This is a genomic window from Neorhizobium sp. CSC1952 (assembly GCF_030378245.1).
Taxonomy (GTDB): Bacteria; Pseudomonadota; Alphaproteobacteria; order Rhizobiales; family Rhizobiaceae; genus Neorhizobium; species Neorhizobium oryzae_A.
This window is the reverse complement of sequence record NZ_CP128416.1, coordinates 1,330,417-1,765,000: the sequence shown is the minus strand read 5'-3', so window position 1 is coordinate 1,765,000 and position 434,584 is coordinate 1,330,417. Positions and strand designations below refer to the sequence as shown.

General features: G+C 63.0%; 404 protein-coding genes, 3 tRNA genes, 2 rRNA genes, 1 other RNA gene and 2 pseudogenes (2 of these 412 running past the window's edge). 205 read left to right on the top strand and 207 right to left on the bottom strand.

The window, feature by feature from the left end; all coding sequences use genetic code 11:
- From QTA58_RS08910 to QTA58_RS08900, 3 genes are all read left to right on the top strand, one after another.
- Positions 1-1,483: ribosomal RNA gene (locus tag QTA58_RS08910) — 23S ribosomal RNA — on the top strand (it extends 1,397 nt beyond the left edge of the window).
- A gap of 190 nt (positions 1,484-1,673) precedes the next feature.
- A 5S ribosomal RNA gene (gene rrf, locus QTA58_RS08905) occupies positions 1,674-1,788 on the top strand.
- A gap of 299 nt (positions 1,789-2,087) precedes the next feature.
- Positions 2,088-2,164: transfer RNA gene (locus QTA58_RS08900), tRNA-Met, on the top strand.
- Between the two features lie 52 nt (positions 2,165-2,216).
- On the opposite strand, the gene QTA58_RS08895 is transcribed toward QTA58_RS08900, so the two are convergent.
- The 20 genes from QTA58_RS08895 to urtA all read right to left on the bottom strand — a co-directional run bounded on the left by QTA58_RS08895 (position 2,217) and on the right by urtA (position 20,776).
- Entirely contained in the window at positions 2,217-3,209 is a 993-nt protein-coding gene (locus QTA58_RS08895) for a dihydroxyacetone kinase subunit DhaK (protein WP_289672497.1), read from the bottom strand.
- A gap of 60 nt (positions 3,210-3,269) precedes the next feature.
- Entirely contained in the window at positions 3,270-3,680 is a 411-nt protein-coding gene (locus tag QTA58_RS08890) for a hypothetical protein (RefSeq protein ID WP_289672496.1), read from the bottom strand.
- Between the two features lies 1 nt (position 3,681).
- Positions 3,682-5,262 carry a putative PEP-binding protein gene (locus tag QTA58_RS08885; protein WP_289672495.1) on the bottom strand — a complete coding sequence of 527 codons (1,581 nt, stop codon included), beginning with the start codon at positions 5,260-5,262 and terminating at the stop codon, positions 3,682-3,684.
- On the bottom strand, positions 5,246-5,590 hold the full coding sequence (locus tag QTA58_RS08880) for an HPr family phosphocarrier protein (RefSeq protein ID WP_289672494.1): 345 nt from the start codon (positions 5,588-5,590) through the stop codon (positions 5,246-5,248). Before QTA58_RS08880 ends, QTA58_RS08885 begins: the two co-directional genes overlap by 17 nt.
- Positions 5,587-5,988 carry a dihydroxyacetone kinase phosphoryl donor subunit DhaM gene (gene dhaM, locus QTA58_RS08875; protein ID WP_085419909.1) on the bottom strand — a complete coding sequence of 134 codons (402 nt, stop codon included), beginning with the start codon at positions 5,986-5,988 and terminating at the stop codon, positions 5,587-5,589. Before dhaM ends, QTA58_RS08880 begins: the two co-directional genes overlap by 4 nt.
- Positions 5,985-6,599, bottom strand: coding sequence for a dihydroxyacetone kinase subunit DhaL (gene dhaL / locus QTA58_RS08870; RefSeq protein ID WP_289672493.1), 615 nt, complete (start codon positions 6,597-6,599; stop codon positions 5,985-5,987). Before dhaL ends, dhaM begins: the two co-directional genes overlap by 4 nt.
- A gap of 22 nt (positions 6,600-6,621) precedes the next feature.
- The gene (locus QTA58_RS08865; protein WP_289672492.1) at positions 6,622-8,262 is read right to left on the bottom strand and encodes a dihydroxyacetone kinase subunit DhaK; all 1,641 of its coding nucleotides are present in this window, start codon (positions 8,260-8,262) and stop codon (positions 6,622-6,624) included.
- 47 nt (positions 8,263-8,309) lie between these two features.
- The gene (locus tag QTA58_RS08860) at positions 8,310-9,317 is read right to left on the bottom strand and encodes an ABC transporter ATP-binding protein (protein ID WP_085419906.1); all 1,008 of its coding nucleotides are present in this window, start codon (positions 9,315-9,317) and stop codon (positions 8,310-8,312) included.
- A complete protein-coding gene (locus QTA58_RS08855; RefSeq protein WP_289672491.1) occupies positions 9,310-10,407 on the bottom strand; it encodes an ABC transporter ATP-binding protein in 1,098 nt (365 codons plus the stop codon). The genes QTA58_RS08860 and QTA58_RS08855 overlap by 8 nt, the downstream gene beginning before the upstream one ends.
- A 3-nt stretch (positions 10,408-10,410) precedes the next feature.
- Positions 10,411-10,623 (bottom strand): hypothetical protein, encoded by a 213-nt coding sequence (locus tag QTA58_RS08850; protein ID WP_085419904.1) that lies wholly within the window; start codon positions 10,621-10,623, stop codon positions 10,411-10,413.
- Positions 10,620-11,573: a carbohydrate ABC transporter permease gene (locus QTA58_RS08845; protein ID WP_289672490.1), complete on the bottom strand. Its 954-nt coding sequence runs from the start codon at positions 11,571-11,573 to the stop codon at positions 10,620-10,622. Before QTA58_RS08845 ends, QTA58_RS08850 begins: the two co-directional genes overlap by 4 nt.
- Positions 11,570-12,538 (bottom strand): sugar ABC transporter permease, encoded by a 969-nt coding sequence (locus tag QTA58_RS08840; protein ID WP_085419902.1) that lies wholly within the window; start codon positions 12,536-12,538, stop codon positions 11,570-11,572. Before QTA58_RS08840 ends, QTA58_RS08845 begins: the two co-directional genes overlap by 4 nt.
- A 101-nt stretch (positions 12,539-12,639) precedes the next feature.
- The gene (locus QTA58_RS08835; protein ID WP_289672489.1) at positions 12,640-13,965 is read right to left on the bottom strand and encodes an ABC transporter substrate-binding protein; all 1,326 of its coding nucleotides are present in this window, start codon (positions 13,963-13,965) and stop codon (positions 12,640-12,642) included.
- A gap of 246 nt (positions 13,966-14,211) precedes the next feature.
- Positions 14,212-14,544 (bottom strand): zinc ribbon domain-containing protein, encoded by a 333-nt coding sequence (locus QTA58_RS08830; protein WP_085419900.1) that lies wholly within the window; start codon positions 14,542-14,544, stop codon positions 14,212-14,214.
- 69 nt (positions 14,545-14,613) lie between these two features.
- Positions 14,614-15,846, bottom strand: a complete 1,233-nt coding sequence (gene fmdA / locus QTA58_RS08825) for a formamidase (protein WP_289672488.1) — start codon at positions 15,844-15,846, stop codon at positions 14,614-14,616.
- 48 nt (positions 15,847-15,894) lie between these two features.
- Positions 15,895-16,584 carry an urea ABC transporter ATP-binding subunit UrtE gene (urtE, locus tag QTA58_RS08820; protein WP_085419898.1) on the bottom strand — a complete coding sequence of 230 codons (690 nt, stop codon included), beginning with the start codon at positions 16,582-16,584 and terminating at the stop codon, positions 15,895-15,897.
- A gap of 9 nt (positions 16,585-16,593) precedes the next feature.
- A complete protein-coding gene (gene urtD, locus QTA58_RS08815; RefSeq protein ID WP_289672487.1) occupies positions 16,594-17,346 on the bottom strand; it encodes an urea ABC transporter ATP-binding protein UrtD in 753 nt (250 codons plus the stop codon).
- Positions 17,347-17,358: 12 nt separating this feature from the next.
- Complete coding sequence (gene urtC, locus QTA58_RS08810; RefSeq protein WP_289672486.1) at positions 17,359-18,492, bottom strand: urea ABC transporter permease subunit UrtC; 1,134 nt, start codon at positions 18,490-18,492, stop codon at positions 17,359-17,361.
- Between the two features lie 13 nt (positions 18,493-18,505).
- A complete protein-coding gene (urtB, locus tag QTA58_RS08805; RefSeq protein WP_289672485.1) occupies positions 18,506-19,432 on the bottom strand; it encodes an urea ABC transporter permease subunit UrtB in 927 nt (308 codons plus the stop codon).
- A gap of 81 nt (positions 19,433-19,513) precedes the next feature.
- Positions 19,514-20,776, bottom strand: a complete 1,263-nt coding sequence (gene urtA, locus QTA58_RS08800; protein ID WP_289672484.1) for an urea ABC transporter substrate-binding protein — start codon at positions 20,774-20,776, stop codon at positions 19,514-19,516.
- Between the two features lie 346 nt (positions 20,777-21,122).
- Between urtA and QTA58_RS08795 the strand changes: the two genes are divergently transcribed.
- From QTA58_RS08795 to QTA58_RS08765, 7 genes are all read left to right on the top strand, one after another.
- A complete protein-coding gene (locus QTA58_RS08795) occupies positions 21,123-24,500 on the top strand; it encodes an ATP-binding protein (protein ID WP_289672483.1) in 3,378 nt (1,125 codons plus the stop codon).
- Positions 24,493-25,413 (top strand): DNA-binding response regulator, encoded by a 921-nt coding sequence (locus QTA58_RS08790; protein ID WP_289672482.1) that lies wholly within the window; start codon positions 24,493-24,495, stop codon positions 25,411-25,413. The genes QTA58_RS08795 and QTA58_RS08790 overlap by 8 nt, the downstream gene beginning before the upstream one ends.
- A 257-nt stretch (positions 25,414-25,670) precedes the next feature.
- Positions 25,671-26,519, top strand: coding sequence for a transporter substrate-binding domain-containing protein (locus tag QTA58_RS08785; RefSeq protein ID WP_085421653.1), 849 nt, complete (start codon positions 25,671-25,673; stop codon positions 26,517-26,519).
- Between the two features lie 76 nt (positions 26,520-26,595).
- Positions 26,596-27,297: an amino acid ABC transporter permease gene (locus tag QTA58_RS08780; protein WP_289672481.1), complete on the top strand. Its 702-nt coding sequence runs from the start codon at positions 26,596-26,598 to the stop codon at positions 27,295-27,297.
- Positions 27,281-28,039, top strand: coding sequence for an amino acid ABC transporter ATP-binding protein (locus QTA58_RS08775; protein WP_289672480.1), 759 nt, complete (start codon positions 27,281-27,283; stop codon positions 28,037-28,039). The genes QTA58_RS08780 and QTA58_RS08775 overlap by 17 nt, the downstream gene beginning before the upstream one ends.
- Before the next feature lie 14 nt (positions 28,040-28,053).
- Entirely contained in the window at positions 28,054-28,404 is a 351-nt protein-coding gene (locus QTA58_RS08770) for a hypothetical protein (protein ID WP_289672479.1), read from the top strand.
- Between the two features lie 137 nt (positions 28,405-28,541).
- A complete protein-coding gene (locus tag QTA58_RS08765) occupies positions 28,542-29,636 on the top strand; it encodes a M14 family metallopeptidase (protein WP_289672478.1) in 1,095 nt (364 codons plus the stop codon).
- On the opposite strand, the gene QTA58_RS08760 is transcribed toward QTA58_RS08765, so the two are convergent.
- The 10 genes from QTA58_RS08760 to QTA58_RS08715 all read right to left on the bottom strand — a co-directional run bounded on the left by QTA58_RS08760 (position 29,637) and on the right by QTA58_RS08715 (position 41,111).
- Entirely contained in the window at positions 29,637-30,611 is a 975-nt protein-coding gene (locus QTA58_RS08760) for a hypothetical protein (RefSeq protein WP_289672477.1), read from the bottom strand.
- A gap of 59 nt (positions 30,612-30,670) precedes the next feature.
- Complete coding sequence (locus QTA58_RS08755) at positions 30,671-32,617, bottom strand: FAD-dependent oxidoreductase (RefSeq protein ID WP_289672476.1); 1,947 nt, start codon at positions 32,615-32,617, stop codon at positions 30,671-30,673.
- A gap of 13 nt (positions 32,618-32,630) precedes the next feature.
- On the bottom strand, positions 32,631-33,785 hold the full coding sequence (locus tag QTA58_RS08750) for an FAD-dependent oxidoreductase (RefSeq protein ID WP_289672475.1): 1,155 nt from the start codon (positions 33,783-33,785) through the stop codon (positions 32,631-32,633).
- On the bottom strand, positions 33,782-36,028 hold the full coding sequence (locus tag QTA58_RS08745) for a GMC family oxidoreductase (protein WP_289672474.1): 2,247 nt from the start codon (positions 36,026-36,028) through the stop codon (positions 33,782-33,784). The genes QTA58_RS08750 and QTA58_RS08745 overlap by 4 nt, the downstream gene beginning before the upstream one ends.
- On the bottom strand, positions 36,025-36,888 hold the full coding sequence (locus QTA58_RS08740; RefSeq protein WP_289672473.1) for an amino acid ABC transporter ATP-binding protein: 864 nt from the start codon (positions 36,886-36,888) through the stop codon (positions 36,025-36,027). Before QTA58_RS08740 ends, QTA58_RS08745 begins: the two co-directional genes overlap by 4 nt.
- Positions 36,840-37,508, bottom strand: coding sequence for an amino acid ABC transporter permease (locus QTA58_RS08735; protein ID WP_289672472.1), 669 nt, complete (start codon positions 37,506-37,508; stop codon positions 36,840-36,842). Before QTA58_RS08735 ends, QTA58_RS08740 begins: the two co-directional genes overlap by 49 nt.
- 2 nt (positions 37,509-37,510) lie before the next feature.
- A complete protein-coding gene (locus tag QTA58_RS08730; protein WP_085421663.1) occupies positions 37,511-38,176 on the bottom strand; it encodes an amino acid ABC transporter permease in 666 nt (221 codons plus the stop codon).
- 24 nt (positions 38,177-38,200) lie between these two features.
- Positions 38,201-39,085: a transporter substrate-binding domain-containing protein gene (locus tag QTA58_RS08725; protein WP_289672471.1), complete on the bottom strand. Its 885-nt coding sequence runs from the start codon at positions 39,083-39,085 to the stop codon at positions 38,201-38,203.
- Between the two features lie 60 nt (positions 39,086-39,145).
- Positions 39,146-40,045, bottom strand: a complete 900-nt coding sequence (locus QTA58_RS08720) for a tripartite tricarboxylate transporter substrate binding protein (RefSeq protein WP_289672470.1) — start codon at positions 40,043-40,045, stop codon at positions 39,146-39,148.
- Between the two features lie 319 nt (positions 40,046-40,364).
- Positions 40,365-41,111: a GntR family transcriptional regulator gene (locus QTA58_RS08715; protein ID WP_085421666.1), complete on the bottom strand. Its 747-nt coding sequence runs from the start codon at positions 41,109-41,111 to the stop codon at positions 40,365-40,367.
- Between the two features lie 357 nt (positions 41,112-41,468).
- On the opposite strand from QTA58_RS08715, the gene QTA58_RS08710 reads away from it, so the two are divergent.
- From QTA58_RS08710 to QTA58_RS08685, 6 genes are all read left to right on the top strand, one after another.
- Positions 41,469-42,131, top strand: a complete 663-nt coding sequence (locus tag QTA58_RS08710) for an aspartate/glutamate racemase family protein (protein ID WP_289672469.1) — start codon at positions 41,469-41,471, stop codon at positions 42,129-42,131.
- Between the two features lie 509 nt (positions 42,132-42,640).
- Entirely contained in the window at positions 42,641-43,657 is a 1,017-nt protein-coding gene (locus QTA58_RS08705; protein WP_289672468.1) for an ABC transporter ATP-binding protein, read from the top strand.
- Between the two features lie 23 nt (positions 43,658-43,680).
- Positions 43,681-44,718, top strand: coding sequence for an oligopeptide/dipeptide ABC transporter ATP-binding protein (locus QTA58_RS08700; protein ID WP_289673072.1), 1,038 nt, complete (start codon positions 43,681-43,683; stop codon positions 44,716-44,718).
- A 141-nt stretch (positions 44,719-44,859) separates the two neighbouring features.
- Positions 44,860-46,425 carry an ABC transporter substrate-binding protein gene (locus QTA58_RS08695; RefSeq protein WP_289672467.1) on the top strand — a complete coding sequence of 522 codons (1,566 nt, stop codon included), beginning with the start codon at positions 44,860-44,862 and terminating at the stop codon, positions 46,423-46,425.
- 211 nt (positions 46,426-46,636) lie between these two features.
- A complete protein-coding gene (locus QTA58_RS08690) occupies positions 46,637-47,557 on the top strand; it encodes an ABC transporter permease (protein WP_289672466.1) in 921 nt (306 codons plus the stop codon).
- Positions 47,554-48,465 carry an ABC transporter permease gene (locus QTA58_RS08685; RefSeq protein WP_085421672.1) on the top strand — a complete coding sequence of 304 codons (912 nt, stop codon included), beginning with the start codon at positions 47,554-47,556 and terminating at the stop codon, positions 48,463-48,465. The genes QTA58_RS08690 and QTA58_RS08685 overlap by 4 nt, the downstream gene beginning before the upstream one ends.
- Positions 48,466-48,556: 91 nt before the next feature.
- Here the strand turns inward: QTA58_RS08685 and QTA58_RS08680 are convergent, their stop codons facing one another.
- On the bottom strand, positions 48,557-50,140 hold the full coding sequence (locus QTA58_RS08680) for an ABC transporter substrate-binding protein (RefSeq protein ID WP_289672465.1): 1,584 nt from the start codon (positions 50,138-50,140) through the stop codon (positions 48,557-48,559).
- 317 nt (positions 50,141-50,457) lie between these two features.
- Between QTA58_RS08680 and QTA58_RS08675 the strand changes: the two genes are divergently transcribed.
- From QTA58_RS08675 to chrA, 4 genes are all read left to right on the top strand, one after another.
- Positions 50,458-52,086: a GMC family oxidoreductase N-terminal domain-containing protein gene (locus QTA58_RS08675; RefSeq protein WP_289672464.1), complete on the top strand. Its 1,629-nt coding sequence runs from the start codon at positions 50,458-50,460 to the stop codon at positions 52,084-52,086.
- A gap of 67 nt (positions 52,087-52,153) precedes the next feature.
- Complete coding sequence (locus QTA58_RS08670; protein WP_289672463.1) at positions 52,154-53,206, top strand: amidohydrolase family protein; 1,053 nt, start codon at positions 52,154-52,156, stop codon at positions 53,204-53,206.
- A gap of 1 nt (position 53,207) precedes the next feature.
- Positions 53,208-54,311, top strand: a complete 1,104-nt coding sequence (locus tag QTA58_RS08665; protein ID WP_289672462.1) for an amidohydrolase family protein — start codon at positions 53,208-53,210, stop codon at positions 54,309-54,311.
- Positions 54,312-54,418: 107 nt separating this feature from the next.
- Entirely contained in the window at positions 54,419-55,636 is a 1,218-nt protein-coding gene (gene chrA / locus QTA58_RS08660) for a chromate efflux transporter (protein WP_289672461.1), read from the top strand.
- A 33-nt stretch (positions 55,637-55,669) separates the two neighbouring features.
- On the opposite strand, the gene QTA58_RS08655 is transcribed toward chrA, so the two are convergent.
- The 5 genes from QTA58_RS08655 to QTA58_RS08635 all read right to left on the bottom strand — a co-directional run bounded on the left by QTA58_RS08655 (position 55,670) and on the right by QTA58_RS08635 (position 61,617).
- Positions 55,670-56,551 (bottom strand): dihydrodipicolinate synthase family protein, encoded by an 882-nt coding sequence (locus QTA58_RS08655; RefSeq protein ID WP_289672460.1) that lies wholly within the window; start codon positions 56,549-56,551, stop codon positions 55,670-55,672.
- Positions 56,552-56,581: 30 nt separating this feature from the next.
- The gene (locus QTA58_RS08650) at positions 56,582-58,201 is read right to left on the bottom strand and encodes an ABC transporter ATP-binding protein (protein ID WP_289672459.1); all 1,620 of its coding nucleotides are present in this window, start codon (positions 58,199-58,201) and stop codon (positions 56,582-56,584) included.
- Positions 58,194-59,117 carry an ABC transporter permease gene (locus tag QTA58_RS08645; RefSeq protein ID WP_289672458.1) on the bottom strand — a complete coding sequence of 308 codons (924 nt, stop codon included), beginning with the start codon at positions 59,115-59,117 and terminating at the stop codon, positions 58,194-58,196. Before QTA58_RS08645 ends, QTA58_RS08650 begins: the two co-directional genes overlap by 8 nt.
- 10 nt (positions 59,118-59,127) lie before the next feature.
- On the bottom strand, positions 59,128-60,042 hold the full coding sequence (locus QTA58_RS08640) for an ABC transporter permease (RefSeq protein ID WP_085421680.1): 915 nt from the start codon (positions 60,040-60,042) through the stop codon (positions 59,128-59,130).
- A 75-nt stretch (positions 60,043-60,117) separates the two neighbouring features.
- Positions 60,118-61,617: an ABC transporter substrate-binding protein gene (locus tag QTA58_RS08635; protein ID WP_289672457.1), complete on the bottom strand. Its 1,500-nt coding sequence runs from the start codon at positions 61,615-61,617 to the stop codon at positions 60,118-60,120.
- Between the two features lie 417 nt (positions 61,618-62,034).
- Between QTA58_RS08635 and QTA58_RS08630 the strand changes: the two genes are divergently transcribed.
- The 3 genes from QTA58_RS08630 to QTA58_RS08620 are packed head-to-tail and all read left to right on the top strand — an operon-like array spanning position 62,035 to position 65,308.
- On the top strand, positions 62,035-63,228 hold the full coding sequence (locus QTA58_RS08630; RefSeq protein WP_289672456.1) for an exo-alpha-sialidase: 1,194 nt from the start codon (positions 62,035-62,037) through the stop codon (positions 63,226-63,228).
- Entirely contained in the window at positions 63,228-64,187 is a 960-nt protein-coding gene (gene pdxA, locus QTA58_RS08625; RefSeq protein WP_289672455.1) for a 4-hydroxythreonine-4-phosphate dehydrogenase PdxA, read from the top strand. Before QTA58_RS08630 ends, pdxA begins: the two co-directional genes overlap by 1 nt.
- A 2-nt stretch (positions 64,188-64,189) precedes the next feature.
- Positions 64,190-65,308 carry an iron-containing alcohol dehydrogenase gene (locus QTA58_RS08620; RefSeq protein ID WP_289672454.1) on the top strand — a complete coding sequence of 373 codons (1,119 nt, stop codon included), beginning with the start codon at positions 64,190-64,192 and terminating at the stop codon, positions 65,306-65,308.
- Between the two features lie 57 nt (positions 65,309-65,365).
- Here QTA58_RS08620 and QTA58_RS08615 read toward each other — a convergent pair whose 3' ends face one another.
- Complete coding sequence (locus QTA58_RS08615; RefSeq protein WP_085421685.1) at positions 65,366-66,070, bottom strand: FadR/GntR family transcriptional regulator; 705 nt, start codon at positions 66,068-66,070, stop codon at positions 65,366-65,368.
- 2 nt (positions 66,071-66,072) lie between these two features.
- Positions 66,073-67,101, bottom strand: coding sequence for a four-carbon acid sugar kinase family protein (locus QTA58_RS08610; protein ID WP_289672453.1), 1,029 nt, complete (start codon positions 67,099-67,101; stop codon positions 66,073-66,075).
- 227 nt (positions 67,102-67,328) lie between these two features.
- Between QTA58_RS08610 and QTA58_RS08605 the strand changes: the two genes are divergently transcribed.
- From QTA58_RS08605 to QTA58_RS08595, 3 genes and pseudogenes are all read left to right on the top strand, one after another.
- The gene (locus QTA58_RS08605; RefSeq protein WP_085421687.1) at positions 67,329-67,886 is read left to right on the top strand and encodes a TetR/AcrR family transcriptional regulator; all 558 of its coding nucleotides are present in this window, start codon (positions 67,329-67,331) and stop codon (positions 67,884-67,886) included.
- 102 nt (positions 67,887-67,988) lie between these two features.
- Positions 67,989-69,137 carry an efflux RND transporter periplasmic adaptor subunit gene (locus QTA58_RS08600; RefSeq protein ID WP_289673070.1) on the top strand — a complete coding sequence of 383 codons (1,149 nt, stop codon included), beginning with the start codon at positions 67,989-67,991 and terminating at the stop codon, positions 69,135-69,137.
- A pseudogene (locus QTA58_RS08595) lies at positions 69,137-72,291 on the top strand (efflux RND transporter permease subunit). Before QTA58_RS08600 ends, QTA58_RS08595 begins: the two are co-directional and overlap by 1 nt.
- A 54-nt stretch (positions 72,292-72,345) precedes the next feature.
- On the opposite strand, the gene QTA58_RS08590 reads toward QTA58_RS08595, so the two are convergent.
- A complete protein-coding gene (locus tag QTA58_RS08590; RefSeq protein WP_085421690.1) occupies positions 72,346-73,224 on the bottom strand; it encodes a LysR substrate-binding domain-containing protein in 879 nt (292 codons plus the stop codon).
- A 132-nt stretch (positions 73,225-73,356) separates the two neighbouring features.
- Here QTA58_RS08590 and QTA58_RS08585 point away from each other — a divergent pair, with 132 nt between their 5' ends.
- Genes QTA58_RS08585 through QTA58_RS08550 form a run of 8 tightly spaced genes read left to right on the top strand, consistent with a single transcriptional unit; the run spans position 73,357 to position 82,459 of the window.
- A complete protein-coding gene (locus QTA58_RS08585) occupies positions 73,357-74,907 on the top strand; it encodes an ABC transporter substrate-binding protein (RefSeq protein WP_289672452.1) in 1,551 nt (516 codons plus the stop codon).
- Between the two features lie 21 nt (positions 74,908-74,928).
- Complete coding sequence (locus QTA58_RS08580) at positions 74,929-75,810, top strand: dihydrodipicolinate synthase family protein (RefSeq protein ID WP_085421692.1); 882 nt, start codon at positions 74,929-74,931, stop codon at positions 75,808-75,810.
- 41 nt (positions 75,811-75,851) lie between these two features.
- Positions 75,852-76,811: a nucleoside hydrolase gene (locus QTA58_RS08575; protein WP_289672451.1), complete on the top strand. Its 960-nt coding sequence runs from the start codon at positions 75,852-75,854 to the stop codon at positions 76,809-76,811.
- Positions 76,808-77,785 (top strand): nucleoside hydrolase, encoded by a 978-nt coding sequence (locus QTA58_RS08570; RefSeq protein ID WP_289672450.1) that lies wholly within the window; start codon positions 76,808-76,810, stop codon positions 77,783-77,785. The genes QTA58_RS08575 and QTA58_RS08570 overlap by 4 nt, the downstream gene beginning before the upstream one ends.
- A 5-nt stretch (positions 77,786-77,790) precedes the next feature.
- A complete protein-coding gene (locus QTA58_RS08565) occupies positions 77,791-78,765 on the top strand; it encodes an ABC transporter permease (protein WP_085421695.1) in 975 nt (324 codons plus the stop codon).
- A complete protein-coding gene (locus QTA58_RS08560; protein WP_289672449.1) occupies positions 78,765-79,703 on the top strand; it encodes an ABC transporter permease in 939 nt (312 codons plus the stop codon). The genes QTA58_RS08565 and QTA58_RS08560 overlap by 1 nt, the downstream gene beginning before the upstream one ends.
- A gap of 3 nt (positions 79,704-79,706) precedes the next feature.
- Positions 79,707-81,512, top strand: coding sequence for an ABC transporter ATP-binding protein (locus tag QTA58_RS08555; RefSeq protein WP_289672448.1), 1,806 nt, complete (start codon positions 79,707-79,709; stop codon positions 81,510-81,512).
- Positions 81,513-81,526: 14 nt separating this feature from the next.
- Positions 81,527-82,459, top strand: a complete 933-nt coding sequence (locus QTA58_RS08550; RefSeq protein ID WP_289672447.1) for a ribokinase — start codon at positions 81,527-81,529, stop codon at positions 82,457-82,459.
- Here the strand turns inward: QTA58_RS08550 and QTA58_RS08545 are convergent.
- From QTA58_RS08545 to QTA58_RS08525, 5 genes are all read right to left on the bottom strand, one after another.
- On the bottom strand, positions 82,443-84,302 hold the full coding sequence (locus QTA58_RS08545; protein ID WP_289672446.1) for an ABC transporter ATP-binding protein: 1,860 nt from the start codon (positions 84,300-84,302) through the stop codon (positions 82,443-82,445). The two genes, QTA58_RS08550 and QTA58_RS08545, sit on opposite strands and share 17 nt — an antisense overlap.
- A gap of 159 nt (positions 84,303-84,461) precedes the next feature.
- Positions 84,462-85,538 (bottom strand): alcohol dehydrogenase family protein, encoded by a 1,077-nt coding sequence (locus QTA58_RS08540; protein ID WP_289672445.1) that lies wholly within the window; start codon positions 85,536-85,538, stop codon positions 84,462-84,464.
- A gap of 12 nt (positions 85,539-85,550) precedes the next feature.
- Positions 85,551-86,930: an aspartate aminotransferase family protein gene (locus tag QTA58_RS08535; RefSeq protein ID WP_289672444.1), complete on the bottom strand. Its 1,380-nt coding sequence runs from the start codon at positions 86,928-86,930 to the stop codon at positions 85,551-85,553.
- A 29-nt stretch (positions 86,931-86,959) separates the two neighbouring features.
- The gene (locus QTA58_RS08530) at positions 86,960-88,456 is read right to left on the bottom strand and encodes an NAD-dependent succinate-semialdehyde dehydrogenase (RefSeq protein ID WP_289672443.1); all 1,497 of its coding nucleotides are present in this window, start codon (positions 88,454-88,456) and stop codon (positions 86,960-86,962) included.
- Positions 88,457-88,576: 120 nt separating this feature from the next.
- Complete coding sequence (locus QTA58_RS08525; RefSeq protein WP_085421701.1) at positions 88,577-89,071, bottom strand: Lrp/AsnC family transcriptional regulator; 495 nt, start codon at positions 89,069-89,071, stop codon at positions 88,577-88,579.
- 87 nt (positions 89,072-89,158) lie between these two features.
- On the opposite strand from QTA58_RS08525, the gene QTA58_RS08520 reads away from it, so the two are divergent.
- From QTA58_RS08520 to QTA58_RS08470, 11 genes are all read left to right on the top strand, one after another.
- Positions 89,159-90,544, top strand: coding sequence for a PLP-dependent aminotransferase family protein (locus tag QTA58_RS08520; RefSeq protein ID WP_289672442.1), 1,386 nt, complete (start codon positions 89,159-89,161; stop codon positions 90,542-90,544).
- Positions 90,545-90,666: 122 nt separating this feature from the next.
- Complete coding sequence (gene ehuA / locus QTA58_RS08515; RefSeq protein WP_289672441.1) at positions 90,667-91,452, top strand: ectoine/hydroxyectoine ABC transporter ATP-binding protein EhuA; 786 nt, start codon at positions 90,667-90,669, stop codon at positions 91,450-91,452.
- Between the two features lie 60 nt (positions 91,453-91,512).
- A complete protein-coding gene (gene ehuB / locus QTA58_RS08510) occupies positions 91,513-92,358 on the top strand; it encodes an ectoine/hydroxyectoine ABC transporter substrate-binding protein EhuB (protein ID WP_085421704.1) in 846 nt (281 codons plus the stop codon).
- A gap of 116 nt (positions 92,359-92,474) precedes the next feature.
- Positions 92,475-93,134 carry an ectoine/hydroxyectoine ABC transporter permease subunit EhuC gene (gene ehuC / locus QTA58_RS08505; protein ID WP_289672440.1) on the top strand — a complete coding sequence of 220 codons (660 nt, stop codon included), beginning with the start codon at positions 92,475-92,477 and terminating at the stop codon, positions 93,132-93,134.
- Positions 93,135-93,136: 2 nt separating this feature from the next.
- Positions 93,137-93,796: an ectoine/hydroxyectoine ABC transporter permease subunit EhuD gene (gene ehuD, locus QTA58_RS08500; RefSeq protein ID WP_289672439.1), complete on the top strand. Its 660-nt coding sequence runs from the start codon at positions 93,137-93,139 to the stop codon at positions 93,794-93,796.
- Between the two features lies 1 nt (position 93,797).
- Positions 93,798-94,574 (top strand): ectoine utilization protein EutA, encoded by a 777-nt coding sequence (gene eutA, locus QTA58_RS08495; RefSeq protein ID WP_289672438.1) that lies wholly within the window; start codon positions 93,798-93,800, stop codon positions 94,572-94,574.
- A gap of 4 nt (positions 94,575-94,578) precedes the next feature.
- Positions 94,579-95,580 (top strand): hydroxyectoine utilization dehydratase EutB, encoded by a 1,002-nt coding sequence (gene eutB, locus QTA58_RS08490; protein WP_289672437.1) that lies wholly within the window; start codon positions 94,579-94,581, stop codon positions 95,578-95,580.
- Positions 95,577-96,569, top strand: coding sequence for an ectoine utilization protein EutC (gene eutC, locus QTA58_RS08485; RefSeq protein WP_289672436.1), 993 nt, complete (start codon positions 95,577-95,579; stop codon positions 96,567-96,569). Before eutB ends, eutC begins: the two co-directional genes overlap by 4 nt.
- 33 nt (positions 96,570-96,602) lie before the next feature.
- The gene (gene doeA, locus QTA58_RS08480) at positions 96,603-97,784 is read left to right on the top strand and encodes an ectoine hydrolase DoeA (protein WP_289672435.1); all 1,182 of its coding nucleotides are present in this window, start codon (positions 96,603-96,605) and stop codon (positions 97,782-97,784) included.
- 5 nt (positions 97,785-97,789) lie between these two features.
- Positions 97,790-98,797 (top strand): N(2)-acetyl-L-2,4-diaminobutanoate deacetylase DoeB, encoded by a 1,008-nt coding sequence (doeB, locus tag QTA58_RS08475; RefSeq protein ID WP_289672434.1) that lies wholly within the window; start codon positions 97,790-97,792, stop codon positions 98,795-98,797.
- A 45-nt stretch (positions 98,798-98,842) separates the two neighbouring features.
- Complete coding sequence (locus QTA58_RS08470) at positions 98,843-99,739, top strand: DMT family transporter (RefSeq protein ID WP_289672433.1); 897 nt, start codon at positions 98,843-98,845, stop codon at positions 99,737-99,739.
- 41 nt (positions 99,740-99,780) lie between these two features.
- Here the strand turns inward: QTA58_RS08470 and QTA58_RS08465 are convergent, their stop codons facing one another.
- Positions 99,781-100,803, bottom strand: coding sequence for an LLM class flavin-dependent oxidoreductase (locus tag QTA58_RS08465; protein ID WP_085421712.1), 1,023 nt, complete (start codon positions 100,801-100,803; stop codon positions 99,781-99,783).
- 238 nt (positions 100,804-101,041) lie between these two features.
- Here QTA58_RS08465 and QTA58_RS08460 point away from each other — a divergent pair, with 238 nt between their 5' ends.
- Genes QTA58_RS08460 through QTA58_RS08445 form a run of 4 tightly spaced genes read left to right on the top strand, consistent with a single transcriptional unit; the run spans position 101,042 to position 104,842 of the window.
- Entirely contained in the window at positions 101,042-102,220 is a 1,179-nt protein-coding gene (locus QTA58_RS08460) for a cell surface protein (RefSeq protein ID WP_289672432.1), read from the top strand.
- A 22-nt stretch (positions 102,221-102,242) separates the two neighbouring features.
- A complete protein-coding gene (locus QTA58_RS08455) occupies positions 102,243-103,202 on the top strand; it encodes a DUF6384 family protein (RefSeq protein WP_289672431.1) in 960 nt (319 codons plus the stop codon).
- 7 nt (positions 103,203-103,209) lie between these two features.
- Positions 103,210-104,613: a hypothetical protein gene (locus QTA58_RS08450; RefSeq protein WP_289672430.1), complete on the top strand. Its 1,404-nt coding sequence runs from the start codon at positions 103,210-103,212 to the stop codon at positions 104,611-104,613.
- A 40-nt stretch (positions 104,614-104,653) separates the two neighbouring features.
- A complete protein-coding gene (locus QTA58_RS08445; RefSeq protein ID WP_085421716.1) occupies positions 104,654-104,842 on the top strand; it encodes a YegP family protein in 189 nt (62 codons plus the stop codon).
- Positions 104,843-104,889: 47 nt separating this feature from the next.
- Here the strand turns inward: QTA58_RS08445 and phnE (QTA58_RS08440) are convergent, their stop codons facing one another.
- The 14 genes from phnE (QTA58_RS08440) to QTA58_RS08375 all read right to left on the bottom strand — a co-directional run bounded on the left by phnE (QTA58_RS08440) (position 104,890) and on the right by QTA58_RS08375 (position 116,611).
- On the bottom strand, positions 104,890-105,741 hold the full coding sequence (gene phnE, locus QTA58_RS08440) for a phosphonate ABC transporter, permease protein PhnE (protein ID WP_289672429.1): 852 nt from the start codon (positions 105,739-105,741) through the stop codon (positions 104,890-104,892).
- Positions 105,738-106,652 carry a phosphonate ABC transporter, permease protein PhnE gene (gene phnE, locus QTA58_RS08435; RefSeq protein WP_289672428.1) on the bottom strand — a complete coding sequence of 305 codons (915 nt, stop codon included), beginning with the start codon at positions 106,650-106,652 and terminating at the stop codon, positions 105,738-105,740. The genes phnE (QTA58_RS08440) and phnE (QTA58_RS08435) overlap by 4 nt, the downstream gene beginning before the upstream one ends.
- 63 nt (positions 106,653-106,715) lie before the next feature.
- Complete coding sequence (gene phnD / locus QTA58_RS08430) at positions 106,716-107,624, bottom strand: phosphonate ABC transporter substrate-binding protein (RefSeq protein ID WP_289672427.1); 909 nt, start codon at positions 107,622-107,624, stop codon at positions 106,716-106,718.
- A gap of 51 nt (positions 107,625-107,675) precedes the next feature.
- Positions 107,676-108,497, bottom strand: coding sequence for a phosphonate ABC transporter ATP-binding protein (gene phnC / locus QTA58_RS08425; protein ID WP_289672426.1), 822 nt, complete (start codon positions 108,495-108,497; stop codon positions 107,676-107,678).
- Positions 108,498-108,720: 223 nt separating this feature from the next.
- The gene (locus QTA58_RS08420; protein WP_289673068.1) at positions 108,721-109,890 is read right to left on the bottom strand and encodes an alpha-D-ribose 1-methylphosphonate 5-triphosphate diphosphatase; all 1,170 of its coding nucleotides are present in this window, start codon (positions 109,888-109,890) and stop codon (positions 108,721-108,723) included.
- Entirely contained in the window at positions 109,877-110,623 is a 747-nt protein-coding gene (locus tag QTA58_RS08415) for an ATP-binding cassette domain-containing protein (protein WP_289672425.1), read from the bottom strand. The genes QTA58_RS08420 and QTA58_RS08415 overlap by 14 nt, the downstream gene beginning before the upstream one ends.
- A gap of 14 nt (positions 110,624-110,637) precedes the next feature.
- Positions 110,638-111,468 carry an ATP-binding cassette domain-containing protein gene (locus QTA58_RS08410; RefSeq protein WP_289672424.1) on the bottom strand — a complete coding sequence of 277 codons (831 nt, stop codon included), beginning with the start codon at positions 111,466-111,468 and terminating at the stop codon, positions 110,638-110,640.
- Positions 111,468-112,379, bottom strand: a complete 912-nt coding sequence (locus QTA58_RS08405; protein WP_289672423.1) for an alpha-D-ribose 1-methylphosphonate 5-phosphate C-P-lyase PhnJ — start codon at positions 112,377-112,379, stop codon at positions 111,468-111,470. The genes QTA58_RS08410 and QTA58_RS08405 overlap by 1 nt, the downstream gene beginning before the upstream one ends.
- Entirely contained in the window at positions 112,376-113,473 is a 1,098-nt protein-coding gene (locus QTA58_RS08400; protein WP_289672422.1) for a carbon-phosphorus lyase complex subunit PhnI, read from the bottom strand. The genes QTA58_RS08405 and QTA58_RS08400 overlap by 4 nt, the downstream gene beginning before the upstream one ends.
- Positions 113,473-114,018 (bottom strand): phosphonate C-P lyase system protein PhnH, encoded by a 546-nt coding sequence (gene phnH / locus QTA58_RS08395; protein WP_289672421.1) that lies wholly within the window; start codon positions 114,016-114,018, stop codon positions 113,473-113,475. The genes QTA58_RS08400 and phnH (QTA58_RS08395) overlap by 1 nt, the downstream gene beginning before the upstream one ends.
- Before the next feature lie 2 nt (positions 114,019-114,020).
- Positions 114,021-114,479: a phosphonate C-P lyase system protein PhnG gene (phnG, locus tag QTA58_RS08390; protein ID WP_289672420.1), complete on the bottom strand. Its 459-nt coding sequence runs from the start codon at positions 114,477-114,479 to the stop codon at positions 114,021-114,023.
- On the bottom strand, positions 114,472-115,275 hold the full coding sequence (phnF, locus tag QTA58_RS08385; RefSeq protein WP_289672419.1) for a phosphonate metabolism transcriptional regulator PhnF: 804 nt from the start codon (positions 115,273-115,275) through the stop codon (positions 114,472-114,474). Before phnF (QTA58_RS08385) ends, phnG (QTA58_RS08390) begins: the two co-directional genes overlap by 8 nt.
- 150 nt (positions 115,276-115,425) lie before the next feature.
- Entirely contained in the window at positions 115,426-116,232 is an 807-nt protein-coding gene (locus tag QTA58_RS08380; protein WP_289672418.1) for a PfkB family carbohydrate kinase, read from the bottom strand.
- Positions 116,233-116,242: 10 nt separating this feature from the next.
- Positions 116,243-116,611 (bottom strand): hypothetical protein, encoded by a 369-nt coding sequence (locus QTA58_RS08375; RefSeq protein ID WP_289672417.1) that lies wholly within the window; start codon positions 116,609-116,611, stop codon positions 116,243-116,245.
- A 227-nt stretch (positions 116,612-116,838) separates the two neighbouring features.
- Between QTA58_RS08375 and phnF (QTA58_RS08370) the strand changes: the two genes are divergently transcribed.
- Positions 116,839-117,597 carry a phosphonate metabolism transcriptional regulator PhnF gene (gene phnF / locus QTA58_RS08370; RefSeq protein ID WP_289672416.1) on the top strand — a complete coding sequence of 253 codons (759 nt, stop codon included), beginning with the start codon at positions 116,839-116,841 and terminating at the stop codon, positions 117,595-117,597.
- Between the two features lie 78 nt (positions 117,598-117,675).
- Here phnF (QTA58_RS08370) and aqpZ read toward each other — a convergent pair whose 3' ends face one another.
- The 13 genes and pseudogenes from aqpZ to QTA58_RS08305 all read right to left on the bottom strand — a co-directional run bounded on the left by aqpZ (position 117,676) and on the right by QTA58_RS08305 (position 131,527).
- Complete coding sequence (aqpZ, locus tag QTA58_RS08365) at positions 117,676-118,398, bottom strand: aquaporin Z (RefSeq protein WP_085421732.1); 723 nt, start codon at positions 118,396-118,398, stop codon at positions 117,676-117,678.
- 102 nt (positions 118,399-118,500) lie between these two features.
- On the bottom strand, positions 118,501-119,361 hold the full coding sequence (gene nadC / locus QTA58_RS08360; protein WP_289672415.1) for a carboxylating nicotinate-nucleotide diphosphorylase: 861 nt from the start codon (positions 119,359-119,361) through the stop codon (positions 118,501-118,503).
- Between the two features lie 12 nt (positions 119,362-119,373).
- The gene (locus QTA58_RS08355; protein ID WP_289672414.1) at positions 119,374-120,915 is read right to left on the bottom strand and encodes an L-aspartate oxidase; all 1,542 of its coding nucleotides are present in this window, start codon (positions 120,913-120,915) and stop codon (positions 119,374-119,376) included.
- Entirely contained in the window at positions 120,912-121,883 is a 972-nt protein-coding gene (gene nadA / locus QTA58_RS08350) for a quinolinate synthase NadA (protein WP_085421735.1), read from the bottom strand. Before nadA ends, QTA58_RS08355 begins: the two co-directional genes overlap by 4 nt.
- A 67-nt stretch (positions 121,884-121,950) precedes the next feature.
- Positions 121,951-122,853 carry a hypothetical protein gene (locus QTA58_RS08345; protein WP_085421736.1) on the bottom strand — a complete coding sequence of 301 codons (903 nt, stop codon included), beginning with the start codon at positions 122,851-122,853 and terminating at the stop codon, positions 121,951-121,953.
- A 127-nt stretch (positions 122,854-122,980) separates the two neighbouring features.
- Positions 122,981-123,753 (bottom strand): annotated as a pseudogene (locus tag QTA58_RS08340) (siderophore-interacting protein).
- A 224-nt stretch (positions 123,754-123,977) separates the two neighbouring features.
- A complete protein-coding gene (ugpC, locus tag QTA58_RS08335) occupies positions 123,978-125,060 on the bottom strand; it encodes a sn-glycerol-3-phosphate ABC transporter ATP-binding protein UgpC (RefSeq protein WP_289672413.1) in 1,083 nt (360 codons plus the stop codon).
- Between the two features lie 30 nt (positions 125,061-125,090).
- The gene (locus tag QTA58_RS08330; RefSeq protein ID WP_289672412.1) at positions 125,091-125,918 is read right to left on the bottom strand and encodes a carbohydrate ABC transporter permease; all 828 of its coding nucleotides are present in this window, start codon (positions 125,916-125,918) and stop codon (positions 125,091-125,093) included.
- A 3-nt stretch (positions 125,919-125,921) separates the two neighbouring features.
- A complete protein-coding gene (locus QTA58_RS08325; protein WP_085421740.1) occupies positions 125,922-126,782 on the bottom strand; it encodes a sugar ABC transporter permease in 861 nt (286 codons plus the stop codon).
- 79 nt (positions 126,783-126,861) lie between these two features.
- Complete coding sequence (locus tag QTA58_RS08320; RefSeq protein ID WP_289672411.1) at positions 126,862-128,112, bottom strand: ABC transporter substrate-binding protein; 1,251 nt, start codon at positions 128,110-128,112, stop codon at positions 126,862-126,864.
- Positions 128,113-128,151: 39 nt separating this feature from the next.
- Positions 128,152-129,285, bottom strand: coding sequence for a mannonate dehydratase (locus tag QTA58_RS08315; protein WP_289672410.1), 1,134 nt, complete (start codon positions 129,283-129,285; stop codon positions 128,152-128,154).
- A 222-nt stretch (positions 129,286-129,507) separates the two neighbouring features.
- Entirely contained in the window at positions 129,508-130,704 is a 1,197-nt protein-coding gene (locus tag QTA58_RS08310; protein WP_289672409.1) for a mandelate racemase/muconate lactonizing enzyme family protein, read from the bottom strand.
- Between the two features lie 34 nt (positions 130,705-130,738).
- Positions 130,739-131,527, bottom strand: coding sequence for an IclR family transcriptional regulator (locus tag QTA58_RS08305; protein WP_289672408.1), 789 nt, complete (start codon positions 131,525-131,527; stop codon positions 130,739-130,741).
- Between the two features lie 346 nt (positions 131,528-131,873).
- On the opposite strand from QTA58_RS08305, the gene QTA58_RS08300 reads away from it, so the two are divergent.
- Positions 131,874-132,614, top strand: a complete 741-nt coding sequence (locus tag QTA58_RS08300; protein ID WP_289672407.1) for a ribonuclease activity regulator RraA — start codon at positions 131,874-131,876, stop codon at positions 132,612-132,614.
- A gap of 11 nt (positions 132,615-132,625) precedes the next feature.
- Positions 132,626-133,522: an SMP-30/gluconolactonase/LRE family protein gene (locus tag QTA58_RS08295; RefSeq protein WP_289672406.1), complete on the top strand. Its 897-nt coding sequence runs from the start codon at positions 132,626-132,628 to the stop codon at positions 133,520-133,522.
- Positions 133,523-133,600: 78 nt separating this feature from the next.
- On the opposite strand, the gene QTA58_RS08290 is transcribed toward QTA58_RS08295, so the two are convergent.
- The 3 genes from QTA58_RS08290 to QTA58_RS08280 form a co-directional block, all read right to left on the bottom strand.
- Positions 133,601-134,581 (bottom strand): aldo/keto reductase, encoded by a 981-nt coding sequence (locus tag QTA58_RS08290; protein ID WP_085421745.1) that lies wholly within the window; start codon positions 134,579-134,581, stop codon positions 133,601-133,603.
- Between the two features lie 15 nt (positions 134,582-134,596).
- Positions 134,597-135,013: a lactoylglutathione lyase gene (gene gloA, locus QTA58_RS08285; protein WP_289672405.1), complete on the bottom strand. Its 417-nt coding sequence runs from the start codon at positions 135,011-135,013 to the stop codon at positions 134,597-134,599.
- A gap of 77 nt (positions 135,014-135,090) precedes the next feature.
- Positions 135,091-135,258: a hypothetical protein gene (locus QTA58_RS08280; protein ID WP_289673361.1), complete on the bottom strand. Its 168-nt coding sequence runs from the start codon at positions 135,256-135,258 to the stop codon at positions 135,091-135,093.
- Here QTA58_RS08280 and QTA58_RS08275 point away from each other — a divergent pair.
- Positions 135,188-135,970: an SDR family NAD(P)-dependent oxidoreductase gene (locus QTA58_RS08275; protein ID WP_289672404.1), complete on the top strand. Its 783-nt coding sequence runs from the start codon at positions 135,188-135,190 to the stop codon at positions 135,968-135,970. The two genes, QTA58_RS08280 and QTA58_RS08275, sit on opposite strands and share 71 nt — an antisense overlap.
- A 38-nt stretch (positions 135,971-136,008) precedes the next feature.
- Here QTA58_RS08275 and ugpC (QTA58_RS08270) read toward each other — a convergent pair whose 3' ends face one another.
- The 5 genes from ugpC (QTA58_RS08270) to QTA58_RS08250 form a co-directional block, all read right to left on the bottom strand.
- Positions 136,009-137,097 carry a sn-glycerol-3-phosphate ABC transporter ATP-binding protein UgpC gene (ugpC, locus tag QTA58_RS08270; protein ID WP_289672403.1) on the bottom strand — a complete coding sequence of 363 codons (1,089 nt, stop codon included), beginning with the start codon at positions 137,095-137,097 and terminating at the stop codon, positions 136,009-136,011.
- A gap of 6 nt (positions 137,098-137,103) precedes the next feature.
- A complete protein-coding gene (locus QTA58_RS08265; protein WP_289673066.1) occupies positions 137,104-137,985 on the bottom strand; it encodes a carbohydrate ABC transporter permease in 882 nt (293 codons plus the stop codon).
- Positions 137,986-138,025: 40 nt separating this feature from the next.
- Complete coding sequence (locus tag QTA58_RS08260) at positions 138,026-138,907, bottom strand: sugar ABC transporter permease (RefSeq protein WP_289672402.1); 882 nt, start codon at positions 138,905-138,907, stop codon at positions 138,026-138,028.
- 71 nt (positions 138,908-138,978) lie between these two features.
- Entirely contained in the window at positions 138,979-140,220 is a 1,242-nt protein-coding gene (locus tag QTA58_RS08255; protein WP_289672401.1) for an ABC transporter substrate-binding protein, read from the bottom strand.
- Between the two features lie 390 nt (positions 140,221-140,610).
- The gene (locus QTA58_RS08250; protein ID WP_289672400.1) at positions 140,611-141,639 is read right to left on the bottom strand and encodes a LacI family DNA-binding transcriptional regulator; all 1,029 of its coding nucleotides are present in this window, start codon (positions 141,637-141,639) and stop codon (positions 140,611-140,613) included.
- A 182-nt stretch (positions 141,640-141,821) separates the two neighbouring features.
- Between QTA58_RS08250 and QTA58_RS08245 the strand changes: the two genes are divergently transcribed.
- The 11 genes from QTA58_RS08245 (at position 141,822) to QTA58_RS08195 (ending at position 153,062) form a co-directional block, all read left to right on the top strand.
- Positions 141,822-142,235, top strand: coding sequence for a Rieske (2Fe-2S) protein (locus tag QTA58_RS08245; protein ID WP_289672399.1), 414 nt, complete (start codon positions 141,822-141,824; stop codon positions 142,233-142,235).
- Between the two features lie 34 nt (positions 142,236-142,269).
- Positions 142,270-143,334, top strand: a complete 1,065-nt coding sequence (locus QTA58_RS08240; protein ID WP_289672398.1) for an amidohydrolase family protein — start codon at positions 142,270-142,272, stop codon at positions 143,332-143,334.
- Entirely contained in the window at positions 143,331-144,443 is a 1,113-nt protein-coding gene (locus QTA58_RS08235; RefSeq protein WP_289672397.1) for an amidohydrolase family protein, read from the top strand. Before QTA58_RS08240 ends, QTA58_RS08235 begins: the two co-directional genes overlap by 4 nt.
- A 13-nt stretch (positions 144,444-144,456) precedes the next feature.
- Entirely contained in the window at positions 144,457-145,455 is a 999-nt protein-coding gene (locus QTA58_RS08230) for a dihydroxyacetone kinase subunit DhaK (RefSeq protein ID WP_085421756.1), read from the top strand.
- Positions 145,455-146,087 carry a dihydroxyacetone kinase subunit L gene (locus QTA58_RS08225; protein ID WP_085421757.1) on the top strand — a complete coding sequence of 211 codons (633 nt, stop codon included), beginning with the start codon at positions 145,455-145,457 and terminating at the stop codon, positions 146,085-146,087. The genes QTA58_RS08230 and QTA58_RS08225 overlap by 1 nt, the downstream gene beginning before the upstream one ends.
- A gap of 225 nt (positions 146,088-146,312) precedes the next feature.
- Positions 146,313-147,260, top strand: coding sequence for a sugar ABC transporter permease (locus tag QTA58_RS08220; protein WP_289672396.1), 948 nt, complete (start codon positions 146,313-146,315; stop codon positions 147,258-147,260).
- The gene (locus QTA58_RS08215) at positions 147,260-148,105 is read left to right on the top strand and encodes a carbohydrate ABC transporter permease (protein ID WP_289672395.1); all 846 of its coding nucleotides are present in this window, start codon (positions 147,260-147,262) and stop codon (positions 148,103-148,105) included. The genes QTA58_RS08220 and QTA58_RS08215 overlap by 1 nt, the downstream gene beginning before the upstream one ends.
- A gap of 32 nt (positions 148,106-148,137) precedes the next feature.
- Positions 148,138-149,484 (top strand): ABC transporter substrate-binding protein, encoded by a 1,347-nt coding sequence (locus tag QTA58_RS08210; RefSeq protein WP_289672394.1) that lies wholly within the window; start codon positions 148,138-148,140, stop codon positions 149,482-149,484.
- Positions 149,485-149,540: 56 nt separating this feature from the next.
- A complete protein-coding gene (gene ugpC, locus QTA58_RS08205; protein WP_289672393.1) occupies positions 149,541-150,617 on the top strand; it encodes a sn-glycerol-3-phosphate ABC transporter ATP-binding protein UgpC in 1,077 nt (358 codons plus the stop codon).
- 62 nt (positions 150,618-150,679) lie between these two features.
- Positions 150,680-152,038: a mandelate racemase/muconate lactonizing enzyme family protein gene (locus QTA58_RS08200; protein WP_289672392.1), complete on the top strand. Its 1,359-nt coding sequence runs from the start codon at positions 150,680-150,682 to the stop codon at positions 152,036-152,038.
- A gap of 352 nt (positions 152,039-152,390) precedes the next feature.
- Positions 152,391-153,062 (top strand): response regulator transcription factor, encoded by a 672-nt coding sequence (locus QTA58_RS08195; protein WP_289672391.1) that lies wholly within the window; start codon positions 152,391-152,393, stop codon positions 153,060-153,062.
- Positions 153,063-153,106: 44 nt separating this feature from the next.
- Here QTA58_RS08195 and QTA58_RS08190 read toward each other — a convergent pair whose 3' ends face one another.
- On the bottom strand, positions 153,107-153,787 hold the full coding sequence (locus QTA58_RS08190) for a response regulator transcription factor (RefSeq protein ID WP_289672390.1): 681 nt from the start codon (positions 153,785-153,787) through the stop codon (positions 153,107-153,109).
- Positions 153,756-155,219 carry an ATP-binding protein gene (locus QTA58_RS08185; RefSeq protein WP_289672389.1) on the bottom strand — a complete coding sequence of 488 codons (1,464 nt, stop codon included), beginning with the start codon at positions 155,217-155,219 and terminating at the stop codon, positions 153,756-153,758. The genes QTA58_RS08190 and QTA58_RS08185 overlap by 32 nt, the downstream gene beginning before the upstream one ends.
- Positions 155,220-155,602: 383 nt before the next feature.
- Between QTA58_RS08185 and QTA58_RS08180 the strand changes: the two genes are divergently transcribed.
- From QTA58_RS08180 to QTA58_RS08165, 4 genes are all read left to right on the top strand, one after another.
- The gene (locus tag QTA58_RS08180; RefSeq protein ID WP_289672388.1) at positions 155,603-163,549 is read left to right on the top strand and encodes a peroxidase family protein; all 7,947 of its coding nucleotides are present in this window, start codon (positions 155,603-155,605) and stop codon (positions 163,547-163,549) included.
- 72 nt (positions 163,550-163,621) lie between these two features.
- Positions 163,622-165,358 carry a type I secretion system permease/ATPase gene (locus tag QTA58_RS08175; protein WP_289672387.1) on the top strand — a complete coding sequence of 579 codons (1,737 nt, stop codon included), beginning with the start codon at positions 163,622-163,624 and terminating at the stop codon, positions 165,356-165,358.
- Between the two features lie 24 nt (positions 165,359-165,382).
- Complete coding sequence (locus QTA58_RS08170; protein WP_289672386.1) at positions 165,383-168,070, top strand: cadherin-like domain-containing protein; 2,688 nt, start codon at positions 165,383-165,385, stop codon at positions 168,068-168,070.
- A gap of 40 nt (positions 168,071-168,110) precedes the next feature.
- On the top strand, positions 168,111-169,403 hold the full coding sequence (locus tag QTA58_RS08165) for an HlyD family type I secretion periplasmic adaptor subunit (RefSeq protein WP_289672385.1): 1,293 nt from the start codon (positions 168,111-168,113) through the stop codon (positions 169,401-169,403).
- Between the two features lie 319 nt (positions 169,404-169,722).
- Here the strand turns inward: QTA58_RS08165 and QTA58_RS08160 are convergent, their stop codons facing one another.
- Entirely contained in the window at positions 169,723-170,136 is a 414-nt protein-coding gene (locus QTA58_RS08160) for a LuxR C-terminal-related transcriptional regulator (RefSeq protein ID WP_289672384.1), read from the bottom strand.
- A gap of 417 nt (positions 170,137-170,553) precedes the next feature.
- Here QTA58_RS08160 and QTA58_RS08155 point away from each other — a divergent pair, with 417 nt between their 5' ends.
- The 12 genes from QTA58_RS08155 to QTA58_RS08100 all read left to right on the top strand — a co-directional run bounded on the left by QTA58_RS08155 (position 170,554) and on the right by QTA58_RS08100 (position 183,797).
- Complete coding sequence (locus QTA58_RS08155; RefSeq protein WP_085421769.1) at positions 170,554-171,525, top strand: LysR family transcriptional regulator; 972 nt, start codon at positions 170,554-170,556, stop codon at positions 171,523-171,525.
- Positions 171,526-171,533: 8 nt separating this feature from the next.
- The gene (locus QTA58_RS08150) at positions 171,534-173,012 is read left to right on the top strand and encodes an NAD(P)/FAD-dependent oxidoreductase (RefSeq protein WP_289673065.1); all 1,479 of its coding nucleotides are present in this window, start codon (positions 171,534-171,536) and stop codon (positions 173,010-173,012) included.
- A 34-nt stretch (positions 173,013-173,046) separates the two neighbouring features.
- Entirely contained in the window at positions 173,047-173,964 is a 918-nt protein-coding gene (locus tag QTA58_RS08145) for an ABC transporter permease (RefSeq protein ID WP_289672383.1), read from the top strand.
- A 9-nt stretch (positions 173,965-173,973) separates the two neighbouring features.
- Positions 173,974-174,831 (top strand): ABC transporter permease, encoded by an 858-nt coding sequence (locus QTA58_RS08140; RefSeq protein ID WP_085421772.1) that lies wholly within the window; start codon positions 173,974-173,976, stop codon positions 174,829-174,831.
- Positions 174,828-176,018 carry a Xaa-Pro peptidase family protein gene (locus QTA58_RS08135; RefSeq protein ID WP_289672382.1) on the top strand — a complete coding sequence of 397 codons (1,191 nt, stop codon included), beginning with the start codon at positions 174,828-174,830 and terminating at the stop codon, positions 176,016-176,018. Before QTA58_RS08140 ends, QTA58_RS08135 begins: the two co-directional genes overlap by 4 nt.
- A gap of 7 nt (positions 176,019-176,025) precedes the next feature.
- A complete protein-coding gene (locus QTA58_RS08130) occupies positions 176,026-177,036 on the top strand; it encodes an ABC transporter ATP-binding protein (protein ID WP_289672381.1) in 1,011 nt (336 codons plus the stop codon).
- A complete protein-coding gene (locus QTA58_RS08125; RefSeq protein WP_289672380.1) occupies positions 177,033-177,965 on the top strand; it encodes an ATP-binding cassette domain-containing protein in 933 nt (310 codons plus the stop codon). The genes QTA58_RS08130 and QTA58_RS08125 overlap by 4 nt, the downstream gene beginning before the upstream one ends.
- A 5-nt stretch (positions 177,966-177,970) precedes the next feature.
- The gene (locus QTA58_RS08120) at positions 177,971-180,238 is read left to right on the top strand and encodes a molybdopterin-dependent oxidoreductase (protein WP_289672379.1); all 2,268 of its coding nucleotides are present in this window, start codon (positions 177,971-177,973) and stop codon (positions 180,236-180,238) included.
- A gap of 1 nt (position 180,239) precedes the next feature.
- Positions 180,240-180,746, top strand: a complete 507-nt coding sequence (locus QTA58_RS08115) for a hypothetical protein (protein WP_289672378.1) — start codon at positions 180,240-180,242, stop codon at positions 180,744-180,746.
- On the top strand, positions 180,743-181,321 hold the full coding sequence (locus QTA58_RS08110; RefSeq protein ID WP_289672376.1) for a peroxidase-related enzyme: 579 nt from the start codon (positions 180,743-180,745) through the stop codon (positions 181,319-181,321). Before QTA58_RS08115 ends, QTA58_RS08110 begins: the two co-directional genes overlap by 4 nt.
- A gap of 61 nt (positions 181,322-181,382) precedes the next feature.
- Complete coding sequence (locus tag QTA58_RS08105) at positions 181,383-182,885, top strand: ABC transporter substrate-binding protein (protein WP_289672375.1); 1,503 nt, start codon at positions 181,383-181,385, stop codon at positions 182,883-182,885.
- Between the two features lie 63 nt (positions 182,886-182,948).
- The gene (locus QTA58_RS08100; protein WP_085421779.1) at positions 182,949-183,797 is read left to right on the top strand and encodes an alpha/beta hydrolase; all 849 of its coding nucleotides are present in this window, start codon (positions 182,949-182,951) and stop codon (positions 183,795-183,797) included.
- A gap of 48 nt (positions 183,798-183,845) precedes the next feature.
- Here QTA58_RS08100 and QTA58_RS08095 read toward each other — a convergent pair whose 3' ends face one another.
- The 5 genes from QTA58_RS08095 to QTA58_RS08075 form a co-directional block, all read right to left on the bottom strand.
- Positions 183,846-184,916, bottom strand: coding sequence for an LLM class flavin-dependent oxidoreductase (locus QTA58_RS08095; protein ID WP_289672374.1), 1,071 nt, complete (start codon positions 184,914-184,916; stop codon positions 183,846-183,848).
- A gap of 139 nt (positions 184,917-185,055) precedes the next feature.
- The gene (locus QTA58_RS08090) at positions 185,056-186,432 is read right to left on the bottom strand and encodes an LLM class flavin-dependent oxidoreductase (protein ID WP_289672373.1); all 1,377 of its coding nucleotides are present in this window, start codon (positions 186,430-186,432) and stop codon (positions 185,056-185,058) included.
- Positions 186,433-186,452: 20 nt separating this feature from the next.
- A complete protein-coding gene (locus QTA58_RS08085) occupies positions 186,453-187,202 on the bottom strand; it encodes an ABC transporter ATP-binding protein (protein WP_289672372.1) in 750 nt (249 codons plus the stop codon).
- Positions 187,178-188,059, bottom strand: a complete 882-nt coding sequence (locus tag QTA58_RS08080) for an ABC transporter permease (RefSeq protein WP_289672371.1) — start codon at positions 188,057-188,059, stop codon at positions 187,178-187,180. Before QTA58_RS08080 ends, QTA58_RS08085 begins: the two co-directional genes overlap by 25 nt.
- 30 nt (positions 188,060-188,089) lie before the next feature.
- Complete coding sequence (locus tag QTA58_RS08075) at positions 188,090-189,115, bottom strand: ABC transporter substrate-binding protein (RefSeq protein WP_289672370.1); 1,026 nt, start codon at positions 189,113-189,115, stop codon at positions 188,090-188,092.
- Positions 189,116-189,316: 201 nt separating this feature from the next.
- On the opposite strand from QTA58_RS08075, the gene QTA58_RS08070 reads away from it, so the two are divergent.
- The 3 genes from QTA58_RS08070 to QTA58_RS08060 all read left to right on the top strand — a co-directional run bounded on the left by QTA58_RS08070 (position 189,317) and on the right by QTA58_RS08060 (position 192,236).
- A complete protein-coding gene (locus QTA58_RS08070) occupies positions 189,317-190,849 on the top strand; it encodes an acyl-CoA carboxylase subunit beta (protein ID WP_289672368.1) in 1,533 nt (510 codons plus the stop codon).
- A gap of 88 nt (positions 190,850-190,937) precedes the next feature.
- Positions 190,938-191,849, top strand: coding sequence for a glutathione-dependent disulfide-bond oxidoreductase (gene yghU / locus QTA58_RS08065; protein ID WP_289672366.1), 912 nt, complete (start codon positions 190,938-190,940; stop codon positions 191,847-191,849).
- Positions 191,850-191,858: 9 nt separating this feature from the next.
- On the top strand, positions 191,859-192,236 hold the full coding sequence (locus QTA58_RS08060; protein WP_289672365.1) for a hypothetical protein: 378 nt from the start codon (positions 191,859-191,861) through the stop codon (positions 192,234-192,236).
- Positions 192,237-192,391: 155 nt separating this feature from the next.
- On the opposite strand, the gene QTA58_RS08055 is transcribed toward QTA58_RS08060, so the two are convergent.
- A complete protein-coding gene (locus QTA58_RS08055; RefSeq protein ID WP_085421788.1) occupies positions 192,392-193,330 on the bottom strand; it encodes a sugar-binding transcriptional regulator in 939 nt (312 codons plus the stop codon).
- 150 nt (positions 193,331-193,480) lie between these two features.
- On the opposite strand from QTA58_RS08055, the gene QTA58_RS08050 reads away from it, so the two are divergent.
- From QTA58_RS08050 to QTA58_RS08000, 11 genes are all read left to right on the top strand, one after another.
- Positions 193,481-194,806, top strand: coding sequence for an extracellular solute-binding protein (locus QTA58_RS08050; RefSeq protein WP_289672364.1), 1,326 nt, complete (start codon positions 193,481-193,483; stop codon positions 194,804-194,806).
- A gap of 10 nt (positions 194,807-194,816) precedes the next feature.
- Positions 194,817-195,782 carry an ABC transporter permease subunit gene (locus tag QTA58_RS08045; protein WP_289673063.1) on the top strand — a complete coding sequence of 322 codons (966 nt, stop codon included), beginning with the start codon at positions 194,817-194,819 and terminating at the stop codon, positions 195,780-195,782.
- A 2-nt stretch (positions 195,783-195,784) separates the two neighbouring features.
- Entirely contained in the window at positions 195,785-196,705 is a 921-nt protein-coding gene (locus QTA58_RS08040) for an ABC transporter permease subunit (protein ID WP_289672362.1), read from the top strand.
- Between the two features lie 26 nt (positions 196,706-196,731).
- Positions 196,732-197,484, top strand: a complete 753-nt coding sequence (locus QTA58_RS08035) for a glycerophosphodiester phosphodiesterase family protein (protein WP_289672361.1) — start codon at positions 196,732-196,734, stop codon at positions 197,482-197,484.
- Positions 197,471-198,994: an alkaline phosphatase D family protein gene (locus QTA58_RS08030; RefSeq protein WP_289672360.1), complete on the top strand. Its 1,524-nt coding sequence runs from the start codon at positions 197,471-197,473 to the stop codon at positions 198,992-198,994. Before QTA58_RS08035 ends, QTA58_RS08030 begins: the two co-directional genes overlap by 14 nt.
- Before the next feature lie 23 nt (positions 198,995-199,017).
- Positions 199,018-199,701, top strand: a complete 684-nt coding sequence (locus tag QTA58_RS08025; RefSeq protein WP_289672359.1) for an HAD-IA family hydrolase — start codon at positions 199,018-199,020, stop codon at positions 199,699-199,701.
- A gap of 118 nt (positions 199,702-199,819) precedes the next feature.
- Positions 199,820-200,953 (top strand): ABC transporter ATP-binding protein, encoded by a 1,134-nt coding sequence (locus QTA58_RS08020; RefSeq protein WP_289672358.1) that lies wholly within the window; start codon positions 199,820-199,822, stop codon positions 200,951-200,953.
- Between the two features lie 40 nt (positions 200,954-200,993).
- Positions 200,994-202,127 carry an extracellular solute-binding protein gene (locus QTA58_RS08015; protein WP_289672357.1) on the top strand — a complete coding sequence of 378 codons (1,134 nt, stop codon included), beginning with the start codon at positions 200,994-200,996 and terminating at the stop codon, positions 202,125-202,127.
- A gap of 179 nt (positions 202,128-202,306) precedes the next feature.
- Positions 202,307-203,128: a sugar ABC transporter permease gene (locus tag QTA58_RS08010; protein ID WP_289672356.1), complete on the top strand. Its 822-nt coding sequence runs from the start codon at positions 202,307-202,309 to the stop codon at positions 203,126-203,128.
- Complete coding sequence (locus tag QTA58_RS08005) at positions 203,125-203,964, top strand: ABC transporter permease subunit (RefSeq protein WP_289672355.1); 840 nt, start codon at positions 203,125-203,127, stop codon at positions 203,962-203,964. The genes QTA58_RS08010 and QTA58_RS08005 overlap by 4 nt, the downstream gene beginning before the upstream one ends.
- 5 nt (positions 203,965-203,969) lie before the next feature.
- Entirely contained in the window at positions 203,970-204,983 is a 1,014-nt protein-coding gene (locus QTA58_RS08000) for a LacI family DNA-binding transcriptional regulator (protein WP_289673061.1), read from the top strand.
- A gap of 156 nt (positions 204,984-205,139) precedes the next feature.
- Here QTA58_RS08000 and QTA58_RS07995 read toward each other — a convergent pair whose 3' ends face one another.
- From QTA58_RS07995 to QTA58_RS07985, 3 genes are read right to left on the bottom strand one after another with little or no spacing between them, the layout of a single operon-like run.
- The gene (locus QTA58_RS07995; RefSeq protein ID WP_289672354.1) at positions 205,140-206,015 is read right to left on the bottom strand and encodes an amidohydrolase family protein; all 876 of its coding nucleotides are present in this window, start codon (positions 206,013-206,015) and stop codon (positions 205,140-205,142) included.
- A 24-nt stretch (positions 206,016-206,039) separates the two neighbouring features.
- On the bottom strand, positions 206,040-206,495 hold the full coding sequence (locus QTA58_RS07990) for a MarR family transcriptional regulator (protein WP_289672353.1): 456 nt from the start codon (positions 206,493-206,495) through the stop codon (positions 206,040-206,042).
- Between the two features lie 13 nt (positions 206,496-206,508).
- On the bottom strand, positions 206,509-207,303 hold the full coding sequence (locus QTA58_RS07985) for a crotonase/enoyl-CoA hydratase family protein (RefSeq protein WP_085421800.1): 795 nt from the start codon (positions 207,301-207,303) through the stop codon (positions 206,509-206,511).
- A 186-nt stretch (positions 207,304-207,489) separates the two neighbouring features.
- Between QTA58_RS07985 and QTA58_RS07980 the strand changes: the two genes are divergently transcribed.
- From QTA58_RS07980 to QTA58_RS07945, 8 genes are all read left to right on the top strand, one after another.
- The gene (locus QTA58_RS07980) at positions 207,490-209,346 is read left to right on the top strand and encodes a feruloyl-CoA synthase (RefSeq protein WP_289672352.1); all 1,857 of its coding nucleotides are present in this window, start codon (positions 207,490-207,492) and stop codon (positions 209,344-209,346) included.
- On the top strand, positions 209,343-210,104 hold the full coding sequence (locus tag QTA58_RS07975) for an SDR family NAD(P)-dependent oxidoreductase (RefSeq protein WP_289672351.1): 762 nt from the start codon (positions 209,343-209,345) through the stop codon (positions 210,102-210,104). Before QTA58_RS07980 ends, QTA58_RS07975 begins: the two co-directional genes overlap by 4 nt.
- 4 nt (positions 210,105-210,108) lie before the next feature.
- Positions 210,109-211,716 (top strand): acyl-CoA dehydrogenase family protein, encoded by a 1,608-nt coding sequence (locus tag QTA58_RS07970; protein WP_289672350.1) that lies wholly within the window; start codon positions 210,109-210,111, stop codon positions 211,714-211,716.
- 103 nt (positions 211,717-211,819) lie between these two features.
- Positions 211,820-213,502 carry a dihydroxy-acid dehydratase gene (gene ilvD, locus QTA58_RS07965; protein ID WP_289672349.1) on the top strand — a complete coding sequence of 561 codons (1,683 nt, stop codon included), beginning with the start codon at positions 211,820-211,822 and terminating at the stop codon, positions 213,500-213,502.
- A 91-nt stretch (positions 213,503-213,593) separates the two neighbouring features.
- Positions 213,594-214,502 (top strand): LysR family transcriptional regulator, encoded by a 909-nt coding sequence (locus tag QTA58_RS07960; protein ID WP_085421805.1) that lies wholly within the window; start codon positions 213,594-213,596, stop codon positions 214,500-214,502.
- A 140-nt stretch (positions 214,503-214,642) separates the two neighbouring features.
- Complete coding sequence (locus tag QTA58_RS07955) at positions 214,643-215,980, top strand: FAD-dependent oxidoreductase (RefSeq protein WP_289672348.1); 1,338 nt, start codon at positions 214,643-214,645, stop codon at positions 215,978-215,980.
- A gap of 10 nt (positions 215,981-215,990) precedes the next feature.
- Positions 215,991-217,262 carry an aconitase X catalytic domain-containing protein gene (locus tag QTA58_RS07950; RefSeq protein ID WP_289672346.1) on the top strand — a complete coding sequence of 424 codons (1,272 nt, stop codon included), beginning with the start codon at positions 215,991-215,993 and terminating at the stop codon, positions 217,260-217,262.
- Positions 217,262-217,708 (top strand): DUF126 domain-containing protein, encoded by a 447-nt coding sequence (locus QTA58_RS07945; RefSeq protein ID WP_085421808.1) that lies wholly within the window; start codon positions 217,262-217,264, stop codon positions 217,706-217,708. Before QTA58_RS07950 ends, QTA58_RS07945 begins: the two co-directional genes overlap by 1 nt.
- Before the next feature lie 2 nt (positions 217,709-217,710).
- Here QTA58_RS07945 and QTA58_RS07940 read toward each other — a convergent pair whose 3' ends face one another.
- Positions 217,711-218,523 (bottom strand): NAD(P)H-binding protein, encoded by an 813-nt coding sequence (locus tag QTA58_RS07940; RefSeq protein WP_289672344.1) that lies wholly within the window; start codon positions 218,521-218,523, stop codon positions 217,711-217,713.
- A 120-nt stretch (positions 218,524-218,643) separates the two neighbouring features.
- Between QTA58_RS07940 and QTA58_RS07935 the strand changes: the two genes are divergently transcribed.
- A complete protein-coding gene (locus QTA58_RS07935; protein ID WP_289672343.1) occupies positions 218,644-219,258 on the top strand; it encodes a TetR/AcrR family transcriptional regulator in 615 nt (204 codons plus the stop codon).
- A 145-nt stretch (positions 219,259-219,403) separates the two neighbouring features.
- Positions 219,404-220,444 (top strand): NAD(P)-dependent alcohol dehydrogenase, encoded by a 1,041-nt coding sequence (locus QTA58_RS07930; protein WP_289672341.1) that lies wholly within the window; start codon positions 219,404-219,406, stop codon positions 220,442-220,444.
- 3 nt (positions 220,445-220,447) lie between these two features.
- Here QTA58_RS07930 and QTA58_RS07925 read toward each other — a convergent pair whose 3' ends face one another.
- The 11 genes from QTA58_RS07925 to QTA58_RS07875 all read right to left on the bottom strand — a co-directional run bounded on the left by QTA58_RS07925 (position 220,448) and on the right by QTA58_RS07875 (position 232,696).
- Positions 220,448-221,152: a ParA family protein gene (locus QTA58_RS07925; RefSeq protein WP_085423316.1), complete on the bottom strand. Its 705-nt coding sequence runs from the start codon at positions 221,150-221,152 to the stop codon at positions 220,448-220,450.
- Positions 221,153-221,267: 115 nt separating this feature from the next.
- Positions 221,268-222,350, bottom strand: coding sequence for a chemotaxis response regulator protein-glutamate methylesterase (locus QTA58_RS07920; RefSeq protein WP_085421811.1), 1,083 nt, complete (start codon positions 222,348-222,350; stop codon positions 221,268-221,270).
- A gap of 6 nt (positions 222,351-222,356) precedes the next feature.
- Positions 222,357-223,214, bottom strand: coding sequence for a protein-glutamate O-methyltransferase CheR (locus QTA58_RS07915; protein WP_085421812.1), 858 nt, complete (start codon positions 223,212-223,214; stop codon positions 222,357-222,359).
- Positions 223,215-223,234: 20 nt separating this feature from the next.
- On the bottom strand, positions 223,235-223,726 hold the full coding sequence (locus QTA58_RS07910) for a chemotaxis protein CheW (protein WP_085421813.1): 492 nt from the start codon (positions 223,724-223,726) through the stop codon (positions 223,235-223,237).
- Positions 223,726-225,663 (bottom strand): methyl-accepting chemotaxis protein, encoded by a 1,938-nt coding sequence (locus QTA58_RS07905; protein WP_289672340.1) that lies wholly within the window; start codon positions 225,661-225,663, stop codon positions 223,726-223,728. The genes QTA58_RS07910 and QTA58_RS07905 overlap by 1 nt, the downstream gene beginning before the upstream one ends.
- A gap of 85 nt (positions 225,664-225,748) precedes the next feature.
- Positions 225,749-227,575 carry a methyl-accepting chemotaxis protein gene (locus tag QTA58_RS07900; RefSeq protein ID WP_289672339.1) on the bottom strand — a complete coding sequence of 609 codons (1,827 nt, stop codon included), beginning with the start codon at positions 227,573-227,575 and terminating at the stop codon, positions 225,749-225,751.
- Between the two features lie 180 nt (positions 227,576-227,755).
- The gene (locus tag QTA58_RS07895; protein WP_289672337.1) at positions 227,756-229,456 is read right to left on the bottom strand and encodes a methyl-accepting chemotaxis protein; all 1,701 of its coding nucleotides are present in this window, start codon (positions 229,454-229,456) and stop codon (positions 227,756-227,758) included.
- A gap of 24 nt (positions 229,457-229,480) precedes the next feature.
- Positions 229,481-229,996 (bottom strand): chemotaxis protein CheW, encoded by a 516-nt coding sequence (locus tag QTA58_RS07890; protein ID WP_085421817.1) that lies wholly within the window; start codon positions 229,994-229,996, stop codon positions 229,481-229,483.
- The gene (locus QTA58_RS07885) at positions 229,993-232,005 is read right to left on the bottom strand and encodes a chemotaxis protein CheA (RefSeq protein ID WP_289672336.1); all 2,013 of its coding nucleotides are present in this window, start codon (positions 232,003-232,005) and stop codon (positions 229,993-229,995) included. The genes QTA58_RS07890 and QTA58_RS07885 overlap by 4 nt, the downstream gene beginning before the upstream one ends.
- Positions 232,002-232,370: a response regulator gene (locus tag QTA58_RS07880; RefSeq protein ID WP_085421819.1), complete on the bottom strand. Its 369-nt coding sequence runs from the start codon at positions 232,368-232,370 to the stop codon at positions 232,002-232,004. The genes QTA58_RS07885 and QTA58_RS07880 overlap by 4 nt, the downstream gene beginning before the upstream one ends.
- A complete protein-coding gene (locus QTA58_RS07875; protein ID WP_289672335.1) occupies positions 232,367-232,696 on the bottom strand; it encodes a hypothetical protein in 330 nt (109 codons plus the stop codon). Before QTA58_RS07875 ends, QTA58_RS07880 begins: the two co-directional genes overlap by 4 nt.
- Positions 232,697-233,032: 336 nt before the next feature.
- Here QTA58_RS07875 and QTA58_RS07870 point away from each other — a divergent pair, with 336 nt between their 5' ends.
- Positions 233,033-234,766, top strand: a complete 1,734-nt coding sequence (locus QTA58_RS07870; RefSeq protein WP_289672333.1) for a chemotaxis protein — start codon at positions 233,033-233,035, stop codon at positions 234,764-234,766.
- Between the two features lie 14 nt (positions 234,767-234,780).
- Here QTA58_RS07870 and QTA58_RS07865 read toward each other — a convergent pair whose 3' ends face one another.
- The 5 genes from QTA58_RS07865 to QTA58_RS07845 are packed head-to-tail and all read right to left on the bottom strand — an operon-like array spanning position 234,781 to position 239,493.
- The gene (locus QTA58_RS07865) at positions 234,781-236,064 is read right to left on the bottom strand and encodes a TRAP transporter large permease (RefSeq protein WP_289672332.1); all 1,284 of its coding nucleotides are present in this window, start codon (positions 236,062-236,064) and stop codon (positions 234,781-234,783) included.
- 9 nt (positions 236,065-236,073) lie between these two features.
- Positions 236,074-236,568: a TRAP transporter small permease gene (locus QTA58_RS07860; RefSeq protein WP_289672331.1), complete on the bottom strand. Its 495-nt coding sequence runs from the start codon at positions 236,566-236,568 to the stop codon at positions 236,074-236,076.
- A gap of 43 nt (positions 236,569-236,611) precedes the next feature.
- Entirely contained in the window at positions 236,612-237,607 is a 996-nt protein-coding gene (locus tag QTA58_RS07855; RefSeq protein WP_085421824.1) for a C4-dicarboxylate TRAP transporter substrate-binding protein, read from the bottom strand.
- A 60-nt stretch (positions 237,608-237,667) separates the two neighbouring features.
- Complete coding sequence (locus tag QTA58_RS07850) at positions 237,668-238,753, bottom strand: Ldh family oxidoreductase (RefSeq protein WP_289672330.1); 1,086 nt, start codon at positions 238,751-238,753, stop codon at positions 237,668-237,670.
- Positions 238,750-239,493, bottom strand: coding sequence for an SDR family oxidoreductase (locus tag QTA58_RS07845; RefSeq protein WP_289672329.1), 744 nt, complete (start codon positions 239,491-239,493; stop codon positions 238,750-238,752). The genes QTA58_RS07850 and QTA58_RS07845 overlap by 4 nt, the downstream gene beginning before the upstream one ends.
- Positions 239,494-239,729: 236 nt before the next feature.
- Between QTA58_RS07845 and QTA58_RS07840 the strand changes: the two genes are divergently transcribed.
- The 6 genes from QTA58_RS07840 to QTA58_RS07815 all read left to right on the top strand — a co-directional run bounded on the left by QTA58_RS07840 (position 239,730) and on the right by QTA58_RS07815 (position 246,252).
- On the top strand, positions 239,730-240,752 hold the full coding sequence (locus QTA58_RS07840) for a GntR family transcriptional regulator (RefSeq protein ID WP_289672328.1): 1,023 nt from the start codon (positions 239,730-239,732) through the stop codon (positions 240,750-240,752).
- 144 nt (positions 240,753-240,896) lie between these two features.
- Positions 240,897-241,304: a 30S ribosome-binding factor RbfA gene (gene rbfA, locus QTA58_RS07835; protein ID WP_085421828.1), complete on the top strand. Its 408-nt coding sequence runs from the start codon at positions 240,897-240,899 to the stop codon at positions 241,302-241,304.
- A 12-nt stretch (positions 241,305-241,316) separates the two neighbouring features.
- Complete coding sequence (truB, locus tag QTA58_RS07830; protein ID WP_289672327.1) at positions 241,317-242,246, top strand: tRNA pseudouridine(55) synthase TruB; 930 nt, start codon at positions 241,317-241,319, stop codon at positions 242,244-242,246.
- A gap of 156 nt (positions 242,247-242,402) precedes the next feature.
- Positions 242,403-242,672 (top strand): 30S ribosomal protein S15, encoded by a 270-nt coding sequence (gene rpsO / locus QTA58_RS07825; protein WP_085421830.1) that lies wholly within the window; start codon positions 242,403-242,405, stop codon positions 242,670-242,672.
- Positions 242,673-243,020: 348 nt separating this feature from the next.
- Entirely contained in the window at positions 243,021-245,165 is a 2,145-nt protein-coding gene (gene pnp / locus QTA58_RS07820; protein WP_289672326.1) for a polyribonucleotide nucleotidyltransferase, read from the top strand.
- A 79-nt stretch (positions 245,166-245,244) separates the two neighbouring features.
- Entirely contained in the window at positions 245,245-246,252 is a 1,008-nt protein-coding gene (locus QTA58_RS07815) for a class I SAM-dependent methyltransferase (RefSeq protein WP_289672325.1), read from the top strand.
- 55 nt (positions 246,253-246,307) lie between these two features.
- On the opposite strand, the gene fabI is transcribed toward QTA58_RS07815, so the two are convergent.
- The 3 genes from fabI to fabA are packed head-to-tail and all read right to left on the bottom strand — an operon-like array spanning position 246,308 to position 248,905.
- A complete protein-coding gene (fabI, locus tag QTA58_RS07810) occupies positions 246,308-247,114 on the bottom strand; it encodes an enoyl-ACP reductase FabI (protein ID WP_085421833.1) in 807 nt (268 codons plus the stop codon).
- A gap of 4 nt (positions 247,115-247,118) precedes the next feature.
- Positions 247,119-248,342: a beta-ketoacyl-ACP synthase I gene (fabB, locus tag QTA58_RS07805; protein ID WP_085421834.1), complete on the bottom strand. Its 1,224-nt coding sequence runs from the start codon at positions 248,340-248,342 to the stop codon at positions 247,119-247,121.
- 47 nt (positions 248,343-248,389) lie between these two features.
- Positions 248,390-248,905 (bottom strand): 3-hydroxyacyl-[acyl-carrier-protein] dehydratase FabA, encoded by a 516-nt coding sequence (gene fabA / locus QTA58_RS07800; RefSeq protein WP_085421835.1) that lies wholly within the window; start codon positions 248,903-248,905, stop codon positions 248,390-248,392.
- A gap of 313 nt (positions 248,906-249,218) precedes the next feature.
- On the opposite strand from fabA, the gene irrA reads away from it, so the two are divergent.
- Both irrA and QTA58_RS07790 read left to right on the top strand, forming a co-directional pair.
- Positions 249,219-249,635: an iron response transcriptional regulator IrrA gene (gene irrA, locus QTA58_RS07795; RefSeq protein ID WP_085421836.1), complete on the top strand. Its 417-nt coding sequence runs from the start codon at positions 249,219-249,221 to the stop codon at positions 249,633-249,635.
- A gap of 159 nt (positions 249,636-249,794) precedes the next feature.
- On the top strand, positions 249,795-250,268 hold the full coding sequence (locus tag QTA58_RS07790; protein ID WP_289672323.1) for a hypothetical protein: 474 nt from the start codon (positions 249,795-249,797) through the stop codon (positions 250,266-250,268).
- On the opposite strand, the gene QTA58_RS07785 is transcribed toward QTA58_RS07790, so the two are convergent.
- The 4 genes from QTA58_RS07785 to QTA58_RS07770 form a co-directional block, all read right to left on the bottom strand.
- Positions 250,269-251,057: a YdcF family protein gene (locus QTA58_RS07785; protein WP_289672322.1), complete on the bottom strand. Its 789-nt coding sequence runs from the start codon at positions 251,055-251,057 to the stop codon at positions 250,269-250,271.
- 17 nt (positions 251,058-251,074) lie between these two features.
- Entirely contained in the window at positions 251,075-251,791 is a 717-nt protein-coding gene (locus tag QTA58_RS07780; protein WP_289672321.1) for a YoaK family protein, read from the bottom strand.
- A gap of 108 nt (positions 251,792-251,899) precedes the next feature.
- Positions 251,900-253,111 carry a TIGR03862 family flavoprotein gene (locus tag QTA58_RS07775; protein ID WP_289673059.1) on the bottom strand — a complete coding sequence of 404 codons (1,212 nt, stop codon included), beginning with the start codon at positions 253,109-253,111 and terminating at the stop codon, positions 251,900-251,902.
- 16 nt (positions 253,112-253,127) lie between these two features.
- Positions 253,128-256,742: a hydantoinase B/oxoprolinase family protein gene (locus QTA58_RS07770; RefSeq protein ID WP_289672320.1), complete on the bottom strand. Its 3,615-nt coding sequence runs from the start codon at positions 256,740-256,742 to the stop codon at positions 253,128-253,130.
- Between the two features lie 204 nt (positions 256,743-256,946).
- On the opposite strand from QTA58_RS07770, the gene QTA58_RS07765 reads away from it, so the two are divergent.
- Genes QTA58_RS07765 through QTA58_RS07750 form a run of 4 tightly spaced genes read left to right on the top strand, consistent with a single transcriptional unit; the run spans position 256,947 to position 260,441 of the window.
- Complete coding sequence (locus tag QTA58_RS07765) at positions 256,947-257,531, top strand: TRAP transporter small permease (protein WP_085421842.1); 585 nt, start codon at positions 256,947-256,949, stop codon at positions 257,529-257,531.
- A gap of 3 nt (positions 257,532-257,534) precedes the next feature.
- Positions 257,535-258,848, top strand: coding sequence for a TRAP transporter large permease subunit (locus tag QTA58_RS07760; RefSeq protein WP_085421843.1), 1,314 nt, complete (start codon positions 257,535-257,537; stop codon positions 258,846-258,848).
- 24 nt (positions 258,849-258,872) lie between these two features.
- Complete coding sequence (locus QTA58_RS07755) at positions 258,873-259,862, top strand: TRAP transporter substrate-binding protein (RefSeq protein WP_289672318.1); 990 nt, start codon at positions 258,873-258,875, stop codon at positions 259,860-259,862.
- A gap of 57 nt (positions 259,863-259,919) precedes the next feature.
- A complete protein-coding gene (locus tag QTA58_RS07750) occupies positions 259,920-260,441 on the top strand; it encodes a winged helix DNA-binding protein (protein WP_085421845.1) in 522 nt (173 codons plus the stop codon).
- A 2-nt stretch (positions 260,442-260,443) separates the two neighbouring features.
- On the opposite strand, the gene QTA58_RS07745 is transcribed toward QTA58_RS07750, so the two are convergent.
- Positions 260,444-261,268 (bottom strand): alpha/beta hydrolase, encoded by an 825-nt coding sequence (locus tag QTA58_RS07745; RefSeq protein WP_289672317.1) that lies wholly within the window; start codon positions 261,266-261,268, stop codon positions 260,444-260,446.
- A gap of 208 nt (positions 261,269-261,476) precedes the next feature.
- On the opposite strand from QTA58_RS07745, the gene QTA58_RS07740 reads away from it, so the two are divergent.
- The 8 genes from QTA58_RS07740 (at position 261,477) to QTA58_RS07705 (ending at position 269,217) form a co-directional block, all read left to right on the top strand.
- Positions 261,477-263,102 carry an AMP-binding protein gene (locus QTA58_RS07740; RefSeq protein ID WP_289672316.1) on the top strand — a complete coding sequence of 542 codons (1,626 nt, stop codon included), beginning with the start codon at positions 261,477-261,479 and terminating at the stop codon, positions 263,100-263,102.
- A 153-nt stretch (positions 263,103-263,255) separates the two neighbouring features.
- Entirely contained in the window at positions 263,256-264,392 is a 1,137-nt protein-coding gene (locus tag QTA58_RS07735) for an ABC transporter substrate-binding protein (protein WP_289672315.1), read from the top strand.
- 9 nt (positions 264,393-264,401) lie between these two features.
- Complete coding sequence (locus QTA58_RS07730) at positions 264,402-265,325, top strand: branched-chain amino acid ABC transporter permease (protein WP_289672314.1); 924 nt, start codon at positions 264,402-264,404, stop codon at positions 265,323-265,325.
- A gap of 7 nt (positions 265,326-265,332) precedes the next feature.
- On the top strand, positions 265,333-266,307 hold the full coding sequence (locus QTA58_RS07725; protein WP_289672313.1) for a branched-chain amino acid ABC transporter permease: 975 nt from the start codon (positions 265,333-265,335) through the stop codon (positions 266,305-266,307).
- The gene (locus tag QTA58_RS07720) at positions 266,300-267,049 is read left to right on the top strand and encodes an ABC transporter ATP-binding protein (RefSeq protein WP_289672312.1); all 750 of its coding nucleotides are present in this window, start codon (positions 266,300-266,302) and stop codon (positions 267,047-267,049) included. The genes QTA58_RS07725 and QTA58_RS07720 overlap by 8 nt, the downstream gene beginning before the upstream one ends.
- Complete coding sequence (locus tag QTA58_RS07715) at positions 267,046-267,732, top strand: ABC transporter ATP-binding protein (RefSeq protein WP_289673056.1); 687 nt, start codon at positions 267,046-267,048, stop codon at positions 267,730-267,732. Before QTA58_RS07720 ends, QTA58_RS07715 begins: the two co-directional genes overlap by 4 nt.
- Before the next feature lie 3 nt (positions 267,733-267,735).
- Positions 267,736-268,248, top strand: coding sequence for a MarR family transcriptional regulator (locus QTA58_RS07710; RefSeq protein ID WP_289672311.1), 513 nt, complete (start codon positions 267,736-267,738; stop codon positions 268,246-268,248).
- 39 nt (positions 268,249-268,287) lie between these two features.
- On the top strand, positions 268,288-269,217 hold the full coding sequence (locus QTA58_RS07705; protein WP_085421854.1) for a glutaminase: 930 nt from the start codon (positions 268,288-268,290) through the stop codon (positions 269,215-269,217).
- 57 nt (positions 269,218-269,274) lie between these two features.
- Here QTA58_RS07705 and QTA58_RS07700 read toward each other — a convergent pair whose 3' ends face one another.
- The 5 genes from QTA58_RS07700 to QTA58_RS07680 form a co-directional block, all read right to left on the bottom strand.
- Positions 269,275-271,773, bottom strand: a complete 2,499-nt coding sequence (locus tag QTA58_RS07700) for a membrane-bound PQQ-dependent dehydrogenase, glucose/quinate/shikimate family (protein WP_289672310.1) — start codon at positions 271,771-271,773, stop codon at positions 269,275-269,277.
- 465 nt (positions 271,774-272,238) lie between these two features.
- Entirely contained in the window at positions 272,239-273,756 is a 1,518-nt protein-coding gene (locus QTA58_RS07695; RefSeq protein WP_085421856.1) for a tripartite tricarboxylate transporter permease, read from the bottom strand.
- Between the two features lie 21 nt (positions 273,757-273,777).
- Complete coding sequence (locus tag QTA58_RS07690) at positions 273,778-274,272, bottom strand: tripartite tricarboxylate transporter TctB family protein (protein WP_289672309.1); 495 nt, start codon at positions 274,270-274,272, stop codon at positions 273,778-273,780.
- Positions 274,269-275,213: a tripartite tricarboxylate transporter substrate binding protein gene (locus QTA58_RS07685; RefSeq protein WP_289672308.1), complete on the bottom strand. Its 945-nt coding sequence runs from the start codon at positions 275,211-275,213 to the stop codon at positions 274,269-274,271. Before QTA58_RS07685 ends, QTA58_RS07690 begins: the two co-directional genes overlap by 4 nt.
- 234 nt (positions 275,214-275,447) lie before the next feature.
- Positions 275,448-276,470, bottom strand: a complete 1,023-nt coding sequence (locus QTA58_RS07680) for an ABC transporter substrate-binding protein (RefSeq protein WP_289673054.1) — start codon at positions 276,468-276,470, stop codon at positions 275,448-275,450.
- A 229-nt stretch (positions 276,471-276,699) separates the two neighbouring features.
- Here QTA58_RS07680 and QTA58_RS07675 point away from each other — a divergent pair, with 229 nt between their 5' ends.
- The 3 genes from QTA58_RS07675 to QTA58_RS07665 all read left to right on the top strand — a co-directional run bounded on the left by QTA58_RS07675 (position 276,700) and on the right by QTA58_RS07665 (position 279,335).
- Positions 276,700-277,209, top strand: coding sequence for a DUF1993 domain-containing protein (locus QTA58_RS07675; RefSeq protein ID WP_289672307.1), 510 nt, complete (start codon positions 276,700-276,702; stop codon positions 277,207-277,209).
- Between the two features lie 69 nt (positions 277,210-277,278).
- Positions 277,279-277,956 carry a response regulator transcription factor gene (locus QTA58_RS07670; protein ID WP_085421861.1) on the top strand — a complete coding sequence of 226 codons (678 nt, stop codon included), beginning with the start codon at positions 277,279-277,281 and terminating at the stop codon, positions 277,954-277,956.
- On the top strand, positions 277,953-279,335 hold the full coding sequence (locus QTA58_RS07665; RefSeq protein WP_289672306.1) for a sensor histidine kinase: 1,383 nt from the start codon (positions 277,953-277,955) through the stop codon (positions 279,333-279,335). Before QTA58_RS07670 ends, QTA58_RS07665 begins: the two co-directional genes overlap by 4 nt.
- 2 nt (positions 279,336-279,337) lie before the next feature.
- Here QTA58_RS07665 and nagA read toward each other — a convergent pair whose 3' ends face one another.
- The 4 genes from nagA to QTA58_RS07645 are packed head-to-tail and all read right to left on the bottom strand — an operon-like array spanning position 279,338 to position 283,185.
- Positions 279,338-280,498 (bottom strand): N-acetylglucosamine-6-phosphate deacetylase, encoded by a 1,161-nt coding sequence (gene nagA, locus QTA58_RS07660; RefSeq protein ID WP_289672305.1) that lies wholly within the window; start codon positions 280,496-280,498, stop codon positions 279,338-279,340.
- Positions 280,495-281,517, bottom strand: a complete 1,023-nt coding sequence (locus QTA58_RS07655) for an SIS domain-containing protein (protein WP_289672304.1) — start codon at positions 281,515-281,517, stop codon at positions 280,495-280,497. The genes nagA and QTA58_RS07655 overlap by 4 nt, the downstream gene beginning before the upstream one ends.
- 19 nt (positions 281,518-281,536) lie before the next feature.
- Positions 281,537-282,301: a GntR family transcriptional regulator gene (locus QTA58_RS07650; RefSeq protein WP_289672303.1), complete on the bottom strand. Its 765-nt coding sequence runs from the start codon at positions 282,299-282,301 to the stop codon at positions 281,537-281,539.
- A complete protein-coding gene (locus tag QTA58_RS07645) occupies positions 282,298-283,185 on the bottom strand; it encodes an N-acetylglucosamine kinase (RefSeq protein WP_289672302.1) in 888 nt (295 codons plus the stop codon). Before QTA58_RS07645 ends, QTA58_RS07650 begins: the two co-directional genes overlap by 4 nt.
- A gap of 205 nt (positions 283,186-283,390) precedes the next feature.
- Here QTA58_RS07645 and QTA58_RS07640 point away from each other — a divergent pair, with 205 nt between their 5' ends.
- The 6 genes from QTA58_RS07640 (at position 283,391) to QTA58_RS07615 (ending at position 289,907) form a co-directional block, all read left to right on the top strand.
- Entirely contained in the window at positions 283,391-284,305 is a 915-nt protein-coding gene (locus QTA58_RS07640; protein WP_289672301.1) for an N-acetylmuramic acid 6-phosphate etherase, read from the top strand.
- Positions 284,306-284,328: 23 nt separating this feature from the next.
- Positions 284,329-285,585, top strand: coding sequence for an ABC transporter substrate-binding protein (locus QTA58_RS07635; protein ID WP_289672300.1), 1,257 nt, complete (start codon positions 284,329-284,331; stop codon positions 285,583-285,585).
- Positions 285,586-285,787: 202 nt separating this feature from the next.
- Complete coding sequence (locus QTA58_RS07630; protein ID WP_085421869.1) at positions 285,788-286,738, top strand: sugar ABC transporter permease; 951 nt, start codon at positions 285,788-285,790, stop codon at positions 286,736-286,738.
- 10 nt (positions 286,739-286,748) lie between these two features.
- Positions 286,749-287,588, top strand: coding sequence for a carbohydrate ABC transporter permease (locus QTA58_RS07625; RefSeq protein ID WP_289672299.1), 840 nt, complete (start codon positions 286,749-286,751; stop codon positions 287,586-287,588).
- Between the two features lie 229 nt (positions 287,589-287,817).
- Positions 287,818-288,882: a Gfo/Idh/MocA family oxidoreductase gene (locus QTA58_RS07620; RefSeq protein ID WP_289672298.1), complete on the top strand. Its 1,065-nt coding sequence runs from the start codon at positions 287,818-287,820 to the stop codon at positions 288,880-288,882.
- Between the two features lie 23 nt (positions 288,883-288,905).
- Positions 288,906-289,907, top strand: a complete 1,002-nt coding sequence (locus QTA58_RS07615) for an ABC transporter ATP-binding protein (protein WP_289672297.1) — start codon at positions 288,906-288,908, stop codon at positions 289,905-289,907.
- A gap of 262 nt (positions 289,908-290,169) precedes the next feature.
- Here the strand turns inward: QTA58_RS07615 and QTA58_RS07610 are convergent, their stop codons facing one another.
- Genes QTA58_RS07610 through QTA58_RS07585 form a run of 6 tightly spaced genes read right to left on the bottom strand, consistent with a single transcriptional unit; the run spans position 290,170 to position 296,705 of the window.
- Complete coding sequence (locus QTA58_RS07610; RefSeq protein ID WP_289673053.1) at positions 290,170-291,066, bottom strand: PfkB family carbohydrate kinase; 897 nt, start codon at positions 291,064-291,066, stop codon at positions 290,170-290,172.
- Positions 291,066-292,106, bottom strand: a complete 1,041-nt coding sequence (ugpC, locus tag QTA58_RS07605) for a sn-glycerol-3-phosphate ABC transporter ATP-binding protein UgpC (RefSeq protein WP_289672296.1) — start codon at positions 292,104-292,106, stop codon at positions 291,066-291,068. Before ugpC (QTA58_RS07605) ends, QTA58_RS07610 begins: the two co-directional genes overlap by 1 nt.
- Positions 292,106-293,614: an argininosuccinate lyase gene (gene argH, locus QTA58_RS07600; protein ID WP_289672295.1), complete on the bottom strand. Its 1,509-nt coding sequence runs from the start codon at positions 293,612-293,614 to the stop codon at positions 292,106-292,108. The genes ugpC (QTA58_RS07605) and argH overlap by 1 nt, the downstream gene beginning before the upstream one ends.
- A 4-nt stretch (positions 293,615-293,618) precedes the next feature.
- Entirely contained in the window at positions 293,619-294,473 is an 855-nt protein-coding gene (locus tag QTA58_RS07595) for a carbohydrate ABC transporter permease (protein WP_289672294.1), read from the bottom strand.
- The gene (locus QTA58_RS07590) at positions 294,470-295,411 is read right to left on the bottom strand and encodes a sugar ABC transporter permease (protein ID WP_085421877.1); all 942 of its coding nucleotides are present in this window, start codon (positions 295,409-295,411) and stop codon (positions 294,470-294,472) included. The genes QTA58_RS07595 and QTA58_RS07590 overlap by 4 nt, the downstream gene beginning before the upstream one ends.
- A 28-nt stretch (positions 295,412-295,439) precedes the next feature.
- Positions 295,440-296,705: an extracellular solute-binding protein gene (locus QTA58_RS07585; RefSeq protein WP_289672293.1), complete on the bottom strand. Its 1,266-nt coding sequence runs from the start codon at positions 296,703-296,705 to the stop codon at positions 295,440-295,442.
- A 250-nt stretch (positions 296,706-296,955) separates the two neighbouring features.
- Here QTA58_RS07585 and QTA58_RS07580 point away from each other — a divergent pair, with 250 nt between their 5' ends.
- The 4 genes from QTA58_RS07580 (at position 296,956) to QTA58_RS07565 (ending at position 301,854) form a co-directional block, all read left to right on the top strand.
- Positions 296,956-298,182: an ROK family protein gene (locus QTA58_RS07580; protein WP_289672292.1), complete on the top strand. Its 1,227-nt coding sequence runs from the start codon at positions 296,956-296,958 to the stop codon at positions 298,180-298,182.
- Positions 298,183-298,201: 19 nt separating this feature from the next.
- Complete coding sequence (locus QTA58_RS07575) at positions 298,202-300,604, top strand: PIG-L family deacetylase (RefSeq protein ID WP_289672291.1); 2,403 nt, start codon at positions 298,202-298,204, stop codon at positions 300,602-300,604.
- On the top strand, positions 300,601-301,512 hold the full coding sequence (locus tag QTA58_RS07570) for a DMT family transporter (RefSeq protein WP_289672290.1): 912 nt from the start codon (positions 300,601-300,603) through the stop codon (positions 301,510-301,512). Before QTA58_RS07575 ends, QTA58_RS07570 begins: the two co-directional genes overlap by 4 nt.
- Positions 301,513-301,590: 78 nt before the next feature.
- Positions 301,591-301,854, top strand: a complete 264-nt coding sequence (locus tag QTA58_RS07565; RefSeq protein WP_289672289.1) for a hypothetical protein — start codon at positions 301,591-301,593, stop codon at positions 301,852-301,854.
- Positions 301,855-301,903: 49 nt separating this feature from the next.
- On the opposite strand, the gene QTA58_RS07560 is transcribed toward QTA58_RS07565, so the two are convergent.
- Positions 301,904-301,979, bottom strand: a tRNA-Ala gene (locus QTA58_RS07560).
- Positions 301,980-302,134: 155 nt separating this feature from the next.
- Positions 302,135-302,521, bottom strand: coding sequence for a TIGR02300 family protein (locus QTA58_RS07555; RefSeq protein ID WP_085421881.1), 387 nt, complete (start codon positions 302,519-302,521; stop codon positions 302,135-302,137).
- Between the two features lie 204 nt (positions 302,522-302,725).
- On the opposite strand from QTA58_RS07555, the gene QTA58_RS07550 reads away from it, so the two are divergent.
- The 3 genes from QTA58_RS07550 (at position 302,726) to rpsA (ending at position 305,891) form a co-directional block, all read left to right on the top strand.
- The gene (locus QTA58_RS07550; RefSeq protein WP_289672288.1) at positions 302,726-303,367 is read left to right on the top strand and encodes an FMN-binding negative transcriptional regulator; all 642 of its coding nucleotides are present in this window, start codon (positions 302,726-302,728) and stop codon (positions 303,365-303,367) included.
- Positions 303,368-303,389: 22 nt separating this feature from the next.
- On the top strand, positions 303,390-304,019 hold the full coding sequence (cmk, locus tag QTA58_RS07545) for a (d)CMP kinase (protein ID WP_289673052.1): 630 nt from the start codon (positions 303,390-303,392) through the stop codon (positions 304,017-304,019).
- 165 nt (positions 304,020-304,184) lie between these two features.
- Positions 304,185-305,891 (top strand): 30S ribosomal protein S1, encoded by a 1,707-nt coding sequence (gene rpsA, locus QTA58_RS07540; RefSeq protein WP_085421884.1) that lies wholly within the window; start codon positions 304,185-304,187, stop codon positions 305,889-305,891.
- Positions 305,892-305,968: 77 nt separating this feature from the next.
- Here rpsA and QTA58_RS07535 read toward each other — a convergent pair whose 3' ends face one another.
- The 13 genes from QTA58_RS07535 to rimP form a co-directional block, all read right to left on the bottom strand.
- Complete coding sequence (locus QTA58_RS07535) at positions 305,969-307,645, bottom strand: hypothetical protein (protein ID WP_289672287.1); 1,677 nt, start codon at positions 307,643-307,645, stop codon at positions 305,969-305,971.
- Between the two features lie 216 nt (positions 307,646-307,861).
- Positions 307,862-308,914 (bottom strand): hypothetical protein, encoded by a 1,053-nt coding sequence (locus QTA58_RS07530; protein ID WP_289672286.1) that lies wholly within the window; start codon positions 308,912-308,914, stop codon positions 307,862-307,864.
- Between the two features lie 79 nt (positions 308,915-308,993).
- On the bottom strand, positions 308,994-309,872 hold the full coding sequence (locus QTA58_RS07525; RefSeq protein ID WP_289672284.1) for a DUF817 domain-containing protein: 879 nt from the start codon (positions 309,870-309,872) through the stop codon (positions 308,994-308,996).
- Entirely contained in the window at positions 309,872-310,495 is a 624-nt protein-coding gene (locus QTA58_RS07520) for a ribonuclease D (protein ID WP_085423320.1), read from the bottom strand. Before QTA58_RS07520 ends, QTA58_RS07525 begins: the two co-directional genes overlap by 1 nt.
- Before the next feature lie 474 nt (positions 310,496-310,969).
- Positions 310,970-311,959, bottom strand: a complete 990-nt coding sequence (locus QTA58_RS07515; RefSeq protein WP_289672283.1) for an Ldh family oxidoreductase — start codon at positions 311,957-311,959, stop codon at positions 310,970-310,972.
- Between the two features lie 52 nt (positions 311,960-312,011).
- Positions 312,012-312,989 (bottom strand): TonB family protein, encoded by a 978-nt coding sequence (locus QTA58_RS07510; RefSeq protein WP_289672282.1) that lies wholly within the window; start codon positions 312,987-312,989, stop codon positions 312,012-312,014.
- Positions 312,986-313,492, bottom strand: a complete 507-nt coding sequence (exbD, locus tag QTA58_RS07505; RefSeq protein WP_289672281.1) for a TonB system transport protein ExbD — start codon at positions 313,490-313,492, stop codon at positions 312,986-312,988. The genes QTA58_RS07510 and exbD overlap by 4 nt, the downstream gene beginning before the upstream one ends.
- Before the next feature lie 6 nt (positions 313,493-313,498).
- Positions 313,499-314,680: a tonB-system energizer ExbB gene (exbB, locus tag QTA58_RS07500; protein WP_289672280.1), complete on the bottom strand. Its 1,182-nt coding sequence runs from the start codon at positions 314,678-314,680 to the stop codon at positions 313,499-313,501.
- Positions 314,681-314,933: 253 nt separating this feature from the next.
- The gene (gene kduD / locus QTA58_RS07495; RefSeq protein WP_289672279.1) at positions 314,934-315,692 is read right to left on the bottom strand and encodes a 2-dehydro-3-deoxy-D-gluconate 5-dehydrogenase KduD; all 759 of its coding nucleotides are present in this window, start codon (positions 315,690-315,692) and stop codon (positions 314,934-314,936) included.
- Positions 315,693-315,815: 123 nt separating this feature from the next.
- Positions 315,816-318,557 carry a translation initiation factor IF-2 gene (infB, locus tag QTA58_RS07490; RefSeq protein WP_289672278.1) on the bottom strand — a complete coding sequence of 914 codons (2,742 nt, stop codon included), beginning with the start codon at positions 318,555-318,557 and terminating at the stop codon, positions 315,816-315,818.
- Positions 318,558-318,658: 101 nt separating this feature from the next.
- Positions 318,659-319,345, bottom strand: coding sequence for an RNA-binding protein (locus tag QTA58_RS07485; RefSeq protein ID WP_289672277.1), 687 nt, complete (start codon positions 319,343-319,345; stop codon positions 318,659-318,661).
- Complete coding sequence (gene nusA, locus QTA58_RS07480) at positions 319,342-320,940, bottom strand: transcription termination factor NusA (protein WP_289672276.1); 1,599 nt, start codon at positions 320,938-320,940, stop codon at positions 319,342-319,344. The genes QTA58_RS07485 and nusA overlap by 4 nt, the downstream gene beginning before the upstream one ends.
- Before the next feature lie 66 nt (positions 320,941-321,006).
- Positions 321,007-321,594: a ribosome maturation factor RimP gene (gene rimP, locus QTA58_RS07475; RefSeq protein ID WP_289672275.1), complete on the bottom strand. Its 588-nt coding sequence runs from the start codon at positions 321,592-321,594 to the stop codon at positions 321,007-321,009.
- A 243-nt stretch (positions 321,595-321,837) separates the two neighbouring features.
- Here rimP and QTA58_RS07470 point away from each other — a divergent pair, with 243 nt between their 5' ends.
- Positions 321,838-323,469, top strand: coding sequence for an MFS transporter (locus QTA58_RS07470; protein WP_085421895.1), 1,632 nt, complete (start codon positions 321,838-321,840; stop codon positions 323,467-323,469).
- Positions 323,470-323,489: 20 nt separating this feature from the next.
- On the opposite strand, the gene QTA58_RS07465 is transcribed toward QTA58_RS07470, so the two are convergent.
- Complete coding sequence (locus tag QTA58_RS07465) at positions 323,490-324,758, bottom strand: lytic murein transglycosylase (RefSeq protein WP_289672274.1); 1,269 nt, start codon at positions 324,756-324,758, stop codon at positions 323,490-323,492.
- A gap of 225 nt (positions 324,759-324,983) precedes the next feature.
- A complete protein-coding gene (gene recR, locus QTA58_RS07460; protein WP_085421897.1) occupies positions 324,984-325,589 on the bottom strand; it encodes a recombination mediator RecR in 606 nt (201 codons plus the stop codon).
- Between the two features lie 222 nt (positions 325,590-325,811).
- Here recR and QTA58_RS07455 point away from each other — a divergent pair, with 222 nt between their 5' ends.
- The gene (locus QTA58_RS07455; RefSeq protein ID WP_289672272.1) at positions 325,812-326,429 is read left to right on the top strand and encodes a hypothetical protein; all 618 of its coding nucleotides are present in this window, start codon (positions 325,812-325,814) and stop codon (positions 326,427-326,429) included.
- Here the strand turns inward: QTA58_RS07455 and QTA58_RS07450 are convergent.
- The 4 genes from QTA58_RS07450 to ffs form a co-directional block, all read right to left on the bottom strand.
- Positions 326,426-327,037, bottom strand: a complete 612-nt coding sequence (locus QTA58_RS07450) for a LysE family translocator (RefSeq protein ID WP_085421899.1) — start codon at positions 327,035-327,037, stop codon at positions 326,426-326,428. The genes QTA58_RS07455 and QTA58_RS07450 overlap by 4 nt on opposite strands.
- 31 nt (positions 327,038-327,068) lie before the next feature.
- Positions 327,069-327,392, bottom strand: coding sequence for a YbaB/EbfC family nucleoid-associated protein (locus QTA58_RS07445; RefSeq protein WP_085421900.1), 324 nt, complete (start codon positions 327,390-327,392; stop codon positions 327,069-327,071).
- A 17-nt stretch (positions 327,393-327,409) separates the two neighbouring features.
- Entirely contained in the window at positions 327,410-329,296 is a 1,887-nt protein-coding gene (locus tag QTA58_RS07440; RefSeq protein ID WP_289672271.1) for a DNA polymerase III subunit gamma/tau, read from the bottom strand.
- Between the two features lie 79 nt (positions 329,297-329,375).
- Positions 329,376-329,472, bottom strand: an RNA gene (gene ffs / locus QTA58_RS07435) — signal recognition particle sRNA small type.
- Positions 329,473-329,559: 87 nt separating this feature from the next.
- On the opposite strand from ffs, the gene QTA58_RS07430 reads away from it, so the two are divergent.
- The 4 genes from QTA58_RS07430 (at position 329,560) to QTA58_RS07415 (ending at position 332,267) form a co-directional block, all read left to right on the top strand.
- The gene (locus QTA58_RS07430) at positions 329,560-329,964 is read left to right on the top strand and encodes an HIT family protein (protein WP_289672270.1); all 405 of its coding nucleotides are present in this window, start codon (positions 329,560-329,562) and stop codon (positions 329,962-329,964) included.
- A complete protein-coding gene (gene nudC, locus QTA58_RS07425; protein ID WP_289673050.1) occupies positions 329,964-330,944 on the top strand; it encodes an NAD(+) diphosphatase in 981 nt (326 codons plus the stop codon). The genes QTA58_RS07430 and nudC overlap by 1 nt, the downstream gene beginning before the upstream one ends.
- A 189-nt stretch (positions 330,945-331,133) precedes the next feature.
- The gene (locus tag QTA58_RS07420; RefSeq protein ID WP_289672269.1) at positions 331,134-331,829 is read left to right on the top strand and encodes a YafY family protein; all 696 of its coding nucleotides are present in this window, start codon (positions 331,134-331,136) and stop codon (positions 331,827-331,829) included.
- Between the two features lie 69 nt (positions 331,830-331,898).
- Positions 331,899-332,267, top strand: a complete 369-nt coding sequence (locus QTA58_RS07415) for a VOC family protein (RefSeq protein ID WP_289672268.1) — start codon at positions 331,899-331,901, stop codon at positions 332,265-332,267.
- Between the two features lie 203 nt (positions 332,268-332,470).
- Here QTA58_RS07415 and QTA58_RS07410 read toward each other — a convergent pair whose 3' ends face one another.
- Positions 332,471-333,334: a prephenate dehydratase gene (locus tag QTA58_RS07410; protein ID WP_085421906.1), complete on the bottom strand. Its 864-nt coding sequence runs from the start codon at positions 333,332-333,334 to the stop codon at positions 332,471-332,473.
- A gap of 12 nt (positions 333,335-333,346) precedes the next feature.
- Positions 333,347-334,102, bottom strand: coding sequence for a 3-deoxy-manno-octulosonate cytidylyltransferase (locus QTA58_RS07405; RefSeq protein ID WP_289672267.1), 756 nt, complete (start codon positions 334,100-334,102; stop codon positions 333,347-333,349).
- Between the two features lie 164 nt (positions 334,103-334,266).
- Between QTA58_RS07405 and QTA58_RS07400 the strand changes: the two genes are divergently transcribed.
- Entirely contained in the window at positions 334,267-334,851 is a 585-nt protein-coding gene (locus QTA58_RS07400; protein ID WP_085421908.1) for a cytochrome c family protein, read from the top strand.
- An 82-nt stretch (positions 334,852-334,933) separates the two neighbouring features.
- On the opposite strand, the gene QTA58_RS07395 is transcribed toward QTA58_RS07400, so the two are convergent.
- Positions 334,934-335,878 carry an AEC family transporter gene (locus QTA58_RS07395; protein ID WP_085421909.1) on the bottom strand — a complete coding sequence of 315 codons (945 nt, stop codon included), beginning with the start codon at positions 335,876-335,878 and terminating at the stop codon, positions 334,934-334,936.
- A 468-nt stretch (positions 335,879-336,346) separates the two neighbouring features.
- Between QTA58_RS07395 and QTA58_RS07390 the strand changes: the two genes are divergently transcribed.
- Positions 336,347-337,339, top strand: coding sequence for an adenosine kinase (locus QTA58_RS07390; protein WP_289672266.1), 993 nt, complete (start codon positions 336,347-336,349; stop codon positions 337,337-337,339).
- A gap of 17 nt (positions 337,340-337,356) precedes the next feature.
- Here QTA58_RS07390 and QTA58_RS07385 read toward each other — a convergent pair whose 3' ends face one another.
- Entirely contained in the window at positions 337,357-337,896 is a 540-nt protein-coding gene (locus QTA58_RS07385; protein WP_289672265.1) for an SH3 domain-containing protein, read from the bottom strand.
- 154 nt (positions 337,897-338,050) lie between these two features.
- On the opposite strand from QTA58_RS07385, the gene QTA58_RS07380 reads away from it, so the two are divergent.
- On the top strand, positions 338,051-339,055 hold the full coding sequence (locus QTA58_RS07380; RefSeq protein ID WP_289672264.1) for a D-glycerate dehydrogenase: 1,005 nt from the start codon (positions 338,051-338,053) through the stop codon (positions 339,053-339,055).
- A gap of 2 nt (positions 339,056-339,057) precedes the next feature.
- On the opposite strand, the gene QTA58_RS07375 is transcribed toward QTA58_RS07380, so the two are convergent.
- The 3 genes from QTA58_RS07375 to recF are packed head-to-tail and all read right to left on the bottom strand — an operon-like array spanning position 339,058 to position 341,511.
- Entirely contained in the window at positions 339,058-339,528 is a 471-nt protein-coding gene (locus tag QTA58_RS07375; protein ID WP_289673048.1) for a GNAT family N-acetyltransferase, read from the bottom strand.
- Positions 339,528-340,328, bottom strand: a complete 801-nt coding sequence (gene moeB, locus QTA58_RS07370) for a molybdopterin-synthase adenylyltransferase MoeB (RefSeq protein WP_289672263.1) — start codon at positions 340,326-340,328, stop codon at positions 339,528-339,530. The genes QTA58_RS07375 and moeB overlap by 1 nt, the downstream gene beginning before the upstream one ends.
- A gap of 43 nt (positions 340,329-340,371) precedes the next feature.
- Positions 340,372-341,511, bottom strand: a complete 1,140-nt coding sequence (recF, locus tag QTA58_RS07365; RefSeq protein WP_289672262.1) for a DNA replication/repair protein RecF — start codon at positions 341,509-341,511, stop codon at positions 340,372-340,374.
- A gap of 953 nt (positions 341,512-342,464) precedes the next feature.
- Between recF and QTA58_RS07360 the strand changes: the two genes are divergently transcribed.
- Positions 342,465-343,010, top strand: a complete 546-nt coding sequence (locus tag QTA58_RS07360; protein WP_289672261.1) for a cupin domain-containing protein — start codon at positions 342,465-342,467, stop codon at positions 343,008-343,010.
- A complete protein-coding gene (locus tag QTA58_RS07355; protein WP_289672260.1) occupies positions 343,003-343,209 on the top strand; it encodes a SlyX family protein in 207 nt (68 codons plus the stop codon). Before QTA58_RS07360 ends, QTA58_RS07355 begins: the two co-directional genes overlap by 8 nt.
- Before the next feature lie 67 nt (positions 343,210-343,276).
- On the opposite strand, the gene dnaJ is transcribed toward QTA58_RS07355, so the two are convergent.
- The 3 genes from dnaJ to QTA58_RS07340 form a co-directional block, all read right to left on the bottom strand.
- Positions 343,277-344,413 (bottom strand): molecular chaperone DnaJ, encoded by a 1,137-nt coding sequence (dnaJ, locus tag QTA58_RS07350; protein WP_289672259.1) that lies wholly within the window; start codon positions 344,411-344,413, stop codon positions 343,277-343,279.
- Positions 344,414-344,509: 96 nt separating this feature from the next.
- The gene (gene dnaK, locus QTA58_RS07345) at positions 344,510-346,414 is read right to left on the bottom strand and encodes a molecular chaperone DnaK (protein ID WP_085421918.1); all 1,905 of its coding nucleotides are present in this window, start codon (positions 346,412-346,414) and stop codon (positions 344,510-344,512) included.
- Positions 346,415-346,609: 195 nt separating this feature from the next.
- Positions 346,610-349,042 carry a transglycosylase domain-containing protein gene (locus QTA58_RS07340; RefSeq protein WP_289672258.1) on the bottom strand — a complete coding sequence of 811 codons (2,433 nt, stop codon included), beginning with the start codon at positions 349,040-349,042 and terminating at the stop codon, positions 346,610-346,612.
- Between the two features lie 199 nt (positions 349,043-349,241).
- Here QTA58_RS07340 and QTA58_RS07335 point away from each other — a divergent pair, with 199 nt between their 5' ends.
- From QTA58_RS07335 to QTA58_RS07305, 7 genes are all read left to right on the top strand, one after another.
- Positions 349,242-349,415 (top strand): hypothetical protein, encoded by a 174-nt coding sequence (locus tag QTA58_RS07335; protein WP_200814070.1) that lies wholly within the window; start codon positions 349,242-349,244, stop codon positions 349,413-349,415.
- 161 nt (positions 349,416-349,576) lie between these two features.
- Positions 349,577-349,759, top strand: coding sequence for a hypothetical protein (locus QTA58_RS07330; RefSeq protein WP_085421921.1), 183 nt, complete (start codon positions 349,577-349,579; stop codon positions 349,757-349,759).
- A gap of 118 nt (positions 349,760-349,877) precedes the next feature.
- On the top strand, positions 349,878-350,084 hold the full coding sequence (locus QTA58_RS07325) for a hypothetical protein (protein WP_085421922.1): 207 nt from the start codon (positions 349,878-349,880) through the stop codon (positions 350,082-350,084).
- 108 nt (positions 350,085-350,192) lie between these two features.
- A complete protein-coding gene (locus QTA58_RS07320; protein ID WP_085421923.1) occupies positions 350,193-350,435 on the top strand; it encodes a hypothetical protein in 243 nt (80 codons plus the stop codon).
- Between the two features lie 178 nt (positions 350,436-350,613).
- Positions 350,614-350,811 (top strand): hypothetical protein, encoded by a 198-nt coding sequence (locus QTA58_RS07315; protein ID WP_085421924.1) that lies wholly within the window; start codon positions 350,614-350,616, stop codon positions 350,809-350,811.
- Between the two features lie 258 nt (positions 350,812-351,069).
- On the top strand, positions 351,070-351,282 hold the full coding sequence (locus QTA58_RS07310; protein ID WP_143531589.1) for a hypothetical protein: 213 nt from the start codon (positions 351,070-351,072) through the stop codon (positions 351,280-351,282).
- Between the two features lie 80 nt (positions 351,283-351,362).
- Entirely contained in the window at positions 351,363-351,734 is a 372-nt protein-coding gene (locus QTA58_RS07305) for a hypothetical protein (protein ID WP_085421926.1), read from the top strand.
- A 77-nt stretch (positions 351,735-351,811) separates the two neighbouring features.
- Here QTA58_RS07305 and QTA58_RS07300 read toward each other — a convergent pair whose 3' ends face one another.
- Positions 351,812-352,321, bottom strand: a complete 510-nt coding sequence (locus tag QTA58_RS07300) for a YbaK/EbsC family protein (RefSeq protein WP_289672256.1) — start codon at positions 352,319-352,321, stop codon at positions 351,812-351,814.
- Between the two features lie 475 nt (positions 352,322-352,796).
- Here QTA58_RS07300 and QTA58_RS07295 point away from each other — a divergent pair, with 475 nt between their 5' ends.
- A complete protein-coding gene (locus QTA58_RS07295; protein WP_085421927.1) occupies positions 352,797-353,006 on the top strand; it encodes a cold-shock protein in 210 nt (69 codons plus the stop codon).
- A gap of 460 nt (positions 353,007-353,466) precedes the next feature.
- On the opposite strand, the gene QTA58_RS07290 is transcribed toward QTA58_RS07295, so the two are convergent.
- The 5 genes from QTA58_RS07290 to QTA58_RS07270 all read right to left on the bottom strand — a co-directional run bounded on the left by QTA58_RS07290 (position 353,467) and on the right by QTA58_RS07270 (position 357,683).
- Positions 353,467-354,855, bottom strand: a complete 1,389-nt coding sequence (locus QTA58_RS07290; protein ID WP_289672255.1) for a dipeptidase — start codon at positions 354,853-354,855, stop codon at positions 353,467-353,469.
- Positions 354,856-355,017: 162 nt separating this feature from the next.
- Entirely contained in the window at positions 355,018-356,214 is a 1,197-nt protein-coding gene (gene arsK / locus QTA58_RS07285) for an arsenite efflux MFS transporter ArsK (RefSeq protein WP_289672254.1), read from the bottom strand.
- Positions 356,207-356,635, bottom strand: coding sequence for an arsenate reductase (glutaredoxin) (arsC, locus tag QTA58_RS07280; protein ID WP_085421930.1), 429 nt, complete (start codon positions 356,633-356,635; stop codon positions 356,207-356,209). The genes arsK and arsC overlap by 8 nt, the downstream gene beginning before the upstream one ends.
- Positions 356,632-357,330 (bottom strand): MIP/aquaporin family protein, encoded by a 699-nt coding sequence (locus QTA58_RS07275; protein ID WP_289672253.1) that lies wholly within the window; start codon positions 357,328-357,330, stop codon positions 356,632-356,634. The genes arsC and QTA58_RS07275 overlap by 4 nt, the downstream gene beginning before the upstream one ends.
- Positions 357,331-357,335: 5 nt before the next feature.
- Positions 357,336-357,683 carry a metalloregulator ArsR/SmtB family transcription factor gene (locus QTA58_RS07270; protein ID WP_289672252.1) on the bottom strand — a complete coding sequence of 116 codons (348 nt, stop codon included), beginning with the start codon at positions 357,681-357,683 and terminating at the stop codon, positions 357,336-357,338.
- A 42-nt stretch (positions 357,684-357,725) separates the two neighbouring features.
- On the opposite strand from QTA58_RS07270, the gene QTA58_RS07265 reads away from it, so the two are divergent.
- Positions 357,726-358,247, top strand: coding sequence for a DUF6428 family protein (locus QTA58_RS07265; protein ID WP_289672251.1), 522 nt, complete (start codon positions 357,726-357,728; stop codon positions 358,245-358,247).
- A 52-nt stretch (positions 358,248-358,299) separates the two neighbouring features.
- On the opposite strand, the gene QTA58_RS07260 is transcribed toward QTA58_RS07265, so the two are convergent.
- Complete coding sequence (locus QTA58_RS07260) at positions 358,300-358,731, bottom strand: MarR family transcriptional regulator (protein ID WP_085421934.1); 432 nt, start codon at positions 358,729-358,731, stop codon at positions 358,300-358,302.
- 416 nt (positions 358,732-359,147) lie between these two features.
- On the opposite strand from QTA58_RS07260, the gene polA reads away from it, so the two are divergent.
- Positions 359,148-362,132 carry a DNA polymerase I gene (polA, locus tag QTA58_RS07255; protein ID WP_289672250.1) on the top strand — a complete coding sequence of 995 codons (2,985 nt, stop codon included), beginning with the start codon at positions 359,148-359,150 and terminating at the stop codon, positions 362,130-362,132.
- A gap of 37 nt (positions 362,133-362,169) precedes the next feature.
- Here polA and phnN read toward each other — a convergent pair whose 3' ends face one another.
- The 14 genes from phnN to phnG (QTA58_RS07185) all read right to left on the bottom strand — a co-directional run bounded on the left by phnN (position 362,170) and on the right by phnG (QTA58_RS07185) (position 374,574).
- On the bottom strand, positions 362,170-362,763 hold the full coding sequence (gene phnN / locus QTA58_RS07250) for a phosphonate metabolism protein/1,5-bisphosphokinase (PRPP-forming) PhnN (protein ID WP_289672249.1): 594 nt from the start codon (positions 362,761-362,763) through the stop codon (positions 362,170-362,172).
- Complete coding sequence (locus QTA58_RS07245; RefSeq protein WP_289672248.1) at positions 362,763-363,902, bottom strand: alpha-D-ribose 1-methylphosphonate 5-triphosphate diphosphatase; 1,140 nt, start codon at positions 363,900-363,902, stop codon at positions 362,763-362,765. Before QTA58_RS07245 ends, phnN begins: the two co-directional genes overlap by 1 nt.
- A complete protein-coding gene (locus tag QTA58_RS07240; protein ID WP_289672247.1) occupies positions 363,899-364,612 on the bottom strand; it encodes a DUF1045 domain-containing protein in 714 nt (237 codons plus the stop codon). Before QTA58_RS07240 ends, QTA58_RS07245 begins: the two co-directional genes overlap by 4 nt.
- A gap of 113 nt (positions 364,613-364,725) precedes the next feature.
- Positions 364,726-366,072, bottom strand: a complete 1,347-nt coding sequence (gene phnE / locus QTA58_RS07235; protein ID WP_289672246.1) for a phosphonate ABC transporter, permease protein PhnE — start codon at positions 366,070-366,072, stop codon at positions 364,726-364,728.
- A complete protein-coding gene (phnE, locus tag QTA58_RS07230) occupies positions 366,072-367,052 on the bottom strand; it encodes a phosphonate ABC transporter, permease protein PhnE (RefSeq protein ID WP_085421940.1) in 981 nt (326 codons plus the stop codon). The genes phnE (QTA58_RS07235) and phnE (QTA58_RS07230) overlap by 1 nt, the downstream gene beginning before the upstream one ends.
- Positions 367,053-367,127: 75 nt before the next feature.
- Positions 367,128-368,039 (bottom strand): phosphonate ABC transporter substrate-binding protein, encoded by a 912-nt coding sequence (phnD, locus tag QTA58_RS07225; protein WP_289672245.1) that lies wholly within the window; start codon positions 368,037-368,039, stop codon positions 367,128-367,130.
- A gap of 67 nt (positions 368,040-368,106) precedes the next feature.
- Complete coding sequence (gene phnC, locus QTA58_RS07220; protein WP_289672244.1) at positions 368,107-368,952, bottom strand: phosphonate ABC transporter ATP-binding protein; 846 nt, start codon at positions 368,950-368,952, stop codon at positions 368,107-368,109.
- Positions 368,953-369,067: 115 nt separating this feature from the next.
- The gene (locus tag QTA58_RS07215; protein ID WP_085421943.1) at positions 369,068-369,685 is read right to left on the bottom strand and encodes a DapH/DapD/GlmU-related protein; all 618 of its coding nucleotides are present in this window, start codon (positions 369,683-369,685) and stop codon (positions 369,068-369,070) included.
- Positions 369,682-370,392 carry a phosphonate C-P lyase system protein PhnL gene (gene phnL, locus QTA58_RS07210; protein WP_289672243.1) on the bottom strand — a complete coding sequence of 237 codons (711 nt, stop codon included), beginning with the start codon at positions 370,390-370,392 and terminating at the stop codon, positions 369,682-369,684. Before phnL ends, QTA58_RS07215 begins: the two co-directional genes overlap by 4 nt.
- A 13-nt stretch (positions 370,393-370,405) precedes the next feature.
- Positions 370,406-371,182: a phosphonate C-P lyase system protein PhnK gene (gene phnK, locus QTA58_RS07205; protein ID WP_085423325.1), complete on the bottom strand. Its 777-nt coding sequence runs from the start codon at positions 371,180-371,182 to the stop codon at positions 370,406-370,408.
- A 229-nt stretch (positions 371,183-371,411) separates the two neighbouring features.
- Positions 371,412-372,293 carry an alpha-D-ribose 1-methylphosphonate 5-phosphate C-P-lyase PhnJ gene (locus QTA58_RS07200; RefSeq protein WP_289672242.1) on the bottom strand — a complete coding sequence of 294 codons (882 nt, stop codon included), beginning with the start codon at positions 372,291-372,293 and terminating at the stop codon, positions 371,412-371,414.
- Positions 372,290-373,396: a carbon-phosphorus lyase complex subunit PhnI gene (locus tag QTA58_RS07195; protein ID WP_289672241.1), complete on the bottom strand. Its 1,107-nt coding sequence runs from the start codon at positions 373,394-373,396 to the stop codon at positions 372,290-372,292. The genes QTA58_RS07200 and QTA58_RS07195 overlap by 4 nt, the downstream gene beginning before the upstream one ends.
- Positions 373,397-373,498: 102 nt before the next feature.
- Positions 373,499-374,101, bottom strand: coding sequence for a phosphonate C-P lyase system protein PhnH (gene phnH / locus QTA58_RS07190; RefSeq protein WP_289672240.1), 603 nt, complete (start codon positions 374,099-374,101; stop codon positions 373,499-373,501).
- Entirely contained in the window at positions 374,101-374,574 is a 474-nt protein-coding gene (gene phnG, locus QTA58_RS07185; RefSeq protein ID WP_289672239.1) for a phosphonate C-P lyase system protein PhnG, read from the bottom strand. Before phnG (QTA58_RS07185) ends, phnH (QTA58_RS07190) begins: the two co-directional genes overlap by 1 nt.
- A gap of 83 nt (positions 374,575-374,657) precedes the next feature.
- Between phnG (QTA58_RS07185) and phnF (QTA58_RS07180) the strand changes: the two genes are divergently transcribed.
- Positions 374,658-375,398 (top strand): phosphonate metabolism transcriptional regulator PhnF, encoded by a 741-nt coding sequence (gene phnF / locus QTA58_RS07180; protein WP_289672238.1) that lies wholly within the window; start codon positions 374,658-374,660, stop codon positions 375,396-375,398.
- Here phnF (QTA58_RS07180) and QTA58_RS07175 read toward each other — a convergent pair whose 3' ends face one another.
- The 8 genes from QTA58_RS07175 to mepA form a co-directional block, all read right to left on the bottom strand.
- A complete protein-coding gene (locus QTA58_RS07175; RefSeq protein ID WP_085421950.1) occupies positions 375,399-375,680 on the bottom strand; it encodes a type II toxin-antitoxin system mRNA interferase toxin, RelE/StbE family in 282 nt (93 codons plus the stop codon).
- The gene (locus QTA58_RS07170) at positions 375,677-375,958 is read right to left on the bottom strand and encodes a hypothetical protein (protein ID WP_085421951.1); all 282 of its coding nucleotides are present in this window, start codon (positions 375,956-375,958) and stop codon (positions 375,677-375,679) included. Before QTA58_RS07170 ends, QTA58_RS07175 begins: the two co-directional genes overlap by 4 nt.
- 64 nt (positions 375,959-376,022) lie before the next feature.
- On the bottom strand, positions 376,023-376,658 hold the full coding sequence (locus tag QTA58_RS07165; RefSeq protein ID WP_085421952.1) for a 2,3-bisphosphoglycerate-dependent phosphoglycerate mutase: 636 nt from the start codon (positions 376,656-376,658) through the stop codon (positions 376,023-376,025).
- 22 nt (positions 376,659-376,680) lie between these two features.
- Positions 376,681-377,499, bottom strand: a complete 819-nt coding sequence (dapB, locus tag QTA58_RS07160; RefSeq protein WP_289672237.1) for a 4-hydroxy-tetrahydrodipicolinate reductase — start codon at positions 377,497-377,499, stop codon at positions 376,681-376,683.
- 21 nt (positions 377,500-377,520) lie between these two features.
- Complete coding sequence (locus QTA58_RS07155) at positions 377,521-379,305, bottom strand: ABC transporter ATP-binding protein (RefSeq protein ID WP_289672236.1); 1,785 nt, start codon at positions 379,303-379,305, stop codon at positions 377,521-377,523.
- Between the two features lie 139 nt (positions 379,306-379,444).
- On the bottom strand, positions 379,445-380,467 hold the full coding sequence (locus QTA58_RS07150; protein WP_289672235.1) for a glucokinase: 1,023 nt from the start codon (positions 380,465-380,467) through the stop codon (positions 379,445-379,447).
- A gap of 8 nt (positions 380,468-380,475) precedes the next feature.
- Positions 380,476-380,856, bottom strand: coding sequence for a methylglyoxal synthase (locus tag QTA58_RS07145; protein ID WP_085421956.1), 381 nt, complete (start codon positions 380,854-380,856; stop codon positions 380,476-380,478).
- Positions 380,857-380,975: 119 nt separating this feature from the next.
- A complete protein-coding gene (gene mepA / locus QTA58_RS07140; protein ID WP_289672234.1) occupies positions 380,976-382,028 on the bottom strand; it encodes a penicillin-insensitive murein endopeptidase in 1,053 nt (350 codons plus the stop codon).
- A gap of 196 nt (positions 382,029-382,224) precedes the next feature.
- Between mepA and QTA58_RS07135 the strand changes: the two genes are divergently transcribed.
- The 9 genes from QTA58_RS07135 to pncB all read left to right on the top strand — a co-directional run bounded on the left by QTA58_RS07135 (position 382,225) and on the right by pncB (position 391,785).
- Positions 382,225-384,060: an extracellular solute-binding protein gene (locus tag QTA58_RS07135; RefSeq protein ID WP_289672233.1), complete on the top strand. Its 1,836-nt coding sequence runs from the start codon at positions 382,225-382,227 to the stop codon at positions 384,058-384,060.
- Positions 384,061-384,209: 149 nt separating this feature from the next.
- Positions 384,210-385,292 (top strand): microcin C ABC transporter permease YejB, encoded by a 1,083-nt coding sequence (locus QTA58_RS07130; RefSeq protein ID WP_289672232.1) that lies wholly within the window; start codon positions 384,210-384,212, stop codon positions 385,290-385,292.
- Entirely contained in the window at positions 385,292-386,440 is a 1,149-nt protein-coding gene (locus QTA58_RS07125) for an ABC transporter permease (RefSeq protein WP_289672231.1), read from the top strand. The genes QTA58_RS07130 and QTA58_RS07125 overlap by 1 nt, the downstream gene beginning before the upstream one ends.
- A gap of 64 nt (positions 386,441-386,504) precedes the next feature.
- Positions 386,505-386,798, top strand: a complete 294-nt coding sequence (locus QTA58_RS07120) for a hypothetical protein (RefSeq protein WP_289672230.1) — start codon at positions 386,505-386,507, stop codon at positions 386,796-386,798.
- Positions 386,798-387,274, top strand: a complete 477-nt coding sequence (locus QTA58_RS07115; RefSeq protein WP_289672229.1) for a PIN domain-containing protein — start codon at positions 386,798-386,800, stop codon at positions 387,272-387,274. The genes QTA58_RS07120 and QTA58_RS07115 overlap by 1 nt, the downstream gene beginning before the upstream one ends.
- On the top strand, positions 387,271-388,899 hold the full coding sequence (locus QTA58_RS07110) for an ABC transporter ATP-binding protein (RefSeq protein ID WP_289672228.1): 1,629 nt from the start codon (positions 387,271-387,273) through the stop codon (positions 388,897-388,899). The genes QTA58_RS07115 and QTA58_RS07110 overlap by 4 nt, the downstream gene beginning before the upstream one ends.
- Positions 388,900-388,945: 46 nt before the next feature.
- The gene (locus QTA58_RS07105) at positions 388,946-389,896 is read left to right on the top strand and encodes a glyoxylate/hydroxypyruvate reductase A (protein WP_289672227.1); all 951 of its coding nucleotides are present in this window, start codon (positions 388,946-388,948) and stop codon (positions 389,894-389,896) included.
- Positions 389,897-390,051: 155 nt separating this feature from the next.
- Complete coding sequence (locus tag QTA58_RS07100) at positions 390,052-390,315, top strand: hypothetical protein (RefSeq protein WP_234811210.1); 264 nt, start codon at positions 390,052-390,054, stop codon at positions 390,313-390,315.
- A gap of 165 nt (positions 390,316-390,480) precedes the next feature.
- Entirely contained in the window at positions 390,481-391,785 is a 1,305-nt protein-coding gene (gene pncB, locus QTA58_RS07095) for a nicotinate phosphoribosyltransferase (protein WP_289672226.1), read from the top strand.
- Positions 391,786-391,853: 68 nt separating this feature from the next.
- On the opposite strand, the gene QTA58_RS07090 is transcribed toward pncB, so the two are convergent.
- Positions 391,854-392,249, bottom strand: coding sequence for a DUF1236 domain-containing protein (locus QTA58_RS07090; protein WP_085421965.1), 396 nt, complete (start codon positions 392,247-392,249; stop codon positions 391,854-391,856).
- A 163-nt stretch (positions 392,250-392,412) separates the two neighbouring features.
- Entirely contained in the window at positions 392,413-392,967 is a 555-nt protein-coding gene (locus tag QTA58_RS07085; protein ID WP_085421966.1) for an isoprenylcysteine carboxylmethyltransferase family protein, read from the bottom strand.
- 156 nt (positions 392,968-393,123) lie between these two features.
- Here QTA58_RS07085 and QTA58_RS07080 point away from each other — a divergent pair, with 156 nt between their 5' ends.
- From QTA58_RS07080 to QTA58_RS07070, 3 genes are all read left to right on the top strand, one after another.
- Positions 393,124-393,972: an alpha/beta hydrolase gene (locus QTA58_RS07080; protein ID WP_289672225.1), complete on the top strand. Its 849-nt coding sequence runs from the start codon at positions 393,124-393,126 to the stop codon at positions 393,970-393,972.
- 98 nt (positions 393,973-394,070) lie between these two features.
- Positions 394,071-394,466, top strand: a complete 396-nt coding sequence (locus QTA58_RS07075) for a response regulator (RefSeq protein WP_085421968.1) — start codon at positions 394,071-394,073, stop codon at positions 394,464-394,466.
- Positions 394,467-394,553: 87 nt separating this feature from the next.
- Positions 394,554-395,561, top strand: a complete 1,008-nt coding sequence (locus QTA58_RS07070) for an NAD-dependent epimerase/dehydratase family protein (protein WP_289672224.1) — start codon at positions 394,554-394,556, stop codon at positions 395,559-395,561.
- Between the two features lie 41 nt (positions 395,562-395,602).
- On the opposite strand, the gene QTA58_RS07065 is transcribed toward QTA58_RS07070, so the two are convergent.
- Entirely contained in the window at positions 395,603-397,030 is a 1,428-nt protein-coding gene (locus tag QTA58_RS07065) for a mannose-1-phosphate guanylyltransferase/mannose-6-phosphate isomerase (RefSeq protein WP_289672223.1), read from the bottom strand.
- 3 nt (positions 397,031-397,033) lie between these two features.
- Positions 397,034-398,479: a phosphomannomutase gene (locus QTA58_RS07060; RefSeq protein WP_289672222.1), complete on the bottom strand. Its 1,446-nt coding sequence runs from the start codon at positions 398,477-398,479 to the stop codon at positions 397,034-397,036.
- A 145-nt stretch (positions 398,480-398,624) separates the two neighbouring features.
- On the opposite strand from QTA58_RS07060, the gene QTA58_RS07055 reads away from it, so the two are divergent.
- From QTA58_RS07055 to QTA58_RS07040, 4 genes are all read left to right on the top strand, one after another.
- Positions 398,625-399,113: a hypothetical protein gene (locus tag QTA58_RS07055; RefSeq protein WP_289672221.1), complete on the top strand. Its 489-nt coding sequence runs from the start codon at positions 398,625-398,627 to the stop codon at positions 399,111-399,113.
- A gap of 145 nt (positions 399,114-399,258) precedes the next feature.
- Complete coding sequence (locus tag QTA58_RS07050) at positions 399,259-399,720, top strand: hypothetical protein (protein WP_085421971.1); 462 nt, start codon at positions 399,259-399,261, stop codon at positions 399,718-399,720.
- Positions 399,721-399,819: 99 nt separating this feature from the next.
- Entirely contained in the window at positions 399,820-400,197 is a 378-nt protein-coding gene (locus QTA58_RS07045) for a VOC family protein (protein WP_085421972.1), read from the top strand.
- An 18-nt stretch (positions 400,198-400,215) separates the two neighbouring features.
- A complete protein-coding gene (locus tag QTA58_RS07040) occupies positions 400,216-401,109 on the top strand; it encodes an arginase family protein (RefSeq protein WP_289672220.1) in 894 nt (297 codons plus the stop codon).
- A 161-nt stretch (positions 401,110-401,270) separates the two neighbouring features.
- Here the strand turns inward: QTA58_RS07040 and QTA58_RS07035 are convergent, their stop codons facing one another.
- On the bottom strand, positions 401,271-402,014 hold the full coding sequence (locus QTA58_RS07035; RefSeq protein ID WP_289672219.1) for a glucose 1-dehydrogenase: 744 nt from the start codon (positions 402,012-402,014) through the stop codon (positions 401,271-401,273).
- A gap of 82 nt (positions 402,015-402,096) precedes the next feature.
- Here QTA58_RS07035 and QTA58_RS07030 point away from each other — a divergent pair, with 82 nt between their 5' ends.
- Both QTA58_RS07030 and QTA58_RS07025 read left to right on the top strand, forming a co-directional pair.
- On the top strand, positions 402,097-402,651 hold the full coding sequence (locus QTA58_RS07030) for a TetR/AcrR family transcriptional regulator (RefSeq protein ID WP_289672218.1): 555 nt from the start codon (positions 402,097-402,099) through the stop codon (positions 402,649-402,651).
- Between the two features lie 464 nt (positions 402,652-403,115).
- Positions 403,116-403,841, top strand: coding sequence for a DUF899 domain-containing protein (locus tag QTA58_RS07025; protein WP_085421974.1), 726 nt, complete (start codon positions 403,116-403,118; stop codon positions 403,839-403,841).
- Between the two features lie 130 nt (positions 403,842-403,971).
- Here QTA58_RS07025 and QTA58_RS07020 read toward each other — a convergent pair whose 3' ends face one another.
- The gene (locus QTA58_RS07020) at positions 403,972-404,634 is read right to left on the bottom strand and encodes an alpha/beta hydrolase (protein ID WP_289672217.1); all 663 of its coding nucleotides are present in this window, start codon (positions 404,632-404,634) and stop codon (positions 403,972-403,974) included.
- Positions 404,635-404,850: 216 nt separating this feature from the next.
- Between QTA58_RS07020 and QTA58_RS07015 the strand changes: the two genes are divergently transcribed.
- Positions 404,851-405,438: a chloramphenicol phosphotransferase gene (locus QTA58_RS07015; protein ID WP_289672216.1), complete on the top strand. Its 588-nt coding sequence runs from the start codon at positions 404,851-404,853 to the stop codon at positions 405,436-405,438.
- Positions 405,439-405,636: 198 nt separating this feature from the next.
- Here QTA58_RS07015 and QTA58_RS07010 read toward each other — a convergent pair.
- Positions 405,637-405,726: transfer RNA gene (locus QTA58_RS07010), tRNA-Ser, on the bottom strand.
- 235 nt (positions 405,727-405,961) lie between these two features.
- On the opposite strand from QTA58_RS07010, the gene QTA58_RS07005 reads away from it, so the two are divergent.
- The 9 genes from QTA58_RS07005 (at position 405,962) to deoA (ending at position 414,704) form a co-directional block, all read left to right on the top strand.
- Entirely contained in the window at positions 405,962-406,288 is a 327-nt protein-coding gene (locus QTA58_RS07005) for a hypothetical protein (RefSeq protein WP_085421977.1), read from the top strand.
- A 280-nt stretch (positions 406,289-406,568) separates the two neighbouring features.
- A complete protein-coding gene (locus tag QTA58_RS07000; RefSeq protein WP_289672215.1) occupies positions 406,569-407,561 on the top strand; it encodes a BMP family ABC transporter substrate-binding protein in 993 nt (330 codons plus the stop codon).
- 75 nt (positions 407,562-407,636) lie between these two features.
- Complete coding sequence (locus tag QTA58_RS06995; RefSeq protein WP_085421979.1) at positions 407,637-409,160, top strand: ABC transporter ATP-binding protein; 1,524 nt, start codon at positions 407,637-407,639, stop codon at positions 409,158-409,160.
- 76 nt (positions 409,161-409,236) lie between these two features.
- The gene (locus QTA58_RS06990) at positions 409,237-410,340 is read left to right on the top strand and encodes an ABC transporter permease (RefSeq protein ID WP_289672214.1); all 1,104 of its coding nucleotides are present in this window, start codon (positions 409,237-409,239) and stop codon (positions 410,338-410,340) included.
- Between the two features lie 4 nt (positions 410,341-410,344).
- A complete protein-coding gene (locus tag QTA58_RS06985; RefSeq protein WP_085421981.1) occupies positions 410,345-411,316 on the top strand; it encodes an ABC transporter permease in 972 nt (323 codons plus the stop codon).
- Positions 411,317-411,319: 3 nt separating this feature from the next.
- On the top strand, positions 411,320-411,712 hold the full coding sequence (locus QTA58_RS06980) for a cytidine deaminase (protein WP_085421982.1): 393 nt from the start codon (positions 411,320-411,322) through the stop codon (positions 411,710-411,712).
- Positions 411,709-412,497 carry a purine-nucleoside phosphorylase gene (locus QTA58_RS06975; RefSeq protein WP_289672213.1) on the top strand — a complete coding sequence of 263 codons (789 nt, stop codon included), beginning with the start codon at positions 411,709-411,711 and terminating at the stop codon, positions 412,495-412,497. The genes QTA58_RS06980 and QTA58_RS06975 overlap by 4 nt, the downstream gene beginning before the upstream one ends.
- Before the next feature lie 121 nt (positions 412,498-412,618).
- A complete protein-coding gene (gene deoC, locus QTA58_RS06970; RefSeq protein ID WP_289672212.1) occupies positions 412,619-413,389 on the top strand; it encodes a deoxyribose-phosphate aldolase in 771 nt (256 codons plus the stop codon).
- A gap of 4 nt (positions 413,390-413,393) precedes the next feature.
- A complete protein-coding gene (deoA, locus tag QTA58_RS06965) occupies positions 413,394-414,704 on the top strand; it encodes a thymidine phosphorylase (protein ID WP_289672211.1) in 1,311 nt (436 codons plus the stop codon).
- A 49-nt stretch (positions 414,705-414,753) separates the two neighbouring features.
- Here deoA and upp read toward each other — a convergent pair whose 3' ends face one another.
- From upp to QTA58_RS06935, 6 genes are all read right to left on the bottom strand, one after another.
- Positions 414,754-415,383 (bottom strand): uracil phosphoribosyltransferase, encoded by a 630-nt coding sequence (gene upp, locus QTA58_RS06960; protein ID WP_289672210.1) that lies wholly within the window; start codon positions 415,381-415,383, stop codon positions 414,754-414,756.
- A gap of 104 nt (positions 415,384-415,487) precedes the next feature.
- On the bottom strand, positions 415,488-416,498 hold the full coding sequence (locus tag QTA58_RS06955; protein WP_289672209.1) for an adenosine deaminase: 1,011 nt from the start codon (positions 416,496-416,498) through the stop codon (positions 415,488-415,490).
- Positions 416,495-417,715: a phosphopentomutase gene (locus tag QTA58_RS06950; RefSeq protein WP_289672208.1), complete on the bottom strand. Its 1,221-nt coding sequence runs from the start codon at positions 417,713-417,715 to the stop codon at positions 416,495-416,497. Before QTA58_RS06950 ends, QTA58_RS06955 begins: the two co-directional genes overlap by 4 nt.
- A 109-nt stretch (positions 417,716-417,824) precedes the next feature.
- Entirely contained in the window at positions 417,825-418,388 is a 564-nt protein-coding gene (locus QTA58_RS06945; RefSeq protein ID WP_289673046.1) for a TadE/TadG family type IV pilus assembly protein, read from the bottom strand.
- Between the two features lie 44 nt (positions 418,389-418,432).
- A complete protein-coding gene (locus QTA58_RS06940; protein WP_289672207.1) occupies positions 418,433-419,041 on the bottom strand; it encodes a TadE/TadG family type IV pilus assembly protein in 609 nt (202 codons plus the stop codon).
- Positions 419,042-419,139: 98 nt separating this feature from the next.
- Positions 419,140-419,553: a pilus assembly protein N-terminal domain-containing protein gene (locus tag QTA58_RS06935; protein ID WP_289672206.1), complete on the bottom strand. Its 414-nt coding sequence runs from the start codon at positions 419,551-419,553 to the stop codon at positions 419,140-419,142.
- 401 nt (positions 419,554-419,954) lie between these two features.
- On the opposite strand from QTA58_RS06935, the gene QTA58_RS06930 reads away from it, so the two are divergent.
- The 9 genes from QTA58_RS06930 (at position 419,955) to QTA58_RS06890 (ending at position 428,851) form a co-directional block, all read left to right on the top strand.
- Complete coding sequence (locus QTA58_RS06930; RefSeq protein ID WP_289672205.1) at positions 419,955-420,152, top strand: Flp family type IVb pilin; 198 nt, start codon at positions 419,955-419,957, stop codon at positions 420,150-420,152.
- Between the two features lie 123 nt (positions 420,153-420,275).
- Positions 420,276-420,791 (top strand): prepilin peptidase, encoded by a 516-nt coding sequence (locus QTA58_RS06925; protein WP_289673045.1) that lies wholly within the window; start codon positions 420,276-420,278, stop codon positions 420,789-420,791.
- 112 nt (positions 420,792-420,903) lie between these two features.
- The gene (gene cpaB, locus QTA58_RS06920; protein WP_289672204.1) at positions 420,904-421,710 is read left to right on the top strand and encodes a Flp pilus assembly protein CpaB; all 807 of its coding nucleotides are present in this window, start codon (positions 420,904-420,906) and stop codon (positions 421,708-421,710) included.
- A gap of 14 nt (positions 421,711-421,724) precedes the next feature.
- Positions 421,725-423,278 (top strand): type II and III secretion system protein family protein, encoded by a 1,554-nt coding sequence (locus QTA58_RS06915; protein ID WP_289672203.1) that lies wholly within the window; start codon positions 421,725-421,727, stop codon positions 423,276-423,278.
- Positions 423,279-423,328: 50 nt separating this feature from the next.
- On the top strand, positions 423,329-424,006 hold the full coding sequence (locus QTA58_RS06910; protein WP_289672202.1) for a CpaD family pilus assembly protein: 678 nt from the start codon (positions 423,329-423,331) through the stop codon (positions 424,004-424,006).
- Between the two features lie 20 nt (positions 424,007-424,026).
- The gene (locus tag QTA58_RS06905; RefSeq protein WP_085421994.1) at positions 424,027-425,322 is read left to right on the top strand and encodes a CpaE family protein; all 1,296 of its coding nucleotides are present in this window, start codon (positions 424,027-424,029) and stop codon (positions 425,320-425,322) included.
- Positions 425,323-425,337: 15 nt separating this feature from the next.
- Positions 425,338-426,837 (top strand): CpaF family protein, encoded by a 1,500-nt coding sequence (locus QTA58_RS06900; RefSeq protein WP_289672201.1) that lies wholly within the window; start codon positions 425,338-425,340, stop codon positions 426,835-426,837.
- Positions 426,838-426,849: 12 nt separating this feature from the next.
- Positions 426,850-427,863 carry a type II secretion system F family protein gene (locus QTA58_RS06895; RefSeq protein WP_085421996.1) on the top strand — a complete coding sequence of 338 codons (1,014 nt, stop codon included), beginning with the start codon at positions 426,850-426,852 and terminating at the stop codon, positions 427,861-427,863.
- Between the two features lie 10 nt (positions 427,864-427,873).
- Positions 427,874-428,851, top strand: coding sequence for a type II secretion system F family protein (locus tag QTA58_RS06890; protein WP_289672200.1), 978 nt, complete (start codon positions 427,874-427,876; stop codon positions 428,849-428,851).
- A gap of 40 nt (positions 428,852-428,891) precedes the next feature.
- Here QTA58_RS06890 and QTA58_RS06885 read toward each other — a convergent pair whose 3' ends face one another.
- Entirely contained in the window at positions 428,892-429,449 is a 558-nt protein-coding gene (locus QTA58_RS06885) for a dual specificity protein phosphatase family protein (protein WP_289672199.1), read from the bottom strand.
- 529 nt (positions 429,450-429,978) lie between these two features.
- Positions 429,979-430,815, bottom strand: coding sequence for a tetratricopeptide repeat protein (locus QTA58_RS06880; protein ID WP_289672198.1), 837 nt, complete (start codon positions 430,813-430,815; stop codon positions 429,979-429,981).
- A 135-nt stretch (positions 430,816-430,950) separates the two neighbouring features.
- Between QTA58_RS06880 and QTA58_RS06875 the strand changes: the two genes are divergently transcribed.
- The 5 genes from QTA58_RS06875 to QTA58_RS06855 form a co-directional block, all read left to right on the top strand.
- Positions 430,951-432,345 carry a leucyl aminopeptidase family protein gene (locus QTA58_RS06875; protein WP_289672197.1) on the top strand — a complete coding sequence of 465 codons (1,395 nt, stop codon included), beginning with the start codon at positions 430,951-430,953 and terminating at the stop codon, positions 432,343-432,345.
- A 67-nt stretch (positions 432,346-432,412) separates the two neighbouring features.
- A complete protein-coding gene (locus QTA58_RS06870) occupies positions 432,413-432,763 on the top strand; it encodes a MarR family winged helix-turn-helix transcriptional regulator (RefSeq protein ID WP_085423331.1) in 351 nt (116 codons plus the stop codon).
- A 15-nt stretch (positions 432,764-432,778) separates the two neighbouring features.
- On the top strand, positions 432,779-433,630 hold the full coding sequence (locus QTA58_RS06865; RefSeq protein ID WP_289672196.1) for an NlpC/P60 family protein: 852 nt from the start codon (positions 432,779-432,781) through the stop codon (positions 433,628-433,630).
- A 102-nt stretch (positions 433,631-433,732) separates the two neighbouring features.
- Positions 433,733-434,095, top strand: a complete 363-nt coding sequence (locus tag QTA58_RS06860; protein WP_289672195.1) for a hypothetical protein — start codon at positions 433,733-433,735, stop codon at positions 434,093-434,095.
- A gap of 154 nt (positions 434,096-434,249) precedes the next feature.
- Positions 434,250-434,584, top strand: the start of a protein-coding gene (locus QTA58_RS06855) for an isovaleryl-CoA dehydrogenase (RefSeq protein WP_289673044.1). It continues 814 nt past the right edge of the window; only the first 335 of its 1,149 coding nucleotides appear in the window; its start codon is at positions 434,250-434,252; the stop codon falls past the right edge of the window.

The following is a 434,584-nucleotide window of genomic DNA, read 5'->3' as shown; positions in this document are numbered from 1 at the left end:
GAGGGTGAGAGACCCTCTCGCCGAAAGACCAAGGGTTCCTGCTTAAAGTTAATCTGAGCAGGGTTAGCCGGCCCCTAAGACGAGGCAGACATGCGTAGTCGATGGGAACCACGTTAATATTCGTGGGCCTGGTGGTAGTGACGGATCGCAAAAATTGTTCATCCTTATTGGATTGGGTGGGCAGTGGGGCGGTTCCAGGAAATAGCTCCACCTTATAGACCGTACCCGAAACCGACACAGGTGGTCAGGTAGAGTATACCAAGGCGCTTGAGAGAACTATGTTGAAGGAACTCGGCAAATTGCACGCGTAACTTCGGAAGAAGCGTGACCCCAATTTGGGCAACCATTTTGGGGTGGCACAGACCAGGGGGTAGCGACTGTTTATCAAAAACACAGGGCTCTGCGAAGTCTAAAGACGACGTATAGGGTCTGACGCCTGCCCGGTGCTGGAAGGTTAAGAGGAGGGGTGCAAGCTCTGAATCGAAGCCCCAGTAAACGGCGGCCGTAACTATAACGGTCCTAAGGTAGCGAAATTCCTTGTCGGGTAAGTTCCGACCTGCACGAATGGCGTAACGACTTCCCCGCTGTCTCCAACATAGACTCAGTGAAATTGAATTCCCCGTGAAGATGCGGGGTTCCTGCGGTCAGACGGAAAGACCCCGTGCACCTTTACTATAGCTTTACACTGGCATTCGTGTCGGCATGTGTAGGATAGGTGGTAGGCTTTGAAGCGGGGACGCCAGTCTTCGTGGAGCCATCCTTGAAATACCACCCTTATCGTCATGGATGTCTAACCGCGGCCCGTCATCCGGGTCCGGGACAGTGTATGGTGGGTAGTTTGACTGGGGCGGTCGCCTCCGAAAGAGTAACGGAGGCGCGCGATGGTGGGCTCAGAGCGGTCGGAAATCGCTCGTCGAGTGCAATGGCATAAGCCCGCCTGACTGCGAGACTGACAAGTCGAGCAGAGACGAAAGTCGGTCATAGTGATCCGGTGGTCCCGCGTGGAAGGGCCATCGCTCAACGGATAAAAGGTACGCCGGGGATAACAGGCTGATGACCCCCAAGAGTCCATATCGACGGGGTTGTTTGGCACCTCGATGTCGGCTCATCGCATCCTGGGGCTGGAGCAGGTCCCAAGGGTTTGGCTGTTCGCCAATTAAAGCGGTACGTGAGCTGGGTTCAGAACGTCGTGAGACAGTTCGGTCCCTATCTGCCGTGGGTGTAGGAATATTGACAGGATCTGTCCCTAGTACGAGAGGACCGGGATGGACATATCTCTGGTGGACCTGTTGTCCTGCCAAGGGCATAGCAGGGTAGCTATATATGGACGGGATAACCGCTGAAGGCATCTAAGCGGGAAACCCCCCTGAAAACGAGTATTCCCTATCAGAGCCGTGGAAGACGACCACGTTGATAGGCCGGGTGTGGACGTGCAGCAATGCATGAAGCTTACCGGTACTAATCGCTCGATCGGCTTGATCGTTCTCATTGTTCATGCTCATCTCGCGGCGAACGCAAAGCGTTCGTCCGCTCATGAGCAGCCAGTAGGAGTTAGGCAGTAGGCAGTAGCCTCGGTCCGCTCCAGGACGTGTTCAAAAAAGACTATTGCCTAATGCCTATTGACTAAGGCCTGACAGTCTCCAGCTTCTCAAACAAACATTGCCCTTAATCGACCTGGTGGTCATTGCGGGGTGGCTGCACCCGTTCCCATTCCGAACACGGCCGTGAAACACCCCTGCGCCAATGGTACTTCGTCTCAAGACGCGGGAGAGTAGGTCGCTGCCAGGTCTGTTAAAGGCAATGCCACATGGAAATGTGGATCAAATAATCTTCTCGCACGAAAACAACGGCCCCTGGCCGATCCCAAGGGCCGCCCCAAAGGCGGCTTTTGTCGTTTTGGGGCACATGGCAGACAAACTGAAATGCGAGGAAGCGCACAGGATCTTGCCGGTGCCCTCCTTACAGGAGACAAGTTGCTCCGCAACTTGCTCCGGCAGTAGATGTAAGTGCGTCGCACTCACATCGCCGCGATAAATCCCGCACGGATTTACCGCACCGGTATTTTGCCCAGGGCAAAAACCTTATAACGCGGGGTGGAGCAGCCCGGTAGCTCGTCAGGCTCATAACCTGAAGGCCGCAGGTTCAAATCCTGCCCCCGCAACCAAACAAAATGCCCGCCCCGCGCGGGCTTTTTCTTTGGTAACAGGGCCGAGGATCTAGCAGCCCCAGCGCAATGCAGCGGTTGAAACGGGCGAATCCCACAGAGAAAACTCCTCGTCGCTGAGGAAGGCGAGCGTGACGGAAAGGCCCTGCATGTCGAGCGACGTGGCATAAGTGCCGACAAGCGAGCGCTGGATCCGCAGGCCGTGCGCGACCATGAACTCGTGAGCAATATTGTAGGCGAGATAGAGTTCGGCCGGTGGCGTGCCGCCAAGTCCGTTGACGAGTAACAATCCTTTATCCGTGGCCTGCCTGATGTCGTTGACGATTGTTTCGCTCAGATGTCTGACGATCGCGTCGGCTTTGGCGAAGGGCTCTCTTGAATGGCCCGGCTCCCCGTGTATGCCGACGCCCATTTCCATCTCGTTCGATCCGAGCGTGAACGTTGTGCGTTGCGTGTGCGGCACTGCTACACCCGTCAGAGCAACGCCCATCGATCGAATGCGCGGCGAGAGGCTGTCGCCGATGGCCTTCAGCTCGGAGAGCGGCGCACCCTGCTCTGCTGCGGCGCCAAGCAGCCTTTCGGTGATAAGAGTACCGGCAACGCCGCGCCGTCCGCGACCCTCGCCGGCTCTCACCGTTTCAATGTCGTCGCAGGCAAGAACGATTTCAATGCTGTGCCGGTCGGCCGCCATCTCTGCCGCCATTTCGAAGTTCATCACGTCGCCGTCATAATTCTTCACGACCAGCAGGCACCCGGCGCCCGTGTCTGTTTCCTCTATCGCGCTGAGGATCTGGCTTGGCGTCGGAGATGTAAAAATATGCCCGATACAGGCGGCATCGAGCATGCCGTGACCGACAAAGCCGATGTGCATTGGCTCGTGGCCTGCGCCGCCGCCCGAGATGATCGCGACCTTTCCGGGAACCAGGTGGCGACGGCGTATGCATTTGCGGTCGATGCCGAACGCAACGAATTTCTCATGGGCGCGCACAAAGCCTTCCATGCTTTCAGCGACCATGGTCTCCGCCGTGTTCATGAATTTCTTCATCAAGCCCCTCCCAAGGCGATGATCATCTCAGTCCTGTTGCCCTATGTGCAATGCCCATGTTCACTCCGGCGGCCGGGAAAGTGTAGCAATCTTCAGCACAAGATCCGCGATTGCTTCCTCCAGCAGCCGGTTGCGTCGCTCGTCGCCGAAATCGGGGACCATCAGCGAAAGGTGCCGCAGTTTGTCCGAGGTGCCAAGCTCCGGCAGCTTACCTGGGTGGGCGGCCTGGTAAGCGTGCAGAAAACGCTCCTGTTCGGCGCCGCTGAAATGGCATACCCGGAAGATCGTCGCGAGGTGCCGGGCAGGAAGCGGCGTCGCATAGGTCGGGCTTGTTATCTGTGTCACGAAGCTGCGGTGCTTGCCCAGTTCCATGGCCAGCCGTTGACGTGTTCCGGACGGCCGGTTGTCGATGATTTGCGCCAGAATGGACTTGTAGGCGATAATGGCGTCTTCGGTGTCTTCGCGCGCCATCTTATTCTCCGGCTGCCTTTGTCCCATCGGCATTCAGACCGACGATTGCCGATCTTATCGCGGGAAGCCGAGCTGCCGCCACGGAAAAATGACGTATGCCCGCGGCAAGAAGATCTGCGGTCCGGGATGGATCGCTGGCCATGTCGCCGCAGATGCTGACCGGCTTGCTGCCGGCAAGCTTCACGGCCTGCGACAGCAGGCGCAGCACGGCCGGCACCGTGCGGCCCTGATGAGGAGCGAAGCCGGCATCCTCGCGTGCCGAAGCGAAAAGATATTGCGTAAGGTCGTTTGTACCGAACGAGAAGAAGTCTGCGCTTTCGAACCGGTCGAGCATGAGAGCTGCAGCCGGAACCTCCACCATCATTCCGATCGGTGGGATGCCGTGCGGTACGCCGCGGCGCGTAAGCTCACTGGCTTCTTCACGATAGATTTGCCGCAGATCGTCGATCTCGGATGGAAAGGTCACCATCGGCAGCAGGACGCGGAGATTGCTGAAGATTCCTGCGCGCAGGAGCGCGCGGGCCTGGACACGCGCAATTTCCGGCCGTGCGAGGAGAAGGCGGACGCCACGCAAGGAAGACGCTCCGGTGAGGCCGGCGAGCGGCTTGTCGCCACCGATGTCCAGCATACGGACCGTTACCGTTCGGCCATCCGCCCAATCCAGGAGCCGGCGGTAGATCGCGAATTGCTTTTCCTCGTTTGCGGCATCACTGAGGGACGTCACCGCGAATTCCGAGCGCATCAGCCCGATGCCAGCGGTTGTTGCGGCAGGGATCGAATCGACTTCACCGGGAGCGTTGACGTTGATGGACAACAGTACCTGCTCACCGTCGGCCGTATGCAGACTACCGTTATCGGCTATTGGTGCCGTGCTTGTCGCCGGATGGCCGAACTGGGCCGGCGTTGCGTTCTCCCTGGCTGTCTGAAGGACGACGACACCTGAATCGCCATCAACCTCTATGTGCTGGCGTCCCTCCGTCGTGAACTGGCCGACGCCGACTACCATCGGAACAGACCGGGATCTGGCAAGCAGGGCGACATGGCCGACGGCGCTGCCGGCATAAAGGGCGATGCCGCCGCCTGCCGACCAGTCATGAGCGAGGAAGCGACTCGGTTCCATGTCCCTTCCGACATAGATGGACCCGGCCGGAAAGTCGTCGAGCGACGTCCCCGTGAGAACCGACAGGACGCGATTCTTGATGTCGAGAATGTCGACGGCGCGCGCCCGCAATCGCTCCTCTTCCGAGCATTCCAGTTCACGGATGTAGCTGTCCAGCGTTCCGGCCCATGCGAATGCGACGTTCTCGCCTGTGTCGATCCGCGCGCCAGCCATTTCCGTCAAAGTCGGATCCTGCAGGACTTCTATCTGAAACTCGATGATATCCATGCCCTCGAGATCTGGTCCGGCCGCAAGGTTCTGTAGTTCGCGGATGGCTGTTTTGATCGCATTGCCGAGCTCGGCATGTCCGGAAAGGTTTGATGGCGGTGACGCGGCGGCAGCCAGCGGCTCCGCTATATAGGCAGGCCCGGTTGCAACGCCTGGCGATGCGCTTGTGGCTTTCAATCTAAGCGGTGCGGCCATGCTTCTTTTCCTCGTCGAAGTTGCGCTCGACGAGGTCCTTCAGCGCACGGATCGCTTCTTCGGCGAGGATTCCATCGGCGCGGATCTTGATGACCGAACCCTTTCGGATTCTCGCACCCATGATCTTGATGATGCTCTTGCCGTTCAGCCAGATGTCGCTGCCATTGACCGCGACTTCTATAGAGCAAGGAAACGATTTTGCCAGCCGCGTGAACGTGACGGAAGGCCGGGCATGCAGTCCCACGCCGTGCTTGACCTCGACCTCAGTCTGACAACTGGCATGCACCTGCTCGGCCTCCCGGCTTCCTATGCGCAACCCGCCACTCATCGGGGTGACAGTTCCTCTGCCGTTGCAACCACCCTGCTTAGCGGTGCGCCACCAGAGGCCTCGGCCGCTGCGATGACGGCTCCTTCCACGACAGGGGCGTTGCAGATCGATACCTTTTTCGATCGCGGCGGGCCGAGCATCTCGATTGCCATCTCGCTGTTTGTCTCAGCCCCACCCAGATCGACGAAGACGGCGACGCCCGCTTCCGACCAGGCCTCCTCGATGGCCTTGAGAATGCCGCCGGCATCCGTGCCAAGCTCGCCATGGCGGTTGCCGCCGGACCAGGCAAGCGGTACGCTGTCGCCGGCCATCTGCCGCACCATGTCGGCAGTCCCACGCGCGATCAGCGGCGAGTGGGAAACGATTACAATCCCAACGTTTGGCGTCTTCCCATTCATACCGGGCGGTACTCCTCAAGGTAGCGGCAGATCGCGGCTGTCAGGAGCGCACAACTTGAGGCGCCCGGATCAACATGGCCGATCGACCTGTCTCCGAGATAGGCGGCGCGCCCGCGCATAGCCTTCATTGCAGCGGTCAACTCGGCGGAAAGTGCGGCCTGACGTGCAATATCCGTCAAAGGTAAGCGGTGTGCGAGTGCGTCTTGGACCGGATACAGGACATCGAGAAGGGTCTTGTCCCCGGCATGTGAGCGGCCGCGACGCGCGACCGCGTCAATTGCCTGCTTCAGTGCCGAGGGGAAATCCTGTTTGCCGTCGAGCGCGCGGAGCTCGCGACCTATCTCCATGAGCAGCGTTCCGTAAAGCGGGCCTGCCGCTCCGCCGATGTTCATCACGAGCGTCAGCCCAATTTTCTCAAGCGCGTCCGGCAAGGGGAGCAGCGAAACGAAAGCTTCCTCCGCACTGACTGCCTCGCAGCCGCGGCGCATGTTCGTTCCGTGATCGCCGTCACCGATCGCGCGATCGAGCCCACAGAGATGGTCGCTGTTTGCCGCGATCGTTGCGCGGCAGGCTTCGATCAATCCCGCGACAAGAACCGGTTCTGCCTGCACCCAAAATCCTCCCGGCGCTCGCTCATACCAGCGATGCCACCATTTCGAATACACCTGCAACGGCTACGGCGCCCGGATCAGGCACTCCTTCCAGATCCCTCTCGCCGACATAGGAGGCCCGTCCTGCCTTTGCCTTCCGCATCGCCTTTGTCGACTCTGCCCCCGCTGCTGCTGCCCTTGCCGCGGCCGCGACGCCCCCTGCTGCCAGAGCGGCAAGCGCCGGAGCGAGCGCATCGACCATTGTGCGGTCGCCGACACCCGCCCCTCCATAGAACGTCATCCGATCAAGCCCTGCAAGCAGGGCAGCAGCGATATCTTTCTTTTCGGCCATCGCCTTGGATGCGGCGGTGAAGAAGATAGAGAGAAGCACGCCGCTGGAGCCGCCCATGCTCGTGCTCAGGATCTCGCCGATCGAGGCCATCGTGGCGGCGGGGTCCTCCAGCGGCAGAGTGTCCATGCGCAAAAGAATGCTGCGGGCGCCCGTCGCGACCGTAGAACCGGTATCGCCGTCACCGACGCGGCTATCCAAGCGATTCAGTTCTTCTTCGAGGGAAATCAGATGCTCGCAAAGTGTCGTCAGGAGACGACGGTTCTGCCGGTTGTCGCTGGCCAGGGTCGCCTCTTTCTGTGCAAGCGCTCTTTGAGGGGCGGGAATGACGGCGATCTCATGCCGCTCGATCGCGGGCGGCCAGGCATGTGGTCCAACGGCAGCCGTCAGCGCGGCTTCACGGCTAGCGTCCAGGCGGATCAGCGACAGCGAGAAGCCGTTCATGTTAAGCGCGGTCATCATCGGCGCCGGCCCGATGACAAGCCGCACGCAGCGGCTGAGGGGAGACGACAGCACGGCATTGGCTATCACACTCATCTCAAGTGGCGGTACGGCGCCGAGGTTGTTGATCAGCAACGCATGGTCGTGCGAACTATCCAGTTTGGCGGCCAGCCGCTCGGCCATGGTGGCGACAAAATCGGCAACCGGCTGCAGGACGATGCGCTCGACCCCTGGCTCGCCGTGGATCCCGAGACCGAGTTCTCCCTCGTTGGTGCCAAGCCGATCCTCATGCACCAGACCCGGCACACTGCAGGTCGACAGTGACATGCCAAGCGAGGCGATGTCGCCTGCGGCGGCGGCGGCCTGCGCAGCGACTGTCTTGAGATCGGCGCCGGCCTCGGCGTGGTAGCCGGCGATCTTGTGCACGAAGAGCGTACCGGCAACGCCGCGAGGCTGGTTGATTCCGGGGATGGCGATGTCGTCGGCGACAATCGCCATTTCGACGTGGAAGCCTTCGGCACGCGCCTTCTCGGCGGCAAGGCCGAAGTTCAGACGGTCGCCCGTGTAGTTCTTGACGATGAGCAATGCACCCTTGGGCCCTGTTACGGCGCGGATTGCCGTCAGCACCGCATCGACACTGGGCGAGGCAAAGATTTCGCCGGACACCGCTGCTGTGAGCATGCCCTTGCCGACGAAGCCTGCATGCGAGGGCTCGTGTCCGGCACCACCGCCGGAGATGAGTGCAACCCTGGACTTGTCCCAGTCCGCACGGAGGATCACCTTGATGTCGGGAAAGGTATCCAGACGGGCCAGTCGGGAAGGGCCGCTCGTCAGGAGCAGGCCATCCAAGGCTTCGGTGACGATGGTTTCCCGGCGATTGAAGAAGTGTTTCATGGAGTGAGGCCCGTCGTTTATGCCACTGTTGTCCGTGTCGTTCCGTTTTATCCGAGGCGCTGGCCGCTGGCATCGAAATAGAGCGGATCGCGCAGCGTCAGGCTGATTCGATCACCCGGCCGGATCGCAAAATATGGATCGGCAAGCGTGACCAGCTTGTGGTCGCGTACCCTGATGTGCAGGTGGTTCTGGTCCCCCAGGTGCTCGATCCAGTCTATTTGGGCATTGGCGTTCTGATCGAGCACGATATCGAGATGCTCGGTTCGCGCCCCGATCGTCTTGGTTCCAGGCGGCGGATTGGCGCCGGGAAGAAGATCGGTCGGCAAGAGGTTGATGTGCGGCTGGCCAAGGCGTGCCGCGACATGAAGACTGGCCGGATCGCCATAGATTTCGCGGGGCGTTCCGACTTGCAGCAACCGTCCTTCAGCAACGATGCCGATCCGATCCGCCATCGTCATGGCTTCGACCTGGTCATGGGTTACGTAGAGCAGGGTCGAACCGAGTTCCTTCTGGATACGCTTCAGTTCCAGACGAAGCTCCGCACGCAGCTTGGCGTCGAGCGAAGAGAGCGGCTCGTCCATAAGATAGATAGCGGGACGGCGCACCAGCGCCCTGCCGATCGCAACGCGCTGCATTTCGCCACCCGACAGACGTGTCGAACGGTTCTCCAGCTTGTGGTCGATCCTGACCATGCGCGCAATTTCCCTGACGCGGCGGTCGACCTCATCGTTTGCGAGCTTGCGCACCGGCGCTCGCAGTGGAAAGGCGAGATTGTCGTAGACCGTCATGTGCGGATAGAGCGAATATTGCTGGAAGACGAAGGCGACGTCCCTGTCGGCCGGAGCTTCGCCCGCGACATTGCGTCCGCCGATTTCGATGCGTCCGCCGTCGGGGCGTTCCAAGCCCGCAATGAGGCGCAGCGTGGTTGTCTTGCCGGCGCCGGTTGGCCCAAGGAGCACGACGAACTCACCGTCTCGGATCGAGAGGTCCAAATCAGCCAGAGCCTGCGTATCGCCGAAACGCTTGCTAAGGTTCTTGAGAACAACATCAGCCATGGCCAACCTCCGAATAGAGTGCCGAAGCAACGGCGCGACCCGACTTGCAGTCGAACAGCGAGAGCTTGGCTGGATTGAACTCAAGACCAACCGTCTCGCCGATGCGGAAGTTGCGATTTGCGGGAACGCGGGCTTTGATAACCCCGCTCGATGTCTCGATTGCCACGACCTGATTGGTTCCGAGATATTCGCTGCCGTAGACCGCGCCCCGCAACGGCGAGGCATCGCTGAAGCGGATATGTTCCGGCCTGACGCCAAGCGCCAACTCGGTTTCGGCCAGGTCCTGGTGCACCATCGGAACGCTGACGTCGACGCCTTCAAGCGAGACTGATCGTGCCCCCCTCTGGAGGCCGGAGATGAAGCGCATGAAATTCATCGGCGGCGACCCGATGAAATCCGCGACATACATGGTGGCCGGCTTGCTGTAGATTTCCTGCGGCGTGCCGAATTGCTCGATGACACCATGGTTCATGACAGCGATCTTGTCGGCCATTGCCATGGCCTCGTGCTGATCGTGCGTCACGTAGACCGTCGTTGCATGGATGCGATTATGCAGTTCGCGCAGCTCGTGGACCATCACTTCGCGGAATTCTGCGTCGAGCGTGCCAAGGGGCTCATCCATCAGGAAGCACTTCGGGCGGCGCACGATCGCGCGGCCGAGAGCCACGCGTTGGCGATCGCCGCCGGCAAGTCCGGAGACGGATCGGTTCAGGATATGACCGATCTGCAGCAGTCGCGCGGTTTCCTCGACACGTTTTCGGATCTCCGCCTTCGGCATCCCTTGCGAGAGGAGCGGAAAACCGATGTTCTTGCGCACGTTCATATGCGGATAGAGAGCAAAAAGCTGGAAGACGAAGGCAATGTCGCGGGCGCTGGCGCGGTTGAAGGTGACGTCTTCGCCGTCGAGGTAAATCTTGCCGCTGGTCGGCAGTTCGAGTCCGGCGATCATTCGAAGCGTCGTCGTCTTGCCACAGCCGGAGGGGCCCAGCAGTGCCAGGAACTCGCCGTCATGGATGGTGAAGCTCGAATCCTCGACCGCGACGAAGCTGCCGAATTGCTTGCGGAGGTTTTCTATCCTGATGTCTGCCATGGCTCACTCCGGAAACTTCGAGACGATGATGAACATGGCCGTGCCGGCAAGCAGCGTCACCAGCGAGTAGGTGTAGAGTACCAGCAGGAATGGCTGGAACAGCATGAGGAAGCCGATCGCAATCAGCGTGGTCGCGATGTTCTCCATCGGGCCGCGGCGCAGGAAGAAGGGGCGCTTCGGACGGGATGGCCGCGGTGTTTCAACGAGATGCGTCATTTGCGGACCGCTCCGAAGGTGATGCCACGCAAGAGCTGCTTGCGCAGGAGAATGGTGAAGACGAGGATCGGGATCAGGAAGATCGTCGTTCCCGCAGCGACGGCTGGCCAGTCCTGACCGCCTTCGCCGATGATCGTTGGAATGAAGGGGGGCGCCGTCTGGGCTTCACCCGAAGTCAGCAATGCTGCGAAGGCATATTCGTTCCAGGCAAAGATCAGGCAGAAGATCGCGGTGGCCGCGATCCCGGTCGTCGCCTGTGGCAGGACGACTTTCCAGAAGGCCTGCAGCCGGGTGTAGCCATCGATCATCGCCGCCTCCTCGTATTCCCGCGGGATCTCGTCGATGAAACCCTTGAGCAGCCAGACCGCAAGCGAGACATTGACTGCGGTGTAAAGCAGAATCATGCCGAGTGCCGTGTCGGAAAGACCAAGCTCGCGGTACATGAGATAAATCGGGATGGCGACCGCGATGGGCGGCATCATGCGCGTCGACAGGATAAAGAACAAAAGATCGTCGGCAAGCGGTACCCTAAAGCGGGAGAAGCCGTAGGCGGCCAGCGTTCCCAGCGAGACGGCCAGGAACGTCGAGCCGAAGGCAATCACCAGGGAATTCGCAAAGCGCGGCAGGAAATTCGAGGGGCCTGCAATCACCATGTTCCGCTTGCGGGTCACCTCATCACAGGTGCCAGTCGGTGCCGGCAGGGAGGCGATATATTCCGGCGTCTGCCGCGTTCTGGTCGTCAGAAGGTTACAATAGCCTTCAAGCGTCGGCGTGAAGACGACCTTCGGAGGATAGCTGATGGAATCCGGTGGGGACTTGATGCTGGTCAGGAAGATCCAGGCGAGCGGGATCAGGGTGATCAAAGCGTAGAGCATCACGATGGCGCCGGCGATGCGCTTGCTGGTGGGGCTCGGCTCGACGACCGAGTGGGCTGAGGTGACGGAGCTCATCGTTGCTTCACCTTGTTGAGCGCTTTGACGTAAATGTTCGCGAGGCCGAACACGGCAACGAAGAGGACGATGGCAAAGGCCGACGCCCTTCCGGTAGCCCAGCTCTCAAAGGCGGCACGTTTCAGGGTGATGGAGGCGACCTCGGTGATCGAACCCGGACCGCCTCCCGTCAGCAGCGTGACCATGTCGAACATCTTGAAATTCTCGATGCCGCGGAAGAGCACGGCGAGCATGATGAACGGCAGCGCCATCGGCACGGTGATCGACCAGAATTGCCGCCATGCGGAGGCGCGGTCGACCTCCGCAGCCTCATAGATGTAGTCGGGGATGGAGCGCAAACCCGCCAGGCAGATCAGCATGACGTACGGCGTCCACATCCAGGTATCGACGATGATGATCGCCCAGGGCGCCAGCGAGACGTTGCCGAGCATCTGGATGTCGGCGGTCGGGATGCCGGTGACGAGGGAAACGGCGTAGGCGAAGAGACCGATCTGGGGTTCATAAAGGAAGCGCCAGAAGTTGCCGACGACGGCCGGAGACAGCATCATCGGGATCAGGATCAGTGTCGTCCAGAACGCGTGGCCGCGAAACTTCCGGTCGATAAGATAAGCGAGCGTAAAGCCGATCACCGTCTGCAGCAGGATCGTCCAAAACACGAAGTGGGCTGTCGCCTGCATGGCCTGCCAGATATCAGGGTCGGTCAGAACGCGCTCGTAGTTGCTCAATCCGACGTTCTGGACCGGCGCATTTGGGCGGTTGGCGCGATAGTTCGTGAATGAGAGATAAATCGCCCAGATGAGCGGGAAGATGTTGATGGCAAGAAGAAGGGTGATGGTCGGGGCGATAAACAGCCAGGCGATCGCTCGATCCGACAGACCGCGGACACGGTGAGCGACCGATGTGGGCGTCGCTCTTGCGGTTGCGTCCGCTGCCTTTTCGACCATGGAGGAAGAGGAAATGTTCAAGATATCACCTGGTCTTTGCGTGTGTGCGACACGTGGCGGCCCGGTAGTCTTGGCGATCCGGGCCGCCATTCCGGCAAGGATGCTGCGCCTCCAGTCGGGCACTAGATCTTGCCGTCGTCCTTGAAGACCTCGGTCCAATCCTTCACAAGGCCATCGAGCGCCTCCTGCGCCGTGCCGTTGCCGGCCACGACATAGTTATGGACACGCTTCTGCATATCCTGGAGAAGGATTGCGTAGCTCGGCTCGGCCCAGAAATCCTTCACGATCGCCATCGAGTCCAGGAATGCCTGGGCATAGGGCTGGCTGGAAGCAAAGTCCGGAGCGTTCACGACCGATTTCAGGCAGGAATAGCCTCCGAGTTGCCACCATTTGGCCTGGACCTCAGGTTGGGCGAACCACTTGATGTACTGAAGAGCGGCGTCCTTCTTGTCGGAATAGGAGACGACCGAGATTCCCTGTCCGCCAAGCTGCGCGAAGTGCTTCTTTTCAGCCGGATTGGGGAAGAAACCGATCCTGTCGCCGCCGACCTTCTCGTCCTTGTGGAGGCCCGGCCAGGTGAAGGCAAAGTTCATCTGCATCGCGACCTGGCCGGATTTGAAGGCGTCCGCGGACTCCACCATGTAAACGTTGGAGCTGCCGGGCGGCGTGCAGCAATCATAGAGTGCCTTATAGAATTCCAGACCCTTCACTGCATCGGGTGAATTGACGAAGCCATCCATTTCATAGGGCTTGTCCGGGTTGTCGTACTGGAAGCCCCAGTTGTAGAGGACGTTCGTCACGCCCATCGTGATGCCTTCAGAGCCGCGCTCGGTGTAGATCGAAGCGCCATAGACGGTCTTGCCGTCGATCTGGCGCTTTTGGAAGAATTCGGCAATCTGCTTCAGCTCGTCGTAGGTCTTGGGGGCCGCGAGTTCCCGACCGTACTTCTCCTTGAATTCCTTCTGCAGTTCCGGCCGCTCGAACCAATCCTTGCGATAGGTCCAGCCAACCACGTCGCCCATGGCAGGCAGCGCCCAGTAGTTCGGCGTATTCTTCGGCCATTCGGAATAGCCAACGACCGTCGCCGGCACGAAGTCATCCATCTTGATGCCTTCCTTGTCGAAGAAGTCGTTGAGTTTGACGTAGTGGCCGTTTTCCGCCGATCCGCCGATCCACTGGCTGTCGCCGATGATCAGATCGCAGAGCTTTCCGTGTGAGTTCAACTCGTTGAGGAAGCGATCCGCGTAGCTCGTCCACGGGACAAACTCGAATTTCATCTCCGTACCGGTCTTGGCGGTGAAGTCTTTCGACAGCTCGACGAGTGCGTTTGCAGGATCCCAGGCGGCCCAGCACAGCGTTAATTGATCGGCTTTTGCAATAGTGGGCAACGCCAGCGACATGGTAGACGCCGAGGCCAGCCCGAGAAGGGCTTTCAATGTTTTCTGCATGAGTTCCTCCCAGAACCAAAGGCCGGCTCCCCGCCGACACGCAAGTCCACCAATGTCAGAGAATGCCTACATGAACTCCTCAACTTTCATGTTTAGCAATATGTTTAGTGATAGACATTTTTATAAACATTGCAAGGGACAATCGTTGCTGCGTTGCACATGATGAAAGGACATACCGCGCTCCCCGTTTAATATCGATGCAGGGATGCTCTCGGCCCGTTCGCGTGCGTCAGTCGAGAGGCTCGCTCAATGGCTGATCATCCACGGCCGCCCCGAAGGGAAGGTCTTGGCGCCGTCGGCGCGATAGACCGCCTTCGATTTGGCCTTGCCGCTACAGCAGCCGCATCCGGGGGCGTGACCGAGGCTTTTCGAGGTTTTGGGCTCGTGCGCCGCCTTCTCGTTGGTCTGATGCGCCACCCGTGCGCCCGTTTCCATCGTGGCGAAGAAGGGCGCGGTGAAGAAGGCGCGCGGTGCCGGCGTGCCGCAGGTCGGGCAGTCGCAAGGTTCGGCCGAGCGCGCCATGGGGCGCAATTCGGTGAAGGGGCCGCAGGCGTCGCAGGAATAGTCGTAATAGGGCATGGCTGGCTCCGGGTCGTCGAGATGCGCAAATCAGGGCGGCGACATCGCCGCCCCGATTGCCTCGTATGATCAAAGATCGGGGGCGAGCGGCACGTCGGCCTTGCCGTCAAGGAATATCTTCGGACCGTCGGCGCCGGGCTTCATGTCGAATTCGAAGATGTCGAGCGGCAGCCACAGCGTCGCGCAGGCGTTCGGGATGTCGACGACGCCGGATATATGGCCCTGGACCGGCGCCGTGCCGAGGATGGCATAGGCCTGGGCGCGGGTGTAGCCGAACTTGGTCATATACTCGATGGCGTTGAGGCAGGCCTGGCGGTAGGCAATGTGCACGTCGAGATAATGCTGCTTGCCGCCCTCGTCGACCGAGATGCCCTCGAAGATCAGGTAGTCGTCGTATTTCGGCGTGATCGGCGAGGGTCGGAAGATCGGGTTCCTGATCCCGTATTTGGCCATGCCGCCCTTGATCAGCGACACCTTGATATGCAGCCAGCCCGCCATCTCGATGGCGCCGCAGAAGGTGATCTCGCCGTCGCCCTGGCTGAAATGCAGGTCGCCCATGGAAAGACCGGCGCCGTCGACATAGACCGGGAAATAGATCTTCGAGCCGCGCGACAGGTCCTTGATGTCGCAATTGCCGCCATGCTCGCGCGGCGGGACCGTACGGGCGCCCTCGGCGGCCGCCCTGTCGCGGGCCTCGCCCTTGAGAGCGCCCATATGCGCGGTCGGGCCGCCGTCCGGCAGGGTGGCAAGCGCCGGTATGCGTGTGGGATCGGTGTCGAACAGCGCCTTTTCGCGGCTGTTCCACAGGTCCAGCATTTTGCGGTCCGGCAGGCAGCCGATCAGGCCGGGATGGATGAGGCCAGCATATTTGACGCCCGGCACGTGGCGCGAGGAGGTGAACATGCCGTGGAAGTCCCAGATCGACTTCTGCGCTTCCGGGAAATGCTCGGTCAGGAAGCCGCCGCCGTTCTTCTTGGAGAAGAAGCCGTTGAAACCCCACAGGCTGTTGTCGAAGGCGCCGATGTCGAGGATGTCGACCACCAAGAGGTCGCCGGGCTCGGCACCTTTCACGCCGATCGGGCCGGACAGGAAGTGGACCTGCGAGAGATCGACGTCGCGCACGTCGGAGGCATCGTCGTCGTTCTTGATCTGGCCGCCGGTCCAGTCATAGGTCTCGACCCGGAAGTCGTCGCCGGGTTCGACCCAGCAGGCCATCGGAATGTCGGGATGCCAGCGATTGTGAATCTTCTCGTTGCTGTAGGCGGATTCGCTTAAGTCCACCTTGATGAGGGTATCGGGCATGCCGTTGTCCTTCCTTGCTTCGTGAATGTATCGGGTGGCGGAATGTGGTCAGACGGAAAGGAAGGCGGAGACCTTCTCCTCGTCGATGCCGGCGCGCGGAGACTCGTGGACGATCTGGCCCTTTTCGATGACGAGCACCCGGTCGGCCATGTCGAGGGCGAAGCTCAGCACCTGTTCGGAAACAAGGATCGAAAGGCCCATCTCGTCGCGGATGCGGCGGAGCGTGCGCGCCATCTCCTTGATGATCGACGGCTGGATGCCTTCCGTCGGTTCGTCGAGGATCAGCACTTTCGGCCGGGAGGCGAGCGCCCGGGCGATCGCCAGCTGCTGCTGCTGGCCGCCGGAGAGGTTGCCGCCGCGCCGCCCCTTCATTTCCAGCAGCACCGGGAACAGTTCGTAGATTTGGTCCGGCACGGTGGTTTCACCCGTCACGGTGAGACCGGTCTCGATATTCTCCCTGACGGTCATGGCCGAGAAGATCATGCGGCCCTGCGGCACATAGGCGAGGCCCGCGCCGACGCGCTGGTAGCTTTCGAGTGTCTCGATCGGCCGGTCGGCGATGCGGATCGTGCCTCGGCTGGACGGCACGATGCCGATCAGCGACTTCATCAGCGTGGTCTTGCCCATGCCGTTGCGGCCCATGATGGCGACGATTTCGCCGGGCGCGATGGTGAGGTCGAGGCCATGGATGACCTCGCTCTGGCCATAGGCGACGTGAAGGTTTTCGACTGCGAGCATGGCGTCCTCCTAATGGCCGAGATAGACTTCAACGACCTTCGGGTCGTTCTTGACGCGCTCCATCGACCCCTCCGAGAGCACCCGTCCCTGGTGCAGCACCGTGACCCGGTGGGCGATGTCCTCGACGAATTTCATGTCGTGCTCGATGACGATCACGGACTGGTTGCGGATGATGGTGTTCAGGAGTTCCGCGGTCTTCCTGCGCTCGGCGATGCTCATGCCGGCGACCGGCTCGTCCAACATCAAGAGCTTGGGGCTCTGGATCAGAAGCATGCCGATCTCCAGCCATTGCTTCTGCCCGTGACTGAGGATTGCCGCCTCGGTGTTCAGGTGGTCCTTGAGGAAGATCATCTCGGCGATCTCCTCAACGCGGTCGCGCACCTCGGCGTCGCGGCGGAAGAACAGCGCGCCGAACACGTTGCGGCCCCGTGGGAAGGAGAGTTCGAGGTTCTCGAACACCGTCAGGTCCTCGTAGATCGACGGGCTCTGGAATTTGCGGCCGACGCCTGCATGCACAATCTCGTGCTCCCGCATGCCGGTCAGTTCCTGGCCCCTGAAGCGGATCGAGCCCTCGGTCGGTCTGGTGCGGCCGCAGATCAGATCGAGCACGGTGGTCTTGCCGGCGCCGTTCGGGCCGATGATCACGCGGATCTCATTCTCATCGACATAGAAGGAAAGGTCGTTGACCGCCTTGAAGCCGTCGAAGGAAACGGTGAGGCTTTCGACACTCAGGAGGAAGTCGGCAGGTGCATACGGGTCCATCGCCTTGGCCTTTCACTTCGAGGAGGATGGTGCAGCCGCGGCGCCGGGGCGCAGCAGCGCCACGCTCCGGGTGAATTTCAACAGCGCCGGCTCGACATGCTCGCGGATGACCCCGGCAAGGCCGAAGGGGAAGGCCATGACCACGGCGATGAACAGCCCGCCCATGGCAAACAGCCAGAGTTCGGGGAAGCTCTCGGAAAACGAGGTCTTGGCGAAGTTGACGAGCAGCGCGCCGTAGACCGCGCCGAACAGCGACAGGCGCCCGCCGACCGCGCAGAAGATCACCATTTCGATCGACGGCACGATCCCGACGAAGGAGGGTGACATGAAGCCCACCTGCAGGGTGAACATCGCCCCGCCGACGGCCGAGAAGGCCGCCGCCAGGCAGAAGACGAAGATCTTGAAGTTCGACACGTCGTAGCCGGAGAAGCGCACGCGGTCCTCGCGATCGCGCATCGCAACCAGCAACCGACCGAATTTCGACACGCGGACGAACTGGGCGAGAACCAGGCAGCCTATCAACAGCACCGCATTGACGAAATAGAGCACGAATTTGGCGTCGTCGGTTCGGATGTCCCAGCCAAGCAGCGTGCGCAGGTCGGTGATGCCGTTGACGCCGCCGGTATAGCCCTGCTGACCGATGATCAGGATGGTGAGGATGGCGGCCACCGCCTGGGTGATGATGGCGAAATAGACGCCGCCGACCCGCCGCTTGAACATCGCTGCACCGATGACATAGGCAAACGCGGTCGGCACCGCGATGATTGCGATCAGCGTGAAGCCGAAGGAATGGAACGGCTGCCACCAGAAGGGCAGTTCGGTTACCTGGTTCCAGTCCATGAAATCAGGAATGCCGGGCGTCGACTGGATCTTCGTCGCCTCGGGGGTCGAGGCCTCCAGCTTCAGGAACATCGCCATGCAGTAGCCGCCGAGGCCGAAGAAGATGCCCTGGCCGAGGCTCAGGATACCGCCAAGGCCCCAGCAGAGCACGAGGCCGAGCGCGACGAAGGCATAGGTCAGGTATTTGCCGACCAGGTTGAGCCGGAAGATATCGACGGTGGCGGGCAGGACGAGGAGGATCAGGGCGGCCAGGATGGCGAGCGCCACCCATTCGCGTTGCTTGAACAGGAAAGTCTCGGAGGTCATGGTTCGGTATTCCTCAGCGGCGGATATTGAACGTGAACAGGCCTTGCGGGCGCAGCATCAGGATGCCGACGACGGTGAGCAGCGTGAGTACCTTGGCCATGGAGCCGCTCATGAAGAATTCCATCGCCGACTGGGCCTGGGAGATGGTGAAGGCGGAGGCGATCGTGCCGATCAGGCTGCCGGCGCCGCCGAAGACGACCACCAGGAAGGTGTCGACGATATAGAGCTGGCCGGCGGTCGGCCCGGTCGAGCCGATCATGGTGAAGGCGGAACCGGCGATCCCGGCGATGCCGCAGCCAAGCCCGAAGGTCATACGGTCGACGCGCTTGGTGTCGATGCCGACGGCGCCGGCCATCACCCGGTTCTGCAGCACGGCGCGCACCTGCTTACCGAAGGTGGAGCGCGCCATCATCAGATAGACGGCGAAGGCGATCAGGACGGTCAGACCCATGACGAACAGGCCGTTGATCGGGATTTCGATCATGTCGGTCAGCGCGACCGAGCCCATCATCCAGTCCGGCAGGGTGACGCCCACTTCGCGGGCGCCGAAGACCGAGCGGTAGACCTGCTGCAGGATCAGCGACAGGCCCCAGGTGGCAAGCAAGGTATCGAGCGGCCGACGATAAAGATGCCGGATCAGACCCCATTCGACCAGCACGCCCAGGCCGAAAGAGGCGCAGAAGGCGAGCGTCATGGCCGCGAAGAAGTAGGCCGGAAACAATACCGGCGCATATTCGGTCACCAGATGGGAGCAGAGATAGGTCACATAGGCACCGAGGATCATGAATTCGCCATGGGCCATGTTGATGACGCCCATCTGGCCGAAGATGATCGCAAGACCTAGCGCCATCAGCACGAAGACGGAAAACAGGCTGAGGCCTGCGAAGCCCTGCATGGCCAAAATCGAAGTGAACTCGCCAAAGGTATAGTCGCCAATCATCGCGGCCTCGCCGTTCGCAATTGAGGATGGAAGGAAAGGGGCGCCGCCCGGCCGGGCAGGCGGGGCGGCGCCTGGCGAAGCTTATTGATAGCCTTCGGGGAAGGGGTTCGGTTCCATCAGGTCGGTCGTCTCGTAGACCACCTTGTACTGGCCATCGAGCTGGGCATGGCCCACGCGTGCTTTTGACCAGAGGTGATGGTTCTCGTGGATCTTGACGTAGCCTTCCGGTGCCGTGGTCAGTTCGATGCCCGGCGACGCGGCCTTGACCTTGTCGATATCGAAGGAACCAGCCTTCTCGACGGCGGCCTTCCACAGCCAAGGGCCGAGATAGGCCGCCTGGGTGACGTCGCCGATGACGATATTGTCGCCCCACATCTTCTTGAACTCGGCGACGAACTGCTTGTTGTTGTCGTTCTCCAGGCTCTGGAAGTACTTCATCATCGCATAGGCGCCGGCCATGTTCTCGCCGCCGATGCCGAGGATTTCGTCCTCGGTCACCGAGATCGTCAGGAGAAGCGGCTTTTCCTTGGACAGGTCGATGCCGGCGGCCTTCAGCTGCTTGTAGAAGGCGACATTCGAGCCGCCGACCACGATCGCATAGATCACGTCCGGCTTCTTCAGCTTGATCTTGTTGATCACCGAATTGAACTGGGTGTGGCCGAGCGGATAATATTCCTCGCCGACGACCTCGAGGCCGAGTTTCTCGATATGTTTGCGGGCGATCTTGTTGGAGGTGCGTGGCCAGATATAGTCGGAACCGAGCAGATAGAAGGACTTGGCGCCCTTTTCCTTCACCACCCAGTCGATGCCGGCGAGAATCTGCTGGGTCGCTTCCTGGCCGGTGTAGATCACATTCGGGCTCTCCTCGAGGCCTTCGTAGAAAGTCGGGTAGTAGAGCATGCCGTTATACTGTTCGAAGACCGGCAGCACGGCCTTGCGCGAGGCGGACGTCCAGCAACCGAAGACGGCCGCCGTCTTGTCCTGAGCGAGCAGTTTCTTGGCCTTTTCGGCAAAGGTCGGCCAATCGGAAGCGCCATCTTCCTGGATGAATTCGATCTTGCGGCCGAGCACGCCGCCCATGGCGTTGATCTGCTCGATTGCCAGTTTCTCCGCCTGGACCGAACCGGTCTCGCTGATCGCCATCGTGCCGGTGACGGAATGCAGGATGCCGACCTTGACGGTATCGTCGGTGACGGCGAGCCCGGTCGTGTTGACGGCGGCGGTCGGATAGTCGGCGGCCATAACCGGCGCGACGCCCGTGGTGAGGAAAGGCATTGCGGCAATGCCGGCCAGCAGCGTCCTGCGGGTCACGGGCATCAGTCTTTTCGATGGTTCGTCCTTCATGGCAGAGCCTCATTTCGCTTGGGTTCGGAAGGTGCTGGCTCGGTCCGGCCAACTGACGCGAGTGTCGCGGCGGTGCTGCAACGCAACAATGGAGCGTTTGACGTATTTGTCCTTGCCCATTTTCCCCCTAGCATCGGGCCAGATGACGGGTTGAAGCCATCGGGGGACGGAATTTATTGAAAAAAGAGGGCGGTCCGGATCCGGATATGACGGTCGGCGGCAAATGGTTTCGGCCACTTTCGCCGCGCGGCGACGCGGCTGGAACGTTTCTTGCTTCGCAGTTGCAGCAAATTCGGGACGCGCCTCATACGGCGGACGGGCCTGCAACCCGGCGGAGTGACCTGTCGTGACCACAGCGGAGAGGATCCCGAGAAATCGCCGGACTTACAACAAGTGGGTCGCCAACCAGACCCTGGAAGACTATGCGCTGCGCTTCACCGCCTATCGCGTGCGTCGTTTCTCCAGCGGCCGCATCGCCAACACCGCGATCGGCGCAATTTCTTTCCTGGCGCTGGAGGCGATCGGCGGATCGATTACGCTCAACTACGGCTTCCCCAACGCGGTCGCGGCAATCCTCGTCAGTTGCACGATCATCTTCCTGATGGGGATACCGATTGCCTACAACGCCGCCAAGTTCGGCGTGGACATCGATCTCCTCACCCGCGGCGCAGGTTTCGGCTATATCGGGTCGACGATCACTTCACTGATCTATGCTACCTTCACCTTCATCTTCTTCGCCATCGAGGCGGCGATCGTGGCGACCGCGCTGGAACTCTGCACCGGCCTGCCGCTGTCGATCGGCTATATCGCCAGCGCACTGATGATCATCCCGCTGGTGACGCACGGAGTGACCTTCATCAGCCGTTTTCAGGCGTGGACCCAGCCCTTCTGGATCGTGCTCCAGCTCGCACCCTTCATCTTCATCGCGGCGCAGAGCCACGTCTCGGTGCGCCAGTGGACCGGCTATACCGGCCTGTGGGGCCAGCCGGACGGCTCCGCCGACCTCGCCCATTTCGGCGCGGCCTCCGCGGTCCTGTTCTCGCTGGTCGCGCAGATCGGGGAACAGGTGGACTTCCTGCGTTTCCTGCCGCGCCAGGACCGAAAGAACCGGCTGCGTTGGTGGGCGGCGCTGATGTTCGCCGGCCCCGGCTGGATCCTGATCGGCGGCCTGAAAATTCTCGCGGGTTCCTTCCTGGCCTTCTACGCCTTTCAGCACGGGGTCGGCTACGCCGATGCCGCCGACCCTACCCAGATGTATCTGAGCGTCTTTCGCGAGATGCTTGCCTCGCCGGAACTGGCCCTGGGGCTGACCGGCATCTTCGTCGTGGTCTGCCAGGTCAAGATCAACATTACCAACAGCTATGCCGGTTCGATCGCCTGGTCCAACTTCTTCTCGCGCCTGACCCACAGCCATCCGGGCCGCGTCGTGTGGCTGGTGTTCAACGTGCTGCTCGGCCTGCTGCTGATGGAATTCGGCGTCTACAAGGCACTCGAGCAGACGCTCGGCCTTTACGCCATCGTCGCCGTGTCCTGGATGGCGGCGATCGTCGCCGATCTCGTGGTCAGCAAGCCGATGGGCCTGTCGCCGGCCACCATCGAGTTCAAGCGCGCCCACCTCTACGACATCAATCCGGCAGGCTTCGGTGCCATGTGCATCGCCGATCTCGCCGGCCTTCTCGCCTATCTCGGTTTCTTCGGCACTTTCCTGGCCCAGGTCTACATCTACGTGGCGCTTGCCTCGGCCTTCGTGTTGGCACCGCTGATCGCGGCCGCCACGCGCGGTCGCTACTATATAGCCCGGGAAACCAAGGCTGACTGGGCCAATCAGCCGATGATCCAATGTTGTATCTGCGAGCACAGCTTCGACCGCGAGGACATGGCCGGCTGCCCGGTCTATTCCGGGCCGATCTGCTCGCTCTGCTGCTCGCTCGATGCCCGCTGCGGTGATCTCTGCAAGACCGATGCCCGGCTCATGGACCAGGCACGCAGCGCCGCCGCCGCCCTGCTGCCGGTCCGTTTTGCGGTTTGGGTGGAGGGCCGGCTGATGCGTTATGCCGCCATCCTGACGATGGTCACGCTACTGATCGGAGCGCTATTCTGGCTGATCTATTTCCAGAGTACGATCGACCGGTCACTGCCGGCCGGGCCGATCTCGGCGGTGCTGTGGAAACTGTTCATCATCGTCTTCATCATCTCCGGCATCATCGTCTGGCTTTTCGTGCTGGCCCAGGAAAGCCGGAAATTCGCCGAGGAGGAATCGCGCCGTCACACGCGCCTGCTCATGGACGAGATCAAGGCGCACGAGGAGACCGACAGGCTGCTGCAGAAGGCCAAGGAGGCGGCCGAGTCCGCCAACGTCGCGAAGAGCAAGTATGTGGTGGGCCTCAGCCACGAGCTGCGCACGCCGCTGAGCGCCATTCTCGGCTATGCCCAGTTGCTGGAGCGGCAGAAGAACATGCCCGGCTATGTCCATAATGCCGCGCGTACCATCAAGCGAAGCGGCGAGCATCTGGCCGACATGATCGAGGGCCTGCTCGACATTTCCAAGATCGAGGCCGGAAAGCTGGAGATCTACCGCCACAAGATCGCGCTCGGCCCTTTCCTCGATCAGATCGTGGACATGTTCAGCCTGCAGGCGCAGGCCAAGGGCATCAGCTTCGAATTCCGCTCGACCTCGACCATGCCCGACTATGTCTATACCGACGAGAAGCGGCTGCGCCAGGTGCTCATCAACCTGCTCTCCAACGCCATCAAGTTTACCCATGCAGGCAGAGTTTGCTTCAGCCTGTCCTATCGCGGGCAGGTGGCGACCTTCGAGATCGAGGATACCGGCGTCGGGATAAAGGCGAGCGATATCGAGCGGATCTTTCTCCCTTTCGAGCGTGCCGAGGTTGCGGTCGGACACATCAGTCCGCCCGGCACCGGCCTTGGCCTGACGATCACCAAACTGCTGGTGGAGATCATGGGCGGTGAGCTCATCCTGAAAAGCACGCCCGGGAAGGGTACGCATTTCACCATCCGGCTCATGCTGTCTTCGGCGGCCAAGCCGGACGACATGGCGGGACTGGCGCTCGCCATCACCGGTTATGAAGGGCCGCGCCGGACGGTGCTGATCGCCGACGATGACCCGGCCCAGCGGGCGCTGATGGAGGACGTCCTGGTGCCGATGGGCTTCTCGGTCATCACCGTGACCGATGGACCTGCCTGCCTGTCGCAACTGGCGCTTCATCGCCCCGACATCGTCATCCTCGATATCGCCATGTCGACGATGTCCGGCTGGGAAGTGGCCCGGCGGATTCGGCAGCGCCTCGGCCGCGACCTGCCGATCCTCATCCTGTCCGCCGATGCCGGCACCGAGCGGACCAGGCCCGAGTACGCGGACCTCTACGATTCCTACCTGATCAAGCCCTTCGGCTTCGAGGAGCTCTTCGAACGACTGGCAGCGCTCGTTCCGCTGAGCTGGACCTATGACGATGGCCGGCCGGAGGAGGTCGAGGTGCCGCCGCGCTTCCTGGATGCGGAACTGCCGGACAGGCAGAAGCTGCGGCAGTTGCGCACCCTCGGCCAGACGGGTTTTGTCCGCTCGATCGAGGCCATGCTGAACGATCTCGAAGTCTCCGCGCCGGAAACGGTGCGGTTCTGCAGACACATGCGTCATCTGGCCACGAGTTATCGCCTGCGCGATTTCCTCGCCGTGATCGAGGAGACCAAGAACAATGCCTGAGACATCCGATTGCAGCAAAGTCCTGATCGTCGACGACTCCCCCGACGCGCTCGCCATGCTCTCCGACGCGCTGAGCCTCGAGGGCATGGACGTGGTTGTCTCCAGCAGCGGCAGGCAGGCTATCACGCTTGCCAACACGACAGTCCCCGATATCGTCCTGATGGATGCGATCATGCCGGGCATGGACGGATTCGAGACCTGCCAGATCCTCAAGGCCGCGCGGGGGTTCGAAGACCTGCCGATCATCTTCATGACCGGATACAACGAGAGTGAACACGTGGTGAAGGCGCTGGCTTCGGGGGGCGTCGATTTCGTCAGCAAGCCGATCCTGCTCGACCAGCTCTTCGCCCGGATGCGGGTGCATCTCGGCAATGCCAGACGCGCCCGGTCAGCCCGCAATGCGCTCGATTCCACCGGACGCTGGATCGTCGCCTGCGACGGCAACGGCCGCATCCGCTGGTCGACGCCACAAGCCAGCGAACTGCTCCTGCGGGTCGGGGTACGGCCCGACGCCGGTGCCTACCTGCCGTGGGAGGTGGCCGGCTGGCTGAGTGAACCGCAACCCCAGGACGGACCACCATTGCCGCAGGCATTGCGCTACTCGCGCCATTCCCAGGATGTCGAGTTCCGGCTGTTGTCGCATAGCCGGGACGGGGAAATCCTGCTGAGGCTCGTCGACCGTCACCGCGGCACCGACGAGGAACAGCTCGTCAGGGCCTTCGGCCTGACGCTGCGCGAGGCCGAGGTGCTGCTCTGGGTCGCGCACGGCAAGTCGAACAAGGAGATCGCCGACATCCTCGACATGTCGCCTCGCACCGTGAACAAGCACATGGAGCAGATCTTCAACAAGCTCGCCGTGGAAAAACGTACTTCGGCCGCCACGCTGGCGGTCAAGGTCTTGTGGCGGGAGTGATGGCGATGTCACAATGCCAATAATGTCGGCGTCGCGAAAGCTGATGCGGCCGCGGCCTGAACGGCTACGCAGGAATGCGCCACTACGCTCGGCGGCTGCTAAACCCTTGGCAGCGCGGGCGGCGGCACTTCCAATGTTACCAAACGCTTCGCTGCGGCGCAGCAGAATATTCATAAAATGATATTTTTCGTTGGACAACAAAAAAATATCTGCTGATATTTATTGGCGTAAATTCCTCGACTGGAAGGGCCTCCGCCATGTCTCTCGCTCGTACAGGAAGTGCATTCTCCGCAGCATTCATCTCCCTTTTCATCGGTTATACGACGACGGCCGCGGCAGTTGACTGCCCGATCAAGGTCGCCGATTCCAGCCTTCTCACTCCCGGCGAGGCTGTCGTTTCGATCAACCCCGTCTCCCCGCCCATGCAATATGTCGATCCCAAGTCCGGCGAACTGAAAGGCATGCGCGTCGAGGTGGGCGACGCCATCCTTGAAAGGTTGTGCCTGAAGCAGAAAAAGATCCGCGTCGATGATTTCGGCACGATGATTCCGGGCCTGCAGGCGGGCCGCTGGGACATGATCAACACCGGTGTCTTCTTCACCGACGCCCGTATCAAGATCATCTACATGGTGCGCTACGAAAACCAGGCGATCGCCGTTTCGACACGCCCGGGAGACGCTTCCAAGTTCAAGACCGTCGAGGATCTCGCGGGCAAGACGATCGGCGTCGATATCGGCGGCTATGAGGAAAACAAGCTCAAGCAGCTCGATCAGGAGCTGCAGGCGAAAGGCCTGCCGGCGATCAAGATCGCCATCTTCAACGACACCAATATCGACTACCAGGCGCTGAAGGCCGGGCAGGTGGATGCGAACTTCACCATCGAAGCCGTCGCCAAGGAATATGCCGATCGCGGCATTTCCCAGGTAGCGCTGAAGGGCCTCTATCCGTCGCCGGTCGCGCTGGCATTCCGCAACAAGGACTTCGCCCAGGCGGTTGCCGACACGCTGACGAAGATGAAGGCGGACGGAAGCTACCAGGCGATCTTCGACAAATACGGGAAGAGCATCTGGGATGGACCGTTCGACGTGAAGGGCCCCGGTATCTGACAAGGCCAGCCATCCGACAAAAGATTGGGTGGCGGGCCAGGGCTGCGCCGCTCGCCGATTTCCGGAGAACGTTCAGATGACGGTTTGGAGCTGGTCCGCCTTCTTCGAATATCTGTTCAGCCCCTTTCTGCTTTACGGGGCCTGGACCACGATCTGGCTGACCGTCGTCTCGGCGCTGCTCGGGCTTATGCTGGGGGGCGTTGTGGCCGCGGCCCGGATGAGCGGCATAGGCTGGCTCGAGAAGGTCGCCTGCTTCTATGTCTGGCTGATGCGCGGCACGCCGCTGCTCGTCCAACTCGTCATCATCTATACCGGCCTGCCGCAGATCGGCATCAAATTCGAGGTCGTGACCTGCGCCTTGCTGGGCCTCGCGCTGAACGAGGCTGCCTATCTCTCGGAAATCATCCGGGGCGCGGTGCAGTCCGTCGGCATAGGCCAGCGCAACGCGGCCACCGCACTCGGCCTCACGAAGTTCCAGGCGATGCGCGACGTCATCCTTCCGCAGGCGACGCGCGTCATGTTGCCGATGCTCGGCAACAGCGTCAACGGGCTGCTCAAGACGACATCGCTCACCTCGGCGATCTCCATGGAAGAGCTCTTGCGCCGGACCAACCTCCTCATTCAGGAGCGGTTCCTGACGCTGGAACTCTTCGTCGTCGCATCGATCTACTATCTCGTCATGACCTCCGCCTGGTCACTCGTCCAGAACTGGCTGGAGCGTCGTTTCGGTCGGGGTTTCGAAGAGGAAGCGAGGTTGGAAAATGCCGAACAGCGTTGATCCGGTCATTTCCGCCGAAAAGGTCGGCAAGCATTACGGCCACTTCCGGGTTCTCCAGGATTGCAGCTTCGAGGTGAAGAACAGCGAGGTCGTGGTCATCTGCGGCCCGTCCGGTTCCGGAAAATCGACGCTCATCAAGTGCCTGAACGGCCTGGAGGGGTTTGACGAGGGCCGGATCGTCGTCGATGGCGTGTCCGTGGGCGATCCCCAGGTAAACCTTACCAAGCTGCGCTCGCGGGTCGGCATGGTCTTCCAGCAGTTCGAGCTCTTCCCGCATCTGACCGTCGAGGGCAACGTGATGCTTGCCCAGCGGCGCGTGCTGGGGCGCAGCACTGCCGAAGCGCGCGAACGGGCGCGGATGCTGCTCGACCGGGTCGGCCTTCTGGAGCATTCGGCGAAATACCCGAAAATGCTCTCCGGCGGACAGCAGCAGCGGGTTGCGATCGCCCGCGGCCTGGCGATGGATCCCAAGGTCATGCTGTTCGACGAGCCGACCTCGGCGCTCGATCCGGAAATGATAGGCGAAGTTCTCGACGTCATGGTGAACCTCGCGAAGGCGGGCATGACCATGGTCTGCGTCACGCATGAGATGGGTTTCGCGCGCCATGTCGGTAGCAAGGTCCTGTTCATGGATCAGGGCAGGATCGTCGAGACAGGCACGCCCGAGAGCTTTTTCAAGAACACGCAGTCCGAACGGGCGCAGCGTTTCCTGAAGAACATCCTTCACCCGATGGGTATCTGAACAGAGAGGGTTTCATGTCGCAGAAGATTCAATGGGTCCGCCAAGAGGACGTCGAAAAGGTCTGGCTTTATCCGGACAAGGAATACAGCTACCGGCTGATTACCGAGGCGAAGAACGGTGCGCCGCTCTCCTTCCACCTGACGACTTACCTGCCTGATCTGGATTCGCTCGTCGAAGGCGACGGCCTGCACGATACCGTGCTGTTCTGCCTGAGTGGCTGGGCGCGCCACGTCGATCTCCTTGAAGAGCGCGAATGGGAGTTCCGCCCCGGACAGGCCGTCTATCTCCCGAAGGTCTACAAATATCGCCGCATCGTCGGCTCCGCCGGAATGACCGTCGCGGTCGCCTGTACGCCTTCTCGGTAACGGCGAGGAAAATGCAAGGGGCCCGCACAAGCATCATTGCATAAAAATATTACGTGATATATCAAAATGGGCGGCCAGTCCGGCCGCTTTTATGATTGAATTGAGCCAGGGTGGCGGAAATGATTGCTGGAATTCAAATGGACGTCGACGCGTGCTTTTCCGATGATTACAAGGGAGCGCGTGCCCTTTTCCGGGAACGCGCCGCTGCAGCGGGCGGCAAGCTCTCTCTTTATGAGAATCCCAATTCCGGCCCCTATGGCGAAGCGCTCGCCACCGATTGCGCCTGGTTCGGCCCCGAAGACGCCGCCAAGGTGATGGTCCTCGTTTCGGCCACGCACGGGGTCGAAGGCTTTTGCGGTTCCGGTGCTCAGATGGACTGGATGGCGACCGGCCGGGCTGGTCCGGACCAGCCCGATACGGCCGTGCTTCTCGTCCATGCGATCAATCCCTATGGCTTCGCCTGGCTGCGCCGCACGACGGAAGAGGGCGTCGACCTCAACCGTAACTGCATCCCGTTCGAAAATGGGCTGCCGGCGAACGAGGGATATTCCGAGCTGGCCGATGCCTTTCTTCCCAGAACGAGGGACGAGGCAACGCTGAAAGCAGCCAAGGAGGCGTTGGAAGCCTATCGCACGAAACACGGCGCCAAGGCTTTTTCGGTTGCGCGCAGCAGCGGCCAGTACACGCATCCCGAAGGTTATTTCTACGGCGGCACCGGCCCGACCTGGGCACTGCAGACGATCAACAAGATTTGCGATGATTTCCGGCTGCCTGAGCGCAAGAGCGTCGCCGTCATCGACTACCACACGGGTCTCGGCTCCTTCGGCTATGGCGAGCCGATCGCCGGCCATTCGCCGGGCACGAGCGGCCAGGCTCGCTGCCGCGCCTGGTACGGCACCAGCCTCGGCGAGCCCATGCTCGGCAAGTCGTCTTCGGTGGTCATTGCCGGCCTGACGCAATATGCCTGGGCGCGCAAGATCGGCGATGAGAAGCTGACATTCATTGCCCTGGAATACGGCACGTTCGATCCGGAAACCGGCGCCGAGGCGCTTCGCGACGAACATTGGCTGCATGCCTATGGCAAGGTGGATTGGTCGTCGGAGGAAACGCTGAAGATCAAGAATGCACTCAAGCATTTTTATCATCCCGGCACGCAGGATTGGAAGGAACTCGTCCTGATGCGCAGCCGCCAGGTCATAGCACAGACGTTGGGCGGCCTGGCTTCGCTCTGATCAGCCAAGCTCCATTCCCTTGACACCATTTGCTTCGGCGGCCTCGAGAACCAGAGAGGCCGCCGCAAGATCCTCGATGGGCCGACCATCCGACAGGAAAACGCGTATGCCTTGGTGTGCTGGGGAACCGCCGTCGGCTATCGCAGCTTGCATATCCACGAGACGATCAAAATGTCCGCCGAGTTCCGCGCTTGCGGCAGACCACTGGTCCTGCAGCCGCTTCGGCATGTCCGACATGACGGCCGTGGCCATGCGAACCAAGGCAGGGTCGATTTCCGTGCTGCCGGGATGAAAAGGTCCGACCGACGCTACGATCGCATCGGGTTTGACGTCCTCAGAGCGGACAAGAGGAACGTCCGACATGCTGGTCAGGACGATCGTGTCTGAACGGCGAAGCAATTCGGACCGCGATACCGCCTGAACAGGTCTTCCCAGAAGCGCGGAAATTGCCGCAGATGCGCCGCAGGCACGCTCCATGTCTTCATTGGCCGAGGCGATTAGAATGGTTTCCCATTCGGCGACGCAAGCCATCGTCTCGGCATGCGCCCGCATCTGCACGCCGGTACCGGTCAGGCCAAGCACGCCGTTCGGCTTGATGCCGAGCGTCCGGCAGGCCAGCGCCGTGGTTGCGGCGGTGCGCAAAGCCGTGATGCGCCGCCCGTCCATCATTGCTCGGATGCGTCCTGTCACTGCGTCCATGACGATGATGACAGCATCGATCTTGGGCAATCCCCTGGCGGGATTGCCGAGCACACCCGACAGAACCTTCGTCGTGGCGATGCCCGCCGCGGGCCAGTAGGCCGGAAAAGCCACGTAATTCGCGCCATGCTCATGGGCATCGATGCGCAGCGGCCTCGGCTCGGTCAAAAGGCCAGCGTCCGCATCCTTGAATGCAGCCTCCAGACGCGCGATGAGCGCAGCCGGCTGAAGCAGCCGGGTTACCTCCTGCTCGCTGAACCAGACGGGAGCACTCATCCAAAAAATCTCCTTGATGGGAGTAGTGGGCGTTACATGTCGCCCGCTTCCTTGCCGGGTCAGGGGGCGGCCCCGGTTTCGAAACCGTCGAGGATCGCCGCCTCGACATCCCGCGCCGCATAGGCGTCGCCGATGATGGTGGTCTTGATCGATGCCGCCTTGAGAGCTTCCGCCAGGCCCGCCTGCGGTACGCCGGGTGCGGCGATGACGATCGTGTCGTAGCACTCGGTGCGACAGTCCGTGCGGGTGAAGACATTGTGGAAGATGACGCTTCCGCCATCGAAGCGGCGCGGTACCACGGTCGGCGTGAAGACGATCCCGGCGGCGAGCGCCTTGGCGTAGAAATAGGTAATGTTCTGGATCTCGAGCTTCTGGCCGACGTGGAAGGACGCGGTGCTCATCTCGACGCTGCGTCCCATTTCCGCAAGCATGATAGCCGTCACCATCGCCGGCTGACGGTCGAGGTAATCGACGACCAGCACTTTCCGACCTGCCTTGGAGGGGTCGGCGACAACCTCGTCGACGGTCAGAATCGGGGCTGAGCTCGCACCCTCCACATCCAGCGGCTCGAATGACGTGCCGGTGGCGAGCACGACTTCGTCGGGCTGCAGCGACCGGATGAGCTCCGGTGTCGCTTTGGTGCCGGTGCGGATATCGACGCCGAAGCGGTCGAGAAGATCGAGTTTGTGCGCGAGCAGTTTCGACCACTCCTCGCGGCCCTTCGGCTTCATCGCAAGCCTCATGCGTCCGCCGAGCTGATCGGACTGTTCGATCAGCGTGACGCGGTGACCGCGCCGGGAGGAGACGACCGCAGCCTCCATCCCGCTCGGCCCGCCACCGACGATGACGATGTACTTGGGTGTTTGAACCGGTTGCAGTTGGGCGTAGGCCAGTTCCCGGCCTGTCACGGGGTTGCCGATGCAACTGATGTGGCGGCCGCGGTAAAGCCGTCCGAAGCACGCCTGTTCGCAGCCGATGCACGGCGTAATGTCATGCGCCTGGCCGATGCGGGCCTTCTTCGGCAGGAAGGGATCGGCGATCAGAGCGCGGCACATGCCGGCCATGTCGGCATCACCCGCGGCAATCATCTCATCCGCAAGCGCCGGGGTGTGAATGCGCGTGCCGTGGATGACGGGCACGTCGATCTCGTCCTTGATGCGGCGCGCCACGGATTTGAACGGTGCCGGCTCCAATCCCATCGGCGGTTCGTGCAGCATGTTGCTGACCAGATCGCCGTCGGTCCCGGCACTGACATCCACATAGTCGAGCGCGCCGGCCTTGACCAGAAGCGGCACGATCTCGGCCATGTCGGCGGCCGTCAGCCCGCCTTCGACCAGTTCGTCGCCGGAGCAGCGAATGCCAACAGGGATATCGGGACCGACACGCTTGCGAACTGCCGCCAGCACCGCCTGCGGAAAGCGCACCCGGTTTTCCACCGGACCGCCATAGAGGTCTGTGCGCTTGTTGGTCAGGGGAGACAGGAACTGCTGGATCAGCAGACCGTGGCCGCAATGCACCTCGATCCCATCCATGCCTGCCTCGACGCAGCGGGCGGCGGCATCGGCATGGGCTTCGACCAGCTCTTCGATTTCGTCCACGGTCATCGGGTGGGCGACCTCGCCATATTTCTGTTCGTAGACCGCTGATGCGGACCAGAGCGCGGTGGGGCGCGCCGAAGTCGCCAGACCCATATGCGAGAGATAGCCGAATATCCTGGTACCGTGCAGATGGACCGCATCCGACACGGCCCTGAGGCCCGGAATGATCGTATCGTCGTAGTTGCACAGCAGGCCGGTAATGCCGGGGGAGGAGGGGTGGACCTGCTGCGAGCCCAGCATGATCAGGCCGACTTCGCCCTTCGCACGCTGTTCGTAATAGGCGATCATCTGCTCGTTCGGCCGCCCATCCTTGGGCATGCCGGTGCCGTGCCCCGTCAACACCACCCGGTTGCGGATCTCGACCTTTCCAAGCTTGATGGGCGACAGCAGATGATGGAACGCGGTCATCGGCAACGAACTCTCAACAGGCGATCGGCTCGGCAATGAAGGCGGAGACCTTTGCAGGGTCGATGCCGTCATGGCGATGCGGTGCGAATGGCGCAAGCAGCGGCTCCTGCCCGGTGAGGATGTCACTTGCGACGCAGGCGCCGATCTGCGGCGAGATCTGGAAGCCGTGGTTCGAGAACCCGGCGGCGAGATAAAGGCCGCCGATGCGGGTGCGGCCGATGAAGGGAAGGCTGTCGATGGATTGCGCCTCGACGCCCGACCACGCCTGTGCGAGCTTGCGGCTCCGGAGCGCGGGCAGAATAGCCGCGGCGCCGCTCCATTGCCTTGCCACATGCGCATCGACGCAATTGCTGCCAACGCCCGTTGGCGCAGGGGCGGCAATCCAGCGCCCACCGATCATGAATTCGCCCGATGGCGTCTGCTTGAGGGACAGATTGCGCCCGACAGCCGTCACGGTCGGCGCCAGCATCTTCTCCGCCATATCGGAGAGAAGCATTTGCAAGCCGCGCCAACGCAGCGGCAACGCAATGCCAAGCTTCGACAGAAGGTCGATGCTCCAGGCGCCCGTCGCGAGAATGAGTTGACCGCTGGACAAGATCGTGCCGTCTGCCAATACGACACCACTTGCCTTTCCGCCATCCATCTTCACCGTCGCGGCCTGGCCGAAGATCGTCTTCGTGCCGCGTCGTGCAGCGGCGCGGGCGAAGGCACGCGCCGTGCGGCCTGGATGTGCCTGACCGTCGCCGGCCGTATAGGCGCCGACGATGGCGTTTTCGGTCAGTGCCGGTGCGATCGTCCGGAGACGGTTTCCTTCGACCCTTTCGATGGGAAGCCCGGCAGCTGTATCACTTGCAAACCGCTGCTCGATGACCGGAACTTCACTCTCGGTTTCGGCGATGTGCAGATGTCCGCCAAACGAGACCTCAAGGTCGGCGTCGAGCTCTTCCGACAGGGTTTTCCAACGTGCCGCAGCGAGCTTGGTGATGGGCTGGTCTTCCGCATGGCGGCCCTGCGAACGCAGGCCGCCGGCACTCGCCCATGTGGCCGCCGGCTTGGTGGCGGCGTCAAAAGCCTGGTCCAGCAGCGTCACATTCGCTCCGTCACGCGCCAGATGATAGGCGATCGAGGTACCGATCACCCCGCTGCCGATGACGATCACGTCGCTCATGCCGCCGCTCCCGTGTTCTGGCTGATGATGTGATCCGCAGCGCGCAGCGCGAGCGCAAGAATGGTCAGCGCCGGGTTGACCGGCGGCAGGGAGACGAAGCTCGATCCGCCGAGCACGACCAGACCGGGGGTGTCGTGCACTTCACCGAACCCGTTGGTGACGGAGGTCGCCGGATCGTTGCCCATGCGCGTGCCGCCGACGTCATGCGTGCTGATCGGCCCGGTAAGGAACTGGCGGCGCCAGGTGCGGGTCGCGCCCATGCCGAGCGCGATCTTTTCGGCCCGGTCCTGCAGGTATTGCATCAGCTTGCGCTCGTTGTCGCCGATGTCGAACGTGATGCGGATCACCGGCCGGCCGAGCTTGTCCTTGACGTCCGGATCGAGATCGAGCCGGTTGTTTTCGTAAGGCAGGATTTCCGGGTCGATGAACAGCATCGCCGTGCTGTTGTAGGACGACAGGAAAAAGTCGCGCCAGGCCTCGCCCCAGCGCGGCACGTCCGGCGGCAGCACGCCCGATGCCTCGATGGGAAGATACTGGTTGAAGGCTGCGATGCGACCGCCGCGAATGAAATCGACGTCGCTATGGTCGAAATGGTCGCCGGAGAGGTCGGCAATCGCCATGGCCTGCGCCGTGGGTCCGATGAAGCGGTTCAGCCGCTTGCCTTCGAAGATCGCATAGACGGATGGCTGCTGCCGGGTCATGTAGTGGCGGCCGACCTGATCCGTCTCGTTGCCAACGCCGCGGCCGTGACGCCTGCTGCGAGACAGCAGAAGCAGGCGGCTATTCTCGAAGGCATAGGCCGCGACCACGACGGTACCGCCCGCCTGGAAGCGGGTCTCGCCGTCCAGGCCCAGATAGTTGACGCCGACTGCGCGGCCGCTCTCGTCGGTGACGATTTCCATAGCCCTTGCACCGGAAACGATATGCAGCCGGCCGCTTTCCAAGGCTTCCGGAAGCACCGTGTTCTGCGCGGAAGCCTTGGCGTCGACATGACAGCCGAACCGTGAGCAGAAACTGCAATAGGTGCAGGCGTGGCGGCCATTCCACGCCGTGGTGGCGATGGCGGCGGGCAGGGGGAAGGGATGATACCCTTGCGCCTTCGCGCTGTCCGCGAAGAGCTGCCCGAGACCGCTCGTCCTCAGCGCCGGCATCTTGTAGGGATTGGCGCGCGGCGCCTCGAATGGGTTGCCGCGCGACCGATCCGGGTTCTCCCGATTGCCGGCGTGGCCGGATACGCCGAGCAGATCCTCGGCCTCTTCATAGAACGGCTCGAGTTCGGCATAGCTCATCGGCCAGTCGGCGAGCGTCGAGCCTTCCGGAATGCGATGGTCGCCGTATTTCGCGGCCGTCGCGGAGCGGATGCGGAAATCGTCTTCGTAGAAGCGCATCGCGACAGCGCCCCAGGCGATCGAGTTGCCGCCGAGCGCCGTCTCCAGGCCCTGGGACATGACGGCGCGCCTGGCCTTCTCACCGGGTCGTGTGCGCCATGTCGGCACTTCGTCGTTGAATTTAGCCGCGCCGCCTTCGTTGCGGAAAGCCGTTGCCAGCAGCTCGTCCATGGAGCGCTCGCGGCCCGTGCGAGGAGGACCTGCTTCGAGGATGACGACCTGAAGTCCGGCGCGCACGAATTTCAGGGCCATGAAATTGCCCACCGCACCCCCGCCGACGATCAGCACATCCGGATTGGCGGGAATGCCGGCTGTCGAGGGTATCGTCCTCGGCAGGCCGGGAAGGCGGGCATCCTGCGAGACCTGTGTCAGGCTCTGCGGCTGGCGGTCAACCTTATAGTCGAGCTTCTGCTCGTCTTCCCGGAAGCCAAACTGTGCGCCGGGGAACCCGACGGCCTTCCAGCCGGCAAAATCCTTGTTGCCGCCGTGAATCGGGTCGGAGAACAGGCCTTCCCGCAGGTGACGGATGACAAGATCGAAGGTCGTGCGGTCCGGGTTGCGCAGGAGGCCGGGCAGTTCGTCGCGTTCGAGAGCGGCGACGACGGCAAGCTTGTCCGTCGCGCCGACGAAGGAGCCGCCTGCCGCCTGATCGAGGCTGCCCAGCATCGCGCGGTATTCGCTCACAAAGACAGCGTAGGGGCCTGCAAGGGCCTGGTCGATATAATCCGAAGCGCCGATGGTCACCGCACCGGGCGTTGCCGCACCGGGCGGGAACAGACAGTCGCAGAGTGCGTCCAGCGTCGCGCGCTCGCCGGCGGTCAGCGCCGTGATCTTCGGCCCAATTCCCACATTCATTGTCCGCGCCTCAAAAGTCTCTGCATGAAGGCCTTGGTCCGAGGCTGCGCAGGATTGCGCAAAACTTCGGCAGGCTTGCCTTCCTCAATGATCTTGCCCTTGTCGAAAAACACCAGCCGGTCGGCCACATCCTCCGCGAAGCCCATTTCGTGGGTGACGACCAACATGGTCATGGACTCACTCGCGAGTTTGCGCATGACGCGCAGCACCTCGTCGACCAGTTCCGGATCGAGCGCCGAGGTCGGCTCGTCAAAAAGCATGACCCGCGGTTTCATTGCCAAAGCCCGGGCGATGGCGACACGCTGTTGCTGGCCTCCCGACAGTTCGGACGGAAAGGCATCCAATTTGTCCGCAAGCCCCACGGAGGCGAGAAGCGCCTTCGCCATCTCGACAGCCTCCGCACGCGCGATCTTACGGACGGCCATCGGCGCTTCGATAAGGTTCTGCAGCACCGTGAAATGCGGAAACAGGTTGAAGTGCTGGAAAACCATGCCGATATCGGCGCGATGCCGACGGATTTCGCGTTCGGTCGCCTTGCGGGTTCCGCTGACGGTTTCCACCATACCCATCAGATGGCCGCTGACCCACACGTCTCCCTTATCGGGCGGGTCGAGATAATTGATACAGCGCAGCAGTGTGCTCTTGCCCGAACCCGAAGCGCCGACGATCGCTACGACCTGGCCGCTTGCAACAGTGATGTCGACGTCATCGAGCGCCTTGACCTGCCCATAGGATTTGAACAGGCCTTTCGCCTCGACCATCGCGCTGTTGTTGCTCGGGTATTCTTGTTCGACAGAGGCCATTGTCATCCTTATCGGGGTGCCAGCCGGTAGGCGCGTGCGATCTTCGCTTCCGCCCAAGACTGCAACAGCGCCAGGAAGCCGCTGATCAGCAGATAGCCGAGCCCCGCGAAGACGAGGAAGAGAAAGGGTTCGTAGGTGATCGACGTCGCCCGCGATGCCGCTGCCGTCAGGTCCGCGACGGCGACCATCGAGGCGAGCGACGTTGCCTTCACCATGATGATGGCGCGGGTCATGTAGGGTGGGATCGCCAGGGGAAACGCCTGTGGAAGAATGATGCGTCTCAGCGTATGCAGATGCGAAAGACCGAGCGCCTTGGCCGCCTTGTATTGTCCCGAGTCGATAGCCGCGATGCAGCCACGGAAATCCTCGCTCATATAAGCGGCTCCCATGATCGACAGGCCGATCATGGCCGCCGTTAACGGCTGCAGCCGGTAGCCGAGTTGCGGCGTGGCGTAGAAAACGAAGAACAGCACGAGAAGCGCCGGTAGAAGCCGGATGGCATTGACGAGAATTGCGAGCGGTATCGCGACCCAGCGGCTTCCGGTCTCGCGGATCAACGCGATGGCCAGCGCAAGTGGTGTCGCGATCAGGAGCGTCACGGCGGAGAGAAGCAGGGTCGTCCACAGGCCCTTGAGCAGGGAGGGATAATATTGAATGAAGAGGTCGTGGTAGCTCATGGCTATCTCGCCGCTCTGCGTCTGGCGGCCCAACGCTCGCCATACAGCTGGAGAATGAGAAGGCCGGCATCGAGTACCGCATAGATCGCGCCGGCCGCGAGCAGGATCTCGAAAGGCCGGTAAGTAACGACGAAGACCTGCTTGGCCGCATTGGTGAGTTCCGGCACCGCGACCGCCGCCGCCAGCGCCGTCCCCTTCAATATCTCCGTCGCATGCGAGATATAGGGCGGCAATGCGGCGGGTATCGTCTGCGGCAGGATGATCCGGAACAGGGTGCGAGCCGGCGATAGCCCGAGAGCCTTGCAGGCCTGCCATTGGCCGTGCGCTACGCTTTGCAGCCCGGAATGAAAGACTTCACCGAAGTAGAAAGACATATAGGCCGTCATGGCGATCACCGCCGAGGGCATCGGCGGCAATGTCAGGCCGACCACCGGCAGGCCGAAGAAGGCCAGGAACAGCAGGAGCAGCGGCGGTACACCGCGAAAGATCCAGCTCGCCGCGCGCACGATGGTCCGCACCGTGGGTGACGGTGCGGACCGAAGCAGCGCGACGGCAATGCCGCCCGGCGTCGCGCAGAGGAGCACGATGGAGGTCAGGCTGATCGTGACCGTGGTCCCGCGCAGAAGCGCGGGCCAGACAGTTCCCAATATGCTGAAATCCAGTGTCACCTGCGCGTTCCGATCCGGCCTGGCTTAGTAACCGATGCGGGTCAGCGCATCGACTTCTGCAGCGGAACCGCCGTATTTGACGACGAGGTTCTTCAGCGTGCCGTCGGCGCGGTAGTTGCCGAGCAGGGTGTTGATGGCGATCAGGAGATCAGGCTGCTTCGGGTTGACGCAGAGACCCTGCGGGAAGACCTGGAGGGCGGGGCCGACAAGCTGCAGCTCCGCCTTGTTCGGCGCCGTGTTCAGGACGTTCAGCGCGTTGGACAGGTTCATCGCGACGAGCTTGACCTGGCCGTTCTGGAGCCCGATCAGGGATTCCTGCATGCCCGGGAATTCGGTCGCCGCCGCATCCGGAAGCGCCTTCTTGGCGCCCTCGAAATAGACTTCACCGCGCACGCCGCCGAGGTCTGCGGACTTGGCGTCCGCAAAGGTCTTGATGTTGGTGTCCTTGCGGGTCACGGCCACGGTGGCGTTGACGGCGGTCGGCGAGGTCATGAGGAACTGGTCGGAGGCAAGGCGTTCCGCCGTCCAGGATGCGCCGTCGCAGGCGATGTCGAAACGGTTGGCGGCAAGACCCGGAAGAATCCCGGCCCATTCCAGCTGCACGAATTCCGGCTGCAGATCGAGATCCTGTGCCAATTTGGTGAACAGCTCGACATAGCTGCCGGTCAGCTTGGATGTCGCCGGATCGACGAACGTACGCGGCGGAGAGGCGCCGGTCGTTCCGATGGTCAGCTTGCCGGGATTGACGAGGGCGCGGAACTTCCAGGGCTTGGGAAGCTGCTGATATCCCTTGGTTTCACCCAGTACGGCATTGAATGTGGAGGCATCCTGTGCCAGCGCCGGCGCATGGACGGCTGACATGGCCAGCACGGCAGCGGCGACGGTGGCCTGCAAGAATCGTTTCATCATGTTGGTTCCCCTTTTTTGGTTTGCTGAACTCTCGTGGTCCGCCAAGGCCGTTCGAAAGCGTCACTTCGGCAACAGGCCGGCCATTCCGAGATGCTTTTCGTACCAGTCCCATTCCTTATCGAGAAAATCCCGAAACGCCCGGCCGGGCAGGAAGGCGTCCGCCTGTCCGTTGCGGGCGAGATAGGCCTTCCACGCATCGGATGTGCGCATCTTCTCGATGATCACGTGCCAGCGCTTCTGGTCGGCTTCCGGCAGATCCGGCGGCCCCATCAGCCCACGCCAGAGATGGAAGGTCACGGGAACGCCCGCTTCGGCAAGCGTCGGAACGTCCGGGAACGCCTCCGACCGCTCCTCGCTCAAAACGGCGATGACGCGCAGCACGCCGGATTCCACATGCGGCAGGATTTCGGCCGCGACGCCGCAACCCCAGTCGATCCGTCCCTCTATCATCGCCGTCCAGACGGCAGGTTCGCTTGGCACGACGACAAACTCGACATCGGCCTTGGCGCCTTCGGCGATCGAAAGCCCGAGCAGATGATTGATGCCGCCCTTGAAATAACCGCCGGTGCGGGTCGTCCGACCGGCGATCCCGGCGAGGAATTCCTTGGCGTCCTTCCACGGGCTGTCGGAACGCACGACGAGGAAAAAGCTGTCGGCGACAAGCCGCGCGACCGGCGTCAGCCGACGATGCGTCAGCGTCATTCCCCGCAAAAGAGGGGCCTGAATGAAGACGGGCGTGCAGGTGGAAATGCAGTTCGGATCACCGCCGCGGGTGATCAGCAGGTTCATCGCATCGACACCCGGATCATCACCCTTGGGGGTCGTGGACCATGCCCGATCATCGGCCGCGGTCTCACGTACGCCCTTTAGCAGGGCTTCCGCAAGGACGGGCGGGGCGCTTCCGGGAGGGCCGTGGATGATGAAATCTACCTTCTCCATGGTCTGCAAAATGACCCTCACTCAAAGATTTCCATGATATTATTTCTGATATCTCAGTTGTCAATCGAAAGTCTGTAAGCACTTGCGATTTTTTGTAATTTTGCGAAAATCGGTATGTGGATTTTTTAGGCAAACAGGTGCCTTTTGGATCGGCACTCCACAATGCCAGTCCGCCTGGGCGATCATCTTGCTGCATGCAATGCGCTGGGCCGCTTCACCAAACGGCCCAGCCGTCCTTCGTCAGAAATTCGCGCATGTGCCTATTTTGTAGCACATCATCAAATTGAGGCTCTGCTTTCCTGTGCGCCTGCGCCCCGGAATTCGCTCAGGCGCGGATGGCTCAGAGCGCGATGCTGCTGATGTTTCGAGACGAGGCGAGGGCCTGGAAAAGCCCCTGTCGGGTAAGTTCGTTATGGCGGATCATGACCGCGCGCGCCGCATCCGGATCGCGTTTGCTCAGGATATCAACGATGGCATGGTGGTCGCTCTGGGTTTCGCCGCTGACGTCGCGCAGGCGGGCGCCGAGATAGAAGAAGCGCTCGAGCTCATCGATCTGCCGCGCCAGGAGCTGGTGAAGACGCTCGTTGCCGGAAGCCTTCGCGATGGCGACGTGAAAATCGCGGTTGGCCTGGATGAAGCGCTTCAGGCTCGGCTGCTCCGAACGGTCGTAGACGACGTCCGCCAGCCGGTTGAGATTGTCAATGTCGGCGTCTGTGATGCGCTTGCAGGCGAGTTCCGCCGCGCCGGCCTCCAGGATCGTGCGCAGGTCGAACAGTTCGTTCATGTCGCCGAACGTCACTGGAACGATCTGGTAGCCGCGCCGCGGGAATGTCCGCACCAGCCCTTCGGAGCGCAGCGTTGCGAGCGCCTCGCGCACCGGCGTTTTGCTCACGTCGAAACGCTCTGCCAGTTCCGCTTCGGAAACTTCCTTGCCGGGCTCCAGAATGCAGGTCAGGATCTCGGTACGCAGCATCGTATAGACTTTTTCGGTCAGCGAACCGGACTTCTTCTTCCGACGGCCAGCGGCATCTGCCTTTGCGTCGGACCGAGCCCGTTTGATCGTATCTTTTGCGACTGCTGTGGCCATCTGCTCTGCTTCCCCGATCTCGAACCGTTACAGTTTTCTCCAAAACTGCCGGTCTTCACACTTTTTACATATCGTACGATCTTTGATTCGCATATCCACTGATATTCCAGATGTGGAGATGCAAAGGCAGGAAGGGCGTTGTTCCAAACGCCTGTGGCATAGGCTTGAGAGAGCCATTAAAATATTACGACATATATGACGGTTATGCCGCTGGCAACCGGATTTTCAAATATGGTGGATAATTTTCCATATCGTCCATGAAACATGACATCGCTTTGACAATCATATTTTCGTGGCATATCACAAAGAATATTTTAAGCCTTTTTCTTGCAGATGGCGTGTCCGCCGGGAGGCCCTTTGGCTCGAATTCTCATCATCAATCCAAACAGTTCGGCTTCCGTCACGCGGTCGATGGAGGCCTGCCTGGAACCTGTCTTCGAGGCCACGCGGCACGACATAGCGTGCACGGAGCTCGCCAAATCCCCGCCAGGCATCGAAACCGACGCGCATGTCGCCGAAGTTATTCCTCATCTGATCGAGCGGGTCGGCGAGGTTGACGCGGATGCGATCGTCGTCGCCTGCTTCTCCGATCCCGGCATCCGGCAGGTCCGCGAAGCCGCAAAAGTCCCGGTGGTCGGCATCGCCGAGGCCGCCTATCTCGCGGCGCTCGGTCTTGGAGAGAAGTTCGGGATCGTTTCCCTCGGCCAGTCGTCGATCGACCGGCACCTGCGCTACCTCAAAAGCCTGAGGATCGAGGAGCGGCTGGCGGGTGACAGGTCCATCGACATGACCGTCGTCGAACTGATGGCCGGCAATGTGGTCGACACGATTGTGAAGACCGGAAGGCTGCTGCGTGACGAGGATGGCGCCGACGTCATCATTCTCGGATGCGCCGGGCTTGGCGGATATCGCGAAGCCCTCGAGGCGGAACTCGGCGTTCCGGTGGTCGATCCCGTTCAGGCGGGCGCCGCTCTCGCCTGCACCAATGTCGATCTCAAATACCGGAAGAAGGCATCATGACTGCTGAACTTGTCAATCGCGGCCGCAAAGGCGGCCGGAACCGGCCGGTCGTGGTCGGCGTCTCGGCAGCGGCACTGCAAGCCACGCTCAGACCTAGTCGTCCTATTCATCTTTTCGGTCCATCGCGAAACTAATCGTCTCACCGATCTGCCAAGGGTTCCGTCTTTGCGAAAGTGAAGTGTTCCTGCCAAATTAAAGGCGAGGGAAACTTGGCGAGTTGGGAAACGCCGAGCATACTTTCGATAGCCGGAAAACTTCAATAATCAGTCATCGAAAGAGCAGCGCTCGCTAGATCCCTCGCTCACCCGCAACAATTTTCATTCCGGCCGTTCCGGGGCTTTCGTCGGGGTGAAGTGTATTGTATACATGACGAGGCTTTCGGGAGGAGCCAGCCGCGTATCAGGGTGCCTGACGGGATTCCGGCGTGGTGGAGGAAAAGCGCGTCAGTCAGCCGCATTTCACATGTTCATCATGCGGGTGGCAGGCCGACAGGGGAGGAGCAAGGCCGGATGCAGCAGCTCGCCGAGGCCACGACGGCCGGTCAGGATACGCTTCTGGATATTCAGAACCTGACCTTGTCACTGCGTGACGAGTGGGGGTGGGTTGAGGTCCTCAACAATGTTTCGCTTTCGATAAAGCCGAAGGAGATCCTCGGCGTCGTTGGCGAGAGCGGATGCGGCAAGTCGATGACCGCGCTCTCGATTCTCCGGCTCCTGCCGCCGCGCGATTCCCGGCTTGGTGGAAGGATCATGTTCGGCGGCCAGAATCTCGTTTCCTGCCCGGAATCACAGATGAATCGGATTCGCGGGCGGCATATCAGCATGATTTTCCAGGAGCCGATGAGCGCTCTCGACCCGGTGTTCACCGTGGGTTACCAGATCGAGGAAACCCTCAGGCGACATTTCAGGCTCGACCGCAAGGAGGCTGCGGAGCGCGCCGTCGAGGCGTTGGATTCGGTCGGCATCGCATCGCCGCGCCACGTCGCCACGCTCTATCCGATGAACCTTTCGGGGGGCATGCGCCAGCGCGTGATGATCGCCATGGCGCTGGTCTGCGAGCCGCGTCTTCTCATCGCCGACGAGCCGACCACGGCTCTCGACGTGACGATCCAGGCGCAGATCATGGATCTGCTTCTGGGCCTTGCCGACCGCACCGGCACCGCCATCATGTTCATCACCCACAATCTCGGCCTGGTCGCGCAGAGCTGTCATCGGATGGTCACGATGTATGCAGGACAGGTCGTGGAGAGCGGTCCGGTGAAGGACGTCATCGCGGGTCCTCGACACCCCTATACAGCCGGGCTTCTGCATTCGATCCCCGACAGCAATCGGGCGCGCGGCACGCTGCCTTCCATCGCGGGCCGTGTTCCCTCATTGCGCCATATGCCAAAGGGCTGCCGTTTCGGACCGCGCTGTAGCTATTCCGTCCAACCCTGCGAACTGTCGCAAAGCATCGAGAATCTCGGCCGCAGGGAGGTGCGCTGCAACCGCTGGGAAGAACTTGAATTGAGGAGGATCGAAGCATGAGCGGAAGTGCTTCTCCCGTCCCGATGGCCCTGCAGGCCGAGGACCTGCATGTCAGCTTCGGCAATGCGCGGCGGGGCTCCCTCATCCGCGCTGTCGACGGCGTCAGCTTCAGCGTGCGCAAGGGCGAGATCTTCGGCGTGATCGGTGAATCCGGTTCCGGAAAGTCGACGCTCGGACGCTGTCTTGTCGGCCTGCTCACGCCGAGCGGCGGCGGGGTGCGGCATGGCGGCATCGACCCGTTCAGGTTTTCCCGCCGTGAACTCAATCGCCACCGGCGCAAGTACCAGATCGTCTCGCAGGACCCGAATGCGGCCTTCGATCCGCGCATGACCATCCTTCAGAGCGTTTGCGAACCGTTGAACATAGCGGGCGAAGGTACGAGGGCGGAGCGGCGCGAGAAGGCGTTCGAGATGCTGGACCGGGTTGCGTTGTCGCCCGAGATGGCCAATCGCTATCCGCACGAGATTTCCGGAGGTCAGAAGCAGCGCGCCAATATCGCGCGGGCGCTGATGCTGGATCCGAACGTGATCGTCTGCGACGAGGTGGTGGCGGCGCTCGACGTGTCGATCCAGGCCGACATGCTGAACCTTTTCGCCAGGCTGCAGGAGCAGTTCGGCCTCACCTACGTCTTCATCAGCCACGATCTGAGGGTCGTCAGCCACATCAGCGACCGCGTGGCGGTGATGTATTTCGGCAAGATCGTTGAGGTCGGCCCTGCTCATGCCGTGATGGAGGCGCCGCTGCATCCCTACACGGAGGCGCTACGGTCGGCCGAACCCGAGATTACCCCGGCGGGGGCCGATGCGCGCAGCAGGATCATCCTGCAGGGCGAGATACCGAGCGCGGTCTCGCCGCCCGGTGGCTGCCGCTTCCACACACGCTGTCCGCGCGTGCGGGACGTCTGTCGCATCCAGGAACCGCAGCAGCGCGAATTGCTGCCCGGCCGGCATGTCGCATGCCACTTCGCCGAGGAGATGCTCGTCGAACAGGAGAGGAAGGGTCTTTCTGCAGGACGGAACCGCGTCCAGGACATGGCGTCCGCCACGCAGGCCTTGACATAGGACGATGCGGACAAAGGCGCCCAGCGGCTTTCCGTCCGGAAACACGTGGAAGCAGGCAGATGGGAGCCTTGGCGATACGGAGATCAGCAGAACACGCATAATGGCCAGACGTGGCCGGTCATGGATGATGGAGGAGAAGACGTGACCAGAAATCTGTACGAAAGGATACCGAACCTTACCCGTCGCTCGCTGCTGGCCGGAACGGCGGCCGCGGGCGGTATGGCTCTGCTGCCGGCAATGGTACGCGCTCAGGCTCCGCAGCCCCGATCGGGTGGAACCCTCAGGGTCGTCATACCGTTCAACCCGGCCGCGCTCGATCCCCTGACCGGCCGCAACAATCCCGACTTCAATACGCTTCTGATGATGTTCGACGCGCTGATCGGCTTCGATCCGCAGACGCTCGAACTCCAGCCGATGCTGGCGACGTCTTGGACGTTCACCGACCCGACCACGCTGGTTCTCGAACTGCGCGAGGGCGTCGAGTTCCACGACGGTACGCCGTTCAATGCCGAGGCGGTGGTCTTCCATCTTCAGCGCTGCATGGCTTACGAGCGCTCGAACGTCAAATCGGACCTCGCGGTCGTCAGCAAGGTCGAGGCCACCGGTCCGCATCAGGTTTCGCTGAAGCTGAAATATCCGGACGCCACCCTGCCCTCGGTCCTGACCGACCGCGCGGGCCTCATCGTGTCGCCCGCTTCGGTCAAGGCTGCGGCCGACGGCAATGTCGACCGCGCGCCGGTGGGCACCGGACCGTTCAAGTTCGTGGAATGGCAGGACAATACGCTCATCAAGGTCGAAAAGAACGCGAATTATTGGGGAGACGCACCCTATCTCGACGGGATCGATGTCCGCATCGTCAACGAGTTCAACACGGCTGTCCGCACGGTGACCGCCGGTGAATCCGATATCGTTCTCAACATGAGCGCACAGCAGATGGCGGTCGCCAAGCGCGATCCGAAACTGGTCGCCGAAGCGACGCCATCGATGATCTACTACACTTCCTTCCTGAACTACGGCGAGGGACCGCTGAAGGACGTGCGTGTTCGTCAGGCGATGAACTGGGCGCTCGACCGTCCGGTTCTCAACCAGGTTCTCTGGGGCGGCCTCGGCGGCGGGCACTGCAGCATGTTCCCGACGGGCTTCTGGGCCAACGATCCCGAGACCGAGAACTTCTATACGAAGGATATCGATCGTGCGAAGTCGCTGCTGAAGGAGGCGGGGTTCGCCAACGGCATCGAGATCGCGACCTTCACCTGGGCGGATCAGGCGGCGGTCCAGCGTCAGGAAGTCCTGAGCGCCCAGCTTGCGGAGGCAGGTATCCGGCTGAAGGTCACGCCGGCACAGCCGGCGCAGACGATGCAATACTTCCTTACCGAAAAAAAGGGGCAGATGCTGATGACCCCGACGGGCGGTCTTCCCGACCCGGCCACTGCCTACGACCGGCAGTTCTCCGCGACGGCCTACCGCAACGCGGCCAAGATCGAGCTGCCGGGTTACCGCGAACTCATGGATGCGTCCATGAATACGTTCGATCAGGCAAAGCGTCAGGAAGTTCTCTATAAGATGCAGCGTTTCGTGCTGGAAAACGCGCTGCACCTGCCGCAATTCGCGTCCGCCGGCATCATCGTGCGCACGCCGAAAGTGCATGGTTTCAACTTCAGCCTGCTGCAGCGCCCGCGCTTCCACAAGGTGTGGATGGAGGCGTGAGGCCGAGCGATGCGATACCGCGATGCTGGAGCGCATCGCGGTGTCGCCCGGAACCGGAGCGGGACAGGTCTGCCTGCCTCGCCTCCTCATGGTTCGGGGGCATGCCCGCGAATCGGATGTTTCTGCCGGCTGTGCAAATGGCCGGCGCCAATTGCGGATCGACGGAGTGTAAATGATGGACGGTGTCCCCGGGATGGTCGGGCGAAGGCTCATGCAACTTCTGCCCGTGATGATCGTGGCGACCTTTGTCGTGTTTTCCCTCGTCTATCTGATGCCGGGCGACCCGGCCGTGATGATTGCGGGCGACTATGCGACGGCGGAGCGCATTGCGGAAATTCGCCATATCTACGGTTTCGACCGGCCCATGCTCGTACAATATTTCGCCTGGGTGGGGAGTGTCCTGCAGGGCGATCTCGGCCATTCGCTGTTCTCCAACGAAGCGGTCCTGCGGCTGATCCTTGCGCGCCTGCCCCATACGATCCTGCTCGTGATCTATGCGCTGCTGCTTGGCGCGGTGATCGGTATTCCGCTCGGCATCCTCGCCGCGACGCGTCAGGGTACCGCGCTCGACAAGATCATTACCAGCATCGCCTCTCTCGGTGTCGCCGTTCCCAACTTCTGGCTCGGCATCATTCTGGTGACGCTCTTCTCGCTCGGCTATCGCTGGTTCCCGGCGACAGGAGCGGTATCCGTCTTCGAAAAACCGCTGGAGGCACTCTACTACGCGACCCTTCCGGCGATAGCCCTGTCGACCGGCGTTGTCGCCGTTCTGGCGAGGCAGGTGCGCAGTGCGCTGCTCGAAGTGCTGGGCTCCCAATATATCCGTACGCTGCGCGCCAAGGGGCTGAGCTCGAGCTCCATCCTGTGGAAGCACGGGCTTCGCAACGTGGCGGCGACGATGCTGACCATCGCCGGCCTGCAGGTGAACCGGTTGTTCTCCAGCGCCGTCATCATCGAGGCGGTGTTTGCCATACCCGGCGTCGGCAATCTCATCAGCTACTCGGCGCTCAACAAGGATTTTCCGGTGGTGCAGGGCGTGGCGCTCGTTCTTGTGCTTGTGGTGATCCTCACCAACCTTCTGGTCGACGTGCTCAACGCGACCTTCGATCCCAGAGTGGCGGCCTCGACATGACCGATACCAACATGACCGTGATGACCGAAAGCTCTGCCGCGCCGGCAACCCGGCCAGCACTTCCTCCCCCTACTCGCTTCCGTTTCTGGGCGTGGCTGTGGTCCGACAAGCGTGCGCTGATAAGCCTTGCCTACCTCTCCGTTCTGGTGCTGGCGGCGATTTTCGCACCGCTGCTCGCGCCCTATCCGCCCAACGAGCAGAATCTGATGGATCTGCTGATGCCACCGAGCGCCGAACACTGGCTCGGCACGGACGATCTCGGTCGCGATACGCTGAGCCGTCTCATGTACGGCTCCTACAACGCTCTCTACGCCGCCGGCCTGGCTGTCGGCATCGGCGTGGCGATCGGGGTGCCGCTCGGTGTATTCATCGGTTTTGTCGGCGGCTGGATCGACGAACTCGGCAGCCGCATCATCGACGGTGTCCTGGCGTTTCCGCCGCTCGTGCTGGCTGTGGCCGTCACCGGAGCGCTCGGCATCGGTCTCACCAATGCGATGATCGCCGTCGGCTTCGCCTTCGCGCCGGTGCTTGCCCGGACGATGCGGGCGCAGACGCTGGTGGTGAAGAACGCGCTTTACGTCGAGGCGGCGACCGGCTTCGGCGCGTCGCGCCTTCACCTGATCCTGCGCCATATCCTGCCCAATGCGATCCAGCCGGTGATCGTGGAAATTACCCTGATGCTGGCCGTGGCGCTTCTGGCGGAAGCAGGCTTGAGTTTCCTGTCGCTCGGCGTCCAGCCGCCGGAGTCGAGCTGGGGCGGCATGCTGGCGCGCGCCTACCACTATGTGGAAGTGGCGCCCGCCCAGATGTATGCGCCGGGCTTCGCCATCCTTTTCACGGCGCTTGCCTTCAACACGCTGGGCGAGTCGATCCGCGTCCTTCTCGATCCGACCATCAAACGCCGGTGAACCCGTCTTTTGGGCGGCTCCGGATATAGAACAGCCCGGCCTTGCGGTCGGGCTGTTTCAGTGTTCACGCCTGTTTGATATTTGGCGTGGATCAGGCGCTCTGGTCGAGCCAGACGCGGTGGAAACGCGGCGAGTGCAGCCGGTCGTAATGGAAATCCCTGACCTTTTTGTTGCGGATCGACATGGCGGCCGAGGTCACCAGCGGCAGGTGCAAAGCCTGTTCTACGACGAAACGCTGAAGCGCGGCGAAGGCTGCCTTGCGTTCGCCCGCATCGGCCGAGGAACCTGTTGCGTCCAGCAGTTTGCGGAATTGCGGGTCTTCCACCTTGCCCGCGTTGAACTGCCCGGTCGCACCGAAAAGCCGCTCGTAGGTCTGGCTCGGATCGAGCCAGCCACCCTGCGGATTGAGGATCATCGCCCCCTTGCCCTCGATATAGAAGAGCTGGTTGACCACCTGGGGCGGCGAGGGTGTGATCTTGAGGCGGATGCCGACCTGCTCAAGCTGGTTGCCGACCAGTTCGATGCGCTGGATCGACGTCTGATCCGGCCAGCTCCAGGTTTCGATCTCCAGACCGTTCGGATATCCGGCTTCCTTGAGAAGGCTGTGTGCCTTTTCCGGATCGTGCTGGTAGAAATGCGCAGTCTCCGCGTCGACCGCCCAGAAATCCTTCGGGAACATGGTCGAGGTCGGCTCGCCCAGGCCAAGCATCAGGACCTTGTTCAGCTCGTCGCGATTGATGGCGTAGTTCATCGCCTGCCGGACCCGGACATCGTTGAGCGGCGGCTTGGCGAAGTTCATCATCAGGGTGAAGAAGATCATCGAAGGATTGGCCTCGGCGACCAGGTCCGGCATCCGGCGCGCGGTGGCGATCTGTTGCGCGGCCATGTTGAGCGAAAGATCGGTTTCGCCGGCGGTGACCGTCCTGGCGGCGGTGTTCAGTTCGTTGATGATGCGGAAGTCGATCCCGTCGAGATAGGGCAGTCCGGTCTGCCAATAGTCGGGGTTCTTCTCGACGCGGATCAGGTCGTTGTCGCGCCACTCGACGAACTTGAACGGTCCGGTACCGACGGGACTGCGATCGACATTGCCGTTGGCCGCGGCCTGGATGGAGGCGGGCGACACGATGCAGCCGACGCGGCCCGTCAAGATGGTCGGCAACGAATAGTTCGGCTGCTTCAGCCGGAGCGTCACCTGGTTCGGTCCGGTGGCCTCCACAGACTTCACCGAAACCAGGTCCGACCGCACGTTGGAGCGCGGATCGTTCATCGAGCGGTCGAGGTTAAACTTCACCGCGTCGGCATCGAATGGTGTGCCGTCGTGGAATTTCACGCCCTCGACAAGGTTGAGGACCAGCGTCGCAGGGTCCGTGAACGTCCAGTCCTTCGCCAGCATCGGCCGGAGTTCGAGCGTGGCCGGATCGAATGCGATCAATGCGTCGAAGATCGCGTAAAGGGCATTGAAGTCCGGCACGTTGCGACCGGTCATCGGATCGAGCGCTGCCGGATTGAACGGCATGGCGATACGCAGCGTGCCGCCCGGTCTGGGCTGCGACGCCTGGGCGAACGTCCGCCTGGGCAACAGCATGGCGCCTCCGAGCGCCGCGCCCGACGCAAGAAGCGTTCTTCGATTGATCCTGCTGCTGCTGAATGGTCTGCCGCTCTGCTTTTCGCTCATCCCTTGGGCTCCTCCCCGATGAAATGGATTGATGGAACAGATTCCTGTCTGGCAGTAGGTATGCATACATGAAATATCCGTTGGCCGGCCTCCCCTCCGGCTCCGCGGCCTCCTGCCGTGAAGAAACTACAATAGGACCTCCTTCATGTATACTTTTTCGTGAAGTTTTGCGGCGAACGGCTTTCTTCGAGCGGGCTCGTGTGCCATGATCAGGCCGGAGGTGGCGTGGCCCTGGCGGTTGCGTCTTTGCGCCTCCGGTCCTGGGTCTGGCGTGTAGGCGCCGGCCAGACCGGTTGCGACAAGTGGAGGAGCATGCCATGGGTACGTTCGAACGTTCCCGTACCTACGACTATGTCATCGTGGGCGGGGGTACGGCGGGCTGCGTTCTAGCCAACCGGCTGTCGGCCGACCCTGCGGTCGATGTGCTGATGATAGAAGGCGGCGGCGAGGGGCGCGGTTTCTACGTGGACATGCCTCTCGGTCTCGCCTACCTCATCGGCAGGCCGCAATATGACTGGCTCTACAAGAGCGAGCCCGAACCCTATCTCGACGGACGACAGCTTCCCCTGCCGCGCGGAAAAATGCTCGGCGGCAGTTCGGGCATCAACGGCCTGATCTATGTGCGCGGCCACGCTTACGATTACGACCAGTGGGCGCAGCTCGGCAATCGCGGCTGGTCGTGGGAAAGCGTGCTGCCCTATTTCAAGCGCTCCGAAGCTTTCCACCGTGCGGATTCCGAGGCACATGGCACCGAGGGCGAATGGGCGGTTTCCGATCCGAATGTGCGGTGGGAAGCCCTGGAGGCCTATCGCCAGGCGGCGATCGAGCAGGGCATTCCGGCGGCCGAAGACTATAATTGCGGCGACAACGAAGGGGTGGCCTTCTTCGTGGCGACCATCAAGAACGGCGTGCGCCACTCCACCGCCCGCGCATTTCTCGAGCCGGTCCGCAACCGCCGCAACCTGACCGTCGTCACCGGCGCTCTCGTCGATCGCGTGACCTTTGACGGCAGGCGGGCGAGCGGGGTCATATTCAGCTTGGATGGACAACAGCACGAGGCGAAAGCCGGACGGGAAGTCCTTTTGTCCGCCGGCGCCTATAGCTCTCCGTCCATCCTCGAACGGTCGGGGGTCGGCGCGCCGGAAGTGCTCGCGTCCGCTGGAATAGAGGTGCTGCATGCATTGCCCGGTGTCGGCGAAAACCTGCACGATCACTGGCATATCAGGGTGCAGCACCGTCTTTTCAATACGCATACCCTGAACACCCGTGCCGGCACACGGTTCGGCAGGATGCTGCTCGGCATGCAATATCTGGCGACGAAACGCGGCCCTCTGGGCGGTTCGCCGACGCTGCTCGGTGCCTTCATCAGGACCACGCCCGATGCTCCGGCGCCGGAGATCCAGATTCATGTTTCCGGCTCCACGTCGCCGAGTTTCGGCGGTGCGATGCACCCCTTTCCCGGCATCACCTCGTCGGCCTGCATCCTCAGACCGGAAAGCCGCGGCTATTGCCATGTCGCGGCGGGCGATCCTTCGGTGCAGCCGCGCATTCTCCACAATTTCCTCAAGGAGGAAGCCGACCGGCAGATCCTGATCAAGTCGATCGAAGCCGTCCGGCGCATTGCCGCAAGCCCGGCCATGGCCCGTTTCGAGCCGGAGGAGATCGCCCCGACCGCCGCCGTGCAGTCGCAGGACGAATTGCTCGATTACGCGCGCCGAACCCTCAACACCACCTTCCATCCCGTGGGCACCTGCAAGATGGGCAGCGACCGCATGGCGGTGGTGGACGACCGGCTGAGAGTCCACGGCCTCACCGGCCTGCGTGTCGTCGACGCGTCGATCATGCCGGTCATCGTATCGGGTAACACCCAGGCTCCGACCGTCATGATCGCCGAGAAGGCGGCCGATTTCATCCGCGAGGAGAGGCGGGAAGCGCAGGCGGCATGATGCCGTCACTGCGGCGGCGCGCGCAAAGACAATTCACAGAGCAACCATGAACGAGATGTCGAGAAACATGCCTAGATACAATACTGCTGGCGCGATCGACTGCGACGTGCATCCGCCGACACCCCGTCGAGCGGACCTGCTTCCCTATCTCGACGATTACTGGCAGGAGATCGTCACCTCCCGCGAAGTCGATGTCCTGGAGCTGATGGGTTATCCCGAACGCACGCGTCCCTCCATGCGGCCCGACTGGGCCTGGAGTGGCGATCCGCTGGCGCAGATGCAGAAGAACCTGCTCGATCCGCTCGGCCTCGAACACGCCATCCTCAACGTGGTTTCCGGCGCGCACGCCCTGTTCGACCCCTACCTCGCGGCTGCGATCTGCCGCGCCACCAACGACTGGCTCGCCGACAAATGGCTCGACCGCGATCCCCGGCTGAGGGCTTCTATGCTGGTGCCGCTCCAGAATGTCGATGCGGCCGTGGAGGAGATTGAACGCCGGGCGGAAGACAAGCGCTTCGTGCAGATCCTGACGCTTGCCATGACCGAATTGCCGCTTGGCCGCCGTACCTATTGGCCGATCTACGAGGCGGCCGAGAGGCACGGGCTGCCGATCGGCATCCACGCCGGATCGAATTTCCGTAACGCACCGAGCCATAGCGGATTCCATTCCTTCCTGATCGAGGATCACGTGGTGCAGCCGCAGGGCTTTTCCACACAGGTCGCGAGCCTCATCGCCGAAGGTGTCTTCGTCAAATATCCGAACCTCAAGGCGGTATTGATCGAATCCGGCGTCACCTGGGTGCCGGCGCTCATGTGGCGCATGAGCAAGGACTGGAAGGGCACGCGCATCGAGGTGCCCTGGGTCAAGGACGCCCCTGCCGACATCATCCGCAGGCATGTCCGCATGACGTCGCAGCCCTTCGACGGGCCTGACGATGTCGAGGACGTCGCCAAAACGCTCGATCACCTGCTCAGCGATGATATGCTGCTCTTCTCCTCGGATTACCCGCACTGGCATTTCGAGGGACTTGAGACGCTGCCGGAAGGCTTTCCGGAGGCGAGGCTCGGCAAGATTCTTCGCGACAACGTGCTTGCCACATATCCGAGGCTTGGAGGCTGACATGGAAACTCCCGTACTCGAACGTAGCCAGGAAAAGACCCAGACGCAGGGCGTGGTGGATTGCGACGTGCATCCCGCTTTTTCAAGGCCCGACCAGTTGCTGGATTATCTTCCCGAACGCTGGAAGAGCCATGTGCGCGATTATGCCATCCGCTCGGCGAACCCGCTCTACGGCACGCTGCCCTATCCGCGCATGACGCCCGGAAACGGCATGCGCCGCGATTCCTGGCCGCCGAATGGCGGCCCGCCGGCGTCCGACCTTGATTTCCTGCGGGAACAACTGCTCGACCAGTGCAATATCGATTACGGCATCCTCCAGCCGCTTGCAGCGGGCAGCATGGCCTTCAACCAGGAACTCGGCGCAGCGCTCTGCGCGGCCTTGAACGATTGGCAGATCGACAAATGGGCGGGACCGGAGCCGCGCCTGAAGGCTTCCATCTGCATTTCCCAGGAAGACGCGAAGGAATCGGTCGCCGAGATCGACCGGCGCGTCACCGACCGCCGCTTCGCCCAGATTGCCATGCCGCCGCGCACGATGGAGCCCTGCGGCCGTCGCCGCTATTGGCCGATCTACGAGGCAGCCGAGCATTACGGCTTGCCGATCGGGCTGCATACCAGCGCCTTCGGCTACCGCGCGAACACGCCGTCAGGCTGGACCTCCTTCTATCTGGAGGAGCACTACGCCGCCTCCAACAGCCTTCAGACCGTGCTGACCAGCATGATTCTCGAAGGCGTGTTCGAGCAGTTCCCGAAGCTGAAGATCGTGCTCGTCGAGGGCGGTTTTTCATGGCTGCCGTCGCTGGTATGGCGTCTCGACCGCGAATGGAAGCGCATGAAGAGCGAGGTGCCGCATGTGAAGCGCAAGCCTTCGGAATATGTGCGCGAGAATTTCTGGTATACCACCCAGCCGATCGAGGAGCCGGAAAACAACCGGCATCTTCTCGATATCCTGCGCTGGATCGGCACGGACCGGCTGATGTTCTCGACCGATTACCCGCATTGGGATTTCGACGATCCGCGCTATGCCTTCAAGGTGCCCCTGACGCCGGTCGAGCGCGCCGCGATCTTCCGCGACAATGCGGTTGCCTTGTTCGGCCTCCAGTGAGCAATGCTGAAAGACGTTGCGCTGAGGTTGCAGGCTCGGTTTTTTGAACTTAGTTTCCCGCCCGGCATCTGACCTAGGCGTAAGGGAGCTGTTTCGTGAAGTCTTCGTTGGCAGCAGCTCCTGAGGTTACGGGCGACGATGCGCGCGGTACGCCCGGCGAGGTTCTCCGCGCCTTCCTGAAGCTCGGGCTGACCTCCTTCGGCGGCCCGATCGCCCATCTCGGCTATTTTCGCGACGAGCTTGTGGTGCGCCGCAAGTGGATCGACGAAGCCGGTTATGCGGATATCGTGGCGTTGTGCCAGTTCCTGCCGGGGCCGGCCTCCAGCAAGGTCGGCTTCGCGCTCGGCCTCCTTCGCGGCGGACCATTGGGCGCGCTCGCCGCCTGGTCCGCCTTCACCCTGCCTTCGGCGATCCTTCTGGTCGTCTTCGCCTATGCCGCCACCGCCTTCAGCGGACCTGTCGGGTCGGGGCTGCTGCATGGCCTCAAGGTGGTCGCCGTGGCCGTCGTCGCACAGGCCGTCTGGGACATGGCGCGCACTTTGGCGCCCGATCGGGAACGGGCCGGCATCGCTTTGGCGGCGGTGCTGATCGTCGTATTCGCGGCAGGCGCCGTAGGTCAGGTCGCGGCGATCGTCGTTGGCGGCCTCGCAGGGCTGCTGTTTTGCCGCAATGGCCCGGCAGCCGGTGCCAATCACCTGTCCTTTCGCGTGTCCCGCCGCGTCGGCGTCTTTTGCCTCGCCGCCTTCTTCCTGCTCCTGTTCCTGCTTCCCGTCGCCGCCGCCGCCAGCAGCTCGCAGGGGCTGTCGCTGGTGGACGCCTTCTATCGTGCGGGCTCGCTGGTATTCGGCGGCGGGCACGTGGTGCTGCCCATGCTGCAGGCCGAAGTCGTCAATCCGGGGTGGATCACGGATGACGCCTTTCTGGCGGGTTACGGCGCCGCTCAGGCGGTGCCGGGCCCCCTGTTCACCTTCGCCGCCTATCTCGGGGCGGTGATGGGACCGGCACCGAACGGCATTCTGGGGGCGATGATCTGCCTCGTCGCGATCTTTGCACCGGGCTTCCTGCTGCTGGTCGGCACCTTGCCGTTCTGGGACCGTTTCCGCAGGCGTCCTCTTGCCCAGGCCGCGATGCGCGGCACCAATGCCGCCGTGGTCGGCATCCTCGGCGCGGCGCTCTACAGCCCGGTGTGGACAAGCGCGATCCTGCGCCCCCATGATTTCGCCCTGTCACTGACGGGATTCATCCTGCTCACCGTCTGGAAGGCGCCGCCATGGATCGTGGTTGTCGTGATGGCGGCGGGAGGGATCGGCCTGGCTTTCATCTGACCGTATCGCCTGCCGAGCAGGCTGACGCGAGGGTCAGGGGCGACCGAAGCGGCGGAGGACTTCTCTGATTTGCTCGTCCTGTTCGTCATTCGGCAGCAGCGCCGGTTGCCGGCTGGCGCCGACCGAAGAGTCCTGAAGATAGAGCGAGCGCTTCACCATCGCGGGCGCGAAACCGAGTGCATAGAGATCCTTGCGGAAGGCGGAATAGATCGCCTGCTGCCGTTCCGCTTCGGGAATGTCGCCTGCGTTGAATGCGTTCACGATGCCCGCCAGAACGTCGGGCATCGCGTTGCCGAGGCCCGAGATGCAGCCGGCCGCCCCGTTCTGCAGGGCCCATAGGACGAGATGGTCCGGTCCCGAATAGACTTCGAATCCCCGCACATCCTTTGCCACCTCCAGATATGCCTCGAGTGTGTCCTGGGCTCCGCCGGAATCCTTGATGCCGGCGATGTTGCCATGGCCCGCGAGCTTCCTTGCCGTTTCAGGCTCTATATGGTTCTGGGTCCGGGCCGGGATGTCATAGAGATAGACAGGCGATTTCACCGCGTCGGCGACAGTCGAGAAATGGCGCACGAGGCCGTCCTGGGTGCAGGCGATGAAGAACGGCGTGATCACGGCAATGCCGTCCACCCCGATCCGGTCGAACTCCCTGGCGAGTTTCAGCGTCTCGAAGGTCGCCGGCATGCCGGCATTGACGATCACCTTCACCCGGCCGGCGACTTCGTCGACCACCTCTTCGGTGAGCCTCACCTTTTCCTCGAAGGTGAGAGCGGTGAAATCCCCGTTCGTGCCGGCGCACATGATGTTGTTGCCGGCCGCAACCTGGCGCCGCACCTGCGCTCGCGTGGCTTCGTAATTGATGGTCTCGTCCTCATTGAAGCAGGTCACGAGGGCGACGAAAGCGTGCTTGGGCATCGAAAACTCCGACTTGATTTGTGAGATGCCTTATGAGGCGTGTTCCATCCGGGCGGCGCGAAGGGCCGCCTGCACGTCCGGATCCGGATCGAGACTCGCGGCAAGAAGGGCGCGCGTATACTCCTGCTGCGGTGCCTCGAAGACCTCGCGGACCGTGCCGAGTTCCACGACCTCGCCCTTCTGCATGACCATGACGTGATCGGCGAAGTCGCGAACCACCGGCAGGTCGTGTGCGATGAAGATGAAGGCGATACCCATCTCCTTGCGCAGCCTGTCGAGCAGCGCGATCACCTGGGCCTGGATCGACACGTCGAGCGCCGAGACGGCTTCGTCGCAAACGATGAGCTGCGGTTCGAGCGCCAAGGCCCGGGCAATGGCGATGCGCTGGCGCTGGCCGCCCGAGAACTGGTGCGGATATCGCTTCATGTGGTCCGGGCTCAATCCCACCTGGACCAGAAGCTCGGCAACCTTCTCGCGCCATTTGGGGCGGGGAAGGATATCCGGATGGATGACCCACGCTTCGGAGATCAGCTGGTAGACCGTCATGCGCGGATTGAGTGACTGCGTCGGATCCTGGAACACCATCTGCAGGTCGCGCCGAAGCTTATAAAGTTCGGCGGGCGCCAGCGTGAACAGGTCCCGCCCTTTCCACAGGGCGCTGCCGCCGTCGGGTTCATCGAGGCGGAGGAGAATGCGCGCCAGCGTCGATTTGCCGGATCCGCTTTCGCCGACCACGGCGAGGGTCTCTCCCGGCATCAGATCGAAGGATATGCCCTTCAGGGCCTGGAAGCCGCCATAGGCCTTTCTGACGTCCCGGACCGACAGCACCGGCTCGCCTTTGGAATGCGGCTCATGCATCTCCCCCTTGCCGGGCGCCGCGGCGATGAGCTTGCGTGTGTAGGGATGCTGCGGGTTCTTGTAGACTTCGCGGACGGTGCCGCTTTCGACCAGCGCACCCTTTTCCATGACGACGACGCGGTCGGCGATCTCGGTGACGACGCCGAGATCATGCGTGATGATGATCACCGCCATGCCGGTCTCCCGCTGCAATTCCTTGAGCAGCGCCAGCACTTCCGCCTGAACGGTCACATCGAGCGCCGTCGTCGGCTCGTCGGCGATGAGCAGGTCCGGCCGCAGCGCGAGCGCCATGGCGATCATGATGCGCTGCCGCTGTCCGCCGGAGAACTGGTGCGGGTATTTCTTCAAGGCGTGTTCGGGATCGGGAATTCCGACGCGGGTCACCAGACGCAGGGCCTCCGTCTGCGCTTCGGCGAAGGACTTGCCGTGCGCCGTCAGGGTCTCCCGGATCTGCCAGCCGACCGTATAAACGGGGTTGAGATGGCTGAGCGGGTCCTGGAAGATCATGGCGATCCGCTTGCCGTTGATCTGGCGGCGCTGTTCGGCGCTCATCCTCAGGAGATCGGCACCGTCAAGCAGGATTTCGCCCGAGCTGATGCGGCCCGGCGGCATGTCGATCAGGTTCATGATCGCGGAGGATGATACGGACTTGCCCGATCCGCTCTCGCCTAGGATGGCCAGCGTTTCGCCGCGGTCGACATGATAGGATATGTTGTCGACCGCCTTCACCATGCCCATGGCGGTATGGAACTCGACCGAGAGGTTGCGGACTTCGAGAAGGTGATCAGCCATTGGTGCTCCCCTTCATTTCGAGCCGCCAGCGCTGCACCGGATCGAAGGCGATGCGCATCCAGTTCGACAACAGGTTCAGCGACATGGTCGTCAATATGATTGCAAGCCCGGGCCAGAAGGAGAGCCACCAGGCATTGGTGAGGTACTGCCGTCCCTGCGAAATCATGAGGCCCCAGGTGATTTCCGGCGGCTGGATGCCGATGCCGAGGAAAGAGAGGGCGCTCTCGGCCAGCATCACATAGGCGAAGTCGAGCGTCGCCAGCGTGGTGAGAGTCGGGAAGACGACCGGAAGGATGTGGCGGAACAGGATGCGCTTGCTCGATGCACCCATGACGCGGGCAGCCTGCACGAACATCCGTTCCCGGATTTCGAGCACTTCCGCCCGCGTCGTGCGCAGATAGACGGGAATGCGGGTGATCGCCAGAACGAGCATCAGGTTCAGGATCGACGAGCCGAGGAGATAAAGCACGATCACCGCGATCAGCAGTGACGGGAAGGACATGATGACGTCCGCCAGCCGCATGATGACCTGGTTGACCCGCGGCGACGAGAGCCCGGCGATCAGTCCCAGCACCGTTCCGACCACTGCGGAAATGACCACCGCACCGGCTGCCACCATCAGCGTGTTCTGGGTCGCGACGATGATGCGCGCCAGCAGGGGGCGCCCCAGGGCATCTGCGCCCATCCACCAGATCCATCCGCGTTCCCAGTCGAAAGGCGGGAGGTTTCGGCCGCGCAGGTTCTGCTTGATGGCGATGTCGCCGAACCAGCTTGGTCCGGCGATGGCGAGCAGGATCATCACGATCAGGAAGATTGCGGCGCAGAATGCGAACTTGTCCGCCCAGAGCATGCGCCCGAACCGGCGGATGACGCCGGGTTCCTCTGCGATCGGAGATTCCGTGGTATGTGCCGTCATGATCGCCTCCTCAATGCCGGATGCGCGGGTCGAGAAGCGCATAGGCGATGTCGATCAGCAGGTTCATGAGGAAGATCGCCAGCGCCGTGACCAGAATGGCCGCGAGTACGACGTTGAAGTCCCGCTGCAGGATGGAATCGATCATCAGCTTGCCGACGCCCGGAAAGCCGAAGATGGTTTCGATGACCACCGCGCCGTTGAGGAGGCTTGCCGCCTGGTCGCCGATGACGGTGATGACCGGCAGCATGGCGTTCCGCAGGGCATGGATGAAGATGATCGGCCCGGATCTGATCCCCTTGGCGCGCGCGGTTTTCACATAGGCCGAAGAGAGCGCGGTGATCATCGAGCCGCGCACAACCTGTACGATGATGCCGAAGGGACGGATGAACAGCACGCAGATCGGCAGGATCCAGTGCAGCAGCGTTCCGGTGCCGGAGGTAGGCAGCCAGGCAAGCTGCACCGAGAAGATCACGATGGCGACGATGGCCAGCCAGAAGTCGGGTACCGAGGCGCCGATCAGCGACAGGATGGACGACAGGCGGTCGAAGAAGCCGCCGGCTCTGAATGCGGCGAGCGATCCGACGACGATCGCGGCGCCCGCCACCAGCGACATGGTGATGGAGGCGAGCCACAGCGTCCAGGTGAAAGCCTCGGTCACCACGTCGAGGGCCGGACGGGCCTTTCTCAGCGACTGGCCGAGGTCGCCGGTGAGGACATCCCCGACATAGCGCGTGAACTGGACCATGATCGGATCGTTGAGCCCATGCAGTTCGCGAAACTGCGCCTTCATTTCCTCGGAGGCCTCGACAGGGAGAAACAGCGACGCCGGGTCGCCTGTCAGCCTGGACAGGAAGAAGACCAGCACGAGCAGCCCTACGAGCGAGATCAAACTGGCGATGGCGCGTTTGCGTATGAAGCTGAGCATGAGTCCCTCAAGTGGCTAGGGCGGCAGTTTGAGCTGCCGCCTTGCTTTCGTACGGCGGTCTCCGCCGGGGATAAATCACTTGATGCCGATCTCTGAGAGCTGGAGCATCGAGTTCGTTGCCATCGTAGGCTTGAAATCGAGCTTCTCGGAGACGCGCGAGAAGCCTACCATGTGGAAGAGAAGAACGTCCGCGACGACTTCGTCATGCAGATAAGCGATCAGCTCCGACCAGAGCTTGGCCCGTTCGTCGCCGACGGCCGCCGAAGCGCGCCGGATCAGGTCGTCGACCTTCGGATCGGAGAAGCCGGACTGCGTGCCCTCCGAAGCATATTTGAAGAACATGGAGAAGGAAGGATCGCCCTTGGAGTTGTCGTGCATCGCCGCGACGAGCAGCGGACCGCGGCCTTCCTTGAAGGGCTTCGAATAATAGCCTTCGTGCTCGGCGACTTCCACGAACTTCAGATCGACCTTGAATCCGACCTCCTGAAGCTGCGATTGGATCGCTTCCATGATCTCCGTCACATTGGGAAAGTTGGCGGTGCGGGCGATGATGGTGATCGGCGTCTCGACCTTCACGCCGTCAGCCTTGGCCTCTTCCAGAAGCTTCTTGGCGCCTTCGGGATCGTAAGGGAACACCTTTACGTCCGGATTCCAGCCGAGCGTCGGCGGCGGGACGATGGCCGTGGCGAGAAGTGCGCCGTCTGGAACGAGCGTTCCGATGAAGGCTTCACGGTCGATTGCCAGGTTCAGCGCCCGACGGACGCGGACGTCGTTCAGCGGCTCGATGTTGTGATCGATGCGCAGGTAGACCGTTTCGCTGTCGAGATAGGAGAAGTCGGTCGCCGGATTGGTGGCATCGAGCTGGGAAATCGACGGCGAGATATCGGCCTCGCCCGTCTGGACCATCGCGGCGCGCACGGCCGGGTCGGCCCGGAAGAGGTAGGTCGCCTCCGTGACCTGCGGCTTTTGCCCCCAATAGTCGTCGCGCGCCGTGAGCACGATCTGCTGGCCCGGCGTCCAGTTCGTCAGCTTGTAGGGGCCGGTGCCCACGGGCTCGCGTACGAACTCCAGAGGGGTGCCTTCGGGGACGATCGTCACCAGGGACAGCAGCAGGGGAAGGATCGGCTGTACCGGATCCACGTTGAAATCGATCGTACGATCGTCCACCACTTGGGCGTTGACCGTCATGCCGCCGAAGTATCGCCGCGACTCGCAGGCGTTCTTGTCGCTCATGATCCGGTCGAAGCTGTATTTGACGTCCTTGGCATCGAAAGCCGTGCCGTCCGAAAAGGTAACGCCCTGGCGCAGGTGGAAGCGCCAGCTGCCGTCTGCCTTCTGTTCCCATTTTTCGGCAAGGCGCGGCATCAGGCCCTTGTCCCCGCGCACATCCAGCTCGGTGAGTGTCTCGCTCACGTTCTGCATGATGACCCGCCCGATGTTCGACCGCGTTGCCATGCAGGGTTCGAGCAGGTCTGCTTCCTCGGGCAGTACGATCTTGATCGGGCCTGACGCTGCGTAGGCCGGCGATAGCGCCGAGCCCAGAATCAGCGCCGCCAGCATAATGGTCTTTCTCATTTTCATTCCTCCCTCTTTCCCTGGATAATCAGTCGTCAGTTGGCCGCTGCACGCTTTCCCGCGCATGCTGCGATGAAGGCGGTCACGCAGATGAGGGCTACGTCAGCAACGGCTGACTCACTGAAGGTCGCGGTTCCGCCCGCGGCGGTTGCTGCCTGGCGGTCATGGCGGCTTGCTGGCATTGCGGCTCCTCCCTTGGCGTCTCCGGCAGGGTGTTTTGACCATCGGCCGTTCGGACTACTTTGTCAATTGTTTTATGAATGTAAGAGGATCAAAAAATATCTAGTTAAATAAAAACAATTAATATCAAGCGGATAAATGGATATATCGAGCGCCTCCGCGTGTTCATCATGACATTTTAAAACTTGACAACTTGAAAATTGGTGCGATGGTCCAGCTCAAATGAGGAGTGCCTTGATGAGTCCAGACGACATTGTCCGCCTGATGACCGGCGAAGTCCGCGAAGTGGCTGCGGGCCGTGATGAGGCCTTTCTGCCGTCTCCCATGGTGCAAAATCATGCCGCTTTTCTGCACCCGCTGGAGGATGGTTCGATTGTGTGCGCCTGGTTCGGCGGGACGCTGGAGGGCAAGTCCGATATTTCGATATTTGCGTCCGTCCTGAGGCCGGGGTCGCGGACTTGGGGCGGGCCGCAGCGGCTGAGCTTCGACTCCGATCATTCGGAGCAGAATCCGGTTCTGTTCACCGCGCCGGACGGACGGCTCTGGCTGTTTCATACATCGCAGCCGGCAGGCAACCAGGACGAATGCCGAATCCGGATGGCCGAGGTGATCCGGGACGAAACCGATCCGCTCAGGCTTGCCGTCGCAGAGGAGCGCTACCTCGATCTGCCGCTCGGCTGCTTCGTCCGTGCTCCGCTGGTGGTGCGTGATGACGGGGCTTGGCTGCTTCCTATCTTCCGCTGCGTCCAGCGTCGGGGGCAGAAATGGAATGGCAGCCACGACCACGCGGCAGTCGGGATATCGTCGGACGGCGGTCGCACCTGGATCCTCGAGGAGGTCGCGGGTTCGACGGGCTGCGTCCATATGAATCCGGTTCCGATCGGGGAGGCGCGTTATGCGGCCTTCTTCCGGCGCCGGCAGGCCGACTTCGTCTATCGGACGGAGAGCCTGGACGGAGGCCGTTCATGGTCGGCTCCCGCTGCGACCGATCTACCCAACAACAATTCCTCGATTTCCGTGACGGCATTGAGGGGTGGCCGGCTGGCGCTGATCTGTAATCCCGTCAACGCAATGCTTTCCGAGGAGCGCCGCAGCTCGCTTTATGACGAATTGGGCGAGGATGACTTCAGGCCGGACGCCGACCCCGCGGGCGGTTGCGTGCCGGTCTGGGGCGTGCCGCGGGCGCCGGTTGCGGTCTGCCTGTCCGAGGACGGCGGGCGAAGCTTCCCCCTGCGGCTGGTCATCGAGGACGGCCCCGGCACCTGCCTGTCGAACAATTCCACGGACGGACGCAACAAGGAGCTCTCCTATCCTTGGCTGCTCGAAGGAGCGGATGGCAGCCTCCACATCGCCTACACCTATCACAGGCGCGCAATCAAATACGTACGGCTGGCACCCGGTTGGGCCGGCGCGAGCGAGGCACGAAGCTGATGAGCAACATTGTCGGAATAACGATGGGGGATCCCTGCGGCGTGGGTCCGGAAATCACCGTCCGGGCACTGGCGGAAATGTCCGGCGCCGACCGCGCCGCGACACGCGTCTACGGCAATCTGAAAACCCTGGAGGCGGCGCGCCGGGCCGCCGGCATCGAGCTCGATCTCGCACCGCTGGTCGTCGATCTGGCAGTGGAGGGAGCGCCCCTGCCCTGGGGCCGGCTGTCGCCTGTCGCCGGCGATGCCGCGTTCCGCTTCATCGAGAGGGCGGTGCGGGATGCGATGGCCGGAGAGATCGGCTGCATCGTCACCGCGCCCATCAACAAGGAAGCTCTGAACCTGGCCGGCCATCATTACGACGGCCATACCGGCATGCTCCGCAGCCTGACGGGCTCCAAGGCGGCTTATATGCTGCTCGCCTCGGAGCGGTTGAAGGTCATTCATGTCTCGACCCACGTCTCGCTGCAGGAAGCCATCCGGCGGGCCACCACCGAGCGGGTGCTTGCGACGATCAGGGCGGGGGATGCACACCTCAAGCGGATCGGCTTTGAAAAGCCGCGCATCGCGGTTGCCGGCATCAATCCCCATTGCGGGGAAAACGGTCTGTTCGGCACCGAGGACGACGACCAGATCGCGCCGGCCGTGGCTGCCGCGCGGTCGGAAGGCATCGACGCATATGGACCGATCTCCGCCGACACCGTGTTCCACCGTGCCTATTCCGGCGCCTTCGACCTGGTGGTGGCCCAGTATCACGACCAGGGTCACATCCCTATCAAGCTTGTCGCCTTCGACACGGCGGTGAACGTGTCCGTCGATCTGCCGATCGACAGGACCTCCGTCGATCACGGCACCGCCTTCGACATCGCCGGCAAAGGCATCGCCAACCACGGCAACATGAACTCGGCCATCGCCTATGCGCGCAAGCTCGTGGCGGGCCGTGCCCAGCAGGGACGCTAGTCATGACGATTGCGACGATCACCATTCATCAACCCCGCCGCCTGATCGTCGGCGCGGGGACTATCGGCGAGGTGGGTTCGTGGGCAGGCGATGCCGCGCGCACGCTCGTCGTCGCCACGCCTTTCACGGCCGGCTTCGTGGATCGATTGCGCCTGCCCGGTACCGTAACGGTATTCGATGCTATCCCGGGAGAACCGGACATTGCGATCTTCGATGCGGCGATCGAAGCCGCCCGCCGTACAAATCCCGATCTGGTCGTCGGCGTCGGCGGCGGCTCCGTGCTCGATGTGGCGAAACTCGTCGCCGCGCTGTGGAATTCGGACCAGACGCTATCCGACGTGGCGGGCCCGAACCGCGTTGCGGGCCGCAGCACCCGTCTGGCGCAGGTCGCCACCACGGCAGGGACCGGTTCCGAGGCCGGAATCCGTTCGCTCATCACCGATCCCGGCAAGGGTAACAAGATCGCCGTCGAAAGCCCGCATCTGATCGCCGATCTCGCGGTTCTCGATCCGGAGCTGACCTTCTCGCTGCCGCCTGCCGTCACGGCTGCGACGGGGATCGACGCCATGGCGCATTGCGTGGAGGCGTTCACCAATCGCCGCGCTCATCCGATGATCGACGATTTCGCGCGGATGGGCTTCCGCCTGGTGGGCCGATATCTGGCGAGAGCCGTCAGGGACGGGAGCGACACCGAGGCGCGCGAAGGCCTGATGCTGGCGTCCTATTACGGCGGTGTCTGCCTGGGGCCGGTGAATACCGCCGCCGGCCATGCGATCGCCTACCCCCTGGGAACGCTGCTGCATCTTCCGCATGGCCTGGCGAACGCGATCGTCTTCCCCCATGTCCTGGCCTTCAACCAGCCCGCGGTGCCGGCAAAGACCGCCGAGGTGGCGGAGGCGCTCGGATTTGGGCAGGAGCTTTCGCAACGCGACCTGCTGGGGTCAGCGCATGCATTCTGTGCCGGGCTTGGTGTCGAAATGTCCCTTTCCGCACACGGGGCGACGGAGCCCGATCTTCGGCGCTATGCCGAGGATGCCCATGCGATCAGGCGGCTGATGGACAACAACCCCAGGGACATGAGCGTCGACGACGTGTTCGGGATCTACAAGGCCGCCTTCTGAGGCAGTGTCGATCATCCGAGGCAAGCGGCTGTTCGAGCCATCCGCTTGCCTCGACTGTCACGGCTTCGAGGATTGGAAGAGGCGATCTCGTGATCCGGTCAGGTGATCGCGCATCAGCTTTTGCGCGGCCTCGCCATCCTTGGCCTCGATGGCTTTTGCAATGGCTTCATGCTCTGCAAACACCCGCAGAAGCCCCGCGGCCTCGCGTTTGACGGAAACGCCATGGAACTTCATCCCGACGGCGATATGATCCTTCAATGCCTCCATCGCCGTCGAGAAATAGTTGTTTTGAGCAGCCCGGGCGATGGCGAGGTGAAACTGGAAGTCGGCATCCTCCCGGTGGGATTGGCGGTTGGTCGCGTCGCGCATCAGTTCCAATGCTTGCCGGATTGCCGCAAGGCTGTCCTTGTCGTGCCTTGTCGCCGCGGCCGCCGCGGCGGCGGGTTCCAGCGTCAGGCGGAACTCATAGCAGTTGAGCAGGTCGGCGATGTTCTCTAACTGGCCGAAGCCGAGTGGCTCCTTGAGGCCGACCGAACGGACGAAACTTCCGGCTCCACGGCGTGAATAGATCAGGCCCTGGTCGCGCAGGCGCCGCAAAGCTTCGCGGATCACCGGCCGAGACACTTCGAACTCCGCCGCCAGGTCATGTTCCGTGGGCAGGCGCTCGTCAGGCTGGTAGGCCCCCGATTTGATGGCGCGGTGCATGCGCTCGAAGACGATGTCGGGCAGCCCCTTGCGTGCGGTTCCGTTCTCCAGCCCCATACCTACCCCGCCTTCCGAAGGATCATGCTTGTAATTGACGTCAGCGTGTCCGGTCCTCCGAATCCGCCGGATTTTGCGATTATGCATTGGCCGCCGGCATAGGCCAATCCCAGCCCGGGCAGACACTCGCCGATCAGGCGAAGGCGGGAAATGCCCATCCTCCGCAAGACCGCCTCTGCGGTCGCTCCGCCGGAAAGGAGAAGCGTTTTTGCGGTATCGGTAAGGCTCGGGGCGATGCCTGCTGCAAGCGCTTCGGAAACCTCCTGCGGACTGCGCGCTTCGGTTCCGGGTGTCGCCTGCACGAGAGTTATGCCCGTCCCGCCGATGGAGGTCTCCGCCAGCATACCATTTGGAGCCTGCAGGCAGTGCACCGGATAAGAACGTCTGAGCTCGTCTATCTGCGCGAGTGTGATCGGATCCCGGGATCCGATGACGAAGAGTGCAGCGCCTGCGGGTATTTCGGCCGGCACGGCTTCCGCCCTTCCGGTCATCCCGCGGGCAAGGGCATCGGCAAGCCCTCTTGCGCCGATCAGGAGGTCCACCCCTGTTGCTTGGGCCGTTTGCAATGCCTCATCCATGTCGGCCGCCGAGCGGATGTCGGGAATGATCGCACGAGAGGCGTGACGACCGAGCTTTTCACGGATGGAGATCGGCTTGTCGACGCCGAACCCCTCCAGACAGCCGGCCGCCACGAACCGGCCGAATTCGGGAATCGCCGGGGCGACGAGAGCGCGGTCGAACGGCGTCGCATCGAGTTCGGCGGCAATATGGCCCTTGAGGCGGGAGTCTATTTTCTTGAAGAGCGATGTCCCCGGCGAGAGCATGGAAATGGCGCGAGCCGCCGCCTCTCTTGCGGCATCTTCGTGAAGCTCGCGGCATGCCAGGTTGATGGCCAGCACGTCGGGCCTGTCCTGCAGGACGAGCGGGATGACGTCCGGGTTCAACGCCACCTCGGTATGCTTGCCCCTCCCGGCAAAGGGCGCGGCCGAGTCGAGAGCGCCTGTCAAATCGTCCGCGAGGATGGCAATCATATGGCAGTACCGCTGTAATGTTGTAATCTTTAGTCGGATGGAAACAGCTGGAATGTCAAGTCATCATGCAGAGAATATTACAAATATAGTGATCTCCGCCGGGAACCTCGAAGGACGCCCTTGCTCCGAGGCAGGCAAGCAGAAACGAACTGGTGCGCCACAAAACCACTTGATTAAAGAACGAACGTTCGTGTATACATGACGGCTTCCTCATATGTGGGGCCGTGATGCCAAGAGACCGCAAGATCGAAATCGATGACATTCTGGACGCAGCTGTCCGTGTCGTGCTTCGGGCCGGCGCGGCCGGACTGTCGATCGACGCGGTTGCGCGGGAGGCCGGCGTCAGCAAGTCCCGTGTCGTCTATGATCACAAGTCCAAGTCGGGGTTGCTCGAAGCCCTGGTCGAACGGAAAATCAGGGCCGAACAGGAGCGGACGCAGGCGGCGGTGACAGCCAGCAAGGATACCCCGCATCCGGAATTGTACGGCCGCATCGCCACCGCGGCCGCCGGGCCTGATGACGAGGATAAAGCCGTCACGCTGGCCATCAGTGCCGCCATGTCGAGTGAAGACAAGGTCAGGGATCTTATGCGGGAATGGTTCGCAGAAGACCTTCAGGCCGTCAAAGCGACGCCCAGGCCGCAAGCGGCGCTCCTGGCCTATCTGGCGCTCAGCGGGTTCCTCTGTTTCGAGTTGTTCGATTTTCATCGCTGGGACGAGGCGGAGAGGACGGTAATCCTTGAAGGGATCAGGACGATGTTCGTCAGCTTTCCCGAACCCGCCTGATATCGACGTCCCATCGGCTGAACGATTGGCGATTCATTTTATTTGCAGGTGACTGAAACGATGAAAAATTTCAAATCTAGGCCGCGTGCAGGCGCCGTTCTGATGGCTGCTTCGATCATCGTGTCGATGAGCGGCAACGCCTTCGGGCAATTTGGCGAAATGCCGCCGCCGGCGGTGAGTGTATTGACGTTGCAGGAACGCGCTGTCCCGGTCATCAGCGAATTGCCCGGCCGCATTGCGGCTACGCGGGTTTCGGAAGTGCGGGCGCAGGTCTCGGGTATTCTGCAGGAGCGTGTGTTCGAGCAGGGCACCCTCGTCGAGCAAGGCGATATCCTCTATCGCATCGATCCCAAACTTTTCCGGGTTCGCGTCGCGAGCGCTGAGGCGGCTCTGCAGAGAGCGAAAGCCACCCAGGCCAATGCCCGCCAGCAGCTGGAGCGGCAAAAAACCCTCCGGAATCGCAATGTGGCAAGCGGGGTCGATTACGACACCGCTGCCGTCGCGCTCGCCCAGGCCGACGCGGATGTCGCAGCCGCCGAAGCAGCTCTCGATGAGGCGAGGATCAATCTCGATTATACCGAGGTGAGGGCGCCGATTACCGGGATCATCGGCGCAGCGCTCGTCACGGAAGGTGCATTGGTCGCAGCCGACGGTGCGCAGAACCTTGCGCTGATTCAGCAGATCGATCCGGTTTATGCGGATTTCACCCAATCGTCTTCGCAATTGCTCGCCCTCAAGCGCGCGGTGGATGAAGGAAGACTTGCGAGCCCGGCACCGGGCCAAGCGAGCGTCCAGCTCGTCTTCGATGACGGCAGCGTCTATTCGCAGCCGGGCAAGCTTCTGTTTGCCAGCGCCAGTGTGGACGCAACCACGGGGCAGGTGACGTTGCGCGCCGAGTTTCCGAACCCGAAGGGCGACCTTCTTCCCGGCATGTATGTTCGCGTTCGTGCCGAACAGGCGGTCCGTCAGGGGGCGATCACCATTCCCCAACGCTCCGTCGTCCGTTCTCCGGACGGCAAGGCCCAGGTTTACGTGGTGGGGGACGACGCGACTGCGCAGGTCCGCGACATTACGCTTGGAGAGGCGATCGGCAACGAATGGGTGGTCGAAAGCGGGCTCAAGAACGGCGAGCAGGTGATCGTCGATGGCGCGCAGAAGGCGCAGCCCGGTGCGAAGGTGGTTCCGGAGCCCTGGAATCCCGATAATGCGGCCGAAGCGGCCCCTGCCAATTCCGGTAATCAGGTGCGGTAATGGCCCAGTTCTTTATCAGCCGGCCGATTCTGGCGTGGGTTTTCGCGATCTTCATTTCGCTTGCCGGGATTATCGCGCTGCCGTTCCTGCCCGTGGCGCAGTATCCGAAGGTCGCTCCGCCGCAGCTGACGATCTCGACCAACTATCCGGGCGCCTCGCCGCAGGAAATCTATCAGGGCGTGACGCGCCAGATCGAGGAAGAGCTGAACGGCGTGGATGGCCTGATCTATTTCGAATCCACGTCGGACGCCTCGGGCTACATCACCATCACCGCGACCTTCGTGGCCGGGACCGATATCGATCAGGCCTCGGTGGACGTGCAGAATGCCATCCGCCGCGTCGAGCCCCGCCTGCCGCAAGCGGTGAAGTCGCAGGGGATCAATGTCGAGGAAGCCGGCGCCGGCTTCCTGATGGTGGTCTCGCTCAACTCGACCGACGGCCGGCTGGACGACGTGGGACTGGGTGATTACCTGACCCGCAATGTTCTCGGCGAATTGAGGCGCCTGGACGGCGTCGGCCGCGTGCAGCTTTTTGCCGCCCAGCGCGCGATGCGCGTCTGGATCGATCCCGACAAGATGGTCGGCCTTAATCTCTCCACGGCGGATATCAGCGCAGCGATCGCCGCGCAGAATGCGCAGGTTGCCGCCGGCCAGATCGGCGCCGCGCCTAATCCGGTCAGCCAGGATCTCACGGCGACGGTGCTGGTGCATGGGCAGTTGAGCGATCCGCAGCAGTTCGGGGACATCATCCTGAGGGCGAACCCGGATGGATCGACGGTGCGGCTTCGCGACGTGGCGCAGATCGAGATCGGAGCGGAAGCCTACAGCTTCGTGAGCCGGTTGAACGGCAAGCCGACCGCCGCCGCCGCCGTCCAGCTTTCCTCCACGGGCAACGCGGTCGCCACCGCGGCTGCCGTGGAAGCGAAAATGGAGGAGCTTTCCCGGTTTTTCCCGCAGGGTATCGAATATTCGATCCCTTATGACACAAGCCCCTTCGTGTCGGCTTCGATCGAGAAGGTCATCCATACGCTGGTCGAGGCGATCATCCTCGTCTTCGTCGTGATGTTCGTGTTCCTCCAGAACTTCCGATACACGCTCATCCCCACGCTGGTGGTGCCGGTCGCGCTGCTCGGTACGCTGGCTATCATGCTGGCGACGGGCTTCTCCATCAACGTTCTGACCATGTTCGCCATGGTGCTGGCTATCGGCATCCTGGTCGACGATGCGATCGTCGTCGTCGAGAATGTGGAGCGCATCATGGCCGAGGAGGGGCTGCCGCCGAAAGAGGCGACCCGCAAGGCCATGGGCCAGATCACGGGAGCCATCCTCGGCATCACGCTGGTCCTCTCCTCCGTCTTCATCCCGATGGCGTTCTTTCCCGGATCGACAGGCATCATCTATCGGCAGTTCAGCCTGACGATGGTCGTCTCGATCCTGTTTTCCGCTTTCCTGGCGCTTTCGCTCACTCCGGCGCTTTGCGCCACCCTGTTGAAGCCCATTCCCAAGGGGCATCACGAGAAACGCGGGATTGCAGGCTGGTTCAACCGGAGCTTCGGAAGGCTCACGAACGGCTATTCCGGCAGCGTCGCAGGCCTAGCACGCCGTGCCGGACGGATGATGGTGGTCTATCTCGCGCTTCTCGTCGGGCTCGGCTATCTGTTCGTCAATCTTCCGGGCGGCTTTGTTCCGAACGAGGACCAGGGCTTCCTGATCGTCGACGTACAGGGACCGCCGGAGGCGAGCCGAAACCGCACGCTCACCTCGCTGGAGCAGATCGAGAACGTGTTTCGGGCCGAGCCCGCGGTCGAAAACACCGTTGCGATCCAGGGGTTCAGTTTCTCCGGCACCGGCCCCAACGCCGCGCTGGTATTCTTACGCTGAAGGACTGGGCGGAGCGCGGCGAGGGCAATAGCGCCCAGGAAATCGCCAACCGCGCCAACATGCAGTTGTTCGCGCTGAAGGACGCGACGACCTTTGCCCTTTCGCCGCCGCCGATCGAAGGTTTCGGCGTTTCGAACGGCTTCACCTTCCGTCTGCAGGATCGCGGTGGAAACGGCCAGGCCGCTCTCAATGCCGCCGCCGGCGAATTGATGGCGAAGGCATCGCAATCCGGCCTGATCGTCGGCATCCGCCCGGAAGGCATGCCGGATGCCGCACAGCTTCTGCTGGTTATAGACCGGGAGAAGGCAAACACCTTCGGCGTCACCTTCGCGGATATCAACGACACCATCACGGCGAATCTCGGATCCTCCTATATCAACGACTTTCCGAACACGGGCCGCATGCAGCGCGTCATCGTGCAGGCTCAGGACAAGGCTCGGCTGCAGGCCGAAGATCTGCTGAAGCTGAATGTCCGGAACGTGCATGGCGGAATGGTCCCGCTGTCGTCCTTCGCCATCGCCGAATGGCAGAAGGGGCCAGCCCAGATCGTTGGCTACAACGGTTATCCGACCGTTCGTATTTCCGGTGAGCCGGCCCCGGGCGTGTCCTCGGGCGCGGCGATCGCCGAGATGGAACGGCTTGCATCTGAGCTGCCGGAGGGTTTCGGCTTCGAATGGACGGGCCAGTCGCTGGAGGAGATCACGTCGGGCAATCAGGCGCCGATCCTCTTCGGGCTCAGCATCCTGTTCGTCTTCCTGCTGCTCGCCGGTCTCTACGAAAGCTGGTCGATTCCGCTCTCGGTCATGCTCGTCGTGCCGCTCGGCGTCATCGGGTCCGTTCTTGCTGTGATGGTGCGCGACATGCCGAACGACATCTACTTCAAGGTCGGCCTGATCGCGATCATCGGCCTCTCCGCCAAGAACGCGATCCTGATCGTCGAATTCGCCAAGGACTACTTTGCCGAGGGGAAATCGCTGGCCGAATCGGCCGTGGCGGCGGCTCGCGTCCGCTTCCGCCCGATCATCATGACCTCGCTCGCCTTCACGCTCGGCGTGGTGCCGCTTGCCATCGCGACAGGGCCGAGTGCGGCGAGCCAGAATGCGATCGGCACCGGTGTTCTCGGCGGCATGATTTCGGCCACGGTTCTGGCGATTTTCTTCGTTCCGGCCTTCTTCGTGTTCGTCCTCACGGTATTGCGCACGAAGCGGCCAGAACCGGGACATGGCGCCGCTCCTGCGGCCGCGCCACCGGAGCCGGTGTCTTCCTCTCATTAGGAAACTCGGAAAGCCTTGAAGTCTTCTTCAAGGCTTTCTGTTTTGGATTGGGTTTCAGGCCATCAGCTCGCTCATCCTGGCGACAAGGTCGTCCAGGATCGCTATGCGCCCGGCTCCGGAAGGACGGATGGCGAAATACGAGACGTCGATGCTCGGCTGAAAGGGAACCGCCACGATCGCCACCTCGGCCGCACGGATGCTGGTTTGATCGACGATCCCCACGCCGATGCCGGAAGCGGCGAAATGGCAGCAGTTCAGCATGGATGTTTCCATCGTACTTGCCGGCGGGTGATCCGCGCTCGCAAAGGCACGGTCGAGTGCAAGCCTGAGCGGCGAGTTCCGGCCCGGGATCAGAACCCGCTGATCCTGCAGGTCGGCCGGCGTGACGACATGTCTGGATGCCAGCGCGTGACCCGGCGCCATGGCGGCGACCGCCTGTGAGCTGTGCAGCAGAACCGCGTTCTTGTCTGCCATGCGCGGAGAGCTGAAGACGAAGCCGAGATCGTACTGGTTCTTATCGACCATATCCCAGATATGCCGGCTGTTCTCGACGTCGATGACGAGCGGGAGATCGAGGCGGTTGCCGATGACATCGATGATGGCCTGATGGAGATAAGGTCTCATAAGGGATGTCACGCTCGCAATGCGCAGGACGATGTTCTTGTGTTTGCGGATATCGTCTGCGGCTTGGGCGATCTGGTCCAGACCGAGATAAAGCCGTTCGACTTCGCGAAAAAGCTGGGTCGCTTCTGCCGTTGGCACCAGCCGCGTGCCCTGCCTCTCGAAGAGGGTTATCTGAACCACCTCCTCGAGATCCCGGATGAGCCTGCTGACGGCAGGCTGCGTGACATTCATCGCTTCGGCGGCCGCGGTAATTCCGCCGGTCATCATCACGCTTCGGAACGCCTCGACCTGGCGAGGTTTCAAACGCACTGCCTTATCCCTTCATAACATTTGCGCATGAACCGTGTACTAAATGCAATTTTTCTTTTGCTGGCGAAAGCTTTATTTGCACCTTAATCCGCAGGGAGAGCGCGGATTTCGGACAACCGGAGGAGCTCCATCATGAAATTCCTTACGATCGCAGCCGCACTGGCAGCGTCTGTTTTCGCCGTACCGTTCGCAACCCACGCGAAGGACCTTACCGTGGGCTTGGCGGCATCCACGACATCCATGGATCCGCAATTCTATGTGGTCGGCCCCAATAGCGCCATGGCGCGCAATATCTTCGATGGCCTCGTCAACCAGGATGCCAAGCAGCAGATTCAGCCTGCGCTTGCCGTATCCTGGCAGACCATCGACGACACTACCTGGGAATTCAAGCTGCGCCCGAACGTCAGGTTTCATGACGGCAGCGATTTCACTGCGGAAGACGTCGTGGCAAGCATCAAGCGCGTCCCGCTGGCGTCGACCAACAGCCCGAGCTCCTTCGCGGCCTATGTGAAGGCGATCACCGAGGTAACGGCGGTCGACCCGCTGACGGTCCGCATCAAGACCGACGGCCCGACGCCGCTGCTTCTCAACAATCTCAGCCGTATCGCCATCCTCCCGGCGGAGATGGAGAAGACGACGACGGAAGAGATGAATTCCGGCAAGGGCGTCATTGGCACCGGCCCGTTCAAATTCGTCTCCTGGACGCCGGACGACAATGTCGTGGTAGAACGCAACGACGGCTATTGGGGCGAGAAGGCTGCCTGGGACAAGGTCACCTTCCGGGTTTTCAAGAACAGCAGCGCCCGTGTGGCGGCCATTCTCTCCGGCGACGTGGATATGATCGAGAGCATCCCGACCGCCGACACGCGAAAGCTTCAGGCCTCCGACAAGCTGAAGGTCGTCAACGTTGCCGGCAACCGCATCATGTATCTGCATATGGATCAGGATCGCGAAGTGTCGCCTTTCGCCAAGGGGCCGGACGGCAAGAACCCGCTCTTGAAGCCGGAAGTACGCCGTGCGCTCTCGCTTTCGATCAACCGCGAGGCGCTCGTCGACCGCATCATGGACGGGCAGGGCGTGCCGGCCGGCCAGGTCGTTCCGGAAGGCTATTTCGGCTACGATCCGTCGATCAAGGTCGACCCCTACGACCCGAACAAGGCCAAGCAACTGCTCGCCGATGCGGGCTACCCGGAAGGCTTCTCGCTGACCTTCCATGCGTCGAACGACCGGTATCCGAACGATTCCAAGGTCGCTCAGGCGATCGGCCAGTTCTTCAGCCGCATCGGCGTCAAGACGGAAGTGGCCACGCTCCCCGGCAGTGTCTATTTCACCCGAGCTTCCGCGCTTGAGTTCAGCTTCATCATGGGCGGTGCGGCCGTCGAAACCGGCGAGGCATCCGGCGTGCTCGGCCCGATCCTGGAAACCTATGGCGAAAAGGCCGGGCAGGGCAATCGCGGCCGTTACTCCAATCCGGAATTCGACAAGGCTTTGACCGAAGCCCGCAGAACGCTGGACGATACCAGGCGCGAGGAACTTCTGAGGAAGGCGACGGAAATCGCCATGACCGACCTCGGCGTCATTCCCGTCTTCTATCTGGCCAACACCTGGGCGGTCAAAGACGGGCTATCCTACGAAGGCCGCTCGGATGGTTACACGCTTCCCTACTATGTGAAGCCCAACTAATCCCGGAAAGGACGGTCCATCATGTCTTTCAGCGGCGTATTCCCCTATCTCGTCTCGCCGGTCGATCAGTCCGGCAAGGTCATGGACGGCGTGCTGACGGATCTGGTGGATCACCTCGTCGAGGCGGGCGTCCATGGTTTGACGCCGCTCGGCAGCACCGGCGAATTTGCCTATCTCTCCCAAGAGCAGAGACGTCACGTCGTCGATACGGTGATTTCGGCCAATCGCGGCCGGGTCCCCGTTGTCGCCGGCGTGGCGTCAACGTCGACTGCCGATGCCGTTGCCCAGACGGAGTATATGGTCGAGGCCGGTGCCGATGGCATTCTGGCGATCCTGGAAGCCTATTTCCCGATCAGCGACGAGGGTGTCGAAGCCTATTTCACGGCGATCGCCAGAGCCGCGAAAGGACGTCCGGTCGTTCTCTACACCAATCCGCAGTTTCAGCGCTCGGATCTGACATTGCCGGTCATCGAACGTCTGAGCCATGTCGAGAACATCCGCTACATCAAGGATGCCTCTACCAATACCGGGCGCCTCCTCTCCATCATCGAGCGGACCCGCGGCCGGATGGACGTGTTCGCCGCTTCCGCTCATATTCCGGCTTGCGTGATGATGATCGGCGGGGTCGGCTGGATGGCCGGTCCCGCCTGCATCGTCCCTCGGCAGAGCATTGCTCTCTATGAGGCCGCAAGGGCAGGCGACTGGGCTAAGGCCATGGAACTGCAGCGGCCTCTCTGGAAGGTCAACGAAATCTTCGCGAAATATTCGATCGCCGCATGCATCAAGACGGCGCTCGAACTGCAGGGCTTTCCGGTCGGTGCGCCGATCGCTCCGCAGGCTGCGCTCGGTGAGGCCGCCCGTGCGGAGATCGGCGCCGTGCTGCGCGATGTCGGCGCTCTCTGAGCGTCGGTTTTCCCATTCGATACACCACAGGCAATTTCAGAATGACTGCAATTCCGATCATCATCGACTGCGATCCCGGGATCGACGACGCGATCGCGCTTCTCACTGCGTTCGTCTCTCCGGAACTGGAAATCCTCGGCATCACGCCCGTCTGCGGCAACCAGCCGCTCGAACGGACGGTCCGCAACGCCCTTCAGGTTTGCGAGCTCGGCGGCCGGACCGACATCCCCGTCCATGCCGGTTGCTTCCGGCCGATGTTCCGGGAGCCCATCTATGGCCAGTTTCACGGCAAGAACGGCCTCGGCAACACCACGCTGCCGGAACCGGTCAAGACTGCCGAAAGCAAATCCGCGGTTGATTTTCTCATCGAGACGCTGAGTGCTGCAGGAAACGAAGGCAAACGGATTACAATCTGCTGTCTTGGACCGATGACCAATCTGGCGGTCGCCTTGCGGATGAAGCCGCAGATCGCCGAGGGCGTCGAGCGGGTGGTCATGATGGGCGGGGCCTATCGCGAACCCGGTAACCGTACCATGACGTCGGAATTCAATGTTCTTGCCGATCCGCATGCGGCGCATGTGGTCTTTTCCAGCGGCGTACAGATCGTGGCGCTGGCGCTCGACGCGACGCATCAGGTCATGCTGAAGCCGGAGCATGTCGCGCAGTTTTCCGAAGTGAGCGGGCGTATTTCCGAAACCCTGGCCGAGCTGATGGCATTCTGGGACCGCAACGACGTGCGCCGCTACGGATCGCGCGGCGGTCCGCTGCATGATCCGCTCGTGATCGCCTATCTGCTCGCTCCCGGCCTCTTCGAGACGCAGCGTGCCCGCGTCTTTGTCGAGCATGAAAGCGAATTGTGCATGGGGCAGACGATTGCCGACTGGTATGGCAAGAGCGGTCTGGAGCCCAATGCGGATATTGTCACCAGGGTCGATGCCGAGGGCGTGATCGAATTCTTCCTCGAGCGGCTTTCGCGCTATGCCGAGAAGGCCGTGGCATGAGCATTCACAAGGTCATCATCGATACCGATCCGGGCGTCGACGATGCCGCCGCCATCCTGATGGCGCTGGCCTCGCCGGAAATCGATGTGCTTGGCCTCACCGTCGTCGCGGGAAACGTTCCGCTGGACGACGCTGTCGCGAACGCGTGCAAGATCGTTGGCCTGTCCGGCCGGAGCGACGTCCCGGTCCATGCGGGCGCGCCGGGTCCGCTGGTCAGGGATCAGGTCTTCGGCAAATATGCGCGGATCGGCTCGTTCGGCGATGATCTCGTAGCCGGAAGCGGCGTCAGGCCGGCTGACGAGCATGCGGTGCATTTCATCGTTCGGAAGGCTCGCGAGGCGGCCGAAACGGGCGATCCGATCACCATCTGCGCCATCGGGCCGCTCACCAATATAGCGCTCGCGCTGATCCAGCATCCCGATGTGGCGCGCGGTATCCGCCAGGTCGTCTCGATGGGTGGGGCGTTCACTGCGCTCGGTCACCGCACGCCCTGGGCCGAGTTCAACATCTATGCGGATCCGCACGCAGCCGAGATCGTCTATCGGTCCGGCGTACCGGTCGTGGTCATGCCCCTCGACATGACGTTCCAGGCGCTGTTCACGCAAAAGCATTTCGAGCGTTTTGCCGAAGAGGGTGGGCCAGCGGGCACCGCGCTCTTCAATTTGTTTTCCAGATTCGATCGCAGTGACATCGACCGCTTCGGACGGCCGGGGGGCCCCATTCACGATGCCACCACGATCGCCTGGCTGATCCGGCCCGATCTTTTCAAAAGCCGGAAGGCCGCCGTCGGCGTGCAGGTCACCGGCCTCACGAAGGGCCACACCTACGCCGATTTCCACCGGAAGATCGCCCATGTCGCGGATGCGACCGTCGTTACCGATATGGACGAGGCGGGCTTCATCAATCTGCTGATCGAGCGGATATCGCGCTATGGACGCGTTGCCCCGCCCGAGGCCAAGTTGCTGGGAGGCTGATCCCTATGAGCGGTTATCTGCTAAGCCGGTCGATACAGACCATTCTGACCCTTTTCGTCATGTCGGTCCTGGTGTTCGTCGGACTTTATCTCGTCGGCAATCCGGTCGACGTGCTGCTGAGCCCGACGGCGACGCCGGCCGAGCGCCTTCAGGTCATCCAGTCCTTCGGGCTCGACAAGCCGGTCCTGGAACAATACTGGCTTTTCCTCACACGTGCATTGTCGGGCGATCTCGGCAATTCCTTCGTCTTCAACCAGCCAGCCCTGACCCTGATCCTGAACCGCATGCCGGCGACGCTGGAGCTTGCCTTCGTGGCGCTGGTCATGGCGCTGATTGCCGGAATTCCGCTCGGCGTCTATGCCGGTCTGAAGCCGAAGGGATTGATCTCGAAGTCGATCATGACCTTCTCGATCCTCGGCTTCAGCCTGCCGACCTTCTGGATCGGCCTCGTGATGATCATGTTGTTCAGCGTACAGCTCGGCTGGCTGCCGGCATCGGGCCGTGGAGACACGGTGCCGGTCTTCGGCGTCCCGGTCAGCCTCTTCACGCTGGATGGCCTCTCCCACCTTCTGCTGCCCGCGTTCAATCTGGCGCTCTTCAAGATCTCGCTTGTCATCCGCCTGACCCGCGCGGGCGTCATGGAGACGATGCAGCTCGATTTCGTGCGCTTCGCCAGGGCCAAGGGGCTCACCGAACGCCGCATCGTGCTCGTCCACGTCCTCAAGAACACGCTGATCCCGCTGATCACGGTGATCGGCCTTGAGCTCGGCTCCCTGATCGCTTTCGCCGTCGTCACCGAGACCATCTTCGCCTGGCCCGGAATGGGCAAGCTGATCATCGACGCCATCGCCGTTCTCGATCGCCCGGTCATCCTCGCCTACCTGATGATCACGGTCGTGATGTTCAGCGTCATCAACCTGCTCGTCGACATCCTCTATTCGATCGTCGATCCACGCGTTCGTCTTGAAGGGAATTCGTGATGAACCAGGAGACAAACACGACCACCTCCGTTCACGTCGGCAATAATGGTGGCAAACCGCCCGTATCCCGCTCGCCCTTCCGCCAGACGATCTCGGCCTTGCTGCAGGATAAACTGGCGCTTCTCGGCATCGTGCTGGTGCTGATCTTCGTCATCGCGGCAGTTCTGGCGCCGGTCATCGCGCCCCAGAACCCTTACGATTTGTCGCAGCTCGACATCCTCGACGGTCGCTTGCCGCCGGGTTCGGAAAGCATGAACGGGCTGGCCTATGTGATCGGCACCGACGACCAGGGCCGCGATCTTCTGAGCGCCATCCTCTATGGGCTGCGTACCAGCATTCTCGTCGGCATATCGAGCGCCGCGATCGCGCTGGTCGTCGGCGCGTCGATCGGGCTTGTGAGCGCTTATGCCGGCGGCCGTGTCGATTCCGTCCTGATGCGCATCGTCGATATCCAGCTCAGCTTTCCGGCGATCCTGATCGCCCTGATCTTCCTCGCCATCCTTGGGCAGGGCGTCGACAAGATCATCCTCGCGCTCATCGTGACGCAATGGGCCTATTACGCCCGCACCATCCGTGGATCGGCGCTCGTCGAACGCAAGCGTGCCTATGTGGATGCCGCCCGCTCCATGGCGCTGCCAGACCGGCGCATCCTCTTCCGGCATATCCTGCCGAACTGCCTGCCGCCGCTGATCGTCGTGGCCACCATGCGCGTCGCCTATGCCATCATGCTGGAAGCGACCCTCTCCTTCCTCGGCATCGGTCTGCCGGTGACGGAACCGTCGCTCGGGCTGCTGATCTCGAACGGCTTCGAATATCTTCTCTCCGGGGATTACTGGATCAGCTTCTTCCCCGGTCTTGCGCTGCTGCTGCTCATCGTCGCGATCAACCTGATCGGCGATGCCCTGCGCGATATCCTCAATCCCCGGCGGGAAGGCTGAGTCATGACCAAACCGGCACTTTCTATCTCCAACCTCACCACCTCCTTCCGCGTCGACGGCGAGTGGCAGAACGTCGTCCGCGACGTGAGCTTCGATATCGGCGAAAAGGAAACCGTCGCGGTCGTCGGCGAGTCCGGCTCGGGCAAGAGCGTGACCGCCATGTCGATCATGCGGCTCCTTTCGCCGGCCAATTCCCGCGTCACCGGCAGGATCGAGTTCGAGGGCAGAAACCTCCTTGATCTTCCGCTTGGCGAGATGCAGTCCATTCGCGGAAACCGCATCGGCATGATCTTCCAGGAGCCAATGACCAGCCTCAATCCGGTGCTGAGGATCGGCCAGCAGATCACTGAGGTTCTCGTACAGCATCGCGGCATGACGTATTCTCAGGCGGAAGCCGAAGCCGTCCGGCTTCTGGAGAAGGTTCGCATTCCGTCGGCCAGGTCGCGCCTCAACGAATACCCGATGAACTTCTCCGGCGGGATGCGCCAGCGCGTCGTGATCGCGATCGCGCTTGCCTGCGATCCGAAGCTCCTGATCGCCGACGAACCCACCACGGCGCTCGACGTCACTATCCAGGCGCAGATCCTGGAGCTCATCAAGACGCTGCAGGAAGAGGAGGGCATGTCTGTTCTCTTCATCACTCACGACATGGGCGTGGTGGCCGAAATTTCCGATCGCACCGTGGTCATGTATCGTGGCGAGGCCGTCGAGAGCGGCACGACACGCGGCATCTTCAAGGCGGCGAAACATCCTTACACCCGCGCGCTTCTGTCCGCGGTTCCGCAGCTCGGTTCCATGCGTGGCCTCGAACGGCCACTCCGCTTTCCGCAGGTTGATATGAAGACCGGCGAGATCCAGCCGGTTAAACCGACCGAGGACACGGTGAAGCGGAATGCCGATCCCATCCTCAAGGTCGACAATCTCGTCACTCGCTTCGCCATCAAGAAGGGTTTCCTGCGCAAGACGATCGGCCGCATCCACGCCGTCGAAGGCGTTTCCCTCGAATTGCGGCAGGGCGAGACGCTGTCGCTCGTCGGCGAATCCGGCTGCGGCAAGTCGACGACCGGCCGATCCATCATCCGGCTCACCGATCCGACAGCCGGCGAAATCCGCATCGACGGAAAGAATGTGCTCGGCGCCGGAAAGTCGCAGTTGGCGGATATACGCCGCGAAGCGCAGATGATCTTCCAAGATCCGTTCGAAAGCCTCAATCCGCGCATCAGGATCGGCGAGGCGATCGCGGAGCCGATCATCGCGCATGGGCTTGCCACCGCTGCGGAGGCGAAGAAGCGTGTCGGGGAACTGCTGGAACGGGTCGGTCTCTCCGCATCGATGGCGAACCGTTTTCCGCATGAGTTCTCGGGCGGCCAGCGTCAGCGCGTCTGCATCGCAAGAGCCCTTGCGCTCGAACCCAAGCTGATCATCGCCGACGAATCCGTTTCGGCCCTCGATGTCTCGGTCAAGGCCCAGGTCATCAATCTCATGCTCGACCTGCAGGAGAAATACGGGCTCGGCTATCTCTTCATCTCCCACGATATGGCCGTCGTGGAACGGATCAGCCACCGGGTGGCGGTGATGTATCTCGGTGAAATCGTCGAGATCGGCCCTCGGCAGGCCGTCTTCGAAAATCCGCAGCACGAATACACGAAGCGGCTGATGGCGGCGGTGCCGATCGCCGATCCCTCGCGCCGGCAGACGCGCCGGATTTCGAGCGACGAGATCAAGAGCCCTTTCCGCACGGTCGACTATGCACCGCCGCAGCGCCGCTATCAGGAGGCCGGGGACGGGCATTTCTTCCAGGTCGCGTAACAGGAGATTATGCCGTGATAGTCACCTTCGGTTCGATCAATGTCGATTTCGTCTTTTCGGTCGCGGCCATGCCGCAGCCGGCGCAGACGCTGTTGGCGACCTCATTCCGTACGGAGGCAGGCGGCAAGGGTGCGAACCAGGTACTGGCGGCGGCACGCGATGGCTCCGAAGTCGTCATGGTCGGTGCCGTGGGGGATGATCCTCTCGCCGAGGTCGCGATGAAGAACCTTGCCGGCATTGTCGATATCCGCCGTGTTGAAAGGGCGCCCGTTCCAACGGGTTGCGCGTCGATTTTGATCGACGGTGAAGGTCGCAACATGATCGCGGTCGCCGCCGGTGCCAATCTCGCGGCTTCCTCGGATGCCCTGAACGATGATCTGCTCGGCAGAGCCGATATCGTGCTGATGCAGATGGAGAACGACCGCGAGGAAACGGCCAAACTGATGCGGCGCGCCCGGAACGCCGGCAAGATGTCGATCGTGAATTTGGCGCCGGCGGTTCGGCTTGAGCCTTCATTGCTCTCTCTTTGCGACCTGCTGGTCGTCAATGAAGACGAAGCGGCTGCTCTGGCGGATTGGCTGGACTGCGGCCCCTCGGCATCCGAGATTGCGCGCAGGTTGAATACCGGGGTCCTCCGCACTCTCGGTGGTGACGGTGCCGAAGCCTGCTTCAAGGGCGAAGAAATCCGCGTCTCCGCCATGCCCATCGACGTCGTGGACACAACTGCGGCGGGAGACTGCTTCGTCGGCGTTCTCGCATCCGCGCTCGATCGTGGCTTGCCACTCGAAGCGGCCATGCAACGCGCCGCTGTCGCGGCGGGGATTGCGTGTTCCCGGGCCGGAAGCCAGGCGAGTATTCCGGTTGGCGAGGAGACCGATCGGATGATGATTCTGCAGAGCACGGATCGGCATGCCGATGGTCGGGCAAGGCTCATTCGTCCTCTATGACGTCGGCGATGTAGCCGCCGGTCTGCCGTTTCCAGAGCCTGGCATAAAGCCCGTCACGCGCGAGCAGCTCGTCGGGCGTTCCTTCTTCCACGATGCGGCCTTTGTCGAGCACCACGATCCGGTCCATCTTCGCGATCGTCGAGAGGCGGTGGGCGATGGCGATCACGGTTTTGCCGTCCATCAGCAGGGCCAGCTTGTCTTGAATGGCAGCTTCGGATTCGCTGTCCAGTGCGGACGTTGCTTCGTCGAGCACGAGGATGGGAGCGTCCTTGAGAAGCACCCTTGCAATGGCGACGCGTTGCCGCTGGCCGCCGGATAATTTGACGCCGCGGTCGCCGACAAAGGCTTCATAGCCGGTACGGCCTTCTTTGTCGGTAAGCTCGGCGATGAATTGATCCGCCTGCGCAGCCTTGGCTGCCTGCTCGATTTCATGGCGTGACGCATCCGGGCGGCCGTAACGGATGTTGTCGCCTACGGAGCGATGCAGCAGCGAAACCTCTTGGGAAATGACGCCTATGTTCTCTCTCAGGCTCGCTTGAGTTACCGAGCGGATGTCCTGGTTGTCGATGAGGATCGAGCCGCTCTTCAAATCGTAGAACCGCAGAAGCAGGCTGACCAATGTCGTCTTGCCGGCACCGGAAAGACCCACCAGCCCGACCTTTTCGCCGGCATGCACCGTTAGTGTCAGGTGATCGATGACCCTTCGGCCCGCCCGGTATTCGAAATGAATGTTCTCGAAGCGGATTTCGCCACGGGTGACGGCAAGCGGCGCGGCATCCGGCGTATCGATCACAGTCGGAGGCGTCGTCATTACCGGCATTGCGTCCCGGATCGTGCCTACCGCCTGGAAAATCTGCTGGCCCATCTGCAGGAAGGCCCGTGCGTTGCCCGACAGCCGTTGTGCGATGTAGATCGCGGCTACGAACTGGCCGGTGCTGATGAACCCGTCGATCATGCCCCAGAAGCCGACAGTCAGCATGGCGAACCACAGAGAAACATTGAGGGTGAGGATGCCGGTATCGGTCGTAAGGTAGATACGCCGCTCCTTCTGCTGGGTTTCCACCGCATTCACGAAAACGCGGCGCAGCGCTCCCGCTTCGCTATCTTCGGCGGCGAATTGTTTCACCATCTGGATATTGCTGTAGAGGTCGGTCATGGAGCCGACCACCAGGCTCCGCTGCCGGGCGGAAAGCCGGGACCGTTCGGCAAAATACGGTACTGCGATCACGGCAATGCCGACACTTGCGACGATCCAGAGAAAGACCGGCAGGGCGAGCGGCCAGGCAACCGTACCGAGCAGCAGCAGCGATCCGGTAAACTGGACGAGGAAATGCGGTATGGTCTGGAAGGCGACGACGACCTGCTGCTGGACGGCGGAGGCGACCTGCGACAGGCGCGAGGCGACCTGGCCGGCAAACAGGTCGTGGAAAAAGCCCAGATCCTGCTTTTCGACGGCCTTGTGCCCCTGCCACTGGATCGCCACCGGCATGCAGACGGCGACCGCCTGCGAGGCGAGCGCATTGGCGAAGAATGCGAAGAGGGGCAGAACCGGAAAGATCAGCACGCCGAGGATGGTGAGCAGAGGCCACTCGTCCTGCAGGAAAGCCCCCGCTCCCTTCGAGGTAACACCATCCACGATGATCGACAGACCCCAGATGACCGTGAGATTGATGCCTTCCACCAGCATGGCGAAGACGGCGATCGAAATGAGGATCCCGCGGAACATCCGGACGAAATGGAGAAGCAGGGTGAAAGGGCCTCGCGAGGGTAGCGGCTTATAAGGGATATCGAGCGGACGGATCAGCGTCTCGAAGGGCCGGTAAATGAAATCCAGAAATGACATGGCACCCAAGGCAAAATGCAAAAGACGGAGAATCGCCTGCATTTAACCATGAATCGCGGCGAGCGCGAAAACGCCGTCAGCAATTGCGCCGAAATCGCTTCATGCGATCGCGGTGAACGACACGCGCATCGAAGCGGCCCGGGCGCAATCGATCTCGGCTTACCGTTGATCGGGAACGACAACCAGTTTGCCGATGAAGTTCTTGGCCATGAAGTCGCCCTGCGCGCGATGGAATTCGGACAGCGGATAGACGCCTCCGACGATCGGCCGGATCTTCCCGCTTTCGATATAGCCGACGAGGCGGCGGAAATCGGCGCGGCTTCCCTGGCTGGAGCCGTGCAGCTCAAGCTGCTTCAGATACATCGTTCTGAGGTCGAGCTGCACGACCGGTCCGGCGATCGCGCCGGCGGTCGTATAGCGGCCTTCGGGGCGAAGAATTTTCAGGAGATCGTTGAACATGGGGCCGGCCACCAGATCTGCGATCACATCGATCGGCGCACCGCCCGCCGCCTGGGCCACGGCTTCGACAAGATCGCCTTTGCCGCGCGTCACCACGGCTTCGGCTCCGATATCGATGAGCGCCTTTTCCTTGCCCGGGCCGACCACGGCGATCGGAATGGCGCCGCGCGCCCGAGCCAGCTGAACGATCGCCGAGCCGACGCCGCCCGAGGCCCCGGTAACGAGCACCCGCTCGCCGGCTGAAAGCCTTGCCCTTTCCAGCATCCGCTCGCCGGTGAGGTAAGCGCAACAGAAGGTCGCAAGCTCGATATCGCTCATATCCGTATCGACCACATGGGCGTTTTCGGCGGGCAGCGCCATGTACTCGGCATAGCCGCCGTCGCGGCCATGGCCCATGTAGTCGATATCCGCAAGACTGTCGTCCTCGCGATTATAGATGGAGAAATCGACCATCACCCGCTCGCCGATCCGCGCCGGATCGACACCCTCTCCGACGGCGACGATGTGACCGACCGTGTCGGTGCCCTGGATGCGCGGGAACGTGAGCGTATTGCCCTGCCGCCGCCATGTGGAGACGGCGCCCGGATCGTCCTCCGTCCCATAGGCGCCCTCCCGTACCCAGACATCGGTGTTGTTCATGCCGCAAGCGGTCACGCGGATGAGGACTTCGCCGGCTGCGGGCCTGGGCACGGGAACATCCTGCCGATAGACGAGCTTGTCGAGGCCGCCATGGCCGGTCAGCAAAACGGCTGCCATCGTTTCCGGTATGGAATTCATCTTTCTGCCCCGTCAGCGGTTTGCAAGGATACTATCGATTGCATCAGCCGTGGCCTTCACGACGATATCCGCCTCCTCCCGGGTGAGGCAGAGCGGCGGCGCGAAGCCGAGGATATCGCCTTGCGGCATGGCGCGGCCGATGACGCCCCGCTCCAGCAGTGCGGCCGCGATCTGCGGACCGATCTTTTGAGAAGGATCGAAAAACCGGCGGTCGTCCTTGTCTTCCACGAATTCCACGGCCGCCATGAGGCCGTCGCCGCGCACCTCGCCCACATGCTTGTGGCCGCCGACCGCCTTCGCCAGCTCGGACCGGAAATAGGCGCCGGTCTCGCCGGCATTCTGCACCAAACCCATCTCATCGATCAGTTCGAGATTGGCGATGCCGGCCGCCGCGCAGATCGGATGGGACGAATAGGTCCAGCCATGGCCGATCGCGCCGAGCTGATCGGAACCCTGCACCAGAACCTGCCAGAATTTCTCGGAAATGATCGTGCCGGAGAGCGGCGCGTAAGCCGAGGTCAGTCCCTTGGCGATGGTGATGAGATCGGGCTTCATGCCGTAGTGATCGGAGCCGAACATGGTGCCGAGGCGGCCGAAGCCGGTCACGACCTCGTCGGCCACGAGCAGGATGTCGTACTTCTTGAGCACGGCCTGGATCTTCTCCCAATAACCCTTCGGCGGCGGCACGATGCCGCCGGTGCCGAGGATCGGCTCGCCGATGAAGGCAGCGATCGTCTCAGGACCTTCCGAGAGGATCAGTTCCTCCAGCTTGTCGGCGCAATATTGCGAGAACTGCTCCTCGTTCATCGAACGATCCGGCCGGCGGAAGTAATAGGGTGCTTCGGTATGCAGGATCGGCACGCGCGGCAGGTCGAAGGCGTTGTGAAAGAGTTCGAGGCCGGTGAGGCTGCCGGTCATGACGCCGGAGCCGTGATAGCCGCGCCAGCGCGAAATGATCTTCTTCTTTTCCGGCCGTCCGAGGATGTTGTTGTAATACCAGATCAGCTTGATGTTGGTCTCGTTGGCGTCCGAGCCCGATAGGCCGAAATAGACCCTGGACATGCCTTCCGGCGCGCGGTCGATGATCATCTTGGCAAGCGTGATCGAGGCTTCCGTGCCGTGCCCGACATAGGCATGGTAATAGGCGAGGTTGCGTGCCTGTTCGGCGATCGCATCGGCTATCTTCTGGCGGCCGTAGCCGACATTGACGCAGTAAAGCCCTGCAAAGGCATCGAGGCTGGTGCGGCCGTTCTGGTCGGTGATGTAGACGCCTTCGCCGCTGCCGATCACCCGCGTCGGCGTTTCGCCGCGCGCGTGCATGCCCATATGGGTCGAAGGATGGAAGAAATGGTCCCGGTCCCAGGCGGTGAGTTCGTTGTTTCTTTCGAGCATTGGCTTTTCCTTCAGGATTGCGGGACCGCTCAGCCGGCGGTGTCGATGCAGAGATATTTGAGTTCGGTGAAGGCCTCGATGCCGTGGCGGGAACCTTCCCGACCGAGACCGGACTGTTTCCAGCCGCCGAAGGGGATCGGCCCGCCGGTGATCTTCACGCGGTTGATCGCGACCATTCCGTATTCGAGCGCGCGGCCGAGGCGCATCTGCCGCGCGCCGTTTTCGGTGACCGCATAGGCGACAAGGCCGTATTCCGTGTCGTTGGCGCGGGCGACAGCCTCCTCCTCGGTATCGAAGGCGGTGACGGCGGCGACCGGTCCGAAGGTCTCCTCGCGCATGATGGCCGCATCGGCCGGTACGTCGGTGAGCAGTGTTGGTTCGAAGAAAAGGGAGTCGGCCTCGTGGCGCTTGCCGCCGATAAGCAGCTTGGCACCCTTGTCGAGCGCGTCCTTCACCTGCGCCTCGACTTTCGTCACCGCCCGCTCGTGCATCAGCGGGCCGATTTCGACGCCTTCGGTCAGACCGGCCCCCACCTTCAAGGCGGCAATCCGCTCGGCGAAAGCCTTGTTGAAGGCATCGAGGACGGGTCGCTGGACGAATATCCGGTTGGCTGCCAGGCAGTCCTGTCCGGAGGTCGCAAATTTGGCGGCAATCGCGATATCGGCGGCCCGATCGATATCGGTGTCGTCGAAGACGATGAGAGGCGCGTGCCCGCCGAGCTCCATCACGAGCCGCTTCATCGTCGGCGCGCACTGCGCGGCGATCAGCCGGCCGATCTCGGTGGAGCCGGTAAAACTCATTGCCCTGACCCGCGCATCTTCGCAGAGCCGGCCGACGATGGGCGCAGCGTCACCGGTGACGACGTTGAACACGCCCGCGGGCATTCCTGCGCGTTCGGCAAGTTCGGCAAGCGCCAGTGCCGAAAGCGGCGTTTCGGAAGAGGGATGTGCGACGACCGTGCAGCCGGCGGCAAGTGCGGCGGCGACCTTGCGGGTGACCATGGCAGAGGGGAAGTTCCAGGGCGTCACGATGCCGGCGACGCCGAGCGCTTCCCGCCGCACGATCATCTCCGCGCTGGCAAGATGGCTGGTGACGCTCTCCGCGTTCACCCGCTTGCCCTCTTCGGCATACCACTCGATGAAGGAGGCGGCGTAGTCGATCTCCCCGCGGGATTCGGCAAGGGGTTTGCCCTGTTCCAGCGTCATGAGGAGGGCGAGGTCTTCCCTGGCGGTGAGCATCAGACGGTGCCACTCCTTCAGGATCGCCGCCCGTTCCTGCGGCAGCTTCGACCGCCAGGCAGGAAAGGCGGCAGCGGCGGCGTCGATTGCGGTACCGGTCTCCTCGGCGCCAAGGCTCGCGACCCAGGCAAGGGTTGCGGAGGAGGCGGGATCGGTCACCTGAAAGCTGCGGCCTTCGGCGCCGGAGACCCAGCGCCCGCCGACATAAGCGAGATCGCGCAGCAGCTGGCGGTCGCTGAGCCGCGTCAGGGCCTCGTGATAGGCGGGGCGTGCAAAAATTGCGGTCATGGCCAGATCCTCGTTCGGCTCGTGGCTCAAGTATCGCCTTGCCGGAGCGAGAGATTGTCCATTCCGCGGCAGGAAAAGAGAGAGATGGTCTAAACTGGCCGGGCCTCGAGGAGAAACTGTCTATGGCCGCTCGCCGGCATCCGTCTCGAAGAGAGCGGTGACAGGCACGCCCGTTTCCTCCTTCACCGTCTTCGTCACGATATAGGTGAAGTAGCGCTCGATACCGAGCTCGCGGTCGAGCAGGCCGTCGATCAGGCGCTGATAGGCGTCGATGTCGGGGGTGACGACCTTGGCGATGTAATCGACGCCGCCGCCGACCGACCAGCACGCGGTGATCTCGGGAATGGCCGCCACGGCCCGTTCGAAACGGTCGAAATCGCTCTGGCGATGGTTGGCGAGCGTGATCTCCACCATGACGCTGGCGATCGGCGCGATCTTCCGGGGGGCAAGCCGGGCATGATAGCCGGTGATGATGCCCGCCTTCTCCAGCTTGCGCAGGCGCATCCAGCAGGGCGTCGGCGAAAGGCCAACCTTTTCGGCCAGCGCCAGCTTGGTGATCCGGCCATCGCCCTGGACCGCTTCGAGAATTCGGAGGTCGATGGCGTCGAGTTTCATGCGGTTCCCTTGTGCGGTTGTTGAGAAAGACAATGAAAATTCGTTTTGCCATTGTCAATTGAACTGATTTTAAGCACAGTCAAAATCATGACAAATTGGCGTCCCGATCCGTCCCAGCTCCGCCGACCGGCCTATCTTTCGCTTGCCGAGCAGATCGCGCGCGCCATCCAGGAGGGAAAGCTCGCCAACGGGACCAAGCTGCCGACCCATCGCCGCATGGCGGACGATCTCGGCCTTTCGGTCCAGACGGTGAGCCGCGCCTATGACGACCTCATCCGCCGGGGGCTGATCTCCGGCGAGATCGGGCGGGGCAGCTTCGTGCAGACGCAGACGCCGGAGCCCGAACCACCCTATCTGCCCGAAAGGCTCGGTGAGGTCATCGATCTTTCGATCCTGAAGCCCGTTTGCGAGCAGATCCATGTCGAGCGGATGCGGCAGGCCTTCGCCTGGCTTTCGGAAAACCTGCCGGCGAGCTCGGCCCTGTCGTTCCGGCCGAACATGGTGTTTCCCCGCCACCGCGCCGTTGCGACCGAATGGCTGGCGCGCTGCGGCCTGGACGTGTCGCCGTTGAACGTCAGCCTGACGAACGGAGCAACGTCGGGAATGACGGTTGCATTGATGAGCGTCGCGCCTCCCGGCTCGACCGTCGCCACGGAAGCGGTCAGCCATCATACGCTCGTGCCGCTGTCCACCTATCTCGGCCTGCATCTGGAAGGGCTGGCGATCGATGAGGAAGGGATGATCCCCGAGGCGCTGGACGAGGCCTGCCGCAAAGGGCCGATCCGGGCAATCTTCCTGCAGCCTTCGGTCATCAATCCGATGGCGGCGCTGATGAGCGCAAAACGCCGGGAAGCGCTGGCGGCGGTAGCCGCCAGGCATGACATCGCCATCATCGAGAACGACATTCTCGGCCCGATGGTCGAGGATCGCCCGCCGCCGGTGGCCGCCTTCGCGCCGGAACGCACGCTCTATGTGACGACTTTCACCAAGACGACGGTTCCCGGATTACGGATCGGCTATCTTGCCGCGCCAGACCGTTATGTCGCGGCCGTCGCCAATCGCCATCTGGTTTCCAACTGGATGGCAACGCCGGCAATGGCGGAGATCGCCACGCGCTGGGTGAGCGACGGCACGGCAATGGAACTGGTCAACTGGCAGCGACGCGCACTCGCCAGCCGTCATGCCATCGCCGCTGAAATGCTGGCGGGTCTGTCCTACCGCACGCATCCGCAAAGCCTGCACGTATGGCTGCCGCTCTCCTGCGGTCATACGGACGAGGCCTTTGTGGCGCAGGCGCGGTTGCGCGGCGTCGGTATCGCGCCGGGCAAGTCGTTTCACACGACGGATCACGGCTGGACGCCGGCCGTACGCATCTCCCTGGGATCGACGACGGAAAGCGAGCTGCGCACGGGGCTCGGGATCGTCGCCTCCCTGGCACAGGGAAATCCCGAAGAGCTGCTGCTTGCGATTTGACGCAAGCGCCTGCAGTTTGTGCAGGTGGATAAATATTGTCATGATATTATTTTCCGAATTGACATGATTTCCTGACCCCGTCATCGTTGATGCATTGCTTGTCTCAACAGGGAGAGACATGAATGGCGTCGCCCATCATCCGCATCGACAACATCGTGAAGAGGTTCGGTCCGCTGACCGTTCTCGACAGCCTGTCGATCGATGTGATGCCGGGAGAGAAGCTGGCGCTGATCGGGCCTTCCGGCTCGGGCAAGACGACGATCCTGCGCATTCTGATGACGCTGGAAACGATCAGCGGCGGCCATATCGAGGTCGATGGAGAGCAGCTCTATCACATGAAAAAGGGGGCCGACCTGGTTCTCGCCGACGAGCGCCATCTGCACCGCATGCGCAAGAAGATCGGCATGGTCTTCCAGCACTTCAATCTGTTTCCCCACAAATGCGTCCTCGACAACGTCACGCTCGCGCCGATGCTGACCCAAGGGGTATCGCGCGCCGATGCGGAGAAACGAGCTATGGAACTGCTCGACATGGTCGGCATGGCGGATAAGGCCAAGAGCGTGCCGGCGCAGCTATCAGGCGGTCAGAAACAGCGTGTCGCGATCGCCCGCGCTTTGGCGCTCTCGCCCAAGATCATGCTCTTCGACGAAGTGACGTCCGCGCTCGATCCGGAACTGGTCGAGGAAGTGCTGAGCGTCATGAAGCGGCTCGCGGCCGAGACCGACATGACCATGCTTCTCGTGACGCACGAGATGGGGTTCGCCCACGATTTCGCGGACCGCGTGCTGTTCTTCGATCGCGGCAAGATCGTCGAGGAAGGCAGGCCGGAGGAGATCTTCCGCAATCCAAGGCAGGAACGCACCCAGATCTTTCTGCGCAAGATCATAGCGGCGGGGCACCGCGTCTGACCGCCGGAGGCGGTGACATAGCCCGAAGAATAAATAGGAAAACCAGAGGAGTAGGGAACAATGAAAACGAGAATTCTCGCGACCGCTGCCAGCATCGCGGCCCTCGTCGCCGTTGCCGGCGGCATGTCTGCATCCGCAGCCGACCTGGAGGAGCTGAAGGAACAGGGCTTTGCCCGCATCGCCATCGCCAACGAGCCGCCCTATACGGCGGTCGGCGCCGATGGCAAGGTTTCGGGCGCGGCGCCCGATGTCGCCCGCGTCATCTTCGAGCGTCTCGGCGTCAAGGAAGTCGTGGCCTCGATCTCCGAATATGGCGCGATGATCCCCGGCCTGCAGGCCGGCCGTCACGATGCCATCACCGCCGGTCTCTTCATGAAGCCGGAGCGCTGCAACGCGGTCGCCTATTCCGAGCCGATCCTTTGCGACGCGGAAGCCTTCGCCGTCAAGAAGGGCAATCCGCTGAAGCTGACGAGCTACAAGGACATCGCGGACAACGCGAACGCGAAGATCGGCGCGCCTGGCGGCGGCACCGAGGAGAAGCTCGCGCTCCAGGCCGGCGTGCCGCGTGACCGTGTCATCGTCGTTCCGGACGGCCAAAGCGGCATCAAGATGCTCCAGGACGGCCGCATCGATGTCTATTCGCTTCCGGTCCTTTCCATCCATGATCTCATGGACAAGGCGAAGGATCCGAACCTCGAAGTCGTCGCACCGGTGGTCGGCGCGCCGGTCTATTGCGACGGCGCGGCCTTCCGCAAGCAGGACGTGGCGCTCCGCGATGCCTTCGATGTGGAACTCAAGAAGCTGAAGGAATCGGGCGAGTTCGCCAAGCTCATCGAGCCCTACGGCTTCTCCGCCAAGGCCGCGATGTCGACGACCCGCGACAAGCAGTGTGCTGCCGCGCAGTAAGATTTGCCCTTATCCTGGCTCTCTCCCCGTCCCGATCTTGTCGAAGGCGCGGGGAGGAGCTGCCGGCAGGCGGATGAGGGGCAGACCCACCGAAAGAGACTAGGAACCCAGGCCTGATGATCGATTGGTCCGGCTATTTGTCGCTGATTCTGGAAGGCGCACTGGTGACGCTGCAACTGACCGTCATGGGGTCGGCTCTGGCGCTGGTGATGGCTTTCCTGGCCGGACTCGGCCGGCTCTCGCGCTTCTTCGTCGTGCGGGCGCTCGCGACGACCTATATCGAGTTCTTCAGGGGCACGTCGATCTTCGTGCAGCTCTTCTGGGTCTATTTCGTCCTCCCCTTTGCGGGTTTCACCCTTACGCCGCTGCAGGCAGGCGTGCTGGCGCTGGGGCTCAACGTCGGCGCCTATGCAGCCGAAGTCGTACGCGGTGCCGTCAAGGCGGTCGGACGGGAGCAGACGGAGGCCTGTACCGCCCTCAATCTCTCCCGTTACCAGCGCATGCGCCATGTGATCCTGCCGCAGGCGCTGCCCCTGATGCTGCCGACCTTCTGCAACAATGCCATCGAGCTCCTGAAAGGCACGGCGGTCGTGTCGCTGATCTCGCTGACGGACCTGACCTTTCAGGCGCAGGTCGTCCGCGCGCAGACCGGCAACACGCTTATTCCCTTCACGACGATCCTCATTCTCTACTTCGCCATGGCCTGGGTCATCTCGGTTTCCATGCGCTGGCTCGAACGGCGGATGACGCGCAACCTCGATGGCGTGAGGATCTGACGATGGAGTGGGATTGGGATTTCGTCTGGCAGATCATGCCGACCCTGCTCGAAGGGTTCAAGATCACCATTCTGGCCACCGTTCTCGGTGCGGCCGTGGCTGCGGTGATCGGCCTCGCGCTCGCCATCGCGCGCCGTTCGCCGGTCGCCGCAGTCTCGCGCACGGTCGGCTTCGTCTCGGAATTCATCCGCGGCACGCCGCTTCTCGTACAGCTCTATTTCATCTTCTACGTGCTGCCGGATGTCGGCATCCGCCTGTCGCCTTTGGTGGCCGGCGTGATCGGCATCGGCGTTCATTATGCCACCTATACGGCCGAGGTTTATCGGGCCGGCATCGAAAACGTGCCGCGCGGCCAGTGGGAAGCGGCGAAGGCAGCCAACCTCACCACGCGGCAGGCCTGGATCCATGTCATCCTGCCGCAGGCCGTGCCGCCGATGATCCCGGCACTCGCCAACTATTTCATCGCGATGTTCAAGGAAACGCCGCTGCTTTCGGCGATCACCGTGCTGGAACTGATGAACCAGGCAAAAAGCATCGCCAACAGCAACTACCGCTACATCGAGCCGATGACGCTTGTCGGCGTCTTCTTCCTCGTCGTCAGCCTGATTTCGGTCGTCGGGCTAAGGTGGCTGGAAGAGCGGTACGCCCGGATGGATGACTGACATGACTTCTGTCGACATAAACCTTGCCGGCCGGAAACCGCGGCTGGACGACCGCCCGCTCCAGAAACGGATCGGCCTCGTCATTCTCGCCACCGACCACACGACGGAAGTCGACTTTCAGCGCATGGTCGCGAGCGACCGTATTGGCGTCTATGTCGGCCGTATTCCCTATGCCAATCCGACGACGCCCGAAAACCTGATGAAGATGCAGCCGGTGCTGACCGAAGGCGCTTCGCTCATCCTGCCGGACGAGACGCTGGATGCCGTCATGTATTCCTGCACGTCAGCCTCCGTGGTGATCGGCGATGCCCGTATCGAGGAGGCGATCCGTACCGCCAAGCCGAGTGTACCCGTCGTGACGCCGACGGCGGCCTCCGTGAAAGGCCTCAAGGCCGTGGGCGCAAGCCGCATTTCGATCCTGACGCCCTATACGGTGGAGACGAGCCGCCCGATGGCCGATTACTTCGCCGGCCTCGGCTTCACGATCGATCGGTTCACCTGCCTGGGTTTCGAGGACGATCGCGAGATGGCGCGCATTGCGCCGGAAGAGCTCGTTTCGCTCGCTCGTGAGGCAATAGCGCCGGAGTCGCAGGCGCTTTTCATCTCCTGCACGGCTGTCCGCGCCGCGCAGGTCGCGGCCCGGATCGAGGCCGAGATCGGCAAGCCGGTCGTCAGCAGCAATCTCGCCACCGCCTGGGCCTGCCTGCGGCTTTGCGGCGAAACCGCACCGCGTCCCGAACTCGGCACGCTGATGACGAAGTCCTATCCGGAAGGTTGAGGCCATGAGCGGGAAGACCTTGCCGGTTCAGCTCGACGATATCCATGCCGCTGCGGCGCGCATCGAGGGGCGCGCGCTCCGTACGCCCATGGTGGAATCGGCAATGTTGAGCGAACGCGTCGGCGTGCCCGTGCATCTGAAGCTTGAGCACCACCAGACCACCGGCAGCTTCAAATTGCGCGGTGCGGTCAATGCCGTTCTTTCCCTTTCCGCGGAAGAGCGGGCGCGCGGTGTGGTGGCGGCGTCCACCGGCAATCACGGGCGGGCGCTTGCCTTTGCCGCGCGAGCGGAAGGTTCTGTCGCGACCATCTGCATGTCGTCGCTTGTGCCCGAAAACAAGGTCTCGGAAATCCGCCGCCTCGGCGCACGTGTCCGCATTATCGGCCGTTCGCAGGACGAGGCGCAGGAGGAGGTGGATAGGCTGGTCGCTGAAGAAGGGTTGGTCATGGTGCCGCCCTTCGATCATCCGGCCGTCGTCGCAGGACAGGGCACGTTGGGCATCGAGATCGTCGAACAGGTGCCGGAGGTCGATACCGTTCTTGTGCCGCTGTCGGGTGGCGGACTTGCCGCCGGGGTTGCGGCTGCTGTCAAAGGTCTGAAACCCTCGGTTCGGGTGGTCGGCCTGACGATGGAGCGCGGCGCGGCAATGAAGGCAAGCCTCGATGCCGGCGGGCCGGTGCCGGTCGAGGAACTGCCGAGCCTTGCGGATTCGCTCGGCGGCGGCATCGGTCTCGACAACCGCGTTACGTTCGCCATGTGCCGGGACCTGCTGGACGACGTCGTCCTTCTTTCCGAAGCCGAGATCGCAGCCGGCATGCGGCACGCCTATGCGGTCGAGCGCGAAGTCGTGGAAGGTGCGGCCGCCGTGGGCATCGCGGCGCTTCTTGCAGGAAAGATCGAAAGCCGCGGCCCCGTCGTTGTGATCCTCTCCGGCCGCAATGTCGATATGGAGCGGCACCGGCGGGTGATGAACGGCGAGACCATCTACGGAAAGGACGCCGCATGAGCCGGATGGTCATCCTCACCGAAAGGGAACTGCGCAGCCTTGTCCCGCTCGACGGCGAAGCCGTTGCCTGCGTCGAGAATGCCTTTCACGCACTTGCCACCAAGCCGGTCGCCATGCCGCCGATCCTGCGTCTCGACATTCCCGAACATCGGGGCGAGGTGGACGTGAAAACGGCCTACGTCCCGGGTATCGAAAGCTTCGCGATCAAGATCAGTCCCGGTTTCTTCGACAACCCGAAGATCGGCCTGCCGAGTACCAACGGCATGATGGTTCTTTTGTCCAGCCGCACGGGGCTGGTCCAGGCGCTGCTGCTCGATAACGGGTATCTGACCGACATACGCACGGCCGCCGCCGGTGCCGTCGCGGCAAAACACCTGTCGCGTCCGGATTCGGCCGTTGCGGCGATTTTCGGGGCGGGTATGCAGGCTCGATTGCAGCTTGAGGCCCTTTCCCTGGTCCGGCCGATCCGGGAAGCGCGCATCTGGGCGCGCGATCTGGCAAAAGCCGAGGCCGTGGCTGTCGGGTTGTCTGCCAAACTCGGTTTCCCGGTGAGCGCGGAAGCCGATCCCGAAACTGCGGTCGCGGGCGCAGATATCGTCGTCACCACGACGCCGTCCGAAACCCCGATCCTGAAAGCCGGCTGGCTTCGGCCAGGCCAGCATGTGACCGCCATGGGTTCGGATGCCGAGCACAAGAACGAGATCGATCCGGCGGCAATCGCCAAGGCCGATATCTACGTCGCCGACAGCCTGAGACAGACGCGCCGGCTCGGGGAACTGCATCACGCCATAGAGGCCGGATTCATCTCGCCGGATACCGCCTTTCCGCAGCTCGGCGAGGTCGTCGCCGGCCTGCACCCGGGCCGCGAAAGCGCCGGCCAGATCACGCTCGCAGACCTCACCGGCACGGGCATTCAGGATACCGCCATCGCCACGCTCGCCTTCGTGCGGGCGGATGTCGCCGGCGCCGGCACCGCATTCGAAAGCTGAGCCGGCTTTGCGCCGGACAAGAAGGGAAGAAACATGACCCAGCCCAATCTCAAATTCTCTCTTGGCGAATATGCCGCGCGGCTGGAAAAGACGCGGAAAGCCATGGAGGCGAAGGGGATCGACCTGCTGATCGTCAGCGATCCGTCCAACATGGCCTGGCTGACGGGTTATGACGGCTGGTCGTTCTACGTGCACCAGGCCGTCATCGTGCCGCCGTCCGGCGAGCCGATCTGGTTCGGCCGCGGCCAGGACGCCAACGGCGCCAAGCTCACCGCCTATCTGAAGCACGAGAACATCATCGGCTATCCCGATCATTATGTGCAGTCCACCGAACGCCATCCGATGGATTATCTTTCCGGCATCCTGACGGATCGCGGCTTCGGCAAGCTGACGATCGGCGTGGAGATGGACAATTACTGGTTCTCGGCGGCCGCCTTCGCCTCGCTGCAGAAGCATCTGCCGAATGTCCGGTTTGTGGATGCGACGGCGCTCGTGAACTGGCAGCGGGCGGTGAAAAGCGAAACCGAAATCAAGTATATGCGCAACGCGGCACGCATCGTGGAAGCGATGCATGCCCGCATCTTCGACAAGATCGAGGTCGGCATGCGCAAATGCGATCTGGTCGCCGAAATCTACGACGCCGGCACGCGCGGCATCGACGGCATCGGCGGCGACTATCCGGCGATCGTGCCCCTGCTGCCATCGGGCGTCGAGGCGTCGGCGCCGCACCTGACCTGGGACGACCGGCCGATGAAGAAGGGCGAGGGCACCTTCTTCGAGATCGCGGGCTGCTACAACCGCTATCATCTGCCTCTGTCGCGCACGGTCTTCCTCGGCAAGCCGACGCAGGCCTTCCTCGATGCGGAAAAGGCGACGCTGGAGGGCATGGAGGCCGGCCTTGCGGTCGCAAAACCCGGTAATACCTGCGAGGACATCGCCAACGCCTTCTTCGCGGTTCTCAAGAAATACGGGATCGTCAAGGACAACCGTACCGGCTATCCGATCGGTCTTTCCTATCCGCCGGACTGGGGCGAGCGCACCATGAGCCTGCGCCCGGGCGACCGCACCGAGCTGAAGCCCGGCATGACCTTCCATTTCATGACCGGCCTCTGGCTGGAAGATATGGGTTTCGAGACGACCGAAAGCATTCTCATCACCGATACCGGCGTCGAATGCCTGGCGAATGTGCCGCGCAAGCTGATGGTCAAGGATTGAGGCCCATGGGCGAAATAGCTTTGCGGCCGTCCCCGATCAGCCCGACGGTGGATTTCGAGGCCGAAGGAGTGCAGCACGGTTTCCTGCGGCTGCCCTACAGCCGCGACGATTCCGCCTGGGGATCGGTCATGATCCCCCTCACGGTGATCCGCAACGGCAAGGGTCCGACGGCGCTCCTGACGGGCGGCAATCACGGCGACGAGTACGAAGGGCCGATCGCGCTCTTCGATCTCGCCCGTAGCCTCAAGGTGGAGGATGTCCGCGGCACCGTGATCATCGTTCCGGCGATGAACTATCCGGCCTTTCTTGCCGGTACGCGGACCTCGCCGATCGACAAGGGCAATCTGAACCGCAGCTTTCCCGGCCGACCGGACGGGACGGTGACGCAGAAGATCGCCGACTACTTCCAGCGTGAATTGCTGCCGCGGGCCGATATCGTGCTGGATTTCCATTCTGGCGGGAAGACGCTCGATTTCTTGCCCTTCTGTGCCGCGCATATCCTGCCCGACAAGGAGCAGGAAGCCCGCGCCTTCGAATTCGTGAAGGCGTTTTCCGCTCCCTATTCGATGAAGATGCTCGAGATCGATGCGGTCGGCATGTACGACACGGCGGCCGAGGAGATGGGCAAGGTCTTCATCACCACGGAACTCGGCGGCGGCGGCACGGCGACGGCGAAAAGCGCGGGCATCGCCAAGCGCGGCGTCATGAACGTGCTCCGTCATGCAGGCATCGTCGCCGGCCGGGCCGAAACCGGGCCGACGACCTGGCTCGACATGCCGGATGGCGATTGTTTCTCCTTTGCCGAGGAGGACGGCTTGATCGAGCCTGTCTTCGACCTGGGCGACGAGGTCCGTGAAGGAGCCGTCCTGGCCCGTATTTATCCCACCGGGCGGACCGGCGCCGCACCGGGTGAAATCCGTGCGAAGATGAGCGGCATCCTTTGCGCCCGGCATTTCCCTGGATTGGTCAAGGCAGGTGACTGCGTGGCCGTCATTGCCATCGTTGTCGGCTGACGCTATCGGAGGCGGTACCTTCCGCCTTCTGCTTCCGGGGCTCCCATGGCCTATGCAAATCTGCTTTCCGATCGGCGGCATCTTCCGCTCCTGGCTCTGATTGCCGGAGGCATTGCCATCGGCGGGTCGCCGATCTTCGTCAGGCTCTCCGAGCTCGGGCCTGTGGCGACGGCATTCTGGCGGCTTGCATTGGGCCTTCTTCCGCTATGCGCCTTCGCGCTGATCTGGCGGCCTGAGGCCATGCGCCTGCCGGAGCGCCGGTCGGACTATGCGTTGCTGATGCTGCCGGGGATTTTCCTGGCCGCCGATCTCGTGGCATGGCACCTTGCCATCCATTGGACGAGCATCGCCAATGCCACGCTGCTGGTGAACCTTTCGCCCGTCTTCGTCACGCTCGGAAGCTGGCTATTCTTCGGCGCCAAGGTAAGCCGGGGCTTCATCGCCGGCCTGGTGATCGCGCTGGTGGGCGTGGTGGTCCTGAAAGCGGGTGATGGAGGTGGCCTTGGCGGCGGCCATTGGGTGGGTGATCTCTCCGCCGTCATCGGCGCCGTCTTCTACGCCGGCTACATGTTTGCGCTGGGTAGCGCCAGGGGCCGGTTCGACACGATGCGGGTGATGCTGTGGAACACGGCAACCGCGGCGCTCTCCATCCTTCCCGTCGCACTTGTGATGGAAAGCGCCATCCTTCCTTCGACCCTGCGGGGCTGGGAAATCCTGCTGGCGCTCGCACTGATCAGCCATGTCGGTGGACAGGCTCTGATCATCTATGCGCTGGCATTCCTGCCGATGAGCTTCTCGTCGCTCACGCTGCTGCTCCAGCCCGTGGTTGCCTCATTGCTGGGCATTGTCGTGCTCGGCGAGCTTCTCGGCCCATTGGGATGGGCCGGAGGCGGGATTGTCCTGACGGGCATTCTGATAGCGCGAAGGTCGCGCGCGTCGTAGGGAATGGCATCGACCGAATATGGTCGATTGCCGGTCCCATTTCAGCGCCATCCGAGAGCAGGGGCTACATGCTTCAGGATGGATTCGATGACATGCGCGTTGTAGTCCACGCCGAGCTGGTTCGGAACGGTCAGAAGAAGCGTGTCGGCCTCGGCAATCGCCTCGTCCCTCTTCAGCTCCTCGATGAGGGCGTCGGGCTCGGCGGCATAGGAGCGGCCGAAGATCGCCCGGGTCTTCTCGTCGATGAAGCCGATCTTGTCCTCGCCATCATTCCCATATCCGAAATAGGCCCGGTCGCGATCGTCCACCAGCGCGAAGATGCTGCGGCTGACCGAGACCCGCGGCTCGCGCGCGTGGCCGGCCTCCTTCCACGCCTCGCGGTAGGCGCGGATCTGAGCCGCCTGCTGGACATGGAAAGGTTCGCCGGTCTCGTCGTCCTTCAGCGTGGAACTCTGCAGGTTCATCCCCAGCTTGGCCGCCCATGTCGCGGTGGCATTCGAGCTCGAACCCCACCAGATCCGTTCGCGCAGGCCCTCCGAATGGGGTTCCAGGCGCAGGAGGCCGGGCGGATTGGGGAACATCGGCCGCGGATTGGGTTGCGCAAAGCCCTTGCCGAGCAGCACTTCGAGGAAGACCTCCGTGTGGCGCCGGGCCATATCTGCCTCGGTCTGATCGTCGGGAGGGACGTAACCGAAATAGCGCCACCCGTCGATCACCTGCTCGGGCGAGCCACGGCTGATGCCGAGCTGCAGGCGGCCGGAGGCGATGAGGTCTGCCGCACCGGCATCCTCGGCCATGTAGAGCGGGTTCTCGTAGCGCATGTCGATGACCGCCGTGCCGATCTCGATCCGGCTCGTCTTCGCGCCGATCGCGGCAAGCAGCGGGAAGGGTGAGGCGAGCTGGCGGGCGAAATGATGGACGCGGAAATAGGCTCCGTCCGCGCCGAGCTCCTCGGCCGCGACCGCGAGATCGATGGACTGGAGAAGCGCGTCGGATGCCGACCGCGTCTGAGATTGAGGCGAGGGCGTCCAGTGCCCGAACGAGAGGAAACCGATTTTCTTCATAATCCTGCACCGGAAAGTGTGACACCTGCAACTCATGCTTCATCGCATGTTTGGCAATCGGGATACAGGCGGGATCTAACTCTTTTGAGGTGACGCTCAGTTCACCACCTTCGAACGTCGGTCGTCATGAGATTGGAACATTACTTGATTAAAGGCAAATGTATCCGCTATTTCTTGTTTATCGGGAACTTTGGCTGAGGCGGTGAATACCCTCGGCCGATTTGAAAGGGAGGGTTCCATGGCTGAGGTCGTCGTCAAAACGCCGCTGCAATATCTCGATAAGGCAATGTCTACCCTGCGCGATCTCGGCCTGGTCAGCGATAAAAAGGAGGACGCGCCGATCGTCGGTCTCCTTGAAAAGATCGCCGATATCGAGCCGGAAAAGATTGCGATCATCACCCGCACCCTGCAGCAGATGAGCGTCTTCAACGAAGTCGTTCGCGAACAGGTCGCCGAGATGTCGATCGGGCAGCGCTACGAAAAGATTTCGAAAGCCTTCGATTCGATCCGCGATGATGCGAAATCCATGGTCGACCAGATCGAGGACGGCAAGATCAACATCTTCGAGCGCGCCACCAACGTCTGGATGAAGATTTCACGCGGCGACATTGCGACCCGTTTCGACGAGATCAAGGAGACCTATCTCGCAGTCTCCAAGGACACCAAGGCCAATATCGAACGCGAGCAGACCATCCTGGAGGCCTACCGCGATTTCCGGGGCGCCCTGAAGCATGGCGAAGTCGCGGCACTTGAAATCCTCAAGGCCGCCCAGGCAAAGCTCGACGACGCCAAGGCCGGATTGAAGGGGGCGTCCGATGCGGTTGCCGCCTTCCCGGAAGGTGGCGACCTGACGGAAAGGGCCAAGCTCGAACTGGTGCGCGACGAACATCTCCGCAGGGTCCAGAACGAGGAGGGACGCTATCAGGTGGCCAAGGACCTCGCCGACAACCTGACGATTAGCTACAACACGTCGGAAGTGGTCATGGCGCGTCTCGTCCAGACCACTAATGCCAAGGAGCGGGTCTACCAGCAGGCTGTGTCCTTCTTCTCGACCAACGAATCGGTTCTGACCGCGCTGAAGGCATCGTTCACCGGCCTGTTCGGTCTGCACGAGGCGACGCAGACCCTGAACGAGATGAAGGAAGGCGTTTCGAAATCGCTCGAAGTGCTGGCCGAGATCGGCGGCAAGGTGCAGGAAGAGGCCCTGAAAGCCGGCTACGGCCCGACCATCCGCGCCGATGCCGTTAAGAAGCTGGTCGATAGCGTCGTCAACTTCCAGACCCGTTCAGTGGAGATCATCGCCGAGATGCGGGAGCTTTCCACGAAGAACAGCGAGGAAATCCGCAATGCCGTCGAGGACGGCAAGAAGCGGATCGCCCGGCTTGCCGAACAGGGGAACGCCCTGGTGATCGGCTGAGCCTCAGGCGCTGGATTCGACCATGGCCGAAACTACCGCCGCGGCAACCTCCTCCCCTTCCGGCGCCAAGGGACCTGCCCTTGACGAACTGATGCTGGCCATGGACGTGGTCGATACCCTGCGCCACCAGGAGGATGTCGCCCTTCGCGAGCTGGCGCAGGACGGGCGCGACGATGTCCTGAAGGAAAGGCTGCGGCGCATCTACGAAAGCCAGGGCCTGACCGTCTCCGACCGCATTCTCGACGAGGGCATCAAGGCTCTCAAGGAGAGCCGCTTCACCTATGAACAGACGCCACCCGGTTTGTCGCGGACGCTGGCCGGCCTCTGGGTAAGGCGCGGCGCCTTCGGCAAGGCGCTAGCCGTGCTCGTCGTGCTCGCCGTCGCCTGGATCGGATGGTCCGTCTGGCAACAGACCGTGGCCGAACGGACGGCAGAGGCGGCGCGTATCGAGCTGACGGAGACGTTGCCGCGGCAGATCGCGGCCGCGGGTCAGGCGGCACTCGCCGAGGCCAGGACCGACGACGCGCGCGAGCGTGTGGAACAGCTGCAATCCGATGCTTCGGCCGCGCTGGCGCGTTCGGATGCCGAGGCGGCGCGGGTCGCTTTGGCCGACCTCGATCGGGTGCGCGGCGATCTCATGCGGGTCTACGAACTCAGGATCGTGTCGCGGCCTGGAGAGCAGAGCGGCATCTTTCGCATTCCCGACGTCAATAGCGGCGCGCGCAACTACTACCTGATCGTCGAAGCAGTGACGCCCGACGGACAGCTGCTTTCCTTCCCGATCCGGAGCGAGGAAAACGGCCAGACGAAGACCGTGTCGAAATGGGGCGTTCGCGTGCCGCAGCAAACCTATGAGGCTGTGCGGCGGGACAAGACGGATGACGGCATCCTGCAGGGCGAGGTTCTTGCGACCAAACCGCGGGGCGCGCTGGAGCCGGTCTTTTCCATGGCAGTTTCCGGCGGCGAGATAACGGAGTGGTAGGGCGGCGATGATCAGTGCATTCGAAGCCTTGAACTCCATCGAGCGGGCCGGCCGCGGACTTCGCGAGGACGAGGACCGGCTGGCCCGGATCGTCGAGGCGGCTGCAGCCGAGACGGCGCGCCTGAGGACGGAGCAGGCCGGATTGTTCAAGTCTCTCGCCCGCATCCGGCTGGACGCACTCAAGCAGAACCGGATACTCGGCACGCTCGACGAGGCTGAGCGCAAGGCGCTGTCCATCGTCGAGGACCAGCAGCAGAAGCTGGAGGCGCTTTCGAAGCGCCGGGAGGCGCTTCTCTCCGCACTTGCAAAGACACGCGACGAGCGCACGGACAGGGCGAAGAAAGTGGCCGAGGCGGCCGAGGCGATCACGGGTCTTGAGGAAGCGACGCAGAAACGGATGGCGGAGGATCTCGCCTGGCAGGCGCAGGCCGCCAAACTGTCGGGTGCGGAGGCCAGAGCCCAGGCTGCCGACGTCAAGGCGAAGCAATCCGAGACAGACCGGGATGAGAAGTCGAAGCCTTATCTCGCCGATCGACTTTTCGTCTACCTCTGGGAACGCGGATACGGCACGTCGGCTTATCGCGGCGGCCCGATCGCCCGGCTGGGCGACGGTTATGTGGCCCGCGTCGTCCAGTACGAGCCGGCCCGGCAGAACTACTTCACCCTCACGGAGATCCCCAAGCGGTTGCGCGAACATGCCGATCGGCTGAAGGCGGAGGTCGCGGAGGAAGAGGCGAAGCTGACCGCGATCGAGCGTGCCGCGCTGGAAGCCGACGGCATCGAGGGGCGCGAGGCGGCGCACCGTAAGGCGGAAGAAGAACTTGAGGCTTCCGACCGCCGCATCGCCGACCTAGAACGCGAGGATGCCGCGCTGGAGCAGGAACGGGCAGTCCTGCTCGGCGAAGACGGGGACAAGGGGCTGGCCGGTGCGCTGGCCGAGCTTGCCGAATCCATGCAAAGGGAGGATCTGCGGGTCCTGCTGCGCGATGCGTTGCAGACGCCGACGCCCGAGGACGAGCGGATCGTCCGCCGGTTGCAGAGCATCGAGAGCGAGCTGATCCGGCATGCGGAACAGGCCGATGAAGCCCGCCGCACCGCCCTCGACCTGGCGAGGAAGCGCGCGGAGATCGACCGTTCCCGCGATGAATTCCGCCGCTCCGGCTACGATCGGCAAGGCGGCGGCTTCAGCAACGACAAGCTGATCGGCGATGTGATCGGCGGCATTATCGGTGGCATGCTTTCCTCCCGCGAGCTCGGAGATGCCTTGCGCAGCGGCTATCGCCCCGGCGGGAGCCGCTCCGGCTTTCCCTCTCGCCCCGGCGGCGGGATATTCGGCGGAGGCTCGCGAGGCGGTGGCGGCCGTATCGGCGGCGGATCGGGCGGAGGGTTCAGAACCGGCGGCGGTTTTTAGAATAAGTGATTGAAGTTGTTCATGAAGGAGAAGAGAGAAAATGTACAGGTTCGAAATCTACAAGGATAAGGCCGGTGAATTCCGTTTCCGTTTCCGGGCTTCCAACGGCCAGATCATGTTCAGCTCGGAAGGCTATGCGAGCAAGGCATCGGCCGTGAACGCGATCGAATCGATCAAGGCGAACGCTCCGGGCGCGACCACCGACGATCAGACCACCGCGATGGCATGAGTCCGGATCTCCGGCGGTCTTATGTCATTGGCCGCCGGATTGAAGGATCATATCAGCCGTTTGCGGAGCCAGGCGGAAGCCGCGTCGATGCAATAGACGGTCGCGATAATCAGAAAGATGATCGACCACGCTTCCGGCCAACGGAAGGCGTGCATGCGATCGGCCAGCAGGAAGCCTATGCCGCCGGCACCGACAATGCCGAGGATGGTGCCCGAGCGGGCATTCGATTCGAAATTGTAAAGGATGATCGACAGGATAACCGGCAACGCTTGCGGCATGATCGCATAGCGTATCGCTTGCATATTGCTGCCGCCGGACGCCTTCACTCCGTCGACCGGCTTGCGCGACGTGTTCTCGATCGCCTCGGCGAAGAGCTTTGCGAACGTGCCGATCTCCGACACGGCGATGGCAAGGATGCCGGCCATTGGACCGAGGCCGAAGGCGCGGATGAAGATCAGCGCGAGGATGATCTGCTCGACCGCGCGCAGGGCGTCGAATCCGCGGCGGGAAAGAAGCCTGAGCCAGCTGAACGGCATGATGTTCTTGGCCCCGAGCAGGGCGAGCGGCAGTGCGGCGAGAGCTCCCAGCAGCGTTCCGAGGAAAGCCATGACGACGGTTTCGCCGAGGCCTTCGAGGATTTCGCTCCATTCCTGCCAGGTGGTCCAGATATGGGGTGGGAACATGAAGCTGAGGATATTGCCGAGCCGTGTCAGTCCCTCGATGAACCGGGCCGGCGTGGCGCCGAAGGCCACGGCGCTGTAGGTGAACGGAACGGCGAGTGCCGCAACGATCGCCGCCGGCATCATGCGGTCGAGAAGCGGTCTCTCGAAGGCGCCGGGCAGGCGGGCTTTCGCGCCGCTGACGAAATCCGCATCGGAATGAGGATGGGTGTCGGTCATGTCCAGTGCTCCGAGATACCGATGATCCTGTGGCGCAATCTTTCGCTTAGAAAATCGATGACTGTCACGCTGAAGAGGATGATGACGAAGAGTGCCGAGAGATCGGTATATTCCTGCAGCGACATGGCTGTGCGGATTTCCTGACCAAGCCCGCCGGCTCCGACATAGCCGATGATGGAGGATGACCGGACGTTGATCTCGAATCTCAGCAGCGTATAGCTGATGACGTTCGGGATGACCTGCGGCACCGCACCGTAGCGCATCTGCTGAAACCAGTTGCCGCCAGACGCCTTGATTCCGTCGAGTGGCCGCATGTCGATGTTTTCATTCGCTTCCGAATAGAGCTTGCCGAGTGAGCCGGTCGCGTGAAGGCCGATCGCCAGGACCCCGGCAAGCGGGCCGACGCCGAAACAGAAGACGAAGATCAGCGCCCATACCATTTCGGGAACGGTGCGGATGATTTCGAGATAGCGGCGGACGACGACCGATACCGGACGCCCGGGGCTTAGATTGCGGGCGGCCAGAAAGCTGAGCAGGAAGCCGCCAGCAACGCCGAGAACGGTCGCCGCGTAGGCGATCAGGATGGTTTCCCAGAGCAGGCGCAGCCAGGTCTCCCAGCGCCAGAACCATTCGGCGAGATCGGAACCGAGCGTCGCAAATCTAAGGGTGGGGATCGTCTTTTCCAGATATTCGCCGAGCCTCGGCAGGCCGGCCCAGATCTTCAGCATCGATACGCGCTCGCCCGAGGGCAGGGTTACGTCGGTCAACGCGAAGAAGCCGCCGACATAAGCGGAAAACAGTACGGCGCCGAGGAAGAGCAGCGTCGAGACGGCCTGCACCCGCCGCGCGCTTTTCCGCGCATTGGCATAGTCGGTTTCGAAGTTCCGGATCGCAAGGGAGAGATCGGTCATGATCTTTTTCCAACAGGCCGGCGGCTCCGGAACGTCCGGCGCCGCCCTGTATTGACTCCCGGATCAGCCCTGGCGGCGCTGCTGGCGCAGCCAGTCGCGCATTTCGACGATCCATTCGTAGCGCTGATGGTCGACTTCGATGTAACCATTGGCGGTTTCGTCGCCGGAGGTGATCATCTTGTAGACTTCCGGATCGTTCTTCGGCAGGTCCTTGACGGCTGCCTTCATCGCCGCGATGAGGTCGGCGGGCAGGTTCTTGCGGGCGGTCAGGGGGCCGTTGGTGATCTCGGGAGACTGCCAGATGCGGCAGATCTGACCCGACGGGATCATTCCCTTGGTTTCCATCCGCTGCGGGATGCCGCTCTTTTCGGTATTGATATAGGTCGCTGCGGCGTCGAACTGCTTGTTGAAGACGCCCATGACGCCGGTTTCATGCGAACCGGAAAAAGGCACGGCAGAAAAGAAGGTCTTCGGATCGTATCCCTGCTTCACAAGGTTGAAGTAGGGAACCGCATAACCCGAAGTCGAATCCGGATCGGCAAAGGCGAGAACCTTGCCCTTCAAGTCGTCGATCGACTTGTAACCGGAATCGCAGCGCACGGTGACCACCGAGTAGTAGCCGCTGGCGCCCTCCTTGTCGACCTGTGCAAGAAGCGGCTCGACACCGCCATTCGTCTCGGTATAGGCGGCCGCATAGGCGGACGAGCCGAGCGAAGCGAATTCGATCTGGTCGGAGGCGAGCGCCTGGATCACGCCGTCGTAGCTGCCGGCCGTGAAGATCTCCACTTTCACGCCCAGCTGCTTTTCGAGATAGGCCTGGAAACCCTGGTAACGGGCGATACGATCCTTTTCGTTTTCGGCGGAGGTGACGCCGTAGCGGATCGTCTTGTAGCTCTGCTTCCATTCCTGCGCATGGGCGGAACCCGCCAGGACAAGCGCGGCCGTTACGGCCGTCAAGAGGACGTTCTTCATCGTGTTTCTCCAAGGGTGATGGTTGCCCTGCGCTATTGCAGGGCTGAGGCGTCAGGCCATGGTCTTCTGCCGGCTTTGGCTGGTCGTCAGAGGAGCAATGGCCGTCGATGTCACGGATTCGTCGAGCTCGAAATCGGGGCCGTCTATTCCGTAGATGGCTTGAAGACGCTCGCGCGTCAGTTCCGCGGGCAGCCCTTCGAAGACGATGCGGCCCGCCCGCATGGCGATGATGCGGTCGCAATAGGTGCGCGCCGTATCGAGCGTGTGGAGATTGACGAGGACGGTGATGCCGTCCTCCTTGTTTATCTTGCGCAATGCGTCCATGACCCGCGTGGCATTCGCCGGATCCAGCGAGGCGATCGGCTCGTCCGCGAGCATGATCTCGGGGCGCTGCACGAGGGCCTTGGCGATGGCGACCCGCTGCTGCTGTCCTCCGGACAATGTTCCTGCCTTTTGCAGGGCCTGGGACAGCAGATCGAGGCGATCCAGCGCCTGGACGGCCAGCGCCCTTTCCTCTTCGCGGAAACGCCGCGCCACCGTCGAAAGCGGTCCCTGATGGGCAACGCGGCCGATCAGCACGTTGGTGAGGACATCCATCCGTTCCACCAGATTGAACTGCTGGAAGATCATGGCGCAGGAGGCACGCCAGAGGCGCAGATCCCGGCCCCTGAGCTTCGTGATGTCCCGGCCGTTGAAGAGGATGCTGCCGTTGGTCGGCTCGATCAGGCGGTTGACGAGGCGGAGCAATGTCGATTTGCCAGCGCCGCTGCGGCCGATGATGCCGACCATCTGGCCGGCCTCGATGGTAACGGTGACGTCATCGACGGCGTTCACCTGCCCGAAGGACTTCTTCAGCGAGTATAGTTCCAGCATCTATCCCACCCAATGCAATCATTGAACGTCCCGTTTTGACGGGAGGCAGGCCCTGTCTTCTAGTAATCTTCAATAAACGCTGTTTATGACAGGAATATAATATTTTGATAGTTTGTAGAAATTCATTCTTATTTCCTCAAGAAACATCCGGAAAATTCAGACGATACATTAAAATCATAGAATAAAATTCAGAGGCCGGGCTTGCTGCCTGGCCTCGTCGATCTCAGGCTGCAATCCTGCGAGCGTTGCCAATGACCCCATCCGACCAAACCTGCCGTCCGCCGCGGATCGTGGAACGCAGGCGGGGAATTCGCCCGCGCTCGGCGATGACGAGATCGGCTCGCAAGCCTTCCTCGATGCGGCCGCGATCCGAAAGTCCGAGGGCGGTCGCCGGGTTGGCGCTTGCCAGCGCCACGGCGGAAGGCAATCCCCCTTCGCCGGCTTCCGCAAGCGCCAGCACCGCCGGCAGGATCGCCGAGGGATGATAGTCGCTGGCGAGAATGTCGAGCACGCCGGCTGCGAAAGCCTCGCGCGCCGAGAGATTTCCGGAATAGGAAAGGCCGCGCAAGGCGTTCGGCGCCCCCATGGCGGTAGCAAGACCCAGACGATGCGCCTCGACGGCGGCTTCCATCGTCACCGGAAACTCGCTGATCCTGGCGCCGAGACCATGCAGCAGCGTCACCTTTTCGATGCTGTCGTCGTCATGGGATGCCAGCGTCAGGCCGCGCTCCCGGGCGAGGTTGGCGAGCGCATGGACGACGTCGTTGGCGTCACCGTGTTCCACCCGGCTGGCGATGCGCTGCCGGACGAGCTCCTCGGCTTCGGTTTCGCTGATCTTCTTCGTCTTCGCCATATTGGCGATATGCGTTTCGATGTTGCGGTACTGGCCCTGGCCGGGGGTGTGGTCCATCAGCGAGATCAGGTCGAGCGCTCCGGCCTTCGACAATTCGTCTGCGGTGGCCAGCGCAGGGAGGAACGTTACTTCGAAGCGGCCATGGACGCGGTGATCGACAAGAAGCTCATCCCGCATCGACGCGAGAGCCTTGATCATCGTCGTGGTGTGATCGACGGAGCGCATATGGCCATAGGTGGCGGGCGTGAAGGAAAGCGCCGCATAGGCCGTGGTGATGCCGCTCGTGGCAAGTTTCTTGTCGAGCTCGTAGATGCCGAGTTCGATCGGCATGCGGACGTTGGCGCGCGGTTCTATTTCCTTTTCGATCATGTCGCCGTGCATATCGACGAAACCGGGCAGGAGCAGCCGGCCTTCACCCTCTATGTCCGCGCCGGTTACCGGCGTGCCGCGGATCTCGGCAATCAGGCCGTCCTCGATTTTAAGGGCTCCCCGCTCGATGATCCGGTCCCGAAGGACGATCTCGAAATCACTCAGCCACATCGTCTGGCTCATCTGCAATCCTTATCGTTTCCAATTGAATTTCCCGGTCGATTAGGTGGGCCACATCTTCCGGATGGTGGAAGACCCCGATCATCGCCACGCCCGATGCCTTGAGTTCCACCAGACGCTCCACCAGTGCCCGCCGCGCCGACCGGTCGAGCGAGGCCGTAGGCTCGTCCAGAAGCAGCAGGCGCTGCGGCAGGATGAGCGCCCGCGCCAGATTGACCTTCTGCTGTTCGCCGCCGGAGAAGGTGGAGGGATAGGCCGGCCAGAGCTGCGGTTTCACGCCGAAGGCGGCGAGCCAGCGTCGGGCTTCCGAAAGTGCCTCCGCGTGGGGCATCCCGGCGAGCCGCAAGGGCTCCGCGACGATCTCTTCGGCGGCCACGCGCGGCCGGGCATTGAGGAACTGCGTCACGAAACCGATCTCCCGGCGGCGCAGCACGGCGATATCGACATCGGCAGCCGAGGCGAGGTCGATGACGCCTTCGCTGGTATGGTAATAGGCGTGGCCGGCCCGCGGCAGGTAGGAGCGGTAGAGGGTCCGCAGCAGGGTCGACTTACCCGCCCCGTTTTCGCCCCTGAGGAGGATGAATTCGCCTTCGCCCAGCTCGAACTCGATGTTTTCGAAAGCGAACAGCGTACGCTTCAGGTGGTGCATCTCGAATTGCTTCGAGAGCCCCTCGACACGCAGCACCGGCGCGGGAGCGCGCGGGGTGGATACATGAGCGTTCATTGTAGCATCTTCCTTCAAAGCTTCGCGTGAACGAGCTGCTGGGTATACTCGTGCTGCGGATCCTGAAAGATCTGGTCCGCGAGCCCCTGCTCCACCACCTCGCCCCTGCGCATCACCATAACCCGGTCAGCCATCGTGCGTATGACACCGAGATCGTGCGAGACGAGCACCATAGTGATCCTGCGGTCTCGCTGCAGCCGTTTCAGCGTGTCGAGCACCAGCGCCTGAACGCTGACGTCGAGACCCGTCGTCGGCTCATCCAGAAGCAGCACGGCGGGCTCGAGCGCGATCGCCTTGGCAAGCTGCACGCGCTGCTGCATGCCGCCGGAAAGCTCCCGCGGCCGGGCGTCCATGCGCTCGATCGGGAATTCCGAGGCATCGAGCGATTCCCGGGCGCGCTCGCGCAGCTCGGCGAAATTGCGCTTTCCCGCGATCAGCATGCGCTCGGCGACATTGCCGCTGCTGGTATGGTTCATCAGCAGGCCGAGATGTGGGTTCTGGTAGACGATGCCGATATGATGGGCCCTCAGCATGCGCCGCTCGAACCGGTCGAGGGTGAAGAGATTGCGGTCCTCATGGCCCGGAAGAGCGAGATGATAGGTCCCGGCATCCGGCGTGTCCTCCAGGTTCATCATCCTGAGCAGCGTGGATTTGCCCGAACCGGATTCCCCGACGATGCCGAGCACTTCGCCCGGATAGACGGTGGCATCGACGCCGGCGAGTGCTCGCACGTCGCCATAGGAGCGGGCGATGCCGCGCATCGTCAGGATCGGTTCGGCCAGCATCAGCCGGGGCGGCTGGCGTTCGACACCTGTCGCCCGGCCATCAAAATATGCGGCGGCCATCACTTCATCCTTCCGTTCTTGTACCAGGTCTCGCCGATCTCGATCGCCTCGCCTTCGGACTTCCGGATGTTCTTGACACCGAAATGGCTGTCGGAGAGTTCGTAGAGCGATGAACCGTCGTCCTGCGGCAGCTCGTTCATGAAGAAACCGGTGACATCGCTGCGGTGGCAGGTCTTGTCCCGATGATCCTCGACCCGGTAGGGCACGTCGTCGAAGACCAGCGGTTCGACGCTGGTATAAGGCGGCACCGCGAAGATGCGCTTCTCGCGTCCCGCCGAAAGGATCGTCAGGTGATCCGCCTGGTTGAGCTTCGGCACGTCCCAGCGCGGGATCGGCGACGGCGTCATCACATGGCGGCCGTTGACCATGCTCGGATAGCTCGATCCCTGCATGATGCGGCCGGCCTTCACGAGCTGTTCGTAGAGGATCAGCCAGAGCTGTCCGTAATCGGCATCGCCGTGCATTTCGCGGGCGGCCGACATGTCGGGCTGTACCGGGCGGAGCGGCTCCGGGTTCGGCACCTGCAGCACGAGGATCTGGTCCTCGCGCAGCTTTTCCTCCGGAATGCGGTGGCGGGACTGGATGATTGTCGCCTCCATCGTGTCTTCGGTCTCGACGGCGCCGCCGACGCGGCCGACGAACTTGCGGATGCTGCTGGCATTGACGGAATCGTCGGCGCCCTGGTCGATGACTTTCACGACCGAAGTGGGTTTCAGGAGCGTCAGCGTCACCTGCAGGCCGCCGGTTCCCCAGCCGCGTGCGATCGGCACCTCGCGGCTCGCATAGGGCACCTGATAACCAGGCACCGCGATGGCTTTCAGGATGCGGCGGCGCAGTTCGCGCTTGGCCGACTCATCGAGAAACCCGTAATTGAAGGCCGTCCACGGCCTGGTCAGTTCCTGGAGCGTCACAGCGCCACCTCTTCTTCTTCCGATTGATCTTCCGCCTCGGCCACGATCTTCCGGGCGGTCGCCTCCTCGCGGTCCGTCTTCACGCGCCGCAGCGCGTCCAGGCTCGATTGGAACGTGACGTAGTGGGGAAGCTTGAAATGGATGCAGAAGCCGGAGCTTTCGACCGGTTCGGTATGGTAGAGCACGAATTCCTCGTTGGAAGCCGGATGCGGGTTCGGCTGGTTGGAGGCGAGGTCGAGCGTCGCGGCGGCGATCACCTTCACCTCGTTCCAGCCGAACGTGGCGGAAAAGCCGAGTTCCAGTTCCCTCGCCTTGGAGATCACTTCGGTCTGGCTGACGCGGACGCGCCCGGCGCTGAAGATCGTGCCGCACGGATGGCGCATGCGCACCGGCGCTTCGGCAAGGCGCAGCTCGTTGACCGTCGGATGCACCGATCCGTAGCCGCGCATCGTCGAATAACCGAGCGCCAGCGTGCCGCCGGTATCGGCGCGGGCGAGGCTCTGCAGCTTGTGCGCCCGGCTTGCGGGAAAGAGCAGGGGCTCGCGCGTCAGGTCCGGGATATCGTCCGGCGCGACCGTCTCGGCCGGATAGTCCTTGATCAGCCCCTGCGCCTTCTGCCAGGTCGCGAGCGAAGGCTGTACCGCCGGTGCCGGCTCGGCGGCGGGGATGACCGGATCGGGCGTATAGCTCTCGCCCTTCAAGACGCCGACCTGCAGCAGGCGATGCGAATAATCGAGCGTCGGCCCGAGGATCTGGCCGCCCGGGATATCCTTGAAGGCGGCGGAGATGCGGCGGACCGTGAACAAGTCCGTCTGGGCCACAGGCTCGGCGACGGTCAGGCGGGGCTGAGTCGTACGGTAGGCGCGAAGCAGCAAGACCGCTTCGTAAAGGTCGCCGCCGGCCTGTGCCAGCGCGAGCGCCGCGAGGTCCGGTTCGTAGAGCGAGGCCTCGCCCATCACGCGATCGATCAGATAGGGAAGGCCATTGCGCACCGCCTCGACCCGCTCGCGGGTGATCGTGCCGAGGTCGTCGCGGAACAGCCTCTCGGCCTGTTCGATGGCGCGTTCGCCGCCGCGGGTTGCTACATAAGCCATCAGAGCACCTCGATTTTCGTGGAACGGGGAATGCCGATCAGCCGGTCGCCGTCGACGAGATAGAGATCCCAGCCGAGCGGATAGCGGATCGCCTTTTCGCGCATCGGCCAGAAGGAAGGATCGACGCCGCCGATCTCGATCGTCAGAATGTCCTTGATGCCCGGTCCGGAAAGGCGCAACGCCTGTCCCGAGCCGATCCGGGCCGGCGCAAAGAGCGTTGCGGCCTCGTCCGGATAGGCAAGCGTTCCGATGCGCAGCGTCGAAACTGCCGCAACGTCTCTTTCCGAGCCGAGCGTGGTGAATACGTAATCGGCCTTGTCGAGCGACACCGGGGGTGCACCGGTCTCGGCAAGCCTTTTTGCCAGTACGGAGTCACTGCCCGCGTGAAAACTGCATTCGCGGTCGATGAGGCTTTCGGCAAGCGTTTCGAAGCCGGCTAAAGGCAGGATGCGCACGAGGCCCGGCCGGGCGAGCGCCCACATCAGCTCGGCGAAGGTTGCGTTGGTGCGGCTGTCGTCCGCGGTGGGAAGAATTGAAAGTGCCATAATCAGAAGGTTTCCATCTGTACGCGCGTCGCCTCGACCTTTCTCAGCCGTTCCCGGTCGTGTTCCTCTTGGCGGCGCTGTTCGGCGTTGAGAAATTCGAGAACGAGGTCGGTCCTGTGTCCGGCTGCGATCGCGGCGTCGATGACGGCGATCGCCATGGCATGTTCGAGGTCGCGGCCGGTGACGGCGCCATATCCTTCGACGCCGCGGTCCGGCACGCGGATATGCGCCTCCGCCACCAGGACCTCGCCGAGATGAAAGGCCGTGTTGCGGACGGTGTCCACGAATGGCAGCATGGCGAGCCCGGTGCGGTTTGCGAGCACAGTCACGCCGCCGAGATCAGTCAGTACGTCTTCGGCGCAGGCCTTGATCGCCTCGGGCCGGCTGGCGGCGAGAATGTCGAGGGCTTGTGCGTGAGCATAGCCTCCGATGACCGGACTGCCGGTCGTAATCTCAGTCATAACCTTTCCTTTCCTGGGACTTTTCGTTTGTCTGGCCCTGGCCGGGCGCGTCGTCGTCGTTGTCGATGACGAACTGCATCCTCTCGCCCGCCCAGACGACGTCGGAATAGGCGATCGGGCAGCCTTCCATGTCGACGTCGATCTTCTGGGTGACGAGAACCGGCTGTTCCTGGGATTGGGCGAGCTGGCGTGCTTCTTCCGCGCTCGGCAGGCGGGTGAAGATCGCGGTGCTGTGGCGCAGGTAGTCGGAAATGCCGAAATCCTTGTAGATGTCGGTCACCGAAGCGCCCGTGCGCCGGCGAATATGCATGTTGGGAAAGCGGCTGACCGGATGATAGCTGCAGCCGAGACTGATAGGCACGTCGTCGGCGAAACTGCGGCGCATGATCATGTAGACAGGCGAGCCTTCGGGAATGCGGAGCGCGGCGGCGACGACCGGTGGTGCCGCGATCTCCAGCTCGTTCACCGGCTGTCCGGAGGGGATGCGCCCTTGCTCCTTGAGGTTACGGCTGAATCGCGTCCGCCGCGCGATGTTGTAGCGGATCACCGAATGTTCTTCGACGAAAGTGCCGCGCCCCTGCTCGACGCGTACCTTGCCTGCCTCGGCGAGTTCCGCGATGGCGCGCCGCACGGTATGCCGGCCCACTCCGAACCTGCGCATGATCTCCGCCTCGGTCGGCAGCTGAGAGCCGGGAGCCAAGGTTCCGGATGCGATGTCGCGGCTGATCTGCTTTTCAAGGAGCTGCCATTGCCCCCATCGGGGCCGGCTGCCGGATGCTTCGTTCGCCTTATACATTCGGATGAACTCTAAATTCATTCGGATGTTTTATCTCTAACAGCTCTCCGTGACAATTGTATGTATGAACAGGCGATTTGCGTCGGACGGGCGAGCCCCAACATTCCAGAATTCCGGCAGCCGGCGAGGCGATTTCCGGCGTAGGCCGCGTCAGGCAGGCTGACGCCGGCGCAGCCAATCCGCCGTCAGGCGGCTCGCTTCGGCGGCAGCGGAAGCCGCATCCAACCCATCGAGCAATGCAAAGAGGAAGGCGCCGCTGAAACGGTCGCCTGCACCGATCGTACTGGCGACTTTTACGGCCGGTGCCGGATCGACCGTGATCGACCGGGAGCCGTCGTAAAGCGTGATCCGGCGTGGCCCGTCCGTCAGAACCAGCATCTTGAGGCGCGGGCCGGCAAGCTCCATGGCGCGGCGCCACACCGCCGGCGCTTCCTCGCCTGCGTCGTCGCGCGATGTGACGACATAATCGGCCGGCCGAGGCGTGGCTGGCCGCAGCGGCAATTGTGAAACCACGAGAGGGATATCATGAAGCCTTGTGACGAGGCCCTCTTCGAGCAGGAGGGCATTGAGATAGGCGGCCTCGCCCGTCAACGCACCGCCGATGGAAAGGGGCGCGCGGCTTCGGCCGGCAGGCGCGATAATCGTTCTTTCGCCGTTCGGTTCGAGCAGGATTTCCAGCGGCTCGGTCTCGCCGGGCAGCATCGCCACGTGAGCCGTGTCGAAACCTGCCGTATTCAGGGTCTTCAGTGCCGATAGGCCCTTCTCGTCCTGCATGAGGCGCGTAACGAGCGCCACATTCGCCCCCAGATCCAGAAGCTGGCAGCCGGTGTGGAAGCCTCCGCCGCCGAGATGGACCTCGCGTGCGGAAAAGCGCAGTCGTCCGCCCGGCGTCAGCGCGTCTTCGAGCTGCCAGATGCGGTCGTGATTGACGGAACCGATGACGATGACCCGATGCATTTGGCGGTGCCTATCTCTCGTCGAAGCCGGGAGCGAGCGCATCGACGATGAAACGCTGCGCGGCCAGGAATATGACGAGGACGGGCACGATCGACAAGAGGCTGGTCGCCATCAGCGGTCCCCAGGCGCGTTCGGTTCCCTCAAGATCGGCAAAGGTCGCTATCCCGGTGGTGAGCGTTTTCTTGAACCGGTTTTCGAGAACAAGCTGGCCCCACAGATGGATGTTCCATGCGGCGATCCTGAAATCCACGCTGGCCAGAATGGCCTCGTAATTGTCGAGCCCGGCAAAGCGGACGTCGGAAGACAGAAGATTCCAGTCGAGCACCGAAAGCAGTGCCGAAGCGATCAGCGAGCCGTTCCGGCGGCTGATCTCGATCATTCTTCGTCCCAATTCATTCGAATTTATTAGAAAATATTCGAATATTTCTGTAACGGCGATCGATGACATCCATATGAAGTAACCGGCGTATTTACGCTCCTCTTCCTTCTATCGCCGATCTTCTACGGGTGGATGACAGGAGAGTGACCGGCAATCCCGATTGAAACCGGATGCGCCGAAAGGTATCGACATCCGGACGACATGAGCGGATCAGACGAAAGAGAGACATGGAGAAGAAATCGTCGCATGGGCAGTGGCAGCAGGTCGAGGAAGATATTGCTGAAGACATCCTGACCGGTCGGCTCTCCCCCATGACCCAGCTTCCGAAGGAGGCCGACCTCATGGAGCAGTTCGGCGTCGGCCGCCACACGATCCGGCGGGCCATCTCCAGTCTTCAGAGCCGCGGGCTCGTGCAGGTCGAGCAAGGCAGGGGCACTTTCGTTCGCGAGGGGCGTCTCGAATATCGTCTTTCCGAGCGCACCCGCTTTTCGCAGAACCTTCTGGACCAGGGCAGGGAGCCTTTCGGCCAGGCCGTCCGCGAAGAGGAGATACCCGCTTCCGCCGCGGTTGCCGAGGCGCTTCGGCTGCCGCGGGGCGAGCCGGTCTATCATATCGTCCGGCGCGGCTTTGCCGATGACGAACCCATCAACCTATCGAATGCCTATTATCCGGTCCGCCGTTTTCCCGGTTTCGACAAGGCGCGGCGTAGCGGGCGGAGTGTCAGCGTGATCCTGGCCGAATACGGCGTTCCGGACTACATCCGCCTGCGGACCGACATTCTGGTCCGGATGCCGACGCCTGAAGAGGCCCGCCAGCTCGACCAGAGCATGTCCCAGCCGGTCATTGTGTTGAAGAAGGTTGATGTGGATATGAAGGGAACGCCCATCGCCTATTCGGAAACGGTCTGGCCGGGCGAACGGGTGCAGTTTTCGATCGACAACACCAACCAGCTTCTTGATGTGCTCGCACGGAACAAGGACGTCTGAGGTGCATCTGGGACAAGCCTGCAAAAAAGAAGGCCCGCCGAAACGGGCCTTCCTGATGGTGAGGCACCGGATCCGGTATTAGGCAGGCTCGGCTCCCGCGATGCCGCGAGGAGATTCACCCGGTGCGAGGAGCATGCTCCAGATCAGGCCGCCGAGCGTCGCGCCGACCAGCGGCGCCAACCAGAACAGCCAGAGCTGTCCGAGAGCGCCGTTCTCCGCGAAGAAGACCACCGCGGTCGACCGGGCGGGATTGACCGACGTGTTTGTCACCGGGATCGAAATCAGGTGGATCAGCGTCAAACCGAGTCCGATCGCGATGGGAGCAAAACCCGCGGGCGCGGCTTTTGCGGTGGCCCCAAGGATGATAATCAGAAACCCTGCGGTCAGAACGATTTCAGCCACGAGAGCCGCTGTCAGGCCGTAGCCGCCGGGTGAGTTGACGCCGTACCCGTTCGAAGCAAAGCCGCCCGCAACGAAATCCGCTTTGCCTGATGCGATGGCATAGAGCACAGCGGCCCCGACCAGCCCGCCGACGACCTGGGCTATCCAATAGGGCACCAGATCCTTCCACTCGAATCGGTGGGCTACGGCCAGACCGAGCGAAACGGCGGGATTGAAGTGCCCTCCGGAAATTCCTCCCACCGCATAAGCCATTGTCAATACTGTCAATCCGAACGCAAACGCAACGCCAACGAAGCCGATGCCGAGATCCGGGTAGCTTGCCGCAAGCACGGCGCTGCCGCACCCGCCGAACACAAGCCAGAATGTCCCGATCGCCTCGGCTGCCAATTTCCTGATCATTGCGAATCACCTCCTCGTGAGTTCCAACGCATATTTCATAATCCCTTGTTGTTCCGAAGGGAAGGTAGGCGGCTATCGATTCCAGGACGGCGGGTGGCGCCGTCACGACGAGGCGGATTGGAAATCCAGGCCGATATCGAGGGTGGGGGCGCTATGAGTGATCCACCCGACCGAGAGGAGATCCACGCCCGATGCCGCGACGGCCGCGGCGGTCTCCGGCGTAATGCCGCCGGACGCTTCCGTGATCGCCCGACCGGCGACGATCGCGACGGCCTCGCGCAGTTCATCGGGTGTCATGTTGTCGAGAAGCACGGCGTCCACGCCGATCTCCATGGCTTCGTGAAGCTGGGTAAGCGTATCGACCTCCACTTCGATCTTCACCATGTGGCCGACACCCGTCCTGGCGCGGCGTATGGCTTCAGCGACACTGCCGGCGATCGCGACGTGGTTGTCCTTGATCAGCACGGCATCGTGAAGTGCGAAGCGATGGTTCATGCCGCCGCCGGCGCGTACGGCGTATTTTTCCAACGCCCTGAGCCCGGGCGTCGTCTTGCGGGTGCAGACCACCGAAACCTTGCTGCCCTCGACCGCCGCGACGATGCCCGCCGTCACGGTGGCGATACCGGAGAGATGGCCGAGGAAGTTGAGCGCGGTCCGTTCGGCCGTCAAAAGCCCGCGGGAAGGGCCTTCGATCGTGGCGATCGTGTCGCCCCGCTTCACCGCCGTCCCGTCCGGAACATGGCGTGTGACGCTGATTGCGGGATCTACGAGCTGGAAGGCGAGCTCGGCGGCGTCCAACCCGGCAATGACGCCGGCCTTGCGGGCGGCCATGATCACCGTCGAGCGATGCTCGGCCGGGATGACGGCGGTCGAAGTGATGTCGCCGGCAAGACCGAGATCTTCGAGAAGCGCTGCGCGGACCGGCGGCTCGACGATCAGTCGGGGAAGGGGAGCAAGGCTCATGTCGGGGACTCCTTAGGCACTCCGGGCAATGGGATGGGAAGCAGCCGCTCGAGCGATATCCAGCGCCTCGGCAAGGCGCATCCTCCGCCGCTCCGCATAGGCGAGCTTGAGCGGGAAATCCGTGCGGGCATGGGCGCCGCGCGATTCCCGCCGGAGCGAGGCGAAGACCGCGACCAGCAGCGCGACGATGGCGGGATCGGAGGCCTGCCCCTCGTCTTCGACGAGCGGCAGCAGACTTGCGACCGCGCCATGGATTGCGCCGGCATTGCGCAACACGCCGAGATGGCGGGAAACGATCGGCTGAACGGGGGAAACATCTGCCGATGGGGGGAGGCCGGTCACAGGCAGAACGCGAGCGCCGTCGGCGGACGTCCCGGCGATGTCCCGGGCTGCCCGCATGCCCATGACGGCGGCTTCGAGCAGCGAATTGCTGGCAAGCCGGTTCGCTCCATGCAGACCGGTGCAGGCCGTCTCGCCCACCGCCCATAGGCCTTCGACCGAACTGCGGCCGTTCATGTCGGTCGCTACGCCGCCCATGTGGTAATGAACGGCGGGACGAACGGGAATGCGGTCCTGCGACGGAGCAATGCCGGCCTCCCGGCACAACCGGTCGATAGCCGGGAAACGGCCTGCGAACCTCTGGCCGAGCGTTTCGCGGGCATCGAGAAAGACACGGCCGCCGCGGGCGATTTCGGCGCTGATCGCCCGGGCCACGATATCCCTCGGAGCGAGTTCGGCTCCGGGTTCGCGGGCGAGAAACCGTTCGCCTTTCTCGTTGACGAGCACGGCGCCCTCCCCCCGCACCGCCTCGCTTACCAATGCCAGCGGCCGCCGGGGAAAATCGAGCGCTGTCGGGTGGAACTGCACGAATTCCATATCGGCGAGCTCGGCACCGGCGCGTGCGGCGAGCATGATGCCCTGGCCGTAATTGCCGACGGGATTGGTGGTCGCATCATAAAGCCCGCCGAGCCCGCCGGTCGCGAGGACCACGCGCGAAGTCGGGAGAAACGCCGCGCCGTTGCCGGTTGCGCAGAGCAGGCCGGATAGCCTGCCGTCGTCGGTGAGCAGGCGTCGTACCTCGACACCGGCCAGTACGGTGATCGACGGCGTTTCGAGAACGGCATCGGCCAGTGCCCGGACGATCGCCGCACCCGATCCGTCACCTTCCACATGCACGATGCGGCGGCGGCAATGGGCTGCTTCCAGGCCGAGCGCCAGCGCCCCGTCCGCTGTCCTGTCGAAGCGCACGCCGAATCTTTCCAGCATCGCGATGGCGGCAGGCGCCTCATGAAGAATAGATGCGGCGATCGTTGCGTCGCATAATCCGTCGCCGGCGGCCAGCGTGTCGGCAAGGTGGAGTTCGGGGCTGTCATCCTCGCCAAGGCTCGCGGCAATGCCGCCCTGCGCCCAGGCGCTGGACGTTTCCCCACCCAGGCCGGCGCGGGTGACGAGCACGACCGGCCGCGGCGCCAGCATCAGCGCCGTCACCAGTCCAGCCAACCCGCTGCCGACGATCGCGATACGGCCCGCGAGGTGATCAAGCCCGTCGATCATATCGCCAGCATCCTTTCCACCGCCAGACGCGCCGCGGCCGCAACCGCCGGATCGACGGTCACCTCATGGCGGTTCTCCTCCAGCGCCTTGCGGATGTTGGAAAGGGTGATGCGTTTCATATGTGGGCAGAGATTGCAGGGCCGTACGAATTCCACATCGGGATGATGCACGGCCACATTGTCGCTCATGGAACATTCCGTCAGAAGCACGACGCGCGCCGGCTTCCTGCTCCCGACATAGTCCGACATGACTGCGGTCGATCCGGCGAAATCCGCCTCCGCCACCACATCCGGCGGACATTCGGGGTGGGCGAGCACCAGAACGCCCGGATGGGCTTCGCGCAGGTCGCGGACATCCTGCGCGTCGAACAGTTCATGCACTTCGCAATGGCCGTGCCAGGCGATGATCTCGACATCGGTCTCGCGCGCTACGTTCTGCGCCAGATACTCGTCGGGGATCATCAGCACCTTCGGGACGCCGAGCGACTCCACCACCTGCTTCGCGTTGCCGGAGGTGCAGCAGATGTCGGAAGCAGCCTTCACGGCGGCGGACGTGTTCACATAGGTGATGACCGGCACGCCCGGATGCGCTTGTCGGAGCAGCGCCACGTCTTCCGGAGTGATCGATTCCGCCAGCGAACAGCCTGCCCCCATATCGGGGATCAGTACCGTCTTTTCCGGGTTCAGGAGCTTCGCCGTTTCCGCCATGAAATGCACGCCGGCAAGCACGATCACGTCCGCATCCACCTCGACGGCCTTGCGGGCCAGCGCCAGGCTGTCGCCGACGATATCGGCGACGCCATGGAATATCTCCGGCGTCTGGTAGTTATGGGCGAGGATGACGGCGTTGCGGCGACGCTTCAGATCGAGGATCGCCTCGATATCGGCCTCGTGAGCCATCCATTCGGCCTTGGGAATGACGCGGCTGACCCGGTCGTAGAGCGTCGATGCGGAAATCAAGGAATTCACGGGCGCCTCCTTTATACTCGTGTTGAGTATATCTGGCGCAAAGACATATTCTCGAATCGAGTTTATGTCAATTGCGCGAGAGAGGAAGTTTCGAGCCGGAAAGCGCCCGTTCCTCGAGCACCGCGTGCCGGTACCGGAAGAGCTTGGCCGGCCGGCCGCCCGTTTCGGTGGTCACTTCGCCCGTCTCTTCGATCAGCTCCTGCTGGTCGATCAGCCGGCGGAAATTCGGCTTGTGCAGCGTCAGCCCGGCCAGCGCTTCGACGGTGCGCTGCAGTTGCAGGAGGGTGAATTTCTCCGGCATCAGTTCGAAGACGACCGGCCGGTACTTGATCTTTGCGCGCAGCCGGGCAATCGCGGTCGCGAGAATGCGGCGGTGATCGGCGAACATCTGCCGGCCGAGGCTCTGCTCCCGCGAGCAGCCGGCCTCCGTCACAAGTCCGGCTTCGTACATCAGCTCGTAGCGCTGCAGAGCGAGATCCTCGTTCCAGGTTGCGTCGTGAAGGCCGAACGTGAAATCGATACGGCGCCGGCGATGCTCGCGATGTGCCGGCGCCGCATCCGCCCAGTCCTGCAGCCGGCCGGTTATGCCGGAAAGAATATCCGGCCTTCCCTTCCGGTGGTCCTCCCAGGGAAAATATTCGTACCAGCCGTGCCATTCCGGCCTTCCGGCCCCGGGTGCCGCCTGCTCGCGCACCAGCCCGAGATAGCTGATGGAAATGGTCCGGCTGCCGGCATTCTCCCGCGTGCGGTCGCGATCGGCAAAGGTGTAGAGCTGTTCCAGATATCCGACCGGGTGCCCCGTCTGGTCGCGGACCCATTCCCTGAGGCCTGCCTGAAGACTTCTGTGCCCCAGTTCGAAAGGTCCTGAAGGCAGGGCGTCCCCGGACCTGATCGTCATCACACGCGGTTCCTCGCGCGTGACGGCGGAAAGAACCGCGATCAACTCGGCATGGGCAAGTCCGATGGTCAAGAAAGCTCCCTGTTGGCTGGCGTCGGATATGCGTGCGGCATGGACCTCAGTTTACGCCGACTCGGGAAGACTTTGCCAGCGGTCTCGGCAACCGGAAATTTTACCGGCAGCCTTCAGCCGAGTGGTCCTAGTCCTCGATCCTCTCGTGGGCATCCGCCTTGCCCTGTGCCCAATATCCGGCAGCCTTGATCCAGGGAAGCGGATATCCGCGCTTTTCGACCAGATGGGTGCGTATGGCACGCGCGACGGAAGCTTCCGCGGCGATCCAGACGAAGGTTTCCGGTTCAAGGGTGATCTTGTCGAGCACCGAGATCAGGCCTGAGGCATCCGTGGCTTGCGCAAGCGGGCGGTGCACCCAGAACGTCTCCAGCCTAGCGCGCGTGTCGAAAGCCTGCTCCTCTTCGGGGCCGGCAATGGCCGCTATGGTCGTGATGGCGATGTCCGCATCCGATTCTTCGATACGGCGGCCGATCGCCGGAAGCGCGGTCTCGTCGCCGATCAGCACCCAGCGCTTCACGCCCGAGACGACAGCCGAGCCGCGCGGGCCACCGATGGAGAGCCGCTTCCCGGTGCCGCCTCCAGCGCCCATCGGGTCGCAGGGCCGGCATCGTGGACTGCAAAATCGAGTACCAACGATTTGGCGTCCCGATCGAACCGTCGGGGCGTATAGTCGCGCCGTTCCGGCTCGCCGGCTGCAGCGAGGAGGAATATCTTGACGTGATCGTCGGGCGCGGCGCTGACGAAATCGGCAAGATCCTCCCCGGTCAACGTGATGCGCAGCACCTGCGGCGTTATGCGCTCGACGGTCGTGACCGTCAGCACGCGCCGCTTGAGCTCGTGGCGGATACGCTCGATCTTTGGAACGGAGAGGGTGGCCCGTTGCGATGTAAGCTGGTTCATCTGTGTCCTTTCAGGGATTGAGTTCGACCTGCCGGACACAACCGCGCAGATCGAAACCGGCAAACCCGGTCGATCATGCGCGTTGAGTGACGTTAACGCTTACGTGCGGAGGCTGCGGCCTCTGCAGTGTGAAAACTACGTAAGCAAGCGAAACGGGGAAGACAAGAGTTTTCGGATGTTGGCTCCGGCAATTTCCATCGGGTGGACACCGCACTTCCATGAAGCTATGCGGCGAGCCGGCGGCCGTCCTCCGAGGCTTCGAAGAAATGCAGTTTTGAGACATCCGCCGATAACCAGACCGTTTCACCCAGCTTCAATCGCGAGCGCTCCTTGATCACGACGGAGAGTCGCGTTCCGCAGCTGTTGGCGATGACGATTGTCTCCGGTCCCGTTGTCTCCACGACCGAGACCATACCGGGAAAAGCTCCCGGAGTATTTTCCGCGACGATCGACAGATCTTCCGGGCGGATTGCCAACACCGCAGGACTTCCTTTCAGGATGCCGAGCCTGGCGGAGACGGGGATCGCCGTACCGTCCGATGCGATAAAGCGATCGGCACCCGAAGCATCCACCTGCCCCTCGATGAAATTCATCGCCGGCGAGCCGATGAAGCCGGCAACGAAGCGGTTGGCCGGGCGGTCATAAAGTTCGAGCGGATGGCCGATCTGTTCGATATGGCCGTCGCGCATGACGACGATCTTGTCGGCCATGGTCATGGCTTCGATCTGGTCGTGGGTGACGTAGACGGTGGTCGCGCCGAGCCGCTGGTGCAGTTCCCTGATCTCCGCACGCATCTGGACCCTCAGCTTAGCATCGAGGTTCGAGAGCGGCTCGTCGAACAGGAAGACCTGCGGATTGCGGACGATCGCCCGGCCCATGGCAACACGCTGGCGCTGGCCGCCTGAAAGCTGTTTCGGCTTGCGGTCGAGCAGCGGTTCGAGGCCGAGTATTGCTGCAGCGCGCTCTACGGCCCTGTCGATCTCGGGTTGTGCGACGCCTGCGAGCTTCAGGGCGAAGCTCATGTTCTTGCGAACGGTCATATGGGGGTAGAGCGCGTAGGATTGGAAGACCATGGCGATGTCCCGCTCCTTCGGCCGGATCGTGTTGACGACGCGGCCGCCTATGCTGATTGTACCGCCAGAAATTTCCTCCAGCCCGGCGATCATCCGCAGGAGAGTCGATTTTCCGCAGCCGGACGGCCCGACCAGCACGACGAATTCTCCGTTCTCCACGGTCATGTCGACTTCATGGAGCGCCTGATAGGCCCCGTATCTCTTCACTAGCTTGTTCAATGCAACCTGAGCCAAAGGCTATCCTCCTCCCAATTTCGTTTTCCGTCAGCCTTTCGTCGCGCCGGACATGAGGCCGCTGACGAACATGCGCTGCATCACCAGGAAGATGAGCGCGATCGGTAGTGTCATGACGAAGGAGGCGGCCATGACCGCGCCCCAGTCGGTGTCGAACTCCGTCGAAAATTCCGCGAGCCCGATCGGCAACGTCTTCATTTCCTTCTCGGTCGCGAAGGAAAGGGCGAAGACGAATTCGTTCCAGGTGGCGACGAAGGAATAGAGCGTCACCGCAATGATGCCCGGAGTGACGAGCGGTAGGGAGATGCGGAACAACACGCCGAGCTGCGAAGCGCCGTCGATGATGGCCGCATCCTCGAGCTCCTTGGGAATGCCGCGGAAATAGCCTGTCAGCATCCAGACGCTCAAGGGAAGGGTGAGAATGAGATAGACGAGGATCAGGCCGAGATAGGTATTGATGAGGCCGAGATAGTTGAGAACGATGTAAAGTGGCACGATGACGGTTGCCGTCGGCAAAAGCTGTCCGATCAGCACGAAGGCAAGCGCCGCCGGGCGGCCACGGAAATCGAAGCGGGCAAAGCCATAGGCGGCGAAGACGGCGAAGACGAGCGCCAGGAACGTGGAGCCGATCGAGATGATCAGGCTGTTGACGAAATAGCGCGGGATGTTCGATTCGAAGAGGACGTTCTTGAAGTTTGCAAGCGTCGGCGGATCGGGCAGCCATTGCGGTGGTATGGTATAGAGCTGCGAGAGCGGCTTGAAGGCGGAAACGGCCATCCAGAGGAACGGGAAGACAGCGACGATAACCAGGATCGAGACCGGCAGGGAGATGAGAAGAGTGCGGCGTGAGTCCTTCATGGCTCAGTCCTTTTCCTGCGCCGCGAAGACGCGCATGTAGAGCACGATGATGACCGAAATGAACAGGAAATAGAGCACCGAGAGAGCCGCAGCGCGGTTGAACTCGAAATACTCGAACGCCTGCACATAGATCTGGATAGGGAAGATCATCGAGCGGTTGGCGGGACCACCGCCGGTGATCGAATAGATGATCGTGATGCCGTCCAACGCCCATATGGTGAGGAGCAGTGTGATGGACACAAGCACCGGCCTGAGCTGCGGCAGCATGATATGCCAGATCTCGTGCCAGAAACTCGCGCCATCGACCCTGACCGCCTCGTACAGCTCTTCCGGTACGGATTGCAGGCCGGCGAGCACCATGACCGCCACGAAGGGGAACATCTTCCAGGCGTTGACGGCGATCAGCGCCGGCATCACGGTGTTGGGATTGGTGAGCCAGCCGATGGGTTCGGAGATGATTCCGACCTGCATCAGCATATAGTTGATGATGCCGTAGTCCGTATGGAACATCCAGGCCCAGGTCATGGCGGCGACGATGCCCGGCACTACCCACGGGATCAGCATCAGGGAGCGCACCAGCGAGCGGCCGGCAAAATGCTGGTTCAGCAGGATGCCGGCCAGGATCCCGAGCAGGAGCTGGAAGACCACCGAGCCGATGACGTAATAGGCCGTGTTGAAGAGGATCAGCCTGGTCGACGGCGCACTGATGGCGACGTTGAAATTCCGCATGCCTGAGAAGGCGCCGTTTGCATCTGTGACGCTAAGTTCGGCGGTCGAGAGCATCGGATAGACGATCAGGGCCGCCAGAAGCAGCATGGTCGGCAGGATGAACCAGACGCCGGGGCTGATATTTCGCAATGTCATGGGAAGTCCGAACGTTATGCGCCCAACCGGACGAGGCCGGGCGCTTCTATTTTGTTTCCGGGATAAGCTGCGATGCGCATCACTGCGACAGAAGCGTCTTGATCTCGGTTGCCGCGGCGTCCATCGCTTCCTGAACCGTGCTGCTCTGCAGCAGCGCTTCCTGGAGGTGATTGTAGTAGATCTGGCCGATCTGGCCCCATTGCGGGATCGTCGGCTGCGGCCGGGCGTATTTCAGCATTTCCTTGTGCGCGTCCATGATCGAATCGGCGAAACGCTTGTCGTTCAGGCCCGACATGGCGGCGGGGAAGGTGGTCGTATAGGCGGCCTGCCGCTCCGGCTTCGACATGAAGGCCGCAAGCTTGATCGCCGCGTCCTTGTTCGGCGCATCTTTCGGAATGATGAAGTTCCAGCCGCCGAGTATGACAGCGGGGTCCTTGCCTTCCGGATGCGGCAGCGGTCCGACGCCGAGCTCGATATCCGGCGCGGCTGCACGAATGCGCTCGATATCGGAGGTGGCGCCGGGGATCATCGCCACGTTACTCACCTGGAAAAGACGGCGCAGGGCATTGGAGTCGTTCTCGAGCGTCGAAGGTGGCGAGACCTTGTAGGTGGTGAAGAGATCGACATAGAGCTTCACGCCCTCCACGGAGGCTGGCGAATTGATGATGACTTCCTTGTTGTCGGGACCGAGAATGCCGCCGCCGTTCATCCACATGAAGGGCAGGGAGCGGAACAGTGCGTTGCCGGGCTGATCGGCACCACCGCCGGAGACCCCATAACCGTAGACTTGCTGGCCCTTGCTGTTCTTGCCGGTCAGTTTCTTGGCCGCGTCCACGAATTCCGCCCAGGTTTGCGGCGGCTTTTCCGGATCGAGCCCGGCCTCCTTGAAGGCACCCTTATTATAGATCAGTGCATGGGCTTCCGCCTGGAAGGGCAGGCCGTAGAGCTGTCCGTTGTAGGTGGCTGTATCGAGACTGGCGGGCAGGATATCGTCGAACTTCACGCCGGCCGCCGTCAGCCGGTCGCGCAGGGGCTCGAGCTTGCCGGTCTCGGCGAGCGGGACGTTGGCGCCGTTCTGAACGTCGATCAGGTCCGGCGTGCTGCCGGATTGCAGCGCGACAAGGATCCGGCTCTGCAGGCCGCCCGCCACGTTAGCCTCGACGCGGACATTGACGCCCGGGTTCTCTTTCATGAACTCGGCGGCATAGTCCTTCGCTTTCTGCTCGTTCCAATTCATCGTCCACCAGACGAGATCGGCCGCGGACGCGTGAGCTGCCTGCGACAGCAACAGGGCAAGGCCCGTAACGAGCATTTTCGTTCTGCGCTTCATGACATTCTCCTCCCTAGAATTCGGTTTGGCTGAGGACGGCTACACCGCCTCCCTGGTGATCGCGTCGTGGATGGAAATCGGCGTCGCGGACGCACCGAGCAGATGGGCGTGGCCGACGAGCGCCCGCATGTAACCGATCGTATAGGCCATACCGGCATGCCAGGGGGCATTGCTGTGCACGTCGGGCACGTGATCGGGGACCATGACACCGTCGAAATCCTCGTCGCGCAGAATGCGGACGATCTCCGCCATATCGACATCGCCGTTGTCGATGAAAGTCTCCTCGTAGTGGGGAACCTTGCCCCTGACGTTGCGGAAATGGACATAGGCGATCCGCTTGGCGCGGGCGAAACGGCGCGTCGTCTCATAGACGTTGCCGGTGGTCATTTCCTGCAGCGAGCCGATGCAGAATTCCAGAGCGTTTGACGGGCTGTCCGCGATCGACACCAGACGGTCATATTTCGACGGCTGGTTCACGAGGCGTGCCGTGCCGCGAAGCGTTTCCATCGGCGGGTCGTCCGGATGAGCGGCAAGGCGAACTCCGGCCGCTTCCGCGACCGGTACGAGTTCCTTCAGGAACCATTCGAGCCGCTGCCACAATTCGGTTTCCGAAACCTTCAGTGGCATGGCGCCTGCCACGCTCGGGCGATAACGCATGTTCCAGACCATGCCGTCCGGGATCGGCGCCTGTGCGTCGAAACTCGCGGCATCGAAGACCGAAGTCACGGCGCCGCCGCGGCCGACCGGCAGGCGCCGCCAGCCCCAGACGCCGGCGATCGAGAAATTGTAGCCGATGACCTTGATGCCGGCACGGCCAGCGTCCTCGACGAGACGCTTGAGGCCATCCATCTGCCGCACCTTTTCCGCACCGTCGAGCAGGATGTCGGACCAGAAGTTCGGCGCGAAATTCTCCATCGCGGCAATCTTCAGCCCGTATTCGCCGAGCATGTCGACGACACCCTTCATGTAGTCGTAGGTCCACAGGGTCTCTTCGCTGCAATCTCCGAGGATCGGCCCGGGCTGACCGCCCGCAAGATAAAGCTGGGGGTCTTCGACGCGCTTGTAGCGGCCGAGGTGAACGACGACGTCCTCGATGCCGAGCTGCTGGGCGAACTTCGCGTTGTCGCGGTTCAGCCGTTCGCCTGAAAGCGTCATTCCGACTCGGATGGGCATGCATTCCTCCTTTGCATCCCGGTCCGATCAGTTCAAATATGAACTCATCGTGTTCTAAATAGAATGAGTTTGGTTTCTTGATCTGTCAAGCGGCATTAGCGGGAAAAGCGAAAAAGACCGGATAAGAGGAAATCTCGCTTATGCGGTATAGTTCTGAACGGCAGGCCGCATCGGGCCACTCATCGCGGCGTTGCACCTGATCGAACGGTTTCCTGCTCGGGTTCAGTCGAAGAAGCCGCGATCCTCTTCGGCAAGGTAGGCAATCGCCTTGTCGACGATGAAATCGACGCCCATTCCCGGTCGATCCCAGACGTCGACGAAACCGTCCTTGACGATCGGATTCGGCAGGCCCTCGACGACCTCATACCACCAGCCCGGTTCGCCGATCGGGATTTCGAACGCGATGTAATTCTGGGGAAGGGTGGCGGAGACCTGGACGAGCGCCGCAAGCCCGAGTAAGCCGTTTGCGGTGCCATGCGGCGCAAACAGAAGCCCGTGGATTTCGGCATATTCGGCGACGCGTTTCAGCTCGGCGATGCCGCCCACATCGCAGGGATCGGGGCCTAGAATGTTGACGGCGCGCGTCTCGATCAGTTCCCGGAAATTCTGGCGCAGATAGATCTGCTCGCCGGTGTGGATCGGTGTCGACGTGCTCATCGTCAGGTCGCGATAGGCAGGAGCTCCCACATAGGGCGACTGGTCGCCGGTCAGGATATCCTCGATCCACATCAGGTTGAGCGGTTCCACCGCCTTGGCGAATTTCTTCGCGTCCGGCAGCGTCCAGCCAGGGCCGCAGTCGAGCGCCAGCCCCACCTTGTCGCCGGTGACCTCCTTCATCGCCTCGACGCAGGCGACGACATGATGGAACCCCTTTTCGGTCAGATAGCCGGTATCCCTGAGCCCGGGCATGGGCCTCGTCGTCACTTCGCCATAGTGGAAATCCGGCACCTGGCGCGCCATCGGACTATGGAAGGCGATGGGCTGCTTGATGATGGTGAAGCCTTCGGGCGAATCCATCATCTTCTTCACGTCGGCCGCATAGTCGTCCGGTCCCCAGCCGTTCATCGGGAACCGGACCCCGCCGTTGTAGACGCGGACCCGGTCGCGCACCTTGCCGCCGAGCAGTTTGTAGACCGGTATGCCGGCCGCCTTGCCGGCGAGATCCCAGCAGGCCATCTCGATCGCGCTGATCGCGCTGCCCCAGGGCTTGAAGGCGCCGCGGTGGCGGATGCGCAGCATGATACGCTCCACATCGGTCGGGTCCATGCCGAGGATCATGTCGCGCAGCAGCAGGATGTGCTCCTTGGCATAGGGTTTCCAGAACTCGACCTGTCCGTAGCCGGAAAGCCCTTCGTCGGTCACAAGGCGCACGACAGGGTGGCGCCCCAAGAGCGCGCATTTGACGTCGATGATCTTCAATTCGTCCTCCCGCTGAGCCGGTTCGGCGGCTCGATCAAATATCCGGAATACGGCTGGAAATTTCGGCCGCCGCGTCGATCACCATGTCGCGCAGCCTGTCGCGCTCGTCGTTTTCCTTGTCGGCGGCCAGATAGGGAATGCTCAGCGCCGCGATGACACGTCCCGACGGGGTGGTGACCGGTGCCGCGACCGCCCAGACGCTGCCGCCATGCTCCCCGCGGTCGCTTGCCCATCCCTGCCTGCGGATGCGGTTGAGTTCGGTCGAAAGCTTGGCGGCGTCGGTAATGGTGCGCGGCGTATACTTCTTCAGCGGGGTCGCCAGGAATTTGCTGATGATTTCCGGCTCCATATGGGCAAGCAGCATCTTGCTGGCGGCGCCGGCATGGAGCGGGAAGGACTGACCGATCGCCGGATTGAGAGCATATTGTCCCTGCCCGGCGAAGGATGCGACCACGACAACGGCCTGATTGTCGAGCACCGAGAGCTTGTTAGCCTCGCCGCTTGTTTCCGCGAGCTTCTTCATGACGGGCTGGGCGACCGCCACCAGATCGAAAGCTGCCTCGGAACGCACCTTGGAGGCGAGGCTGAGCAGCCGCGGGCCTAACACATAGGTGCCATCGAGCCGCCGCTGGACCATGTTATGGGCATGCAGCGTGTTCAGAATGCGGTAGACCGTGCTGCGGGGCACCGAGAGCTGTTCTGAAAGATCGCGGATGGTTTCGCCGGCCGGCTGGAGTTCAAGGGAAGACAGAATCTCCATCATCCTCTCCAATACCGGGACACCGTTCTTGTCCTTGTCGTCTTGGCTGCTCTCGTCGCTCATCAGATATCCCTGGTCATCATTCAGTTTCGAATGAAGCAAATTCCCATTTGGAGCAATATCCGATTTTTTCATCGACGACACCATTCCCTCATTGACACCGGCTTTGTCAACATTCATTCTGAAATGAATAGTATCAGTTTAAATATGAACTGACATGAGTTGGTGGGAGCCGACCTCTTGGGAGGGATGACATTGAAATAGCTCGAATGAGGCCCCGTTCCGCCGCGCTCGGCGATTCGTCAGGAGGATGGCGGGTGCCGTTGCGGCTCGGAATTTTCGACCACCTGAACCCCTTTTCATGCGGCTCCCCCGAGGGAGCGGCGAGGACGAAAACACAGGAAATACCATGATCGAGACACAGGACATCAAACGACCGCCGCGCGAATGGATCGAGGCGATCAAGAAGATCGGCGCTGCAACGTCATCGAGCCAGCTCAGCAAGATGGGCATCCGCAATACGCATATCTACGGGCCGGTTTCCCGCCGGGAGGGGACCGTTATGTGCGGTCCGGCACTGACGCTGCAGTTCGTGCCGAAGCGCGAGGATCTTCAGGACGCGGACGAATATGCCCAGCCGGAAAAGCAGCTTCACAGACACGTCCTCTACCACACTCAGCCGGGTGATGTCGTGGTCGTGGACGCCCGCGGCGACATGAAGAGCGGCATCTTCGGCGAGATGATGCTCACCTATTTCAAGGGAAAGGGGGGCGCCGGGGTGGTGATCGACGGGTGTCTGCGCGATTATCCGAATGCCAAGCATCTCGACATTGGAATGTGGATCCGTGGATTGACCCCTAACTTCCACACTCAGACGGATCTAATGCCCTGGGGCGTCAATGTGCCGATCTCCTGTGGCGGCGTATTCGTCATGCCGGGAGACATAATCGTCGCAGATGACGATGGCGCCGTGGTCGTGCCGGTTGGCCATGCCGAGGAGCTTATAAGGCGTGCTTCGACCCATCACGAATGGGAGGAGTTTTCCAAGGAGAAGCTTCTCGCGGGCGGCGAACTCAAGCGCTACTACCCGCTGCATGACGATGCGCGGCCCGAATACGAGGAATGGCTACGGAACAAGGCCGCGAAGTGAGGCCTCTGCCCATGGAAAAAGCCACGCTAAATGACAAGGCATTCGGTCTCGTTTGTGACAGCCGCTCTCAACTCGGTGAAAGCCCGGTTTGGAGCGAGGCCGAACAGGTGCTCTATTTCGTCGATATCCGTGGTCCGTCGATCAATCGTTTCGATCCTGCGACCGGCGAACTCCAGCGCTTCATGCAGTCTGAAGAGATCGGCTGCATCGGCCTGGTCCGCGGCGGTGGTTTCGTCGCCGGCCTGAGGTCCGGTATCTGGCGGCTCGATCGGGAAGGCAGGCCGATCGCAAAGCTTGCGGACAATCCCGAAGGCATCGAATTCAGTCGCTTCAACGACGGCCGGGTCGGCCCGGACGGCCGCTTTTATGCGGGGACGGTCGACGAATCCCGTCAGAACAAGGCGAAACTCTACCGCTACGACCGAGATGGCCTCGTGCCGTTGATCAATGGGTTGATGACGTCGAACGGCCTGGCATTTTCGCCGGACGGCAAGACGCTCTATCACGTGGATTCGCCGGTTTCGAAGGTCACGGCCCGCGATTTCGACAGGACGAACGGCACGGTTTCCGGGGAGCGGGTAGTGATCGACATCCCGGACAATCCGGCGGCAAGGCCCGACGGGGCCTCGATCGACGTCGAAGGGTGCTATTGGGTGGCGATCTTCGGTGCCTCCGTCGTCCGGCGTTTCTCGCCGGAGGGCAAGCTGATGGCCGAATATCCCGTGCCGGTGAAATGCCCGACCATGCCGGCCTTCGGCGGTCCGGATATGCGCACGCTGTTCGTCACGACGGCAGGAAGCCGCAGGCCTCCGGAAGAGATGGCGCAGTTCCCGACATCCGGCAGCCTCTTTGCCATGCGAGCGCCGGTCGCGGGGGTGCCGGCCCCGCTCTTTGACGAAGATATATGACAAGCCGGCCTAAGGGCCGGTTTTCAGTATTCTCCGGGTGTAAAAAGGGCCGGCCACTTTGGGTGGCCGGCCTTCTTCTCATTCGAAACCCATGATCTTATGGGGTACGTAGTGCTCCGTAAGCTCCTTGATGTCTTCCGGCGTCAGCTTGATCGAAACCGCCTCGACGGCGTCGACGATCTGGCTTTCGCGGCTGACGCCCACGATCGGTGCGGCAACGGTCGGGTTGGAGAGCAGCCAGGCGATGGCGATCCGGGCACGCGGAACGCCGTGGCGCTTGGCAACATTGGCAACCGCATTGATGACCCTCGCATCGGCCTCCTCTGTATCGCCATAAAGGACAGGCCGCAGGATATCGGTGCCTTTGCGGACAGATTCATGGCCTTCCTCGCGGGCGAGAAGACCACGGGCGAGCGGGCTCCATGGAATGAGGCCGACGCCTTCCGCAGCGCAGAGCGGCACCATTTCCCGCTCTTCCTCGCGGTTGAGCAGGTTGTAGTGGTTCTGCATCGAGATGAAGCGCGCCCAGCCTTTCCGGTCCGAGAGGTAGAGCGACTTGGCGAACTTCCAGGCATGCATGGAAGAGGCGCCGATATAACGAACCTTGCCGATTTTGATGAGATCGGTGAGGGCCTCGAGCGTCTCCTCGATCGGCGTCACCGGATCCCAGCGATGGATCTGGTAGAGATCCACGTAATCGGTGCCGAGACGGCGCAGACTGTGATCGATCTCCTGCATGATCGCCTTGCGCGACAGGCCCTTGGCATTCGGACCTTCGCGGAGCGGCGAATTGATCTTGGTCGCGAGCACGATCTCGTCGCGCTTGGCGAAGTCCTTAAGCGCCCGGCCGACAATTTCCTCGCTCGAACCGTTCGAATAGATATTTGCCGTGTCGAAGAAGTTGACGCCGAGCTCGATCGCTTTCTTGATCAGGGGGCGGCTGTCTTCTTCGGCAAGCGTCCATTTGGGGTTGCCGCGATCGGGTTCACCGAAGGTCATGCATCCGAGGCAGATGCGCGAGACCTCAAGCCCCGATTTGCCGAGTTTGGTATATTCCATCGTCAAAACTCCGAGTTACTTGCTTTCCTGGATGAGCTCGATGCGGTAGCCGTCTGGATCGTCGACGAAGGCGATGACCGTGGTGCCGAACTTGACCGGACCGGGCTCGCGGACGATCTTGACACCCTCTTTGCGCATCGCTTCGCAGGCCCCGTAGATATCCGGCACGCCGACGGCGAGATGGCCGAAGCCGGTGCCCTTTTCATAGGTTTCCACGCCGTAGTTGTAGGTAAGCTCGATCATGGGATCGGTTTTCTCGGCGCCATAGCCGATGAAGACGTTGGTGTACTTGCCTTCCGGCACGTCGATCGTGCGGATGACATCCATGCCGAAGTGCTTCGAGTAGAAGTCTATCGAACGCTGTAGGTCCCCGACCCGGATCATCGTGTGCATGATCCGCGGGGGCCTGGCAGTTTGGGCGGCTGTCGCCATGGTCTATCTCCTTCTGGGTTGTGCAGCCGCTGCGAGGCAGTGGCCTTTTGGAAAGAAAATCTTTCGAAAACAAAAACTTATTCTGGAAAACGAACAGAATGTTTTGTAAAAACATCTGCATGTTGCGAAAAGGAATAACAGATTTTTTCGCTCAATCCGGATGGAGGATCGGCTATGGATTTGCTGGGGAAGGTAGCGTTGGTGACGGGGGCGGGATCCGGCATCGGAAAGGCGTCGGCGGTCATGCTGGCGTCCCGTGGCGCCAAGGTCGCAGTCCTCAGCAGGACGGAGGGCGAGATACGCAAGACGAAAGAGGAGATCGAGGCGGCCGGTGGCAAAGCGCTGGCGCTCACCGCCGATGTCAGCCTCGAAGGCGACATGAAGGTCGCGATCGATACTATGGTTTCGGCCTGGGGAAAGCTCGACATCGTGGTTGCCAATGCCGGCATCAACGGGGTCTGGGCGCCGATCGATGACCTGCAGCCACATGAATGGGACAAGACGATCTCCGTCAACCTGCGCGGCACCTACCTTACGATTCACTACGCCGTGCCGCATCTGAAAGCATCCGGAGGCGGATCGGTCGTGGTGGTTTCCTCGATCAATGGCACGCGTACGTTCACGACCGCGGGGGCGACTGCCTATGCCGCCACCAAGGCGGCGCAGCTTGCCATGGTGCAACAGCTTGCCCTGGAACTCGGCAAGTCCCGTATCCGAATCAATGCGGTCTGCCCCGGCCTGATCGCCACGAACATTCCGGACAGCACGATCAAGCGGAACCAGGATGCGGCGCGCATTCCGGTCGTCTGGCCGGAAGGCGACATCCCGATTACCGGCGGCAAGGCCGGCACGAGCGAAGACGTCGCCGAAATCGTGACCTTCCTGGCATCCGATCGCTCCCGTCACATCACCGGTTCGCCGGTCTGGATCGACGGAGGCCAGAGCCTGCTGAGGTGATGGCGGCCGCGCATGCCGGAGATTATGGGGGAGGTTCTTCACAATCTGTCCCCCGCCTCGTCGAACAGCGATGCCTGAGCCATGTTCACGTAAATATCGGTCTTCGCACCGATGACCGGCGTCTGGTCCGAAGAAATCCTCACTGAGAAGCTTTCGCCGGCAAGCGTGCCCCAGAGAAGCGTATCCGGCCCCATGGGCTCTTCGATAGTGAAAACGGCCTCCAATCGGTCCGGATGCTGGTGTTCGGAGGGGCGTAACAGAGCTTGTTCCGGACGAATTCCGAGCGTCGCCGGTTGCCCGTCGGCGAATGGTCGCGAAAACACGTAGCCTGTCAGGTTCACTTCGCTGCCATCCCGGAGGCGGAAGCATGTGGCGTTTTCTCTCCGGACCAGGGTGCCGGGCAGGAAATTCATCTGCGGCGAGCCGACGAAACCGGCGACGAAGCGGTTGATCGGCCGTTGGTAGATTTCCTTGGGCGTCGCAAGTTGCTGGATGACGCCCTTGTGCATGACCGCGACGCGGTCGGCGAGCGTCAGTGCCTCGACCTGATCGTGGGTGACGAAGATCATCGTCGAGCCGAGGCTCTTGTGCAGCCGTTTGATCTCGACACGCAACTCGGTGCGCAGCTTGGCATCAAGATTGGAAAGCGGCTCGTCGAAGAGCAGCACTTTCGCGTTACGGACCAACGCACGTCCGATAGCGACGCGCTGGCGCTGGCCGCCTGAGAGCTGTGCCGGCTGGCGTTGCAGCAAGTGTTCGAGCTGGAGAATGCGCGCCGCTTCCAAAACGCGCCGGGCGATCTCGGCCTTCGGCATTCCGGACATCTTCAGCCCGAAGGAGAGGTTTCCTTCCACCGTCAGGCGCGGATAGAGCGCGTACGACTGAAACACCATGCCGATGCCGCGTTCATGCGGTTCGGCCCAGGTGACGTTTCGGCCGTCGATCCAGATCTGTCCCTCGGTGATGTCGAGAAGCCCCGCAATCGCATTGAGCAAGGTGGATTTGCCGCAGCCGGAAGGGCCGAGCAGCACGATGAACTCGCCTTCCTGCACTTCGAGGTCGAGCGTTTCGAGCACGTTCAGAGCGCCGAAGGAGATTTGCAGATTCCGGATGGAAACGCTGGACATGAATGCTTACCCTTTGACCGCGCCTGCCGCGATGCCGCGCACGAACCAGCGACCCGAGATGAAATAGACGACGAGCGGAACGGCGGCGGTCATGATGGTGGCCGCCATGTTGACGTTGTAGGCGATCTCGCCTTCCGTCGGCGCCACGAGGTTGGTGAGTTGCACCGTCATCGGGCGGTTGGCGAGACCGCCGAAGGTGAGCCCCATGATGAAGTCATTCCAGATGCCAGTGACCTGCAGGATGAGGGCGACGACCAGCATCGGGATCGACATCGGCAGCATCAACCGGAAGAAGATCGAGAAGAACCGTCCGCCATCGACACGCGCCGCCTTGAAAAGGTCGACCGGTATGCCGGCATAATAATTGCGGAAGAGCAGCGTCATCACCGGCAGGCCGAAGATGACATGCGTCAGCACCAGCGCGTAGATCGTGCTGAACAGGCCGGTCGCCGAATAGATGCGAACCAGCGGATAGATGAAGACCTGATAGGGCAGGAAAGCTCCCAGCAATAATGCGGCGAACAGCAGGTTCGCACCGCGCACGCGCCAGAAGGAGAGGGCGTAACCGGTCAGAGCGCCGACGAAGATCGAGCAGATGACGGATGGGACGAGGATTTTCACCGAATTCCAGAAGCCCGGGCTGATGCCGCGGCAATCGAGGCCGGTGCAGGCGCTGGACCAGGCCTTGACCCAGGGTTCGAATGTCACAGTCGTCGGCAAGGCGAAAATACCGCCGAGGCGTATCTCCTCCATGGGCTTGATGGACGTGACGACCATCACATAGAGCGGCAGCAGGAAGAACAGTGCCGAGATGAAGAGAAAGGCATAGATGCCGATGCGGGCGGTGCTCAGGCTCTTCGGAGCCGGGCCGCTCGGACCTTCTCCCATCGGAACGCTGTGTATCCTGGTCTCAGGAGCGGTCATCGGCCTAGTCCTTGCGCTTCTCGGCGCGGAAATATTCCGCGTAGAGCCAAGGGGTCAGGACGCAGAGCACGGTGATCAGCAGGGTCGTGGCGGCCGCCGTCGCAAGGCCGATATTCTGGCGCTGGAACAGGTAATCCATGACGAATTTGGCCGGAACGTCGGATGAGAAGCCGGGGCCGCCGCCGGTCAACACCAGAACCAGGTCATAGAGCTTGACGACACCGAGCGAGAGAAGAACCGTCGCGCTGATGAAGCTCGGCCGCAGGATCGGCACGACGATGTGCCAGTAGAAACGCCAGGGCTTGATGCCATCGATGCGCGAGGCTTTCCATAGATCGGGATCGATCCCGCGAAGGCCGGCCAGCATGATTGCCATGACGAGGCCCGCCGCGTGCCAGACGCCGGCGAGTACGACACAATAGATCGCCGTCTCCTTCTGGATGATCCAGTCGAAACGGAAACTTTCGAAACCCCAGCCTCGTACGGTCTGCTCGATGCCGAGCGTCGGGTTCAGGATCCATTGCCACACGAGGCCGGTGACGATGAAGCTGATGGCATAGGGGTAGAGGATGACGGTGCGCAGGGCTCCTTCGGCGCGGATGCGCTGGTCGAGCGCGACGGCAAGCAGGAAACCGAGGACCAGCGAAATGCCGATCATCAGCACGCCGAAGATCACCATGTTCTGGATCGAGGTCAGCCACCGCTCGGTGCCGAAGAGGCGGATGTATTGGTTGAAGCCGGCGAAACGGGCGACGGGCAGCATGCGGGAATCGGTGAAGGATATGCCGACCGTCCAGACGATCGTGCCGATATAGGCGAACACGACGATCAGGATCGCCGGCGTGAGACCGGCATAAACGCTCCAGCGGATGGGACGCTGCTTCATCGAAATTTCCTGGGGTATTGTCTACGAAAAAAGAGCGGCAGTCGCCTGCCGCCCCGGGGGCTGAGAGGTCGTCATTCCTGGAATTCGGAAAGCACCGCCGCATATTTGGCGGCGAACTGATCCGGAGTCTCGGAGGGTGTCGCCCAATATTCGACCACGACATCGGCGAGCGAATTCAGCATATCGGCGCCGGCCAGCCAGTCGGGACCGGCGAGCTGCTTGCTGGGATCCTTGATCACTTCAAGGCCGATCTTCGAGCAGGCATCGAGGCCGGACGTGTCGACGTCGTTGCGGACGGGCATCGAGCCCTTGAGATTGTTGAACTTCACCTGCACGTCCCTGTCCAGCATGACCTTCGCCATCAAAGCCTGTGCCTTGGCTGCGCTTTCCGACCTGCCTTTCGGCATGATGAAAACGTTGGAATCCATCAGGAAGTTCTGCTGGCCGAGGCCGAGCACACAGCCATAATCCTTGCCGGCCACCCAGCCGGCGGCGGTGAACTCGCCCTTTTCCCAGTCGCCCATGATGTGCATCGCGGCCTTGCCGGTGATCAGCATGGATGCGGCCTCGTTGAACGAGCGGTTGGGAGTGCCCGGGTCCGTATAGTCGCGGATCTTCGCATAGGTCTCGGCGACGCGTTTGAATTCCGGCGTCTTGGTGGCGTCGGGATCCTTGTCGCGGAAGACGGCGAGGTAGAGATCGCGCCCGCCGGCACCGGCCAGCACGCCGTTGAAAAGCTGATGCTGCTGCCAGGGCTGAGCGCCGAAAGCGAGCGCAATGATGCCACCGGCCTTGAACTTGTCGGCTGCTGCGAAGAACTCTTCCCAGGTCTTCGGTTCCTGCACTTGGAATTTGTCGAAGAGCGCCTTGTTGTACCAGAGCCAGTTCGGCGTCTGCAGGTTCACCGGCACGGCATAGATATGCCCGTCGCGACTCACTGCTTCCAGCACGTCCGCGGGAAGCGATTTTTTCCAGTTGTCGGCGGTGGCGACGTCATCGAGATTGTTGAGCAGGCCCTGGTCGGCCAATTCGCCGAATTGCTTGCCGGCATTCATCATCATGACGGTCGGCGGGTTGCCGCCGACGATGCGGTTGATGCCGGTCGGCTTGGCGACGTCGCCGTTGACGATCGCGTTGTCGACCCATTCGCCACCGGCGGCGTTGAACGCATCGGCGAAAACCTTCACGGCCTTCGACTGTGCTTCCGTGGTCCACCAGTGCAGGACCTCCGCTTTTTCTGCGCCGAAGGCGGGCTGAGCCAGAGCGAAGGCCAGCCCGGTTGCGCCTAACAATGCACGATATTTCTGCAGCATTACGATCTCCTCCCGATTGCCATGCGGGCACGCAGCCTCCGCAGCGCGCCGGCCTCGATGAATCCCCTTGTGGATAAGGTCTTCCTCCTCCTCATCCCCGCAATCAGCATAGGCGCCATTTGCGCTTTAAGTCAACATTTACCGCAATATTATTGCGCCAAAGCGCGTCTGATCGTTAGGTAGCGTTCTCTTTGGCCATCGTCGCCCTGCAACTCCGAATCTCTTGAGGCGCCAAACTCACCCTCAAAATCGTTCCTGTTCAAATATGAACCTTATTAATTCTAAATAGAATTGCAGTGCGATCGTCAAATGTCAAGCCGCAGAGATGTACGACCAGGCGAACATGACTGGGGTGATCGGATAAACGGGTGCTCGGGCGATAGGCTCGGGTCAGCCTGCGATCGCGAGAACGCGCGGCAGCCAGTCGGTCTTGCCGGCCTCTGCGGCGGATTCGCGCTCGATGATCTCGGAAACCAGTGCAAGGCGTACCGGCGGCCGGTTTCGCGCTTCTGTGCTTGCCAGCCTCTCCGCGATGCAGCGAACCATGGCGGCGCCCATTTCCACCTGAGGCGTCCGAACCGTTGTCAGGCGCGGCGACATATGCATGGCGGAGGCGAAATCGTTGAAGCCCACGACCGAAATGTCTTCCGGGACGCGAATCCCGAGACGCAGAAGTTCGGATATCACCGCAATGGCGATGCCGTCATGCGCACAAAAGAGAGCCGTTGGCTCCTTCCCGGAGCGTAGATAGCGGAAAAAGGCGCTGCGGAAGCCTTCCGATTCGTCAAAGACGATATCGTCCACATGGGTGTCGTCAGCCGTCGAGGCGCCGTCGCGAAAGCCGCGGAAGCGTTCGGCGCGGCCCATCGGTGTTGCACTGCCGTGCACGAAGGCCATGTTGCGGTGACCGAGTTCTAGCAGCATCTGGGCGACGCCGTAACCGGATTCCCAGTCCGCGCCGACCACTTGGTCGATCCTTTCCATCGGGCTGGCATAGCTGGCGCAAACGACCGGCAAGCCGGTCCGGGCGGCAAGCGTGGACCATTCGGACGGCCGCGGCACGGCCAGGATGATCCCTACCACGGAGGATTCCAGCTGGGTGGTTTCGTTCAAGTGGCGCGCCTGGCGGGGAAGGATCGCAAACCCGAGCCTTTCGCCTTCCTGCTCCGCGCCGTGCATGATGTTCAACCAGAGTTCGCTGCTGACGGGATCGATTTCTTGACGGATGAACAGGATGTGCCCAATCGTGTAATTCACATCCTGGTTGACACGATAACCCATCGAATGGGCTGCCCGGATGACACGGTTTCGCGTCGCTTCTCCCACGCCCGGCTTGCCGGAAAGAGCGCGCGACACGGAGAATTTGGAAAGGCCGAGATTGTCGGCAAGATCCTGAATTGTTACGCGATTGGAGGCCATAGGCGAGCTCGTTCCTGTTCGATTTTGTTGTGCCGCAGGAGAGGCTCAACGTCAAGTCGCACGCTAAATTACAAAACAATATTGCGCATAATGTTTTTCAATGTTAGCTTCCGTCCCTAACAACGCCGAGGAAGTTGTGGCGCCGGGGAGGAGTAGTCCGGCGATCGTTGGGATGAAATATCGTGGGAAAGCATATCGTCGCCGCTCTGGCGGAAATCCCGCCGGGATCGCAGAAGCTCGTCCATGTGCAGGGCCGGGCAATCGCAGTCTTCAACGTCAACGGCGAGCTGTTCGGCATATCCGATACCTGCCCGCATCAGGGCGGCAGCCTCGCCACCGGTGCGACGGTCGGGCTGACGACCTCGGAGAAGCCGGGGAAATTCTGCCATTCGCGGCCGGGCGAGTTCGTCCGTTGCCCCTGGCATAGCTGGGAGTTCGACCTGCGCACCGGCCAGTCCTGGTGCGACCCCCGGAAATTCCGGACGAGGCCTTACGATCTCAGCGTCGAGCCTGGCGAGGCGCTGGTCGCAGGCCCCTATGTCGCCGAAACCTTCGGCATCTCGGTCGAGGACCAGTACATCGTCGTGGAGCTCTAGCCGCCACGCAAGTCCGGAATGAGGAGGTTCCGTCTTGTCGATTTCGAATGCCATCGATTGCGATATCCATCCTGGCATGCCGACCATCAAGGTTTTGCTGCCCTATATGAGCGACTATTGGCGCGAATCCTTCACTGCCCGCGGCCAGGATAATTTCCAGCCGGCGAGCTACCTGCCGAATGCGCCGATCGCCTGCCGGCCGGATTGGCGCGATGGCGACGCCATTCCCGGCAGCAATTTCGACCTCCTGCAGAAGCACGCCCTCGATGGCTTCGGCTCCCGGTTGGCGATCTGCAACGTGCTTTATGGCGGTTCGTTTTCGATCAGCGAGACGATGGGAGCCGCGATCTGTTCGGCGGTCAACGACTGGGTGAAGGCGGAATGGTTGGCCCGCGATCCGCGGCTGCGCGCTTCGATCGTCGTCCCGACCCAGAACCCCCAGCTTGCCGTCGAGGAGATCGAACGGCTCGCCGACGATCGCCGCTTCGTCCAGATACTGATGCCGGTGGCGCTCGACATGATGCTCGGCAAGCAGCATTACTGGCCAATCTTCGAGGCGGCGGTCCGCCACAGCCTGCCGATCGGCCTGCATGCGGGCAGCCTCTATCGTTATGCGCCGACCACGAACGGCTGGCCGAGCCACTACCTGCAGGACTATGTCAGCAACAACCATGCTTTCGAAAGCCAGCTTCTGAGCCTCATCGCGCAGGGTGTCTTCGTCAAATTTCCCGACCTCAGGATCGTCCTGATCGAAAGCGGAGTGACCTGGCTGCCGGGCTTTCTGTGGCGCGCGCGCAAGACCTGGCGGGCCGTGCGGCCGGAAGTGCCGTGGGTCGACGAGTCGCCGATCGACATCGTCCGCCGGCACGTGCGTCTGACTGCGCAGCCGATCGATGCTCCCTCCGATCCGGCTGTTCTCGAACGGGTGCTGAACCAGATCGGCTCGGACGACATGCTGCTCTTCGCCTCCGACTATCCGCATTGGCAGTTCGATGGAGAAAGCGTGCTTCCCGATGGCGTGCCTGCCCGGCTCATCGAAAAGATGGTGAACGACAATCCGCTTGCCACCTATCCGCGGCTGAGAGAGACGATCCAATGAATGTGCCAGATCAAGTCCTGGAGCGATCGGCGGAAACCGCCGCCAAACTCCAGCTCGTCGATTGCGATATCCACCCGTCGCTGAAGCACAGGCAAGCGCTGCATCCCTATCTCGAAAAGCGCTGGCGGGATCATCTCGATACCTACGGAAGCCTGGCGCACTGCGTCTATGCGGGCCGCGGTGGCCCCTATCCGCGCTTCACGCCTGAGACCGCGCGCCGCGATGCCTGGCCGCCGAACGGCAATCCGCCGGGATCCGACCTCGAATTCATGAAGGTCCAGCATCTCGACGCACATGATATCCGGTTCGGTATTCTGGAGCCGATCGTCGGCGCCAACAACGCCCGCAACACGGACCTTTCGGCGGCGCTTTGCACGGCCACCAACGATTGGCAGGTGGACGAGTTCACCTCGAAGGACAAGCGGCTGAAGGCGTCGATCCATATCGGGGCCGAGGATGCGGAACTTGCCGTCGAGGAGATCGAGCGCCGCGCCGGCGACAGGAATTTCGCCCAGATCCAGCTCGGCTCGCGGTCGGTCGAACCGATCGGCCGCAAGCGATACTGGCCGATCTTCGAAGCTGCGCAACGCAACGACATGCCGATCGGCTTCCACGTCGGTGGGCCATCCCCCTATGCCCCGTCGCCGAGCGGCTGGCCCGACTATTACATCGAGGATCATCACGTGCTCACCCACAGCGCCCATGCGCAGGTGGCGAGTATGATCCTGGAAGGCGTGTTCGAGCTCTTTCCCAAAGTTCGCGTGGTGATGATCGAGGCCGGATTTGCCTGGGTGCCACCGCTTGCCTGGCGGCTCGACAATCACTGGCGGAAGATGCGCAGCGAAACACCACTCTGTAAAAGGCCGCCCTCGGAATATCTCAAGCAGAATGTCTGGTTCACCACCCAGCCGGCCGAAGAGCCGGAGCATCGCGAAGACCTGCGTCTGCTTTTCGAACTCATCGGTTTCGATCGCATGATGTTCGCGACCGACTATCCGCATTGGGATTTCGATGACCCGCAGCGGGCGCTCGCCATGCCGATGAGCGATGCCGAACGGCGCATGCTCTTTCACGACAATGCCATGAATTTCTATGCCAATCTCGACTGAAAGACCTGTTTTCATGAAGAAGCTGATCAATGATCCCGCCCGTTACGTCGATGAGTCGCTCGATGGCTTGACGCTTGCCTTCCCGTCGCTCGTTCGCGACGGGGCTGCCGGCCGGGTCGTCCGTCGTGCTGAAGGCATGACGGAAGGCAAGGTCGGCATTGCTTCGGGTGGCGGCTTTGGCCATCTGCCGCTCTTTACCGGCTATGTCGGCAGGGGACTGATCGATACCTGTGCGATCGGCAACGTCTTCGAGGGGCCGAATATCGATAGCTGCATCGATGCGATCCGGCTCGCAGATGGCGGGCGCGGGGTGCTTAGGCTTTACGGCAATTACGGCGGCGACCGGATGAATTTCGACATGGCCGGCGAAGTGCTGGAGGATGAGGGCATCCGCTGCACGACCGTGCTTGGCACAGACGACATTGCCAGCGGCGGACCGGGCGAGATCGGCAGGCGCCGCGGTGTTGCCGGACTGATCTATGCCTATAAGACTGCCGGTGCTGCCGCCGAAGCGGGTGCCGACTTGGAGGAAGTGACGCGCATCGCGGCAAAGGCTGTCGCCGCAACCCGAACGATCGGCGTCGGCCTTGCGCCCTGTCGCTTGCCCTCGGCCGCCAAGCCGAGCTTCGAGCTCGCCGAAGACGAAATCGAAATGGGCATAGGCATCCATGGCGAACCAGGCATATGGCGCGACAGGCTCCGGCCTGCCGATGCGATCGCGGACGAGATGGTCGACCGGCTGCTGGCCGACCTGCCTGCCCAATCCGGTGGCGAAGCCTCGGTTCTGGTTAACGGCCTCGGTGCGACGCCTCTGGAGGAGCTTTTCATCCTTTACCGGCGCATTAGAAGCCGCTTCGATCAGGCCGGGCTCACGATCGCTCATCCTTTGGTCGGCAATTACGTGACTTCGATGGAAATGCAGGGCGCGTCCGTCAGCCTCTTCCATCTGGACGAGGAGTTGAAGGCCCTGCTGCGTGCGCCGGCCGAATGCGCGTTCTGGAGGGTCGATTGATGGAACTGACCGTCTTTCAGATCGCCGTGGGCGTTCGTCGCGCTGCCGATGCCATGGATCGTCTTGAGCAGGAACTCAACGCTGCAGATGCGAAGCTCGGGGACGGTGATACCGGTTCCATGCTCGCCCGCGTCATCGCCGCCATGGCGGCGGCCGAACCACAGGCGGCGGCGTCTGTCAGCGATGCCTTCGGCAGGCTGGCGCGGGCCGGCATGTCGGCAACGGGTTCGAGCCTGGGTACGCTTTTCGCCAGTGCCCTGCTTTCACTATCGAAGCAGACGAAAGGGCGGGAGATCCAATGGAGCGACCTTTCCGACCTCATTGCCGTAGCGCGTGATGGAATGATGGCGCGCGGCGGGGCGAAACTGGGCGACAAGACTGTGCTCGATGCTCTCGATGCCGTCGTGGTTGCGATCGCCGGCCGGACGGATGCGGGAAGCGTTGGGGCTACGGCCTGTGAGGCGCTTGATAGGACTCTGGTGGAATTCCGGGACAGGCCTTGCCGGATGGGACGGGCCAAATTCTTCGCCGGGAAAAGCGTCGGTCTTGACGATCCCGGCATGCTGGCATGCGCCTCGCTGGCAAAAGTATTGGCAAGTGAGGGCGCCGGCGCACATTACCTAACAACCTAACAAGCCGTGAGAAGACGGACGTATCAGCTTTCAAAGTTGGCTTTCGTACCTCTGGCAGGGAGGTTTTGGAGGATTCTCCTGTCATGCAAAGCAAGTTACATAACAAAAATCAAATTATCACTTGCTTTTTGTTATGTTTTGATTTGAGTAGGGAAGCGAGCCGTTAGGTTGACGTAAGGCGGCGCCGGGTCTGGAGGGACCTGCCGCGCGAGGAGGAAAGAGAGAATGGTGGCCCAGCAGTTCGAGCCGGCGGGCAGCTATGCCGGTATTATTGACGAGGATGTCACGTCAGAGCGCCGCAATGCATGGATCAAATTCCAGGACCGCATCTTCGTACCGCTGACGATCGTACCCACGATCGTCGCAAGTCTTCTCGTCTTCGGCATTCCGCTGGCGTTTTCACTGCTTCTGAGCTTCCAGGGCTGGACGATCGACAGCGGGTTGTTTGCCGGCAGGTTCGTCGGTTTCGCCAACTATCAGGACCTCTTCACCGATCCGCTGTTCCGCTCGAGTCTTGCGCTCACGATCGGCTACACGATCGCGACGGTAACGAGCGAGTTGCTGCTTGGGCTCGGCATTGCGCTCCTCCTGAACAGTCGTGTGCCTTTCGTGCGCATCTTCCGTACTGCGCTCATCATTCCGATGATGATCACGCCGATCGTTGCGGCGCTCACTTGGAAACTGTTGCTTGATCCGAGCTATGGTCTCGTCAACGCCATTCTCGGCACCAGGACGGTCTGGCTCGGCGACCCCGATCTCGCGCTCATTGCGGTCGGCGTCGTCAATATCTGGCAGAACACGCCGTTCGTCGCGATCCTGCTCCTTGCCGGGCTGCAATCGCTGCCGGCCGAACCGGTCGAAGCGGCGGCAGTCGACGGCGCGAATTCCTGGCAGACCTTTCGCCACGTCACGCTGCCGCTGCTGATGCCCTATGTGGTCGTCGCAGTTCTGCTCCGCACGATTTTCGAATTCCGCTCGTTCGAGAACATCTGGGTGATGACGGGTGGAGGCCCGGCGAACGCCACCAAGCTGCTCTCCGTCTACACATTCGAGGCGTCGTTCCTGTCCTTTGACTTGACGCTCGCGGCCGCCTCGTCCTGGGTCATGCTCTTCATCGTACTGATCTTCTGCGTGTTTTTCATCCTCGCCACCAAGCGGAAGGAGATACAGTGATGTCCGGTTTTGCCCGCGGCAGGCGCCGCAAGTTCATCCGTTACGTTCTGACCTATGCGGGACTGATCAGCCTTTTCCTGGTTTTCGTCTTCCCGCTTCTGTGGATCGTCGGCATCTCGCTCAAGACCCGCGAGCAGATCTTCACAAACCCGCCGGTCTTCTTCTGGATACCGACCTTCGAGAACTATGCGCAGGTGCTGACGCAATCGGATTTCCTGGCGTCCTTCGGCAATTCGCTGGTCGTCACGACGGCCTCGGTAACGCTCTCCCTGCTCATCGGCATCCCGGCATCCTACACGTTCGCGCGCTTCCGCTTTCCCGGGCAGGGCGTTGCGATGATCACTCTGCTGATCATGCGCATGCTGCCGCCGGTCGCGATCCTTCTGCCGCTCTTCGTGCTCTTCAAGGCGGTCGGCCTGTCGAACACCCGCCTTTCGGTCATCATCGCTTACACGACCTTCAGCTTGCCGCTGATCGTTTGGGTGATGAAGGACTATTTCGCCAACCTGCCGAAGGAGCTGGAGGAAGCCGCCTATATCGACGGCGCCTCGCGCATGCTCGCCTTCCGAAAGATCGTGCTGCCGCTTGCCCGGCCGGGCATCGTGACCGCCGCGATCCTGTCGCTGCTGCTTGCCTGGAACGACTTCATCTTCGCGGCGATCCTCACGAACAATGCGACGCGCACCTCGCCGGTGCTGCTCGCAAGCTATGCCGGCGGGGAGACCGGCACCAACTGGGGAGCGATCACCGCTTCGGGCGTGCTCGTCGTCATCCCCGTCATCATCTTCTCGCTGATCGTCCAGAAGCACCTGGTGCAGGGGCTGTCGTCGGGAACGGTGAAGTGAACGCGAATGCATCAACGGAGGAGGAAATGGGAATGGAGAAGAACAAGGGAATTCCGGGCGGACCATCGATCAGCCGCCGCAATATGATGATCGGTTCAGCCGCGACGATCGCCGGCGCCGGCCTGATGAGCTCGACGCTCTTCACCCCGGCGCTTGCCCAGAGCAAACCGGCCAAGCTGACCGTCCTCGGCGACAGCGCGCCGTGGAAGGGCACGATCATCGAAGATGCCATTCCGGCTTTCACCAAGGAAACCGGCATCGAGGTCGAATATATCCAGTTGCCGAACGAACCGCTGATCACCCGCGCCCGCGCGGAACTGACGAGCGGCAGCACGACGAGCTTCGACGTGATGCAGATGGGCGCGTCGATGATCGGCTGGATGCATCCCTACATGGAGGACGTCAACGAGTTGCTGAAGAAGGCCGGCGGCAAATACGCGGCCGATTTCGGCATGAACGAGTTCTCGCAAGCCTCGCTCGATCTCGCCAGCATCGATGGCGTCCTGCGCGGTGTCCCGTACCGCAGCACCACCTATATCCTGCACTATCAGCCGGCTCTTTTGGAAGCGGTCGGCATAAAGGCGCCGCCGACGACCTTCGCCGAATATCTCGACGCAGCGCAGAAGCTCACCGAGGCCGGCAAGCCGAACCGCTTCGGCGTCGGCTATTGCGCCCGCCAGGGCGGCGCGATCGTCGATCACTTCGGCCCCTATCTCCTGTCGGCGGGTGGCGGTTTCTACGACAGCAAGACCAAGGACATCTGGATCAACAACGAAAAGTCGCTCGCAGGTCTGGAATTCTATGCAAGCCTGCTCAACAAATACAATGTCGTGCCGCAGGACGCCCTGACCTGGGAATGGGACGAAATCATCGCCAATGGCCAGAACGACCGCTATGCCATGGCGATCACGCTCAATGCTTCCGCAACCCCCATCAATCGTTCCGACAAGTCCAAGACCAAGGGCAAGTGGAAATGGGCGATGGTGCCGGGCCGTGAAAGCGCCGCCGACAGCCGCTCCTCACTTGGCGGCTGGAGCTTTGCGGTTCCGTCCAAAGGCGCCAACACCGGCTGGGCCTTCGAATTCGTGCAGTTCATCACCAGTCGTGAATGGGCGAAACGTTCGATGGAAAAGGGCAATGCCTCGGCGCGCCTCTCCGTCCTCACGGATCCCGAGGTCGTCAACACTTACGGCTTTACCGGCGTTATGGCCGACCAGCTCAAGACTGCGATCGCCAATCCCCGCGACGCCTATTGGGGTGCCGTCGAAGCCCAGCTTCGCGCGGGCCTCTCCAAGACACTGCTCGGCCAGGCTTCCCCGAAGGATGCGATGGACGAGGTCGCGACCGGCTGGGAGCGCACCATGCGCCGCGCCGGCTGATGAAACCTGCCGGGCGGACAACCGCCCGGCACATCCGATCAAGACAGGAGAAAGCCATGGCTTCCGTTCAGATGACTGGTGTCAAGAAGACCTTCGGAGCGCTGGACGTCATTCACAGCCTCGATCTGAAGATCGAGGATGGCGCCTTCGTCGCGCTGGTCGGCCCATCCGGGTGCGGAAAGTCGACGCTGTTGCGGATGATCGCCGGACTGGAGGAAACTACGGCCGGGGAAATCTCGATCGGCAGCAAGGTGGTCAACGACCTGACGCCGCGCGAACGCAATATCGCGATGGTCTTTCAGAACTATGCGCTCTATCCGCACATGACGGTCGCCGAGAACATGGGCTTCAACCTGAAGCTTGCAAAGAAGCCGCAAGCGGAGATCGATGCCCGCGTCAATGAGGCGGCTCGCATGCTCGGCCTGACCCCGCTGCTCGGTCGGCGGCCTTCCCAGCTTTCCGGCGGCCAGCGCCAACGCGTCGCAATGGGGCGCGCCGTCGTGCGCAAGCCCCAAGTCTTCCTGTTCGACGAACCCTTGTCCAATCTCGACGCGAAGCTGCGCGTGCAGATGCGTTCCGAAATCAAGGCCTTGCACCAGAAGGTGGGGACGACCTCGATCTATGTTACCCATGACCAGATCGAGGCCATGACGCTCGCCGATCATATCGTCGTCATGCATGGCGGTCGCATCGAGCAGCAGGGGCATCCGCTGGAACTCTATCGCAAACCCGCCAATCTTTTCGTCGCGGGTTTCATCGGCACGCCGGCCATGAACTTCGTGGATGCGGTCGGCGGCGGCGACGATCGCGGCCCGCTCGCGAAATTGCCGAGCGGAGAGGCTATCCGCGTCGATGGCATACGTCTGGAAGAGGGCAGACCCGTGACGCTCGGCTTCCGTCCGGAACATCTTACCGCACATGGCAGCGGCACCCGGCTTGCGGGGCCGGCGCGCTTCGTAGAGCCGACCGGAGCCCTCACCCATGTGACGTTCGATCTCGGCGGGCGCGATATCGTCGCCGTCGTCGACGGGGAACGCCAGGTCCTGACCGGCGAGGCTTTTGAGGCCTCGGTCGCGCCGGAACTCGTGCATGTCTTCGACCGCCAGTCGGGTGCCCGATTGAACGCGGCCTGAAGCCGCGGCGCTTTTTCAGAAGCCGGGTTCCCAAGACTGGCTTTCAAACCAGGAGAATGAGAGTGAACAAACCCATCGACGCGACGGCAGCCCTGGAGGCTGTGGAAAACACCGTCCGGGCGCATTCCCGTCCGTCCGACATCCGCATCACCGACATGCGCATCGCGGTGGTGACGGGGATCTGCTACTATCCGATCATCCGGATCGACACCAATCAGGGCGTCTACGGTCTCGGCGAAGTCCGCGACGGTGGACACCCGGAGAGTGCGCTCCGGCTCAAGCATTTCCTCCTCGGGCAAAACCCCTGCAATGTCGACATGATCTTCAATGCGCTGCGGCTCTATGGCGGCGACGGCCGCGAGGGAGGCGGCATTTCGGGCATCGAGATCGCGCTATGGGATCTTGTCGGCAAGATCTACGGCGTACCCTGCCACCAGTTCTTCGGTGGCAAGTATCGCGACCGGGTCCGCATCTATGGCGATACGCCCGCGCCTGAAAAGCTGACGCCTGAAGCCTATGCAAAGGCAGTCCGGGCACGGGCCGATATGGGGCTCACCTTCATCAAGTTCGACCTGCCGCCCCGGCTCTTCGAAACCACGGAAGGCGCACTCGTCGGTTCCGCCACAAAATACGAATACGATCTCGGACGAAGCACCCGCGCGCCTGGTTCCGGCCGCGGCGCCAAGATTTCCGAAAAGGGCATCGAAACGGCCGTCGAGATCGTGCGTGCTGTCCGCGCCGAGGTCGGCAGTGAGATATCGCTCTGCGTCGATCATTTCGGCGAAGGTTATGTCACCGCCGACGAGGCGATCCGTATCGGCAAGGCGCTGGAGCCTTTCAACCTCGCCTGGATCGAGGACCCGGTCATCTGGCACGATATCAAGGGGCACAGGAAGGTAGCCGACGCCCTGCTGACCCCGGTCGCCGGCGGTGAGGACCTCTATCTCGTCGACGGCTTCCGCGAAGCGATCGAAACCCAGGCATTCGACGTTCTGCATCCGGATCTCCTGACGTCCGGCGGCATGCTGGAAACCAAGCGCATCGCCGATTACGGCGCCCGCTATGGTCTCGCGACCGCGCTGCATTCCTGCTGCTCTCCGATCGGCTTCATGGCGAACGTCCATTGCGGGGCGGCGATCAACAGCCTGATGGCTGTGGAGCATCACGGTCTGGACGTTCCCTTCTGGGAGGATCTGGTGACGGGGCTTGCACCCAACTATCTCGACGAAGGTTACGTGAAGGTTCCGGACCTCCCGGGCCTCGGTCTCGATCTCAATCTGGAAGCCGTGAAGGCCAATTTGAGGGAACCGGACACGCTTTTCCTTCCGACTGAAGAATGGAACAAGCGCAAGGCAGGCTTCGAGCGGGTCGAGCCGCCGCGCTATCAGACCCAATTGATGCGGAGCCGCCCCTCGCTATAGGGCACTCGGGGCTTGATCCGAGCCACCGCATGGAACCGAACTCAGAACGCGCTCCGGTCGTGATGCCCTGGCCCGCACTTACCTCTTCAATGACCGGTCCAAGGCGCCCTTTGCCGTCTGTGGAACCCGCATCGGTGCGCGATCTCGTCGCCGGGCATCGGCACGGTGGAACATTCTGGCGGGCAAACCCTGCGGGAATGCGGAAGGTTTTTATGCCGATATGAAATACTTATTTCGCAGAATTCTTCAAAATTACGATACGCCTTAAGTACTAGCCGCTGCCCGATGAAAGGAGTTCTTGCCGCATAATCATGTAATATATTCAGTAAAAACATGGGGAGGGGAATTAGACATGCCGATATCGGTTGCGTTTGTCGACGATCATCCGATCTTACTCGCGGGGCTCGTCAGTCTCTATTCCGGCAAGGACGATCTCCTTGTCTCGGCGCAGGGCGAGAATGCGATAGATGCCTTGAGGATCGCCGAGGAAAATCGTCCCGATGTCCTTGTTCTCGATCTCAACATCCCCGGTGACATCCTGGCGACGATCGAGAAGATCGTGCGCAACTGTTATCCGACGAAAATCATCGCCTTTACGGAAACCGCCAATATCGAGATGGCGATCCGCGTCCTCCACCTCGGCGTCTGCGGCTATGTGCTGAAAGGCAGCACGGCGAGGGATCTGCACGAAGCGATCAGGATCGTTCATGGCGGCAACACCTTCATAACCCCGGGCTTTGCCACAAAAATCATCCTGTCGATGAAGGCGTCCGAACTGCACCGGCGGATGCGGGTGGAGAAACGGTTGAGCGTGCGCGAAGAGCAGATCGTCCGCTATCTGATGATGGGCAAGACGAACCGGGAAATCGCCCAGATGCTCGATATCAGCGAGAAAACCGTCAAGCACTACATGACGGTGCTGATGCAGAAGCTTGACGCGCGCAACCGGCTCGAAGTCGTGCTTGCGGCCCAGAAGCTGGACAATTCTGCGGAATTGGCCCTTGCCGAGGCGCGATTCAACTGACGGCCGCCACACTTACACGCGGCTCGCTCCGGACCGTCGAACATCTAGCGCTGGGCGGAAGCATCCGCGCCACGGCGCTGAGCGAGGCGATGATGCTGCGCGGCCAGCGCTGCTTCGATGCGGTTTTTCACCTTCATCTTCACGAGGATCCGTGAGACGTGGAACTTCACCGTCCTTACCTGTATGCCCATTTCGGCGGCTATTTCCGGGTTGCTTGATCCGCGCCCGAGGAGACGGAATATCTCCCGCTCCCTTGGCGACAGCGTCTGAAGCAGATGTGACGTGTCGCGCTGATGGGATTGCGCCTTGATCGCATTGAAGAGGAGTGCGCCGACTTTGGGGTCGAGATAGGTCTCGCCTCGGCCGATTGCCGTCAGCACGGCGACGAGATCCGGTGCGCCGATCCCCTTCAGTATGTAGCCGGTGGCGCCCGTTTCCAAGGCCTGCAGCACGTCGTCCTCGTCCTCGGAAACGGTCAGCATGACGATCTTGACGGCGGGCCAGCGGCTATGAATCTCGCGGGCCGCGTCAATGCCGCCGCCGGGCATCGATATGTCGAGCAGCGCGATGGAGGGCGAAAAGGCTTCGGCGAGGGCGATAGCCTCGGTTTTCGACGATCCCTCGCCCACGACTTTGATTTCCCCGTTGTGGGCGAGCGTCTGCGCCACGCCCATCCTGAAAAGCGCATGATCGTCAATGATGATGAGCGACGCCGGTTTGTCCAAGACAGGCTCCTTCTCCAAGTTCGAAAACCATCTTCAATCGGGCACCTCGACCCGGCTGGCGCTCGAACGAGAGCCTTCCTCCGAGACTTTCGATCCGTTGCCGCAATCCGTAAATTCCCATTCCGGTATTATTGCCGATATCCGATCCGGTTCCGGCCGGCCTGCCGCTGTCGTGCACGGACACTTCCATGATCCGCGCATCGATACGGCACTGGACCCGCTGACCGTGGCCGCCTGCATGGCGGTAGGCGTTGTTGAGACCCTCTTGTACGAAGCGGTAGAGACAGGTCTTTATCGCCGGCGGCAGATCGATATCGGCGCCGCCCGGTTCGAACGCCACCTGGGAATCGGTGCGCGCCTCGTGCAGTTTGATGGCACGGGCGATGATCGCCTCGGCGCCCAGATGTTCGATTTCCGGAAGCACAAGCGCCTTGGCGATGATGCGTATTTCGGAAAGCGCGCTGTCGAGCGCGTCCTTCAGGGCGGCAAGCGTAATCCTGCGTCGTGCGGCAGTCTTGACGGTGCGAACCTGCTCGATCTGAAGGATGGCGAAGCCCAGCAGCTGCGAAGGGCCGTCATGCAGGTCCGCTCCGATGCTTCGGATGAATTTTTCATTGAGGTCGGCGAGCTCCAGCGAGGCGAGCCGTGCGCGGTTTCGCAGCTCCAGGAGTTCGGCTGACGTGGCCTCGGCTTCCTCCGCGCGCTGTATGAGGTGGCGTTTCTGCAGCTCGATCGTCCTGCTGCCGCGCTGGACGATGCCGAAAAGGCCTGTCATCAAGAAGGCGGAGACGAGGGCCACCGCAGCCCAGCTCATCCATCGCAGCCTGGCGGCCTCGTCCGCCAGCACCGCCTCGTGGATCTCCGCGACGGCTATGATCCGGCCGGACGTATGCTCCCTGAGCGGGCTGTAGATTTCCAGATAGGGGATGCGAAAGTTGCGCGTCGTATGTTCCGGCGCCGTCAGGTCGGCGCGGTAGACGGCCACGTCGCCGGAAAGGGCCTGCATGAGTCCGGGCGGTGGAGGGAATTCCCGGTTTATCAGCTCCTTCGACAGCGAATAGGCGACCTTTCCCTCCGGCCGCCACACTTCCAGATGCGGGAAACGCTGCCGGAACGAGGGGTCGGCAAGAAGCGCGTCCAGCTGCTCGATGGCCTCTGAGGGAAGCGTGTTTTGTATGGCGAGCGCCTGCACGATCGGCTCGGTCATGCTCTGGACGAGGACGGCCGCCGCACCCGCCTTGTTGCGTACGGCGCTGCCGGACGTGATCTCGGATATGAGATAGCCGGCGACCAGGGTCGTGAAAAGGATGAGCATGCCGCTTCCGGCGAGGAATTGCATCGAAAGCGTCTGCGCCCGGAACCAGTCGAGCGGGAGCGATATGTTCCTCGGCCCCGCGGCTGCAGGCATGGCATCAGTCTCGGTATCAGACATTTCGAGCAAGGCTCCTCTCCCCGCCGCCATAGGTCAATGATGACAATATATTAGAGAAAATGAAAGTCCCTCCGGCCCTGGCCGAAGGGCTGAGAAGTTCCTGTCCTCTAGGCCAGTTGGCTGCCTGTCCGCCGGCCATCGCCATCCCGGCCGGTCGGCCGGCGCCAGACTGCGACGAAAATCGAAAACTTCGTCCGACCATCTGCCGTTCACGCGTCGCCGGCTTTGGGTGAGGATGGCATCACGGCGTAAAGCTGCTGGAGAGGGAAACCGTCCAGATCGAAGGGAAATTGGCTGTCAGCGGAGCTTCGAGCTCTTCTGGCCGAGGCGACGCTTTGACAACGCACGGGCACTGCCGCGCAGCCGGCGCCCAGGAGGGGAAAATGGTACAGATCAACACGCACGACCTGACGTTCATTCTGAAGCAGATCAAGATTGCCGAGGCCCATTCGGCCGGCACCGCGCTGACGGAAATCTACGTGGACGAGGCAGGCAATGTCGTGCCCGCCGGCACGGCAGGAGCCGTTCAGGCGATCAGCCATCCGTTGGCCCCCTATGGCCTGAGGACCGTCAACGGCAGCTTCAACAACTTGATCGAGGGGCGCGAGGAGTGGGGTGCTGCGGACAATCCGTTTCCCTACGTCACCCATCCGGTCTATCGCGACGAGGATGACGACGCGATGCCGTTTCCGGGTTATGTCGGGCCCGACGCGACCATTCCCGACGCGAGCGGGCCGCTTGTAGACCAGAACAACGACTATGGTACGCCGGGAAACGTCGTCGATGCCGATCCGCGCATCATATCCAATCTGATCGTCGACCAGACGCTCGGCAATCCCGCCGCGATCTATTCGGCGCTACTTTATTCGGGCTATTCCGGGGCCGTGCTCAATACCGCGCTCAACGCTATCGTCCAGGCTAAATCCGCCCTCGACACGGCGATCGAGAATTCCGGTACGGCGGGAGGAAACATTCCCGCGCTTCAGGCCGCGGTGACGGCTTCCCAGAGCCAGGCCGACCAGGCTCAATCCCAGGCGAATGCCGCGGCGGCCCAGGCAGCGGCGGACCAGGCACTCTATGACGCCGCGCAGGCCGACGTCGCAACCGCCGGGGCCGGTGTCTCGGCGGCGACTGCCGCCCTCATCGCTTTGTTGACGGATGGAATACCGCAGCCGGAAGCAGAGGCTGCGGCTGTCGTCGCCTTGACCCAGGCTCAGGCGGTACTCGATCAGGCCGAAGCGACCGCCGAGCCCCTCGGCGTCGCAGCCGCGGCCTCCGCAGCCGCGGCCGCTGCTGCGGCTCAGCAAGCCGCGAGCGCCGCGCAGGCACTGGCGAGTGCGCAACAGGCTCTGGCTGATGCCCAGGCCGCGAACTCTGATGCATCCGCGGCCGTGGTGGCCGCCCAGACGGCGCTCGACACCCTGCTCGAGACACACGGCATCGAGATGGAGGGGAATACCGTCGTCATTCCCAACGTCGCGCCCGACGAAGGGCTTTCCGCGCCCTATAACTCCTGGTTCACGCTTTTCGGACAGTTCTTCGACCACGGCCTCGATCTCGTGGCCAAGCAGGGCGGTACCGTCTTCATCCCGCTGCAGCCGGATGACCCGCTCTACAATCCCGACAGCCCGCGTACCAACTTCATGGTGCTGACGCGAACGACCCCGGATGCCGAAAACCTGACGACGCCCTGGGTCGACCAGAACCAGACCTACACCTCGCATGCCTCGCATCAGATGTTCCTGCGCGAATATGCGATGGTCGATGGCAAGCCGCTCGCGACGGGCAAGCTTCTGGAAGGCGATCGCGGCCTCGCCACCTGGGGCGACGTGAAGGAACAGGCGGCCACCAAGCTTGGCTTCCAGCTTACCGACGCGGATGTCGGCAATATCCCGCTCTTCGCCGTCGATGCCTATGGCGAGTTTATCCGCGGATCCAACGGCTTTCCGCAGCTCGTCATCGGCCTCGGTGCGGACGGGGAATTCGGCACGGCCGACGACGTCCTGCTGGAAGGCAACCCGGCCGCCAATGGAGGCCTCGGCGTCGCCATTCCCGCGGAGGCGTTCCGGACCGGCCACGCCTTCCTCGACGATATCGCGCATGCCGCCAAGACGGTCAATGATCGCGGCCAGGTGCTGACTGCCGATGCCGACGATCAGGTGGGCCTTGCCGCCGGACCGCTCGTCTACGACGACGAGCTTCTCGACGCGCACTACATCACCGGCGACGGACGCGGCAACGAGAACATTGGCCTTTCGGCCGTCCACCACGTCTTCCATTCCGAACACAACCACATGGTCCAGCAGGTGAAGGACAAGGCGCTGGCCTCCGGCGATCTCGCCTTCCTCAACGAGTGGCTGCGCGTCGACGTGACGGCGATCCCGACCGATCCCGCCGCTATCGCCGCCCTTCAATGGGATGGCGAGCGTCTCTTCCAGGCGGCGCGCTTCACGACGGAAATGCAGTACCAGCATCTGGTCTTCGAGGAGTTCGCCCGCAAGGTGCAGCCGGATGTCGATGCCTTCGTCTTCAATCCCAGCACCGACATCAACCCGGCGATCTTCGCGGAATTCGCTCATGTGGTCTATCGCTTCGGGCACTCGATGCTGCGTGAGCAGGTCGCCGCGACCAATAGCGACGGCAGCGACGCGAGCCTCGACCTCTTCGACGCGTTCCTCAACCCGCTTGCCTTCGGTTCCGATACGATCGATCACGACGCCGCTGCCGGCGCGATCGTGCGCGGCATGACCAACCAGGTCGGGAATGAGATCGACGAATTCGTCACCCACGTTCTGCGCAACCAGCTTGTCGGCATTCCGCTCGACCTGGCGGCGATCAACATCGCCCGCGGCCGCGATACCGGCATCCCTTCGCTCAACGAGGCGCGTGCGCTGTTCAAGGAAGCGGCCAATGGCGATACGCAGCTCGACCCCTACAAGAGCTGGGTGGATTTCGCGCTCAATATGAAGAACCCGGCGTCGATCGTGAACTTCATCGCCGCCTATGGCACGCATGCCACGATCACCGGCGCCACCACCGTCGACGCCAAGCGCGATGCGGCGATGAAGCTGGTCTTCGGCGACGCGTCGCTCAACGAGGCCGATCGCCAGGACTTCCTGAACGGCCGCAACGCCTATGCGGGCAACCTCGGCGGCCTCGATCTCGTCGATCTGTGGGTTGGCGGTCTTGCCGAAAAGAAGATGGCCTTCGGCGGCATGCTCGGCTCCACCTTCTCCTTCATCTTCGAACTGCAGCTTGAAAACCTCCAGAACGGCGACCGGTTCTATTATCTTTCGCGCGTTCAGGGGCTCAACCTGCTCAACGAGCTCGAAAACAACTCCTTCGCCAAGATGGTGCTCAGCAACACCGATCTCGGCGAGAGCGGCTATGCCGTTCCCGGCGACATCTTCTCGGTGCCGGATCATGTGCTCTACATGGATCACGCCAAGCAGAACGCCTTCGGCTACGTTGATCCGCAGCAGGAGGACCCATTCCTCCAAGCTATCTCGCCGATGGTGGAGCGCCGCGATGCGAGTGGCAATCTCATCAACCCCGTCGCCGATCCGACGGCGGTCGCAAGTTATATCCGCGTCAATACCAATGACCACGTCCTGATCCAGGGAACCGAGAGTGCCGACGAGATCGTCTCCGGCGGCGGTGACGACTCCGTCTGGGGACGCGGCGGCAACGACCGCATCGAGGCCGGCTACGGCGTCGACAAGATCCACGGCGGCACCGGCAACGACATCATCACCAACAACGGCACCGACATCGGCGAAGTCGACATGCTGCACGGAGAGGAAGGCAACGACGTCATCCACGGCGGTTCCGGCCTTGCCCTGATCTTCGGCAACCAGGGTCAGGATTTCCTGATCGCCGGCCCTGACGGCAAGGAGATATTCGGCGGTGAGGGCAACGACTTCATCCTCGGCGGCGACGGCGGCGACTTCCTTCTCGGCAACGAAGGCGACGACTGGATCGAAGGCGGCAACGGCTTCGACACCACCGCGGGCGACAATTCGGAGCTTTTCTTCAACTCCACGATCATCGGCCACGACGTGATGTTCGCCGGCCAGAACGAGCACGATTTCGATGCCGAATCCGGCGACGACATCATGGTCCAGGGCGAAAGCGTCATGCGCAACGAAGGCATGCTGGGCTACGACTGGTCGATCCACAAGGGCAACAGCCAGGCGGCGGATTCCGACCTCACCGTCCCGATCTTCACCACCGACGAGCAGGATATCCTGCGCGACCGCTTCGATGCCGTCGAGGCATTGTCGGGCTGGGAAAAGGACGACCATCTCAGCGGCGATAATCGTGGCGACACGAGCGCGGAAGGTGAGATCGAAGGCAATCCCGGACTGGCGGGAGCGGAAAACACGATGGTCGGCCATGAACTGAGCCAGGCCGGCGTCGACCGCATCGCCGGATTGCGGCAGCTCCTGGGAAGCTGGGCGCCGGCCGCGCCGACCGGCCCGGGTGTCGATCTGGAAAAGGTCATCGCCTTCGACGGCGGCAACATCCTGATCGGCGGCGGCGGTGACGACACGATCCGTGGCCGTGGCGGCGACGACCTCATCGATGGCGACGCCTGGCTCAACGTCCGCATCAGCATCCGCGACACCAACGGCACCCAGCTTGCGACCGTCGACAGCATGGCGGCCGTTATCGTCCTGCCGCAGAACCATCCTTATTACGCCCAGTGGAACGGGCGCACGCTGCAGTCCCTGATGCTGTCCGGAGCGATAGATCCGGTGCAGCTCAACATCGTTCGCGAAATTCTCGACGGCGAGGTGGCGGGGGACATCGATACCGCCGCCTATTGGGACGTCCGCAACAACTACAGCTTCTCGCTCGACGCGGATGGGGGGCTGTTGGTATCCCATACCGGCTTCGATACGGCGAACGTGCCCGACGGCGCCAACCTGGTATCCGACGGCATAGACAAGCTGCGCAACATCGAACGGCTGCAGTTCAATGGCAGCTCGCTGAACGTGATCACCGGCACGCCAGGCAACGACGCGGGTGCGACGGCGCTGAACGGTACGGTGGGCGACGACTTGATCCTCGGGCTGGGCGGCAATGATACGCTCAACGGCAATGCCGGAAACGACATCCTGATGGGCGGTGCCGGCAACGACACGCTGAACGGAGGCATCGGCGACGATACCTATGCCTTCGGGCTTGCCGACGGTTCCGACGCGATCAGCGAGACGGGCGGCATCGACCGGATCACGATCGCCGGCGGGACGCTGACTGGCCTCGCTTTCTCCGAAACGGTGGCGGGAGCCGGAAACGACGATCTTGTCATCCAGTTCAACGGGCAGCAGATCACCGTCACCGATCACTTCGATGCTGCCGGCGAGGCTGTCGAACTCATCAACTTCGGCGGCGGCACATATGAAGGCTATGCTTTCGACGGCGACTATGCGCTCAGCACCGACGATGTCGGAACACGGAGCGCCCAGGCCGGCGTCAACACGGTGCTTGCCGGCACGACCGCCGGTGACGACCTTCTCGGCAATACCGGCAACGACCTGCTGTTCGGTCATGGCGGCAACGACGATCTCGACGGCGAAGCGGGCGACGACCTGCTGGTCGGCGGCACGGGGAACGACGAGCTGATCGGCGGCACGGGTGCGGATACCATGGTCGGCGGAGCCGACAACGACACCTATTCGGTCGATGACGCCGGCGATGTCGTGGTCGAAGCCGTGGGTGGCGGCACCGATGAAGTTGAAACGACGCTCGGCGCATACACGCTGGCCGCAAACGTCGAAAACCTCACCTATACCGGCGCGGCCACCTTTACCGGCACGGGCAATGCGCTGAGCAACCGGATCGAAGGCGGAGCAGGTGTCGATACGCTGACCGGTCTCGCCGGCAACGACACCTATGTCGTCACCGCGGGCGACGTCATCGTCGAAGCGGCGAACGGCGGCATCGACACGGTCCAGTCGGCGGCGAGCTATACGCTCGGCAACGAACTGGAAAACCTGACGCTCACCGGCAACGCGGCCGTCAACGGTACGGGCAACGCACTCTCCAACACCATCACCGGCAATTCGGGCGCCAACCAGCTCTTCGGCGGCGGCGGCAACGATGCGGTCAACGGCGGCGACGGCAGCGATCTCATCGACGGCGGCACGGGCGACGATACGCTGAGCGGCGGAGACGGCAACGACACCGATACGATCATTGGCGGCGCGGGCAATGACACGATCGATGTCGGCAGCGGCAACGATGTCATCGTCTACAATGCCGCAGGCTTCGGCAACGATACGATCAACAACTTCGATGCCTCGGGCGGGACGGCCACGACGCAGGATCGTATCGATCTCAGTGCGCTCGGTATCACGGCCGCAAACTTCGCCAGCCGCGTGACGATCCAGGATGTCCAGGATGCCGGAACCGACGATACCCGCATCACCGTTCGCGACGCGAGCAACGCCGTCATCGGTACCATCTTCGTCGAAGAAGTGGACGGGTTGGACATCACGGCAAGCGATTTCATTCTGGCGACCACGTCGGCCCCAATCGGCGGCGCGACCAACGGCAACAACACGCTGAACGGCGGGAACGGCAATGACACGATCGACGCCCTTGGCGGCAACGATACGGTCAACGGCAATGCCGGCAACGATACGATCACCGGCGGCACCGGCAATGACACGATCGCCGGTGGTGCGGGTGACGACACGATCGTCTGGAACGCCAATGCCGGCGCAACAACCGACGGTCGCGACATCGTCAACGGCGGCACGGAGACGACAGCGGGCGATACTTTCGTCATCAACGGCAATGCGACGGCCGAGGTTTACCGCATCTACACGCGGCAGGCCTGGGACGAGATCCCCGGCAACAACATCGCCAGCCTCAATCCGGCGACCGAGATCGTAATCACCCGCAACGGCGTGAACAATGCATCGATCGTCGCCGAGCTGACCGAGATCGAGGAGATCCGCATCAACGGCGCCGATCCCGCCGGCAATGGCACCGCCGGCAATGACAGCTTCGAGCTCATCGGAGACTTTTCAGGCACGCATCTACGCCTGAATACCGTTACGATCGACGGCGACGCGGGCGACGACACTGTCGATATCTCGGCGCTGACTTCCGCGCACCGGATTGTCTTCCGCTCCAATGGCGGCAACGACACGATCGTCGGCACGCTTCGTCCGCAGGACGTGATCGAACTCCCGGCCGGCACGACGGCGGAGGAATACACGGTCAGCGAAGCCAACGGCGTCAAGACGATGACCAACGGCACGCATACGATAACCTTCGTAAGCGACGGCATGCCAACCTTCGAGGAAATCGACCATGAGGAAGAGGACGACGATGACGATCATCCCGATGGCGGCGATGACGGCGTCGAGGATGACGGTTGCGGCGGGCAGAAGGATGACGGCAATGGTCAGCCCTCGCCTGTTGCGGCGCGGACCCTCCTGGGCACCGCAGGTGCCGACGTGCTGCTCGGCGCCGCAGCCGGAGACACCATCCTGGCGGGAGCAGGTGCCGACCTGCTGGCCGGCGAGGATGGCGACGACATCCTGCGCGGCGAGGACGGCGATGATCTTCTGACCGGAGGCGGCGGCGCCGATGTCGCTTCTGGCGGTGCCGGCAATGACGAAATCTACGGTCACGCGGGCAACGACATGCTCTTCGGCGATGCCGGAAGCGACCGGATCCACGGCGGAGACGGCAACGACATCATCGAAGGCGGCGACGGCGACGATCAGGTCTGGGGCGGTGCCGGCGACGACACGGTCCTGGCAACCGGCGATGGAGCGTCGGATTCCTATTGGGGCGGAGAGGGAAGCGACACGCTGAACTACGCCGCGGCCGCGAGCGGACTGACGGCCGATCTCGGCAGCGGCTACATGCAGCGCGGCAGCGTCTCGGGTGGAGGGGTCGGAACGGATATCTCTTACGGCTTCGAAAACTTCGTGGGCGGGTCCGGCCACGATGTGATCACGGCCTCCGCCGTCGCCAACATCATCGATGGTGGTCTCGGCGACGATGTCTTCCGCTTCACCTCGGCAGTGGCGGCGCAGGGAGACAAGATCTACGGCTTCCAGCCCGGCGACAAGATCGATTTTTCGCAGATCGATGCGAATGCCGGGGCAAACGGAGTGCAGCACTTCACGCTGACCTCCGGGACGCTGACGGCCGTGGGCCAGATCGCGGTCAGCCATCAGACCGTCGGCGGCGAGGAACTCACGCTGGTCCGCGGCAATGTCGACGGGGATGCTGGAGCCGATTTCGAGCTCACCCTTGCCGGCACGCACAATCTGCGCGCCGCCGATTTCAACGGCGTGTCGTAACCGCCGGAGGGGGCCCCATGGCCGGCAGGTCCGGCCATGGGGTGGAATTTCCGTATTGGGATGGGGCGTGTCATGACCGAGAAGAAGACGACATCACATACCAGGATCGAAGGGCTGCGCGGCATTTTCGTCTACCTCTTCGGCCTGTCGGGCATCATCAATATCCTTGCCCTCACGGGCGCTTTCTACATGCTGCAGATCTATGATCGGGCGCTGACCAGCGGCAGCATTTCGACCTTGATAGCCCTCTCGGTGCTGGCGATCGGGCTCTATCTCTTCCAGGGCATTTTCGACATCCTGCGCTCGCAGATTCTGGTCCGGCTCGGAGCACGGCTGGATTCGCGGCTCGCGCCGCTCGCGCATGAAGTGGTGATCGAGATGCCGCGCTACGGCTATTCCACCGCCGAAGCCGCCGAGCGAGGCCGCGACGTGGACACGCTGCGGAGCTTCCTGGCCGGCCAGGGGCCGGTGGCGCTCTTCGACCTGCCCTGGATGCCCGTCTATCTGATCTTCGTCTGGCTGCTTCACCCCATGCTCGGAATGCTGACTGTGGGGGGAGCGCTGGTCCTGGCGCTCCTGACGCTCGTGGCCGAAGTCCTGACACGACGGCATGCCCGGTCCATGGTCAAGATATCGGTAACGCGAAATGCCGTGCTGGACTCCAACACCCGCAACAGCGACGTGCTGCACGCCATGGGCATAACCCGCCGGGCCGTCGAGCGGTTCGAGCGCGCCAACCGCCGCCATCTGGAATGTCAGACCCGGACGTCCGATATCGGCGGCACGCTTTCCGGCATTTCCAAGGTCCTGCGCATGATGCTCCAGTCGGCGATACTGGGACTTGGCGCCTATCTCGCGATAAAGGGCGAAATGTCCGCCGGCGCCATCATCGCCTCGTCCATCGTGACGGCGCGCGCGCTCGCGCCGGTCGACCAGGCGATTGCGCAATGGAAGGGCGTGGTCGCGGCCCGCCGCAGTTATCACCGCATCAGCGAAACGCTGGCCGTGCTCAAGGACAAATCGGCCTTGATCGACCTGCCGGCTCCGCAGCAGAACCTGGTCGTCGACAACATAACGACGGTCGCGCCTACGACCGGCGCCGTGCTGCTCAGCGACGTCAGCCTGGAGGTGAGGGCCGGTCAGGCGCTCGGCCTTATCGGGCCCAGCGGCGGCGGTAAGACGACGCTCGCCCGCAGCATACTCGGAATATGGCCGGTCCTGCGTGGTTCGGTGCGTATCGACGGAGCCGATCTAGGCCAGTGGACGGATGCGTTCTTCGGAGAACATGTCGGCTATCTTCCGCAGGATGTCGCGCTCATGGACGGGACGATCGCGGAAAACATCTCGCGCTTTGCCGAAACGCCCGATGCCCGGAAGATCATCCATGCGGCAAAGACGGCGGGCATCCACGAAATGATCGTCCATCTGCGGGATGGCTATCAGACCGAGCTCGGCCCGCATGGAACGGCGCTTTCGGCGGGCCAGCGCCAGCGCATAGCGCTTGCCCGCGCGCTCTACGGCGATCCCTTCCTCGTCGTGCTGGACGAGCCGAATTCCAATCTGGATGCGGAAGGCGAGGAGGCCCTGACCAAGGCGATCATGGCGGTGCGGGAGCGCGGCGGCATCGTCGTCATCGTAGCCCACCGGCCAAGCGCGCTTCAGGCGGTCGATATGGTGGGCCTGGTGCAGGGCGGGCGGCTGACGGCCTTCGGTCCAAAGGAACAGATTATCCAGCCTTTGAAGGCGCGCCCTCTCGTCGTCGAGAAGAGCACGGGTGGCGAGCGCCAGAAGTCGCTGGTTGGCGAATAACGCGAAAACGGCGAGGAGGGATGAATGGAGACGAAGCTGGTTTTGGGATTGCCCGACGCGCAGTCGGCGATCGCTCCCATGAACAAGTTCGAAATCGCCGAGAAGACGGGCGGCCGCAGGAAGATGCTGCTTTTTCCCGCCGTCCTCTTCGGCGCCATGGGTGCGGTTCTGAGCAAGGTCCAGCCCGATCAGTCTCGGGAGGACGGCCAGCCGGCGGTCGAGCCGGAAGAAGCGCCGCCGCAGGAAGCGGCCAGATCGGATATCGAAGTGATCGAGGAGGTCGCCGCCTTCCTCCGCGAGATGGCCGTGCAGATAGGCCCCGCGGCGGATGAGGTCCAGTCCGCCCGTAACGTCGCTTCTGCGCGCCTCGCTTTTGCGGAAACCGCCGGTTTTTCGGCCGGCGGCCGTATCCTCCGCGCCGGGAGTGCCAACGACAACGATTGGGGCGTCGTCGATCGAACTGAAAATTTCGGGTATCCCTCCATGCCGCCTGGCCGGAAACCGCCTGCGGTGGAGAATGGAGGGCCGCCTGGCCATGGAAGGGACGACGATCCCATCCCCGAAGACGATGATGATCCCTTGCCGGATACCGACGATGACGACGACGGAGGTGCGCGCGCCAATCGGCTGCCTTTCTCGCTTGGCAGGGCCCAGCTCGCGAACGGTCTGATGAACCTGTCCGTGGTGATTATGCTGGATGACCTGCTGGCGATGGTCCGCGATCTCGATGGGGACGCGCTGATGGTGGAGAACCTGACCGTTTCCAGCGGCACCATCCGCGCTTACGGCGACGACGCCTGGATCTATACGCCGGAGCGCGGCTATCTCGGGCAGGTAACCTTCTCTTACGGCGTCTCGGATGGCAAGGGCGCGATCTCCTCCGAGGCCGTCTTCGATCTCCTGAAGCATCCGCCGCGCGAACTCTTCGGCACCGAAGGCGACGATGTGCTTCTCGGGACGCCTCAGGAAGACATCGTCGCGGGGCTGGACGGCAACGATACCGTCTACGGCCGCGAGGCCGGCGACATCCTTGTCGGCGGCGATGGCGACGACAGGCTGCTCGGCGGGGATGGCGACGATCTGCTTTATGGTGACGCCGGCCGGGATCATCTTTCCGGAGGGCGGGGCAGGGATATCCTCTTCGGCGGGGATGGCGACGACATGCTCTTCGGCGACGAAGGGGATGACCAACTCCTCGCCGGTCTTGGCGACGACTGGCTCGATGGCGGCAGCGGTGACGACAGGCTCTTCGGAGACGACGGCAGCGACCAGCTCTTCGGCGGGAAAGGTGAGGACCTTCTCGACGGCGGCGAAGGCCGCGACAGCCTGACCGGCGGCGGCGGGAACGACGTCGTTGTCGCAGGCGCGGGTGACGACAGGATCGCCGCCGGCAAGGGTGGCGAGGAAGGGCGTGCCGGAGAGACTGCCGCACCGGATGGCGACGACATCTATTCCGGCGGCGAAGGCCTCGACGTGCTCGATGTGAGCACGGCGCAACAATCCGTTGCTGTCGATCTTGCCGCCGGCACGGCGACGGGCAAGGAGATCGGCAACGATCGGCTCGAAAGCATCGAAGCGGTTGTCGGCGGAGCGGGCGGCGACCTGCTGATGGGCGATGCCGGTGCGAATCATCTCGACGGGCAAGCCGGAAACGATGCGATTGCAGGCGGTGACGGGGACGATCGGCTGAGCGGTGATAGCGGTGACGATATGGTCGCCGGCGATGCGGGCGACGACACGATCGTCGCTGGCCGGAGCGGCGAGGAAGCGCCGGCCGAAAACGTCACGACATCGGACGGCAACGATGCCTATTTCGGCGGCGACGGGTTCGATACGCTCGATCTGACACCGTTGGTGCAGGCGGTGCTGGCCGATCTCGAAGCCGAACTTGCTCGCGGCGGCGAAATCGGCACGGACCTTGTGAACGGCTTCGAGGCTGTTCTCGGCGGTCGCGGCGACGACCGGCTGGCCGGAGATTCCGGGGCGAACCTTCTGGTCGGCGGCGACGGGGATGACCGGCTGGCCGGCCGCGGCGGCGACGATATTCTGGCCGGCGGTCGCGGCAACGATATGGTCTCCGGCGGTGCCGGCAACGATACCATCGTGGTCGCCGTGATTTCCAGCGCCGGATCTGCTGGCGACGGCGACGACGTTTATTGCGGAGGCGCGGGCAGTGATACCTACGATGCCTCCGCCGCGGTGCAGGCGGTCGTGATCGATCTCGAGCGCGGCACGGCGAGCGGCTGCGATATCGGCGCCGACCGCCTCGAAGGCTTCGAGGCGGCGATCGGCGGAAATGGAGCGGATACCATCGTCGCCAATAGCGCGGTCAACTTTCTCGCGGGTGGCGGGCAAGCCGACGTCTTCGTCTTTCGCAATTTCGATTCCGTCTTGAACCAGGGACTTGGCCGGGACGAAATCAGGGATTTCGGCGTAGGCGACCGGATAGATTTCTCCGAAATCGCATCGCAGGTGGGCGGACTGGTGTTCCGTAGCCTGGTGGACGAAGCCGAAGGCACAAATGTCCAGCGCGTCACCTTCTACCACCAGACGCTTGCCGACGGCGAGCGGACGATTGTCAAGGCGATCGTCGATCTGGAGCGCGACCAGGACATCGAGATCCTGCTCTACGGTCGTCATGAACTGACGGAAAGGGATTTCATCCTCGCTGCGATGCAGAACGCGACGGATGATCTGGCGGGGCGCGGCTGAAGGCTTGGAGCGCGGACGCAGCAGCTGGGGAGGCATGGAAATGACTGAGGACGCAAGGAAAACGACGAAAAAGGAACAGTTCGGCATCTCAGCGAGGGTGTATCTCTCCACTGTGCTTGCCGGCTTGCTCGTACTCGGCGTCGGGGGCTGGGGGGCGCAGGCCAAGCTTTCGGGGGCCATCATCGCGCAGGGCCAGGTAGTCGTCTCGCAGCAGGTGAAGATGATCCAGCATCGGGACGGCGGCATCGTTTCGGAGATTCTCGTGCGCAACGGCGACGCCGTCCGCAAGGGAGATGTGTTGCTGCGGCTGGACGAAACGCAAACCCGGGTCGAGCTCGCGATCGTCAGAACGCAGCTTCAGCAGCTTGTCGCCATGGGAGCACGCCTCACGGCGGAGCGCGACGGCAGGGATCTGATCGATTTCTCCGGCGGCACGCTTCCATCGGCGCTGATCGAAAGCGAGACCAAGCTCTTCAAGGAAAACCGGCAAATGCTCACCAATCAGCGTGAACAGCTCCGCCTGCAGGTGCGCCAGTTGGAGGAGCAGGTACGCGGGTTCAAGGCGCAGGACGAATCGAACGACCGCGAAAAGGCAATCGTCACGCAGGAGGTCGCCAAGATGGAGCGGCTGGTCAAAAGCGGCCTCGTGCCGGTTGCCCAGCTGCGCGACATGCTGCGCCAGATGGCGCGCATAGAAGGCACCCACGGAGAGCTTGCCGCCCGCATCGCCGAGGCCGAAAGCGAGATCAGCGAAACGCGGATGAAGCTGCTCTCCGTCGATCAGAACATGCGCAAGGAGGCGCAGGGTGAGATTGTGGAAATCGAGTCGAAGATCGCCGAAATGCGGGAGCGCGAAATCGCCGCTCGCGATCGCCTGTCCCGGATGGAAGTCAAAGCCCCCGTCGATGGCTTTGTATATGACCTCCAGATCCACACGATCGGCGGCGTCATCGGCGCCGGCACGACGATCATGTCCATCGCTCCGAAAAGTGAGGACATGAATGTGGAAATCCGCGTCGCGCCGGTGGATATCGACCGGATCGCGTCTGGCCAGCCCGCTCGGATGCGGTTCACGGCCTTCAATCAGCGCACGACGCCGGAGGTTCATGGAGCAGTGAAAATCGTCGCCGCCGCGACCTCGACGGATCGAAGCACCGGCCAGCCGTTCTACCTCGCGACGCTTTCGCTCGACGATGTATCCAAGTTGGGCGATCGGGAGCTGATGCCGGGAATGCCCGTGGAGGTCTATGTACAAACCGGCGAACGCAGTGCTCTGTCCTACCTGACGAAGCCGTTCACCGACCAGATGATGCGTGCCTTCAGGGAGGAGTAGAAACCGTAGAGAGCTTTCATATCCGGCACTGTCGGGAATGGCGATCCGCAGGACGTGGCCACAGTCCGGCGGCGACTGGAGCAAAAAAGGCCCGGCGGTCGCCCGCCGGGCCCTTACGCATGACGGCCGTCAATGCGCGCGTTGCGACCCATACGCGAAATCTTTTTTAGACGGCGCCGTTTCAAGGTCAATAACCTGATTTTCACAGTGTGGGGGTCGGCTTCCATCCTTTCGGATTTTCGCCGGTCCTGGCCATGAATGCTATCCCTCTTTTCGTGGTACGAGGGCGGCGGGAAGGTGGATAAGGCTGGTTTCCGGTCTACGGCAACCGGGCATAGACCAGCGCGAGTAGTTCGGGAAGCCGGCGAGTCCTGGCTTTTCGGTGAATGGTGCCGATATGGTTTTCCACCGTTCGCTGGCTTACCCCTAATTCATAGGCGATTATCTTTGCGGACTTTCCGACCAGGATCCTGTCGAGAATGGCGACCTGTCGGGGGGTGAGACTTGAGAGGAGTTCCTTGGCTCGCAGGGAGGCTTCGACTTGCGACGGGGAAAGGATGCATATCGCATGAACACCGTCCCGATCTTTCTCACTAAGTGAGATGAGGCATGGGAGGTTCTCCAGCGGAATCATGCCTCGCTCCAGGTCCTCTGCAAGTTTGCGCAAGCCCCGTATGAGTTTTTGCTTTTCGGTATCAGAAACTAAATGCTCTGATTCCTTGGTCAAATACATAACCGTCCCCGATTACTCACCATTATATTACGTTGAATTAAATTAAGAAGTAACTAAAGCTTTGCAAGCCGCGAAGCCTTCATAAAGATTAATCCTTAGGCGTAGATCAGGGCTTCTGGCCGCTAGCCGAAAGTCGAAGCCGCAAAAATCAAAGAAAAAACCCGGCATCGGATGGAGCAACTTGGCGCCTCGGCTCTCTCGACCGCCTGCTTGAGAACTGCGGTCGGCCGCCGGCGATGCTGAAGATGGGCAAGTGGTGAAGAGCCGCAATCCCATGCTCCTGCTCGGCAATAACGCAGGCGAGCATTTCGCTTTGCCCAGAATCCGAGCAAAAGTTTTTGTTGCACAATTGCTGGATTATGCAATTCTTGAATTGATGTGGATCAATGCTGCAATTTATGCATTATGGATTGAGCGATGGAAATCAAGCAGCTTGAAGTGTTTCTCGCGGTCATGTCGGCCGGGAGTATCACTGCTGCCGCGCGGCTGCTCGACCGGTCGCAATCGCAGGTGACGCGGCTGATCCAGGAGCTTGAGGCTTCGATCGGTTTTGCGCTCTTCGAGCGGAACGGACCGCGTATCACCCCGACGCCCAAAGCGGTCACCTTCCATGCGGATGCGGAGCGTTTCCTGACCGGCATCGGTCAGCTCCAGGAGCGGGCCAAGACGATCGCTTCGGAAGAGCTCGGGCCTATCGAGATTGCCGCAATTCCGGCCTTTGCGGGGGGCCTGGTGCCGCTTGCGCTTGCCGAGATGCCGGAGGGCCTCCTGCCGCGGAACGTTCACCTGCGCAGCATTTCCGCCGAGGCCGCGGTTCAGTCGGTGCTTGCAAGGACTGCCGATTTTTGCGTTGCCTCTCTGCCCGTCGAACATCCGGGTCTCGAGATCCATGGGCTTTTTCAGTCGCCCTGTGTGGCGGCGGTTGCCTCGGACGATCCGCTGGCGGCGAGGCAGACGATTTCCATGCACGATCTCGCCGGCCGCAATCTGATCACCATGGCGAATCCGTTCCGGCTGCGCCGGCGCGTCAATCAGGCCCTTCAGGCAGCCGAGGTCAGGCCGTCGCGGCTCATCGACACGAATACGGCGCTGACTGCGGTTCGGCTTGCCTCGACCGGTTTCGGCGTCGCTATCGTCGAGCCCGCGACCGCTTATGGCGTCGAGCTCAAGAATGTCGAGATACGCCCCCTCGACATGAATATTCCCTTCCTCTGGGGAGTTTTCTCCGCCGCGTCCAGACCGCTTCCGGACAATGTCCTTGAGCTCATCCAATTGATCATCCGGATTTCGGCCGCCCGCATGCCGGGCTTCGTGGCCCATGATCCGGGCCATATCGAGCGCGTCGCCGACGCTACGTTCGGCGCCGATCGGAATACACAGGAGCATTGATTTTGACCGTGCAGAACCCCCGGCCGGCGAATGGTCTTGCAAACCTCGAAAAACGGTTGGCGGAAGATCTTTCTCTGCTGGAACTTCCTCCGAAGGACTGGGTACCGGCAACCGAATACGACGGAAGGCGGGTTTATGACGCCGTCGTCATCGGCGCCGGCATGTGCGGGCTGGTGGCTGCCGCATCGCTGAAGATGCTCGGCATTTTCAACGTCATCTGCCTCGACCGTGCGCCGGAAGGGCTCGAAGGACCCTGGATTACCTACGCCCGCATGGAGACGCTCCGCTCTCCGAAGCAGCTCACCGGTCCCGCGCTCGGCCTGCCGGCCTTGACCTTCCGGGCCTGGTACGTGGCGCAGTTCGGTGCGGAAGCCTGGGAAGCGCTCGGCAAGATTCCCAAGGACCAGTGGATGGAATATCTGGTCTGGTACCGCAAGGTGCTTGCCCTGCCGGTCCGCAATCTCGTCACCGTCACCGATATGGCACCGGTCGGCGAAAACCTGATCGCGCTCGACGCAACCGATAAGGCGAGCGGCAGGGAAGAGTGGATCTACGCACGGCATGTCATCCTGGCGACCGGCCGCGACGGTCTCGGCTGTGGTTACGTGCCGGAATTCGCCAAAGATGTGGACCGCAGGTTCTGGGCGCATTCCGCCGACGATATCGATTTCGCGGCGCTCAAGGGCAAACGGGTTGCGGTGATCGGGGCGGGCGCCTCGGCCATGGACAATGCCGCCACCGCGCTTGAGGCGGGAGCGGATGGCGTCGACATGATCATCCGGCGCAAGGAGATGCCGCGCGTCAACAAGTTCACCGGAATTTCCAGCCAGGGCGTCGTGCAGGGCTTTGCGGGCTTGAGCGACGACTGGAAATGGAAATTCATGGATTACGTGCTCGGCGCCCAGACGCCGCCGCCGCGAGATTCCACGCTGCGCGTGTCCCGCCACCCGGGTGGCCGCTTCTTTCTCGACACCGCCGCCCGCGGCCTGCGCCAGAGCGGCGACCAGGTCGTCGTCGAGACAAATCGAGGCGCGCTGGAATATGATTTCGTCATCTTCGCCACCGGCTTTCGCGTCGATCTCGACCGGCGTCCCGAACTGAAGAACTTCGCGCCCTTCATCCGCTTCTGGCAGGATATCTTTACGCCTGCCGAAGGCATGGAGAACGGCGAGCTTGCGACCTCCCCCTATCTCGGTCCGGATTTCGAATTCCTCGAAAAAGTGCCGGGAACCTGCCCGGCACTGCGCCTTGTCCACTGCTTCAACTATCCGGCATCGCTGAGCCACGGCAAGCTTTCCGGCGATATTCCCGCCGTCAGCGACGGCGGCCGGCGGCTGGCGCGTGGCATCGCCCGCAGCCTCTTCGTCGCCGATCGGGAGCACCATTTCGCCAGCCTCATGGCCTACGAGACGCCGGAACTTCTCGGCGACGAATGGACCGATTCCGCCGCGACCCTCGATGAACTCCGCAAGGGTGCCGCCGAATGAAGCGCGCTGCCTTCATAACCGGAGGGCTCCGGCCGTGACCCGCTACCTCCTCGTCAAGCTGGTGGAAGCGCTGGTCGCCATCTGGGGCGTGGTGACGATCGTCTTCTTCGTCAGCCGCGTGCTGGGGGATCCGGCGGTCCTGCTGCTGCCGGTCGGCGCGAGCCAGCAGGATCTGGATACGTTGCGTGCAGGACTTGGTCTCGACCGGCCGATCCTCGAACAATATGCGATTTCCCTGTTTGCCATGCTGCGCGGCGATTTCGGCATTTCCTTCCAGCACAACCGGCCGGCGATGGACGTGGTGCTGGAGCGCATGCCGGCGACCTTCGAGCTAGCCGGCACCGCACTCCTGTTCGGAACCCTGATCGGCGCGGTCGCGGGCGCGATCGCGGCGCTGAAGCGCGGCACGATATCCGAATTCATCGTCATGATCGCTGCGCTTCTCGGGCAGGCGACGCCGGTCTTCTGGCTCGGCATCATGCTGATCCTCCTCTTCTCCGTCGATCTCGGCTGGCTGCCCACCGGCGGTTCGGGCACGATCGCCCATCTCGTGCTGCCGGGCCTAACGTTGTCGGTCTTCGTCTCCGCCTCCATCGCCCGGCTGCTGCGCTCCTCCCTGCTCGACATCATGCGCGAGGATTATGTCCGCACGGCCCGCGCCAAGGGCCTCATGCCGCGCACGGTGTTTTTCTGGCATATCGCGCGTAATGCGCTGATTCCTGTCGTCACCATGATCGGCATCATCGCCGGCGAACTTCTCGGCGGCTCGGTCGTCATCGAGACGGTGTTCGCCTGGCCGGGCGTCGGCCGCATCATCATGCAGGGCATCCAGGCGCAGGATTTCCCGGTCATCCAGGCCGGTGTCGCGCTGGTCGCCGCCATCTTCATCCTCGTCAATCTGCTGGTCGACCTGCTTTACGGCGTGCTCGATCCGCGCATCCGTCGGCGATAGGAGCGGCTCATGAAGTCTTTCTTCCTCGCCCTCCTCAAAAGCCGCGCCGGATTGTTCGGTTTCGTCCTTGTCGTCATCTTCGTTCTGGCGGCGCTGCTCGCACCCTATCTCGGCCTGCCGGTGCCGACGCGCTCGAACCTCGTCGCCCGCATGTCGGCGCCCACCTGGACGGGTCTTTTCTCGCCGGGCGCCCATCCGCTTGGCACCGACGAGCTCGGCCGCGATATCCTCTCCCGCATCGTCTATGGGAGCCGGGTGACGTTGACGATCGCTGCGGCAGCGGTCGTTCTGGGCGGTATCGCGGGAACGCTGCTCGGCATCGTCGCAGGCTATTATCGCGGCATGGTCGATCGCGTGCTGATGCGCATCGTCGATATCCAGCTCGCATTGCCGCTGATGCTGCTGGCGCTTCTGGTGATCGCGGCACTCGGGCCTTCCACCACGAACCTCATCATCGTGCTCGCGCTGACGAGTTGGCTGCGTTACGCCCGCATCATCCGCGGCCAGGTTCTGGCGCTCCGGGAGCGGGAGTTCATCCTCTCGGCGCATGCGATCGGAGCAAGCACCTGGCGCATCATGATCAAGCACCTGCTGCCGAACGTGATCACCCCGGCACTCGTCATCGCGACGCTGGAGCTTGCCCGCATCATCATCATGGATGCCGCGCTTTCCTTCCTCGGCCTCGGCGTCCAGCCGCCCAATCCGAGCTGGGGCCGCATGCTCGCCGACGGTCGCGTCTACATCTCGACGGCCTGGTGGATCGTCACCTTCCCCGGGATCGCCATCCTTCTCACCGTGCTCAGCGTCAACCTTCTGGGTGACTGGCTGCGCGATTACTTCGATCCGAAATTGAGGACCACGCGATGAACCAGCTTTCTCGTTCCACCCTGCCGCCCCGCGTCGGACGCCTGAAGGCCGGCATGGCCAAGCAGGACATTGATGTCATCGTGTCCTTCAAGCCGGAAAACAGCTTCTATTTCACCGGCTTCAATCCGATCATCTATTCTCATCCGGTGATCGCGATCCTCACCCGCGATCACGACCCCATCATGCTGGTGCATGCGCTGCGCGACGACCATGGCCGGGCGAGCGCCTGGGTGCCGGATATCCGCCTTTACGGCGCCTGGTCCACCAAGGTGACGATGGGACCGAACTGGCAGGATGCGCTGGCCTCGATCCTCGGCGATCTCGGCGTTGCCGGAAAAACCGTCGGCATAGAGGAGGAATTCGTCTCGATCCAGCGCCTCAATCAGCTTCGCAAGGCGCTGCCGGAGGCGAAATTTACCGATGTCAGCCATCTCATCGACCATTGCCGCCTGATCAAGGATCCCGACGAGATCGCCCACGCCCGGATCGCCGCGAAGATCGCCGACGTTGGCATGGATACCGCCGTTGCGGCACTCGCCGCCGGTGGCACGGAGCGGGATGTCGCGATCGCCTCTATGCACGAGATGAACAAGCTCTGGGCCGCAAACTATCCGGATGTCGAGGTCTGCGACTTCGGCTCTCTCGAAGGCGGCGTACAGAACGGCCTGTGGACCTGGGTTCTTTCAGGCCCGCGCATGTTCTTCAATTGCGACAACCCGACCCAGCGCAAACCTGAGCGCGGCGAAACCGTCTCCGTCCTCATCTGGACGATTGCCAACGGCATCCATGCGGAGAACGAGCGCACCGTCGCGATCGGCCCGCTGCCGGACGTCAACAAGCGCGCGCTCGACGCCATCCTCGAAATCCGCGAGGAGGTCGACGCCTACATCAAGCCCGGCACGCCTTACAAGGAGCTGTTCGAGCGCACGCGCGAGGGCCTGAAGGCGCGCGGCTACGGCGCCAATATCCCGGGTCGCATCGGCCACGGCATCGGCCTTGGCGCGCACGAGCATTCGTCGCTCGATGCCGCTTCGCCACTGGTCGTGGAGCCCGGCATGATCTTCACCTTCGAACCGAATATTCGCGTGCCGGGCGTCTGCGCCACGCAGATATCCGACACCGTGCTCGTCACCGGGACCGGCCGTGAATACCTGACCCGCTCGGCCGGCGGCTATCTGGAGGTCTGAGCGTCCGATGGCTCCGCTGCTCGAGGTCCGCAATCTCACTGTCGCGTTCGACACGCCGTCCGGCACGGTGCACGCCGTCAACGATGTGTCCTACAGCCTTGAGGAAGGCGAGACGCTCGGCATTGTCGGTGAATCGGGCTCGGGCAAGAGCGTGCATGCTCTCTCGATGGTCGGGCTGATCGCCTCGCCGCCCGGCCGCATCGTGCGCGGCGAGGTGATCTTCAATGGACGCAACCTGCTGGCCCTTTCGCAGCGTGAGCTTTTCGACCTGCGCGGCAAGGAGATCGGCTTCGTCTTCCAGGATCCGATGACCTCTCTCAACCCGGTGCTGACCATCGAGCGCCAGATCGCGGAGCCGCTTCGGCGCCATTTCGGTATGTCGGCGGGCCAGGCGCGCGCGCGCGTCGTCGAACTCCTCGAACTGGTCGGCATCCCCGATGCCGCCCGCCGTGCCCGGCAATATCCGCACGAATTCTCCGGCGGCATGCGCCAGCGCGTGATGATCGCGATCGGCATTTCCTGCAATCCGAAGCTCTTGATCGCCGACGAGGCGACGACCGCGCTCGACGTGACCGTGCAGGCGCAGATCCTCGACCTGGTGCGCGACCTGAAGCGGAAGATCGGCACGACGGTCATCTGGATCACCCACGACATGGGCGTGGTCGCAGGCCTCGCCGACACCGTTCAGGTCATGTATGGCGGCCGCATCATGGAGCGCGGCCCTGTCCGCTCCGTCTTCCACGATCCGCGCAGCGCCTATACCTGGGGCCTTTTGAAATCCCTCGCGCATGGCGGCAAGCGCGGTGTCAACCGGCTCTACCAGATCCCCGGCAATCCGCCTGACCTGACGCAGGAGCCGGTCGGCGATCCCTTTGCGCCGCGCAATCCCTTCGCGACTGAACGCTGCCTGATCGAGACGCCGCCGCTCCTTGACGCTGCCGACAGCGTACCGGGCCACAAGGTCGCGGCCTGGTACGATCTGCGCGCCGAGCTCGCGCGCATGGAGGACCGGCCATGACGGATGCCCCCATGGATGCCCCCATGAATGCGCCGCTCGTTTCGGTCAGCCGGCTCAGCAAACATTACGGTGGCGAAAGACGCCTGATCGGCGGCACGGTACCGCTGCTGAAGGCGGTCAACAATGTGAGTTTCGACATCTCACCCGGCGAAACGCTCGGCCTCGTCGGCGAATCCGGCTCGGGCAAGAGCACGACCGGCCGCGTCCTGCTGCAGCTCGAAGCGCCTACAAGCGGCGACATTCTCTACAAGGGCGAAAACATCACGGGCCTCTCGAAGCCGGCGCTGAAATCCTATCGGCGCGACATGCAGATCATCTTCCAGGATCCCTATGCCTCGCTCAATCCGCGCATGACGGTGGGCGAATTCGTCGCCGAGCCGCTTGATGTCCATGGTCTGTCGGGCTCCAGGTCGGAGCGCCAGGATCGCGTCGCCTCGCTCTTTTCGAAAGTCGGCCTCGATCCATCCTTCATGAAGCGCTATCCGCATGAGTTTTCCGGCGGCCAGCGCCAGCGCGTCAGCATCGCCCGGGCGATCGCGCTCAACCCCGCCTTCATCGTGGCGGACGAGCCGATCACGGCGCTCGACGTCTCGATCCAGGCGCAGATCGTCAACCTATTCCAGGACCTGCAGGACGAGCTCGGCCTCACCTACCTCTTCATCGCCCACGACCTGTCGATGATCCGCTATCTCTGCCACAGGGTCGCGGTGATGCTGCGCGGGCGCATCGTCGAAATCGGTCCCTGCGAGGCGATCTTCGAAAATCCGCAGCACCCCTACACCAGGGCGCTTCTTTCGGCGATCCCGGTTCCCGATCCGGACATCGAACGGAACCGCCGGCCCATCGCTTTCGACGTCAATGCCAATCTGCCGCCCGAGGAGGCCGTTTTGCGGCCTGTCGGAGACGGGCACTTCGTTCTGGGAGTCTAGGCAGCATGCACCTATTCGCTACCCATTTCGGAACCTATGAGGTCGGCGCGGATGCGAACGGAAAGCCGCGGCTCCTGCCTTTCCGGCACGATCCCGATCCGTCGGAAATAGGGCTTGGCTATCTCGACCTCGCCGATCATCCGGAACGCATCCGTGCGCCGATGGTGCGGCGATCCTGGCTCGAAAAGGGGCCGCTCGCCGGTACGGGCGGTTTGCGGGGCCGTGAGGATTTCGTGGAGGTGGACTGGGACAGGGCAACCAGCCTCATTGCGGACGAGTTGCGGCGCGTCCGCTCCGCTCATGGAAATCAGGCGATCTTCGGCGGCTCGTACGGCTGGGCGAGCGCCGGCCGTTTCCATCATGCGCAGAGCCAGCTCAAGCGGCTTCTCAACCTTGCCGGCGGCTTCACGTCCTCGGTCAACACCTATTCCTACGGCGCGGCCGGCGTGCTTCTGCCGCATGTTCTGGGACCTGATTACAAGGATGCTTGCGATACCTCGCCCTCCTGGAGCGATATCGCCGACAATTGCGAGCTTCTCGTCGGGTTCGGCGGCCTCCGGCTGACGAATGCGCAGGTCGAGGCCGGCGGCACGGGAAGCCACCGCGCCGTCGAATGGCTCCGACGCAGCCAGGAAAAGGGTCTGCGTATTGTCGTGTTCAGCCCGACGGCAAGCGACGCGCCCGAAGGACCGAATGTCCGCCATGTTCCGCTGCGGCCCAACACCGACGCCGCCGTGATGCTCGCCATGTGCCACACGCTGCTCACCGAAGGTCTGCTCGACTGCCCGTTCCTGAAACGCTGCACGGTCGGTTTCGGGGAGTTCGAGAGCTATCTCATCGGTGAGGCGGACGGCATTACGAAGGATGCCGAATGGGCCTCGAAGATTTCGGGAGTGCCGGTCGGGACGATCGTCGAAATCGCCGAGGATCTTCATGACCTTCGCAGCCTCGTCAACGTTGCCTGGTCTCTGCAGCGCGCCCGCTTTGGCGAACAGCCTTTCTGGGCGGCGATCGCGCTCGCTTCGATGGCGGGCCATGTCGGCCAGCGGGGCTGCGGTTTTGCCTTCGGCCTCACGGCGGTCAATTCCGTCGGCCAGCCGGTGCGGCGTCTGAAAGGCCCTGCCTTCGAGCAGGGCGTCAACCCGGTCCGCCACTTCATTCCGGTGGCGCGCATCACCGAGCTCCTGGAAAATCCCGGCGGCCGGATCGATTACGATGGCCGTCCCCTCGAACTGCCGGATATCCGGCTCGTCTGGTGGGCGGGCGGTAACCCTTTCCATCATCACCAGGACCTCAACCGGCTTTCCGAAGCCTTCCGGCGGCCGGAAACGGTGATCGTCACCGAGAACATGTGGACGGGCACCGCCCGCATGGCGGATATCGTCCTGCCGTCCGCCTTTCCCTTCGAGCGGGACGATATCGCCGCCTCCTCGCGCGACAATTGGCTGGTCTATAGCCGCCGGGTCATGGACCCGCCCGCGGGCGTGCAGACCGACCATGAGGCCTATCGGCTGGTTGCCGAAAAGCTCGGCTGCCGTGAACGGTTCGACGAAAACCTCGGGATCGACGAGTGGCTGGCACGCATCTACGAGGGCTATCGCGAACGCTATCCCGAACTGCCGGATTACCAGGCTTTCCGTCTCCGGGGTTTTGCGGCGCTGGACGAGGGTGAGATGGCCCCCGCACCCGCCGATCATTTCCGCCGTTTCGTGACGGATCCGGCGGCCGCGCCGTTGAAGACGCCGAGCGGCCGGATCGAAATCCGTTCCAGCACGGTCGGCAATTTCGGTTATCCCGATATCGGCGTCCACCCCGCCTGGAGGGAGCCGGAGGAATGGCTCGGCGCGCCGCTCGCCTCCCGGCATCGCTTCCATCTTCTCTCCCCGCAACCGGCGCACCGTCTGCATGGACAGCTTGAATACGGCCCGGCGAGCCAGAACGCCAAGCTCCATGGCTACGAAAGGTTTCAGCTGAGCGCGGCCGATGCCGAGGAACTGGACGTCAAGGACGGCGAACTCTGCGAGCTTTACAACGACCGGGGCAGCACGGTTGCCGCCCTGGCGGTCGACGACCGCCTGATGCCAGGCGTGGCCGTCCTGCCGACGGGCGGCTGGTTTCGGCCCGATGCCGCGGGCATCGACCGTGGCGGCAATCCCAATACGCTCACCGCGATCACGCCTGCCTCGCATCTGTCGCAGGCGACCGCGCCGAATTCCTGCCTGGTTTCGATCCGCCCCTGGCGCCGTCCTGAGGATGGACCGTCAGGCGAGTAGCATGAGGACTGAAAATATGGATCAGATCGACATCCTTTCCGGCCTCAAGCCGGACTCCGAAGTCTACAGGGCTCGCCGCGAGCGGCCGGAATTCGTGGAAGGCGCGGAGCTTTGCCGCGAGACCGTGCTTGCGCCGCGCAATGGGTTCGGCATCAGTCATGCCATGCGCGCCGCCCTTGCCGCCCGCATGGCGCGCCTCATCGGCCGTGAAGATCTCGCCCGCGCCTATGACCTGATGCTGGAGGAAGCCGGTAGCGACGACGAACTTGCCGCCATCGCCGCGGCGGAGGATCTGTCCTCCGACGCCGATGCTTTCACGAAGGCGCTTGTCCGTCACGCCGACTTCGTCACCAGGACGCCGCGTGACAGCACGAGGGCGGATATCGAACGGCTCGAAGCGGCCGGGCTCACCAATCCGCAGATCATCGCGCTGTCGGAACTGATCGCCTTTGTGAATTTCGAGGCCCGCGTCATCGTCGGCCTCAGCGTTCTGGAGCTGGTGGCATGAGCGGGGCGGGCTTCAAGGTCAAGGCACTTTCCTGGGCGCCCTATATCGAGCCGGTGGACGTCGCGACGGCGACGGAGGAACAGCTCGCCGCCATGCAGGTGACGCCTTCCAACACGAAGGTATCGCCCTATGTGCGGACCCTTGCGCACGACCCGGAATCCTATGTGGCGCGTACGAAGCTCTTCAACGCCATCATGTATGCCAAAGGAGGGCTCGACCGGGCGGAGCGGGAACTCGGCGCGCTCACCGCCTCGGCGGTCAACCGCTGCGTCTACTGCGCGTCCGTGCACGCCCGCCGTTATGTCGAACTCTCCGGCCGCTCGGATGTCGTCGAGGAAATCTACATGCGGGGGCTCGACGGCCCGTTCGAACCGAAGGTCCAGGCGATCGTCGATTTTTGCAGGACGCTTTCGGAGACGCCCTCCCGCGTGACGAGGGAGCAGGTGCAGGCCTTGCGCGATCACGGCCTGTCGAAAGCCGAGATCATCGACCTCATCCATTCGGCGGCGATCTTCGGCTGGGCCAACCGGTTGATGCATACGCTCGGCCATTCCACTCCCGTGGAGGCGAAGTAGTCACCTCCGGCGGACAAGGGCATGAAATCAAACGAATTTTCGATTCAGAAGGAGCTGGAGCATGAATAGGAAACTGATATCGGCGGCAATCGCCGCCTTTTCGCTGAGTGCATTGATATCGACCACGGCACTTGCTCAGGGCAAGACGCTGACCATCGGCATCACCAACACGGTCAACACGTTCGACCCGCATATGACGGCCTCGGTCGGCACCGACCTGAGCCTGCTCAGCCACATCTATCCGTCGCTCGTGCTGCGCGGGCCGGACATGAAGATCGTTCCGTCGCTCGCCACCGAGTGGAAAAGCGTCGACGACAATACCTGGCGGATCACGCTGCGTTCCGACGCGGTGTTCAACGACGGCGAGAAGATCGACGCCGAGGCGGTCAAGTGGAACTTCGACCGCGTTCGCGATCCCGCCGTCAATGCCCGCATCAAGGCGTGGTTCACGCTGATCTCCGATGTGAAAGTCGTGAGCCCGACCGAGCTCGAGATCAAGACGAGTTCTCCCTATCCGGCGATGATCGAGCAGTTGTCGATGTTCTTCCTGCTGCCGCCGAAATGGGCTGCCGAGCACAAGCCGGCGACCGAGACCGCGTCCGGAGGCCCCTACGTCCTGACGGCGGTCAAGCCGGGCGAGAGCTTCACGCTCGATGCCAATCCACAATATTGGGGGCCGAAGCCGGATTTCGATCAGGTGGTCGTCCGTGTGATCCCCGAGCCGGCGAGCCGCGTCGCAGCCCTTCTAGCCGGCGAAGTGGATTTCGTGAACTCGATCCCGACCACCGAGATCCAGCGCATCCAGGATGCCGGCAGCGCCCAGGCGGGCGCGGTGCCGAGCACGCGCACCGTGTTCATCAAGTTCAACACGCAGAAGCCGCCGCTCGACAACAAGCTCTTCCGTCAGGCGCTGAACTACGCGATCGACAAGGAAGGCATCGTCAAGGCGATCTTCAACGATCAGGCGGAGATTGCCCGCTGCGAAGTGATGTCGAAGAACTACTTCGGCTTCAATCCGGACCTGAAGCCCTATCCATACGATCCCGACAAGGCGGCCGAGCTCCTCGAGCAGGCCGGCGGTGCGCCGTCCGAGCCGATCGAGTTCGACGTTCCGAGCGGCACCTATCTCAACGGCGAGGAAGTCGTGCAGGCCGTCGCAAGCCAGCTCGAGGAGATCGGCGTTAAGACGAAGATCGTCGAGATGCAATTCAGCGCCTATATGGACAAGTACCTCAAGACCAAGGATCTGGCCCGTCTGAGCCTGCTCAGCCAGGCCTGGCCGACGATCGACGCGGACGGTCTGCTGACCCTCTTCGCGCCGGGCAATATGTACGCCTATTGGGACAATGCCGAGTTCGGCAAGGCTCTCGAAGAGGGCCGTTCGACCATGGATAAGGAAAAGCGCCTGGCCGCCTACAAGAAGGCGACGGAAGTCATGTGCGACGAGGCGCCTGCGCTCTTCCTCTACACCCAGCCCGCGACCTTCGGGCTCTCCAAGCGCATCACCTGGACGCCGCGCGGCGACGACTGGGTGCGCGCCTTCGACATGAAGCCCGCCAACTGATGATCCCGCATCCCGCGTTCCTTTCGGACGCGGGATGCTTCCCGCCAGACCCGAGGATATCCCATGCCGACAGTGACCTTGAACGATGCGACCTTCGTCTATGACGATATCGGCGATCCGAATGCGGAAGCCATTATCGCGCTCCACGGCGGGCGGGGCATCGGCGACCGGCGGGGCGAGTTCAACGCCTACAAGGTGCTCGCCGACAAGTATCGGGTGATCGCCTACGACCAGCGCGGCTGCGGCGAAACGAGCCTCACGCCTCCCTATACGTTCGAGCAGCTCGCCGATGACGTCGAAGCCTTCCGCGTGAACCTCTGCGGCGGCCGCAAGATCATTCTCGAAGGCGGTTCGTTCGGCGGCATGATCGCGCTGACCTACGCCGTCAAGTACGGTCACAATCTTTCACGGCTGATCCTGCGCGGCACGGCGGCGAGCTATCACCATGAAGACGATGCGATGGTGGTGTTCAAGGAACGCATTCACAAGGCGACCAGCGCCTCCCTGTCGATGCTCGACAAGATGTTTTCCGACAAGGTGAAGGACGATACGGAACTGCGCCTCATCTGGCTGGCGCTGCAGCCGCTCTACTACGAAAAATTCGATCCCGACGCGGCCTTGGAGCGGACGCGCACCATGCATCTCCACGCGGAGACGCACAACGCGCTCTTCAAGGAGCGGCTTTATGACCTGCGCGACCGTCTCAAGGATATCCCCGTCCCGACACTCGTCGTCTGCGGCGCCGAAGACTGGATCTGCCCTCCCAACCACTCGCGCTTGATCGCCGAACGGATCCCGAAGGGCGAGCTTCTGGAAGTGCCCGGCGCCAACCACGCAGTCCACATGGAAGCACATGAGACGGTCATCGCGGCCATTCGGGAATTTTTGGCCCGAACCGCAAGTCCTGTCTGAGTGAATTTGCCCGAGTGAACCTGCTTGAGTGAAGCCGTTTGCGGGGCGTCAGCCGCGCAACAGCGGCAGCAGTTGATCGCCCTGCCGTTTGATTTCCTGGAGATAAGGCGTGTCCGAGAGCACGAAATGCGTGATGCCCAGATCGCGGTACTTGCGCAGCGAACCGGCGACGTCTGCCGCCGAACCGACCAGCCAGGTGGTGCCGGCGCCGCCGCCGCCGAACTTGCCCGGCGCGGTATAGAGATTGTCGTCGAGCACCTCGCCGCGCTCGTGCAGATCGAGCAGCCGCCGCTGGCCGACCGCGACCGCCCGTTTGTGATCGTTCCAGCCGGCGCCCTTGGCCTTCGCCATCTCGGCCACCTTCGCCTCGGCGTCGGCCCAGGCCTCTTCCGTCGTGTCGCGGACCAGCGTGGTGATCCGCAGCCCGAACTCCAGCGGCGGCAGGTCGCGGTCCAGCTTCCTGCTCAGCGTCTTGAGCCGTTCGATCCGCTCGCGGACGCCGTCGAGCGGTTCGCCCCAGAAGAGCTGGACATCGGCCTCGGTGGCGGCGACCCGCTCGGCCGCCTCCGAAGCGCCGCCGAAATAGAGCTTCGGATGCCGACGCTCGCCGCGGACCGCGATGGGCGGCACCACGGTGGACTCGGTGACCCGGAAGTGCTCGCCCGCATAGGTGACGTTCTCTTCGGTCCATAGTCTGCGGACCAGCCGCATGAATTCCCTGGTGCGGGCATAGCGGTGCGCCTGATCGCCTTCGCTGTCGCCATAGGCTGCGAGGTTGTCCTGGCCCGATACGATATTGACCCGCACGCGGCCGCCAGTGAGGTGATCCAGCGTGGCTGCGGCGGACGCGAAGTTCGCCGGCCGCCAGTAGCCGGGGCGGATCGCGATGAGCGGCTCGAAAGTGGTGGTCCGCGCCGCGAGTGAGGCCGCGACGGTAAAGGTGTCGGGCCGGCCCCAGCCTGTGCCGATGAGCGCGCCCTTCCAGCCGTGTTCCTCCAGAGCCTTCGCGTGGCTCGTCAGCGTCTCCAGGCTGTTGTGGCCTTCATTGGCCGTATCGCCGCGATGGCCTGCTTTGACGTCGTTGGGGATGTACCAGAGAAATTCGGAATTGCTGCTCATGCGGTAGGCCTGCAGTTCTGTGTGGTTGGCTTGGTGAAATCGCCGGGAGGCATCCCGGCTGAATGCTATTGATGATGACCGGCGAACTCAACACCGGAAACGGGCAAGTTCTCCCGTGGAGCAGATTCAGGATGGATCGTCATCCGGCGGCCCGTGCCTCCGGCTCCTTCCGTGCCCGAAGCGCAAAGCCGTTCCGCGGACGCTTGAGGCCCAGGTTTTCCCTGAGCGTCGAGCCTTCGTATTCCTCTCGGAACAGTCCTCGCTTGCGCAGGATCGGGACCACCTGGTCCACGAAGTCGGTCAGGCCGGTGGGCAGGATCGGCGGCATGATGTTGAAGGCATCCGCCGCGCCGTTCTCGAACCATTCCTGCATCGCGTCGGCGATCTGTTCCGGAGTGCCGACCACCGTGCGATGCCCGCGAGCCGTGGCGACCGCCAGATAGAACTGGCGCAGTGTCAGGTTATTGCGCGAAACCAGGTCGGAGACCAGCTTCAGGCGGCTCTTGTTGAGTTCGGTGCCCTGCGGCAGCGGAGGGGCGGGATCGTCCAGCGAATAGCCGGAAAGATCGACGCCCTTGTAGTGGCGGGCAAGGATGTTCCAGGCGATGGAAGGGTGAACAAGCGACTGGATATAGTCGTAATTTGCCTGGGCTTCCGCTTCGGTCCCCCCGAGGACGGGGAAGATGCCGGGGCTGATCAAAAGTTCGTCCGGCCTGCGTCCATAGCGGGCGAGCCGCCCCTTGACGTCGGAATAGAATTCCTGCGCATCCTCGAGCGTCTGGTTGGCGGTAAAGATCATCTCTGCAGTGCGGGCGGCCAGTTCTCGCCCGGGCTCCGATGCGCCGGCCTGCACGATGACGGGATAGCCTTGTACGGGACGGCCGACATTGAGCGGGCCCGTGACGGAGAAGAACTGCCCCTTGTGATCGACGAGATGCACCTTGTCGGGATCGAGATAGACGCCGCTTTCCTTGTCGCGGATGAAGGCGTCGTCCTCGTAGGAATCCCACAGGCCCTTGACGAGATCGACGAATTCCTCGGCCCGCGCATAGCGGTCGGCATGGGCCGGATGGCCCGGGATCGAAAAGTTCTTCGAAACGTCTGCGCCTGTCGTGACGACGTTCCAGGCAGCCCGTCCCTTCGAGATATAGTCGAGGGAGGCGAACTTGCGGGCCAGAAGATAGGGATCCTCATAGGTGGTCGATGCGGTGGCGACGAAGCCGATATGGCTCGTGGCCTGCGACAGCGCCGCCCATAGCGTGACCGGTTCGAAATGCGCTCCCTGGGCGGTACGGCGGAATGCTTCGGGGTCCTTGGCGCGTTCCCAGCCCGCCGGGCTGTCTGCCACGAAGACGAGGTCGAACTTGCCGCGTTCCGCAGTCCGGGCCAGCTCGCGGTAATGGTCGATGTTCAGGCCTGCATCGGCTTGTGAGTCGGGATGGCGCCAGGCGGCCACGTGATGGCCGGTCGCCATGATGAACGCCCCGAGCCGCATCTGTCTCTTCTGTCTGCTCATTGGCTTGCCTCCGTTGGCTTTTATGCTGCCTTGCGGCCCGAGACGTCTACTCCGAGCCGGCTCAGGAGGTGACTGCGGATCTGCACGAACCGCGGATCGCCATGGTCGCGCGGCGTCGGCAGGTCGATCCTCAGATCCTCGATGAAACGGCCCTCGTCGAGCACCAGTATCCGGTCGGCGAGAGAGATCGCCTCGTCGACATCGTGGGTGACGAGCAGCACGGCAGGACGATGCCTTGCGCACAATTCCCGCAGCAGGTCGTGCATCTTCAGCCGGGTCAGCGCGTCCAGCGCGCCGAACGGCTCGTCCGCGAGGAGCAGGGCCGGATCGCGCACCAGGGAGCGGGCCAGAGCAACCCTCTGCTGCTCTCCGCCCGAGAGCTGGTTCGGCCAGGCGTTTTCGCGCCCCTGAAGGCCGACTTCCGCCAGGGCCTTCCGTCCCGCCTCCTGGCCGGACGTGCCGGGCAGTCCGAGCGTGACGTTCTGGACGACGCTGCGCCACGGCAACAGGCGGGCGTCCTGAAACACTACCGAAAGGTTCTCCGGCACGTCGAGCGTGCCGGTTCCCTCGACTTCGTGGTCGAGACCGGCCAGGGCCCGCAGGAAAGTGCTTTTGCCCGAGCCGCTCTTGCCGAGCAGGGCGACGAACTCGCCCCTTTCGATATCGAGATCCACGCCGTCCAGGATCGTCTTCGTTGCAAACCTCCTGACGAGGCTTTCGACATGAACGGCTTTGGTTGCAGGCATCAGCTGGCCAGAGTGCGGCGCCATGAGAGAACCCTCCGTTCGAGCAGGCGGACGAGACCGTCCGAGACGAGGCCGAGCAGCACATAGACCACCAGGCCGACGAGAATGACGTCGGTCTGCCCGTAGGTGCGGGCGAGATCGATCATGTAGCCGAGGCCGCTGGTGGCGTTGATCTGCTCGACGACGACGAGAGAGACCCAGCAAAGCGTCACGGCAAACCGCAGTCCCAGGAGGAAGCCGGGCAACGCGCCGGGCAGGACCACCTGGAAGATGAAGTCCTTCTGGCTCATGCGCAGCGTCTCCGCCAGTTCGACATAGCGGCTGTCGATGCTGCGGAGCGCATTGTGGGTGTGGATGTAGATCGGCACGATCACGGCAAGCACGATGGTCGTGACCTTCATGCTTTCGCCGATGCCGAACCACAGGATCAGAAGTGGGATCAGGGCAAGCGTCGGAACGGCGCGCTTGATCTGGACGGGGCCGTCGATCAGCGCTTCTCCGATCCGGGAGAGACCGGCGGTGACGGCGAGGATCGTGCCGATCACCAGCCCGATGCTGAGGCCGAGCAGCGCGCGCGTCGCCGACGTCACGAAATTGTCCTGCAGGCGGCCCTGTTCTATGAGCCTCCCGAAGGCCTCGACGACCGTCCATGGCGCGGAGAGGATGCGCGGGTCGATCCATCCGAGAGCCGAGCCCGCGACCCAGATCAGCACGAGCAGGGCCGGTCCGATCTGCAGGCCGAAAGGTATCGCGGGTCCGGGACCCAGTTTGCGGCGGGCGCGAGGGCCGGCCGGTTTTGTTGCGGTTGAACCCGCATATGCAATGTCACGATGGGGCGTCCGGACCGATTTTCCCCCATCCACATCCCAGGTGGTCGCCATGTTCATATCTCCTCTTGGAAGGGACGGGGATTACTGGCTCTTGGCCAGAGCCGCGGCGCCGAGCTTTTCGAAGCGGTTGTCGAAGATCGTTTCCACGTCGTAGGGCTTGTAGCCGAGCTCCTCCGCCAGCAGGTCGATGGTCTCCTGGTGGCGCTTCTTCACGTCGCTCCAACTGTCGGGTACAACCTGTTCGCCGGTCAGTTTGACGAGATATTCCCCGTCCTCTCGGCTGAGACCCTGCTGGCCGACGTAATATTCCTTGATCCAGGTCTCCGGGTTCTCGTTGACCCATTCGGTGGCCCGTGCCCACAGGCCCACGTATTCGGCGAGAGCCGCCGCCTTGGCGGGATCGTCCAGCACCCATTGCGGCGCGTAGAGATGGCCGGGATCGTCACGCAGGCCATGTTCGACGAGCGTTGCGCCGTCCGGGCCGTATTGGGCGATGTAACGGCGTATGTTCACCCCGCCGAGCGGTGCGATGTCGACCTGCTTGCTCGCCAGCGCCTTCGGGTAGACGTCGCCGGTGCTCGGCAGTTCGACCAGCGTGACGTCGCTTTTCTTGAGGCCGGCGGCATGAATTGCGCGCAGTACGAGGGTACCCTGGGCCTGGCCGGGGCTGAACGCGATTCGCTTGCCGCGGAAATCCGCCAGGGTCTTGACCTCGACGCCCGGCGCGATGCCGAAGCGGTAGATCGGGTTTGCGATCGGATCGCGCCGTTCGCGATAGGCGATGTTGCGGACGGGCAGGTTGTTCCAGTTGGCGAAGATCGACGGGATCTCGGCGACCGATCCGACATCCAGTGCCCGGGCGCGAAAAGCTTCCGAAGTCTGAGGCCCGCCGCTGATATTGGCCCATTTCACCTCGAAGGTGAGCTCCTTGATGAGACCGGACAATTCGAGGGCTTTTTGCGTCGTCGGATCGCCGATGGTCAGCACCGTCCCCGGCGGCACTTTGGGAAGAAGGGGCGCATTTGCCTGGGCTGCGGCCACACCGTGGATCGCGCCGATGGTAAGCAGACCGAACAGGGCGGTTTTCAATGTCTTTGCCAATGTCATCGTTGATCTTTCCCGTTATTTGGTTGCAGATTGCAGGGAGCGATGCACGGCAGGGTGGGATATTTTCTACTAAATAAATAGACTATATATTCCCTTCCTCGGTCGGTCGGGAGAAAGTAATTCTACATATTGGTGCGTTCGACGGTTTGCCCGATCGGGCTTTCGGTTTTAAGACATGCAGACGACAATCCGGGAGAAACCATGCGGGCAGTTCTGGGAGAGGTGGAGAAGCGCCGGGCGGAGGCGAGGCTCGGCGGAGGCGGGAAGCGCATCGAGGCGCAGCATGCCAAGGGCAAGCTGACGGCGCGCGAGCGCATCGAGGTGCTCTTGGACGAAGGCTCCTTCGAGGAGTTCGACATGTACGTCACCCATCGTGCGGTGGATTTCGGCATGGCCGAACAGAAGGTCGCCGGCGACGGCGTCGTCACCGGCTGGGGCACGATCAACGGCCGCCAGGTCTACGTCTTCTCGCAGGACTTTACCGTGCTCGGCGGCTCTCTCTCCGAGACGCATGCCCAGAAGATCTGCAAGATCATGGATATGGCGGTGCGCGTCGGCGCGCCGGTGATCGGGCTCAATGATTCGGGCGGCGCCCGCATCCAGGAAGGCGTCGCCTCGCTTGCCGGCTATGCGGAAGTCTTCCGCCGCAATGCCGAGGCGTCGGGCGTCATCCCGCAGATCTCCGTCATCATGGGTCCCTGCGCCGGCGGCGCGGTCTACTCGCCGGCGATGACCGACTTCATCTTCATGGTGCGTGACAGTTCCTACATGTTCGTCACCGGCCCGGATGTGGTCAAGACGGTGACCAACGAGATCGTCACGGCGGAAGAGCTCGGCGGCGCCCGTACCCATACCCAGAAATCCTCGGTCGCCGATGCCGCCTTCGAAAACGACATCGAGGCGCTGGAGGCAGTCCGCCAGCTTTTCGATTTCCTGCCGCTCAACAACCGCGAGAAACCGCCTGTCCGGCCATTCCATGACGATCCGGCCCGCATCGAGATGCGCCTCGACAGCCTGATCCCCGACAGCCCGGCAAAACCCTACGACATGAAGGAGCTGGTCGTCGCGATCGCCGACGAGGGCGATTTCTTCGAGATCCAGGAAGCCTTCGCCAAAAACATCATCACCGGCTTCATCCGCCTGGAAGGGCAGACGGTCGGCGTCGTCGCCAACCAGCCGATGGTGCTGGCCGGCTGCCTCGACATCGACTCGTCGCGTAAGGCGGCCCGCTTCGTGCGCTTCTGCGACGCCTTTTCGATCCCGCTGCTGACGCTGGTGGACGTGCCGGGCTTCCTGCCGGGCACGGCGCAGGAATATGGCGGCGTCATCAAGCACGGCGCCAAGCTCCTGTTCGCCTATTCGGAGGCGACCGTGCCGATGGTGACGCTGATCACCCGCAAGGCCTATGGCGGCGCCTATGACGTGATGGCCTCGAAACATATCGGCGCCGATATCAACTATGCCTGGCCGACCGCCGAGATCGCTGTCATGGGCGCCAAGGGGGCGACCGAAATCCTCTACCGCTCCGAGCTTTCCGATCCGGAGAAGATCGCCGCGCGCACGAAGGAATACGAGGAGCGTTTCGCCAACCCCTTCGTGGCGGCCGAACGCGGCTTCATCGACGAGGTGATCATGCCGCATTCGTCGCGCCGCCGCATCGCCCGCGCCTTCGCCTCGCTCCGCAACAAGCACGTGACGACCCATTGGAAAAAGCACGATACGATTCCGCTATAGGGGCGGCAAACCGCCCGTGCGGCGCCTATATTGACTTCGTCGTGTTCGCAGAGCGCGAAGCTTTCCCGAAAAACAAGGACAGATTTTCATGACCGACACCAAGTTTCCGCCCGAAAAGAATTTGCCTGCAGGATATGTTCCGCCGAAGGTCTGGAAGTGGGAGAGCGAAAGCGGCGGCGCCTTCGCGAGCATCAACCGGCCTATCGCCGGCCCCACGCATGAAAAGGTCCTGCCGGTCGGAAAGCACCCGCTGCAGATCTATTCGCTCGGCACGCCGAACGGCGTGAAGGTCACCATCATGCTGGAGGAGCTTCTGGCGGCCGGCCATAAGGACGCGGAATACGACGCTTGGCTCATCACCATCGGCAAGGGCGACCAGTTCGGCTCCGGCTTCGTCGAGGTCAATCCGAATTCGAAGATCCCCGCCATGATGGACCGCGCGCCGAAGGGCGGCGGAGAGCCCGTGCGCGTGTTCGAATCCGCCTCCATCCTCGTCTATCTGGCGGAGAAGTTCGGCGCCTTCCTGCCCTCCGACCTGAGGCTGCGCACCGAGACGTTCAACTGGCTTTTCTGGCAGATGGGCTCGGCGCCCTTCCTCGGCGGAGGCTTCGGCCATTTCTATTCCTATGCTCCGATGAAGATCGAATATGCCATCAACCGCTACGCCATGGAGGTGAAGCGGCAGATGGATGTGCTCGACCGGCATCTGGCGGATCACGAATTCATGGCCGGCAGCGAATATACGATCGCCGACATGGCGGTCTGGCCCTGGTATGGGCGGCTCGCCGCCAAGGACGCCTATGACGACGCGGGCGATTTCCTCTCGGTCGACGAGTATAGAAATGTCCAGCGGTGGAGGAAACAGATCGGCGAACGGCCGGCGGTGAAGCGGGGATCGATGGTCAACCGAACCTCGGGCGACCCTTCAACGCAACTTCACGAACGTCACGACGCCTCGGATTTCGAGACGAAGACCCAGGACAAGATCGGCAAGGCTTGAGGAATCCGCATGGCCAAGCTGCCCGACATGACGAAGCACCGGGGCTTTCCGTCCGGCATGCCGGGCACGGGCATCCAGTTCACCATCCGCCGCGCCAATCCGAAAGGGGTGACGCCGATCAAGGCTCTGCCCCGCCGCGCCCGCCCCGGCTCGGCGGAGCATTTGGTCGATGCGGCCTTCCTGCATGCGCTCTGGCACCATTTCGGGCCGGAGCCATTTGAGCGCGGCAATCTCGATGCCGCGCGGCTCAGCCTCCTCTTCGGGCGCGAAGTGGTGGCGGCGGAAAGGGATTTCGACCCGTTGTCCTACGACGCACTGCTGGTGATCGACGAAAAAGTCGCTCGCCAGAATTTTCCGGAGGCTTTCGAAGACGTGCTGGAGATCTAGCGGTGCCGTTCAAGAAAATCCTGATCGCCAACCGTGGCGAGCTCGCGGCCCGCGCGGGAAATGATGGGTGACGTCTTCCGCCCAGCACCAATGTGCTCGATGCCGCCAGCTCCATCCTCGATCTGCTCGAAGGCAAGCGAAGGAATGTTTGACGTTCACCTCGCCGCCAGCAGGGCCCTGGCGCTGTCGGCATCGGTGATCAGCACGTTGACGAGGCCGCTTTGCGCCACGGCATGCAGGATCCTGTGCTTGTGCGCGCCGCCGGAAGCGACGATGCGGCAGCCGATCCGGCGGAAATCCTCCATCTCGGGCGAGAGCACCTGACGGTTCAGCGGATGGTCGATCTCCTTGCCGGCGGCATTGAGATAACGCCCCATCAGGTCGCCGACCGCACCGGCCTTCTGCAGGATCTTTTCGCTCATGCCCTCCGGCAGGCCGTAGCGGACCTGCAGCGACTGCTGCGACACGTCGCCGACGCTCAGGTAAGCGACATCCACCTCGCAGATCTGCTTGAATGTCTGCTGGAAGACGGCCTGCGAGATGATCGCGTCGCGCGATTCCGCGCTTTCCGCATAGATAGGGGCTGCGAAATAACGGCACTGGGCGTTGAGCACCTGGGCGAAGCCGCGGACGATCTCGAACGTGTTGATCTCCGAACCGTGGGTGAGGCCGCCCATCATCGAGCGCACCTTGATCTGCGGTTCGTTCAGGGAAAGCATGTGATGGATCGTCTCGCGTAGCGTCGATCCCCAGCCGACGCCGATCGAAGCCGGCTTCTGTGTCTGGATCAACCGCCCCAGAAACCCCGCCGCACCGCGCCCGAGCACCGAATGGATGAGCGCCGGATCGCTTGGGCTCGGCACCACGACGGCATCCTTGAGGCCGAAGCGCTGCCTGAGCTTCGCTTCCAGCTCGACGCTCTCCGCCAGCACCGAATCGAAGCTGATCCGCACCACGCCCGTTTCCAGCGCTTCCGAAAGGATCTCGTTCACCCGCCGCCGGGTGACGTTCATCCGCTCGGCGATCTGCTGCTGGGTCAGACCTTCCACGTGATAGAGCCAGGCAGCCCGCACCATCAATTCACGATGTTCCATATTCCCAACCACCCACTTTATCCAAATGTCACATCGATGTAACATATGTAACGTAACCCACACCTGTCATGGCTAACCCAGACTGAGGGAGATGGCCAGAACCGAAACAGGGCGGGTCGTGAGGAAAGACCCGATAGAAGGATCCGAAACATGGCTTCGACATATGTGAAATCGGTGACCAGCCTGCTTGCCGCCGGCGCGTTGCTGATGGCAGCAACGGGCGCTTCGGCCGAAGAACGCGTCAAGATCGAATGGTGGTATGCGATCTCCGGCAAGCTTGGCGAGACCGTCCAGCAGCTCATCTCGGACTTCAACAAGTCGCAGGACAAATACGAACTGGTGGGCACCTACAAGGGCAATTACGAGGAGACCATGGCGGCCATGGTCGCCGCCTACCGCGTCAACCAGCAGCCGGCCATCCTTCAGTCGGCCGAACGCGGCTTCATGACCATGCTGAATTCCGGCGCCGTCATCCCGGTCGACCAGCTGATGGCCAAGCAGGGTTATAATGTTGACTGGAATGATTTCATCAAGCCGGTCGCGGGCTTCTACATCGTCAACGGCAAGCCGGCGGCGCTGCCCTTCAACTCCTCGACCCCGATCCTCTGGTACAATGCCGATGCCTTCCAAGCGGCCGGCTTCGATGCGCCGTCCGATACATGGCAGGGTCTCGAAAAGCAGCTCTATGCACTGAAGGAAAAGAAGATCACAGATTGCCCGATGGCGTTGCCGGGTGATTTCCAGTGGAGCTTGATCGAGAACTATTCCGCGATCAACAACTATCCCTTCGGCACCAAGGCGAACGGTTATGCCGGTCTCGACACAGAATTCGTCTACAACAAGACGGGCGTGGTCGGGCAGGTCGCTCGTCTGAAGAAGTGGGTGGACGACGGCGTTCTGAAGATCGCCGGCCAGGGCGTCGCGCCGATCAGCCTCTATACGTCCGGCACCTGCGCGACGATCATCAATTCCACCGCCAGCCACTCGGCGGTCGAGGCGGATGCCAAGTTCAAGTGGAGCGCGGCCGTCATTCCGCACGAGGAAGGCGTTCAGCCGAAGAACGGCACGATCGGCGGCGCCTCGCTCTGGGCGATCAAGGGCAAGCCGGAAGAGGTTCAGGCCGGCGTCGCCGCCTTCTTCAACTATGTGGCCCAGCCCGACGTTCAGGAATGGTGGAGCAAGGCGACCGGTTACGTGCCGGTGACCAATGCGGCCTATGAGAAGATGAAGGCCGAGGGTTATTTCAAGGATCATCCGACCCGCGAAATCCCCATCGAGCAGCTTTCGCGCGGCGAGCCGACCGAAAACTCGCGCGGCTTCCGCTTCGGCAACCACAACCAGTCGACCGCGATCCTGATCGAGGAGATCCAGGCAGTCTGGACCGGCAAGAAGACGCCGCAGGAAGCGCTCGACAACTCCGTCAAGCGCGGCAACGAAATCCTGCGCCAGTACGAGAAGCTCCATGCCGGCAAGTGATGCCATCGATATGAACGTGGGCGCGGCGTCGCGCCCACGTTTCCGGTTGCGGCGGAGCCTGGGCTCCCTTGTCGGGCCGTCGGAGGCGGGGCTCAAGGCCTCGCACTTCCGGCGGCCCTGGCTGGCGGCGGGCTTCGTCGCGCCGCAGCTCCTGATCCTGCTTTTCTTCTTCTTCATTCCTACCTGGAAGGCGCTGTCGCTCGCCTTCGTGCAGGTGGATCCGTTCGGCGGCACGATGATCTTCGTCGGGCTCGACAATTTCACCAGCCTGTTTTCAAGCCCCGAATACCGCGACAGCGCGGTTTTGACGCTCTGGTTCACGGTCGTGCAGTGCTTCGTGACGCTCTTCATCGCCGGCCTGCTCGCCTTCGCGACGGATCAGGTCATGCGTGGCCGGGCGATCTACAAGGGCGTCATCCTGCTGCCCTATGCGATCGCGCCGGCGATATCGGGCGTGCTCTGGGCCTTCCTCTTCAACCCGACCGTCGGCCCGCTCGCCCACATGCTGCACGATCTGGGCTATGCCTGGGACCCGAACCGCCGCCCGTTCGATGCGCTTCTGCTGGTCTCGGTGGCGGCGATTTGGAAGCATATCTGCTACGATTACATCTTCCTCGTCGCAGCTTTTCTGGCTGTACCCACGTCGGTCATTGAGGCCGCCGCGATCGACGGTGCGCGGCCGGTCCGGCGCTTCCTGACAGTGACGCTGCCGATGGCCGCGCCGACCATCTTCTTCCTGATCGTCATGAACTTCGTCTACGGCCTCTTCGAGACCTTCGGCATCATCGACACGATCACCCATGGCGGTCCGGCGGGCAGCACCAATACGCTGGTCTACAAGGTCTACCAGGACGGTTTCCGCCAGCTCGACCTCGGCTCGTCGGCCGCGCAATCCGTGGTGCTGATGGCGATCGCGGTGCTCTTCACCATCCTGCAGTTCCGCGCTGTCGAGCGCAAAGTCAACTATCAGGTGTGATCATGGTCGAACGTCACGTCTGGCTCTCGGTCTTCTGCCACGTGGTCCTTCTGATCGGCGCCGCGGCCGTCTGCATGCCGCTCTATTTCGCCTTCGTCGCCGGTTCGCTGACGGTCGGCGAGGTGCAGCAGGTGCCGTTTCCGCTTCTGCCGGGCGACCATTTCGTCGAGAACGTTGTCGGTGCCTGGAACGAGGGCGATTTCGGGCAGCTCTACATCAATTCCTTCATCGTCACGCTCGGCATCGTCGTCGGCAAGCTGGCCGTCTCGATCATCGCCGGTTTCGCGGTCACCTATTTCCGCTTTCCCTTCCGCATGACGGCCTTCTGGCTGATCTTCATATCGCTGATGCTGCCGGTCGAGGTGCGCATCATTCCGACCTACGAGGCGGTGGCGGATGCCGGCGGGCCGCTTCGTTCCTTCTTCGGTGCCATCGGCCTGACGGGCTTCCTCGCCGATACGACCGGCTACGAGCTCGATACGGCACTGCAATGGAACATGGTCAACAGCTATAGCGGGCTCATCCTGCCGCTGATCGCCTCCGCTTCGGCGACCTTCCTGTTCCGCCAATTCTTCCTGACCGTGCCGGACGAGCTCTGCGAGGCGGCGAAGCTCGACGGCGCCGGCCCGTTGAAATTCTTTCGCGACGTGCTTCTGCCGCTGTCGAGTTCCAATATCGCGGCCCTGTCGATCATCCTCTTCCTTTACGGCTGGAACCAGTACCTCTGGCCGCTGCTCTTCACCACCGAGAAGGAAATGTACACGGCGATGATCGGGCTGAAGGATCTTATCCCGGTGGCCGATGCCCAGCCGGCCTGGAACATCGCCATGGCGGCTTCCTTCTTCGTCATGGCGCCGCCCGCACTCGTCATTCTCCTGATGCAACGCTGGTTCACCAAGGGTCTGGTGGATTCGAGCAAGTAAACTTGGCAAGCAAGAGGTATTTTGAAATGACCAATCCCATCATCGTCGGCCATCGCGGCGCGCGCAATCTCTGGGCCGAGAACAGCCTCACCGGCTTCCGCAACCTGCTCGGCCTCAAGGTCGAATCCGTCGAATTCGACGTGCATCTGAGCGCCGCCGGCGAGCTCCTCGTTATCCATGACGCCACCCTCGACCGCACGACCGAGCGCTCCGGCCGCGTCGCCGATCTCGCCGCCGGCGAATACCGCTCGGTGATCCTGAAGGGCACGGACGAGCGCATCCCGACGCTCGAAGAAGTGCTGGAAATCTATGCGCCTACTGGCCTCGAACTGCATGTGGAGCTGAAGGCCGGTGCCGAGGGCAAGCCTTACGAAGGCCTGGAAGCCCGAGCGGCTGCGGAAATCGACCGCTTTGGTCTCGCCGGCAAATCCTTCCTGACGAGCTTCAACAGCGAGGTCCTGAAGGTGATCGGCCAGGTGGCGCCGCATATCCGCCGACTCTCCTCGCTCAACCACAAATCCGTCGAAGCCCGTGGCCTGAGACAGTCGGTCGAGGCGATGCTGCAGGTCTCCGACGTGCTGGCCATCGAGAAGGCGCTGCTGCGCGAGGAATGGGAGCTGCTGACGGCGCTGATCCCGGCGGAAAAGCTCGGCGTCTGGGTTCCGAACGAGCTGGAAGACCTGTCCTTCTGGCTGAAGCAGCCGCTGCGCCAGATCACCACCGACCGGCCGGATCTGGGCGTGAAGGCACGCGAAGGACTGTTCGATGCCGCGCATTGATCGGCGTAGCTTTCTCGCGGGCGGGCTTGCGGCGGCTGCCATCTGGCGGCCGCCGGGATCTGCCCGCGCGGCAAGCTTCAAGACCGATCCCTTTTCGCTCGGTGTCGCCTCCGGCTCGCCGAGGGCCGATAGCGTCGTCCTCTGGACCCGGCTGATCCTGGAGGAGACGGCCGTCGCCGTATCCGCCGATCCCTTCGCGCCGGCCCCGCAGCCGGTCACCGACCCGATCGACGTGGAATGGATGGTTGCCGAGGACGAGGCGTTCTCAAAGCCGGTTCAGTCCGGCCTTTTCCGCGCCGTGCCGGAATTCGCCCATTCGGTGCATGTGGAGGTGAAGGGGCTGCAGCCCGGCCGCTGGTATTTCTACCGCTTCCGCTCCGGCAATGCGGCAAGCCCCGTCGGTCGCACCCGCACCGCGCCGGAAAGCGCCGATGCCTTCCGCTTCGCCTTCGCCTCCTGCCAGCAATACGAGCAGGGGTACTACAGCGCCTATGGCGACATGGCGGGAAAAGACCTCGATCTCGTCGTGCATCTCGGAGACTACATCTACGAGCGCAGCTACGGCGCCCAACTGGTGCGGAAGCACGGAACCGGCGTTCCCTCCATGCTCTACGAGTATCGCGACCGCTACGCTCTCTACAAATCGGACCCGCAATTGCAGGCAGCCCATGCCGCCTTTCCCTGGCTTGCCGTCTGGGACGACCACGAGGTCATCAACAACTATTCCAACGATCACGCTCCCGACGCACCGGACCAGGCGGCCTTTCTGGCCCGCCGCCGCGCCGCCTACCAGGCCTGGTTCGAACACATGCCGGTCTCTCTGGGTTTGGCTGCGGGTTTCGACGCCCTGCGCATCTACGATCACTATCGCTTCGGCAATCTGCTTGCGCTGACGCTGCTCGACACGCGGCAATATCGCTCGCCGCAGCTTAAGGGCTCCGCCGCCGCGGACCAGCCTGAGCGCACCATGCTCGGCTCGGCGCAGGAGGAATGGCTCGGCAGGACGCTCGGCGGCTCGCAGGCGAAGTGGAACATCATAGCCCAGCAGACGCTGCTTTCCGAACGCGACACCAGGGCGGGGCCGGATACGGGCTACAACCTCGATGGCTGGGATGGCTATCGCGCCGCCCGGGCCCGCCTGCTGGACGCCGTGCAGTCTTCGGCAATCCGCAATCCGGTCATTATCGGCGGCGACTTGCACGCTTTCTACGCGGCCGATGTGAAGCGCGACTTCGCGGATGAAAAAGCAGCGCCCATCGTGACCGAATTCGTCGGCGGCTCGATCACCTCCGATGCGCCGTCGGCGGCGAGCCTTGCGACGGCGCTTGCCGAAAACCCACATCTGAAGTTCGCCTCGGACAAGCACGGCTATGCCGTCATGCGTCTGAGCGATCGGTCGGCCGAGGTGGATTTCATCGGCATTGCCGACCGCAAGCAGCAGAATTCTCCGGCCAATGTCTTCCAGAGTTTCGCCGTCGCCGACGGCGCGGCGGGCGTCAACCGGCTCTGACGCAACACTGAAATTGGATTCCCATGCAAATAGACCTCCTGATTTTTGATTGTGACGGCGTACTGATCAACAGCGAGCCGATCGCCAGCCGCACGCTCGCCAAGGCCTTGCAGGATGCCGGCGCCGCCATCACCGCCGAGGAGGTCCTGGTGCGCTTCACCGGCAATTCGCCGGGCGCCATCCGCCGCATCTGTACGGAAGAACTCGGTATCGAAAACCTCGATGCGGTCTTCGCGGCCTGGCATCTCGACATCTATCCGGAATTCGCCCGTTCGCTGGAGCCGATGCCGGGCATGGAAAGGCTCGTCCGCTCGCTGCCGCATAGGAAATGCGTTGCGTCCAACAGTTCGACGGATCGGCTGTCGAAAAGCCTCGGTCTGCTCGATCTCTGGCACGCTTTCGCCCCCGCCGTCTTCAGCTCCGACAGGGTGGCACGGCCGAAACCGGCGCCCGACCTCTTCCACTTCTGCGCCGAAACCTTCGCCGTCGATCCGAAGAACTGCGTGGTGATCGACGACAGCAGCCACGGCATCACGGGGGCGAAGGCCGCGGGCATGGTGGCGATCGGTTTCGTCGATCCCGCCGACCCGCGGCCCGACCGCGCCCGCGTCCTAGCGGAGGCCGGTGCCGCTCTCGTGGCGAGGGGCGCGGAAGAGCTGGAAAAGGCGCTCGCCAGCCTTGAGGCGCGGCAGGCTGCCCGGGCCTGATCGGCGAGTCCGCCACGACTGAATCCGCGAAACAAAATCGAAAGGTGTCATCCGGCTGTAAAACTCAGGTCCTAAGAAATGCCCGGCAAGATTGCACGGCTGTGCAAAAGGGGTTTCGATGGAGCGGGACGGATTTCTGGAATTGCGCGGCGTCGCAAGCCGTTACGGTTCCAATGAGGTTCTGTCCGATATCGATCTGTCGATCGCCAAGGGTGAGTTCGTCGCGCTGCTCGGCTCCTCCGGCTGCGGCAAGACCACGCTCCTGAGATTGTTAGCCGGCTTCATCAGCCCTTCCGCCGGCCAGGTGAAGGTGCGCCACCGAGACGTCACCCATCTGTCGCCGGACAAGCGCGGCATGGCGCTCGTCTTCCAGTCCTACGCGCTCTGGCCGCATATGACGGTGGCGCAGAACATCGGCTACGGGCTGAAGCTGAAAGGCGTGTCGCGCGCCGGGATCGCCAGCCGCGTCGCCGCCATGCAGTCGCTTCTCGGCCTCGAGGGACTGGAATTGCGAAAACCCGCAGCGCTTTCGGGCGGCCAGCGCCAACGCGTAGCGCTCGGCCGGGCGCTTGCGATCGATCCGGAAATCCTGCTGCTCGACGAACCGCTGTCCAACCTCGATGCGCGAATCCGCCTGACGGTGCGCCACGAACTGCGCGCGCTGCAGAAGCGGCTCGGCATCACCGCCATCCACGTCACCCACGATCGCGAGGAGGCCATGGTCATGGCCGACCGCATCGTCATCCTGAATGGGGGAAAGATCGCTCAAGCCGGCACGCCGGAGGAGGTTTACAACCGCCCGGCCTCGGCCTTCGTCGCGGCCTTCATGGGCGCCGAGAACGTGCTGTCCTTGAATGGGGCGCCCGAGGGCGGCGAGTTCGCGGTCGCCGCCGGTCCGGCCAGCGCGGCGGGCAGCGTGCCTCTTGCCGGCCGTCCGCTGACTGCCGGTCCCGTCGAGGCCCGTTTCCGCCCCGAGGCGGCGCGCCTCTTCGCCGAGAGCGAGGTTGCGGTCATCGGCCCGGGCATCACCTTCAAGGGAGAGGTCGCCGCCGTCAGCTATCCCGGCGGCCACTGGCGGCATGTGGTCCGGCTCGGGCAGGCCGAGGTCATGGCCGATGCTGGCCACGCCTTCGAACCCGGTACCCGTGTCGCTGTCCACGTGCCGGCCGAATCCCTCTTCCTCTTCAATTCGCCGTCGGCAGCGCCGGCTTCCACGGTTTCCCGGGCGCCGGCCGGGAAAGTTTACGCCTGACTTTGAATGACCTGATCTTTCAACTTACGGAGAAGCACCCATGAAGAGAATGTCCTATGCAGCCTTCGCCGTCGCTTTCGCGGCCCTTCCGGTCCATGCCGGAGAGCTGACGGTGGCGACCGCCGGCGACCAGAACATGGTCGATTACATCAACCAGTATCTCGGTCCGCTCTTCGAAAAGACCTATCCGGGCAACACCGTCCGCGCCGTCGGCACCGGCCCGGGCGATGCCGGTTCGCAGAAGATCCTCGAGCGCTTCGACGCCCAGGCTGCCGCCAAGGCCGAGAAGTGGGACGTCGACGTTGCCGTCGTCCACGAAAAATTCGTCGGTCCGATGGTGACCAAGAACTATCTCGACAAGTATCGCGGCGATATCGAAACCGGTTCGCTGGTGACCCGCGCCAATGCCAAGATGGCGCTCGGCACCAATGTCGACGGCTATGTCATGCCGATGTTCAACAGCCAGACCGCGATCGCCTACAATCCTGCGCTCGTTCCGAACCCGCCGAAATCCTATGCGGAACTCGCAGAATGGGGCAAGGCCCATCCGAAGCAGTTCGGCTACAACGGCATCAAGGGCGGCGCTTCGGGCGTCAGCTTCGTCATGGGCTGGATCTACGCCTTCGGCGGCGGCGATGCCGGCACGCTGATGAACGGCCCGTTCAAGGAAGAAGAGACGAAGAAGTGGGATGCGGCCTTCAAGAGCCTCGCCGATTTCACCACAAACGCGACGCTGACCCCGGGCAATGCCGGCACGCTCGATCTGCTTTCCCGTGGCGAAATCGCCATGGGGCCGGTCTGGGTGGACATGTTCTATTCCTGGCAGGCCAGCGGCCAGCTTCCGCCGACCATGAAGCTCGTCCTGCCGGCTCCGGGCATGCCGGGCCAGCCGATGCACTACGTCGTTCCGGAAAAGGCGGCGAACAAGGATCTCGCCGAGAAGTTCATCACGCTCGCCACCAGCCCGAAGGTCCAGGCTGAAGGCATCGTCAAGCGCTTCAACTGGTATCCGGGCATCGACGCCGACAAGGTGAAGGCCGAGCTCGACGATGCCACCTGGAACAAGCTCTTCGTCGACATCACGCCGGAAGACCTCGCCACCAAGGGCAAGCCCTTCCCGATCGCGCCCTACAACAATGCGATCCTGGAAGCCTACGAAAAGTCCGTGAAGTAAGCGGGAGCTCCCCTTCTCCCCTTGGGGAGAAGGTGGCCCGAAGGGCCGGATGAGGGGGGCGGTGCGGCACATTCGGCTATGCCAACGCAGTGCCAGCCGACCCCCTCATCTGTCCTGTCGGACATCTTCTCCCCGCTGGGGAGAAGAAAGGACGCCGCAATCGCATCGAGATCAACCCCATGCCCCAACGCCTCCTTGGTCTCCCCCTCGTGCTGCCCGCACTCGCGGTGATCGCCTTCCTGTTCATCCTGCCGTTGATCCTTTCGGCGGTCGGCGCTTTTCAGGTGGAAGGCGCCTTCGGCTGGGGCAATTTTACGAAAGCCTTCGATCTTTATTCGAAGGATATCGTCTTCACCGTCGTGATTATCACGCTTTCGACCGTCTTGATCGGCATCGCGTCTATCGCCATCGGCGGTTACCTGACACTCGGCGAGCATCCCGTCGCGGTGGCGATCCTGCGCTGGCTCTATCGCTGGCCGATGTTCATCCCCTTCATCGTCGTCGGGCAGATCCTCCGGACCTTCCTCGCCAAGAACGGCATGATGAACAACGCTTTCATCAATCTCGGCCTGCTGACGCCGATCGACGCGCAGAGCTTTCTCGACTGGCGCGGCATCGTGATCGCCTTCGTCTGGAAGCAGACGCCTTTCGTGGCATTGCTCGTCGCCGGCGCCATGGCTTCGGTCAATCGCGACACGATCGAGGCGGCTCGCAATCTCGGCGCCTCGCGTTTGCGCGTGCTGATCGAGATCCTCGTGCCGCAGGTAGCGATGACGCTGACGGTGGGCCTCATCCTCTCCTTCGTCACCATGATGTCGGTTCTGTCCGTACCGTTGATGATAAACGCCCAGACGCCGACCATGATCACCGCCGACATCGCCTTCCGGGTCAATTCCTATGGGGACTATGGCGTCGCCAACGCGCTCGGCATTATCTCGCTGGCCCTCGCCTCCTCCGTCGCATGGATTTATCTCCGCGCCAGCCTGAAGGAGCGCGCATGACCGCCTCTGTCATGGCCGCATCCCGCAATCCGCTCGCCGCACTGTGGTGGGTGCCGCGTGGCGTCGTCTTCGGGCTGATGGCCTTCTTCATCTTCGGACCGCTCTTCAACATGTTGCTCTGGACGGTGGCGGAGAAGTGGTATTTCCCCTACAGCCTGCCGCTGGAATACGGCTTCAGCTCCTGGGCAAAGGTGTTCGCGCCGCGCGGTGGCGCGGTCGAATCGCTCACCAACTCGCTGGTCGTCGCGCTGTTGACCGTCGTGGTCTCGCTCGCTTTGGCGATCCCCGCGGGTTATGCACTGGCGCGGCTGAAACTGCCGCTGCGAGGCCTGATCCTGCTCGCCTTTCTCATCCCGCAGGCCTTCCCGAATTTGACGGTCTACGTCAATGTTGCCCGTATCTTTTACGAGATCGGGCTGAACGGCACGATCCCCGGGGTAGTCCTCGTGCATGTCTTGCACGGCCTCGTCTATGCGGTCTGGATCGCTACGGCCGCCTTCTCCGCGATCGACGTCGAGCTGGAACAGGCGGCGCGCAATATCGGCGCAGGCGCGATGCGGACCTTCCTGGACGTGACCTTGCCGCTCGCGGCACCCGGCCTGATGGCGAGCGCCATCTTCGTGTTCCTGGAATCGCTCGATGAATTCACCGGCAGCTATTTCGTCGGCGCGCCCGACGTGAACATGCTGCCTCTGCTGCTCTATACGGCCGGTGCCGGCGGCAATTACCAGATCGCATCGATCACCGCTCTCCTGCTGCTCGTCCCGTCCATCCTTTTCATGTTGATCGTCGAGCGCTTCCTGAAGGCTGACGTCCTTTCGCGCGTGGGGCACTGATGAGCATGAAGGACGAAAAGAGAATGCGCTTCGTCAGCGCCGAACAGGTCGCCCGGCTTGCCGGCGTCTCCCGCTCGGCCGTCTCCCGCACCTTTACCCCAGGAGCGAGCGTCGCGCCGGCAACGCGCGAAAAGGTGCTGAAAGCCGCCGAAGAGCTCGGATACCACGTCAACGATCTGGCGCGCGGCGTCCTCGCCAACCGGAGTAGGCTCGTCGGCGTTGTCGCCACCAAGCCGGAACTCGGCTTCCGCGCCCATTTGACGGCGGCGCTCGCCAAGGCGCTTATCCGCCGCGGCAGCATCCCGATCCTTATCAATACCGGCCAGACGGAAGAGGAGCTTCTGGCCGCCCAGGGGATGCTGATCGGGCATCGGGCCCAGGCGACCATCATCCTTTCCGGCTCTCCGCCGGCGAGTTTCTTCGAGCTTGCCCAGCGCAACGGCCAGCCTCTGGTGGTGATCGGCCGCTCCGAGCCCGATGCCGACCACGTGCGCGTCGGCAATTCCGAAGCTTCGCGCAATGCCGCCGGTGCTTTCCTCGGGGCGGGCCGGCGGCGGCTTGCGGTGGTCGGCTCCCTGTCGGGGACGCCGAGCATTGCGGAACGCGAAAGCGCCTTCCTCTCGGCGGCGCATGCGCTCGGTGCCGAAGTGGCGGCGGCCAAGGCGCCGGATTCCGATTACGACGGCGGCATCGCCGCCGCGCGCGAACTGTTTGCCGGGCCCCGGAAACCGGATGCTGTCTTCTGCGCCAACGATCAGATCGCCTTCGGCCTGATGGATTTCATCCGTACCGAACTCGGCCTGCGCATCCCGGAAGACGTGGCGGTGATCGGCTTCGACGACGTGCCGGAGGCGGCCTGGCTGAGCTATGGCTTGACGACCTTCCGCCAGGATCCGGCGACCATGGCGGCCCGCGCCGTCGAGCTCTTGGAGCGGCGGCTGGCAAGCCCGGACGCTGCGCCGGGTTACGAGCGGGTCATTCCCGAGCTCGTGGTCCGAAAAAGCTTCGTGCCCACCTGATCAATTCCAGCAAACCGGATAGGGGCGATTAGGTAGAGGATAAGCTTTGCAACGCCCTCGACGTCATCCTCGGGCTTGTCCCGAGGATCTACCCACATCGACCGTTTGCAGATGCTCGGACAGGCCCGAGCATGACGGAGGAATGATCGGCCCCGTCTAAATTTTCAGAAGCTTGCGGGCGTTTTCCTTGAGGATCAGCGGCCGCACCTCGTCCTTGATCGGAATGGCCGCGAAATCCGCCAGCCAGCGGTCGGGCGTGATCGCCGGCCAGTCCGAGCCGAACAGCATTTTGTGCTTCAAGAGCGAATTGGCGTATTGCACGAGGATCGGCGGGAAATATTTCGGCGACCAGCCGGACATGTCGATATAGATGTTCGGCTTGTGGGTCGCGACCGAGAGCGCCTCCTCCTGCCATGGGAAGGAGGGATGCGCGAGAATGATCGGCATGTCAGGGAAATCCGCCGCCACGTCGTCCAGATAGATCGGGTTGGAATATTTGAGCCGCATGTTCATGCCGCCGCGCATGCCTGCGCCGACGCCCGTTTGGCCGGTATGAAAGAGGGTGATCGCACCCTCTTCGGCGATCGCCTCGTAGAGCGGATAGGCCATCCGGTCGTTGGGATAGAAGGCCTGCATGGTCGGGTGGAACTTGAAACCCTTGACGCCGAATTCGCGCACCAGCCGCCGCGCCTCGCGGGCGCCCATCTTGCCCTTGGCGGGGTCGATCGAGGCGAAGGGGATCATGACGTCGCTGTTTTCGGCGGCGATCATCGCCACCTCTTCGTTGTTGTAGCGGCGGAAGCCCGTCTCGCGCTCCGCATCGACCGGGAAGATCACGCAGCCGATCTTGCGTTCACGGTAATAGACGGCCGTCTCGTTGACAGTCGGCAGCATGCCCTTGTGGCCGGCCGGATTTTTGAAATATTTCGCCATGCCGGCCTGGAATTCGTCATAGCCGTCGTCGCGCGGGCCGCAGCAGGGCTCTTCCGCATGGGTGTGGATGTCGATGGCGACCAGTTCGTCGATGTTCATGGCGTGCTCCTCCCGGTCCCGGTCTCAGTCGAGACCGGTGAATTTCTGCAGCAGCACCATCAATTGCTGGCGCTCGGCGGTAGTGAGGTTCGAGCCGACGGAATCCTCGTAGGCGAAGAACCAGTCGCCTGCCTGCTCCACCATCGTCCTGGCCGCCGGCGTCAGCGTGATTTCGACGGCGCGGCGGTCGTCGTCAGGGATGCGACGTGAGACGAGATCCTGGTCCTCCAGCGAGCGGATGAGCTTGGTCATATGCGCCCGCTTGATCATCAGCCGCTGGCCGAGCGCGCTCTGGCGGATGCCGGGATTGTGGAGGATGACCCAGAGGACCGAGAATTCGCCGGGTTTCAGCCCGCGTTCGCCGCATTCCTCGAAGAAATGCTCGTAGACCTTGATCTGGGCGAGGCGCACCAGAAAGCCGAGCGCCGTATTGAGCCGGCCGAGATTCACCTCGTCAGTCGTTCGGGTCGGCATATCCATCGGAAAAATCCTTTCAGGCGGAACCCGGCGCCTTCAGCCGTGCGGCGCGTTTTTCCAGGAAGGCGCGCAGCCGCTCTTCCGCCTCCGGACTGGTGGCGGTGAAGGAGGCGATGAAGGATTCGACGAAAAGTCCGTCTTCCTTCGCCATGTCCTGAATGCGAGGCAGGGCGTTGATGACGGCGTAGTTGGAGATTTCCGCATTGCTGGCAGCCGCTTCGGCAAGCTCGTGCGCTTTCCTGCGCGCCTCGCCCTTCTCGACCACGTATTGCGCGAGGTTCCAGCGCTCGGCTTCCTCTGCGGAAGCGACGCGGCCGGTCAGCATCATGTCCGTCATGCGGGCGACGCCCATCAATCGTGCTGCGCGCACCGAACCGCCGCCACCGACGAAGATGCCGCGCTGGCCTTCCGGCAGGGCGAAGAAGGCGGATTTGTCGGCAACGCGGATATGCGTGGAAGCCGCAAGTTCCAGGCCGCCGCCGACCACCGCGCCATGCAGGGCGGAAACCCACGGGATCGTGCCATGCTCGATGCCGGCGAACACGGCATGCCAGCGACGCGAGCCATGAACACCCTGGATCGGCGTCTTCTTGACGTGTTCCGCGAGATCGAGACCGGCGCAGAAATGGTCGCCATGGCCGAAGAGCACGACGGCTTTCGCTTCGCTTTCCGCGCGCGCCACCGCCTCGGCGATCATCTCGACGAACCGGTCGCTGATGGCATTGCGCTTTTCCGGCCGGTTGAGGCCGATATGGGCGACATTGCCCCTGAGCTCATAGGTGACGAAGCTGGTTGCCGTCTGATCGGCCATTTTCTGTATTCTCCTCCGAGAGAGCGGGCGCCGAAAAGTGCGAGCGGTTTTCGGCTTGAGTCCCGCTCCAGTGCTCCGGCGGACGCTCCCATCGCCCGCTTCGAGTTTTTGATCGTTTACATGGAGATTGTTTCTTTGTAAACAAATTTTGGGAATTAAGGAGCGCTGACATCTGGGAGGAGAGTCATGACCGGAAAACCTGTACGCGATGTTAAGCTGTGGTCGCCGGTGGTCGGCTGGGAAGAGCGGCCGAACGGCGAGTTCCTGGTCTGGCGGGAGGATCCGCTCGGTCCCTATCCCGGCAAGATCAACGAGCGGCTGGTCCATTGGGCCAAAGTTGCGCCGGACCGCACCTGGATGGCGGACCGCGAGGGAACGGGCGAATGGAGCAAGATGAGCTATGCCGAAGCGCTCGACAAGGTGCGTCGCATCGGTCAGTTCCTGCTCGACCTCAAGCTCTCGGCGGAAAACCCGCTCGTCATTCTCTCCGAAAACTCGATCGAACACGCGCTGATGGCCCTCGGCGCCCAGCACGTCGGTATTCCCTCAGCTGCGATCGCCCCGGCTTATGCGACCATCTCCTCCGATTTTGCCAAGCTGCACGATATCGCCAGGCAGATCACCCCCGGCCTGATCTTCGCCGACGATGCGAGCGCCTTCCGCAAGGCCGTCGATACGGCCTTCGGCGCCGACATTCCTTTCGCTGCCACCCGAAATCTGCCGGAAGACCGGCCGAACACCTATCTCTTCGAGGACATTCTGAAGACCGGGGCGACGGAAGCGGTCGACAAGGCGTTCGATGCGGTCGGGCCGGACACCGTCGCAAAATTCCTCTTCACCTCGGGTACGACAGGTTCGCCCAAGGCTGTCATCCAGACGCAGCGCATGCTCTGCTCCAACCAGGAAATGGTGGCCGACTGCTATTCCTATTTCCGCGACGAGCCGCCGATCCTGGTCGATTGGGCGCCTTGGAACCATACGGCGAGCGGCAACAAATGCTTCAATATCGCGATCTATAACGGCGGCACCTATTATATCGACCGTGGCAAACCGTCCCCGGCGCTGATCGGCCAGACGATCGCCAATCTCAGGGAAATCGCGCCCACCTGGTATTTCAATGTGCCGGCCGGTTTTGAAATGCTCATCCAGGCCATGCGCGACGACGAGGCGCTGCGGAAGAACTTTTTCAAGGACCTGAAGCTGCTGATGTATGCCGGCGCCGGCATGGCGCAGCATACCTGGGATGCGCTGCTTGAGCTTTCGGAGATGACCATCGGCGAACGGGTGCCGCTCGGAACCGGCATCGGCTCCACAGAGACCGCGCCGTTCGCGCTCTTCTGCACCGATCCCCAGGAAAAACCCGGCAATATCGGCGTGCCCGCCCAGGGCGTCACGATGAAACTGGTCCCGATCGACGAGAAATACGAACTGCGTCTCAAGGGCCCGAACGTCACGCCCGGCTACTGGCGCAACGAGAAGCTGACGAAGCAGGCCTTCGATGAAGAGGGATTCTACCGGATCGGCGATGCGGTGAAATTCGCGGTGCCGGGCGATCCGCGAAAGGGCTTCTATTTCGATGGCCGTACGGCGGAGAATTTCAAGCTGCAGACCGGCACCTGGGTGGCGGTGGGCGTGCTGCGCGCTCAGCTCGTCAACCAGTTCGGTGGCCTGATTCGCGATGCGGTCATCACCGGCGAGAACCGCGCCGAGCTCGGCGCGCTTGCCGTGCCCTTCATGCCGGCGCTGCGGGAGCTGCTTGGCGGCGGCGAAGGCTTTTCGGACAAGGACGTAATCGCCCATCCGAAGGTGAAGGCCGCGATTGCGGAGCGGCTGAAGGAGCATCAGAAACAGGCGAGCGGTTCCGCAACCCGCGTCATGCGCATGATGCTGATGACGGAACCGCTGCGTTTCGAAAAGGGTGAAGTGACGGACAAGGGCTCGATCAACCAGCGCGCCGTGCTCGCCCAGCGCGGCGATCTGGTCGAGGCGCTTTATACGGATGCGCCGGGCGTCATCCGCGTAGGCAAGGAGTTGGCGGCATGAAGATCGCGGGAAGCAGTGCATTTGTCACCGGAGGTGGATCGGGGCTCGGCAAGGCGACCGCCCGCCTGCTCGCGAAGCTCGGCGCCGCCGTTCACATCTTCGACCGGAATGGCGAAGCGGCGGAAAAGGTGGCCGCAGAGATCGGCGGGGTGGCGCTTTCGGGCGACGTGACCAGCGAGGAGGACGCGGCGAAGGCGCTGGATGTCGCGGCAAAGGCCGGCGACGGATTGCGCATCCTCGTGAATTGCGCCGGCATCGGCACGGCGGGCCGCATTCTGAGCCGCGAAGGCCCCATGCCGCTTTCCGATTTCGAAAAGACCATCCGCATCAACCTGATCGGCACGTTCAACATGATGCGGCTGGCTGCCGAACGCATGGCTCAGGCCCCCGAGCGGGATGACAAGGCGCGTGGCGTGATCGTCAACACCGCCTCCGTCGCGGCCTTCGAAGGCCAGATCGGCCAGGCAGCCTATTCCGCCTCCAAGGGGGGCATCGTTTCGCTCGGTCTGCCGGCAGCGCGCGAATTCTCCCGTTTCGGTATCCGGGTCAACACGATTGCGCCTGGGCTTTTCCTGACGCCCTTGCTCAAGGGGTTGCCGCAGGAGGCGCAGGACAGCCTTGCCGTTGCCATTCCCTATCCGGCGCGGCTCGGCGATCCGGCGGAATTCGCCGATGCGGTGCGCTTCCTGATCGAGAACCAGTATGTCAACGGCGAGGTGATCCGGCTCGACGGGGCACTGCGCATGCAGCCGCGGTAGGCCCATGTCTTTTGCGGATCAGGCGAACCGGACATTGGAAATCCTGGCTCTGACGCCGGGCTGGCATCGGCTGCGCGATCTGCGGCAGGATTGCGACGACGAGACGGTTGCCGCGATCGTCGAGGAGGCCGCGAACTTTGCCGAGGGCGTGCTGGCGCCGCTGAATGCTGCCGGCGATCGAATTGGCGCACAGGTCGTAAACGGGCGTGTGAAGACGCCGGACGGTTTCGCGGATGCTTTCCTTCAATATGCTCAGGCCGGCTGGCTTGGCATGGACGTACCGGAGGAATTCGGCGGGCAGGGCGTGCCGCTGACGCTGCATGCGGCCTGCGCGCCGCTGTTCGAGCGCGGCTGCGTGGCGTTGATGATGGCGGCGGGCTCCACCCGCGCCGCCGCACACCTACTTGCCGAAGCTGCTGACGACGCGCTCGCTGCCGAATGGGTGCCGAAACTGGCCGCCGGCGAATGGGCGGCAACCATCTGCATTTCCGAACCGGAAGCCGGCTCGGATGTCGGACGCCTGCGGACGAAGGCGGAGCAGCGCGACGGCGAATGGTTCGTCACCGGCCAGAAGATATGGATTTCCTTCGGCGATCACGACATGGCGGAGCGCATCGGCCATTGCCTGCTCGCCCGAACCGGCGATGAGCCGGGCACGCGCGGCATCAGCCTCTTCCTGGTGCCGAACCTCATCGAGGGCAGGCCGAACGGCGTTGCGGTCGATCGCATCGAAGAGAAGATGGGCCTGCACGGTTCGCCCACCTGCGCCATGCGCTTCGAGGATGCGAAGGGCGTAATGCTCGGCAAGGAAGGGCGCGGCCTGCCGCAGCTCTTCGCCATGATCGAACTGATGCGCCTTCTCACCGGCTGCCAGGGGCTCGGCATCGCCTCCGCCGCAGCCGATATCGCCGAGGATTATGCGAAAGAACGCCGCCAGGGCGGAAGGCCGGACCGGCCACCGGTACCGATCGCGAGCCACCCGGACGTGCGGCGGCAGCTTCACGAAATCCGCAGCTCCACCGAAATCCTGCGCGCCGCCATCGTGGAGCTCGCGACCGTGATGGACCTTGCCAGGATCGAGGAAGACGCGGGCCTCGACGATTTCACCGGCTGGATGCTGCCGCTCGTCAAGAGCTTCGGCGCCGAGACGGGGTTCAGTGCAGCCAACGCGGCGATCCAGGTGCTGGGCGGCGTCGGTTATACGAAGGACTGGCCGCTCGAACAGTATCTGCGCGACGCCCGCATCATGACGATCTACGAAGGCACGACGGGCATGCAGGCGCTGGATTTCCTCACCCGCCGGCTTTGGCGCGACGAGGGCAGGGGACTGGCTGCCTTCCTCGAGAAGGCGCGCGACGAGATCGACGCCTATATGGCCGAGCATCCGGAAGCATCCGAGGCGGTGCTCGATATTCTCGATGACTTCGAGGCCCTCAGCGAAACAATGACGGCGATGCAGGACGATCCGGATGCCGCGCTTTACTGCGCCGACGCCTATATGCGCGCCGCCTGGACTGCCGTTTCCGCCTGGATGGCGCTGCGCATCTCCGAGACGAAGGCCGTGGACGAGCTCGCGGCGCGGTTTGCCTACCATAGTGCGCGCTGCGGCTGACCGTTCGTGATTCGAGAAAAGAGAGCGGATCGTTCCGCACGTTCCCGCTCACCTTCGGAGTTGGTAATTTTATCGAGAAATCGAGGTCGGAGAGGAGGCGGTCATGACAAGGAGACAGCTGCGCAGCAATTTCGAACCGGGCACGTCGCGCTGGGCGGTGCGCCGGGCGCAATGGCGGGCGCTCGGCCTCACCGACGAGGACATGGAAAAACCGAAGATCGCGATCGTCAACACCTCTTCGGAGCTTTCCATCTGCTTCAGCCATCTCGACCAGGTCTCCGCCCGCGTCAAGGAGGCGGTGCGCGCGGCGGGCGGCATTCCTTTTGAAATCCGCACCATCGCGCCGAGCGATTTCATCATCAGCGCCGGCCGAGCCGCCACCTATATCCTGCCGAGCCGCGATCTCATCACCAACGATATCGAGGTGGCGGTCGAGGGCGCGCAGCTCGACGGCATGATCTGTCTTGCTTCTTGCGACAAGACCACGCCCGGCCAGCTGATGGCGGCCGCCCGCATCGACTTGCCGACGCTGGTCGTGCTCTGTGGCTACCAGGCGAGCGGCCGATACCGCAACCATCACATGGATATCGAGGAAGTCTTCCTGCATGCCGGCCATCATGCCGCCGGCAAGCTCGGCTTCGAAGAGCTGAAGGAGATGAGCGAGAATGCCATCAAGAGCCCCGGCGTCTGTTCCGGCATGGGCACGGCCAATTCCATGCATTCGGTCTGCGAGGCGCTCGGCATGGCGTTGCCGGGTGGTGCGCCGGTGCGCGCCATGAGCGACAAGATGATGGATTATGTCGACCGGGCGGGAAAACGCATCGTCGACATGGTCTGGGAAGACCTCCGTCCACGGCAGATTCTGTCGCCGGGAGCCTTCCGCAACGCCGCGGCCACAGTGCTTGCCGTCTCCGGATCGATCAATACGATCAAGCATTTGCAGGCGATCGCCGTCGAAGCCGGCCTCGATGTCGATGTCTACGGGATGTTCGAGGAGCTGAGCGGGGAGGTTCCGATCCTCGCCGCCGTCCGTCCGATCGGAGCGAACTCGATCGAGGAATTCGAGGATGCCGGCGGTGCGCGCGGCATCATGAAGCGGCTGGAGCCGGTTATCGATGCGTCGGCCTTCACGGTTACGGGACGGACCTGGGCCGAGGAGCTGAGGGATGTCGAGATCGCCGATCCGGACGTCATCCGCCCGCTCGATCGGCCGTTTGCGACGAAGCCCGGCATCGTCCTCCTGCGCGGCTCGCTGGCACCGGACGGAGCCATTGCCAAGGTTGGACTGCGCGGCCCTGGCCGGCCGATGAGCTTCGACGGCCCAGCGCGCGTCTTCGACAATTCGCCTTCGGCGGAGGCGGCGCTCAAGGAAGGCCTGGTGAAGCCCGGCGAGGTGCTGGTGCTGCGGGGGATGGGCGTCAAGGGCGGTCCCGGCATGGGCGGCGCCTCGCGCCTCGTCTTCGCTCTGGATGGTTCGGGCCTCGGCCCCGACGTTGCGGTGGTGACGGATGGGCAATTGAGCGGTCTCGTCAATGTCGGGCTCGTCATCGGCGAGGTGAAGCCGGAAGCCTTCACCGGCGGACCACTCGGCCTCGTGAAGGACGGCGACCGCATCACCATCGATATCGACAGCCGCTCGATAGAGCTGCACGTGCCGGAGACGGAGCTTGCCGAAAGGCGCAAGGCTTTCGTGCAGAAGCCGCTCTCGGCCGAGAAGGGCTGGCTCAGTCTCTATGGCAGCACCGTCACGCCGCTGGAGAAGGGGGCAACGCTGATCGCGAAATAGGTGTGGGTGACACAACGCTGCGGGAGTTGCGGAAACGCTGAAAATATGCGCCTGATGCCGGGTCCCATTTTTTCTCGAAACGAGAAAGACAGTGAACATACTTCTCGATATCGGCGCATTCCTGGCGACCGCCCGTGCCGGCAGTTTTTCCGCCGCCGGCCGTGATTTGGGGGTTGCGACCTCCGTCATCACCAAGCGCGTCAAGCGGCTGGAAGAACATCTCAACACGCAGCTTTTCGTGCGCACCACGCGGCGGCTGGCGTTGACGGTGGATGGCGAGCAGCTGCGGCCACGCCTGCAGCTCCTGGTCGGCGAGATCGAGGACACTCTGGCCAGGCCCAGCACCCACGAACTGGGTCTGACGGGTTCGCTGCGCATCAAGGCGCCCACGACGCTGGCCTCCATGTTCTTCGGCGATGTCTGCGCGGCCTTCCAGGCAGAGAATCCGCGGGTCAAGATCGAGCTCGTGCTGATCGACCGCTCGGTCAACCCGCTGGAAGAGGGCTTCGACGTGGCTGTGGGTGCGCTGCCGCAATCCTATGCCTACGTGATCGACCACCCGCTTTGTCCCTATCCCCGCCTGCTTTGCGCGGCGCCGAGCTATCTGGAAAGCCGTAGGCGGCCGAAGACCCCGACCGAACTCGTCGGCCACGAATGCATCACCTTCCACACGGTCGGCACCACCTGGACCTTCCAGATGGAGACGAGTGCGCTGAACGTGGAGATCACCTCGAACTTCACGGCCAATGACAGCCGCATTTTGCTCGCGGCCGCGCGGCAGGGCCTGGGGCTTGCTATCCTGCCGCGCTTCCTGGCGCAGTCGGATCTCGACAGCGGTGCATTAGAGGAGGTGATGCCGGAATTTCCGGTCGAGCCGCTTTGGGTGAAGGCTTCCGTGCCCCGCATCAAGATGAACAAGAACGTGGTGGCGGAATTCATATCCTACGTGCAGAAGCGCTTTGCCGAAGGCATTCCGGACCAGGTCATTCCCGCGTTCTGAGGCGGAAAAGCACCGCGATGCCGCCTCCAGCTTTCTCGAAATACGAAAGCTGATCGCATCACTCGCCAGGTTTTTGGAGCGGCCGCTTAGGATATTCTCCCGGAGAGCGCCAATGGCGCGGCATTTCGAGGGAGGAGTTCATGGCGGAAACGCTGAGCAGGGAAACGCGGATCGTGCGGCGCGAGAAAGATGCGCCGTTCCGAAAGCTGAGGGCGGATATCTGCGTCGTCGGCGCCGGCATTGCGGGCATTTCCGCGGCACTCGAAGCGGCACGCCTCGGCAAGAAGGTCGTGATCGTCGATGGCCAGGCGGCGCTTGGCGGACAGGCGGTCAACTCGATCATCGCCACCTTCTGCGGCCTGTTTTCCAACGGCACGCACGGCTACCAGTTCACCTATGGCGTGGCCGACAGGCTGCTCGCCCATCTCGAAGCTCAGGACCGGTCGATCTACTACCGCCATGGGCCGAACACGACGGTCGTCTATTACGACGAAGTGGTCCTCGGCCGCTGGATGGAGCAAAGCGTGCTGGAGGCCGGCATCGAGGTTGTGCTCGGCGCCCAGATCTTCGATGTGCAGGTGGAGGGCCGGCGCATCGTCCGGACGGATTTCATGACCCGCTACGGCGGCGTCTCGATCGAGGCGACCGGCTGGGTCGAGGCGAGCGGCGATGCGGCGCTCGTCTGGCAGGCCGGTTTCGCCTGCCGCCAGCCGGAAAAGGGCGGCGTCTTCGGCACCCAGATGGTGGTGCTGGAAAACATCGACGAGGCGAAGCAGCCCACCCGCTACGAGATCGCCGACCGCATGAAGGAAAAGGCCGCGAGCTACGGCCTGCTGCGCCGCGAGGGCCTCGGCTTCACCATTCCGGGCCGCGGCATCGCCGCCATGAACATGACCCATGTGGAAACGCCGCTCGATCCCGTCGAGGCCTCGAAGAAGGCGCTGGAGGGCAAGGATCAGGCGGCGCGCGCCGTGCAGTTCCTGAAGGACGAGTTCCCGGAATGCTTCGGCAATGCCCGCATCCGTTCCTTCGGCCTGCCGGGCATTCGCCAGACCCGCTGGATCGCCGGCAGCCACCACCTGACGGTCGACGAGATCAGGGCCGGCACCAGGTTCGACGACGCGGTCGCCCGCACCGCCTGGCCGATCGAGCTGCACGACCATGGCGACGGCCACCACTGGATCACCTTCGACGAGGAACATGCCCATTACATCCCGCTCGGCAGCCTGACACCGGACGAATGCGACAACGTCGCTGCCGCCGGCCGTTGCATCGATGCGGATTCGGCTGCTCTTTCCAGCGTCCGCGTCATGGGTCCCTGCATCGCCATGGGCATGGCGGCCGCCAATGCGCTCGATCTTGCCGGCACCGGCAGCGTGCACCAGATCGACCTTGCTGCGTTGCGCGAGCGGGTTTCCGACAACGTCGAAAAGAAGCATTATCGCTGGACGGATGAAGAGATGCGCGCCGCATCGTGAGGAGGAAGCGATGAAGCTGACAGATTATGAAAAGGCCATGTATGACGGTGAGTACGGCCGCGCCAAGGCGCGTGCCATGGACCTGCTCGTGCGGTATGGCGAGGCGCTCGGCGCCGAACGGCTGGTCGAGACCAACAATGTCGCGGGCGCCTTCAACGCCTCGACGCCCTCGGTGCAGCCGATCGCCCAGAAGGGCATGGAACATGTCTATTCCGAGCTGAACCTCGACAGCGACGAGGTGGTGGAAGTGCCGCATATGGTGGCGCATACCTGCCAGCTCATCACCGGCATCGACAACGACAACTGGGAACTGCAGGGCGTCGACAAGTCGCTGGTCGACATGCAGCGGGAGAACGAAAAGTTCCTCGGCCGCCGCGGCGTCAACATGTTCGCCACCTGCACGCCCTATCAGGTGGGCAACGTGCCCGTGAAGGGCGAGCATTGCGCCTGGATGGAATCGTCCGCCGTCATCTATTGCAATTCCGTGCTCGGCGCCCGCACGAATGTCGAAGGCAAGGAAAGCACGGGAGCTGCGGCGCTGACCGGTCGCATCCCCTATTGGGGCTTCCACATCACCGAGAACCGCCGCGGTACCCATCTGGTCGAACTCGATATCGAGGTCGACGACATGATGGATTGGGGTCTGCTCGGCTATTACATCGGCGAAGTGATCGGCGAGGACATTCCGGTCATCAAGGGCAGAAGCCACCAGCCGGATCTCGTCAAGCTCAAGCATTTCGGCGCGGCTGCCGCGTCCTCAGGTGGCGTCGAGATGTACCATATTCCCGGCATCACGCCGGAAGCCGATACGATCGAGGAAGCCTTCGGTGGCCGCAAGATCAAGGGCACCTTCCGCTACGGTGCGGCCGAGCGGCGCGAGGCTTATGAGAAGCTGCAAAGCTCGACCGAAAAGAAGGTCGATTTCATCATGCTCGGCTGTCCGCATAATTCGATCGATCAGGTGGCGCTGATCGCCCACCTGCTGGAAGACAAGAAGATCCATCCGGACGTGCAGCTCTGGGTGCATACGCCGCGCGCCATCAAGCAGGTCGCAGAGCGCAACGGTTATCTCGACGCCATCAAGGATGCCGGTGGCGTCGTGATGAGCGATACCTGTCCCGCCATTTCGAGGCGCCTGCCGCAGGGAACGCGCGTCATCGCCACCGATTCCGCCAAACAGGCGCATTACCTGCCGGCAATCACCGGCGTGCAGGGTTGGTTCGGCTCGGTGCGCGATTGCGTCGATGCCGCGCTGACCGGAACATGGAGCGGGAGGGCCTGATGGATATCGCGACCGAAATGAAACCGGAAACCGTCGTGCTCAAGGGCCGCAAGGTGGTGGCCGGCCGTGCCGAAGGCGAGGCGCTGGTAACGACCGAGACGATCTCCGGCTGGGGCGGCATCAACGAGCGCACCGGCACCGTCATCGAGCGCCGGCACGAGATGCGCGGCGTCTCCTTCGCGGGAAAAATCCTCGTCTTTCCTGGTGCCAAGGGTTCGTCCGGCTGGTCCGCCTATTTCCACATGACGCGATTGAACGGCGTCCAGCCGCAGGCAATGATCTTTACACGGATGACGACCAAGATCGCGCTCGGTGCCGTCGTCACCCGCGTTCCGGCGATCACCGAGCTGGATCAGGATCCCCTGTCGGTGATTGAAACCGGCGACTGGGTCGTGGTCGATGCCGATGCCGGCACGGTGACCGTGACCAAGAAGAAACCCGCCTGACCTCATTTCCAAGCGCCGCTGGCTGCGGCGTCTCTGGCATAGTCGGCAAAATCCTTCGGCGGACGGCCGAGCGCGCGCTCCACCCCGTCGGTCAGGTATTCGTTGCGGCCGTCGAGCACGACGGTGAAGAGCTCCACCAGCAACTCGGCAAGATCCTCCGGAACCTCGGCCGCCCTCAATTCCTCCACGAAAGCCTCGTTCGGGATCGTGTGGAATTTGACTTGCCTGCCGCTGGCACGGCCGATTTCCCCGATTGCTTCGGCAAAGGTGAGAAGACGAGGGCCGGTCACTTCGTAAAGCTGACCGATATGGCGCGGGTTGGTGAGCGCCGCGGCGACGACGTCGGCGATGTCGTCCGCATCGATGAAAGGCTCGCGTACGCGGCTCACGGGCAGCGCCATCTCGCCTTCGAGGATCATCGGTGCGAACTGGCCTTCGTCGAAATTCTGATTGAACCAGCTCGCCCGGACGATCGTCCAGTCGGCGCCGGAGGCGATCAGTCGTCTCTCGCTCTCCTGCGCTTCCGGTTCGCCGCGGCCGGAGAGCAGAACCAGCCGCCTGACGCCGAGCGAGACTGCGAGTTTGGCGAGCGCTTCGATATCGTCCGGCGCACCTTTTACCGCAAGGTCCGGATAGTAGGTGATGTAGGCGGCCGATGCGCCTTGAAGCGCCGCAGCCCAGGTCCCGCGGTCGGTCCAATCGAAGCCGGTGGAGCGCGAGACAAAGAGGATTTCCTTGCCCTTTGCCTGCAGGCGTTCGGCAACGCGCGAGCCGGTCTTGCCCTTGCCGCCGATGATGAGGATTGGCTGTTCCATGTTTCATCTCCTTTAAACGCGAGGTTTCCTCATGTTTTAATGTGGTAGATCCTCGTGTTGAATCTGTCAACAAAAAATGCGAACATTTCTCGTGTTAAGAATTCAAGACGTGGAAAGACAATGGAAATTTCTGCATCGACACCCCGTCGGCCGCAGCAGAAGCGCAGCCGCGAGCGGGTGGAGCGTATTCTCGCGGCGGCAAAGGAACTGATTGCCCGGGGCGGCAGCGACGCGATGAAGATGGGCGAGCTCGCGGAGAAGGCAGAGGTGCCGATCGGCTCCCTTTACCAGTTCTTCCCCGACAAGGGGTCGGTGGTGCGCACCCTTGCCGAGCGTTACAACGAGGAAGGGCGCGCCTGCATCCGCGAGGCGATCGAGCCGGTGCGCAGCGAGGCGACGTTCTCCGAAGCTTTTCGGGGGTTGATCGATACCTATTATGGTCTGTTTCTGGCCGAACCTGTCATGCGCGACATCTGGTCGGGCACCCAGGCGGACAAGGCGCTGCAGGATGTCGATCTCGCCGACGCCAGGGAGAATGGCGCGATCGTCGCAGCGGCCCTCCGGCACATCCACCCGCAGGCGGATCCCGAAGAGCTCTTCAACCGCGCCATGCTCGTCATGTATCTCGGTACGTCGACCATGCGGCTGGCGATCTCCGTCGGCCGTAAGCAGGGGGACGCCATGGTGGAGACCTATAAGCGCATGGCTCTCGGCGAACTGCTGAAGGCGGACTGAGTGGCCGTCCTCGACGGGTGCTCCCGTAGCCGATTGCAATATGCCGTGACGACACGGCATGCCTTTCGGGGACGCATCGGAAAGCGCCTTGATCCCGCCCCGAATGTCGGCGAAGCAGAAGAAAATAATCGAAGGAAAATATCCCATGCAGCAGGCTCTGGTACTCGAGAAAAAAGGCGTTCTCTCGTTGCGGGAGATCGATCTCCCCACGCAGGTCGGCCCTGGCGATGTGAAGATCGAAATCGACACCGTGGGCGTTTGCGGCAGCGACGTGCATTATTACACCCATGGCGCGATCGGTCCTTATGTGCTGCGCGAGCCCATGGTGCTGGGCCATGAGGCGGCGGGGACCGTGGTCCAGGTGGGTGCTGACGTAAAGGGCCTGAAAGTCGGTGACCGCGTCTGCATGGAGCCCGGCGTGCCGAACCTCTCGTCGCGGGCCTCCAAGCTCGGGCTCTACAATGTCGATCCGGATGTCCGCTTCTGGGCGACGCCGCCGATCCACGGCGTGCTGACGCCCTATGTCGTCCATCCGGCCGCCTTCACCTATAGGCTGCCGGACAATGTCTCCTTTGCCGAAGGGGCGATGGTCGAGCCGTTTGCGATCGGCATGCAGGCTGCGACCCGCGCCCGCATTCAGCCAGGCGATGTCGGTGCGGTGATCGGCGCAGGTCCGATCGGCATCATGGTGGCGCTGGCGGCACTCGCCGGCGGCTGCGCCCGCGTCTTCATCTCGGACCTGAGCGCCGACAAGCTGAAGATCGCCGGCCAGTATCCGGGCATCATCCCGGTCGATGTCACCGAGCGGCCCTTTGCGGAGGTGATCGCCGAGAAAACCGGGGGCTGGGGCGCGGATGTCGTCTTCGAGGCGAGCGGCAGCTCCAGGGCCTTCAAGGGCATGTTCGACCTCGTGCGGCCGGGCGGCGCTTTCGTGCTGGTCGGCCTGCCCGTCGAGCCGGTCGAGTTCGATGTCGCGGGTGCGATCTCCAAGGAAGTGCGCATCGAGACGGTCTTCCGCTACGCCAATATCTTCGATCGGGCGCTGGAGCTGATCGCTTCGGGAAAGGTCGACCTGAAGCCGCTGATCACCGGCACGTTCGGTTTCAGGGATTCGATCAAGGCCTTCGAACGGGCCGCAGCCGGACATGCCTCGGACGTCAAGCTGCAGATCAAGGTTAAGGAATAACGGTCAGGCGGCGCGGACGACGCGGCTCGAAAGCGAAGACGGCTTGTGGAGCGGCACGCGGCGGAGCATTTCCAGCGCGAAGAGGCGGGCGTTCTGCCGGGCCTTGTCGAGATTGCTGATGCGGTTCTCGTCCATCGTGTAGAGCGTGCCGCCGAGATCGAAAATGTCGCGGAAGGCAGCGCGTTCGATGATGGGCGTGTTGAGCACGTCGACATTGCGCTCGGCAAGCAGCATCTTGACCGTCAGAAGGGCACGCGTCGTGACCATCGAGTTGACGCGGGTCAGCACGACCGAATGGGGCACGTGCAGGTTCGCCTTCTCTGCGAGATAGCGCAGCAGTTCCAGCACGTTCGCACCGCCTTGCGCGTCCATGGCGCAGCCCTGGATAGGGATCAGCACATGGTCGGAAAGACCGATCGCCTTGGCAAGCAGCGGGCTCTGGGCGCCCGGCAGGTCGAGCACGAAATAATCGGTCTTGTGCCGGTTTTCGGAAATGTGGCGCTCGATCGAAGCGTGAGTCACATAGGAGATGACATTGAGCCTGTCGTTCGGCGGCGAGAGCTGGTGCCAGCGGGAAATCCAGTATTGCGGATCGGCATCCAGGATGGTGACGCGATAGCCTTGCTCAACGAGTTCGGTTGCGAGGAGGAGCACGGCGGTGGTCTTGCCTGCTCCGCCCTTGGTGTTGGCGAAGGTAATGACTGGCATCTTGAATTCCTGTTCGGCTGCGAGCGGAAATCGCTCTCTCACAGCACCCTCATGATGCGCTGCGTCATTCTTGCCAAACATGGTTAACGGGGTGTGAAGATCGTATCCGCAGATTTTACCGGCGACGGTCTGCGGCGAGGATTTCCCGGGCGATGTGATCGAGCGGCACGACCTTGTCGACCCCTCCATGGGCGATCGCTTCCTTCGGCATGCCGAAGACGACCGATGTCGTCTCGTCCTGCGCGATCGTGTAGGCACCCGCCTGATGCATCTCGTTCATGCCGCGCGCTCCGTCGTCGCCCATGCCGGTCATGATGACGCCCATCGCGTTGGCGCCGGCCGATCGCGCAGCCGAACGGAACAGCACGTCGACCGAGGGGCGATGCCGGCTGACGAGCGGCCCGCTGCGGATCGACACTTCGTAGCGCGCGCCGCGCCGTTCGAGCAGCATGTGCCGGTCGCCGGGGGCGATCAGCACGTGACCGCGCAGCACGGGGTCGCCGTCAGCGGCTTCCTTGACTTCGACCTCGCAGAGCCCGTTGAGCCGTTTGGCAAAGGCGGCTGTGAATCTTTCCGGCATATGCTGGACGATGACCATGCCCGGCGAATTGGCGGGCAACGCTTCGAGAAGCTCTCGAAGTGCCTCCGTGCCGCCGGTGGAAGCGCCGACGCAGACGACCATTTCCGTCGTCTTCGCCATGGCGCCGATCTTCGGCGGCGGCAGCACGGCGTCGGCGGTCAGCTTGGCCGTCGTGCTTCCTTCCGCCATGCGGGATCTGCGCAACTTGGCGACGCGCGCCCGGGCAGCACCCTTCACGACGGTGCGGATGCGGTCGGCGGATTCGGCGAGATGATCGGCCGCGCCGATCTTCGGCTTCAGGATGATGTCGACGGCGCCCGCCTCCAGCGCCTGCATCAGCGTTTCCGATCCGCTCTCGGTCAGCGAAGAGCACATCACGACGGGGATCGGATGCTGCGCCATCAGCTTGCGCAGGAAGGTGATGCCGTCCATCTGCGGCATCTCCACGTCGAGGGTGATGACATCAGGCACCTCGTCGCGGATTTTCCGCGCCGCCATGAAGGGATCGCTCGCCGCGCCCATCACCTCGATGTCGGGATCCGCCGACAGGATCGCCGTCAGTGTCTGCCGGACGCTTGCGGAGTCATCGATGATCAGAACACGGATCTTGTCGCCCATGACGCCTCATATCCGCTTGAAGATGGTGTTCGCGACCTGACGGATCGGCAGGTTGAAGCCCGCGACCGTCTCGGAATGGCCGATGAAGAGATAGCCGCCGGGAAGCAGGCAGTCGCAAAGCCGGCTCAGCACATGCTGCTGCGTCGCCTTGTCGAAATAGATCAGCACGTTGCGGCAGAAGATGATGTGCATCCGGTCGCCGATCGGGTAGGAGGCATCCATCAGGTTGAGGCGGGCGAAACCCACATGCGACCTCAGCTTCGGTGTGATGCGCATTTCCTGACGTCCCTTGTCGACCGGCCGCAGGACATATTTCCGCATCATCTCCGCCGGCACCGGCTCCAGGAGTTCCGGGGAATAGATGCCCCGCTGCGCCTTCTGAAGCACGTCGGTGGAAAGGTCGGTGGCAAGGACGAAGAAGTCCCGTTCCGGCGTGGTGGAGGCCAGGAATTCCGAGAGCACCATGGCCATGGTATAGGGCTCTGCGCCGGTGGAGCAGGCGGAGCTCCAGGTGCGGATGCGCCGCTCGCCGTAGCGCTTGACGATGTCCGGCAGCGCATGTTGCATCATGTAATCGAAATGCTTCGGCTCGCGGAAGAAGTCCGTCTTGTTGGTGGTGACGGCATCGATGAGATGGATGGCTTCCGCTTCGATGCCGCCATGCTTGAAGAGATAGTCGCAATAGCTGTCGAAGGTCGGAAGGCCGGTTGCCCGAAGACGCCGGCGCAGGCGCCCTTCGAGCATCGTCACCTTGGTGATCGGCATCTTGATGCCGCTATAGTCGTAGATGTATTTCGCAAGGAGATCGAAGCTCTTCTTGCTCAGCCGGTCATCCAGCGGCTGACTTCTGGCTGCTGCATTCACCCGTCATTCCCCCGGAATTATTACGCTACTGCTGCTTGCGGGCTCATTTCGGTCAGGGCCGTGCCCGAATCCGAGAAGAGCCGGGCGAGGTCGACGATGACCACGAATCCGCCGTTCCGCCGCACGACGCCGGCGATATAGTCAGACCGCCAGCGTATGCCGATGTCCGGGGCCGTTTCGATCTGGTCGCCGCGGAAGGGGACCACTTCATAGACCCTGTCGGCGACGAGCCCCAGCACCAGCACCCGGTCGGCGACCGGCACGTCCAGCACCAGGATGCGCGTATGCGGCGTCTTGACGGTGCGGCTCAGGCCCAGCCGCAGCCTCAGATCGATCACCGGCACGCCCTGGCCGCGGACGTCCCGCAGTCCCAGCAGATAATCCGGGCCGTGCGGAATCTTGAAGGGCTCCTCATGGTCCAGGATTTCGCGGACGACCTCCACGGGAACGGCGAAGATTTCCTCACCGAGACTGAAGGTGACGAACTGGGATTCGGAGGATGTGGTCGCCATTATGCGCTCTCCTTGAAGTTTTGGTCGTCGGGGTCCGGTCCGCCCATGGACATGTCGAGTGCGAAGCCCTTGGCGCGGGCCTGCTGGGCTGCGACGGACTGGTCGGTTGCCGGGCGTGCGGTTGCGGACGCTTTCTGAGCCGGCCTGGCGGCAGGCTTCGCCGCCGGTGCCGGCTTTGCGGCTGTCTGCTGCTGGCGTGCCTTGGCCGAAGCCTGATCGACCCTGAAGAAGGCGATGGAGGCCTGCAGTTCCTCGGCCTGTGCGGCAAGCTCTTCGGATGTCGCCGACATCTCCTCCGAGGCGCCGGCATTCTGCTGCGTCACCTTGTCGAGCTGCTGGATCGCCTCGTTGATCTGCGCCGCACCGATATCCTGCTCACGGCAGGCGGCGGAGATCTCCGAAACCAGTTCGGCGGTCTTCTGGATGTCCGGCACCAGCCGGTTCAGCATCTCGCCGGCCTCGGTTGCGACCTGGACGGTCTCGCCGGAAAGGGCGCTGATCTCGGCTGCAGCCGCCTGCGAACGTTCGGCAAGCTTGCGCACCTCGGAGGCGACGACGGCAAAGCCCTTGCCGTGCTCGCCGGCACGGGCTGCCTCGACGGCGGCGTTGAGGGCGAGGAGGTCGGTCTGGCGGGCGATCTCCTGGACGATGGAGATCTTCTCGGCGATGGTGCGCATGGCGGTGACGGCGCGGCCGACGGCCTGGCCGGAGGTTTCCGCGTCCTTGGAGGACTGGCGGGCGATCTTCTCGGTCTGGGCTGCGTTGTCGGCGTTCTGCTTGATGTTGGCGGCCATCTGCTCCATGGAGGCGGAGGCTTCCTCGGCGGAGGAGGCCTGCTCGGTGGCGCCCTGCGAAAGCTGTTCGGAGCTTGCCGAAAGCTCCTGGCTGCCGGATGAGACGTTGTTGGATGCGGAAAGCGCATCGGCGACGACACCGCGCAGGCGCTCCACCATGCTTTCCAGCGCCAGCCCCAGCGTATCCTTGTCCGACAGCGGCTTCGGCGAAACCATCAGGTCGCCATTGGCGATCTGGTCGGCGACATCCGAGGTGGCACGCAGGTTCGAGACCATGTTGCGCATCGAAATGCCGAGCGTGTCTTTCGCCGACAGAGGCTGGGGATCGACCGAAAGATCGCCGTTGGCGATCCGGTCGGCGATGCCCGCGGTGTTGCGCAGGTTGGCCGTCATCCGGTTGACCGTCTCCACCAGATCCTTGATCTCGTCATTCGTCTTGACTTCGACGGACTGATCGAGGTCGCCGATCGCAACCGCGTTGGCGGCCGTGGCGATTTTCGCCAGCCCCCTGTTGATCGTGAGCGCCATCCAGACGGCGGCGGCGAAGCCGATCAGCAGCGATCCGGCCGCAAGCCCGATCATCATCATGAAGGCGGATTCGAAGAGCCTGTCTGCAATCCCGTCGGATTCCTTGATGCTCGCTTCGGTGAGCGAGCCGATATCGGCAACCAGCGCATCGAGCTTGTCCGACGCGATTGCCCCTTCCGTCTGGTTGACTTCGATGGCGGCCATCGTCTGCCCGGATGCCGCCAGCGACAGGACGCGATCGCTGATGGTGACGTAGCCGCTCCAGAAGTCACGAACGGCTTCCCATTTCGGCTTGAAGGCATCCGGGGCATGCCGCAATCCCTCGGAGAGCGTTCGCTCGAAACCCTGCCGTTCCTCGGCAACGAGAGCGCGGGCCTTGGCGGCGCGCTCGGCATTGGTCGCCAGGAGGAGATCGCCTTCCGCAAGGCCGAGACCGTCGAAATGCGCCGCGAGATCGTTGGCGAGATCGTCCTGATGGATCGGTCCTTCGATCATTTCGTTGCGCAGATCGTTCATGTGCTGCAGGCTCGAAATGCCGAAATAGGCCGAGGTCGCACTGCACAGGATAAGAATACCGAAGGCTGCCGAAAGCTTCGTCTTGATCGTCAGACGCATGTGATTCCCTTTCTTCCGCTTTGACTGCGTGTCCGTTCAGAGAATTCGTGGTTTGCCGGCTACCCGTGGGCAGCCGGCATAGGGATCAGGCGCTTGCGCGGAAATTCTCGTCGTCGGAGTCCGGTCCGCCCATGGACATGTCGAGAGCGAAGCCCTTGGCGCGGGCTTGCTGGGCTGCGACGGAATGATCCTGCTTGTGGCTCTGCGGCACAGAACGCTGGGCGGGTTTCGCCGAGGGCTTTGTCGCGATCGGAGCCGCTGCCGCCGCATGTTTCGCCGTCTTGGCGGTTCCGGCCTGATCGACCCTGAAGAAGGCGATGGAGGCCTGCAGTTCTTCGGCCTGCGCGGCAAGCTCTTCGGATGTCGCCGACATCTCCTCCGAGGCGCCGGCATTCTGCTGCGTCACCTTGTCGAGCTGCTGGATCGCCTCGTTGATCTGCGCCGCACCGATATCCTGCTCGCGGCAGGCGGCGGAGATTTCAGAAACCAGTTCGGCGGTCTTCTGGATGTCCGGCACCAGCCGGTTCAGCATCTCGCCGGCCTCGGTCGCGACTTGCACCGTCTCGCCGGAAAGGGCGCTGATCTCGGCTGCCGCCGCCTGCGAACGTTCGGCAAGCTTGCGCACTTCGGAGGCGACGACGGCAAAGCCCTTGCCGTGCTCGCCGGCACGGGCTGCCTCGACGGCGGCGTTGAGGGCGAGGAGGTCCGTCTGGCGGGCGATCTCCTGGACGATGGAGATCTTCTCGGCGATGGTGCGCATGGCGGTGACGGCGCGGCCGACGGCCTGGCCGGAGGTTTCCGCGTCCTTCGACGACTGGCGGGCGATCTTCTCGGTCTGGGCTGCGTTGTCGGCGTTCTGTTTGATGTTGGCGGCCATCTGCTCCATGGAGGCGGAGGCTTCTTCGGCGGAGGAGGCCTGCTCGGTGGCACCCTGCGAAAGCTGTTCGGAGCTTGCCGAAAGCTCCTGGCTGCCGGACGAGACGTTGTTGGATGCGGAAAGTGCATCGGCGACGACACCGCGCAGGCGCTCCACCATGCTTTCCAGCGCCAGCCCCAGCGTATCCTTGTCCGACAGCGGCTTCGGCGAAACCATCAGGTCGCCATTGGCGATCTGGTCGGCAATCGTAGCCGTGTTCCGGAGATTGCCGGTCATCCGGTTCATGGCGTTGACGAGATCGCGGATTTCGTCATTGCTCGGATGCTGGACGTCCTGGTTGAGATCGCCGATGCTGACGGCGTCCGCGAGGCCGACGGCGCGCTTCAATCCGCGGGAGATGTTGAGCAGGATCCAGACGGCACAGGCAAAGGATGCGACGATCAGGATACCGGTCATGGTGACCAGCATGTTGCGCGACTGCAGATATTGTTCGTTCGTCGAGGCGTCCGTTTCGGCGACGTTACCCGTCACCGTATCGTTCAGTTTTTCCAGCACGGTCAGGAGCTGCACCGTGACCTCTTGGCCTTCGCCCATGGAGATCATGCCCGCCTGGTTGTTGGATTCAAGCGTGTTCTGCCGGGCGAGTTCCGCGACGCGGTCCTGCAGAGCGATCCACTTGGCGGAAAGATCGGTGAATTCGGACATATAGTTCCGGATTTCCGGATCGTCGGAGCGGCTCAGGTTCTCGTGCAGCTTCCTGATCAGGTCGCGCTGCTGCGAAATCTCGGCGACGTAACCGGCGATCTTCTGCGGATCGGTATTGATGATGGCGTCTTTTTCCGAGCGGATGGAGCGCAGGACGGCATCCGACAGATCACCGGAATCGCGCAGGTTGGCGACCGGACCGGACACCATGACGGTGATATCGCTGTTGAGCGACGACAGATTGTAGATTGACAGACCGGCCATGGCCAACGTCAGGGCGACGATGAAGCTGAAAACCAGTCCGAGCTTCAATTTGATAGTGAGGCGCATCGGATTTCCTCTGGATTGCGATCGAAATCAGGTCGGACCACCGCAAAGCGGCGGTCCAGCAATAGAGAAGACCGATACATTCACCCTTCTGCCATTATCCGGTTTCCCGGATGGTTGCCCGTCTGCATGCGGGCAGCGATTCCCGGGCCTTTCATGTGGCCCGGGATTGTTTTTCTTTTGTCACGCGCTTGCGCGGAAATTCTCGTCGTCGGAGTCCGGCCCGCCCATGGACATGTCGAGAGCGAAGCCCTTGGCGCGGGCCTGCTGGGCTGCGACGGAATGATCCTGCTTGTGGCTCTGCGACACAGAGCGCTGGGCGGGTTTCGCCGAGGGCTTTGCCGCAATCGGAGCCGCTGCCGCCGCATGTTTCGCCGTCTTGGCGGTTCCAGCCTGATCGACCCTGAAGAAGGCGATGGAGGCCTGCAGTTCCTCGGCCTGTGCGGCAAGCTCTTCGGATGTCGCCGACATCTCCTCCGAGGCGCCGGCATTCTGCTGCGTCACCTTGTCGAGCTGCTGGATCGCCTCGTTGATCTGCGCCGCACCGATATCCTGCTCACGGCAGGCGGCGGAGATCTCCGAAACCAGTTCGGCGGTCTTCTGGATGTCCGGCACCAGCCGGTTCAGCATCTCGCCGGCCTCGGTTGCGACCTGGACGGTCTCGCCGGAAAGGGCGCTGATCTCGGCTGCAGCCGCCTGCGAACGTTCGGCAAGCTTGCGCACCTCGGAGGCGACGACGGCAAAGCCCTTGCCGTGCTCGCCGGCACGGGCTGCCTCGACGGCGGCGTTGAGGGCGAGGAGGTCGGTCTGGCGGGCGATCTCCTGGACGATGGAGATCTTCTCGGCGATGGTGCGCATGGCGGTGACGGCGCGGCCGACGGCCTGGCCGGAGGTCTCCGCGTCCTTGGAGGACTGGCGGGCGATCTTCTCGGTCTGGGCTGCGTTGTCGGCGTTCTGCTTGATGTTGGCGGCCATCTGCTCCATGGAGGCGGAGGCTTCCTCGGCGGAGGAGGCCTGCTCGGTGGCGCCCTGCGAAAGCTGTTCGGAGCTTGCCGAAAGCTCCTGGCTGCCGGACGAGACGTTGTCAGAGGCGGCCAGCGCATCCCCGACGACGCCGCGCAGGCGTTCGATCATGGTGTTGACGTAGCCGAGCAGTTCACCGATCTCGTCTTTGGTGGTGATCGTCGCAAAGCGCGTCAGATCGCCGTCGGAAACGTTCTGCACGGCGGCCACGGCGTTGCGCAGGCCCTTGTTGATCGAGAACGCGATCCAGATGGCGGCCAGAACGGCGATCACGAGGGCGAGGCCGGCGACCGAGATCATGATCGTACGGGTTTGGACATAGTCCAGGTCGGCCTGGTCGTCGGCCTGAGCGAGCCGCGTTTCCTCCAGGTTCACGACCTCCGTCAGAAGCGCGTCGATCTCGTTGGTGACGGTGCGCGCCTCATTGGTCGAAACTTGCTGTGCGCCGGCCGTGTTGCCGGCCAGCATGAGTGCGCGGATACGATCGTCCTGCTTGCGGAATTCCGTGGTGAAGCCTTCGAGCTTCGCCCAGTTCGCCTTGCCCTGCTCGGTCGCCAGCGCCAGGACCGACTTGAAGGTCTCGTCGAAATGCCGGCGCGCATCGTCGGACGAGGAGATGTAGCCCTGCATTTCGCTGGGGCTCGTCGCCATCAGAAGGTTTTTCTGCTGCCGGATCTGCTGCAACTGGGTGACGTTCAGCATCTGCGCGAGCTTGAGGCGTTCTGCCGGACCGGTGATGACGTCTTCCAGTGCCGTGTTGAGGTTGCTGAGGCTGAAAATGCCGTAAGCTGCCGTGGCGAGCAGCATCAGGATGATGAAGCCGAATGCCGAGGCCAGTTTCAATTTGATCGTTGCGCGCATCTCTGAATCCCTCGCTGAAAATCGCTAAGCGTGATTGCTCACGGCTGCGGAGTGATCGTGCTGAGCAGAAAAAATGACTTGAAGATTGGGTATGATGATGAATTCGGTTCCCCGCTTGACCAGGCAGTCGATGAAGTCCGGACGCCAGCGCATGCCGACGCTCGGCGGCGGTTCGCCGGCGGCGCGCAAGAGGGTGGTCACTTCGTGCACCTTGTCGGTCCGGATGCCGGCAAGCACCGGCTCTCCGTCGATATCGATTTCGATGACGATGATGCGGCTGTCGATCGTCGGCTTCGTTGCTTCCATGCCGAACGCAAGGCGGATATCGGCGAGCGGGATGACCTTGCCGCGGAAGTTGATGACGCTGCCGACGAAGGCTTTGGCGCCGGGCACGATCGTCTCCGGCAGGAGATCGAGGATTTCCTGCACGGTGACGGCCTCGAGCGCGAACATCTCGCCGGCGATGTCGAATGTCAGGACTTCCAGCTCGTCGCGGCCGTCCCAGAGGTCTTCGGAAATCTTTCTGACTGCTTCGTTCATCCCGCCGCCCGCAGATGCGCCTCCTGCTGTTGTCCTTCCGCCACCAGATGGCCGACATCAAGGATCAGTGCCACGTCGCCGTCGCCGAGAATGGTCGCACCGGAGAAGGTCGCGACGTCATGATGCAGCTTCGACATGGCCTTGATGACCGTCTGGTGGTCTCCGATGATCTGGTCTACCACCAAGCCCACGCGTTCCGAACCGGTCGAGATGACGACCACCTTCTGGAACGGGTCCGGCTTGGTGCCGGTGCGGAAGAGATCGCGGAGCCTCAGGAAAGGTACGAGGCTGTCTCGCAGCGAGATGAAGCTGCGGCCGCGCGAGCGCATGTCCTCCTCGATCGAAAGCTCCAGGCACTCTTCGACCGCCGAAAGCGGGATGACGTAGCGGCCGGAACCGACGCGGACGAGCAGGCCGTCGATGATGGCGAGCGTCAGAGGGATCGCCAGCGAAATCTCCGAACCCTTGCCCGGATGGCTCGCGACGTTGATCGTGCCGCGCAGCGCGTCGATCGTCCGCTTGACGACATCCATGCCCACGCCGCGGCCGGAGAGATTGGTGACCTGGCTTGCTGTCGAGAAGCCCGGCTGGAAGATGAGCTGGTAAAGTTCCTGATCGGTGAGGCTGGCATTGGCCGCGATGAGGCCGGAGGCTTCCGCCTTGGCCCGGACGCGCTCCTTGTTGATGCCGCGGCCGTCGTCCTTGATGGTGATGATGACCTCGCCGGCCTGCTGGCGGGCGGAGAGCAGGATACGGCCGGCCTCCGGCTTGCCCGCAGCAAGGCGCTCGTCCGGTGTTTCGAGGCCGTGATCGCAGGAGTTGCGAACCAGATGCACCAGCGGATCGGCGAGGCGCTCGATGACGCTCTTGTCGACTTCCGTGCTTTCGCCTTCGGTCACAAGCTCGATCGTCTTGCCGGTCTCATGGGCGAGATCGTGCACCAGCCGTCGGAAGCGGCTGAACAGATGCGCGACCGGCACCATGCGCAGCACCATCATCGTATCGCGCAGCTCGCCCGAAAGGCGTTCCACGTCCTCCGAAACAGCACGGAGCTGAAGATCGCCGCTGCCGCCGGCGAGCTGGCTGAGCCGCGACTGGGCTATGACGAGTTCGCCGACGCGGTCCATCAGCTCGTCGAGCTTCTCGGCCGGCACGCGGACGTTTTCGGAGGCCTTGTTCTGCTTGGTATCGACCGGAGCGGGAGCAGCCGTAGCGGGAACTGCCGCGCGCGAAGGTTCCACCGCAGCCGCAGCGGCAGGTTTTGGTGCTTCGACCGGTGCTTCGGGTTTGGCGGAGGTCTCGGCCATCGGAGCCGGCGCCATTTCCGTGGTGGTGATGTCGAGCTGCATCTCGTCCATGACGAAGATGAAGACGTCCTCGATCGCCGAGCGCGGCTGAGAAGTCAGAAGCTCCACATCCCAGGAGATGTGGAGATCGGTCGGCACCAGAAGATCGAGCGACGGGATCGCGGAGCGGTCGGCGACGATCCTGCATTCCCCGAGTTCGCGCAGCTCGTCGAGAAGCGGCAGCGGATTGGTCCCGTTCGCCATCGCGTTCTGCGGCAGGCTGAAGCGGATCTTGAAAAGTGTCTGTCCCGGCGCGGCTTTGGCGGCAGGGGTGGCGCCCGGGTTTTTGGCCGCTTCCACGGCGGTCCGGAGATTGGCGAGAAGCGCTTCGCTCATCGCCTCGTGATCGCCCGTCGGCGCCTCGATGAGAGCCCGCATATGGTCCTTGGCTTCGAGGACCGCGGTGACCAGTTCCTGCGTTGCGGGCACCTCGCCCTTGCGGACCCGGTCGAAGGCCGTTTCGCAATGATGGGTAAAGGCGGCGAGGGCATCGAAGCCGAACATCGCGCCCGAACCCTTCAAAGTGTGGAGGCCGCGGAATACCGCGTCGACCTGATCCTTGTCGCCGAGGTTTACGTTGAGATCGAGAAGGCCCGACTCGATCTGCTCGAGAAGCTCGGCCGCTTCCGTTCTGAAAACCGCGATAGGATCGGGAAAGCTCATCTGCCCAGCACCTTCCGGACGATCTTGACCAGGCTTTCCGGGTCGAACGGCTTGGTGAGCCAGCCGGTGGCGCCGGCGGCCTTGGCCTGTTGCTTCAGGTCGTTGTCGGATTCCGTCGTCAGGAAGATCACGGGAACGCCCGTATGGGCAGGCATCTTGCGCAGCTCACGGATCATGGTGAGCCCGTCCATGTTCGGCATGTTGAGATCGGTGACGATCATGTCGAACTGGCCGGCGTTCAGCTTGGCGATGCCGTCCATGCCGTCGACCGCCTCGGTGACCTGATAACCGGCATTGCTCAGCGCAACGCGCGTCGTCAGGCGGATGCTTGCCGAATCGTCGACTGTAAGGATGCTGGCGCTCATTGCATTCCCCCTTGATGAAGCCAGAATTTCGCGTCCTCTTCGGACATGCCTTCGAGAAAACCGCCACGCTGCAGGGTGTCGAGTACCGCGCCGCCGGCGGGCTCTGCGAGCGTTATGTGTTTTCCCGCTGTGCCGGCGTAGATCCGTGTTGCTTCCATGAGCTGGATGAAGCTGATGTCGGCTTGACAATCATCCGCAATTTCGATCGTCGCGGATGTATTTTTGTCGATGAACTGAAGAATTTCCTGCTGGACGGCTGCAATGGAGCGAACAGTCAAGTTCTGCGGCAACTGGAGGAAATCGTCTTTAACATTGGAAGCCGGCATTTTTACCCCAATATAATTCTTGAAAAGCTGAAATAGCTTTGCGAATCTGGACTTGCATCGTTAATGGAACGTTAATCGGCGGCCGCGATTTCTCACGAAATAATAGTCATAGATTGCATTGCGCACCGGCCGTGGCCCGGAAAATTAACCACAAGTCGCAAAACCAAATGTCCGTTTTGCAGGAATTAACGCCTGGCCGCCCAGAGTGGTTTTCGCACGGGACGAACCATGCCATGCGCTTGCTGGTGCGGAGCTGTCCCGGAACGATACGGCGAGTTCTTCGTCGTTTGTATTTTCGGCAGGCAGGAGCCCGGCGGGCTTGAAAGGTGAGGAAAAGTGGCGGTCAGGACATCCATTCTCGACGTCGCGGCAGGTTCGACGGGCGTGCTGGCTTTCGTCGATCGGATGGAGACGGCTCGCTCCCGCATCGAGGAGCGCTTTCTCGAAGGTGGCGCCGCGCTCCTGTCGATCCTCGACGTGCTGAACAAGCTGATCGCCTCCCTCGACCAGTTGACCGGGTCGCTGGATGAGGGAACCGCGAATGCCACGATGGCCGAACTGAAGAGCACGGTCGATCGTCTTTCGCAGCTCACCGGCCTCGAAGCCACGCGTCAGGCGGGGTTCCAGGATATCGCCAGCACGGAGCGCAAGCTCGAGCCGCAGATCGGGGAAATGCAGGAGACGTTGCGCTACCTGCGCACCTTTGCCGTGACCGCCAAGATCACCGGCGCCGGCATCGCCGATTTCTCCGGTTTCGCGGAAGAGATCCTGGGAAGGATCCAGGAGGGCACGCGGCAGGTCAACGATTTTGCCGGCAAGCTCTCGACGCTTGGCCACGGCCTCGGGCCGGTGATGGCCAAGGGAAAGGTGATCCTGGCGAGCTACGACGAGACGGTGCCGCAAATCGTCGCCGGGCTCTCCGAAGGTGCCGCCGAGATCGCCAGGCACCGCAAGCTGCTCGTCGAGCGCGCCGCCAAGGTGCGCGCCGTTGCAGGCGGTATCCAGACGAAGCTCGCCTCGACGCTCTCGGCCATGCAGGTGGGGGACATCACCCGCCAGCGCATCGAACATTGCCAATCCGGCCTTCAGATCCTTTCCGATTATCTGGACTCCCCGGCAGGCGCCGTGCTCGGGGCCGAACAGCGCGAGAGCCTGTCGTTGATCGTCCGCAAGCTCGTATCGCTGCAGCTCGACCGGTCGATCTTCGATTTCGACCGTGACACGGCCAAGATCGTTGCCACCGTTGCGAGTTTCCGTTCCGACCTGTCGGAAATCGAGGCTCTGCGCGCCACGATGAGCGATGACGACGGCAGCGAGAACGACAATGCCATCCGCCAGCTCGAAAACGGCGTGGCAGCCGCCCGCGGTGCGGTGCGCGAGATCGAGGAAGTCGCCCGTCAGGCGGATGAACTCAGCCGCGCGACCTGTGATATCGTCCGCGAGCTGCTCGAAGGCATCGGCATCGTCCGTGCGGTGCGTACCGACATTCATTATATGGCGCTCAACACCAACCTGCGCTGCGGCAAGATCGGCGAGGAAGGCAAGGCGGTCAACGTCGTCACGGCCGAGTTGCGCAATTTCGCCGGCCAGCTCGACGAGACGGCGGAGAAGATCCTGACCGAACTTCAGGCGCTGGAGGCCGCCGCCAACAAGCTGATCGGCGTGCAAGACGGCGAGGAGAAGGAATGTCTCGACCAGCGCCTTGAAAAGGCACTGGAAAATATTCGAGCCGTCGGCGATCGCATGGATGCCCAGATGGCCGCTCTCGGCGAGCAGAGCAGGACGGCCGTTGGCGAGATGGATGCTTCGCTGGCGAGATTGAACTTCAATGCCGAGCTCGGCGAAGTGCTGCGCACCTGCGCCGAGGAAATGGAAATCGTGGAGGAGGTGTTTCAGGCACCGGGCCTCGAAGACGCGCTTGCCGATGTCGGCGGCCGCATTTTCCGCCTCTATACGATGGTGGCCGAGCGGGAACTGCATGCCGAAGTGCTCGGAACCGCTCCGCCGGTGGAAGCGCCCGCGGTCGCAGGCGCCATGTCCGACGAGGATATCGAGGACGCGCTCTTCTGATCCGGAAGGCGCTGCTACGGGTTGAACAGCAGGTTCGGGACGTAGAGCACGATCCCCGGCATGAAGATCAGAAGCAGCGTGACGAGCGACACGGCGATCAGGAACGGGATGGACTCCCGCGTATAGTCTTCGATCGGGCATCGCAATATCTGGCAGACGACGAACATCGCCCCGCCAACCGGCGGCGTATAGTTGCCGATCGTGGCGGCGATGATGAAGACCAGCCCGAAATGCACCGGATCGATGTTGTACTGCTCAAGGAGCGGCATGAAGATCGGTGTCAGCATGACGATCAGCACCGAGCCCTCCATGAAGGTGCCGGCGATCAGGATGAACAGCACGATGATCACCATGACGATGTCCGGATCGTCGGTGATGCCGAGCATCCAGCTGGAGATGACCTCGGGAATGCGCTCGAAGATGATGCCGTAGCCGAAGACCGCCGACAGCGCCAACAGGAACATTACCGCTCCGACATCGATGAGGCTTGCCTCGACCGCCTGCTTGAAGCTCGTCCAGGTCAGCATGCGATAGGCGAAGACGCCGACGAGAAAGGCGTAGACGACTGCGAAGGCGCCGATCTCCGATGGCGTGAAGACGCCGAAACGCAGGCCGATGATGAGGATGATGGGGAACAGGATGGCCCAGATGCCCGCAATCGAGGCCTTGGCGATCTCCGACGGCGTCGGCGCCCGGTCAAGTTCGGGCTTGTAGCCGCGCCTGCGGGCGGTGATCGAAATGGTGACGGCAAGCGCCGCCCAGAGCATGAAGCCCGGAATGATGCCGGCGGCGAAGAGCCGGCCGATCGAGACCTGCCCGACCGTACCGTAGAGGATGAAGCCGATGCCGGGCGGGATGATCGGCGCCATCAGCGAACCATAGGAGAGCACGCCTGCCGCATAGCCTTTCGAGAACCCGCGCTTCAGCATCTCGAAGCCGAGCAGGCGGGTGTTCATCGCGGCATCCGCAATCGAGGAGCCGGTGACGCCGCTCATCAGCGTCGAAAGGGCGATCGAAACCTGCGCCAGCCCGCCCTGCAGCCGCCCCGTCAGCACCGAGGCGAGCTTGAGCAGGTTGTGGGCGATGCCGGACGAGTTCAGGAAATTGCCGGCGAGGATGAAGAGCGGCACGGCGAGCAGCGCGAAATTCTGGGTTTCGGTGACGGTGAGCTGCACCGTCATGGTGCGCGGCAGTTCCGGGTTCTGCAGGAAGAAGACGACACCGGAAATGCCGACCGCAAAGGCGACTGGCATGCCGATGACCATCAGGATGGTGAAGACGATCGCGACCAGCAGCATGGAAACGCCTCAGACCACGTCGACGGCGGTATTGGCGACATATTCGCCGCGCAGTTCCGCCCGAATCCTGAGGATCGTCGTGGCGAGCAGCAGTGTGGCACCCACCGGAAGGCTCACCGTCACCCAGGAATAGCTGACCCAGGGAATGCCCTGGAAGGAGCGGATGCGGCTGATCCAGGTGAGATAGAAGCCGTAATACATGAGGAAGAGCAGGAAGGCGACGATCAGCAGGTAGTTGATCATGCGGAGCGCTTTCTGGGTCTTCTCCGGGAGCCGCTGCGTGACGACGTCGAGCGCCATCATGCTGTTGCGCCGCCATGCGATGTCGGCGGCAAGGAAGCAGGACCAGGCGAAAAGGCAGGTCGCAACGTCGATCGTCCAGTTCTGCGGATGACCGAAGAAACGGGCGAGCCCGCCCGTGAAGATCAGAACCGCCATGAGAATCAGAAACGAACCCGCGACGACAGCCTCGATCCTTCCGATGAAGTCGTAGAAGCGCATCATGATGTCTTCCTTTCGCGGACCGTTTCTGATCTCACCCCCCAGGTCATTTCTTGCCGAGTTCGGCCTGCACGGCATTCTTGGCATCGGTAATGCCGAGCTTCTCGTAAGCCGCCTCGCCGGCCTTCTTGAAAGCGGCGAGATCAATGTCGCTCACCACTTCCATGCCGCGCTTCTGCAGGTCCGCCTTGATGCTGTCGGCTGTCTCCGCGATCTTCTGCGAGGTCTCGCGGCCGGCCGCCTTGCATTCCTCGACGAGTGCCGCCTGGTATTCCGCCGGCAGCGTGTCGAACCACTGCGCGCTCACCACCTCGAAATTGATGAGCATGATGTGCTTCGTCTCGTTGGCGTATTTCAGCACCTCGTAGAAACGGCCGCCCGGAATGTTGGCGTAGACGAGCTCGACGCCGTCGATCGCCTGCTGCTGAAGCCCGGGATACATCTCGCCGAAAGCCATGGCGGTGGGAGCGGCGCCGAGCGCACGGATCGATTCCTGCCAGATCGGCGCCGGCGGCGTGCGGATGCGTAAGCCGGCCAGATCCTGCGGCGTCCTGATCGGCTTGTTGGTGAAGAAGTGGCGGAAGCCCTGCACCCAGTCGAAGCAGACGACCTTGAGCCCGTGTTGCGTGGCGAGCTCCTCCTGCCATTTCTTCAGCGACGGCGAGTCGGAAAGCTTCCAGACATCCTCCAGCGTATCGACAAAATAGGGACCGTTCATCACCGCGATGCTCGGGACGTAATTGCCGAGACGGGCGGAATCGGTGTTCTGGCCGACATTGGCGCCCTGGCGGATCTGCTCGATGATATCCTCTTCGACTCCGAGCTGGGCGCTGTGGAAGATCTCGATCTTCAGCCCGCCCTTGGTACGTTCCTCCACGCGCTTGGCCCAGTTCTGGAAGCCCGCATGGAAGGGCTCGCTCGGCGCCAGCACGTGGTTGAACCGCAGCGTGAATGTCTCCTGGGCGCCTGCGGGCGCGGCTGCGAATGCGGCAAGACCGGCGGCTGCCAGCAAACGCAGAAGTCTCTTGGCAGAAATGCGCATGCTTTCCTCCTTCATGTCGTTTCGACATTGTTTCATCCCGGCTCCTCGGCTGGGCTGTTCTCATGGCATTGTCGGCGGTGCCTTGATCCCGTATCGCTCCGCCAGTTTCGCAAAGGCTTCCTGCGTTGCCGGATCGAGCGGAATGCCGTGCGTCTCGCGCTCCTCGGCGATCGCCCATTCCCGGTCTCCCGGCGCCATGACCTTCATGCCTTCCCGTGCCGGCGAGCTGCGAAGCACCCCGACATAGCGCTGCATGCCGGCTTGGAACACGTCCTGCGGCACGAAGGCGCCTGGTTTCATCGCAAGCACGAAGGCGCCGAGGCCGCGCGGCGTGGAGAAATCCGGTCCGTTCATCGGCAAAAGGTCGAAACTCAACCGCATGCCGGAAAGAACCGCGCTAAGGATTTCCACCAGCCCCGCCAGGCCTGCACCCTTGAAACCGAACTCGCCGCCGACCGGCGCCAGCATTTCCACCAGCCAAGGGTCCTGCGTATCCCTGCCCTCGGCATCGGATGCGACGCCGGCCGGAAGTTCATGGCGCAGGCTGCGATAAAGCTTGACGCGGTTATAGGGGATCGCGCTGGTCGCCATGTCCAGGAACCATGGTTTCTGGCCCTCGATCGGAACGGCGAAGGAAATCGGGTTGGTGCCGTGGAAGCGCATCGCGCCGTCGTGCAGCCGCACGAAACTGTCCGAATTGCAGAAGGCGGCGCCGATGTACCCCTTGGCCGTAGCCTCCAGCGCATAGGCTCCGGCCGGTCCGAAATGCGAGCTGTTGCGGATCGAGACGGCCCCGATGCCGGCGGTTTCCGCAAGCTCGATCGCCTTTTCCATGGCGCGGTAGGCGGCGAGCGCCCCGTGGCCATGATCGGCGTCGAGCGAGGCGACGGCAGCGGTCGTCTGCGTGATCGCGAGGCTCGGCCGCGGGTTGACGCGCCCGCTGGTCATCACGTGGATATAATGGTCGAGAAGCCGGACACCATGGCTGTCCACCCCGAGCCGCGAACCGTGCATCATCGCCCGTGTCGCCGTATCCGCCGTCGCCTCGTCCGCGCCGGCGGCCAGAAATACGGCTCGGCAGAACCGCTCCACTTCGGCTGCCGGTGCATGGACCACGGCGTCTTCCAGGGATGCCGCGACGCTCATAACGTCTGTCCTCCGTCGACGATAAGCACCTGCCCGGTCATGAACGCCGTCTCGTCGCTGGCGAGGTAGACGGCGGCCGCGGCCATTTCTCCGACCGTGCCGAGCCGGCCCATCGGCTGGCGGGATATGAAAGTGCGGCGCATCTCCTCCGGATCGGCGCTTTGGTCGATCCGGCCTTGGAGCCCTGGAGACAGCGTCGTGCCGGGGCAGAGCGCATTGACGCGCACGCCGGCTGAAATCACGTCGCGGGCGACGGCCTTGGTCAGGCCGATCAGCGCCGCCTTGCTGGCGCCGTAGGCTGCCCGGTTCGCCACGCCGGTAATGCTGGAGGCGACCGAGGCGATGTTGACGATCGCACCGTTTTTCCGCTCGATCATCTGCGGCAGCACCGCCTTCATGGTGCGGAAGGCGGAGGTGACATTCTGATCGATGCTCTTTTGCCAGTCGTCCTCGTCGCAATCGAGGATCGTGCCGTTATGCACCCAGCCGGCACAGTTGACGAGAATATCGAGCCGCCCGGCTTCGGCGATGACTTTCTGCACGGCAGGCGCGTCGGTGACATCGAGCGCGGCGGTCCGGATAGCGGGGGAGTGATCCCGAAGATCGGTCATTTTTTCGGCCGTGCGGCTCGTCGCGACGACCTCCGCGCCTTCTGCGGCAAAGGCGATGGCGATCGCGTGGCCGATGCCTTGGCCCGCTCCCGTCACCAGGGCGCGCTTCTTGACCAATCGACCCACCATCCATGCTCCTCCCGCATCCGGCCAGTTCGAAGTCAACTAAAACGTATAAAGTGTACACTAGACGTCTTTTCGGTTTTGACAAGCGGATTTTTGGCTGTCGGAAAAGGTCTGGCACGGGCCCTACGAATTGAAGGAGCCGATCCGACCTGTTACTTTTCAGGGGGACGAGAGCTCGTTTCCACATGGATCGACGATCGGAAAACTTATCCCTTGGATAGAGGAAAGCGGGAGGAGACATGGCGCTGGAACGCTTGGCCGAACCAGGCCGGCAGCGGCCGAAGGCGACGGGCGGTGCTGCCCCCCGCCTTTACCAGCAGGTGTTCGAGATCATCGCCGGCCAGGTTTCCCAAGGGATGCTGGCGCCGGGAACCCGGGTGAACGAATCCTCCGTGGCCGAGCAGTTCGGAATCAGCCGCGCGCCGGCTCGTCAGGCGCTTGTCGAGCTCGAACGTCGCGGGTTTCTGGAAAAATCCCTGGGCCGCGGTTACGCGGTGCCTGTCTCGGCGCCCGACAAGGCGGCGGCCCCGGCGCCGCCGGCCGAGGCCGCCGAGGAATTGCGCCTGACCCAGCTTTCGAGCTGGGAGAAAATCTATGGAGAGGTGGAGAGCGAGATCGCCGCCCGCTGTTCCTTCGCCGGCTGGCGCGTCAACGAAACGGAACTTGCCCGCTTCTACGATGTCAGCCGCACCGTGGCGCGCGACGTGGTCGGCCGGCTCCAGCAGCGCGGCATCGTCCGTAAGGACGATCGCTCCCGCTGGATCGCACCGGCCATGACGCCCGACCATGTGGGCGAGCTCTATGAGTTGCGCTGGCTTCTGGAACCGGTGGCGCTCGAAAAGGCGGCGCCCCACGTGCCGCCCGCGCTGCTTGCAGCGATGCGCGCCGATCTCGAGACCGCGGTCGAGAATGCCGGCGAGCTGACCGGTCCGGATCTCGACCGGCTGGAAGAGGACTTGCATGTGACCCTGCTTGGCCATTGCCGAAATCGCACGCTGATGCAGGCGATCAGTCTGCCGCAGGCGCTTCTGGTAACGCATCGTTTTCTCTATCAATGGATGCCGCGGCTCTTCGGCACCGAACCCTTTCTGGCCGAGCATATCGAGGTCGTCGGCCGCCTGCAGGCCGGCAGGATAGAGGAAGCGGCCCAATTGCTGAAACGGCACCTGCAGGTCTCCCGCGAAAGGGCGATCGACCGCATCATCATGGTGACCCGGCAGGTGCATCCCCATGACCTGCCCTATCTCGAAAAACTCGATTGAGGCTGCGGCGGCCGATATTCGATGTTGATATAAAGCGGTCTTGAAGCCTTGACCTTTGGCAGCATCTCAGCCATTTGGACCGCCTTTGCTTGACGAAGCGCCCGGTCGGGACGAACCCCGCCGGCGTTATGGAAGAGAAACAAGATGACCAAGGCTACATCCTCGGCGCCCTCCCAGCGCATGCTTCGCGTTGGCGAACAGGTCCGCGCCGCCATAACCCAGGTCCTGCAGCGCGGCGAAGTGCGCGATGACCTGATCGAAAAGACGGTGATCTCGGTCTCCGAAGTGCGCATGTCGCCGGACCTCAAGATCGCCACCGCCTATGTGACGCCGCTCGGGCTTCCGGACCATGCGGCCGTCATCGAGGCGCTGAACCGCCATGCGAAATTCATTCGCGGCCGTCTCGGCGGCCAGCTCCGGCAGATGAAATACATGCCGGAGGTCCGCTTCCGCGACGATACGAGCTTCGACAATTACAAGAAGATCGACGATCTCCTGCGCTCGCCCGAGGTTCAGCGGGACCTCGAAGACGGCGACGAAGACAAAGAATAACCAAGAGTACGCATGTCCAAACCAAAGAAACCCAAGGGCCGCCTGGTCTCCGGCTGGCTGATCCTCGACAAGCCGGTGGATTTCGGCTCGACCGAAGCCGTCTCCAAGATCAAGTGGCTGTTCAACGCCCAGAAGGCGGGCCATGCCGGCACGCTCGATCCTCTCGCCTCCGGCATGCTGCCGATCGCGCTCGGCGACGCCACCAAGACCGTTCCCTATGTCATGGACGGCCGCAAGATCTATGAATTCGCCGTCACCTGGGGCGAGGAGCGTTCGACCGACGATCTCGAAGGCGAAGTGACCGCGACCTCGGACAAACGTCCGGCGGAACAGGCGATCCGTGACCTTCTGCCGAGCTATACCGGGACGATTACGCAGGTTCCGCCGCAGTTTTCGGCGATCAAGATCGCCGGCGAGCGGGCTTATGATCTTGCCCGCGACGGCGAGACGGTGGAAATTCCCTCCCGCGAGGTGGAGATCTTCCGCCTGACGCTGCTTGGAGCCACGGCCGACAAGGCGCATTTCGAGGTGGAATGCGGCAAGGGCACCTATGTCCGGGCGCTGGCGCGCGATTTCGGCCGCGAACTCGGCTGCTATGGACATATTTCGGAACTGCGCCGCACTTTCGTGGCGCCGTTCGCGGAAGACCGGATGGTACCGCTCGCCGATCTCGTGGCGCTCGAGAAGATCGAGGACCGCGACGAACGTCTGGCCGCTCTCGACGAATACCTGATCGACACGGCCGAGGCGCTTTCCAACCTGCCGCATCTGCCGGTGACCGACGATCAGGCGCACCGGCTGAAGATGGGAAATCCGGTGATCCTGCGCGGCCGCGACGCGCCGGTGGCGGAGACGGAAGCCTATGCGACGGCCCGGGGGAAACTGATCGCCATCGGAGAGATCGGCCAGGGCGAGTTCCGCCCGAAGCGCGTGTTCGGCTGAGCGAAACATCGGCTCTTCCAATCCGCACATGAATGGTTTATAGGCAGCGCCAGCATAAAGGCGGCTTTTGGCGCTCCTTTTGCTTTTAACGGCCAAGGCTGGACGACATCCCGGCTTTTGGCGTCCTCAACTCCTCTCCATAGAAAGGATCGTTCGATGTCGATCACTGCCGAGCGCAAGGCTGCGCTCATCAAGGAATACGCAACCGCCGAAGGCGATACCGGTTCCCCGGAAGTCCAGGTCGCAATCCTCACGGAGCGCATCAACAACCTGACCGAACACTTCAAGGACCACAAGAAGGACAATCACTCCCGCCGTGGTCTTCTGACGCTGGTTTCGAGCCGCCGCTCGCTTCTTGACTATCTCAAGAAGAAGGACGAAGCGCGCTACACCAAGCTGATCGGCAGCCTGGGTATCCGCCGCTGACAAATCTTCCGGCGGGCCTGGAGACAGCGCCCGCCGGACGTTTTCGGGTCAGACCCGATGAAATGCTCAAGCCGCGCGCTAGATTCGCGCGGTATGAACCGACGGCGGGCCCGGATGGGCCGGATCCGCCACCAATCACCGACCTGTCATGGGGCAGGATTGCCGGATGCTTTCGGCCAATGATCCAGGGGAAACCCAACGGAGCTTTGGCCAGGTTTCTCCGTAAAGGGGAGCCGATGATCGCAAAGCCTCCCGTTGTCTTGCCCATGATGAGTCACATTGATTGCGGTCGATCATGCGCTGCGCCGGAATTGGCGATGCGCGTCGCCCCGCATTGAAGGACAAGACATGTTCAATACTCACTCCGTCGAAATCGAATGGGCCGGCCGCCCGCTCAAGCTGGAAACGGGCAAGATTGCCCGCCAGGCTGACGGCGCCGTCCTCGCCACCTACGGCGAAACCGTCGTTCTCGCCACCGTCGTTTCCGCCAAGGCGCCGAAGCCGGGCCAGGACTTCTTCCCGCTCACCGTCAACTACCAGGAAAAGACCTATGCCGCCGGCAAGATCCCGGGCGGCTACTTCAAGCGCGAAGGCCGTCCGAGCGAAAACGAGACCCTCGTTTCCCGCCTGATCGACCGCCCGATCCGCCCGCTCTTCCCGGAAGGCTACAAGAACGACACGCAGGTCGTCGTCACGGTCGTTCAGCATGACCTGGAAAACAATCCCGATGTACTGTCCATGGTCGCCACCTCGGCGGCCCTGACGCTCTCCGGCATTCCCTTCATGGGCCCGATCGGCGGCGCCCGCGTCGGTTACATCAACGGCGAATACGTTCTGAACCCGCATCTCGACGAGATGGACGAGTCGAGCCTCGACCTCGTCGTCGCCGGCACCTCCGACGCCGTCCTGATGGTTGAATCGGAAGCCAAGGAACTCAACGAAGAAGTCATGCTCGGCGCCGTCATGTTCGGCCATCGCGGCTTTCAGCCGGTCATCGACGCGATCATCAAGCTCGCCGAAGTCGCCGCCAAGGAGCCCCGCGACTTCCAGCCGGAAGACTATTCCGAGCTCGAAGCCGAAATGCTGCAGCATTTCGAAGCTGAACTCCGCGAAGCCTACAAGATCACCCAGAAGGCCGAACGCTACGCTGCCGTCGACGCCGTCAAGGACAAGGTGAAGGCACGCTTCCTGCCGGAAGAAGGCGAAGCCAAGTATACGGCTGAAGAAGTCGGCGCGATCTTCAAGCACCTGCAGGCCAAGATCGTCCGCTGGAACATCCTCGACACCAAGAGCCGCATCGACGGCCGCGACCTCGAAACGGTCCGCCCGATCGTCGCCGAAGTCGGTCTCCTGCCGCGCACCCACGGTTCGGCGCTCTTCACCCGCGGCGAAACCCAGGCGATCGTCGTCGCCACCCTCGGTACCGGCGAAGACGAGCAGTATGTCGACAGCCTCACGGGCATGTACAAGGAGCAGTTCATGCTCCACTACAACTTCCCGCCCTATTCCGTCGGTGAAACGGGCCGCATGGGTTCGCCGGGCCGCCGCGAAATCGGCCATGGCAAGCTCGCATGGCGCGCCATCCATCCGATGCTGCCGACCGCCGAGCAGTTCCCCTACACGCTGCGCGTCGTCTCGGAAATCACCGAGTCCAACGGTTCGTCCTCCATGGCGACCGTCTGCGGCACCTCGCTCGCTCTCATGGACGCCGGCGTTCCGCTGGCAAAGCCGGTTGCCGGTATCGCCATGGGCCTGATCCTCGAAGGCGACCGCTTCGCGGTTCTCTCCGATATCCTGGGTGACGAAGACCACCTCGGCGACATGGACTTCAAGGTCGCAGGCACGGAAAACGGCATCACCTCGCTGCAGATGGACATCAAGATCGCCGGTATCACCGAAGAGATCATGAAGGTCGCGCTCAGCCAGGCACAGGGCGGCCGCAAGCATATCCTCGGCGAGATGGCCAAGGCCATCACCGAAAGCCGCGGCCAGCTCGGCGAATTCGCACCGCGCATCGAAGTGATGAACATTCCGGTCGACAAGATCCGCGAAGTCATCGGTTCGGGTGGCAAGGTCATCCGCGAAATCGTCGAGAAGACCGGTGCCAAGATCAACATCGAGGACGACGGCACCGTCAAGATCGCCTCTTCCTCCGCCAAGGAGATCGAAGCGGCCCGCAAATGGATCCACTCGATCGTTGCCGAGCCGGAAGTCGGCCAGATCTATGAAGGCACGGTCGTCAAGACCGCCGATTTCGGCGCTTTCGTGAATTTCTTCGGCGCCCGCGACGGCCTCGTGCATATCTCGCAGCTCGCTGCCGATCGCGTCGCCAAGACGACCGATGTCGTCAAGGAAGGCGACAAGGTCTGGGTCAAGCTGATGGGCTTCGATGAGCGCGGCAAGGTTCGCCTGTCGATGAAGGTCGTCGATCAGGCCACCGGCCAGGAAATCGTCCAGGAGAAGAAGAAGGCTGAAGGCGAAGCCGCCGAATAAGCTTCCTTCCTCTTCAAGAGAAACGAGGCGCGGAAGCTTTTTCCGCGCCTTTTCTGTATCCGTGAGCCGAGAACACGCCATGAGCCGAGACGCCCTGAAAACCCTCTTCCATCCTTTCGCCACCGAGGCTGTCCGAATTCCCGGTGAAGGTGAACGCGTGATCTTCCTGGGCGCCGAGGCCGGCAATGTGCTGCCGGACGGGTTTAATGCGGACATCACGGCGGTGCAGCCGTTCCGGCCGCTTTTCCGCGCTTTGCGGGAAGGCGCCGTTCCCGAAGCCGAGGGCGGAGATTACGACGCAGCGCTGGTGCTCTGCGGAAAACATCGCGGCGAAAACGAGAACCGCGTTGCCGAAGCCCTGGAGCGGGTGAGGGCAGGCGGCATGATCGTGGTTGCCGGCGGCAAGGAGGACGGCATTCAGCCGCTTCGCAACACGCTTCTGAAGCTTGGTCTGCAGATCGACTACACGCCGAAATATCATGGTGTGGCGATCTGGTTCGCCTGTCCGCAGAATGCCGAAGCGGCGATCGCGGCATTGAAGAAATTGCCTGTCGTGGTCGAAGGCCGCTTCGAGGCGGCGCCCGGCATGTTCTCGCATGATCGGGTCGATGCAGGCTCGGAACTGCTCGCGGGGCGCCTGCCGACGGATTTCGACGGCAATGCCGCCGATTTCGGCGCAGGCTGGGGCTATCTCTCGGTGATGCTGAAAGAAAAGTCGCCGCGCGTGAACCGCATCGATCTTTATGAGGCCGATTACCGGGCATTGGAATTCGCCAAGCGCAACCTTGAGCGCGATTGCCCCGACCTCGATGCCCGCTTCTACTGGCAGGATCTCGGCGCAGAGCCGGTGAGGGAGAAATACGACCTCGTCGTCATGAACCCGCCCTTCCATGAGACGCAGGCCGCCGATCCGGAGCTCGGCAAGGCGATGATCCGCAGCGCCGCATCTGCGCTGAAGAACGGCGGGCGGTTGATGCTGGTCGCCAACCGCGGCCTGCCCTACGAGCCGGTACTGGCGGAAGGTTTCCGCGAGCATGGCGAAACCTGCCGCAATGCTCGCTTCAAGGTGCTATGGGCCCGGAAGTAAACAACAAAAAGCCCCGCATTTGGCGGGGCTTTTTGTTTGACCGATTCGGGCTCGCCTACTCCGCGTCCGCCTTGCGCAGCTTGTCGAGCGTCGGCAATGACGTGATGCTGTAGCCGGCGTCGACGTAGTGGACTTCGCCGGTGACGCCGCGGGAAAGATCGGACAGGAGGTAAAGCGCCGAGCCGCCGATATCCTCGATCGTCGCGGTGCGACGGAGCGGCGAGTTCTGCTGGTTCCAGGAATAGATGGCGCGGGCATCCGAAATCCCGGCGCCTGCCAGCGTGCGCACCGGGCCGGCGGAGATCGTGTTGACGCGGATATCGCGTGGGCCGTAGTCCGCGGCCAGATAGCGCACGGAGGCTTCCAGGGCCGCCTTGGCGACACCCATGACGTTGTAGTTCGGGATCACGCGCTGCGAGCCGTTATAGGTCAGCGTCAGCATCGAACCGCCGTTCGGCATGAGTTCTGCGGCCCGCTTGGCGATTTCCGTGAAGGAGAAGCAGGAAATCACCATAGTGCGGCTGAAGTTCTCGCGGGTGGTGTCGGCGTAGAGGCCCTTCAGCTCGTTCTTGTCGGAAAAGCCGATCGCATGGACGAGGAAGTCGAGTGTGCCCCATCGTTCCTTGATCGCCGCGAATGCTGCGTCGACCGAGGCGATGTCCTCCACGTCGCAAGGCACGACGAAATCGGACCCGAGTTCCGCAGCAAGCGGCTTGACGCGCTTGCCGAGCGCTTCGCCCTGATAGGTGAAAGCCACCTCGGCGCCCTGGGCGGCCACGGCCTTGGCAATCCCCCAGGCGATCGAATGATTGTTGGCGACCCCCATGATCAGGCCGCGTTTCCCCTGCATGATTCCGCTCATGGAATTATCCGTTATAGCGCTGGAAGACGAGCGTGGCGTTGGTGCCGCCGAACCCGAAGGAATTGGAAAGAACCGTGTCGATCTTGGCATCGTCGATCCGCTTACGGACGATCGGCACGCCATCGAATTCCGGATCGAGATTGTCGATATGGGCGCTTTCGCCGATGAAGCGCTCCTGCATCATCAGAAGTCCGTAGATCGATTCCTGTACGCCGGCACCGCCGAGCGAATGGCCGGTGAGAGACTTGGTGGACTGGATATACGGCATCCTGTCGCCGAACACTTCGCGGATCGCTCCGATCTCCTTGGAGTCGCCGACCGGCGTCGAGGTGCCATGGGTGTTGATGTAGTCCACATCGCCCTTCACGGTCGCAAGCGCCTGCCGCATGCAGCGCACCGCGCCTTCGCCTGAAGGTGCGACCATATCGTAGCCGTCCGAAGTCGCGCCGTAGCCGACGATCTCGGCATAGATCTTGGCGCCGCGCGCTTTCGCGCGCTCCAGCTCTTCCAACACCAGCACGCCGGCGCCGCCGGCGATCACGAAGCCGTCGCGGTCGACGTCATAGGCCCGAGAGGCCCTTTCCGGCTGGTTGTTGAACTTGGTGGACATGGCGCCCATGGCGTCGAAGAGATTCGACATGGTCCAGTCGAGGTCCTCGTGGCCGCCGGCGAACATCACGTCCTGCTTGCCCCACTGGATCATTTCGGCGGCGTTGCCGATGCAATGCGCCGAGGTCGAGCAGGCCGACGAGATCGAATAGTTCACTCCGTGGATCTTGAACCAGGTGGCGAGCGTCGCCGAAGCCGTCGACGACATGGCCTTCGGCACCGCGAACGGGCCGATGCGCTTCGGGCTGTTGTTCTTGACGGTGATTTCGGCGGCTTCGATCAGGGTTCGGGTCGAAGGGCCGCCCGAGCCCATGATGATGCCGGTGCGCTCGTTTTCGCTGATGTCCTTTTCCTCAAGGCCGGAATCGGCGATCGCCTGTTTCATGGCGACGTGGTTCCAGGCACCGCCCTGGGAGAGGAAACGCATGGCGCGGCGGTCGACCAGGTCGGTCGGATCGAGAGCGGGTCTGCCCCAGACCTGGCACTTGAAGCCGTGTTCGGCGAAATCGGGGGAGAATGAAATGCCGGACTTTGCCTGACGCAACGATTCGGTGACTTCGGCGGCATCGCTTCCGATCGAGGATACGATACCGAGACCCGTGACAACTACCCGTCTCATCTCATCAAAACCTTTTCTCTCTGTTCTTCTTTCGGCGCCATGCCGTATCAAGCGGTCTTGTCTTTCGACAGGCCCACGCGAAGGTCGGTCGCCTGATAAATGGTTTCGCCGTCGGCCTTCAGCCAGCCGTCGGCGGTGCCAAGCACCAAGCGGCCGCGCATGACGCGCTTGAAGTCGATTCCGTATTGGAGCAGCTTCGTATGCGGGCGAACCATGCCCTTGAATTTCACTTCGCCTGTCGACAGTGCCATGCCGCGGCCTTCTTCGCCGAGCCAGCCCAGAAAGAAGCCGGTCAGCTGCCACATGCCGTCGAGGCCGAGGCAGCCAGGCATGATCGGGTTGCCTTCGAAATGGCAGGGGAAGTACCAGTCATCGGGACGCACGTCGTATTCGGCACGAAGATAGCCCTTGTCGAAGGCTCCGCCGGTCTCCGAGATATCCGTGATGCGGTGGACCATCAGCATGGGCGGCAGCGGAAGCTGCGCGTTGCCGGGACCGAACAATTCACCGTGGGCGCAGGTGAGGAGTTCTTCGTACGAAAAGCTGGACTGTCTGACTGCCATAAAATTCCGTTCCCCCCGTTGAGCCTTGGACCTTCTGTTTTCCGAACCACTATTGCAAGATCGGTCGAAATTGAAGTGACGATGTCCAACGCTTCGCTTGGGGTGGTTTGCGAAGTGGTGGAACATCCATCTGTTCAGGTCCGCATATAGGAAGCTATGACCGCAAACCAGAGGCTTGTGGCGGAAATAACGTGATTTTGGCCATCCTGCGGACAGTATCCTCCGGAAACTATTGAAAGCCCTGGCTGTAAAAGTTATATCGGAAAGTCAAGATACCTTACATTTGCGTGAACGTGGGGAGCTGACGGGCATTATGGCAGAAGCCATTACGGACATCGAGACGAGACTGCGCCATTGCGGCCTGCGTCCGACGCGACAGCGCGTGGCGCTTGCCGACCTCCTGTTTGCCAAAGGCGACCGTCACCTGACCGTCGAGGAACTGCACGAGGAGGCCGTCACCGCCGGAGTGCCCGTTTCGCTCGCGACCGTCTACAATACGCTGCATCAGTTCACCGAGGCCGGCCTCATTCGCGTGCTGGCCGTCGAAAGTGCCAGGACTTATTTCGACACCAACATCTCGGACCATCACCACTTCTTCGTGGAAGGCCGCAACGAGGTGCTCGATATTCCGGTCAGCAATCTGGAGATCGGCAACCTGCCGGAAGCGCCGGAGGGCATGGAGATTGCCCATGTGGATGTCATCATCCGGCTGCGCGAGAAGAAGGCCTGACCCGGCCTGATCCTTTCTTTCCCCTTGATGCCTTTTCGAATGCCGGCCCGGCCACGGTCAGCGTCGCGCAAGTGCTTGGGCTTAGCATCGCCGCCGATCATCGCGCTCGTCGTCCGCGAGCGTCTGCCGTGAACAGGTGAATTTTATCGGGGTGCAGCCGTGAAGAAGCTCTTGATCGTGTTTGTGCAAATGATGGCGCTGATCTTTGCGCCGGCGCTTGCCTTCGCGCAGCAGCAGCTCATCACCGATCCGGAGATTTACGAGAAGAATCACTTCCGCACCGAGTGCAAGACTGCGGATTTCGGGCCTGACTTCATCAGCCGCTTCGACATCAACAACGACGGTATCGTCGATGCGGTCTCCAACCACGGCGAATTGACCTGCGACGGTGTGAAGGGGCCGGCCTGCAACAACGACGGCTGCCCCTATAATTTCTACCTCCAGGCCAAGGAGGGCGGCTATTTCATGATCGCCACCGCGCAGCTCTACGGCTATGATTTCGTCAAGTATTTCGGCAACATGGTCTTCCTTCTGAAGATGCATCCCCGCTTTTGCGAGCGCGCCGATGCCGAGCCCTGCGAGATGCGCGTGCGCGTGCGGGGCGGCCGCTTCCTCACCATTTCCAAGAAATAGTCAGCGCGGAAAGATGTCGCCGATGCGTCCGGCGAAATGGTAGGCTGCGAGGCTCATCCATTCGCGCGCCGCGGTCGTGGTAAGCTGGGCATTGAGCGCGGGCTGGGTGAAGTCGAACGACAGGCCGACGATGCCGCTCGTCCGATAGTCGGCCGGCCAGGGCGTGACGGTCATTCCTGCCGCCCTGAACAGGCCGATCGCGCGCGGCATATGGTAGGCCGATGTGATCAGCAGGCAGTTTTCGAGCCCCTGATCTTTCAGGAGCTCGGCGGTGTTGAGGGTATTCTCGTAGGTCGTGCGGGAGGCATTCTCCTTGACGAGGCGATCGGGCGAGATGCCGAAGGCGGAGAAAAGCCGCTCCGAAGCCTGCGCTTCCCCTTCATAGATGCCGCTGATCGAACCGTCGCCGCCGGAGATCAGAATCCGTGCCTCCGGATGGCTGCGGGCAAGCCGCAGCGCTTCCACGAACCGGTCCGCCGCCTGATTGAGCTCGATGCCGCCGCGCGCGGTGTTGATCTCGGTATCCAACGCGCCGCCGAGCACGATCATACAGGAGAGCATCTGCGGATCCTGGGCGGGCTTGGGAAAGCGGGCCTCCAGCACCTGCAGCGCAACCGTGCCGGTCGTGGTGAAAAGGGTCACAAAGAGGATCAGGGCGGCCAAAAGCGCGGAAAGGCCGCCAAGCCTACGCCAGCCTGCGAAAACGAGAAGCGCAGCAAGGGCGCAGAGGAGGAAGGCGGCGGACAGCGGCTGGGCGAAAACCCAGAAAAGCTTGGAAACCAGGAACATGATATCTTCCGGAACGATTAGATGCGGCGCCGCGCGGGCGAGATCCGCTGCTGGAAATGCAGATGCAGCGGGCGCGGCAGCATCGCCGTCGCCAGGGCCACCACAAGGGCGAGGGCCGATACGAACCAGAGCGCGTCGCTGCCTGCATATTTCGTCAGGAAAGCGCCGGTGACGGCTCCGCATGCCATGCCCGTCCAGGGGATCGTCTGAATGAGCCAGCCGGTCGGGTTGCGGTCGCCGACGAGCCAGCGCCCGATGCCGCGGCCGAACCGGGAAAGCGCACCGGTAACATAGGTAAGGCCGATCGGCAGGCCTTCGATATGCTCGACGGTCGCATTGATCATCCCCATCGACAACACGATGAGATAAAATTGCACGCGTGGATAAATGTCACCGGGAACCGTGGAGGCCGCGGCAAGCAGGATGGACACACCGGCGAGGACCACGAAGGTGCGTCTTGCGGAAACGGTATGGGCGAGGACGATGCCGAGCGCATTGCCGAGAATGAAGACCCAGAGCGCTGAGAAGAGTATGAGCGCGTGCGTGTAGTTGCCGTCGGCGAAAGAGAGAGCCGCGCGCGTCGTGTTGCCGGTCATGAAGGAAACGAAATCGCCGGAAAGCAGGAGGCCGACGGCATCCGTCATCCCCGCCACGAAGGAGATCGCGGCAACGAGCGACAGGCCCGTGACGGTCCTTCGCGTGCGGATGATGCGTCTGCGTCTTGCTCTGGTCATGGAGGCCCTTTCCTCCCGAGGTTTTGCGCGAATCAAGGCATTCAGCCCTGATCCGGAACAATGCCGGTGAGAGTAAAAGAAATCGCAAATCCGTTGCGGAAGCGAGTCCTATCCGGCATTGAGCCAGGCTTCGATACCCTTTGCCGCAGCGCTGCCGGTGGCGAAGCAGGCAGTCAGCAGATAGCCGCCCGTCGGCGCCTCCCAGTCCAGCATCTCGCCAGCGGCGAAAAGGCTCGGGATCGACTTCAGCATGTAATTCTCGTCGAGGGCGCTCCAGGCGATTCCACCGGCCGACGAGATGGCCTCCGCGAGCGGCCGGGGGCGGGTGAGCGGGATCGGCAGAGCCTTGATGAGCGTTGCCAATTCCTCCGGCGCCATGCGGTTGGCATCGGGGAGAAGCTCGCGCAGCAGGGCCGCCTTCACGCCTTCCAGCCCCGCACCCTTGCGCAACCGGTTGGAGAAGCTCGCCTTCGCATCCTGCCGCGCCAGATCGCGAACCAGACGCTCGATGGTGCGGCCGGGCATCAGGTCTACGACAAGCGTTCCCGCGCCGTCGCGGCGGAGCCTATCGCGCAAGGCGGCGGAATGGGCATAGACGAGGCTTCCCTCGACCCCGTGTTTCGAGATCACGAACTCACCCTGGAACGTGCCGGCGCCGGAGGTTGCCGAGACCGATTTCAGCGGCTCGCCGGCGAAGCGCTCGCGAAACGTCTCGCTCCAGGTAACGTCGAAGCCGCAATTGGCCGGCCGGAGATCGCTGATCGCGACGCCCTTTTCCATGAGCCACGGCACCCAGGCGGCATCCGATCCGAGCCGCGGCCAGCTTGCGCCGCCGAGCGCCAGCAGCGCCGCATCCGGCCGGGCGAGGAGTTCGCCCTCCGGCGTTTCGAAACGATAACCGTCTTCCGCAAAGCCGGTCCAGCGATGACGCGTTTTCAACGTCACGCCCTGCGCTTCCAGCCGGCGCAGCCAGGCGCGAAGCAGCGGCGAGGCCTTCATGACCCTGGGAAAGACGCGGCCGGACGTGCCGACGAAGGTTTCCGTACCGAGCCCCGCTGCCCATGCGCGCACATCGTCCGGCGCGAACGCATCGAGCGCCGGGCGCAACCGCGCGGATGCTGGACCGAAACGTCCGGCAAACCTTGAAAACTCTTCCGAATGGGTGATGTTGAGTCCGGACTTGCCGGCCAGCAGGAATTTCCGCCCGAAGGTCGGCATGGCTTCGTAGACGGTCACGGCGCAGCCGGCGGCGGAAAGCACTTCCGCCGCCATGAGCCCCGCCGGCCCGCCGCCGATGATCGCAACTTGCTTCGTCATGATCTCCGGTTACGGCAGATCAGTGCGCTTTGCCATAGCCTCCGGCAGTCGGCGTGATCACCGTCACGGCTTCACCGGCCTCGATGACGGTCTGCGCACAGCCACCAAGTTCCTCGAAGGTCCCGTCGAGGCGCCGCACGGTCGTCCTGCCCATCGCGCCCGCTTCGCCGCCGGCAAGCCCGTGCGGCCGGATCGTCCGGTGCGAAGAAAGAATGGCGCAATCCATCTTTTCCAGGAAGCGGATCGTTCGCGTCGTGCCGTTGCCGGCGGTGAATTTGCCCCTCCCGCCGGAATTTTCGCGGATGTGGAAGTCTTCGAGCAGCACCGGATAGCGCGTTTCGAGGATTTCCGGATCGGTAAGACGCGAATTGGTCATGTGGACATGCACCGCATCCGTGCCGGCAAACCCCGTCCCGTCGTTGAAGACGCCGGCCGGCGAGCCCGAGCACAGCGTTTCGTAATACTGGTACGTCGCGTTGCCGAAGGTGAGGTTGTTCATCGTGCCCTGGCTTGCGGCCAGCGCGCCCAGTGCACCGAACAGCGCATTGGTGACGTGCTGGCTGGTCTCCACATTGCCGGCGACGACGGCGGCCGGATATTGCGGCTTCAGCATCGACCCTTCCGGCACGACGATCCTGATCGGCCTGAGGCAGCCGGCATTCATGGGGATCGAGCTTTCCACCATGACGCGGAAGACATAGAGCACGGCGGCGCGCGTCACCGGTTCGGGGGCGTTGAAGTTGTTTTGCCGTTGCGGGCTCGTACCCGTGAAATCGACCACCGCCTCGCGCTTTTCCCTGTCGACGGTGATCTTCACCCGGATCACGCTGCCCTGGTCGGTCGAATAGGAGAACTCGGCATCGTCCAGTTTCGCGATGACGCGGCGAACGCTCTCCTCGGCATTGTCCTGCACATGGCCCATATAGGCCTGCACCACATCGAGCCCGAACTGCGCGATCATCTTGCGCATCTCGTGCACGCCTTTCTCGTTGGCGGCGATCTGGGCGCGCAGGTCCGCGACGTTCTGGGCGACGTTGCGGGCGGGGTAGGGGTGTTCGGAGAGAAGCCTGGTGATGCCTTCCTCGTCGAAACGGCCGCGGTCGACGAGCAGCACGTTGTCGAACAGCACGCCTTCCTCGTCGACGGTGGTCGCAAGCGGGGTCATCGATCCAGGCGCGGTGCCGCCGACATCCGCATGATGACCGCGCGAGGCGACGTAGAAGAGGATTTTTTCGCCTTGCTCATCGAACACAGGTGTAACGACAGTGATGTCCGGCAGGTGGGTGCCGCCGTTATAGGGCGCATTCAGTGCGAAGACGTCGCCGGGACGGATCTTGCCCTTGTTGGCGGCGATCACCGTCTCGACCGAACGATCCATCGAGCCGAGATGCACCGGCATATGAGGAGCGTTGGCGACCAGCGCGCCGTTCTCGTCGAAGACGGCACAGGAGAAGTCGAGCCTTTCCTTGATGTTCACCGAAGAAGCGGTGTTCTGCAGCGTGACACCCATCTGCTCGGCGATCGACATGAAGAGATTGTTGAAGACTTCGAGCAGCACGGGATCGGCCTGCGTGCCGATCGGCTTGGCGCGGGAAAGCTCGGTGACGCGTTTCAGCACGACATGATTGAGCCTGGTGATCTCGAAGGCCCAGCCGTCTTCCACGACGATCGTCTGGTGCGGCTCGACGATCAGGCAGGGACCGCTCGCCCTTGTGCCGGGCTTGATGTCGGCGCGGCGATAGACCGGTGCCTCGCGCCATGCGCCGCCGGAGAAGAATTTCGTCTCCTCGGCTGTGGCGGGAGCTGAGGTATCCAGTGAAAATTCCGGCTCGTCAGGATCGGCACCGCCGCCGATCGCCTCGACCTCATAGGCTTCGAAGATGATCTCGCGATTCTCGAAGATGAAGCCGAACTGCTTTTTATGGGCTGTTTCGAATGCGGCCGTCATCTCGGCCGTATCGCTCAAAGCCACGGGCAAAGTCGTATCCGTGCCCTGGTAGCGCAGGTGAGCGCGGTGCAGCACGTCCGTCTCGGCTTCGGAAACGCCCTGTGAGGCCATTTCCGCGACGACGCTGGCCGTCAGCTCATCCCGGATCGGACCGAGCGATCGGAGTGCCGCCGCAAGTCCTTCGGAAATCGTACGCTGGCGGGTGGCGCGGATGTCGGCGAGGCCCATGCCGTAGGCGGAAAGAATGCCCGAGAATGGATGGATCAGCACGGTCGAGATGCCGAGCGCGTCGGCTGTCAGGCAGGCATGCTGGCCGCCGGCGCCGCCGAAGCAGGTCAGCACGTAATGGGTGACGTCGTAGCCGCGCTGGACGCTGATCTTCTTCACCGCATTGGCCATGTTCTCGACGGCGATGGCGAGGAAGCCGTCGGCCACCTCTTCCGGCGTGCGGCCGTCGCCGATCACCTCAGCCATATTTTCGAAGGCGGCGCGTACCGCATCCGCGTCGAGCGGCTGGTCGCGATTCGGCCCGAATATGGCCGGGAAAAGTTTCGGCGAGAGCTTGCCGAGCATGACGTTCGCATCGGTGACCGTCAGCGGCCCGCCGCGGCGATAGGCCTTGGGGCCTGGATTGGCGCCCGCCGAATCCGGGCCCACGCGGAAACGGCCGTTCTCGAAATGCAGGATCGAGCCTCCGCCTGCCGCCACCGTATGGATGGACATCATCGGTGCCCGCATGCGCACGCCGGCCACTTCCGTCTCGAAGGAGCGTTCCAGCTCGCCGTCGTAATGGGAGACGTCGGTGGACGTGCCGCCCATGTCGAAGCCGATCATCCGGTCGAAGCCCGCAAGCCTTGAGGTTTCCACCGCACCGACCACGCCGCCGGCCGGGCCTGAGAGGATCGCGTCCTTGCCCTGGAAGAGCCGTGCGGCAGTGAGGCCGCCCGAGGACTGCATGAACATAAGCTGCGGCCCGTTCTCCCCCCCGGCGCCAAGCTCTTCGGCGACCTGCTCCACGTAGCGGCGCAGGATCGGCGAAAGATAGGCGTCGACGACGGTCGTATCGCCGCGGCCGACCAGTTTGATCAGCGGCGAAACCTCGTGGCTGACGGAGACTTGCGTAAAACCGATCTCGCGGGCGATCCGAGCAGCGAGCTGTTCGTGAGCCGGGTAACGATAGGCATGCATGAAGACGATCGCGATGGCACGGAAACCCGCTTCGAATTGCGCCTGCAGTTGCGCCCGGATCGAGGCTTCGTCCGGCGAAGCTTCCACCGCGCCGTCGGCGCGGACGCGTTCGTCCACTTCGACGACGGCGCTGTAAAGCAGTTCCGGTTTGATGATCTTCTTGGCAAAGATGTCGGCGCGGGCCTGGTATCCGATCGCCAGAGCGTCGCGGAAACCGCGTGTGGTGACGAGCAGCGTGCGCTCGCCCTTGCGTTCCAGCAGCGCATTGGTGGCGACGGTCGTCCCCATCTTCACGGCGCCGATCGCGTGCGAGGGGATCGGCATGCCCGCAGGGACGCCAAGAAGTTCGCGGATCCCCTGCACGGCCGCGTCCCGATAGGCCTCCGGATTTTCCGAAAGAACCTTGTGAGCGATCAGCGATCCGTCAGGTTTGCGCCCGACGATGTCGGTAAACGTGCCGCCGCGATCGATCCAGAAATCCCACTTGCTGTCGATCATGTCCCGCCTCTGTTTGGAAATCGATTTGCATTAACGAAAACATTTCGTCGATAAAACGTCAATGATTAGTTGACAGGAAAATGCCTATTGAAGCATCATGCTCATCGAACGGGCAAGGAAGCCGAAAGAGTTTCGCCCGAGTAACCGGCAACCGAGGGGAGCCGACCATGATTTTTTGCCGCTCCGTGTCGCGGAGGACGCCCTATGTCCACCGTTGATACCCGTCACAGCATCTTTCCCGAATGGCTGCGCCGCACACTCGACGGGCTTTACCTTGTCTCCGGCTGGCTGGCCGGACTTTTCCTCGTCGCGATCTTCCTGATCATGATGGCGCTTTCCGCCGGCAGGCCTCTCGATATCGACGTGCCGGCGGGCGACGATTTCGCTTCCTGGTGCATGGCGGCGAGCGCCTTTCTCGGCCTCGCGCATACGTTCCGCTCCGGCGAGATGATCCGCGTCGGCCTACTGGTCGAGCGCATCAAGGGGCCGGCGCGGCAGGTAGTCGAGATCGTCGCTCTGGCAATCGGAACGATCGCGGCCGTCTATTTCGCATGGTTCGCCTTCGACATGACGCGCACGTCCTACCGGTTCAATGATCTCTCGCAGGGCGTCATCGCGGTGCCGCTATGGATCCCGCAGCTCGGTTTCTGCGGCGGTCTGGTCATTCTCGCCATCGCCTTCGTCGACGAGCTCCTTCACGTGCTGTTCGGCGGTTCGCCGCGCTACGAGAAGCCGGCGCCGGAAACCGCCGAGGAAGTCATCGAACGCGCCATCCAGAGCGGGGCCTGACGAATGGGAACGATCGAACTCGTCGAAATCGCCGGTGTCGTCCTCGTCGCCCTGCTGGCGCTGCTGGCCGGTGGCGTCTGGATCGGCATATCGCTTCTGATCTGCGGCTTCATCGCCATGCTCTTCGTACCGGGCATCCCGATCGGCGCGGTGCTCGCCACGAATTCCTGGAGCGGCGGCGCCTCCTGGTCGCTGGCAGCGCTGCCGCTCTTCGTCTGGATGGGCGAGATCCTGTTCCGCACCCGATTGTCGGAAGAGATGTTCCGCGGTCTGTCGCCGTGGCTCGGTTGGCTGCCCGGCCGGCTAATGCATGTCAACGTGCTCGGCTGCGGCCTGTTCGGCTCGATCTCGGGCTCCTCGGCCGCCACCACCGCGATGATCGCCAAGATCGCCCTGCCGGAATTGAAGAAACGCGGTTACGACGAGATGGTGAGCCTCGGCTCGCTTGCGGGTGCGGGTACGCTCGGCATCCTCATCCCGCCGTCGATCACCATGGTGGTCTATGCGGTCGCGGCGAACGTCTCGATCATCCAGATCTTCCTCGCGGGCTTCCTGCCGAGCGTCATCGTCATGGTGCTTTATTCCGGCTACATCATCGTCTGGTCGATGCTGAACCCGGACAAGCAGCCGCCCGCGCCGCCGAAGATGAGCCTCAAGCAAAAGCTGAAGGAATCGGCCAACCTCATTCCCGTCACGCTGCTGATCGTGCTTGTCTTCGCGACCCTTCTCCTCGGTTGGGCGACGGCGACGGAATGCGCCGCCTGGGGTGTGCTCGGGTCGCTGGCGATCGCTGCCTGGTCCGGTTCGCTCACGGTGAAATCCTTCTGGGAAAGCGTCATGGGTGCCATGCGGCTCACCTGCATGATCATGCTGATCCTGACGGGGGCCGGATTCATGTCGATCGCCATGGGCTATACGGGTATTCCGAACGCACTCGCCACCTGGGTCGACAGCTTCGATCTCAGCCCTTACGCCCTGATCGCCGTGCTGACGGTCATGTATATCCTGCTCGGCGCCGCGCTCGACGGGCTCTCCATGATCGTGCTCACCACGGTCGTGGTACTGCCGATGATCCAGCAGGCCGGTTTCGACCTCATCTGGTTCGGCATCTTTCTGGTGCTGATCGTCGAGATGGCGGAAGTCTCGCCGCCGGTCGGCTTCAACCTCTTCGTGCTGCAGACGATGAGCGGCCGCGACAGCCTGACGGTCGCGAAAGCCTCGCTGCCCTTCTTCTTTCTGCTTGTGGCGACGGTCGCCATCATCACGGTCTTCCCGGATATCGTGATGGTTCTGCCGAAAATGGCATTCCCGGGATAACGTCTTGAAAAAGGGGAATGGAAAATGACCATGCACTTCAAAGCCATAGCCCGCCTCGGCCTGACGGCCGCTGCGCTGATTGCCGGTGCCGGCGCCGCGCTGGCCCAGACCGCCTGGGTGCTGCCCTCGGCCTATCCGCCGGCCAACTATCACGTCCAGAATCTGAGCCAGTTCGCCTCCGACGTGGACGCTGCCACCAGCGGGGCGCTGAAGATCACCATCCATCCGAACGCCTCGCTCTTCAAGGCGCCGGATATCAAGCGCGCCGTCCAGACCGGCCAGGCTCAGGCAGGCGAGGTTCTGATCTCGCTGCACGAGAACGAGAACCCGGTTTTCGGCATCGACGTCGTGCCTTTCCTGGCGACCAGCTTCGATCAGTCGAAAAAGCTGTGGTCGGCCTCCAGGCCGGCGATCGAAAAAGCCCTCGATGCGCAGGGTCTCAAGCTCCTCTACGCGACGCCCTGGCCGCCGCAGGGCATTTTCACCAAGAAGGACGTCAACAGCGTCGCCGATCTCAAGGGGCTGAAATGGCGCGCCTATAATGTCGGCACGTCCCGCATCGCCGAGCTCGTCAGCGCGCAGCCGGTCACGGTTCAGGCCGCGGAACTGCCGCAGGCGCTTGCGACCGGCGTCGTCGATGGCCTGATGACCTCCAGCGCCACGGGCGTCGATTCCAAGATCTGGGAATCGCTGACCCACTATTACGACACCCAGGCCTGGATCCCGAAGAACGTCGTCTTCGTCAACAAGGCCGCTTTCGAATCTCTTGATCCAGCCGTCCAGAAGGCCGTCACCGATGCGGCCGCGGCCGCCGAAGCCCGCGGTTGGGCGCTCGGCGTTGAAAAGACCGCCGCCTACATGGACACGCTCAAGAAGAACGGCATGCAGGTTGTCGAACCGAGCGCCGATCTCAAGAAGGGTCTTGCGGATGTCGGCGCCAGGCTGACGGAAGATTGGTCGAAGAAGGCCGGCGCCGACGGTGCCGCCATTCTGGACGCCTACAGGAAGATGTGATTTGAGAGGCGCCGCGGCCGGCCGGTCGCGGCGCGCTCGTTCCCGGGAGGAGAAATCATGTCGTCGGAGAAGAATGAATTCGGCCCGATCGTGTCCTCAGGGCATCTGGCGAGCGGCGCATTGCCGGCCCTGTCGGAAATCGAGTTCGGCCTGATCATGCTGAACCACGCCTTCAGCCGCTGGATGGTGCGCTGTATGGCCGCCGCCGGTGTGCCGGATCTTTCGGCCATCGATATCCTCGTCCTGCACAACATCAACAGCCGCAACAAGCCGAAGACGCTGGCAGACATCGCGCTCGTCCTCAATATCGAGGATACCCATGTGGTCACCTACGCGCTGAAGAAGCTCGAACGGCTGAAGCTCATCAAATCCGGTCGCCGCGGCAAGGAAAAACTGGTCATGGTGACGGAGGCGGGCGCCGATGCCTGCAGGCGCTATGCCGCGGTGCGCGAGGCTCTGCTCGTCAAGTCCGTGCTTGCGACCGAAGTCACCGGCGAAACGCTTTCGGCGATCGCCTCCCGCCTGCGCGCCCTTTCGGGCCATTACGATCAGGCCGCCCGCGCCGCTGCCTCGCTCTGATTTCAGGCGAAGAGTGCTTGCATCAGCGGATGGGCAGGGTCCGCCATGCCATCCAGCACGTTGAAGTGGTGTTTGTCCGGTTCCTCGACGGCTTCCGTTTCGGCGCCGAGCCCTTTCCAGATGCTGGCGAGCAATGCGTTCTGCCGTACGAATTCGGCGCGTTCCGCAGCCCCCACCCAGCAGGTGACGCGGGCGTTCTGCATGGGCTCCAGGAGGGCCGGGCTTTCGGCCAGCGCCTCTTCGCGGTCGATCCGCATCTTGGCGTTCGAGGAGAGATTGATAAGCGGCCGGAGATCGTGCAGGCCGGAGAGCGAGACGGTATTGGCGATGCGGTCGCGCACCGCTTTCGGCAGCGGCGAGGTGGTGCAGATCATCCGCGTCACCAGCTGCCCGCCGGCGGAGTGCCCGATCAGCCGGATCGGACCGGCGATCATGCCTGCAGCAGCTTCGATGGCTTTGCCGATCTCGATCGTAATGCCGGCGATGCGGTTTTCCGGCGCAAGCGTGTAGCCTGGCATGGCGACGGCATGACCGCGATCCACGGCGCCTTTGGCAAGATGCGACCAGTAGCTGTTGTCGAGCCCCACCCAGAAACCGCCATGCACGAAAACCACGAGGCCCGAAGGTGCGGATTCGGGCAGGAAAAGGTCGAAGCGGTTGCGCGGCTTTTCTCCGTAGGAGAGGCCGAGTTTCGCACGTCCGGCCGCAGCGAGTTCTTCCCGATAGTGCCGCGCCGGGTCTACCCAGGCTGCCGGCCAGCGGTCGCCCTGGGGGATGTTGATGCCGTTGGCATAGGCATTGTCCCAGTCGCTGATCCGATGGCGCATCTTCGTTTCTCCCTCGACCCTCTCCTGAATTTGGGCACATACTGGCATTTCAGCTTCCGGCTTGGAAGCCGCCTTGCGGGCGAGAATGGCGGATGGAGAAAATTATTACAAACTTAAAATTTCTCTCTTGCAACCGGAAGGAAGCAGTGCTTTTCTGAACGAAAGGCGAAAAGCCGCTATGATAAAAAATGCATTGGGGAATTCAGACATGCTGGGACCGTCAGGCCATCAGGATACGTTTGCCCGCGACAATCTCCCCCCGTTCGATCAGTGGCCGGAGATCAGGCTCGAAGGCTTCGAATACCCGGAATGGGTGAATGCGGCGGTCGAACTGACCGATCGAATGGTGGAGAAGGGCTTCGGTGATCACACCGCCCTCATCGGCAACGGACGCCGCCGCACCTACAAGGAACTCGCCGACTGGACGAACCGCATCGCCCGTGCGTTGACCGAGGATTATGGTCTCAAGCCCGGCAACCGCGTTCTGATCCGCTCCGCCAACAACCCCGCCATGGTCGCCTGTTGGCTGGCGGCGACAAAGGCGGGTGCGGTCGTGGTCAACACCATGCCGATGCTGCGGTCCGGCGAGCTTGCGAAGATCATCGACAAGGCTGAGGTCTCCATGGCGCTCTGCGATACGCGCCTGATGGACGAGCTGGTGTCCTGCGCCAAGGAGAGCCGGTTCCTGAAACAGGTGATAGGCTTCGACGGCACGGCCAACCATGACGCGGAGCTCGATCGCGCGGCGCTGAACAAGCCGGTGCGCTACGACGCCGTGAAGACCGGCCGCGACGACGTGGCGCTGCTCGGCTTTACCTCCGGTTCCACCGGCGTGCCGAAGGCGACGATGCATTTCCACCGCGATATCCTGATCATCGCGGATGCCTATGCGAAGGAAGTGCTCGACGTGACGCCGGATGACGTCTTCGTGGGCTCTCCGCCGCTTGCATTCACCTTCGGTCTCGGCGGCCTTGCGGTCTTCCCGCTGCGTTTCGGCGCTGCTGCGACGCTTCTGGAGCAGGCGACGCCGCCGAAGATGATCGAGATCATCGAGACCTACAAGGCGACGATCAGCTTCACGGCCCCCACCGCCTATCGCGCCATGCTGGCGGCAATGGATGCCGGTGCCGATCTCTCCTCGCTTCGCATCGCCGTTTCGGCCGGCGAGACGCTGCCCGGCCCCGTCTTCGAGGAATGGGTGAAGAAGACCGGCAAACCGATCCTCGACGGTATCGGCGCCACCGAAATGCTGCATATCTTCATTTCGAACCACCTAGGGGATGCCAGGCCCGCCTGCACCGGCAAGCCGCTGACCGGCTACGAGGCGATCGTCGTCGACGACGACATGAACGAGGTTCCGCGCGGCACGATCGGCCGGCTGGCGGTCAAGGGGCCGATCGGCTGCCGGTACCTGGCCGACGAGCGGCAGAAGGATTACGTCAAGGGCGGCTGGAACATCACGGGCGATTCCTTCGTGCAGGATGAAGACGGCTATTTCCACTTCGCCGCCCGCTCCGACGACATGATCATCTCCGCCGGCTACAACATCGCCGGGCCTGAGGTGGAAGCGGCCCTTTTGAAGCACGAGGCGGTGCTGGAATGCGCCGTGATCGGCGTGCCGGACGATGCCCGTGGCATGATCGTTGAGGCGCACGTCGTTCTCGCGAATCCTTCGGCTGCCTGCGATGCCCTGGCGAAACTTCTCCAGGAGCATGTGAAGAGCGTCATCGCGCCGTATAAATATCCGCGCTCGATCGTCTTCGCCGAGGCTCTGCCGAAGACCGAATCCGGCAAGATCCAGCGTTTTCGGCTGAAGCGGAAACTGTCGGCGTAACCATGTTTCCTTGCGGTTGAATTTGGCCGCATGTGCGGAGTGGAAGTTTCCACGCAAATGTGGAAGGTAATGAAAACCTTCGGCGGATCGCTGGCCGCCGTCGGAAAAATGAAAAATATGGGAACGACACAACAACAAACGGGAGTTCGTCACATGAAGAAAATGCTTGCTGCTGCCACGCTGGCGCTGAGCATGAGCACCTCCGGCCTCGCTTTCGCCGAACCGCTGAAGATCGGCATGATCACCACGCTTTCGGGCGGTGGCGCCGGCCTCGGCATCGATACGCGCGACGGCTTCATGCTGGCGATCAAGAATTCCGGCAACAAGGACATCACCGTCGTCACCGAGGACGACGCGCAGAAGCCGGAACTCGCCGTCCAGATCGCCGACAAGATGATCCAGAGCGACCAGGTGGATATCCTGACCGGCATCGTCTGGTCGAACCTTCTGATGGCGGTGGCTCCGAGTGCGGTCGCACAGGGCAAGTTCTATGTTTCGACCAATGCGGCCCCGGCCGCGCTTGCCGGGGCCAACTGCAACAAGCTTTATTTCAACGCCGCCTATCAGAACGACAACCTGCACGAGGCGATGGGCGAATACGCCAACCGCGCTTACAAGAAGATGTTCATCCTCGCCCCGAATTATCCGGCCGGCAAGGATTCCCTGACCGGCTTCAAGCGTTACTACAAGGGCGAACTCGCCGCCGAAGTCTATACCCAGGTCGGCCAGACGGACTATGCCGCCGAGATCGCGCAGATGCGCGCTTCCGGCGCCGACGGCATCTTCGTCTTCCTGCCCGGCGGCATGGGCATCGCCTTCATGAAGCAGTTCGCCCAGTCGGGCGTGAACATTCCGGTCATGGGCCCGGGCTTCTCCTTCAGCCAGGACGTGCTGCCGGCGATCGGCGACGCTGCGCTCGGCGCAAAGGCCTCCGGCCAGTGGGCTCCGGATTTCGACAATGAGGCCAGCAAGAAGTTCCTGGCCGACTTCCAGAGGGAATACAATCGCCTGCCGTCGATCTACGCCGTCCAGGCCTATGACGCCGCGCAGCTCATCCTGTCGGCCGCCGCCAAGGCGAGCGTGAAGGACGCCGATGCCTTCGGTGCGGAACTCAAGAAGGCGGACATCCAGTCGCCGCGCGGCAATTTCAAGTTCAACATCAACCAGCATCCGATCCAGGACATCTACCTGACGGAAGTGATCAAGAAGGACGGCGTCCTCACCAACAAGACGGTTGAGAAGATTTTCACCGACCATGGCGACGCCTATGCCAAAGACTGCAAGATCTAAGGTCTTCTCGTGACCGTTGCACTTGCTCTCGAGCAGTTGCTCAACGGCCTGCAGCTCGGCGTCATGTTGTTTCTCATGGCCGCCGGGCTGACGCTGATCTTCGGCGTCATGGGCCTGATCAACCTCGCTCACGGCTCGCTCTACATGGTCGGCGCATTCGCCTGCGCGGCGACGGCGGCCTGGACCGGTTCGTTCTGGATCGGTCTGGTCGCGAGCCTCATCGCCGCGGCGGCGGCCGGTGCGATCGTCGAGCTCGTGGTCATCCGCAGGCTTTATGATCGCGATCACCTCGACCAGGTGCTTGCGACCTTCGCGCTGATCCTGATGTTTTCGGAAGGCATGCGCTGGCTGTTCGGCTCGTTTCCGCTTTATCTGGATATTCCTCCGCTGCTGCAGGGTGCGGTGCCGCTTCCCGGCGGCACGGAATATCCCGTCTATCGCCTGGCGATCATCGCAGCGGGTGCCCTGGTCGCTTTCGGGCTCTACCTGCTGATATCCGGGACGCGGCTCGGCATGCGCATCCGCGCCGGCGAGAGCGATCGCGAGATGATCGGCGCCCTCGGCGTCGATATCCGCACGCTCTATACGGTCGTCTTCGCGCTCGGCGCGGCACTCGCAGGTTTTTCCGGCGCCATGGTCGGTGCCATCCAGTCGGTACAGGTCGGCATGGGCGAACCGGTGCTGATTCTTGCCTTCGTGGTGATCGTCATCGGCGGCATCGGCTCGATCAAGGGCGCTTTGCTCGGCGCGCTGCTGGTCGGCGTCACCGATACGATGGGCCGCTTCCTGCTGCCGAAGCTGATGGCGCTCTTCGTCCCTCCGGCTCAGGCCGGCATGATCGGCGGCGCGGCCGCCTCGATGCTGATCTATATCGTCATGGCGGTCATTCTGGCGGTGAAGCCGCGCGGCCTCTTCCCGGCAGCACATGCGTGAGGTCGGAATGCTGAGCCGCGAAAACCTCGTCAATCTCGTTCTGGCTGCGGCTCTGCTGGCGGCGCCGCTGGCCGCCAATGCACTCGGCCAGCCTTTTTACGTGACGCTGGCGACCCGTATCGCCATCCTGGCGCTCGCCGCGACCGGGCTGAACCTGGCGCTGGGTCTCGGCGGCCTCGTCTCCTTCGGACACGCGGCGTTCTTCGGGATCGGCGGTTATGCCGCCGGCATCCTGGCGACGCACGGTTTTTCGGGGGACCCTCTGATCTTCGGTCTGCCCGGAACGAACCAGATGTGGGTGATCTGGATCGTCGCCGTGGTGGTTGCCGGCCTGGTCGGGCTGGCGATCGGCGCGATCAGCCTCCGCACATCAGGCGTCTATTTCATCATGATCACGCTCGCCTTCGCGCAGATGGTCTATTATTTCGCAGTCTCCTGGCCGGCCTATGGCGGCGAGGACGGGCTGTCGATCCTCGTCCGGAACCAGTTTCCGGGCGTCATGACCATGCGGCCCCTGAGCTTCTTCCTGATCTGCTATGTGATCCTGTTGATTGGTATCGGCCTCTTCGCGCTGATCCGCGCCTCGCGGTTCGGCTCCGCCCTGCAGGCGGCGCGGCAGAACGAGGTGCGCGTCGCGACCGTCGGTATCGAGCCCTATCGTATCCGGCTGACGGGCTTCGTCATCTCGGCGATGATGACGGGCCTGGCAGGCGCACTGTTTGCCGATCTAAACCGCTTCGTCAGCCCGTCCATGCTTTCCTGGCACATGTCGGGGGAACTGATCGTGCTGATCATCCTCGGCGGCGCTGGCCGGCTGTTCGGGCCGTTGGCGGGTGCGGCGCTCTACGTCGCCTTCGAATATGCGCTCGGCGGCTTGACCGAACGCTGGCAGTTCTTTCTCGGCCTGATCCTGCTCGTTGTGGTACTCTTCGCCCGTGGCGGCCTGCTTGGGCTTCTTGCCGGAAAGGCCAGACATGGTTGAGCCGGTCCTTCAGATTTCCAACCTCGTGAAGAATTTCGGCGCGCTCCGGGCGACCGACGGGGTGACGCTCGATCTTCGCCCCGGCGAAATCCATGCGCTGATCGGCCCGAACGGTGCCGGCAAGTCGACGCTGATCCATCAGATCTGCGGCACGCTTCGGCAGGATTCAGGCTCGATCCGCTTCGCGGGGGAGGATGTCGGGGCGTTGAGCGTCGCCGGGCGCGCCCGGCTCGGCCTCGGCCGCACCTTCCAGGTCTCGTCGCTGGCGCCGGAATTTTCCGCGCTTCGCAACGTCATGCTGGCGGTGCAGGCGAGGGAGGGTTCGAGCTTCCGTTTCTTCAAGCCCGTGATGCGCGACAAGGGCCTGATCGACACGGCCATGGCAATGCTGGAACGCGTCGGGCTCACGGCCCGTGCGCGCATCCCCGCCGCCGAGCTCTCGCATGGCGAACGCCGCCAGCTCGAAATCGCCATGGCGCTCGCGCTGCAATCGAAGGCCTTCCTGCTGGACGAGCCGATGGCCGGCATGGGCCCGGAGGGCTCGAAATCGCTGACGCGCTTTCTCGATACGCTGCGGAAGGAAGCGCCGATCCTTCTGGTCGAGCACGACATGGATGCGGTCTTCGCGCTCGCCGACCGCATCTCCGTGCTCGTCTACGGCCGCATCATAGCGACCGGCACGGTGGAGGAGATCCGCCGCGATCCCGCCGTGCGCACCGCCTATCTCGGAGATCACGCCTGATGCTGCTCGACGTCGCGAAGATCGAAGCATTCTATGGCGCGAGCCAGGCGCTGTTCGGGGTCGACCTCTCGGTGGCGGAAGGCGAGGCCGTGGCGCTGATGGGCCGCAATGGCATGGGCAAGACGACGACGATCCGCGCCATCTGCAATCTCACCCCCCCGAGGGCCGGTAGAGTGAAGATCGGCGGTGTCGATATAAGAGGCAAGCGGCCGCATCACGTGGCGAAGCTCGGCATCGGCCTTGTGCCGGAAGGCCGCCGTTGCTTTCCCAATCTCACCGTGCGCGAAAACCTCGTAGCCGCCGCCCGGCCGGGCACATGGACGCTGGAGCGCGTCAACGAACTTTTCCCCCGCCTTGAAGAGCGGCACGCACAGATGGCGCGGTCGCTTTCCGGCGGCGAGCAGCAGATGCTCGCGATCGGCCGCGCGCTGATGACCAGTCCGCGCCTGCTGATCCTCGACGAGGCGACCGAGGGCCTTGCCCCGGTGATCCGGCAGGATATCTGGAAAGCCATACGGCGGCTGAAGGAGGAAGGCCTTTCGATTCTTGTGGTGGACAAGACGCTTTCGGAGCTTTTGCCGGTTGCGGATCGCTGCGTCATTCTGGAAAACGGAAAGAGCGCCTGGAGCGGCAAGCCCGCCGACCTGACGAGCGAACTGCAGGATCGATATCTCGGGGTGTAAACGATGGATGGAGAAGCGGCGAGCGCCGATCTGGAACTGATCGCCCACGGCCCGCACGGGAAGAACAAGCCTGAAACGCGGCTGTGGTTGCGCATGCTCTCCACGACCAAGCTGATCACTACGGAAATCCGCCGCCGGCTGCGCGTCGAGTTCGGCGCGACGCTTCCCCAGTTCGACCTGATGGCGCAGCTCTATCGTGAAAAGGACGGCTTGAGGCTCGGCGAACTTTCCAAGCGCACGATGGTCACCAACGGCAATGTCACCGGCCTGGTGGAAAGGCTGGAGGCGGACGGTCTTGTGCTGCGGGTAACGCCTGATGGAGATCGCCGCGTCACCGTCGCCAAGCTGACGCCGCGGGGAACGGAGCTTTTCGTCGCGATGGCGGCGGCCCACGAAGGCTGGCTGCGCGACATCATGGCGGATGTCGATCCGGCGGCGATCGCCTCATTGTGGTCGGATATCGGCGCGGTGAAGGCATCCGCCAGCAACCATCTTTCCGGCAGCGCCTTCGAATAGTAAGGCTCGTCCGGGCGCGGAACGAATTCGGGGTGAAAGATGGCAGACCTGCAGGCGATCGTCGACGAGATCCACGAGGAGCTGACGCCGCGGCTCGGCGAAGGCAAGGTCGCCGATTACATTCCGCAGCTCGCCCATATCGACCCGAAGAAATTCGGTATGGCGATCGTCACCGTCGATGGCGAAATACATACGGCCGGCGATGCCGAGGTGCCCTTTTCGATCCAGAGCATTTCCAAGGTCTTCACCCTGACGCTGGCGCTCGGAAAGCATGGAGAAACCACCTGGAACCGCGTTGGCCGCGAGCCATCCGGCTCGGCCTTCAATTCGATCGTCCAGCTGGAGCATGAGGAAGGCAAGCCGCGCAACCCCTTCATCAACGCCGGTGCGATCGCCGTGAGCGATCTCGTGCTTGCGGGACATACGCCGCGCGAGGCGATTGGCGAGATCGTCCGTTTCGTGCGTTATCTTGCCGATGACGAGACCATCGCCATCGATCCCGATGTGGCGAAGTCGGAGCAGGCGACAGGTTACCGCAACTTCGCGCTCGCCAACTTCATGCGCTCCTTCGGCAAGCTCACCCACCCGGTGGAGCATGTGCTGGGCGTCTATTTTCATCACTGCGCACTTGCCATGACCTGCACGCAGCTTGCCCGGTCCGGCCTTTTCCTGGCAGCATCCGGACGCAACCCGCTGACCGGGCACACCGTCGTATCCCGGCAGCGGGCACGGCGCATCAACGCGCTGATGCTCACCTGCGGCCATTATGACGGGTCGGGGGATTTTGCCTATCGCGTCGGCCTGCCGGGCAAGAGCGGCGTCGGCGGCGGCATCCTGGCCGTGGCGCCGGGCAAGGCATCGGTCGCGGTCTGGTCGCCTGGCCTCAATCGCAACGGCAATTCTTTGCTTGGCTCGCTGGCCCTGGAAATGCTCACGACGCGCACCGGCTGGTCGGTGTTCGGGCCCTGATTTCGAGCAAATAACAAAGGGCGGCACCGCCGGCGCCGCCCCTTTTACGTCTCCGCCTTACTGCCTCGGAAGGCTGAAGGCGATGATGTAGTCGCCGCGGTCCGGCGACTGACGCGACCCGCCCGCGGAAACCACGACGAACTGCCGCCCGCTTTCCGGCGAGATGTAGGTCATCGGGGTCGCCTGCGCGCCGACCGGAAGGCGTGCCTTCCAGAGCTCCTGACCTGTGCGGACGTCGAGTGCGCGAAGGTAGTAGTCCTGGGTACCGGCGTAGAAGACGAGGCCGCCGGCCGTCGTCGTCGGGCCGCCGAGCGACGGCATGCCGACCGGGAGCGGCAGGCCCGTCTTCATTCCAAGCGGACCCGTATCCTGCAGGGTGCCGGCCGGAACCTGCCAGACGAGCTGGCGGGTCTTCAGGTCGATCCCCGAGATCGTTCCGTAGGGCGGCTGGTGGCAGGGTACGCCGAGCGGCGACATGAAGCCGTTCTTCCAGGCGGCATAAGGCGTGCCCGTCTGGCTCGAAAGGCCGTCGTGGGCGGCAGCGCCGCCGCGGCCTTCGACCTCGGCCTGCGGGATCAGCTGCACGAATTGCGGCATGCGGATGTCGTTGACGACCAGCATCGCATTCGCTTCGTCGATCGACGCGGAACCCCAGTTCATCCCGCCGTAATAGCCCGGCATGATGAGCGAGACGTCGGTGCCCGGAGGCGTGAATTCGCCTTCGTAGCGCATCTTCTTGAACTCGATGCGGCAATAGAGCTGATCCCACGGGGTTGCGCCCCACATCCGGGCTTCCGTGAACGGCTCGGTGCCGATCGACGGCATGCCAGTCGAATAGGGCTGGGTTGCGGAGACATGGTCTTCCGGAACGCCGCCCGTCTGCGGAACCGGCTTTTCCTCGACGGTTGCGATCGGCTCGCCGGTTTGGCGGTTCAGCATGAAGATCTGGCCGCGTTTGGTGATCTGGATCAGCGCCGGCTGGGTGCCGCCGTTGCCGTCCGGAACGTCGTAGAGCGCCGGTTGCGAGGGAACGTCGTAGTCCCAGATGTCGTGATGGACCGTCTGGAATTTCCAGCGTTCGCGGCCGGTGGCGATGTCGAGGGCAACGACCGAAGCGGAATATTGCTCGGCCGCTTCCGAACGATGCGCGCCGAAGAAATCGGGCGTTGCGTTGCCGGTCGGCAGGTAGACGAGACCGAGCTCGTCGTCATAGGCGGGCGTCGACCAGACGTTCGGCGTGCCGCGCGTATAGCTTTCGCCCTCGGGCGGATAGCGGGTAATGTTCGGGTTGCCGAGATCCCAGGCCCAGGCGAGCTCGCCGGTACGGGCGTTGAAGGCGCGCACGGCACCGGAGGGCTCGTTGACCTCGCGGTTGTCCCAGACCCAGCCGCCGACGAGGATGAGGTCGCGCATGACGGTCGGAGCGGATGTCTGGAAGTAGAACCCGTCCTTGACCTCGCCCATGCCGTCACGAAGGTTGACCGTTCCGCCATTGCCGAATTCGGCGCAGGGCTCGCCCGTCTTGGCGTCGAGCTCGATCAGCCGGGCATCGATGGTCGTCATGACGATGCGCGCGGCGCATTGGGCCGGTGTGGCAGGCGCGACCGGTGCGGCGGGAGCCGCCTGCGCCGGCGGTGCTTCGGGAGTAGGGGCCGCAAGTGCCGGAGCCGTCGGATCGGCCGGTGCCGCAGGCGCTGCCGGGGCCGGTTCCGCCGGCTGCACGGCGGCGGTGACCGGCGGTTCGTAATAGCTCACGCCGCGGCAACGCTGCCAGACGGGAGACTTCGCCTGCGGATCGAATTTCCAGCGGACCTCGCCGGTTTCGGCATTGAGCGCGTGAACGATGTTGTGCGCGGTGCAATGATAGACGGTGTCGCCCACCTGAAGCGGCGTATTCTGGTCTTCCGCGCCCTTTTCCGCGGGATCGCCGGTCCGGAAGGTCCAGGCGACTTCCAGGTTCTGGACGTTGTCGCGATTGATCACATCGAACGGCGCATAACGCGTCCCGTGCGGCGTACGTCCGTAATGGCGCCAATCGGAAGCGGAACCTTCCGCGGCGGCCTGGCCCTGCGGAGCCGGAACCTCGGCCACTTCGTTACGGATGACCTGATGAGGCTGGAAAGCCAGATAACCGGCGCCGACGAGGCCGAGCGCCAGGATCGCGGCGATGCCGAAAGGGACGGCCTTCGAGGAAGGGCCGCTCGCCGGGAAGAGGGGAGCAAGCAATGCGACGACGATCGCCAGCACGGTCGGCGCGACGATGCGCGGGACGAGCGGCCAGAAATCGAGGCCGGCTTCCCAGAGAGCCCATGCAATGGTGGCTATGTAGAGGAGCGCGAAGAGCCAGACTGCAGCCTTCCTGCGCAGGAAGAAAAGAATGCCGACGATGAGGAGTGCGGCGCCCGCAAGCGCATAATACCAGGAGCCGCCGAGCGTAATGAGCTGAATGCCTCCGGCGAGCAGGGGCAGGCCGCCGAGAAAGACGAGTATGCCGACGATTTTGAGGAGCCAGCCGCCGGAGCGGGCGGTCTGTGGAGAGGATGATTGTAAGGACATAGCGATTCCCATTTGCAGGCGTTCGCCGGAGAAGTGGCGAAGAGGACCGGAAAGGACTCAAAAAGAATCGGCCGGGCGGCCGATATTCGGCCTTGGCGGAAGCGGGCTGACAGATGCCGGAAAGCTGAGTAACTGGCAGGTGATAGCCGTTTTCGGAAAGGCCGATAACGCACATAACGCCATTCTAAATTATGGCAAGAATGAGATGGCCATTTTTTTGCCTTAATGCCCACCTTTGCGGCTCGAAATAAAAAAGAGGGGCAGTTTCCGACCCCTCTCAGCTTGATGACAAACCGTGCTTCTTACTTGGCGTCATCCTCGGCCTGGTGCCGAGGATCTATAAACGTCAATGGCTTGCAGATGCTCGGGACAGGCTCGAGCATGACGATCAGAGATTTTCGAACCTTTGTCAGCAGTCTCAGAGGGGTAGTTTCCTGCCCCTCTTTTTGCCGTCCGTGGATCGGATCAGTCCTCGCTGGCTGCCATCTGCGAGAGCACTTCGCCGCGTCCGCGAGCACGGAGAATCAGCGGAACGACGAGTGCCAGCGCCGCAAGCACGAGCAGCACGGCGGCGATCGGCGAGGTGAAGAGCACTGTCACGTCGCCCTGGCTGATCGCCAGCGCACGGCGGAGCTGCTGTTCGGCGAGCGGCCCGAGGATCAGGCCGACGACGACCGGCGCGATCGGATAGCCGAAGACGCGCATCACGTAGCCGAGCAGGCCGAAGGTGAGCAGCATGCCGAGCTCGAAGACGGATGGGTTGGCGCCGATCGTGCCGAGCGTCGCGAAGAGCAGGATGCCCGCATAGAGCCACGGCTTCGGAATGGTCAGCAGCTTCACCCACAGGCCGACGAGCGGCAGGTTCAAGACGAGCAGCATCAGATTGGCGATGAGCAGCGACGCGATCAGGCCCCAGACGAGCTGCGGGTTGGTCGCGAAAAGCAACGGGCCTGGCTGCAGGCCGTATTGCTGGAAGCCGGCGAGCATGATCGCCGCGGTCGCCGTGGTCGGCAGGCCGAGGGTGAGAAGCGGCACCAGCGTGCCTGCCGCCGAAGCGTTGTTGGCAGCTTCCGGGCCGGCCACGCCTTCGATCGCCCCGTTGCCGAATTCCTCCGGATGCTTCGTGAGGCGCTTCTCGGTCGCGTAGGAAAGGAACGTGCCGATTTCGGCACCACCCGCCGGCATGGCACCGATCGGAAAGCCGATCGCGGTGCCCCGCAGCCACGCTTTCCACGAGCGCGCCCAGTCCTGGGCATTCATCCAGACCGATCCCTTGACGGCTTCCACCTTGTCAGGCCCCTTGTCGCCCTGGGCGGCGATGAACAGCGTCTCGCCGATCGCGAACATGGCGACCGCCATGGTCGTCACCTCGATGCCGTCCAGCAGGTCCGGAATGCCGAAGGAGAGGCGGTTCTGGCCCGTGAGCTGGTCGATGCCGACGATCGAGAAAGAGAGGCCGATGAAGAGGGAGGTCAGGCCGCGCAGCGTGGAATCGCCGAACGCCGATGAAACGGTGACGAAGGCGAGCACCATCAGCGCGAAATACTCGCGCGGTCCGAAGACCAGTGCCAGCCTGACGATGTAGGGCGCGATGAAGGCGAGCAGCAGCGTGGCGATCAGACCGGCGACGAAGGAGCCGATCGCCGCCGTTGCCAGCGCCGGCCCGCCGCGCCCGTTGCGGGCCATCTTGTTGCCCTCCAGCGCCGTCACGATCGAGGCACTCTCACCCGGCGTGTTGAGCAGGATCGAGGTGGTCGATCCTCCATACATGCCGCCGTAATAGATGCCGGCGAACATGATCAGCGAGCCGGTCGGGTCGAGCCTGTAGGTGACGGGCAGAAGCAGCGCCACGGTGAGCGCCGGGCCGATGCCGGGCAGCACGCCGACGGCGGTGCCGAGCGTCACGCCGATCAGTGCATAGAGGAGGTTCATCGGCTGTGCGGCCGACATGAGCCCCTGCAGAAGAAATTCGAATGTGCTCATAATCTTACTCTCGTGGCCCGATCACCAAAACAGACGTTCCAGCGGACCCGCCGGAAGCGAGAGCTGCAACATGCCTGCGAAGATCAGCCAGATGACGAGACAGAGGACGATGCCGACCGGAATGGTGATCCACAGCTTGCGCTTGCCGAAGCCGGCGGCCGTCAGCCCGAAGAGAACGCCGGTGGCGATCGAAAAGCCGGCGAGACGCAGAAGCAGCATCTGTGCCGCGAGGCCGGCGACGATCCAGACGACCGGGCCGAGCTCCTGCTTCTCGCGCTCCGGAAAGTCGCGGCGGAAGGCGGCGACCACGGTCCAGATCGCAAGGCCGATCAGCGCGAAGCCGATCCAGTCCGGAATGGTCGCAGGACCCACCTGCGAATAGCCGGCCATGCCTTTGAGCCGCGACACGTCGACGAAGATCACGGCGGCGATGGCGACGAGGACGGCGGCAATGGCAAGCGCCGCCCCGTCGGGGCGGCGCTGTTCGGCGGTCGTTTTGTTGTTGTCGAGGCTCATTTGACCAGTCCGATGTCCTTCAGGACGGCTTCGGTGGCGGAAACGTCCTTGGCGAGCTGTTCTTCGAAGGCGGGACCGGCGAGATAGGTATCGGCCCAGCCCTTGGTCTTCAGCGTCTCCTGCCAGGTCTTGGACGTGGCGAGCTTTTCGACATCCGCCAGAACCGTGGCTTTCTGTTCGTCGGTCAGGCCCGGAGCCGCAGCGACCATGCGCCAGTTCTGGAGCACCACGTCGAAGCCGGATTCCTTCAGCGTCGGTGCATCGATGCCTTCCACCTTGGCGTCGGAAGAGATGGCGAGCAGGCGCAGCGTGCCGGCCTTCACCTGGGATTCGAATTCGCCGTAGGACGAGACGCCGGCGGTCACCTGGGCGCCGAGGATGGCGGCCAGCGCTTCGCCGCCGCCCGAAAACGCGATATAGTTGATCTTGGTCGGATCGACGCCGGCAGCCTTGGCGAGCAGGCCGACGAGAATGTGGTCGGTGCCGCCGGCCGAACCGCCGCCCCAGGAAACGGCACCCGGATTTTCCTTCAGCTTGGCGATCAGGTCTCCGATCGTCTTGATGTCGGACGAGGCGGGGACGACGATTGCTTCGTATTCGCCAGTAAGCCGGGCGATCGGGGTGACGTCCTTCAGCGTGACCGGCGAGTTGTTGGTGAGGATCGCGCCGACCATGACGTAGCCACCGACCATCAGGGCGTTCGGATTGCCCTTCTGCTGACTGGCGAACTGGGCGATGCCGATCGTGCCGCCGGCGCCCGGGACATTGATGACCTGCACGTTGTTGGAGATCTTCTCCTGCTGGAGCGCGGTCTGCAGCGAACGGGCCGTCTGGTCCCAGCCGCCGCCCGGCGCTGCCGGAGCCATGATCGTGTAGTCGGCCGCAGCAGCCGGCAAGGCGAGCGCACCCGTAAGCAGGGAAGCGAGGAAGAAATGTTTCAAGGGTCGATCCTCCGTTGGCGTCTTCGGCGACGCGAATGTTTCTTTTGGCGAAACGATAGATGGAACGGTCGGCAAGAACAGCCGGCCCGAAGCCCTCCCGTCGTTGATCGGGTCCCCGCCTCCGAACGGGGCCGATTAGACCTAAGCCAGCATATGAAGCTGACATCTACCTGACATTTTTCGCGAGGCCGGTTTTTGACAAGGGGTAAGAGGCTGCGTCTCTCGAAATTTATCCTATTGCAGCCTCAAAACCTCGTTCCAGCGGGAAATCAGCCGCGCCCGCTTCACCTGGTCGAGATAGACCATCAGGCCGAGGCTCACCGGGACCGGCTTCAACTGCCCGCCGAGCATCTCTCTCAGCGTCGTCGCCGTATTGTTGCCCGCGACCTCCGGGCTGACGGCGGGAATCTGCAGTTCGCGCGCCATGATGGTCTGGCCTTCCTTCGACATGAAGAACTGCAGATAGCGCTTGCCGAGATCCGGCGCGGCAGCCGCCTGCGGCACGAGGCCGATGCGCGACATGACCACGGTATAGTCCTTCGGCAGCACGATGCCGACATCCGGATGGCGCGAGGCCCAGTCGGCGGCATAGGAGCCGAGGATGTTGTAGCCGAGCAGGAAGCGGCCATCGGCGACGCGCTCCAGGATCGCCTGGCTGGTGGAGTAGAGCTTCACGCCCGCCGCACCCATGGCCCGGATCACCGACCAGATGTCGCTGAATTGCTCCTGGTCCCGCGACATGAAGAGGAAGCCGACGCCGGAACGCTCGATGTCGTAGGTGCCGATCCGCCCGTAGATCGCATCGCCCTGCTTCTGCAGGAATTCGACGAATTCCGCCCGGGTCGAAGGCGGGGCCACGTCCTTGAAGCTCGGCTTGTGATAGACGAAGACGGCCGGTTCGAAGGTGAGGGCATAGGCCGTGTTGCGCCAGTTCGCCCAGGCGGGCCATTGGCCGCTCATCGGCAGGTCGCTACGTTGCGCGTATCCGTCGTTGGCGAGCTTCACCTGCAGGTCCATGGCTGAGGAAAAGGCGAAATCGGCCGTTTTCTGGCCGGCATCAGTTTCCCGCACGATCCGGTCGTAGATCTCGCCCGTCAGCATGTCCTCGTAACGCACCGCCACATCCGGATTGGCGGCTTGAAAACCGGCGATCATCGGTTTCGCGAGCGGCTCGTCGAGAGACGAATAGACCGTCAGCAGCCCCGCATCTTCCCGGCCGGAAAGTGCCGGAAACAGCGTCGTACCCGCGGTCGCCATGCCGGGCGAGAGGACAAGACAGAAGAAGAGGAGCGGGAGCCTTTTCATGGGCGCACAATAGCCCCACGCCCAGTGCCGCGACAAGCCGATTGGGAGGACGTGTTACATCTCCGTCACGATCGCCTGGATGCAACGTCCGACCGCTTGCTTTCCGATCCGCTGCCATTACCTGTGGGCGGTCTTCTACGCCGGAAAGCCGGCAACCGCTCCGCAACAAAGGTCAGAACCCATGTCGCTCTCGCTCTACGACATCACCGTACCGGTCTTCATCCGGGCTTTCGGCAATCTCACGGAAATCCTGAAGAAAGGCGAGGCTTTCGCCGACGAGAAGGGCATCGCACCCAGGGAACTCCTGGAGACGCGGCTGATTGACGACATGTATCCGCTGACCGCGCAGATACAGCGTGCCAGCGACACGGCGAAATTCGTCCCCGTCCGCGTCGGCCGGATAGAGAACTTGCCGATGGCCGATGACGAGGTCACCTTCGCCGATTTGCATGCCCGCATCGACAAGACCGTCGCGTTCCTGAAAAGCGTCGATCCGGCCAGCATGGCGGAACGCGAAGACGCCGAAGTCGTCGTGAAGACCCGCAGCAGCTCGACCACCTTCACGGGCAAGAGCTATGTGCTCGGCTTCGCACTGCCGAACTTCTATTTCCACGTCACCACGGCCTATGCGATCCTGCGCCACAAGGGCGTTCCGGTCGGCAAGATGGATTATATCGGCCGCTCGCAATAACCATGGCCTCAACGTATTCGTGACTTCCCCGTCCGCCGCCTATAGACTGGCGAAAAAGGGAAACATCGGGTGCGTATTCTTCTGGTGGAGGACAATCAGGCGCTGGCCGAGGGGCTGGCGGCTATCCTGCGCGGCAGCGGTTATGCGGTCGATGCGGTGGCCGACGGCGCTTCGGCCGAGGCGGTTGCCGCCGCCGAAGCCTACGATCTCGTCATACTCGACCTGAACCTGCCGGAAATGGACGGGCTCGACGTGCTGCGCGCCATGCGTGCGCGGCAGAACAAGGCGGCCGTGATGATCCTGACGGCCCGGGGCACGCCGGAGGAGCGGGTGAAGGGTCTCGATCTCGGAGCCGACGACTACATGATCAAGCCCTTCGACATTTCCGAGTTCGAGGCGCGCATCCGGGTGCTGCTGCGCCGGCACGCGGGGCTGAGAAGTTCGATCGTCAGCTATGGCGGCGTCACCTTCGACCTCAATTCCCGCACCTTTTCCAGCCACGGGACGCCGCTCGACATTCCGGCTCGCGAAGTCGCTCTTCTGGAGCTGCTCTTCCTGCGCGCCGGCAAGGTCGTCTCCAAGGATGCGATCATGCGCTCCATGACCGGCTTCGACGACGATCTCTCCGCCAATGCGATCGAGCAATATGTGAGCCGCCTGCGCCGGCGTCTGGCGTCGCATGGGCTGACGGTGAAGACGGCCCGGGGCATCGGCTATTATCTCGAGACCGTGGCCTCCGTCTCATGACGCCCGCAGCCGCCTATTCGTTGCGCCGCCGGCTGCTCGCCTGGCTGCTCGCCTCGACCGCGGTGATCGGCTCGGCTGCCATGATCGACACCTGGGACGAGGCGGTCGACACCGCGAACGAGGTCTCGGACCGTGTGCTCGCCGGGTCGGCGCTGGCGATCGCCGAGCGGGTGATCGTGTCCGAGAACGGTTCGCTGGAGGTCGATATCCCCTACGTGGCTCTGGAGATGCTGACCTCGGCCGCTCAGGACCGCGTCTTCTACCGGGTCGACGGCCCGCCCGGCACCTTCATCACCGGATACCAGAACCTGCCGTCGATCCCGCGCCGCGAAGGACAGGCGGCGGCCTTCGAAAACGCCACGTTCCGCGGTGAGCCGATCCGGGTTGCCGCGCTTGCGCGATCCGCCTCGACGGGCATCAATTCCGTGCCCTTCATCGTCACGGTCGCGGAAACGACGATCGCCCGCCAGCAGTTGACGCGCACGATCCTGATCCGCTCGGCACTGCGCCTGCTCTTCATGATCGCCGGTGCTGCGGTGATCGTCTGGGTGGCGGTGACGCTGTCGCTCCGGCCGCTTTACCGCTTCAGCGAGGCGATCGCCGAGCGCAGCCCCGACGATCTCCACCCGATCGGCGAACGCGTGCCGAACGAGGTGCAGGGCCTCGTCGATACGGTCAATTCCTTCATGGTTCGGCTCGAAGGAGCCCTTGAGGCGCTCCGGCATTTCACCGGCAATGCCAGCCATCAGCTTCGCACGCCACTCGCCATCATCCGCACCCAGCTTGCGCTGGCGGGTCGGGCAAGCGAACTCGACGAGGCGAAGGAGGCGGCGCGCAAGGCGGACGAGGCGGTGGCGGACGCCGAACGCATCCTGGCCCAGCTCCTGCTGATGGCGAAGATCGACGCCGCCACCCGTTCGGCCTCGATGCAGCGGATCGACCTGACGGCGCTGGCGCAAGGCGCGACCGCCGATCATGTGCCGCTCGCCGCAGAGGCCGGCATCGATCTCGGCTTCGAGGGCGAGGATGAGGTTGCGGTTTCCGCGGAGCCGCTATTGATCGGCGAACTCCTGAAGAACCTGATCGGCAACGCACTGCTCTATGCCGGCAGCGGTGCGGAAGTGACGGTGCGCGTTACAAAGGACGGCGGGACTGCGGTGTTGGAAGTCGAGGATGACGGGCCGGGCATACCGCCGGAAAGGCGGGCCTCTGTGCTGAAGCGCTTCGAGCGCGGCGACCGCACCGACAAATCCGGTACGGGTCTGGGTCTGCCGATCGTCGAGGAGATCGTTCGCTTGCATGGAGCGACCTTGACGCTTGTGGATGGCCGAGAGGGCAGGGGATTGAAGGTCGAAATACGGCTTCCGATAGCCGGCTAATTTTATCCCTGATGCACTCTTTGGCCGCCGATCCAGGTGCTTTTCATGCCCAGATCGTCGGTGAGGATGACGAAATCCGCATCGTAACCGGGTTTTAGCGCCCCTTTGCGGTCGGCAAGCCATGCCGCCTCTGCCGGATAGGCGGATGCCATGCGCAGCGCCTCTTCGAGCGGCAGTCCGAGCGTTTCGTGTACGAAACGAACCGACGTGATCATATCGATATCCGCGCCGGCAAGCGTGCCGTCGGCGAGTGTCAGCCGTCCGTTCCGGCGCAGGATCTCCCGGCCGTTCAGCGTGAAGCTCTTCATGTCCGTACCGATCGGCGACATGGCGTCGGTGACGATGAAGATCTTGCCAGGCCCCTTCTTGGCGCGGAGCGCCACGCCCATCGAAGCCGGATGGACATGAATGCCGTCGGCGATGATCCCGGCATGAAGCGATCCGATATCGAGGGCTACGCCCACCACGCCGGGCTCGCGGTGACCGAGCGGGCTCATGGCGTTGAAGAGATGCGTCACCGTCCGCGCGCCGGCTTCCGCATAGGTCTTGACGGTCTCGTAGGCCGCATCCGTATGGCCGAGGCTTACCATGAAACCGGCTTCCGCGAGCCGCACCACCTGCTCCGGTGTGACGCTCTCCGGCGCGACGGTGATCATCATCGCATCGAACTTGCCGCGGCAGGAGAGCATGAGCTCGATGTCCTTTTCCTCCATCGGCCGGATGAGCTTCGGATCGTGGGCTCCCTTGCGGGCGACGGAGAGATGCGGGCCTTCGAGATGCAGCCCGAGGAACCCCGGCACGCGCTCCGCTTTCGCTCGCTTGCCCGCCTCGATGGTCTTCGCGGTGATCTCGAACGCGTCGGTGATCAGCGTAGGCAGCAATCCGGTGGTGCCGAACCTGGCATGCGCGGCACAGATTGTTGTGAGCCCCTCGACCGTCGGCTCCTCGTTGAGCAGCACGCCGCCGCCGCCGTTCACCTGCAGGTCGATGAAACCAGGGACGATCATCCCGCCGCCGGCATCGATCGTTTCGAGGCCGGAAGGCAACCGGTCCGCGGCTTGGAGCGCCTCCACGTTGCCGTCCGCAAGAATGAGCGCGGCATCGTCATGCCAGAAGGTCCCGTCGAAGATCCGGGCGCCGGTGAGGGCCTTGCGAGTCGTCATAGGGTTTCGGTCACTTTCTTCAGAGCCACAGGCGCATCCGGGTTGAAGCCCTTGGCACGCGACCAGGCTTCCACGAACCCGTAGAAGGGCAGGATCAGCGCCAGCGCGTCGGTGATCGGGTGGGGGGTCGCGACGAACGGCAGCTTGCGGGCGGCCTTGACGTTGTCGGAGGTGGCAAAGACCAGAGCCCCCTTGGCTGCAAGGTTTTCGGCAATCTCGACGGCCGAGGATTCGGCTGCGTCGCGCGCCGCGAAGCTAACGATCGGGAAGCGTTTTTCCACCAGCGCCACGGGGCCGTGCAGCACTTCCGCCGCCGAATAGGCCTCCGCATGCATGTTGGAGGTCTCCTTGAATTTCAGCGCCGCTTCGCTGGCGATCGAAAGCGCCGGGCCGCGGCCGAGCATGTAGAGCGACTCCGCATCGCCGAGTTCGCCTGCAAGTTCGCCCCAGTCGAGCTTGACCGCTTTTTCGAAATGCGAGGGCAGATCGCGAACGGCGGCTTTCAGGCTGTCGTCGCCGACCCATTCGGAGAGTATGGCAAGCCCCGCGACGATCGAGTTGACGAAGGACTTGGTTGCCGCCACGGCGAGTTCCGGGCCGGCATTGATATCGACCGCGTGGGCGGAGGCGCTGGCGATCGGCGAGGGCAGGGTATTGGTGAGCGCGATCGTCACTGCGCCGGCCTTGGTCGCAGCCTCCGCCATCGCCACGATATCGGGGCTCTTGCCGGATTGTGAAATCGCGATCGCCGCGCCGCCGTCGAGCTTCAGCTTTGCGCCGTAGATCGAGGCGAGCGACGGGCCGAGCGAGGCGACCGGCCGGCCGGCCGTCAGCTCGACCGCGTACTTGATGAAGGTTGCGGCGTGGTCGGAAGAGCCGCGTGCGATGGTGATCAGAAAGGCGGGGTCCTTGGCACGGAGCGCCAGGCCGGCCGCCGCAAGCTCCGCCGCCGACCGGTCGAGCAGCCGGGCCGTCGCCTCGGGTATCTCGTTGATCTCCTGCCGCATATGGGTCTGCATCGTCTTGTCCTCGAATTTGTCAGTTTCCGCTGAGCGAGAGCTCGGCCACGAAATCATAGGCATCGCCGCGATAGAGCGAGCGGGTGAGCTCCACCACCCGGCCGGAGGCCAGATAGGAAACCCGTTCGATCGAAAGCCCTGCGGCGCCCACCGGAACGGCTAACAGCCCGGCATCCGGGTTCTTCATATTGCAGGCGGATATCCGTTGTATGGCGCGCACCGGTCGGGCATTCTTCTTTTCCAGTTCCGCATAGAGCGAATTGGTGACCATCGAAGGATCGGGCAGGAATTCGGCGGAAATGCTGGCGCGCTCGATCGCGAGCGGCATATCGTTGGCGATCCGCAGGCGGCCGATACGGGCGACCCTGGTCCCGGGCGCCAGCCCCAGCATCATCATCTCTTCGGGCGACGGATGGAACAGGCCGCGTTCCAGCCATTCGGATTTCGTCACCAGCCCGCGCCGCGCCATATCCTCCGTGAACGAGGTGAGCTTCGTCAGGGGCTGCTCGACGCGCGACAAGGGCTTGACGACAAACGTGCCGGAACCGTGCTTGCGGGTGAGCAACCCGTCCTTGACGAGATCGTCCACCGCCTTGCGCACCGTCACACGGCTGACGTTGGCATAGTCGGCAAGGTCGCGTTCGGCCGGAAGCGCATCGCCGTGTCCTAGCTTGCCGGAACGGATCGCCTCCTCCAGCGTCTGGCGGAGCTTGCGATAAAGCGGGCCGGTCCCTGCCGATTGCAGGCTGTCGAGCGGCAGGATGGTGGACAGCGTCTCGTTCATGCCCGCGCCTCCCCCGTCGTGCCGTACGTCTTGACGGCAAGCGCCACGGCGCCGGTCAGCGCATCCGCCAACGGTTCCGACAGCCGCACACGGTGCCGCTCGGCAAGATATCCGGGGTAAAGGGAAGCGAGGCCGCCGAGCAGGCAGAGCCGCCCCTTGCCTTTGGTAACCGCATTCACCGCATCGAGCGCCTCGTCGATGTTCTCGGCACCGGCTTTCAGGATACGGATCGCCGCCTCGTCGCCCTGTCGCGCGAATTCGAAGACCTTCGGCGTATGGCGGCCGAAATCGCCGGGTTTGGCTAATCGGGCGAAGTCCACGACGGCTTCGGGATTGTTGCCGAATTCGGCGAGGATCGCTTTCGAAAGGCCGGTCATCGGGCGGATGTTGTCATAGGCGAGCAGGCTTTCCTGCAGCGCAAGCTGGCCGAGCCGCGCGCCGCTGCCGAGATCGCTCACCTGGAAACCCCAGCCGGCGACCGAATGAAGCTTGCCTTCGTTGCGGGCTATATAGACGGTTCCTGTTCCGACGATGCCGATAGCGCCGTCTTCGTCGCCGATCGCGCCTTGCAGGGCGATGACGCCGTCGGAGACGATATCCGACTGCCTGAAGGGAAGTCGCGCCGTCACGTAGTCCACCGCATCGCCGACATTGTTGCCGGCGAGCCCGAGGACGGCGGAGGCGGAGGAAAGGTCCGGCTCGAGCCCAGCCTCGATGAAGGCGAGCCGCGCGGCCTCCGCGATATGCTTCAGGGCCGTATCCGGATCGGTCAGGATATTGGAGGCGCCGCTTTTTCCCCGGCCGAGAACCGTGCCGTTTCCGTCAGCCAATGCCGCACGGCAGCTTGTTCCGCCGCCATCGATTCCGATAAAATAAGCCGCCATGGATACCTCCATTTCGGATAATACCAAAAAAATACCATTAACCAAGGCCGATTTCCAGATTTCAGATCGGTGCTCCGTATACAATTGAAAAATAAAGAATATTTCCAGAATGGCTGTAACACTTAGGCGATCCGTTCATAAAAGTTAATTTTCCTTCTGGACAATTGGTATTTTTTTGGCATCATTTTGGTAGAGGGAGAAGCGGATGAGCAGCAACGCCACCGAAGCGAGACATGGGAAAGCGGAAGGGCTCGACACGCTCGCGCCCGCCGAGATCCTGCGGCTCCTGGCATCCGGTCAGCAGGAGGCGGCGAAGGCCGTCGACAGTGCCGTCCCATCCATTGCAAGGGCGGCCGATCTGGCGGCTGCAACATTGAGATCCGGCGGGAAGCTGGTTTATGCCGGCGCCGGCAGCGCGGGTCTCGTGGCGATCGCCGATGCGCTCGAACTGCCCGGAACCTATGGGATCGCACTCGGACAGATAGCTGTCCTGTTTGCGGGAGGTCTTTCCGGCACTGTCGATCTGCCCGGCGGGCCGGAAGACGACGCCGCACTTGGCGTACGCGATGCGGGCATCATAGCCGCGGCGGATTGCGTCATCTGCGTCTCGGCCAGCGGCTCGACGCCTTATACGCTCGCGATTGCCGAGGTCGCGAAGGCGCGCGGTGCGAAGCTGGTGGCGATGGCCAACAACGCCGGTGCCAGGTTGCTGGAAGGCGCCAACGTGGAGATACTGCTCGAAACGCCGCCGGAAGTGGTCGCGGGTTCCACCCGCATGGGAGCCGCCACCGCCCAGAAGATCGCCTTCAACATGCTGTCCACCTTGACCGCGATAAAGCTCGGGCACGTGCACGATGGCCATATGGTCAACCTGCGCGCCGATAACGACAAGCTGCGCATCCGCGCCGCCCGCATGGTGGCGGAGATCGCGGATATCGGTTTCGATGAGGCCCGTGCCTGGATGGAGGCCGCGGACGGTTCCGTGAAGGTCGCCGTATTGCTCGCCGCCGGTGCGGCCGATGCCGATGCCGCAAGGGCGCTGCTCGCGCGTTCCGGCCAGGTGCTGCGTACGGCGCTCGATGAATTGCAGGCAAAGAAGAGTTCCATGAAACGCGCCTGAAGGCGCAATAGAGGGAGAACATCATGACCCGCATCTTGAAAGGCATGCTTTTTGCCACGACCGTGCTCGCGCCTGCGGGCATGGCGCTCGGGCAGGACGCCCAGCTCACCATCGAGAGCTGGCGCAACGACGACCTGCCGATCTGGCAGGAGAAGATCATTCCGGCCTTCGAAGCGAAGAACCCGGGCATCAAGGTGACCTTCGCTCCGATGGCGCCGACGGAATACAACTCCGCCGTCAACGCCAAGCTGGAAGCAGGCACGGCGGGCGACCTCATCACCTGCCGTCCGTTCGACCTGTCGCTCGCCATGTTCCAGAAGGGCCAGCTCGCTTCGCTGAACGACCTGCCCGGCATCGAGAACTTCTCCGACGTCGCCAAGTCCGCCTGGACCACCGACGACGGCAAGACCACGTTCTGCGTGCCGATGGCCTCTGTCATCCACGGCTTCATCTACAACAAGAAGGCCTTCGAGGACGTCGGCGTCGAGGTGCCGAAGACCGAGGACGAGTTCTTCGCCGTACTCGAGAAGTTCAAGCAGGACGGCAATTACATTCCGCTCGCCATGGGCACCAAGGACCAGTGGGAAGCGGCCACGATGGGCTACTACAACATCGGCCCGAACTACTGGAAGGGCGAGGACGGCCGCAAGGCCCTGATCGCCGGCACCGAGAAGCTGACCGATCCGCAATGGGTCGAGCCCTACGCGACGCTCGCCAAGTGGAAGCCCTATCTCGGCGACGGTTTCGAGGCCCAGACCTATCCGGACAGCCAGAACCTCTTCACGCTTGGGCGTGCAGCGATCTATCCGGCCGGCTCATGGGAAATCGCGCCGTTCAAGGCGCAGGCCGATTTCGAAATGGGCGCCTTCCCGCCCCCGGTGAAGAAGGCGGGCGACGCCTGCTACATCTCCGATCATAACGACATCGGCCTCGGCCTCAACGCCAAGGGCAAGAACCCGGAAGCGGCGAAGAAATTCCTCGCCTGGGTCGCCTCGCCGGAATTCGCCGAGCTCTATGCCAACGCTCTGCCGGGCTTCTTCAGCCTGAACTCGACGGCGGTGAAGATGAATGACGAACTCGCCCAGGAATTCGTCTCCTGGCGTGAGAACTGCAAGACGACGATCCGCCCGAGTGCGGCCATCGTCGGCCGCGGCCAGCCGAACCTCGACCTCGAAATGTGGCGTGTCTCGGCCAACGTCATCAACGGCACGGAAACCCCGGAACAGGCTGCGGCAGAAACCCAGAAGGGCCTCGACAGCTGGTACAAGCCGGCGAAGTGAGCCGTTCCATCTCGAAGATTGCCCTTCACCCTAACCCTCTCCCCGCTTGCGGGGAGAGGGGACTTGCCCCACCATGCCCTTGGGAGCACGGAGACGGCGCTGCATATCCCTTCTCCCCGTCGAGACGGGGAGAAGGTGGCGGCGGCCGGATGAGGGGCCATCGTCGCAAAGTCGCTATCAAGCAATCACCGGAACCAGCGCCATGAGCGATACCGACATGACAGAGACCGAGATCGCTCCGGTGAAACGCCCCGCCCGCTGGCATATCCTCGTCTTCCTGGCGCCCGCTTTCCTCGTCTATACGGCGGTGATGATCCTGCCGCTGATCGAGACGCTCAGGCTTTCGCTCTTCAACATGGTCGAGGGCCAGCTTTCCTTCGTGGGCTTCAACAATTTCAAGGTCCTGTTCAGCGATCCGCGCCTGTCCGCCGATTTCTGGAACGCGCTCGGCAACAACGTCGTCTTCTTCGTCATCCATATGCTGGTGCAGAACCCGATCGGCATCGCGATTGCCGCCATGCTGTCGGTGCCGAACCTGCGCTTCGCCGCCTTCTACCGTTCGGCGATCTTCGTGCCGACGCTGCTCTCCTTCGTCATCGTCGGCTTCATCTGGAAGCTCATCCTCTCGCCGATCTGGGGCATCGCGCCGGGCCTGATGGACTGGGTGGGGTTGAAATGGGCATTCTCGCCCTGGCTCGGCCGGCCGGACACGGCGTTGGTGACGGTTTCGCTGATCTCCGTCTGGCAATATGTCGGCATCCCGATGATGCTGATCTACGCGGCGCTCCTGAACATCCCGGACGAGGTGCTGGAGGCGGCGGAATGCGACGGCATCACCGGCTGGAGCCAGTTTTGGAAGATCAAGCTGCCGTTGATCCTTCCGTCGATCGGCATCGTCTCGGTCCTGACCTTCGTCGGCAATTTCAACGCCTTCGACCTGATCTACACGGTGCAGGGCGCGCTGGCCGGCCCGAATGGCTCGACGGATATTCTCGGCACGCTCCTCTACCGCACCTTCTTTGGTTTCCAGAACCAGATGGGCGACCGATCCATGGGCGCCACCATCGCGGCGGTGATGTTCCTCATCATCCTCGCCGGCGTCTCGCTCTATCTCTTTGTCATTCAGCGGCGTATGCGCCGCTACCAGTTCTGAGGAGACGGACATGTCGAAAGCCCGCTCCGCCCCTCTGCGCACCGCGCTCATCCATCTGGCGCTGATCGCCTATACGCTCGTGGCGCTCTTTCCGGTCTTCCTGACGCTGGTCAACTCGTTCAAGAGCCGCAACGCGATCTTCCGCGAGCCGATGGCTTTGCCGACGCCCTCGACCTTCAGCCTTGTCGGTTACGAGACGGTACTGAACCAGGGTGATTTCGTCGGCTATTTCCAGAACAGCCTGATCGTCACCGTGGCCTCTATCGCTCTCGTCCTGCTCACCGGCGCCATGGCGGCTTTCGCGCTCTCCGAATACCGTTTCCGCGGCAACACGCTGATGGGGCTTTATCTGGCGCTCGGCATCATGATCCCGATCCGCCTCGGCACGGTGGCGATCCTGCAGGGCATGGTGGCTGCCGGCCTCGTCAACACGCTGACCTCGCTGATCCTGGTCTATACCGCGCAAGGCCTGCCGCTGGCGATCTTCATCCTGTCGGAATTCATGCGCACCGTTTCCGACGACCTGAAGAATGCCGGCCGCATCGACGGGCTGTCCGAATATGCGATCTTCTTCCGCCTCGTCCTGCCGCTGGTGCGTCCCGCCATGGCGACGGTCGCGGTCTTCACCATGATCCCGATCTGGAACGACCTCTGGTTCCCGCTGATCCTGGCGCCCGGCGAAGACACCAAGACGGTGACATTGGGCGCCCAGATGTTCATCGGCCAGTTCGTCACCAACTGGAATGCAGTGCTCTCGGCCCTCTCGCTCGCCATCCTGCCCGTGATGGTGCTCTACGTCATCTTCTCGCGGCAGCTGATCCGCGGCATTACGTCGGGGGCGGTGAAGTGACGGCTCTACTGTTTGAGGAAATGGCACACCCCCTCACCCGGCCTCCGCTTTGCTCGGCTACCTACCGGGGACGGGTCGACGGCCCCGTCCCATCCTCCGGACCCCCAAGGGGAGAGGAGGGAATAGCAACGGCGCGGCAAATCACCTTCTCCCCGGCGGGGAGAAGGTGGCCCGAAGGGTCGGATGAGGGGGCTGCCTGGCACGCCGCCTCTTACCAAAGGACTAGCATATGAGCTCCTCCGCAAACCCCATCCGCGTCCTGGTCGCCGGCCTCGGCAATATGGGCCGCAGCCACGCCGTCGCCTATCACAACAATCCGGGCTTTGAGATCGCCGCCCTAGTCAATCGCTCGAAACGCGGTCTGCCGTCCGAACTCGACGCCTATCCACTTTTTACCGATTTCGAGCAGGCATTGCGTGAAACGAAGCCGGATCTCTGCTCGATCAACACCTATTCCGACAGCCACGCGGATTATGCCGTCATGGCCTTGGAGGCCGGTTGCAATGTTTTCGTGGAAAAACCTCTCGCCACAACGGTGGCGGATGCGGAACGTGTCGTGGCGGCTGCGAAGCGGCACGGCCGCAAGCTGGTGGTCGGTTATATCCTCCGCCACCATCCCTCCTGGATGCGGCTGATCGCCGAAGCCCGCAAGCTCGGCCCGCCCTATGTCTTCCGCATGAACCTCAACCAGCAGTCCTCCGGCGACAAATGGGACGTCCACAAGGCGCTGATGCGGACGACGCCGCCGATCGTCGATTGCGGCGTGCACTATGTCGACGTCTGGTGCCAGATCACCGACGCCAGGGCCGTCGAGGTGCGCGGCATGGGCCTCAGGATGACCGACGAGATCGCGCCGGACATGTACAATTACGGCCACATGCAGGTCCTGTTCGAGGACGGTTCGGTCGGCTGGTACGAGGCCGGCTGGGGGCCGATGATGTCGGAAATGGCCTTCTTCGTGAAGGACGTCATGTCGCCCAGGGGCTCGGTCTCGATCCTCGTCGACGCCAAAGCGAAATCCGACGACATCGACACGCATACGAAGACGTCCGTGATCCGGGTCCACTCGGCCGAAACCGGCCCCGATGGCTTGTTTCTCCGGCCGGACGAGGATCTGTCCATGTCCGGCGAGCCGGACCACCAGAAGCTCTGCGATCTCGAACAGGCCTATGTGCTGAAGGCCATTCGCGAAGATATCGATCTCACCCGGCACATGGACGACGCCGTGCAGTCGCTGCGCATCTGCCTCGCGGCGGATGAGAGCGTGCGCACCGGCAAGCCCGTACGCCTGTAAGCCGTCTCTGAAGGAAAACGCCCTTGGGTTCCCTGCAACTGAAATCCATCCGCAAGGCCTTCGGCACGCATGAGGTGCTGAAGGGCATCGACCTGGACGTGAAGGACGGCGAGTTCGTGATCTTCGTCGGTCCCTCCGGCTGCGGCAAGTCCACGCTGCTGCGCGTCATCGCCGGCCTGGAGGACGCGACTTCCGGCAGTATCCGCATCGACGGCCAGGAAGTGGCGGCCGTGCCGCCTGCCAAGCGCGGCATCGCCATGGTCTTCCAGTCCTACGCGCTCTATCCGCATCTGACGGTGAAGGACAATATGGGCCTCGGCCTTAAACAGGCCGGCACCGAAAAGGCCGAGATCGACAGGAGGGTCGCCAAGGCATCCGCCATGCTGGCGCTGGATCCCTATCTCGCCCGCCGTCCTGCCGAATTGTCCGGTGGCCAGCGTCAGCGCGTCGCGATCGGCCGCGCCATCGTGCGCGAACCAAAACTTTTCCTGTTCGACGAGCCGCTGTCTAATCTCGACGCGGCACTGCGGGTCCAGACGCGCCTGGAGATCGCCGGCCTGCACCGCCGCCTGAAGGCGACGATGATCTACGTCACCCACGATCAGGTCGAGGCGATGACGCTGGCCGACAAGATCGTCGTGCTGAATGCCGGTGCGATCGAACAGATCGGCTCACCGATGGATCTCTATAATAAGCCGGCTAATATTTTCGTTGCAGGTTTCATCGGCTCGCCCCAGATGAACTTCATTCCGGCCGGGAAGCTGGGCGACACCGAAGCAAAGACGATCGGCATTCGCCCGGAACACATTGCCCTCTCACGCGAAAGCGGCGACTGGAAGGGCAAGGTGATTCATGTGGAACATCTCGGCGCCGACACGATCGTCTATCTGGAAACGGAAGCCACCGGCCTGCTGACCGTCCGCCTGTTCGGCGAACACGCCTACAAGCCGGACGACGTGGTTTTCGCCACGCCCGACAAGGCGAGCCAGCGCCGTTTCGACGCCGGCGACCGGGCGATTGCCTAGAGCGTTTCCTTGTTCGATTGAAGCATTCTGTTGGCTCAAACGGAGTCGGATGGTCGGCCGGCTGGCGCAGGTCGTAGCCCCGCCTTACGGCCGAGCCAGCCGGTCGATCAGGCGGCCCGTTTCAGCCAACCCGCAGGGCCGGGCATCTTTCCGTTGGCAAAGGCGATCGGCTCGGACGTACCAAGGGGTATGCCCTTCGCCAATCGCCTTTGCCAACGAAAACCTGCTCCGGCAGAATGTTTCAATCTAACAAAGAAACGCTCTAGTCCCCTGTCGTCAGCAGCTTGGCGCCGCCGGCTGCCTGCACCGCCAGACTGCCGAAGCGGATGCCCGCTCTCAGGCAAGCCTCTTCGGAATTGCCGTTCAGCCATGCGTGGATGAAGCCGGCGTTGAAGGCGTCACCGGCGCCGGTCGTATCGACGACCGGCACGGTCTCGGCCGGCGCATGCAGCATCCTTCCGTTCGACATGGTCCAGGCGCCCTTCGCGCCGCCTTTCACGACGACGAGCGGAAAGGCGAGCGACAGTTTTCGGATCGCCACCTGCGGATCGGCCGAACCGGTAATCGCCTCCGCCTCCTCGAGGTTCGGCAGGAAGAGGTCGACGCCCTCGCAGGCCCGCAGGAGGCCGCGGTCGTAGATCAGCGTCGCATCCCAGCTCGGATCGAGCGAGACGGTGAGACCCTTTTCCTTGGCGCGGGAAACGAGGTCCGGGATTTCGTGCAGCGTCGCATATTCGGCGATGTGTAGGTGCCGCAGCTCTTCCCAATCGAGAGCGTTCTCCAGCGTCGCGGGAAGAGCCGGTCCGGCGCGGCGGGTGAGGAAGGCGCGATCCTGGCCGACGACGGCAGCCACGGTGATCTGCGGTCCCGCATCCTCGGCATGTTCGACGAAGCGCAGGTCGACGCCGCTTTCCCGGATCTGGGTCTCGACGCCGGCCGAAAGCGAATCCGTTCCGAGCCGTGCGGCAAGCGCCACCTTGCGGCCGGCATGGGCGAGATGGGCAGCCGCGATGAAGGCGCCGCCGCCGGCAGCTATCTCCATGCCGCTCGCAAAGAGCTCGCGCCCGAGCACCGGCAGGTGGTCGAGGCCCGTGAAAATAAGGTCGCAATAGACCCGCCCGATGCTGAGCACCGCGGATCTTGTCTCGGCATGCATCATCATGAACGGCCCAGAAACTTCTCTGTGCTGGCGTCGAAGAGGTAAAGGCTGCCGGGTGCGGCTTCGCAGGCGAGCTCGCTGCCGACAGCAGGGATGAATTTCTCCCGCGCCGTGGCAATAACAGATGTCTCGCCGGCTTCAAGATGCACCAGCGTTTCCGGTCCCAGCGGCTCGACGGCGGTCACCGTCCCCTTGAAGCCGAAGCCGCTGCCGTTTGCCGCATTCGGATGGGCGACGAGGTCGTGCGGCCGGACGCCGATCAGGATGTCGCCGGCCGCCGCCATATCCACACCGGAGCCGTTGCGCCTGCCCCGCACGAGGTTCATCGACGGGCTACCGATGAAGCGGGCGGTGAACACGTCGACCGGGCTCTCGTAAAGCTCGGAAGGTGTGCCGACCTGCAGGATATTGCCGTCCTTCATGACGACGATCCGGTCGGCCATGGTCATGGCCTCGATCTGGTCGTGGGTGACGTAGACGATCGTAGTCTTCAGCCGCTGGTGCAGGCGCTTGATCTCGATGCGCATCTGGGAGCGGAGCTGGGCATCCAGGTTCGAAAGCGGCTCGTCGAACAGGAAGGCGGCAGGGTCGCGCACCATGGCGCGGCCGATCGCGACGCGCTGTCGCTGGCCGCCGGAAAGAGCGGCCGGCCGGCGGTCGAGCAGGGCTTCGAGGCCGAGGATCTTGCCGGCCTCCTCGATCCTTTTGTCCTTCTCGGCCTTGCCGAGCTTCGACGTGTAGAGCCCGAAACCGATGTTCTGGCGCACCGTCATATGCGGATAGATCGCGTAGTTCTGGAACACCATGGCGATATTGCGCTGCTTCGGCTCGCGCTCGTTGACGACCGCGTCTCCGATCTTCAGCGTCCCGCCGGAGATCTCCTCCAGCCCCGCGATCATCCTGAGCGTCGTCGATTTGCCGCAACCCGACGGGCCGACGAAGACGACGAATTCCCCGTCGGCGATCGAAAGGTCGATGCCTTTGACCGCTTCGACCTTGCCGTAGCGCTTTACGATTTTTTCCAGTTCGATCGTCGCCATCAGCGGGCTCCCACGAGAGCGGTGAATTTCTCTTCCAGTTCGGCAGCGGCGGCGGCTTCGTGATCAGCCGCCTTCTTCGCCTCTGCCTCGAACGCGGTGAGTTTTTCGCGATAGGCGGCGAGTGCCTCTTGCATCGGTTCCGGCGCCGGACCGCCGAACCGGCCGCGCACGGCGACGAAATGCTCCGGCGAGACGATTTCCCTGAATTTCGCGGGATCGACGGATGGCTTGCGGCCGGTCAGATGCTCGAAGGCCTTGAGGAAGGGCTCGTAACCGTCGTCCGTCAGGCTGCCCTTGGCGGCAACCACGCTTTTCGCGGTCGCGGCGGCGATCTCATGCGCCTCGCGGAAGGAAAGCCCCTCGATGCGCACCAGCGAGTCGGCGAGTTCGGTGATGGTGATGCAGGAGCGTCGGATGTTCTGGTCGACACGCTCCGGATCGATGCTGATCTGGCCGATCAGGGCGGCGAGCAGATCGAGCACGCGCGACGCCGAGGCGAAGGCCTCGTAGCCCATGCCCTGGGTCTCGCCCTCGCTGTCGTTCATATCGGTGAAGGGCGTATTGTGCATCACGTCGAGCACGGTTCGCGCCCGGCCGAATGTCTGGCTGGCGAGATGGCGCAGGTGCTCGATCGGCACGGGATTGCGCTTCTGCGGCATGATGGAGGAGATCTGCACCAGCGCGTTCGGCACGTAGATCTGCCCGACTTCGAAACTCGTCCAGAACTGGAAATCCTGGATCAGCCGGCCGAGATGCAGGAACATCAGTTCGATTGCCGAATAGGTGGAGGTCGTGTAGTCGACCGCCGCGATACAGGAGTAGGAGTTGCGAAGCGGCGCGGAAAAGCCGAGCAGTTTCGCGACACGGGCGCGATCGATCGGAAAGCCGGACGTGGTGATCGCCGCCGCCCCCATGGGTGACAGGTCGACGATCTTCCGCGCTTCGGCAAAGCGTTCGATGTCGCGGATCAGCACTTCGATCGCCGCCGAGAGGTAATGGCCGAACGTGGTCGGCTGGGCCGGCTGACCGTGCGTATAGGCGACGATCAGCGTCGATTTCTGCCGCTCGGCGGCGTCGATCATCGCGGCCAGCAACTTGCGGGCCTTCTCCATCAGCGTGTCGATCTTCTCCTTCAAACTCAATTTGAAGAGTGTGTGGTCGATGTCGTTGCGCGAGCGGGCAGTGTGGAGGCGCCCGGCGATATCGACGCCGATCCGGGCCTTCAGCTCCTTCTCGATCAGGAAGAAGAAGTCTTCCACCTCGCCGGTATAGACGAGCGTCGAAGGATCGATTTCCCTGTCGATGGCCTCGAGGGCGTTGGCGATCTTCCCAGCCAGGTCCTTGTCGAGGATACCCGTCTCCACCAGCATGACGAGATGGGCGCGGTCGATCCTGCGGAAGCCGTCGACATGGTGGCTCTTGGCGCCGTCGAAGAGAGGTCGGAGAACCGTCTCCTTGTAGACCGGATCGGGGAACTTGCTGGTGTCGGAAAGGCGCGGGTCCGCCATGGCATTATCCTTTCAGGCCCGCCAGCATCACGCCGCGGACGATGTAGCGCTGCAGGACGATGAAGACGAGAAGCGTGGGAATGGTCGCGATGGCCGCCCCGGTCATGATCATCTCCCACTGGATGGACTGTTCGACGGCGAAGCTCGAAAGCCCGACCGGCAGCGTATAGAGTTCCTTGCTTGTGGTGACGATGAGCGGCCAGAAGAAGGCCGTCCAGTTGCCGAGGAAGGTGAAGATCGCGAGCGCCGAAAGGGCGGGCGTCACCAGCGGCAGCGCCACCTTCCACCAGATCTGGAACTCGTTGAGGCCGTCGACGCGGGCCGCCTCGATGAAGTCGTTCGGCACGGTCTCGAAGAACTGCTTCATCAGGAAGGTGCCGAAGGCCGTCATCATGCCGGGGAACATGATGCCCCAGTAGCTGTCCAGCCACCCGAGCTGGCTCGACATGAGGTACCACGGGATGACGAGCATCTCGGTCGGGATCATCAGGGTGGAGAGGATCGCCAGGAAGATGAAGTAGCGGCCGCGGAACTCGAACTTGGCGAGCGTGTAGCCGACGAGACTGTCGAAGAAGCAGTTCGACAGGGTGACGATGACCGCGACCAGCATCGAGTTGAAGAACCAGCGCATGAAACGCCCGTCTGCCAATACGGCGATATAGTTGGCGAGCGTCGGCGCGGCCGGAATGAGTCTGAGATCGTAGACCTGATCTGCGGTCTTCAGCGAGGTCGAGAACATGAAGGCGAGCGGCGAGACCATGATCAGCCCGCCGATCAGAAGCAATGTCCAGACGACGATCCGGCCGGGGCGGATATTGGCCCTGTAGAGCGGAGGGGAGAGAGTTGCGGCGTCGCTCATTTCTTTTCCCTCAGGATCCAGAGCTGCAGCAGCGAGACGATCAGCAGGATGGTGAAGAGCACCACGGTCTGCGCCGCGGCGTAACCCATGGCATAGGAGTTGAACGCGGTCTGGTAGATCATCAGCACCAGCGGCTTGGTCGAGCCGAGCGGGCCGCCGGGATCGTTGGTGGTCATGTTGTAGACCTGGTCGAAGATGCGCAGGAAGCCGATCGACGAGAAGACCACGAGGAAGACGGTGGTGGGTTTCAGGAGCGGCAGGGTGATCTTGCGAAGGATCGCCCATTCGCCGAGACCGTCGATTCGCGCGGCCTCGTAGAAAGTGGTCGGGATGGCGCGAAGTCCCGCCATGAAGATGATGATCTGGAAGCCCAGCCCGGCCCAAATCGCCGTCACCATGATCGAATAGAGCGCCTGGTCGACCGAGCGGATGAAAGGCTGCTGAGGAATGCCGATCATGCCGAAGACGTCGTTGATGACGCCGATTGGCGGCGGCTGGTAGAACCAGCGCCAGACCCAGGCCATGGCCGCGGCGGTCGTGAGATAGGGCAGGAAATAGAGCGCCCGGATGAAGCCGTGCATGAAACGCACGCGGTCGAGATAGAAGGCGATCGTGAAGGCGACGACGAGGCTGATCGGCGTGCCGACGATCAGGTAGGTGAAGGTGTTCTTGAACACCTTCCAGAATTGCGGATCCTTGAACAGCTTGGCATAGTTGGCGATGCCGATGAATTTCGCCGGACGCAGCAGGTCCCAGTTGGTGAAGGACAGCCAGAAGGCTTGCGCTGTCGGATAGAAGCGGATCACCGTGTAGAAGAGGATCGGCAGCGCCAGGAAACCCCAGACCCAGAGGAGCCGTTTCGTCCGCATGGAAAGGCGGTCCCCGAAGGATCCGCCGGGGCGGCCTGCCGCCGCCCCCTGCTGTTCAATCGTTGCCATGGCCGGCCCCGTCAAAGATGGAGTCGGATTACGGCTTGGCCGCGTCGATGATTTCCTGCTCGGCCTCCGCGGCCTGCTTGATGGAGTCCTCGACGGACTGGCCCTCGAGCAGCACGCGGTTTGCCATGTCGATCGCGTTCTGGCGCTGGGCGGCTTCGTCCAGGAAGAGCGTGGTATGGGCGTATTCCAGGCCCTTGAGGAACGGTCCGTAGATCGGGTCCTTGAGATTGGCCTCCGTGAGAGCTGCGGACCGGCGCGCCGGCAGTTCGCCGACCGTCTTCAGCCAGATCGCCATGGCCTCCGGGGAGGTCAGATAGGCCAGGAACTTCTTGGAGGCTTCCAGCTCCTCGCCGGTCGTCTTGGCGCTGATGCCGTTGGCGAAGTAGCTGGCATAGTTGGAGCGCACGCCCTCATTGTTGGCCGGCAGCTCCGTCACGCCCCATTCGAAATCCTTGATCGAGCCGAACGCGCCGAGGCGGAAGGTGCCGTCGATCGTCATGCCCGCCTTGCCGCCGCGGAAGGCAGCCTGGCCTTCGTCCATGAAGCCGGCGGCGCCAATCTTCTTCTCGAGCTGCAGGCTGGTATAGAACTTCAGGGCCTTGATGCCGGCCTCGCTGTCATAGGCGACTTTGGTGTCGTTGTCGGTGTAGGGAGTGCCGCCGAACTGGCGGATCAGCACTTCGCGCCACCATTGATGGTCCTGGCCGCCCATGTCGAGCGTGGAGCCCGCGACGGTGAGATTGCCGGATGCGTCGTGCTTGGCGATCTTCTCGGCTGCCGCGACATATTCGTCGAGCGTCTTCGGCGGATTGTTCGGATCGAGGCCGGCTTCGGTGAAGAGCTTCTTGTTGTAGAAGAGGGCGAGCGAGCGCACAGCCGTCGGCAGCCCATAATAGTCGTCGCCGCGCTTCATGGCGGAGACGATCGGGAAGAATTCGCTTTCGATCTTGTCATGCGGGAAGGCGTCGGTCGGCATCGGCTGCAGCAGGCCGCCGGCCGCGAACTTGTCGAGCCAGCCGTAGAAAAGCTGCAGGACGTCAGGGCCGTTGCCGGCCATGTTGGCCGCGATCACGCGGGTCTGGTAATCGGCATAGGGAAAGGTGACCTGCTTGACGGTGATGTCGGGATTGGCCTTCTGGAACTCGGCGATGAGCTGGTCCATCGCCTTCACGCGCGTTTCGAAGACATATTGCCAGTATTCGATCTCGACCGCCTGTGCGGCATTGAATGCGAATGTGCTGAAGCCGGCGACGAGACCGGCCAACAAGGTTGCCTTGCGCATGTGAGCCTCCATTTGCCCCGCCGGGTCAGCCGGTCTTGGGGTCTGATTGTTCCCTGCATCCGTCCGCATGTCGCGGTCGATGCGTTTATTGATTTCCGGAAGGTAGCCTTCCGTCCGAGCACTGCGGCCCCTTTTGCCCCAGTCCTGTCTCTTACGGTTCCCTGACGGCGCTCGTTTGTCAATAAGATAATTTACTTGAATTATTCTATTGCGGGAAACCGTTTTCCGGCGTTATGAATTCCCGAAACTGGAAGTCGGCGACATGACGATACAGACGATCGGCACGCACCCGGTGGCCATCGGGAAGAATCCCGAACGAAGCCGCGATCACAACCGGCGCGTCGTGCTAGACGTGGTGCGACGGCACGGCTCGCTGGGCCGTGCCCATATTGCCAAGCTGACCCAGCTCACCCCCCAGGCCGTCGCCAATATCGTCGATGAACTGGTCGGCGAGGGGTTGCTGATGGAGATGGGGCGCCTGCGCTCCGGTCGCGGCCAGCCGCCCATCCAGTTTGCCGTCAATCCCGAAGGCGGCGCGACCATCGGCGTCGAGATCGCCGCCGACCATATGGTTACGGTCGCGCTCGATCTCTCCGGAAGGCTGAGGGCGAAGCGGATCACCTCCCTCAAGGATACGACGCCCCGGCATATTCTTGCATCCTTCACCTCGGAGCTTTCGACCGTCAGAAAGAGCGTGGGGTCGAAACTGCTCGGCACCGGCGTCGTCATGCCGGGCCCTTTCGAGATCGACGGCATGACGTCGGTCGGCCCCACCACGCTGCCCGGCTGGGCCGGCATCGATGCCGCCCAGGCGCTCAGCGAAGCCTGCGGCCACACGGTCGTCGTGGAGAACGACGCGACGGCGGCGGCCGTCGGCGAGCGCCTGTTCGGCGCGGGCCTGGCGATCTCCAATTTCTGCATGATCTATTTCGGCGTCGGCATCGGTTTGGGCATCATTCAGGACGGGGCGCCCTATCGCGGCGCTTTCGGCAATGCCGGGGAGATCGGCCATGTCACCGTCGTGCCGAAAGGGCGGCCGTGTCCCTCCTGCGGCCAGCTCGGCTGTCTGGAAGGGTATGCCTCGGTCTATGTGCTGAAGGAGAAGCTCGGCTGCGCCGGCATTCCGGAATGCGAATTCGCCGATCTCGAAAGGCTGCACCGGGCGGAGCATCCGGTCGTCGAGGAGTGGATCGACGAAGCCGCCACCTATCTCGGCCCCATGGTCGCGATGCTCGAAAACATACTCGATCCGCAGACGGTAATCCTCGGCGGCGCGCTTCCGGACGCCATCATGGATGACGTCATCGCCCGCATGGGCAATTTGCCGACCTCGGTCGCGAGCCGCCGTCAGCGCGACCTGCCGCGCGTCCTGCGCGGTCAGACCGGGCAGCTGACCGCCGCCCTCGGCGCCGCCGCCCTTCCGCTGTTCGACATGGTGACCCCCAAGCTCGAAACCTCGCTGGCGGGGCTCGCCGATATTCCCGCATGACATATTGAGGAGAGATTTCATGCTGACCGCCCGCGAACGCATCGAACGGCAGATGTCCGATCCCTCGCTCGTCCGGCTTCATCGCAAGCTTTCGCGGCTGAAATCGACGGTCACGATGATGAACACCGGCGCCCATCCGGACGACGAGCAGAACGGCATGCTCGCCTGGTTCCGCCTGGGCCTCGGCATGCGGGTCGTCATCGCCTGCTCCACGCGGGGCGAGGGTGGTCAGAATGCGCTTGGGCCCGAGCGGCTCGGCCCGCTCGGTGTGTTGCGCTCCCGCGAGCTGGAAGAGGCGGCCCGCGCCATCGATGGCGATGTCTGCTGGCTGGGCCACGGCCCGGCCGATCCGGTACATGACTTCGGCTTCTCCAAGGATGGCGACGCGACCTTCACCCGCTGGGGCGAGGCCCGTATCGTTGAGCGCCTGGTGCGCGCCTATCGCATGGAACGGCCGGATATCGTCATCCCGACCTTCCTCGATGTGCCGGGTCAGCACGGCCATCACCGCGCCATGACCCGTGCCGCCGAAACGGCGATTGCACTCGCAGCCGACCCCAATGCCTACCCCGAACATCTCGCCGAAGGCCTGAAGCCCTGGAAGGTCGCCAAATACTACCTGCCGGCCTGGTCGGGCGGCGGCGATACCTATGACGACGAAGTGCCGCCGCCGGATACGACGGTTACCGTCGTTGCCGAGGGCCGTGAACCGGCAACGGGTGCCGATTACGACCGTATCGGCGAGTGGTCGCGTTATTACCACGCCTCGCAGGGCATGGGCCATTGGCCGAAGCGGCCGGACACGGCCTGGCCACTGCACCTGAAACTCTCTGCGGCCGGCTCGAAGGCGGAACAGTCCGTCCTCGAAGACCTGCCTGCATCGTTCGCCGTGCTTGCCGGTCTTCCCGGCTTGCCCGCCAATGTGGCGGAGGCCCTCCGTTCCGCCGATGCGGCGATCGCCGTGGCAATCGCGGCTTTCCCGGATCGCGACGCAATCATGAAGGCGCTGACCGAAGCGGCGGGCTGGCTGGACGTTGCGGTGTCGTCCGCCCCGGAAGAATTCAAAACCCTGCACGGCCACCGGATCGCCCGCAAACAGGTGGAAGTGGATGCCGCAATCCTGGATGCCGCCGCCATTTTCGAGCGCGCTTACGTTGATCCCTCGACCATTTCGCCGGGCTCCGTCTCGGAGATGACGGTCGAACTCGGCGACGGTGCCAAGGGCCGCAAGGTCGATGTCACCCCGGTCCTGCCGGCTGGCATATCCGCTTCGCCCCGGTCGCATGGTGACGAGCGTGTCTTCACATTGACCGCAGCACGCGCCGCGCCGCTTTCCGGTCTCTATCTGCCGGCCTGGTCGGCGCTCGGCGGCAATGGGCATGCCTGTGTGAAAGTGTCCGCAGAGATCGGCGGCCGCATGGTGACCGGCGCTTTCGACCTGGAAGAGCCGTTTGCGGTGGCGCCTGCCCAGTCGCTCACGCTGCTGCCGGATGCGCTGGTGGTTCCGCTCGGCACGAAACGGGCCGAATGGCCGATCAAGGCCAGCATTTCGGGCGTCGATGCGCCCCTTTCCTTCAAGACGCCGGCCGGCTGGGTGATGAAAAAGACGGACGGCGGCTGGACCGCCTCGCCGACCGACGCCGCAAAGCCCGGCTTGGCCGAGATCGAGCCGCAGATCGACGGCCGCCCGGCGTTCCAGGTTACGCCGATCGTCTATCGGCATATCGGCCGCGCCGGTTTCCGCGCCCCGGCTGCGCTCAAAGTCCTGTCACTCGATCTGAACCTGCCGGAAGGCGCCCGCGTCGGTTATGTCGGCGGCGGTGCAGATCGGGTCGGCATGTGGCTGGCGCGCATGGGTCTCGACGTGACCGAGCTCGACGCGCAGGCGTTGAGCGGCGACCTGTCGCAGTTCACCACGATCGTCGTCGGCATCTTCGCCTTCGGCATCCGCAAGGATCTCGCCGCGGCGACCGGGCGCCTGCACCGTTTCGTCGAGGAGGGCGGCCATCTCGTCACTCTCTATCACCGCCCGAGCGACGGCTGGAATCCGGGCGAGACGCCGGTGCGCCGCATCGAGATCGGCTCGCCGTCGCTGCGCTGGCGCGTTACCGATCCGAAAGCCGAGGTCACCGTGCTTTCGCCCGATCATGTTCTGCTGCAGGGTCCCAACGTCATCGGGCCCGAAGACTGGCAGGGTTGGGACAAGGAGCGGGGCCTCTATTTCGCCTCCCGCTGGGATGATGTCTACGAGCCGCTGCTCGCCATGCACGATCCGAACGAACAGCCGCTCAAGGGCGCGCTTGTCTCCGGCGCGATCGGCAGGGGCCGCCACACCCATACCAGCCTCGTACTGCACCATCAGCTCGACAAGCTCGTGCCCGGCGCCTTCCGGCTGATGGCCAATCTCGTGCAGCCGGCGTGAGCACGCAGGCAGCGCCAGAAGCGGAAAGCGAGCGGACCTCCAATGCCCGCATCGGTATCGGCTGGCTGCTTCTCGACATGACGCTCGTCTCCGGCGGCATGACGGCGCTCGTCAAGGCGCAAGGGGCGACCTATCCCGCCTTCCAGCTCGTCTTCATCCGGGCGATGATCGGGTTGCTCTTCATCCTGCCGCTCATCTGGCACCATCGGGCGGAGATGACGCGCATCAAGCATCCCTGGCGCAATATCTTCCGCATCTCCTGCAATGCGATCGCGCTCACGAGCAACTTTCTGGCCATCACCATGCTGCCGCTCGCCATGGTCAATGCGGTCGGCTTTTCCCGGCCGCTGATCACTATGGCCATGGCGGTTGCCATGCTGGGAGAGACGGTGAGCCGCATCCGCTGGCTCGGCGCGGCAATGGCCTTTGCCGGCGTGCTGATCGTCATGGCGCCGGGAACCGAGAGCTTCGATGTCGAGGTGCTGGTCGTCCTGGTTTCGGTGGTCTTCGGCTCGCTTGCGATCATCCAGACGCGCGCCCTGAGGGACGAGAACACCACCGTGATGATGGTCTTCTATACCGTCGGGCTCGCGGTCATCACCGCGATTCCCGCAGCCTTCACCTGGCAGCCGGTCGTGCCTTTCGACTGGATACCGCTTCTCGGCATCGGCTTCCTTGCCCAGCTTGGGCAATATTGCTTCCTGCGTGCCTATCGCATCGCCGATGCCAGCGTGCTCGCGCCTGTCGGCTATCTCTCGATCGTTTTCGTGACGGTTGTCGGCTATGTCTTTTTCGACGAGGTGCCGGAAGTCCGCGTCGTCATCGGGGTGATCGTCATTCTCGCCTCGTTGCAGGGAGCGGCCTGGCTCGAGCGGCGCCGCGGCCGCATGACGGGCAAGGCGATGTGAACCGATGTGAACGGGAATCGGGCGGAATTCTCGAACTTTCCGCCGTTCTCGGCGTTACGGATGAATGAGGAGGCGCATATGGTCGCTCTGGTCTTCATTCTGGCATGCATCGCGGCTCTGAGCGCCGTTTTCACGGTCGTCATCCGGCAGATGGCCAAAGCGCATCGGCAGCACTATCTCGAAGAGGTGGCAGTCAACGAGCTGGCATGCGCATCGCCCACCGAACCGGAACGGAAGGCAGCATACAAGGCGCGGCCTCGGGCGCGTTCCGCCGGATCGCGCCACGGCCGGGTCGCTCGCGGGCTGGCGGCCCGTCTGCATTCCGGCCCGATCATGCGATAACTCGATCCCCGCTTCCCGGGGTTCTGCATATCCATTCGAAGAGAAGGTTTGGTGGAGCTAAGCGGGATCGAACCGCTGACCTCTTGCATGCCATGCAAGCGCTCTCCCAGCTGAGCTATAGCCCCATCAGGGTGGTCCGGTATTTCCGGTCCTGGGAAGCTCCGCGGCGCTGTGCCTTGCGGAGTGGCGGCTTATTACTTCCGGTTTTCGGAGAGTGCAAGCCGAAATTTCTCTGCCCGGCAATTTTTATGGAATTGCCGGGCCTTACTCTTGAAATCGATCAGACTTCGTCGTCGTCGCCGGTCACGCCGATGATGCCGGACATGTCGTCGTCCTCGTCGTCCTCGTCGGCTTCGAGGAACGTATCGTCGTCATCGTCGCCGAGATCGACGTCGTCGTCGCCCATATCCGGCAGATCGTCGCTGCCCGAAGCCTCATCGCCTTCTTCCAGCGAGACGAGTTCGACTTCCTGGTTTTCGGTATCGACTTCCTGGACGTCTTCCTCCTCGGCCTGTTCCATCTTCACGGCCGCGCTGTTCTCTTCGAAGAAGGAAAGCGGCCAGGATTTGCCGGTATAGGGGGAAACGACCGGATCGCGGTTCAGGTCGTAGAATTTCTTGCCGGTATCGGGGTCGGTGCGCTTGGTTCCGAGTTCCGCTTTTGCCACAGTCAGAGCCTCATGAGGATGGCCGAATAGATCGGCATGCCGCTTTATTGCGGCTTTGTCGGGTGAAAAATCTAAGCCGGTCCCCATAAGGCCTGCGCCTCTTGATGTCAAAGGCAAACTTTCATCGCTTTCATCAAGGCTCTGCGGGTGATCGCTGGCCGGCTTTGTGGTAAGCACCGCAGGTGACGATCGAAGGAGCCGCCCATGTACCAGCCGCCGCATTTCCGGGAAGAGGATCTCGGCACCCAGCATGCGCTGATCCGTGCTCATCCGCTCGGTCTCCTGGTCACCGCCGGCAATTCTGGGCTGCTTGCCAATCCGGTGCCCTTCCATCTGGATTCTGCGGTTTCCGGAAAGGGCACGCTGAGGCTGCATCTCGCCCGTGCCAACGGTCAATGGAAGGACATCCGCGACGGCGCGTCTGTGCTTGCCGTCTTTCAGGGCGCGGATTCCTACGTCACGCCCTCCTGGTATCAGACGAAGCGCGAGACCGGAAAAGTCGTGCCGACCTGGAATTACGCGATCGTGCAGGCGCGGGGACCTGCACGCATTATCGAGGATGCCGACTGGCTGCTCGCGCAGATCGATGCCATCACCAGCCAGCATGAGGGCAGCCGCGCTGCGCCCTGGGCGGTCGGCGACGCGCCGGAGGATTTCATCCGCGCCCAGCTGAAGGGCATTGTCGGCGTCGAGATCGAGATCGCCGAGATCGAAGGCAAATGGAAGGTCAGTCAGAACCGTCCGGCCGGAGATCGCGAAGGTGTCGCGGCGGGACTTGATGAAATGCCCGGACAAGGACATATGGCGGAACTTGTCCGCCGCTACGGCGCCATGCGCAACACTTGAGTTTGAGAAATTGACGCCTGCAATGATCATCGCCATCGACGGACCAGCCGCCGCCGGCAAGGGCACGCTTTCCCGCCGGATCGCCGAGGAATATGGCTTCCATCATCTCGATACGGGGCTCACCTACCGCGCCACCGCCAAGGCGCTGATCGATGCGGGCCTGCCGCTGGACGACGAGAGGGTCGCCGAAAAAATGGCCAGGGGGATTGAACTGGCGGGTCTCGATCGCGACATATTGTCGAGCCACGCCATTGGCGAGGCGGCATCGAAGATCGCCGTCATGCCGCTCGTGCGCCGGGCCTTGGTGGAGGCGCAACGCGCTTTTTCGAGGAAGAAGCCGGGAACGGTGCTGGATGGCCGGGACATCGGCACGGTCGTCTGTCCCGATGCGCGGGTCAAGCTCTACGTCACCGCCTCGCCCGAGGTGAGGGCGAGGCGCCGCTACGACGAAATCGTCGCCGGGGGCGAGGCGGCTGATTACGCGGCGATCTTCGCCGACGTGAAGAAGCGCGATGAGCGCGACATGGGCCGCGCCGACAGCCCGCTCAGGCCTGCGGAGGATGCGCACTTGCTTGATACCTCGGAAATGAGTATAGAGGCCGCGTTTCAGGCTGCGAAGACGATCATCGACGCCGCCTTGAAGAAAGATTGACGATGTGGCCGGCTGAAGCCGGCTTCGTCTTCGAAGAATAGCCTGACGCTCTGTCCCCGCGCCGGATTTGCCTCCAGAAAACAGGGAGGCGGACATGATGCTCAGGCGTGTACAACACGAACCACCGGCGCAACACGTGCCTCCAGGGGCACTCTAGGAGATTTCATGGCAGTATCTAACCCCACGCGGGAGGACTTCGCAGCCCTCCTCGAAGAGTCCTTTTCCAAGACCGATCTCGCCGAAGGCTATGTCGCCAAGGGCATCGTGACGGCGATCGAAAAGGATGTTGCGGTCGTTGACGTCGGCCTCAAGGTCGAAGGCCGCATCGCGCTGAAGGAATTCGGCGCCAAGGGCAAGGACGGTTCGCTGAAGGTCGGCGACGAAGTCGAAGTTTATGTCGAGCGCATCGAAAACGCGCTTGGCGAAGCGGTTCTCTCGCGCGAGAAGGCTCGCCGCGAAGAAAGCTGGGTCAAGCTCGAAGCCAAGTTCGAGGCCGGCGAGCGTGTCGAAGGCGTCATCTTCAACCAGGTCAAGGGTGGCTTCACCGTCGATCTCGACGGCGCCGTCGCCTTCCTGCCGCGTTCGCAGGTCGACATCCGTCCGATCCGCGACGTCACCCCGCTCATGCACAACCCGCAGCCCTTCGAAATCCTCAAGATGGACAAGCGCCGCGGCAACATCGTCGTTTCGCGCCGCACGGTTCTCGAAGAGTCCCGCGCCGAGCAGCGTTCTGAAATCGTTCAGAACCTCGAAGAAGGCCAGGTTGTTGACGGCGTCGTCAAGAACATCACCGATTACGGTGCGTTCGTCGACCTCGGCGGCATCGACGGCCTGCTGCACGTCACCGACATGGCATGGCGCCGCGTCAACCATCCGTCGGAAATCCTGAACATCGGCCAGCAGGTCAAGGTTCAGATCATCCGCATCAACCAGGAAACCCACCGCATCTCGCTCGGCATGAAGCAGCTCGAGTCCGATCCGTGGGATGGCATCTCGGCCAAGTACCCGGTCGGCAAGAAGATTTCCGGTACCGTCACGAACATCACCGACTACGGTGCGTTCGTCGAGCTGGAGCCGGGCATCGAAGGCCTGATCCACATCTCCGAAATGTCCTGGACCAAGAAGAACGTACATCCCGGCAAGATCCTGTCCACGAGCCAGGAAGTCGATGTCGTCGTTCTCGAAGTCGATCCGTCCAAGCGCCGTATCTCGCTCGGCCTCAAGCAGACGCTGGAAAACCCGTGGCAGGCATTCGCCTACAGCCACCCGGCCGGCACTGAAGTCGAAGGCGAAGTCAAGAACAAGACCGAATTCGGCCTGTTCATCGGCCTCGAAGGCGATGTCGACGGCATGGTCCACCTCTCCGATCTCGACTGGAACCGTCCGGGCGAACAGGTCATCGAGGAATACAACAAGGGCGACGTCGTCAAGGCTGTCGTTCTCGATGTGGACGTCGAGAAAGAGCGCATCTCGCTCGGCATCAAGCAGCTCGGCCGTGATTCGGTCGGTGAAGCTGCCGCTTCCGGCGACCTTCGCAAGAACGCGGTTGTTTCGGCTGAAGTCATCGCGATCAACGATGGCGGTATCGAAGTGAAGCTCGTCAACCACGAGGACATCACCTCCTTCATCCGCCGCGCAGATCTCTCGCGTGACCGCGACGAGCAGCGTCCGGAGCGTTTCTCGGTCGGCCAGATCGTCGACGCCCGCGTCGTCAACTTCTCCAAGAAGGACCGCAAGGTCATGCTGTCGATCAAGGCTCTCGAGATCGCCGAAGAGAAGGAAGCCGTCGCTCAGTTCGGTTCGTCGGACTCGGGCGCTTCGCTCGGCGACATCCTCGGTGCGGCTCTGAAGAACCGCAACAACGCCGAGTAATCGACGTTACGCAGAAAAATAGAAAACCGCCGGGCGAAAGTCCGGCGGTTTTTTCATGCCGTTTCCGATGGGTGGGGTCAGGTCCAGCCGGCCATGCGCCAATAGAGATCGTTCGCCCGGCCTGCATCCCCGGCCTCTTCGTCCGGGGCTTCCTCGCCGGCGTCTTCCTTCGGGCCCTCGTTCGAACCATCCTCGCTGGATGCCTGCTGGCCGGAGTGCTGCTGCTCGCCGTCCTCGTCGGTTTCCGAGATCGCCTTCGTCTTGCGTTCTTCCGGATCCCTTTCGCGTTCCTCGGGCGGATAGGCCACGTAAGGCAGGGGCACGCCCTCGCGCAGGACATGCGGCAGCGGCAAGGGGAGGGCGAGCTGTTCGCTGAGTTCCGCTGTGCCGGCAGGCTGGCCGTTCGGGTTCGCCGGTGCGCTGGCGGTGCGAGTAGAGGGAGCCGAAGTCTCCGGCTCTGCGGCGGCCTGCGCGGCCGGTCTGGCCACGGCACCGGCGGCCTCTTCCTTTGCCCGCGCGGCAGTGTCCGGCAATTCGCCGTCCAGCAGTTCCGCCAGCGTCTGCTGCTCGGGCAACGGTCTTGCTGCGGCCGGTAGCGGCTCCATGAGCTCGCCTGCGCCTTCGGCGAACACTTTCGCCAGCAATTCCGTCATGGCACCAGCCGCTGCCTTGTCGCCGTGAAGCACTGCGCGTTCGATGCCGCGCTGGGAAAGCCGGGCAAGCGCCGGGCCGTCATAAAGGATAGGCGAGGATGTCTGCCGGTCGCCTGAAGCGGAAGGGGTGGCTCTCCGCCCGTCGCCTTCGAAACGTCGCGTGACGGATGGAGCCTCCGGCGTTTCGTCCGCCAAACCTTCCGTCCCACCGGACAGGCCGCTTTCGGCAAGCTCCGCCGTGATTTCCTGCTCTTGCATCGTCACGCCGGAGCTTCCGGTCTTCGAGCCGTTCTCCGCATGCAGCGTATTTTCTTCCGCGGAGGGGAGGGGTGCCGTTGCGAGGGTTGCCGTTCCGGCATTGAACCCAGACATAGCAGTTTTTCCGGGAAGCATGTCCGGATCGTTCGCCGGGGCGGCAATGGCCGCTCGCCCGGTGTCTCCGGCTTGCCCTGCGGCGGTAGAGGTGCCGTTTGCGGAGGTCGGCAATGCCGCCTGGGTCCCGGCCGTCGAAGACGGGGTCCCGTTTCCGGCGGGTTGGCCGGATGGAGCCGTGGTACTGTTGGCCGGCCGCGGTGGCGGGGTGGCCGACTGCTCGGCCCCGGCGTTCTGGCGGTAGGAGCTGACGACGGCCTTGGCGGCCAGATCGCGGGGGTCGAGCAATTGTGCGGTTTCCATCCGCATCGCGAATCGCGCCGCATCCGGTCCGGCCGGATTGTTGAGGATGTCCGTCATCAGCCGCAGCGAGACACCCTTGACGAGCTGGTTGAGGATGCGTTCGAGCGCGGCCCTTTCGGCCGGGTTCATCGCCTTGACCGCCTCCGAAAGACGCTGCGCGTAATCGAGCAGCGCCTCGCCTTCGCGGCGGGGGAGCTTGATCAGCTTGCCGATGGTTTCCGCAAAAATGGAGAAGCCCTGCGCAAGCCGCAGCTGGGCCGAAAGCGAAAGAATGTCCAGCCGTCCGCCCGACAGATAAGGGGAGGTGATCGTTTCCGCGGTGACCGCGCTGTTGGCCACATCGATCCGCTGCCGCGGCATGGGCTGCTGCGACGGCGTCTGATAATCGACGAATGAACTTAGCGTGGCACGAACTGGAGGCAGCATCGTACGCTCCATATCTGATTGCGACGATAGGGACAGTTCGGCTAAGCGATTTGTGTTTTCGCAACGAAACGGCGCTGCGACCGTAACGCCTCATGGCGTTCCCATGCCGATAGATAGCATCTACCCTGAGGTAAAAAGGTTAATGCCTCGCTAACATATTAGCGGAAAGTGATCTCGGGCGGGGCAGGTGGGCGGAAGACTTGGGCGCTTGGAGGACTACGCAGCCAGTTTCCTCTTCAGCAACTCGTAGACGCCGATATCATCCACGCGCACCGGCAGGATATCGGCCTCTTCCCCTTCAACCGCCTTCTCGGCAGTGAGCTCTTCGATCGCCGGGGCATTGAATTCGTTTGCCGGAGCCTCGCCTTCGACCGGAGCCTCGGCGGATGCCGTGCTCTTGTCGTCGATCGAAGCCTCATCAGAAGCAAGATTCTCCGTTGCTTCGGCGGTGTCGGAATTGGCAACCTGTTCCGCCGCGGCGGCAAATATGGCCAGCAGTGCGGCATCATCGACCGGCGCCGCTGTGTCCGAGCCTTCCGTGCCCGGCTCCCCCACCGGCAGCTCGTTCTTTTCCTCGATGACGTCCTGAACCTTCTGGACATCCTCGAGCTTCTTCCCCGCCTCTGCGGCTTCGATGTCTTCCCGGCGCTCGGCGCGGGTTTCCTCGTCCTCGACGCGTGTGGGATCGTAACCCTGGGGACCGAGTTTCAGCTCTTCGAGCGTCTTGGGATCGGCGACGTCTTCGAGACGCTGCACCACGCGCTCGACTTCCGTACCGAGCTTGCCGCCGTTGGCCTTCTTGTTCAGGCCCTCCATCAGGCGCTGGTTGTCGTCGCCATAAGGGTTCTTGATCGCCGCCAGCAGCGTCGCCATCGAGACACCGATCTCCTTGAGGCCGAGTTCTTCCGCAAGCTTGGCTGCTCCGGCTGGCCCCATGTCCTTCAACGCGTCTTCCAGCGCCCTGCCGAGCCGATAGGAAGAGCGTGCCTCGTCCGTATCGATGCCGAGTTTGGCGGCAAGACGGTCTATGAGTTCGATCTTCAACTCGTTGGGATCGGTGCGGTTGACGCCGAAGAGGGCGGACGTGATCTTTTCCTTGGCCCGCTTGGCTTCCTCGCTGGCGCTGATGCGCGCCTCGCTGACCGGATCGCGTTCCTTGCCGGATCTTTCGGCTTCCTCTTTCTTGCGCTGCTCCTCGATGCCGTCGAGCATCGATTGCATCACGTTGGTCGCGGCAAGCCCGTAGGACTGCTGGGTGGGAAGCAACATGGCCCGATATCCGGTCTCGTTGAGAGGTATACCTCGGGCAAAAATAGGTTCCGAAGGTTAACGGAATATTACCGGGAGATTAGGACTTGTCTCCCTGAGAAATAGGAGGCCGCGGCTTCAGGACCAGTGTCACCAGCACGAAGCTGACATAGAGCAGCAGATACCACGAACCGAGTTTGCCGAACGAAACCGCATGCCAGGTCTTCTGTGTCGGATAGAGCCAGGTGCCGGTCAGCGTGCCTATGTTTTCCGCAACCCACAGGAAAACCGACGAAAGAAATGCTGCCGCGACCAGCGGCATGCTGAGGGTCGTCCGGTCTGTGGTGAAATGGATGCTGACGCGCCGGAAGACGATGACCGTTGCCGCGAACAGAAGATAACGCAGATCGGGCAGATAGTGATGGCTGAAGAAATTGACGTAGATCGCGATCGCTAGAAGCCAAGTCTGCCACATGGGCGGATAATGGGTAAAGCGCATGTCGAAGATGCGGATGGTGCGGGCCATGAAGGAGCCGACCGAGGCATACATGAAGCCGGAAAACAGCGGCACGCCGGCGATCTGGAAGATCGCCGGCTCCGGATAGCTCCAGGATCCCATGTGGACCTTGAAGATTTCCATCACCGTGCCGGTGACGTGATAGACAAGGATGACCTTGGCCTCCTCCCGGCTTTCCATCTTGAAGCGCAGGAAAAGCGCCTGAACCGCAAGCGCGGCGGCGAACAGAAAGTCGTAGCGATGGAGCGGCCAGCCCGGCTGCCAGACGAATTTGGTGACGATCAGCAGCGCGAGCATGATCGCCGCGAACAAACAGGCCCAGGCCTGCTTCAGACCGAACAGGATGAATTCGGAAAGCCACCAGGGAAGCGGCGCCAAGGCGCCCCGGACGGCGAGGCGCAGGGGCTCGAGATAGGGCCCCGTCTCATGTGCCGGCGGACGTTCCCGATGACCCTGTTCCATCAGCTATGGGCGAAGATGTCCACCTCTTCCCAGCCGAGCAGGTCGAGCTTCGCGCGCGTCGGCAGGAAATCGAAGCAGGCCTCGGCAAGTTCGAGACGGTTGTCGCGCACCAGCCGCTCGTTGAGCTTGTCGCGCAGCGCATGCAGATACAGCACGTCCGATGCCGCATATTCGAGTTGTGCCGGCGAAAGCACCGCCGCGGCCCAGTCGGATTGCTGCTGCGCCTTGGAGACGTCGATGTCGAGCAGTTCCTTCAGATTGTCCTTGAGCCCGTGACGGTCCGTATAGGTGCGGACGAGCCGCGAGGCGATCTTCGTGCAGAAGACCGGTGTCGTCGTCACGCCGAACGTATGAAAGAGGACGGCGATGTCGAAGCGGCCGTAATGGAAGATCTTCTGACGCGAGGGGTCGGCAAGCAGGGCGACGAGGTTCGGCGCCTGTTTCTGGCCGGCGGCGATCCGGATCACGTCGGCGGAGCCGTCGCCCGGCGAAAGCTGCACGACGCAGAGGCGGTCGCGGCGCGGCACGAGGCCGAGAGTCTCCGTGTCGATGGCGATCGCCCCCGTGTAGCGGGCTGCATCCGCCGCCGAAATATCGCCCTCGTGATATCGAATCTCTGCCATCTCCGTCTCCGTCTGCCCATATTTCGGCATTCGCTATAGACCACGTTCTTCGTCAAGGATACCGTCATCTTGGAACGCCCGCCACGGAAGCCGAAAAGGGCATTGGTGAGCGACGGTTTGACCCTTGGGCATTTGCTCAAGCTCTGCGCCTGACGCATTGCTGCATTGCAACAGAGGGGATTGGCGCGCTTAATCGATTAGCCTATATGTTTGTCCATCGAACGACGCACTCCTCCTCCCAGCGTCGTTTGATACGGATCGACAACATCCTCCTCCTCCCAGTTGTCGATCAAGTTTAAAGCCTGGCGCATCCTCCTCCCGCGCCAGGCTTTTTCATTTTCAGCTCCTCCCCTTTGATATCGCCCGTTCGACGCTCGGCACACCGGGCCGGATTTCGTTCGCGCTCGTCGGAAGACGAAGCCCTCTCGAAAATCGAGGATTCGACGTCGGTAACCTTCATTGACGGCTTGGAGGCTAAGCCAGAGCCTTGATCGCGGCGACCACCTCGTCCTCGATATCGAGGCCCTTTTCGATTGCTGCGCGCCGTGCGTTCCGCCCGCGCCGTCCGGGCAGCCGGACACCTTCTTCCGAGGCCATTTCCTGGGCCAATTCCGCAATTCGTTCGACTGCGGAAGCGGCTCCGGCCGTGGGATCGATGACGATCAATATCTGGCCGACCGAAGGCGGCGTGCCCTTCTCCTCCATGAAGGAGCTTGCTTCGTGGGAGAAGTTGCCGCCGGTCAGACCGGCCGCCAGGATTTCCACCATCAGCGCCAGCGCCGCGCCCTTCGCGCCGCCGGAAGGCGCCATGACGCCTTTCAATGCCTCGTTCGGATCGGTCGTCGGCCTGCCCTCGGCATCGAAGGCCCATCCTTCCGGAATGCTCTCGCCTTTCTGCCGGGCCGCCATGATTTTGCCCGCCGCGACGGTGGAAAGCGCGAGATCGATGACGATGGGGTCTTCCCCTGCGACGGGCGTGGCAAAGGCGATCGGATTGGTGCCGAACAGGCGTTTCCTGCCGCCCCAGGCCGCCATGGAAGCCGGCGCATTGGCGAACATCAGCGCCACGAGGCCTTGTTCGGCGAATCGCTCCACCGTCAGCGCCATGACGCCCGCGTGATGTGAGCGCTGGATGAGGCCGAGCGCGATGCCCTGTTCGCGAGCTATGCCGGGAAGCTTTTCGGCGGCGAGATCGAAGGCCGGATAGGCATAACCGAGCGCCGCGTCGACCGTGAGCACGGCCGGTCTCGGGCGTAAGGCGGTGGGGCGTGCCTTGCCGTCCACCTTGCCGTTGCGGGCCTGGCCGATATAGGCGGGAATGCGCCTTAGCCCGTGTCCATATTGGCCGGCCGCTTCCGCATGCACCAGTGCATGCGCGACGGATCGGGCCGTCTCGGCGAGAACGCCGTTGGCTTCGAAAACGCCCTGCACGAGCGTCTCGGCTTCTTGGAGTGTCATGTGCATGCAGAATATCCGGGTAGGTTCATCGATGGATATTCTGCATATAGCGCGAATGTCACTGGCAGGTTAGTGCCTGATCGAGATAGCTCGCGACACCCGACGGCGGGGCAGGAATGGGCGAGGCGCGGCGGACGGCCGACATGATGTAGTTGTCGATCGCCGAATCGCCGGAAGATCGGGAGAGCGAAACGTTGGTGACGTTTCCGCCGCCGTCGAAGCTGAAGCGCACGGCCGCCGTCCCGGTGCTGTTGCCGGGGCACCTGCGAGCGGTTCTCGCAAGCTTTGCCTGAACGCGGGATTTCCACCTGGCAGGCGAAACCGATGGCGCGATCGAGCCGGTGGAATTTTGGCTTGCCGCCGTTCGATCCGACTGCCGGGCCTGAACCTTCGCCTCGGCCATTTCCCGGCGCGCCTGCTGCTGCTTCGGCCTCTCGACCTTCTTGACCGGCTCCTTCTTCGGCTCGGGCTTCTTCGCCACTTCCGCAGGCTTCTCGACCGGCATCGGCGGACGCATCATCGGCAGGGGCACTTCGACATTTTCGAGCGCAGCCGTTATCTGCTGCTCGATCGGGTCGATCTCCTCGACGGGTTCCGGCGGCGGTTCGGGAATGGTCTGGGTGATCTCGGGTGGCGGCTCCGGCAGAGGCTCTTCGATGACCGGCTCCACCGGCTCGGGCTCGACGGGTTCGGCGACCTCCTGCGGGGGCGGTTCGATCGGCTGCGGCTCGGGTTCGGCCACCGGCTCCGGTTGAGGCTCCTCGACCGGTTCCATCTGCTCGCTCTTGACCTCTTCCACGTCCTGAACGTCGGGGGAAACCTGTTCCTCTTCCGTGTTGACGGCTTCCGGCTCGGGAGCAAGCTCGATCATGATTGCCACAGGCGGCGCGTTCTCGGCCGGTGAGGCCGGCTCTTCCCGCATCAGATAGACGGCGGTTCCGTAATGCAGCGTCAGCATCACCAGTCCGGCGACACCCCAGAGCGCCAGCTCGCCGACGCGCCCGGCGGGACTTGTCTGCGAGACGACGATGCTCATGGATTGCCTCCCGTCGCGGGTACGGAGGGTGCGGATGGCGGTTCGGCGCCGCCATCGGCCGGCGCTGCAGAGGCGGGCGGCGTCGGCAGCGTTTCGAGGCCCACCAGCGCTATCTTCAGGTAACCGGCATCCCTGAGCAGGTTCATGACTTCCATGAACTGCCCGTAATCGACCGCCTTGTCGGCGCGCAGGAAGACGCGCGTGTCCTTGTTGCCCTCGGTCACCCGGTTGAGCGTCGCGGCGAGCTGCTCGCGCGCCACGGCATCATTGCCGATGTTGAGGCTGAGATCTTCCTTCACGGTCAGATAGAGCGGTTCGTCCGGCCGTTCGGCGGGCTTGGCGGAGGAGGCGGGAAGATCGACATTGACGTCCACGGTGGAAAGCGGCGCCGCCACCATGAAGATGATCAGGAGAACCAGCATGACGTCGATGAACGGCGTCACGTTGATCTCATGGTTTTCGGGAAGCTCGTCGCCGTGATGTTCGCGAATGCCGCCGGCCATGGTCGATCAGCCCCCCGCCACCAGCGACATCGGGTTCTTGCGCGCACCCGGCGGAACCTTGCGGAAATCGAGATCGCGGCTGATGAGCCGCTCCACGCCGGCTGCGGCATCGGCGAGAAGCTGGCGGTAGCCGGTCACGGACCGGGCGAAAACGTTGTAGATGACGACGGCCGGGATGGCGGCCACGAGGCCGATCGCAGTGGCGAGCAGCGCTTCCGCAATGCCCGGCGCGACCACGGCAAGGTTCGTCGTCTGCGTTTCGGAAATGCCGATGAAGGAGTTCATGATGCCCCAGACGGTTCCGAACAGGCCCACGAAGGGCGCGGTCGAACCGATCGTCGCGAGCACGCCCGTGCCGCGCGACATGCGTCTTCCGGCATAGGCCTCGATGCGGGAGAGGGCGGAACCGACACGTTCCTTGACGCCGTCGCCATGGGCATGATCGAGGGCTGCTTCGGAAAGCTGCATTTCCTCGGCTGCGGCCCGCAGCATCAGCGCTGCAGGTCCGCCGCGGCCGCCGGAGGCATTCACGGCCTCGGCAAGCGAACGCGAGGATCGGATGATCTTCAACGTCCGGCCCGCCCGGGCGCGGGCGCCGGCAAGCTCCAGCGTCTTGGCAAGCCAGACCGTCCAGGTGACGAGCGAGGCAAAGGCCAGGCCGATCATCACGCCTTTGACGATCCAGTCGGCCGCCATGAACATGCCCCAAGGCGAAAGGTCGTGCGGCAGATCCTCCCGTTGCGCAGGGTCGAGGAGCTGCGTGAACGTGTCGGCCGGCTCCTGCGAAGCGGGTTCGCCGAGCGCCGGTTCTGCCACGCCGTTTTCCGGTGCAGCGGCCGGCATGGGCGAAGAAGATGAGGGCGCCGCAGCTTCCGGCTGTGAGGCGACCGGTTCGGCGGCCTGCGGAGCGGATTGCCCCTCGCTCGCCGTCGGGGCCGCCGGGCTTGCAGCCGGCTGCGCGGGAGCGCTCGGGTTTTCGGCTGCCGCAGCGGATGGAGCAGCGGGTTCGGCGGGTGCCGGCTGGGCGGGAGCGGCGGCCTGTGGCGGCGCCGTTTGCGGCGCGACATCCGGCGCCGGGGCCTGCGCCATCACCGTCGTAGCGGTCAGTGCCAGCATGGCGAGAGTTATCGGAAGCCGGCTCCTGATCGGCTGGCGCATGGAAAGAGCGGGCTTCAGGGCAACGGACATGACAGGCTGTACTCCGAACTTGTTCGACAACGCGAGCAGCGCTTCGGCGCGAACCGGCATTTGCAGAAACGGACATCGGAACGCTGCCGGTTACTGCCGGCCGGTTCGCGATGTCGTTGCTACCCCGATAATAAACATGAGTAGAAATGGCAACTAATAAATCTTGGGAATGCCGATCAAATTTGTCTTACACGGGCATTCCCATACATCACGCGCATGGGTTCCCGGCTTCCCGCCTTCGGAATAGGCGGGGTTATCGTGCCAGCCAGCCGCCATCGACCGGCAGCACGATGCCATGGATGTAGTCCGAGGCCGGCGATGCGAGAAAGACGGCGGCGCCGCCGAGCTCTTCCGGCTCGCCCCAATGGCCGGCCGGGATGCGGCCGAGGATCGCCGCGTTGCGGTCCGGATCGTTGCGCAGCGCTTCGGTGTTATTGGTGGAAAAATAGCCTGGTGCGATGGCGTTGACGTTGATGCCCTTGCCCGCCCATTCGCAGGCAAGCAGCCGGGTGAGCCCGGCAAGGCCGCTCTTCGAGGCGGTATAGGAGGGAATGCGGATGCCGCCCTGGAAGGAGAGAAGCGAGGCGATGTTGATGATCTTGCCGCCCTTGCCCCCGGCGATCAGCTGGCGTGCAAAGGCCTGGGAGAGAAAGAAGACCGTCTTGAGGTTGACGTCCATCACCGCGTCCCAATCGGCCTCGGTGAAGTCGATCGCATCGGCCCGGCGGATGATGCCCGCATTGTTGACGAGAATGTCGGCTCGTCCCGTCCAGGCGAGGGTTTCCTTGATGACGCGGTCGACAGGCTCCAGCGTCGAGAGGTCCGCCCGGATCGAAAGGCTCCGCCCGCCGGCGGCGCTGACCGCCGCTTCCGTCTCGGCCATGGAGGAACGGCCGACCAGAGCCACATCCGCGCCGGCACCCGCAAGCGCCACGGCAATCGCCTGACCGAGGCCGGTATTGGCGCCGGTGACGATTGCCGTCTTGCCTGTCAGGTCGAATGAAACTGGCATGTCTTCCTCCCAAAGCATGTCGCGCCAAAGTGTGCGGCGGTTTTGCGGCGGCGACATGCGCTTAAAAACTCAAAACCGCCGGAAATCTTTTCCCGGCGGTTCCTAACATTATTGAAGCAGCGCTTAAAGCGTGCGCGTGACGTGCTCCACGCGGAAGCACTCGATGATGTCGCCGGCGCGGATGTCTTCGTAGTTCTCGAAGGCCATGCCGCATTCCTGGCCGACCGGCACTTCCGAGACTTCGTCCTTGAAGCGCTTGAGCGTCTTGAGCTTGCCTTCGTGGATGACGACGTTGTCGCGGATGAGGCGGACGCCCGCACCGCGCTCGACCTTGCCTTCCGTGACGCGGCAGCCCGCGACCTTGCCGACCTTGGTGATGTTGAACACTTCCAGGATTTCGGCATTGCCGAGGAAGGTCTCGCGACGTTCCGGCGAGAGCAGGCCCGACATCGCCGCCTTCACGTCATCCACCAGGTCGTAGATGATGTTGTAGTAGCGGATCTCGATGCCCGAACGTTCGGCGAAGGCGCGTGCCTGCGCATTGGCGCGGACGTTGAAGCCGATGATCGCCGCATCGGAAGCCTCGGCAAGCGAGATGTCCGACTCGGTGATGCCGCCGGCACCCGAATGGACGATCCTGGCGCGGACTTCGTCGGTGCCGAGCTTGTCGAGCGCGCCGATGATCGCTTCGATCGAGCCCTGCACGTCGCCCTTGATGACCAGCGGGAACTCCTTCATGCCGGAGCTCTGGAGCTGCGTCATCATCTGCTCGAGCGAACCGCGCGAGCCGGACTGGCGGGCCGCCGCCTTGTCGCGGGCAAGCCGCTGGCGATATTCGGAGATCTCACGGGCACGGCTTTCGCTCTCGACGACGGCGAACTTGTCGCCGGCGGCCGGCGTGCCGGAAAGGCCGAGCACCTCGACGGGCATTGCGGGACCGGCTTCCTTGACGTGTTCGCCCTTGTCGTTGACGAGCGCGCGCACGCGGCCCCACTGATCGCCGGCAACGATGATCTGGCCGGGCTTCAGCGTTCCCTTCTGCACGAGCACGGTCGCGACGGAGCCGCGGCCGCGGTCGAGCTGGGCTTCGATCACGGTGCCCTCGGCCGTCCGGTTCGGATTGGCCCTGAGGTCGAGGATTTCCGCCTGCAGCAGGATAGCTTCGAGGAGCTTGTCGAGATTCGTGCCGTTCTTGGCCGAAACCTCCACGTCGAGCACTTCGCCGCCCATGGATTCCACGAAGACCTCGTGCTGGAGCAGTTCGGTGCGCACCTTCTGCGGATTGGCCGTCGGCTTGTCGATCTTGTTGATCGCCACGATGATCGGCACGCCCGCTGCCTTGGCGTGGTTGATGGACTCGATCGTCTGCGGCATCACGCTGTCGTCGGCCGCGACGACGAGGATCGCGATGTCGGTCGCCTGGGCGCCGCGGGCACGCATGGCCGTGAAGGCGGCGTGGCCCGGAGTGTCGATGAAGGTGATCTTCTGACCGTTCTGTTCGACCTGATAGGCACCGATATGCTGGGTGATGCCGCCCGCTTCGCCGGCCACCACGTTGGCGTGGCGGATGGCATCGAGCAGCGAGGTCTTGCCGTGGTCGACGTGACCCATGATGGTGACGACCGGCGGACGCGGCAGCATTTCGCCTTCGTCGTCGGCGATGTTGAAGATGCCTTCCTCGACGTCCGATTCCGAAACGCGCTTGACGGTATGGCCGAATTCACCGGCGATGAGTTCGGCAAGGTCGGCGTCGATGACGTCGCCCGGCTTCATCATCTGACCTTCCTTCATCAGGTACTTGATGACGTCGACGGCGCGTTCGGACATGCGCTGCGACAGTTCCTGAATGGTGATGGTCTCCGGCAGGATGACTTCGCGCATGACCTTTTCGCGCGGCTCCTGCATCTGGCTGCGGCGGAATTTCTCCTGCCGGCGGCGGATGGCGGCGAGCGAACGGCCACGGGAGCTGCCGCCCTCGTCGTCGTCGCTGACGGTGGTGATGGTCAGCTTGCCGCGGCGGCGATCGTCCTCGCCTTTCGGGCGGGCCGGAACCTTGGCAGGCGCCGGGGTGGGCACACGGCCGCGGCCGGGCGTGCTGCTGCGGGCCGGGCCGCGCTCTTCGTCCTCATCCTCATCGGCCCTGCGGCTGCGGCCGGCCACGGGCTGAGCTCCGGGGGCTGCCGCTGGGCGGGGCGGTTGCGGGCGTGCGTCCTGCGGACGGGCGGCCGGAGCGGCGGCAGCGCGTTCTGCCGGCTTTTCGGCAACGGCAGGTGCCGGGGCTTCAGCCGTGGCGGGCTCTTCCTGAACCGGCGCCGTCTTTGCTTCCTCGGCCCGGCGGGCGGCTTCGGCCGCCTCTTCGGCCCTGCGGCGTTCTTCCTCGGCCTTGCGGCGTGCCTCTTCCTCGACCCGGCGCTTGGCTTCCTCGGCCTCGCGGGCCTGGGCTTCCACCAAGGCTCGGCGACGCGCTTCCATTTCTCCGGCGGAGAGGTCGTGCAGCACGGTCGGCCGCTGCGGCTGGCGCGGCGGCGGGGCTGACGGGCCTGCAGAGGGGCGCTGTCCCTGAGGGGCAAGCGGACGCTGGCCCTGCGGCGCCGGCTGATGGATCCGCGGCTGCGGGCTGGCGGCCTGGGGGCGCTGCGGCGCCGGCTGGGCGGCTTCCACCGGCCGCTGGACCGGTGCTGCCGGCGTGAAAGCCGGTTTTTCGTCTTCCGGGCGGATCGGGCGGCGCTTGCGCGTCTCGACCACGACCGCCTTGGTGCGACCGCGACCCATATCCTGGCGCACAGTACCCTGGCTTACCCCGGACGGTTTCAGGGTAAGGGTCTTCTTAACGCCGAGTGTCTTGTCGTCTTTGTTATCGGTCATTCCGTTCCTGTTCCTTCGGACGGGAACGGATGGCGACCATCAGATCCCGTCAATAGTATACAAATATCCGGTACGGCGGCCGGCATCTGCCGGTGACCGTATCATTGTTCTGGCCGGCCAGCGCCGCCGTCTGCTCCGGACTGACCGACACCGCGGTACTTTTTGAGCATGGTTGCGCGCTTCACTACACCCTCACCCGCCTGCCCTGCAAGCGCGCAAGCATGGATAAAAGCATTCTGGCCCATCACTTCGTCCAATTCCTTGCCCGTGAAGAGCGAAAAGGACGGAATGTCTTCCTGCAGCTCGGATCCGAGCTTCCAGGCCTTGCGGGCCTGGTCTATTTTTCTGACGCCGTCGGCGGCCGCATCCGCCGCGTGAAAGACGGCGATTGCCGCGCCGGAGCGCACGGCGGCATCCACTTTCATGGCGCCGGAGATGAACTGGCCGGCCTTGCGGGCCATGTTCATCATGCCCACGAGATCGGCCGCGATCAGCCGGTCGACGAGCGCGCCGAGATCGGCATCCGCCTTCGCCTCGGTTTTGAGCGCCCGGGCAAAGAGCTTCTTCTGAACGGCCCGGTCGACAAGCGTCCGTTCCGCCTTGATCCAGCAGCCGCGGCCGGGAAGCTGCCGCTTGAGGTCGGGCACGACGCGCCCGTCCGGAGCGGCTACGAAGCGGATCAGCGTTTCCGGCGATCCGCTCTCGCGCGTTACGATGCAGGTCCGGTCGTTCACGACAATCTCGCTCAACCCGTGATCGTCATCCGGCGCCTCTCGCAGCGGGATCATTCCTCTTCTGCGGTGTCCGCCTCCTCGGCCTGCTGCTGGGCGAGATCCTCTTCGGTGATCCAGCCTGCAAGCAGGCGGGCCTGGACGATCATGTTCTCGGCCTCGACGCGCGAAACGTCGAACTTCGAGAAGAGGCCTTCGAACTTCTTCGTCTCGCCGTCCTTGCGTTCGGTCCAGCCGACGAGGTCGTCTGCGGCGCAGCCGGCGAAATCCTCGACCGTCTTGATGCCGTCCTCGCCGAGCGCGACCAGCATCTGGCCGGTGATGCCGTTGATCTGGCGCAGTTCGTCGGACACGCCGAGCTCCTTGCGCTTCGCATCGTTCTCGGCCTCGACGCGTTCCAGGTATTCGCGGGCGCGGGTCTGGATTTCGTTCGCCGTATCCTCGTCGAAACCTTCGATCGAGGAGATTTCGTCGAGTTCGACGTAAGCCAGTTCCTCGACCTGGGCGAAGCCTTCGGAGGCGAGCACCTGGCCGATCATCTCGTCGACGTCGAGCGCTTCCATGAAGAGGTTGGTGCGCTCGTTGAACTCCTTCTGGCGGCGTTCGGATTCTTCCTGCTCCGTCATGATGTCGATGTCCCAGCCGGTGAGCTGGGAGGCGAGACGGACGTTCTGGCCGCGGCGGCCGATCGCGAGCGAGAGCTGCTCGTCCGGAACCACCACTTCGATGCGCTCCGCGTCTTCGTCGAGAACCACCTTGGCGACTTCGGCCGGCTGCAGTGCGTTGACGATGAACGAAGCCGGGTCCTGGGACCACGGAATGATGTCGATCTTTTCGCCCTGCAGCTCGCCGACGACGGCCTGGACGCGCGAACCGCGCATACCGACGCAGGCGCCGACCGGATCGATCGAGCTGTCGTTCGAGATGACGGCGATCTTGGCGCGCGAGCCGGGATCGCGGGCGACCGACTTGATCTGGATGATGCCGTCGTAGATTTCCGGCACTTCCATGGTGAAGAGCTTCACCATGAACTGCGGATGGGTGCGCGACAGGAAGATCTGCGGACCGCGCTGCTCGCGGCGCACGTCGTAGACATAGGCGCGGACGCGGTCGCCGTAGCGCATGTTCTCGCGCGGTATCATCTCGTCGCGGCGGATGATGCCTTCGCCGCGGCCGAGATCGACGATGACGTTGCCGTATTCGACGCGCTTGACCGTGCCGTTGACGATCTCGCCGACGCGGTCCTTGAATTCGTCGAACTGGCGGTCGCGCTCGGCCTCGCGCACCTTCTGCACGATCACCTGCTTGGCCGATTGGGCGGCGATACGGCCGAAATCCATCGGCGGCAGCGGATCGGCGATGAAATCGCCGATCTTGGCGTCGGGGTTGCGGTCGCGGGCCAGCGCCAGCGGGATCTGGGTGCCATAGTCCTCGGCGGCTTCCACCACTTCCAGCAGGCGCTGCAGGCGGATTTCGCCGGTCTTCGAGTTGATGTCGGCGCGGATATTGGTTTCCGAGCCGTAGCGGGAGCGGGCGGCCTTCTGGATGGCGTCGGCCATCGCGGCCAGCACGATCTCGCGGTCGATGACCTTTTCGCGCGCCACTGCATCCGCGATCTGCAGAAGTTCAAGCCGGTTCGCACTCACTGCCATTGTCGTTGGTCTCCGTAGGTCGAATGTTTGGCCTCTTCTTCAAAAAGGCCTTTGTCTCTTGTTTGGTTATTCGTCGTCTTCGTCGTTCTGGTTCGCGGCCTCGGCCTTGGCGAGCTTGTCGGCCCGCAGCGCGTCGCGGATCAGATCGTCGGTCAGGATGAGCTTTGCCTCGGCCAGCGCCGAAAACGGGATCGTCACCCGCGGTGCCTCGCCATAGGCGACCTGATCCCGCTCGATCGTGAAACCTTCCGTATCCGCTTCCGTGATCCTGCCGCGGAACCGCTTGCGGTTGTCGATCATGATCGACGTTTCGCATTTGACCAGGTGGCCCTTCCAGCGGAAGAAGTCCGACTTGCGGACCATCGGGCGGTCGATGCCCGGCGAGGACACTTCGAGATGATACGCTTTATCGATCGGATCTTCCACATCAAGAACGGGCGAAATGGCCGTGGAAACGGCCTCGCAGCCGTCGACATCCATGGTTCCGTCGTGGCGCTCGGCCATGATCTGCAATGTCAGGCCGTTCTGGTTCAGCATGCGCACCCGCACCAGCCGGTAATCCATGGCGGTCAGCACCGGCTCGATGATTTCGGCGATCCTGAGGTCGAGCCCGGTCTCGATGATGAGCCGCGGCTCGGTTTCGGTTTGCGGCATAAGCTCTCCGGCAATCATTCCCCGGATCGCTGTCGCAGAACCGGGATGGACAGATCGCCTAACAAAAAAGAGCGGGTCCGGTCGGGCCCACTCTTCATCGGACGATCAAGAATATGGCCTGCATATACGCTCTCGGACCCCGAATTGCAAGAGAAGCCTCTTTCTTTGATCGGGGCCGCTGGAATTTGAATATCTCCAGTCTATAACCGTTTATAGCGACGCACGAAAGAAAGAGGACGAAAAGTGCCCGATCGGATATCGACCCTGGCTCCCTTCCGGCACCAAACCTTCAGAACGATCTGGACCGCCAGCCTCGCGTCCAATTTCGGCAGTCTCATCCAGGCCGTCGGCGCCGCCTGGATGATGACCTCGATTTCCGCTTCCGAGGATATGGTCGCGCTGGTCCAGGCTTCGACCGCGGCGCCGATCATGCTCTTTTCGCTCGTCGCGGGCGCGCTCGCCGACAGTTTCAACCGGCGCAGCCTCATGCTGACGGCGCAGATCTTCATGCTGGTCGTCTCCGCGACGCTGACGGTCTTCGCCTATCTCGATCTGCTGACGCCGTGGCTGCTTCTGGCATTCACCTTCCTGGTCGGCTGCGGCGTGGCCCTCAACAATCCTTCCTGGCAGGCGTCCGTAGGCGATATGGTGCCGCGCGAAGTTCTGCCGGCGGCCGTTTCGATCAACAGCGTCGGCTTCAACATCACCCGCAGCCTCGGCCCGGCGATCGGCGGCGCGATCGTCGCTGCGGCAGGCGCCGCCGCCGCCTTCGCCGTCAACTCTTTCTGTTATTTCGCCCTCATCTATGCGCTCTTTCGCTGGAAGCCGGAGAAACGCGACAGCACCCTGCCGCGCGAAACGCTCCTGCGCGCGCTTTCGGCGGGTCTCGGCTATGTGGCCATGTCGCCGAATATCCTCAACGTGCTGCTCCGCGGTCTGGTCTTCGGCCTTTCGGCAAGCGCCATCCTGGCCCTTCTGCCGATCGTCGCGCGCGACCTCGTGTCCGGCGGCCCGCTCACCTACGGCATCATGCTCGGCGCCTTCGGGGTGGGCGCGATCGCCGGCGCCATCGGCAATTCCAGGCTCCGCGAAGCTTTCTCCAGCGAATCCATCGTCCGCCTGTCCCTCGTCGGCTTTGCCGCGAGCGCGGCGGTCATCGGCGCGAGTTCCAGCACCGTATTGACGGCGATCGTACTGCTCGTGCCCGGGGCCTGCTGGGTTCTGGCCCTGTCGCTGTTCAACACGACGGTGCAGCTCTCGACGCCGCGCTGGGTCGTCGGCCGGGCACTGTCCTTCTATCAGACGGCGACTTTCGGCGGCATTGCCGGCGGAAGCTGGTTATGGGGCGTCCTGTCCGATGCATTCGGCGTCTCGGTCGCCCTGACGCTGTCCAGTTTCGCGATGCTGGCGGGAGCGTTGATCGGTCTTCGCCTGCCGCTGCCGCAGTTCGGCGATCTCAATCTCGATCCGCTGAACCGGTTCAACGAACCGCTTCTGAAGCTCGACCTCCAGCCGCGCAGCGGACCGATCGTCAATATGGTCGATTATATCATCGCCGATGAGGACATCCCGAAATTCCTGATGCTGATGTCGCAGCGCCGCCGCATCCGCATTCGCGACGGTGCCCGGCAATGGGCGCTGATGCGCGATCTCGAACATCCGGAAATCTGGACCGAGACCTACCACACCGCGACCTGGGCCGATTACGTCAGGCACAACCAGCGCCGCACCCAGGCGGATGCGGAGGCCTGGGATGCGATCCGTGCCCTCCACAGAGGCGAGGAAGGGCCGCGCGTCCACCGTATGATCGAGCGGCAGGCGATCCCGACGAGCGACCACGTCTTCCACAAGGCTCACGTGGACCTTCATCACTGACAGCCCTCGCTGTCAGCTCCTTACCGGATCTTTCCCTTCAGCGACGGATCGGGGAAGCAGGTCGGCGCAAGCCCGTTCTTCGCCTGCCAGTCGCCGAGCGAACGGCGCGTCTTGTACCCTGGCAGGCCGTCGACATTGCCGACATCGTAGCCCTTCGAAACCAGTGCCTTCTGCATGGCCAGGATATCGGAGCGCAGCATCTTTCCGACGTCCCCCCAGTTCGCCTGGAACGGCCCCGCACCATAGGCGATGCGATCGGCAAGATTGCCGATGAACAGCGCGTAGAGGTCGGAATTGTTGTATTGCTTGAGCACGTAGAAATTCGGCGTGACGATGAATTCCGGCCCGTGCCGGCCGGCCGGCACCAGCATCATTCCGTCCGCCTTGAGATCGGCGGCGGGGAAGGCCTTGCCGGAAATGCGGGTGATGCCTGCCGCCGCCCACGCGGAAATCGGCTTGGCGAGGTCCGGCCCTTCCTGCGCGCAGGTGAGCTGGGAGGGGATGCTGACCTCGAAACCCCAGTCGCGCCCGCGTTGCCAGCCTTCCTTCTGCAGGTAATGCGCGATCGAGGCGAGCGAATCCGGCACCGAATTCCAGATGTCCGGATGCCCGTCGCGGTCGAAGTCGACGGCATATTTGAGATAGCTCGACGGCATGAACTGCGGCTGGCCGAGTGCGCCGGCCCATGACCCTTTCATGGTCGCCGCGTCGACATCGCCGCGCTCGATCATCGTCAATGCCGCGATCAGTTCCTCGCGGAACATCTCCTTGCGCGTCGACATGAAGGCCTTGGTTGAGAGCACCTGCACCGCGGAATAGGGCAGCTTCGCCTTCCCGAAGCCGGACTCCCGGCCCCAGATCGCCACGACGATCTCGCCCGGCACGCCATAGGCCGTTTCGATCTTCTTCAGCGTCGCGGCATGCGCGGCGGCGAGCCCCCGGCCGGTCGCGGCCAGTCCCTGCAGCCGCTTTTCCGAAAAATAGGCGCCGGGCGAGGAGAATTCCGCCTGGCTCTGATCCTGCTGTTTCGGTGGTTTGGTGCCCGGCGGCACGAGATCGGGCAGGCTCCAGTTGAGCGTCACGCCTTGGAAAGCGGCCTTGAGAGTTCTGTCCGAAATGCCGGCTTTTTTCGCCGCCGGACCGAGGTCATCGGCGATCCACCGCTGGAACTGCCTTTCCACGTCCGGCTTGCTCTGGGCGAACGCGGGGAGGGGGAGGAGCGCTGACAGTGCAGCGAAAAGCAAAGCAGCGGCGCGTCCGAAAACACCCCCCTCTGCCCTGCCGGCCATCTCCCCCTCAAGGGGGGAGATCGGCTGGGCGCACCGGTTTCCCGGCATGGGAGCGGGGCCTGGATGACAGACCGTTGCTGATGGGGGAAGCCCTCTCCGCTTGTGATCTCCCCACCTGTGGGGGAGATGGCCGGCAGGCCAGAGGGGGGCGAGCTTGCTCAACGTTATCCTCCTCAAAACTCTAACCGCAGGACAAAAGGGTGAGGGTCTTCATCCGGTTCTCCCCTAGATCGCCGTCCTGGCCCGCAACGCCGCCGTCAGCGTTCCCTCGTCGAGATAGTCGAGCTCGCCGCCGACGGGCACGCCATGCGCCAGCCGGGTGATCTTCACGTCGATGCCGGAAAGCTGGTCGGTGATGTAATGCGCCGTCGTCTGGCCCTCGACCGTCGCATTGACCGCGATGATGATCTCCCGGATGCCGCCCTCGTTGACCCGATCGATCAGCCCGCGGATGTTCAGGTCGTCGGGGCCGATGCCGTCGAGCGGCGAGAGTGTACCGCCGAGCACGTGGTAGGCGGCATTCATCGCCCCCGCCCGTTCCAGCGCCCAGAGGTCGGAAACATCCTCCACGACGATCACCACAGACTGATCGCGGCGGATGTCGGTGCAGACGGTGCAGGGGTCGACGGTATCGACATTGCCGCAGCGCGAGCAGACCTTCACCTTGTCATAGGCTTCGCCCATGGCATGCGACAGCGGACCGAGGAGCTGCTCCTTCTTCTTGATGAGATGCAGCGCCGCCCGGCGTGCGGAGCGGGGGCCAAGGCCCGGAACCTTCGCCAGAAGCTGGATGAGTTTTTCGATTTCGGGGCCGGTGACTCGCTTTGCCATGTTCTCCCTTTAGCCCATCCGTTAGGCAAACGGAAACGTCGAAAGGCTATCCAATGTGAAACTTCTTGCGGCCAGGCGACGCATGCCGCGCCAAACTCGACCCAAAGAGAGCGAGGTCGGTTCGGCGCATATGCGGCATCACGAAACCGTGATGGTTGGTGATATGGCGGCATGCCTGCCAGGCCCTATACCGCCTGAATTGACGGCTATGCGGAACTTTGTATGAGTTTTTTGAGACGCATCCCCCTCGGTCTTCTTTCCGGCGCGCTGATCGTGCAGATCGCGGCGGCAAGCGCCGTGTTCGCCCAAGGGACTGAAACCGATCCCGACCATTCGGTCTTTGTCTTTGGCGGCGCCATGGTAAACGGTGACATGGCGGAATCGGCCAATCCGTTCGGTGTCGGTTACGAGGATCATCCGGTCTTCGGTCTCGGCTACCAGTTTTTCCCCTACAGCATCGGTTCGGTGAAGCTCGGTCTTGAAGCGGGCCTTGCCGGAAGGTTCGGCGGCAACGCCAATGCCGAGATATGGGGCGGCGTAGTCGGCCGTTACGACGCCATCGAAATAGCCAACACGCTTCGGATCATTCCATCCTTCACCTTCGGCTTGAGCCATGTGACCGAGACGATGGAGGGGCGGGAGCGCAAGAATGAGGAGGAGCGTAACGGCGATGCCAGCACGCTCTTCTATCTCGGCCCCGAACTGAGCTTCAGCTCCGTCTCCCGGCCGGACCTCGAAGTGTTCTGGCGCCTGCATCACCGTTCCGGAGCCTGGGGCACCCTGGGCGACATGCATGGCGGGTCCAACGCCAACGTCATCGGCGTCAGGTATAATTTCTAGCGTGCCGCGATCGCCGCTGCCGCGCCGGCCATCGTTCCGGCCGAGAGCCGGTTGGCGATCCTCACCGCCCGCGGGCTTTTGAGGAACTGCCGCGCCTTGGCGGCGAGCAGAACCCATGCGAGATCGACCACGACCAAGACGACGAACATCGCGGCGACCAGTTCCAGCCAGCCGGTCAGCGTCACGCCGCCGAGATCGATGATCGAGGGAAGCAGTGCCACATAGAACATCATGATCTTCGGATTGCCGAGCGTCACGGTGAGCCCGGCGAAGAACATCTTCAACGCCGAGCGGCTTTCCGGCAGGTCCTCGCCGGGACCGGCAGGCTCGGCGAACCACATCTTCCAGGCGAGATAGAGAAGATAGGCGACGCCGATCCATTTGATCGCCACGAAGACGAGTTGAAAGCTCTCGGCGATCGCGGCAAGGCCCGCGACGGCGAACGACAGCCACACGGCCTCGCCCACCCACATGGCCGCCAGGAACGGCAGCACGTCGCGGTAACCCTTGGAGAGCACGCGGGCGACCAGCGCGGCGATGCTCGGCCCGGGCGAACCGGCGGCGACGAACAGTGCAGCAGCAAAGACGAGTATCGACGTGAGCGTCATCGGAACCTCCCTATTCCGTCAGGCGGTGCGATCAGAACGGCAGCTTCATGCCGGGCGGGATCGGCAGGCCGGCAGTCAGTTCCTTGGTCTTTTCGGCGGTGATCGCCTCGGCGCGTTCCTTGGCCGCCTTGTGGGCCGCGACGATCAGATCTTCGAGGATTTCGACGTCGTCCTCCTTGAAGAGCGAGGGGTCGATCTTCAGGCCGAGCATCTCGCCCTTGCCGTTGAGCCGCACGGTCACCAGGCCGCCGCCGGAAGTGCCCTCGACGTCGAGTGCGGCGATATCCGCCTGCATCTTCTCCATCTTGGCCTGCATTTCCTTGACCTTGCCCATCATGCCCATGATGTCGCGCATCTTTCAGTCCTCTTCTTTTATAGTTCGATGTCGTCGCCGGGCAGGATATCGCCCTCGGCAGATTCCGCGGTTGCCGGCGCCGGCAGTTCCTCCGCCTCGTTTTCCTCTTCCGTGGCGCGGATTTTCACGTTGATGATCTTCGCGCCCGGAAACTGGGCGAGGATCGCCGCCACGTCGGGGTCGGCGCGCGCATCGGTCTTTCGCTGTTCCTGGGCCTGTTCTTCCGCCTGGGCGAGCGTCGGCGCGCCCCGCTCGTTGGAGAGCGTCACCCACCACGTGATCCCGGTCCATTCCCTGAGCTTCGACGCAAGGTCGTTGACGATGGATTTCGGCGCATCGGGCTCAAGGTTGATTTCGAGCCGGCCCGGTTCGAGCTTGACCAGGTGGACGGACTGGCGAATGCGGGCGCGCAGTACCGGTTCGCGGTTCTTGGCGCAGAGATCGGCGATATCGTCCAGCGACCGGACGGGAACCTTGGGCTCCGGTTGGGGCTCGGCTGCGGTCTGCGTCGCCGGGCGTTCCAGCGTCTCCTTCGCGTCTTCGGGCGTCGGTACGGCGCGCAGCATGGCCGTCGGTCCGCCTGCCGGGAGGCGTGGCGCCGACATTTCCGTGCCGCGGGCGTTGACCGGCGGTTGCGGCGAAACCGGCCGGCCTCCTCCATTGCCGTTCGGAGCCGGCATGCGCTGGCCGTCGCCATTCGCGAAATCCGCAAGCCGGCGCGCTGCGTCTTCCGGCGAGGGAAGATGGGCGGCATGGGTGAGCCGGATCAGCACCATTTCGGCCGCCCCTGCAGGCCGGGAGGAGTTTTCCGCTTCCGGAATGCCCTTGAGCAGCATCTGCCAGATGCGCGACAGCGTGCTGACAGCGACGCTGTCGGCGAATTCCCGGCCACGCACGCGCTCCACTTCGCTGAGCGAGGGGTCGTTCGCCGCATCGGGAATGTATTTGAAACGGGTGACGAGATGGGTGAAATCGGCAAGGTCGGTCAGCACGACGACCGGATTGGCGCCTGCCTCGTATTGCGCGCCGAATTCGGAAAGCGCCGCGGTCACGTCGCCGCGCACGATATGCTCGAAGAGATCGACGATGCGGGCGCGGTCGGCGAGCCCCAGCATGCCGCGCACGGTCTCCGCGAGCACGCTGCCGCCGCCATGCGCGATCGACTGGTCGAGCAGCGAGAGCCCGTCGCGGGCGGACCCTTCCGCCGCGCGCGCGATCATCGCCAGCGCTTCCGGCTCGGCCGGAATGCCTTCCTTCTCCAGGATCGTGGTGAACAGGCCGACGAGGTCGGCGGCGCTGATGCGGCGCAGGTCGAACCGCTGGCAGCGGGAAAGCACGGTGATCGGAACCTTGCGGATTTCCGTGGTGGCGAAGATGAATTTCACATGTTCCGGGGGCTCTTCGAGCGTCTTCAACAGGCCGTTGAAGGCCTGCGTCGAGAGCATGTGCACTTCGTCGATGATATAGACCTTGTAGCGCGCCGAGACGGGACGGTAGCGCACCTGCTCGATGATCTCGCGGATGTCGTCGATGCCGGTATGGGATGCGGCGTCCATCTCGATGACGTCCACATGCCGGCCTTCCATGATCGCCTGGCAGTGCTCGCCGGGGATCCGCAGGTCGATCGTCGGCTTGTCGATCTCGGGCGTCTTGTAGTTCAGCGCACGGGCGAGGATGCGGGCGGTGGTCGTCTTGCCGACCCCGCGCACCCCGGTCAGCATGTAGGCCTGCGCGATGCGGCCGGTCTCGAAGGCGTTGGTGAGCGTCCTCACCATCGGCTCCTGGCCGACCATCAGGTCGGAAAAATCCTTGGGACGGTATTTGCGGGCAAGCACCCGGTATCCGTTGCCGCCGGAGATGTTGGAAGCGGGGGTGCTCGTCTGGGTGGGCCCGTTGTCGCTCATTCAGTCCTGCCAGCCTGCGCGGGCCATTCCAGCCACTTGACCGGACCGGAAGCTGACCAAGATGGTATCCAGTATTGAGGTGGGAGGCTGGCACGGCGACCCGTGCCGGGCTCGTTAGGGCTGCTTCCTTCCGGACCTGACCCGGTTGGCGAGTGGCTCGTCCACCACCAACCTCCCGCCGCACATATCGGCAATAACGCTTCCAAATGCAAGCCAACCCTGTAAAAAACTGCTATCGATTACAAAAACACGGGAGGAAAAGCTTGAGCGATTTCGAACTGGATGAGAGGCTCGCTCGGGATACCGACCTGGTGACGGTGCTCGGCCTGTGCGAGCTGCGCATCCTGAAGGACAGCCGCTGGCCCTGGCTGATGCTGGTGCCGCAGCGGAGCGGCAAGACCGAGATATTCGACCTCACCCCGCTCGACCAGGCGCTTTTGACCTTCGAGACGAACACGGTGGCGGCGGCGCTGAAGGAGGTCACCGGTGCGACCAAGGTCAATGTGGGTGCGCTCGGCAACATCGTCCGCCAGCTGCATGTGCATATTGTCGCCCGGTTCGAAGGCGATCCGAACTGGCCCGGCCCCATCTGGGGCTTCGGTCAGGCGGTCCCCTATGACGAACAGCGGAAGCAGGATTTTCTCAAGAAACTCGTTGAAGCCCTCTGATCATGACCAAGACCCTTTTCGAGACCGACGCCCCCCATCCCGAGCCCAGCAGCCTCACGGCCTTTTCCGCCAACAAGCTGGACCGGCAGGCCGAGTACCGCCAGGACGATTGCCTGGAAAAGGCGCTTGCGGTCGAGGGCACGCATATCTTCGCCTTCACCGGCAGCCGTCTGATCCTGAAGCATGACGGCCAGATCCTGGATCCGCTCTTCGCGCCCTATGAGCTTGCGGAACTGAAACCCGATTTCGACAACGCCATCCTGCTCGGCTACAAGGAAAACGGCGAGCCGCGCATCGCCGTGCCCGTCCTCATCCCGGCGGAGGAACTGGCAAGCCAGTACAAGCCGACGGAGGCGCGCGCGCTGTTCCGTGATTCGCTGATCGAAGGCGAACTGCAGGGCGAGATCGCCCAGGCCGTCGCGCTTTTGAACTGGAACGCCGCCAACAGGTTCTGCGGCAGATGCGGTTCTCCGACCGAATCGAAGATCGGCGGCTATAAGCGTCTCTGCACCAGTTGCCAGCACCAGATGTTCCCGCGCACCGATCCGGTGGTGATCATGCTGGTGGTCGATATCGGGCGCGATCGCTGCCTGCTCGGCCGCAGCCACCATTTCCAGGAGGGCATGTATTCCTGCCTCGCCGGCTTCGTGGAGCCCGGCGAAACGATCGAGAACGCGGTGCGGCGGGAGACCTTCGAAGAGTCCGGCATCGAGATCGGCCGCGTGCGCTATCATGCCTCGCAGCCCTGGCCCATGCCGCATTCGCTGATGATCGGCTGTTATGCCGAGGCGGTCTCGACCGAGATCACGATCGATCCGCAGGAAATGCAGGACGTGCGCTGGTTCGGACGCGCCGAGGCCGCCGCCATGCTGGATGCCGGCCCGGACAGTCCCTATTTCGCGCCGGTCAGGGGAGCGATCGCCCACCGCCTTCTGCGCGACTGGATCGAGTGGGGTGAGGAAAGGTCAGGCGCAGCCTGAGCAATCGATCCGGTGAATCGATTGCAGCGACGAACGCCCTGAGCCCAAGCGAAGGGCCGGAAAGGTCAGGCGAAGCCTGAGCAATCGATCCAGCGAATCGATTGCAGCGACGAACGCCCTGAGCCCAAGCGAAGGGCTGGAAAGGTCAGGCCCAGGTGAGCTGTCGGGAAGGATACGGGATCAAGCATCATGACTATCGCCCGCTCGGAGCGCCTGCTGGCCCTTCTCCAGGCGCTCCGGCGCTACCGCCAGCCCGTCAGCGGCGCAAAGCTCGCCGCTGACACCGGTGTCAGCCTGCGCACGCTCTATCGGGATATCGCAAGCCTTCAGGCGCAGGGCGCCCCGATCGAAGGGGAGGCGGGGCTCGGCTACGTGCTGAGGCCGGGCTTCATGCTGCCGCCGATGATGTTTTCCGAGGAGGAGATCGAGGCGCTGGTGCTCGGCTCGCGCTGGGTGGCGAAGACCGCCGATCCGCGGCTTGCCGCCGGCGCTGTCGACGCGCTGGCCAAGATCGCCGCGGTGCTGCCGCCGGGCCTCAAGGAGGAACTGGACACCTCGACCTTGCTTGTCGGCGCGCCGCGCCGGCAGGAGGATAAAACCGATCTCGGCCTCATTCGCAAAGCGATCCGCGCGGAGCATGTTCTCGAACTCGTCTATGAAGACGAGAAGGGCGCCTTCACGACCCGCAAGGTCTGGCCCTTTGCCCTCGGCTTCTTCGATAATGTCCGGGTCATGGTCGCCTGGTGCGAACTCCGGCAGGATTTCCGGCATTTCCGCACCGATCGCATGGCCGCGGTCGTCCCGATGGGAAAACGCTATCCGCGTCGCCGGCCGGTGCTGCTCAAGGAATGGCGGGAAGTACAGGGAATTCCGGTGCAGCCGTGACGGCTGCTGCCGGAATCTGACAGTAGGGCGCGATAAGGTCGGTGCAGTCCCAAACAAAGGAGCACCGATATGGCAAACCCCAATCTCATTCTTCTTTATGTCGAAGACCCGGCGAAGAGCACGGCCTTCTATCGCGACCTGCTCGGCCGCGAGCCGGCGGTCGAGGCCCCGAACTTCGCCTCCTTCCCGCTCGGCGGCGGCTTTTTCCTCGGTCTGTGGCGCATCGCCAAGGTCGAGCCGGAGCCGGCCCGTTCCGGCAGCCGCAGCGAGATCGGCATCATGATCGGTGGCGAGGGTGCGGTCGCCGGACAATATCAAAAGTGGAAGGCGGCCGGGCACCGGATCGCCCAGGAATTGATGACCCTCGACTTCGGTCCGACATTCGTGATCCTCGATCCGGACGGGCATCGAATCCGGGTTTGTGAGCCGGATAAGTAGTTTTCCGCCCTCACCCAGCCTTCTCCGCACAGGCGGAGAGAGGGGACGTGCCACCATATACCCTCTATACCCCTCTGAGATTGCGGAAAACCTATACCCCTCTGAGATTGCGAAAGCGGTCGGGTTTGAGGAAAACGGCGCGTCATATATTCTTCTCCCCGCTTGCGGGGAGAAGGTGCCTGGCAGGGCGGATGAGGGGCAAGTCACCCCTTCTGCAGCGCTCCGCGCATCGGATGGCCCTTGTAGGTTCCCAGGATCCGCACTTTTTCGGAGAAGAACCGCAGTTCCTCCAGCGCGCGGCGCACCGGCGGATCGTCCGGATGGCCCTCGATATCCGCATAGAACTGCGTCGCCACGAACTTGCCGCCGAGCTGGTAGCTTTCCAGCTTCGTCATGTTGATGCCGTTGGTCGCAAAACCGCCCATCGCCTTGTAGAGCGCGGCCGGAATGTTGCGGACATTGAAGACGAACGTCGTGATGATCACGTCCGAAGGCTGGCTGCGCTGCACCCATTTCTCGTCGCGCGAGAGCACCACGAAGCGGGTGACGTTGTCGTCCCGGTCCTCGACGTTCTCCGCCAGGATTTCGAGGCCATAGAGATCGGCGGCAAGACGCGGGGCAAGCGCCGCCATCGTCCGGTCGCCCTTTTCCGCCACCATCTTCGCCGAGCCGGCCGTATCGCCGGCGACGACGGCCTTCCAGCCGTTCGACCGGATGATCTTGCGGCACTGGCCGAGCGCGTGGATATGGCTGTGGACGGTACGGATCTCCTCGCGCGTCACGCCGGGCAGCACCATGAGCTGGAAGCGGATCGGCATGAAGTATTCGCCGACGATGTGCAGCCGCGATTCCGGCAGAAGGTGGTGGATATCGGCGACGCGGCCGGCGATCGTGTTCTCGATCGGAATCATCGCGAGATCGGCATCGCCGCTTTCGAGCGCCTGGAAGGCATCCTCGAAGGTCGGGCAGGGCAGCGGCTCCATGGTCGGAAACATGTCGCGGCAGGCCATGTCGGAATTGGCGCCGAAATCGCCCTGGAAGGCGATGCGATTGGTGAGAGCGTTCATGGGAAACATCCGTTAAGAGGCACGGGCGGAGAGGATGGCGCGGGCCTTTTCGAGGTCGGCGGGAGTATCGACGCCGAGCGGCACCGAGTCAACGATTTCGGCGTCGATGCGCATGCCCGCTTCCAGCGCCCGCAGCTGCTCGAGCGATTCGCGCTTCTCGAGCACGGAGGGCCCGAGCGAGACGAACTTTTCGAGCGCTGCCCGGCGATAGGCATAGAGGCCGATGTGATGATAGAGCGGGCCGTTGCCATAGGGCGCGGTCGCGCGGGTGAAGTAGAGCGCCTTCAATCGTGTGGCGGAAAGCGGCGAGCCGACGATCTTGACCACGTTGGGGTTGGTCTTTTCGTGCTCGTCGGTGATCTCGACGGTGAGCGTCGCGATATCGGTCGAGGGATTTTCGAGCGGGCGGAGAGAGGCGCGCACCGCCTCCGGCTCGATCGTCGGCAGGTCGCCCTGCACGTTGATGACGAAATCCATTTGGGCGTCCGGATCGGCCTTCTGCACCGCCTCGAATATGCGGTCGGAGCCGGACTGGTGGTCCTGCCGGGTCATCACCACGTCGAACCCCGCCGCCGCCACGGCGTCATGGACGTCCTGGTGGTCGACTGCGACGATGATTCGCCCTGCTTCCGCTTCCTGGGCCCGCTTTGCTACCTGGACGATCATCGGCAGGCCGGCAATATCAGCCAGAGGTTTTCCTGGCAGCCGCGTCGAGGCCATTCGGGCCGGGATCAGCACCAGCGTCCGGTCGAAAGCCGAGTTCTTCATGGGGAGGACCCTTCTATTCCCGCGTAAACAGTGTCAAAAAGTCTCACGCGCGGAACGATTATCGTGTTGCAACAACAATGCAAAAGACATAGGTTCCGCGCAATTTCAAGATGGCCCGCCCTGTGACGGCGGTGTGACAGGCGGTTGCGAAGGAGCGGTTGCGGATGAACCCCTATGTAAACATGGCGGCAGGCGCCCTGCTTGCTACGGTCTTCGTCATGATGTCGGTGTCGATTGCCTCGGAAGGCATCTTCCATTCGGAAGCGCCGGAGAAGGAAGGCTTTGCGATCGTTGCGGCCGAAGAGCCCGCGGCCGGTGCAGGTGGCGAGGCAGCTCCGGCGGCGGTTCCGATCGCTCAGCTTCTCGCCAGTGCGGATGCCGCCGCAGGCGCAACCGTCTTCAAGAAGTGTCAGAGCTGTCATTCGATCGAAAAGGGCGGACCGAACAAGGTCGGCCCCGATCTGTGGGGCCTCGTCGATCGTCCGGTTGCCACGCATGAGGGCTTTGCTTATTCCGCCGGCATGAAGGAGTTTTCCAAGGGCGGCGAGGAAAAGTGGACCTTTGACAACCTGAACCACTTCCTGACCGCGCCCAAGGCTTTCGTGAAGGGCACTGCCATGGGCTTTGCCGGTCTCAAGAACGACACCGAGCGTGCCAACCTGATCGCCTATATCCGCGAACAGGCCGACAGCCCGGTTCCGCTTCCGGATCCGGCTGCAGCCGAGCCGGCCCCGCCGGCGACGAACTGATCCGGTTCGGAAACTTTTCAAAACAGAGATGCCCGGCTTCGGCCGGGCATTTTCGTTTGCGATCGATATCGGGCGCGAAGCCTCAGCTCAGCAGCCATGCCCAGAAGCCGACGGTTAGGACGCCGAAGGCGGTGGTGATGCTGATCACCGAGGCCGCGAGGCTTTGGCCTGAGCGGAAGCGCTGGGCGATCAGCCAGGCATTGATGCCAGTCGGTACCGAAGAGGTCAGCACCAGGGCCGCCGTCCAGTCCTTCGGCAGGCCGAGGAGATAGCTCATCAGGAAGACGACTGCCGGCATCAGGGTGAGCTTGAGCACCGCCGCAGTCCCCGAAAGGCCGATATCGCCTCGGATCGGGTATCTCGTCAGAGCCATCCCGATCGACAGCAGCGCCACCGGACTTGCCGCCGCCGAGAGCTGGTCGACGACGGTGGCGAGGGCGGCGGTCAGGTGCAGCCCCAGGAAATTGAAGACCAGGCCGAAGATCAGCGCGATGACGAGCGGGTTGCGGGCGAGATTGGAGCCGACCTGTTTCAGGATGGCGGGAAGGCTGCGTTTTCCTCCGCCGTCGACCTTTGAGGTCGCGCCCTCCATGAGGATCGTGCCCGCCACCATCATCAGCGGCAGGTGGATGGCGAGCAGGATGGAAATCGCGACCAGCCCGTCCTTTCCGACGATATGGGCAACCAGCGGCAGGCCGATGAAGACGTTGTTGGCGAAGGAGGCGGACATGCCGGCGATGACGCCGATTTTCGCATCCCGCCGGAAGATATGCTTGGCGATCAGATGGCCTGTCCCCCAGGTGATCGCGACGCCGAGAAAATAGGCCGTCCAGAGCCGGAACGGCGAGGCGCCCTCGAAATGCGCGTCCGCCAGCGTCCGGAAGATCAGCATCGGCACGGCGATCTTGAAGACGAATTCGCCGAGCGCGTCGCCGGTCTCTTCCTTCAAAATCCCTGTCTTGGCCGTCATCCAGCCGATCAGGATCAGGATGAAGACGGGCACGACGTTCACGAAGACGGAGGACACGGCAGGCAGGCTTTCGATAAAGGGCTTTGCATGCGTCTACAGCATCGGCCCGAAAATCGGAATCGATTTTCGGTAAGCACGATGCGTAGATTCAATAAGCTAGAGCGTCCTTTGTGCGTCCGTTCGGACGCACGGCGCTCTAGCGCATGTCGCGGGGGACGACAAATGCGCTTGCTGCAAGAGAGGCTTTCTCAAGCGGGGAACGTGGCGATCCCGCCAACAAAAAAGCGGGGCTGTTCCCCGCTTTCCCACCTGGTCTCGTCCAGGTATCCGGAGGTCGGCCGCCAGTCCATCCGTGGTCGGCAACACAACCGGATCGTCAAAGTGTATAATCTCGGATCGTGACAGCGAAATGACGGGCGGCAGAAGTCCTTGTTTTGCAGGCATTGCCGTTATTTCCGCTTCCAATCGGATCAAAACCCGAATACCGGTCTTCTCGTCAAAACCATTCGAGAGGATCAAGACCGGATGCCCAAATTCGACGTGCTCGCCATCGGCAACGCCATCGTGGATATTCTCGCCCGCTGCGAAGACAGCTTTTTGAGCGAGAACGCAATCACCAAGGGTGCGATGAACCTGATCGATGCCGAGCGCGCCGAGCTCCTCTATTCCAAGATGGGCCCGGCCGTGGAGGCCTCGGGCGGTTCGGCTGGCAACACGGCGGCGGGCATCGCCGGTTTCGGCGGCAAGGCGGCCTATTTCGGCAAGGTCGCGGAAGACCAGCTCGGCGGAATCTTCCAGCACGATATCCGCGCCCAGGGCGTGCATTACCAGACGAAGCCGGAAGGCACCAATCCGCCGACCGCCCGTTCGATGATCTTCGTGACGCCGGACGGCGAGCGTTCGATGAACACCTATCTCGGCGCCTGCGTCGATCTCGGCCCGGAACATGTCGAGGAGGATGTCGTCGCCGAAGCCAAGGTCACCTATTTCGAAGGCTATCTGTGGGACCCGCCGCGCGCCAAGGAAGCGATCCGCGAATCCGCCCGCATCGCCCACGCCCATTGCCGCGAAGTGTCCATGACGCTCTCCGATCCCTTCTGCGTCGACCGCTACCGCGCCGAATTCCTCGACCTGATGCGCTCCGGCACGGTCGACATCGTATTCGCCAACCGGCACGAGGCGCTCTCGCTTTACGAGACCGACGATTTCGAGCTGGCGCTCACGAAAATCGGCCAGGATTGCAAGCTTGCGGCCGTGACGATGAGCGAGGAAGGGGCGATCATCATTCGCGGCGATGAACGGGTGCGGGTGCCTGCCTATCCGATCGAGGAACTGGTCGACACGACGGGGGCGGGCGATCTTTTCGCCGCCGGGTTCCTGTTCGGCTATACGCAAGGCCGTTCGCTCGAGGATTGCGGCAAGCTCGGCTGCCTGGCCGCGGCGATCGTCATCCAGCAGATCGGTCCGCGCCCGATGGCGTCTCTGAAGGAGGCTGCGAAGCGCGAAGGCCTCATTTGAGGCCTCGCCGGGAAGGCCTATTTGAAGGCTTCGCCCGGATAGGCGCCCCAGACCTCGGCCTGTGCGACCCAGCCCTCGGTGCCGCTCGCTTCCGCGCGGCACCAGTCGCCGTTGCATTCGTCGATCTTGAAGACGACGCCCGGTTCCAGCTTTGCGACGACGGGGGCGCTGTTTTGAGGATCGCGGCGCATGTTGACGTAGATGTCCTTGCCCTTGCCGCGCATCCAGGGGGCGGCGACCGCCGTGCGTTCGCCCGAAAGCAGCGCCTGGTTCACCCAGCCTTCTGTGCCGTCCGCATCGCGAACGCGCCGCCAGTTCTCGTATTCCTGGATAATCTCCATCGGGGTCCCGGATTTCATGTACATCCACGAGACCGCGTAATCGGTGCTCGGGCCGATGCGGATGTTGACCTTCTTCGATTTCAGGCTGACGAAGCGCGGCAGCGGCAGGCCGCTCGGCCCCTTCGCGCCCTGGGCATGAGCAGGTATCGAAGCGGACAGAGAGGCGATGAGACCGAAGGAAAGGGCGACGAAGGAACGAAGAATGAGGCGACGCATGGGTTTGGGTCCGGCTGGGCTGTCTTGGGCTTTCCGAAACCTCGCGAGGTTTTGTTTGTCTTCGCTGACGGGTCTGGTAGAAAACGCCCTGGATGAACCGAATATCGCGCGACTTGGTTAAGGACCTCCTAAAAGGCGCCGGATAGAGAACCTCATGACGGCAAAGAAAAGACCCAAGGTCTATATCACCCGCAAGCTGCCGGACGCGGTGGAAACCCGCATGCGCGAGCTGTTCGACGCCGAGCTCAATATCGACGACGCGCCGCGCTCGCGGGACGAGCTTGCCGCAGCGATGCAGACCGCCGACGTGCTGGTGCCGACGGTGACGGACAGGATCGACGCGGCGCTGATCGAGGAAGCCGGACCGCAATTGAAGCTGATCGCCAGCTTCTCCAACGGCTTCGACCATATCGACGTGGACGCCGCCGCCAAGAAGGGCATCACGGTCACCAATACCCCGAATGTGCTGACCGAGGACACCGCCGACATGACCATGGCGCTGATCCTCGCGGTCAACCGGCGGCTGGCGGAAGGTTCGCGCATCCTGACCGACAATCCGGGCGACTGGGCCGGCTGGAGCCCGACCTGGATGCTGGGGCGCCGCATCTGGGGCAAGCGCATCGGCATCGTCGGCATGGGCCGCATCGGCACCGCGGTTGCCCGGAGGGCCAAGGCCTTCGGTTTGTCGATCCACTATCACAACCGCAAGCGGGTGAACCCGGCGACGGAAGAGGAGCTGGAGGCGACCTATTGGGACAGCCTCGACCAGATGCTCGCCCGCGTCGATATCGTCTCGGTCAACTGCCCGTCGACGCCGGCGACCTTCCACCTGCTTTCGGCGCGCCGGCTGGCGCTGATGCAGCCGACCTCGATCATCGTCAACACCGCCCGCGGCGACATCATCGACGAGGCGGCGATGATCCAGCTCCTCCGCGACAACAGGATCGCCGGCGCCGGCCTCGACGTCTATGAGAACGAGCCGGCGGTGAACCCGCAGCTCGTCAAGCTTGCCGACCAGGGCCGCGTCGTGCTCCTGCCGCATATGGGCTCGGCGACGATCGAAGGCCGGATCGACATGGGCGACAAGGTGATCATCAACATCCGCACCTTCTTCGACGGCCACCGCCCGCCGAACCGGGTGCTGCCCGGCCGCAACTGACGTCAGGTTATCCGCTTCCGCATCTCGATCGAGGTGACGCGGGTAAAGCCCGGATGGGAGTTTTCGGCCGTCTTCGTAAACCCCCATCTTGCGAAGGTCGCATGGTTGCCGGCGAGCTCGATGCGGGTCTCGAGCCTGAGCGCCGGAAGCCCGTTCTCCCTGGCGATGTCTTCAGCCGCGGCCAGCAGGCGGCGGCCGATGCCCTTGCCCTGATGGGCGGGCGCAATGGCAAGCTTGCCGAGATAGAGAGAGCCGGGTTCGGGTTTCAGGAAGATGCAGCCGACGAGCCCGCCGCCCTCGATCGCCGCGAAGGCGATTTCGTCACGGGCCTTCTGCGCCAGCGACGCGGGCGTCAGCCGATGGGCCGAGGAGGGCGGGTCGATGACGCCGTCCATATAGGCGAAGGAGGAAAGGATGAGCGCGAGCAGCTCGTCCCAGCGGCCGAAATCCTCGCCTATTCGAATGATCTCGATCATTCGGCGGCGGCCCTCGCGGTGCGGCGCCTGTATTTGATCGTATCGAACCGGGCGGCAAGCGAATCGTAGAGCATCAGCCGGCCGACCAGCGGTTCGCCGATGCCGGTGACGAGCTTGATCGCTTCCATCGCCATCAGCGTGCCGATGACGCCGGTAAGCGCTCCGACGATGCCGGTCTCGGCGCAGGAGGGGATCAGTCCTTCCGGCGGCTTTTCCGGGAAGAGGTCCCGGTAGGTCGGGTTGAGAGCGCCGTCCGGCCCTGCTTCATAGGGCTTCAGCACGGTCACCGAACCGTCGAAACGTCCGACGGCGCCGGTCACCAGCGGGATTTTCGCCAGCTCCGCCGCGTCGGCCGCGGCATAGCGCGTGTCGAAATTGTCGGAACCGTCGATAAGAAGATCGAAGAGGGGGAGGTGCCGCTTCGCCCATGGGAGCGAGAAGCGCTCCTCGAAATCCGCAATCCTCACATGCGGATTGAGGCGCGCGATCTTTTCGCGGGCGCTTTTCGTCTTCATCTCGCCGATCGTGCCGGTGTCGTGGATGACCTGCCGTTGAAGGTTTGAAAGGGATACGCGGTCGTCGTCGACGATGCCGATCGTGCCGACGCCGGCGGCCGCCAGATATTCGAGGATCGGCGCACCGAGCCCGCCGGCGCCGATCACCAGCACGCGGGCGTTCTTCATCTTCTGCTGCCCCGTGCCACCGATCTCCGGCAGGAGGATATGGCGGCGATAGCGTTCGATCTCGTCTTGAGTCAGGTTCTGTGGGGTCAGGTTCTGCGGGGTCCGGTTTTCCATGGCTTTATCTTAGCATCAGGAGCACGGGCGGGTAAGGAAACTTTCAGCCGCCGGCGCCGTCCTCGACGCTTCCATGCGCGACGGTGAAGAACTGCGCCCGGTCGGCGAGCGCGGAAAACATGCCCCTGTCGGTGCCGGTCATGAAGGATTGGCCGCCGAGGCCGTGGACGAGATCGAAGAGCGCCGCCCGCCGGCCTTCGTCGAGATGGGCGGCGATCTCGTCCAAAAGCAGGATGGGCGCGTGGCCGGTCATGTCTGCGGTGAGGCGGGCATGGGCAAGCACGAGGCCGATCAGGAGCGCCTTCTGTTCGCCGGTCGAGCAGCGCGCGGCCTCCATGTTCTTTTCGCGGTGGCGCACCAGGAGATCGGAGCGGTGCGGCCCGTCCAGCGTGCGGCCGGCCGCGGCATCGCGGTTGCGGCCATTGCGCAGCATCTCCAGATAATCCTCCTCCAGATCGGCGGCGGGACGGTCCATCAGCCCGTCCATGAAGCCCTGGAGCGCGAGCACCGGGGTCGGAAAAGGCGTCGTCTCCCCGGAACCGGCCGACAGCGTCCGGAGCAGCCCGAGCATTTCCTGGCGTGCGGCGGCCATGGCGATGCCGAGGCCTGCCATCTGGGCCTCGATGGCGGTGAGCCAGGCGGGATCGAAGCGGCCGTCGGAAAGCAGCTTGTTGCGGCTGCGCATGGCGCGCTCGAAATCGCTCGCCCGGCGGCCATGGGCAGGGTCGAGCGAGAGGACGAGGCGGTCGAGGAAACGCCGCCGGTCGGACGAGGGGCCGGTGAAAAGCCCGTCCATGGCGGGCGTCAGCCACAGCACGCTGAGGTGATCGGAGAGCTCTTCGGTGGATTTCGCGGTCGTGCCGTTGATCCGAAGCTTGCGGGTGACGTTCTCCCCATCGCCGTGCTCTGTGCCGGTGCCGATCGCGACCTCTCCCTCCATCCCGTCGATATCGGCGAAGATCGAAAAGCCGCCCGCGGCGCCGACGCGCGTGACGTCGGTGAGGACCGCGCGGCGCAGGCCCCGCCCGGGAGACAGGAAGGAAACGGCTTCGAGAAGATTTGTCTTGCCGGCGCCGTTCTCGCCCGTCAGCACCACATGCCGCCCGTCGAGCGCCAGCGCCGCTTCCGCGTAGTTGCGGAAATCGGTGAGCTTGAGCCGGGAAAGGGAGGTCTTCTGCGCCATCGGGAATCTTCTGGGTGTCGTTGAACAGGAGCTAAGGTTTCAGAGCCGGGAAGGCAAGCTTTTGCGTTTATGTGGGAGGACTGCGTCTTCCTTCTCTGGCGCCAGAAATTGCAAGGGCGTGCCGTTTCCGCCCCCCTCTGCCCTGCCGGGCATCTCCCCCACGGGTGGGGAGATCACAAGCGGCATGGCCTTCCCATCTCACTGAGGGCTTGCCGGGTAGGAAGCTTATTTGTTTGGGGAAGCCGGTTCGCCCAGCCAATCTCCCCACCTGTGGGGGAGATGCCCGGCAGGGCAGAGGGGGGCGGCCGAACGCAGGGGGCAGATAGGGGCTTCCTGGCTGAGGGTTCCAACGACACTGTCCCCGCGCAGTGTCCTGCCGTGGTTTCAAAGATCGGAGAGCCCACACGAATGCGGAACCTCGGTAGATTTTAGTATGTGGCTCCGCATTCGCGTGGCCTTCGGCGTTCTCTCGGGGCTTCCGGCCCCTACAGGTGATCATCTCGCCTCGCTGCGTGGCTTCGTTCGCGCCTGTCCTTTCGGGACAGGCCTGCCACTTGCACGGCTCAACCGAACCTGGCCTGGCGACCAGGGGGAGGCTTGATAGGAAAGCCCGTCTTTCGACGAACTCTCCATGGCTTTCACCTCTTCCACCGTCCCCGCACGTTACGGTTCCGATGGAAGCGCCGGCCCCCGCCTGCCCGCGAACGTCTCGCGAAACACTCCGGCGACGGAAGCAGGCGGATTGTAGGCACGGGTTCGGAGGGCGGGGATGCCGGCAAGGCTAACTGCTTGTTCCGGTTGAGGCGGACCGCATTTCCATCCCCGCAGGATCGGACATGGACCGGGCGGTTCGGCTCTAACTTATTGAATCTACGCATCGTGCTTACCGAAAATCGATTCCGATTTTCGGGCCGATGCTGTAGTGTCACCCCATTCCAAAGGGAGACTGTGTCATGACCGACAAGGACCGACCTTCATGCATCGCCCATTGGGCCGAGGTCGAAAGGTCTGCGGAGAGGCATTACCGGGGCGATGACGAACTGATGGGCTTCGGCGCAGCGCTTGCCCGGCATTTCGGCCTGACGCGGCTCGGCATCCATCACCATCGCCTGCCACCGGGCCGCCGTTCCTCCTTCCCGCATGCGGAGAAACTGGAAGAGGAGTTCGTCCATGTGATCGAGGGTACGCCGGATGTCTGGCTGGACGGCGAGCTCCATCGTCTGAAGCCGGGCGACTCGGTCGGTTTTCCGGCCGGCACGGGAATTGCCCATACTTTCATCAACAATACGGACAGGGAGGTGCGGCTGCTTGTCGTCGGGGAGGCTTCGACACGTGCCAACCGCCTCTTCTATCCCAAGAATCTCGATATGAAGCCGGTCCGTCCCGACTGGTGGGAGGATGCGCCGGTGCGGCCGCTCGGGGACCATGACGGCATGCCCGATGCGGTGCGCGCCTGGAAGGCGGCGAAGAAGGAAAAAGAGGAAACAGAACGTGGGTGACGAGGAAAGGCTGGTGAAGCTCGAAGAGCTTGCCGCCCATCAGGCCAAGGTGATCGAGGAACTGTCGGACCAGCTTGCCGGGCAGTGGAAAGCGATCGAACAGATGCGCGCCAAGCTCGACCGGCTGACCGAACGGTTCCTGGAGCTGGAGGAGGCCGCGCGCGAGGCTGCGCCGATCACCAGGCCGCCGCATTATTGAACGATTTCCCGAACGAAGAAGGCCGAAGCTCGGGTCTTCGGCCTTCCGTTTTGAATGACGAGGGGGATCAGTTGTCGAAGAATTCCTTCATCCGGGCAAAGAAGCCGGTGGATTCCGGATTGTTTTCCTTCGAGGAAAGCTGCTCGAATTCCTGCAGCAGCTCGCGCTGCCGCTTGGTGAGCTTCTGCGGCGTCTCGATCTGGATCTGGATGTAGAGATCGCCCGTCTGGGACGACCTCAGCACCGGCATGCCCTTGCCTTTGAGGCGGAACTGTTTTCCGGGCTGCGTGCCTTCCGGCACGGTGACCCGGGATTTCGTTCCGTCCAGCGTCGCCACGTCGAACGTGCCGCCGAGCGCCGCCGTCGTCATGGAGATGGGAACCGCGCAGTAAAGATCGGCGCCGTCCCGCTGGAAGAACTGGTGCGGCTTCACCGACAGGAAGATGTAGAGGTCTCCCGCCGGTCCGCCGCGCGTGCCGGCCTCGCCTTCGCCCTGCAGGCGGATGCGGGTGCCGTCCTCGATGCCGGCCGGGATGTTGACCGACAGCGAGCGCTCTTCCGTGACGCGGCCCTGGCCGTGACACTTGACGCAGGGATCGGTGATCGTCTGGCCGCGGCCGTGGCAGGTCGGGCAGGTGCGTTCGACCGAGAAGAAGCCCTGGCTGGCGCGCACGCGGCCCGAGCCCTGGCAGGTGGCGCAGGTCTTCGGCTGCGTGCCGGGCTTGGCGCCCGAGCCCGAACAGACGTCGCAGGTGATCGAGGTGGGAACCCTGATCTGCGCCGTCTTGCCGGTAAAGGCTTCTTCCAGCGTGATTTCCATATTGTAGCGAAGGTCGGCGCCGCGTTCGCGTCCGCCGGCGGAGCGGCGGGCACGTCCGCCGCCCATCATTTCGCCGAAGATGTCTTCGAAGATGTCGGAGAAGCCGCCGGCCGACGAGAAGCCGCCGGCACCGAAGCCGCCGCCGCCCATTCCGCCCTGCTCGAAGGCGGCGTGGCCGTAGCGGTCGTAGGCCGCCCGCTTCTGGGGATCCTTCAAGGTCTCGTAGGCCTCGTTGATCTCCTTGAATTTCTTTTCGGCGTCCTTGTCGTCCGGATTCTTGTCCGGATGATATTTCATGGCGAGCTTGCGGAAGGCGCTTTTCAGCTCCTTCTCGTCAGCCGATCTGCCGACACCCAGCGTTTCGTAAAAGTCTGCTTTTGCCATGGAGGTAACCGGCTCCGGAAAGGGCTCCGGCTGCACGATGGCAGCCGGATACTCAAGTCGACTATGGTCTAGGTCCTGTCATCAGGCAACCGGCGATCAGGCGGACTTCTTGTCGTCCTTCACTTCCTCGTAGTCGGCATCGACGATATCGTCGTCCTTGCTGCCGCCCTCGGAGGAGGCGCCTTCCGCCTGCTGGGCCTCGTAGATGGCCTGGCCGAGCTTCATCGAGACTTCCATCAGGGTCTGCGTCTTCGCCTGGATGTCGTCGGCATCGGGCTCGGAAGCCTCGACGGCCGTCTTCAGCGAAGCGATGGCATCCTCGATCGCCTTGCGGTCGGTCTCGGAAACCTTGTCGCCGTATTCCTTGAGCGACTTCTCGGTCGAGTGGATCAGGCTTTCGGCCTGGTTCCTGGCTTCGACGCCCGCACGGCGCTTCTTGTCGGCTTCGGCATTGGCCTCGGCGTCCTTGACCATCTTCTCGATCTCGGCGTCGGAAAGACCGCCGGAGGCCTGGATGCGGATCTGCTGTTCCTTGCCGGTGCCCTTGTCCTTGGCCGAAACCTGCACGATGCCGTTGGCGTCGATGTCGAAGGTGACTTCGATCTGCGGCATGCCGCGCGGCGCCGGCGGCAGGCCGACGAGGTCGAACTGGCCGAGCAGCTTGTTGTCGGCCGCCATTTCACGCTCGCCCTGCGACACGCGGATCGTCACGGCCTGCTGGTTGTCCTCGGCGGTCGAGAAGACCTGGGACTTCTTGGTCGGGATCGTCGTGTTGCGGTCGATCAGGCGGGTGAAGACGCCGCCGAGCGTTTCGATGCCGAGCGACAGCGGGGTCACGTCGAGGAGCAGAACGTCCTTGACGTCGCCCTGCAGAACGCCGCCCTGGATCGCGGCGCCCATGGCGACCACTTCATCCGGGTTGACGCCCTTGTGCGGTTCCTTGCCGAACAGCTGCTTGACGACTTCCTGCACCTTCGGCATGCGGCTCATGCCGCCGACGAGCACGACTTCGTCGATCTCGGCCGCGGAGACGCCGGCATCCTTCAGCGCCGCCTTGCACGGAGCGACGGTGCGCTGGACGAGGTCGTCGACCAGGCTTTCGAACTTGGCGCGGGTCAGCTTCAGCGTCAGGTGCTTCGGACCGGAAGCGTCGGCCGTGATGAACGGCAGGTTGATTTCGGTCTGCTGCGAGGACGAAAGCTCGATCTTCGCCTTTTCCGCAGCTTCCTTGAGGCGCTGCAGGGCGAGCTTGTCGTTCTTGAGGTCGATGCCGTTGTCCTTCTTGAACTCGGCTGCGAGATATTCGACGAGGCGCATGTCGAAGTCTTCACCGCCGAGGAAGGTGTCGCCGTTGGTGGACTTCACCTCGAAGACGCCGTCGCCGATTTCCAGCACGGAGATATCGAAGGTGCCGCCGCCAAGGTCGTAGACGGCGATCGTCTTGCCGTCCTTCTTGTCGAGGCCGTAGGCGAGAGCGGCAGCGGTCGGCTCGTTGATGATGCGCAGAACGTCGAGACCGGCGATGCGGCCGGCATCCTTGGTGGCCTGGCGCTGGGCGTCGTTGAAGTAGGCCGGAACGGTGATGACGGCCTTTTCGACCTTCTCACCGAGATAGGATTCGGCGGTTTCCTTCATCTTCTGAAGGACCATCGCGGAAATCTGCGACGGGGAATAGGATTTGCCGTGAGCCTTTACCCAGGCATCGCCGTTGTCGCCCCTGGCGATCTCGTAGGGGACCAGACCCTTGTCCTTTTCGACGGTCGGATCGTCGTAGCGGCGGCCGATGAGGCGCTTGACGGCGAAGAGCGTGTTGGTGGGGTTGGTGACTGCCTGGCGCTTGGCCGGCTGGCCGACGAGGCGCTCGCCATCTTCCGTGAATGCGACCATGGAGGGCGTGGTACGCGCGCCTTCGGCGTTCTCGATCACCTTTGCGTCTTTGCCGTCCATGATGGCGACGCAGGAATTGGTGGTGCCGAGGTCGATGCCAATTACTTTTGCCATTTCTTCTCTCTCCTTTAAGCGAACTGTCGGAACCCCGAGAGGCATTCCACTGACAGTTCCTCGACTGGGATGGTTTCGCAGCATCGGCTGCGGTCATGCCGCGTATATAAGGACGGGTTTTTCCGACTGCAAGGCGAGAAATCGCCCGTATCTCAGCAAAAAGAAGACTTTGCCGACTCGTGTTGCGGAACAGGTTTACTGGCCCATGAGAATGTCGAAGAGCGTCGTCTGCCGTGGCTGCCGCGTGGAGCCGGTCACGCCCACTTCGCCGGGCGGGATCGGCCCTCCGCCGACGTCCGCGGGCGGCACGGGAGCGCGGGAATCGTAAGGCCCCCGATATTCGCGATAATCCCGGACCGGCACGTCGGCGGGCGGTACGACGCCGCCATAGTTTCGCCCGCCGCCTGAGGCTCGCCGGTCGCCATAGGGGTCTTGGTCCACCGAAGCGGAATCCTGGGCAAGCGGCCGCGGCGGCGGCGGATAATCCGGGGGAAGCTCCTCTTCGGCGCGCCGGGCGGCGCCGGGGAGAATGCCGGAAATGATGTCGCCGATCGTCGTCGGCGCGGATTCAGGCTGCGCCTGAGGGGGCGGCAGTTCGAGCGCGCGGCCGGTGCCGAAGAGCGGCGTCGGCGTATAGCCCTTCATGGCGGCGGTCATATATTCCTTCCAGGCCCTGGCCGGCAGCCCGCCGCCCGTCACCTTCTTCATATAGGTGCCGTCGTCGTTGCCGAACCAGATACCGGTCGTCATGATGCTCGTGTAACCGACGAAGAGCGCGTCGCGGAAGGACTGCGTGGTCCCCGACTTGCCGGCCGCCTGCCAGGCGTCTAGCCTTGCGGCCCTGCCGGTGCCCTCGTCGATCACCCGGTTCATCATGCTGTTCATCGTCGCGGCGACGGGTTCGCTGAGCACCCGCGGCGGATTGGTGTAGTCGGCCTCGTAGAGCACCTTGCCGTCCGTATCGGCGATGCGCCTGACGATGTGCGGGGTCGCCTTGTAGCCGCCGTTCATGAAGGACGCGTAGGCCGAGGTGAGCTCGACCAGCGAAACCTCCGAGGTGCCGAGCGCGATCGATGCATTCGCCTGGATGTCGGATTCGATGCCGAGCCGGTGGGCGAGGCTGACCACGTTCTCCGGCCCGACCTCCATGACGAGCTGCGCGGCGATGGTGTTCAGCGACTGCGCAAAGGCGGAAGCGAGCGTGACCGGCCCCCGGTACTTCTGATCGTAGTTCTCCGGCGACCAGTTGCCGATCTTGACGGGCGCGTCGTTGCGGACGGAATCAGGCCGGTCGCCGGCTTCCAGCGCCGCGGCATAGACGAAGGGCTTGAAGGCCGAACCGGGCTGGCGCTTTGCGCGTGCCGCGCGGTTGAACTGGCTTTCGGCATAGTCGCGGCCGCCGACGACGGCACGGATCGCGCCCGTGGCATCGACGGAGACGAGGGCCGCCTGCGAGGCGTTGAGCTTGCCGCCCTCCTTCTTCAGCACGTCGTTCAGCGCCTTTTCGGCTGCTTCTTCGAGCCGCAGGTCGACGGTGGTTTCGACGATCACGTCGACCTTGGGCTCGCCGATCAGGCTTTTGACCTCGTCCACGACCATGTCGGCGGCATAATGCTGCGCGCCGGACCAGTAGCTTTTCGCCTTGGCCGGGGTTTGCGACATGGCGGTCTTGAGGTCGCTTTCGGTGATGTAGCCTTCTTCCTGCATGGCGCCGAGCACCACCTGGGCACGGGCTTCGGCGGCTTCGGGATCGCGCGCCGGCGACAGGCGGGAAGGCGCCTTCAGGAGGCCGGCCAGCATCGCCGCCTCGCCGAGATTCACGTCGCGCGCCGACTTGTTGAAATAGCGCCGCGAGGCCGCTTCCACGCCATAGGCATTCGAACCGAAGAAGACCCGGTTCAGATACATGGCCAGAATCTGGTCCTTGGTGAACTTGTGCTCCAGCCAGAAGGAGAGCAGCACTTCCTGGATCTTGCGCTCGAAAGTGCGCTCCGGCGACAGGAACAGGTTCTTGGCAAGCTGCTGGGTGATCGTCGAGCCGCCCTGGATGGGCTGGCCGGTCAGGTTGTTGATCAGGGCGCGCGCAAGCCCGAACGGATCGACGCCGAAATGCGAATAGAAGCGCCGGTCCTCGATGGCGATCACCGCCTGCGGCAGGTAGGGCGACATTTCCTCGAGCGCTAAGGCCTCGCCGCCGGTCGAGCCGCGATTGGCGATCACGGAACCGTCGATCGCGGTGATCTTCATGTTGGGCGGACGGTCGGGAATGGTCCAGGTGCTGGCCGCCGGCATCTGCGCCCCGTAATAGAGAACGAGGCCGCCGACGCCGATCCCGCCCCAGATGCAGAGCACGATGCCCCAATAGACGAGGGAGCGCAGCGGACCGAAGAAGCCGCCGCCGCCCCCGCGCCGGGGCGCTTTCTTGCGGGACGGGCGGGGACGTTCCGCGCGTTCCGGCCGCTCTTGACGCCCGGCGCGCTCATCGTCTCTTTCCGCTTTCGACGGGCGTCTCGCAGGCCCTCCGGTGCCGACGATGCGGTCTTCCGCGTCGAGCCGGAAATCGTCGCTCGCCCGCGAACCCTCGAAGGACGGTTCAACGCGCCTGTCTGATCTGCCTCTGGCTGCCATGATGAGCCGGCGTACCCCCGTTACTCGCCTGCCGAAACAGGCTGTTACTCAATTGTCCGATCGCCCAAGCTTTCCGCTGGACTCTAAATGCGGCGATTTAAGGAGGGGTAAAAGCAAGTCCTGGTGAGGGGACGCTCCCGAAATGACTTGACTTCAGGGAATTTCTATGAGAACAAAAAGAGAACATATGGAGGTATCGATGACCAGAGCAGAACAGGTGATTGAACGTGCCATGACCGCCGTGGCGGCTTCCCGGGCCATCCGCGAGGCGGAAGCCCAGCGCCGTCGCGAGACGTTTCAGAAGATTCAGATCGCCAACCAGCGCCGCCCCAATATTCCCAAGGGAATTCAGCTGCCGCTGGATCTTCATTGAGATTTGCCGAAAGAAATGGCTCCGCAGGCACAAGAACGATGCCGGGATATTGACAAAAGCCTCGATAGGTTGCTTCCCTTTTTCTTTGGAAAGTCCGATTGACGTGGAACAATGGAGGAGGATCCATGTTGTGTCGGATTCCACCCTGGAGGAGGGAGGAGATGATCAAGATTGTCGAGGCGGTGGTCCGCAATGGAGACCGCCGCATTCCGGTCGGGCTGGTCAGCATCAAGCAGGCGCTTGAAATGCCCGAAAAGGAAACGTTCGAATTCAGTCACCCCGCATACGAAGCCGGGAAGACCGATATATTCGTGAACCGCGAAACCCTTTCGAAGCTGATGTAGCCGCACCGGGCGAAGAAAACCGGCAGCATGATGGCATCCGAAAACGCAAATTCGTGATTTCGGGTTCATCACGTTGCGGGTTACCTTGCTGCCGCAAGCAAAGCGAAAGGAGAATGACATGAAGACATTTCTCGTAATCGCCGCCGTGCTTGGCCTCACGTCTTCCGCAGCTCTTGCGGAATGCGCCGGCCACGTCACGGCTTCCGCCAAGGTGGACAAGGAAGCCACCACGGCGAGCATCGCCACGCCGGCACCGGATCAGCCTCGCGAAGAGGCTGCCGTCCTGACGCGCCAGCAGGCTGAACAGACCGAAACCACGGAATGATCGTTTTCCCCGCGCCGGGTCCCGCCGGTGCGGGTTTTCGGTCGAACCCGTCCAGGGTTGCGGAACCTCACGCCTCCCTTTCGGTTATCTCAGGCAAAGGAGATAGCTATGGCCAGAAAAGCTCTCGATGCCGGCTTCACCGGCGACGTGACGCAGGAAGAAGGCGTCGCCGCCAAAGCGAAGACCGCGGTGCAGCGCGTCAGGAATGAGGCCGGTTCGGTCGCGGCGCATGCGGCCGACCATCCGACCGCCACCGGCTCGGCCATCGCCGCCGTCGGGCTTCTTGGTTTTGCCGTGGGTTATATGCTGGGCGTGTCCTCCGCCGCGCGCGACCGCCACTGGTATCATTAGAACGCCGTGCCTCCGTTCGGACGCACGAAGGCCTTTGATGTTATCGAACAGGCACCTGCTTTTCCCCCGGTCGATGCCGGTTTTCGGGCGGATGCCGTAGAGTGGTTAGCCGGTGCGATTGCGGAACCGTCCCCGGCTTCGCTCGTTTGACTCCTTGGAAACAGACAAGGAGAAAACGATGCCCAATCGAGATCCCATCCGCAATCCGGGTTCCGAAACGCCCCGCGGTCCTCAGCCCGAAGGCGGCATTCCGGATCGCACCCAGGAAAAGCCGCCGCTGACCCCGGCGCAGGATCCGGGTGACAGCAAGAACCCGCAGGACCCGACCCTCAATCCCGCCCTTCTGCCGACCGGCGATCCGGCCGGAATGGCGTGATCCCAACCGGGGGTCTGTCATCTCTCCGCGGATTTGCGGGCGTCGGGTGGAAATCGCCCGGCGCCCGCTTCATATTGCATTCCTCCTGTTGCCAATCTATTAGGAGAGGCTCAAACTTAGCGAGTTGCGGTCGGGAGGCCTTTGGCTCGAGTTCCGGCAAGGCCGGCGCAAGACTGCCGCAATAGAAGCCGTCGACGATGTCTCGAGCTCGTTGCGAAACAGGTCTGCCGATCAGGCGCAATACGGTCGGGAGGTTTCATGCCTACGCAAATGGTCCGCAACCCCGTCAATCCGGAGCAGCTCAGCCTGCTGCAGCAGGTTTTCGACGAGGCTTGTGCGGAACACCGGATCGACAAGGATAGCCCCGATGCCGAGGCGCTCGCGCTGATCCTTGTGAATTCCCTCCAGAAAGGTTCGGACGACAAGGAAAAGCTTGCGGCGCTCGCCGAAGCGCTGGCCAAAAGCCGTTAGGTTCACGCCCCGAAAAGGAACCTATCCGGCCTTCGAAAGTTGACCGATCTCTCGACACGATCAACCAGAAGGAGGCCGGTATGGCAGAGCCCGTCAGGAACCTGAAGACACCCGTGAAGTCGGATACCTCGTCTTTCGACCAAGAATCCAGCGAGAACTTCGGCAACGAGATCGCGACCCTGCGCTCCGAGATCGCATCCCTTCGCGAGCAGCTCGCGCAGAAGACGGGCGCCGCCTATGACAAGGTTGCCGAGCGTGCCAGCAGCGCCGCGAGCTATGTCCAAAACGAAGCCTCTTCGGTCGCCGGCACGATCCGCGAACATCCGGCCGCCACGACGACGCTGTTCACGCTGATCGGCGCGATCGGCTTCGCGATCGGTTATGTCGTCGCAACCGCTTCGGCGGAAAGCAAGCAGGCCTGGTACCGCCGCTACCTGAGCGATCGGTTCTAGCGGGAGCCTCTTCGAGCTAGGTCCGATCTCAAGAAAGGATCATGCGCGGATTGGAAACCTCGCGGCGTCACCGCGCGTCATGAGTGATGCGCGGTGCCCTGGGCGATGGTCTCGCCGGCGGAGGTGGGATCCTGGCCGATATCGACCCAGGTCGCTCCGGTGAGGTCCGCCATGCGTTCCGGGCTGATGCGGACGGCGGCGTTGGTGGCGCCGGCCGCCGGCACCACTTCCGGAAATTTCCGCAGCGAAACGTCGCAATAGACCGCGATCGGGGAGGGAAGCCCGAAGGGGCAGACGCCGCCGACCGGATGGCTGGTGAGTGCCTGGACCTCTTCGCCGCCGAGCATGCGCGGCTTGGCGCCGAAACGATCCCTGAACTTGCGATTGTCCAGCCGGGAGGTCCCGGACATCACGACGAGCGCCGTCATTTCGCCCGCGCGCACGCAGATCGTCTTGGCGATCTGTTCCGGCGCCACGCCGTGGGCGGCGGCGGCAAGCGGCACGGTCGCCGAGCTTTCCTCGGTGACGAGGACTTCGATATCGGGAGCGTGAGCGGCGAAGAAGGCGCGGACGGATAAGAGACTCATGGGAAGGAAAATGGCCCAGGAATGGCCGGATCGCAAGCGGGCAGGAGAGCCATGCGGTTTTTGCAATGCTGCGCTGCGAAATCATGGCTGTTTTTTAAGCTGTAATCCTGTATGTTCAAATCATCGCAAGGCGCACTCCTCCTCCCAGCGCCTTTCGATGGGACCAACGACACCTCCTCCTCCCGGTTGTTGGTCAGTTTCAGAAGCCCGGCGCTCCTCCTCCCGCGCCGGGCTTTTTGCGTTCCGAGGCTTTGAAATCATTGGCAGTTCCGTCCCGGCCAGCCGCATCTGCCAGTGGCGATCTTGACCTTTCGGCGGCAAGGCCCTAGATGGTTGGCCATCGATATTTGTTTGACAGCCAGCATCACACGCCACCGGCGTTTGCGACGATCTTTCTTCAAATACGAAACTCAAGCGTTCCGATGCGGCTTCCGCAAGGAACAGTCGGTCATATTTGCAAGGGAAAGGCATCGTTATGGCGACCGGTACTGTAAAGTGGTTCAATGCGACCAAGGGCTATGGCTTCATTCAGCCGGACGACGGCTCGCAGGACGTCTTCGTTCACATCTCCGCCGTCGAGCGCGCCGGCCTCGGCCAGCTCAAGGACGGTCAGAAGATCTCCTACGAACTCGTCAGCGACAAGCGTTCGGGCAAGGTTTCCGCGGACCGCCTCCAGGCGGCCTGATCTGCCGGAGATCGCAGCAAGCGATCATCGCGATTTCGAAGGGCCGGTTCGTCCGGCCTTTCTGCTTTTTGGAATGGCTGCAAGTTTCCCTCTTGTAATCGGAAGCGGCCGTCACCATCTACCGGTCAACGGCGTTTCCGACGCACCGCATGGCTGGGCTGAAAAAGCCCGGCGGCCATGCGCGTAACGGCAAATACGGGCGACCGTGCCGTCCAGGGGCAGTTTCCATATCCGCGTTAACGGAATGTTTACCGGCCGGAAGGACGATGACCGCTAGAGCCGCGTTGATCCTCAGAAGATCGAAAAGCGGCCGCGTCGGAAACGCTTGTCCCATTTCGAGTGACCACGGATGTACTGGCACCGGTGAATGGGGTGGAAAGGTCGGGCGTGCCCCGGCCTTTTTGTTTTTCGGGCCCTGCCGCGAAAGCGGCGGGGCCTTTTTGCGTTCGGCTTTGAGGCCTCAGCCGGCGAGCGCGGCCATGATGCGCGCCCAGGACCGGATGCCCTTGTGGAAGGACTTGAGGTCGTATTTCTCGTTCGGCGAATGGACCCTGTCGTCGTTCAGGCCGAAGCCGACGAGCAGGGATTCCATGCCGAGCATTTTCTGGAAGTCCCCGACGATCGGGATCGAGCCGCCGACGCCGACGACGAGCGCCGGCTTCGACCATTCTTCCGAAAGCGCCGTCTTGGCCTTGGTGAGTACCGGGGAATCGTAGGCGAGCTGGATCGCCGGCGAGCCGCCGTGCTTCAGGAATTCGACCGAGCAGTCGGCAGGGATTTTCGACCGGACATAGGCGCGGAAACTCTCGCGGATCTTTTCCGGGTCCTGATGGCCGACGAGACGGAAGGAGACCTTGGCCGAGGCCTTCGACGCGATGACGGTCTTGAAGCCCTGTCCGGCATAGCCGCCGCTGATGCCGTTGATCTCGCAGGTCGGGCGCGCCCAGATGAGTTCGAGCAGCGAGCGCCCCTTTTCGCCGGCAAGCTCGGAAAGGCCCACTTCGCCGAGGAAGTCGTTGCGGCCGCCGGTAAGCGCCTCCCAGGCCGCCTTGATGTTGGAGGGCGTTTCCTCGACGCCGTCATAGAAACCTTCGAGCGTCACCCGGCCGGTTTCGTCGTGCAGGCCTGCGAGGATCTTCGAAAGGATCTGGATCGGGTTGGCGGCGGCACCGCCGTACATGCCGGAATGCAGGTCGCGATTGGCGGCGGTGACGACGATCTCCTCGCCGACGAGGCCACGCAGCGCAGCAGTGATCGCCGGCGTATCCGCGTCCCACATGCCGGTGTCGCAGACGAGCGCGTAATCTGCCTTCAGCTCGGCGGCGTTGGCGTCCAGGAAGGGTTTCAGCGACGGCGATCCGGACTCCTCCTCGCCCTCGAACAGCACGGTGACACGCACCGGCAGCTTGCCGTGCACGTCCTTGTAGGCACGGCAGGCTTCGACGAAGGTGAGCAGCTGGCCCTTGTCGTCGGAGGAGCCGCGGCCGGTGATGATCTTCCGGCCGCCGCCGATATCCTTGACCTTGGGATCGAAGGGATCGTCCTCCCAGAGCTCGATCGGATCGATCGGCTGCACGTCGTAGTGACCGTAGAAGAGGACATGCGGCGCATCGGCGCTCGCGCCGGCGTGATGGCCGACGACCATGGGATGGCCGGACGTATCGCGCACCGAGGCCTCGAAGCCGAGGTCCTTCAGTTCCGCCACCAGCCATTCGGCCGCCTTGCGGCAGTCCGCCTTGAAGTCGGGGTCGGTGGAGATCGACTTGATGCGCACGAGGCCGAACAGCCGTTCGAGACTTGCGGGAAGGTTCTGGTCGGCGCGGTCGAGGACGGGGGAAAGATCGGTCATGAAAGAAATCCTGTCTTTGAAGTGCGAGACCCTTGCAGCCGGAAGGCAAGAAGCGGCCGGTCGTTCTGCTGCGTAACGTTGTTAGCAAGCCTGGGGGCTCCGGCACAATGGCAAAGAGCGCTGCCATAGGGCGAAGAACAGATATAGGCGCTTCGGCGGCGATCAGCCGAGGCGCCGCTTGTCTGGAACGAGGCTGCCGATGATGCAGAAGATGAGGACGGCGACCGCACCCAGCCCGGCCGTGATCGCGAGAGACCACATGATGCCGATCCATGTCATGGACAGGGCGAGCACGAAGGGCGCTACGGCCGAGGCGATCAGCCGGGCGGACATCATCCTGCCCTGCAGCTTTCCGTAGCCGTCGCTGCCGAACAGCGTCAGCGGCAGGGTGCCGGTGACGATGCTGAGGAGGCCGTTGCCCATCCCGAAGACAACGGCGAAGGCCATGGCGCCCGGAATGGAGGGGGCGGCGAGAAGCAGGATGACCACGCCGCCGGGAATGAGGGCGGCGCCGATCATCGCGAGGTATAGCGGCGGCAGGTTGCGCCCGAGCACCATGTTGATGAGCCGGCTGAGGACTTGCGACGGGCCGAACAGCGTTCCGACCACGGCCGCGGTCGCGCCGAGGCCGAGACCCGAGAGCAGCGGCACCATGTGGACGAGCACGGCCGAGCTGACCAGGGACTGCAGCGAAAAGCCGGTCACCATCAGGGCGAACCCGATGACCCGCAGGTCGGGGCTCAACATGCCCTCGACGCGGCCCGGAGCGGCCGAAGGCGTCTGCCTGCTTTTCCTCGCACCACGGGAGAGCCAGGCATGCAGCGGCAGGCAGACGAGGAGATTGAGCGCGGCAAACACCAGATAGACGTCCTGCCAGGAAAGCTGCGCGTGGAGGGCCGCGGTGATCGGCCAGAAGATGGTCGAGGCGAAGCCGGCGATCAGGGTAAGATAAGTGATGCTGCGCTGCGCGACCTGCGGCCGGAGCTGCACCAGGAGGGCGAAAGCCGCGCCATACTGCACGAGATTGGCCGCCACCTCGACCGCGATCAGGGCGATCACGAAGGAGGTTTTCCCGGGCGCCATGGCGCAGGCCACCAGGGCGGCCGCGGCGGCGGCCGAGCCGATCGTCATGACCCGGCCCGCGCCGATCCGGTCGAACAGCGCGCCGAGCCAGGGAGCGGTGAGCCCGCCGATCAGGAGCGCTGCCGAAAGCGCGCCGAAAATCCATTCGTTGGACCAGGCGAAATGCCTGGCCATGTCCGGCGCGAGGATGCTGAAGCTGTAATAGAGGGTGCCGTATCCGATGATCTGCGTGACGCCAAGCGCCGCAATGGCCGCGACCGGCACCCGTTCAGACAAGGCGCTTGCCTTCCGCGTCAAGGACCTGCTCGCCGTCCTCCTTGGCGAACGGACCCTTATGGGTGTCGGGGAGAATGTCGAGCACGACTTCGGAGGGCCGCGCCAGGCGCGTGCCGAGCGGCGTGATCACGAACGGCCGGTTGATCAGAATAGGGTCCTTCAGCATCGCATCGAGCAATTGATCGTCCGTCAGCGCCGGATTGTCCAGCCCCAGTTCCGCATAGGGCGTGCCTTTCTCGCGGATCGCCTGGCGCACGGTGAGGCCCGCATCGGCGATCATTCTGAGGAGCCGGTCGCGGGCGGGCGGGGTCTTGAGATATTCGATGACGGTCGGCTCGATGCCGGCATTGCGGATCATGGCGAGCGTGTTGCGCGACGTGCCGCAATCGGGGTTGTGATAGATGGTGACGTCCATGGTCATTCGGCGCCTTTCATGTTTTCCGGCGGGCTGGCAAGCGGCTTTGTCTCCGCCAGGAGCCAACCGGTGAGGAGCAGGGCCGCCAATCCGCCGACAACCTGCGCCAGGATAAAGCCCGGAAGATCGGCAGGCCTGATTCCAGCGAAAGTATCGCTCAGGGCACGGGCGATGACCACGGCAGGATTGGCGAACGAGGTCGAAGCGGTGAACCAATAAGCGGCGGTAATATAGAGGCCGACCAGCCAGGGGATAGCTTCGTAGCGGAAACGCAGGCCGAGATGGATCGTGAGCAGCAGGCCGAAGGTGGCGACCGCCTCCGCCAGCCATTGACCGGTGCCCGTCCTGATGGTCGTCGAAACCTGCAGAAGCGGCAGGTCGAACATCGCGTGCGCGAGGATCGTTCCGGCGATGCCGCCGGCTATCTGTGCGGCGACGTAGGCGAGCGCTGCACGGGTGGCGATCTCCCGCTTGAGGGCGAATACCAGGGTGACCACGGGATTGAAATGCGCGCCGGACACGGGACCGAGCAGCGTGATCAGGACGACGAGGATCGCGCCGGTGGGGATGGCATTGCCGAGAAGCGAAACCGCCATATCCGAGGACAACCGGTCGGCCATGATGCCGGAGCCGACCACCGCCGCCACCAGCATGGCGGTGCCGAGCGCTTCGGCCGTCAAGCGGCGGGGAAGATCCAGCATGGGGGTCAGCCTTTGGCGGAAGGGGCGCAGCAGGCCGCGACGGCCGCCGCAGGAGCGCAGATTTCCGGATGCCCGGCACAGCAGTCCTCCATCAGGAAGCGTACCAGCTCGCCGAGCGCATCGTAGTTGGCACTGTAGATGATGGAGCGGGCTTCCCGCTGTTGAGAGATCAGCCCGGCCCTGTCGAGTTCCTTGAGGTGGAAGGAAACGTTTGAGGGAGAGATTTCCAGCTTCTCCGCGATCGCTCCGGCCGCCATGCCGGCGGGACCGGCCACCACGAGCATGCGGACGATCTGCAGGCGGGTCTCCTGCGAGAGCGCACCGAAGGACGCGAGGGCTTGACCTTGATCCATAATTCAACAATCCTTGAAATATTGAAATAAGGAGTAGCGGAAATGAACGCAATTGACAAGCAGCTTGTGAAGGAGGACGTCAGCCTGGGCTTCCTTCTCGATGCCCTGGCAAGCGCCGAGAACCTGCCGCTGGTGTTCCACTACGACGGGCAGCCGGTAAAGCCGGGCTACCACGTCACCGAAGTCAAGGCCGGGCGTTTCTCGGCGCTCGATTGCGGCGCCAACCCCGAAGCCTGGTCGGAAATCTTCGTGCAGCTCTGGGACATCGAGGAAGGCGACCGCACGCACATGCCGGCCGGAAGGTTCGGGGCGATCATCCGCAAGGTATCCGAGCATGTCGATCTCGACGGTTCCGCCAGGCTGACATTCGAGGTGAGCGACGGCGTGCGGCCGATGCAGCTCTATTGCGCCTCGGCTCCGGTCCCGCAGGGCGATGCCTTGCATGTGCAACTGGTCGCGCGTCCGGCAAGCTGCAAGCCGCGCGACCGCTGGCTGGCTGAGGAGACGGCAAGAACGGCCGCCTGCTGTGGCCCGTCTGGCGGAAACAGTGCCTGCTGCCCATGATGAGCGGAATTGGCTTTTAAGTGCTGAAAAACCCTGCAGCTATGGCTTGCCATCAAAGCTTCCGGGCGTTTTCGACGATCATCCGCATATATTCGATCATCAGTTCGCGTTCGAAGCGCTTGAAGCCGGAAAACAGGGCGGCATCCGCTTCGGCCGCCGCTTCCAGGGCCTTGGCCTCGAGCGCGCGGCCGAGCGGGGTGAGCGTGATGACCTGCGCGCGCCGGTCGCTGGGGTGAGGGCTGCGCTCGATGAGCCCGTCGCGCTCCATGCGCGAGAGCGTATTGGCGAGCGTGGCCTGTTCCACCTCCAGCTTGTCGAGGAGTTGCTTCTGGGTGAGTCCGTCCTTCTGCCAGAGTTCGAGAAGCACCGGAAACTGGCCGGGAGAAAATCCGAGCGCCGTGGACCGCTTCTGCAGGGAGCGCGCGAAACCCTTGGCCAACTGACCGGCAAGGTAGGTGGCCGAATGCGAGCGGTCGAATCCCATGGCTGGTCTCCATCCCTCCCTGAACGAGCCTCTGTGGGGGCGTGTCTTGCAGATATATCGCACACCATGCTTTCGCCAAGCGTGTGCGGGGGCCGTTCGGGATCACAAGCGTTCCTGCGCCTGAAAAAGTGAAAACCGCCATGGCCGGGAGGGGGACGGCCATGGCGGTTCTGATGGAAGGGCAAAGACCCGGAGAGGGGGATAGGTCTTTGCCCGGTCTGGCGCGGCGGGGGACAGGCCAGCTACCAGACTGCGGCGTGATCAACTCGCCGGTACAGCTGAAATGTGGGGCCGAATGCGGCATTTCAAGGGAGGTGCTTATTACAAATCGGTAACGTTCCGGTGAGGCCTCCGAAGCGGCATGAGGGCGAAGTTTTCATGGACGGATCAAGTGCCCCACGCTATTGATTTGGCCCATGAAAAAAGGCGATCATCTTTTCCTTGTCGACGGTTCCGGCTTCATCTTCCGCGCCTTCCACGCGCTGCCGCCGCTCACCCGCAAATCCGATGGCCTGCCGGTCGGGGCCGTCTCCGGTTTCTGCAACATGCTGTGGAAGCTCTTGACCGATGCGCGCGATACGTCCGTCGGGGTGACGCCGACGCATTTCGCGGTCATCTTCGATTATTCGGCCAAGACCTTCCGCAAGGAAATCTACGACGCCTACAAGGCCAACCGCTCCGCCCCGCCGGAAGAGCTGATCCCGCAATTCGGCCTCATCCGCGAGGCGACCCGCGCCTTCAACCTGCCCTGCATCGAGACGGAGGGTTTCGAGGCCGACGACATCATCGCCACCTATGCCCGCCAGGCCGAGGCGGTCGGCGCGGACGTGACGATCGTCTCCTCCGACAAGGACCTGATGCAGCTCGTGACGCCGAACGTCCACATGTACGACAGCATGAAGGACAAGCAGATCGGCATTCCCGACGTCATCGAGAAATGGGGCGTGCCTCCGGAAAAGATGATCGACCTGCAGGCCATGGTCGGCGATTCGGTCGATAACGTGCCCGGCATTCCGGGCATCGGTCCGAAGACGGCCGCGCAGCTTCTGGAAGAATTCGGCGATCTCGACCAGCTGCTCGCCCGCGCCGAGGAGATCAAGCAGGTGAAGCGGCGGGAAAACATCGTCGCAAATGCCGACCTCGCCCGCCTGTCGCGCCGGCTTGTATCGCTCAGGACCGACGTGCCGCTCGATCTCGATCTCGGCGCGCTGGTGCTGGAGCCCCAGAACGGCCCCAAGCTGATCGCCTTCCTGAAGGCGATGGAATTCACCACGCTGACGCGACGCGTCGCGACCGCCTGCGATTGCAATGCCGACGAGATCGAGCCCGCGGTCCTCAAGGTCGAATGGGGCGAGGCGGCCCGCGGTCCGGACCTCGATGCGGGTGCCGCGGCACCCGTCGATACCGGGGAGGCCGCGGCCGAGGCGCCCGCCAACCTGCCCAAGGCTCCGGTCGCGAAGGGCGCGGAAGCGGCGACGCCCGCGGAACTTGCCCGGACGCGCATCGAGGCCTTTGCGAACGCCAAGCTCGATCCGAGCTGCTACGTGACCATCCGCGACGTCGAAGTGCTGGACGACTGGATCCGCGCGGCGCAGCAGACCGGCCTGGTCGCCTTCGACACCGAGACCACCTCGCTCGATCCCATGCAGGCGGAACTGGTCGGCTTTTCGCTGGCGATCGCGGACAACATGGACAATCCTTCCGGCCTGGACGTCCGCGCGGCCTACGTGCCGCTGATCCACAAGACGGGCGTGGGCGACCTGCTCGGCGGCGGGCTTGCGGAAAACCAGATCCCGACGCAGGAGGCGCTTGCCCGGCTGAAGCCGCTGCTGGAGGACCCGTCGGTCCTGAAGGTCGCCCAGAACCTGAAGTTCGACTATCTCCTGATGAAGCGCCACGGCATCACCGTCGAGAGCTACGACGACACGATGCTGATGTCCTACGTGCTGGAAGCGGGCAAGGCCAATCACGGCATGGACGCTCTTTCGGAGCGCTGGCTGAACCACAAGCCGATCACCTTCAAGGATGTTGCCGGCAGCGGCAAGACGGGCGTCACCTTCGATTTCGTCGATATCGACAAGGCGACGGCCTACGCCGCGGAAGATGCCGACGTGACGTTGCGTCTCTGGATGGTCCTGAAGCCGCAGCTCGCGGCGGCGGGTCTCACGCGCATCTACGAGCGGCTGGAGCGGCCGCTGGTCGCGGTGCTGGCGCGGATGGAGGAGCGCGGCATCACCATCGACCGGCAGATCCTGTCGCGCCTTTCGGGGGAGCTCGCGCAGAGGGCGGCAGCCTTCGAGGACGAGATCTACGAGCTCGCCGGCGAGAAATTCACCATCGGTTCGCCGAAGCAGCTCGGCGATATCCTGTTCGGCAAGATGGGTCTGCCGGGCGGCGCCAAGACCAAGACCGGCCAGTGGTCCACGTCGGCGAGCGTTCTGGAAGACCTCGCCGCCGCCGGGCATGAGCTGCCGCGCAAGATCGTCGACTGGCGCCAGCTCACCAAGCTGAAATCCACCTACACGGACGCCCTGCCGGGTTACGTCCATCCCGAAACGAAGCGGGTTCACACCTGTTTCTCGCTGGCCTCGACGACCACGGGCCGTCTCTCGTCCTCGGAACCGAACCTGCAGAACATCCCGGTCCGCACGGCTGAAGGCCGCAAGATCCGCACGGCCTTCATCTCGACGCCGAGCCACAAGCTGGTCTCGGCCGACTACAGCCAGATCGAGCTGCGCGTGCTTGCCCATGTTGCCGACATTCCGCAGCTCCGCCAGGCTTTCGCCGACGGCATCGACATTCACGCGATGACCGCGTCGGAAATGTTCGGCGTTCCGGTGGAAGGCATGCCGAGCGAAGTGCGCCGGCGCGCCAAGGCGATCAATTTCGGTATCATCTACGGCATTTCGGCTTTCGGTCTCGCCAACCAGCTGTCGATCGAACGGTCCGAGGCGGGCGAATACATCAAGAAATATTTCGAGCGCTTTCCCGGCATCCGCGACTATATGGAAAGCACCAAGAACTTCGCGCGCGAGAACGGCTATGTGGAGACGATCTTCGGCCGCCGGGCGCATTATCCGGAGATCAAGTCGTCCAACCCGTCCGTGCGTGCCTTTAACGAGCGCGCCTCGATCAACGCGCCGATCCAGGGTTCGGCGGCCGACATCATCCGCCGCGCCATGGTGAAGGTCGAGCCGGCGCTTTCAAAGGCGGGGCTTTCGGCCCGCATGCTGCTGCAGGTGCATGACGAACTGATCTTCGAGGTCGAGGACGAGGAAATCGAACGGACGCTTCCGGTGATCATCTCGACCATGGAACAGGCGGCCATGCCCGCGATCGCCATGAAAGTGCCGCTGAAGGTGGATGCCCGGGCGGCCGTCAACTGGGACGAGGCGCATTAAGCGCGATCGTTCCCGGTTCTTTCGAGTTCAGGCCGGGTTATCTCGCCGCTGGAATGCAGTTGCGGAGGGCTTCGACCATCGCCTGTCCGGCGGCTTCGACCGGACCGCTGTTGTCGATCGTCACCACCCGGTAGTCGCCGGAGACGGTGAGCGAACTGCGCTCGAGCCGGCGGAGGATTTCCTCGCGCGTTTCCCGGCCGCGCGCCTCCAGCCGTGTGGCGAGGACATCCGGACGGGCCGTGACGTTGATCACGACGAGGCACGGATAGGCGGCCTTGAAATGCGGCAGGGCGGAACGGGAGCCGTTGGCGACGACGAGCCGGCCCCCGGCGACCGCCTCCTTCGTCTCCACGGGGATGCCGTAACGCAGCCCGTGGGCGCCCCAGGACACGGCGAAACGGCCGGCCTTTTCGAGCGTTTCGAATTCGGCTTCCGATACGCCGTCATGATCTTCGCCGCCGGCCGCGGCGTCGCGGGTGATGATCCTGCGGACGAAGACGACATCGTCGCGGCCTTCGAAAAACCGGGCGGCATGAGCCATCAGCGTGTCCTTGCCGGCACCGCTCGGACCGACCACGGCGACCATGCAGCCGGTCGAGGCCGGTTTCGTCTCTGCCGGTCCCGGATCCATCAGGCGACCCGCCGGCCTTCGCGCCAGACGGCGCGGGCGACCGGGACGCCCTGGACGCGGTGGACGCGGACGAGATCGGCACGCAGGCCCGTTTCGATGCGGCCGCGGTCGTTAAGGCCGACGGTGCGGGCCGGCGTCGCGGTGACCATGGCGAGCGCCCTCGGCAGCGAAATGCCTTCCACCTCGTCGGCCAGCACGAAGGGCGCGTGCAGGAGGCTCAGCGGCACGTAATCCGAGGAAAGCACGTCGAGCACGCCGCGTTCTGCGAGGTCGCGAGCGGCGATATTGCCGGAATGGGACTTGCCGCGCACGATGTTCGGCGCTCCCATCAGCACGCTCATGCCCGCTTCGTGCGAAGCCTTGGCTGCATCGAAGCTGGTCGGGAATTCCGCGAGCCGGACGCCGTTCTCGATCGCTTCGTCCACATGGGTGAGCGTCGCGTCGTCATGGCTTGCGACGGTGATGCCGCGTTCGGCGCAGACTTGCGAGATCGCGAGACGGTGCGGGGTCGAGTTGCGGGCCGATTCACCCTGGCGCTTGGCCACGAAGGCGGCGAAAGCCTCGTCGCTGAGACCGCGCTTCTTCTGGTAGTAGAGCGTGTATTGGTCCATCGTCTGGAACTGACGCTGGCCGGGAGCATGGTCCATCAGCGAGACGAGCCGGACATGCGGATCGTTCTCGAAATCGGCGAAATGCTCCATCACGTTGTCGGCCGAGACCTCGCAGCGCAGGTGGATGAAGTGCTCGGAGCGCAGGCGGCGTTCGCGGCCGGCGGCCTGGATGGCGTCGGCCATCTCGCGCATCTCGCCCCTTTCGAAACCGCCGTCCTCGTCGGCGCCCATGCGCAGGCAGTCGAAGACGGTGGTGATGCCTGACGTCGCGACCTGGGCGTCATGGGCCTGGATCGCAGCCGTGGTGTTCCAGCGCACGCCGGGGCGCGGCGAATAGTGCTGTTCCAGATGGTCGGTATGCAGTTCCACCAGGCCGGGGATCAGGTAATCGCCCTCCAAGTCTTCGCCGGCGCGGACGCTGCCTTCGGAGATGTCGGCGATCCTGCCGTCGCGGATCTGGACGGAGCCGTGGATCGTGCCGTCCTCCAGAACGATCCGGGCGTTGGTGAGCACGAGTTCGGCGGTCATGATGCGATCTTTCTATTTTCGGAAGCGGGCGCAAGCGCAAGCCGGCGATGGATGATGAAGGGCGCTCCCCGCTCGGGTTCGATGAAGAGGGCCAGGCCGTCGATGGCCAGCGGCGCATCCGTGAAGGCCAGGAAGCGGCGGTCGAGTTCCCGGCGCATGGTGGGTGCCTGTTCGGCAGGCACCTGGCCGGTCAGCGTCATGTGGAAGCGGAACTCGTCCATGACATAAGGGTAGCCCCAGCGCTCGAGATTGGCGCGGTGCTCGGCACTCAGGTTTTCCGGCTTGCGGCGCGCGATATCGGCTTCCGAGAGCGGCGCCCGGAAGGGCTCGAAATCCTCGACGACGCGCGCGGCGAAATGCTGGAGCGCCGGATAGACCGTATCGGGAACGAGCGCGAAGAAGCGTCCGAGCTGGCCGATGATGACGTTCGGGATATCGAAGGCGGAAGTTTCGGCCGCAAAACGCTCGAAGGCGGCGACGAGTTCTGCTTCCGTCCGGTCCGGATTGAGCTCGAACGGCGCCTTCAGGGTCGCATGGAAACCGTAGCGGCGCGGATCGGCGGTCAGCTCATGGACAATATCCGTGGCAAGCCCCTCGACATCGGGCGTCGGAAACGTTTCGCCGGTAAAGGCGTCGCGGCCGAGCCAATGCGTTGCCGCTTTCGTCAGCGGATGGTTTTCGGCGGGCGAAAAATACAGAGCGTAGCGCAAGACAGGATTCCGGAATCAAGAGGGGCCGGCGGAAGAATAGCCTCCCGCCGCGCGCCGAAACAGGACCTCCGGCTAAAAGATTTCCATGACAGAATGATGATGGAAACCACGTGTCAGTGGCTCTTTCTTCCGATGAGGCGGGAACGCAACGCATTGGAGACGTTGTCGAACACGAAGACGACCAGGAGGATGAGGAGCACCATATAGGCGACCTTGTCCCAGTCGGCGTTCGTCTTCATCGATTCGAGCAGCTTGAGGCCGATTCCGCCGGCGCCGACGGCGCCGATGACGGTCGCGGAGCGGGTATTCGACTCCCAGAAATAAAGCGACTGGGAGACGAAGACCGGCAGGACCTGCGGCACGGTGCCGTAACGCTGCACGATGACGGGAGAGGCGCCGACGGACTTCACGCCCTCGCGCTGCTTGTCGTCGGCATTTTCCAGCGCTTCGGAATAGACTTTGCCGAGAGCGCCGGTATCGGTGAAAAAGATCGCCGCGATGCCGGGAATCGGTCCGGGGCCGAAGGCGCGGGTGAAGAACAGCGCCCAGATCAGCATGTCGATCGACCGCAGGAAGTCGAAAACGCGCTTCATGCCCCAGTTGACCGGACGGCTCGCGGTGATGTTGCGCGCCGCGACGAAGGCGAGCGGGAAGGCGATCAATGTCGCGAACAGCGTCCCGACAAAGGCCATGACCAGCGTCTGCATCAGCTTCGAGAGAATGTCGGCATGCTGCCAGCTCGCATTGTTCAGGAAGTTGTCGAGCGCCAGCGACGCGTTGGACCGGTTCGGATCGAGCCGCTCTCCGGAAAGCATCAGCCCTGCGACTTCGGGAAGGCTGCGGCCCCAGAAGGGCGACTGCGTATCGAAGAAGAAATTCGCCCAGCCGAGGAAACGCCGCTGGATATAGACCTGGCTGGAGCGGATTTCCGCCTGGCCCTCGAAGCCGAAATAGACCATCACCTTGTTGCCGTCCTGCTCCATCGCCGCCGGTGCGCCGGGCGGGAGGACGGCCTGGTCGGAGGTTATTTCGACGGGATAGGACCTGCCGTCGAGATGGATATCGACGCGGGCGGGAGTGACGTCGAGCCGGTCGCTGCCGCCGAAGGATACGGTGTAGCCGCCGCCCGGCATGGGCTGCATCCATGGGATGTTCGCCCCCTGCGGATACTGTCCGCGGCTCGTCCACTGCGGCACGACCTCGCCGTTCTGGAAGCGCAGGCGCGGCTGGGCGCGCCAGGAATACCAGTCCTGCAGATAGATCGACGCGCGATCCCAGTTGCCGTTCACGAAGGTCGGAATGACGTTGAAGAACGCGAAGCAGAAGGCGAGGTAGACGACGACTACGGCGGCAGAGACGGCCAGCCCCCAGCGCTGCATGAAGCTGCGGTGGAAGACTTGCGGATAGGTTGCCAGAAGACGGTCGCGCTCTGCCGCATTGATGGTCGGAACGGATGACATCAGGCTGCTCCCCGGCCGAATTCGAAGGATTGGTGACCGATCAGCCGGCGGCGCAGCCAGGCGGAGAACTGGTCGACGCAGATGACGGTGATCAGCAGAAGGATGATGATCGCATAGGTCTTGGCCGCATGGTCGCGGCCGATCGACAGGCTGAAGACCTCGCCGATGCCGCCGCCGCCGACCGCGCCGATAATGGTCGAGGCGCGCACGTTGATCTCGGTTCTGAGCAGCGTATAGGAGACGAAGTTCGGCAGAACCTGCGGCAGGATCGCGAAGCGCACGCGCTCCACCCAGCTCGCGCCGGCGGCCCGCAGGCCCTCGTCGGGCTTCATGTCGGCATTCTCGACCACTTCGAAGAACAGTTTTCCGAGCGCGCCGACCGTGTGGATCCAGACGGCGATGATCGCCGAGATCGGGCCGATCGACAGGATGGCCGCGAGAAGCCCGGCAATGACGATTTCCGGGAAGGCGCGCATGATTTCCATGATCCGGCGGACGAACCACCGCACGGCCCGCGACCCGACCAGGTTGGATGCGGCGAAGAAGCAGAGCACGAACGCGCCGCTGGCGCCGAGAATGGTCGAGACGATGGCGATATTGATGGTGATCGCCAGCTGATAGAAGAAATTGGGAATGTAGAAGCTGTCGGTGATCCAGATGCGGTCGCTGGTATAGTCGTATTTGATCGAGCCGTCCGCATAGGGCGACGGCAGGTCGAACATGGCGCGGAAAATCTCCAGCGGACTGTCCGGCACGAAGCTCTTCATGAAATCGAACAGATAGGGAAGCCGCTCGAAGAATTTGCCGGAATTGGCGCTGTTGGCAAAATCGAGCGAGGCGCCGAGCACGATCAGGAAGACCGCGATCGAGACGAGGGTATAGATGCGCCGGGTGCGCACCTGGCTCTGGTAATGGTCGAGGATGGTGCGGGAGCTTCCTGTGAGCCCGCTCGGATGGTCGGCTCCGGCCACGTGCGCCATGGGGGCTTCCTTGCTTCCTTATTAAGCGAGCGGCGGCACCGTCAGATGCCGCCGCAGGATTGATGAGGCTTGAGATCAGCCGCCGATGACCGACTTACGGGCGTCGATGATCGTCTGGTAGAAGCTCTGGTCGACCGGTGCCCAGTCGACATAGCCGCCGCCCGTGAAGTTGTCGAAGCAGGTCTTGTCCGTCTTCGGCAGTTCGGCGAAATAGGCGGTGACCTTCTTCTGGACGTCGGCCGGCAGCTTCTGGGAAACCATCAGCGGGCCGTTCGGGATCAGCGGCGACTTCCAGACTTCGACGATGTCGTCCATGTCGAGCAGGCCCTTGGAGACCATGATGTGCAGGTTGCCGGAGGAGTAGCCCTGCGACCAGTCGCCGGTGCCGGAGCCGAACGTGGTGCCGACGTCGAACTTCTTGTCGAGAACGCCGAGAACGAGGTTTTCATGGCCGCCGCCGAAGTCGGACGAAGCGAAATACTGTTTGACCGGCATGCCGATGTCCTTCGGCAGCGAAACGTTCGGAACGAGGTAGCCGGAGGTGGAGTCCGGATCGGCGAAGCCGAGCTTCTTGCCCTTGGCGTCGGCGAGCGTCTTGATGCCCGAGTCCTTGCGGGCGACCATGATCGAGTAGTAGCCGGTCGAACCGTCGGCCTGCTTGGTGGTCAGGACGGGGGTGACGGCGTTCGGATCCTTGAGGTAGATCGAAGCATAGGAGGAAGCGCCCATGACGGCGAGGTCGATCGTGCCGCCGAGCAGGCCCTGGATGACGCCGTTGTAGTTCGGCGACGGGAAGAGCTGGACTTCGGAAACGCCGGTGGCCTTGATGAGGCCGGGCTTGACGCACTCGGTGCGGCGAACCTGGTCGGCTTCGTTTTCGCCGCCGTCGAGACCGATGCGCAGGACCTTGACGTCCTGGGCGGCAGCGTTGCCGGCGAGAGCAGCGACAGCGATCGTCGCCATCAGGATCTTGCGGAATGCAGACATGGAAGTCTCCTTTAGTGACATGGTTTTGTCGGTGTTACGGCCGTCGTCCCCCTCGGCCGTAAAGGGGTCAGCGCGCGACGGCTGCTTCGGCCATCGCGCCGGAAAGAACGACATCGGGGCGTTTCGTCGAGGCGAGGCTGGTCGATGTCATGGACTCGTCGATACCGGCTCCGTCCCTGTCGGAGCCGTAGATTTCGCGGACCGCCGCCGCATCGAGCGCCTGCGGCGGCCCGTCGAAAACCACGCGGCCGCCGGCCATGCCGATGATGCGCTCGCAATAGCTGCGGGCAGTATCGAGCGTGTGCAGGTTGGTGATGACGGTGATGCCTTCGCGTTCGTTGATGTCCCGCAGCGCATCCATGACGATCTTGGCATTCAGCGGGTCGAGCGAGGCGATCGGCTCGTCGGCGAGCACCATTTTCGGCGCCTGCATGAGGGCGCGGGCGATCGCGACGCGCTGCTGCTGGCCGCCGGAAAGCGTTCCGGCCGGCTGCAGCGCCGTCTGCTCGATACCGAGCCTTTCGAGCGCGGCCATCGCCATGACGCGCTCGTCGCGGCTGAAGATCTTCAGGAGGCTCATCACTGTCGAACGGTGGTTGAGGCGGCCGAGCAGCACATTGGTCATCACGTCGAGACGCGGCACCAGGTTGAACTGCTGGAAGATCATCGCGCAGTCGCGCTGCCAGTTGCGCAGCGAGACGCCCTTCAGCGCCGAGACCTCGACCCCGCCGAAATGGATGGAGCCGGAACTCGGCTCCTGCAGGCGGTTGATCATCCGCAGGAGGGTGGATTTGCCGGCGCCGGAACGGCCGATGACGCCGACCATCTGGCCCTGGGGAATCTCGACGTTCACGGCATTGACCGCGATACGGTCGCCAAAACGGCGGGTGACATTCCTCAGCTCGAACTTCATGCTCTTCTGCCCGTCCAATCCTCTTATACGATTTCGATTAGCGGGGGTTCGTGAAGCCTGAATGTCGGTTTTATGTCGGTATTGTTACAATCCCCTGATGTTCGTAACGGTTATGTTACGACGCATGGCGCGACAGGAATTCCTCCGCCGGAAGAGCCCGGAAATCCTCAAGAGCGGCCCTCAGTTTCCGGTGGTCCCAATCCCACCAGGCGAGCCGGTCCATCGCCTCGCCGACCGCTTTTGTGAAACGCTCGCGGATGAGCTTCGCCGGCACGCCGCCGACGATCGTATAGGGCGCGACGTTCTTCGAGACGACCGCGCCGGCGCCGATCACCGCGCCGTTGCCGACGGTGACGCCCGGCAGCACGGTCGCGCCGTGGCCGATCCAGACGTCGTGGCCGATGACGACGCGATGGTCGCGCCGCCATTCGAAGAAGCTTTGCTCGTCTTCGGCATCGTCCCAATAGTTCGCGGCACGATAGGTGAAATGGTGCAGCGTCGCCCGCCAGGTCGGATGGTTGGTGGCGTTGAGGCGCACGGAAGCGGCCATGTTGACGAACTTGCCGATCGTCGCGCACCAGATCGAACCGTCCTGCATGATGTAGGAATAGTCGCCGATCTCGGCCTCCGAGATGCGGCAGCGCTCGGCGACTTCCGTATAGCGGCCGAGCGTGGAATTGGTGACGCTGGCGCTCGGATGGACGAGCGGCTCGATGCCGAGTTTCTTGCTCACGCTGCAACCGCCTTTCGGGGAGAGAACTGCGACACGTCGAGAACGCGGTCGGCGACGGCCTCGCGCACTTCCTCGTCGTGGAAGATGCCGAGGAGGGCGACGCCCTCGCGCTTCTTTTTCGCGATCATCTCGACGACGACCCGCCGGTTGACGGCGTCGAGCGAAGCGGTCGGCTCGTCGAGAAGCAGGATGCGGTGGCTGGTGATGAAGCCGCGGGCGATGTTGACGCGCTGCTGCTCGCCGCCGGAAAAGGTCGCAGGCGGCAGCGACCAGAGCTCCCGGGGCAGGTTGAGCTTCGCGAGCAATCCGGAGGCTTTTTCCCTTGCCTCCGGAGCCTCGACGCCGTGGGCGACGAGCGGTTCGGCGACCACGTCGAGGGCCGCGACACGCGGCACCGTGCGCAGGAACTGGCTGACATAGCCCATCGTATGCCGGCGCACGTCGAGAATGGTGCGCGGATCGGCACCGGCGATGTCGACCAGCCGGTCCTTGTGGTCCACGAGGATCTGGCCGGCATCGACGGCATAGTTGCCGTAGAGCATTTTCAGGATCGAGCTCTTGCCGATGCCGGAAGGGCCGCCGAGCACGACGCATTCGCCGCTGGCGACGGAGAAGTTCACGTCGTTGACGACCGGCAGCTTGATGCCGTCGCGCAGGTGCATGGTGAAGCTCTTGAAGACTTCCGAGACGACGAGGGGGGTGGCCATGACGATATCTCCCTCAAACCTGCAGGATCGAAGACACGAGAAGCTGGGTATAGGGCTCGCGCGGATCGTCGAGCACCCGGTCGGTGAGCCCGTGCTCGATCACGTGGCCGTCCTTCATCACCATCATCCGGTGCGACAGCAGGCGCGCGACGGCGAGATCGTGGGTGACGACGATCGCCGACAGGCCGAGATCGTTGACGAGGCCGCGCACGAGGTCGAGCAGGCGCGCCTGGACCGAAACGTCGAGGCCGCCGGTAGGCTCGTCCATGAAGACGAGGCGGGGGCCGGTGACGAGATTGCGGGCGATCTGCAGGCGCTGGCGCATACCGCCGGAAAAGGCGCGGGGCTGGTCGTCGATGCGGTCGGTGCCGATCTCGACGCGGGCGAGCCAGTCGCTCGCCGTCTCGCGGATCCTGCCGTAGTGCCGGTCGCCGATCGCCATCAGCCGCTCGCCGACATTGGCGCCGGCCGAAACCGTCATGCGCAGCCCGTCGGCCGGGTTCTGGTGCACGAAGCCCCAGTCGGTGCGCATCAGGAAGCGGCGCTCGGCCTCGCTCATATGGTAGAGGTCGCGGAAATTGCCGTCGCGCATCCGGTACTCGACACTGCCGGCCGTCGGCATGAGCCGCGTGGAAAGGCAGTTGAGCAGCGTCGTCTTGCCCGAACCGGATTCGCCGACGATCGCGAGCACCTCGCCCGGCCACAGTTCGAAGGACACGTCCTTGCAGCCGATGCGGTTGCCGTAGAATTTCGAGACGCCGCTGACCTTGAGGAGGGGGGTGTCGGTCATGGCGTATTGTCCTTGAAGGTCAGTGTGCGGAATTCACCCCCCTCTGTCCTGCCGGACATCTCCCCCTCACGGGGGGAGATCGACAAGGGGCGAGGCCGCAGTCCCAAGTAAGGTTTGGCTTCGCGGTAGGTGGTGTTTTGGAGATGGATCGGGTGGGTGCATCTATCCGATCTCCCCCCTTGAGGGGGAGATGTCCGGCAGGACAGAGGGGGGTAAGCCACATTCGCCATCACTCCGCAGCCTCCCTGCTCGGCGCCAGCATCTCGCCAACATGACCCTCTTCCCGGCGTTCTTCGCAATGGTCCGTATCGGAGCACACGAACATGCGGCCGCCCTTGTCGTCGAGAACGACCTCGTCGAGATAGACGCCGTGGGCGCCGCAGAGCGCGCAGGGCTGTTCGAACGTCTGGATCTCGAACGGATGGTCTTCGAAGTCGAGGCTCACCACTTCGGTATGGGGCGGGACGGCGTAGATGCGCTTTTCGCGGCCGGCGCCGAAGAGCTGCAGCGCCTCCGACATGTGCATTTTCGGATTGTCGAACTTGGGGGTCGGCGAGGGGTCCATCACATAACGGCCGTCGACCTTCACCGGGTAGGCATAGGTGGTGGAGATCCGGCCGTTGCGGGCGATGTCCTCGTAGAGCTTCACGTGCATGAGGCCGTATTCTTCGAGCGCATGCATCTTGCGCGTTTCGGTCTCGCGCGGCTCGAGGAAGCGCAGGGGTTCCGGGATCGGCACCTGGTAGACGAGCACCTGGCCTTCGCCAAGCTTCTGTTCCGGGATGCGGTGGCGGGTCTGGATGATCGTCGCATCCTTTGTATGCGTCGTCACGGCGACGTCCGCCACCTTCTGGAAGAAGGCACGGATCGAGACCGCATTGGTGGTGTCGTCGGCGCCCTGGTCGATCACCTTGAGCACGTCGTCCGGGCCGATGATCGAGGCGGTGACCTGCACGCCGCCCGTGCCCCAGCCGTAGGGCATCGGCATCTCGCGCGAGGCGAAGGGTACCTGGTAACCGGGAATGGCGATCGCCTTCAGGATGGCGCGGCGGATCATCCGCTTCGTCTGCTCGTCCAGATAGGCGAAGTTATAGGTGGCGAGATCGGTCACTCGGCGGCCTCCTGCATGTCCTTGCCGCCGTTGCGGGCGGCTTCGATGTCGGCCCGCATCCTGCGCACGAGCGCCAGTTCGGCCTGGAAATCGACGTAGTGCGGCAGCTTCAGGTGTTCGACGAAGCCGGTCGCCTGCACGTTGTCCGAATGGGAGATCACGAATTCCTCGTCCTGTGCCGGCGCGGTGATGTCCTCCCCGAGTTCCTCGGCGCGCAGCGCGCGGTCGACCAGCGACATCGACATCGCCTTCCGCTCGCTCTGGCCGAAGACGAGGCCGTAACCGCGGGTGAACTGGGGTGGTGCCTTGGACGAGCCCTTGAACTGGTTGACCATCTGGCATTCGGTGACGCGGATGCGGCCGAGAGAAACGGCGAAGCCGAGCTCGGCGACCTCCAGTTCCACCTCCACCTCGCCGATGCGGATTTCGCCGACGAAGGGGTGGGTGCGGCCGTAGCCGCGCTGGGTGGAATAGCCGAGTGCCAGCAGGAAACCTTCATCGCCCCGGGCGAGCGCCTGCAGGCGCAGATCCCGGCTCATCGGGAATTCCATCGGCTCGCGGGTAAGGTCGCCGGCCTCATGGTCTTCGGCGAATTCGCCATCCGGCTCGATCAGGCCCTCATGGGCGAGGATGTCCGACACCCGCATGACGCCCTCGTCCGGGGCTTCCTTGCGCATCGGTTCCTCGACCTGCCCGTCGGTCAGAAGCGAAGGATCGAGCAGGCGGTGCGTATAGTCGAAGGTCGGCCCGAGAAGCTGGCCGCCCGGCAGATCCTTGTAGGTCGCCGAAATTCTGCGCTCGATTTTCATGGCCGCGGTGTCGAGCGGGACCGAGGTGCCGAAGCGCGGCAGCGTCGTGCGATAGGCGCGCAGCAGGAAGATCGCCTCGATCAGGTCGCCCCGCGCCTGCCGCACGGAAAGGGCGGCGAGCGAGCGGTCGTAAAGGGAGGCCTCGGCCATCACCCTGTCGACCGCAAGGCCCAGTTGCTCGACGATCTGCTCGATGGTGACGGAGGGCAGCGAGCGCTCTCCCCGGCGCCGGTCGGCCAGCAGCCGATGAGCGTTGGTGATGGCGGCCTCGCCACCCTTGACGGCAACATACATCCTTCATTCTCCTGCCCTTGTATCCCGCCCTTGTATCCCGCGTTCCTTGCAGATGCCGGAAAGGGTTGGTCATTTTGCTTCAGGACCGAAAACCGGCCCGGCTCACTGGATCGCGATTCTTGTCGTCCGAGGCAGGCACAGCAGGTTCTTGCCGGCGGTCAGGATGACGTCGACGCCGCGCGGGAACAGGGCCCGGTTGTCCGCCCACAGACGCGGGAAGACTTCGGGCAGGCCTTTCACCGTCACGGTCGTGGCGTGCTGAATGCCGGGGCCGGTCAGCGTGAGCGTCTGGCCCTCCCCAAGTGCCGCGATCTCGATGACGAGCGTCGTGGAACGGTCCGGATATTCCTGCGTGCCGGCCGCAAAGAGGCCGAAGGATGCAAGCGTCGCGCCTGCCTCCACGAAAGCAAAGCGAGCCTCCGCCTTCTCGCGGGTGATCGGCGCGCCGGTATGGAAGCCGATCCACTCGCCTGCGGCGGATTTCGCAAGGCCGGCGCTGAGCCATACCGGGGTTTCGTGGTCGCAGAGGGTGAGCGCGATCGCTCCGGCCGCTCCTCCAAGCGGCTCGGGCTGGCCGGCGTCGGGGCCGACGGTGCGGATCGTCCCCGGGCGTGCCATGCCGTCCATCAGCATGCGGAAAACGCTCTGGGATTCGAATACCGGCGTGCCGAACCCGCCGGAAAGCGCTTGCGCCTTGATGTTCATCAGTCCTCCCCCCGTACCATCGTGAAGAAATCGACGCGGGTGGCCGCCGTTTCCTCCGCCTTTTGCCGATCTTCCGCCGCGATGCGTGCCTCGATCACGCCGAGCAGGGCAGTTTCCACGAAGTCGCGCGTTTCGCTTTCCTGCCAGAGAGCGTCGAAAACGGCCGCGAGCCGCACCTTCTCCTTGTCGGTGCCGAGCGCATGCGCGTGTCCCGCCGTGCCGGAGGCAAGCAGCACCGTCGCGCGCGTCACGGTCGCCTCGCCGAGATTGAAAGGCGCTCCGCCGCCGCCGATGCGGCCGCGCACCATCACGAGTCCGGTTTCGGGTCCGCGAACAGGTTTCACATCCGGTTTCGCCGGAAGCATGCCCCAGGCGGCTTGCAGCTCGCCGGTCGTCGCGCGCGCGAGAAGCCCCGCGGCGCGGCGGCGACCGGCGGTGTCTGTGTTCGGCCCGATTTGTTCTGCCAGGTCCATTGCCAAGCCCTCAAATGTCTATTAATATAGACAACCATACAAATCACATTATTCATAACTCTCGGATATAACAAGCGTGTGACATGGATGCGGGACAGACAAACGTCCAACGGCAGAACGGGGTGGCTCTCTGGCGGCAGATCGCCGACCGCATCCGTACGTCGATCTCCGACGGCGAATACGACGCCACCGGCAAGGTGCCGCCGGAATTCGCGCTCGCCGCGCAGTTCGGCGTCAACCGTCATACGGTTCGCAGCGCGCTTGCCGCGCTGGCGCAGGAAGGCATCGTCCGCCCCGTTCAGGGGCGGGGAACGCTGATCGTCCGCAAGGAGCGCCTCAATTTCCCGATATCCCGGCGCACCCGGTTCAATCAGGGGATCGGCGATCAGGCGCGGGAGAAGGAGGGACTGCTCCTGCGTTCGGCGGAAGAGCCGGCATCGGCCGAGCTTGCGGCGCGCCTCAAGATTGCCGAAGGCGCTGCGGTCATCCGGCTGGAGGCGCTGAGGAAGGCGGACCGGCGGCCGGTCTCCCGCTCCACCAACTGGTTTCCCGCCGATCGGTTTGCCGGCATCAAGGAGGCCTATCAGGCGAGCGGCTCGATCACCGTTGCGTTCCGGACGCTGGGCCTTTCCGATTATCTGCGCGTTTCGACCGAGATCACCGCGACCCATGCGGATGGGGCGGATCTCGCCGATCTGCAATTGTCGCCGGGCGCCATCATTCTCGTCGCCCGCGCGCTGAACACCGATCCGGACGGTGTGCCGGTGCAATATGCCGTCAGCCGGTTCCCGGCCGACATGGTTCAGTTCACCATCGAGAATTGATCAGTCACTCGGCGGCCATTGGCGCGCGGTGTGGATGACATTGAGGATGCGCACCGCATCCTCCTTGACGTCATAGATCAGTAAATAGCTGGGATGGGCGGGCAGTTCGCGCGTATCGGTGACACGGCCGGCGCGGCCGGATAGTGGATGGCGTGCCAATTGATCCGCTGCTTTCGTGAACTGATGATCCATGGCAACAGCCGCTATCGGGTTTTCACGGCGGATATAGTCAAAAATTGCTCGACGGTCGAGACGGGCTTGCCGCGTCCAGAAAAGCTTCATCGAGCGGAAGACTTTCGCGCCTCTTCGCGTAAAGCAGCGAACTCGGCTTCGACATCGTCTCCCGAAATCAGGTCACCGGCATTGGCGGAATCGATTGCCTTCTGCACCTTCCGGCGAAACCAGTCATCGTATTCTGCGGTCTCCTGTTGCTGCCGGACATAGTCACGCATGAAGGTACGTAGCAATTGCGCATCGGACTGATCCTGTGCTTTCGCTGCTTCGCTGAATGCCGCCTTCAGCTCTTCCTCGACGCGAAACGTGAATGTCGCTTCAGCCATAGCTCGTGATCCATGTGTTATCGTGCCTAAACACGATAACACATGGATCGTTCAAAGCTAAGGTTCAATGCGCGCCGGACATGTCGCCGAGGACGTCCTTGGAGGCGACGGTCGAGTCGGCGTTGAGCTTGTAGACCATCGGCACGCCGGTCGCGAGATTGAGCTTGAGGATCTCTTCCTTGCTCAGCCGGTCGAGCACCATCACCAGCGCGCGCAGCGAATTGCCGTGCGCCGCGACCAGAACCTTCTGGCCGCGCAGCACGCGGGGCAGGATTTCCGTCATGTAATAGGGCCAGACGCGGGCGCCGGTGTCGCGCAGGCTTTCGCCGCCCGGCGGCGGCACGTCGTAGGAACGGCGCCAGATATGCACCTGTTCCTCGCCCCACTTGGCGCGCGCGTCGTCCTTGTTGAGACCGGAAAGGTCGCCGTAGTCGCGCTCGTTCAGCGCCTCGTCGCGGATCGTTTCGAGATCCGGCTGGCCGACCTTGTCGAGCACGATCGCCAGCGTGTTCTGGGCTCGCTTCAGGGCGGAGGTGAAGGCGATGTCGAACTTGATGCCGGTTTCGGCCAGTGCCTTCCCGCCCGTCTCGGCTTCCTGGATGCCGAGCGGCGTAAGGTCGACGTCGCGCCAGCCGGTGAACAGGTTTTTCAGGTTCCATTCGCTCTGGCCGTGGCGAACGAGGACGAGAGTTCCGCTCATGAATGAATTCCTCCAGGGAGACTTAAGAAAGCCCGAGCACGTCGAGCATGGAATAGAAACCGGGCTTCTTGTCGCGTGCCCAGAGCGCCGCCGCCACTGCGCCGCGCGCGAAAATCGAGCGGTCGCGGGCGCTGTGCGACAGCGTCACGAGCTCTCCTTCGGCCGCAAGCAGGACGGAGTGATCACCGACGACCGAGCCGCCGCGCAGCGTCGCAAAGCCGATCGTGCCGGCGGGCCGCGGACCGGTATGGCCGTCGCGCACGCGAACGGATTGGCTGGCGAGATCGATGCCGCGCCCCCTGGCCGCCGCTTCGCCGAGGAGCAGCGCGGTGCCGGACGGCGCGTCGACCTTGTGCTTGTGGTGCATTTCCACGATCTCGATATCCCATCCCGCCGCGGGCAGGGCTTTCGCCGCCTGTCCGACGAGCACGCCGAGCAGGTTGACGCCGAGGCTCATATTGCCGGATTTGACGACGCGCGCATGACGGGCGGCCGCCTTGAACTTTTCCTCGTCTTCCGCCGAGCATCCTGTCGTGCCGATCACGTGCACGATGCGCGCCTGCGCCGCAAGGCCGGCAAAGGTGACGCTGCCCGCAGGCGCGGTGAAATCGAGCACGCCTTCGGCATCGAGAAACGCCCTGAGCGGATCGGTGGTGAGGGGAATGCCGAGCGTCCCGACGCCCGCGAGCTCGCCCGCATCCTTGCCGATGAAGGCCGATCCTTCGCGCTCGACCGCGGCATGCAGCGTCACGCCGTCCGTCTCGTGGATCACGCGGATCAGGGTTTGGCCCATCCGGCCCGCCGCGCCAACCACCACGAGTTTCATGTCATTTGCGGCCATGTGCGGCAGTCCTTGTGTTCGTCAGGCGCTCTTTTCAGGCGATTGCAGATTGTTGAGGCGAGCGTAAAGACCGTCCTTGCGCTGCGCAAGCACCTCGTGGGTACCTTCCTCGACGACGCGGCCCTCATGCATGACGATGATCTTGTCCGCCTTGACGACCGTCGAGAGGCGATGGGCGATGACGATCACGGTCCGCCCGCGCATGGCGGTGTCCAGCGCCTTCTGCACGGCCGCTTCCGATTCGTTGTCGAGCGCGGAGGTCGCTTCGTCGAGGAGCAGGATCGGCGCGTTGCGGACGAGCGCCCGGGCGATCGAAAGGCGCTGGCGCTGCCCGCCCGACAGCGTCACGCCGTTTTCGCCGACCGGTGTCTCGTAGCCGAACGGCTGGGCAAGGATGAAGTCGTGCGCATAGGCAAGCTTGGCGGCTTCTTCGACTTCCGCATCCGTCGCATCCGGGCGGCCGTAGCGGATGTTGTCGCGGATCGAGCCCTCGAAGAGATAGGGCTGCTGCGAGACATAGGCGAGCTGGCGGCGCAGCGATGCCTTGGTGACGTCCGCAATATCCTGTCCGTCGATCAGGATCTGACCCTCGGTGGCGTCGTAGAAGCGCGGAATGAGGTTGATGATCGTCGATTTGCCGGCGCCGGAGGGCCCCACCAGGGCGGTGGTCTTTCCTCCGTCGGCGATGATGTCGACGCCGCGCAGGATAGGGCTGCCGGTGGCGTAGGAGAAGACCACGTTCTTCAACTCGATGCGCGCATCCGTGACGACGAGATCCTTGGCGCCAGGCTTTTCGCGCTGGTGCGGCTGCATGTCGAGCAGCGCGTAGATCATCTGCGCGTTGACGACGGCGCGGTCGAGCTGGACCTGCAGCTTGGCAAGCCGGCGGGCCGGATCGTAGGCCATCAGGAGCGCGGTGACGAAGGCGAAGAAGGCGCCCGGCGGCACGTCGTTGTAGATCGACCGGAAGGCGGCGTAGGCGAGCACGCTGGAGATCGCCAGTCCTGCGAAGGTTTCGGTGAGCGGCGAGGTGCGTTCCGAAAGCCGGGCGATACGGTTGGCGCGCCGCTCGGCCGTGTCGATGATGCCGTTGACCTTCCGCTCGAGCTCCTGCTCCATGGTGAAGGCCTTGACGATGGCGATCCCCTGGACCGTTTCCTGCATCGCGCCGAGCACGCGGCTGTTGACCTCGACCGCTTCCCGGGTTGCGGCGCGCAGGCGACGCGAGACGTAGCGCAGCGCATAGAGAAGCGGCGGAGCGACCGCGAAGACGATCAGCGACAGGATCCAGTCCTTGGCGACCATCACCCCGATCAGCGAGATCATTGTCAGGAAGTCGCGCGCCGTCGAGGTGACCGTCAGATTGAGCACGTCGCGGATGCCGTTGACGTTCTGGCTGACCTGTGCGGCCAGATGCGCCGATCGCGCCTCCGCGAAAAAGCCGACCGAAAGCGTCATCAGATGCGAATAAAGCCGGCGCTGATAGCGCGCGACGATATTGTTGCCGATCTTGGCCAGGGTCACCGCCTGCCCGTAGGTCGCCAGGCCGCGCAGGATGAAAGCGGCGAGGATCGCTCCGCAGATCAGCCAGACGACATCGGCGCGCCGGTTGGCGAAGGCTTCGTTGACGACGGATTCCATGATCCAGGCGGTGAACGCCGTGGTGCCCGCCACGACCACCAGACAGAAGATCGCGAAGGCATATCCACGGATGTGGTCCCGGCCGTTTTCGGCGATCACCCGCTTCAATACGGCAACGACCGTGTTCGGATCGACCTGTCGCTTTTTATCCTTGGCTGCTCTCAAAAGGGTTTCCCGTTTCGGCACAGGCGCCGACATTTCCTTGTGCGGCGCGTATTAAACGCTGAAAGACGCTTTTGAAAGCCGCAAGGCCAAGATTCGGCATCGCTGTTGCATTCCGGCATGGCCGGGAATGCACATTTTCTCACTTCAGCCAGCGGCGGCCATCCATCGAGATGCCGTAGGCGGAGGGGGTGCGCGCAAAGCTTGCGAGACCGGCAAGCGCCGCCTGCGGATGGGTGACGACGAAAGTCGGGATCGTGCCCATCAGCTCCGAATGCGGAGCCTTGTCCTCGAATGCGGCGCGGAATTCGGGGCCCTTGAGAGCCGGGATGATCTTCTGGGAAATGCCGCCGGCGAGATAGACGCCGCCGCGCGCCATGAAGATCAGCGCCATGTCGCCCGCCACACGGCCGAGATAGGTGGCAAAGAGCGCAAGCGTTTCGACGGCCTGCGGGTTCGCGCCGCCGAGGCCGTGCGCGGTGATGTCCGCGGGATTGGAAAATGCCGGCGCCACTCCGTCGGCGGCGCAGACGGCCTGATAGATGTTCACGACGCCGCGGCCGCTGAGGATCTCTTCGGCGGAAACTCGGCCTTCTATTCTCTTGAGATGCGGGAAGATCTCGAAATCCCGCGCCGAGCGCGGACCGACATCCACATGGCCGCCTTCGCCGGGCACCGGGAACCACATGTGCCGGGCATAGACGAGGCCGGCGACGCCGAGGCCCGTGCCGGGGCCGAGAACGACGCGGGAGGCCATATGCGGCTCGCTGCCGGTGCCGAGCGTTTCGCGGTATTCGTCCGGGAGCGCTGCGACCGCCAGCGCCTGCGCCTCGAAATCGTTGACGACCAGCACGTCCTCGAAACCGAGGTCCGCGATCATCGCCTTCGGCCGCACGATCCAGTCGCAGTTCGTAAGGTCGATCTCGTCTCCGTCGATCGGCCCGGCGATCGCGAGAATGGCAGCCCGCGGCTGCACGGAAGTCTTGTCGAGCACCACCTTCTGGATCGCCTCGTCGATCGTCGGATAATCGGCCGTCCGGACATTCGGGAACGGCTTCGGTTCCGCATAGGCGTCGATGAGGATGGAGAAGCGGGCATTGGTCCCGCCGATATCGCCGATCAGGATCGGAAAGGGCAGCTTTTCGGTCTTCATGCCATCGGCCATCGGGGAGCTCAGTCCTTCTGAAAGTCGATCAGTTTCTCGGCGGTGGCGCGGTTGAGCGCCATCGGGATGTCGTAGACGGTCGCAAGCCTTGTCAGCGCCTTCACGTCGACGTCATGGGGAAGCGCGCTCAACGGGTCGATGAAGAAGATCAGCATGTCGACCTCGCCGGTGGCGATCATCGCGCCGATCTGCTGGTCGCCGCCGAGCGGTCCGCTCTTCAGCCGCGTGACTTCAAGCTCCGGACAGGCGTCCTGGACCCGCCCGCCGGTCGTGCCGGTCGCGACGATGCGGAAGCGCGACAGAGCCGCCTGGTGATGGCGGGCGAAATCCGCCATGTCGTCCTTCTTCTGGTCGTGCGCGATGAGCGCGATGCAGGGCTTGGCCGCCATGTCCTTCGTGTCCTCGCCAGGAACGGTTTCAATCGATTTGCACTGCTTCTAGCGTGCCGCTTCGTCCTTGGGAAGGTGGCGGAGAGGCCGGCACTTTCAACAGCCGGCCTAAATCGTGATTATTGCAGCGGGCGGGGTGTCGGGATCGGCACGGCCATGGATGCCGACAGGGGCTCGCCGATGATCGCCTCGATGCCCTCTGCAGGGGAAGGCGCGGCAGGCTGGGACGTATAGGCCATGGCGCCGCCGCCGAATGTCGCATCCTCTTCCGGGCGGGAAGGGGCGGCCAGCACGGCCGCGCAGGCCTTCGGCAGATCGGACAGCATCACCGGACGCGGTTTGACCGGCTTCTTGTTGGGATCGGGCTTCGGGGGCGCCCAGGGTTCCTTGGTGAACCACCAGGCGAGCGACTTGTCGCAGCCGTCGCCTTTGGCGACCGGCGCCTGCCTCTGGCAGTTCGCCGCACCTGCGGGGCAATGGATGCGGATGTGGAAATGCTCGTCGTGGCCGTAGATCGGCCGCACCTTGCCGAGCAGGCTGCGGTCGCCGGTCCAGGTTTCGCAGAGCTTCTTCTTGATGGCCGGATTGACGAAGACCCGCTCCACCTGCGGATAGCTTGCCGCCTGCATGACGACGTTGGCGTGGGTATTCGTCCAGCGCCGCGTGTCGACGGTCAGGAACTTGCTCTTGTCGAGCATGGAGGTGAAGGGCATATCCTCGCGCTGCTGCGCGGTCAGGGGCTGGGTAGGCTTCGGCGTGAACCATATGTCCGCATCGAGCCCGATCTGATGCGAGGCATGGCCGGTGAGCATCGGGCCGCCGCGCGGCTGCGAGATGTCGCCGACAAGGATGCCCGATCCCCAGCCGAGCTTTGCGGCGTCACGGGAGAACTGCTCCAGAAGCGCGATCATTTCCGGATTGCCCCAGCGGCGGTTTCTGGAAAGCCGCATCGCCTGCCAGGTCGGTCCGTCGGTGGGAAGCGCCACGGCGCCCGACATGCAGCCCTTGGCGTAGAAGCCGAGCGGCTCCGCCTCGGTCCTGCTTGGCAGCTTCACCGCGCCGAAGAGCTGTTTTGCCGGCGTGTCTTCCTGCGCCGCGGATGTGCCCGCGAAAGCGCCGCAGAGAAAAACGGCCGCAGCAAGCCGTAGAATTTTTCCGGAAATCGATGCCATGCCGTCCGCCGCAAATCACCTGACCACCCCGAATCTACCGTGAAACGGAATTTTGGTGAAATGGAGATGCGGGGAGGACCTTCGTTTTTGCGGAGATAAAATGCCGGATAAAACGGATGTGAGCGGGGAACTCCTGTTTTTTGCCTGCTTTTGCCCTATGCTTCGCCGCAACAAAGAACTCGAAAAGGGGTAGCGAATGGTCTTGGCTCGGCTGAAGGTAGGCTTCGCAATCGTTCTCGCGGCGGTCTTTGCGGCATCGTCCGTTGCGGCCCAGGAGCCGAAATGGCGCCATGGCATGGCCGTCGTCGGGGAACCGGAGCTGCCGGAAGGCTTCAAGCAGCTTCCCTATGTCGATCTGAGCGCGCCGAAGGCCGGAACCCTTCGCCTGGCCGAGGAAGGTACGTTCGACAATCTTAACCCGGTGATCGACCGGGGTGCTCCGGCGGCGGGTCTCGGGGTGATCTTCGATACCCTCATGAAGCGGTCCGAAGACGAGGTCTTCGGCACCTACGGCCTCCTGGCGGAGGCGGTGTCCTATCCGGACGACATGTCGTCGGTGACGTTCCGGCTGCGGCAGGAGGCGAAATGGCCCGACGGCCAGCCGGTCACCCCGGACGACGTGATTTTCACCATGGAGAAGCTGAAGGAACACAGCGCCTTCTATTCCGGCTATTACCGCCACGTCACCGGCGTTGAGAAGACCGGCGATCGCGAGGTGACGTTCCGTTTCGACGAAAAGAACAACCGCGAACTGCCGGCCATCGTCGGTGATTTTCCGATTTTGCCGAAACATTGGTGGGAGGGGACCGACGCCGGCGGCAACAAGCGCGACATATCCAAGACGACGCTCCAGCCCGTGATGGGATCCGGCCCTTACAGGATCGCCTCCGTCCAGCCGGGTTCCGGCATACGCTACGAACTGCGGGACAATTATTGGGGCAAGGACCTGCCGATCAACCTCGGCCAGTATAATTTCCGGACGATCGGCTATACCTATTTTTCCGACTTCGAGGTCGAGTTCGAAGCCTTCCGCGCCGGCACCATCGATTATCGCCAGGAAAACAGCTCCAGCCGCTGGGCCACGCGTTACGATTTCGATGCGGTCAAGGACGGCCGGGTCACGAAGGAAGCGCTGACCAACCCCTTCAAGGCCACCGGCATCATGCAGGCCATGGTGCCGAACATGCGCCGGGACATGTTCAAGGATGCGCGCGTTCGCCAGGCGCTGAACTATGCCTTCGACTTCGAGGACATGAACAAGAATCTCGCCTATGGCGGCCTGAAGCGCGTTGACAGTTTCTTCTGGGGGACCGAGCTCGCATCCTCGGGGCTGCCGCAGGGCCGCGAGCTGGAACTGCTGGAGGGCCTGAAGGACAAGGTGCCGCCGGAGGTCTTCACCACGCCCTATACCAACCCGGTCGGCGGCGATCCGCAGAAGGTGCGCGACAACCTGCGCAAGGCGGTGGGCCTGTTCAAGGAAGCCGGTTGGGAACTGAAGGGCAACCGGATGGTCAATACCACGACCGGCCAGCCGATGAGCTTCGAGATCCTGCTCAACAGCCCGTCGCTGGAGCGCTCCGTCAACCCGTTCGTCGCCAGCCTCAAGAAGATCGGCGTCGATGCGCGCATCCGGACGGTCGATGCTTCGCAATACATCAACCGGATCAGAAGCTTCGACTACGACATGATCTGGGCCGTGTGGGGACAGACGATGAACCCGGGCAACGAACAGACGGAATATTGGGGTTCGGCATCCGTGAACCGGCAGGGCTCGCGCAATTATGCGGGCATTGCCGATCCGGCGGTCGACGCCCTTATCCAGAAGATCGTCTTCGCCCCCAGCCGGGAGGAGCAGATCGCGGCGATCAAAGCCATGGACCGGGTGCTCCTGGCCAACCACTACGTCGTCCCGCTCTTCTATTCCGGAGAGGCGAAGGTCGCCTACTGGAATACGATCGGGCATCCCGACAGGCTGCCGGAATATGGAATCGGTTTCCCCGACATCTGGTCGTCGAAGAGCGCTGCCAAGTGATCGGGCAAATGGACGAGACTTGCGCCGATCATCCCCACTGTTCCAAATGAAGCCCTGATGATTCGCACGCAAGAACGAGGGAAAAGCCATTTGATTTGCGCTGAGATACGCGGTGAGACAAAGCCCATGGCAACAGGCAGGACATTCTGATGGGCGCCTATATCATCCGCCGTCTCCTGCTGATGATACCGACGATCGTCGGCATCATGGCGATCTCCTTCCTCGTCGTGCAGTTCGCGCCGGGCGGCCCGGTGGAACAGGTGATCGCCCAGATCCAGGGCCAGAATGCCGGCGACCGGCTGTCCGGCGGCGGTGATACCCTCAACCAGGGCGGCGGGGGAGAGGAGTCCCGGTACCGCGGCGCCCAGGGTCTCGATCCCGAGTTCATCAAGAAGCTCGAACAGCAGTTCGGCTTCGACAAGCCGCCGCTGACGCGTTTTCTCGATATGATGTGGAATTACATCCGCTTCGATTTCGGCGAGAGTTTCTTCCGCAACACGTCGGTCCTGGATTTGATCATCGACAAGTTGCCGGTTTCGATCTCGCTCGGCTTCTGGATTCTCATCGTATCCTACCTGATCTCCATCCCTCTCGGCATTCGCAAGGCGGTGAAGGACGGGTCGACCTTCGACGTCTGGACCTCCGGCGTCATCATCATCGGCTACGCCGTTCCGAGCTTCCTTTTCGGCATCCTGCTGATCGTGCTCTTCGCCGGCGGCTCCTTCCTCGACTGGTTCCCGCTGCGCGGCCTCGTCTCGGACAATTTCTCCGAACTCTCCTGGTGGGAGAAGATCGTCGACTATTTCTGGCACCTGACGCTGCCGCTGATCGCGCTGTCGCTTTCCGCCTTCGCGACCACGACCTTGCTGACCAAGAACTCCTTCATCGACGAGATCAAGAAACAGTATGTGACGACCGCCCGCGCCAAGGGCCTCAACGAGCGGCAGGTGCTTTACGGCCACGTCTTCCGCAATGCCATGCTGATCGTCATCGCCGGCTTTCCGGGCGCCTTCATCTCCGCCTTCTTCACCGGCTCGCTGCTGATCGAGAACATCTTCTCCCTGGATGGGCTGGGAAGGCTCGGCTATCTCGCGGTCATCAACCGCGACTACCCGATCGTCTTCGGCACGCTTTACATCTTCTCCCTGATGGGCCTCGTCGTCAGCCTCGTCTCGGACCTGATCTACACCTGGATCGACCCGCGCATCGACTTCGAGCGGAGGGATGTCTGATGGAGGCGCCCGTCGCAAAGACTGCCGCAGGGATCGCTCCGCCGCGGAAGCGTCCCTGGATTTCGCCCACCAATCGACGGCGGCTCGCCAATTTCCGGGCCAACAAGCGGGGTTACTGGTCCTTCTGGATCTTCATGGTCCTCTTCGTGCTCAGCCTGTTTGCGGAATTCATCGCCAACGACCGGCCGATCGTCGCCTCCTACAAGGGCGAGATCCTCTATCCGGTCTTCGTCGATTATCCCGAGGAGAAGTTCGGCGGCTTCCTGGCGACCACCGACTACCGCTCGGACTTCATCCAGCAGGAGATCGAGGCGAACGGCTGGATGATCTGGCCGCCGATCCGCTATTCCTACCAGACGGTCAATTCCAACATTCCCCATTCGGCACCCACGGAGCCGTTCTGGCTGATGGAGAAGGAGGACCGCTGCAAGGCCTATCCGCAGGGCGACCAGGACCCGAACTGCATCCTCGGCAACTTGAACTGGCTCGGCACCGACGACCAGGCGCGCGACGTGACCGCCCGGATGATCTACGGCTTCCGCATCTCGGTCCTGTTCGGCCTCGCGCTGACCATCTGCTCGGCCCTCATCGGCGTCACGGCCGGCGCGGTCCAGGGCTATTTCGGCGGTTGGACGGACCTGCTGTTCCAGCGCTTCATCGAGATCTGGTCGTCCATGCCGGTGCTCTACATCCTGCTGATCATCGCCTCGATCCTGCCGCCCGGCTTCTTCATCCTGCTCGGCATTCTGCTCTTGTTCTCCTGGGTCGGTTTCGTGGGCGTCGTGCGGGCGGAATTCCTGCGGGCGCGCAATTTCGAATATGTCCGGGCGGCCCGCGCGCTCGGCGTCGGCAATTGGACGATCATGTTCCGGCATCTTCTGCCGAACGCCATGGTCGCGACGCTGACATTCCTGCCGTTCATCCTGTCGGGTTCGATCGCGACGCTGACCTCGCTCGACTTCCTCGGGTTCGGCCTGCCGCCGGGCTCGCCGTCGCTGGGGGAAATGATTTCGCAGGGCAAGAACAATCTTCAGGCGCCGTGGCTCGGCTTTACGGCCTTCTTCACCATGTCGATCATGCTGTCGCTGCTGATCTTCATCGGCGAAGCCGTGCGCGACGCCTTCGATCCCAGAAAGACGTTCGGGTGAGCAAAGGTCGTATTCCGGCAGGATTTGCGCTAGACTAGCGAGAGAGCCAAGCGAGCGTCGCGTCATGAACAAAATCGTCAGAGAGCATTATCCGGTTGCCAACCTTCCCGAGGATTTGCGGGAGGGATTGGAGAAGGATGCGACGGTTAGGGTGGTTATTGAAGAGCAGCCGCCGGAGCAAGCCCGACCATCTGGCTTCCTGGAGCCTGAATACATTGCCTCTCTCCCGAAGACTCCTTTGACGAGAGAAGAGCTGAGGAAGATGATCCAGCGCATCAGGGCACAGGATAGACCATCGGTGTCTACGGAAGAGGCTGTTGCCCGCATTCGCGAATTGCGGGACGAATGGGATTATTGATGGCGAGCATCGATCGTATCTACCTTGATACGAATGTCTTCGTTCTGGCGTTCGAAAGAAAGGATAGGTCCGGGGCTATTTTGTCGGATCTGTTCTTTAATGTTGAAAAGGGCTCGATGCCTCTCTTCGTGACGAGCGAGTTGACCCTCTCCGAGCTCCTTGTCATCCCGTATAGAAATGGCGATGCGGAGCTTGTCGAAGCCTATGCGGTATTGCTTCAGAATGATGACTGGCTGGAAGTCGTGCCGGTCAAGCGGCCCGTTCTGATTCAGGCAGCGATGCTGAGGTCCCATCGGAAAGGCCTAAAACTGCCAGACGCCATCCACCTTTCCTCGGCATCCGGCGCCGGATGCTCACATTTTTTGACTGCAGATATGGGTATCAACGCCCAGGTTGCCGAACAGGAAGGGCCTCTCACCGTCCTTCGTCCGGACGAGCCGACACTCACCTCTCTCATCGAAAGCCTTGCCCGATGACTGAACCGCTACTTTCCATCCGTGATCTGTCCGTCGCCTTTCACCAGGGCGGGGACACGTCGCTTGCGGTCGACAAGGTCTCTTTCGACATCCTTCCGGGCGAGGTGATGGCGCTGGTCGGCGAATCCGGCTCGGGCAAGTCGGTGACGGCCAATTCCATCCTGAAGCTGCTGCCCTATCCCTCCGCCAGCCATCCCTCGGGCGAAATCGTCTTCGACGGCAAGGACCTGTTGAAGGCTTCCGAGCCGGAGTTGCGCCGCGTGCGCGGCGACGACATCACCATGATCTTCCAGGAGCCGATGACCTCGCTCAATCCGCTCCACACGATCGAGAAACAGGTCGGCGAGATCCTCGAGCTGCACCACGGCATCACCGGCCAGACGGCCCGCATCCGCATTCTGGAACTGTTGAACCAGGTCGGCATCCGCGAGCCGGAAAAGCGGCTGAAAGCCTATCCGCACGAGCTTTCCGGCGGGCAGCGCCAGCGCGTCATGATCGCCATGGCGCTCGCCAACCGCCCGAAGCTCCTGATCGCGGACGAGCCGACGACGGCGCTCGACGTCACCGTCCAGGCGCAGATCCTCGATCTCCTGCGCGGCCTGAAGGGCGAGCACGGCATGTCCATGCTGTTCATCACCCATGACCTCGGCATCGTCCGCAAGTTCGCCGACCGCGTGTGCGTCATGACCAAGGGCAAGATCGTCGAGACCGGCACGGTCGAGGATGTCTTCGCCAATCCGCAGCATGCCTATACCAGGCATCTGCTTTCTTCCGAACCGCGCGGCGAGCCGCCGCCGCTCGATCCTTCCAAGCCCGTTGTGATGGAAGGCAAGGAGATCCGCGTCTGGTTTCCGATAAAGAGCGGCCTTCTCCGCAAGGTCGTCGATCACGTGAAGGCCGTGGACGGCGTCGATCTGACGCTGCGCGCCGGCGAGACGCTGGGCGTCGTCGGGGAATCCGGATCGGGCAAGACGACGCTCGGGCTGGCGCTCGCCCGCCTCATCTCGTCGCAAGGCCGCATCGCCTTCATCGGCAACGAGATCGACAAGTTCTCCTTCAAGGAGATGCGGCCGTTCCGCGACCGGCTGCAGGTCGTCTTTCAGGATCCCTACGGCTCGCTCAGCCCCCGCATGTCGGTGGGTGAAATCGTCGCGGAAGGCCTGAAGGTCCATGAAGGCGGGCTTTCCGCCGATGAACGCGACGAGCGCGTCGCCTGGGCGCTGGCGGAAGTCGGTCTCGATCCGGCGACCCGCTGGCGCTATCCGCACGAATTTTCCGGCGGCCAGCGGCAGCGCATCGCGATCGCCCGCGCCATGGTGCTGAAGCCGCGCTTCGTCATGCTCGACGAGCCGACCTCGGCGCTGGACATGACCGTGCAGGCGCAGGTGGTCGATCTGCTGCGCGACCTGCAGAAGAAGCACGATCTCGCCTATCTCTTCATCAGCCACGACCTCAAGGTGGTGAAGGCGCTTGCCAATCACGTCATCGTCATGCGGCTCGGCAAGGTGGTGGAGGAAGGCCCGTCGGAGCAGATTTTCCGGGCGCCGAAGGAAGATTATACCCGCGCGCTGATGGCCGCCGCCTTCAATATGGAAGCGGTCGAAACCGCGGCCGTCAGCCAGTAATCGTCAAAGATCAGTCACTGAAGGCCAAATCACTGAAGGTAGGTTCATGTCTGCGAAAAACACGGTGGTCGTCGATCTCAAGTTCGAACGCCGCGAGGTGGATGCCGCGCTCGCCGATGCTTTTGCGGGGCGGACCGTGTTGCGCGCCTCCGATCCGGATGTCGATCTTTCGGAAGCGCGCTACGCCGTCATCTGGAAGCCTGAGCCGGACCTCTTCCAGCGGGCGCCGAAGCTGGAAGTGCTGTTTTCGGGTGGTGCGGGCGTCGATCATATCCTCGCCATGCCCGGCCTGCCGGATATCCCGGTCGTCCGTTTCGTGGACGAGAGCCTGACGACCCGCATGAGCGAATGGGTGGTCCTGCAGGCTCTCAGCCACTTGCGGCAGGTGCCGGCCTATCTGAAGCAGCAGCGCGAGCGTCAATGGCGGGAGCTTTCGCAGCCGGAGGCGAAGGACCTCACCGTCGGCGTCATGGGCCTCGGCGTCCTCGGCCTGGATTCGGTCAGAAAACTCAAGGTCATGGGCTTCGACGTCGTCGGCTGGTCGCGCAGCAGGAAGACGATCGAAGGTATCGAGACCTTCGATTCCGGCGGGTTAGATGCCTTCCTGGGCAGGACCGATATTCTGGTCGGCCTGCTGCCGTTGACGCCGGATACGCGCGGCATCTTCGATGCCTCTCTGTTTTCCAGGCTGCGCCAGGGCGGCGCGCTCGGCAAGCCGGTCTTCATCAATGCCGGCCGCGGCGGCAGCCAGGTGGAGGCCGATCTCGTCGCGGCGCTGGAAAACGGCATTCTCGGCGGTGCCTCGCTCGATGTCTTCGAGAAGGAGCCGCTGCCGGCGGACAGCCCGCTCTGGGCGATGGAGAATGTCATCGTCACGCCGCATGCCGCTTCGGCTTCCGACGTGCGGGCATTGTTCCGCAACGCCGAGGCGCAGATGGACCGCTACGAGGCGGGAGAGCCGCTTCAGCACCTGGTGGACCGCAAGACCGGTTACTGAGCCCGTCGGAACATTCGTTTCCCTGAGATCGTTTCCTGTGCATGAGCCGGCGTATTCCGGCCTTCACAAGGAGCGAAATCATGAATACCCGTTTCGATCCCAAGGACGCCGGAAACCGTGATCCGAACAGGACCGGCTCGCCGGCCGAGGAGCCGATGAGCGCCACCGAGGCTCGGCAGGGACGCTGGGGCATGCCGGTGCTGATGGTGCTGGTTGCCGGGCTCATCCTCGCCATGCTCGCCTGGGGCGGCGCCGAATGGTGGGGTGAGGCCACCGCGCCGCCGGCCGAGCAGACCGCGACGCCGCCCGCGGGCAGCACGACGCCTCAAAATCCTAACGCAGCGCCGAGCGCCGATCCCGCCACGCCTCCGGCTCCCACGCCGCCCGCAACGGGCGCGCCGGCCAACAACAACCCGTGAGCCCGTGACTTGGGTGTCCTCCGGCCGCGATCCGTCGCGGCCGAATTGCGGCTGGACTTCATCCGGTTTTTTTTCGATAAAACTGCCCGGAGGTTGAGCAGCCGTTGCCTCCAGCGCATCTCAGTCGGCGGAGCCGGTCCTTGAAGGATCGGGGCAGGGGCAGGCATGACCAAGACCGATATCGCAACCAGGGTCTACAACCACACCTGGAAGCTTGACCCGATCATTCGCAGCCTGATCGATACGGACTTCTACAAGCTCCTGATGCTGCAGATGATCTGGAAGCTCTATCCGGATGTCGACGCGACCTTTTCGCTGATCAACCGGACGACCAGTGTGAAGCTGGCCGAGGAGATCGACGAGGGAGCGCTGCGCGAACAGCTCGATCATGCCCGCACGGTCGGCCTTTCCAAGAAGGAGATGATCTGGCTCGCAGGTAACACCTTCTATGGCCGCAAGCAGATCTTCGAGCCGGAATTCCTGAACTGGCTCTCCACCTACAAGCTGCCGGAATACGAGCTCTCCAAGCGGGACGGCCAGTACGAGCTTACCTTCCACGGCAAGTGGACCGATACGACCATGTGGGAAATCCCCGCGCTCGCCATCATCAACGAGCTGCGTTCGCGGTCTGCCATGCGTTCGCTCGGCTACTTCACGCTTGACGTCCTTTATGCCCGCGCCAAGGCGAAGATGTGGGAAAAGGTCGAGCGGCTGCGCATGCTGCCGGGCCTGCGCATCTCCGACTTCGGCACCCGGCGCCGCCACAGCTTCCTCTGGCAGCGCTGGTGCGTCGAGGCGCTGAAGGAGGGTATCGGCCCGGCCTTCACGGGCACCAGCAACGTGCTGCTTGCCATGGATTCCGATCTTGAAGCGGTCGGGACCAACGCGCATGAACTGCCGATGGTCGCCGCGGCTCTGGCTCAGACGGACGAGGAGCTGCGCAATGCCCCCTACCAGGTTCTGAAGGACTGGAACCGTCTCTATCACGGCAACCTGCTGATCGTCCTGCCGGATGCCTTCGGCACGGCCGCTTTCCTGCGTGACGCGCCGGATTGGGTGGCCGACTGGACCGGTTTCCGTCCGGACAGCGCGCCGCCCATCGAGGGCGGCGAGAAGATCATCGCCTGGTGGAAGAAGATGGGCCGCGACCCGAAGAGCAAGCTCCTGATCTTCTCCGACGGCCTGGATGTCGATGCGATCATCGACACCTACAAGCATTTCGAAGGGCGGGTGCGCATGAGCTTCGGCTGGGGCACCAATCTTACCAACGATTTCGCCGGCTGCGCGCCCCGCGAGATCGCAGGCCTCATGCCCATTTCCATCGTCTGCAAGGTGAGCGAAGCGAACGGCCGCCCGGCCGTGAAACTCTCCGACAATCCGCGCAAGGCGACCGGCGATCCCGCCGAGGTGGAGCGTTACCTGAAATTCTTCGGCCAGGAAGACCGGATCGACCAGGCGGTGTTCGTCTGATCCGGTGAAAACGAAATCAGGCCTCGCAGGGATATCTGCGAGGCCTGATCTCCGTCGATTGGCTGGCCTTACTGGATGACCTGGACAACGGTATGGGTCTGCGGATCGACGATCACGCGCTGATCGTTGACCACGGTATAGGCATATTTCGGATTGCTCGGAACCGGCGTCACCACGACGCTCTGCGGGATCGGCTTTCCGACGGCAATCGGCTGCTCTACCGTGACCGAGGTCGAAGCCGGTTGCTGCTCGACATAGGTGACGACCTCGCGCGGCGGCGGGTCGAGTGCCGTACCTGCGATCGCACCGGCAACGCCCCCGACTGCCGCGCCGACAGGACCGCCGACGATCGCACCGGTGACGGCACCGCCTGCAGCGCCGTTGACCGTGCCTTGCTGCGCGCCGGCCTGGGTGACAAATCCGGCGGCGAGAATGGCGAGGGAAGTAACAATGATCTTTTTCATGGGGTTTCTCCGTTCGTTGAACTTCCGAATGGATAACCCTTCAATTTTTAGCTTGTTCCCCTTGGCCGCTCACCTTTCGTGAGCGGGTGAAATCTTGGGAGAGGGCGCGTTTCACAGCGTAGAAAGCAATGAAACCTGCGACTTTGTCCGAAAATCCGACGTTTCAATCCCGCCCTATGCGGGGCGTGAGGAAGCCCGTCTTGCGTTTGTACTGCCGGTATTCGTCCGCCAGTTGCGAGGCCTCGAAATTGCGCTCTTCCATTCTCGCGGCGGCCACGTAGAGGATCGCGAAGAAGATCACCGGAAAGGGCGACCAGATAGACCAGCAGGCAACCGCCCATCCGGTCCAGAACATCAGATAGGAACTGTAGAAAGGATGGCGGAGATAGCGATAGGGGCCTTCCGAGACGATGCCGTGCGGCAGGGCGGGGTCGAAGGCGAAGCGCAGTCTCGCCCGGCGTGAAGCCCAGATCGCCCACCAGAAGAGCGCGGCAGCGGCGATCTCCAGGATGAGGCCGATGACCTGCGCCCAGAGCACCTGCGGCTGTGTCCAGCTCAGATAGAGGAAAAGCACTGCGGTCAGGATCACGCCGGCGGATACGAGCCGGGCCTTCCAGGTCATGCCGGCGGACGTGAAGTGGTTCTTGAGCGACCAGGTATAGAAGCCGATGATCGTGAGACTGGTAATCGTGATGACGGCATCGAATATGGTTTGCATATAGATTTATCCCCGCAGCCCGCCGGAAGCTAACGGTCCATTCATTCTGTTGCAAGGCGGAACGGTGCGTCTTTCCGGTGCTTAAGGGTTTCTTTGCGAAAGAAGCACAGGCTGCCGCAAACAACAGCCGATGACGGCGGGCGGCAGCGTGAAGCAATGGAACGTAGAATAGATACCCGGCACGGGCGCATCCATGTGAGCGATACGGAAGGCAAGGGCCTGCCGTTGCTGCTCCTGCATGGTTCCTCCACCTCCCGTCACGTTTTCGCGCGGCAATACCATCCGAGCCTTCTGGAGAAGGCGCGTATCCTGGCGCTGGACCTGCCGGGACACGGCGAATCCGACGATGCGCGGGATCCCGATCGCGTCTACACGCTGACCGGTCTCGTCGATGCCGTGGAGGAGGTTCTCGCCAATCTCGGCATCCGCCGTCTCGTCGTGCTCGGCTGGTCGCTCGGCGGCCATCTTGCGATCGAGATGATGGCCCGCAGCCATTCGGTCGAGGGGATCCTGATCGCCGGAACGCCGCCGGTCGCTCCCGGCCTGATCGGCATGCTGCGGGGGTTTCATCCCTCCTTCGACCTCATGCTTGCCTCGAAGCCCAACTGGTCGGAGCGGGACGTGGATCGCTTCGAAGGAGCCTGTTTCGGCCACGCCGCCACGCCGGATATCCGCAAAGGGATCGTCCGCGCGGACGGCCGGCTGCGGGCGGTGGTCTCCCGAAGCCTGATGCACGGCGACGGCCACAACCAGCGCCGCGTCGTGCTGGAAGCCGGCGTCCCGGTGTTCCTGGTCAACGGTGCGGACGATCCGTTCATCCGCCAGAGCTATATGGCCGGTTTCGATGATCATGCCCGCGACCGTCATGTCGAAGTGATCGAAGGCGCCGGCCATGCGTCGTTTCTCGAAAGGCCCGAACCTTTCAACGCGATCCTGGAGCGTTTCCTCGATACGGTCGCCGCAAGACGCGCCATGCGCGCACCGCGCGTGGCGTCGTCCTTCTGAGGCGTCGCGATCAAAAAAGCGGCATCGAAGCAGCGGTTCCCATTGCCAAGCGCCGGCTGGAATCTATTTGCCTCCTTAGACCCGGGAGGATTTTGGCCGTGGAATACCGTTTCCTGATCGTCGAAGACAGCTTGCTGGTGGCGATGGATATCGAAGACGCGATCCACCGGAGCGGCCATGACGTGGTCGGCATTGCGCCCGATATGAAGATGGCGCTGAATTACACCCGCGACACCGATATCGCCTTCGTCGACGTCCGGCTCGCCGATGGCGAAACCGGTCCCGAGATCGCGCGCGCACTGGCCGAATACGGCATCGTGGTGATCATGATCACCGGCAATCCCGGCCTGGTGGCGTCCGATTCTTCGGGCATCCTGGGTGTCATGCCGAAGCCGCTCACCGACGAGGCTTCGATGGACCTGATCCAGTTCGCCGTCGACCGCAAGAACGGCCGGCCGGGAACGCCGCCCGCAAGATTGCGGCTTTTCCATTGAAATCTTGCCTCTTCTGCGGTCGAAATAGCTGTCCAATCCCGGGATGACGGTTTATGGGATCGGCTACAGATCGCAGCGGGTTCATAGATGCGTTATTTCATTACCGGGACGGCAGGCTTTATCGGTTTCCACGTGGCGCGGCGCCTGTTGGAGGAGGGCCACGAGGTTCTGGGCTTCGACGGCATGACGCCCTATTACAGCCTGCGCCTCAAGGAGGCCCGCAACGCCGCGCTGGCGCAGTTTCCGGCATTCCGTCCGGTTGTCGGCATGCTGGAGGACAAGCCGCTCCTCGAAAAGGCCGTCGCCGGTTTCAAGCCGGATGTCCTGATCCACCTCGCTGCCCAGGCCGGCGTGCGCTACAGCCTCGAAAACCCCAAGGCCTATCTGGATTCCAATCTGGTCGGCTCCTGGAACATCCTGGAAATCGCGCGAAACCACGGGATCGGCCATCTCATGCTGGCCTCGACCTCCTCCGTCTACGGCGCCAATCCGGACGTCCCCTTTCGCGAAACCGACAAGGCCGATGAGCCTTTGACCTTCTATGCGGCGAGCAAGAAGGCGATGGAACTGATGGCCCACAGCTACGCGCATCTCTACAAGGTCCCGACCACCGCATTCCGCTTCTTCACCGTCTACGGCCCCTGGGGCCGGCCGGACATGGCGCTCTTCAAGTTCGTCAAGGCGATGATCGAGGATCGCGAGATCGAGATCTATGGCGAAGGCAGGATGAGCCGGGACTTCACCTATATCGACGATCTGGTGGATTCGATCGTCGACCTGTCGCGGATCCGGCCCGGCGAAGACAACCGCGTCGCCGGGATCGACACGCTGTCCCATCAGGCGCCGTTCCGGGTGGTCAATATCGGCGGCGGCCAGCCCGCCGGTCTTCTCGATTTCATCGAGACCATCGAGCGGATCATGGGGAAGCCCGCCAAGCGCAAGATGCTGCCGATGCAGAAGGGCGACGTGCCGAGGACCTTTGCGAGCCCCGATCTTCTCGTCGCGCTCACCGGCAGGAAGCCCGAGACGGGCCTGGAAGAGGGCGTGAAGGCCTTCGTCCAGTGGTATCTGGACCATCGGGACGAGATCGGCTGATCCAATGCGAAGCCGGTGACGCTGGGAATGTGGTGGAGGGCTCAGCCTCTCCCGAATTCGTCGACGATGCGGATGATGTCGTCCTCGCCGAGATAGGAACCGGTTTGGACCTCGATCATTTCGAGCATGATCTTGCCGGGGTTCGCCAGCCGGTGCACCTCGCCCTGCGGGATGTAGACGGATTCGTTCTCGCGGACGATCTTCGTTTCCTCGCCGATCGTCACCTCCGCCGTGCCCTTGACGCAGATCCAGTGTTCCGAGCGGTGATGATGCTTCTGCAGCGACAGCTTCTTGCCGGGGGTGACGAAGAGCCGCTTGACCTGGAAACGGTCGCCGTTGAGCACCGAGGTATAGCCGCCCCAGGGCCGGTATGAGGTGGGGTGGGTTTCGGTGAGCGCGGCGGTCGCTCGTGTCGCGGCGAGCTGCTTGACCAGCCTGCCGACATCCTGGCTGTCTTCGAGACGCCCGACATAGACGGCATCCTCGCTGGCGATGACGGCCACCCCGTCCAGCCCCTGCACGGCGAGGTGGCTGGTGCGCGACATGACGAGCGAATTCCTCGTATTGACCAGCGTCGCCTTGCCGGACGCGACATTGCCCGCCTCGTCGCGGGTGCCGAGCTTCCAGACCGCATCCCAGCTGCCGAGGTCCGACCAGGTGAAGGAGGCGGGAACGACCGCCGCGTTGGAGGTCTTCTCCATGATCGCATAATCGACGGAGATATCCGGGCTTGCGGAAAAGGCGTCCTGATCGAGGCGGGTGAAGTCGAGGTCGCCGGCGGCCTTGGCAACGGCGGCGCGCGCGGCCTTCTCGACTTCGGGTGCGTAGACGGTCATTTCCTTCAGCACCTGGCCGGCCTTGAACATGAAGATGCCGGAGTTCCAGGCAAAGCCGCCGGCCTCGAGCATGCGCTCGGCCTCCGGCAGCGCCGGTTTCTCGACGAAGCGCCTGACGGCATGGGCCCCTTCCGGAAGCCTTTCGCCGATCTCGATATAGCCGTAACCGGTGGCCGGCTCGGTCGGCGTGATGCCGAAGGTGACGAGCCTGCCGGAAAGGGCGGTTTCCCGGGCGGTGCGGATCGCGTCGAAATAGCCCTGGTCGGCGGTGATCTCGTGATCGGAGGCGAGGACCTGCAGCACGGCGTCCTCGCCGAAGCGGCCGGCGACGAAGGCGGCCGCAGCCGCGACGGCCGGGGCGGTGTTGCGGGCGACGGGTTCGAGCAGGATGCCGGAAAGCTTGACGCCGAGTTCGCGGGCCTGTTCGGCGACCAGGAAGCGGAAATCCTCGTTGGTGATGACCACCGGCGCTTCATAGAGCGCCTGGTCCGAAACGCGCGACAGCGTCGCCTGGAACAGTGTGCGGTCGCCGACGAACTGGATGAACTGTTTCGGCGCGCTGGACCGCGACAGCGGCCATAGCCGCGTCCCCTTGCCGCCGGCCATGATGACGGGGATGATCTTGGCGTTCATTTTCTATGCTCCAGCTCGTTCGGCGGGCGGGGTCCTGTCCGTCAGCCAGGCGTTGATCAGTCTCAGCCCCAGGCTCAGCAGGTCCCTGGCGGCGGCTTCCGTTTCGGCTTCTACATAACAGCGCATCTCCGGGGCATTGCCCGAGGGCCGCAAATGTACGATCCGCCCATCCGTAAGTGTTACCCTGAGCCCGTCGATATCGCTTTTGGAGGAGACGGGCGCAATCGGCGCCAGAAAGGCGGCGAGATTGTCGTCGGATCGGCGTAGATGCGCCATCAGCGCAGCGCTCGCTTCGACCGGGACATTCTCCAGCCGGTCGGCGGCGGCAAAGGGCAGGCGGAAGCCGGCGGCGATCTTCGATAACGGCCTCTTCTCCCGCGCGGCGAGCGAAAGGGCGGCGAGCACCGGCAGGAAACTGTCGCGGGTCGGCAGCGGCTCGAGCACCTTGCCGTTGACCGTAAACGGCGAGGCGGTCAAAAGCCCGCCATTCGCCTCGAACCCCATGACGCCTGTCTTGCTCGCCTTCAATGCGTCGAGCATGCCGGCGATCACGAAAGGCGAGCCGACCCTGGTGCGCAGGACGGAGAAACCACCGGCCTTTTCGAGGCCCGAATTGGAGGTGACCGGCGTCACCGCGACCTTCGCCTGCAGGAACTGTGCGGCGATCAGGCCGAGCAGATCGCCGCGCAGCGGCTCTCCCGCCTCGTCGGACACCAGCGGCCGGTCGCCGTCGCCGTCCGCCGAAACGATTGCGGCGAGCCCGTGCTCCTTCGTCCAGCCCTTGAGAAGATCGATCGTCTCGCCCGAGACGGCCTCCGTATCGACGGGGATGAACTGTTCGGAGCGGCCGAGCGGCACGACGCCTGCGCCATAAGCTTCGAGAACCTGAACCAGAAGATCGCGCGCCACGGTCGAGTGCTGATAGACACCGACCTTCAGGCCGGCAAACGCGCCCTCGGGAAGCAGGCCGAAATAACGGGCGGCAAACAGCGCCTCGGCCTCCGCCGACCGGTCCGGCGCCTCGCCGGGCGTGACGTCTATCTCGCCTTCATCCAACTCCGCGGCGATCGCGGTGATCCGCGCCTCGTCCTGTTTGTCTATCTCGCCGTCGGGCCGGTAGAACTTGATGCCGTTGCGGTCGGCCGGGATATGCGAGCCGGTGACCATCAGCGATGCGGCGTCAAGCTTCAGCCCGTAGAGCGCCAGCGCCGGCGTCGGCACCGTGCCGCAATCGGCCGGCGACAGCCCGGCCCGCCTCAGCGCGCCGATGCAGGTCGCGGCGATCCCGGGGCTTGAGGCGCGGAAGTCGCGGCCCACGAGCACGGTATCGCCTGCCCGCGCCGCGCCCGTCTCCAGAAGATGCCGCGCAAACGCCGTCGTATAGAGCGCGCTCGCACGACCCTCGAGCTCGCTCACAAGTCCTCGAACTCCGCTCGTCCCGAATTTCATAAAGTACCCATAAAGAAACGCCCGCCCTGACCGTCCTAGTTTATTTTATGTAAAAATAAAGCCGAAGCTAGAGATACCGTTAACCGGCGGGGTTTGCGCAAGCATTGCCGGCCGTCGAAACCGCTGCATCGTCCGGCGCGCGCAAATGGATGCCTCGATCGCGCCCGCACCGATTGGCCGCCCGCCCGCAATGGTGCTATTCTCTTCGCGCGATCAGGCCCTATCTGACTTGCCTGACGTTTTGATGTCGGCCGGATACCGGCTGCCCGGCTTTGCAGGGATGGAGGCCGTCTTGGGAATGAACTGGGGAGCGAATATCGCAAGAACCGTCGCCTTCGTCGCTCCGCTGGCCGGGCTGACGCTTCTCATGGGCTTCGGCGAGCGGTTAGACGACGACACTTGCCCTCAAAGCCTTGCCTTCGAGAAATCCCAGCAGATCGTGGAGGAACGTCCGGGCGTGGTCGACATGGCCTGGAGGGATTTCCGATGGGTCGATGGCTGCCGCTTCGCCCTGGGCGGCTATGCGGACATCGCCACCGACAGGGGCGTGGACCGCACGGATTTCGAACTCGTGGTGGCTTTCGATCCACAGACGCACCGATGGCAGCAGATCAGCCTCTCGATGACGCAATAGAGGCGCTTCTCAGCCTGGATGGGCCGCTGCATCGCACCGTGCGGCGATCCAACGGCAGCTGCATCCGCGCCTACCCTCTTAATCTTTCCTTGATTTACAGCTCTCCATATCCGCAGCGAGTCGGGTGCGACGAGGGGAACTGCCGATGCTGAAGAAGAATTTGATGGGCGGGCTGCAAGTTTTGGCCGTTGCCGCACTGGCGTTTTGGGCTGGCATGCAATTTCAGAAAATTCGCTACGACGATATCTGCCTCGACATGGGCGGCGGAAGCAATCCCGGCAATCATCCGATCTGCGTCATGGAGCGATCGGACGACGGCTTTTGGATCGGCCCGGTACGGATTACGCCGGCGTCGGTGATTGCAATCGACCGCAGCGACGCCTCCTCTTCGACCTCGCAGATATCCATCAAGCTCAACGAGCCGGCGGCCCAGGCGTTACGCGAATATACCGAAAGGCATGTCGGGCAGGATCTGGAAGTAAGGGTGGATGGCGGTGTCATTCGACGCGTGCGGATTGCGGAAGCCATCGGTGCCGCCTTTACGCTGCCTGATCTTTCTCCCGAGGATGCAACGACGATCCTTCGGATGCTTTCGCCGCAGACGTGAGGCCGGCCGGCTCGAACGGGTGAATAAGCGACGGTCTGCCTCGACGGAACAATGGCTGGAAGCTGCCGTTATGAGACAAGATAAGACCGGGAGGCAGTTTTGATCCACCATGTCTCGGTTGGGACCAATGATGTCGAACGCTCGAAGCGCTTCTACGATGCCGTCTTGCCCATTCTCGGCCTTGCTCCGATGGCCGAGGACGAGGGCGGGTTAGGGTATGGAAGCGGCACGTTCCATTTCAGCGTTCAGGTTCCGATCGACGGGAAACCTGCGACCGTGGGCAACGGCACTCATATCGCCTTTGCCGTCGAGGACCGCTCGATGGTCGATCGATTTTACGCAGCGGCACTGAAACATGGCGGCAGCGACGATGGCGCTCCGGGGCTGCGGCCGAATTATGATGCCAATTATTATGGGGCGTTCGTCCGCGATCCGGACGGTCACAAGATCGAGGCGGTGACCTACTCCGCAAGATAGCCGCCAACGGAGGCGCCCATGCCGACCCTTCCATATGCAATTGTCGAAGCCCCCTCCACGCTGGGCCTGGCGACGGGCGGCGTGGAGCATTTGTCCGACCGGCTCCTGGATCTCGGTCTTGCGGAGCGCATCCAGGCGCGCCGCGCCGGGCGGCTGGTGGTGCCTCCGAAAGACCCGACGCCCGATCCCGAGACCGGAACCCTGAATGCGAAGGCGATCGCGGCGTGGTCGCCGAAGCTGGCGGACGCCGTCGAAGCCGTGTTGGACGCAGGCGAGTTCCCGGTCGTGCTCGGCGGCGACTGCACGATCTTGCTGGGCTCCATGCTCGCGCTGAGGCGGCGCGGCCGCTACGGCCTGCTCTTCATCGACGGCAACGCAGATTTCTTCCAGCCCGAGGCAGAACCCAATGGCGAGGGTGCCTCGATGGACCTCGCCTTCGTCACCGGCTACGGCCCGTCGCTCCTGACCGACATCGAAGGCCGCCGCCCTCTGGTCCGTCCTGAAGACGCCGTCGCGTTCGCATATCGCGATCACGAGGATCAGGAGAAATACGGAAGCCGGCCGTTGCCCGAAGAGCTCAAGGCGCTTGACCTGCCCGCAGTGCGCGCGGCGGGGATCGAGGCTGCCGCACGCGAAGCGGTCGCCCATCTGACGCGTCCGGAGCTCAACGGCTTCTTCATCCATCTCGACGCCGACTGCCTCGACGACGCTGTCATGCCGGCCGTCGATTTCCGCGTGCCGGGCGGGTTGTCATGGGGCGAGCTGGAAGCCGCGCTTCGAATTGCCTTGTCGAGCGGCAAGGCAGTCGGGCTCGAAATCACCATCTATAACCCGCGCCTCGATGAGGACGGCAGCGCCGGGCGCGGCCTGACCGATGTCCTGGCTGCGGCGCTTGGAACAGCAGCGCGATGAACACGGGCGGGCAACGTCTACTTTCGGGCCCGGGCTGCGGCTTGGATTGGCGATTTGCTATGCCAAGGTAATCGGCGACAACAGCAGGAAAACGGCGGGCCGAAGCCGAAGAAACCGAGCCCAAACGGCGCGATCATTCCCGAAAGTGATTGCTCCGAATGTTAGACAGCTGCGACGCCACCATCCACGAAGAGTTCGTGGCCAGCGACGAAGCTGCTGTCTCTGGATGCCAGGAAGAGCACCGCCCGCGCCACTTCGTCCGGCTGTCCCAATCGCCCAAGCGGCACCCCCTGAGTCAGGACGTCTTCCGCTCCCGGCCGCGTGTCGAGATAGCTGCGAATAAGGCGTGTCTCAGTACCGCCAGGTGCCACGACGTTGACGCGAATGCCTCGCTCCTTGAGGTCGGTCGTCCAGCTTCGCGCGAACGAGCGAACCGCTGCCTTGCTGGCGTTGTAGAGCGATTGACCTGGTATTCCTTTAGAGCCGGCGATCGAGCCGTTGAGGACGATCGTACTTCCGTCGGTCATCAGCGGCAGTGCCTTCTGCACGGTGAAGACGATACCCTTCACGTTTACGCCGAACATGGTGTCGAAGTGAGTTTCGTCGATCGCCTCGAGCGGAACAACCTCGTGAATTCCGGCATTGGCGAAAACAACATCGACTTTGTTGTGGTCACGCTCGATACGTTCGTAGAGCCTGGTCAGGTCGGCGAGGTTGGTGACATCGCCTTGTACGCCGATAGCCCCGTGGCCGATATGTTTCAAAGCGTCATCGAGCAGTTCCTGCCGGCGTCCGGTGATGTAAACCCAGCCGCCTTCCTCTGCGAAGAGTTTCGCTGTTGCTAAACCGATACCGTCGCTACCGCCGGTAATTACCACTACCTTGTCTTCGAAGCGCTTCGCCATCTGAATACCTTTGCGTAAATGGAGGATTGCTCCATTTACGATATGGAGGCATCCTCCAGATGGCAAGACTGAGAAGGAAAGAATGAGCGACGACCTTGAGCTCCGGGCCGATGCGCGACGAAACCGGGAACGCATTCTCACTGCGGCGGAAGAATTGTTTCTCGAGCGGGGAGTAGGAGTTGCGCTGGAAGAGGTCGCAAAGCGCGCGAAGGTTGGGATCGGCACACTTTATCGTAGATTCCCGACACGCGAGGAGCTCTTGGCAGCCACCAGCAACGAACGGTTCTTGTCGGTTGCGGAAGCAAGCCGTCTGCGAGATGTGGAACACGATCCGAACACCGCCATACGCGCTTATCTCGAAGAACTGGCGATAAACACAAGCATCTATCGGAGTTTTGCCGCTTCTCTAGGGACGGTGATCCAATGCGGTACGCCCGGTTGCAATGCAATCACAGCCGAAGGAAATCGATTGCTTCGGCGTGCCCAGGAATACGGCACGATCCGGCGGGAGGTCACTTTCGACGACCTTATCTATGTAGTCAGCGCAATTTCTATTGCGCTCGATAAGGACGGCCCAACGAAAACGCGCGTCGCTCATCTCGTTGATCTGTTCCTCAACGGCATCATCGTGCGCTGACGGATGTAGACACGCAAGCGGTTGGATTAATCGGTGACCTTGCCTGATTTTTTCGGTCGGTCGCTATCGGGTCATTCAGGACGACGACACAGACGGCCAGGTTTGGACTTCAGCGAAGTGACCCGCTCCGACCTGCTTGCGATAAGGCCGCCTTTGCTTTGCAGGCTATGCCGCCCAGCGCGAGGGCGGGCGGGTCATCTCGCGAGGCGACCCGCTTGAGCACGCCGAGAAGATCGCCTGCAGTGAGCGTGCGCGGCACGGCAATGACCAGCGAGTCCAATGCAATCCCGTCACATTTGTAACTCTCACCATTCGATATCCGTCTCTACTTTATCTCACAATGCGTGACCGAAGTATTTCAGGCAGTTCGGTCGACGCAGCTCCGTTCCAAGGTCGAAAGGATCGCTTTGTCGGCCAGGAACAGGGCAGGGTTTGGAGGACACGCTTAGGCAAAGGATCCGAAGATGACCACACGAGAAACAAGAGAAAACAACGTCTGGCTGGAGAACAGGCCACCAACCGTATCGCGCGAGGAATGGGAAGCCGCCCATCAGAAAATGCGCGAGAAAGAAAAGGAGTTGATGCGGGCCCGTGACGCATTGGCTGCTGAACGCCGGCGGATGCCGTGGCTGGCGGTGGAGAAGGACTATGTGTTCGAAGGGCGCGGCAGGAAGATGAGCCTACTTGATCTGTTCGATGACCGCCGGCAGCTGATTGTCTATCGAGCCTTCATAGAGCCCGGCATATCGAAATGGCCGAAGCATGGGTGCGTCGGTTGTTCGATGATTGCCGATCAGGTCTCTCACCCCGCTCACCTGAACGCCCGCAATACGAGCCTTGCGTTCGTCTCGCGCGCGACACAGGCAGACCTTGGTCGGATGAAGGCGCAGATGGGTTGGGAGCACATCCCCTGGTACACGCTGACCGACGACTTCGATCGCGACTTCGGGGTGGACGAATGGCACGGCACGAACGCCTTTATTCGGGAAGGCGACAAGGTATTCCGTACCTACTTCGTCAACGGCCGCGGCGATGAGCAAATGGGCAATCACTGGAACTATCTCGATATTACCGCGCTCGGACGCCAGGAGGAATGGGAGGATTCGCCCGAAGGCTATCCCCAGACACCGCCATACGCCTGGTGGGTCTGGCATGATGACCTCGAGACGCACCCTGAACGTGACGAATGATGCGGCGATCGGCGGCAAATGGCGGGCCGAGAACGATGAAACGGAGAACCACGTCTACGCCATTCCCTCTACAACCCTCCTGAATAGAGCAGCGTCCGAATGGTGTAGTTCGGGGGCTTGCCGTCGTCGGTCAAACTTGAGTCAACAATATCTCGGTCAAAGCCTCAGGTTTCAATCGCGCTACATTGTGCCCGCAGTCGAAGGCAAAGGTGGACCAATCCGGCTGGTCGCTTAAGCGTTGGTAAAGGTCAAGGAAGGGACTTCCTTCCCAGCCATGCGCGCCGATGAAGATCTTGCGCTGTACGTCACGCCAGCGTCCGCTGAGGTTGATCGATTGGAGAAACGTCCCGATCGGATGCGGTCGGCATCGTGGGTCGAGACCGGGAGGCGGCGCGCAGTTTAGTCCGTCAGGCTTTACGCCGGCGATGAACATATCCCGGAACCGGGGCGTCGTCAGCGACCAGACGGAATCACCGGAATCAGGCACATAGGCATCAACATAGACCAATGCCCGAATTTGCGACGGTTCGGCATCGGCTGCGCCGCTCACGATCATGCCGCCGTAAGATTGTCCAACAATGACCAGGTCGTCACGATGCGACTTCATCACATTAACGACCTCACCGATATGCGTATCAAGATTGGCCGTAGGGGCGGGGTCGTCGCCGAGCCCCGAGAGAGTGACTGGTAAAGCTTTGTGCCCGTGCGTAGCGAGCATATCCGCCACCTTTTGGTAGACCCAACCGCCCTGCCAGCCCCCGGCTATCAGAATAAAAGTGGCCACATCATTCATCCCTGATCTTACGCTTGCGGAGCCTCGACATCCTCCGGACGAAGCAAGATCGCTCTGCAGAATTGGCGGTTCAACATGCCGCTTGGCAGGCGTGCGGCGATCGGCGGCTATACCCCACTATTACTATAGAGGGCGATCGGCGGCAAATGGCGGGCCGAAGCCGACGAAACAGAGAACTACGTCTACGCTATAGCCCTACAAAATAAGGTAAGGCGAATGGCTTCACTGGGGTGGTTTGCAGCCGGTATGAATTCTAAGCGAGAATGGCCAGAAAGCAGAAGGACCAATATGCAACTTGGCAAAGTTATCATTTTGAACGGTACGTCGAGTTCGGGTAAGTCTACCCTGGCAAAGACGTTGCGCTCCGCGATCGGAGAGCCGTTTTGCTATTACGCTTCGGATCAACTTGCGGACGCGGGCTTTCGAGCTGACAAGCGGCTGGCTCCGCTCGACGAGCGGGCCAGATTTTTCGATGGCTTCCATCGGTCCATCGGTGCATTTGCCGCTGCCGGCAACAACTTACTGGTTGAGCATATCGTCGAGGAAGCAGATTGGTGGAGCCAGCTGAACGAAATCCTGGAGCCGTTTGATATTTTTTGGGTGGGAGTTCATGCACCGTTGCCTGAGATCGAGAGGCGCGAAAGAGAACGCGGCAATCGATACATTGGCGAAGCCGCATTTCATCTAAAGACCCACGATTATTGCAGCTATGACATTGAGGTGGATACTTCTTTGCCGCAGGAAGACGTAATTTCCAGCATTCTTGAAGCCTGGCGCCACCGTTCTGGTCGAACTCGTGGGTAATGGCTGCTTGCGAATATTCCGTCCAGGCTTGCGAATATTCCGTCCAGGCTTGCGAATGACCGCATGCGGGTCGGAAACCGCCGTCGTTGCTCTCAAGATATATTGGGCTGTAGCGTAAAATCGGCGGCTTACCATCCCACCCGGTGGAATGCGGCGATCGGCGACAATATCGTACTACAGAGGGCGATCGGCGGTGTTTGGCGGACAGAGAGGGATTCGAACCCTCGATACGCTTTCACGTATACACGCGTTCCAGGCGTGCGCCTTCAACCACTCGGCCACCTGTCCTTGAAAAAGGGCTGCATGCGGATCAAGGCAATGCAGCGGTCGGGCGCGATATATACCGATGAATTCCGAAGGATCAACCGGAATCTGAACGATTTTTGACAATGATTTCGGATGGGGGCCGCCAAACCCCCGCGGGCTCGTTGTCAAGCTCGGGCGCTCGGACTATCTCTCTCTTAGCGAGGCGGCCGCTGGCGAAAGCGCTCGGGGGCCGGAACAGCGAACGGGCTTGTTCAGGATGAGAATCGTCGAGGGTGTCTTCCGGTTGTTGAGCGCGCTTGCGCTCCTTGCGGCGATCGTCGCCGGCACGTTCGATTCCATTCAATCCGTCTCCGCCTCCTCCGTGCGGCTCACGAGCCTCGGCAACGCCTGGCTCAATCTCGATCCGGAAAGCCTCACGTTCGCCGAGATCTCCGCCGGCACCTATATCAGCCCGGACATCTGGCGGCCGTTCGTGGCGCCGGTGCTGGCGCAGCCGGCTTTCGCCGTGTTCCTGGTCATGGCGCTGATCTTCTGGATGGCCGGATATCGCAGGCCGCGTTTCGCCGGGCGGTTCTCCGCCTGAAGGCGCGTCGCGAGACGGCGTGTTCCTGATCGATCCGTTCGGCAGGAAGACGGTTGTGATCCTGCCTCAAGCTGTCAATTTGTGCAGGTTTTCACCGGCTTTGTCGAAGTTTTCGGCAGGTTGTCCGTTTTTTACCAGTTGAAAAAAATCTCGTGAATTTTTCCCGAACCCGTGCAAGAGTGACCAAAGCCAGACCCTCGCAAAAAGAGGGCGGGTGGCCGCAGACGTGCCCGGGGAACGGGCTTGCGGGAGGATCTAACAGCTAAAAACAGGGCGCACGATGAAGAAAACCCTTTTGAGCCTTTTTGCCATGGCTGCCATGTCGGCAACCGCGCTTGCCGCGGACGTCAAGCCGGCGCTGGTCTACGGCACGGGCGGCAAGTTCGACAAATCCTTCAACGAGGCGGCCGCCACCGGCGCCGAACGGTTCAAGAAGGAGACGGGGATCGAATTCCGGGATTTCGAGCCCACCAACGACACCCAGGGCGAGCAGGCCATCCGCAACTTCGCAAGCCGCGGTTATAATCCCGTCGTCGCCGTCTCCTTCGCCTGGACCTCGGCCATGGAAAAGGTCGCTGCCGAATATCCGGACACCAAGTTCGTGATCGTCGATTCCGTCGTCGATCTGCCGAACGTCCGCTCCGTCCTCTACAAGGAGGAGGAGGGTTCCTATCTCGTCGGCCTCCTCGCCGGCATGGCCTCCAAGACCGGCAAGGTCGGTTTCGTCGGCGGCATGGATATCCCGCTGATCCGCAAGTTCGGCTGCGGTTACGTCCAGGGGGTCAAGGCGGCGAAGCCCGATGCGCAGGTCTTCCAGAACATGACGGGCACCACCGGTGCCGCCTGGAACGATCCGGTCCGCGGCGGCGAGCTTACCAAGAACCAGATCGACCAGGGCGCCGACGTGATCTATGCGGCTGCCGGCGCCACCGGCCTCGGCGTGCTGCAGACGGCTGCCGACAACAAGAAGCTGTCGATCGGCGTCGATTCCAACCAGAACCATCTGCATCCGGGCTCCGTGCTGACGTCCATGGTCAAGCGCGTCGATCTCGCCGTCTACAACGCCTACAAGGACGCCCAGGATGACAAGTTCACGGCGGGCGTCCTGTCGCTTGGCGTCAAGGAAGACGGCGTTGCCGCGGCGATCGACGACAACAACAAGTCGCTGATCACGCCGGAGATGCAGGCAGCCGTCGACAAGGCCAAGGCGGACATCATCGCCGGCACTGTCAAGGTGCACGACTATATGTCGGACAATTCCTGCCCCAACTAAGCCGATGATCGGAAGGGCGCATGGCGGTAGCGATCGCCATGCGCCCTTTTTGCATATGGACGGAAAGGCGGACAATTGAGCCTAGATTCCCCGAAAGAGCCCGCGATCGAGCTTGTCGGCATCGACAAGAAGTTCGGTGCGGTACACGCGAACAGGAACATCAATCTGACGGTCGCCAAGGGGTCGATCCACGGCATCATCGGCGAGAACGGTGCCGGCAAATCGACCCTGATGTCGATCCTCTACGGCTTCTATCACGCCGACCAGGGCGAGATCCGCATCTTCGGAAAGCCGGTCGCGATCCGCGACAGCCAGACGGCGATCGCGTCTGGCATCGGCATGGTGCACCAGCATTTCATGCTGGTGGAGAACTTCACCGTGCTCGAAAACGTCATGCTCGGCGCCGAAGGCGGCCAGCTGCTGCGCAAGGGCGTTGCGACCGCCCGCAAGGAGTTGAAGCGGCTCGAGGACGATTACGGCCTGGAGGTCGATCCGGATGCGGTGATCGAGGAACTGCCGGTCGGCAGCCAGCAGCGGGTCGAAATCCTGAAGGCGCTTTATCGCGGCGCGGAAATCCTGATCCTCGACGAGCCGACCGGCGTGCTGACGCCGGCCGAGGCCGATCACCTCTTCAAGGTCCTCCGCGTGCTGCGCGACCAGGGCAAGACGATCATTCTCATCACCCACAAGCTGCGCGAGATCATGGCGATCACCGACACGGTCTCCGTCATGCGCCGCGGCGAAATGGTCGCGACCCGCAGGACGGCCGAGACGACGGTGGAGGAGCTCGCGGAGCTGATGGTCGGCCGCCGGGTGCTGCTGCGCGTCGAAAAAGGCGGGGCCAATCCGGGCAAGGTCCTGCTGTCGGTCCGCAACCTGACGGTGAAGGACAGCCGCGGCGTCACCATGGTCGACGACGTTTCCTTCGATGTCCGCGCGGGCGAGATCGTCGGCATTGCGGGCGTCGCCGGCAACGGCCAGTCGGAACTCCTGGAAGCGATCGCCGGCATCCGCAAGCCCGCGTCCGGCGAGATCTTCATCGACGGCCAGCCGGCCGCCGGCATCGATCCGGCGGGCTTGAGGGATCTCGGCCTGGCGCATATCCCGGAAGACCGGCATCACATGGGCCTGGTGCTGAAATTCGAGGAATACGAGAATTCGATCCTCGGCTATCACCGCGACGAACGTTACGGCCGCGGTGCGATGCTCGACCTCGACGCCATCCGGAAGGATGCCGAGGAGAAGATCGCCAAATACGACATCCGCCCGCCGAATGCGCGGTTGAGAACGGCGAATTTCTCCGGCGGCAACCAGCAGAAGATCGTCGTGGCGCGCGAGATCGAGCGCGATCCGAAGATGCTGATCATCGGCCAGCCGACCCGCGGCGTCGATATCGGCGCGATCGAGTTCATCCACAAGCGCATCATCGAGATGCGCGATGCGGGCAAGGCGGTGCTGCTGGTTTCGGTCGAGCTCGACGAGATAAGGTCGCTTTCCGACCGCATCCTGGTGATGTTCGCAGGCAAGGTCGTCGGAGAGAAATCGGGCGAGGCCGGCGAGCAGACGCTGGGTTTGATGATGGCCGGAATTGCCGCATGACCTGCAGAGGACCGATCCGTTTGAACGATGAAATGACCGAAACCGTGACGACGGCCGGGCGGACGAGGCAAGAAGCATGAGCACGGCATCCGTGTCCCTACCCGCCTGGATCAATTACGGCGTCATCCCGCTGCTCAACCTCGTTCTCGCCTTCTTCTTCTCCGGACTGGTCGTCTGGGCGATCGGCGAGAACCCGTTCGAGGCGCTGCAACTGCTGCTGATCGGCGCGCTCGGCCGCGGCGAGGGCATCGGCTTCACGCTGTTCTACACGACGAGCTTCATCTTCACCGGCCTTTCGGTCGCGGTCGCCATTCATGCCGGCCTGTTCAACATCGGTTCGGAAGGCCAGGCCTATCTCGGGGGGCTCGGTGCCGCGCTCGTGGCTCTGTCGCTCGACCATTACGTGCCCTGGTACGTCACCATGCCCTTCGCGGTGATCGGCGCGGCACTGTTCGGCGCCGCCTGCGCGGCGGTCCCCGCCTGGCTGCAGGCCAAGCGCGGCAGCCATATCGTCATCACCACCATCATGTTCAATTTCATCGTCTCGTCGCTGATGAACTACGTGCTGGTGCGACTCCTGATCGTGCCCGGCAAGATGGCCCCGGAAACCCGCACCTTCCTCGAAGGCGGGCAATTGCCGAAGCTCGACTGGCTGATCGCCCTGTTCGGAGGCAGGCTGGGGGCGGCGCCGCTCAACTTCTCCTTCCTGATCGCGCTCGTCATGTGCTTCCTGGTCTGGGTGCTGATCTGGCGCACCAAGCTGGGTTACGAGATGCGCACGCTCGGCATCAGCCCGAGTGCCGCGAGCTATGCGGGCATCCGCTATGCGAAGATCGTCATGATCACCATGCTGATTTCCGGCGGTCTCGCCGGCATGATGGCGCTGAACCCGGTCATGGGGGCGTCCGCCCGCCTGCAGATCGAATTCGTCGGCGGCGCCGGTTTCGTCGGCATCGCCGTGTCGCTGATGGGCCGCAACCATCCGGCCGGCATCATTCTCGCGGCGCTGCTCTTTGGCATCCTCTACCAGGGCGGCGCGGAACTCTCCTTCGACATGCCGCGCATCACGCGCGACATGATCGTCGTTATCCAGGGCATGGTCATCCTGTTCGCGGGCGCGCTGGAATACATGCTCCGCCCGGCCATCGTCCGGCTCTACCAGCAGGTCACCGGGAAATAGGCTCATGGATTATTTCGATATTTTCATCAGCATTCTCGGTTCGGCGATCCGCTTGTCGATCCCGCTGCTGTTCACGGCGCTGGCCGGCCTCTTCTCGGAACGCGCCGGCATTTTCGATATCGGGCTTGAGGGCAAGATGCTGGCGTCCGCCTTCGCGTCCGCCTGTGTGGCCTATTACACCGGCAATGCCTGGGCAGGCCTCGGCGCCGGCATCCTGACGGCGATCGTCTTTTCGATGGTGCACGGTTTTGCCTCGATCACCAACCGCGGCAACCAGATCGTCTCCGGCGTGGCATTGAATTTCGTGGCGGCCGGCCTGACGATCGTGCTCGGTCAGGCCTGGTTCAACCAGGGCGGACGGACGGGGCAGGTGCCGCCCGAGGGTCGTTTCTCGGGGATCGTCCTGCCGGGCGCCGATATGATGCGGGACGTACCGATCATCGGCCCGCTCTATGCCAATGTCATCTCCGGCAACAATATCCTCACCTATATCGCCTTCCTGATGGTACCGGTCTCCTGGTGGGTGCTCTACCGCACGCGCTTCGGCCTGCGCCTGCGTGCCGTCGGCGAGAATCCTGGCGCCGTGGACACCGCCGGCATCTCGGTGAGCTGGCTCAGATACCGCGCGCTGATCGTGACGGGCTTTCTCGCGGGCTTTGCCGGCACCTATCTGGCGATCGCGCAATCGGCGGCCTTCATCAACAACATGTCGGCCGGCAAGGGCTATATCGCGCTCGCGGCGCTGATCTTCGCCAAATGGAAGCCGGTGCCGGTCATGTTCGCCTGCCTGCTCTTCGGCTTCCTCGATGCCTTCGCGAATTTCATGCAGGGCAAGTCCCTGCCGCTGATCGGCGAGGTGCCGGTGCAGATCTTCCAGGCGCTGCCCTATATCCTCACCTGCGTGCTGCTCGCCGGCTTCATCGGCATCGCCCGTCCGCCCAAGGCCGGCGGCGTGCCCTATGCGAAGGAGCGCTGACAAATGTCTCACGACCTGTTCGAAGCCGCCCGGGAGGCCATGAAAAAGGCCTACGCACCCTATTCGAAATTCCCGGTCGGAGCCGCGATCCGCGCCGATGACGGCCAGGTCTATTCCGGCGCCAATATCGAGAACCTGTCCTTTCCTCAAGGCTGGTGCGCCGAGCCGACGGCGATCGGCGCGATGATCATGGGCGGCGGCAGGAAGATCGTCGAACTGGCCGTCATCGCCGAAAAGCTGCCGCTCTGCACGCCTTGCGGCGGCTGCCGGCAGAAGATTTCCGAATTCGCCTCTGCCGATACGCGCATCTACCTCTGCGACGATGCGGGCGTGCAGAAGACGGTCACCATGGCGGAGCTGCTTCCCTACGCTTTCGAAACGGATGTGATCGGATGAAGAAAGTCGTCGACCTGCTCGTCGATCGCCTCGCCGGCCTCGTGCCGCGCCATGCGGTCGTGCTCGGCTCCGGCCTCGGCTCGCTGGTCGACGAGGTGAGGGATCAGGTCCGCATTTCGTATGGAGAGCTGGAAGGTTTTCCGGCAAGCGGCGTCACCGGCCATGCGGGCGAACTGGTCGCCGGCTATCTTGGGTCGGAGCCCGTGATCATGCTTTCCGGCCGCGCCCATTATTACGAGCATGGCGATGCCAAGGCCATGCGCTTCCCCATCGAAGTCATGAAAGGCCTCGGCGTCCGGTCGCTGATTCTCACGAACTCGGCGGGCTCGCTGCGGGAAGACATGCCGCCCGGTTCGGTGATGCAGATCGCCGACCACATCAATTATTCCGGCATGAACCCGCTGATGGGCGAAAGCGGCGATGGCCGCTTCGTCGGCATGACCAGCGCCTATGATGCGGATATGGCGCTCGACATGCGCAACGCCGCGATCCGCTGCGGCATTCCGCTGTTTTCCGGCGTCTATATGTGGTTCTCCGGCCCGAGCTTTGAGACGCCGGCGGAGATCCGCATGGCGCGCATTCTGGGCGCCGATGCGGTCGGCATGTCGACGGTGCCGGAAGTGATCCTGGCGCGCTATTTCGGGCTGAAGGTCGCGGCTGCCTCGGTCATCACCAATTTCGGCGCGGGCATGACCGGCGCGGAACTGAGCCATGAGGAGACCAAGGACATGGCGCCGGTCGGCGGGCAGCGCCTGGCGGCCATTCTGAAAGAAATGTTCGCCTGATTACACGATAGATTTCAACCGGATACGTTCCGTGTGTCGATCTGCGCGCCGGGCGCGGGTTGCATCTAATCGGTTGAACGATAAATATACCGGCTCGATTAAGCCGGGGAGGCACACGAAAATGGAACTCCTGAGCCCACGCGAGGCCGCAGCCTTCGCGCTCTCGCTTCTCGACCTGACGAACTTGCGCGACGATTGCGACAATGCCGCGATCGAGAAACTGTGCCTGCGCGCGCAGACGCCTTACGGCCAGACGGCCGCGATCTGCATCTGGCCGCGTTTCGTCGCCCATGCGCGTGCGATCCTGGGTCCCGACCATGCGGTCCGCATCGCCACCGTCGTGAATTTCCCGTCGGGCGACCTGCCGGTCGCGGCCGTCGTCGGGGAGACGAAGAAGGCGATCGAGGATGGTGCCGACGAGATCGACATGGTGATCCCCTATCGCAAGCTGATCGCCGGCGACGAGGCTGCCGTGACCGAAATGGTAGAGGCCGTGCGCGCCGCCTGCCCGGATGCCTGCCTGAAGGTGATCCTGGAGACCGGCGAGCTGAAGGACAGCGCGCTCGTCCGCCGCGCTTCGGAACTGGCGATCGCCGCCGGCGCCGATTTCATCAAGACCTCGACCGGCAAGGTCGCGGTCAACGCGACGCTCGAAGCGGCTGACATCATGCTGCAGGCGATCAGGGATTCGAAGAAGCGCGTCGGCTTCAAGCCGGCCGGCGGCATCGGCAGCGTGGCGGATGCCGATCTCTATCTGAGGCTTGCCGAGACGATCATGGGCCCGAACTGGATCATGCCGTCCACCTTCCGCTTCGGCGCCTCGGGGCTGCTCGACGATATCCTGGCGCTCCTGAGCGGCAGCACCGCGGCCCGCGTTTCCAGCGGATACTGAAGCGATGATCCCGCAGGAGATCATACGCTCCAAACGGGATGGGAAGGCGCTTGCCGCCGAGGATATCGCCGCTTTCATCGGCGCTCTCACGAGAGAGGAGATCACCGAAGGGCAGGCGGCCGCTTTCGCCATGGCAGTCTTCTTTCGGGGTATGTCCCGGGACGAGACAGTGGCGCTGACGCTGGCCATGCGCGATTCCGGCACAGTCCTGAATTGGGACGGTCTCGGCCGGCCGGTGGCGGACAAGCATTCGACGGGCGGTGTCGGCGACAACGTTTCGCTGATGCTGGCGCCCATCGTCGCGGTCTGCGGCCTTGCGGTCCCGATGATTTCCGGCCGCGGGCTCGGCCATACGGGCGGCACGCTCGACAAGCTGCAGTCCATTCCGGGCTACAATGTCATGCCGGACGAGGCCCTGTTCCGGAAGGTCGTGGACGATGTCGGTTGTGCCATTATCGGACAGACGGCCGATCTCGCGCCCGCCGACCGGCGTCTTTATGCGATCCGCGACGTGACGGCGACCGTGGAATCCGTTCCCCTGATCACCGCCTCCATCCTGTCGAAGAAGCTCGCGGCCGGCCTCGGCAGCCTGGTGCTGGACGTGAAGGTCGGCAACGGCGCCTTCATGGAAAACCTGGAGGAAGCCGAAACGCTCGCCCGCTCGCTGGTCGAGGTGGCGAACGGCGCCGGCGTGAAGACGGCGGCGCTGCTGACGGACATGAACCAGCCGCTCGCCGATGCCGCCGGCAATACGCTGGAAGTCGTCAACTGTCTCGATTTCCTCGCCGGATTGAAGGCCGGCACGCGACTCGAAACGGTCGTTCTGGCCGAGGCGGCGGAAATGCTAGTCCAGGCGGGCATAGCCGGCAGCCTTGCCGAGGCGGAGGAAAACGCCCGGCTGGCGCTGGAATCGGGCGAGGCGATGGAGTGTTTCGCCCGCATGGTGCATGCGCTCGGCGGACCGGCGGATTTCTGTGAGCGGCCGAATGCCTATCTCGAAAGGGCACCGGTGCGGTTGCGGGTGCCGGCGCCGCGCGACGGCTACCTTGCTGCTTGCGATACCCGCGCTCTCGGCCTCGCCGTCGTCGAGCTCGGCGGCGGCCGCAAACGCGCGGCCGATCCCATCGACCATCGTGTCGGCGTCGACGAGCTTCTGCCTTTGGGTATGCAGGTTTCGGAAGGCGAGCCGATCGCCACGGTGCATGCGAGAACGGAGGAGGATGCGGAGCGGATCGCCGGGGACGTCGCGCGCTTCTACGCGATCGCCGACGTGCCCCCCGCCGCAACGCCGGTCGTCATCAAACGCATCGGCTGATCTGCGTCAACTTAGCGTCTTTCCCATTGCGACGGGGAAGACGAATGCCTCACTTCGTCCCGTACATGCGGTCGCCCGCGTCGCCCAGGCCGGGCACGATATAGCCCTTCTCGTTGAGATGGTCATCGATCGCGGCGGTATAGATCTTCACGTCCGGATGCGCGCCCTGGAAATTCTTGATGCCTTCCGGCGCGGCGAGCAGGCAGAGGAAGCGGATGTTGTGGGCGCCGCGTTCTTTCAGCTTGTCCACCGCTGCGATCGAGGAATTGCCGGTCGCGAGCATGGGATCGACCACGATGATGAGGCGTTCGGCGATGTCTTCCGGTGCCTTGAAGTAATATTCGACGGGCTGCAGCGTCTCGTGGTCGCGATAGACGCCGATATGCGAGACGCGTGCCGAGGGCACGAGCTCCAGCATTCCTTCCAGAAGCCCGTTGCCGGCGCGCAGGATCGAGGCGAAGACCAGCTTCTTGCCTTCGACGATCGGCGCCTGCATTTCGACAAGCGGCGTCTCGATCGTCTCCATGGTGAGTTCGAGATCGCGGGTCACCTCATAGCAGAGCAGCATGGAAATCTCGCGCAGCAGGCGCCGGAAACCGGCGGTCGAGGTTTCCTTCTTGCGCATGATCGTCAGCTTGTGCTGCACCAGCGGGTGATCGATGACAGTGACGCCGTCCATGAGCTTCCCCTTGTTCTTGCCTGTGTCTCTTCTCTTTTGAGGAAAAAGGCAGGTTGCGCAAGCCGTCAGAAGCGTTTCGGCGCCTCATCCCCAATCTCGGCAGTTCAAGCCTGCGCGTCGAACCGGGCCAGCAGCTTCGCCCGCGTCTTTTCGTCCACGAAGGCCGCTTCGATCGCCGTACGCGTCATGGCGTCGATCTCGGCACCGGACAGGCCCATGTCTTTCGCGGCGATCTCGTATTCCCGTTCGAGCGACGTATGGAAGAACGGCGGATCGTCGGAATTGAGGCAGACGCGCACTCCGGCGGCCCTCAGCCGCTTCAGCGGATGGCTGCCGAAATCCGCAAACACCTTCAGGGCGATGTTGGAGCCCGGGCAGACCTCCAGCACGGTGCCGAGCTCGGTCAGCCGTTCCACGAGCGCCGGGTCCTCGATTGCCCGCACGCCGTGGCCGATCCGCGACGGTTTGACGAGATCGAGCGCGTCCGAAACGCTGGAGGCGCCGCAGACCTCGCCCGCATGGATGGTGAGGCCAAGCCCGGCATCGCGGGCGATGTCGAAGGCGCGGGCATAGTCGGCGACGCGGCCCATGCGCTCCTCGCCGGCCATGTTGAAGCCGGTCACCAGCGGGTTCTTCGCCCTTGCGGCATATTCGGCGGCGGAAATCACGCGGTCCGGCCCGAAATGCCGTTCCCCGGTGACGATGATGCGCGCCTCGATGCCCGTCTTCTCGCGTGCCGCGTGGATGCCGTCCGCGACGCCGGTGAGATAGGCGTCGGCGCCGAGGCCAATCCGGTCGCCATGATCCGGCGAAACGATGATCTCGCTATAGATCGTGTTGGCCGCGGCAAGTTCCAGAAGATACGTCTCGGTGAGCAGCGCGTAATCGTCGGCCGTCTTGAAAAGTGCCGCGACGGCATCGTAGCAGACGAGGAATTCGGAAAAATCCGACCAGACATAGGCGCCGTCGCGCAGGATACGGCTGGTATCGACGCCGTATTTCCGCGCCTGGGCCTCGGCGAGCGCTGGCGGCGCGGCGCCCTCCAGATGGCAATGGATTTCGGCCTTCAGGAGATGTGCGGTCCCGGAACGTCCGCTCGCAGCAAATTCGGTCAAAGGAAACTCCGTCCGTGCGGGCCCGCCGGGATCGACAGATGGGCGGCGATGGTCTCGGCGATATCCGCATAGGTGGGCCTGATGCCGATCGAGCGGGAGCGGATGCCCGGGCCGAAGGCCATGATCGGCACCCGTTCGCGGGTATGGTCCGTGCCGCGCCAGGTCGGATCGCAGCCGTGGTCGGCGGTAAGGATGACGAGGTCGCCGGGCTTCAGCCGGCGGTGGATGTCGGGCAGGGCGAGATCGAAGGCTTCGAGCGCCGCCGCATAGCCCGGCACGTCGCGGCGGTGGCCGTAGAGCATGTCGAAATCGACGAAATTGGTGAAGACGAGATCGCCGTCCGCGGCGTCGTCCATGGCGGCGAGCGTGGCTTCCATCAGCGCCGCGTTGCCGGTCGCCTTGATGACGCGGGAAACGCCCTGGTGGGCGAAGATATCGCCGATCTTGCCAACCGCGTGCACCGAACGGCCCTCTTCGACGAGCCGGTCGAGAAGTGTCGGTTCCGGCGGAGGGACGGAGAAGTCGCGGCGGTTGCCGGTGCGCTCGAACGTTTCCGGCGTCTCGCCGGTGAAGGGCCGCGCGATCACCCGGCCGATATTCAAGGGATCGAGCAGGCCGCGCACCACCTGGCAGAGCTCGATCAGCCGCTCCAGCCCGAAATGGATTTCATGCGCGGCGATCTGGAAGACGGAGTCGCTCGACGTGTAGCAGATCGGCTTCCCGCTGCGGATATGCTCTTCGCCGAGCCTGGCGATGATCTCGGTGCCGGAAGCATGGCAGTTGCCGAGAATGCCCGGAATGTCGCCCTCCCGGCAGATCGCCTCGACGAGCTCGGGGGCAAACGCATCGCCTTCGCTCGGGAAATAGCCCCAGTCGAACATGACCGGCGTGCCGGCGATCTCCCAGTGGCCGGAAGGCGTGTCCTTGCCGCGGGAGATCTCGTCTGCCGCGCCGTGCAGGCCGAAGACCCGCTCGGGCATCGGCATGCCGATCGGATAGTCGCCGGTGGCGAGCTTGGCGATCTCCAGAAGGCCGAGGGACGACATGTTCGGCAGGTGCAGGGGGCCTTCCCTGAGGCCCGCCCGGTCGCCGATCCCCGCGGCGCAGAATTCCGCGATATGGCCGAGCGTGTTGGAGCCCAGATCGCCGTACTCCTCCCCGTCGCGGGCGCCACCCACGCCGAAGGAGTCGAGAACGAATAGGAATGCACGTGCCATGGTCACCCGGAATGGTAATATCGTCCGCCCGCCGTCTTCCGACCGGCGTGAATCGAGACTCATATAACCGCGAGCTTAAATTGGCAAAGGGGCGGCGCTTCGGCGGCGTTCAGCAATTGGTGCAGGTAATGCTGCTTCCGAGGCGCTGGCGGTAGAAATATTCCCGCGCAATGGTGATGTTCTGCAGATTTGTGGGCATCGCGCCCGACATGAACATCAGCAATTCGTGGGAGACCGAGACCTCCGAACGGATGAGGAAGGAATTGGGCGCGCGCATTTCCGCCGGGACGTTGACCGGCGAGCCGACCGCGTAGGGAGGCGTGTTGGAGCCGTTCCACGACCATGCGACGGTGGGATTGCCGCTGGCGTCGAGCGCCACGCCGGTGATCTTGATGCTGAGGTCGTCCGCCGCATAGGGGAAGAAAAGGCTGTTGGTCACATCCGTGGTCGTCGCCAGGAATGCCTTGTCCACGCTCGTTTGCTGGGTCACGAGGTCGGCGATCGCGCTGGCGCTGCGGGTGACCCGTTTGGAAACGCTGAGCCCGATCGTGAGCTCGAAGGAGGTGATGTAGAGGCTGAGGAGCAGCGGCGCGATCAGCGCGAACTCGACGGCGCCGACGCCGCGCCGGTCGGCTGCGAGCCTTCTGAGTCGCGCCAGGAAACCTTCGGCCATGGGTGCTTCGGATCGAACCGGCAACTGGAGATCCTGCTTTTCCATCACGGATAATCCTCGTTCCGGAAGGCGGATGTCTCCACGATCAGGAAATAGTTCGGGCGGCTGCCGCCGGGCCGTACGTTGCTGATGAAGGGTCTGATGAGATCGGTGATGATGTCCCAGTGATAATAGGCGCGCACCATGTTGATGCTCTTGGCAGGTCCCGGCGCATAGCCGAAGGAGGAGGCATCCACGTCGCCGGTCGCGTCGAAGGGAATGCTGCGCGGTATGTCGGCAAAGTTCGGGAAGCTTCGGACGTCCAGTTGAAGCTTGTCCGGAGTGGCGATTTCCTGCTCGCTGCATCTGATCAAGATCGAGATTTCGTTGCAGAAGGCGCGCCGGAACTGCGTCTCGTTCGTGTTGCCGGCGGTGATGCTGCCGGTCCTGACCCTGCGGGCCATCGTATCGACCGCGTTCGCCACGAGCTGCTCGCCCGTATAGGCGATGAAGGTTTCGACCGTTGCGAAGATGATCATGAAATAGGGAATGGCGAGCAGCGCGAATTCGATCGCCGCGGCGCCTTCGCGCGAGCGGAATATCCGCCGCCACGCCGCCTTGCCCTGTGCAGGCACGGCGCCGCCGCTTCTGGTATCGTCATGATCCTGGCACATGGTTTCCGTCCGCAGCCCTTTGAGTGCCGCGGATCGTACGGTCGGATTGTTGAGATTCCGTTGCTCGGATCGTCGGGAATTTAGCGGTCTGTCCCCGATCAGGGCGAAGCGTTGTTCTGGAACTCCGCGTGCTGCTCGCAATTGGGCGTGCAGGAGAGAATGGAGCGGTTCGTCTGGCGGAAGACGCGGACGGTATTGCCCTCGTCGATGGAGACGAGGATGCGTTCGTCGGCGATCGCATTGCCCTCGGCGTCTAGCAGGACGAGATTGGTCGTACCGAAGCTGCGGCCCGTCAGGACGATCGTGGTGGAATCCGCAACGGTGGCGTCGGCGACGTTCGAATTGCCGACGATGACCTTGCTGACCGGCCTGTCGAGCTTCAGCACGCGCGCGTGATTCATGAAGACGCGCAGGAGGTCGCTCTCCTGCTCCTGCGCCGCAGCCTGTCCGGTACCGGCAAGGACGAGGCCGCAAAGGGCGACAAGTCGGACCACGACGGTACGGAACGGCATTGGGGCGGCCTTCGGTGCGGTTTGTTGTGCGCCAAGAATGGATGCGATTGGTGAATGAAGGGTTAAGTGGCACATTCGCGTGCTCTTGATCTCTTCTTAACCTTTGCAGTCGCCCGGAGCCTGGATGGAAAAGTTTAGCATTTTTGAGCGCCAAAATGCCCATTAAGTTGCTACAGAGAAAGTTATATTAGCGAATTGAGAACGGCCGGGCGTGGAATGAAAATGCCGGCATTTTTCTTTGTGTTTCATTTACTACGCAAGCGGGCAATCGCTCGTTAACCCGTTGTTAACGGCGTTCCTTAAGCCGATGGCAATCGTCCCCCGGTAGGTTGTCCCCATCCGAACAGCGGAAACAGTTGTCGGGAAGTGCTGAACAACAAATATCGAGCTAGGAGAGTTCCATGTCCAAGATTTTCGCCCGTTTCCTGAAGGATGAATCCGGCGCGACCGCCATCGAATACGGTCTGATCGCTGCGCTCATCTCCGTCGCCCTGATCACCGGCGCTACCACGCTCGGCGAGCAGCTTGGTGCTACGTTCACGTCCATCTCTGGTGAGATGGAAGCTGCGGCAGGCGCCGCCGCCAACGCCGGCAACTAAGCCTGTCGGTTTGACCGCAATTTGAAGCCGCCCATATTGGGCGGCTTTATGCGTTCCATGTCGGGTAGGTTCCGGCCGTCACCGACAGCCACACGCAAAGAAAAGAGGGGATGCATGGCAAACATGATGGTTGCGTTTCTCGTTTTGAGCATCCTCCCCCTCGGCCTGGCGATCGCCGCCGTCAGCGATCTCTTCACGATGACGATCCCCAATCGGGTGTCGGCCGCTCTTCTGGCGGGGTTCCTCGTCCTTGCGCCGCTTGCGGGCCTGCCATGGCCGGAAATCGGCATGAACCTCGTTGCCGGCCTTGCCGTCTTCGGCGTCTGCTTCGCGCTGTTTGCCGTCAACGTCATGGGCGGAGGCGATGCCAAGCTGCTGACCGCCGCAGCCGTCTGGTACGGCTTCAATACTTCGCTTCTGGCCTTCCTGGTCACCGTCGGTTATGTCGGCGGCGGCGTCACCCTGATTTTCCTCCTGCTGCGCTCCCGGGCGAGCTGGGTTCTGGCCATGGGAATTCCCCTGCCGGCCTCCATGGTCACGGCCAAAAAGATCCCTTACGGCATTGCGATCGCCATTGCGGGCTTCCTGACCTTCGGGCAGGCGCCGATCTATTTACTTGCCATGAATGCTTTTCACTAAGCATCCGGCCGGAGGAAAGATTGCGTTAACCAGAATTGTAAGCTTCTCATTAACTATAATTACACCATTGAAGGCCATTCTCCGGAGGAATTAAAGCCCTCAAGGAATGGCCATGAAGCCGACCCGTATCATCATTCTCGCGGTAGCCGTGGTGGCGGCGGGTCTCGCCGGCCTGCTGGCGGTGCGCATTTCCGGCAAGAAAGCCCCGGAACTGGTGGAAACCGTCATCCAGAAGGAGCCGACGGTTAGGGTCCTGGTATCCGCCGAGAACCTGCCCGTCGGCAGCCGCCTGAACGACAAGGCGATGGAATGGGCGTCCTGGCCGAAGAGCGGCGTGGTGGAGGGCTTCATCACCGATGCCGCGCGGCCGGATGCCATAGCCGAACTCCAGGGCGTGGTCGTGCGCATACCGATGTTCAAGGGCGAGCCGGTCCGCGCCGAAAAGGTCGCCGATTCGTCGAGCCGGGTCATGTCCTCGCTGCTGCCGTCCGGAAAACGCGCCGTCGCCACCGAGATTTCCGTTGCGACCGGCGCCGGCGGTTTCGTGCTGCCGAACGACCGCGTCGACATCATCATGGTGCGCCAGAACAAGGATGGCGGCGGCTACATCACCGAGAACATCCTGAACAACATCCGGGTTCTGGCGATCGACCAGCAGATCCAGGAAAGTGAGGACGGCAAGAAGGCGGTCGTCGGCACCACGGCGACGCTGGAACTGACGCCGGATCAGGCAAAGGTCATCGCGGTCGCCCAGCAGATGGCGGAGCGGCTGACGCTGGCGCTGCGCTCGGTGGCGGATTCGCAGGAAGCCGATACCGCGGCGGCCGACTACCTTCTGCATGGCGGCGACGGCAAGGCGGATATCCAGGTCATCAAATCGGGGGCCCTGGTGAGGGAAACGCCGGTGCAGGCGAGATGAACGGGGGCAGGCAAGTGAGCAGTCTGAAACGCAAGATTCGTAGCTCGGCAGCGGCGGGCGTGGCTTTCTGCCTCGCCTTTTCCGGTGTTCCGGTCCATGTCGCTCCGATCGACCTCGCCCCGGCGAAGGCCTTTGCGACCGACACCAGCGTCATCCGCATCGCCGACGGCGGCCCGGGTGTGCGCAAGCGGCTGCAGCTCGGCCTCAACAAGGCGCTCGTCGTCGATCTTCCGGCCGATGCCCACGACATTCTCGTCGCCGACCCCACCATGGCGGATGCCGTGACGCGCACCTCGCGCCGCATCTATCTCTTCGGCAAGACGGTCGGCCAGACGAACATCTTCGTCTTCGGGTCCCACGGCGAGGAGATCGTCAGCCTCGACGTGGAGATCGAGCGGGATATCTCCGGCCTGCAGCAGAACCTCCGCCGCTTCCTGCCGGAATCCGACATCAAGGTCGAGATCATCTCCGACAACATCGTGCTGTCCGGCACCGTCCGCACCCCGCAGGATTCGGCCCAGGCGGAAAGGCTCGCCAACGCCTTCCTGAAGGGCGGCGAGGCGACGACCCGCAACATCACCGTGCAGGGCAACAACGGCGACGGCGACATCTTTGCCGAAGACCGCCAGGTCTCGCAGATCGTCAATCTCCTGAAGATCGAGGGCGAGGACCAGGTCACGCTGAAGGTCACCGTGGCCGAAGTCAGCCGGCAGGTGCTGAAGCAGCTCGGCTTCAACGGTTCGGTGTCCGGCTCCGACGGATCGATCGCCTTCTCCAATCCGGCCAATTTGGGCAATGCCATCAATACGTTCGGGACGGGCACCCTGGCCGGTTCGATCGGCAATGTCGGCCTCGCCACCTACATGAACGCCATGGAGCAGGCGGGCGTCATGCGCACGCTCGCCGAGCCCAGCCTGACGGCCATCTCCGGCCAGCAGGCGAAGTTCTACGTCGGCGGCGAATATCGCCTGCCTGCCGAGCAGGAGGTGAGCTTCGACGAGGAAACGGGGCGTCCCGCCGTCACCCGCACGGTCAATTCAGTGGATTACGGCATCGAGCTCAACTTCAAGCCCGTCGTGCTGTCCCCGGGCCGGATCAGCCTGAATATCGAGACCAACGTTTCCGAGCCGACCTACGAGGGTTCGGTCACCACCGGCAACGGAAGCTCGCTGCAGATCCAGGGCAGCACCTACATGTCGATCCGCAAGCGCGAGGCCTCGACCACCGTCGAGCTGCCCTCCGGCGGCTCGATCGTCATCGCCGGCCTCGTGCAGGACAATATCCGCCAGGCCATGTCCGGCCTGCCGGGCCTTTCCAAGGTTCCGGTCCTCGGCACCCTGTTCCGCAGCAAGGACTTCATGCGCAACGAGACCGAGCTGGTCATCATCGCGACGCCATACCTCGTCCGCCCCGTCGCGCGCAGCGAAATCGCCCGGCCGGATGACAATTTCAACCCGGAAAACGACGCAGCCACCTTCTTCCTGAACCGCGTGAACAAGATCTACGGCCGCAAGGAGCCCGTCGCGGCGGGCCGGTATCACGGCGCGGTCGGCTTTATCTACAAGTGAGCGCTCTGGCCATGGAAACGCAGCAAATCTCCGCCGAAGGACAGGATGTCATGACCGGGAGCACGATCGGGTCCCGCCGCCGCAGGGTCGCCGCAGCCGCCGCGCTTGCGGCGTCCGCGATGCTTCTTTCGGCCTGCGGCAACAGCCAGCTCACCACCGGCTCCATCCCCGACGACTACCGCACCCGCCATCCGATCGTGCTGGCGGAGGGAGAATACACGCTCGATGTTCCGGTCGCGGCGGGCGATGTCCGCCTGACCTCCGGTATGAAGGATACGGTGCGCGGTTTCGCCCAGAATTTCCTGTCGTCGCCGGCCGGCGTGGTCCAGATCCAGGTGCCGCACGGTTCCTACAATGCCGGCGCGGCCCGGCATCTGGCGGGCGACATCCGCCGTACGCTCGCCGAGGCGGGCATCAAGCCGCACAAGATCATGATGACGAGCTATGCGGCCGCTCCCACCGGCGATGCTGCTCCCATCCGGCTTGCTTTCGTGACGACCAAGGCGATGACGGGCCAGTGCGGCGAATGGCCGGCGGACCTTTCGGACAACACCTTCGGCAACAGGAACTGGTACAATTTCGGCTGCGCCAGCCAGAACAACCTCGCAGCCCAGGTCGCCAACCCCACCGATCTCATCGCGCCGCGCGGCATGACGCCGATCGACGCCACCCAGCGCGCCAAGGTCATCAGCGACTATCGCACCGGCGGCAGCAGCAGCGACCAATAGGCAGAAGAGCGGAGAAGACGATGAGCGCGATCAACTACGAAATCCGCACTCCCCGCGAGGACGAACGGCTTGCCGAGGAAACCGATCGTCCGGGAGATTTCGACGCGTTGCGGCCGCTTCCCCGCATCTCGATCCACGCCTTTTGCGAAAGCGAGCCGATGCAGCGGACGATGGACCGCATGTCGCGCGACCGCCGCATGGCCAAGGTCAATCTGCGCGTGACGGTCGGCAGCACGGCCGCCGCCGCCAACATGTTCACGTCCGCGCCGACGCCCAACCTGATCATTCTGGAAACCGATGCGGAGCCGAAGCACCTGCTCGACGAGCTGAGCCCGCTCGCGGAAGTCTGCGATCCCTCGACGAAGGTCATCATCGTCGGCCGCTACAACGACATCGCGCTCTATCGGGAGCTGATCCGCAACGGCATTTCCGAATATCTCGTCGGCCCGGTGCAGATGCCCGACATGCTGGCTTCGATCGCCGCGATCTTCGTCGATCCGGAAGCCGAGCCGCTCGGCAAGTCGATCGCCTTCATCGGCGCCAAGGGCGGCGTCGGCTCGTCCACCATCGCGCACAACTGCGCCTTCGGCATTTCGAGCCTGTTCTCGACCGAGACCATTCTCGCCGATCTCGACCTTCCCTTCGGCACTGCCAATATCGATTTCGACCAGGACCCGGCACAGGGCATCGCCGAAGCGGTCTTCGCGCCCGAACGTCTCGACGAAGTCTTCCTCGACCGCCTGCTCACCAAATGCTCCGAGCATCTGTCGCTGCTCGCGGCACCCTCGCTGCTCGATCGCGCCTATGATTTCGAGCGCGGCGCCTTCACGCCGATCATCGAGCTCCTGCAGCGCAGCGCGCCTGTCGCGGTGCTCGACCTGCCGCACGGCTGGACGGAATGGACCCGGGCGGTGCTTGCGGAAGTCGACGAGGTGGTGATCTCGGCCGTTCCCGATCTTGCCAACCTCCGCAACACCAAGAACATGATCGACGCGCTGAAGAAGCTCCGGCCGAACGACCGGGCGCCGCATCTCATCCTCAATCAGGTCGGAATGCCGAAGCGCCCGGAAATCGCGCCGGCGGATTTCATCGAGCCTCTGGAGATCGAGCCGATCGCCATCCTGCCCTTCGACGTTCAGCTCTTCGGCAATGCCGCCAATAGCGGCCGCATGATTTCCGAGATCGATGCGAAGTCCCCTGCCGCCGAAACCTTCTCGCAGATCGCCCATGTCGTCACGGGCCGCGTGGCGGTGAAGAGGGCGAAGAAGGGCGGGCTCGGCAATATCTTCGGAATGCTGTCCCGCAAGAAAGCATAGCACCAGGAAACCGGTATGTTCGGAAAACGCGGAAACGAAGGATTTGGGAAAAGCACGGGCGGCCTCGCTCCGCCGCCGGCTGCCGCGCCCGTTCCGGCCGCACCCGTCGTGGCAAGGCCGCCGGCGCCGGAAATCCTCCCCGAGCCGGTGCGGGATCCGGTCCTCCAGCGCCAGCCTGTTTTGCCCCCGCCGCTTGCCGCCCAGCCGGCTGCCCGCAAGCGGCCGGCGCGCACCGAGCTCTATTACGATACCAAGAGCCAGGTTTTCTCCGCGCTCATCGACACGATCGATCTCTCCCAGCTCGCCAAGCTCGACGCCGAGAGCGCGCGCGAGGAAATCCGCGATATCGTCAACGACATCATCACCATCAAGAACTTCGCGATGTCGATCTCCGAGCAGGAGGAACTGCTCGAGGACATCTGCAACGACGTTCTGGGTTACGGTCCGCTGGAGCCGCTGCTTGCGCGCGACGACATCGCCGACATCATGGTCAACGGCTCCGGGCAGACCTTCATCGAAGTCGGCGGCAAGACGATCGAATCCGATATCCGCTTCCGCGACAATGCCCAGCTCCTGTCGATCTGCCAGCGTATCGTCAGCCAGGTCGGCCGCCGCGTCGACGAGAGCTCGCCGATCTGCGACGCGCGCCTGCCGGACGGCTCCCGCGTCAACGTCATCGCCCCGCCGCTCGCGATCGACGGACCGGCGCTCACCATCCGCAAGTTCAAGAAGGACAAGCTGAACCTCGACCAGCTCGTGAAGTTCGGGGCGATCACCCCGGAAGGTGCCGTCCTCCTGCAGATCATCGGCCGCGTCCGCTGCAACGTCGTCATCTCCGGCGGCACGGGCTCGGGCAAGACGACGCTGCTCAACTGCCTGACGCGCTATATCGATGCGGACGAACGCGTCATCACCTGCGAGGACACGGCCGAACTGCAGCTCCAGCAGCCGCATGTGGTGCGGCTCGAAACCCGCCCGCCGAACATCGAAGGCGAGGGCGAGATCACCATGCGCGATCTCGTCAAGAACTGCCTGCGCATGCGTCCGGAACGCATCATCGTCGGCGAGGTGCGCGGGCCGGAAGTCTTCGACCTCTTGCAGGCGATGAACACCGGCCACGACGGCTCGATGGGCACCATCCACGCCAACACCCCGCGCGAATGCCTGAGCCGCATGGAATCGATGATCGCCATGGGCGGCTATTCGCTGCCGGCCAGGACGGTGCGCGAGATCATCACCGGCTCGATCGACATCATCATCCAGGCGGCCCGGCTGCGCGACGGTTCGCGCCGCATCACCCACATCACCGAGGTGATCGGCATGGAAGGCGACGTGATCGTCACCCAGGACCTGATGCGCTACGAAATCGAGGGCGAGGATGCGGCCGGCCGCCTGATCGGACGGCATATGTCGACGGGCATCGTCAAGCCGCATTTCTGGGATCGCGCCCGCTACTACAGCGAGGAGAGGCGTCTGGCGGCGGCGCTCGATGCGATGGAACGGACGAAGGACTGAGGAGAACGCTCCATGTTCGGGCTGGATATCACTGTCGTGGCGATCGTCGCCCTGGTGGCAGTCGCCGCGGCGGCGGTCTGCTACGGCCTGTTGTTCTCCCGCATGGAGGTGGAAAAGAAGACCGACACCCGGCTCAGCCGGGTGAAGGCCGCCGAGACCGATCTCGCCAAGGTCAAGGCCGCCCGCGACCGCGTGCAGGAACTCTCCAAGCGCCGCAAATCCGTGCAGGATTCGCTGAAGGACCTTGAGAAGAAGCAGGAAGAGAAGAACAAGAAGATGGGCGACGGCAGCTTGAAGTCCAAGCTCGCCCAGACGGGACTGTCCCTCTCGATCGGCCGCTTCTATCTGTTCAGTGCTCTTTTCGGCGTCTTCATCTTCCTCGTCGCGCTGATTGCCGGCCTGCCGCTGCTTGCCGCCGCCGGCGCTGCTTTCGCCTGCGCCCTCGGCCTTCCGCGCTGGGTGATCGGCTATCTGGTCAAGCGTCGCCAGAGCAAGTTCCTCGAGGAGTTCCCGAATGCGCTCGACGTGATGGTGCGCTCGATCAAGTCCGGCCTGCCGCTCAACGACGCCCTGCGCCTGATCGCCTCCGACGGTCAGGAGCCGGTGAAGGGCGAATTCCGCCGTGTCGTGGAATCCCAGCAGGTGGGGTTGAGCATTCCCGAGGCCTGCACGCGCATGATGACGACCATGCCGCTGCCGGAGGTGAATTTCTTTTCGATCGTCATCACCATTCAGAGCCAGGCGGGCGGCAATCTGTCGGAAGCGATCGGCAACCTTTCGAAGGTGCTGCGGGACCGCAAGAAGATGAAAGCCAAGGTAAGCGCCCTTTCCATGGAGGCGAAGGCCTCTGCCGTCATCATCGGCGCTCTGCCCTTCATCGTGTCGTTGCTCGTCTATCTCACCTCGCCGGGATATATCTCGATCCTCTTCACCGATCCGCGCGGCCATCTGATCCTTTTGGCTTCCGGCGTCTGGATGTCGATCGGCATCTTCGTCATGCGCAACATGATCAATTTCGACATCTGAGGAGAGGGTCATGAAGGAAATTGCCGCTGCGCTCACCGATCCGGCCACGCTCATGGCCTTCCTCGTGGCGGTGGCGGTCTTCGCGACCCTCTACACGCTGGCGAGCCCGTTCCTCGAAAAGGGCAATCTCGACAAGCGCATGAAGGCCGTTTCCACGGAGCGCGAACAGATCCGCGCCCGCGAACGTGCCCGCATGAATGCCGAACAGTCGAAGACGTCGCTGCGCGCCCAGAACAACCAGTCGGTCCGCCAGATCGTCGAGCGGTTCAACCTGCGCAAGGCGCTGGTGGACGACAAGACCGTCAACAAGCTGCGGGCGGCCGGGCTGCGGTCGCAGAACGCCCTCAACATCTTCCTGCTGGCGCGCTTCCTGCTGCCCTTCGTCTTCCTGGCGGTCGCGATCGTCTGGATCTTCGTGCTCGGCAATCTCGCGTCCCGGCCGTTTCCGGTCCGCATGCTGGCGGCGATCGTCGCCGCCTATATCGGCTTCTACGCGCCGAACATCTATGTCACGAATCTGATGAACAAGCGCCAGGCCTCCATCAAGCGGGCCTGGCCGGATGCGCTCGACCTGATGCTGATCTGCGTGGAATCGGGGATCTCCATCGAGGCGGCCATGCGCCGCGTCGCCGAGGAAATGGCGCATCAGTCGCCGCCGCTCGCTGAGGAAATGGTGCTGACGACGGCGGAGCTCTCCTTCCTGCAGGATCGCCGCACGGCGCTCGAAAACCTCGGGATCCGCACGCAGCTCGACGGCGTGAAGGCCGTCACCCAGGCGCTCATCCAGGCCGAACGCTACGGCACGCCGATCGCCCAGGCGCTGCGCGTGCTGGCGCAGGAGGGGCGCGACGAGCGGATGAACGAGGCGGAAAAGAAGGCCGCCGCGCTGCCGCCGAAGCTCACCGTTCCGATGATCCTGTTCTTCCTGCCGGTGCTGATCGCCGTCATCCTCGGCCCCGCCGGCATCCAGGTTGCCGACAAATTCTAAAGCGGGTCGCGGTTTGCGATAACGGCGCGCGTGGAAAAAATCAGCTCGGCAGCCCGAAGACCTTTTCCAGCCCTTCCCAGGTCTCGTCCATCGCATAGGCGCGCAGGAACGGCAGCCCGACATGCCCGTAGATCAGCGAAAGCTGCAGCTCGGCCATCTCTTCGCCCACATTGGCGATCTGCTGCAGGTAGATGACCGAAGCAAGGCCGGTGCGGTCCGCCCCCGCCAGGCAATGGATGAGGATCGGCTTCGGCGCGTCGCGGAGGATGGCGATCAGCCGCTCGCTTTCCTCGTTGGTGAGTTCGCGCCCCGCCGACATGCGGAAGTCGATATGCCGCACGTCGAGCCGCCGGGTCACCGCCACCTCGTCCTTGTACCAGGTGCGCTGGCTTTCGCCGCGCAGGTTGATGACGGTCTTGATGCCGTATCGCGTCAGATAATCCGCAAGGGCGCCCGGCGAGGGCTGCGCCGACCGGTAGAGTTGGCCGGGCAGGACCTCATGGAAATTCCCCGTGAGCTGCAGAACGCCGAGATAGACCCCGATCGAAAGCAGGGAAGCGCCGACCGCGATTCCCGACCGCTTCAAGAATTTGCGCATGAAATCACCGTCCGGTTTGTTCCCCAAGCGGATCCTACGCAATTGCGGCAATTTTAGAATGGTTCTTGATCGCCGGTTTTCTTTTCCGGCCGTGCCGCCGGAAGGGCTCGGTGAACCGATCCTGAACCGCGATTTCAGGCCGCATTCAGGGGTAGCCCCGCATGCTTCCCGTCATGGCGCTTACCGGGCGGCGGGCCGGAGCGCTGGATGAATTCGGAGGATATCACGATGCTGGCAAGGCTTTGCATAAACCTCATCCTGATCGGTGGCATCATCACCGTGGCCACGCGCCTGTTGTAGGCAATCTTTTGCCACGAATTCCACCGCAAGGAAGGCCGGCGATCTCTCCGGCTCAGCTTGATGACAAACCTCGTGTCTCGGCGTCATCCTCGGCCTTGTGCCGAGGATCTATAAACGTCAATGGTTTGCAGATGCTCGGGACAGGCCCGAGCATGACGAAAGAGAAGTTCTCGCCTTTGTCAGCAGTCTGAGCCGGCGATCTCGCCGGCTTTTCATCCCTGTAAACCGGTCAGTTGGTGCCGGCCGGTTTTGCCTTGCCGTCCTTGTCGGCGAGCTTGGCCCAGGAATTCTGCTGCGAAAGCATCGAGCGGAGATAGGTGACGTTCGCGTCCGCCTGCTGCTGGGAAAGCTCCCGGCGGGCGATCTCTTCGGCTTCCGCGAAACGGCCCTGCAGGCCGACGACGAGGGCGAGGTTCTGGCGCACCCGGCTGTCGGCGCCGGGCTGGCCGGCGGCATTGCGCATATAGGTTTCCGCCGTCCTGAGATCGCCGGAGAGCACGTAGGACATGCCGAGATTGGAGATGACCGTCGGTTCGTTCGGCTGCGCGTCGAGCGCCAGGCGGTATTTCCGGCGGGCTTCCTCAGAGCGGCCGAGCTGGTCGAGCACGGCGCCTTCCGCCGAATAGAGCCGCCAGTCGGGACGGTCCGGCGTCTGCGCGCGGTTGATCGTCGCGAGCGCCTGTTCGAGCTGGCCCGCGGCGGCCTGCGCCTTGCCGTAGGCGGCGAGCACCTCCCGATCCGTCGGATGGGCGATCGCCACCTGCTGCATCACCGCAAGCGCCTGGCCGTTCTTGCCCGTCATGCCGAGCACGGTCGCATATTGCAGGCCGGTATTCCGGTCTTTCGGGTTGCGCGCATAGGCGGCGCCGATCGATCTTTCCGCATTGGAGAGCTCGGTCGCGTTCATCGTTTCGAGCGATGCGGCGGACACCCTTGTCGGAATGGAACCGGTCGTCTGCACGTCCCGCTTCGTGGCGCAGCCCGCTGCCGAGAGCATCAGGAGCGCGATCGCGGCGGTCCGGGCGAGGGTAGTCTTGCGGAACGTCAGGGCTGCGGAAGCGGGCATGGTGCGGTCTCGTTCGGTCCGATGCCGCGGTCCCGGTCGGGCGGCGGCATATAGCGCATTTCCACTCCAGCAATAAACTGTTAACCCTAACGGACCGTTAAGACGAACGATTCCAAAAGCTTCCGAAGGCCGCCCATGACCGTTTATCGATATATCGACCGTCCCTCCCCCTTCAGCGCGGAAGGGGCGGCGGCGAAGCCGATCCATGCCGTGACCCCCGCCGATCTGGAGGCGGGAAAATTCGATGCCGCGGCACTTGCCTGGGCGAAGGCAGCCGGGTTCAAGGCGGAAGCAGGCGCCGTGCTCCTCGTGCCGGATGGGAAGGGTGATATCGGCAGCGCCTTCTTCGGCCTCGGCAACGATCCTTCGGAGGCGCCGTTCATCACCGGCAGGCTTTCGAAACTGCTGCCGCCCGGCGACTGGCGGGTCGAAACGCCGGCTCTCTCTCCCGAGCAGCTTGCGCTTGGTTACGGTCTCGGTACTTACGGCTTCAACCGCTACAAGTCCGACAAGCCGAAGGACGTCCGGCTTTCCATCCCGGCTTCGGTCGATGCCGCCGATATCGAGCGCCAGCTTGCGGGCGTCTTCCTGGCGCGCGACCTCGTCAACGTGCCCACCAACGAGATGGGACCGGTCGAACTGGAAGCCGCCTTCCGGGCGCTCGGCGAGCACTATGGCGCGACCGTCACCTCCGTCGTCGGCGAGGACCTGCTGGCGCAGAATTTCCCGCTCGTCCACACTGTCGGCCGGGCGAGCGTCTCGCCGCCGAGGCTGCTCGAACTGCGCTGGGGCAAGAAGGGTCATCCGCGCGTGACGCTGGTCGGCAAGGGCGTCTGCTTCGACACCGGCGGCCTCGACATCAAGGGCGCCGCCAACATGGCATTGATGAAGAAGGACATGGGCGGCGCGGCAAACGTCATGGGTCTGGCGCTGATGATCATGGACGCCGGCCTGAAGGTCGATCTGCAGGTGCTCGTGCCGGCGGTCGAGAATTCCATCTCCGGCAATGCCTTCCGCCCCGGCGATATCTATAAAAGCCGCAAGGGCGTCACGGTGCAGATCGACAACACGGATGCGGAAGGCCGCCTCATCCTGGCGGACGCGCTCGCCTATGCGGACGAGACCCCGCCGGACCTGATGGTCGACATGTCGACGCTGACGGGCGCTGCTCGCGTGGCACTCGGCACCGAACTCGCCCCCTATTTCACCGATGACGAGGCGCTTGCGTCAAAGCTCATGGAGGCGGGCCGTGCGGAGGCCGATCCCATGTGGCGCCTGCCCCTCTGGATGGGCTATGACAAGGACATCCGCTCCCGCGCCGCCGATATCACCAACGCGCCGTCCGGCGGCATGGCCGGCGCCATCACCGCGGCGCTTTTCCTCAAGCGTTTCGTCACCGCAACGAAGAGCTGGGTGCATTTCGACATCTATGCCTGGGTGCTGGCCGAAAAGCCGCATGCGCCGGTCGGCGGCGAAGCCTTCGCCATCCGCGCGCTCTACAAGGTGATCCGCGACATGACGGCGAAATAAACCGGCTCCGAAACGAACGGGTAAGACCTTCGCCTTAAAATCCGCGGGATTTTGGTCGGGAGGCATGATGCCGGTTGAACTGACGGCGACGGAAGCGCTGGGGCTCTGGCACAGGGTTTCGCTGGAGCAGGTGCGGCATGACGGACGCGATCTGACATTGCGCCAGATGTCTATCCTGCTGCATATATATCTCGTGCCGCCGCCGCATACGGTCAGGGGGCTCGCCGCGACCCTCGGCGTCACCAAGCCGGTCATCACCCGGGCGCTGGACACGATGGGCGAGATGGGGCTGGTGGAGCGTGAGCGCGACGAACGCGACCGCCGCAATGTGGTGATCAAGCGCACGGTCGCCGGCGCGCTTTTTCTCGAAAAGCTGGGCGACCTGATCATCCGCGAAGGCCGCAGGCCGGCACCGTGACTTGAGACTTAGAACATGACCAAAATGCTTGATAGACGCCTGCATGCCTTCCGCTCCGATCTCGCCGACGAGGCCCTGAGGGGCAGCGTCGAAGCCGAAAACTTTGTCCGCGGCGAACCGGCCCGGATCGCGGTCCCGGTGGCGCAGCTTCGTCCGGCGCCGGACTTGTCGCGCGGCATCGATACGGAGCTTCTTCTTGGCGAGACGGTGCGTGTCTTCGACCGTGCCGCCGGCTTTGCCTGGGTGCAGGCGGATCAGGACGGCTATGTCGGCTATCTGCCGGAAACGGTGCTCGGCGCGCCGGAAGAGCCGACGCACCGGATTTCCGTGCCGCGCACCTTCGTCTATCCCGGACCGGAACTCCGCAAGCCGCCGGTCGCGTCACTGTCTATGGGCAGCCGCATCACCGTCGCGGGCGAGGCGGAAACCCGCGGCACCCGCTATTTCGTGCTGCCGGATGGCGGGGCGGTGATCGCCGGCCATTGCATGCCCGTCTCCGAGACCATGGGCGAAGATTACGTCGCCGTGGCGGAGAAGTTCATCGAGACGCCCTATCTCTGGGGCGGCCGCTCCGGCTTCGGCCTCGATTGCTCCGCCCTTGTCCAGCTTTCCCTGATGATGGTCGGCAAATCCGCGCCGCGCGATTCCGACATGCAGGCTTCGTTCGGCTTTGCCATCGCCCGCGAGGAACTTCGTCGCGGCGACCTCGTTTTCTGGAAAGGCCATGTGGGAATCATGGAGAGTGAGGAGACGCTTCTTCATGCCAATGGCCACACGATGAGCGTCGCGCGTGAGGATTTCGAGGCGGCGGTGAAGCGCATCGGCTGGCTCTACCAACAGCCGACAGGCTATCGCCGTTTGGGATAAGTCATGATGATCACGCAAACGTGGGCTGCGGCCCATGGCATCGAATGCCCGTCGTCCATATTTTGGATTCGTCCGCAGACGTCGCGGGCGAGGAGTCGATCGATGCTCAAGGGTGCATGGATATTGCCGGCCGTGATGCTCGTGGCGTTGGTCATCGCCGCGCTTTTCCCCATGGACGTATTCGCGGCCGAGCGGGATGAGTTCCGCAGGACGCAGCCCACCTATTTCAAGAATCTGCCGGGCGTCGTGCCGGAACAGGAACGGGTCCAGAAGGACGCCTATCGCTGTTCCAGCGACATCGAATATGTCTACCGCCATCGCGGCAGATACGACATCCTCTACGGCGACAGCATGCCGACCCGCATCTATCGCTGCGAGACCGACAGCGGCGTGACCTATACCGGCACCCAGATGCCGAACACCCAATGGGTGCCGGGTCTGAATCCGCATCATCTGCCGAAGTAGCGGCAATCTTTTTTCAAGGACGGCGCGGCGGAAGACCGTATCTTGCGATCTTGCGCAGGTGCGGCCGCAGCCATTGACGGCCTGCGTCTTCCGCCCCACAACTTCCTGATGGAGATCTGGTGCACCGGGAGGAGACGAGGTGTTCCACGCAAGCATGAATTTTGCGCTCGGCGAGGAGGTCGAGGCCGTGCGCGACACCGTCCACCGTTTCGCGCAGGAAAAGCTGGCGCCGCGGGCGGACGAAATCGACCGCAGCAACGAATTTCCTCGTGACCTCTGGCCGGAGCTCGGCGCGCTCGGCCTGCTCGGCATCACGGCCGATCCGGATTTCGGCGGCTCGGGGCTCGGCTATCTCGCCCATGTGGTGACGGTGGAGGAATTGGCCCGCGCTTCGGCTTCGACCTCGCTCAGCTACGGCGCCCATTCCAACCTCTGCGTCAACCAGATCAACCGCAACGGCAATGCCGACCAGAAGGCGCGCTACCTGCC

Excerpts from the sequence above, each read along its gene's own strand:
- QTA58_RS08895 (WP_289672497.1), bottom strand. The coding sequence starts at position 3,209 with ATGAAGAAATTCATGAACACGGCGGAGACCATGGTCGCTGAAAGCATG.
- QTA58_RS08890 (WP_289672496.1), bottom strand. The coding sequence starts at position 3,680 with ATGGCGCGCGAAGACACCGAAGACGCCATTATCGCCTACAAGTCCATT.
- QTA58_RS08885 (WP_289672495.1), bottom strand. The coding sequence starts at position 5,262 with ATGGCCGCACCGCTTAGATTGAAAGCCACAAGCGCATCGCCAGGCGTT.
- QTA58_RS08880 (WP_289672494.1), bottom strand. The coding sequence starts at position 5,590 with ATGAGTGGCGGGTTGCGCATAGGAAGCCGGGAGGCCGAGCAGGTGCAT.
- dhaM (WP_085419909.1), bottom strand. The coding sequence starts at position 5,988 with ATGAATGGGAAGACGCCAAACGTTGGGATTGTAATCGTTTCCCACTCG.
- QTA58_RS08865 (WP_289672492.1), bottom strand. The coding sequence starts at position 8,262 with ATGAAACACTTCTTCAATCGCCGGGAAACCATCGTCACCGAAGCCTTG.
- QTA58_RS08860 (WP_085419906.1), bottom strand. The coding sequence starts at position 9,317 with ATGGCTGATGTTGTTCTCAAGAACCTTAGCAAGCGTTTCGGCGATACG.
- QTA58_RS08855 (WP_289672491.1), bottom strand. The coding sequence starts at position 10,407 with ATGGCAGACATCAGGATAGAAAACCTCCGCAAGCAATTCGGCAGCTTC.
- QTA58_RS08850 (WP_085419904.1), bottom strand. The coding sequence starts at position 10,623 with ATGACGCATCTCGTTGAAACACCGCGGCCATCCCGTCCGAAGCGCCCC.
- QTA58_RS08845 (WP_289672490.1), bottom strand. The coding sequence starts at position 11,573 with ATGAGCTCCGTCACCTCAGCCCACTCGGTCGTCGAGCCGAGCCCCACC.
- QTA58_RS08835 (WP_289672489.1), bottom strand. The coding sequence starts at position 13,965 with ATGCAGAAAACATTGAAAGCCCTTCTCGGGCTGGCCTCGGCGTCTACC.
- QTA58_RS08830 (WP_085419900.1), bottom strand. The coding sequence starts at position 14,544 with ATGCCCTATTACGACTATTCCTGCGACGCCTGCGGCCCCTTCACCGAA.
- fmdA (WP_289672488.1), bottom strand. The coding sequence starts at position 15,846 with ATGCCCGATACCCTCATCAAGGTGGACTTAAGCGAATCCGCCTACAGC.
- urtE (WP_085419898.1), bottom strand. The coding sequence starts at position 16,584 with ATGCTCGCAGTCGAAAACCTTCACGTCGCCTATGGCCAGAGCGAGGTC.
- urtD (WP_289672487.1), bottom strand. The coding sequence starts at position 17,346 with ATGGACCCGTATGCACCTGCCGACTTCCTCCTGAGTGTCGAAAGCCTC.
- urtC (WP_289672486.1), bottom strand. The coding sequence starts at position 18,492 with ATGACCTCCGAGACTTTCCTGTTCAAGCAACGCGAATGGGTGGCGCTC.
- urtB (WP_289672485.1), bottom strand. The coding sequence starts at position 19,432 with ATGATTGGCGACTATACCTTTGGCGAGTTCACTTCGATTTTGGCCATG.
- urtA (WP_289672484.1), bottom strand. The coding sequence starts at position 20,776 with ATGAAGGACGAACCATCGAAAAGACTGATGCCCGTGACCCGCAGGACG.
- QTA58_RS08790 (WP_289672482.1), top strand. The coding sequence starts at position 24,493 with ATGCCTGAGACATCCGATTGCAGCAAAGTCCTGATCGTCGACGACTCC.
- QTA58_RS08785 (WP_085421653.1), top strand. The coding sequence starts at position 25,671 with ATGTCTCTCGCTCGTACAGGAAGTGCATTCTCCGCAGCATTCATCTCC.
- QTA58_RS08780 (WP_289672481.1), top strand. The coding sequence starts at position 26,596 with ATGACGGTTTGGAGCTGGTCCGCCTTCTTCGAATATCTGTTCAGCCCC.
- QTA58_RS08775 (WP_289672480.1), top strand. The coding sequence starts at position 27,281 with ATGCCGAACAGCGTTGATCCGGTCATTTCCGCCGAAAAGGTCGGCAAG.
- QTA58_RS08770 (WP_289672479.1), top strand. The coding sequence starts at position 28,054 with ATGTCGCAGAAGATTCAATGGGTCCGCCAAGAGGACGTCGAAAAGGTC.
- QTA58_RS08765 (WP_289672478.1), top strand. The coding sequence starts at position 28,542 with ATGGACGTCGACGCGTGCTTTTCCGATGATTACAAGGGAGCGCGTGCC.
- QTA58_RS08760 (WP_289672477.1), bottom strand. The coding sequence starts at position 30,611 with ATGAGTGCTCCCGTCTGGTTCAGCGAGCAGGAGGTAACCCGGCTGCTT.
- QTA58_RS08755 (WP_289672476.1), bottom strand. The coding sequence starts at position 32,617 with ATGACCGCGTTCCATCATCTGCTGTCGCCCATCAAGCTTGGAAAGGTC.
- QTA58_RS08750 (WP_289672475.1), bottom strand. The coding sequence starts at position 33,785 with ATGAGCGACGTGATCGTCATCGGCAGCGGGGTGATCGGTACCTCGATC.
- QTA58_RS08745 (WP_289672474.1), bottom strand. The coding sequence starts at position 36,028 with ATGAATGTGGGAATTGGGCCGAAGATCACGGCGCTGACCGCCGGCGAG.
- QTA58_RS08735 (WP_289672472.1), bottom strand. The coding sequence starts at position 37,508 with ATGAGCTACCACGACCTCTTCATTCAATATTATCCCTCCCTGCTCAAG.
- QTA58_RS08725 (WP_289672471.1), bottom strand. The coding sequence starts at position 39,085 with ATGATGAAACGATTCTTGCAGGCCACCGTCGCCGCTGCCGTGCTGGCC.
- QTA58_RS08715 (WP_085421666.1), bottom strand. The coding sequence starts at position 41,111 with ATGGCCACAGCAGTCGCAAAAGATACGATCAAACGGGCTCGGTCCGAC.
- QTA58_RS08705 (WP_289672468.1), top strand. The coding sequence starts at position 42,641 with ATGCAGCAGCTCGCCGAGGCCACGACGGCCGGTCAGGATACGCTTCTG.
- QTA58_RS08700 (WP_289673072.1), top strand. The coding sequence starts at position 43,681 with ATGGCCCTGCAGGCCGAGGACCTGCATGTCAGCTTCGGCAATGCGCGG.
- QTA58_RS08690 (WP_289672466.1), top strand. The coding sequence starts at position 46,637 with ATGCAACTTCTGCCCGTGATGATCGTGGCGACCTTTGTCGTGTTTTCC.
- QTA58_RS08685 (WP_085421672.1), top strand. The coding sequence starts at position 47,554 with ATGACCGATACCAACATGACCGTGATGACCGAAAGCTCTGCCGCGCCG.
- QTA58_RS08680 (WP_289672465.1), bottom strand. The coding sequence starts at position 50,140 with ATGAGCGAAAAGCAGAGCGGCAGACCATTCAGCAGCAGCAGGATCAAT.
- QTA58_RS08675 (WP_289672464.1), top strand. The coding sequence starts at position 50,458 with ATGGGTACGTTCGAACGTTCCCGTACCTACGACTATGTCATCGTGGGC.
- QTA58_RS08670 (WP_289672463.1), top strand. The coding sequence starts at position 52,154 with ATGCCTAGATACAATACTGCTGGCGCGATCGACTGCGACGTGCATCCG.
- QTA58_RS08665 (WP_289672462.1), top strand. The coding sequence starts at position 53,208 with ATGGAAACTCCCGTACTCGAACGTAGCCAGGAAAAGACCCAGACGCAG.
- QTA58_RS08655 (WP_289672460.1), bottom strand. The coding sequence starts at position 56,551 with ATGCCCAAGCACGCTTTCGTCGCCCTCGTGACCTGCTTCAATGAGGAC.
- QTA58_RS08650 (WP_289672459.1), bottom strand. The coding sequence starts at position 58,201 with ATGGCTGATCACCTTCTCGAAGTCCGCAACCTCTCGGTCGAGTTCCAT.
- QTA58_RS08645 (WP_289672458.1), bottom strand. The coding sequence starts at position 59,117 with ATGACGGCACATACCACGGAATCTCCGATCGCAGAGGAACCCGGCGTC.
- QTA58_RS08640 (WP_085421680.1), bottom strand. The coding sequence starts at position 60,042 with ATGCTCAGCTTCATACGCAAACGCGCCATCGCCAGTTTGATCTCGCTC.
- QTA58_RS08635 (WP_289672457.1), bottom strand. The coding sequence starts at position 61,617 with ATGAGAAAGACCATTATGCTGGCGGCGCTGATTCTGGGCTCGGCGCTA.
- QTA58_RS08630 (WP_289672456.1), top strand. The coding sequence starts at position 62,035 with ATGAGTCCAGACGACATTGTCCGCCTGATGACCGGCGAAGTCCGCGAA.
- pdxA (WP_289672455.1), top strand. The coding sequence starts at position 63,228 with ATGAGCAACATTGTCGGAATAACGATGGGGGATCCCTGCGGCGTGGGT.
- QTA58_RS08620 (WP_289672454.1), top strand. The coding sequence starts at position 64,190 with ATGACGATTGCGACGATCACCATTCATCAACCCCGCCGCCTGATCGTC.
- QTA58_RS08615 (WP_085421685.1), bottom strand. The coding sequence starts at position 66,070 with ATGGGGCTGGAGAACGGAACCGCACGCAAGGGGCTGCCCGACATCGTC.
- QTA58_RS08610 (WP_289672453.1), bottom strand. The coding sequence starts at position 67,101 with ATGATTGCCATCCTCGCGGACGATTTGACAGGCGCTCTCGACTCGGCC.
- QTA58_RS08605 (WP_085421687.1), top strand. The coding sequence starts at position 67,329 with ATGCCAAGAGACCGCAAGATCGAAATCGATGACATTCTGGACGCAGCT.
- QTA58_RS08600 (WP_289673070.1), top strand. The coding sequence starts at position 67,989 with ATGGCTGCTTCGATCATCGTGTCGATGAGCGGCAACGCCTTCGGGCAA.
- QTA58_RS08585 (WP_289672452.1), top strand. The coding sequence starts at position 73,357 with ATGAAATTCCTTACGATCGCAGCCGCACTGGCAGCGTCTGTTTTCGCC.
- QTA58_RS08580 (WP_085421692.1), top strand. The coding sequence starts at position 74,929 with ATGTCTTTCAGCGGCGTATTCCCCTATCTCGTCTCGCCGGTCGATCAG.
- QTA58_RS08575 (WP_289672451.1), top strand. The coding sequence starts at position 75,852 with ATGACTGCAATTCCGATCATCATCGACTGCGATCCCGGGATCGACGAC.
- QTA58_RS08570 (WP_289672450.1), top strand. The coding sequence starts at position 76,808 with ATGAGCATTCACAAGGTCATCATCGATACCGATCCGGGCGTCGACGAT.
- QTA58_RS08565 (WP_085421695.1), top strand. The coding sequence starts at position 77,791 with ATGAGCGGTTATCTGCTAAGCCGGTCGATACAGACCATTCTGACCCTT.
- QTA58_RS08560 (WP_289672449.1), top strand. The coding sequence starts at position 78,765 with ATGAACCAGGAGACAAACACGACCACCTCCGTTCACGTCGGCAATAAT.
- QTA58_RS08555 (WP_289672448.1), top strand. The coding sequence starts at position 79,707 with ATGACCAAACCGGCACTTTCTATCTCCAACCTCACCACCTCCTTCCGC.
- QTA58_RS08545 (WP_289672446.1), bottom strand. The coding sequence starts at position 84,302 with ATGTCATTTCTGGATTTCATTTACCGGCCCTTCGAGACGCTGATCCGT.
- QTA58_RS08540 (WP_289672445.1), bottom strand. The coding sequence starts at position 85,538 with ATGAATTCCATACCGGAAACGATGGCAGCCGTTTTGCTGACCGGCCAT.
- QTA58_RS08535 (WP_289672444.1), bottom strand. The coding sequence starts at position 86,930 with ATGCTCGAAAGAAACAACGAACTCACCGCCTGGGACCGGGACCATTTC.
- QTA58_RS08530 (WP_289672443.1), bottom strand. The coding sequence starts at position 88,456 with ATGACCGCAATTTTTGCACGCCCCGCCTATCACGAGGCCCTGACGCGG.
- QTA58_RS08525 (WP_085421701.1), bottom strand. The coding sequence starts at position 89,071 with ATGAAACTCGACGCCATCGACCTCCGAATTCTCGAAGCGGTCCAGGGC.
- QTA58_RS08520 (WP_289672442.1), top strand. The coding sequence starts at position 89,159 with ATGACAAATTGGCGTCCCGATCCGTCCCAGCTCCGCCGACCGGCCTAT.
- ehuA (WP_289672441.1), top strand. The coding sequence starts at position 90,667 with ATGGCGTCGCCCATCATCCGCATCGACAACATCGTGAAGAGGTTCGGT.
- ehuB (WP_085421704.1), top strand. The coding sequence starts at position 91,513 with ATGAAAACGAGAATTCTCGCGACCGCTGCCAGCATCGCGGCCCTCGTC.
- ehuC (WP_289672440.1), top strand. The coding sequence starts at position 92,475 with ATGATCGATTGGTCCGGCTATTTGTCGCTGATTCTGGAAGGCGCACTG.
- ehuD (WP_289672439.1), top strand. The coding sequence starts at position 93,137 with ATGGAGTGGGATTGGGATTTCGTCTGGCAGATCATGCCGACCCTGCTC.
- eutA (WP_289672438.1), top strand. The coding sequence starts at position 93,798 with ATGACTTCTGTCGACATAAACCTTGCCGGCCGGAAACCGCGGCTGGAC.
- eutB (WP_289672437.1), top strand. The coding sequence starts at position 94,579 with ATGAGCGGGAAGACCTTGCCGGTTCAGCTCGACGATATCCATGCCGCT.
- eutC (WP_289672436.1), top strand. The coding sequence starts at position 95,577 with ATGAGCCGGATGGTCATCCTCACCGAAAGGGAACTGCGCAGCCTTGTC.
- doeA (WP_289672435.1), top strand. The coding sequence starts at position 96,603 with ATGACCCAGCCCAATCTCAAATTCTCTCTTGGCGAATATGCCGCGCGG.
- doeB (WP_289672434.1), top strand. The coding sequence starts at position 97,790 with ATGGGCGAAATAGCTTTGCGGCCGTCCCCGATCAGCCCGACGGTGGAT.
- QTA58_RS08470 (WP_289672433.1), top strand. The coding sequence starts at position 98,843 with ATGGCCTATGCAAATCTGCTTTCCGATCGGCGGCATCTTCCGCTCCTG.
- QTA58_RS08465 (WP_085421712.1), bottom strand. The coding sequence starts at position 100,803 with ATGAAGAAAATCGGTTTCCTCTCGTTCGGGCACTGGACGCCCTCGCCT.
- QTA58_RS08460 (WP_289672432.1), top strand. The coding sequence starts at position 101,042 with ATGGCTGAGGTCGTCGTCAAAACGCCGCTGCAATATCTCGATAAGGCA.
- QTA58_RS08455 (WP_289672431.1), top strand. The coding sequence starts at position 102,243 with ATGGCCGAAACTACCGCCGCGGCAACCTCCTCCCCTTCCGGCGCCAAG.
- QTA58_RS08450 (WP_289672430.1), top strand. The coding sequence starts at position 103,210 with ATGATCAGTGCATTCGAAGCCTTGAACTCCATCGAGCGGGCCGGCCGC.
- QTA58_RS08445 (WP_085421716.1), top strand. The coding sequence starts at position 104,654 with ATGTACAGGTTCGAAATCTACAAGGATAAGGCCGGTGAATTCCGTTTC.
- phnE (WP_289672429.1), bottom strand. The coding sequence starts at position 105,741 with ATGACCGACACCCATCCTCATTCCGATGCGGATTTCGTCAGCGGCGCG.
- phnE (WP_289672428.1), bottom strand. The coding sequence starts at position 106,652 with ATGACCGATCTCTCCCTTGCGATCCGGAACTTCGAAACCGACTATGCC.
- phnD (WP_289672427.1), bottom strand. The coding sequence starts at position 107,624 with ATGAAGAACGTCCTCTTGACGGCCGTAACGGCCGCGCTTGTCCTGGCG.
- phnC (WP_289672426.1), bottom strand. The coding sequence starts at position 108,497 with ATGCTGGAACTATACTCGCTGAAGAAGTCCTTCGGGCAGGTGAACGCC.
- QTA58_RS08420 (WP_289673068.1), bottom strand. The coding sequence starts at position 109,890 with ATGTGGCTGAGTGATTTCGAGATCGTCCTTCGGGACCGGATCATCGAG.
- QTA58_RS08415 (WP_289672425.1), bottom strand. The coding sequence starts at position 110,623 with ATGAACGCTCATGTATCCACCCCGCGCGCTCCCGCGCCGGTGCTGCGT.
- QTA58_RS08410 (WP_289672424.1), bottom strand. The coding sequence starts at position 111,468 with ATGGCCGCCGCATATTTTGATGGCCGGGCGACAGGTGTCGAACGCCAG.
- QTA58_RS08400 (WP_289672422.1), bottom strand. The coding sequence starts at position 113,473 with ATGGCTTATGTAGCAACCCGCGGCGGCGAACGCGCCATCGAACAGGCC.
- phnH (WP_289672421.1), bottom strand. The coding sequence starts at position 114,018 with ATGGCACTTTCAATTCTTCCCACCGCGGACGACAGCCGCACCAACGCA.
- phnG (WP_289672420.1), bottom strand. The coding sequence starts at position 114,479 with ATGACTGAGATTACGACCGGCAGTCCGGTCATCGGAGGCTATGCTCAC.
- phnF (WP_289672419.1), bottom strand. The coding sequence starts at position 115,275 with ATGTATAAGGCGAACGAAGCATCCGGCAGCCGGCCCCGATGGGGGCAA.
- QTA58_RS08380 (WP_289672418.1), bottom strand. The coding sequence starts at position 116,232 with ATGCATCGGGTCATCGTCATCGGTTCCGTCAATCACGACCGCATCTGG.
- QTA58_RS08375 (WP_289672417.1), bottom strand. The coding sequence starts at position 116,611 with ATGATCGAGATCAGCCGCCGGAACGGCTCGCTGATCGCTTCGGCACTG.
- phnF (WP_289672416.1), top strand. The coding sequence starts at position 116,839 with ATGGAGAAGAAATCGTCGCATGGGCAGTGGCAGCAGGTCGAGGAAGAT.
- aqpZ (WP_085421732.1), bottom strand. The coding sequence starts at position 118,398 with ATGATCAGGAAATTGGCAGCCGAGGCGATCGGGACATTCTGGCTTGTG.
- nadC (WP_289672415.1), bottom strand. The coding sequence starts at position 119,361 with ATGAGCCTTGCTCCCCTTCCCCGACTGATCGTCGAGCCGCCGGTCCGC.
- QTA58_RS08355 (WP_289672414.1), bottom strand. The coding sequence starts at position 120,915 with ATGATCGACGGGCTTGATCACCTCGCGGGCCGTATCGCGATCGTCGGC.
- QTA58_RS08330 (WP_289672412.1), bottom strand. The coding sequence starts at position 125,918 with ATGAAGGACTCACGCCGCACTCTTCTCATCTCCCTGCCGGTCTCGATC.
- QTA58_RS08325 (WP_085421740.1), bottom strand. The coding sequence starts at position 126,782 with ATGACATTGCGAAATATCAGCCCCGGCGTCTGGTTCATCCTGCCGACC.
- QTA58_RS08320 (WP_289672411.1), bottom strand. The coding sequence starts at position 128,112 with ATGAAGCGCAGAACGAAAATGCTCGTTACGGGCCTTGCCCTGTTGCTG.
- QTA58_RS08315 (WP_289672410.1), bottom strand. The coding sequence starts at position 129,285 with ATGCCCATCCGAGTCGGAATGACGCTTTCAGGCGAACGGCTGAACCGC.
- QTA58_RS08305 (WP_289672408.1), bottom strand. The coding sequence starts at position 131,527 with ATGAGCGACGAGAGCAGCCAAGACGACAAGGACAAGAACGGTGTCCCG.
- QTA58_RS08300 (WP_289672407.1), top strand. The coding sequence starts at position 131,874 with ATGATCGAGACACAGGACATCAAACGACCGCCGCGCGAATGGATCGAG.
- QTA58_RS08295 (WP_289672406.1), top strand. The coding sequence starts at position 132,626 with ATGGAAAAAGCCACGCTAAATGACAAGGCATTCGGTCTCGTTTGTGAC.
- QTA58_RS08290 (WP_085421745.1), bottom strand. The coding sequence starts at position 134,581 with ATGGAATATACCAAACTCGGCAAATCGGGGCTTGAGGTCTCGCGCATC.
- gloA (WP_289672405.1), bottom strand. The coding sequence starts at position 135,013 with ATGGCGACAGCCGCCCAAACTGCCAGGCCCCCGCGGATCATGCACACG.
- QTA58_RS08275 (WP_289672404.1), top strand. The coding sequence starts at position 135,188 with ATGGATTTGCTGGGGAAGGTAGCGTTGGTGACGGGGGCGGGATCCGGC.
- QTA58_RS08280 (WP_289673361.1), bottom strand. The coding sequence starts at position 135,258 with ATGACCGCCGACGCCTTTCCGATGCCGGATCCCGCCCCCGTCACCAAC.
- ugpC (WP_289672403.1), bottom strand. The coding sequence starts at position 137,097 with ATGTCCAGCGTTTCCATCCGGAATCTGCAAATCTCCTTCGGCGCTCTG.
- QTA58_RS08265 (WP_289673066.1), bottom strand. The coding sequence starts at position 137,985 with ATGGGAGAAGGTCCGAGCGGCCCGGCTCCGAAGAGCCTGAGCACCGCC.
- QTA58_RS08260 (WP_289672402.1), bottom strand. The coding sequence starts at position 138,907 with ATGAAGCAGCGTCCCATCCGCTGGAGCGTTTATGCCGGTCTCACGCCG.
- QTA58_RS08255 (WP_289672401.1), bottom strand. The coding sequence starts at position 140,220 with ATGCTGCAGAAATATCGTGCATTGTTAGGCGCAACCGGGCTGGCCTTC.
- QTA58_RS08250 (WP_289672400.1), bottom strand. The coding sequence starts at position 141,639 with ATGGCCTCCAATCGCGTAACAATTCAGGATCTTGCCGACAATCTCGGC.
- QTA58_RS08235 (WP_289672397.1), top strand. The coding sequence starts at position 143,331 with ATGAATGTGCCAGATCAAGTCCTGGAGCGATCGGCGGAAACCGCCGCC.
- QTA58_RS08230 (WP_085421756.1), top strand. The coding sequence starts at position 144,457 with ATGAAGAAGCTGATCAATGATCCCGCCCGTTACGTCGATGAGTCGCTC.
- QTA58_RS08225 (WP_085421757.1), top strand. The coding sequence starts at position 145,455 with ATGGAACTGACCGTCTTTCAGATCGCCGTGGGCGTTCGTCGCGCTGCC.
- QTA58_RS08220 (WP_289672396.1), top strand. The coding sequence starts at position 146,313 with ATGGTGGCCCAGCAGTTCGAGCCGGCGGGCAGCTATGCCGGTATTATT.
- QTA58_RS08215 (WP_289672395.1), top strand. The coding sequence starts at position 147,260 with ATGTCCGGTTTTGCCCGCGGCAGGCGCCGCAAGTTCATCCGTTACGTT.
- QTA58_RS08210 (WP_289672394.1), top strand. The coding sequence starts at position 148,138 with ATGGAGAAGAACAAGGGAATTCCGGGCGGACCATCGATCAGCCGCCGC.
- ugpC (WP_289672393.1), top strand. The coding sequence starts at position 149,541 with ATGGCTTCCGTTCAGATGACTGGTGTCAAGAAGACCTTCGGAGCGCTG.
- QTA58_RS08195 (WP_289672391.1), top strand. The coding sequence starts at position 152,391 with ATGCCGATATCGGTTGCGTTTGTCGACGATCATCCGATCTTACTCGCG.
- QTA58_RS08185 (WP_289672389.1), bottom strand. The coding sequence starts at position 155,219 with ATGTCTGATACCGAGACTGATGCCATGCCTGCAGCCGCGGGGCCGAGG.
- QTA58_RS08180 (WP_289672388.1), top strand. The coding sequence starts at position 155,603 with ATGGTACAGATCAACACGCACGACCTGACGTTCATTCTGAAGCAGATC.
- QTA58_RS08175 (WP_289672387.1), top strand. The coding sequence starts at position 163,622 with ATGACCGAGAAGAAGACGACATCACATACCAGGATCGAAGGGCTGCGC.
- QTA58_RS08170 (WP_289672386.1), top strand. The coding sequence starts at position 165,383 with ATGGAGACGAAGCTGGTTTTGGGATTGCCCGACGCGCAGTCGGCGATC.
- QTA58_RS08165 (WP_289672385.1), top strand. The coding sequence starts at position 168,111 with ATGACTGAGGACGCAAGGAAAACGACGAAAAAGGAACAGTTCGGCATC.
- QTA58_RS08160 (WP_289672384.1), bottom strand. The coding sequence starts at position 170,136 with ATGTATTTGACCAAGGAATCAGAGCATTTAGTTTCTGATACCGAAAAG.
- QTA58_RS08155 (WP_085421769.1), top strand. The coding sequence starts at position 170,554 with ATGGAAATCAAGCAGCTTGAAGTGTTTCTCGCGGTCATGTCGGCCGGG.
- QTA58_RS08140 (WP_085421772.1), top strand. The coding sequence starts at position 173,974 with ATGAAGTCTTTCTTCCTCGCCCTCCTCAAAAGCCGCGCCGGATTGTTC.
- QTA58_RS08135 (WP_289672382.1), top strand. The coding sequence starts at position 174,828 with ATGAACCAGCTTTCTCGTTCCACCCTGCCGCCCCGCGTCGGACGCCTG.
- QTA58_RS08130 (WP_289672381.1), top strand. The coding sequence starts at position 176,026 with ATGGCTCCGCTGCTCGAGGTCCGCAATCTCACTGTCGCGTTCGACACG.
- QTA58_RS08125 (WP_289672380.1), top strand. The coding sequence starts at position 177,033 with ATGACGGATGCCCCCATGGATGCCCCCATGAATGCGCCGCTCGTTTCG.
- QTA58_RS08120 (WP_289672379.1), top strand. The coding sequence starts at position 177,971 with ATGCACCTATTCGCTACCCATTTCGGAACCTATGAGGTCGGCGCGGAT.
- QTA58_RS08115 (WP_289672378.1), top strand. The coding sequence starts at position 180,240 with ATGAGGACTGAAAATATGGATCAGATCGACATCCTTTCCGGCCTCAAG.
- QTA58_RS08110 (WP_289672376.1), top strand. The coding sequence starts at position 180,743 with ATGAGCGGGGCGGGCTTCAAGGTCAAGGCACTTTCCTGGGCGCCCTAT.
- QTA58_RS08105 (WP_289672375.1), top strand. The coding sequence starts at position 181,383 with ATGAATAGGAAACTGATATCGGCGGCAATCGCCGCCTTTTCGCTGAGT.
- QTA58_RS08100 (WP_085421779.1), top strand. The coding sequence starts at position 182,949 with ATGCCGACAGTGACCTTGAACGATGCGACCTTCGTCTATGACGATATC.
- QTA58_RS08095 (WP_289672374.1), bottom strand. The coding sequence starts at position 184,916 with ATGAGCAGCAATTCCGAATTTCTCTGGTACATCCCCAACGACGTCAAA.
- QTA58_RS08090 (WP_289672373.1), bottom strand. The coding sequence starts at position 186,432 with ATGAGCAGACAGAAGAGACAGATGCGGCTCGGGGCGTTCATCATGGCG.
- QTA58_RS08085 (WP_289672372.1), bottom strand. The coding sequence starts at position 187,202 with ATGGCGCCGCACTCTGGCCAGCTGATGCCTGCAACCAAAGCCGTTCAT.
- QTA58_RS08080 (WP_289672371.1), bottom strand. The coding sequence starts at position 188,059 with ATGGCGACCACCTGGGATGTGGATGGGGGAAAATCGGTCCGGACGCCC.
- QTA58_RS08075 (WP_289672370.1), bottom strand. The coding sequence starts at position 189,115 with ATGACATTGGCAAAGACATTGAAAACCGCCCTGTTCGGTCTGCTTACC.
- QTA58_RS08070 (WP_289672368.1), top strand. The coding sequence starts at position 189,317 with ATGCGGGCAGTTCTGGGAGAGGTGGAGAAGCGCCGGGCGGAGGCGAGG.
- yghU (WP_289672366.1), top strand. The coding sequence starts at position 190,938 with ATGACCGACACCAAGTTTCCGCCCGAAAAGAATTTGCCTGCAGGATAT.
- QTA58_RS08060 (WP_289672365.1), top strand. The coding sequence starts at position 191,859 with ATGGCCAAGCTGCCCGACATGACGAAGCACCGGGGCTTTCCGTCCGGC.
- QTA58_RS08055 (WP_085421788.1), bottom strand. The coding sequence starts at position 193,330 with ATGGAACATCGTGAATTGATGGTGCGGGCTGCCTGGCTCTATCACGTG.
- QTA58_RS08050 (WP_289672364.1), top strand. The coding sequence starts at position 193,481 with ATGGCTTCGACATATGTGAAATCGGTGACCAGCCTGCTTGCCGCCGGC.
- QTA58_RS08045 (WP_289673063.1), top strand. The coding sequence starts at position 194,817 with ATGAACGTGGGCGCGGCGTCGCGCCCACGTTTCCGGTTGCGGCGGAGC.
- QTA58_RS08040 (WP_289672362.1), top strand. The coding sequence starts at position 195,785 with ATGGTCGAACGTCACGTCTGGCTCTCGGTCTTCTGCCACGTGGTCCTT.
- QTA58_RS08035 (WP_289672361.1), top strand. The coding sequence starts at position 196,732 with ATGACCAATCCCATCATCGTCGGCCATCGCGGCGCGCGCAATCTCTGG.
- QTA58_RS08030 (WP_289672360.1), top strand. The coding sequence starts at position 197,471 with ATGCCGCGCATTGATCGGCGTAGCTTTCTCGCGGGCGGGCTTGCGGCG.
- QTA58_RS08025 (WP_289672359.1), top strand. The coding sequence starts at position 199,018 with ATGCAAATAGACCTCCTGATTTTTGATTGTGACGGCGTACTGATCAAC.
- QTA58_RS08020 (WP_289672358.1), top strand. The coding sequence starts at position 199,820 with ATGGAGCGGGACGGATTTCTGGAATTGCGCGGCGTCGCAAGCCGTTAC.
- QTA58_RS08015 (WP_289672357.1), top strand. The coding sequence starts at position 200,994 with ATGAAGAGAATGTCCTATGCAGCCTTCGCCGTCGCTTTCGCGGCCCTT.
- QTA58_RS08010 (WP_289672356.1), top strand. The coding sequence starts at position 202,307 with ATGCCCCAACGCCTCCTTGGTCTCCCCCTCGTGCTGCCCGCACTCGCG.
- QTA58_RS08005 (WP_289672355.1), top strand. The coding sequence starts at position 203,125 with ATGACCGCCTCTGTCATGGCCGCATCCCGCAATCCGCTCGCCGCACTG.
- QTA58_RS08000 (WP_289673061.1), top strand. The coding sequence starts at position 203,970 with ATGAAGGACGAAAAGAGAATGCGCTTCGTCAGCGCCGAACAGGTCGCC.
- QTA58_RS07995 (WP_289672354.1), bottom strand. The coding sequence starts at position 206,015 with ATGAACATCGACGAACTGGTCGCCATCGACATCCACACCCATGCGGAA.
- QTA58_RS07990 (WP_289672353.1), bottom strand. The coding sequence starts at position 206,495 with ATGGATATGCCGACCCGAACGACTGACGAGGTGAATCTCGGCCGGCTC.
- QTA58_RS07985 (WP_085421800.1), bottom strand. The coding sequence starts at position 207,303 with ATGGCCGATCAGACGGCAACCAGCTTCGTCACCTATGAGCTCAGGGGC.
- QTA58_RS07980 (WP_289672352.1), top strand. The coding sequence starts at position 207,490 with ATGACCGGAAAACCTGTACGCGATGTTAAGCTGTGGTCGCCGGTGGTC.
- QTA58_RS07975 (WP_289672351.1), top strand. The coding sequence starts at position 209,343 with ATGAAGATCGCGGGAAGCAGTGCATTTGTCACCGGAGGTGGATCGGGG.
- QTA58_RS07970 (WP_289672350.1), top strand. The coding sequence starts at position 210,109 with ATGTCTTTTGCGGATCAGGCGAACCGGACATTGGAAATCCTGGCTCTG.
- ilvD (WP_289672349.1), top strand. The coding sequence starts at position 211,820 with ATGACAAGGAGACAGCTGCGCAGCAATTTCGAACCGGGCACGTCGCGC.
- QTA58_RS07955 (WP_289672348.1), top strand. The coding sequence starts at position 214,643 with ATGGCGGAAACGCTGAGCAGGGAAACGCGGATCGTGCGGCGCGAGAAA.
- QTA58_RS07950 (WP_289672346.1), top strand. The coding sequence starts at position 215,991 with ATGAAGCTGACAGATTATGAAAAGGCCATGTATGACGGTGAGTACGGC.
- QTA58_RS07945 (WP_085421808.1), top strand. The coding sequence starts at position 217,262 with ATGGATATCGCGACCGAAATGAAACCGGAAACCGTCGTGCTCAAGGGC.
- QTA58_RS07940 (WP_289672344.1), bottom strand. The coding sequence starts at position 218,523 with ATGGAACAGCCAATCCTCATCATCGGCGGCAAGGGCAAGACCGGCTCG.
- QTA58_RS07935 (WP_289672343.1), top strand. The coding sequence starts at position 218,644 with ATGGAAATTTCTGCATCGACACCCCGTCGGCCGCAGCAGAAGCGCAGC.
- QTA58_RS07930 (WP_289672341.1), top strand. The coding sequence starts at position 219,404 with ATGCAGCAGGCTCTGGTACTCGAGAAAAAAGGCGTTCTCTCGTTGCGG.
- QTA58_RS07925 (WP_085423316.1), bottom strand. The coding sequence starts at position 221,152 with ATGCCAGTCATTACCTTCGCCAACACCAAGGGCGGAGCAGGCAAGACC.
- QTA58_RS07920 (WP_085421811.1), bottom strand. The coding sequence starts at position 222,350 with ATGGGCGACAAGATCCGTGTTCTGATCATCGATGACTCCGCAAGCGTC.
- QTA58_RS07910 (WP_085421813.1), bottom strand. The coding sequence starts at position 223,726 with ATGGCGACCACATCCTCCGAATCCCAGTTCGTCACCTTCAGTCTCGGT.
- QTA58_RS07905 (WP_289672340.1), bottom strand. The coding sequence starts at position 225,663 with ATGCGTCTGACGATCAAGACGAAGCTTTCGGCAGCCTTCGGTATTCTT.
- QTA58_RS07900 (WP_289672339.1), bottom strand. The coding sequence starts at position 227,575 with ATGCGCCTCACTATCAAATTGAAGCTCGGACTGGTTTTCAGCTTCATC.
- QTA58_RS07895 (WP_289672337.1), bottom strand. The coding sequence starts at position 229,456 with ATGCGCGCAACGATCAAATTGAAACTGGCCTCGGCATTCGGCTTCATC.
- QTA58_RS07890 (WP_085421817.1), bottom strand. The coding sequence starts at position 229,996 with ATGAACGAAGCAGTCAGAAAGATTTCCGAAGACCTCTGGGACGGCCGC.
- QTA58_RS07885 (WP_289672336.1), bottom strand. The coding sequence starts at position 232,005 with ATGAGCTTTCCCGATCCTATCGCGGTTTTCAGAACGGAAGCGGCCGAG.
- QTA58_RS07880 (WP_085421819.1), bottom strand. The coding sequence starts at position 232,370 with ATGAGCGCCAGCATCCTTACAGTCGACGATTCGGCAAGCATCCGCCTG.
- QTA58_RS07875 (WP_289672335.1), bottom strand. The coding sequence starts at position 232,696 with ATGCCGGCTTCCAATGTTAAAGACGATTTCCTCCAGTTGCCGCAGAAC.
- QTA58_RS07865 (WP_289672332.1), bottom strand. The coding sequence starts at position 236,064 with ATGCTGCTGGTCGCGATCGTCTTCACCATCCTGATGGTCATCGGCATG.
- QTA58_RS07860 (WP_289672331.1), bottom strand. The coding sequence starts at position 236,568 with ATGATGCGCTTCTACGACTTCATCGGAAGGATCGAGGCTGTCGTCGCG.
- QTA58_RS07855 (WP_085421824.1), bottom strand. The coding sequence starts at position 237,607 with ATGCGCATTTCTGCCAAGAGACTTCTGCGTTTGCTGGCAGCCGCCGGT.
- QTA58_RS07850 (WP_289672330.1), bottom strand. The coding sequence starts at position 238,753 with ATGAGCGTCGCGGCATCCCTGGAAGACGCCGTGGTCCATGCACCGGCA.
- QTA58_RS07845 (WP_289672329.1), bottom strand. The coding sequence starts at position 239,493 with ATGGTGGGTCGATTGGTCAAGAAGCGCGCCCTGGTGACGGGAGCGGGC.
- QTA58_RS07840 (WP_289672328.1), top strand. The coding sequence starts at position 239,730 with ATGGCGCTGGAACGCTTGGCCGAACCAGGCCGGCAGCGGCCGAAGGCG.
- rbfA (WP_085421828.1), top strand. The coding sequence starts at position 240,897 with ATGACCAAGGCTACATCCTCGGCGCCCTCCCAGCGCATGCTTCGCGTT.
- truB (WP_289672327.1), top strand. The coding sequence starts at position 241,317 with ATGTCCAAACCAAAGAAACCCAAGGGCCGCCTGGTCTCCGGCTGGCTG.
- rpsO (WP_085421830.1), top strand. The coding sequence starts at position 242,403 with ATGTCGATCACTGCCGAGCGCAAGGCTGCGCTCATCAAGGAATACGCA.
- pnp (WP_289672326.1), top strand. The coding sequence starts at position 243,021 with ATGTTCAATACTCACTCCGTCGAAATCGAATGGGCCGGCCGCCCGCTC.
- QTA58_RS07815 (WP_289672325.1), top strand. The coding sequence starts at position 245,245 with ATGAGCCGAGACGCCCTGAAAACCCTCTTCCATCCTTTCGCCACCGAG.
- fabI (WP_085421833.1), bottom strand. The coding sequence starts at position 247,114 with ATGAGCGGAATCATGCAGGGGAAACGCGGCCTGATCATGGGGGTCGCC.
- fabB (WP_085421834.1), bottom strand. The coding sequence starts at position 248,342 with ATGAGACGGGTAGTTGTCACGGGTCTCGGTATCGTATCCTCGATCGGA.
- fabA (WP_085421835.1), bottom strand. The coding sequence starts at position 248,905 with ATGGCAGTCAGACAGTCCAGCTTTTCGTACGAAGAACTCCTCACCTGC.
- irrA (WP_085421836.1), top strand. The coding sequence starts at position 249,219 with ATGGCAGAAGCCATTACGGACATCGAGACGAGACTGCGCCATTGCGGC.
- QTA58_RS07785 (WP_289672322.1), bottom strand. The coding sequence starts at position 251,057 with ATGTTCCTGGTTTCCAAGCTTTTCTGGGTTTTCGCCCAGCCGCTGTCC.
- QTA58_RS07780 (WP_289672321.1), bottom strand. The coding sequence starts at position 251,791 with ATGACCAGAGCAAGACGCAGACGCATCATCCGCACGCGAAGGACCGTC.
- QTA58_RS07770 (WP_289672320.1), bottom strand. The coding sequence starts at position 256,742 with ATGATCGACAGCAAGTGGGATTTCTGGATCGATCGCGGCGGCACGTTT.
- QTA58_RS07765 (WP_085421842.1), top strand. The coding sequence starts at position 256,947 with ATGTCCACCGTTGATACCCGTCACAGCATCTTTCCCGAATGGCTGCGC.
- QTA58_RS07760 (WP_085421843.1), top strand. The coding sequence starts at position 257,535 with ATGGGAACGATCGAACTCGTCGAAATCGCCGGTGTCGTCCTCGTCGCC.
- QTA58_RS07755 (WP_289672318.1), top strand. The coding sequence starts at position 258,873 with ATGACCATGCACTTCAAAGCCATAGCCCGCCTCGGCCTGACGGCCGCT.
- QTA58_RS07750 (WP_085421845.1), top strand. The coding sequence starts at position 259,920 with ATGTCGTCGGAGAAGAATGAATTCGGCCCGATCGTGTCCTCAGGGCAT.
- QTA58_RS07745 (WP_289672317.1), bottom strand. The coding sequence starts at position 261,268 with ATGCGCCATCGGATCAGCGACTGGGACAATGCCTATGCCAACGGCATC.
- QTA58_RS07740 (WP_289672316.1), top strand. The coding sequence starts at position 261,477 with ATGCTGGGACCGTCAGGCCATCAGGATACGTTTGCCCGCGACAATCTC.
- QTA58_RS07735 (WP_289672315.1), top strand. The coding sequence starts at position 263,256 with ATGAAGAAAATGCTTGCTGCTGCCACGCTGGCGCTGAGCATGAGCACC.
- QTA58_RS07725 (WP_289672313.1), top strand. The coding sequence starts at position 265,333 with ATGCTGAGCCGCGAAAACCTCGTCAATCTCGTTCTGGCTGCGGCTCTG.
- QTA58_RS07720 (WP_289672312.1), top strand. The coding sequence starts at position 266,300 with ATGGTTGAGCCGGTCCTTCAGATTTCCAACCTCGTGAAGAATTTCGGC.
- QTA58_RS07710 (WP_289672311.1), top strand. The coding sequence starts at position 267,736 with ATGGATGGAGAAGCGGCGAGCGCCGATCTGGAACTGATCGCCCACGGC.
- QTA58_RS07705 (WP_085421854.1), top strand. The coding sequence starts at position 268,288 with ATGGCAGACCTGCAGGCGATCGTCGACGAGATCCACGAGGAGCTGACG.
- QTA58_RS07700 (WP_289672310.1), bottom strand. The coding sequence starts at position 271,773 with ATGTCCTTACAATCATCCTCTCCACAGACCGCCCGCTCCGGCGGCTGG.
- QTA58_RS07695 (WP_085421856.1), bottom strand. The coding sequence starts at position 273,756 with ATGAGCACATTCGAATTTCTTCTGCAGGGGCTCATGTCGGCCGCACAG.
- QTA58_RS07690 (WP_289672309.1), bottom strand. The coding sequence starts at position 274,272 with ATGAGCCTCGACAACAACAAAACGACCGCCGAACAGCGCCGCCCCGAC.
- QTA58_RS07680 (WP_289673054.1), bottom strand. The coding sequence starts at position 276,470 with ATGGCGACCGCGGGTACGACGCTGTTTCCGGCACTTTCCGGCCGGGAA.
- QTA58_RS07675 (WP_289672307.1), top strand. The coding sequence starts at position 276,700 with ATGTCGCTCTCGCTCTACGACATCACCGTACCGGTCTTCATCCGGGCT.
- QTA58_RS07665 (WP_289672306.1), top strand. The coding sequence starts at position 277,953 with ATGACGCCCGCAGCCGCCTATTCGTTGCGCCGCCGGCTGCTCGCCTGG.
- nagA (WP_289672305.1), bottom strand. The coding sequence starts at position 280,498 with ATGACGACTCGCAAGGCCCTCACCGGCGCCCGGATCTTCGACGGGACC.
- QTA58_RS07655 (WP_289672304.1), bottom strand. The coding sequence starts at position 281,517 with ATGCAGACCCATATGCGGCAGGAGATCAACGAGATACCCGAGGCGACG.
- QTA58_RS07650 (WP_289672303.1), bottom strand. The coding sequence starts at position 282,301 with ATGAACGAGACGCTGTCCACCATCCTGCCGCTCGACAGCCTGCAATCG.
- QTA58_RS07645 (WP_289672302.1), bottom strand. The coding sequence starts at position 283,185 with ATGGCGGCTTATTTTATCGGAATCGATGGCGGCGGAACAAGCTGCCGT.
- QTA58_RS07640 (WP_289672301.1), top strand. The coding sequence starts at position 283,391 with ATGAGCAGCAACGCCACCGAAGCGAGACATGGGAAAGCGGAAGGGCTC.
- QTA58_RS07635 (WP_289672300.1), top strand. The coding sequence starts at position 284,329 with ATGACCCGCATCTTGAAAGGCATGCTTTTTGCCACGACCGTGCTCGCG.
- QTA58_RS07630 (WP_085421869.1), top strand. The coding sequence starts at position 285,788 with ATGAGCGATACCGACATGACAGAGACCGAGATCGCTCCGGTGAAACGC.
- QTA58_RS07625 (WP_289672299.1), top strand. The coding sequence starts at position 286,749 with ATGTCGAAAGCCCGCTCCGCCCCTCTGCGCACCGCGCTCATCCATCTG.
- QTA58_RS07620 (WP_289672298.1), top strand. The coding sequence starts at position 287,818 with ATGAGCTCCTCCGCAAACCCCATCCGCGTCCTGGTCGCCGGCCTCGGC.
- QTA58_RS07610 (WP_289673053.1), bottom strand. The coding sequence starts at position 291,066 with ATGATGCATGCCGAGACAAGATCCGCGGTGCTCAGCATCGGGCGGGTC.
- ugpC (WP_289672296.1), bottom strand. The coding sequence starts at position 292,106 with ATGGCGACGATCGAACTGGAAAAAATCGTAAAGCGCTACGGCAAGGTC.
- argH (WP_289672295.1), bottom strand. The coding sequence starts at position 293,614 with ATGGCGGACCCGCGCCTTTCCGACACCAGCAAGTTCCCCGATCCGGTC.
- QTA58_RS07595 (WP_289672294.1), bottom strand. The coding sequence starts at position 294,473 with ATGAGCGACGCCGCAACTCTCTCCCCTCCGCTCTACAGGGCCAATATC.
- QTA58_RS07590 (WP_085421877.1), bottom strand. The coding sequence starts at position 295,411 with ATGGCAACGATTGAACAGCAGGGGGCGGCGGCAGGCCGCCCCGGCGGA.
- QTA58_RS07585 (WP_289672293.1), bottom strand. The coding sequence starts at position 296,705 with ATGGAGGCTCACATGCGCAAGGCAACCTTGTTGGCCGGTCTCGTCGCC.
- QTA58_RS07580 (WP_289672292.1), top strand. The coding sequence starts at position 296,956 with ATGACGATACAGACGATCGGCACGCACCCGGTGGCCATCGGGAAGAAT.
- QTA58_RS07575 (WP_289672291.1), top strand. The coding sequence starts at position 298,202 with ATGCTGACCGCCCGCGAACGCATCGAACGGCAGATGTCCGATCCCTCG.
- QTA58_RS07565 (WP_289672289.1), top strand. The coding sequence starts at position 301,591 with ATGGTCGCTCTGGTCTTCATTCTGGCATGCATCGCGGCTCTGAGCGCC.
- QTA58_RS07550 (WP_289672288.1), top strand. The coding sequence starts at position 302,726 with ATGTACCAGCCGCCGCATTTCCGGGAAGAGGATCTCGGCACCCAGCAT.
- cmk (WP_289673052.1), top strand. The coding sequence starts at position 303,390 with ATGATCATCGCCATCGACGGACCAGCCGCCGCCGGCAAGGGCACGCTT.
- rpsA (WP_085421884.1), top strand. The coding sequence starts at position 304,185 with ATGGCAGTATCTAACCCCACGCGGGAGGACTTCGCAGCCCTCCTCGAA.
- QTA58_RS07535 (WP_289672287.1), bottom strand. The coding sequence starts at position 307,645 with ATGCTGCCTCCAGTTCGTGCCACGCTAAGTTCATTCGTCGATTATCAG.
- QTA58_RS07530 (WP_289672286.1), bottom strand. The coding sequence starts at position 308,914 with ATGTTGCTTCCCACCCAGCAGTCCTACGGGCTTGCCGCGACCAACGTG.
- QTA58_RS07525 (WP_289672284.1), bottom strand. The coding sequence starts at position 309,872 with ATGGAACAGGGTCATCGGGAACGTCCGCCGGCACATGAGACGGGGCCC.
- QTA58_RS07520 (WP_085423320.1), bottom strand. The coding sequence starts at position 310,495 with ATGGCAGAGATTCGATATCACGAGGGCGATATTTCGGCGGCGGATGCA.
- QTA58_RS07515 (WP_289672283.1), bottom strand. The coding sequence starts at position 311,959 with ATGCACATGACACTCCAAGAAGCCGAGACGCTCGTGCAGGGCGTTTTC.
- QTA58_RS07510 (WP_289672282.1), bottom strand. The coding sequence starts at position 312,989 with ATGAGCATCGTCGTCTCGCAGACAAGTCCCGCCGGGCGCGTCGGCGAG.
- exbD (WP_289672281.1), bottom strand. The coding sequence starts at position 313,492 with ATGGCCGGCGGCATTCGCGAACATCACGGCGACGAGCTTCCCGAAAAC.
- exbB (WP_289672280.1), bottom strand. The coding sequence starts at position 314,680 with ATGTCCGTTGCCCTGAAGCCCGCTCTTTCCATGCGCCAGCCGATCAGG.
- kduD (WP_289672279.1), bottom strand. The coding sequence starts at position 315,692 with ATGCCAGTTTCATTCGACCTGACAGGCAAGACGGCAATCGTCACCGGC.
- infB (WP_289672278.1), bottom strand. The coding sequence starts at position 318,557 with ATGACCGATAACAAAGACGACAAGACACTCGGCGTTAAGAAGACCCTT.
- QTA58_RS07485 (WP_289672277.1), bottom strand. The coding sequence starts at position 319,345 with ATGATCCCGCTGCGAGAGGCGCCGGATGACGATCACGGGTTGAGCGAG.
- nusA (WP_289672276.1), bottom strand. The coding sequence starts at position 320,940 with ATGGCAGTGAGTGCGAACCGGCTTGAACTTCTGCAGATCGCGGATGCA.
- rimP (WP_289672275.1), bottom strand. The coding sequence starts at position 321,594 with ATGCCGCAAACCGAAACCGAGCCGCGGCTCATCATCGAGACCGGGCTC.
- QTA58_RS07465 (WP_289672274.1), bottom strand. The coding sequence starts at position 324,758 with ATGGCCGGCAGGGCAGAGGGGGGTGTTTTCGGACGCGCCGCTGCTTTG.
- recR (WP_085421897.1), bottom strand. The coding sequence starts at position 325,589 with ATGGCAAAGCGAGTCACCGGCCCCGAAATCGAAAAACTCATCCAGCTT.
- QTA58_RS07455 (WP_289672272.1), top strand. The coding sequence starts at position 325,812 with ATGAGTTTTTTGAGACGCATCCCCCTCGGTCTTCTTTCCGGCGCGCTG.
- QTA58_RS07450 (WP_085421899.1), bottom strand. The coding sequence starts at position 327,037 with ATGACGCTCACGTCGATACTCGTCTTTGCTGCTGCACTGTTCGTCGCC.
- QTA58_RS07445 (WP_085421900.1), bottom strand. The coding sequence starts at position 327,392 with ATGCGCGACATCATGGGCATGATGGGCAAGGTCAAGGAAATGCAGGCC.
- QTA58_RS07440 (WP_289672271.1), bottom strand. The coding sequence starts at position 329,296 with ATGAGCGACAACGGGCCCACCCAGACGAGCACCCCCGCTTCCAACATC.
- QTA58_RS07420 (WP_289672269.1), top strand. The coding sequence starts at position 331,134 with ATGACTATCGCCCGCTCGGAGCGCCTGCTGGCCCTTCTCCAGGCGCTC.
- QTA58_RS07415 (WP_289672268.1), top strand. The coding sequence starts at position 331,899 with ATGGCAAACCCCAATCTCATTCTTCTTTATGTCGAAGACCCGGCGAAG.
- QTA58_RS07410 (WP_085421906.1), bottom strand. The coding sequence starts at position 333,334 with ATGAACGCTCTCACCAATCGCATCGCCTTCCAGGGCGATTTCGGCGCC.
- QTA58_RS07405 (WP_289672267.1), bottom strand. The coding sequence starts at position 334,102 with ATGAAGAACTCGGCTTTCGACCGGACGCTGGTGCTGATCCCGGCCCGA.
- QTA58_RS07400 (WP_085421908.1), top strand. The coding sequence starts at position 334,267 with ATGAACCCCTATGTAAACATGGCGGCAGGCGCCCTGCTTGCTACGGTC.
- QTA58_RS07390 (WP_289672266.1), top strand. The coding sequence starts at position 336,347 with ATGCCCAAATTCGACGTGCTCGCCATCGGCAACGCCATCGTGGATATT.
- QTA58_RS07385 (WP_289672265.1), bottom strand. The coding sequence starts at position 337,896 with ATGCGTCGCCTCATTCTTCGTTCCTTCGTCGCCCTTTCCTTCGGTCTC.
- QTA58_RS07380 (WP_289672264.1), top strand. The coding sequence starts at position 338,051 with ATGACGGCAAAGAAAAGACCCAAGGTCTATATCACCCGCAAGCTGCCG.
- moeB (WP_289672263.1), bottom strand. The coding sequence starts at position 340,328 with ATGGAAAACCGGACCCCGCAGAACCTGACCCCACAGAACCTGACTCAA.
- recF (WP_289672262.1), bottom strand. The coding sequence starts at position 341,511 with ATGGCGCAGAAGACCTCCCTTTCCCGGCTCAAGCTCACCGATTTCCGC.
- QTA58_RS07360 (WP_289672261.1), top strand. The coding sequence starts at position 342,465 with ATGACCGACAAGGACCGACCTTCATGCATCGCCCATTGGGCCGAGGTC.
- dnaJ (WP_289672259.1), bottom strand. The coding sequence starts at position 344,413 with ATGGCAAAAGCAGACTTTTACGAAACGCTGGGTGTCGGCAGATCGGCT.
- dnaK (WP_085421918.1), bottom strand. The coding sequence starts at position 346,414 with ATGGCAAAAGTAATTGGCATCGACCTCGGCACCACCAATTCCTGCGTC.
- QTA58_RS07340 (WP_289672258.1), bottom strand. The coding sequence starts at position 349,042 with ATGGCAGCCAGAGGCAGATCAGACAGGCGCGTTGAACCGTCCTTCGAG.
- QTA58_RS07335 (WP_200814070.1), top strand. The coding sequence starts at position 349,242 with ATGACCAGAGCAGAACAGGTGATTGAACGTGCCATGACCGCCGTGGCG.
- QTA58_RS07330 (WP_085421921.1), top strand. The coding sequence starts at position 349,577 with ATGATCAAGATTGTCGAGGCGGTGGTCCGCAATGGAGACCGCCGCATT.
- QTA58_RS07325 (WP_085421922.1), top strand. The coding sequence starts at position 349,878 with ATGAAGACATTTCTCGTAATCGCCGCCGTGCTTGGCCTCACGTCTTCC.
- QTA58_RS07320 (WP_085421923.1), top strand. The coding sequence starts at position 350,193 with ATGGCCAGAAAAGCTCTCGATGCCGGCTTCACCGGCGACGTGACGCAG.
- QTA58_RS07315 (WP_085421924.1), top strand. The coding sequence starts at position 350,614 with ATGCCCAATCGAGATCCCATCCGCAATCCGGGTTCCGAAACGCCCCGC.
- QTA58_RS07310 (WP_143531589.1), top strand. The coding sequence starts at position 351,070 with ATGCCTACGCAAATGGTCCGCAACCCCGTCAATCCGGAGCAGCTCAGC.
- QTA58_RS07305 (WP_085421926.1), top strand. The coding sequence starts at position 351,363 with ATGGCAGAGCCCGTCAGGAACCTGAAGACACCCGTGAAGTCGGATACC.
- QTA58_RS07300 (WP_289672256.1), bottom strand. The coding sequence starts at position 352,321 with ATGAGTCTCTTATCCGTCCGCGCCTTCTTCGCCGCTCACGCTCCCGAT.
- QTA58_RS07295 (WP_085421927.1), top strand. The coding sequence starts at position 352,797 with ATGGCGACCGGTACTGTAAAGTGGTTCAATGCGACCAAGGGCTATGGC.
- QTA58_RS07290 (WP_289672255.1), bottom strand. The coding sequence starts at position 354,855 with ATGACCGATCTTTCCCCCGTCCTCGACCGCGCCGACCAGAACCTTCCC.
- arsC (WP_085421930.1), bottom strand. The coding sequence starts at position 356,635 with ATGACCATGGACGTCACCATCTATCACAACCCCGATTGCGGCACGTCG.
- QTA58_RS07275 (WP_289672253.1), bottom strand. The coding sequence starts at position 357,330 with ATGCTGGATCTTCCCCGCCGCTTGACGGCCGAAGCGCTCGGCACCGCC.
- QTA58_RS07270 (WP_289672252.1), bottom strand. The coding sequence starts at position 357,683 with ATGGATCAAGGTCAAGCCCTCGCGTCCTTCGGTGCGCTCTCGCAGGAG.
- QTA58_RS07265 (WP_289672251.1), top strand. The coding sequence starts at position 357,726 with ATGAACGCAATTGACAAGCAGCTTGTGAAGGAGGACGTCAGCCTGGGC.
- QTA58_RS07260 (WP_085421934.1), bottom strand. The coding sequence starts at position 358,731 with ATGGGATTCGACCGCTCGCATTCGGCCACCTACCTTGCCGGTCAGTTG.
- polA (WP_289672250.1), top strand. The coding sequence starts at position 359,148 with ATGAAAAAAGGCGATCATCTTTTCCTTGTCGACGGTTCCGGCTTCATC.
- phnN (WP_289672249.1), bottom strand. The coding sequence starts at position 362,763 with ATGGATCCGGGACCGGCAGAGACGAAACCGGCCTCGACCGGCTGCATG.
- QTA58_RS07245 (WP_289672248.1), bottom strand. The coding sequence starts at position 363,902 with ATGACCGCCGAACTCGTGCTCACCAACGCCCGGATCGTTCTGGAGGAC.
- phnE (WP_289672246.1), bottom strand. The coding sequence starts at position 366,072 with ATGTCATCCGTTCCGACCATCAATGCGGCAGAGCGCGACCGTCTTCTG.
- phnE (WP_085421940.1), bottom strand. The coding sequence starts at position 367,052 with ATGGCGCACGTGGCCGGAGCCGACCATCCGAGCGGGCTCACAGGAAGC.
- phnD (WP_289672245.1), bottom strand. The coding sequence starts at position 368,039 with ATGTCTGCATTCCGCAAGATCCTGATGGCGACGATCGCTGTCGCTGCT.
- phnC (WP_289672244.1), bottom strand. The coding sequence starts at position 368,952 with ATGAAGTTCGAGCTGAGGAATGTCACCCGCCGTTTTGGCGACCGTATC.
- phnL (WP_289672243.1), bottom strand. The coding sequence starts at position 370,392 with ATGGCCACCCCCCTCGTCGTCTCGGAAGTCTTCAAGAGCTTCACCATG.
- phnK (WP_085423325.1), bottom strand. The coding sequence starts at position 371,182 with ATGACCGACACCCCCCTCCTCAAGGTCAGCGGCGTCTCGAAATTCTAC.
- QTA58_RS07195 (WP_289672241.1), bottom strand. The coding sequence starts at position 373,396 with ATGTATGTTGCCGTCAAGGGTGGCGAGGCCGCCATCACCAACGCTCAT.
- phnH (WP_289672240.1), bottom strand. The coding sequence starts at position 374,101 with ATGAACATCAAGGCGCAAGCGCTTTCCGGCGGGTTCGGCACGCCGGTA.
- phnG (WP_289672239.1), bottom strand. The coding sequence starts at position 374,574 with ATGGACCTGGCAGAACAAATCGGGCCGAACACAGACACCGCCGGTCGC.
- phnF (WP_289672238.1), top strand. The coding sequence starts at position 374,658 with ATGGATGCGGGACAGACAAACGTCCAACGGCAGAACGGGGTGGCTCTC.
- QTA58_RS07175 (WP_085421950.1), bottom strand. The coding sequence starts at position 375,680 with ATGAAGCTTTTCTGGACGCGGCAAGCCCGTCTCGACCGTCGAGCAATT.
- QTA58_RS07170 (WP_085421951.1), bottom strand. The coding sequence starts at position 375,958 with ATGGCTGAAGCGACATTCACGTTTCGCGTCGAGGAAGAGCTGAAGGCG.
- QTA58_RS07165 (WP_085421952.1), bottom strand. The coding sequence starts at position 376,658 with ATGAGCGGAACTCTCGTCCTCGTTCGCCACGGCCAGAGCGAATGGAAC.
- dapB (WP_289672237.1), bottom strand. The coding sequence starts at position 377,499 with ATGGCCGCAAATGACATGAAACTCGTGGTGGTTGGCGCGGCGGGCCGG.
- QTA58_RS07150 (WP_289672235.1), bottom strand. The coding sequence starts at position 380,467 with ATGGCCGATGGCATGAAGACCGAAAAGCTGCCCTTTCCGATCCTGATC.
- QTA58_RS07145 (WP_085421956.1), bottom strand. The coding sequence starts at position 380,856 with ATGGCGGCCAAGCCCTGCATCGCGCTCATCGCGCACGACCAGAAGAAG.
- mepA (WP_289672234.1), bottom strand. The coding sequence starts at position 382,028 with ATGGCATCGATTTCCGGAAAAATTCTACGGCTTGCTGCGGCCGTTTTT.
- QTA58_RS07135 (WP_289672233.1), top strand. The coding sequence starts at position 382,225 with ATGGTCTTGGCTCGGCTGAAGGTAGGCTTCGCAATCGTTCTCGCGGCG.
- QTA58_RS07130 (WP_289672232.1), top strand. The coding sequence starts at position 384,210 with ATGGGCGCCTATATCATCCGCCGTCTCCTGCTGATGATACCGACGATC.
- QTA58_RS07125 (WP_289672231.1), top strand. The coding sequence starts at position 385,292 with ATGGAGGCGCCCGTCGCAAAGACTGCCGCAGGGATCGCTCCGCCGCGG.
- QTA58_RS07120 (WP_289672230.1), top strand. The coding sequence starts at position 386,505 with ATGAACAAAATCGTCAGAGAGCATTATCCGGTTGCCAACCTTCCCGAG.
- QTA58_RS07115 (WP_289672229.1), top strand. The coding sequence starts at position 386,798 with ATGGCGAGCATCGATCGTATCTACCTTGATACGAATGTCTTCGTTCTG.
- QTA58_RS07110 (WP_289672228.1), top strand. The coding sequence starts at position 387,271 with ATGACTGAACCGCTACTTTCCATCCGTGATCTGTCCGTCGCCTTTCAC.
- QTA58_RS07105 (WP_289672227.1), top strand. The coding sequence starts at position 388,946 with ATGTCTGCGAAAAACACGGTGGTCGTCGATCTCAAGTTCGAACGCCGC.
- QTA58_RS07100 (WP_234811210.1), top strand. The coding sequence starts at position 390,052 with ATGAGCGCCACCGAGGCTCGGCAGGGACGCTGGGGCATGCCGGTGCTG.
- pncB (WP_289672226.1), top strand. The coding sequence starts at position 390,481 with ATGACCAAGACCGATATCGCAACCAGGGTCTACAACCACACCTGGAAG.
- QTA58_RS07090 (WP_085421965.1), bottom strand. The coding sequence starts at position 392,249 with ATGAAAAAGATCATTGTTACTTCCCTCGCCATTCTCGCCGCCGGATTT.
- QTA58_RS07085 (WP_085421966.1), bottom strand. The coding sequence starts at position 392,967 with ATGCAAACCATATTCGATGCCGTCATCACGATTACCAGTCTCACGATC.
- QTA58_RS07080 (WP_289672225.1), top strand. The coding sequence starts at position 393,124 with ATGGAACGTAGAATAGATACCCGGCACGGGCGCATCCATGTGAGCGAT.
- QTA58_RS07070 (WP_289672224.1), top strand. The coding sequence starts at position 394,554 with ATGCGTTATTTCATTACCGGGACGGCAGGCTTTATCGGTTTCCACGTG.
- QTA58_RS07065 (WP_289672223.1), bottom strand. The coding sequence starts at position 397,030 with ATGAACGCCAAGATCATCCCCGTCATCATGGCCGGCGGCAAGGGGACG.
- QTA58_RS07060 (WP_289672222.1), bottom strand. The coding sequence starts at position 398,479 with ATGAAATTCGGGACGAGCGGAGTTCGAGGACTTGTGAGCGAGCTCGAG.
- QTA58_RS07055 (WP_289672221.1), top strand. The coding sequence starts at position 398,625 with ATGGATGCCTCGATCGCGCCCGCACCGATTGGCCGCCCGCCCGCAATG.
- QTA58_RS07050 (WP_085421971.1), top strand. The coding sequence starts at position 399,259 with ATGCTGAAGAAGAATTTGATGGGCGGGCTGCAAGTTTTGGCCGTTGCC.
- QTA58_RS07040 (WP_289672220.1), top strand. The coding sequence starts at position 400,216 with ATGCCGACCCTTCCATATGCAATTGTCGAAGCCCCCTCCACGCTGGGC.
- QTA58_RS07035 (WP_289672219.1), bottom strand. The coding sequence starts at position 402,014 with ATGGCGAAGCGCTTCGAAGACAAGGTAGTGGTAATTACCGGCGGTAGC.
- QTA58_RS07030 (WP_289672218.1), top strand. The coding sequence starts at position 402,097 with ATGAGCGACGACCTTGAGCTCCGGGCCGATGCGCGACGAAACCGGGAA.
- QTA58_RS07025 (WP_085421974.1), top strand. The coding sequence starts at position 403,116 with ATGACCACACGAGAAACAAGAGAAAACAACGTCTGGCTGGAGAACAGG.
- QTA58_RS07020 (WP_289672217.1), bottom strand. The coding sequence starts at position 404,634 with ATGAATGATGTGGCCACTTTTATTCTGATAGCCGGGGGCTGGCAGGGC.
- QTA58_RS07015 (WP_289672216.1), top strand. The coding sequence starts at position 404,851 with ATGGCTTCACTGGGGTGGTTTGCAGCCGGTATGAATTCTAAGCGAGAA.
- QTA58_RS07005 (WP_085421977.1), top strand. The coding sequence starts at position 405,962 with ATGAGAATCGTCGAGGGTGTCTTCCGGTTGTTGAGCGCGCTTGCGCTC.
- QTA58_RS07000 (WP_289672215.1), top strand. The coding sequence starts at position 406,569 with ATGAAGAAAACCCTTTTGAGCCTTTTTGCCATGGCTGCCATGTCGGCA.
- QTA58_RS06990 (WP_289672214.1), top strand. The coding sequence starts at position 409,237 with ATGAGCACGGCATCCGTGTCCCTACCCGCCTGGATCAATTACGGCGTC.
- QTA58_RS06985 (WP_085421981.1), top strand. The coding sequence starts at position 410,345 with ATGGATTATTTCGATATTTTCATCAGCATTCTCGGTTCGGCGATCCGC.
- QTA58_RS06980 (WP_085421982.1), top strand. The coding sequence starts at position 411,320 with ATGTCTCACGACCTGTTCGAAGCCGCCCGGGAGGCCATGAAAAAGGCC.
- QTA58_RS06975 (WP_289672213.1), top strand. The coding sequence starts at position 411,709 with ATGAAGAAAGTCGTCGACCTGCTCGTCGATCGCCTCGCCGGCCTCGTG.
- deoC (WP_289672212.1), top strand. The coding sequence starts at position 412,619 with ATGGAACTCCTGAGCCCACGCGAGGCCGCAGCCTTCGCGCTCTCGCTT.
- deoA (WP_289672211.1), top strand. The coding sequence starts at position 413,394 with ATGATCCCGCAGGAGATCATACGCTCCAAACGGGATGGGAAGGCGCTT.
- upp (WP_289672210.1), bottom strand. The coding sequence starts at position 415,383 with ATGGACGGCGTCACTGTCATCGATCACCCGCTGGTGCAGCACAAGCTG.
- QTA58_RS06950 (WP_289672208.1), bottom strand. The coding sequence starts at position 417,715 with ATGGCACGTGCATTCCTATTCGTTCTCGACTCCTTCGGCGTGGGTGGC.
- QTA58_RS06945 (WP_289673046.1), bottom strand. The coding sequence starts at position 418,388 with ATGGCCGAAGGTTTCCTGGCGCGACTCAGAAGGCTCGCAGCCGACCGG.
- QTA58_RS06940 (WP_289672207.1), bottom strand. The coding sequence starts at position 419,041 with ATGTGCCAGGATCATGACGATACCAGAAGCGGCGGCGCCGTGCCTGCA.
- QTA58_RS06935 (WP_289672206.1), bottom strand. The coding sequence starts at position 419,553 with ATGCCGTTCCGTACCGTCGTGGTCCGACTTGTCGCCCTTTGCGGCCTC.
- QTA58_RS06930 (WP_289672205.1), top strand. The coding sequence starts at position 419,955 with ATGTCCAAGATTTTCGCCCGTTTCCTGAAGGATGAATCCGGCGCGACC.
- QTA58_RS06925 (WP_289673045.1), top strand. The coding sequence starts at position 420,276 with ATGATGGTTGCGTTTCTCGTTTTGAGCATCCTCCCCCTCGGCCTGGCG.
- cpaB (WP_289672204.1), top strand. The coding sequence starts at position 420,904 with ATGAAGCCGACCCGTATCATCATTCTCGCGGTAGCCGTGGTGGCGGCG.
- QTA58_RS06910 (WP_289672202.1), top strand. The coding sequence starts at position 423,329 with ATGACCGGGAGCACGATCGGGTCCCGCCGCCGCAGGGTCGCCGCAGCC.
- QTA58_RS06905 (WP_085421994.1), top strand. The coding sequence starts at position 424,027 with ATGAGCGCGATCAACTACGAAATCCGCACTCCCCGCGAGGACGAACGG.
- QTA58_RS06900 (WP_289672201.1), top strand. The coding sequence starts at position 425,338 with ATGTTCGGAAAACGCGGAAACGAAGGATTTGGGAAAAGCACGGGCGGC.
- QTA58_RS06895 (WP_085421996.1), top strand. The coding sequence starts at position 426,850 with ATGTTCGGGCTGGATATCACTGTCGTGGCGATCGTCGCCCTGGTGGCA.
- QTA58_RS06890 (WP_289672200.1), top strand. The coding sequence starts at position 427,874 with ATGAAGGAAATTGCCGCTGCGCTCACCGATCCGGCCACGCTCATGGCC.
- QTA58_RS06885 (WP_289672199.1), bottom strand. The coding sequence starts at position 429,449 with ATGCGCAAATTCTTGAAGCGGTCGGGAATCGCGGTCGGCGCTTCCCTG.
- QTA58_RS06880 (WP_289672198.1), bottom strand. The coding sequence starts at position 430,815 with ATGCCCGCTTCCGCAGCCCTGACGTTCCGCAAGACTACCCTCGCCCGG.
- QTA58_RS06875 (WP_289672197.1), top strand. The coding sequence starts at position 430,951 with ATGACCGTTTATCGATATATCGACCGTCCCTCCCCCTTCAGCGCGGAA.
- QTA58_RS06870 (WP_085423331.1), top strand. The coding sequence starts at position 432,413 with ATGCCGGTTGAACTGACGGCGACGGAAGCGCTGGGGCTCTGGCACAGG.
- QTA58_RS06865 (WP_289672196.1), top strand. The coding sequence starts at position 432,779 with ATGACCAAAATGCTTGATAGACGCCTGCATGCCTTCCGCTCCGATCTC.
- QTA58_RS06860 (WP_289672195.1), top strand. The coding sequence starts at position 433,733 with ATGCTCAAGGGTGCATGGATATTGCCGGCCGTGATGCTCGTGGCGTTG.